The organism is Ruegeria sp. G7, from assembly GCF_056535465.1.
In genome coordinates this window covers 228,933-690,305 of the sequence record NZ_JBQFIL010000002.1, presented here as the reverse complement: position 1 = coordinate 690,305, position 461,373 = coordinate 228,933, and the positions used below count along the sequence as shown (strand labels likewise).

The window sequence follows — 461,373 nt, the reverse complement described above, 5'->3', positions numbered from 1 at the left end:
TGTTCCCGTGGCTGACCGCCAAAGAAAACGTCGCGATTGGCGTCGACAAGGTCTATCCCAAAGCCAGCATGGCCGAGCGGCAGGACGTGGTGGAGTACTATCTGGAACGCGTTGGTCTGGCTGACGCGATGGACAAATCCGCCTCCGATCTCTCGAACGGTATGAAGCAACGCGTCGGTATCGCCCGCGCCTTCGCACTGTCGCCCAAACTTCTGCTGCTGGACGAACCGTTCGGAATGCTCGACAGCCTGACCCGCTGGGAATTGCAGGAAGTGCTGATGGAGGTCTGGTCCCGCACCAAGGTGACCGCGATTTGCGTCACCCACGACGTGGACGAGGCAATCCTGCTGGCCGACCGTGTCGTGATGATGACCAACGGCCCACAGGCGACGATCGGCAAGATCACCAAGGTCGACCTGCCGCGCCCGCGCACCCGCAAGGCCCTGCTGGAACATCCGGATTACTACGCCTACCGGCAGGAGGTCCTCGATTTCCTCGAAGAATACGAACACGGCGCCAAGCCTAAAACACCCGCCCCAAAGGCGATTGCAGCGGAGTGAGATCATGAAGCAAAGACTTGTTGTCATTGGCGCAGGGATGGCCTCGGGCCGGGTGCTGGAACACCTGACCGACGCCACGCCGGATGCGTTCGACATCACCCTGTTCAATGCCGAACCGCGCGGGAACTACAACCGCATCATGCTCAGTCCGGTCCTGTCGGGCGAGAAGACCTATGATGAGATCGTCACCCATGACGACACCTGGTATGCCGCGCGTGGTATCTCCTGCCGCTTTGGCGAGAAGGTGGCCAAAATCGACCGAGAGATGAAAGTGGTCAAAGGGGCCAACGGACATGTGCCTTACGACAAGCTGATTGTTGCTACAGGGTCAAATCCGTTCATCATCCCTCTGCCCGGTCATGATCTGGACGGTGTGATCGCCTATCGCGATCTGGAAGACACCCAGCGGATGATGGGCATGGGTTCGGGCAACAAGGTTGTCGTCATCGGCGGCGGCTTGCTGGGGCTTGAGGCCGCTGCGGGTATGGCCGCGCATGGGGCCGAAGTGACCGTCGTGCACATCATGGGCCATCTGATGGAACGCCAGCTGGACGAAGCGGCAGGCTATCTACTGAAGAAGTCGTTGGAAGACAAAGGCATCAAGATTTGCCTGCAGGCGAACTCCAAGGAAATCCTCGGGGAAGATGGCAAAGTCCGCGCGCTGCTGCTGGACGACGGGACCGAACTGCCCTGTGATCTGCTGGTCATGGCTGTGGGTATCCGCCCCAATACGGCGCTGGCGCAAGAGGCCGGGCTGGCCACAGGGCGCGGTATCCATGTGGACGACCAGATGCTGACCTCGGACCCGGATATCTACGCCGTCGGTGAATGCATCGAACACGACGGGGCGGTCTTTGGCCTTGTCGCGCCGCTCTATGATCAGGCGAAAGTGGCAGCGCAGGCGCTGCTGGGCGAAGAGGCTGCGTTTGCTCAGAAAACCCTCTCAACCAAGCTGAAAGTCACCGGTTGCGATCTGTTCAGCGCGGGCGATTTTGCCGATGGTCCTGGGCGTGAGGATATTGTCTTCCGCGATCCGTCTCGCGGCGTCTACAAACGCCTTGTGATCGAAGAGGATCGTCTGATCGGTGCTGTCATGTATGGCGACACTGCTGACGGCAGCTGGTTCTTTGGCCTTATCAAAGACGGAACCAATATCGACGAGATGCGCGAGACGCTGATCTTTGGCCCGGCCTATCAGGGGGGCGACACTGCGGACCCTCTCTCAGCCGTTGCAGCGTTGCCGCCTGAGGCGGAGATTTGCGGCTGCAACGGCGTATGCAAAGGCGAGATTGTCCAGGCGATCAATGCAGGGGCGGGTGATCTGAGCGCGGTGCGCACGTCCACCAAGGCCAGCGCATCCTGCGGGACTTGCACCGGATTGGTTGAACAAGTGTTGCAGGTCACTCTGGGCGATGAGTTCCAGATGCCTGCTGCGCAGCCCGTATGCGGCTGCACCGATCTGACCCATGAGGATGTGCGGCGCCTGATCAAGGGGCAAGAGTTGAAAAGTCAGGCTGCTGTCTGGCAGGAACTGGGCTGGAATACACCCAATGGCTGCCATGTCTGCCGGCCTGCGATTAACTACTACCTGCTGGCCGATTGGCCGCTGGAGTATCAGGACGACCCGCAAAGCCGGTTCGTGAACGAACGAAAGCACGCAAACATCCAGAAAGATGGCACTTTCAGCGTCGTGCCCCGGATGTGGGGTGGGATTACAACACCCGACGAGTTGCGCGCTATTGCCGACGCGGCTGACAAGTATGACGTTCCGACAGTAAAAGTCACAGGTGGTCAGCGGATCGACCTGCTGGGTGTGAAAGGGGACGACCTGCCTGCCATTTGGTCGGATCTGAACAAGGCCGGTCTGGTCTCGGGGCATGCCTATTCCAAGGGGTTGCGTACAGTCAAAACCTGCGTCGGCACCGATCATTGCCGCTTTGGCACGCAAGACAGCACCGGCCTTGGCATCAAGCTTGAGAAAACCCTTTGGGGCTCGTGGACGCCCCATAAGCTGAAGCTCGCGGTGTCGGGCTGCCCCCGCAACTGCGCCGAGGCGACCTGCAAGGATATCGGTGTGGTCTGCGTGGACTCAGGGTACCAGATCAGCATCGGCGGGGCCGCCGGTATGGACGTCAAAGAGACTGAATTACTCTGTCAGGTCCCAACCGAAGACGAAGCGATTGAAGTCGTGATGGCTGTCACTCAGGCCTATCGCGAAGGCGGCAAGTATCTGGACCGTCTGTATAAATGGCTGGGTAAGGTCGGCATGGACTGGGTCAAGGCTCAGGTCGTGGAGGACCGGGAGAACCGTGCCGCTCTGGTCGAACGGTTCGAACTGTCCCAAAGCATCTACCGCAAGGACCCGTGGGCGGAACACGTCAAGGAAAAGGCGCAGACCTATGCGCCGATCGCAGATTTCACACTGGAGGCCGCGGAATGAGCTGGATCGACATCGGACATATCGAAGACATCCCACTGCGCGGCGCGCGTCTGGTGAAAACGCACGTCGGCTGTATCGCCGTCTTCCGCACAGCCGAGGCTGAGGTCTTTGCCGCCACCAACAGTTGCCCTCATAAAGGTGGCCCGTTGGCCGAGGGCATTGTACACGGACAATCCGTGACCTGCCCGCTCCACAATTGGGTTTTTGACCTGAACACAGGCGAAGCCCAAGGGGCGGATGACGGGCGGATTGCAACTTACGCGGTGCGCCTTGAAGGTGATCGCATCCTGCTGGATGACAGCACAATCACACGGCGGAGCGCAGCCTGATGGACGGGACCGGCCTGCCCGAGATCCGCTCGACCTGTGCCTATTGCGGGGTCGGGTGTGGCGTTCTGTTACGTCCTGACGGCGCGGGCGGATTGACGGTGCGTGGAGATCCCGACCATCCCGCAAATTTCGGGCGCCTCTGCTCGAAAGGGTTGGCTTTGGGCGAAACGGTCGGGCTTGATCACCGGTTGCTGGCTCCACGGTTGTTTGGCGAGGACGCGACATGGGACGACGCATTGCAGCGGGTTGCCGATCAGTTTTCTGCCACCATCAAGGCACATGGACCTGACAGCGTCGCATTCTACGTCTCCGGCCAACTGCTGACCGAGGACTACTATGTCGCCAACAAGCTGATGAAGGGTTTCATCGGCTCGGCCAATATCGACACGAACTCGCGTCTTTGCATGGCCTCGACTGTGGCTGGCCACAAACGCGCTTTTGGAACAGATACAGTCCCCGGTACGTATGAGGATCTGGACAAGGCCGATCTGGTCGTGCTTGTGGGCTCCAACCTCGCGTGGTGCCACCCGGTTCTGTATCAAAGGGTCATCTCGGCCCGCCAGGCGCGCGGGACAAAAATCATTGTCATTGACCCGCGCCGCACAGCAAGCTGCGACCAGGCTGACCTTCATCTTGCACTGCAGCCGGGCAGTGATGTCGCCCTTTTCAATCATCTTCTGGGCAAAATCCACGCATCGGGACAAACCGACCAAAACTATCTAAAGCACACCCGCGGCATGCACGATGCCCTGAAATTGGCAAAACAGGATAATCCGGCTGCCACGGGTCTCGACCCGGCCCAGCTTAAAACCTTCTGCGATTTATGGATCGGAACCGAGCGGGTCGTGACCGTGTTCAGTCAGGGCGTCAACCAATCCTCCAGCGGCACCGACAAGGTGAACGCGATCCTCAACTGCCATCTTGCCACCGGTCGCATCGGACGCGAAGGGATGGGGCCGTTTTCGGTCACCGGCCAGCCCAATGCAATGGGCGGGCGCGAGGTGGGCGGTCTGGCGAACATGCTGGCCTGCCATCTGGACATTGAGAATGAAGACCATCGCGCTGCCGTTCAGCAATTCTGGAACGCGCCGCGCATGCCGGAACAACAGGGACAAAAAGCCGTCGACCTGTTTCGCGCGGTGGAAGACGGAACGATAAAGGCGCTTTGGGTTATCCACACCAATCCCGCTGCAACCATGCCGGATGCTGACAGAGTGCGTCAGGCGATCGCCGATTGCCCGTTTACTGTTGTAAGCGATCTGACTGAATGCACCGACACGGCGCGCCTTGCGGATGTTGTGCTGCCAGCAACGGGTTGGGCCGAGAAAGATGGCACCGTCACAAATTCGGATCGCACCGTCAGTAGGCAGCGCGCGGCTCTCGCTCCGCCGGGGCAGGCTCGGGCGGATTGGGATATTCTGTCAGAGGTCGGACGGCGCATGGGGTGGCACACTGCATTCGACTATGACAACCCCGGCCAGATCTTTCGTGAATACGCTGCGCTGTCTTCTCTGGCCAAGACGTTTGGCAAGGACTTCGACATATCCGGGTTCTCGAAGCTCAGCGACGAGGACTATGAGGCGCTGCCTCCGACCAAATGGCCGGTTACATCGGATGCAACTGGCGGGCGGTTCTTTGGGAATGGAAGGTTTTTTCATCCCGACGGCAAAGCGCGTTTTGTTGCGGTTGGTCACAGGCCCCCTCGGGCTGAAACATCGGCGCAATATCCATTTCTTTTGAACACGGGACGGAACCGGGATCAGTGGCACACGATGACACGCTCGGGTTTGTCGCCCCGGTTATCCGCCCATCTTGCCGAACCTTTCCTTGAGCTGAACCCCGAGGATGCCAGCCGTTTGGATCTGCTTTCTGCTGATCTGGTAGAGATTGAAAGCCCGGTTGGCACGGGTATCCTTCGCCTGCGTATCACCGACGCCGTTGCGCCGGGGCAGGTCTTCGCGCCAATTCACTGGTCAGCAGAAAACGCGCCCAGTGGCCGAATAGACGCGCTTGTGCCCAGCGTAACGGACCCAATCTCGGGACAACCCGAGAGCAAGGCGGTGGCGGTCGCGGTCAGGCGCATGAACGCTGCATGGTACGGTTTTGCAGTGTCCCGCTTCGCCCCGACGCCTCAGTCCGATTATTGGGCGCTGTCCAAATCCGAAAACGGCTACAGAATGGAACTGGCTGGCTATGACGCCGTCGCCGATTGGAAGCGCACGGCGACCAAATGGTTCGGGTTGTCCGATGCGGCATCGACCTGGGTCGAAGATCCAATTCGCGGGTCGTTCAGAATTGCCTTCTACGAGGGTGATCACGTCTTGGCGGCCCTATATGTGTCACGCAAGCCGGTCACGCTTATGCGTGAGTATCTGGCATCTTTTCCGGATACCTCTTTGCAGCAGATGCTGTCGGGGTGCTCATCCGCCGACGCGGTTGATTGCGGACCTGTCGTGTGCTCGTGTTTCGGCGTCGGCATGAAAACGATTGTGGACGCCATTCAAGCGCGGAAGCCTGTTGATGTGGATGAGCTTGGCGCGGTCCTGCAGGCGGGAACAAATTGTGGTTCCTGTCGGCCAGAGCTTGCCGAGTTGATTGCCACGCAAACAGTGAGCCGTGACACGAAACCAGTTCCCCAACTTCAGGTCCCGTAAGCCCGGCACCCTGACTGCAAGAGCTTGCCGAACCCGCATGGGTAGATTTGGCTAGCGCCTGAGGACGACCCGTTCTGTGCATCCGATATGCTGCTGGTCATAAGCATCGGCAGCAAAACCTCCCCGAGATAGGAAACAGTCACTGCGATGGGTTTGTGAGTTTCTGCACGACCTCATCGATCAAGTCCGAGTTCTGTTCAACATACCGCTGCCCTGAAGCTCGGATTTTGTCTATGTTCTCTTGCTTTGGATCAAATCCACTAACGCCTGCAACAGTATCCGGGGACAAAAAGTAACTGTCTATTTGAATAGATGACTCAAAATCCGCATGCCGTTGCAACGCATGTGAACTGACGGTGGCTTCGCCGCTGAAGACCATGCGCATCATCGGGAAGAACCACTTGATAAGCCCGCCACCTTCCGCAGTTTCGGTTGATACAGGTTGCCGTTGCTTGCTGCCAAGCGAGACAACCACGAATTCCTGATGTTCGGGCAGGTTCGTTCGGGCATGTAAATAAGCGAGCTCGCCCGGCGCGTTCAGGATCATGGCAGCGTCTCCGAGAAATTCGCCTGAAGCGTGTTCCCCTGACAGTGTGACCGCAGGGAAATAAACCGGCGCGCTGGTCACCGCCGTCACCAATGAGCGAAGATAGATGTTGCCCTCGACATTGTCCCAATTGCGGAACACGCGCAGGCCATTCTCTTTCTGAGAGAAGGACGGAAACATCGCTGGCCGCAGCAGGTCGTTGAACGCCGCCTCGCCAAAAGTCTGTTCGAATACCCGAATGCGGCCTTCATTGGGTATCGCCGGACCAAACAGCCCATTGCCCGTCAGTATCCTGTGGTAGAAGGGTATGCCCAATATATCGCGTGCGAACTCCTGGTAGCCCTCAAGCGCCTGTTCCGCTGTCAACGGCTGGCCATCAGCCTCGGACGGGCTGAACAACAAGGCGGCTATGATAGCTCCGGTGGACGAGCCAGCAACAAAATCAAAAAGCTCATGTATGGGCTGGCCGGATTTCTCTTCGATCGCCTTCAAAACTTCAAGTTCCGCAAGGCCATACAAAGCACCACCGTCCATGGCCAATATGCGGACCCGTTGCGGGTCGTCGGTCTGCCATTCGACCGGATCGTCAAAATGCTGTGCCTCTGGCCAGCCGGGCAACTCAGACTGGCTTTTGTAAAAGTAGCGACCGTAAGCGTACACGCTTGCGGAATAAATCAGCACGAGGGGGACCAGACAAACCAGAAAGGTTCCGATCACGAGGATAAGGCGCTTCATGCAGTCTTTCTGTTCGCAGTTACACTGGCAGGTGCTCGGCACGCATCATTCTAACCATCGGGCCATAAACCGCAATTCGCAATCAAGTCAGCAGATTCACCCGACACAACGGTACAGGTTTTCTGCCGTCCAGTCCCATTCAGTGCCCATGTCCAAGCGTGCATGCACACGCCAAACGCCTTGCGTTCCAACCCTGTAGCAATTGACTGGGGGGCGAACCAATGCAACGCTTGCTACAGGTGCTCTCAGACACGGGTGGATATGTGTTGCTGCGAAATGCTCGGGTCGCTTTGGCGGCCGCTTTGTTTTCGGTATCAGCGTCGGTGGCGCATGCACAGACCGATACCACGCCTCCTACTGTGCTTGTCCAAAAAGCGCAAACCCAGAAACCGAGTTTGACCGATTCCTATGTGGGCCGCGTCGAAGCGGTGAGCACCATAGATATTACCGCCCGCGTTCAGGGCAGATTGGAGGCGCGTAAATTTGTCGAAGGCGGACTGGTCAAAGCGGGTGATGTGCTTTTCGAGATCGAGCGGGATTACTATCAGGCGCTTGTTGATCAGTCGGCAGCAACCCTCAGCGGTGCAGAATCCACCGCGCAGGGGGCTCAGGTAGAGTACGAGCGCCAGCTGGCCCTGCTCGAGCGCGACGATGTTCCGCAATCTACCGTCGACGCATCCGAGGCAACCTTGGGTGCTGATCAGGCGGCGGTCAAACAAGCGCAGGCAGAATTGGAGCAGGCAAGGATCAATCTGGGCTACACCACGATCACCAGCCCAATCAGAGGGCGCATTTCGAAATCAAACGTCGATGTGGGAAATCTGGTCAGCTCGAATTCCGGCGTGCTTGCGACCATCACCAGCGTCGACCCGATCTATGTCAGCCTTTATGTCAGCGAGCGGGACCTGATCCGCAAACGGCAAGAGGGGTTGGTCGGACAGAATTCATCCAAACTGAACGTGCGGTTGGGGCTGAGCACCGGCGCCGCCTATCCGCGGAATGGTGAGGTCTCCTATATCAGCAACGAGATTGACCCAACGACCGATACGATCGAGATACGCGCGACCTTTGACAATTCTGACGGGCTTCTAGTGCCCGGTCAGGTGGTGACGGTCACCTTCCAAGATCCGGACGCCAAGGAAGTGGTGGTGATCCCGCAGACCGCCATCCAACTGGATCAAAAGGGTCACTTCGTATTTGTGGTGGATGGCGACAATATCGCCAAACGACGGGATGTCGCGTTGGGTGCGCAAAGCGGCCTTGACTGGGTCGTCTCTTCGGGCCTGCAGGCGGGGGACACTGTCATCATTCAGGGCCTGCAAAGGGTCAGGGAGGGTGAAAAAGTCGCCCCAACCGAAAACCAATCCTAGCCCATAGTGCCGTATATGCTGCCCAAATTCTTCATTGATCGCCCGAACTTTGCCATCGTCCTGGCCGTGATCATGGTACTGGTGGGTGCGATCGCAACCCGGCTGGTCCCCATCGCCGAGTTTCCGTCAATCGCGCCGCCACAGATTCAGGTCACTGCAAGCTATCCAGGGGCAAATGCCGCTCTGATCCGGGACGCCGTTGCGACACCGATCGAAGAAAAGGTGAATGGGGTTGAGGGCATGATCTACATGTCTTCTTCGTCTTCGAGTGAGGGTACATATACCCTGACGGTCACCTTCGACATCAACACCGATCCGGATATCGCGGCTGTAGAAGTCCAAAACCGTGTTGCACTCGCTACGCCGCTCTTGCCTACTGCTGTGACGCAGCAGGGGATTTCCACCTCAAAACAGAACAGCAACATGCTACAGGTGATCAATCTGGTCTCACCCAAGAAGACCTACGATCAACTATACCTCAGCAACTATACGGCAGACGTCCTTCAAGATCCGCTCAGCCGCATCGACGGGGTGGGTGCGGCAACACAGTTTGGCCAGCTGAACTATTCCATGCGGGTGTGGTTGAATACGGATCAGATGGCTGCGCTGAACATCGATGCCGCGGACGTGCAATCCGCGATACAGGCGCAAAACATTGAAGCCGCCGCAGGACAGATCGGTGCGGCCCCTTTCGGAGATGAGACGACAGCGTTTCAGTTTACGCTGGACGCGCAGGGCCTGCTGGACGAACCCACGCAGTTCGAGAACATCATCATTCAGGCACAGAATGATGGCTCATTTGTGCGACTGAAGGATATTGCCCGCATTGAACTGGGCGCCGAGAACTACTCGGCCATCGCCTATTACAACGGTCAGCCGTCAGCGATCCTTGCGATTTTTCAGGAAAGCGGTGCAAACGCGATCGATGTATCGACCGCTGTCCAGGCCGAGATCGAAAAGCTGGCCCAGCAGTTCCCGGATGATATCGAATACATTCTGGCCTATGACGTGACCGACGCGGTGCGTCAGTCGATCCACGAGATCATCACGACTCTGGCGATAACAGCCGCAATCGTTGTGGCCGTGACTTTTATGTTTCTGCTCAGCATCCGCGCCACAATCATCCCTGCGGTTGCCATCCCCGTATCCCTGTTGGGAACCATAGCGCTGATCTATCTGATCGGATTCAGCGCGAACATGATCACCCTTTTTGCGATCGTTCTGGCCATTACCTTGGTAATCGACGATGCAATTATCATCATCGAAAACACCGAGCGGATCATGGAGGAAGACGGTCTCGACCCGCGCGAGGCCACGCTCAAAGCCATGTCGCAGGTCACCCGACCGATTATCGCAACGACCTTTGTTCTGGCCGCCGTGTTCATTCCGGTCTGCTTCTTTCCGGGCATTACGGGCCGCATCTACCTGCAATTCGCCTTGACGATCACCTTTGCCTTCACCCTTTCGGCGATCAATGCCCTTACACTGGGCCCCGTGCTGTGCGCCCAGTTCCTGAGTCGCAAAACCGGACATCCCAAAGGGATTGCCCGCATCATTCCCAATGCGATCAACCTCTGCCGGGATGGATATGTAGCGCTGGTCAGGCTGACGCTGCGATTCAAGGCCCTGTGTCTGATCCTGTACGCCGGCGTCGTGGCAGGGACCGTTTACCTGTTCCTGCACACACCCACCGGGTTTATCCCGCCCGAGGACAATGGCGTTCTTTTTGCCAGCGTCACGCTGCCCGATGGCGCTTCGTTGCAACGCACCGAAGAGGTGTTGCTGGATATCGGCGAACAGGTGCGACAACACCCGGGCATAGCGTCGGTGACATCAATCGCCGGGTTCAGCCTGATTGCCGGTGACAAATCCAATGTCGGAATGGTGGTCATGCTTCTCGATCCGTGGGACGAGCGGAAGACCAAAGACACCCAATGGTACAGCATCATGTTCGCGCTGAATGATGTTCTTGCAACCAAGCCCGAGGCAACCTCGTTCGTGTTCCCGTTGCCCGCGATTGCAGGTGTGGGCCAGTCTGGTGGGCTATCGGGTCAGTTGCTTGACCTACAATCCAGGGGCATTCAGGAATTTGATGCGGTCAAGAACGGCTTGCTTGCGGCCCTCATGAAAGAACCGCAAATCCAGCAAGCCTATAGTTCCATGTCCGCCAACGCACCCCAATACTTCCTGAACATCGACCGCGACCGGGCCGAGGCGCTGCAGGTGCATGTCGGGGATATATTCACCGCGTTGCAAGCCAGCTTCGGGTCGCTTTACGTCAACAACTTTGTGCGCGATGGCAGGGTGTATTGGGTGGTGATGTCAGCGGATGCAGAGCATAGGCAATCCGTGGACAAGATCGACGGCGTATACGTGAAAAATGCGTCCGGGACTGCCCTGCCTCTTCGAACATTCATAACGGTCAAGCCGCAATTGGGGGCAGAAATCCTTTACCGCTACAACCTGTTTAACTCTGCTTCGATCAGCACGCAGTTGCAAACGGGCGTCAGCTCGGGCGATGGCATTGCACTGGTTGAAGACGTCGCCGCCAGCACTTTGCCCGACGGTTACATTCTGGAATGGACGGACGTAACACTGCAAGAGGTCGAAGCCGGAGATCTGGTTCTCTTCATCATCGGCCTGGCTGTGATCTTTGCCTATCTCTTCATGGTCGCCCAGTATGAAAACTGGATATTGCCTCTTGCCATCATGGCCTCGACCGTTTTTGCGGTTCTCGGAGCGCTGATCCCGCTGCAATTCATTCCTTTGATCAACAACAACATCTATGCACAGATCGGGATTGTCTTGTTGATTGGCCTCGCCGCCAAGAAGGCCATCATGGTGGTAGAGTTCGCTCATAACATGCGCATCAAGGACGGCATGTCCATCGACGAAGCCGCGATCAAAGCCGCGCATATGCGTTTCCGTCCAGTGACAATGACGGGCTTGTGCTTCATCCTCGGGGTCTTGCCTTTGATGCTGGCCAGCGGCGCAGGCGCAGCAGGTCGGGTTTCTATCGGTTATCCGGTTTTTGCCGGAATGATTGTCGACAGCACCCTCGGTCTGTTGATGATCCCGGTTCTCTTCGCTGTATTCCAAAACCTCGCCGAGCGTCTGCGCGGCAACCCCAAAATCAAGACTTCAGGTAATTCATGAACAGCATGTTCCGGCGCATTCTCCCGGCGCAAGTTGAAGTGGATGAAACCGATCCACGCCAGATCAGTTGGGATGCGCGCCTGCTGTTTGAACGCGAGCATGCATTCATCGAGAACGCCATCGATAGCCGACGGCAGGAGTTTCTGGCCGGTCGGGTGATGGCAAGATCGGCAATGGCGCGATTGGGCTTGCCACGCATGGAAGTCCCGGCCGGGCCTGATCGGTCGCCCATCTGGCCAGAGGGCGTCACAGGCAGCATCAGTCATACGAAAGACTGGTGTGGCGCGGCTGTAGCGCGAAAATCTGACATCATCGGGTTAGGGATCGACGTTGAAGAGGCGACGCCGCTATCGCCTGAACTGATCCCTGTTGTCCTGACCGAGCCGGAAAAGCTCCAACTCGGAAATAGCGCGCTTTTGGCGCCGGGCGTGCTGGCGAAATTGATCTTTTGCGCGAAGGAAGCTGCATACAAAGCGCAATACGCAATCACAAAGACCTTCCTTGAATTCGAGGCGCTGAATGTCGTGATCAACGAAGATGGCCTGCATTGGCATGCAGAATTCAATCCGGGTTTCCGCCCGCCAAGCTTGCCAACAAACACCATCCCTGGACAATGGCACCTGAACGGCAATCTCATCGCAGCATCCGCCGTTCTCAGAAGCTGACGACCGTTGTGTTTGGCAATCAGTTGGCAGTGTCACGTGATGGACTGACGCGAAGGCTTGCCCAGCCTACGAGGCCCAACCGGTCTGGCAGGCTGGCGCTCTGATCTAGCATAATCGAGCGCCAGAACGACCGCGCTCCACAGCCGGAATATCACCGCCCCAAAACCGAGACCGGCTGAATATGGCCGACATCTTTTGCGTGAATCGGCTCAAAATGATACAATTGTTGTGCTGGTAGGATCGCCGATGGGTTTCTCCGGCCATCGCGTTTTGTCATTCGTATTTGCACAAAGTCATTTTGTAAGCTGTTCGGCCGGACCATCCGGGGCCCCTGGGCCAGCATTTCAGTATGCTATCGAACGGAGGCAATTATGCCGGAAACAGAATTTGAACGCGCATCAAACGGCGCAATCATCGGACTTCAGCATCAAAGTGACCCTCTGGCTGGGCGCGCACGAGGTGCCAGCGCGCTGGACGTGGCGCGGGCGTACGCGTCCGAGGTTTCGGGCCACTACCGCTTCTCGCCTGATCTGCTTGATCGGCTGGCTGAGGATGTGACAGGCAAATTCGACCGCCAGGAAGGTAGCAAACTGCGGCTGGAAGAGGCCAAAGCCGTACAGTCGTTTCTGATCTTCACCTTCCGTCAAACCTTTCACGGCATTCCCGTTTGGGAACGCGGCCTGACGCTGCGTATGGCGGGCCCCGACAATACTGTCACTGGGTCAAGCTCCAGTGTGGCCGCAGATATTGACCTCGGCAAGGTCCCCGCCCCGCCTACAGATCGCAATAAACAGGCGGGCGCGATCCTGCGCGAGGCCGCGAAGGGTGCAAAATTCACCCGGTTCAAAGTCAACGACACGCGCGACTTCGTCTATCGCTACGACGCCGAGCACCGGCTGCCGCATCTGGAACCGGGCGAGGCCAAGGACACCAAGCTGACGCCGCTGCCAGATATCGGCCGCGTGCCGAAGGACATCAAAGACGGCGACTGGCGTTTCGCAAGCCTTGTGCATTTCGGCTGCAAGCTGCCTGACTATGGTGAGCTGAACTGGCGCGCCCTCGTCGACTGGGAGACTGGCGCTGTACTTTACATCAGACCGCTTGTGGGCTGTGTCTCTGGCTACGTCTTTACCAACGATCCGATCTCGCTTTCGGGGGATTCTCAGCTTGACCCGACAGCGCCTGTCGCGCTGCTGGACGCCCAGCGCGAGTTGGTGACGCTGGAGCGTATGATCCTGCCCGGCGGCGGCGCACCCGTTGAGCTGAGCGGGGAACTGGTGGCGGTGCGCGACCTTGATCCGCCCAACATCGCACCCCCAACCGAAAACGGCGGTGCCGCATCGATCTTTGACTACGCCGCCGACAGTGACGATTTTGCGGCGGTCTGCGCGTATTACAATCACGATTTTCTGTATCGTTTCGTGCAATCGCTGGGCTTCGACTTGCCCAGTTACTTTGACGGGGTGGCCTTTCCGGTAGATGTCGATCACCGCTGGTTCAACCCCGCTGCGGGACCCGTGAACGCGCAAGCCCCCGGCAATGCCATGGGCAACGGGGTGTTGCGTTTTCGCTATGCGCTGGCCGCCAATGGGTCCACTGTCGGGATGGCGACAGACTCGCGGGTATCGGCGCATGAATTTGGACACGCGGTGCTGTGGGATCACCTCAATTCGCCCAATTTCGGCTTCTGCCACGGATTCGGAGATGCGCTTGCGGCGATCCTGTACGATCCGCAAGGGAACGCGCCGGATCGCTTTCGCACCTTCCCCTTCAGCAACCTGATCACCCGACGGTGGGACCGCTCGGTAGCTTCGGGCTGGGGCTGGGGCGGCACGATGGACGTGGGCGGGTATCTCTCAACCGAGATCAACGCCACCACTCTGGGCCGCATCTACCGGTCTCTGGGCGGTGACGCGCCGGATCTGGACGACAGGATCCATGCAAGCAGATACACCGTCTATCTGATCCTGCAAGCGGTGCCGCTTCTGGCGGGGATCGTGCCCAATACCGTGGTCGGATTTTCGAACGCTCTGCAGGAATCCGACCGAAACACCACCCTGTTCGACGGTGCCGCCGGGGGTTGGGCCCACAAGGTGGTGCGTTGGGGGTTTGAAAAACAGGCGCTCTACAACGGAGCACCGCCCGATGTGGACATCTTTGTTGATGATGGACGCCAGGGCGAATACCCGTGGCACGGACCGGGTGATGCCGCACCCGGCATCTGGAATCGGCACCGCCCCGACGGCGGCACCGAGCATGAAACGCCACGCCGCTGCGTTGAGAACTACCTGTATGTCCGGATCGGCAACCGTGGCTACAATAAGGCCGATGCGGTCACGCTTTCGCTGGCCCGCGCAACCGGCGGCAAGGGCGCCACATGGCCGGGCGACTGGGACCCGCTTGTAGTGGGTACACCGGTCGGTCAGCCAGTGCCAAGCGGAGGCGACGTGATCGTCGGGCCCATCCCCTGGTGCCCCGAAGACTTGTGCGAGGAACGCATTCTTGCCAGCGTCGACACGCCCGAAGACCGCAGCAACGTTGAGACAATTGCGGGCAGTCTGCCCGTCGCGCGGCTGGCGCTTGGTGACAACAACGTCGCCATCCGCCGGATGGAGGTTAACCGCGCCGAAGACGACACAGAGTGCTGTGACGAAGAAGAACAGGAGGTCACCTATCGTTACGCGGTCAAGTTCGTCTGCGGCTGCTCCAAAGGCCGCATCCTATCGTCCGGTCGATATCACACGGCGATCAACATAGGTAACGGTAGCGGGGAAGAAGTGCGCTTTAGCAAGCGGGTTTCCTCGGCGCTGCCAAACGAGAAGCCGGGCAACGTGTCTGCCGAAACGGAGAACGCACTCGGGCCCTGGGAATCGATGGAGATTGATTGCGAGGACGTGGCACGACACCTGCGGGTGGCCGAGTGCTGTTTCCTCAAAGGGTTCGTGTTCATCGATAGCGAAACACCGCTCGACGTGGTCGCTGTCTATACCGCGGCCCATGGCGAGGGCGACGTGCAATCGATTGATGTCGAACCGGTCGTACCTCAATTGGTCGAGTTGGCACCGCCACCTCCACCCCCTCCGCCGCCACCGCCTCCTCCGCCGCCGAAGAAACCGGACTTGATCCCGGTGCAGCCGTTCCCGCCCGGCCCGCCGCCTTTCCCGGCCTGGTACTGCTTGCGGCCACGCGAATTGCGGATCATCGTCCGTAACATCGGCGCGGGACCGGCCGGTCCTTCGACCACGCGCGTTGATTTCTTCCAAAGCGGCGTCGTGGTCGATCTTCCGACACCGGCACTGGGTCCGAACGGGGATGAAACCACCCTGTCACTCGCTTTCCCGGATGAGGTCAAGGGCGGCGAGCAGGTTCCCTTCAAGATTACCGTCAACGCCAATCCGGCCGACGGCGTGGTGGAAACTGACACCACCAACAACAGCGATGCCTCTTCCTGCGGCTTGGCCAGTTAGGACGCTTCGCGAACGGCCCGGGCTTTTAGAGGCCCGGGCGGCTTGATCACAAGACACGGCGGTTTTGCGATCAACACCTTCACAACCATAATTGAGGTTCGGTCAACTGAAGAGAAATCGAACGCCTCACCAGACAGATGTGTCCTAAGCCCGAAAGAGGTTCTGTTTGATAGCGCGGTTCAGCTCTTTGTCTTCTTCGATCAACGCGGCGATGGCCTCGCGGGCCAGTACGCGCTTGCGGTAAGCTTCGAGGTGAGGGAACGCTGCATGACTGACATCGGCGTAACCGGATAGGACGAAGAACCATCCCAGATAAGCGTCAGCGGCAGAAAACCTGTCCCCCAGAAGATAATCGCGATCTTTCAGATGAGTATCGAGTAGCTGGAAACGAGACGGCACCAATCCGCGCACCCGATCCTTAACCTCGTCCGTGGCCTCCTGATAGAACACAACGCGAAACAACCCCTTGTGTAGTTCGGTTGCGCAAAATGCCAGCCAGCGTAGCATCTGAAAATATGCGGCATCAGACGGATCGATCCGAAAAAGATCATCATTGGACTGTGATTGAATCCAGGCAATGACGGTTGAGGTTTCGGTCAGCTTTGTTCCATCACCCAAATCCAGAACCGCGACCTGACCCAGCGGGTTGATATCATAAAGCGATCCCCCGTCTTCCGTCTTTCGGGTCGCCAGGTTCACAAGCGTAACATCCATATCCACACGCGCCTCAGCCGCCGCAAACCGGGCAGCCAATGAGCATGTGAGCGGTGCGTGATACAAGGTCGCCATCTGAGGCTCCTTCTCATTGGCGGCGCGCCACAGCGCGGATTTCGTGCGGCAGCCCTCAGCCCGAGCGCAGACCAAGTTTGGACAACAGCCGGTCGCGTTTCATCAACCACCAGCCCGCCTCAACCGGCCAGCGTGCGTGCCCGGTGTCTCCCTCAAGCTGGGCGGCACTGTGCAGCGGCCAGTTGGGATCGTCCAGCAGCTCTCGGGCAAGGGCGATCATGTCGGCATCGCCCTGTTCAATCGCCGCGTTGCATATCTTTGGATCCCAAAGAAAGCCAACCGCCATGGTGGGGATTTCTGCCTGCGCCCTGACTTGCGCAGCAAACGGGACCTGAAAGCCCTGCGCGATGGTCATCCGCTGCGGTCTGTTCTTGCCCCCGATCCCGCCCGAGCTACAGTCGATCAGGTCGACGCCCGCTGACTTGAGTGCCCTTGCGGTCTCGACCGTGTCTTCGACGGTCAGACCAGCTTCGAGCCAATCCGTCGCAGACAGACGAAACGCCAGCGGCAGCTCATCGGGCCAATTCCGGCGAATGGCGCGCGCGACCTCGACCGCGAACCGCATCCGGTTCTCCGCGCTCCCACCCCACTTATCGCCTCTCAGGTTGGTGATAGGGGACAGAAACTGATGCACAAGAAAACCATGCGCGGCATAGACCTCGATCATTTTGAACCCAGCCAGCCTGGCCCGCTGAGCGGCAGCCCCGAAAGCCGCAATGACGGTTTCGATATCGTTTTCCGTCATCTCACGCGGAGTCGGCCAACCGTCTGCGTAAGGCAAGGCAGATGGTGCGATGGCTGGCCACGCGTCTTCCTTGCGCTCGGACGCGTCCACCTCGTCCAGCGGCGTCTCGCCATGCCAGGGCCGTCGCTCGGATGCTTTGCGGCCGGCATGGCTGAGCTGGATGCCCGGCACGGCCCCTTCGCGCGTGATGAAATCGCTGACACGTCGCAACGGGTCGATCTGACCGTCGTCCCACAGACCCAGATCCCCAGGTGTGCGGCGCCCATCGCGTGTCACCGCCGTGGCCTCAGCATAAACCAGTGCCGCGCCGCCGATGGCAAACCGTCCCAGATGCACGAGATGCCAGTCATTGGCCCGTCCTTCGTCGGCGCGATACTGGCTCATCGGGGAGACGGCGATGCGATTTTTGAAGGTCACGCCGCGAAGGCGAAAACTGCTGAAAAGTGCGGGCATCGTTGCCTCTCAAACCTTTTACGGCCCTGCGGGCCACCTAGTCCCCGGTCAGGCTATGGTTTTGCCCATAGGTCCTGTCCCGCAGCATTGCACTGGACACCGAAAGCAGATGCGATTGCATGACCTCTGCGGCTGCCTGACTGTCGCGCGATGCGATGCTGCTGAACAACTGCTCATGCTGTTCGCCCAGACGCACCAGCGTCGACGACGAATAATGCGTTTCCCGCTGGCGGGTCCATTCGGATTGCTTGCGCACAGCGCGGATTGAATCATACACGGTCAGAAACAGCGGATTATGGGCCAACTCGGCAATCTTGTAGTGAAAGACATCATCCGCGACCCCATAGGCCTGCGTATCTGCGGCATCCAGTGTGGCCCGTGTAAGTTGTTCCAGCGTTCGCAATTCCTTGGTCGTGGCCCGCTGCGCCGCCAAGGCTGCCAATGCGGGTTCAATCTCAAGCCGAACCTCCATGACGTCGCGGGGCATCACTTTGGCCGCAACCGCGCGGAACGGGCTTGCACCAACCGCAGGCGGAGGTGAGACAAAAGTCCCCTGCCCGTGCCTGCGAAACACCGTTCCATCTTCTTCCAGCTGATCCAGAATACGGCGCATCCGGGCGCGCGTTACGTCCAGTGCGTCGGCCAATGCGCGCTCAGGCAAGAGTTTTCCGTTCTTCACGAAATCCCCGTTCTCAATTCCGGAATGCAAGGCCGTGGTCAGCTCGGTATCAGTTGGACAATTCCCCAAAGTCAGAACGCTCCGATCAGATCGTAAAACATGCGCAACGACGTAAGCATCAGGAATGCGCCAAAAGCAAGACGCAAGGCGCGTTGCGAAATCGTGTGTGCGAGGCGGACGCCTATGTGCGCGCAGCTGGTCGTCAGAGGAATGATCAGCGCCGCTGCGATCAAGTTGACATAGCCGATGGAAAAGGGTGGCAATCCGGTTTGCCCCAACCCGGTCGCTGCATAGATCAGTGCCCCCGGCAGGCCGATCACGAACCCGATGGCCGCCGATGTGCCAACGGCGCGGCGAATGTCATAGCCCAGAAAATTCAGGACCGGCACGCAGACCGTTCCACCGCCGATCCCCATCATCGCCGAAATTGCCCCCGCAAACATCCCGGTCGCAGCCCAGACCTTTGGCGAGAAACTACGCGGTGGACCATTGTCAGAGGGTTTGCGAAAAATCATGTCCAGCGACACCAGTGCGGCAACGGTCGCAAACACGGCGACCAGAATGTAGCCGCTGACCAGCCCGCCCAGCAGCCCGCCGATGATGACGCCCACAAGGATCGCCGGAGCCCAGCGTTTCAGCAGTGCCATGTCCAACGCGCCACGCTTGTAGTGCCCCCAGCTGGACGACAACGCGGTGAACACGATCGTGGCCAGAGACGTCCCAACCGCAACCTGCATGGTCAGTGCCGGATCGCTGCCGGTCAGCGACAGGGCGAAATACAGCGCCGGTACGATGACAATCCCCCCACCGACCCCCAATAGGCCAGCCAGAATACCGCCAAACACGCCGGCGGCACCGGCGATGGCGATCAGCGCCGCAAGGGTCGAAAGGTCAATCCCGCCCATACATCACGCAGGGTCGCTGGCGAACGAGCGGCTCACCCGCCCCGCGGCCTGGCGTTTGGCATCCGCGCGCGCGATCGCATCTTCAAGCGCCGCCCGGTCGGGATTGCCCGAGAAGTTCTGCTCGCTCGGCATAGCTTCGGCGAAATGCAGGTAACGCTCGCTGGCCACGTCATAAAGCCGTCGCAGTTCGGACAGCGGGTCGGCGTGGTCGTCACTGCGCATGTCCAGCCAGGCATGAGACTGGCCACGGTGAATGACCATTCCGGCGGCCTGTTTGCCGCGCTTGTCGCCGCCTTCGCGCTCGCCCGCCTCCATCGCAGCCATAAGGCGTTCCGGGAATGGCAGCGCGGTTTCCGATGCATATGTCTCAAACGTTGCGTCGACAACGTCCGGCCCGGCCAGCATGTTACCCGCAACCGAATGCGCCGCACCGATCCGGTGTCCGGCCCAGTCGACGCAATCCGCCCCGGTATAGGCCGCGAAGTTGCCCTGCGCGTCGATCAGATGCGCCTGCCGCGCAGCGCGACCCGAGTCTCGCGCCACGAGATCATCCAGCACCGCCTGGGCGTGCTCTCCGGCTTCCAAGCGCCTGAGGCCTTCGGTCCCCCAGACCGGGTTCGAAAACGCCTGCGAAGCAATCGCGCTGCGTGCGCCGACGCATGGCACCCGGGCACCGCAGGCGAAGAAGCGGCTGGCCACGATCAGGCCGATGGCGCCAGTCTCGGGGTCTTTTGCGATCAGGGAATATGTCATGTCACCGTCCTACTGCATAAGCCTGCATCAATCGCGGCGTGGCCGCCGCGCGTAAGGTCCCGTCTTGTTCGCGAAGTGCGGCTGTGAGACGACCAACCGTCCACGGTTCAGCCACGGTAACCTTGTGGCCTCGCGCGCGCAGATCCTCGATCACAGGCGCGCCAAAGGTTTCCTCGATCATCATTTCACCCGGTTGCGCCGCCCGGGGATAGAACGAGCCCTGAAAATGCATCGAATGAAACAGCGGCGCGTCCATGCATTCCTGCAGCTCCAGCCCGAAATGCACGAAACGCAGGAACCAGATCAATTGCCACTGATCCTGCTGGTCGCCGCCGGGCGTGCCAAAGACCAGCCGCACACCGTCCTTCTCCGCAAGGCTGGGTGTCAACGTGGTCCGTGGCCTGCGTCCGGGTGCAAGCGAGGTCGGCAGGCCCGGTTCCAGCCAGAACATCTGCGCCCGGCTGTTGAGCGGAAAGCCCAACCCCGGAACAACCGGAGAGCTCTGCAGCCACCCGCCCGAGGGCGTCGCCGCAACCATGTTACCCCAGCGATCAATCACGTCGAGATGCACGGTATCGCCGCGTTTCTCTGTCAGGTGAGACATGGTTGGCTCACCCGCGCTGGCCCCGGTATTGGCCGCGAAATCCCGCGCGGCACGGGCGATATAGGCATCCGCCAGATGCTCAAACCCCGGCACCCGGCCCGGGCGCTGCTCGTGCGAGGCATCCGGGCTGATCATGGCGCGGCGCTCGGCAGCGTAAGCGTCGCTGAGCAGGTAATCCATCGGAATGTTGCTATGGTCGGGATCGCCGTAATAGGCCTCGCGGTCGGCATAGGCGAGCTTCATCGCTTCGATGACCGTATGCACAAACTCGGCCCCGTTCGGGTCCATCGACCCAAGGTCGATCCCTTTGAGAATGGCCAGTGTCTGCAGTAGCACCGGCCCCTGACTCCAGGCCTGTGTCTTATGAACAGTCCAGCCGTGATAGTCATAGGTCAGCGTGTCTTCATACGTGGCCTGCCAGTTCTCCATGTCCGCGCGCGCCATCACACCCGCATGGCGCTGTCCCGAGACGTCCATGACCTTGGCGTCGGCCAGATAGTCAAAGATGCGATCCGCCACAAAGCCTTGCCGCCACGCGCGGCGAGCAGCATCGATCTGCTCGGTTCGGTCGTCGTGCGCGGCCTCGGCATCCGCAACCAGACGTTCATAGGTCGCGGCCAGAGCGGGGTTGGCAAAATTGCTGTGCGGTTCGGGTGCCTGTCCGTTGGGCATCCAAGTTTCGGCCGAACTGGGCCATTCATCTTCGAAGAAGTCGGACAGGCCATCAATGGTGTGAGCCACACGCGGCAGCACAGGGTGGCCGTCACGCGCATAGTCGATGGCGGGCTGCATGACATCGCGCAGCGGCAGTTGTCCATGATCGCGCAGCATCAGCATCCAGCCGTCAAACGCGCCGGGCACCACTGTGGCCAGCAGGCCCGATCCGGGGATCAGGTTCAGACCCAGCCCGGTGTAATGCTCGATAGTGGCGGCGGCGGGGGCAGGGCCTTGGGCGCACAGCACCTGCGTTTTGCCGGTCTTGGCCGAGTGGAAAATGGCTGGCATGTCGCCTGCGGGGCCGTTCAGATGCGGCTCAACCACTTGCAGGGTCATCGCGGTGGCGACGGCTGCATCAAAGGCGTTGCCCCCCTTTTCCAGAATACCGAACCCCACGGCTGAGGCGATCCAGTGCGTCGAGGTCACGACGCCGAAAGTGCCTCGGATCTCGGGGCGGGTGGTGAAGTCTGACATGTTTTACGTCTCCGAAATCAATGTTCGCGCGGGTCCAGCGCATCGCGCAGCCCGTCGCCCAATAGGTTGAACCCCAGCACCACGAGGAAGATCGCGATGCCCGGCCACATGGCCATCCACGGGGCCTGGTTGAGGAAGTTTTTGGCGGTGTTCAGCATCGACCCCCAGCTTGGCGCGGGCGGTTGCTGACCAAGGCCGAGGAAGGACAGCGATGCCTCGGCTATGATGGCCGTTGCGATGGTCAGTGTTGCCTGCACCAGCACCGGCGGCAGCACGTTGGGAAACACATATCGCGTCAGAATTTTGGGGGTCGGCAGGCCAATGGCGCGGGCCGAGGTCACGTAGTCTTCGGCCTTGACCGACAGGACCTGACCGCGTGTCAGGCGGATGAAGATCGGTGTCGCCGACAGGCCGATGGCGATCATCGCATTGGTCAGCGACGGGCCCAGAAACGCAGCCAGCGCAATGGCAAGGATCAGGAACGGCGCGGCCAGCAACGCCTCGGTACAGCGCGAGATGATGGCATCTATCCAGCCGCCGAAATAGCCTGCGACGATGCCCAGCGGCACACCCAGCAACACGGCGATCCCGACCGAGACCACGCCCGCCAACAAAGACGCCTGCGCGCCCCAGATCATGCGCGACAGCACATCCCGTCCGATCTCATCGGTGCCAAACGGATGCGCAGCTGTGGGCGCTTTGCGCACTGCGCCCCAGTCGGTGGCCGCCGGATCGGGCACGGGCAGGATCGGGGCCAGAAGCGCGATCAGCACGAAGAACGTGACCAGCACGCCACCCAGCATGGCGCTTTTATGCGTGCGGAATTTCTTCCAGACCCGGTTTTCGGGACGGCGCGCGAGGATAGGATCGGCTAAGGCCATGTCAGGCGTTCCTCAGACGGGGGTTCAACAGCACATAGGCTACGTCAGCCAGAAGGTTCATGAATATGAAACCCACGGCAGTGACCAGCACGATGCCCTGCACCACGGCGTAATCGCGGTTGAACACGGCGTCGACGACCATCTTGCCGAAGCCGGGGATGGTGAAGATTTGCTCGGTTAAGACCGCGCCCGCGATCAGTTCACCGAACAGCAGGGCAGTCAGCGTGACAATCGGCGTCAGCGCATTACGGAAGGCGTGTTTCAGGACCACGCGGCGTTCATAAAGTCCTTTGGCGCGGGCCGTGCGCACATAGTCGGACTTGAGCACGCCCAGCATGGCCGACCGCGTATGCCGCATCAATGTCGCGGCCAGTGCGGTGCCCAGTACAAAGGCGGGCATCAGCATGGTGGTAATGGATTTCACCGGGTCCTCGGACAGGGGCACGTATCCCGAGGCGGGCAACAGGTCGAGTTTCACCGAGACCAGCAGGATCAGCATGATCCCCAGCCAGAAATTTGGAATCGACAGCCCGGACAGGGCCACGATGTTGGCCACATAATCCGTGACAGTCCCTTTCTTGACCGCCGACAAAATGCCAGCCGGTATCCCGATCACCAGCGCAAACAGGATCGCCATGATCGCAAGCTGGATTGTAACTGGCAGCTTTTCCGCAATCAGTTCCGTCACCGGCTGATTGGTCCGCAGCGAAATCCCCAGATCGCCCTGTAGCGCATTGCCGACCCATGTCAGATATTGCACGGGGATCGGATCGTTCAGGCGATATTTTTCGCGCAGGAATTCCAGCACTTCGGGGTCGCGCTCCTCACCTGCCATGGCAAGGACCGGATCGCCGGGCAGCAGCTTTTGCAGGCTGAACACGAAGATCGAGATCAGCAGGATCGTCGGGATCGCAATCAGAATGCGGCGCAGGATGAAAGACAGCATGGGATCAGGGCTTTCGGGTTAAGGAACCCGCCCGGCTGGAGGTCCGGGCGGGTCGTGAGTGGCTTATTTCTCCAGCGTCACGCCTTCCAGACGGATCATGCCGTCGGGGTAAGGTGTGAAACCTTTGAGGCCATCATCAAGTGCCCAGATCCATGTCTGGTGATAGAGGTACACGATGGGCATATCCTGCGCCAGAATGTCCCGCGCGCTGTCATATTCCGCCTTGCGGGCATCAAAATCGGTCGAGGCGCGGGCGTTGTTCAGCATCTCGTCCACTTTCGGATCCGAATAGTGGCTGTCATTGATGCCGCCGCCAGTGGTCATGAACTGGTGGATGTTGCCATCGGGGTCCACGCGGCCCGACCATCCGATTTGGCTGGCCTGATAGTCCCCGGCGCTTTGATCGGCCAGCAGGGTGGCGAATTCCTTGGACGTGATTTCGATATTGATCCCGGCCTCGGCCGCCATGGCCTGAACCACTTGCATCAGCTGCAGCGGAACGGTGGTGTTGGGTACCTGAACCTCAAGATCGATCCCGTCCGGGAAACCTGCCTCGGCCAGCAGAGCCTTGGCCTTTTCCACATCGCGCGCAGGCACCGGGTGATCGGTGTCATACCACGGAGAGGTCGGCGGGAAGGGCTGGTTACCGGGGGCGAAGGCGCCCTCAAAGACGACCTGGTTGATCGCATCACGGTCCAGCGCATAGCTCAGCGCCTGACGCAGGCGTTTGTCATTACCCCAGGGGTTGTCGCCCTTTTCGCCATTGTTCACGTTAATGGTAATGCCCTGATACCCCAGTGAAACAGCACTTTCGACATTGATGCCACTGTCATCGTTGGCCTGCCCCAGATCGGTCGCGGCCAGACGTTCCAGCATGTCGATGTCACCCGACTGCAGGTTCGCAAGACGCACGGTGGTATCGGGGATCGGCAGGAAGGTGACGCTGTCGAAGTGAATTTCGCCCGCATTCCAGTAGTCCGGGAACCGCTCAAGCGCGATCCGGTCCTGCGCCACACGTTCCTTGAACTTGAACGGGCCAGAGCAGACCGGGTTCAGACCGAAATCAGCTCCGGCTGCTTTGGCCGCGGTTGGCGAAACCATCATGCCCGACCGGTCGGCAAATTGCGCAAGCAGCGTCGCATCGGGTGCGGCCATGTTGAAGCGGACGGTGTAGTCATCCACCACATCAACACCGGTCACCGATTTCAACTCGGACTTGCGGCGGGATTCTTCAAGGTTCTGCGATCGGTCGATATTGTCTGCCACCGCCTGTGCGTTGAACGGTGTGCCGTCATGGAACACGACGCCTTCCCGCAGGGTCATGGTCAGGGACTTGCCGTCCTCGCTCCACTCCCAGCCGGTTGCCAACTGTGGGATCAGTTCCAGATCTGGGGTGATGTCGACCAGCTTGTCACACAGCGAAGCATAAACGATCCGCCCGACGAAAGTGCGTGACTGATCAGGGTCCAGCACATCGGCATCCGATTGCAGGGCGATGCGTAGGTCCGCCGCTTGGACGGACAGCGCGGTGGCGCTCAGAAGGCCGGCAAGAAGGCCGGTTTTGAAGGCATTCATGATGTTTCCTCTCTGTGGGTGGCAGAAGCCTGGGGAGTTTGGACAGCCGCGCGATACAGCGCGAACCGCTCTTCTGCTCCGGCGCTGCGGCGTCGGGGCGGGGCCGGTTTTCCGGCCTCTGGTATGGTTTTCCAATGGTGGCAGGCGACGTGATGGTCGGCATCTGCCGCGTCCAGAACCGGCGCAGTTGTCCGGCAATTGTCCTGTGCAAACGGGCAGCGGGTATGGAACCGGCACCCGGCGGGCGGAGATGACGGGCTGGGTGTTTCGCCGTTCAATACCATGTGCTCTCGCGCGCGTCCCGGCTCGGGTTCAGGGATCGCCGACAACAAAGCATGCGTATACGGATGGCGCGGCTGTTCAAAAACCTGATCAGCGGGGCCGGTTTCCACAACCTGACCCAGATACATGACGGCAATCCGATCGCTCATATGCCGGATAACGGCCAGATCATGCGCGATGATGACCAGCGTCAGGTCCAGATCCTGCTTCAGGTCGTTCAGCAGATTGACAACCTGCGCCTGCACCGACACATCCAGTGCCGATACCGGCTCATCCCCGATCAGCAAGCGCGGCCCCGAGGCCAGCGCGCGGGCGATGCCGATGCGCTGGCGCTGACCACCTGAAAACTCGTGCGGATAGCGATTGGCGTGATCCGGCAAAAGCCCAACCTGCGCCAACAGCGCCGCAACCTTTTGGCGGCGCGCGCCTTCGTCAAGTTCGGGCGCGTGTACTTCAAGCGGTTCGCCGACCAGCTTGCCCACTGTCATGCGCGGGTTCAGAGATGAGAACGGGTCCTGAAACACAAATTGCATCTGTTGGCGCAGCGGGGCCATATCCAGGCGAGGCAGGTCCTGCACCTCTTGCCCATCGAACAGAACCTGACCGGATGTCGGCCGGTCCAGCCGCATCAGCAGACGCGCAAGGGTCGACTTGCCGCAACCGGACTCTCCGACAATGGCAAAGGTTTCACCGGTGCGGATGGTTAAGGAAACGCCATCTACGGCGCGCACAACGCTTTTGCGCTCAAAAAGCCCAGTGCCCAGGGTGAAATGACGTGTGAGGTCCCGCGCCTCAAGGATTACATCGCGCATTTGACCCCCTTGAGCTGTTCCAGCGGGGCATAGTGGCAGGCGACGGCGTGCCCCTGCCCCATCTGGGACAAGATCGGACGTTCGGCGCAGTCCGGGGTGGCAAAGGGACAGCGCGTCCGAAACCGGCACCCTTTGGGCATATCAGCCAGCGACGGCACGGTTCCGGGCACAGTGATCAGCCGATCCCGAGATCCCGTCATCCGCGGTACCGAGCTCATGAGACCGATCGTATAAGGGTGCTGCGGATCATCGAACACGGCATCCACGGGGCCGCTTTCAACGATCTGCCCGCCATACATGACCGCCACGTTTGTCGCGATTTCCGCGACCACACCCAGATCATGGGTAATGAACAGCGCCCCCATCCCCGTCTCAGCCTGAAGTTGGCGGATCAGATCAAGGATTTGCGCCTGAATAGTCACGTCCAGCGCCGTCGTCGGCTCATCCGCTATCAGCAGCGACGGGTTGTTAATCAGCGCCATAGCAATCATCACGCGTTGTCGCATTCCGCCGGACAATTGGTGCGGATATTCGTTCAAACGCTGCTCGGGTGCCGGAATCCCGACCCGGCGCAGCATGGCCAAAGCACTTTCTGCGGCCTCGGATCGGCTGCTATTGCGGTGATGCAGAACAGCCTCGGTAATCTGATCGCCAATCCTGAACGCCGGGTTGAGCGAGGTCATCGGCTCTTGAAAGATCATCGCCATCCGGTCGCCCCGGGTTTCCGCGTCCAGCTGCTCGGTGCGCAGGTCATAGGTGCGGCCCTCAAACTCCAGCTGCCCCGAGGGGATGTCGATGATATCGCGCGGCAGCAACCCCATCAGCGCCATTGCCGTCACCGATTTCCCGCATCCGGATTCTCCCACGATGCAGAGGGTCTCACCCGCCGATACCGAAAGGTCCAGCGCGTCCACCGCAGGCGCGTGCTGGCCGCGAAACGACAGGCTAAAAGCCGATAGCTTCAGGATCGCGGCTTGAGCGCCATCCTCAGTGCCGGAGCTTTGCTTGAGCACGGATTACAACCTTTTCGGATAACCAATATGCAATTGGTTGCATTTTTAGAAATTGGTTGTCAACGCATTGCTTTTGTTTTTTTCGCGGAGCTCCAAATGCAACATGCGCGGGTTTGCGGCGAGCGGATATGTTAGCTAATCGCCGGAGCATTCAGGGTGTGATCGTGCCTGTTGACACAACGATTTCGTACTGATGGCAGGGTAAAAACAGAAAACACCGATCGCCTATCCTGTTGATTTACAGCGTGTTAACTGTGTCCTCGCTCTTTGGGTCGTACCAAATCACGGCTTATCTGCCCAGGGAGAGAAAATGGATTGGGCGTCAACCATCCAGATATCTTTTTGTTAAGCTGGGGCTAGAGGCGATCAGAAGTGCCTAAAAAATAGGCGCGAGCCGGCCATAGAATTACTCTGGCGCGTTCCAATCTTGCAAGAGTTCATCTAACGGCTCTGAAAAGAGTGTCAGAGGGGCCACCGCAAAACCCATATCTTTGCAAAGCTCTGAGGCCGATGTGGTGAAACAGATGATCGACCGAACTTAACCGCTGATTTGATCGAAATCGGCTTGGATTGCCAAGTGCTCTTACCCACCAATCCTTGACTCGTGACGAGCTTTGAAACGTATTCGATCCAAGGCGGCAGTTGTAACTAGATGCTTGCCGGTGCCGGTACCGCGCATCATACGGTAGATTTAAGGATTCCTAAGCTGTGGCTCCGTCCCGTCAGTCTTTAGGTGAAAACCGCCCAAGTGCCGCAGCCATTGTTTGTTGAAGAATTTTTAGCTTGCCAGAGAAACCCGCGATTTTGGTCGGGGTTTTACCGCTGCTGGGATAGCTGCGCGACACCGGCACTTCGGTGACTCGCAGACCCAGTTGGCCTGCGCGCACGCTAAGATAGAACAGAAGTTCGTAAGCTTTGAATACATCGCGAAAAGGTTGCACTGCAGGGTCCAACAGAAACCGCGCAGAATAGGCACGATAACCATTTGTGGTGTCTGTTAACTTTGTGCCCGAGGCCAAGCTCAGCATCGGGGCGTGGATCATCCGGTTTGCCACTGTACGTTCAAGGGGCGTGTTTTCATGAGCGCCATCCGAGTGATAACGCGATCCCTGCACATAGTCGTAGCCATCGCGCATTTTATGCAAAAATAGGGGGATTGCGTCCATCCCGTCCTTCCCGTTTCCGTCCACGGTGACAATACCTTGGTACCCCTGTTTTAGCGCCCAAGCATAAGCCATGCGAAGTTGCGCGCTTAGTTTTCCAGGCCCTGTTTTGGTCAGTCGCGCTCGAACACCCACCGCCCGCAGAAAATCCGGTTCCAGCGATCCGTCGGTCGAGCCCCCATCGGCAATAATGATATCAATCGGATGGTCCAGACCGCTCAAGGTGCGCAATTGTCCTTGAATTCGCTCCCCCTCGTTCAGGACCGGTATGACCAGGACGAATTCGTATCGTTTTGGGCCTAGTTCCAGAATATCGAATTCCGGGACCTGCCAGTTGGTGTCGGAACCAGCGCCTCGCGACGAAGCGTTGTCTTGAATTGCAGTGTCTGAACCAGGGTGCATTCAAACATTCTCCGGGTGTTGATTAAGGCTGTTCACTGAACTGAAAAACCCAATGTTTCGAAAGTAAAAAGTTGACGACGAACGATACGCCTACAGCCAGACAAAGAACGACCATGGGTGGCGTTTGTGCCGGCAATAAGGCGACCAGGCCCCATACCGCCGCGGCCCGGACAGCCATCGTAACAGCGAGAGCCCCCAGATAGCGCATTCGGCGCGCTCGGGCGCCCCTGGCTTTCTGACCTGCAAACGTCCAACGATCGAGAACGAAAAAGTTAAAAACGGCCCCTGACGCAACACCTATCACGGCGGATAGTTCAAGCGGCAAACCAAGCGCCAACGCGCTCCGCGCGGCGGCAAGATCGACGACAAGGCCCAGCCCCACCGTGGTAGCATATCGCAAGAGCTCACGCCGATTCCGAGACATATCCGGACCTTCCAGAAAGAACATACCTGAAATCTGCATTCTTTAAGGCGACATGCCGCGCCCGAAGATGGGAAAACAGATCGTAAATGTTGTCGATCTTGCCCCCCAACACGGATGTAACCCTGCCCCCGCGGGGTTCCTCGTGGACAAGAATTGGGCGCCCGTCGTCAACCTCATTCTTCACAAGCACGGTTTTGATTTCATAGATAGAGTCGCCGCTCGTAATGCTGCCAACACACGGCAAATAGCGCGCCGCATCCAGCACCATGTGTCGGAGGCGGCTTGCCGGTTCAAGCCGGGAAAATGCCTCATAGGGGGAAACCGATTTTCCCTGATCTGTCCAACTGACGTGAGGAGTATAGCGTACGTGAGTTAACGAGTATTTCCCCGCTGCCGGGTAGGGCATCAGGGAAAAGAATGGACCATCCATAACTGTAACTGCATAGTTTTGCATTTCGTCAGGCGGGTCAACAAGCGCAACTTCCGTCATCTCGTGTTTTAGCCGCGCCAGCGGCAGCCCGGACCGCCTAAGAACATGATTGATCTGGGCATAGGTTACATTGAAGACATGGTCGGCAAGAATTTGGCTGCCATCTGACATATGCACGATCGCTGCCTGGGCGTCCGGGCGATCTTCGATCGATAGAACCTCGGTTTCAAGTCTTAGATCGAGCCCCAACGCGTCCATCCGCACCGCAAGTTGATTGGCCAAAACCGAGTAGTCAAACGCGAACTCATCTGCGCGAAAAACTGCTTCGACCCGGTCGCCATCAAACATTGCCGTTTCATGACGCGATGCCAATGCGATTGGGGCCTTCATGTTTTCAAACATCTTGTGAAATCGATTGGCTGACACCTTGGACCTTTGACGGGCCACCGCATACAGCATCTGAAAGTCCGATACGATTGCATCAGGAAAATCGGTCGCAAATTGCTGGCAAAGCTTACGCGATTTTAAGGCGGTCAACATCGAGCGCGGGTAGTGAAATCCGGAATGTAAACGTGCCTGATTAACCCGCGAAGCCCGGCTCATAATCTCTGAGCCGGCCTCGACTAAAACCACGTCCCGCGTTGTTGAACGCAAGAACAAAGCCAGACAGCAGCCATAGAAACCGCCGCCGATCACAAGATACTTAACACGCCGCGAAGAAGTCACGACGCACCACCAGCAGATTGCTTTTGGCCTAATGGCGTTTGCCGGGCGACCTCTTGCCGCTCGTCTTGGCTTTCGGTTCCATCCGTATCGACATTCAATGCGTTCGACACGCTTTCAAAGAGATCGACCGAGCTCCGCTCAGCCACCAGGTAGTCGATAGTACGGCCGCGTATGATCTCCATCACTTTGCGCAGCGTGACACAGATGGCAAATAATGCAGCCCCCAAAAATGCGAGCATCCCCGAAATCGACAGTGACAACGTGGTCCAGCCCTCGGCAATATCAGCTTTGGTCAGATAGATGGTCACTACGTAAATCGCAAAAAGCACAGCACTGACAAAAATGAAAGCCGAGAACAAAGCTACAGCGCTAAGCAGCGACGGCCCAGCTTCGGTCACCATTCGGAGCAGCAGGTCGGATCTGCTGGTCATGCGCCCCTTCCAGCTGGACTCGAGCACTTTAGCTTCACCTGGGATATCGGGTCTGCGCCGTAGCACCGTCAGCGAGTTGTCTCGGGGCGGAAAGCGAAGGGCCAACACGGGGTTCGCATCTGTAAGCAGCCGGTTCAGAACAGTGCGCGGAACCGTGGTGGTTTGCATGTCGCTTGTACTGGCCTGAAACCCGCTTGCGCGACCCAGAACGGTAATGAAGGGTTCCGCCAAGAGTACCTTTTTACGCTGGCCAAGAATAACTGCGTTTCGGTCCTGCGCTTCGTCGATCATTGCGGGAATATTGAAGCTGCTTGCCTCATTTACTGAAGTTATGACAACAAAGTCACCGATCGCCTCCGAGGCGGCGATCACGCGGCGCTGACTGTTGTCCAGCCCGTGTACCACCGACAAATAGCGAACATTCGGAACGGCAACCAGCGCCTCTTCCAGTGCGGTATCGTATCCGGTTTCGTTGACGACAAGTATCTCCCAATAGCGGTAGTTTTTCGTCAGCAAATCCGCTGTTCTGGTGATCTGAGGGACCGCAGCATCAGGAGCGTGGGCGTCGGTAAAACACACAGACACAAGTATGTCGTCACGCAGCTTGGGAACGCTCATCGGGCATCTCCGGTCACACAGCGTGCCCTAGACAGATTTTCAAGCGATGCATCTAAACCGGCCAGACCCTCTTCGGGTTGGCGCATTTCGATTGAAACGGCGTGCTGGTACTTTAGCGAGCGCAGGATTTGCAATACACGTGCTGTATCTTGTGGCTTGGCAGGCGCAGGCATCAGAAACGGCTCGCTGATATGGACATGGTTCAATACCGGGCCCGCGGCAATCAGTTGATCTTGCACGTGATCAAATGTGCCGGTCAGCAGCGTCGCACCAACGTCAAAATTCAGCATGATTGCAGCATGATCAGCACGTTTTACGAAAGCAAGCGTTTCATCAGGTGTAGTCAGAAAATTCGTGCCGTATTCGATCGGGTTGCATTCCATCGCGATTTTGGTGCCTTCGACTTTGGCGGCATCCGCTAGTGGTGTCAGAAATTCGATGGCTTTGTCGATGGCTCCGTTCGGGCTCAAGGTCGCTGGTCGCTGACGTTGCTTTGGCGAACCCATCACAAGATTTGGGACTCCCAGTCGACCGGCCAGCGTGATCGCACGCCTCAATCCACGCTCAAAAGCGGCGCGACCGGCGTCGTCACCGAATAGTTCAGCCCCATCCACGCCAAACAGCAGAGATTGCATCGATACCAGTGACAGGCCGAACTCATTTAGTTCGCTCTGGACAGACGCGATCTGTGTATCGGTTGGTTCGAATGGATCATCGGCAGTCGCGAACAACAGGCCAGGCGCTATTTCAAGCCCAGTGATCCCGGCCGCTTGGAGCCTAGCGTATGCCTTTAGACGATCAGCAGCAGACCAGGCGATATTGGAAACAGCAAACTGCATGGCCTAACTCTCCCTCGAGGCGGTGAAGAAGGCGGTCAGTGCAGCCAGAACATCATCTGCACTGCGATTGTAGGGGCCTTTTTGCCCAAAAAGTGGTGCATAACGGGTGCGCATATCCTCTTTGTGAAGCTTCCCGTTGGTTTCGGGCATTTCACCCCCCAAGAGCGCGCGATAAATGTCAGATGTCATAAGTGGTTCCGGCGCGAGGTGCAAAACATCCAAGTCAGCATCCAAGGCGCGGTCGATATCTTGTTTCAGCCGAGCCATTTCATAAAACTGATATGTCGTTTCACGATTGTGAAACATGACCGCGTTGACTCCAATTCCATCGGCCTCTGCGGTCAGAGCAGCATGGTCTCGCAATCCCGCCAATGCTGCACGATCAATCACATACATCCCTATCGCGTCATTGAAGGAATAGATCATGTCCAAGGCCGGAGCCAACGATTTAGGAAGCTGGATTTCCAGCATCTCATAGGTGGCTGCGTTCAGCATGGTTGGCATCGGGTTCATCAAATCGAACAGGAAGTTCTTCGTCAAACCTGACCCAAAAAGCGCAGGGAGACGGACGATAAGGCACTGCGGGAAATGAGCCTGACAAGCTTGCTCCAGCCTTCGCCGGTTGCTTCCGTAAGCGACAGTTTCCTGAAAATTCGTATCCGTTTCAGTATACCCACCATCGAAGCAGTCGAGGACTGCGATGGACGAAACCAATACAAATCTATCGGCCTGCATCTGCGATAGAGATGAAATCAGCGTGTCGATGCGCTGAGCATCGCGATCCGCATACTTGTTGGCTTCGAACATCGATCCCGGTGCGGCGGCGCAATATAGCGTACCAAATCGGTGACCTTCGGCGTGTTTCACCGTGCGTGAGTTGAATCCGCGTGCATCAGGCAGATCCCGCGCAAGTGTGGACCCGACAAAGCCAGTATGTCCTAGAATCCCGATATCGGGTTGTCCCGCCATGGTCAAATACACTCCAATCGGCTTCTTACTCATTACCTTTACTGCGGGCGATCGCAGCTAAATACAACAACACCCAGTAATCTAGTGACAGCCTGTCGGCAGGTCTTTGGGTCCCGCTTCCGGTGGTTTTTTGAGATAATCTCGCACCGTAGTAACGGGAGTAAGCACCGACTACTCTGCTGTCAAAAAGAAAAGCCAAGTCGCAGCCCCAGTTGAAATGGATCAGACTCAGAATCGACAAAGTTGACCAAAAATTACTAAGTTCAGCAATTGTTTGCGCCAGAATGCAATTCGACTGGCGTGATATGCCAACATTCACAATCGCCGCTATTGGGCCCGATTGTTTCCATCTCGAACTGCGCGCACAAAAGAGTGCTTAGTTGTTTACACAGCATCTACCGCTTCAGGGGGCGTTTCCAGCTGCGCTCTCAATTTAGTGATTTTGGCTATAGGTCAGAGTAATTCATCAACACAGTGGTAATCACTACGCGACACCTTACACGAGCAATGCGATTTAAAACAAATGGTTGAACGACCACCTTTGCTCATTCTCGGCTTGTGCTATGCTGAGCGGAAAGGGAAATCTGGCACGCGAGCAAAGGATTCGGGTTCGCAACAAACGGTCCCATCGAGTCAGAGCGATGGTCCATATAAGCGCTGTACTCGATGCATTTTGAGTTGTGGCTTAAGTCACACGCGTTTACTACGAGATGCAGTATAAAGAGTACCAGTAATTCAGAGCGCAGCGCTAACATGCATCACGTCCCGTGCCATGATGGGAATACTCGAGAGTTCAGAGATGTCAGCGCACGCAGATGAGTATGAAAATTTGAATGTTCGGCCCACCCATACACCAAGCGGTCCTGAAAGTTCGCTTGATATTTACACCGCTCATTTCGGGTTGACTGAGCGACCGTTTTCGTTGCTGCCCGATCCGGATTTCATTTTCTGGTCGCAAGCGCATCTTCAGGCCTACACCATGCTCGAGTATGGGATCCTGACGCGCGCACCGATCACCTTAATTACCGGAGATGTGGGAACCGGCAAGACAACGCTGCTGCACCATCTTCTGAAAAGTGTAGGCGGGGACGTGAAGATTGGTCTGGTTTCAAATGCGCATGGTGATCGTGGTGAGTTGTTGCGTTGGGTGTTAATGGCGCTTGATCAACCCGCCCCTGCCCTTGCCACCTATGTTGATCTGTTTGCCACGTTCCAGGCGCACCTGATCGAACAATACGCCCAAGGGTATCGTGTGATCCTGATTTTCGATGAGGCCCAGAACCTAACGCCGGAATCACTGGAAGAGCTCCGAATGTTCACCAACATCAACTCGAACAAGGACGAGTTGTTGCAACTGGTCCTGGTTGGTCAACCCGAGTTGCAAGATATGATCCGACGTCCAGAGATGCGCCAGTTCGCGCAGCGTGTAGCTTCGAGTTTCCATCTGAGGGTGATGGATAAGAAAACGGTACGCAAATACGTGGCACACAGACTGGATGTTGCTGGGGCCGAACGTAACTTCTTCAGCCCAGCTGCAACAGATTTGATCTACGAGACGACAAAGGGTGTACCACGGCTGGTAAACCAGCTTTGCGACTTGTCGATGGTGTATGCATTTACACGCGGTCGGAAGCGCGTTGTGCGGCACACTGTCGAAATGGTTCTGAATGATGGTGCCTTTTTCGCAGCGAGTTCAACTTCAGATAGTGACGGCCTGGCATCATGATGAACGATATACAGTTCTACCTCTCGTTGGTTTGGCGCAGACTCTATTTCATTGTCCCGGTGATCGCTTTTTGCACACTTGGAGGGGTGTACGCCGCATTCACCTTGCCACCTGTTTTCAAGGCCCAGGCCACGCTGGTTGTGGAATCTGCGCAGATTCCGGGCGATCTTGCATCGACCACAGTACAGGCCAGCGCCGTCGAAATCCTACAGATCATCCAACAGCGGGTCATGGCACGGGCCAATTTGCTGGACCTATCGCGCCGTTTCGCGGTGCATGATGGCCAGTCTGAACTAACGGACGACGAAATCGTCTGGGATATGGAAGAGCGAATTGAGCTTGAGCTACCCTTCAATACCCTCAACCAGGCGGCGTTCGTTACAGTTTCCTTTGCCGCATCAGACGCCGAGGTCTCGGCCGAGGTCACCAATGAACTGGTAACGCAGATTCTGCAGGAAAATGTTGAAATGCGCACAGACGTCGCGGCGAAGACGCTGGATTTCTTTGTACAGGAAGTTGCGCGCTTGGATGGCGAGCTGGCGGAGCAAGGCCACAAGATTCTTGAGTTTAAAGAAGCCCATCAAGACGCATTGCCTGAGAGCCTGACATATAGCCGTGAAAGACAATCTTCGCTGCAGGAAAGGATGCTGCAGTTGGATCGCGAACTGTCAGGGCTGCGTGACCGCCGTGCGCGGCTTGTGGAAATCTACGAGCGGACCGGGCGCTCGGATCTGGCCGGAGAAAGTCTGACACCGGAACAGCGCCGACTAAGGCAGTTGCAGGACGAACGCGCCTCGGCTTTGGTCATCTATTCATCTGATCACCCACGCATTCGGTCCCTAGATGGTCAGATCGCGGCTTTGGAAGCCGCGAATATCCAGTTGGGCCTTGGGACCGAGACAGCACCAAACTTTACAGCCTTCGATCTGCAGGTCTCGGACATTGATGGTCAAATTGAGTTTATCGAGGCTCAAAGGGTCGACATAGAAGCCGAACTGCAGATGCTGGCACAATCCATCGAAGCCACACCAACAAATGCAATTGCTCTTGGGACGCTCGAGCGAGATTATGACAATCTGCGACTGCAATATACCCAAGCAACCGCCAGCCTTGCCGAAGCACGGACAGGCGATCAGATCGAGGCACAGTCTCGGGGTCAGCGCATCACAGTAACAGAGCCTGCGGTGGTACCGATATTCCCGGCGGAGCCAAGTCGCAAGAAAGTTGCTGCGATCGGCATGGCGGCCGGTATTGCAATTGCGGGTGGTTTATTTGTGTTGCTGGAGATACTCAACTCTACCGTACGCAGGCCAGCCGATATCTCTGCTCGTCTTGGTGTGCCTGTCTTTGGGACAGTGCCGTACATGTGGACACGGCGCGAGATCGCTCTTCGGCGTAGCATGATTTTTGCTGGTCTGTGCCTGCCCATCGTTGGGGTGGCTGCGGCTCTGTACTTTGTTCACATCTATTACTTGCCACTTGATCTTGTTATCGAAAAAGTTGCCGAAAAGTTTGGCGCGACAGAACTGCTTGAGCGGCTGAATCTGGGATAACGGGACACGAAGACAATGGAACGTATTCAAACTGCCATCCAGAAAGCCCGGGAAGCCCGCCGTGTATCTGACACTGGCGACAAGGCGCAGACGCCCGCCCCAACTCCAATAGAGTCGCATCAAGCCGAGGGTGCGACCGTTCAGCTCAGAGAGACGCCGTGGGCTGATCTGCCCAAGTATGACTTGAAACCGAAGCAGCTGAAGCGGGCGCGCGTATTCGGTCATGAGGCAAACACGGATTCTGCGCCCTTTGACGTTTTACGCACACGTATGATGCACCAGATGCAAAGCAATAACTGGCGTCGGGTTGCGATCACTTCACCTGGTTCTGCCTGCGGCAAGACAACTCTGTGTCTGAATTTGGCTTTCAGTTTCGCGCGACAGCGCAATGCGCGGTCAATGTTGATCGACCTCGATCTGCGCCATCCATCGGTTCACAAACTGCTGCAGATCGATGAATGCAACTTCGCCAGCGCCCTGGAAGGAGAAAGCCAGCCTGAAGATCACATTTTGTGTTACGAAGAAAAGCTTGCATTTGCGTTGAACAGCCATTCGGTCTCAGAGTCCGCCGAATTGCTTCAGGACAAAGACGCAGCCCTTGTCATTGATCGGATGGAAGAGCGGTATGATCCTGACATTATGCTGTTCGACACTGCCCCTATGTTGGCCTGCGACGACACGTTTGCATTTCTCGATCAGATTGATTGCGTTCTATTGGTGGCGGCCGCAGAAAGCACTTCGGCTGATGAACTTGAGAAGTGCAAGGACGAGATTTCGACGCGTTGCAATCTGCTGGGTGTGGTCCTTAACAAATGCCGCTATCTTGAAAAACTTGATAAGTACGGCTACTGAAGGCGGCTCTCGTATCGGAGCTCTTCTTCAATGACGAGGGGTGCGCAGATGCCCGTACTGAGCTATCCGTCGAAATTCTGTGGCTAAGGTAAGCGATGATTTGCTGTCCGCTGATCTCCGACAAAAAAGAGATCAGATATATCGAAACAGAAAACCACAGCGCCGATTTCAACACGGAAGTCACCCTCGAAGCGTTGAAAGACGATACGGCGCTGAATCTGATGGTCATATGCCAGAGCTATGATCAGTTCCTGGGAACCCCATCTTGGGCGTCCACCAAATGACCTGACTTTCAAGCAACGACGTCCACCTGGTCAATCGCACGCGGATCAGGCGGCTGATGCATTTGATGGGTCTGATGCCTACTAATCAAAAGCCCCACACCAGCAGGCCCACCAAACGACACAGGACTTAGCTTCATATGCGCAAAGGGCTGTGCGTAACGCAGCCCACTCAAGTTCGGGTATCGGGCATCACCTACATCCGCATGTTGAAGACTGTATCGAGATACCGAATGAGGCCATGGCGCATATGGCGCGCGCATGATCATAAACTCGGATCACAGTAGCCAGTACCCATCATTTGCTTGGAAACAACGGTTATGCCGAGCCCCTGCCCGCGCCATGGACGGTCAAGCGCGTTTGTTGGACAAAGCTCTTGGGACCGAGTTTGGCGATTTATGCAACATGAGTGCGTTTACCCGCGCGCTTCGGAAGCAGGATTGGATTTCCGCGCGGGAAACGCAATGAAGGTTGAGTTCTGCAATCTTTAACAACCGAGTGGCGATCACTACCGAAAACATCCGAGCGGGTTTCATGGGAGGGAGAAAGATGAAATGCAACCCGCTCTGCAAAGGCAGTCGGTAGCTCCATATATGCTCAAACCTATCGCAACCGAGGATGGGAACGCACAGTGGAGCTATTGGTCCTTAGGACATATCTTTCAACGCTATGGTTAACGGGTTAGGCGCGCATGCAATGCCTGCCAGAACAGATTGGGCATAATCACAAAACACCGCCCATATCGTGCAGCTAGTCGTCCCGGATTGCTGGCCATGCGCCAGAGCCATTCCAAAGCCAGTTTGCGAACCCAGAATGGCGCGCGGGCCTGGCTGCCCGCGATGAAATCGAGGCCTGCGCCAATTGAAACAAACCCACAGTCCTGTACAATTTGCGCACCTCTCACCGCCAGTATTTCCTGCTTGGGCGCCCCAAGCGCCAGAAAACAAAGGCGCGCTCGCGCTGCTTTGATTTCCTCAAAGTAGTTGGCAACCTCGGCCCCATTGGGATCAAGTCCGAAAGGCGGCGCGATCTTTGAAACCACACGCAGCCCTGGGTTATCTCTTTCCAGTTGATCCGCCGCCCGGTCCAGTGTGCTTTGTGTTGAACCCAATAGCGCAATGGGTACGTCATGCTGCGCCGCCAGCTTTGTCAAAGGCTGAATTAGGTCTGAGCCTGGCATTAGTTCAATCAGGCGCCCCGCGAGGCGCGATAGCCAGACAATCGGATTGCCGTCGGCAACGACGTGACTATGCGCAATATAGGCTGAATGGAATTCATCCATCTGACGCATCTTAACGATATGGTCCAGATTAAGTGTGGCCAGAGTGAAACCCTGCCCTTGGTTCCAGCAATTGGTTATGCTCTCAAAAAGCTCGGTCTTCGTAGATTGATTAACCAGCGATAAAAACTCGGGCATTCGTGCCGAATGATGCGTAGCGATATCAGTTTCGGAGTCCACAAAAACAAATCCACAAATGTTGAACAATGCAATTTGGTGGCTGAGCGACACCGCGTTGTCTATTGTTAGCTTCCAGTTATTATTTGCCCAATCACAAAAATCGTTCGTCGCGGTGTTTTGCATTTGATAGGACGCATCAGTCAGTTCCCGTTCTCAATGACTTGAGCAAAAACAGGTAGTAATTGACTATAGCGAACGATTTTCCCGCGTTTCGGGTGATTCAGTCCAGTCTGTACATGACGATTCTATGCAGAACTTAATGAAGTTTAGGGCAAAACGGGGCTCCAAATGGGCTGAAATGGCGGAAAAACCGGGACTTTAGATATAAATTCGGCGGAAAATTGGGCACGCTCGGCAAGGTCTCGCTTGCTGGAATGACATTCAGAATTTCTGGGTTGTGGGTAATTAGCCCCCTGAGTATCCCATTGTTCAGGGATGGTGAACTAGTGCTTCGTTGAGTTCAAACGACCATGATTCTCGGGACTTACGGGTCGCGAGGCCACAATAGGATGTTGTGTAAGAGATGGCTATCAGCAAGGCACCAACTGCCAAAACAATCAACGTGATATCGCGAACATTAGCCGTTCCTTATCAATTGCGCCCTCAGAATAGACACAATTCTGCCGCGGACATGGTCGCTTGCCAGACTCCCGCCGCACTTTCGCCTTGGTGCCTCCGTACCCCGTAAGTCACCACCACATCAATTGGAGCCAAATCCGGCTTTAGTTACCTGAACCAAGGATAACGTTATGAGCAGTATCGATATTCGCAATTTCGGGATCCCAAACCAGGGTTTGGGTTTCGTCGCAGAATATTACGTTTTGCCTCAGTGGGTTTCAAGCCTGAGTGAGATTGATTTCGACCTATCGCCCGATGCGGTCGAGATCGTCACGGAACTGAACGCAGAGAAGTCTTATGACGCTTTCTGGGAAGGGGGACCGACGGACTCCTTTGCTGCGCGTTACACAGGCAGCCTTAATGTGATTGAGGACGGTCTCTACACCATCCATCTGACGTCGGATGACGGTTCAGCGCTTTATATTGATGGCGAGTTGGTCATTAGCAATGACGGCAACCATTCCGATCGGCTGGTTCCCGTTACGCTAGATCTTCGCGCGGGCATGCATGACATCGAAATCCGCTACTTCGAAAGCGGCGGAGCGCAAACTCTTAAGCTGGAATGGTACGGGCCCGATACTGACAATACGTTGCAGTTGATCGACTCCAGTGTGGTAAACTATTCATTGCCCGCCGACTCTACTGTTACAGATGCAGAAACCGAAGTCTTATCGGTCAGCTCAGAAGCAGCGCCGGAGGCAAACCTGGGTCTTGAAGCAAAATTCTTCAAAATCGGGCGCGGTGATACGAGCCTAGACAAGATCGATTTTGACGCCGAACCGATCGCTGAACAAATCTTGACCGAGGTTGATTACAAGAAAGGCAAAAAGGCGTGGTGGGAAGATGGCCCGCGCAACCGTTTCGCCGCTGAGATCACAGGTCAGCTGAATGTCGAAACTGCAGGTGAGTATACGATTTATCTGAAATCGGATGATGGGTCGACTTTGTCTCTTGATGGCGAGCAGATCATCGACAATGACGGGCGACATGCAACCACCGAAATTCAGGAAACTCTTTTCCTGACTGCAGGCTCCCACGATCTTGAGCTTTTGTATTTCGAATACTCGGGTGCACAAACGCTAAGACTTCGCTGGAGCGGCCCGGACACGGATGGCGTTAAAGTAGCGATTAGCGGTGACAGCCTGAGCCATGGCATGCCGCCCAATGATTCTGGTGAAGGTCAGGACGACCCTGTCTCGACTGACGATACAGACCACGGCGGCCATGACGGCACAGATGACACCGATACTACGGACGACACAGACCACGGTGGACATGACGGTTCCGACACCACAGATGACACCGGTGCCACGGACGACACAGACCACGGTGGGCAGGACGGTTCCGAAACCACCGATGACACCGACACCACGGACGATACAGACCATGGTGGGCAGGACGGTTCCGAAACCACCGATGACACCGACACTACGGACGATACAGACCATGGTGGACATGACGGTTCCGAAACCACCGATGACACCGACACTACGGACGATACAGACCATGGTGGACATGACGGTTCCGAAACCACCGATGACACCGGCACCACGGACGACACAGACCACAGTGGGCAGGACAGTTCCGAAACCACCGATGGCACCGATACCACGGACGATACAGACCATGGTGGGCAGGACGGTTCCGAAACCACCGATGACACCGGCACCACGGACGACACAGACCATGGTGGGCAGGACGGTTCCGAAACCACCGATGGTCAACCGGCACAAAACCGCGGTCTTGCAGCGCAGTATTTTGTGTTGCCAACGGCAGCTTGGAGCCTGGCGGATATCGATTTCGACTCAGCACCTGACGCTACGGGCTCAGTTTCAGAACTGAATTTCCATAGCTCTAACGACCCTTTCTGGGAAAGCGGTGTACAGGATGAGTTCGCAGCCCGCTATTTTGGCACACTGAATGTAGCCACAGCTGGAACCTACACGATTTATCTGACTTCTGATGATGGCTCGGCACTGTACCTAAATGGCGAGCAGGTCATAGACAACGATGGCGCGCACGCGGGCGTAACCGTTCCGGTCACCCTTGATTTGGAAGCGGGTGAGCATGACATCGAAATCCGCTATTTCGAAATTTGGGGCGAGCAAGTCCTCAGATTGGAATGGAATGGTCCTGATACAAACGGGCTCACCGAGGTTATCTCGGGCGATAGTTTGGCGCATCCGGCGAGCGGCCAAGACGACACAGACCATGCTGGCCATGACGATACCGAGACCACCGATGGCGCAGATACCACGGATGGGACCGACCACGGCGGTCATGACGGCACCGACGACACCGATACCACGGACGACACAGACCACGGTGGACATGACGGGCCCGACACCACAGATGACACCGGCACCACGGACGACACAGACCACGGTGGACATGACGGTTCCGACACCACAGATGACACCGGCACCACGGACGACACAGACCACGGTGGGCATGACGGTTCCGACACCACAGATGACACCGGCACCACAGACGACACAGACCACGGTGGGCATGACGGTTCCGACACCACAGATGACACTGGCACCACGGACGATACAGACCACGGTGGGCATGACGGTTCCGACACCACAGATGACACCGATACTACGGATGGGACGGACCACAGTGATCACGGCAATCACGGCGATGGTGATCAAGTAGATCACGGCGGTGCAAACATGCCGGGAACGATCCCTGAACCGACCAGCCCTGAAGAATATGATGCCTTTGTCGCGGCCGTGATGGCGGAACCGAATGCGCATGCTCATGGCGGTGACGAAAGCATGGCCACTGAGCACGCGGAATTGCTGGATCTTGTTCCTCGCTCAGAAGCAACCCATGTCGCCGTGTCCGACGGCGACTGGTTTGACCCCAACACTTGGCATGAAGGTCGTATACCGGACGCGGGAGCCAATGTGCTGATCCCGAAGAACATCGCGGTACGCTATAATGGCGAAAGTGATGCCTCGCTGTTCACGGTTCGTGTTGATGGTGGGCTTTCATTCGCGCCCGATATTGACAGCCTTATGGTCGTCGACACGTTGGTTGTCGATACATCAGGCCGGCTTGAGATTGGCACTGCCGAGAACCCGATTGCTGCAGATGTGAACGTGGATATTGTCATTGCAAACAATGGCGATATTGACGTCAACTGGGACCCTTCCTTGCTGTCGCGCGGCGTAATTTCGCACGGCCAAGTCGAAATTCATGGCGCAGAGAAAGATGCCTTCCTGCGTGTCTCGGAAGCGCCGATGAGCGGGGACTCCTCCCTAAGCTTGTCCGAGGTGCCCGATGGTTGGCAAGTGGGCGACAAGCTGGTCATCACCGGCACACACAAGACCGGTCATACCGGCACCGCTGCTGGCCATATCGAAAGCCAGGACGAAGAGATAACGATCACCGCAATCAACGGCAACCAAATCACATTTGAGCCTCCACTCGAACATGATCACGATACGCCGCGTGAGGATCTTTTTGCCTACGTGTCTAACATGTCGCGCAACATTACCATCTCGAGCGAAGATGGCGACGCCACTCAGACGCATCATCGTGGGCACGTTATGTTTATGCATAACGATGATGTTGATGTGCGCTACGCAGCATTTGAGGATTTGGGGCGAACCGACAAATCAACGCCCGCCGCGCTCAGCACTGATGATCTGGCGGTCGTAGAACCGGACAGCAACATTCAGGGTCGTTATTCCGTTCACTTCCATAGAACTGGAACGGCAGACCAGGGTGACCCGGCGATGGCCGTCGGGAACGTTGTCGACGGATCTCCTGGCTGGGGTTTCGTGCATCACTCCAGTAACGCGCACTTCACTGACAACGTCGCCTTTGACATTTTCGGCGCAGCGTTTGTGGCAGAAGCCGGGGACGAAACCGGTGTCTGGCTCCGCAATATGGCAATCAATGTTGAAGGCACCAACTGGGGTGATTGGGAAGTAAAAGATGGGGCACGCGTTGTAGCGCAGGATACCGGCCATACCGGGGACGGTTTCTTCTTCGCTGGGCGTCTGGTGGAGGCTGCTGAAAACGTCGCAGCCAATACCAACAACGGCTTTGTCTGGATGCACCGCAACAGCAAAGAGAACCCGCTTGTTGATAACTTGGATCACCCTGAGATCGGATATGGCGGGTCAGACGAGATCCTGAACAACCATGCGCCAATTCAGGGTTTCCGTGACAATGAAGCTTTTGGGACAAATACGGGCATCATCGTTATCAAGGACACGCCGTCGCAGGAGACTCATGAGATCAGATCGGTATTTGACGGGTTTCTGAACTGGGAAACCGCCACAGGTGTGAACCTGAGCTATACCGCGCACTACACGTTGATAGACTTTGATCTTATCAACACGACTGATCGGATTGGCGATGTTAATCACTATGGGGTGATACTGGGCAACAACACCACTGACATGGTGTTCAATGGCCTGCGCACCGAAGGCTTTGACGTCGGCGTCGACATGGAATGGGATCCGCATTGGAATCTTCCGGACGAAGACATTGCGCATGTTCTGATCGATTATGAAGGCATAAACAATCAGATCGACCTTTTCGGCTTTAATCCCAACCAACACCAGTTGCTGACGTCGGCCGACCTTACACCGGGCCGGATGGAGTTCATCCATAATGGCGATACCAGCCTTGCCTTGGGTGAAAGCTTCAGTTTTGACGGGATCAAGACCGACTCGATCGGAACCCGAGACCGCGCCTTGTCACAGGACCCGCTGGAGCTTGATTTCTACGATCACATTATCCACATCATCTCGGAAGACGGGTATTATTCGACGTCGGATGGTAGAAACGTCATACTTATCGACGATTTCCTCGCCGATCGTGCCACTGGTGAACTGACTAGGATCACACATGTTGTAACGCTGGAAATGAGCCATGAAGAGCTGGCGAACAACTGGATGATCAATAACTATGCTAACGGTGCCAGATATAATGGTGTGATCGATCTGGGTGGATCAGCCCCGGTCGCTCGTGACGACAATTTCTCAACCAGCGTTGGTCAAGGAATCGTGGTAGATGTACTAGCGAATGACTCTGATGCAGAAGACGCTGTTCTGAATGTCAGCGGTTTCACCGACCCAGAGTATGGCGATGTCTACATGCAGGAAGATGGAAGTCTACTATACCAACCGAATCTCGGCTACGAGGGGGTGGACACCTTCGACTACTGGGTTGCGGATTCGTCCGGGCAACTGAATGAAGCAACGGTGACCGTTGAGGTCTTTGACCTTTGACACAGGCCTTTTGCCGCGAGCGTCATAAGACTAGTTGAGTAACCACATACCCCACCGCTTCTAAAGGCGTTGGGGTATTTTGTCCGTCGTCAGGGATTTTGGGACAGATCGTAGCGTGATCTAGGGTCAGGACCGATTGTTGTTTCATAGCCAGAATATGACAGTGCGGCGAGAACGATGGCGGAGAGGGGTACCTTAGGACACCTGTCATAGCGGGTTCCAGCACGCCGCCAATCCTTGAGTCTGCCGAACATAATCTCGATCCGATTGCGCCGTTTCTAGCGGCGTTTGTCCTATTTGACGGTAGCCTTGCGTTGCTTCCGACCAGGGATACATGCGCGTATCCCTTTGTCTTTCAGGGCTTCTCTGAACCAATCGGCGTCGTAGCCTCGATCTCGGAGCAGCCAGTCGACATTGGGCAGACTGCTCAAAAGAGCCTTTGCACCGACGTAATCACTGTAAGCGGTGCGCCGATCACACGTCAGCGGTGTAATTCCAGGGCATCAGGCTGCTGATTTTGGACTGTTTGTGCCCATTTACGATTGCGGTCAGGGTTTGGGTGAGCCAGGCGTGCGGATCGACATTGTTCAATTTGCAGGTCTCGATCATCGAGGCGAGGATTGCCCAGTTCTGAGCTCCGGCCTCATGCCCAGCGAAGAGGGCATTCTTGCGGCTCAACGCAATCGGGCGGATTGTGCGCTCGACGCTGTTGGAATCCAGTTCCACACGACCATCATCCAAAAATACGGTCAGGCCTACCCAGTGTTTGGTAATGTAGCTCAGGGCCTCACCGATAGGAGACTTGGCGGAGACGCGGGAGCGCGTTTCCCGGAGCCAGATTTCCATCTGATCGATGATTGGTTTTGAGCGTTCCTGCCGCGCTGCGTTCCGGGCGGCCGGGCTTTGGCCTCTGATTTCCTTTTCGATGCGGTAGAGGTCCCGGATCTGTGCGATGCCGTCATCGGCAATCGGGGTGGCTTTTCCAGCTTTTGCCACATCAAAGAGTTTACGGCGGGCATGCGCCCAGCAGTGGGCCAATTGGATCGCGCCTTCCTGCCGTTTGAGCAGGCGGTTGTATCCGGCGTAGCCATCGACCTGGAGTGTACCATTGAAGCCAACCAGGATTTGCTTTGCGTATTCTCCGGCGCGTCCCGGTGCGTAGGTGAAGGCCACGCCGGGCGGGTCTTCCCCGCCCCAGGGTCGGTCATCGCGGGCGAGCGCCCAGAAGTAGCCGGTTTTGGTCTTCTTGCGGCCGGGATCGAGGACCGGAGCCACCGTCTCGTCCATGAACAGCTTTGTCGAGCGTTTTAGATCGGCCATCAGCGCGTCATGAACAGGGCGCAGCTCAAACGCTGCCCGGCCAACCCAAGCGGCCAGGGTCGAGCGATCCAGATCGATCCCTTGCCGGGCGTAGATCTGAGCTTGGCGATACAAGGGAAGGTGATCGGCATATTTACTGACGATCACCTGCGCAATGGTGGCCTCGGTCGGCATCCCACCGGGGATCAGATGCGCCGGAGCGGGTGCTTGGACGATCCCCTCTTCGCAGGACCGGCAGGCATATTTGGGACGGCGGGTGACGATCACGCGGAACCGGGCCGGAACGATATCGAGCCGCTCGCTGACATCTTCGCCAATGACATGTCGTTCAGAACCACAACCGCAGACCGTGCTTTCCGGCTCGATCACCTCTTCAATGCGCGGCAAGTGCTTTGGTAACGAGCCCCGGTTGCTCTGGCGCGGCGCGGACGTCTGTGTTGGCGTGACAAGCGGATTGGCTTCACCCTCGGCTTCAACCTGTGCAATCCCGGTTTCGATATCTTCCAGAGCCAGTTCGAACTGATCTGGATCGACCTTCTCAGATTTACGGCCAAAGAGCGCTTTCCTCAGCGCTGCAACCAGCGTTTCCAGACGCGCATTCTGCTCACCCTGAGCCACGATCATGGCTTTGAGCGCATCAATGTCGTCGGGAAGATCAGCCGCCGCAATCATGGATATGATCTACCAAAACGGGCATCCGGCTGCCTGCCCAAACAGGCGCGCGAGTCACTCTGCCGCAGTTGGTGGACGTGCTGACAACGCCTTCACTTTCCGCCAGTCCAACCCGGCAAACAGCGCCTCGAACTGGGCATGATTGAGCGACATCAGCCCGTCCCGGATCGCAGGCCAGGTGAATGTTGTCTCTTCCAGCCGCTTATACGTCATCACCAGCCCGGTGCCATCCCAATAGAGCAGCTTCAACCGGTCGGCGCGCTTCGAGCGAAAGACAAACACGGTTCCGGTGAACGGCTCCTTGCGCAACTCGTTCTGCACCAGCGCCGCCAGTCCGTCATGACCCTTGCGGAAGTCTACTGGCCTCGTCGCCACCACGATCCGCACCCGGTTCGACGGAAAGATCATGAAGCCCCGTTCAGCGCGCGGGCAATACTGGCGATCCGCTCAGGCGATGTCCCAGCATCCAGCCGAACGGTAACATCCCCATGGGCAATCTCAATCCTGTCACCGGGTTCTGATGGTGCCGCCGGAGCCTCGGGCTCAATCACGACCGGCGCAAATTCCGCTCCAGCCAAATCCGGCACCACCAATTTACCTTCTCGGGCCAGGCGACGCCATTCAGACAAATGGTTTGGACGCATGCCAGCGCGTCGGGCGACCTCGTTTACGGTCACCCCTGGAACCAGCGTTTCCGCAACAAGCTGCCCCTTGAGCTCTTCCGGCCAGCGCCGCTTGCCATCTCGACCGATCAAAACCTCATGGCCCGCAACGGACTCCAATCGTAGCTCCCGATGGACTCCCATAAATACCTCCAGCCAAAATCTACACTCCGCAGCGGAATCGCAGATCAGGCAGACTTCAGGAAGGTGGGGGGAGGACACCGCTTACTAATCACTCACATGCCCAGCGGTAACAAAGAGGTTCAAAGGTCGCCCTTTGCTGTCACAGATGGCGTGCAACTTGGTATTCATACCGCCTTTGGTTCTGCCAATCAGGCGACCGCGTCCCACCTTTTGACGCCCAAACTGGGCGCTGTGCGGTGGGCTTTCAGATAGGTGGGCGTCGATCATGATCGTCTTCTCTTCGCCATGCTCAGCGGTCAGACCGACCATCATCTGGGCAAAGATGCCTTTGTCACTCTATCGTTTCCAACGGTTGTAAAGGATCTTGTGCGGCCCGTATTCCCTGGGCGCATCCCGCCACCGTAAACCATTGCGATTGATGAAGATAATCCCACTCAACACACGCCGGCCATCCACACGAGGCTTGCTGTGGGACTTGGGGAAATAGGGCTCCAGACGCACCATCTGTGCATCGCTCAGCCAGAAAAGGTCAGACATATCGTCACTCGTCTTTCGAACGGTGGATCATGCCGAAAAGCGGAAATCAATGGTTCCTGACCCTAAGGACGCGCTGCGCCTCCAATTGTAAATCAACAGATATTAAGGTTAACAAACCTCACCATCGCGCCATGCCTTAGCTGCCTTGGCAAAGTGTTTGGCACGACGCTCAAAAGTTAACTCGAAGCAATGCTCACGCGCGAAGTCGCGACCATGACGCGCGGATTCAACCAGCAATTCGCGATTACGATCAAGCTCTGCAATCTTATCCGCTAAACCTTCGGCATCGCCCAAAGGTCTGGCAAACCCACTTCTGGCGTGCGATGCGATGCCTCGAAAAGCTTCGTTGGCAAAGCCGACGATCGGCACGCCGCAAGAAAACACCTCTGAATAAGTGCTCGAAGGGTCACCTTGTGGGTGGCAACTGACGAATAGATCTGTCTCGGACTTTAGCATAGGCACCCAGCCCGAAACGAAGTCCAGGGGACGGTGGATGGTCACCCGGTCGTCGACACCGTTTCGTCGGATGGCGTCAATCAGACGGGCTTCTTCCGGCCCAGCACCATAGATTTTGAATTGAAAGTCGACACCACGATCGACCAGACCACGCGCAACACGCGGTAGATGCAGCACCCCTTTCATAGGCACAAAACGCCCGCCAAAAAGCAGGCGAATTGGTTTTCCCGCGCGCAGCGCCTCCGCCTTCTTTGCAAGCTCGTCATCACTTGCAACATCAGACTTTCGAACCCGATTATCAAAAAACAAAAACGCATCCTGCCGGATCGGTCGATAAGCATCGTAGATTGGTACACCGTTGCATTGTAGGCCTGCAACAAATCCGAGCAATTCCCTGCGCGTGCGTTCAGCGTTCCATATCCATAGTTTGCGACGCATCTTCCTGAAAAAGCTAGCACGCGTAGCGTCAATAATTTGAAACTCGGTTCTCAGTGTGTACTCACACACATGGATCACGGGAATCCCACTATCGAAACACTGGCGCGTAAGCTCTGCCTGACTCGGATCAAGAAAACCGACTACAGCGCCCGCACCTTTTATGCGCTGAATAAGATCAGCCAATGCCTGAGGACGCTCTTCAACCCTTGTATCAGCATTTTCATCGGGTTGGATTTCGACATGGTCCATGTCGGATGATGCCGTTGGAGACACTTCAATAAGAGTCGTCACTTGACCATCCCAGTGCTTGGCGTATTCAGCCGCGCCGTCAAGATACTTTTGGGTCAGCACCAGCCCGCCATTGGTGCCGCGATGGGCCTTCAAAACAGGCAACAAGATAAGTTCATTTGGATCGGCGCGGGAACTCAAGAAATCTATTCCTGTATCCTGTCGAAACAACAATGAGCGGCTGCTAGTCTCTTAGCAGCGAGGTGGTCTTCTAGAAACAAAAACAGTACTTTTTTGCACATGGGTTGCTTTATAGAGGGTCGCAGAGCCATAGCTCCTGGCTCGGTTATGCCTTCCACAGGCATGAGCATTGTTGGTGAGTTACGTTAGCATTCAGTAGCACCTCCTGCGATGTAGTCACATAAACCGGAAATCGCCGTTGCATCCAATAAGATGTTGCCAAGTTTTCATGGTCACTGATCATGGCTGTGTTTAAAATCTCGATGCTCCTCAAAGACACCTTCGGCAAAAAATGCCCCATATGTTCATGCGCACGTAATGACGGAACACTTTGAACCGGAACGGCACTGACAGAACGAAATCATGGCAAGGATCGAGGTTACAATGGTGCTTGGTATCATATTGGACCTCGTTATCTGTTTGAAAGTCGCTTCCCAGACCAAGATCAGAAAAATAGTTCCCAATGTCCTATACAAGTTCCAGGGCGTACTGATCTGATACCTCCTACACGACCTCCGTCAGATTTGATTTTGTCAGGACTATTTGGAGATCTTCATGGATTTGATCGTCGCTCACTTTTGCTACGTCCTTGTGGCAGGGTATGTTTAAGACACGGCTAAAAATGTTGATGGCATTGGGGCGCGGTGCGGCTGGTATGTAGTATTTTTGCAAAGTCAGATGACGGGCAAGCGCCAACCGCTCATAAGGGACCTCATCGGGCGCCAGAAAAGGGATGCTGGTCAGAGGGATATTCGTAGCCGGGATATGCAGCGGCTGAAGGCCCAAACCTGATGCAATCCCGATTATGCGATTGCGCTGTTCAATCGAAGGGGGTCCCCAGCTTCCGATGCTTTCGATACGGTCGATCAGAAAGGCGCAGGCGACGTCCGATGTTTTGCAATTGCCCACCCAATAGGCACTGTCGTCCAAATCCAAGCCATAGCTGATCAACTCGACCAAACGCGCTGCTTGATCCTTCGGGAGGATCGCCAATCCTCCCTCGCCGAAACCATACGGTTTGGTGTGATGAAGACTTATCGCCTGCCATGGTATGTTGGGCAGTTCGGTGTGAAACCCGGAAGCATTATCTAGCAGCAGCCGTTTGCATAAGCGATGCGCTAGCGCTGTATAAGCCGAAAAATCCTGATACAGACCAAAAGGATTTGTCACTATGATACCATCATAGCTAACCGGGTCTAACGCTTCTAGAGCATCGAGATCCAGAAGCCCTTTGTCATCGCAATCAAGAAACAGGACATCATTAAAACGCCCACGACCCAGGTTTTGGAATGTATATGCTGAAGCAACCCATTTCATGCGACGGCCCGCCCGAGCTGACTGGAGCGTTGCTAGTGCTTCCAGAGCCATACCGCCATTGGCCATTGGAACGACGTCCCAAGTTTCAGGCAGGCCGACATGATCTACACAAAGCTCGCGCAAGGCGTGATACAGCGGTCCCTGATTTGCCCATTGGCTTTGATTGGCGCATGCCTGAAGTAGTTCGGATATCCGGGCCATGTTCGGCTGTTTTTCTTCAACAAACAGTACTTCGCGACCACGCATCGAGTCATCCCACAATAGAAATGCTTGTGGATGCTACCTTGGCTACCGAGATATGCATAAGAAAATAATCGTGACTTTCTGCTAAAACCCCCACAATCGATATAATCCTTCGGCGCTCTGCATATTGCTCACGAAATAAGAACAGTTGGGCGTCTGCTGAACGTGAATTCATCCCAAAACAACTCTTACGGCGTGCGCGAACTGAAAAACAAAGCCTGAGACGGGCACTGGCGCAATATGATTGATTCCGACAAGGAGGCTGGAACTCAAAGCCAAAGCATAGGCTACGTTATGTACTTGTAGGTTTATCGCTTTGCGCCTTTCCGCAAGGATCAACACTAAAAAGACCGATACAAAGACCTGCATCGACAACCAGCGGCTCCAATCTGTAGCGATTGGGTAGAGCATGAAAGGGGTTCCGGCACTAATCAAGTAAAGCGACCACTCGAACCACCCGTATAGGACACGGGTTGCTATCCACAAACAGGGCAATAGCAGCAGTGCTATCATCAACGAAACGACAGCCAGGTTAACCCGATCCAGCACGATAACCTTCACTGCTGAGGTCGTGTCTCCAAACCCATCTTCCAACCACGGAAATATTCCTCCGCACAGACGGTCCGTGAGCCCTGATGCTAACAACCGGCTGCACATTGCGTCGGTATCCGGCACACTGACATACACCACAGAAAACACAGCTGCTGCCAGCGAGATCAGACATAAGATCGCAATCGGCGCAATCGACTTTTGTTTACCAAGACGTAAATAGAGCGCAGTGCTTAACCCAGGAAGCAAAACCAAGTTGGCTTCGTGAAAAAAGACTGAACTACCGTAGATGATCACAACAACCACTACGCCCAGTGGGCCGCTGCTTCGAGGAAACAGCAGCGGTAAGAAGGACGCTAGACCCAACAATTCTTTGCGGTAAGCGGCTGTGGTGTCGTTGAGCCAAAATAGCACCAAGGCCGGGCTCACAAACAGGATCACGACCAAGTCTGGCATCCTCAGAGACAGGCCTTTGGCAAAGAGCAGCGCTATTATCAGTACCGTCAACGCAGCCTGCACTGCACTGACCAACAATAGCGGGCTCACACCAGACAGTTCAGACAAAAACAGGAAGATTTCGCCTGACATACCTCGGCGAACAATCCCGCTGGAGTAGTTTATCAACCAGTCCGCATGTTGAAATTCGCCCCCACCCGCTTGGGACAAATAAACAAGTCGGCGCAACAGGAGCAGTGTCGATACAAGAAAAACAAATCCAACCACTATCGCATTAGTGCGCTTTATCTCCTTCAGCATTGGGCACTCGCATTTTAACTTTAATAATCACTATAATATTGACCAGTATATTTACGTATCTTGGACGCCAATGAACCCAAATGGTGTTCTGAAGCGAGTCTCGTTGCAAGAAATTTAAGGCTCGGCCTTTTGTTTTCCGCTGTCATGTGTTGCGCATCGCAGACATAATAAGTGGCTTTTATAGTAGATTGTTTCTAATAGAGAGACGGTCACACGTGAGCAGGATCATTCGAGCATTGTAGCTTCAATGTTGTCACAACATCGGCGATCTGGTGATTGACGACGTTTGTTCCTGGCACTGAACAGCGTCACTAAAAAGGCTGCAGGTATCCTGCAAGCTGGTTTGGCCTCGACCCCCACACACCTAGTCGGGTGCAACTAGTAAGACGACCACACAGCCATTATACAACCGCATAAGCCTGAGGACGGAGGGATACATGAACAGCGATGACATTCGCTGATGACCTTTATTGGCTTGAGTTGCTCCGATAGGAAGACCCACTATGGCTCGATCTGTTTTGGGCATATAATGAAAATCCGTACTGGGCGCCTACACCAGAACCAGGTTTGTCTGCCACACGCCGGTGAAAAATTGACCAAATGCGCGGATCGAAGCCGCAAAGGACGCGTGCTCTTTATGAGACCAGGGCCCACCTCAACATCGTCACTCCGCACCCCACACAGGATTTACTGCTTCTCTCGAAACCCAAATATCGCTTTGAATCTGGCCTTGCCTTTAACTCATTGACAAAAACTCAGAAGATACAAACAAAGGTTTAAGCCCATTTGAGCTATTATACGTCAGGCGTGAGATACGAAGTTTGAAAACATGCATATAGAACGTCTTGATATTCCCGAGATACAGCTAATCACTCCGCGACGTTTTGGCGATCACCGCGGTTTTTTTGAGGAAACGTACAATCGCGACAGCTTTGTCGACCGCGGCATCGAAACTGTTTTCGTTCAAGACAACCATTCTCTCTCCGGAACTGCAGGAACGGTGCGCGGCCTGCATTTTCAGGCGCCGCCCCGAGCGCAGACGAAGCTCGTAAGATGTGGGCGTGGTCGGCTCTTTGATGTTGTTGTGGACATCCGCACAGGGTCTACGACCTTCGGGAAATGGGTCGGCGCGGAACTCAGCTTTGAAAATGGGCAGATGCTGCTGGTGCCCTCGGGGTTCGCCCACGGATTCATGACCTTGGAGCCTGATACCGAGATTGTTTACAAGTGCTCAGACACCTACGCCCCGGAAACAGAAGGCGCTATACGGTGGGATGATCCCGATATTGGAATAAATTGGCCTCTCGACATAGCCGAACCCAAAATATCCGATAAAGATAAAGCGGCCCCATTTTTGCGAGACAGTGGTTCCCCGTTTACGATTGAGGATAGTTGATGAAGATTTTGGTCACAGGCGGCGCAGGCTTTATCGGCTCTGCTGTGATACGACGCGCGATTGCCGATGGGCATTCGGTGGTGAATGTGGACGCCCTTACTTACGCCGCTTGCCCAGAGAATGTCGCGACAGTATCGCATTCGCCCCAATACGCTTTCGAGCATGCAGATATCAGACACGCGGATGCGATGTCAGATATTTTTAGCAAGCATAGTCCAGACGCGGTTATGCACCTCGCTGCCGAGAGCCATGTTGACCGTTCGATTGATGGACCTGCAGCTTTTATCGACACCAACGTGACCGGAACATACGTGTTGCTCGAGGCAGCGCGCGCCTATTGGGTGAACGCAGGCCGTCCTAAAGGTTTCCGCTTTCATCATATCTCGACTGATGAGGTTTTCGGCTCTTTAGGTGAGACAGGTTTCTTCACCGAAGACAGCCCCTATCAGCCAAATTCTCCCTACTCGGCCTCGAAGGCAAGCTCCGATCATCTCGTCCGAGCTTGGCGCGAGACCTATGGGTTACCGGTGGTGTTAACCAATTGTTCGAACAATTATGGCCCCTACCAGTTTCCCGAGAAGCTGATCCCTGTCGTGATCCTGAATGCGCTGGCCGGTAAACCGATCCCAATCTACGGCTCCGGCGACAACATACGCGATTGGTTGCATGTCGAGGATCACGCTGAGGCGCTATTGATCGTTCTGGAAAAGGGTCAACTGGGACGCAGTTACAATATCGGCGGCGAGAATGAGATGACCAATCTTGATCTGGTCAAAATGCTCTGCGCGATACTGGACCGTTTGAAACCGGGGAAAATGCCTTACGCCAATCTGATCACATTTGTCACCGATCGCCCTGGCCATGATCGCCGTTATGCCATTGATCCGTCTCGCATTCGGGACGAGCTCGACTGGCGCCCATCCTACACTCCCGAAAAGGGTCTTGAACAAACCGTGCAGTGGTATCTGGACAATGACGCTTGGCTGGTCGCATTGCAGGCCAGAAACGGCGTAGGTGAAAGGCTTGGTATCGCACAATGAAAGTGCTTGTCTTTGGCCATGGCGGGCAAGTGGCAAGTGAACTGCGCAGATGTGCTCAGAAAAAAGGCATCATGTTGGAATCTCTGGATAGGTTTCGGGCCGATCTGTCGGACCCTGCAGCCTGTGCAGAACTCATACGCGACACAGACGCAAATATCGTCATAAACTCTGCCGCCTATACGTTGGTTGACAAGGCCGAAAGCGAGCCAGCGCTGGCCCAGTTGATCAACGGTGACGCACCGGGCGCGATGGCGCGCGCCTCGGCCGCGCGAGATCTGCCATTTTTGCACATCTCAACCGATTATGTTTTCGATGGGTCCGGTGAAGCGCCAAGGTCCATCGACGACACGACTGGTCCCTTAGGTGTGTATGGAGAAACCAAACTGGACGGAGAACGCCAAGTCGCAGAGGCCGGGGGGTGGTATACCATTTTGCGAACCAGTTGGGTGTTTTCCTCGCACGGTAAAAACTTTGTCAAAAGCATTCTGCAGCTGGCCGAAACCCGTGATAGCCTAACCATTGTTGCTGACCAGATCGGGGGACCAACCCCCGCTGCAGATATCGCCGAAGCTCTGCTTACGATCGCCACGAAAGCACCCAGCACCGAAGGCGGCCTATTTCATTACTCTGGCGCTCCGAACGTCAGCTGGGCTGGTTTTGCGCGCGAGATAGTATCGCAATCGGGATTGACGACGCGGATTGAGGAAATCCCGACAAAGGACTATCCAACCGCAGCCAAGAGACCATTGAACTCACGGCTCGATTGTTCTCTGATCAAAGACATTTACGGCATTCCTCAACCCGATTGGAAAACCAGCCTGACCCATGTCTTGGCCGAGCTGCAATCGACGGATGGATAGATTTGAAAGGACAAATTATGCAGCGCAAGGGCATTATTCTGGCTGGTGGATCTGGCACCCGTCTTTACCCAATCACAATGGCTGTCTCAAAGCAGTTACTGCCAATTTACGACAAGCCTATGATCTTTTATCCGCTCAGTGTCCTGATGCTGTCCAACATTCGAGAGATCGCAATCATTACAACGCCACAAGATCAGGAGCAGTTCCAACGCCTTCTTGGTGACGGCAGCCAATACGGTCTGTCCCTGACCTGGATCACCCAACCGTCGCCGGATGGTCTGGCGCAAGCCTATATCTTGGCCGAAGAGTTTCTGGCTGGTGCGCCATCGGCAATGATTTTGGGTGACAACATTTTCTTTGGTCATGGGTTGCCTGACCTGTTGAGGCTTGCCGATACACAAGAGCAAGGCGGCACCGTCTTCGCATATCGCGTTGCCGACCCCGAGCGCTATGGCGTCGTTGAATTCGACCCTAATCACAAAGCAATCGGCATCATTGAGAAACCCAAGGTACCGCCATCGCACTATGCGGTTACAGGTCTGTATTATCTGGATTCAGATGCGCCTGAGCGCGCCCGCCAGGTCCAGCCATCAGTTCGGGGGGAGCTTGAGATCACATCACTTCTCGAAACCTACCTGGCCGACGGAAGCCTGAATGTCCAAACCATGGGTCGCGGCTTTGCATGGCTGGATACTGGCACCCATGGATCACTATTGGATGCCAGTAATTTTGTGCGGACCTTGACCGAACGGCAAGGTATGCAAACTGGGAGCCTGGATGAAATCGCATGGGCGAATGGCTGGATCGATGATGCGGCGCTGGCCGAGCGAGCGACGCTGTTCGCAAAGTCCACCTACGGCACCTATCTTGACCTACTTCTAAAATAGGAAGCGATCCAACCCAAAGTCATCAAGCGGCGGTTTGGTGGCCGAATAGTAGCCGAGCTCCGATTTGAGCTGCGCTAGATCGGCGATATCGACATTATGTCAAATCTTAATCGTCCTATTGGAATGTTGTACCAGCTTTGAGCGTCACGAGTTTCCTCAGAACTCAACACTATTGGTTGGCGGCGTCAGGCCTTTTTTGGGAAAACTTGGCGAAATACTTTGTGGTTATTCGCTGGAAGCTCTTGTTACCTTGCTAGAGTAACATTTGGCAATGGCATCGGGTGTCGCCCGCTTGGGCTCAACGGTCCATTGCGGCGTATTCTCGCGATTGAAGCGCACCGCAATTGGGTTGGTTTTCTAACGGTTTGCGCGTTGACTGTTCGACCAACACTTTTGATGCGGTAGTCGACTTGCTGTCTGTCAATTTCGTGAGTTTCAGTGCCTGAACGGGCGCAGGTTCGATCGGAGTGCCGGCAATGTCACTTCGATCAGCGTCTAAGGTTATGGCCAGAGTCATCCGCGTAGCAGAGCGCCTAAGGCTTTGTAAGAAATACAACAATTGCCGGTCGCTTTTCAATCGCCTCGTCGATCCCAAACAATAAATTCTTGGTCTCGCGCGCGAAAACCTCAGCTGCTCCTCCATCCCCAATGGCGCTGCTGTTGATGGCTGGAACGGTTGGATTCGGTCTGAGGCGGCGCCGCCAGCATCAGCAAATCGCCCGGCTTGAACTTATCTCAGTTTTGCCGCAGAAAGTGCTGAATTGGCAAATTTGCGATTACGGGTACAAAGAGGTCGAATCGGACTGCGAAATGCAAACCAGCATAGCAAGCGTGCGTTCAAGAACTGACGATTGGCTACCTTCAGGCAGAGCTTAGAAATTCGGCACAACTAGAAATTGAGGGCCTTCTTCGTCTATGGACAATACCCATCAATCTGCACAATTGTGCTGCAAATGGGGCGAAAAAATGTCAGACAGAGCAAAATCACGATTTGAGATGTTGCTAAAAACTGTTTAAACTAGTTCACATACTGAGGGCACAGTTTCGTAGTATGTCGTGTCTGTAGCGGTCCGTGTGTTGGAGGACAATTTTGTCCTGGCGGGTTGCAGCGTAAAGGTGAAGCCAGATTTGGCTTAAGGTTAAAGGTTGATATGTCTATTCAAGATACGAACATTCGCGCCGATGCCGGTACTTGTACTCCTGTAATTCAAGCTGGTCGGGCATCTGGAACTACAGCACAGCTTTATCGCAATGTATTCAAGCGCCTGCTCGACTTGGCTGTTGTTTTGATCGCTCTGCCAATCATAGCACCCACGGTACTGGTTCTTGCGCTTATTGTTGCGCGTGATGGCTCTAATCCCTTTTATGCACAGTCCCGTGTTGGTCGCGGCGGTCGGATTTTCAAGATGTGGAAGCTGCGCTCGATGGTACCGAACGCGCAGTTCATGCTTGAAGATTACTTGGCATCGAATCCGGCAGCACGCCGAGAATGGGACGAAAATCAAAAGCTGAAAAACGACCCTCGTATTACGTCTTTCGGTCACGCCCTGCGCAAAACATCGTTGGATGAACTGCCGCAATTGTGGAACGTCCTGAAGGGTGAGATGAGCCTGGTTGGACCCCGCCCGATGCTGCCAGAGCAGCAAGAGCTTTATCCAGGCAGTGCCTATTTCGCACTGCGCCCTGGTATGACAGGATCGTGGCAAGTGTCAGAACGCAACTCCAGCTCTTTCGCAAGCCGCGCCGAGTTTGACAGCTCCTACGACAGAAACCTGAACCTGAAAACTGATCTAGGTATCATGTACTCGACAGTTGGCGTGGTCGTCAGAGCAACTGGCATCTAAACGGACAATCCTCCTGCCGAGATACAGTCGACTCGCGCCAGCTTCAGTCATCTGCAGGCTAGAGCAATGCGCTTCGAAAGCTCAGATTGTAGAACATTCGGAAACCATAGATCAGCCACATTTATACTATAATTCTATTAGCAAACGCCTCGAAAGCGACACTTTTCCACTGTTCAATTGCCTCTCTATTACAATGTGTGGAATCGGTTGCCGCGAAGACTCAGAAATCTGGGATGCACGCACCACTTTCATTTTGTAATCTCTATGGCGCGACTTAAGATCAAACCGGTTTATTAATGGATGGTTCTACAGTGAGTATTTCTGCCAGGGACGGCGACATCGCAATCGTTGGCATGGCCGCGCATTTGCCCGGGGCGGCTTCTGTTGACGAGTACTGGTCTAACCTTCGGGATGGCGTAGAGTCTATTAACCAGCTTTCCCGGGAACATCTGCTAGCCGCAGGCGAGACCCCACATCTGTTGGAACGGCCGGACTATGTACCTTATGCTGCGCCTCTGGATCGCTTCGAGGAATTTGATGCAGAATTCTTCGGTCTCTCCCCAAAAGAAGCCGCCATCATGGATCCGCAGCACCGCCAGTTTCTGGAGGTTGCCTGGGAAGCGCTGGAAAACGCCGGTCATCCGCCTGAGAACTTCCCCGGACCCATTGGGGTGTTCGCAGGCTGCGGCATGGGCAGCTATTTCTATTTCAATGTCTGCTCAAACCGGGATCTGGTCGACGATGTGGGCATGTTCCTGTTGCGCCACACCGGCAATGACAAGGATTTCCTGTCGACCCGGCTGAGCCATATCCTCGACCTCAAGGGGCCGAGTGTGAATGTGCAGACAGCATGCTCGACCTCGCTGGTCGCAACGCATTATGCAACCCAGGCTTTGTTGACCGGTGAGTGCGATATGGCGATTGCCGGAGGGGTTACGATCGAACTGCCCCATAACAGAGGTTATGTTTACAAAGAGGGTGAGGTTCTCTCACCCGACGGCCATTGCCACGCCTTCGATCACCGCGCGCAAGGTACTGTTTTTGGCTCGGGTGCTGGTGCTGTCATTTTGCGCCGTCTGTCTGATGCGATCGAGGATGGCGACCATATCTGGGGTGTGATCCGCGGTACGGCGATCAACAATGATGGCGCGGCCAAAGCCGGGTACTTGGCGCCATCTGTGGATGGTCAGGCCGCCGCGATTTCCGAGGCCCATGTGATGGCCGATGTTCAGGCCGACACGGTGGATTACATCGAATGCCACGGCACCGGCACCTATCTGGGTGATCCAATCGAAGTGGCCGCGCTGACACAGGCGTTTTCGGAGACCACGCAGGAAACGGGCTTCTGCCGGCTGGGCTCGGTCAAGACCAATATCGGCCATCTGGATACCGCCGCCGGGGTGGCCAGCTTGATCAAGACCTCGCTGGCGCTGCATCACAAACAGATCCCGCCTAGCTTGGGCTACGAAAAACCCAACCCTGCGATCGACTTCGAGAACAGCCCGTTCCGGGTCAATGATACTCTGACCGATTGGGTCTCGCACAAGGGTCCGCGCCGCGCCGGGGTGAATTCTCTGGGCGTTGGAGGCACGAATGCTCATGCTATTCTTGAGGAAGCGCCAGAGCGGGCCGCATCCGAGCCGTCAGATTGGCCGTTTCAGATCCTCACGGTCTCGGCGCGGGGCAAGAAAGCGCTGGATGCCAACAGCGCGGCACTGGCCGCGCATCTGCGCGCCAATCCCGATCAGGATTTGGCCGATATCGCCTGGACCCTGAAAAACGGACGGCGCGGGTTTGAAAAACGGCGCGTTATCGTCGCTGAAACCCATGAAGAAGCCGCCGCGATCCTTGAGGAAAACGATCCACGTCGGGTGTTCACCCATACGGTGATTTCGGACGCACCAGAGCATGTCTTCATGTTCCCCGGCGGAGGCGCTCAGTACGCCGGGATGGCGCGCGATCTCTATGAGACCGAGCCGGTCTTTGCCGATTGGATGGATCGGGGTTTGGATATCCTGCAGGCCAAGCTTGATTATGATATCCGCGCGATCTGGCTTCCTGAACCGGGCCAGGAAGAAGCTGCGGATGAGCGGTTGAAGACGCCCTCGGTGCAACTGCCGCTGATCATGATCACCGAATATGCGCTGGCGCAGCTGTGGATGGAATGGGGCGTTCAGCCCGCCGCTCTGGTCGGCCATTCGATGGGCGAAAACACCGCCGCATGCGTGGCCGGTGTAATGTCATTCGAAGATTGCATCGGTCTGGTGCATCTGCGCGGGCGACTGTTTGATACGGTGCCCGCTGGTGGCATGCTGAGCGTCCCCCTGCCCGCCGATGATCTGCGGCCACTTTTGGGCGATGACCTTGATCTGGGTGCCGTGAACGCCCCCAGCCTGAGCGTTGCAACCGGACCTCAGGCGGCGCTGGACGATCTGGAGGACCGCCTGCGCAATCAGGGTGTCGACTGTCAGCGCATCCCGATCGATATCGCCGCGCATTCGCGAATGCTGGAGCCCATTCTGCAGGAATTCGGTGACTATCTGCGCTCGATCGAGTTGAAGGCCCCGCAGATCCCGTTCCCCTCGAACCGCAGTGGCAACTGGATCTCCGAGGCCGAGGCCACGGACCCCGAATACTGGGTCGGCCATCTGCGCAACACCGTCCATTTCGCCGATTGCATCACTACGCTGTCCGAAAACCCCGAGCGTATCTTTATCGAGGTTGGCCCGGGCAAAGCGCTGGCTTCGCTGACCGGGCAGCATGACAAGGTGGATGCCAATCAGGTGATCGGCAGCCTGCGTCACCCGAATGATGACGTGGCTGACGATGCTTATTTCATGGCTATGCTGGGCCGGATCTGGGCCTTGGGCGGCGCGTTCGACTGGGAACAGATCTGGGGCGAGGCGAGGCGCAACCGGGTGCCTCTGCCCACCTATGCGTTCCAGCGCTCACCTTACTTCATCGAACCCGGCACGACACAGATCGAGACAGCCAGCCAATGGCTGATGCGCACCGAAGACCCCGCCGATTGGGGCTATCGCGTGGCCTGGACTCCGAAATACGCGGCCTGCGATGTGGATGTCACCGGCGATCTGTCGGAGGCGGCACAGGAAAGCTGGCTGATCTTTGCGGATGAGGCTGGGCTGTGTACCAACCTGACCGAGCGCCTGAAGCAAGCCGGTCACAAGGTGGTCACGGTCACGCCCGGCGATGCCTTTGCGCGCATCAGTGACGATCACTATCAGCTGGCCCCCGAACGCGGGCGCGAAAGTTATGACGCGTTGATCCGTGATCTCGTCGCGCAGGAACACATCCCAACCCGAATTGTGCATGGCTGGCTGCTGACACAGGCCGAGACCTTCCGCCCCGGCGGCAGCTTCTTCCACCGTAATCTGGAACAGGGCTTTTACAGCCTGTTCTTCCTGGCGCAGGCCATCGGGGACGAAGACCTGCCGATGCCTCTGCACCTCCATGTCCTCAGCTCAGGCGCGTTGCAGGTTCGGGATGAGGCCCTGCCCTATCCCGAGAAAGCCACGGTCACCGGCCCGACCCGCGTGATCCCGCGCGAATTCCCCGGCCTGACCTGTGCGCTGCTGGATATCGACCTGCCGCAAAGCGCGGGCAAACGCCGCGTGCCTGCCCTGCCCGAGGGGCTGACGGATCAGGTGATGGAAGACCTGCTGGCTCCGCCCGCCTCGTTCACGGCGGCGATCCGCGCGGACAAGCGGTTTGAACAGGGTTACCGCCCGCAGGCTCTGGCGGAGCCGTCTCTGGACGATCTGCCGTTGCGCGATGGTGGCACCTATCTGATCACCGGCGGTTTTGGCGGCATTGGCCTGACACTGGCCGAGGCGCTGATTGCCAAGGTGAATGCCAATATCGTCCTGCTCGCGCGTGGAGACCTACCGCCGCGGGATCAATGGGAAACCGTGCTGAACAACTCGGCCCCGCAGGACAAGACGGCCCGCCGTATCCGCGCCATCGAAAAGCTGGAAACGGCTGGGGGCAAAGTGCTGCCGATGTCTGTCGACGTCAGCAATGTTGAAGAGATGCGCCGTTGTGTCGAAAGCGCCACGCAGGAATTCGGCCGGATCAACGGCGTGATCCATGCGGCCGGCCTGATCGACGATGCGCCGATCATGACCAAGACCATGATGGAGATCGAGGATGTCTTTACGCCCAAGATCCACGGCACGCAGGTCATTGACCAGATCTTCCCGGACGGATCACTGGATTGGCTGGTTCTGTTCTCGTCCAGTTCGACCGCAACGGCACCTGTAGGTCAGGTCGACTATGTGGCCGCCAATGACTACCTAAACGCCTATGCTCGTGCGCGTTCGGGCGACAAAACGCAGGTTGTGTCGGTCAACTGGGGTATATGGGCCGATGTGGGTATGGCTGCGGATGCGATGGAGGCTCGGACAGGCACTGCCGAGCCCGCGCCGGTAACCCCGGCGGACGTTCCGATGCTGGATCAGGCAAGCTTTGATGACGCAGGTAACCGCCTGCTGAGTGCGACTTACAACGCCCATGACCGCTGGTTCCTGAACGATCACCGGACCAAGGCCGGTCATGCTCTGGTGCCCGGCACCGGTTATTTGGAGCTGGCCTCCGAGGCCCTGCGTGTGCAGGGGAAACCGGCCCGTTTGAAATTCGCGATCTGTATTTCCTGCGCCCTCTTGCGGTGTCCGACAGCGAAGACCAGCAGGTCCGCCTGCGCCTGCCGCGCAGCGATGTGGGCTACGACCTAACGGTCGAGAGCGGGTCGGGCGATGCATTTGAATTGAATGCACAAGCGAGCCTGTCTCTGTTGCCGCTGATCGCGCCTGCACCGCTGGATGTGGAGGCCATCGCTTCCCGTTGCGGCCCGGCCCATCAGGCCGAAGGTGCGGGACGGCTGCGATCCCCGCAGGAGGCGCATCTGAATTTCGGCCCACGCTGGCGAGTTCTGACCTCGACTGCGCTGGGGCAGGATGAAGGTCTGGCGCATTTGGCGCTGCCGGAAGCCCTGCAAACGGATATCGAGGCTGGCTACCACCTGCACCCGGCCCTGATGGATCTGGCCACGGGCTGGGCGATGGAGCTGATCGCAGGGTATCAGGCCTCGCACCTGTGGGTGCCGGTCTCGTATCGCTCAGTGCGTGTCTTTGCGCCCCTGCCCGCGCAGATCGTCAGTTGGGTTCGCAACGCGGGCGACAACCGCGCCGAAGGCGAGGCTGCCAGTTTCGATGTCACCATCGCCGCCCCCGACGGCACGATCTGCATCGAGGTCGAGGGTTTCTCGATCCGCCGGATGGAAGATGCTGTGGATTTTGCCTTCACCGAGAACGCTCCAGCAATCACCTCTGAGGTCGACGCCCCGGCTCCCCTGTCCCCGGCCGAGGAACGGCTGCGTCACAACCTGTCTCAGGGTATTCCGGCCGCAGAAGGGGCGGATCTGTTCTTCAAGGCATTGGCCAGCGGGCAATCGCAGATCATCCTGTCCTCGCTGGATCTGGATGGGCTGATCGCGCAGGCCGCCGATAGCGGCGCATCCAGCGAAAGCTCGGATCAGAAATTCCAACGTCCCGAGTTGGACTCGGATTACGTTGCCCCGGAAAATGACATCGAACGCCGCCTCGCCGGGTTCTGGCAGGAACTACTGGGCGTTGATGAGATCGGTGTCGAGGATAGTTTCTTCGATCTGGGTGGACATTCCCTGATCGCGGTGCGCTTGTTTGCGCAAATCCGCAAAGCCTATAATGTCGACTTCCCGATCTCGGTTCTGTTCGAGGCCCCGACCATCCGCAAATGCGCCGACCTGATCGCTGCCCGCGGCGTGCCGAAAGATGGCGGCGAGGGCGATGCGCCAGCAGCAGCCCCTGCGGCACCGGAACGCCGCTTTACCCATCTGGTGCCGATGCATTCCGGCGAAGGTGGGCCAAAGACTCCGTTCTTCCTGGTGGCGGGGATGTTCGGGAATGTGCTGAACCTGCGCCATCTGGCGCATTTGGTGGGCACCGATCGGCCCTTCTACGGCCTGCAGGCGCGCGGTCTGTATGGTGATGAGGAACCGCACCGCGATCTGCGCGAGGCCGCCAAGGACTACATCGCCGAGATGCGACAGGTACAGCCCTCAGGGCCGTACATGCTGGGCGGTTTCTCGGGTGGCGGTATCACGGCTTATGAGATCGCCCGTCAGTTGACTGAAGCCGGGGATGAGATCGCGGCGCTGGTCATGCTGGATACGCCCCTACCGGTACGGCACCCGCTCAGCAAAGCGGATCGTTTGAAGATTCAGTTGCAGGAGATTCGGAACAAAGGTGCGAGCTACCCCATTCAATGGGCCAAGAACCGGATCGCTTGGGAGATCCAAAAACGCCAATCGAAGGAAGAAACAGCCGAGACTGGCCAGCAATTCCACGACACCGAGATCGAGGCTGCGTTCCTGGAAAGTGTCAACAGCTATCCTCTGCATCCGTGGAATGGCCCCCTGACCCTGTTCCGCCCGCCTTTGGTTGGAAAATGGGAGCTGGGGCCCGGTAAACTGGTACATCATGAGCGTTATTATCTGACGCATGACAATGACTGGACGCCCTGGGCCCCCAATATCGAAGTGTTCGAGGTTCCAGGCGATCATGACTCGATGGTGCTGGAGCCCAATGTGCGCGTCCTGGCCGCCCAGATGAAAACCTGTCTGGAAAATGCCGAGCGTCAGATCCCGCGCCCAGCCCTTCGGCAAGCGGCGGAATGACCATGGCTGATCCCAAACTCCTGACGGTTATTCTGAACTACAAAACGCCGGACATGACTCTGCGATCCGTCGAGGCCGCGCAGCTGGCGATGGAGGGGATCACAGGCGAGATCATCGTGGTGGACAATGATTCACAGGATGGGTCGTTTGAAACCATCGCTGCCCATGTTCAGGATCAGGGTTGGGACAAGGATAATCGTGTTCGGGTCATCCAGTCCGGTCACAATGGCGGCTTTGGCGCAGGCAACAACGTGGGCATTCGGGCGGGTCTGTCCGATGGCACGCGGCCCGACTATGTCTACATCCTGAACTCTGACGCCTTCCCGGCCAAAAACGCCATAAGCTTGTTGCTGGAGCACCTGGAAACAACACCCGAGGCTGGCTTCGCGGGCAGCTATATCCACGGCGAGGAAGGAGACCCGCATCTGACCAGCTTCCGCTTTCCTTCGATCGCAAGCGAGTTCGAAAGCAGTATCAACTTTGGCCCAGTTACCCGGTTGTTAAGAGACCGGATTGTGCCAATCCCTGTCCCGTCCGAGACACGTGCGGTTGATTGGCTGGCCGGGGCTAGCCTGATGATGCGGCAAAGCGTTCTGGATGAGATCGGTCTCTTTGATGAGCATTTCTTCCTGTATTTCGAAGAAACTGACCTGTGTCGCCGCGCCGCGCTGGCAGGGCATCGCACTGACTACGTGCGCCCGAGCGAGGTCATGCATATCGGATCCGTCTCAACCGGCATGAAAAGCTGGAGACGGGTGCCAACTTATTGGTTCGACTCCCGCCTGCATTATTTCGTCAAGAACCACGGAGCATTTTATGCCGCCTGCGCCACCTGCGTACATTTGACCGGTGGCTTCCTGTACTGGTTGCGCTGCTTAATCACCCGCAAGCGCAGTGGCGTCCCGCCTTATTTTTTGCGTACCTTGGCCTGGCATGACGTGTCAGCTTTCTTTCGTGCGTCACCGCACAACAAAAAGCAGGACACCGTGCCCAAGCCTATAATTGGAGAGTAACGATGCCATTCAGCACATTTCTTATTGGCCATGAATCCCTTGTCATTCAATGCGGGGAAATGCTGTTGGAGGCGGGACATAGCATTCAGGGAGTGGCGACCCGCAACACGGATGTCGAGGCCTGGGCACAGTCGCATTCCCTGCCCCTGCACGCCCCTGGTCAGGATTTGGCAAACCGGATCGAGGGCGTGTCGTTCGACTGGCTGCTCAGCATCGCCAATCTCGATCTGTTGCCGCAGACGCTTTTGGACAAGGCCGGCAAGGGCGCGGTCAATTTCCATGACGGCCCGCTGCCGCGCTATGCCGGTCTGAACGCTCCGGTCTGGGCCATTCTGAACGGCGAGGCACAACACGGGATCACCTGGCACAAGATCTCGGGCGGTGTCGATGAAGGCGGGATTGTCGCTCAGAATCTGTTCGATATCAGCGACCGTGAGACCGCCCTGACCCTGAACGCCAAATGCTATGGCGCCGCCATTGAAAGCTTTGGCGATGTCATACGCGCGCTTGAGACGGATCAGCCGACGATCCCTCAAGATCTGTCGCAACGCAGCTATTTCGCCAAGAATGACCGCCCGGCGGCAGCAGCGCGGCTGGATTTCTCCAAGCCCGCAACCGAACTGGCCGCCCTCACCCGTGCGTTGGATCATGGGGAATACTGGAACCCGCTTTGCTGTCCGAAGATCGAGCGTGATGGTCAGATCTGGCTGGTCGGTTCGGTCGAGGTCAGCGATCAGCAAACCGACGCGACACCCGGCACTATTCTGGCAAGCACAGCCGACAGCCTGACCGTTGCAACAGGTGACGGAGTGGTTGAGATCAGCGGATTGCGCAATGGTCTGGGGGCTTCGGTCTCGACCGATGGGTTATTGAACGGCGGCAGCGCCCTGCCCGTGCCGACCCCAGATCAGATGACGCAGATCGACCGCGATGTTTCTGCTACTTTGTCCGCTGAACCCGAATGGCGCACCCGCCTTGAGGCGCTAAAGCAGGTCGAGATCCCCCTGATCAACACAGCGGCCCCGTCCGGTGCGCCTCGGTCGCAAGTGCTGCACCTTCCAACTGGCCTTGACGATATGGCCGCCAAAACGGCGCTAGCGGCCCTCATGGCACGGCTTGGCGATACCGTGGAGCTTGATCTGGCGTTGCAGCTTTCGGATGCGGCGTCACCCTATCTCAACAGCTGGGTTCCGGTCCGCTTCGCGGCGGATCAGACCTTTGACAACGCGCAGGAAGGGCTGAGTCAAACCATTGCGAACGCCAGCGAGATGGGTCCGTTTGCCTGCGATTTGCCGGCGCGCACGCCCGGTGCATCCCCGCTACAGACACCTGCGATCGGCTTGTCCGATGACGTCTCGGCCGGGCTGGTTCCGGGCACAAGCCTGACCCTTGCCGTATCCGGGGATCAGGCAATGCTGTTTGTGGACAGCGGGCATATCTCGGATGTCGCCCTGCATTTGTTTGCGGCACGGCTGGAGCATCTGCTGGTGACACTGACGGATTCGGCGCTCCGCAGTCAGGCGATTCAGGACCTTTCAATCCTGCCCGAGACCGAGCGTGCTCAGATCCTACAGGACTGGAACGATACCGACACCGCATACGATCAGACCTCCTGCGTGCATCAGCATTTCGAGGCGCAGGTCGCACGCACGCCAGATGCCCCGGCGCTGGTCTTCGAGAACCTCAGTTTCTCCTACGCCGAGTTGAACGCTCTGGCCAATCAGGTTGCGCATGTGTTGCGTGAGATGGGTGTAGGCCCCGATACGCTGGTGGGTTTGCATGTCAAACGATCCCCGCTGTTGCTGATCGGGGCGCTGGGGATCCTGAAGGCGGGCGGAGCTTATGTTCCGATGGACCCGGCCTATCCTGCGGACCGGACGGCGCTCTATCTTGAAGACAGTGGCGCGAAGGTGGTGCTGACGGAATCCGCTCTGGCCGCAAGCCTGCCCAACCACGGCGCGCAAGCCTTACTGCTGGACACGGACCCACGGCTGGGAACGGCAGCGACAGACAATGTCGACAGTGGCGTGCGTTCGGAGAACCTCGCCTACATGATCTACACCTCCGGCTCGACCGGACGCCCTAAGGGGGTCATGGTCGAACATCGCAACGTGTCGAACTTCTTCACCGGCATGGACGATCGCATCAGCCATGATCCGGCAGGGGTCTGGCTGGCAGTGACCAGCCTGTCCTTTGACATCTCCGTGCTAGAGCTGTTCTGGACGCTAGCGCGCGGCTTCAAGATCGTTCTCAGCGATGACGAAAACCGCGCGTTGGTCGCAGGTGATGCGACCGCCGGAAAATCCATCACCGGCAAGGGGATGGAGTTCAGCTTATTCTATTGGGGCAACGACGATGGTGTCGGGCGCGACAAATACAAGCTGCTGCTTGAGGGCGCAAAGTTCGGGGATCAGAACGGCTTCTGCGCCGTCTGGACACCCGAGCGTCATTTCCATGCCTTCGGTGGCCCCTACCCCAACCCGTCGGTCACCGGAGCCGCTGTGGCCGCCGTGACCGAGAATATCGGTGTCCGTGCGGGCAGCTGCGTCGCGCCACTGCACCATACCGCGCGCATTGCCGAAGAATGGGCGGTGATCGACAACTTGACCAACGGGCGCGCGGGGCTTGCCATCGCCTCTGGCTGGCAGCCTGATGATTTTGTCCTACGGCCCGAAAACACGCCGCCGGAAAACAAACCCGCGATGTTAGAGGCGATCAGCACTCTGCGTCAGCTCTGGGCTGGCGAGACAGTGGAATTCCCCACCAAGTCCGGGGATATGCATGGCGTGGTTACGCAGCCGCGCCCGGTATCGAAGAAACTGCCCGTCTGGGTGACCACTGCGGGCAATCCGGACACCTGGCGCGAAGCCGGGGCCATTGGTGCCAACGTGCTGACTCACCTTCTGGGCCAGAGCGTTGACGAAGTCGCCGACAAGATCGGTATCTACCACGCTGCGTTGCGCGAAGCGGGGTATGATCCCGATGATCACACAGTCACCCTGATGCTGCACACCTATGTCGGGCAGGACCGTGAAAAGGTACGCGAGGTCGCGCGCGAGCCGATGAAGGACTACCTGCGCTCGGCCGCCGGGCTGATCAAGCAATATGCCTGGGCCTTCCCGGCCTTCAAGAAACCCAAAGGGGTCTCGAACCCGTTCCAGCTGGATCTGGGCAGTCTGTCTGATGAGGAGCTCGAAGGCATCCTCGATTTCGCCTTCCTGCGCTATTTCGAGGATTCCGGCCTGTTCGGCACCGTCGAGGATTGCCTGAATCGGGTCGAAGAACTGAAACGCATCGGCGTTGATGAGATCGCCTGCCTCATAGACTATGGCATCTCAGTCGATCAGGTGATGGAGGGTCTGAAGCCTCTGGCCGAGGTGCTGCGCCTGTCCAATCAGGATACAGAGCTGGCGGAGGATGACTATTCCATCGCCGCCCAGATCATTCGCCACAACATCAGCCATCTGCAATGCACTCCTAGCATGGCACAGATGATCCTGATGAGCGACGAGGCGCGGTTCGCCCTGTCCAAGGTCAAACACATGATGATCGGCGGAGAGGCCCTGCCCGGGTCACTGGTCAAACAGATCAACAAGCTGTCGCCTGCGCATATCGAAAACATGTACGGGCCGACGGAAACAACGATCTGGTCAACGACCGAAACCGCCGTTTCTGCCGAAGGTGTGATCAATGTCGGCGCGCCCATCGCCAACACGCAGGTCTACGTGCTGGACGAACACAGACACCCCGTTCCCATCGGCGTGGCCGGAGAGCTGTATATCGGCGGCGCTGGCGTCACCCGCGGTTACTGGCAACGCGAGGACCTGACCGCCGAGCGGTTCGTGCCTGACCCGTTCTCAGATGTACCGGGCGCACGGCTCTATCGCACCGGAGATCTGGTGCGTTGGCAAACGGATGGCAAGCTCGATTTCCTGGGCCGGGCCGATCATCAGATCAAACTGCGCGGTTACCGGATCGAGCTGGGCGAGATCGAAAGCCTGATCGACGCGCAAGCCGGCGTGCGCCAATCCGTTGTCATCGCGCGCGAGGACACGCCGGGCCTGGTGCAATTGGCCGCCTATATGACGGTCGACCAGCCGGTGGATGATAAAGCACTGCGTCAGGCCCTGTCCGGACAACTGCCGGACTATATGGTGCCGACACATTTCGTGACGCTGGAGAGCTTCCCACTGACACCGAACCGCAAAGTCGACCGCAAGGCCCTGCCTGCCCCGTCAGTGCAGAAGCCCCGCGTTGCGCCTCCGGTATCCGAACCCGTCGCGGGCGGCTCGGTCCCGCAGAAGATCGCAGCGATCTGGTCTCAGATTTTGGGGGTCAACGATATCAGCGGACGAGACAATTTCTTCGATCTCGGCGGGCATTCCCTATTGGCCGTACAGGCACACCGGGAAATCCGCAAAGAGCTGAATGTCCCGGGCCTCAGTATCACGGATATCTTCCGCTTCCCGACATTGGCAGCCCTGGCCGAGACGGTTGAGAAGAAAACCGGTGCCAAACCGACTGAGGCCAATCCGTCGCAGTCGCCCACGGAAAAAGCGAGTAGCAGAAACGATGCAATGGCCCGCCGCCGCGAAATGCGTGCCCGCAGACGATCAGCGTGAACCGGTTTGCCACACCAAAAGCTGAACATGACAATGCCCCGCCCAGATATCCGCGTTGGTGTGACTGATCCTCAAGCCTTTGGCGTCACATAGCGACCACAGGAAAAGCATGCGACCTTCGAAGCGGAAATGCCCATTGTGCAGACCATTTCTTGTAGACAAATCAAGCTGGAATTTTGAGCTTCGCACCGAATTGATGATCAAAACACCATGTATTTCGCTGCGTTCGACAAGATGCCATCAACATCTATCAACCGCTTAGAGAGACTATCGTGATCAAGCGAAATCTTCCCGGTCGTGCTTTGGTAGCTATGGCGGCAATAGCCAGAGTCTTGCGCCTCGGCGGTACCAGGCCAGTCGATACCGGCACATTTGAAGCGCTATATGCCAAGCCCGGACCAGCACCCTCTTTTCCACAAAACGTTTTCCATCTTGGCCATAGCCTGGTCGGTCCGGACATCCCCGAAATGCTAAAGCAACTAGCGGGTGAAGGTCACGAATACAGCAGCCAATTGGGATGGGGTACCCCGCTAAGGGCCCATTGGGACCCCAAAGAAACCATCAATGGGTTCGAACTGCGGAATACAGCACCCGAGTATGAAGATGCAAAACAGGCCCTATTATCCGGCACCTATAATACTCTAATTCTGACTGAAATGGTCGAAATCAGGGCGGCGATCAAGTATTTCGAAAGCGCACAACATCTTCACAATTGGATTCAACTTGGGCGTCGTTCGCACCCCGACATGCGCATCTTTTTTTACGAAACCTGGCATCATTTAGATGACAAAGAAGGTTGGCTGCAGCGAATAGACAAAGACCTCGGGCGTTATTGGATAGATGGCATCTTGCGCGTTGCATTAGGCCATGAAGAGACACCCATGCCAGTCTATGTCATTCCCGCCGGGCAGGTCATGGCTCGATTTGTGCGTGAAGTAGAACATCGTGGGGGTGTCGGAGCAATAACCAACCGCTACGACCTATTTTCTGACACGATCCATCTGAGCGACTATGGCGCCTATCTGGTTGCGCTGGCCCACTATGCCGTTTTGTACCAGACATCACCGCTGGAGTTGCCGCATAAACTGTTCAAGGTCGATGGCACACCTTTTGAGGACCCCGGCCCTGAAGCAGCGCACCTGATGCAAGAAGTCGTGTGGGAGGTCGTGACAAACTACGCACCTACAGGGTTGGGTCGCGTTTGATCCAATCTGCATCGCTCTTTCAGCTTCTTCGACTGACAGCGGAACAGATACCATTCTTCTGGACTGAATGGCACGGGACAGAATCTAGGCCGACATGATACTTAAAACTCAACTCTGCTAACACCGCGACCCGACACATGCCCAATTCATTTGCTTATCTTATGCTGATCGTATGGCCGATCGTTATGGTCGTTCTGTTTAAAAAGCTACCGCCCCAGCGTGCACTTTTGATCTCTATACTCGGTGGCTATGTCGTCTTGCCTCCGAACACTCAGTTCGATTTGCCTTTGATTCCGACTCTGGACAAACGCACAATCCCGAGCTTGGCCGCATTCATAATCTGCCTGACAATGGTGGATCGTAAGATCAGGTTATTCCCTGAGTCACGCCTAGCCTCAGTCCTGATGGTCGGTTTCCTTGCAAGCCCGATTGTCAGCGCGTTAGGCAATCTTGAGCCCGTTTTCGCGGGGCCCGTCATGCTCCCGGGAATGACTGTCCGAGACGCGCTTTCCGAATTCCTAAAGCATGTGCTCTATCTTATGCCATTCATTTTGGGCTTCAATTTCCTCTCTACCCCCGAAAACAAGCGAGAGTTTTTGGCTCTCTATATGATCATCGGATTGATATACTCTTTTCCCATCCTGCTTGAAGTTCGACTAAGTCCACAATTAAACAATTGGGTTTATGGGTTTTTCCCCCAACTCTTTGCTCAACAAGTCCGCTTTGGCGGTTTTCGACCTACTGTCTTCCTAGGCCATGGGTTGGGGGTGGCGTTTTTCATCCTGATGTCTTTCCTTGCAACAGCAGCACTTCTGAGGGGCTCGCTCGGGCAAGACAAGGGGCACAAGTTTGGTATTCTAGTCTATCTATTTGCCATCCTGATACTGTGCAAAACGGTCGGGGCAGTTTTACTTGCGGTAGTGTTTGCACCAATCGTTCTGTTTGCGACCTCGCGAATACAACGCTGGGCCATGCTGGTGTGCGCGGTTATTTTATTGTCCTACCCAGTCCTACGCGCGGCGGATATGATCCCTGTTGATCGGCTTCTCGGCTATGCCGGAATGATCCAAGCTGAGCGGGCCCAGTCTTTGGGATTCCGTTTCGAGAACGAAAGCATGCTGCTTGAAAGGGCGGCAGAAAAACCCCTTACGGGCTGGGCATTTTGGAACCGTAATCGAAACATGGACCCGGAAACCGGCCGGGTGCTAACCGTACCAGATGGTTACTGGGTTATCGTAATCGGAGTGTTGGGCTGGTTCGGATATGTCTGTATCTTTGGGCTTCTCACTCTCCCACTTCTCAAACTATGGGCGAGACGCAAACTTAGTCGAGGGTCACCAGACGAGTATGTAACAAACGGCGCTGCGCTGATGTTGGGCGTAAACCTGGTGGATTTGATCCCAAACGCATCTGTAAATAACCTGACCTGGATGATGGCAGGAATGCTATTGGCCAATTCTATTGTGTCAGAGCAAAGCAAAACGGATGAAACATCCAAAGAGACGCTTCAGCCGCACCCGACGCGCATAAAACATGTTCGCAAACCGCGAGATAAAACACAGGCTGCTGCTGTCATTCCGTTAAAGGAGCCCGTTAAAAAACGACGCCCCAGATAAACCGACAACTAAAGGTCAAGCCTTTTCGCAGGTACGCCTGCGACCGTTGATCCGCTTTCGACATCACGGGTCACAACACTGTTGGCACCGACCGTTACATGATCGCCTATCTTTAGCGGTCCCATGATCTTTGCCCCAGCGCCAAGGTCAACATGCCCGCCTAATACCACGGTCGAAACCAGCGTAACCTGATGGAAAATCATGCAATTTGGCCCAATTCGCGCGCTGGGGTGGATTATGATACCCGTCGGGTGTGGCAAGCGTAACCCGCCCTCAATATGCGTATTCAGGTGAATCTCGGATTGTGTGATCACCGACCAGAACCGATGTATCAAAATCCAGTACTTACTGAACACCCAGCCGACAGCACCCCCGCGTGCCTTTGCCCGCTGATAGCGCCGGATCGACCGCAAAAGTTTGTAGCCTGGGTCCCAGAATTGCCGAACTTCCTCTCGGGACCAATCAGGAACCGTCGCAGAGATGACCTGCGGCGGTTCAAGCTCGGCGGATGGCGGGTCTTTTAAGTCGCCTTGCATTGGCTTGATCTCTCCAACCTTTTGAGCAGTCGAGCCATGAGTGTCCAGCACGATTGATCTTCGTCAGAAACCCAGCCGCGCAAGGCGAGGGTAGACCCTACGGTAGACAACAGGCGGCAACCAATTCTCGAGCACTTCCTGCCGGCGCGACTGACGATCAAACTGATCATCGGTTCCAGGGCGCGGCTTGAAGATCGTCGAATGGGCTTTACGGCTAGGATCCCAAGTCGCCGTGTAATAGTAAAGCGCAATCGACTGGCGTGGCTCACCATTGGGGTGGTTCACTTTTTCGGGGTTCCCGTGGAACGTATTCGACCCTGTAGAGAAGCAGCACATGCGGTTGAAAGTTGGAACAAAGCTCTTGATCTTGGTGCTCATGTCGTTGCTCCAGATTTCGAACGAGCCACCCCACTCTTCGCGCCAGTCGTCATTCAGATAGATCAGGACGTTTAGGCGGCGCTCAACAACCATCTGTTTGTGTAAATTGAAATCCGCGTGGATATCCAGGTGGCCACCGTTCTTTACCCGATGAATACCCGCGCCGATATAATAAGGATCAGGGATCAGCCCTTTGATACCCGTCATCTCCTCAAGAAACAGGATAAACGGGCGCGAATTGAAAGCGTGAAACAACTCGCGCGAGTAGATGGGCAACCGTTCGGGATTGTATTGCGTTTTCAGATTCTCTTGCGCCCGTTCGAACGTGTCGCTGTCCTCATTCTCTTCAAGCGTGGCGACGTCTTTCTGAACCTTGCGCAGAACCTCTTCGGGAAGAAAGTTATCGATGCAGATATGATTATAAGGTTCGCCGCTCTGATATTCCTCAGCAAAGGGGGCCGCCGCAGCGCGGGCGTTGTCTACACTTATACTCAGACGCTCGGGATCAATTTGATAGATCGCCATCTTCTTTTCCTATCTTAACAATAACACAATTCGAATAACCGGCTAGCATCTACAACAGCAGAGCAAGGTAGGGATCAAGATTTTCTAACAAAAAAATGGAGGTATTTCCCTCAAATCACAATGTGACATATCTAACCCGCACTGACAAACATAGGATCCGGATCAATCGCCACATATTGGCAAGACAGTCTCGCAATTTGCGACAATCAATCCTGACGGCCAGAGCAGGGAAAACTCTGAGTCTTTGCTTATGAACAACAAGATCAGGTCCAGGGGTTGCTTGAATTGCGTGAGCGCAACCAATTTACAGTAGCGCATCCGCAATTCTGCCCATATTAAATTGTTCGTTGTTTATGAGTGCCCATCCATTGAGTAAGAGTCATTTCTCTTTATGCCCAGATTGTTGATTATTGGTACTGGATATGTCGCGGATTTGTATCTGCGCTCTCTTAAGCTGTACCCCGACATAAAGATAGCCGGCTGCTTTGACCGCAACCCGGCCAGGCTTTCACAGTTCTGCACATATTGGTCTTTGCCATCTGTAGACAGCTTTGAGGCGTTACTTAAGACCGCAGAGGCAGGGGATATTCTGCTGAACCTTACCAACCCTTCCGAGCATTTCGACGTATCGCGTCAAGCTCTCGAGGCCGGGCTTCACGTCTATTCTGAAAAACCTTTGGCGATGCAGATGGATCAGGCGCATGCGTTGATCAATCTTGCAGCCGAGCGATGTTTGCGCATTGCCTCAGCGCCCTGCAGCTTTCTGGGTGAGGCACCGCAAACGATCTGGTCTGGATTGCGTGCTGGTGTGATCGGGGAAGTCCGCTTGGTCTATGCCGAGATGGATGACGATTTTATCTCGCAGGCCCCCTATCAAAAATGGCTATCTGAGAGCGGTGCGCCATGGCCGGCAAAAGACGAGTTCGAGGTGGGCTGCACACTTGAACATGCCGGTTATTATCTGGCCTGGCTATTGCCGATGTTTGGTCCGGTTCGCACAGTTGTAGCCGCCTCTGCGGTTCTGGCGGATGTGCAGGATGTGACGCCCGATCCGGCACCAGATTTTTCCGTTGGAACCCTGTTTTTCGAAAGCGGCATCGTCGCGCGTTTAACTTGTTCAATACTCGCCACCCACAACCATGAACTCAGGATCATCGGGGATACAGGAGTGATCGAAATGGACGAATGCTGGAATAACGCGGCCACTGTGCGTCTGCGTCGCCGATTTCCCCTACGCCGCAGATTGGTCAATGCTCCTCTGGCCCGGCGTCTCAAGCTCAAAGGACCGACCCACGAAAAGCTTGGGCGCAAGGGCGCCGCATCGATGAACTTTGCTCTCGGCGTAGTCGAGCTGCGGAATGCAATCCTCGAAGACCGACCATGCCGACTGTCGCCCGACCTGTCGCTGCACATGAACGAAGTCACGCTGGCCCTGCAAAATGCTAGGGAACATGCTGGCTCTGCCGCCATGCAAACCCGCTTCGAACCAGTTGCACCCATGCCGTGGGCAGAGAAGCTGGCCCGCTAATCCATGTACGACATCTCGGTCATCATACCTGCAAACAACGAGGAAGCGTATATTGGCCCTTGCCTTGAAGGCGTATTGTCGCAAGTCACCCCACGGCGCGCCCAGGTTATCGTATCGGCAAATGCCTGCACCGACGGCACCGCTGACATCGCGCGCAGCTATGCGCAGCGGTTCTCAGAGCGGGGCTGGTCTTTTGAGATTTTGGAATCGGATATCGCAGGCAAACCTGCGGCACTCAACCGCGCCGATGCCGTTGCAAGATGTGGGGCGCGAGCTTACTTGGACGCCGATGTTGTGATGTCCCCGCTATTGTTGGGCGAGCTGGTAGAGGTTCTTGATCGTGTGGAACCTGTCTATGCGAGCGGTGATCTGAAACTGCGCCCAGCGCAAAGCTGGGTCACACGGGCTTATGGCCGAATATGGACCCGGCTTCCTTTCATGACAGAAGGCGTTCCAGGTGCCGGTTTGTTTGCTGTCAACGCTGCCGGGCGCGGGCGATGGGACGAATTTCCGCAAATCATCTCCGACGACACTTTCGTACGGTTGCAATTTACTCCGGAAGAGCGCCGACCAGTTCCCGCCTCATATTCTTGGCCGCTGGTGGAAGGGTTGCGGGCCCTTGTACGGGTACGTCGCAGGCAGGACGCAGGTGTTGCCGAGCTTGCCAATCTGTATCCCGGTATTCTGGACCGGGAAGGCAAAACTCCACTGACCAAGGGGCATCTCATGAGGCTTGCTCTGACTGATCCGGTTGGCTTTGGGGTCTATGTGACAGTCAGCTTGCTGGTGCGTATGCGCAGCGACTCCACTTGGAGCAGAGGACGATGACGCGACGCGGAGGACAGATGATCGGTGGTCGTAAAATACGCGATACTGCACGACCCAGCTTAACCGCGGAAGGAGGCCTGGGGTGATATCTCCCAAAGAAGCTCAATCGCAGGCTTGGGACGTGATCGTCATTGGCGCCGGCATGGGGGGTGGCATCATCGGACGTCGCTTGACCGAGCACGGGCTATCGGTGCTCTTTCTTGAAAAAGGTATTGCAGGCCACCGGAGTGAGAGACAGGCTTACACACCCGATATAGGCGATCCCTTCGCACGCAAACTGCGGGGTTTTTGGCCCAAACCGGTCGAAGCGCGTGACAAGGGGACAACCTCGCGCTATTTCGCGCCCTTAGGCAGCGGCGTCGGAGGCTCTTCTGTTTTTTATGCTGCTGCACTTGAACGCCCCGAACCGCATGATCTGGACGACACGCCCGGCATCAAGCACCCCACAGGCGGCTGGCCCGTAAGTTTCGACGCCTTTCTACCCTATTTCGATCAAGCCGAGGATATTCTATACGTGCACGGCGGCGAAGATCCGCTGTCAGACTTTCCGTCAGTCAAACTCCGGCCACCGCCCAAATTCACCCCTGAAGAAGCTGCTATGGTAAGCGATTTCCGCGAACGGGGTCTGCATCCCTATTACTCACATATTGCTCGAAAAGGGCTTGACGGCTGCACAAATTGCCTCGGTGGAAAATGTCCACGTGCCTGTAAGATGGATGGCCGCTCGGCCGGTGTAGAGCCCGCGCTAGCCAGTGGACGCGCTGCACTTATCACCGAATGCGATGTTCAAGAATTGGTGGAAGATCAACCCGGCCAGATCACCGGCGTCCGCGTTTTGCATCAGGGCGATTCCTACATGCTGCATGCCTCAACTTATGTTCTGGCGGCCGGCTCATTTGGCTCTCCTACCTTATTGCTTCGATCTACTGATCAATCCGCAGCAGGTTGCGCCAACTCTAGCGATTGGGTTGGGCGCGGGTTGATGTTCCATATTGATAATTTCTTTGCTGTCTGGCCACGTCGCAACGCGAAACCCATTGGTAGCAGCCGGGCGGTGTCGACGCGTGATTTCTATGTCGTGAAAAATGAGCGCATGGGACTGACCCAATCCATGGGATATGAGGCGAATTACGGAACGATCCTGCGTTTCCTGCTCATGCAGTTCGACCGCTCGCGGTTTGCCAAGTATACAAAACTGCGTCGCCTGCTGAACATACCTGCCCTTTTGGCAGCCAAACTGTTCGGAAATGCAGATGTCTTCGTTGCCCAGATGGAGGATTTTCCAGTCCGTGAGAACCGAGTTCTGCTGAATCCAGAAGACCCCGAAGTCTTTACTTTCGAATACTCTGTCGCACGCGATGTGTTCACCCGCCAAATCGGGTTACGCCGGGCGATACGGCGTGCGATCGGTCGCTGGCGCATGATGTTTTTGTCGATCAAGCCAATCGTTAATGTAGGCCACCCGCTGGGTACATTGCGCTTTGGAACCGATCCCGGCACATCCGTGCTCGACCCCGACTGCAAGGCACATGATTTGCAAAACCTGTATGTCGCCGATGGCTCGTTTATGCCGACATCAATGGGGGTTAATCCAAGTCTGACCATCGCCGCCAATGCGCTTAGGGTCGGAGACATCATCGCCAAGCGCGCAAATAAGCCAACTCTGTTCACGGAGGCTCCATGACCGATATAAGTCAACGAATTCGAGAAGGTGTTGCCATTGTTACAGGAGCCAACGCCGGTTTGGGTCGTGAGCTGTGCCGCACTCTTGTTGCTGAGAATCTTCGTGTTGCAGGCGTCGGTCGCAACATGGGCGCATTGACCGAGCTTGCGGCGGACTTGGGCGATAGGTTTATGCCCGTTGAAGCAGATGTTTCAGATCCCGACGCGGTTGCCCGCGCATTTGAAGAGATCAATACCGCCGCAGGTATGCCTACGATCCTGATCAACAACGCAGCTGTCTATCCGCGTCGTGATATTCTGGACGAAACCCCCGAAAGCTTCATGCAATCCGTTAACATCAACTTGGGAGGCGTATTCTATTGCTGTCACGCAGTCCTTCCCGGCATGGTCGAGCGCGGCTATGGCCGGATCGTCAACCTCAGCACCTTCGCCCATATCGCCCCGGCACCGACTGCGGCGGCCTATTCGGTGACCAAGGGAGCCGCACGCATTTTGACCCAATCACTGGTGGCGGATCTTGGCGATCGTTTTCCGGATATCGTAATTAACGATTGGATCCCGGGCTCTTTGAAAACGCGCATGGGCCTACCCGACGGGATTGATCCTGCAGATGCCGCCAAATGGGGCGTACGACTGGCGTTATGGCATGATCCAATGCTCACGGGTCGCCTTTTTGATCAAGATAGCGAGTTTCTTGAGCCGATCTCTCTCAAACGGAAGCTGTTAAACAAGATTACCGGGAAAAAACGTATTCCGTTGAGCCTTTCCTGAGCGACTAGCGGCTGGCTCCAGCAGGATCTGTGCTGGGGCTTTCGACCTATTGCCGCACGATGTCCTCGGTGAGTTCCCCGTTGGTACTTGAACAACGTTCCCTCACCAAAAACCGGCGGCACCAATAGCGCCTGTCAAGCGCAGGACACTCACCTTGCACCTTGCGAGGCAAACGACTCTTCATCCCGCGCAGGATGTTGACTTCGTTCTCGTCGCAGATCTGACGGATAATGCCGCGCACCCGACCGGTCAGTACTTTGTGGCGAGGCTTCATCGACCGGTCGGTGTAATAGTTAAGATAGAAAACACTGTGCTTGACAGTACCATACTGCATGAAGTCGCCTTCCGGAAAACGGGGGGTTTTCTCCAATGCAAAGAAACCAAAATCGGTTTTCAACGCATCAACTAGCGTTTTGTACTTTGAAACGACGGATCGCCGCCTTGTACCCTTCAAGGGTTTTAGCCGCCACTGCTCTGGAGTTGTACAACTCGCTACAATCGATCCATGCTTGTCGTCCAAGTTGCTCGGCGAGTTTGGGATTATCGAGCAGTCTTTGACATGCTTCTGCTAGTGCATCAACGTCCTCACTTGGGATGATAAGGCCATTATGCTCATTCCTGATTACCTCAGGAGTCCCTCCAACTGCTGTGCCAATCAACGGACAACCTAGCGACATCGCTTCTAACAACATATATCCCATCGTGTCGTAACGAGCCGCTGTGATTGTCAAATAGTGATTTGTACGCAGCGCCATTAAATCTGCGTGGCTCATTTCCCCGCGGTAATCGACCCTTTCTCGCAGCTCAGATGGAAAATGTGCTTTAAAATAGTCTTCAAAGTAAAGAATGCCTTTCTCAGACCGAATACCTTGATCCGGCCCGACGAAAGTCAACGTCAAATCCGGGTTTAGCTCGGCAAGCTTCGCAAACGCCTGCAGAACCAAATCCCCGCCTTTTATGCTGTCAAATCGCCCGACAAAGAGCACTTTGTTTTTATCGCAGCCGTCAACGCTCCAGATCTCTTTCTCCGGTGCTGCCACGATTGGCGTCGGAATAATTGTACTGTTCTCAAGCTCAAGACCGTACTGCTTCCTGACCGCATCCAAAGTATAATTACAGATCGCCGAAATAAAATGAGCTGATTTGATTGCTTGTCCTTCGCGCTCGGAACGCCCGTCATTGATGGGCAATGCCGACAACGCGTCGTCGAAACCGCCGGTCAAAACAAACGGCCCATGAAGGCGTATCGAAACGGGGACGATATTCATCATCGCAACTTCGGCACCCATACCAAAGGATTCCTCGATCTCGAAGACTTCTATTCCCTTTTCATCTACCAGTTTACAAATAGCTGACGTGATCTTGGCAGAATGGCGCAAAGCATCATAAGGGCGGGATGTCAGTTTCGATTGAATCTTCTGCCAAATCCTGGATGAAAGCGGTACCTGTATTTGCTGTAGATCAATCGTGTAGGGGTCTGGCTCACCAGCGTCAGGGGTCAGAATATAGACTTCATGCCCAAAAGCTCGAAGAGAGGACACAAGCTGGGAAGTGTAGGTAACAATCCCAGACGCGACACGCCCGGGCGGCCATGATGAGACGTAAATTGCAATCTTCATCGACTGGTCTGTTTTTTCATTCATATCCAAAAAAACTGAGCAAATGGTTCTTTGCCCAACTCCTTCTTAGGGCTTAATCAACTTTATAAAAGGATGGAACAACCACCACTTCACTGCGGGTGTTGCGTACGTAACTGACTCGTATCAGGGAGTCTTGGTTCATGCTAGATTCTAGTTGCAGTTGCCGCGACCTGTGGCACAGTATCAACGCCAGATTCTGGCATTATTTGCAATAACATGCGGCAGTTTCCACAACTGGGGATCGGCCCTTGGAGCGGCGACAATCTAATGGGATGTTTATTATTGTTGCGTAAATTGATCAGGGAGACCGCAATGGAACAATCGCATGATCGGCCCCGTCATAATGGTGAAACATGACAAGGCATATTCTTCTCACTGGTGGCGCTGGATTTATCGGCTCGCACACTTATGCGGCACTGGTGGAAGCCGGTTACACCGTCACTATACTGGACAATTTCGAAAATGCCCGTCGCGACGTGCCTGAACGGCTAAATCAGATCACCGGCAAAACTGTCCCGGTAATCGAAGCGGATATTCGCGACCAGAACGCCATCAGGGCTGCCTTTAGCGCCAATGATTTTGACGCAGTGGTGCATTTCGCTGCACTTAAGTCTGTACCTGACAGTGAGGCTGATCCAATCGGGTATTACAATTCGAACTGTGCGGGCCTGATCAATATCGTCGACGCGATGCAAGCAAGCGCTGTCGAAAACATCGTCTTTTCGTCTTCGGCGGCGGTTTACGGAAGCGCCGCGGAAATGCCACTGACCGAGAAGCATATCTGTGCGCCGGATAGCTGCTATGGTGCAACCAAGCTTTTTGGCGAAGAACTGTTGGCCCGTGTCACAAAAGCACATCCTAACGTTAAGACCGGTATTTTGCGTTACTTCAATCCCGTTGGCGCCCATTCATCCGGGCTGATAGGTGAGGATCCTTCGCAGCCGCCCGGAAATCTCGTGCCCGTCATAGCTCGGGTTGCGCGTGGAGATATCGAAGCCCTATCGATCTTTGGCGGTGACTACGCAACACCAGACGGAACCTGCATCCGAGACTACATCCATGTTCTTGACCTGGCCCGTGGACACGTGCTGAGCCTTGACGCGCTGCTGGAACAAAAGGAAAGCCACCTCGTTAATCTCGGGACCGGGCAAGGGCATTCGGTACTGGAGGTTCTGAAAACATATTCTGATGTGATCGACAGGGAGATCCCAAGTCGAATAGAGGGTCGCCGCCCTGGAGACCCACCTGTATCCTACGCGGCAACCGACCGGGCGCGCGAAGTTCTTGGATTCGAGGCCAAGCACAGCCTATTGGACATGTGCGAAAGCAACTGGAAGTTTTCTGCGGATAGGTAGCCAGCCCACCACGGGCTGAAGCTTTTACTTCAGAACTTCGCTTGTAGCTATGGGATTGCCGCCCAAAGCTCAGCCATTCCCCAACCAACCGCTGCGCCGACAAGCACGAGCGGCATCAACCGGAATTCGTGCAGGAGCGAGACCCAGCCTTCACGGCGCCCCATGATCAAGAGCATCGTGACTTCGGGGATGCGATGCAAAGCGACAACGAACAACGCAAGCGTCGTTGAATTGAAACCCCAGATCGCGATGCACAATCCGATCCAGATCGTTGCTGCGCTCATCAGGCTGAGCACGGTCATCTCTCGGAAACGACGTTGTGCGCTATAGGCCTCGCGCAACAGGCGTGGCCCGATCAGGATCAGGCCAACAGCCAGTATTTGGATCATACCTGCAACATCCGCGTAACGATCATCATAAATGATACCGATAAGGGTCGGAGCGAACGTAAGCAGCGCCCCGGCCGCAAATGTCGCAAGACCGTCAAACAGGATGCGATATCGATAATAACGGCGGCGCAGAGAAGAACCTTCTTGGTCTTTGTGAAGTTCGGTAAAGACCTGCAGCCCCATCTGAGCATGAACGGTGTTTAGAAAAGTCTCGACAAGGTCCACGATCTGACGCGCGATATAGTAGAAACCAAACGAACTTGCAGACATTGCAAAACCCAAAACAAATCGATCCGCCATCACGGTAACCGCAGACAAGGCGGAATGACCGATGATCCACTTGCCACGTTCGATGATGATCCGAAAATCAGCAATGTTCCAAATCAAGCGCATCTTCGGGCCAGAGAACATCGCATAGCTCAGTGTGACCATGATCAACGCACCTGCGAGATTGCCCAGAACCAAAGCCCAGATATTGCGCAACCAATATGCGAGACCAATGGTGATAGCGGTGGTAAGCACCAACCTGATCAGCGTTTCTTTACTGACCTGCCGAAACTTCATCTCGCGCTCATAGACAAACTTAGCCGGTGACGCGAAGCCGCTGATGATGGAGAACCCGCCGATGGCAGCGACCGCAAAAGGCAGGCTGGGGTCGCCATAGCTTGACTCGATGTCGAACAGATCTGCCCCCTGCCCCCAATCAATGCCAAAGCCCAACAAGACACAAACAAACAGAATCAGCACACCGCGCAGGATCTGCGCCGTCCAACATGAACGCAAAAATCCGTCATCCAACTCGCCCTCGCGTGTCAGAATCAGCGACCGCACACCCAAATCCGAGAACATCTCGAGCACAAAAATGAAAGTCATAACGACGGCAAAAACACCAAAAATCTCAGGCGTCAGAATGCGGGTCAGAACGATCGTCGAGACGATCCGCGCAATGACCTGCATGACGAAGACCATTGTCGACAACGCGACGGATGCCATGATCTTGCGCCGCAAACTGTGGCGATCGGACATCAACGCGGATATGCTTTGTCCCAGTGACTTCATAGTGCCTCAGTCATGGCCAGACCCCGACGCATCCTTAGAATCCGAAAAGGTTGGCTTGGGTGATGCCCTTTCGGACGAAATCATCCCGATCCGCTACTGGTTTCCAGTCTAACACCTCTTTAGTCTTGGCATTGCTGAAGGGAGACAGATGACCCCGTGATTTCCAGTCACTATAAGATTGGTTTTTGAGGTCCCGCAGTCCCACGACATAGCGTTTGAGTAGATATTTGATGCTGCCAGACAGAAAAAAAGTCCAAAAAGCGCCAGTTTTGACCTCAATCCGCGCACCCAGAGCCTCGTGAATCGCATCAAAGTAATCCCGTGCGCTCATCATCGGCTCACCAATAAGATTAAATGACTGACCCAACGCCGCATCATTGTCTATCATCGCGATGAGGGCGTCTGCGATATCCTCAATCAGAACAAAGGGCAGGATGTTCTTCCCGTTGCCCCAAACTCGAACGGCCCCGGCCCCGTGCCAGCGTCCGATGCCCCAATGCTGCAACGGCCCGCCCTCGCCGATCACAATACCGGGGCGCGCAATTACCAGCGGCAATCCCTGTGTTCGATACATCTCTAACAGCCGCTTCTCACATTCCGCCTTGGAACGGGCGTAGAGGTTGCGGTCTCTCATGTCCTCGGCGAATCCAGTGTCCTCGGTAATCGTACGCGCAGGATCGGACATATCGTACGAAGCAATCGTACCGGTGTAGATCAACCGTTTGACGCCAGCCGCCTGCGCAGCCTCGGCCACGCGTACAGCCACTCCGACGTCGTTTTCCAGGCAACCTTCCCAAGTCCCGTCTAACGATTTGGCTAGATTATAGACAACCTCGATGCCTTCCATCGCGGCGGTCAGCGCCGCTTTGTCGCGCAATGAAACCGCGACGGTTTCGACGTGATCAGCAATATCGGCGAAAGGACCGTGACGCCCGCGGCTCAGCACCCGCACCTGACGCCCGCCTTTCACCAACATGCGGGTCAGATGGCGACCTATAAAACCCGTCCCGCCAATCACCATAATCGTGGGTTTCAATGGGGTCTTCGGCACAATCGGATCAGGTTTCGCGGTGAATTCATCCGGTATCAAATCGGCGGTTCGCTCGATGGCGCTTATGACAGCTTCTGCAGCAGCAGCTGAAAAACGGTCGTCCACCGGGCTATTGGTGCGGATAGCATCATAAAAAGCCTCAAATGCACCGAGAAAGCTCAGGGCATAAGGGGACCTGCGGTTTAAAGAGGCTAGTTGCGTGATACCATTGACCACACCTTCACGCAGATGCTGGCCGGCCAGTCCAATCTGTTGACGGAATGGATTGATCACGATGTCCGATGTGTTCTCACGGCGAACCATGAGCGTATCAGCTGCGTAGTCCAACCTTGCAGTCGCCGAAGAGCCATGTATCACGACTGACCTGTCATCCATGGTTTCGACCAGATCCAGATTGAACGTTAGATCAACATGCCCTGCCCGCGCTCGGATCTTCCAGCTTTGCGGACGGGACTGCCCCCTTGCAGTGTCACGGGTTTGCCTGTGTCCAACTTGAAATCATTAATCTCACCGAACAGATCGACGGCGAACGCGAAAAGATGCGGGCCAAGCTCAAAAAGCAGGTTCCGCGTGTCTTGCAACATCCACAGACCATAAGGTCCGGATCTCAGAGGCCCCAGAGGAAAACGCCAGTTGAACTCGGTGCTATTAACGCGTCCCAGCGCGCCTGATTTAAAGGCGTGCTTTAGTCGCCCATACGAGGGAACACCCAGGAAATTATGACACACTGCAACCTTTCGCGCTGCCTCTTCGGCCGCAGACGCAACGGACACGCAGTCATCCTGCGACAAAGCAAATGGTTTTTCCACCATCACATGGAAGCCGGCAAGCAAACAACGCTCCGCCAAATCAGCATGGATATGCGGAGGCGTTAGTATATGAACCGCATCGCAAACATTTGCCTCTGCCATGTCTTCGATCGATGTAAACGGCTGAATTCCATAAGTTCCTGCAAAATCCAACGCGGCATCAGAAGACACATCGCAGATTGCTGTTAACTCTACGCCTTTGCTAGCCCGCAGAGCGTTTGCGTGCCAGGTTGCAATGTATCCGGCTCCGATCAGGCCGACACGAATTGGATTCTGAGACATATTCTTTTCAACACAATTGATTATTTATACTCGATGATCTTCATTGGCGCCGCTCGTCTGCGACGCGATAGATAAGTCAACATACCGATGACGTTGGGAATCTTAGACAAGGTCAAAAACACAGCCTGTCGCATTGCCGATGAGCGAGGCAGCCCATCACTCACAAGCCCTTGTGTCGTCTTCAGGTAAGACAGGAGATAGACACACAATACCGCCAAAGTCAGCCAAAACGACACAAACAGTCCAAATACCGCGATAACCGGCAGCACAGAACCATAGAACCACACCCTTTTGCGTTCTCGTGTGAAATAGCCGGGATGCAGATCACCTACCTGCGCGAACCCATGCCCTGTGCGAACGGCTCGCTTCCACCATTGCGAGAAGCGCGTCATTGCCGCGTCGTGCCGCGTCATGCCCAAAGGCAGGCGCTCGATTTTCCATCCAGCATCGCGGATTCGCACGCAGAACTCATCATCCTCAGCGGCGATGACGTTGTTATCAAAACCACCAACCCCATCAAACGCTTCGACGCGCACCATCATGTCACCACCGCAGGTCAGGATCGGACCGGCCGGGCGGTGCCATTCAAATTCACAAAGCGCATTGTATATGCTCGCATCAGGATAGATCTCAGCCCTCCATCCCGTCACAATGCCAAGCTCGGGTACGCTACGCAGCGCGTCGGCGGCGGCAGGAATCCAACCATCAACAACAGCGCAATCGCCATCGATAAATTGGACAAAGTCCATTGGAGTATCCATCGCCTTTAGCGCAGCATATCCCGCATTACGTGCCCGTGCCGCGGTGAACGGGCGGGACAAGTCCAGTTCGACAACATGCGCACCGGCGTCGCGAGCCTTCTGCACGCTATCATCGGATGAATTCGAATCTACATAGACTACAGCGGATACTTCGGACGGAACCGAAGCAAGACAACGTACCAGACGCTCGCCTTCATTTCTGCCTATCAGGACCAGCCCGATTGCGGGCGTCGGGTTCTCATTCGGCATCCCGTGCCTCTTCCAGTTCGGAATGAATAAGTCGCGCCAGACGCGCGGCTTCGGTTTTGTGATTGAACTCTGTGGTCACCTTAGCCCGCCCAGCGCGCCCCATGCGCGTTCGCAATTCTGGATCACACAGCAAGTCGCCGAGACGCTGGGTCAACGCATCCACGTTACCCGGAGGCACCAAGTAACCGCTGACGCCATCCTCAACCAGCTCCGTGATGCCACCAACCCGGGTCGCCAGAACGGGCAAACCGCTTGCCATGGCCTCCATCAGCGTCACCGGCACACCTTCAGCAAAGCTGGGAAGCACCAAGGCGTCGGCGTCCGCCAAAACATCGGCCACCTCACTTTGGGATTTATAACCTGGAAACTGAACAACCGTATCTAGTTTCAGGTCACGCGCTTTGTCTTTGAGGTCAGATCGTTCTGGTCCGTCCCCGATCAATGTCACTCGCAGCCCCGGAACCCGCGGGACCAGACGCGCCACAGCTTCAAGTAGGATCGGAACCCCCTTTACTCCTGCCAACCGACCGACAAATACCAAGTGTGGCCGGTCAGGATCTGCGGCGCTGGTTGCCAGATACCGTTCAGGGTCAATTCCACAATGAACGATATTGAGCTTATGCCAGTGTCGAGTATCCGAGAAAATCATACACTGACTGCGGCAGAAATCGCTTATACAGGCCACAAATTTAGCTTCTGCAATCTTAGTATCGATACGCCAGTGTTTCGGTTCAAAAAAAATGTCTGGCCCATGGATTGTAAAGCTGAAGGGGATGCCACTAATCCGACTTGTCAACATCGCAACAGTGCAGGTTGCTGTAGCGATATGATTGTGCAGATGACGGACCTTACGTTCACGTAAATGTTCTGCCAACACCGCCGCCTCAGCAAAATAGAAGAGCTGATAAATCAGGCCTTTCAATCCGGCAGGACGCGTATTCAGCGCCAATCTTAAAGCCGAAAAATACCTGCCCGGTGCCTGCACAAGAGCCTTCATATGGCATTTGACAAGATGCAACGGGAATTTTGCGGCGGCGATGACGTAAAACGTGTTTCGAAATTCCTGCTGCTGTTCCGGGCCAACATGATGCTCGAAGCCGGTCTTGCGGATCGAGCAAGTTTCGACAGGGATACCCTGTTCACGCAGCGCAAAAATTTCTCGCTGAATGAATGTATCTGTCGCACGAGGGTATTCGCCCGTCAGATAGGCGATGGGTGCGAGACGACTCATTGTGTTTGACCTTCGATGTGTGACCGTCGCATGACCTCGGCGAAAGACTTTTGCGGCTGGATATCTAATCGCGCATGAAGCCGGGTCGTGTCATAACACAGTGGTTTCATCCGGGCGTGTAGCGTAGCGGGTCGCAATAGCCCGGGCAACTTAGTCCCAAGACCTGGTATCTTGGCAAGCATTCCCCCCACAAAGCCAAAAAGGCGCCAGCTGATAGGCAGAACAGCACGTGGCCAGCCGGTCTGGCGCAAGGCTGCGACATAGGTTGCGCGGTCCGGGCGATCATCATCAAACACATTTATCACATCAACCCCGTTGGCTGGTGTTTCTGCAGCCTTTACAAGTGCCTGCGCGGTGTGTGCGACTTGGCTGACAGGAACCTCTCCGGCGCTTTCCATCGCAATCAGTACGGGCCCGACCGGATGTCCCAAATGCCCATTCCACAATCGACCTGGACCGAACACTGCGCCGGGTCGCATGATCCAAAGATCGACACCGTGCGCTTCTGCAGCAGCTCTTGATTGCTGCTCTTGCATCAGTTTGGCCCGACAATAGGCATCCCGCTCGTGCGGGGCAGGTTCTAGCGGACACTCCTCAGTCAGCAATGAACCAGCTTGCAATGATCGACAATCGTAAACTGACAAGGAACTTACCAGGACCAATCGTGGTGTGGACGAACAGGTCTGAACAGAACTCAGGACGGTTTCAGTTGCCGCGAGAGTCTCTCGAAGCTGGCGATCTGGTGATCCCGTCATTATAGCGGCTGCGTGAATAATCACATCCACATTGGACAATCGTTTCGCTAGCTGATCTGCAGAAGCGGCCTTGGCCAAATCTAAGGCGAATACCTCTATACCTGAATCAGAGCTCCACGCAGCGGGCGCTGAGGCCTCAGAACGTACCAATGCCACCACTTTGTGGCCGACGGCGCGCGCCGCATCCACAGTATGGCGCCCGATGAATCCACTTGCGCCTGTAACCAGAATATTCAACCTAGCCATGATGTTATCACAATCCAGGTGCTTTGTGATGCTTTATACGCATACGAATTCTTGACCGCAAAACTCAAACAATCCTGACAATAAACAGACCAACTCAAACTCTTGCATAAACCGGGATTCCGTCATCTTCGATGGCGTTATATTGCAAGTGTGCACGAATACGAATGGTCGCGCTCGGAATTTTCCCCCGAGAGCGTTATTTCGACGCCATTGATTAAATCGAGCGCAGATTAGTTTTCTTTTTGAGGTGTCGTGAAATACAAAGCCGCAAATACGCGCAAAGTTGTTATCCGCCACGGTTTCGGTGACAGCGCATTTCACTAGACGGCAATGTGTAGTAGGAACTCACGAGTCGAAACACTGTGTTCCACTTTCTTCTTCCAATCATCGCAATATGCGCAGTCGTCGTGTCTGGGTGGTTTTGAAACCTCTGCAAAGCGGATCGAACGGCACGAACATCTAGTGTCAGGACTCGTTTGTTTGTCATAGCCAGAACATAGCGGTTGCGGCGAGGGCGATGGCTGACAGGAAGTCCATCGGGCAGCGGTCGTACCGGGTCGCCACGCGCCGCCAGTTCTTTAGCCTACCGAACATGATCTCGAACCGATTGCGGCGTTTGTAGCGGCGCTTGTCGTACTTCACAGGTGCCTTGCGTTGCTTGCGACCGGGGATGCAGGCACGTATCCCTCTTTCTTTCAACGCTTCTCTGAACCGATCAGCGTCATAGCCCCGGTCTCCAAGCAACCAATCGACATCGGGCAGGCTGCTCAGCAACGTCCGTGCGCCGATGCAGTCGCTGATTTGCCCTGCCGTTACGAACAGATGAAGGGACGGCCTTAGCTATCGCAAATGGCATGCAACTTGGTGTTCATGCCACCTTTCGTCCGACCAATCAGGTGCCCACGCCCCCCTTTTTCACGCCCATGCTGGTCGCTGTGCGGTGGGCCTTGAGATAAGTCGCGTCGATCACAACGGTCTTCTCTTCACTGTGCTCGGCAGCCAGACCCGTCATCATCCGGGCGAAGACGCCCTTGTCGCTCCACCTTTTCCAGCGATTGTAGAGCGTCTTGTGTGGGTCATAGGCGGCGGGGGCATCACGCTATCGTAAACCATTGCGATTGATAAAGATAATGCCACTCAAGACCCGCCGGTCATCCACCCGTGGCTTGCCATGGGACTTAGGGAAGAAAGGCTCCAGACGGGCCATCTGGGCGTCGCTCAACCAAGAAAGATCAGACGTGTTCACCGCTCGTTTTCCAAACCGTGAACCACGCCAATACCCGAAAATCAATGGGTCCTGACCCTAATTATTAGTTAGCCTGCTGGGCAGAAACGTGTTCGATGCGGTTTTCCTTGGCAAACAGAAAACGCCACATGAGCAGGGCACAAAGAACCAAGCAAACGAGACCGCCAGTCACAGCGTAGATTAAGATCGCAGTACCAAGTGACGAACCAGAAATCAGTGCGCCGACGCTGAGCACGCCACCGGCCACTATACTAAGCAAGATCAGTCCGACTATCATCTTACGCTTCTTCCCCGACTGCGCCTCGACCAATGCAGCCCTGACGCCATGTCAGAGAAGTATATAAATGTGTCACAATAATGTCCTGAACTGGCGCACGAAGACGGCAAGCATTTGCCGATCAGCTTAATAATGGTCGGTTAACAAAGGGTAACTTCGACACAGTTCAAAAGAAATCATGGAATATGACTTGAAAGCTGGGCAAGATATCGCCGAAACAAGATACTGGGCACCCCGACGTAGCGTCGGCCATTCTGCAATGAAGAGTTGAAAGAGCTTGAACATGAGATCGTTTTTCACATTTCTTTTTTTGGTATTGATCAGCGTTCCTGCGCTGCCGGCTCTGGCGCAAGGGTACAGACTTCAACCTGGCGATACCGTGCGAGTTGAAGTTTTGGAGGACGAAAGCCTTAACCGTGATATCCTTGTCGCGCCGGATGGTCGGATCAACGTGCCGCTAGCTGGCACGGTACGAGCGGGCGGTCGGACGGTCGAACAAGTGAGATCAGAGCTAACAGGTTTGCTTGCGCCCAATTTCGCTTCTGAACCCAATGTGTTTGTCTCACTGGGGGCATTGAATGTACCGATCCCACCGCTCCCGGATGAGACGATCAATGTCTATGTCATCGGCGAGGCGGGCTCTCCTGGGCGCCATGAACCGGTACGCGGCACGACACTTTTGCAGTTTTTTGGTGAAATGGGTGGTTTCTCACGATTTGCGGCGACCAAACGGGTTATGCTGCGTCGCACAGATAAATCGGGCAATGAAAACGTCTACCAGTTCAATTATGACGCTATGCTTGACGGAACGGGTACCGGTGGCAATACAAGGCTGATTGATGGCGACGTGATCGTGATCCCGCAGCGACGCCTGTTCGAATAATCGTGAAAGTGACCGGACCGTGAAACTCAACCCTGTCCGAATTGCGGCATTCACTGGTGCCGTCTTCTCGATCGCGAGCGCGAGTAATCGCGCAGAGGCTCAGACCTTGCCTGCCGACACATCCGGAACGATTTATACATTTGGAATAGCCCAAAGGATCGAGACCGGTCGCAACCTAAGTTTAGATGTCCCGGAAGAAGGCCATGGCACGATCATTTCGACCCCACTGTCTTTCGGCATATCAAGTATAACTCCAATCCAAAGTTTCAATCTCGACGCGGTGACGGCACTCCGCTGGTCCAACTTGCCAGATCGCTCGAGCGAGTTCGATTTTGGAGATTCGATTTTTGATCTCGACTACAGTCGCGAGAGCGCAAATGCCGGACTGGACCTCGGGGTTGATTTTCTCAGCTACGATATTGGCTTTCTCAGGTCTTTGCGAGATTTCGTCGACGAAGAAGGCGTGGTCGACCTGCCGCCTGATTTCGACGACCTGACCGGCGACGGTACGCGGCGCGAATATGGCCTATCTTTACAGATGGATTTCGGTCGCCAAGATCTGGTGAACTATTTCTTCCGGGTCGACACAGTTGACATTCGGTATATCGACCAGACCAATCCCGACCTTTTCGATGAAACAACTAGCAGCGCCACTGCGGGGGTCGGCTTCATACTGTCGCCGCGCACGACAGCGAGTATCGAAATCTTCGCGGAACAATTCGATGAGGATGATCCCGACCAAACAGACCGTCGCACCAAAGAGATTAATCTTGGTCTTACCCAAGAATTGTCCGCCGACGCTCGAGTTGCCTTGACCCTGGGCTACTCGGACATAGACGAACGGCGCGACATTATGGGGGATATCGAGACTACAGGCTTTATCGGCAGTATCGAGGTCGAGCGTGACCTGGCAGATGGTGGCGCATTCGTATTAGCTGAATCCGAACTTGACACCGCCGGGCGCCTCAACCGCCTACGCGTGGGCCGAGATCTTGCGATTGCGAATGGCGAGTTTTCTGCAAACCTTGGGTTTGCCAACACAAGCACCGATGCCATCGAACCAATTGGAACACTAACTTATTCTCAATTATTCGGCGAAAACGAACTGCAAATATTTTTTGATCGAAATACTATAGCCACCACGGACGACGTTTTCCAAACCGTGAATATTCTCGACGTTGGCTATATCTTTGGACTTGGCCCCTCCTCACGTCTGGGTTTTGGGGCGACGTACATCCTTACAGAAGCTACAACCGTCGACCCGCGCATCGAACGCACCGATTTGAACGCTGTGTATAGCTACGAGTTAGAGTCAGAATGGATCGTCAACGCGGGCCTGAATTACCGCGTGCGTGACGAAGAAGGACTGGGCCGCGCCGATAGCCCCCTTGCATTCTTTTCGATCGGGCGGGAATTCGCTTGGCGTCCTTAACCGGCCCTATGGCTCCGAGCTTAGTATCAGGCTCAAGGATTGCTGAATCTTGTTCTGATCGGTCGCCGCATAGGCCCGTCGCTGTTTGGTGCATGGGTAGGTCACTGTTCTGACACTTATTCGAGCGGGGACATAAACCTTGCAAAACTATCTATATTCCATTCCCAAAGTTCTCGTATGGGCACTTGCGCTCTACGTTGCGGCGCTGGCATATCAGGATTTTCTTTTGGGCGGTAACGCTTGGAAGCAAGGTGACTGGCTGATCAATAGTGTCGATGCGATAGTCCGCCGAGGGGTTATGGGATCGATCTTGTTGCGGGTTTCACGAGCCTTGTCTATCGACCTGATTCTATTGGTTGTGCTACTGCAAGGACTCCTACTGCTCACGACGGTGAGCCTGGTAGCGTTTTCTGTTAGAAAATCTGAAACACCTGCAACGCTTTGGCTTCTTCTTCTGTCGCCGGGATTCTTCATCAGTTTTTGGGCTCTCGATGATCAGGGAGGTTTACGCAAAGAACTCATCACATTTCTTGCGTTTGCGCTGTTGCTTTTTGCCGCTAGCCGCCAAACGAGCAGCAGGCTTTTTATATATGCGGCAGCCATCGTGTTTAGCTGTGCTGTTCTGAGCCACGAAGGAAATCTGTTTTTTGCTCCGTTTTTTGCGTTTTGCTATTATTTGATGTTTCTGAAATCCGATATTTCGCGCAGTGATCTCGTCGCCTTGGCACTCATCATTTCTGGCGCTTGCATAGCGGCGATTGTTATTGCGTTCAGCTTCGATACCGTGACGGATTTCATGACAGTATGCCGTCCGTTACTGGCCGCCGGCGCGGATATCGAGATTTGCTCGGGGGCAATCAAAGCTCTGGAGATACCGCTTGGAGACTATCTGACAGCAACGTTTTGGATGCTCTTTTCACCTTTGATACTGTCTTTTGCGCTTTTGTATGCAATCACGGCGGTTCCGATCATTCTGATAGGCAGGCACTTTGTGGATGGACGCCGCTTTTTGATCGCCTATCTGGTTTCTGGGTTGCTATTTCTGCCTCTTTACATCGTCGCCGTGGATTGGGGGCGTTGGGTCAGTTTCCATACAACCGCCGTCATCTTCTCTTTGTTGATCGCCCTAAGTCTGGGTTACGCAAAAACCGGATCGAACACCGAACTGCCTCCAAAACAGTTTAACAGTCTCCTGGTTTTCTTCTTGTGTGTCGGAGTTTCACATTTCGTTAACGTCATATGGGGGGGCATCGCTTGGAAAACACTAGATGGCATTCTTCACGCAATTGCAGCCTGACCTGCGCGAGAACACAAACTTATGCATCATCTGGAATATCAAACGGATCCCGCGTGCGAGATCGCATTGTTTGGAGATCATTAGGCTGAACTGAGAAATCAGGACGATATGTAAGGACGCACTGCATCGAATACATGCGCAGAGATCTCTTCGTAATTGTCCATGAAAACACTGTTGATATTTTTCCCGGAAACGTCCGGCCTTGGAGCCTCCTGCTCGAACATGGCTGAATAAACGATCATTGCCACCAACAGATGCAAAGTATCGTTTCCGTGCGGTGCATCATCCACAAACCAATCACCCGCCTTTAGCGCAGATGCAGGTGTTTCTTCCATGACTGATACCATTGTGCGAGCAACTGGGATCATTCTGATGCGCGATGCCACCTCAGGAAGAGTTTCCTGTGCGTGGTCCAACAAGTTGTCAAACCAACCTGTGTAATTCAGCAGCGTGGTTGTTCTTTCGCGCCAATCGGCAAAGTCACTATCCGATCCTGCGCCGGTGTCCTCATCCAGAATCCGACCCGCATCTGCCCAACCTTCATAGATCCAATAAATCGGCTCGTCGGTGACGTTTTCTTCATGAGCAGAGATAATGTCGGTGACTTCGTCACCCCAGGTAAGCGCCTTCCCTTCTTGCGCAGGCCTGGGGATCGGACCACCGACTACCGGATCCGGGTTGGCTCCTTGTGATTTATATACTGGCGGACCTGAGAAGTTATCCGTCACAATGATGACATCAGTGACATTCGCCGTTTCAAGCGATCGCCAGGTTTTGTCAACGCCTGAAGATGGCACGCCAAACCGAATCCAGTTTTCCTTCCAATTGGGCGAAGACAGCGGAGGCGTGATGTCATAGCTACCCTGCGCTGCAAAAAACTGTTCGCCATTTGCTTCGACCAGCAATTTCATCATGGGGGGAACTAGGTCGTATAGGCTGTTCATATACGCGCCTGTCGCCCGTCTCTGCAAAACTTCGGCATGGGCAATACTCGGCACCGACGAGGCGGTAACGATAGAAACAAGGGCGGCACACAAAAAACGCACTGCATAAACTCCCGATAGGTTTTCTCTTCGGTATAGGGTATCGCGCCCGTTTACGAAGTACATCTTACAAACCAGAATTTTTTGCACTCAGCTTCCATAGTGCTGCAAAATCGCTCATATTATATCGACCTGGGAAACAACGGTCATTCCATATTAGCTTTCTGGGCGAACCTTAGACATTCTGAAAAAAGATATTCGAGGCAGAATGGGTGCATGTGAGGGATTTAGCGCCTCGCCAGACACATATCCGCCGTATTATACCATTAAACAAACACTAAACATGCTAGCGTATCTAACTATTGATTTGAGGGGCTTCGGCCGTTTGTCTCTATGACGAGTGAAACACCTTTACCAGTTCTGGTCGTGGATCTGGACGGAACGCTTTTGCGCTCCGACATTTTGTTTGAAACATTTTGGAGCGCATTGGGCAAAGACTGGCGAACGCCCTTTCGGGCCGTCACTTCGTTGTTACAGAGCAAGGCAAAGCTAAAACATGACCTGGCAGAGTCCGGGCCGGTGGATGTCGCAACCTTGCCTTACGACTCCGAGGTGATTGATTATGTTCGAGCTTGGCGCAGCCGCGGAGGTCAAACAGCACTGGTAACCGCAAGCGACGAAAAAATTGCCAAGCGCATCTACGAACATTTAGATATTTTTGATGAAGTCTATGGCTCAGACGGACAGCGCAATCTAAAAGGCCCAGAGAAGGCTTCGTTTCTTAAGGACCACTATACCGGTGGATTTGCCTATATGGGCGATGCGCAGGCCGATGTACCGGTCTGGTCGCAAGCCAAGCAAGCCATTACAGTTAACGCCCCAGCCTCTTTGCGCCGCACTGTCGACGACCTGAACTCTCGGGTCGAACATCTTCAGACCAGATCTAGCGCGATAAAGCCTTATATAAAAGCAATTCGCCCGCATCAGTGGCTTAAGAATATACTTGTCTTTTTGCCCATGCTCGCAGCGCACCAATATGACCCGGTGACTTTCTTTTCAGCTCTGTTAGCTTTCCTTTCCTTTTCGATGGTTGCGTCCAGCGCGTATGTATCGAACGACCTTCTAGATCTTGAAGCTGATCGCGCCCATCCACGTAAACGCAACCGGCCTTTTGCTTCGGGTGCAATACCAATTGCACATGGTACCCAGATGGCATTTGGCTTGCTCGGCCTGGGCGTCGTGATCGCCGCCAGCGTCAATCTGGCTCTATTGGGCGTAATGCTGTTTTATTACGTGGCGACCACCGCTTACTCGCTGAACATCAAACGCCGGATTGTGGCCGACATAATGATGTTGGCCGGATTGTACACGACACGCATCATCGCTGGCGGCTACGCCACCGGCATACCTTTATCCGTCTGGTTGTTAGCTTTTTCTGTGTTTTTCTTTCTGTCACTGGCCTCGGTCAAACGCCAAGCAGAATTGATAGATACCGCCAAACGCGGTGCCATGGAAGCTACCGGTCGTGGATACCAAGTCGATGATCTGCCACTTATCAGTCAGGTGGCAATCTCGTCAGGTTATGTTTCTGTTTTGGTGATGGCGTTGTATATTAATTCCCCGACCGTGATGCAACTATACCGATCACCTACAGCGCTTTGGGTGGTGTGCCTTATCCTGCTATATTGGCTCACGCGTATCATCATGATAACCCATCGCGGCAACATGCATGACGACCCTGTGGTATTCGCTGCAAAGGACCGGACAAGCCTGCTGTGCTTTCTGGCCATTTTGTTTTGCGCCGTCTGGGGAGCATTGCTATGACACTCGGCGCATTGATCTTACGCTATGGAGCCTTCGCAATCATCGCAACAATAGCGAACCTAGCCACGCAGCGGTTGGTTTTGCAGTGGGGTGAGGGCCTGGGACTATTCGTCATCGCTCTCGCAGCAGGCACCCTAGTGGGGCTGATCATAAAATATCTGCTAGATAAACGCTGGATCTTTTTCGACGTATCTTCGGGCGCTGCAGCCCACGGCAAGAAGTTCACACTGTACACCATCATGGGGCTAGTCACGACCGCAATATTTTGGGGCACCGAAACCGCATTCTGGTTGATCTGGCAAACCGACCTGGCGCGTGAGACGGGCGCCGTGATCGGCCTGACCATAGGTTACGTCGTCAAATACAATCTGGATCGGCGCTATGTGTTCACGGACTCGATGCTGTCATTGGGGCGCGCCACATGATGCTCAGCGGTTGGGGCAGGTTTCCCGTCATTTATGCGCCATTGGTCAAAAGGCCGCGCTCCGAAGTCGAACTAGCTGCAGCTTTAGAACAAGGGGGTGTAATCGCCCGAGGAAACGGCCGCGCCTATGGTGACAGCGCAATCAGCCGCCGCGGCACCATCGATATGCGACACTTCAACCGCATGATTTCATTTGACCCAAAAAGCGGCGTTCTGGTGGCAGAGGCCGGGGTATTGCTGGCCGATGTAATTACATCTTTCCTGCCGCGTGGCTGGTTCCCTTTGGTGACGCCGGGAACCAAATACGTGACCTTAGGCGGCATGATTGCTGCGGATGTCCATGGTAAGAACCATCATCGCGAAGGCTCGATGTCAGCCGCCGTTGAATGGGTGGACGTGATGGACGGATCCGGTACGGTACGCCGGGCATCGCGTTCGGAAAACCCAGACCTGTTTGACTGGATACCCGGTAGCATGGGGCTAACTGGCGTAATCCTGCGGGCGGCCATTCGACTGCAACCGGTGGAATCTGGCTGGATTAAGCAAACGATGATCCCGGCCCAAAACCTTACCGAAGCTATGAATGCGTTAGAGACTGGTGATGCGTTCACATATTCAGTCGCATGGATAGATTGCCTCAAAGGTGGCGCAAACCGCGGTCGATCCCTAGTCATGTTGGGCGAACACGCGCCGCGCGACATACTTGGTACAAAAGAAAACAGTGATCGATTTGCGCTACGACAAAAACGTAAAAAGCGCGTCGGCTTCGATTTTCCCGCCTTCGCTATGTCCGGACCAGCAGTAAAAGCATTCAACGCACTATATTTCCGCGCCGGACGACGCAGTGCAGGCGAGCGTCTGGTCGACTGGGACAGCTATTTCTATCCATTGGATGCGATCCTCGACTGGAATCGGATGTACGGCCGCAGGGGTTTCGTTCAATTCCAGTGCGCGCTACCTATGGACGCATCAAAAGAAGGCCTCGATGCTCTGCTGGCGGCCATATCTGACGCTGCTTCAGGATCCTTCCTTGCAGTGTTGAAGAAGTTCGGCGATCAGCCCAGTAGATTTTCATTTCCGATGCTTGGATATACGCTGGCACTGGATTTTCCGGCGAGCCCAAAGAATTTCAAGCTGCTGGAGCGACTGGACCGTATTACCATCGACCACGGAGGCCGCTTCTATCTGGCCAAGGATGGCCGGATGACCGCGCAAACGCTGATCGAGAGTGATCCGCGCGTAGCAGCATTCGTAGCGCAGCGCCGCGACAACAGTGCCGTAGGTACATTTCAATCCTCCCAATCCGAAAGGCTCGCCTTATGAGCAAAACTCCCGTTCTCATCCTTGGCGCGCGTTCGGATATGGGCTTGGCGGTGGCGCAAAAATTCGCAAGCCTTGGCCATCCGATCCAACTTGCGGCGCGTAATGTGGAAAGCCTGAAACCCAACCGCGACGATGTGATGACCCGTCACAACGTCGAGGTTTCTCTACACGAGTTCGACGCCTTGGACCCAGAAAGCTTTGCAGCTTTCGTTGACAGTCTGCCTGAATTGCCCAGCGTTGCCATTTGTACGGTCGGATACATGGGCGAGCAATCTGAAAACGAACGAGATATCTTGGCCTCCAATCTGGTCATGCGCACGAATTTCGAAGGGCCGGCCGGAATTCTGGCGGAACTCGCCAATCGGTTCGAAGCCCGTGGCTCGGGCACTCTGGTCGGCGTTAGCTCGGTAGCAGGGCTGCGTGGGCGCGCGACGAACTATGTCTATGGCTCAGCAAAGGCAGGTTTTACCGCTTTTCTGTCCGGCCTGAGAAATCGGCTATCAAAAAAGGCGTGCATGTGGTGACGGTTTTGCCCGGATTTGTTGCGACGCAGATGACGGAAAACATGGACTTGCCGAAGAAATTGACGGCCCAACCTCAGGAAGTTGCCGAAAAAATCGCTACTGCGGTCGAGCGCGGAAAAAACGTGGTATTTGTCCGAGCGATTTGGTGGCTGATCATGGCGATCATCTGCAACATTCCCGAGAGTGTATTCAAGAAGCTAAAGATCTGAGATGCTTTGTACTACAAAGCTGAGCGTTCAGGATTAAGACAGGTTCGGGCAATTGACTTTAAGAACATAACCCGGACTGAGCAGTGTTTGAAAAACCCCTACCGGTTTGTATTCACAAAATCTTTCGTCAAGAACATCCCGCAAGCCATGTGTTGCCCGCCCCGGTTCTCCGGGCCAAGCGGCGTGGATTGAACTTATGTAAAATGTGCTTCCGTCTTCTGGTGCCGCATCCAGTACAAACCTGGCAAGAGGTCGAAAATCACCACGTAACCGCAGCATGATGTACATTTTTGACCATGCGTCAGGGTCATTGTGTAACATATCTTCAATTGCTTCAGAGAATCTGCCGGCGTCTAACTCATTCCACTCCGGGCCGAAATACGAAGGGTCAATCGCAACACTGCCAGTTGCGAGCGACGGTGCATAACTATGGTGATCAATTGGTGCGCCCCGTTCGATCATCAACGGGATCAGTCGAAACGTCCCGAAGTAGTGCAACACCTGTGACGGAGGAAGCTCCGATAAAGTCGCGACCAGCTGTTTGCTGGAACCTTCGACAAGTTGCGGGGGCCATTTCGTCATCACACGTAGTCCAGTCGCTGTAAGCAGGCCGCCCAGTATGACAAGACCCGCTATGGCAAATGGACGTCGAGAATCCATGCACCGTAGCAGACAATCAACCGTAGCCGCTGCCAACACTGGGAGTATTCCCAACATCCAAACGAGGTGTCGTGAGCTGACTGCCGGATATTTTCCTATTGCGGCAAGGCCCAAGAAGACGGTCACGATAGCGCCCACAAACAACATCAGCGCCGACAATCGCGAGCGCTCCGGCCTCTTTAGGAACACGAGCGCAACCAGGGCCAATAGGCAGATTACAAGCAATATGACGGCGCCCCGCGTCTGAAACAGAGCTATTGCGGCGTCACCGAATCTAGCCAGCGCCTCCATACCCAGACCGCCATAAGCATCGGGGAAAGCGGTGATCTGAATTCTCGTTGCATGGCCAATCTGCAGGTAATACGCGCATGCGATCACGAACAGTACTGCCGCAACCGCGCCCTCGCGTAACTCAAGCTTGTGGCCGACCAAACGCAGCATCAGAAAAACCCCCACCACGACACAAGCGCCAACAATTGTTGAGACGCCCAAAAAAAGCCCTGCTAGAAGAATGGTCAAATCACGCAAACTGAAGGCATCAGATCGATCCTTTGCGAAAATCCAGGCAGCGAATATAGCGAACCCTGCTGCATCGAAAGCATAGAATTTCAACATCGATCCGTTGACCAAAAAGGACGGGAGCGACAGCACCACAAACAGACCCGCGGCGATCGGCAATGCCTGCCTTCCAAATGCACCAATCAAGGCTGCAACGAATACGCCGAGCGTTAGCAGGATTATGATCAAGCGCATAGCACGGATCGTCAGATCTGAGATGCCATGCAACAGCAAATTGAAAATCGGTGGCCCAGCTTGTTGTGCCTCAGGCAACGGACCGAAGGCTTGTGTCAGATTATCTAGTGGGAAATTCAACAGCTGCGATACTTCGTCGATCCAGATGCTGCGGTCAGACCAGAAATAGAGTTGAACAGCGCCAAAAACCAAAACGATCGCAAGAATAAACAAACCAAAAGGGCCATTCTGGCCGCCTATGTACCTGTGCATGGCAATCTCTCTGAATTCGCCGACACAAGAAGAATTAAACGAAATCCTTCCTCGTGGGCAAGTTCAACACTGTGCTGCAAAACCCGAACTTCTGTCGCTAGAAAGTAGTTTATCTGGATTTCTCCACCTGGACCGGTTTGTAGCGTCATGCAAGTTTGCCAGGATTGCCATTGGGATGTTTCCAATGGGCTGTATGGTCTTCCTTCGTTGTGGTAATTACAACATAATTCCATCCTCGCGAAGGGATCTGCCAGAAAACGGAACCAATCTACCAACAAGCACCCGGCCCTGAGCTTTGTGTTCAGCACATCTGTGAAAGCGCCGTCGGCCGGCTTACAAGGTTGGGAGAAGTTCTGCGTGATACCATTGTCGTTGGCCACAGATTTTTAACCCTAGAGCTGAGCTCGCTGCGGGTGTTCGCCCGTTTCGTCGCCGGACATCCAATCTGTCAAAACACCTGTCCCGCGTAGCTTTCGAACTTCTGCGCCCGCAGCTCGAATAGCTGATCTAGGGTTCGCCTCTGCCAAACCTTCCCTTGGGCACTAAGCTGACCTGTTGCCGATCAAATTCCATTCGAAACTGCCTGACATCGTCCATCTGCTCATGCGACCAGAACACCAGCGGTTTAAGCACATTGAGAAGGCTGCGCCCTAAATCTGTCAGCTCGTAGGTTACAGCGACCGGAGGACCGGGCTCGACCGTTCGTGTCAGGTATCCATCTCGCTGTAAGCCACGCAGGTTTTCAGTAAGTACGCTTTGCGTAACGTCGCCAATGCACCGTTTGAGATCACCAAACCGTCTTGGTTGGTCTTCCAAGGCCAGAATGATGATCATCCTCCACTTGCCCGTCACGTTGGACAGCACGGAACGGATACAGCAGTTTGATGCCTCGGCTTTGTTGGCGACTCCAATCGGTAGCATATCAATTCCTAGTATGAATCACAGACTATTGATAATTTAGCTCACTCATTTGCATTCATCAATTCTCTTCTCCACTGAGCAGTATGGTTGGCGCTACCTAGTTTGGTAAAAGTACGTAATTGCTGTTTGGTATGATATTGCTACTACGTATTGGAAAGATACGAATCATAGGATCTCTCCATGTCTCCACAAGAACTTGTCGTCGCCCTGTTCACCGCAGCCTTTGTCGATCATGACCCCGAGGCGGCACGTGCGCTGATCACCCCGGACTATATCCAGCACAATCCGCAGATTGAGACCGGCGCTGAAGGATTGGTAAACCTGATACCGCTCATCGAGCAATCAGGAATGACTGTGGCCACCCACAGGGTCATCAGTGAAGGCGATATGGTTGTGCTGCACAGTACGTTCGACAACGCACAGGTGCTTGGCGCCGAAACTGTCGCAGCTTTCGATGTGTTTCGCGTCGAAAATGGCATGGTCGTCGAACACTGGGATAACCTGCAACCAGTTCCTGAAACGACGGTTTCGGGTCGAGGTATGACCGACGGCCCGACTGAGATCACCGATCTGGACAAGACAGAAGAAAACAAAGCTCTCGTGCTCGGATTTGTGCGTGACGTGCTCGGCGGCGAGGCGCCTGAAAATGCACCACAGTACTCGGAAGTCTATATGCAGCATAATCCCAACCTTGCCGATGGCATTGAAGGATTGTTTGAAGGAACCAAAACCTGGGCCGAACAAGGTTTCGTTATCACCAAATTCGAACCGCAAATTGTGGTCGCTGAGGGCAACTTTGTCTTCGTAGCTTCGGATGCCACCGTCAGCGGACAGCCTTGGGCCTTCTTCGATCTCTGGCGCGTGGAAGATGGCTTGATCGTCGAACACTGGGATGTCGTGTCACCCACCCCGGCAGAGATGTCACACAACAACGGCAAATTCTAAGGCTGAAGCATCAACAATCGACCGGCCCCAAGGATCGGTAAGGCGAGAGACAAATCCTTCGCGGTACAGGACCAAAAACAATGCATCACATACCCAGCCCGAAACCCCAAATCCCATTTGATCAGCTGAAGCAGGATCACTGGACAGTACAGGAAACCAAGAATGCGACCGTTGTAGTTGATTTCTTCCAACGGCTTATGAACGATCACGATTTTGAGTACGTGTCCCGCACCTATTCAGACGGACCTTACATCCAGCATAACAGGGCTATCCCGTCTGAGATGTCTGGCGTGATCGGGTACGTGAAGACCCTAACGAAGCGGTTTCCGGACTACAGCTACGACGTCAAACGCATCATCGCGAGCGGTAATTTGGTTGTGTTGCATAGCCATGTAACGCTTAAGGCGCAGCATCGCGGGAACGAAAGCAAAGGGTTCATCATCACCGATACCTTCCGCCTTGAAGACGGCAAACTGCGCGAGCATTGGGATGCTATGCAAGCCATCGATCTGTTCACCCGCTTCGTGATGCTTCTCACAGGCGGGAAAATCGCGAATGACAATGCAACGTTCTGATCTAAAGTGATTGCTTGGGTAGTCGTCAACGCTGGTGACGAAGTAACTCCTATAGGCGCTTCCGGGCTCAGATGCGCTGACCTGCCTTTCTGTATTTTCGTGATTTGATCCTCGTCATCCGAAACAGGCAGACAATGATCACCATTCAGAACACGAACATCTTCAAACCGCCTATTCAACAGCAAACGACGACGCGGTTCTGTCCGACGAAACAGAAGGTTACAGTCCCGGGGGACGCTCCTCACAATTCTGAGATGGCAACTCAACAGTGAAAATCATTTCGAGATCGCCTCCTTGACGGGCGCTTTTTCGGTCATAATGTTTAATTAATGGGCGTATTAAGAACGGGTTTCGTTGCACTGCACTTCATCATGGCCTCCACCGGGGTGCTTCATGCTGAAAACAGTATGGTAAAATCGTTTGCGAGCTGTGCAGGCCGTTTTTCAGCTGAAATGGAGCACGCTTGGCTTTTGAACGATGCAAATGCTCAGGACCACGAAGCGCGGCGCGGCGGTTTTGTATCTTTGCTGGAAGCGGCAGCGACAGCTGACAACGCCGAATTGATCCTGAACCATAGGGTAAATTCCAAACACGCGCATGCGCGCTTGCTGCAAACCGCGACCTTCAGTTCAGATGAAACCAAAGCAATCGCGGCCCGCAGGACGGCCAAGCGATATTTAGACCAGTGTAATCTGTTGATACTGGGAGGCGCCTAAAAGGCGCATCGCTGCAGTGCCGCATTCTTGAGCGGAACATGCTGTACCGCCGCATATTTAGGCAATGCCGTGAATCAATCCAAGAACTCGGGTCATGAGACTCTGATAGCTGGCAAGAACCGTCATAGCACTATGGCGTGCCGCAAGACGGCTTGGAAAATGTGCGAAGGTGTCCGGCCTAGGAACCTGAAAACACCCTCGCACACCGCAATTATGCGTGGGGGTTATATGGGACGTTTCGGCGGCCCGCACAACCTTGCTGCGCATCGCATAAAAGGAAATGTTGATGCACAACAAACTTCTCATCACAACCGCTGCAGCCCTGTTGGCCAGCTCTCTGCCTGCACTGGCCGATTGCCCGATCAAGGTCGGTGTATTGCATTCGCTGTCGGGCACGATGGCCATTTCGGAAACCACGCTGAAAGACACGATGGAAATGCTGGTCGAACAGCAAAACGAAGCAGGTGGTCTGCTGGGGTGCGAGCTTGAGGCGGTCGTCGTTGATCCGGCCTCTGACTGGCCGCTCTTTGCCGAAAAGGCGCGCGAGTTGCTGACGGTGCATGAGGTTGACGTGATCTTTGGCAACTGGACTTCGGTGTCTCGCAAATCTGTCCTGCCCGTGATCGAAGAACTCAATGGGCTGCTGTTCTACCCGGTCCAGTATGAGGGTGAAGAAAGCTCAAAGAACGTGTTCTACACGGGCGCAGCGCCGAACCAGCAGGCGATTCCGGCCACTGACTACTTCCTGGACGAGTTGGAAGTTGAGAAATTTGCGTTGCTGGGAACCGACTACGTCTACCCGCGGACCACAAACAATATCCTCGAAAGCTACTTGAAGCAGAAGGGTATCGCGGAAGAGGATATTTTCGTCAATTACACCCCCTTTGGTCATTCCGACTGGTCCAAGATCGTTGCCGACGTGGTTGCGCTTGGCGCGGACGGCAAGAAAGTCGGTGTGATTTCGACCATCAACGGCGACGCGAACGTGGGTTTCTATAAGGAACTTGCGGCCGCAGGCATCTCGGCTGACGATATTCCGGTTGTTGCTTTCTCGGTCGGTGAAGAGGAACTGGCTGGTCTCGATACCAGCAACCTCGTCGGTCATCTGGCGGCCTGGAACTACTTCCAATCAGCTGAAAGCGACGCCAACGCAGCTTGGGTCGAAGCGTGGAAGGCTCGTATGGGTGAGGACCGTGTGACCAACGACCCTATGGAAGCCCACTACATCGGCTTTAACATGTGGGTGAACGCAGCAACCGAGGCTGACACCACAGATGTCGACGCTGTGCGAACCGCCATGTATGGTCAGGAATTCCCGAACCTCACAGGCGGTACAGCCGTGATGCTGCCAAACCACCACCTGGCCAAGCCGGTGCTGATCGGTGAAATCCAGGAAGACGGCCAGTTCGATATCATCAGCCAGACCGAAGAAGTTCCGGGCGACGCCTGGACCGACTATCTGCCTGAATCTGCCGTTCTGGTGTCGGATTGGAAAGAGCTGGGTTGCGGTATGTACAACACCGAAACCGAGAGCTGTGTACAGATCAAGTCCAACTACTAAGCTCTTAACCTGAAGTCTTCGGGGCGCGTCTTGTGCCCCGAAGTTCAATACAAAGGTCTTCCTAAATGACGCTTCCGTTCAGGTGGGCAGTGATTGCCCTGCTGGTCCTTGCCGCCCCGACCCTTCTGCAAGCGCAATCCGCAGATGCCCCGGTGCAACAGGTTTTGCAGTCGCATGCGGAGGTGATCCAGAAATCCTCTCGTAAGACAATTGGTCCGGCGATTGAGGCGCTGGCACAAAGTGGATTGCCGGAAGCGCAGACCGTTCTGGAACGTTGGCAAGCCAAAGACATGTGGTTCAACAAAGAAACCGGCCTGTTTGTCTTTGCCGCAAAGGCTGACGGCGGGTTGCAGATTTTCGACGTATCGGACGGGACCGAGATCGGCGTAGTCGACAAAAAGGAATACAAGCAGCTCAAGCCTAATTCTGGCATTCGAGGGCTAATCGCGTCCGCCCTCGTGCAGTTTCAACTTAACGACGCCGATCCAGAAACCCGCGACGCCGCTTTGACCGCGATCGAGCGAGACGCAGAGGCGTCGCATCTGTCCGCATTGCGTGGTTCCATCGACGCGGAACAAGACGCCGATCTCAAGGCGCGCAAAGACCGGTTGGAGCGCCTGCTAACGATCCGTTTTGATGAGGACGAAACCGCCAGGCTGGCTGCCATCGAGAGCTTTGCCGGTGATCTGGGCGTTGATGTCCGGGCAACGCTCAATCCGTTGGTTTCATCCGAAATCAAAGTCGCAGATGAAGTTCCGGATGGCGCGGTTGGGATAAAGGTTGGGTCAGAGGACCTAACGCTGGACCAGGCCTATGGCCTGCTTGTCGCCAATGGGTTGGCGCAGGAACCGGTGGATGCCGAAGCCGTAAAGCAAACCCTGATCGCCAACATAAACGGCGATACCGTCGCGGGTGTGCAAGTGGCAAGCCTGGACGAGGACGCCGCACGAGAGGCCGCGTATCTGGTATTGGCCCAGCAAGGCCTTGCAGCACCGCTGGTGACGCAGGATGACATTGCTGAGGCTGTCGAAAAACATAAGTTTTTCAAGGTCTACGTCTCCGCCCCACTACCCGTTGCTCTTGCTGCGCAGGTCGCATTGGACAACATCGAAACACAAGTTGCGTTGAACCAGACTGCAGATCTGGTGTTGGACGCACTGTCTCTGGCCTCGATCTATTTCCTGGCTGCGATCGGCCTTGCCATCACTTTTGGGGTCATGGGCGTGATCAACATGGCCCATGGTGAGTTCATCATGATGGGCGCTTACACCGGCTATGTCGTGCAGTTGTTCATTCCTGACCTGACACTTTCCATCCTTGTTGCAATTCCTTGCGCGTTTCTGGTGACATTTGGGGCCGGTGTTCTGCTTGAGCGGTTGGTTATTCGGTGGCTCTATCACCGCCCGCTGGAGACGTTGCTGGCAACTTTCGGCGTTTCGATTGCTTTGCAGCAATTGGCCAAGAACATCTTTGGCACTCAGGCGCGTCCTCTGACCGCTCCGGCATGGTTGGACGGGTCGATGGTGCTGAACGACATCGTGTCCATCAGCTATATCCGTATTGCGATCTTTGTTCTGGCACTGCTGTTTTTGGCGCTGTTTCTGATCGTCATGAACCGAACCCGATTGGGGCTTGAGGTACGAGCTGTAACGCAGAATCCCCGCATGGCGTCCTCGATGGGCATCAACCCGGATCGGATCAACATGCTGACCTTCGGCCTAGGCTCTGGAATTGCGGGCATCGCTGGTGTGGCGATCGGGCTTTACGCAAAAGTCACGTCCGAGATGGGATCTGACTACATCGTGCAAAGCTTCATGACCGTGGTCGTTGGTGGCGTTGGCAACATCTGGGGCACGCTGTTGGGCGCGACGATGGTCGGAACGCTGCAAAAGGGGATTGAGTGGTTCAATCCGTCCAATACTCTGGCAGCGCAGACCTACATGATCCTGTTCATCATCCTGTTCATTCAATTCCGACCACGCGGCATCATCGCGCTCAAAGGTCGGGCGGCGGAAGCGTGATATGGTCGAAATGACATCCACAGCCGAGCCGATACGCAAGCCGCTGGCGCTGCGCTATCCCTCTGTCGTCATCTTTCTGATCGTCCTGACCCTGTTTACGGCGATCATCACCGTGCTGGGCGAAGGCTTTGGTATCGGGCTGATCTCTACCAGTTTTATCAAGACTTTGGGTAAGACGCTGTGCTTGTGTCTTGCCGCGCTGGCGATGGATTTGGTCTGGGGATACACCGGTATCCTGTCCCTGGGACACATGGCCTTCTTTGGCATTGGCGGGTATGCAATCGGCATGTGGCTCATGTACGCCCGTACCGAGATTATCGTGGTTGATAGCCTCGCGGCCTCTACCTTGCCACCAACCGCGCAAGAAATCTCGGATGGTATCGCCACTCAGATTTTCGGCGTTGTCGGTGCGTCCGAGTTCCCTCCGATCTGGGCCTTTGCGCATTCACTGCCGTTACAACTGGCTGCCGTCGTGTTGGTGCCGGGTCTGCTGGCTCTGGTCTTTGGCTGGCTGGCCTTCCGCAGCCGCGTAACCGGGGTCTATCTGTCCATCCTGACGCAAGCGATGACGCTCGCGCTATCCCTGTACCTGTTCCAAAATGACAGCGGATTGCGCGGGAATAACGGCTTGTCCGGGCTCCAAAACCTGCCGGGGCTTGATGCGGTGCCGCAGTCAACGATTTCGATCCTGTTCTTCTGGGCATCCGCTTTGGCGCTTGGGTTGGGCTATCTTGTTTGTGCATGGGTGGTGTCCGGCAAGTTCGGATCGGTCATTCGCGCCATCCGCGATGATGAGAGCCGGGTTCGGTTCCTTGGCTATTCGGTCGAGGCCTACAAACTTTTCATCTTCACCTTCACCGCCGTGATCTGCGGGATCGCGGGCGCGTTGTATTACCCGCAGGCAGGTATCATCAACCCGGCTGAGATCGCGCCCATCGCGTCAATCTATCTGGCCGTCTGGGTGGCGATCGGCGGACGTGGAAGACTCTACGGTGCCGTGATCGGTGCAGCTTTTGTCTCGCTGCTGTCGACTTGGTTCACGGGTGGGCAAGCCCCCGACATCTCACTTGGGTTCTATACGATCCAATGGGTCGACTGGTGGACCATTCTGCTGGGGCTCTCGTTTGTTGCAGTCACGCTGTTCGCGCCCCGCGGCATAGGAGGGCTGATCGACAAGCTCACAGAGCGCCGCGCGCCGGATCGACATGGTGCCGATCTGGGCCCCGACCTTGGGTCGCTGCGCGAAAAGGAGGCAAATGAATGAGCACGCTGCTCGAAGTCTCTGGGGTTTCCGTGTCCTTTGACGGTTTCAAGGCCATCAACAACCTGACATTCCAAATCGGCCCGGCCGAGATGCGGGCTGTCATCGGCCCGAACGGAGCAGGCAAGACGACCTTCATGGACATCATCACAGGCAAAACCAAGCCAGACGACGGTCATGTTCTATGGGGCGAAAAGTCGGTCTCGCTACTGTCGATGAGCGAAAGTCAGATCGCGCAGGCCGGCGTGGGGCGAAAATTCCAACGCCCAACCGTGTTCGAAGATCAAAGCGTGCGCGAAAACCTGATGCTTGCCCTGAAAAACAAGCGCGGACCGCTGGCCGTGCTCCGGTTCCGGGCGCGACAGGAAGATCACGCGAAAGTCGCCAGACTGGCTGAAGAAATTGGGTTGCAAAACGCTCTGGACCGCAAAGCAGGCGAACTCAGCCACGGTCAAAAACAATGGCTTGAAATCGGCATGCTGCTGGCGCAGGACCCGCAATTGCTGCTGGTGGATGAACCGGCGGCCGGAATGACTCCGGCAGAGCGTGAGCACACCACCGACATCCTCGTCGAGGCGGCCAAAACCCGGGCTGTCGTCGTTGTCGAGCACGATATGGAGTTCGTCCGCCGCCTCAACTGCAGAGTGACCGTGTTGCACGAAGGCTCGGTTCTTGCGGAAGGATCGTTGGACCATGTCACTCGGGACGAAAGAGTAATCGAGGTTTATCTTGGGCGCTAACCTTCTTGAAATCTCTGATCTGTCGCTGCACTACGGTGGCAGCCAGATTTTGAGCAATGTAAACATCACCGCGCGACAGGGTCATGTCACATGCGTGATGGGTACCAACGGCGTGGGAAAGACGAGCTTGTTGAAAGCCATATCCGGCACGCATCCCCGCAGCGGAGGTCAATACCTGCTCAACGGTGAAGAGATCGGCAGGGCCACGGCCTATGACCTCGCCAGAAAAGGTGTGGCCTACGTTCCGCAAGGTCGCGAGATTTTCCCGTTTTTGACCGTTCGCGAGAACCTCGAAACCGGCTTTGCCTGCCTGCCTCGCACCGATCACACGATCCCGGACTATATCTTTGAGCTTTTTCCAATCCTCAAAGAGTTTCTTGCGCGGCGCGGGGGCGACTTGTCTGGAGGTCAGCAACAACAACTTGCAATCGCGCGTGCGCTGATCACGAAACCAAAGCTGCTTCTGCTGGACGAGCCAACGGAGGGCATTCAACCCAATATTATCAAGCAAATAGGAGATGTCATTCGCCTGCTGCGCGACCAGGGTGAGATGGCGATAGTGCTCGTCGAACAGTATTTTGATTTTGCATACGCCCTGGGCGACAGTTTCCTGGTTTTAGAACGCGGAACGCCGTACCTGCATGGGGAGAAATCCCAGATCGAGAAGCATCAGCTCAGAACCGCAGTTTCGGTGTGAGACGGCAAAGCAACGCCAAGCCCCTCAGCTGAACTAACATCACTTGAAGATAACGAAACGTATCCACACTTTGCGGCGGCCTCTGTCTGATCGCGCAACAGTCAGACCGAGTACTCTTGCAGATCTTCCACAATGCCAAACGGGCCTTCAAACACTCCGCGAATGCTGTTCAAAGCGGTTTCGTGTGAGGATTCGCTATCCATATGAACACGAAAATGAGTCAGTAAGAGCTGTTTGACTCCAGCGTCTTTCGCGGCTGATGCAATTTCGCTTGGGGTCGGCGTCAAGGCAGCAATCGTGGGATTTGCGGGCTCACCGTCCAAACGATAGCACCAATGCAGCAGCAAGTCTGCGTCTTGACTAAGAGCGGACAGGTCATCGCACAGGCCCGCATCGCCGGAATAAACAAATTTCTTCTCATCGCTTTGCACCGAGAATGCAAGGCAGGACAAAAAGGGCTGCGCGTGCGGAACTTCGCAGGAATTCAGCGACCAGCCTTCGCCCTGATATGTAAATCCGGGTGCTATTTCTTTCACCTTTGGCGCAGGCCATGGACGCGGTAGGCTGCCTCCGCGCGCTTTCCAGACCTCTTGGCTTGGGGCAAACTGCGTGCGGGCACGAAGGTCGTGGGAAAGGACCCCATTCTGACCAAAGTAGCCGTTGGTGATCTGCGCGATTGGGGTCGGGCCGAACACTTTGAGCGGCGCACCGCCTTCGTCCCACGCTGCGTGTACAAGCCGCGCATAGTCCATCATGTGGTCGGTATGCAGATGCGTGAAAAACAGGTGCGTGACGTCCGAAGGTGACCGGCCAGAGCGCAGCAGATTGTCGAACACGCCGCCGCCGCAATCAAACAGGATCACATCTTTGCCGATTTCAAGAAGATAACCGCTTGAAGCGCGGCGGGCGTAAGCCTCGGGCGAGCCGGACCCAAGAATGGTGAGTTTCATCACGTGACCCCGGGTGGCGGAGTGGCGCCGGGAGCGCCGAGTTTGAGTGCGGCTTCACGACCGCCGTAATGCGCGATCAAAGCAGCCTGATCAGCGAAAGCTTGCGCGTCTACAGCTTCGATATTCAAGAGATTCGACATCGCGTTTTCCATGCGCTCAAGCGTTTTTTATGACCGGAATCCGAAGCGAGGTTGATCAATTCCTCCGGGTCTGCGACCAGGTCAAACAGTTCAGGCTCAAAACCGATATATTGGTTCAGTTTCCAACGACCCTGGCGCAGCATGAACGCACCGGACACTGCCCCGGCGGCGTGGTACTGGCTCAGGATCAAGCGATCCGGGTCAGATGGACCTGCGGCAATTTCATAAAGCGATCTCCCCTCCGAGCGGAAGTCCTGACCAAAATGCGCAGGGATGGTTGCGGCGAGGTCCAAAAGGCTGACCGGGGTCTCACAGGTACCGACAGGTACATCAGGACCAGCCATAATCATAGGTATCGCCACACTTTCCTCATACAGGTTGGACTTTCCCCACAGCCCGCGTGCACCGACGTTGTCACCGTGATCCGAGGTATAGACTATGACAGTGTCCTCAGCCATGCCGCTGGCTTGCAAAGCGTTCAGGATACGGCCCACGTTACTGTCGAGCCAACTTGTAAGCCCGAAATAAGCCGACATCGCCGTAAGACGTTCTTGTTGGCTGGAGAACCGGTTTTCGCTATCCATCATCGCGTTCTGTTTTTCTACCCACGGGTGGCGCAAGTGGCCCTCATCGGGGTGCAACTTGACCGGGGGCAGAATGTCGGTGGGATACAACTCAAAGAACTCTTTCGGGCAAACCAGCGGGAAGTGTGGAGCGACGAGACCAACGTACAGGCACCATGGTTGGGGCCCCCCTCGCGCTGCTCGGTCCATTAACCAGTCTTCGGCCCGCTTTGTGACGGCTGCATCGTATTCGGTGTATCGGCTGTGACCCGGTCCGATGTATTCCCCCAGCATTCTTGGACCTGCAGTGACGCGTTCATCCTCGCGCCGGATCGAAGCCCAAACCATGCCAACCCCGTCGGCTACCATCATCGGGAGGTGCTCGACGTCAAATCCGGCGGGGTCTTCGGGCGCGCGGTAATGCAGTTTGCCGATGCTTTCGACCGGTATCCCGCCTTGTTGCAGGGCGTGGCCCCAACCCTGCATCTGGCCGGAATAGGGCATGGCATTGTCCCAAAGGCGCGTGACGTGAACCGGCTGGCCTGTGGCGAAACACGCACGTGCGGGGACGCAGATCGGACTAGGAGTATATGCGTTTGTGAACCGGGTTCCACGAGCTGCCAACGCATCCAGATGCGGCGTCTGGACAAAGTCATGACCGGCGCAACCCATGGCGCGTGCCTGATGCTCATCCGACATGATCACCAAAAAGTTGGTCACGATGCCTCCATCTCAAAGTCCTGTACAACCGCCTCGATACGTCCGAGCGCTTCAATGAACTTGCGGCGCTCCTCGGTTGTGAACTTTGCGTTCAAAAATGATTGGCGTTCGCGCATTTGCGGCAGGGCACGTTCGTAAAGCTCACGTCCTTTGGCTGAGATTTCCAGAACCGAGGCCCTGCTGTCTGATTCGCTGCCGCGCACCGAAAGCAGCCCGTCTTTTTCCATTATCTTTATTGTGCGGCTGAGTTGGCCCTTGTCCATCAAAAGGCGGCGTACGATCTGATGCGCGGACAATGGGCCGAGACTGATCAGCATCACCAAAACCCGCCACTGAACCTGAGAGAGACCTGCGGATTCTTTAAGGATTTTGGCCGCTTGGGCATTAAGCCGAGCATATACGCGGGCCAGACGCAGGGTGATCATCTGCTCCAACGGCTCTTCGTAGGGCCCCAGATGGTGGTCGTTGTCCAGTGTCATAAATCACCCCTCATTTGCATGATCGTAGGGGCAGTTTGGTTGATGCGTCAACTGATATTAGTTGACAGGTCAACTTATTTCCGACGATGCTTGACCTGTTGCGTCAGGGAGGAAACGCTATGAATTTCGCATTCAAGACCATCGCGGCTATCGTTTTTGCTGCGGCGCTGGCGGTATCGGCGCAGGCCGAGGAGTGGGCGCCGCCGGGCCCCATCAAGCTCATGATTGCGTTTGCTGCAGGGGGTGGTGCCGATACGCAGGCCCGATTGATCGCGGAAGACCTCGAAGCGGCAACCGGCTGGGAGTTCATACCCGAGCAAGTGACAGGAAAGGGCGGGATGAACCTTGCCTTGGCCATCAAGGATATGCCGAATGACGGGTCCGTCATTGGAATGGTTGTGACAGAGACGCTGGGTTACAACATGAAAGCTGCTGATGCAGGCGTCAGCCCTGCGGACTTCACCGGCATTACCACGACAGCGGGTTTCCAGATGGGGGTCGTGTCACTGTCTTCCAAAGGCTGGAACAGCTTTGAAGATGTGGTTGCCGCTGCCAAGGCCGGCGAAGAGCTGCGGTTTGGCGTGATGAGCCCACGTCTTGCCGACCTCGCGTATCTGCTGGGCAAGGCGCAGGGCGTCGATTTTAACATTGTGTCGGTCAAAGGTGGCCGTGCAGTTATGAATGGCGTGAATGCGGGTGACATGGACCTTGGTTTCATGGCCGGCATCCAGGGCAAAGGTGTTGCCGCCGGGGATCTGGTCAATCTGGCCTCGGCGCTGTCCGAGCCCCTGAAACAGACGCCGGACGCACCGACATTTGCGGATCTGGGTGTCGAGTTCAACTCTGACGGTGCCTTTGTCTTTGTGGGCCCCGGCGGCATGGATCCGAAGGTACGGGACGCTTTGGCATCGGCCATCGGTACGGCTATCTCAACCGAAGGCACGAAGTCCAACGCGATGATCACCAAAGCCTTTGGCGGCCCGCTGATCCAGTCGGGCGACGCGTTGCAAGAACGTTTGCAGGCCGAGTATGTTGAGGCCGGCGCGTTGTTGGAGGCGGCGTCCGAATAACATGATTGCCCCGCCCTCTGGCGGGGCAACCACACTTCGCCACAGTCATTCTGGTTCAGCGAGACAGGCGTATGTCCCCGGAAAACCATACAAATCGCGTCGTCGCGCTTGTCGCCATCGTGGCGGCTTTGGTGATCGCTTTGGTCTGGGTTCCCTTGGATACCGGAACGGGTCTGATCGAAAAGGTGCGCCGTCAGGTGACGATCGGTGACGCACTTGCCCCCACACTCGCTGCAGGTTTCATAGGTGTTGGAGGATTTTTGCTGCTCTTACAGCGCGCAACGGCGATGGACGGGCGCATGCGTCTGACCAATCTGCGTTATCTGGCGATGCTACTTGGGCTGCTTTTGCTGACTTTCACAATCATGCGTTGGTCGGGACCAGCTGCGGTGGCCTTATTTGGCCCCGGGGAAAGCTATGCATCGCTGCGCACGACAGCACCCTGGAACATGGTCGGGTTCTTCCTTGGCGGCACAGTGATGATTGCCGCGCTGATCGCGCTGATCGAAGGACGTCCGTCTTACCGGGCAGTGGTGGTTGGCGTCATCGCAAGTGCGCTGTTGATCCTGCTGTATGATGTCCCGTTTGATGACCTGTTGCTGCCACCCAACGGCGACGTATGATGGAGGTCTGGACCTATATCCAACTCGGCGTCGGGGCCGTGTTTCAGGGCCCGGACCTGTTCGCGATTGCCGGCATTGGTGTTCCGGTGACACCGGTCATGGTTTTGTTCGGGTTCCTTCTGGGCATCGCTGTGGGGGCAACGCCGGGGTTGGCCGGTCCGATGGCGATGGCGATCTCGTTGCCAATCCTGATTTCAATCTTCGGATTCTCGCAAGACGCGCTTTTGCCCGTCATGGGCTTTCTGATCGGGATCATGAAAGGCGCCACAATCGGAGGAGCCGTTCCCGCGATCCTGTTCAACACGCCAGGCACACCGGACGCGTTTATGACCACACTGGACGGCTATCCGATGACGCAGGCAGGCAAGGCCCGCAAAGCACTAAAGGTCGCTCATGTAAGCTCGGCTTCAGGGGACACGTTCTCGGATATTGTTTTGGTCCTGTGTGCACCATTCTTGGCTGTACTGGTCGAAGCCTATCTGGACCTGCCAGAGAAAACAGCTCTGTTGATCCTGTCGCTTGCATTCATCGCCTCGGTCATCGGGGACTCAGTGGGTAAGGGGCTGATTTCCATGGGACTTGGCCTGCTGGCGGTGTACATCGGAACGGGCGAAGACTTCTATCCACGCCTGACAATGGGATCGCAAACTCTGGCGCAGGGATTTCCGATTGCAACGGCCATACTAGGCGTTTTGATCCTTGGCGAAGTGTTCAAATCCATCGAGGACCTGTGGCACGAACACCGCTTTACCAAAGCGCAGCCCCAATACACGGAAACCGGCGATCAACGTTTGCACCGTGCTGACCTGCTTCGTATTGCGCCTTACATTGCGCGCTCGGCCATGATCGGAACGGCGATTGGTGCTTTGCCGGGCGTCGGTAGCACGCTGGCCGCGACACTTGGGTTCACCACCGGAAGTCGACGTCACGCCAAGAAAACCCCAGATGCAACGCAGTTTGGCAATGGGGCGCCAGAAGGCATTGCATCCACCGAGGCCGCCAACAGTTCCGTCTCGGGCGCGAACCTTATCCCAGTTCTCAGTCTCGGCATTCCGGGAAATGCCGCTGCAGTGTTTCTTATCCTTGCCGCGGACAGTATCGGTGGATTCAATCCCGGGCCGTCGGTTTTCAAGTTCACAACAGGCAGCATCAATCCGGAATTGGTCATGGCCTTTGGCCTGTTTACGGTCATGATGCTTGCAAATCTACTCAACTGGACCATTGGTGGCGGGTTCATGCGGATTGTCGGTCACATGATCCATATCCCCAAACACATCCTGCTGCCCGTGGTTCTGTTGCTGACGTTCACCGCTATCTACGTGCAAGAGGCACGCATGTCCGCGATCTGGTTTGCAGTCGGGTTTGGAGTCCTTGGATATCTGATGCGGCGGTTGGGCATGTCGCCTCTGCCTTTTGTGATTGCGTTCATCCTCGGCGGCAATCTTGAAGAAACCGCGCGCCAGGCCTTTGCCGCAACCGGCGGCGACGCGTGGTTCCTGTTCACCAATCCCATCGCCGCCATTTTTATGGCTCTCGCCGTGACCGTCGTCTTCCTTTCCAATCGTTCTCGTACGGAGCCCCAAATATGAGCCGCCCGAACATCCTCTTGATTTCTGCCGACCAGCAACGTGCGGACTGCTTTGGATTCATGGGGCGTAACGTCAAGACACCGCATCTGGACCAGTTAGCCAACGACGGAACCTACTTTACGTCATGTATTACGCCGTCCGTGGTCTGTCAGCCAGCACGGGCGTCGATTCTGACGGGGCAGCTATGTCGCACGCACGGGGTTCATGACAACGGCATCGACCTTGATCCTAATGTCGGGGAAAAGGGCTGGGCCGGTGCAATGGCAGCGGCTGGATACCAGACCAGCTTTTTCGGAAAGGCGCATTTTTCAACCTATCACACCTACGAGCCAACCGGCACACCGGAATGCCTTCAATCCGGGGCTGACTATGATGAGCGGTGGAATGGGCCCTACATGGGTTTTCAGCACGTTGAGTTAATGCTGGTCGGGCATAATTGGTGGGCACCCGTAAAACCGCCGCTGGGACAGCATTATGAACGGTTCTATCACGCTGACGGACGTGGGGATGACCGCACCAAACTGATGTGGGACAATGCGGGTGACACAAGGGATGCGGCCCAGACCTGGCATTCGAAACTGCCGACAGCATTCCACAATACAAGCTGGACATCAGATCGGTTCATCGAGTGGCTTAATCACGGCCGGGACGCCCAAACGCCATTTTGCACCTGGGTCAGCTTTCCTGATCCGCATCACCCGTTTGATTGCCCCGAACCCTGGTCATGGCTGCACAAGCCTGAAGAGGTAGATCTGCCACCCAATCGAACACGAGACTTTGACGGCAAGCCGTGGTGGCATCTTGCGGCGATTGAGAACGAACCGGCGGATCCGAAGTTCGCTGATGTGCGCAAGGCATACAGCCGGATTGCCCCGCAAACAGATGAACAACTGCGCGAGATAATTGCCAATACCTATGGTCAAATTGCCTATATTGACCACGAGGTCGGTCGCATGCTGATTGCCCTGCAACAAGCCGGTCTGGATGAGAACACCATCGTTATCTACATCTCGGACCATGGCGACTGGCTGGGCGATCACGGGCTGATACTGAAAGGACCGATGCACTACGAGGGGCTGTTGCGGGTTCCCATGATTGTTCGAGGGCCCGGCATCCCAGCTGGACAGGCGGTGGACGAGCCGGTTTCAACCCTCGATCTGGGACCAACCTTCATGGACTACGGCAATGCTGCACCACTGCAGACACAGCACGGCACAAGCCTGCGCGATGTGCTAGAGAACAAAGGGCGTCGTGACTTTGCACTCAACGAATGGGGTCTGCTGCCGGGGCGCGTGGGTATGGCGCTGGAATTGCGTACTGTACGCACAAGAACACACAAGATGACGGTGGAACTGAACTCGGGTGCAGGTGAACTGTATGATCTGGTTTCAGATCCCTGTGAGCAGAACAATCTGTTTGACGATCCGGAGTTCGGGGGCATCAAGGCGAAGCTTGAACATTACATCGCGATGCGCCCCGATGACATGAGACCTGACAGGCAACCGGTTGGAACCGCCTGAATCCTCGGCCCGCTCGCGTCCACGGCGCAGGATAATCACTGGACATACAGAGCCCCTTCCCTAACCTTGCATCAATTTCGGAAAGGGGGCCGGCATGTTGACGAGAACCGCTTCACTCGTTTTTGGGGCGTGGGTTTGGCTGTGTTTTGCTGTTTTACCTTCCAAAGCCGACGTGCTGCATCATTGGGTCCAACTCGGACCCGATGACCAAATTATTGTAAGAGCAATCTCTGCCTCGCCTGACTGCCCCCTTTTGCAAATCGATGGGCAGGCTGTTGCGATGAAAAAGCGAGCGATGCCCGAGGACCAGTTCCCGCATCTGGTTTGCGAATACCACGCGTCAAAACTGGTTCGCGAGATACTGCTGGAAGGAACCCCGCTGCCCACGCTCAATCCAAGCTTGCAACGGATTGCCGTGATCGGGGATACCGGGTGCCGAATTCGCGGCGGCAGAGTACAGAACTGCAATGATCCAACCGCTTGGCCCTTGAGTTCCATTCTGGAGGAGATCACAGACCGATCTCCGGATCTGGTTATCCATGTTGGCGACTACCTGTATCGGGCATCGCAATGCCCAGACGCAGAAAAATGCGGCGGATCTCCTTTCGGTGACACCTTCGACTCCTGGGCTGCGGACTGGTTGGACCCGGCGGAAGGTCTGCTCAGGCGCGTCCCGTTCTTATTTCTTCGAGGCAATCACGAAAACTGCGGACGCGGCGATAAAGGGTGGTTCCGGTACTTCGAAGCCGGGGCTCGTCCCTTTAGTTGCCCCGTTGTAACCCTGCCGTGGGTCGTTTCTGTCGATGGTCTTAGTCTGATTGCGTTTGACTCGTCCGCTGGACCGGCCCCGCAAAGCAGCCCCGACCTGACAAATGTCTACCGGCGAATGGCCCAAGACCTGTTTGCAAGAACCAGCGGCGAAGCCTGGTTTCTCACGCACCGGCCACTTTGGGTGAACATGCATGCTTTCGGGGAATTGATTGATGGTGACGATACCCAGCGGGCAGCGTTCGGAGGACTTATTCCAGAAACAGTCAGCCTGGTTTTGTCAGGGCATATCCACGCTTTTCAGGCGATCGATATGCTGGACGGTCCGGTGCAAGGGATAAGTGGCAATGGAGGAACTCAACTGGATCCTATGCCCACGGATCATGCGACCAACGTCGAAGTGGCTGGCAGCCTGGCAAGCACCGTTGTGAGCAATAGCGATTTCGGCTTCTTGATGTTGAGCCTGAGAGCAGATGGCGGCTGGTCGATGGACGCAATCGATGCGGAAGGAAAAACCCGAAATCGATGTCGTCTTCTCGGGCGTACAATTTCTTGCGAATGACGCAAGGCTGATCATGGCTTAAGAGCTGCCGCCCTATTGTCGACCTGTAGCAAGTCGCCTGATATCAGGGCCGCAGCCGATTTGCTTGCCGTCGTTGCGTTACTTGGCGTTCGAAGTCTCAGACTCCACGTGTCAGTATCGACCCAAAACCATTGCCGGAGTTCACGCATCGGTTTGCGTAACTCCCATCCAAACCATCAAAAAGCACGCAGGTCGCAGAGCCTTCGTATTGCGCAAGCAACCTGCGCATTTGTGGCAGTGTCTGGTCACAGAGCATGACGGTCGCGGGACGCAATCATCTCAGCCAATTTCTGAGCGTTTACGCTCCGCCCACCATCATTAATTCGACCTAAGTGCAAACGCCCAGCCAGATACGTTACGCAAACCGGTCGGCGGCCTGTTTCAAGGCATTCTGCATATCGCCCCAGGCGGCCTCGTAGCCTTCTTTGACATCTTCCCAAGCCTCGTCGCTCGTCGATTTCAGATCCTTCAGCTGCGCTTCGGCATCGGACCTTACCTCGTAGAGTTGACTAAGTTGTTCTTCGAGTTCGATTTTGGCATCCGCTTCCGCCACTTTCAATTTAGCTTCGAGAACGTCAATTTGGGCATTCCAGCTATCCAGTTGCAGCTGCGCCTTTTTTTCGTACCCAACTCGTGTCATCATTTATCCTTTCTTCTCAAACACTGGTTCAATTCGGCGAAATCCGACTATCAGGCTGCAACAATCGCCTTCAGCATCCAGACTGCTTCCTCATGCTTCGACATTCTGGCGTTCATCAGATCTTCTGTAGCCCCATCGCCATAACGCGCCGCAGTCGCGGCGGTGTCACGCAGGTTTCGAACTATCGCTTCGTGGTCCGCGACCAATTGTTTGATCATGCCCTCTGCGTCTTTGACCGTTTCTTCTTCGGTCAGTTTGGCTTGGCTGATCATGTCCGTGAACGAAATCGGTGCCACCTGACCCAGCGCGCGCACACGTTCAGCCAGTTCGTCAGTGGCTTCGAACAGATCGCGATATTGACGTTCTGTCAGTTCATGGATCGGCAGAAACAGCGGACCCACTACGTTCCAGTGCGTGCCTTGCGTTTTCACCATGAGAACCATGGTATCGGCCAGAACTTCCGTCACTGCATTAGCGATCCATGCATCCTTATCGATGCCCGTATCATTCGTTTCTTCCTGAACTTCAGACTTCAATACTTGCTGTAGCATTTCCACTCCGTTGCGTTGTTTATAGAGGGGAACATAAGCAGTTTTTACTTTTTATCAAATAATTTCATATACTTACGATACGTATCAGGCGTATCATGGGGTATTTCATGATCCTGGGTATCCAGCTCAACATGCCAACATGGATGTAGACACGCAGGCGCATTGCTATACATGCATGGAGTAAGTGACGTAAGCGACTGAGGTCATATCATTGTCAGATCAAAATCGACCACCCAAGCGCACCGAAAAACTGCAACTGATGCTCGACTTAGAAGAGCTTAAGGCTATCGATGATTGGCGGTTTGAGAACAGATTGCCGTCCAGAGCGGCGGCCATCCGTGAGCTCATCCGTCGCGGTTTGATTTCAAATGAGTTCGAAGAGCCACCTACTGACGCACCTTCCGGTGAGTTTCGTGTTGTTGACGAGTGATAGGAAAATCCTCAAAGCGCTCCAATGACGCCGGGGGTGGCCCAACATCGCGCTGCTCATGCACTGAAAAAGATCACGACTGCCTGTCTTCAGAATTTGTTCTTGACCCCATCGGATCCGTCACATCCGATGGGGTGCCCAACTCGATCTCGGCTTCAGCAAGCGAAATTGCCTCATCTTCACCAGCAGCAAGTGCGGCAGTTTCAGGCGTAACCACCCTGGCAGGGGCGCTGACCCGGAATGCCGTCTTCTCGTCCTCGGGAACGGCCGACTTAGAGAGAATGCGCCAGATCGTGAACAGGATCATCAGACAATGCGCTACGACGGTTGTCAGAAACAAACCTTGCGGCCCGAGCCCGGCCATCGCCAAACCAGCGATCAACGGCCCGACGATCGAACCTAAGCCGAAAACCATCAAAAGCCCGCCTGAAACCTGGATCGACGTGCCTGGTGGCGCATGGTCATTCGCGTGCGCAACGATGACCGGATACATCGCAAAAATTGCAGCGCCGAATATCCCGACCAAAGCAAGGTTTATGACACGCGACTCTGGCGCAAGAAGGACGAAAGCCAGGTCAGAAGCGAGCGCCACGACCGCTGTAAACAGCAAGACTTTGCGGCGGTCCATTCGATCACTTGCAAATCCAATCGGGATTTGCGCAAAAGCTCCGGCCAAAACCGGAATACTTGCGAACAAGGCAATTGCAGTCAGTGATAACCCCACGCGATCAGCATACACCGCAGCAAGTGTCCCAAATGCTGCATTAGAAATGCCAACAAGAAAGACAGCTGCGACCGCAACGGGTGAGTTTCGCCACAACGCTGGTAGGTCGAGACGCACAGATGTCAGCGGAGCGGGCGATGCCGAAGTTGACAGAGCTGTTGGTATCAGCGCCAAGCAATACACCATCGCGCCAATGGCAAAAAAGATGAAACCCTTTGCATCTCCCAGTGAGATAGCCATCTGACCGGCTGTCACCGCACCCAGATTAACCATCGTGTAGATGCCAAAGACCGTACCACGCGTATTGGGTTCAACCTTGTCGTTGAGCCAAGACTCGACGATCATTGCAGCGCCCGCAAAACAAAAACCTGAAACTGCGCGCGATGGTATCCAGGCCCATGTTTCTACTACCACAGCTTGGAAAAGGATCGTTACGGCAGCGAGAGCGCACATGACGCCGAAGGTGCGAATATGTCCCACTGCTCCAACCAGCCTTGGTGCAACAAGGCATCCAGCTACATATCCGACTGCCCACCCCGTTCCCAAAAGACCCAGTGCACTGGCAGAAAACCCTTCGAAAGAGCCCCGAACCGGAAGTATCAGGCCATGGACCCCACCTGCGAACAGAAGAAGGCCTGATCCAAGAAGTAGTGCCGATATGGGTAGGAGCTGTCGGAACATCGGTTCCAGCCTAATGTCAAACTGGGAAATGAGAAGCTATTTTGATTGCGAACTCGTTTTCGCTTGGATGAACAAAGCTATATGTCCAGTAGGCTGATCGGGATGGAGCGTTATATCGCAACCGGCCTTGGTCAAGGCCAGCTCTGGCTCTTTGTTCAAAATCCTCCTTGGCACCAGATGACCGAAGCTTCGGATATCGATCAGACCAACCCCTGCGAATTCGTCCCTTGGCGCGACCATCTCGGAATGAGCGCAGAGTGACCGGTCGGGCCAAACCATGTATTGCGGGCGAAGACCCGTCGCCCGATTTTAGAACATCAGCTTGAGAGTATAGACACTTCTGTGGGGCCCGTAATCCTGGGCTCTCGAGGCTATGCTGTTCATCAGTGTGTGACGGGTGAAACCTGCTTTATGATACAATCAGAAATCCTTGGTGCTTTCCATAAGACCAAATCATTCGGAGCTTCGTTCTCTATGACCATTGCGACAGCTTTCTTGTCGATTTTGGTCGCAAGGATAATGGGTGTTTTGATCGACCTTCCGTTGTTTCCGATCGCATAGTCCGCAGCCGCATGAAAACTGGTGGTCCAAGACAATCCAACTTCCTTCTGCAAGCTTTGACCACGATACACCGTGATTTCCTTGGGAAGACGATGCCATCCGGTTGTCGGCATCCAACACGATTTCCGTTTTTCGACATCCATTGCATGAACAAACATGGTGTGGTCGATCTTTTGAAAACCACCCCAAAGCCCATGCAGCAATGGCCAAAAATCAGAACTGGAAATCGCGTTCTCCAAGAGCATCTCCACCATCCCATCGGCGCGTTGATCTGCTTCGTAGTGTCTGTTCAAATACATGCTGATGACTTCCACAGCACTTACTGCTTCGGGCCTCATGACCGCTCCTCCACCCTTGTGTCTGCAACTGGTTAGGCACCGCCAACGGTACTGACATCCAATATTGGGCTGAAAGGGTCCGAGCTCATTTGATTTCAAGCCAAATGCTTGCTTAATTTGGTCAAATTATGATGCAAGCTTTCATCTGAATCAGGGTTTGGTTTCGAGGAAAGTGGGCTTTTTAGCCGCGTGACCGATCCAAGCGCGGTGCGCACTGAAAATCAGAACTTCGCAGCAAATACCCCACCGCCACTTCGAACAACGCGCCTAATGGTCTACTACCTCATACAAGACACCCCCAGTCGCGCCCGACGGGGGACGGGTTCCGGCAATTTGTGACAATGTCAGCGCCACATCTATCGTGTGCACAGGCCGCGACACGGTCTCGGCACCTATGTTGAATCCGGCGAATATTATCGGAACATAGGTATCGTAACGCCACGGCGATCCATGGGTCACAGTTACAGAGAGCCCATCCATATCGTTTATGAACCACTCGGGTTGGAAAACGACGTGGATATCGCCAGAACGATCCGGGTTGTAGTTGTTCAGGATGGCTTGTGTCAGTGCATTCTGCGGCAGGGATGCATCGCGCAAGCGGGATGTCGGCACGGCGTAGGCGACCCCTTCAAATGCGACCAGTTCTCGCGAAATGGCTGTCTCCAGCTCGGACTGATCGATATCCGGATTGTTACGAACTGCCTCTGAGAGGGTCAGGTAGGGATGGTCATACCCTTCGAACAAATCACCAGTTATGCCAAAGCGATCCCGGATACGCGCCAGTGCTGGCGCAGCGTCCCATTCGTCAGGCGACACGTTGCCGCCGGGTATTCCAAGCGATGCAAGATAGCCGGGGGCCTCGGGTGCACCGTGATCGGATGACAGCACGATCAGTGTGTTTTCAAGCCCTACCTGATCGTCGACATAGGCAAAAAGGTTGGCCAGAGTGCGATCCAGATGCAGCAGGTTATCCTCGTATTCCAAGCTGGACGGCCCGAAGAAATGCCCGACATAGTCGGCCACGGAGAAGCTGACGCTGAGATAGTCGGTGACTGCATCATCCCCCAGATTTTCAGCGTCAATAAGCGTTTTGGCAAAGTCGGCTGTGATGTGATCCCCAAACGGGCTCAGCGTCAGAAGTGTCGTAAAAAACTTGTCATCCACGGTTCCCAGCGGGTGCGGAAATGTACGACCGAAATCAGCAAAATCCGGTTCCCATTCCTGATCATCCTTCGCTCCAAACAGGTAGGTTTCGATGGGCTGCAACAATTGCCAGGTCTGGCCGCTAAAGCTCTGCGGCAGTTGCTGTGCATTCCAATCCTCAACCCAACTTGGATAGGCGTCATAATAGTAGCTGCTGGTCACAAACTGGCCGACGGCCTTGGAAAACCAGAAGGCCTTCCCCCCGTGCCCTGCCATGGCAACAGCAGCCCGGTCTTTGATCGAGACGCCGAACACCTTGCTCTGCCCGGCCGTGCTGATGATCAATTCATCACCAAAGGTCGAGGTCAGGATCGCGCGTGGTGAGCGGCCATCGCTGTTTGCGGCGCGTTGTGTGGGGTCGATTTCGGTCGCGTCATCGACATCCGCTCCACTGGTCAAAATCGAATAGTCGGGGTCCTCAATGTTATAGACCGTGCGTCCGGCAGCACGATCATACCAGAGGTTGCCGACCATGCCATGCGCTGCCGGGTTTGCACCAGTTGCCAGAGTTGTGTGGCCTACAATGGTTTCCGTGTTCGCATGGGTATGATGTGCGTTTCGATAATATGTGCCTTGTTCCATCAGATAGCGAAAACCACCTTCACCGAACTGATCCTGATGGCGCAGGATCAAGTCTCCACGCAGCTGGTCAACGGTTATCTGCAGAATGAGCTTTGGCCTTTCTTCCGCCCCGGCCGAGAAGGGCGAGACAACAAGCGTTACGCAGGCCATAGCGATGGATAGGAGATTCTGTTTCATCGGGTTCCCTCTGCGTTTCATAATACGGCCCTCCGCCCGCTCCAGCTCTGGGAGCGGCCAGTCTAATGCGGTCCGGCTTCCGGGATAACACCGCATCCGGATAGACATGATCCCACTGTTCTCGGGATACATCCCAGACCACGCCGTAGGGCTCCGCTTCTTGTTCAGGCTGTTGTAGGACCATACCAGATGTCGCAAGACAAAGCCCGAAAGCCGTGGAAGCCAAGGTAAACGGATCATCAAATTCTCCTGCCGGAATAGCTTGCGGGATTGAGCGGTGGAAGTGCGTTCGGAGAACCTGCACAAGGTGCCTTGCGACGATATCGCCGGAGCGCGGCCTCCAACTCGGGCCAGGAGGCGGCGTTAGGGCCGACTTTTGACGGGCCGAACAGTTCCGCGCCGATGCGGTCTAGGGCGGCGCGGATCGCAGCATCTTGCAGCGGATCGTCATGGGACAACCGCTCACACCAAACGTCCATCGCTTTGATAACTGCATCATAATCCCGGCCACGTATGGCGTTGGACAATGCCGTTCTCGCATAGGCTTCAGAGGCCAAAATACGCGCATGGCGTTCGGCTCGGCTGCGCCTCCAGTATGACAAGAGCCGTTTCCGGACAATCAGGAGGGCGGAAAGAAGCGCCAAAAGCACCACGACAGCCAGAACTACCATTCGCAAGGCCCTCTCAGAGAGATCGCGTTTGACGGGCGCATCCACGACCAGCGAAATGGCGTCTAAGGTCGCGGTTTCTACTTCCCCGGTCTCCAGATTGAACCACTCCAAGGTAATGCTATCTGCTTGGTCGTTTCCACCGGTCTGCGCGAGATACGTGACCTGTTCAACGCGTGTTCCGCTTAAAGACCCGCGCGTTTCTGTTTCGGTCAGAACGGGCTCGGAAGGGTACGTGGCGATCCCTTCGATCGGTGGCGTAGGAATGAGTGACGGCAGGAACATGGGCGATGTCCCTTCGACCATAGCTGTAACAGTTCGCGTAACACTGTCGCCTGGTTCGAGCGGTTCCTGATCCCTCGAAACGTCTTGGGTCAGCGTCAAACTGGTGGCTCCGATAAAAGGGGACAGTCCTTCTGCACCTTCCGGCAGTACGCCTGTGATCATGACCGGATCGATGCCAATACGGTCTTCGCGTGGGGCGTTTGTTTCAGGATCGGCCCAAGTTACGACCAATTCCTGCGAAGGGACCTCAATGCGACCGGGCACCATCGGCATGATCCGATATCGGCGACTGACGCCGGACCATGTCTCGCCATCTACGGCTTGGCTAATGGGGTTGGTGGCCCGCTCGGGGAGCCGAACGTTTAGATTCGGGGCCTCAAAACTGGGAAACAAAACGGGCTTGGTCATCCATGTCGGAACCAGAACCGTGATACGCAGGTCTGCGGCCTGCCCTGGTATGACTTGTTCAGAGTCCAGCGCGACAGTCACCTGAGGTTCGAGGGCGTTCTGAGCCGCGGCATGCTGGTTCGCCGTCAGCGCGAGTAAGCATATGATCAGTGCACGTATCAATTGGTGTTCACCTCGAACTGGAACCGCAGGCGCAGGAAATCGCCGGTGCTTGTGTCGACGGTATTCATCCATTGCTCGGTGCTCAGGATTGCAGCTTCTCCTTTTGGTTGCGGGTCGGTTTGCGTGTCCGTTCCACGCGCGTCTTCGTTATCGAAAACAACATCATCCGCCCCTATTCCGGTGTCTTCACCCGTGTCTGATGCTTCTCTTGCGTCTTCTACATAGGCCACGATCTCTTTCGCGGTTTGCAGGTTCTGCGCAGCACCGGGAAAGTTCGGATCCCGCTCAAGCGTCGTCTCAAATGCGCGCACGCCGTCCCGGTATTGGCGGTTCTTGATATGGGCCAACCCTTGCGTGAAAGAGGCCTCGGGCGTGTCGAGCTGCTGCAAAGTATTGACGGCATCTTCATACCGGCCCGCACGATACTGTGCATGTCCTTTCCAAAGCGGGTCAGAAAACGCGTCCGCCGCCTTTGGAAACTGATTGTTCTGAAAGGCACGGTATCCTTGTTGATCGGGCGTCAGAAACCAATCCACCACACCATCCGCGTGCGCCTGCGCGGGCAGATGTACGGTGACCAGAAAGGCCAGTGCCCGCGCAGACCACCGCATCGTCCAACCCTTTCGGAACCAGATGAGCGCCAGAAAAACGGCAGGAAAAGCCAGCCACCAACCGCGATCTTCCCAAGGCTGCTCACTATTTTGCAATGTGGCCCGGCGGTAATCCGTGTTCAATATACGGTCCAAACGGGTGATATCCGATGCATCCGGTGTTGCCCGAACGACGGGTAGGCTCAGTGCATCCAGACCTCTGTCACCGATCGCGTCCGGTAACATTGCCAGCACAGCAACCGTAGCCCGCTCGGTGGTATTGAGCTGATCTGCCTCTGCCGGACTTACGCCATCAGTAACAAACAAGACGCCCCCCGATTGTTCCGAGGCCAGCAAATCAAGCGACAAATCCAATGCCTCTAGGATATCGGAGCCATCTTTCGGCATGACTTGCGGTGCCAACCCCTCGAGATAGGGCAACATGACTTGCGGGTCCTCGGTGAACGGCAAGACGCGGTGCGCCGTGCCCGAATACGCGACCAGCGCCGTCCGACCACCGGCTCGGAGGTCCAACAAGTCCCGGATTTTGAACTTCGCACGCTCCAGACGGTCGGGTGACAGGTCTGTTGTGGTCATCGATGGCGCGACTTCCAGCGCGATGACAAGCGGCACCGTTTGCGCCAGAAACGGATCCACCTGTCGCGTCCAGGTCGGGCCTGCCGCGCCCGTGATCATCAGCATCAGAAGCAGCGCGGTGTGATCAATCGGCAGGTGTTTTCTGCGCGCCGTCGCCCCCACCGTCAGCGCCTTTCGCAGGTGGGGTGCAATTTGGTCTGACACCGGATCCGTTCGCACAAAAGCACGACGATTCAGCCACCACATGATGGCCAATGGCAGGATTAATATCAGCCATAGCGGCCGAATAAAGTGAAACGCTTCGACAAAGAGGGTGAGTTCGGTCGCGATCTGCTCCATTACACCATGCTCCGCCTGCCGTGCCGGAGTGTCAGGTACGCCAGTGTGAGCACGCCCAACAAGGACGCCAATCCCAACACGTAGGACGCAAGTTGCGTGCGCGGGCGATACGAAATCTGTTCCACCAGCCGAGGGGCCAGTTCGTCGATGCGGTCGTAAACCGCCGTGAGCGCTTCGGTATCCGATGCAAAAAACGCGCTGCCCCCCGTTCGTGCAGCGATATCCGACAAAGCCTGCGCATCAACGCGGTTTTCGCCTGACGCGTTGGGGTCCCCCACGGCGATGGTATGGATCTCAACGCCCCGCTCGCGGGCAATTTCAGATGCGTTGAGCGGGCTCATACGACTGCCTGTGTCACTGCCGTCAGACAGCAGAATCATGAGGCGCTGTTCCACCTCGCTGATCTCGAAGGTTCTGATCCCCAGTCCGATTGCATCGCCGATGACGGTGTTCGGTCCGGCCATTCCAACTTCGGTCTGGCCGACCAGTTCGCTGATCGTCTCCAGATCTTCGGTCAGGGGCGCTTGAAGAAATGCGCGGGTTCCAAAAACGATCAGCGCAATCCTGTCGCCGTCGCGTTGGGCAACGAAATCCTGAACGACCTGTTTCACGGCTGCCAGTCTTTGCGCGCGGGTTCCATCCGGCATTTCGAAATCCACAGTGTCCATCGAACCCGAGATATCAAGAGCCAGAACAACATCCCTTGCAGAGCGGGTGATTTCGATCGGCGCACCCAGATGTTCGGGCCGCGCCAATGCCAGCACAAGGAGGATCCAGATGGCGATGGCCGAGGTCATCTGTAACCGGGTTCTACGCAATACCACGGCTCCGGCTGCGGGCGTGGTTTCCGCAGCTGCGACGATCATTCGAAAGAATGGAAACCGAAGCGCTGGCACCTTTTCCTTACGTGCTGGAAGGAACCGCCAGATGAACCACGGAAGGGGCAACATAAGCAAAGCATAGGGGAAACCCAACCCGATCACCTTAGTCCTCCCGCTTGTGGTTCCGAACCCAGTTTTTCGCAGCTTCCAGCAAACCGGCGTCTGTGGGCGGGGCGTTTGTATAGGGGGCGTGCGATATAGCCTTCCCGCCGCCTTCGGTGAAAACGGTTGTTCCTCCGGTACGGTCAAGAAACCCAAGCCAGTCCTGCCCGCTGATGCCAGCGACGCCTTTGCGCGGGAATGCCACCAAAGCGCACCGCCTGAGAATTTCGGCGATGGCCGCCGGGTCCGAACGGGCAGCATCAAGCGCAGCCAACGCGTCACGGCGGTAAGCGTTGGCCCGATAGTGCGCGCGCCACCGCTGGAAAAAATAGATCGCCAACCCCAAAACCATGACCATCAGAACGCCCCAACCCCAGGTCTGGGGCATCATTGACACAGCAGGTGGTTCTTGAGGCGGGACGAGTTGCTCGATCAAATCGAGCAGCGTTACAGGCGCGATATCAGCAGTTTCGTTCATCTTACCGGAATGCCCATCAATCGACGCATTTGTTGTAGGCTGTCTTGCGCGGACGACAGCGGTAGGACAGGCACGCCCAAGGTGCGGCTCCAATCCAGAACACCGGCAATTCTACCGCGCGCCATCTCGGCAAGATTGCGATGCACAGTCTTTTCACCCGTATCGATTTCGGCCTGCAGCTCTCCGTTTGAAATGGTCAACTTCAAGCCCCGGGGAAGTTCGTCGGCAATCGGATCCGTTACCAGTCCCAGAACAAGATCATTGTGGCGTGCCAGCCCCCGGACCAGTTTACGGGTCGTGTCATCGACAATATCGAAGTCCGACAAAACGATGATCAGGTGGTCACGCGAGGCGATCCGATTGACCGAAGCGAGTACGCGATTCAAGCCAACAGGCGTGACATCCGGGGCATACGCGCGCAGCAAGGCGTTTGCCGATGCTATGGCCTGCAGGAACCGGTTCAGGGCAGACTGGCTACGCTGAGGCCGGATTTCCGCAATGATCTCATCTCCGAATACGATCCCGCCGACCCGATCCCCTTGGTCGAGTATGCGAAACGCCGCCAATGCCGCACATTCGGCGGCCGTGACGGATTTCATGTTCAGGGAGGAGCCGAAGAACATCGACATCCGCTGATCAACCACGATCAAGGCCGGGCGATCCCTTTCTTCGGTAAACACACGCACATAAGGTTTCCCCATGCGCGCCGTCACCTTCCAGTCGATCGAGCGAACGTCATCCGCCGGCAGGTATCCACGCAGCTCTTCAAACGCGAGCCCGCGGCCCCGCATGAGAGAGGCATGGCGACCATTCAGCACACTGTTCGACGGCTGGCGCGGCAAAAAGTTGAGGGACCGTGCCTGCCCCTGAAGCCCGCGCAGATGCGCCAGATCGACCGACACCCGCGTGTCCTTTTCCGTGGGCGCCGCGTGTTTGGGAGCGAGTCCAGCCCTGATGCGTGCTGCCCTGTCAAACATCACGTGCCATCATGTCAGAGCAACCTGCGCCAGCAGTTCCTCAACAACTTGATCTGGCGTTACCCCCTCCCCCTGTGCTTCATAGCTCAGACCCAGTCGGTGGCGAAAGACATTGGCCGCCACAGCGCGTACATCCTGAGGATCCACATAATCGCGACCTTTCAGCCAGGCATGGGTACGTCCACATTTGTCGAGCGCCAGAGAGGCGCGCGGGCTTGCCCCCAGTTCGATCCAGCGCGATAGACTGTCCCCATAGTCGGTCGGTGTGCGGGTCGCTGCAACCAGATCGACCATGTACCGTTCCATCGCGTCTGAAACGTGGATATCGGATATCTCGCTGCGTGCGGCAAAAACCAAATCCTGCGTCATCGTGGGTTTGGCCGCCTTTGCCGCGGGCTTGGAGTTAGTCACCTCGGCCTCTTCGTTGCGCACAAGGCGGATCACCTGAACTTCGTCTTCCGGCGGCGGATAATCCACCAGAACATGCATCAAAAATCGGTCCATCTGCGCCTCGGGCAGAGGGTATGTTCCTTCTTGCTCGACCGGGTTCTGGGTTGCCATCACCATAAATAACGGGGGCATCTTGTGGGTTGTACCAGCAACGGTCACCTGCCGTTCTTCCATTGCTTCCAGCAATGCGGCCTGCACCTTGGCCGGTGCGCGGTTTATCTCATCAGCCAAAACAATATTGGCAAAAATCGGCCCGGGCTCAAACCTGAATTCAGATCCTTCGCTGGTCTGATAGTAAACCTCGGTGCCGGTGACGTCGGATGGCAACAGGTCAGGGGTGAACTGAATACGGCTGAAATCACTTTCCAGATTCTTGGCCAAGGACTTGACCGCGCGCGTCTTTGCCAGTCCCGGCATACCTTCGATCAACAGATTGCCGTTCGCCAGCAGACCAATCACCAGTCTTTCGATCACATCCCTTTGCCCGATGATCGAGTCGCCCATGAGGGACATCAGATTTTCTACAGCTGTTCGCGCATCCGTCACCGCAATATTCCAAATCAAGCTACAACTCCGTTCACCGACACCCGAAGGTGCCGGTGAAGTGTTTTGTCAAAGACTGCTTCCGCCTTCATAGTCATCCCGACGCCGCTTCAGTTCGCGCTTGCGGTTTCGCGTAGCATCCGCAGCGCTTGTCCTACGGCGTGCCGGGGACCTCGGTCAGGGTTTGCATGACCTGATCCAGACTGAAGCTCGCCGCTTTCTGACGCGGGGGATATTCCTGGAAAGTCTCAAGGAACTGCGCCACATAGGCTTGCGCAGGCACCAGCAGATAGGCCCGGTCGATCAGCCAGTCGTAGTAGGTGTTCGACGTGCGATAGCTGCGCTCATAGGGATCGCGCCGCAGGTTGAAGATAAGTGGCACACGCAGCTCGGTCCACGGCTCGGCCCATGCGCGGAAGGTCGAGTAAGCTTCCTGCTCCAGAAAAATCAGTTTCCAGTCTTCGTAGCGCAGCGCTGTCAGGTCGCCATCGTCCGAGAAATAGAAAATCTCTTTCCGGGGACCCTCTTCCTCTTCTCCCAACAGGTGCGGAAGGAAGTTATAGCCGTCCAGATGCACGCGATAATCGCGCCCACCGCCAACCTCGGCGACTGTTACACCTTCCAGCAATTGCTCTTTGATGTCGGGGTTCCCGGCAGCGGCCAGATAGGTCGGCAACCAATCCATATGGTGCATGATCTCGTTCGAGACGGACCCTTCCGAAATCTTGCCCGGCCAGCGCACCATCGACGGCACGCGCCAGCCACCTTCCCAATTCGTGTTCTTCTCACCAAAGAAAGGCGTCATCGCGGCGTCTGGCCACGTATTCATATGCGGGCCATTGTCCGTGGAATAATGTACGATGGTATTGTCGGCGATGCCAAGTTCGTCCAGCAGTTCAAGAAACTGCCCGATATGCAGATCGTGTTCGATCATGCCAGCAGTGTATTCATCCACATTCTTGCCCGCGATCGAATTCGCGCGCTGCCATTTTTCATCCGCAACATGGGTGCGGAAGTGCATCCGGGTGCCGGACCACCAGACAAACCACGGAACGCCTTCCGCTTCTTTGCGTTTGATGAAGTCGATGGCGGCCGCGACGGTTTCATCGTCCACCGTTTCCATACGCTTTTTGGTCAGCGGGCCAGTATCTTCGATCGGGCCATCGACGGACGACTTGATCACACCACGCGGCCCAAAGGCTTCACGGAAGGTTCGCCCGTCTGCCAGCACGGCATCGCCCGGATAGTCGATGTTCTCGGGCTCTTCCTCGGCGTTGAGGTGGTAGAGATTGCCGAAGAACTCGTCAAAGCCGTGGTTTGTCGGCAGATGCTCGTCTCGGTCGCCCAGGTGGTTCTTGCCGAACTGACCCGTGGCATAGCCCTGCGCCTTCAGCAGACCCGCAATCGTCGGGTCTTCTTCCCGCATTCCCAACTCTGCACCCGGAAGACCAACCTTGGACAGGCCGGTGCGGAAGACCGACTGACCCATGATGTAAGAGGACCGGCCCGCAGTACAGGATTGCTCGCCATAATAGTCAGTGAAGATCATCCCTTCGTCGGCGATCCGATCAATATTGGGTGTTTGATACCCCATCAGCCCCATCGTGTAGGCACTGATATTCGACTGACCAACATCATCGCCCCAAATGACCAGAATATTGGGCTTATCGTCCTGGGCCGAGGCAGCGGCGGACAGCGCCAAAAGCGCCGTCGCGGCCATCGCCTTCAGCCGTAATATCTTACGATGTAGCAATTTCTTCACTCCCTTGTTTGTTGTTATTGAAAACAGACGTTCCTGCGCGCGCTTCTTAGTCACCATTGTTCCCTATGAATTCTAACGCAAGCCTTGACTGGCGATTTAGCCAAATTCACTAACATTACGGCAGGCGTTAGGGAAATTTACTCTAGGAATTGCAGACATTTAGACCACCGCAGGACCTGATCAGCCCCTCTTTCTATTGAGTCGGGAATCGTCCGCCGAACTATGATGCCCCAAGCCGGTTTGATGGGTGAACCGCAGCCGCGCCTATCCCGCACTGGGAACACGCGACCTTTGCGCATGCCAGGGTTCCCGAGCGGGAATTCATGGCGTGATCGCCCACCATTTGACATTACAATTACACACTATTTCCCCCCTTTCTTGCCAACTGGCGTCCAAGTCCCAATTCGCCGTCAGAGCTTGGATTCTTTGTTCCCATTTGTGTTTCAAACGCCAGCAGGCACCCCATCAGCCAAACAGTGTGGCGCATCATTGAGCACCAACAAGCCTATCGATTTCCTGATCGCGGGCATAGGAGCTGAGGATCAGCCATTGGTCGATCGTTTTGGCCAGCGCTGTTTCACCAATTAGGGTTATGCGTTCGGCCGAAATCTCATGCGCCAGCCTCGAATATCCGAAATACGCTGAAACCAGTGCATCGAACTCAGCGGTGATGAACAAATCCACGTCAAAGCCGGGATCAAGGAAACACACATCGACATCAAATCCAGGACGGCACATGATCCAGAAGTCGCGCTGATCCGCAGCCTGTTCCGGGAATGTCAGTTTCATCACCACACGCCGGTTCGGCAACGCCGTGCAGTCAATACTCAGGCGCAGGTTCCACACAAAAGCCGACGGTTGCGTCTTGCAGCTATGATCCTGAACCGAGGTATTGCGATAGGCCCATTTACCCAAGTCTGTTATGATGGGGTCAAGCTCGATCGCCGCATTGGTACGGATATAATCGATGGTGCCATTGGCAGGGTTTTCGACCCTTCGAACCAGACCCTGCGATTGAAGGGTTTTCAACCTTTTTGCCAGCAGCGTCGGAGAAATCCCGGGAATTCCGCGGCGGATATCGTTGAACCGTGTCGAGCCCCAGCGCAATTCTGTCAGGATGTGGATCGTCCATCGCGGCTGCAGAACCTCGCAGGCCATGTTGATCGGACAGAAAAGCATGTTGTTTTGCTTCGGCATGGCACGCCTCCTCGCGTGCTAAGTCTATTCAGGCTTACCCTTTCGATCCAGTCCATTTTCTGTACCGGGTTCGATCCTTTTTGTACTCTGGCCAGCGTTTCAAGGGCACCTGAAGATGAGAAGCAATCAACGGGGGACTTGAAATGGCAATTGCATCCGACATCGCAAACGCGCTGGAACGCAACCGGCGCGCTTTTGTCCACAAACCGATTGCCGCGCGGCAAAGCACACATACACGCGCGACCTCGGAAATCGGCTTTCTGACAACCTGCCGTGAAGACGGTTCAGTACTGACATGCGATATGCCGGCCATAATGGGTGGAACGGGTCAGGCGCCTACGCCGGGCGTGTTTGGACGCGCCTGTCTCAGCGCATGCATCGTCATGGGCCTGCGCATCGCGGCAGAGCGGAACGGTGTCCCAGTGTCCGAGATAGCTGTGGATCTGACCATGGATTGGGACAATCGCGGAATGTTTGGAATGGACGGCGTTACGGCTGGCCCCGAAAACATCCAGCTCAAGATCACGCTGACCAGCACCGCGACCAAAGCAGAGCTTGGCGAAGTTGTTGCCGAAGGGCTTCGGAATGACCCGTGGCTGATCGCATTGCAGGATCCGCATTCTGTTCAGGTTGATTTGCAGATCGCGCAGGAGGGCTAAGGGATGGATGCCAAACTACAGCTTAGGATTCAGCGCTATGGCTGGGACGCGGCAGCACCCTACTATCACGCTGACTGGTCGGATCCGTTGCGACCTGCGCAGGATACGCTGCTTAAGATGGCCAATCTGCAATCCGGTCAGGCCGTTCTGGAAACAGCATGTGGGACCGGAATGGTAACGCTGCGCGCTGCACGCGCAGTTGGTCCGACGGGTCGGGTTTTTGCGACGGACCTGTCCGAAGAAATGACACGCCAGGTCATACAGCATTGCGATGCACAGAATATCGCGAATGTCTCGGTCGCCAGAATGGGTACGGAAGACCTGCATGTCGAAGACGACAGCTTTGATGCAGCCATTTGCGCGCTGGGGCTGATGTATGTGCCTGACCCCCGAAAAGCCCTCACCGAAATGGCGCGGACCGTTCGCCCCGGTGGCAAAGTGACCGCGACCATCTGGGGAGAACGCAAGAATTGCCGCTGGGCCGAGATTTTCCCGATTGTAGACGCGCGGGTTGCCTCGGAAGTGTGTCCCATGTTCTTCGCTTCAGGGGCTCCGGGGGCACTGTGGAAAGATTTCGAAGCAGCAGGTCTGACGGATATCCGCGAAACGCGCCAGAACGAAACACTGAACTTCATCAACGCCGCCGACCTGAGCCGCGCCATGATGTTGGGTGGCCCTGTGGCAATGGCCGTCAAACGCTTTGACGACGTTACAATGGCTGATGTCAGGCGCGAATTTCTGAACTCGGTCGCGTTTTTCCGGACCACTGCAGGTGGCTATGCCATTCCGGGAGAGTTTGTCACGGTCTGCGCAACTGTCCCTGATTAGTCCGCGACCCTCAATCAGATGGGATTGCTTTTAAGTGTCTCGTAACATTTATCATCTTGCGCCAGATGCAGACCTTATGTGAAAATTTGGTTTTACATCCAGCCGATTTCTCAGCAGCATGTGAAACACACAAGAAACAACGCGGTCCAAAAGACACAGCGGCCACGCGTGAGTTATTCGCGACTTTGGCCCAACAAAACTATGAGAGGGGCACCATGGATTTCAAGTGGGCAATCAAAACACTGTGCCTGAGTTGCACCGCAATTTCGGCGACATCCACTGCAGCACAAGCTGACGACTGGACCGCCGAGGCTACGATCTATCTGTTCACTCCGGATACAGAAATCTCTCTGCAAACACCTCAGGGAACGTTGGAAGGTAGTCTGAGCTTCTCAGATGCCCTGAGCAACCTCGATTTGGCTTTTTTTGGCGCGTTTTCCGTATCCAATGGCCGGTGGAGCATTCTCGGAGACTATAACTTTACGGACCTCTCTTTCAGCAACAGCACACCCGGGCCCGCTTTTTCAGATCTTGAGACTTCGGACAGAACACAATTCTTCAGCGGCTATCTCGCATATCAGGTATATGAGAGCGATAAGGTCAAAATTGACGCGGCCGGTGGCTTCAGATGGTTCCGGACAGAGACAGAACTGACCCTGACCGCAGGTGCAGCGCCTAGTGTCTCATTCAGCGCCAATGACAACTGGATTGATCCCCTCGTCGCGGCGCGCCTGCGTTACACGTTCTCGGACAAATGGGCCGCGACAGGATTTGTGGATTACGGCGGGTTCAGAAGCGGAAGCGAAACATGGCAGATATTGGCAACAGCCGACTATGCCATCAACGAAAAATGGCTGCTCCGAGGTGGGTTTCGCTATATCGCATTCGAGCACGAGATCAACGGGAACGACTTTGAGTTCGACCAGTCAGGACCTGTCTTTGGAGCAACATACAGGTTTTGATCTAAGCCCTGCCCCGGGCTAAATTGCCAGGGCTTCAAGAGGTGAAACAGGTCCTGTGCCGTAGTATGGGTTTCGGCGGATCAATCAAGACACTTGGCTTCGGAGATTTGGAGTTATGTGAGCGCGTGAAAGACGTTCCATACTCTCTGCCGACCAGACTTGTTTGAGATCGTAGAAGGCTCCGAAAGACGGCACTCCTGTTTTTAGAATCGCGTGGGGCTGTTTGTTGTCGGTATGAATATAGACATCGGGCGGAAGGTGGTGCGGCTGGTCCAAAGTGCCCGCGCGGATGAACAGAATGGGGGCCGGCACGCGTTTGGCGAACCGCAGGTATTCGCTCCAGACCGCGACGTGGCAGTTTGCACAGCGAGATATCCTCTGCCCGCTGCCGGATGGGGTTTCGGCGATATCCTCGATGATATTGCCGGACAACAGCCGGACATAGCCGTCTTCGATCAACGCATTGACGGCATGTGTGCTGCCGGTTTGTCGCTGGCACCTCCGACAATGGCACCCATGCACGATCAAGGGTGAGGCCAACAGCCGATACCGAACCTCACCGCAATCGCAGCCGCCTTCCAGCTTTTCGTTGAGCATGGTCAATCCTCCTGCATTCGGGTTTAAGATGCCGAGCGGTTTCGACTATGCTGCCAAAACGCGCCACTGTTTGCCGCTGCTGGCCGACCCGTGAAGGGCCAGAATGACGTGAAGATCCCGTTTCATCGCTCAAACTCCACGCGTTCAGGTCGCCGGGGATTGCAGCGCATTGCGGGCAATCGGGACCAAGCGAGGGATCAGCATCGGCACCATTTTCTGATAGGCGCGATAGGTGTCGCCGAATTCACGCACCAGAGACCGTTCCTCGAACCACAAGCCGATCAGAACATAGGTGGTCATCGCTCCGGCAAAGATCAGATGGCCAACCGTCATATGCGGCGTGCCGAAGAACACCAGAATGACGCCCAACTGCATCGGGTGGCGCACAAATCGGTACAGCATCGGCGTGCGAAACTGCGGTGCGGGCATGGGTTTTTCGGTATTTGCCGACCAGATCTGGCGCAGACCGAACAGTTCGAAATGATCGATCAGGAAAGTCGAAAGCAGAACCAGCCCGACACCCGTGGCGCAAACCGCATAAGCCAGCCATGCGTAAACGCCCTCGACCTGCCAGATCGTTGCCGGGATCGGTTGCCACTGCCACAGGGCGAGGCCCAGAAACAGCGCCGATTGTAGAACAAAACTGCTGCGTTCGGCCTCGGCCGGGACGATCGTGGTCCACCAGCGTTTGAACTGGTCCCGCGCCATCAGGCTGTGGAAAAAGCCAAACAGAAAGATCAAGCCCAGATTGACCATAACGGCCAAGCCAACCGGGCCGGGTGTGCCGCTGTTGATGGTTTTGGGCACCGGAAGATCCAGTAGAAACGCGATCATGTAAAGGAAAACAACGTTGAAAAGGAGGTAGGCGGCAATGCCATAAAGGATCAGGCCGGGGCGTTTCATTTCGGGCTCCTGTGACGAAGTAAGCTACACACGACCCGCAAAACCAAAGGCGGGTCAGTGAAGGCTTACTTCGGTGTCAGCCGTGTCGCTTGAAGGTTGCCTGAGGGTTTCCTGAAGATTGCCGGGATAATCGCGAACCACAGGTTTGTGTTGGCCGCAAAGATCAGGCTAATAAAGACGCAATGGTTTATGAGTTTGACGCGTACCGGCTGAATACCGCGCTTTTGGAGCTGTCCGGCCCAGACGGCCCAATCGCTTTGGAGCCGAAATGCCTTGCCCTTTTGCAATTCCTGATCCGCAACCGGGACCGCGCCGTGTCCAAAGACCAGATCTTTGAGGCCATCTGGCCCGACCTGATCGTAACCGAGGCCTCGCTTTCAACCGCCATCCGCCAAATCCGGCGGGTCATCGGTGATGACGGAAAGCGTCAGGCGATCATTCGCACCGTCCGGGGCCACGGCTTTCGGTTTGTGGCCGACGTGACCGAGGCCAATACCACGTCCAGAGATATTTCGCAGCCCGACACAAACAGCATCACCGGTCCTGCGCAAAAGCCGACGCTGGCGATACGTCCCTTCCAGCTGATCGGCGGAGATGCCGCTCAGATCGCAATTGCCGAAGCCATCCCGGCCGAGCTGATCGCGACCCTGTCCCGGCTGCGCTGGATCAACGTGATCGCGCGTGGCTCCAGCTTTCGGTTCGCGGGACCCGAAACCGATCTGACCGACATGGGGTCGCAACTGGCCGCGCAGTTCGTTGCCTCGGGCCTTGTGGAGGTGCAGGGCACCCGGCTTGCCATCTATACCGAACTGTCGGATGCACGCTCTGGCCAAGTGATCTGGAGCGACCGCGTGACTGGAGCCATTGCGGATGTGTACGACATGCGCGCCCGTATCGCGCGTGACCTTGCCATGGCACTGGAACTGCGCCTGCCGGTGCACGAGGCTGACCGTCTGACGCACATTCCTTCGGAAAACCTTGATGCCTGGGGGCATTACCACCTCGGGATACGGCATATGTACCGGTATAACCGCACTGATAACGAGATTGCGGCTAGTCACTTTCGCACTGCCATTGCACAGGATCCAGGCTTTGCCCGCGCCCATTGCGGGCTGTCCTATACCGAGTTCCAGAACGCATTTCAGCATTTCGCGACAGATACAGGCCTGCACGCCAGATTGGCGTTGGGACATGCCGAAGATGCCCTGCAACTGGACCCGTTGGACCCGTTCTGCAACCTGATCTACGGGCGCGCAAAATGGTTGCTGGGAGACGCCGAGCAAGGGTTGGTCTGGGTGGACCGCTCCCTTGATCTGAACCCCAACTATGCATTCGGCTACTACAACAACGCCACGCTGAACACCGTGCTATGCAACGGTCAAACTGCGGATCAAAACGTGGAGACGGCGCTAAGGCTCAGCCCCTTGGACCCGCATCTTCAATCCATGTACGGCACGCGCGCATTGGCGGCATTTGTCTCGGGCGATCTGACCGCGGCCAGCGCCTATGCCGAGCACGCCCTGAGCGCACCCAACCCGCATCTCTATGTCTTCATGATCGGCGCGGTCGTGCACGCAGAAGCCGGGAATGCGGATAAGGCCCAAAACTGCGTCGAGGCCATCCGCGCCAGGAACGTCCCCTTTGGCAAGCGCGAGTTCCTGACCCATTTCAACCTGCGTCAGGCAGATCGGCTGCAGGCGCTTACATCGTCGCTCAATAAGTTGTCGTTATAAACGTGATCCTGCCGAAAGGACTTCGGAAAGTCTGCCAGAACAAATGGCATGGTGGTCGAGATAGACTTAATCCGCTACATCTGCTCAATAGCTGACAGTTTGGGTTGAGGACGAAATATATGCTTGATGGCGCGTTGAGTATCGAAGCTCTTCGGCTTGGGGTGCTCATCTCGGCCGCTTTGATTTGGTTGCTCGCGCGCAACCGGAATTTCTTTCTGCGAAGACTGTCCAACTATCCGATACTCAGCGGAATTTGTGACGCGCTCATCGTGGTTTTGATTGGCTATTCGCTGCAAGGCCTACTTTTTCTTTTAGGCGCGCTACCCCGCATGTCCAATTGGGCTTCCACGACAGAAATCGCCGGTCGATTGGCGGTTCATTTAGGATATGCCTGGGGCGTGGCGCGCCTGGTTGAATCATTGATCCGAAAGCGTCGGAGCCATTCCGAGGAATGGCGTCTACCGGGGTTGGCTTGGATCGGCCTCTACACCTTGTTTGCTCTGTTGGGCATCCTCAGCTTTCTTGTTGCGGAAGGTAATGCGCTTACCGAATTGTTCGTATGGACAGGGGCAACGGCCGCCGTTCTTGCATTTGTGATGCAACAAACACTTGGGGATCTGTTTTCCGGTTTTGCGCTGACAATCGAACGCCCCTTTGACATTGGTGATTGGCTTCGGCTTGAAGATGGCACGGAAGGACAAGTGCAGGATATCAACTGGCGCGCGACGCATCTGCGAAAATGGGACAAAACCGAATTCGTGATCCCGAATGGACAGCTTGCCAATCAGAGCTTTACCAACCTGAGGGGAAACAGACACCCTTTTGCGCCCTGGTACACCGTGAAGGTTGCAGGCGATCACGCGCCGGAAGATGTTATCGCGCTCATTCGAAAAGCAGTTTACCGATGCAACATACCACTTCCTTCGCCAGAACCAGTTGTCCGGTTGATGTCGGCGGACAGCACGCCCTACACATATATGATCTGGGTACATTTTGCCGACTACCCAACAATGTTTGCAGGCCGAGACGAACTTTATCGCGAGGTCGACTCCCAACTTCGCAATGCAGGCATAACGATCTCAGCTCAAATCCATGACCTACGGCATAGCAACTCCAAAGGTGCTATATCCAGATTTGTCGACGAAACTGACCGTTGAGCGGCTCTCGGCCCGCTCTTACCCTCTGGATACGATTGTTAGGACATGACAAGTCGCCGATGTATCGGAACGGCAATTTTTTCCGCGGGCAGAGATGTGTCGCAAACTTTAGGGTCGAATTGGCGTCTATTTGGGATCTGGCATTTGCTCGCTCCGATTGGTATTTCAATATGCGCCAGCATGGTGTCTTTGAAAGGCGCTCATGCCCAAAGGGAGCGTTTTGTACGCTATTTGCTTCTATCACCGATCCACGGTGTCCTATCGTGATCAAGAAGAGATCGTGGCAGAGCACGAGGTACGATTTAACCAAGCGACATTGAATAGGCGGACAGTCAATTGATCGCCGATCTTTGCTGCACGTGCACAGTCGAAAAAGGGTAAAACACCAAAATCATGGCGCATGGACAAAACTTAACAGCCTAAGGGCGACAAGCGAATAAGTCGTTATCGACCAACCGACAAAACCGGGAAACACCCTTGATTTCATGCTGTTCGCGCAACTCACTTGGCTCGGGCCCTGATAAACAGTCTGTCTGCATTCCTCCAGAACTCCGGTAAAAATCGAAAAGTCCAATTATCCACTAAATATTAGAAATAGGGCGTCAATCGAGCCCCCCGCTCGGCATCAGAGGTCTTTCTTGTCAACTTCCGAAATAATGGGGGGATTGCCACGAACAAGCAATTTTTCGGATTCCTCACTAGCCATTTGGTAAACGCAGGCGATAGTAGAAGACGTTGGAGATCGTCATGTTGCTTTTTAGACTTTGCCTTTTTCTTGTTTTTTTATCGGTACTACTGGACTACGCCGTCAACCTGATCGACACACGGTGGAGTTGGGATATCGACCACATGATGTATTTCGGCCAGCGATTGCTTGAAGGCGAACTGCACTGGACAGCCGAATTCGACGATAAGCTACCAATCAATCAGTTTCTCTTCGCAATTCCCGCTGCATTCGACAGTGTGCTTGCTTGGCAAATCCTTTCGATAACCGCAATGTTCGGCGGCGCGGTTGCAGTTGCGTATGTCACACGTCAAGTTCTGGTGTTTGAGTCAGATCTGCCTGAACGGATTGTGACGATGAGTGCTCAGATCAGCGCTATTGCCAGTCTGGCGGGGTTCGCTTTTTTGCCTGGAGGGATTTACCATATTAACCCCTTGGCTGGCTCGGCGGCGATTGGCGCAATTGCCCTACTGATGGCTTCGGTCCAACCCATGGCAGCCGGCAAAAGCCCGGTGATTTGGCTATTTTTGCTCTCAGCAATTCTTGCAAGCCTCGCGATCGGGATACGTCCATACTATTTGTTGTGTCTTTGTATGGCCGCGGTCTGGGCTGCACTTCGCCTTCGGCCCAAGGGCGCTACTCTACTAAGTGGCGCGGGTACTGCGGCGGCTTGGATCGTTGCCGTTGGCCTCGCCGGATTACTGACCAATGTGCTACCTTACATCATTACGGGAAATATGCAGGCCTTCCAGAACGGTATGCACCTATTGCGACAAGACCTTATCTTACAGTCCCCCTTAAGCAACCTGAAGGAACAGCACAGTTGGTTCACTGATCGGGTCTTGCCGGTCTTCCCGATGCTGGTACTTGCATCTTCATCCGTTGCAATTGCCGGACTGCTTCAACTGATCCGACATCGCGCAGCTGGGCCTAAAGGCAATTCAATCGCCATTTTTACCGATATTGTATCGCTGACAATTGTAATGCCTTTCTTGATTGAAATAATGATACTGTCCAAACATTTTTGGTCACATTACTTGCAATTGTTCGTTCCGTTTGTTGCCGTCGGTACCGGTCTATTTTCCGCACTTCTTTGGCGCGGCCCTATGCAGGCACCCAAGGGGGCTGAGATGCTGAAAATTGCCATCGTGCTTTTGATCCTTGCTCCGATATGGCGAATTTCGTTGGAGCATACCCGATGGCTTGCCTCTCTAAACAGATCCACCATCGAAGAAATTGACCACCTTTCCAATCAGATCGCACAAGTTTTGGCCTCTCAACCAGCGAACTCACAAGATTTTCTAGCTCCGAACCTGATGTACGAACACTGGCGGCTGCGCCAACCGCGTCATGGGTTTCCGCATGCGGCTAATACCGATTTCATCATTGGAAAAAACTGGTGGAGCAACCTGGACGTCCCCCCAGAGTATATTATTCCGGTAAACTATAATGAATACTGCGAGCAGATTGACGCCAGTGGTCCTAGCATCGTGGTTCTAACAACAGAAGACAAGCTTGCTGAATGCCTTGGTGAAAGCGCGGTCTACAGGGTTCTTGAAACCGACGTCGTTTCGGTTGGAAACACACTATTCTTCCTGAGAGTTACACAATAATAGCACATCTTAGATATGCCAAATTTGGTGCCGCATCGTATCAAATGCGACACGGCAAGGCCGACCAAGACGACCTCCTACCATTCCCCAAAAGAACTGTGATCCATGGTTCTAGCGCAAAACCAGACTGCATTGACTACTGCGCACATAGGTCCAACGATCTTGCAAATCGATTTATACTCTGTTTCCAAGTTTCTGATCTGGAGCTTCACGTCCAAGGCCAGGCCTTAAAGCCATAAACAAATTGCTGAGAGGCTTTGGTTGCCCAATATCGATTGAGATGGTTCAGCGGAAGCACCTCAATAATTTCATTGCACAATGCGATCGACTCATCAAACGGCGGATCAGAGCCCTTTTAGATTTCGAGTCTTTCTCATCAGCTGCATTCGCCCCAGCCGATATCAAACTGGTCAACATGATCCGCAAAGATAAATCACGCCTGGGCCCCGCCCATTTCAGCAGCGCACCCAACTCGCAGGCTGAACTGCACAGCTGCTCCGCCGCTGCTTCCCCATCAAAAGCTTTCAATAGAACCGCCATGGACATGGCCGAGAGACGGTTCGCCCCGCTAAAGGATAGTGCAAGCTGATCGAGAGAGAGTGGTTGGACATGAAATAGTGCCAAGTCTGGCACCCTTTCTCATTCGGGCACGCCCGCCTTTTGTAAGCTTGCCAGCCAGATCCGTCGGTTTTCGGGGTGGTTTTTTGATCCAGCGAATTGCCTGCGCATCGCTGAGATTGACAGTTTGGGGTTAATCTCAAGCGCATCGTTAACAGCCTCTTGGGCATCGTCTTGCCTGCCCATCTCGGCAAGAGTGGCCGCGCTCAACAGGTGATGAAACAGCCGCCAAGTATTGCTTGTTGCCACCGCGCCCAACTGCCGGGCTGCGTCCAGCGCTTCTTCGTAGCGTTCCAGGTGAAACAGGATGTGACCCTGGTAGAAATACATGTTTTGCAACATCGGATCGCGTGGGCTCAACCGGATTGCCATCTCTATCTCGGGCAAGGCGCGGTCCTGCATGCGGAACCAATCATAAGTATGCGCCAATTCCAGCCGGATACGCGCGTCATTGGGGTTGAGCGCGACAGCGCGTTCGAGATTTGCGATGGCTGGATCAGCCTCTCCTGTAAAGCGGTAGATATAGCCAAGAGCCGCATGTGCCTGCGCGTCCTGATCGTCCAGTTCAATTGCCCGTTTGGCCGCCTCGGTAGCAGCAATCAACGTGTCCTGAGGAGTATCTGACCACTGAAAGAAGAATATCGTTCCCAGCGCGCGGGCCAACAGGCTGTGTGCTGCCGCGAATTCCGGATCCGCTGAGATGGCGGACTGTGCAAACGTCACCGCGTCCTGCTGGGCCTCTTGCGAAAACACAGCCTGCCGCGCACGACCGCGCAAATACAGATCCCATGCCCCCATGTCCTCGGTCGGTTTTTCCTGCGATCGCGCTTCGCCGGACTGATAAATCTCAGGCAATAACTGGCCCGCGATGGCTCGGCTGATCTCGTCCTGAACGTCAAAGACATCCGTTACCTGACGATCAAAAACCTCGGCCCAGATGGTTTCGGCGCTGTCGACATCAATAAGCTCTCCGCTGATGCGCATCTGACCATCAGCCCGGCGGACGCTGCCGCGGACGACATAGCCAACCCCAAGGTCGCGTGCGATTTCAATCGGGGTAGCCTGATCCTTCGCGTAAGAGAACATTGTTGCGCTGGACACAACGAACAGTTCCCGGTTGCGCGACAGATGTGCGATCAGGTCGTCGGTGAGACCATCGACGAAATACTGACCCGTACTTTCGTCCCCGATATTGTCAAACTGCACAACAGCCAAAGACGGTTTTCCGGTGTCCGGCAAACGCTGCCGATCAGCAAAGATTGAAATCGACAACATGGCAATCGCCAGACCCAGTAGAACGCCCGCAACAAGAACACCTCGTTTCGGGGTTTTGGCAATGCGCTCGGGCGGCCCGTCATCCGAAACCACCGGGGCAACAAACTGGAACCCGCGCTTGGGAAAGGTCTTGATGTAGTCCGCGCTTGCCGCTGTGTCGCCCAAAGCCTTGCGCACGGACCGAATGCGCGTGTTCAGCGCCGCGTCCGTGATCGCGGCCCCATCCCAAATCTCATCGATAATCTCTTGTTTGCTGACAATTCTGTCTCGGTTCCTGACAAGAAACTCGAGCAGCAGCAGCGCCTGTGGTTCCAAAGCAACCGGTTCGCCAAGGCGGTTTAATCCCTGTGTCGGATCAAGTTGGAACTCCAAGAAACGGTACATACTGAAACCTACACCCCACAATATACCCGGCTCAACGAAGTTTGGGGATTGTCAGATGAATGTCAGAAAAAATCAGCTTCCGATCAAGCGCGATGAGCTTGCCCTGCTTAGCGTTCTCTGGGGCTAACACCCCATTGCATCGCCCAAAGCATTAAGGAGACAGGATATGGCACACTTTAAAACACTTTGCGTGGCAACCGCCGTGGCAGTGGCGGGAAGCGCTGCATTCGCTCAAACAGAACTGGAGGCCGCATTGGATAATGGGGCCGAGCGCCTCAATGCCGACCAGATCGCAGAACTTCTGATCGGGAACACCGTCACGGCCACATCGGGGGATAAGACATTTCGTTTTTTCTACGATCCAAGCAATGTCGTGAGCGGCGAACTTACGAACGGCGGTTGGAGTGGCGCAGGTGCATTTGCCATTACCGATACAGATAAGGTTTGCGTTTCCATGGCCGCCGACAAGGGGCGCTATCGCTGTATGACAGTGCTGCGTGTCGGGGACTCAATCCAGAAATTCAGCGCCGAGGGTAAGAAAACCTTCGAACTCCACAGCTTTGAACCGTCTACCGGCCTTTGAGTTTCGGTTTCAAACGAGTTCTGCCGCTGGACTTGCCATTTTTCCGATTGAGGCAAAATGGCAAGTAAAATTTAAGCGGTCCTGTTCTGCCTGCGCGGTGAATTTCCGCGTCGCATGGAAGCAATTGCTCATAGTTCATAAGTTACTGGTGTCTGTCTTGGTTAAGCTGCGTTCTTAACGTCGGGTTTGAGCTGGGCGTCAATCACGCACAAGGTGGCCTCCGTCCACATCCAAAACAGAGCCGTTCAAAAACCCGTTAGTCATCGCCATGATCACAGCTTGCGCGATCTCCTCGGCCTCACCAATCCGCCCTACAGGTAGTCTGCCAGCAACCTGCGCATACATGCCTTCACGCGCCTCTTCCGACATGGCTGAATAGGCTTCGGTCGCGACCATTCCGGGGCTGATGCAATTCACCCGCACCCGTCCGGACAGCTCCAGCGCTAGCCCTTTCGTCAGTGCCTCAACCGCAGCGTTTACTGCGCCGAGGCCCGTGGCCCCGGCAGACGGGCGACGGCTAAGCACGCCGGAAAAGAACGTGATCGACCCTCCACCGTTCAGGACAGGCAGGATTTCTCGCGCGACAACATAGGGGCCGATAAATTTGGCCTCGAACATGGTGCGCAGATCGTCCGTGGGCAGGTCTGCGAACGCCCCATGCGCGGCACTTGAGGCTGAGATTACCAGGTGATCGACCGGATCCAGAGCCTTGACCCATGATTTCACACCGGCCTCATCGGTTGTATCTACTGGCGCGATCTGCACCCAATCGCCGATTTCGTCTGCCGCCGCATGCAACTTGGCTGAACTACGGCTGGCGATTGTGATCTTTGCACCGAGGGCAGCGGCCATCTTTGCCGTTGCTTTCCCGATACCACTGCTGCCGCCGACGATGACAATGTGTTTGCCTTTCAGGGCGGTTTCGAAAACCGTGTTCATTGCTGTGACTCCTCTTTTTGCTGGATGGGTCAGTCGATGCTCAGCACCAGCTTGCCGGTGGTTTCACCGGCTTCCAGACGGCGGTGTGCCTCAACGGCTTCGGCAATAGGCAGAGTGGTGACCTGCGGGCGCAGAACGCCTGTCTCAAGCAGGTTAAACACTTCGGCCATATCCGCGCTGAACTGATCGGGTCGATTGACGAAATAGGTGTATATGTCGCTGACACGGACCGAGACGGACTTTTGGAAGTGCTTCGCCAAGTCCTCGGCAAAGCTGCCTGCGGGCGGACCGGCAAGGAACCCGAAGAGAACTGCAATGCCCAAAGGCGCCAGAATGTCGAGATCTGACTTCAGGGACTCGCCCGAGATTGGGTTCAGCGTCAGGTCCACGCCGCGCCCGTCGGTGAGGTCTATCACCCGCGCGGTTACATCCTCGGTGCGATAGTCGATGACGTGAGCGGCACCTTGGTCCTTTGCATACCCAACCTTGTCGGTGCTGGTCGAGGCGATCACCATCATGCCTAGGTTTTTTGCGATGTGCAGCGCCATGGTTCCGACACCCCCGGCCGCGGCGTGAACCAGCACAGATTTGCCCGCAGCCGCGCCGCCCAGATTGATCAGCATGTGATAGGCAGTCATCCCGTTGACGGGGATTGCTGCGGCGTTTTCGAAGTCTACGGTGTCGGCCAACCGGGCGACATAAGGCGCTGCGATCACCGAATACGTGCCGTATCCACCGGCTCTGATCGGTCCCATCCACGCCACGCGATCCCCGACAGAGAAGCCTTGAAGCCCCGTACCCAGCGCCTCGACCACTCCGGCCCCTTCAACTCCGGGAATATGAGGCAGATCAGGCATCATCCCTTCGGGCATTTCGCCGCTACGGATGATCGTGTCGATAAAGTTGACTGCCCCGGCTTTGTTGCGGATCAGGATTTCCCCGGCATTGGGGGTCGAGATTGCTTTGTCAGTTTTGCGCAGAACGTCCGGCTTGCCGGTCTGGGTGATTTCAATCGCGAAAGGCACGAGTTGTCTCCTTCTGTTACGCAGAAGGTAGAGGCCGCATCATCGAATGATAATGGTTGATATCGGAAGATATAATCCCAAAAATAGGATAATGATCTACAACGACCTTGCCCTGTTTATTGTCGTCGCCGACCACCTCAGCTTTTCCAAAGCTGCGGACCGACTGGGCATACCGCTCAGCCGGGTCAGTCGAAGGATTGCAGAGTTGGAAGACCATCTGGGGATCAAACTGTTCGAACGTACAACCCGCCAGGTTCGCCTGACGGAAGAGGGCCGCCGCCTTCTGGATCGATGTCAGGACCCGATTGAGGCGCTGCAAGGTGTTGCGGGATTTACCGACGATGCCAGACGCCAGAGCATCCGAATTACGGCTCCTCCGTTGGCTGCTCGCACGACCATTGGCCCTCGGCTGTTGGATTTTGCGGAACAAAACCCGGATGTGGCGCTTGAGATGACAACGACCAACATCATGCTGGATTTCTTTCGCGACAATATTGATCTGGCCTTTCGGGTGGGCCCGCTGACAGATTCCAGCCTTATCGCGAAACGGCTTTGGTCGGTCCCCTATTGCTTTTGCGCGGGACGGGGCTTCATTCGGGAGCGCGCGTTGGACAGGCCGATATCCAAACCGGACTTTCTTGCTTTACCCGCCCTGACATCTGGTCAGCCCTGGGTGCTTGAGAGCGGGGAAACTTTGCACCCGAAACACACAGCGCACAGTTTAACCGACCTTGATGTCATTGCGCAGGCCGCCCGTCGCAACATGGGTGTCGCGATGTTGCCATTGGATATGGTAGACGGTGACTTGCAGCGGCTGCAGGTCACGGACACCGCACCTTTGACGCGGGACATGTTCGTTGTCTATCCCAGCCGCCGCCTGTTGCCAGCACGGGTCAGGAAGCTGATTGATTTCATGACACCCGGCTAAACTTACCAGTCGATTGCGACGCCATCGCGAAAGAACCCTCCGGTCGGACCGCTTTGAGGCAAGGTCGCTGCCCAGACAACACCTTTTGCGCCCTCGGAAACCGGACGCCCCCCACCGCCCATATCCGTGGCGACCCAGCCAGGGCAAACGGCGTTGACAAGAATGCTGTCAGGTTTCAACGCGATAGAAGTTTTGATGGTCAACGCGTTCAAAGCTGCTTTGGAAACGCCATAGCCCGGCGTACCGGCGGACATGCCGGTCAGCGACCCTGCACCGGACGACACGTTGACGATCCGGGCATCCGAGCCGCGTTGCAGCGGCGGCACCGCCGCGATTGTAGTCTCCCAAGGACCAAAAAGGTTCGTATCAAACGCCCGGCGCACCCGGTCTAAATCGGCAAGGTGGACCTGTTGGTCGGTGTCGTAGTCCACGCCCGCATTGTTCACCAGAACATCAAGGCGACCGAAGGCTAATTCAATCTGCCCGAACGCCGTAGCGACTGAGATGGGATCGGAAACATCCAAACGCACGGCTTGTGCTCCATTGCGGATCTCATCCGCAGCAGCCTGCCCTTTTGCCAGATCGCGCGCACCCATCAGAACTTTCATCCCGTGGTCCTGAGCCAATTGGCGGGAAACTTCTTTGCCGATGCCGCGATTAGCGCCGGTCACAAGTGCGATGCGCTGACTGGTCATGGATCTTCCCTCAATTCGCCTCGGCAGCGCGTTGCCCAGCCAAAGCCACAAGCCCACGGTCACCGGTTTCCCAGAGTGCCGTCATGGTCATCGACGTGACAACCCAGCGCTCGTCCGATTTCTCGAGCTCATAGTCATAGCGACCACCGAGAACCCACAAGCCATCATCAAGACGATGGGTTGCCGTGAAGTCGGCCTGTGCCGTGGCGGATGTATCGGACAACGAGGTGATCGTGTGATTGGTCACCATATGGTGCGTCGCGTCGAACCCGGGCAGGAAGACGGACCATCCCGCCACAAGCTCATCGGCAGGTTGCGTGACCGGGCCTCCGCCCCAGAGGCTGGTGTAATCCGTCGTGACAGTATCAGCGAACGCGTGGCGCACGCGGGTCCAGTCGTGGCGGTCAGCGCCCGCCGCGATATCGGTGATCGTCGTCGAGATATCGGCCTGTTGTTCAGCAAAAGCAGCAGTTCCGATCATGGAGACAGCCGCAAGGGTTGATGTGAGTTTTCTATGCATGAGGATGCTCCTGATAGATGAGAGTGGACGCCGAACAGTTACTCGGCGTCCAGAAAAGGCTTAGTTGATGGAACCGGCGCGGAAGTGGTCAGCTACGGTATCTGCCGCGCGGGTGACATCCTCGGGGTTGTCGTAGAAGTCGAACTGCGTGACATCCTCCAGCCATTGTGCTGTCGCCTCTCCTGCGAAACCGGCAAGGAAGGTTTGAACACCCTGAGGAATTGCCGCGCTTTCCGAGTGCACAATGGCCAGCGGCTTATCCAAACGCTGCGGATTGTCGGCAGGATGATATGTCAGCCAGCCTTCCCAGCCCGCGTTGTTCCACTTGTCGTCATATTCCGGGATCCCGCCACGGTCGGCCTCATAATAGTAGCCGCCGATTGGCATCAGAACGCCCTCGGCACCCTCAGGGCCCGCGGCCGGAATGATCTGACCACCAGCGGCCTCGGCAGCGTGAGACACCTCGATCAGCCCGGCGACACCTTCTGCGCCGCCATAGACCGCTTCGACGATCTCTTCATTCTGCAACCATGGAGCGACCAGACCGAGCCGCTGAACCAGCGGATTGCCGGAGACCGCGTCGACCATGTACCCGGCCGAGGCGCAGATCCCCAGACCGTTGATGTGATCTGCGTCCACCTCGGGCAGGGTCGCGATGAATGCGATGGCCGCTTTGATGTCCGATGTCTTGGCTTCGGGACTTTCGACAAAGCGCACGTTGTTCGGCAGATCACCCGATTTGCCCCAACCGCGAAAATCAAAGGTGAAGGCGGCAAAGCCGCGCTCGGCCATTTCTCGGGCATAATTCGCAGGCATCTGTTCCTGAACCGAGGTCCAGGCCCCGGTCACGACGACGGTGGGCAGCGGTTCAGATCCGCGCTCTTCCGGCAGGTACAGCGTGCCGGACAGGGTGGCGCCTTCGTTCTCGAAGGTAACGGTACGGGTTTCAACCTGCGCAACAGCGGCTGTCGAAGCCATCAGCGCGGCGGCGGTGGTCAGAGCGAGGGTGTTCATGACGGTATCTCCCAAAATTTGTCTGGATGGGCACAAGCCCGATGACACCTGAGATACGTTGTCGTCAGCAGGGATACTTGCACCGGACTGCCGCGTTTTTGAAAGATTCTGCTTCAGACAGCATTCGCCGCCCGAAACGCGCGCGGGGTCTGACCCACCACCTGTTTGAAACTGCGTGTGAAATGCGCCTGATCCGAAAATCCACAGGCCAAAGCGATATCGCCCAGAGGGCGCGCGGGATCTTCGATCATCTTCATCGCCTGCTCGACCCGGTAGGCCATGACATATTGCATAGGGGTCGAGCCCAGCGTTTCCTTGAAAACCCGCGCGAAATGCGAAGGGCTCATACCCGCCTCGGACGCCAATTGATCGACGGTGATTGTCTGATCCAAACGGTCCTGCACATAGGCCAGCACCCGTTGATAGTGCTGAGACGTAAAACGCGCGGACAGTTCAACTTCTTCAGCGCGGCGTTTGCCGTATTTCTGTAGCAGTTTGACCAGAAACACCCTGCTCATGGCCTCAAACATCACGGCTGAGGACATGTCATCCGTTGCCAGCGCATCGCGCAAAATGACACCTGCAGCACAAAGGTCAGGATCGGAAAACTGCGGCTGGTCGTGAAACTGCTCCGGTGCCAACAGCATCCCAAGTTCAGACTGTGCAAAGCGCTTAACCTTGTCCGGATGCAAGGTGATCACGATCACGTCGGACTGCCCGTACCATCGCCAGCCCGACCGCATTCCTGCCGGTGTCACGATGACTTCATCTTTGCAAAAGGTGAAATCACGCAGCTTGCCGTCCCGCCAGTTTTGCACGCGATGCCCCTGCTCCTGTAGATTCAGAAGGACGTGGTGCTCCGAAAACACCTCTTCCGGCATCCGATCAGGTTCGGCCCGAAAGTACCGCACTGACATCAACCCCGCCGCCGAAGGACGCTGCATCGCATCGCTGTTCAGCAGTGGTTCTGAAGGGTAGATATCAGCGTATCTTAGGGGCAAGGACGGCTCCGGCTTGCAATGCTCGATATGTGGGGTCTGCGCGCGCAGGGTCAAACGCTTTGCTGACGCTTTATGTGGTCGATGAACAGCCTCAGGGGCATCATGGATTTATACTCGCGCGGGAAATACATGAAAATACCGGGGGTGAGGCCCAAGTGATCCTCAAGAACGGGTGTCAAAACTCCGGTATCAATCAGTGGGGCGACATAAGCTCTGAAGGTATAGGCTAACCCCAAGCCTCTTTTCGCCAGATCGACGGTAGCAGGAAGGGCATTCGCAATCAGATTACCTTGCACATCGACTGCATATTCCTCCTCACCCGATTGAAAACTCCACGGGGCAATCTGGCCCGAGGATTGGAACCTGTAGCGGATACAGGTGTGCCCAAGCAGGTCTCGCGGCGTTTCCGGGATGCCCCGTTCCGACAGATAATCCGGGCTGGCGACAACGGTTACCCGAAGCGGCGGCGTCAACCGCACTGCCACCATATCCTGCGCCACACGATCCCCCAGACGGAATCCCGCATGCAACTCCTCGCCGAGTATGTCTGACAGGGCATCCGTCAAAGACAATTCCAGTTCGATTTCTGGATACGCGGCGCAAAAACTCTTGAGGATCGGACCAACATAGAGGTGGTAGGCAAACTCCGGCATCGCCAGTTTTAAAGTTCCCCGCGCGGCGTGACCGGTGCTGCGCGCGCTTTCCACGGCCTCGGAGAGTTGATCAAAGGCAGGCCCCGCGCCGCGGATCAGGGCGCGCCCGGCCTCGGTTAGGCTGATGGAACGCGTTGTCCGAATGAAGACCACAGCGCCCGGCTAGTCTTCCAACGCTCTCAATTGATGGCTAACGGTTGACGGCTTGATGCCCAGCGCTTCGGCCGCTGCACGTAGCGATCCGTGGCGTGTGATGGCGGTAAAGATTTCAAGCGTGGCGAGTGGCAGTCGCATCGTGTCCCCAAACAACCTCATTATTCGATTTCATACATGAAGATAATGCCAACAGGGTGAATTATCACGTCTCAACGGAAGTTTTATCTTCGTGTCATCGCAGCCCAAAGCGCTGTCACCACGTATTCAGGAGGACACAAGATGAACACTTTGACCAAAGTTGCTGCCCTCACCGCTGCTCTGATCGCAGGAGAGACCGCCATGGCCCCATCCCCCGAAGACAATATCAAAGTTGTACAGGGCTTTTTTGCCGCCTATGGCGCCAGTGATCTGGACGGCATCGCAGCCGTGATGGACGAGGACGTCAAATGGCACATCCCGGGCCGCCATCCCTTGTCTGGAACCAAGACTGGCCGGGACGAAGTACTGGCCTTTTTCGAACAACTTGGCACCGCCGGATTTCAGGCGGAACCCACCTATTTCGGTGCCGACGAGACCCATGTGGTTGATATCCACCGCGGCTGGTCGAACGCCGACGGCAAACCGAATGTCGATACGACTTGGGCCCTCGTCTATCGGATCGAGAATGGCAGGATCGTCGAGGCAACCAACCTGTCCGCCGATCAGGATGCGGCAAACACGTTTTTCTGGTCCCAATACTCGCTGGCTCCGGTCCCTCAGCGGCTGGCCAAGTAAACCATCGACAGGTATTTAAGTGACCGATTACCCCGCAACCAGCAGTTTCATCGCCGACTGGTTTGCCCGGTTCGACAGGCTGGATCCGATCGGCGCGTCCCTGCCTGACCTCCACCCAGATGTAGACTGGGACATGCCTGACGTCGATACCACTCTCAACAGGCATGATCGTGCGCGCGCTTGGTATCGTGACGTGCTTGAAACCTTGCAAAGCCCAACTGAACATCACGTCAGCAAGATCGCAATCAAGCCCGGCGCTGCACATTTCGAAGTTCTGTTTCGCGCCACGACCATTGCGGGGGACCACATGGAAGCCCGCGTTCAGGAAGACTGGCGCTTTGAAATCGGACCCGGTGGCCACGCGCTGATCACCCATTATTCCGCAACACTCCAGCAAGAGGAAGATATATGAAAACCCTCGTCCTCACCGCTCACCCGGACCTGAGCAAATCGCGCATTAACCGCGCCTGGTTTGACGCACTTTCGGAAGCCGCCAACGTGACAACGCGCGATCTGACCGCCATTGGCGGCAGTGAGATGCGTTTTGACATCGAAGCCGAACAGGCCTTCTTGCTGGCCCATGATCGGATCGTGGTCCAGTTTCCATTCTACTGGTATTCCGCACCTCCGGTTATGAAAGCCTGAATGGATCAGGTGCTGAACTATGGCTTCTCTTATGGGCCGGGCGGTGACCAGCTGAAAGGGCGTGAGTTCCTCATCCTTGTTTCGACCGAAGGTCCCGAGCACAGCTATCACGCAGGCGGATACAACAGCTTTATGATGGCCGAATTTCTGAAACCGTTCCAACAAACGGCGAACTTGGCCGGTATGACGCATCTAAGGCCTTTCGTGGCCCATGGCATGGCGGTGGCTCCAATCACCGGTTTTCCTTGTCGGACGCGATCCTGATCAAGGATAACCACATCGCGGCGGCAGACGGCGTGCGCGCGGTACTCGAGGCAACGCGGGCCCACGCTTCGCACATGATGAAGGTCGAGATCGAAGTCGATACACTGGATCAACTAGCCGAAGTACTGGACGTGGGCGGCGTCGATGTCGTGCTGCTGGATAACATGACACCAGAGATTCTGAAACGTGCGGTGGTTCTGGTCGATGGTGGGCTGGTTACCGAAGGCTCGGGCAACGTCACGCAGGAAACTGTGGCTGACATCGCGGCTACCGGTGTGGATTTCATTTCATCCGGTGCCCTTACCCATTCCTATCGCACGGTCGATCTAGGTTTGGATTTCTGACGTCCCGAGGGTTAAACTCTGTTGTAGAGCAAGGTGCTTGCTCAACTTTCACTGCGCCCTCAATCACCGGGCGCAGATAGGTTACGGTACGTTTGCCCTGATCTTGGCCCCTTTGTATTCAGATATCCACAGGCTAGCGGCAGTTTTTTTAGAAGATGCGATCCGGATATCAGAGCAACTCCGCACGGCCCAAATTCACACCGAGTTACTCAATTTGCTTTCTTCGCCACCGCCAGAAAATCAAGTTTCGTTGTGTTGTCAGATTTTCGTGCTGGGAACCAAGCCTTGTGAATTCTGCAATCATCTTTCGCCAGTGTTGGCGAACTACATGAAAGGTGAACCGGTCAATCCAATAACTTGCGTTGACCAGGGAGTGCCATGCGCAATCTTTCTTCTGCAGTAGGATCAATAGGCTCAGGGGTCATAGCCAATAGATAACCAGAGCGGCGAGAGCGACTGTTGGGAGGAAGGCTCTGGGGCACCTTTCGCACCTCGTCGCCAAACGGCGCTAGTTCTTTGACCTGAGAATCATAATCTCAATACGAATGCATCCTTTGCAACGGAGCATGTCGTATCGGACAATTGGCCTGCGCTGTTTGCCGCTTACAGTGCACGCGCGTATCCTTTGGCCTTTCAAAGCCCCTTTGAACCAATCAGCATCATCGCGGCAGTCACCTAGCGACCATTGGGCATTTTTGACAGACTGCTGACCAAAACCTCGCACCAATGTAATCGCGGACCTAGCGTGCGGTGACAAATAGCTTCAAAGGGTCAACCTGACTGTCACAAACCACATGCAATTTCGTGTTCATGCCGTCTTGGTGCGACTGATCAGAAGTTCACGTCCGCCTTTTTCACCGCTGGTTTTGAACGCGATGAACAGGCAGCTAAACGCAGTTAAATAGGTCCTGGACCCAGAAACGACTATCGATCAGCGCTTTCATAAAGCCTTGCTCCTCGGTTGATAGAAACACGACAGAAGGTCTTCCGGCGACTACCCTAGCGATGAAGCCCCTTATCAGATATTTGGCCCCGGTGATCAGGTCGAATTCGAGTTCAAAACTCGGACCTTGCGGTAGCGGAGTGTAGCGTTTGCGTTAACCCTGCCTCTGCCGCCAGAACCGCTCCGCCCTGAGAGCGCAGGCTGAACCAAGCGTCGTATTGCGACAGGAACACTTGACCATTCAGGTGCTCCGGGAAATGCGCGCGGTTCAGACGGTCCATCACCGGGCCTTTGACCTCGGAAAGGTGAAGACCGACACCCATATCGGATAGACGACGATTGATCGCCTCAAGGCTTTCCAGCGCGGAATAATCCACCTCGTTCACCGCCGAAAACATCAGGATCACATGATCCACCTTACAGCCTTCGGTTACTCGGCGCTGGATAAGGTCTTCCAAGAAGCGAGCGTTCACGAAATACAGACTCTCATCCACGCGTAGCGTCACCACGGACGGGTCGGTTTCAACCGCATGACGCCGGATGTTGCGGAAATGCTGCGTGCCGGGGACAAGTCCCACCTCAGCTACATGCGGGCGCGATGTTTTATAGAGGTGCAATAGCACCGAAATCGCCACGCCAGAGGCCACCCCGACCTCGACCCCCAGAGCCAGCGTCAGCACAATGGTGGCGGCGACGGCGGTGAAATCCGCGCGCGAATAACCCCATGTTTTTCGCAGGATCGACAGGTCCACGAGGCTGAGCACGGCGACGATGATCGTCGCGGCCAGTGTGGCCTTAGGCAGGTAGTAGACCAGCGGGGTCAGCGCGACTGCGGCAATGGCCAGACCGATGGCGGTAAAAGCCCCGGCAGCCGGGGTTTCGGCCCCGGCATCAAAATTGACGACAGAACGCGCAAACCCACCTGTCACGGGGTATCCCCCCGTGAACGCGGCCCCAATATTGGCGGCCCCCAGCCCGATCAACTCTTGATCCGGGTCGATCCGTTGGCGTTTCTTCGCGGCCAGCGTCTGCGCGACCGAGACACTTTCGACAAAGCCGATAATCGAGATCAGGATCGCCGGAACCAGCAACGCTCCGAACAGATCCATAGAAAACACGGGCAAAGTCATGGGTGGCAGGCCCTGCGGCACCGCGCCCACGATCTGTACGCCCTGTGCGTTCAGATCGAACCTCCAAACGGCAAGTGTGGTTGCGACCACGGCAAACACGGGACCGGCTTTGGTCAGGATATCGGCCAGCACCGGTGTAACCCCCAACCGCCCAAGGAACGGTTTGAAGTTCTTGCGGACCCAGAACAGAAACCCGGTTGCCAGAATACCGATCACCAGTGTGATCCAGTTGATCTGGGGCAGATGCATCAGTATCGATCCGACCATTTCCGGCAGCGTATGCCCATGCGCGTTGATGCCCAGAATGTGCTTCACCTGGCTGGTCGCGATCAAAACGCCTGAGGCCGTGATGAACCCGGCAATCACGGGATGACTGAGGAAATTGGCCAGAAATCCCAGCCTCAATACGCCCATCAGCACCAGAAACGACCCGGAAAGAAAAGCCAGAGCCAAGGCTGCGACGGCATAACCCGCTGTCCCCTGCTCGGCCACCTGGCCGATGGCGGTGGCGGTCAACAGGGACACCACCGCCACGGGCCCAACAGCCAGCGCCCGACTGGTTCCGAAGATCGCGTACAAAACAATGGGCGCGATTGAGGCATAGATGCCAGCCTCGGGCGGCAGCCCCGCGAGCAGAGCATAGGCCAGCGATTGCGGGATCAGCATGATCGTCACGATCAACGCCGCAATCAGGTCGTTGGACAGCGCGCCGCGCGTATAGCTGCGCCCCCAGTCCAGAACGGGGACATAGCGGCGGAGGTGGTCGATCATTCGTGCCTTCCGTTGCGCGGGCCTATTCGGGGGCCACATTCAGTTTTTCGGGGCGGGCCATCCATTCTTTGCCGCGCAACATGGCCTTCCAGTAGATCGGCGGCAGCAGGCTTTCCTTCAGGAACCAGGCCATGCGGCTGGGTTTGGTACCATCGATCAGAAACCTAGGAAAGCTGGGTTTGAGCGCACCGCCATAGCCGAACTCGGCTAGGACGATCTTGCCGCGCTCCACTGTCAAAGGGCACGAGCCATAGCCGTCATATTGCGCCACTGCCGACCGCCCCGCGATATCGGCGACGATGTTGTCGGCCACGGTTGGGGCCTGCTTGCGGGCCGCCGCCGCCGTCTTGGCGTTCGGAGCGTTCATCACATCGCCCAGTGACCAGATATTGTCGTAACTCGTGTGGCGCAGCGTTGACTGATCAACGTCAACCCAACCCGCAGCATCCGCCAACGGTGAAACGCGCACGAAATCGGGCGCGGTCTGGGGCGGGCAGACATGGATCATGTCAAAATCTACCTCGACCGTGCTTGGGTCGCTGTCCGGTTTGGCCACTTCGAACACTGCCTTTTTAGCAGGTCCGTCGATTGCAATCAGATTGTGGAAGAAGTTGAGAGAGGCATCGTATTTCTCGACGTACCGCTCCAACGCCGGGACATAATCCTTGACCCCAAACAGCACCCCGCCCGCGTTCATGAACTGGATATCGATATCCCCAAGCACGCCCCGGCGGAACCAGGCGTCACCAGACAGATACATCGCCTTTTGCGGCGCGCCCGCGCATTTGATTGGCATCGGTGGCTGGGTAAAAATCGCCCGGCCTTTTTGCATCTGCTGCACCAACTGCCACGTGTAAGGCGCAAGGTCATAGCGGTAGTTCGAGGTCACGCCGTTGCGGCCCAGCGTCTCTTCCAGACCTTCGACCTTACCCCAATCCAGCTTCAGTCCGGGGCACACCACAAGCCGGTCGTACTTCACCACCCGGCACCCATCTAACACAATGGCATTGTTGTGCGGTTCAAAGGCAGCAACAGCAGCCTTGATCCAGTGAACCCCTTTGGGGATCAGGCTGCCCATGGTCTTGGCCGTGGTCTGCGCATCGAAGATGCCACCACCTACCATGGTCCAGCCGGGCTGATAGTAGTGGATATCCGCCGGATCGATAACCGCGATATCCAGATCGGGTTGCCGCGCTTTCAGGCTGGCCGCGACCGAGATACCGCCCGCCCCTGCGCCAACGATCACAACCTGGAAATGTGCGTCCCCTGAGTCCGTCGGTGTCTTACCCCCGTTTGCAATCCGACGTGCGACACCGTTCATGTCATACCCCGCTGCCTTGGTGGCCATGAGGATCTCGGAAATCGGGCGTTTCTTAGCCTCGTGAAACGACCATAGCGTGGCCGAGCGCGTCCCGGTTCGGCAATAGGCAAAGACCGGACGTTGCGCGTCTTCCAACGCCGCGCCAAAGGCCTCGACGTCCTGATCCTTCACCATCCCCGACTGTACCGGAACATAGTGGGCTTCAATGCCCACAGCCTCGGCCGCGGTCGCGATCTCTTTGAACGAGGGCTGATCCGCGCCCTCACCATCAGGTCGGTTGCAGATTATCGAGCGAAAACCCTGCGCCGCAATAGCTGCCACATCCTCAGTCGAGATCTGAGGGCTGACGGTAAACTTGGGTGATATGGTGCGAAACTCCATCGTTTCTCCTCCCTTTCCCGCTTACAGCGTATTGACCGGAACCTTGAGCATCGGGTTGCCGTCCGGATCGGTTGGGACCTCTCCGGCCCGCATGTTGACCTGCAGGGACGGGATGATCAGGTTCGGCATGGCCAGCGTCGCGTCGCGTTCGGTGCGGAAGCGGACGAACTCTTCTTTGGTCTTGCCGCCGCCTACATGGATGTTGTGGGCCTTTTCCTCGGCCACGCTGGTTTCCCACGCGATGTCACGTCCGTTCGGGCCATAGTCGTGGCACATGAACAGGCGCGTCTCATCCGGCAGAGCCAGCACTTTCTGGATCGAGTCGTACAGAACCCCGGCATCACCCCCCGGAAAATCAGCCCGCGCCGAGCCTCCATCGGGCATGAACAGCGTATCGCCGACAAAGGCCGCGTCGCCCATCACATGCACCATACAGGCCGGTGTATGACCGGGCGTATACATGGCAAAGGCCTGCATTGTCCCGATCATGTAAGTATCGCCATCCTCAAACAGCGCATCGAATTGCGAGCCGTCGCGCTGAAACGCGGTGCCCTCGTTAAAAACCTTGCCGAACGTATCCTGCACAACCGTGATCTTGGACCCGACGCCAATCTTGCCACCCAGCTTGTCTTGAATATAGGGCGCAGCCGACAGGTGATCGGCATGGACATGGGTCTCGATGATCCATTCCAACTGCAGGCCCTTTTCGGTGACCACACGGATCAGTTCGTCCGCATGGTCAAAGGTGATGCGCCCGGCGGCGTAGTCGATATCCATAACACTGTCGACAATGGCGCAAGCGTTGGAGTTCGGGTCTTTCACGATATAGCTGATCGTGTTGGTCGCGTCGTCAAAGAACGCAAAAACCTCAGGCTTTAAAGCCATGTTCACAGGGTAGTTGGTCATATCTTATCTCCTCCGAAGGGTCGTCAGGTGTTGGTCTGCAAATCGGGTGACAGCGCGGATTGCAGGAGTTTGGCAAAGGCGATGCCCGCGATGAGGGCTCCGACGAAAGCGAAGACTTCCCACCGGCCGGTCCCAAGCGCCGGTAGCGCGCCGCCTGGACAAAACCCGGCGATACCCCAACCGATGCCGAAAAGGGCTGAGCCGCCGATGAGTTTCGAGTCGATCTTGGTGGCAGACGGCAAGTGGAACACCGGATCAAACACCGGTGCGGCGCGGCCAAAGACCAGCTTATAGCCGATGAATGTGGTCACCAATGCACCCCCCATGACAAAGATCAGAGAGGGGTCCCAAATGCCGAAAACGTCAAAGAAATTAAGAACCTTGGCCGGGTTCGCCATCCCCGAAAGCGCTATGCCGACACCAAAGATCAGACCTGCCAGATAGGTTGCGATCAGCTTCATACCCTACCCCCCGATCACATGGCGAATGAGGAACACCGTGACGAAAGTGAACAGCATGAACGTCGCCGTTGCCGCGATCGAGCGGACGCTCAGCCGTGCCATGCCGCACACACCGTGCCCCGATGTACAGCCCGCCCCAAAGGTTACGCCCATGCCAACGATGAACCCGCCCAGAACCAGGGCAGCGGTGGGTTCGGGCACCTGCACCGCAGGCATCCGCCCCGTGGTCAGCCAAACCGCCAGCGGCCCGGTTGTCATCCCCGCGAGCAGCGACGCGCGCCACGCAAAGTCATCGCCCGAAGCAGGCTGCAGTAGCCCGGCCAGAATGCCCGTCGCGCCCATCACGCGCCCCATCAGCAGCATCAGTAGAACCGATGCCACACCAATCAGAATGCCGCCGGTTAGCGACGCCCACGGAGTAAAAGCCGTTTCGATCATCAGCAATTCCGACAGGTTTTTAGGCCGATAATGCTGTAGATCGGGCAGTTGCCCACAAAGGCCGTCAGGGCAAAAACGCCAGCGACGATGAGCCCCAGCCAGAACAGACCCCCGGTCCCCAGCAGCCCGGCGCCCAAAGCCGCATAGACAAGCGCGGCAGCAATCAGAATGCGCGCCGCGCGGTCGAATTTTCCCATATTGGTGGTCATGTCACACTCCATCCAGAATCGATGGAGCGACTTTTGCATACCCCTCGCTACAGCTTTGGTGACATGGTCACCAAAGTGCTTGCAGCGACGGCTAAAGCTCGGCCCCGGCTGATTTCACCATCCGCTGCAAGCCGTCGCGGCCGGTCAGACGTACCTCGCCACGCGCCTGTTCCACCCAGCCCCGCCGCTGAAATTCCGACAGAATGCGTGAGATCACCTCGCGCGCAGTTCCCAGTTCCGTGCCCAGAACCGCATGTGTAGCACGGACCACATGGTCCGGCCCGGCCAACTCCAGCAAACGCGAAGCGAGCCGGACATCCATACGCTGAAAAACGATATCATCGATCAGCGTGAACAGATCAGTGATGCGACGGGAATAGGCCGTAAACACGAACTCGCGAAACACCGAAGACTTCGCGACAAGATCGTCAAAGGTCTTGCGTGGGATCGCCACGGCAGTCACATCGGTTTCAGCGACACCGTCCGCAGAGTAATCCTCAAACGCCAGCATGCAGGCGGTGGTCAGCACACAGCTTTCACCGGCATTAACACGGTAGAGAAACACCTCGCGCCCGGTTTCAGATTTCTGCTGTACGCGGACGGTGCCGTTCAGAAGGAGCAACAGATTGTCCGCGGTCTGGCCCGGCGCAAAGACCTGCGTCCCGGCGGGCACGGATACGATCTGGCTGCCCGCGATCAGATCAGTGCGGACAGAATCCGGCAACTGTTTGAGGCCTTTGAACTTTTCGATCCAAGAGTGTTCCATTGGCGATGTTATTTTGTTGTTGTCGGAGGGTCAGATGCACAATCGATAGTGGCATAAGACAAATATTATTCAATGCAGAAATTGGAATGTTTTGACCTAGACACGCTTCAACAGTTCGACGCGGTTCTGTGGCAAGCATTTTGACGGGAGCAACAGTGAAACTGGTGCGCAGCTTTACCTGCCAGTTTGGCGAACTGCTGAACCGTCAGGGGTCCGGGCGTGAATTGACGTTTGCGGATCTTGTTGACCAATTCTAAGCCTGCCTGAACAACGGCGGCCGGAGCAAAAAACATGATGCCGAGCATGGGCTTGATCCGTCGTTTGATGAATCGATGGTCTTGTTCGTTGATATTGTTGAGTTAATTCCGCCTAACCATCTTAGTCGGTCTTGAACAACCAAAGCTTCGCTAAATCGCTTTTCTATTGCTAGAATCAATTCGTTTTGACCTAAATTACAGAGTTTTCGGTTGGTAAGGGATTATACTAGTGAAATATAAGATATTGATCTTGGGAGCTTCGTACGGATCACTTCTTTCTACCAAACTATTGATGGCTAATCAGGATGTGACGCTTGTTTGTCGCCAAGAAACTGCCGAGTTAATAAACCGAGAGGGGACACGCGTTCGCATAAAACTACGCGGTGAAGAAAAGCATAGGTCGTTCAGTTCGAATGACCTTCTCGGAGAGCTGAACGCAATGCCTCCTGAGAAGGTCGACCCAAATGAATACGATCTGATTGCCCTTGCAATGTCAGAGCCGCAGTACTGTCATGAAGCCATTGCAAACTTGCTTCAGCGGATCGCAAATGCTGGCAAACCCTGCTTGTCTATAATGAATATGCCGCCACCGCCTTATTTGCAGCGCATAGAGGGGCTGGATGTCGGAGGGCTAAAGTCGTGTTTCACGTGCCCCGAGTGCTGGAGCGCCTTCAAGCCGGGGAATGTAACTTTATGTAGCCCCGACCCTCAGGCATATCGGGTCGTGGAAGAGGGTGCAAATGTCTTGCACGTGGGTCTACCAACCAATTTCAAAGCCGCACCTTTCGAGAGCGACGAGCACAATGAAATACTTCGAAATCTGGAAACAGCGATTGATGCAGTTCGCGTTGAAGGAAACGACGTACCTGTCAAGCTAAGGGTTTTCGACTCCTTGTTCGTGCCATTCGCGAAATGGAGTATGCTTTTTGCAGGAAACTATAGGTGTGTTCTTCCCGAAGGCGCTCGTGCCATTAAGGATGCCGTTCACGGCGACGTCGCACTGTCCGAGAGTATATACGAAACAGTAAGCGGTATTGTCAGTCATTTGGGAGCGGATTCAGGAGACAAAGTGCCGTTCGAGAAGTATGCGAATGCGGCAAAAAGTCTATTGAAGCCCTCTTCTGCAGCGCGCGCAATTGAGGCAGGCGCAGGGCAAGTTGAACGCGTGGACTTGCTCGTAAACCTGATTGCAGATCAAATTGGAATGGCGACCCCCGAGCTTAAAAATGTGGCTGAAACTGTCAGCGCGCGTTTGGCGGCGAACCGCGAAACAGGGCGCTGAGTAGGCAAACCGTTCATGCTAACTTTCCAGCCGGGAAAAGACTGTGGTGAACCCTTAAACATACCTTGTTCTGAGGGCCTATTCCGTTTGAGTTAAATGCCGCTTCTACTCACCCAGCTACTACATCCACCTAGCAAGGGATCTTTGTGCCTGTGACCAAAATTTTGGCTTTCAACCGCCCGACATACGAAGCAGCGAGAGTGCCTACGCAAGCTAATGTTGACGAACTACGAATTTGGATGTTCGTTGGTCTAGTTTAAGGCGTTATCGGGAGAATTTTCTTGAAAAGAATACTATTTGGGGCTCGTAGCCCTCTGGTCGTTGACTATGAAGAGACGCTTCGGCGATTGAATACGCCGGCCGATATGTGTGTGTCACTAGGGGATCCTGTTCGCGTGCTTTCGCGTAGGTCGGTGGTTCATCTCGACGATCTAGGGGATACTGATGGAGTTTTCTGGCCATGTGCGTTTCATCCAAGACGCCGTAAAAAACTGGCGGAAATTGCAATAGAACATGGCCTCAGACCCGCTGATGCCATGATTGATCCTACAGCGGTACTTGCACGGTCGACCCGGGTGGGAGCAATGAGTTTCATAAATGCAGGAGCTGTAATCGGTGGCGCAACCATTGTGGGCGAACGGGTGCTTGTGAACAGAACAGCAAGCGTTGGACATCACTGCGTTCTGAATGACGGTGTGAGTCTCGCGCCCGGCGTCACGCTTGCTGGCAACATTAAGATTGGATCCGACAGTATTGTTGGCGTCGGAGCGATAATCTACCCAGATGTCGAAATTGGTTCTGGATGTATCATTTCAGGCGGATCCGTTGTCCGCAAAGACGTGCCGGACGGGGCATTTGTTGCTGGAAACCCTGCGACCGTTAAGGAGTTGGATCTTGCGCGCAGCACACTGGGGTCCGACGATCAGGAGTAGTTGTTTTGCACTCTGAATTTGCACACCATTTGTGGCAACAAATTAAGGCAGACCCGAAAAAGATATTTTGGCAAGGTCCGGATTACGCACACAGTTATGACGAGCTTGCGTGTGCAATTTGCGAGCATTGTGGAAGATTCGACAGCGTAGGACTGGAGAGGGGTCAACCTTTGGTCATCGTCTCCAACGACGATTGGGTCGCGTCCACGTTGTGGATCGCGGCGGTACTTGACGGAAAGGTCCCCTCGATCATTGCCCCGGACTCCAGCGAGGACAGGCTTGTCGGAATCGCTGAATTAATCAAACCGAGTCTGATTGTTGCAGATATTGAGCGCCGCAATCAGCCTTGGGCCAAATCCGACTCGTGGGTTTCCTTTTTTACCAACAACCTTCCCAACGCCGAAAAACGAGAGCCGTCTTTAAGGCAACCCGAAAGCGGTTTGGCTTACCTATTGTTCACTTCGGGCACAACATCGCAACCCAAAGGCGTGATGCTGACGCATACGAACCTGCAAACTCAGTTGGCCGCAATCTCGCGCGTCTGGGAATTGGAACACCGATCAAAAATCTTTAATGGTCTTGTAACCTATCATACCGATGGATTGGTCCAGGGGCCTGTATTGACGGCCTTCAATGGAGCGACACTGCTTCGGCCCGGCGCATTTTCATTAAACCGGTTAGAACAGGATTTGTGTTGGTTAAGTGATAGTCGTGCCACGCATATGATTAGTGCCCCAACGGTGTATGCCTTGATCGACCGACACGCGGCCCGATCAGACTATTTTGATCGTAGCGAATTTAAAACGATCCTGACGACCTCCGCGCCAATGGCCCCAGATCTTTGGGACAGACTCGAGGAGCGCTTCAAAAAACCGATCGTCAATGAATACGGTATGACCGAGACAGTCGCCGCCAGTCACTTTGCTGGACCTCACGCGGAAATGGGTGAGCGATATACGATCGGCAAACCGATCGATTGCGAAGCAATAATAGTCGATCCGTCTACTGGAAAAGAACAGCCGCAAGGTGAAGTTGGGGAGCTATGTTTGCGCGGGCCTTACATCTTTGCCGGATACTTTGGCCGACCAGAAGAAACGGAAAAGGCATTCCGTGGCGACTGGTTCCGTACGGGAGACCTTGCAACCGTAACGCCGCAAGGGAACTTCAGTATTGTCGGACGAATGAGCACAGCGATCAATAGCGGCGGATTTTTGATACGCCCTGAAGAGATTGATGAGGTGCTCTTAAAACACCCGGATGTGCTTGAGGCGCAGTCCGTAGGTGTTTCGGACGATGACTTTGGGGCCGTACCGGTTTCTGCAATTGTCCCTCAGAAGCCTCTGGAACAGTCTGATATTTTGGAGTTCTGCCGGACGAAATTGGAACGCCAGAAGGTACCCAAGAAAGTTGTTTTTTTGAAAGAGCTTCCGCGTCGAGGATCAGGAAAAGTTGATCTGCCTGCACTGAAAGAAATTTTGCAGAACCAATCGACCATCACCCGTGATATCAATAGCGAGCACGATGCAGTCATCCTGGATATTGCCGCCGAAGTGTTTGGCACGAAAAAAGGCTCTTTGAACATTGCGTTCGGTCCAGACCAAATTGCGGGGTGGGACAGCTATTCTCACACAGTATTGGTCATGGAAGTTGAAGCCCATTTTGACATTCAGATATCGATGTCTGAAATCAACAGTATTGAAACGCTTCAAGATCTTTCCAATACTGTTGCGAGGCAAGTCAAAGCGCCTGATACAAGTGAGCCCGAGGAACCTCAGGATGGGCCGCTTGAGGTGCTGCGTGGCGGAACCGGTGGTGTCACTGTGATAGCGATGCCAGATCTTTTCGGGGTTCCGCTTTGGATCAACAAAATCCTCCCCTTTATTGACGATCGTTGCGAAGTTTTGGGCCTTCGACCCACTACGGAAATGTTAAGAGAGCGCGACAACCAATCAATTGCTGAATACGCGCAGGAATGCGCAAAGGTCATTCTCGGACATGGAATTTCTCAACCTACTTTGATCGTCGGATACTCATTTGGGGGTTTTTGTCATACGAAACCGCTAACATTCTAAAGGATGAGTCCCAGAATACCGTCGTGCCTGTGCTGTTAGACTCCGCAGTTCCATCCAGGCTGCGTCGAAAACGCTTTTCAGATAAAATTGAATGGCACGCACGGATTATGGCGTGGCGATTTAGGTCCTTCCGTCGCGTATTTGCGAGCGTTGCTTCAACAAAGGGAGAAACGTTGGATGAGCCCGGCTTATTCCCGGTTGCGCTATCAAGCCATCCGGCGTCAATACGGGCCACAATACGCCAGTTTTACAGTGCGCTTTCTAGATACGAGCCCAGCTATTACACAGGAACAATTTGTCTTCTGCGCGCTACAAAACGACGTTCAATTCTTGGGCCTTCGCCTAATTTGTCTTGGGATGTTTTTGCAAGCGAAGTTGATCAATACGACATCAACGCAGATCATCGTACTATCCTTTTTGACGATACTTCTTGCCAACGCACTGCAAGCGAAATCAACAACATAGTTGTTAAACTTGCTGAAAGATAAAAGGCTTTTGTCTTTGGCTCAGGATGCATTGATCTTAAGAGCGCGGCATGATTCACGGCTCGAGAAAACGGAGTGGTCATATGAGCGACCTATTTCGGCTGACTGACGAGCAGATGGCCAAACATTCCTCTGTCTTTCTGCGGTCGCACTCGCGCCAACCGTCATCTATTGGTTATGAAACCTAATCCTGGTGAAGCCAAAATCGGCTTTCAATCTACAGCTTTCGGCAGAAGTCAAAGCAGCCACCATGTGCTGTTGGCATTGAATCATTCGATAGATGACATAACATACATTTTGATAATGAACCGAAGCGGAAGCTCAGGGTAGTAGTTGAAGTAGTTTGTGGAGAAAAAATGTATCGTAGAAGTTTTCTAGCCGCACTTGGCATTACGCCGCTTGCCACTCTGGGTATCGCAGCACCCTTGTCTGGTGTAGAGCAGAACAGGGTAGTTGGCACCTATGGCCATAGTCTTTGGTATCACAATCAAAAATACGGTAGTGTCGGTCGTTGGGTGACCCTTATGGTCGCACAGGATCGTGGCAAATCATTCAAGAATGCATTTACATTTAATACTATTCCGGGCGCCACTCCGCCAAATTTCGATCAGAAAATGCCAGGAGTGACGTCGCCACGTGCCAATTTCAAAACTTGGGCTGGCACAAACGCAGCGGGCTTCACCGATGTTGTTATGTTTATTGACAACTTTAACCCAACGCCCATCCGACATGGCATGGATCGTGATCCTGCTATTGGCGGTATACCAGCGGGCAGTCCCGTTCTGGCCCCAGAACATTTTGGAAGTCTGATTAGTCGTTGGGAGGCTAATTCGGCAACTCCACAGAATTTTTGGATCTACGAATGTTGGGGCGCTGCCAATAGCATGGCAGGTCGGCCAATCAACAAAGATGGAACATCGACCGCAGAAGGCTTTGCGACTTATCGTGCCTACACGACAGACGAGTTTGGGTACAACGCATGGTACGACAAGTTATTGGATTATGTGAAAGCCGACTATCCAGCCATAGCCGAGAGAATCAGATTAATGCCAGCTTGTCGCGTTCTAATTGGCGTGATGGAAAACACCGCAGCATCCACCCTGGTTTCTTCGGACTGGTTTGAAGACTGGGCTCCGCATGGCACATCTACATGCTATTGCGTGGTCGGCGCCATTGTCTACTCTTGCCTGTATGGAGAAGCAGCTCCAAAGCCTGAGTTCTCTAGAACCGGCGTGCATGAAACGGTCCAGAGCAATTGGTCAGAAATCGCTGCTTACATTAACTCACAAGTGAACACCTAGATACAGTCCTAATCGAGGGACTTGTTGCGAGGTTTCTGACCGAACGAAGAGATCACACTGAACCTGCGGCCTATGCCGTCAGTTCTGCAAGTTGATGAAACGTAAGCATTCCGGGCTTGGGTTGGCCTTCGCGGATCATTTGCGTCAGTTCAAATCCGTCCGCTGTAGCGGCCGCTGAAGCAAAAGCCTTGAACCCTAGCGGTGGTCGCGTGTTTCCACCGATGGAGAGATGGTCCATTCTCCAAGGACCATCGTAGGTTTTTTTGCGGCGACGCGCGGCCTCAGCCATCGCGCAAGAGTATCTTTTCATCCAGCGGTTCAGTGCAGTGTGGTCTACCGAAACACCGCACTGACCCATGATTTCCTCTGGGTCACGGTATGAAACACCAAATCGAACGCAGAAGAAGACCGCGAACGGGATCACATCCTTCGGAAGTTGCGTACCCTTTGAAAGAAATCTGAACTGACTTTCGGCTGAACTACACCGGCACCCATTCACCTCTGCGTTCTTGAGCGTCAATTGCAAAAGGTTTGCAACAGCTCTGTCAGAGGTGAAGTTTGCGACAGAACCTATGTTAAATTAAGATGCAAACGGGGTTCTCGGAACTTCAGACAAATACGATTTCTAGAGCCTGTAGTTATTCAACCGCTCGGTTCTCTTCAAAACGTCAAGGCCCTGCATGTTCAGGTAGTGTAATAGGTCGATGAAAATCCAGTTCTCGACGAGTTTGCCGTTCTCGGCACGGTACATATCGACAACGCGCATGTCCGCTGGGGCTGGACCGGCAGTCATACCTAGATATCCGCCCATATTCTGCAGCGTCAGATTGGCCCATCCGAAAAAGCCACCGTAGTTGCCCTCTGCCAAGCGACAAAGGTGACCATTGAACTTTCGCGTGCTGCTGAACGCTTCGGTAAAGGGGTCGCCGTGTTGCTGGATATACCTGCGGCTCGTATAGGTTGCTCCAATTCCGGTCGGTCCCCACCAAACCATATCCTCACTCCAGTTCCTGCTGAGTTCTTCTACTTCTTCTTCAAAGCTGGTGCCTTCCGGGCGCGAGTTTATTTCTCCTAGCATAGAGTTAATACGCGCAAGGGTTTGTTGCCCCAGTTCCTTTGGTTGCACGCCATACAGCAACCCATCCTGAGTTGCCGGGCCCGGATTTACCAGATGCGCCCCTGTCGCTGGAGGGAGCGGGTACTGACCGGCCTGATTCTTGACTGAGAGGATATCGATAAACATCGCAGTTTCCGTGATCTTGCCGTTTTCCACTTTGTTGAATTCGGCATATGGCAACATAACGATGCGTTGGTTCGGGCGAATGCCAAGCCACGGCTGGTCAAAAAGCCCCATGAAATGACCCATTGAGATCACCCAAACCGATTGAAAACCGTCGATCTCGTTCAAACCGGCGATAAAGATTCCCGGGCGTCGTTCTAACCTGGAAAGCGATGTTTTTAGAGGTCCCCAAAAACTTCGGCTACTACTTTAGGTCCTGATAGTTCATTGAAAGGATGCATGCCCCGCCAGATCACTTCGGGAGACATGAACTGACTTAGTACCTCCTGGGTCTCGTTTGCGCCTGCTTTCGAGAGCGCTCGGTGGAACGCCCGCACATGGGTCTTCTCGGCCTGAAAATCCAAAGTCTTTTCTCCTAAAGAAAAACCGCGGTTTGTTCATCCGCATAATGCCATCAGTCGACAAAACCACAGATCAGCGATGTTCTGTAGCTGCATCTTGTTCGCGACACTTCGTTCGGTTCTAGTTGAAATCAATCGCCCTCGGTCTGCATAAGTATCTGTTTCCAAACGGCGACTTCGTCATAAAGCGCATACTCACGTCGAATACCGCGCGGGCCAAATTCGACGTGCGAAACACCAAGCACATAGACATCAGCGCCCGTTGGTTCGCCGAAGGCTCCCCAACCTTCATGCTTTCCTTCGATAGACCAGCGAATGGCGGCGCGGGGGCTTAGAAGATCGTCGTGGCGTCCGATTGTGTGATGGATCTTGAATTCGCCGTTGGGAAAGGACGACCGCAGCCGCGCCCAAAACGAGTTGGCATCGCAGGGCCCGTGCCCCTGCACACCGCCGGCGTATGCCGAGTGGCACTGCTCATCGTATTCTTCCAAAACAACACTCAGATCACCGTCCATGATCCGGTTCAGGATGCGTGCGTATTTCGCTCCCCACTCGTTGTCGTTACCGGTTCCCATATAGGGTCCGGGTTGGTCAATCGCAGGGGTGAAAGGTTTTACACATTTTTCTGGCCCGCCCTCTGCTTTGATCTCTTTGCGGGCGTAGTCCTTTGGATCCCATCCCATCTGTCGAACGACACCGCCCGTATCCCGAAACAACCACTCGTCATCTATCACGTCATCACGTGCGGCACAGTCAGCGACAATCCAATACCAGATCTTCTTACCGGTCGCTTTTCCAAAAATGTCATCTTCAGTGTGATGCATGACATCGCACACACGGTGAGAGGAATAGTAGTGACCGTCGTCGCTGCACGACCAGATCACATCTTCGGCTCCCGCTGTTCTATCGGGCGCGCGTCCGATCATCTCGTAGGTTGCCTGAATCACCGGTTCGACCCCAACGGTTATCCCGCCTGGCGCGCGAACCACGATGTCTTTTGCATAATAGTCGTGCAGAGCAAGCACCTTGCGATCGTCCCAGATTATCCTTGTAATATCAATGATATAATCAGTGAAGTCCGGCCATCTTTCGCTGAAATTCGTCATCCAAGTCTCCTCAAACATCAACGCGATCGCCCCGCAATTAGCGGGCTACGTCAGTCCATGAAACCTTATGCTGCAAAATGTGCATGCACAATATGTAATAATAATTTGGTGATTTTGCACAGTGATGCTACGGTTCTGACGAATCGTTGCAGGGTGGAGCCTTACTGCACATGGCAAACGAAGAAATTCTCACCGCTGATGGCGTCGAAAAATCATTCGGCGCTCTTCATGTTCTTAAAGGCGTGAGTCTTCATGCCAGAACAGGCGATGTGGTCTCGATCCTCGGATCATCTGGATCGGGCAAAAGCACGTTGCTGCGCTGCCTGAACCTTTTGGAAACGCCGGACGCGGGACGCATCAAAGTTGACGGAACCGAGATTGATGCAGCGAAGTTCAACGCAAAAAGCGGCAAGACCATAGACCAGAAGCAACTGACTGCACTTCGGTCACGTCTGGCAATGGTGTTTCAGCAATTCAACCTGTGGTCCCATTTAACGGTCCGCGAAAACGTCATGCTGGCCCCCATGAAGGTATTGGGTTTGTCGACTGCAGAAGCCGGTGAGATTGCGGATCAGTTTCTGAACCGTGTTGGCGTCTACGAGCGCAAGGACATGTACCCAATCCATATTTCGGGGGGCCAGCAGCAACGTGCAGCGATAGCGCGCGCTTTGGCGATGCAGCCGAAAGTGATGCTGTTCGATGAACCCACCTCGGCGCTTGATCCAGAGCTTGTCGGCGAGGTGCTTAAGGTCATGCGTGAACTGGCAGATGAAGGGCGCACAATGATCGTTGTGACGCACGAAATGTCGTTTGCACGCGATGTCAGCGACAACGTTGTCTTCATGTCAGACGGGGTGGTTTCAAAATCGGGCCCGCCGTCAGAAATGTTCAAAGGCGACCACTCCGGCGAGCCTTGGGGAGCCTTTCTCAAACACGCACGCGGACAGATTGACTGAACTATCTAGCCATTCAGCAAGGAGGAATATCATGAAGAAACTACTAACCGGCCTGATGGTCGTCGGCGCCATTGCAGTCGGCTCTGCGGCAAGCGCCGAAGGCACTCTGAGGTTTGGCGTCGATCCAACGTTTGCGCCGATGGAATTCAAAAACGCAGACGGCACGTTGACGGGTTTCAACGTTGAAATAGGCGAAGCGATCTGCGCGGAACTGCAGAAAGAATGCGTGTGGGTCGAATCCGACTGGGACGGCATCATCCCGGGTTTGCTTTCGGGCAATTTCGACGCGATCCTCAGCTCTATGTCGATCACGCCGAAGCGGCAGGAAGTTCTGGACTTCACCATGCCATTCCAACGTGGTGGTTCGCGTTTTGTCGTCGCTGAGGGGACCGAGCTTGACGACACCTACGGCGCGTTGGGTGACGTGAAAATCGGAGTGCAGCGCGGTACGGTTGATCACGACTACGTAAAGAAATTCTACCCGGAATCCGACATTCGCCCCTACCCCGGCCAGGACGAAATCTGGCTTGATCTAACTGCTGGCCGTCTTGATGCTGCATTCGTCGGCAATCTTCCAGCGCAGAACTTCTTTGGCACCGAGGGCGGCAAAGGCTTCACACAGGTTGGGAGCGTGCATAACGACCCGGAAATCTTCGGTGTCGGTGCTGGTATTGCAGTTCCGAAGGGGTCGTCCGAGTTGCAAGCCGAGCTGAACGGCGCACTTGAGGCGATCCTCGCTAACGGTGAGTTCCGCCGCATCAACTACAGCTATTTCGACTATGATGCCAGCGGCGGCCTGCTGGAATAAGACCAAGACAACCTCCCTGACTGGCGGCTGCGAAAGCAGCCGCCGTTTTTCACCTAATCAGGAACAAGCCTGTGAACCCTGAAGTCCTCTCATTCCTGCCGCTCGTCCTAAAAGGCACTTACATCACGGTGGTTCTGAGCCTAGTTTCAACACTGCTTGCTGTCTTGTTCGGCGTCCTTGGCGCAAGTGCCAAGCTGAGCAACAGAACCTCGCTTCGCGTGCTCGGCACAGCCTACACGGGCGTTGTCCGCGCGGTTCCCGACCTTGTTCTGATGCTCCTGATTTTCTTTGGTGGCCAGTTGCTGATCAACAACTTTGTCAATGCAACCGGTTTGATCGAACGATTCCAGATACCGAAGTTTGCGGCAGGGGCCTTCACGATTGGCCTGATTTTCGGTTCGTACATGACCGAAACATTCCGATCAGCCTACCTGTCGATCCCAAGAGGTCAGATCGAGGCCGCCAAAGCGTGTGGCATGCGGCCCAGCCAGTGGTTGCGCTTCATCGTTTGGCCTCAAATTGTTCCTTTGGCTCTGCCAAGCTTCACAAACAATTACCTTGTATTGATGAAAACGACCGCACTTGTGTCGATCATCGGGTTACAGGACGTCACATATATTGCACTTCAGGCAGGGCGCACCACGCGCGAGCCGTTTGCATTCCTGATTGTTGCGATGCTGGTCTACCTTACGTTCACGATCATCTCTGATCTCGGCCTTCGCTATATGGAACGCCGTTATCGCACGGAGGCCGTGTGATGAACTTTTCCCTGATCGTCGAGTTCCTGCCCAAGTTCGTCGAGGGCGTTCAAACCACACTCTGGCTGGTCGCACTGTCTTTGGTCATCGGGTTTATCATCTCGATCCCGCTGTGCCTTGTGCGGGTCTATCGCGTGCCGTTCGTTTCTCAATTCTCGCATGGTTACTCTTACGTAATGCGGGGCACCCCGCTTCTGGTGCAGGTCTATCTGCTTTACTTTGGGCTGGCCCAGTTCGAGGCCGTGCGTGAATCGATTGCCTGGCTGGTACTGGAGAACCCTGAGACATGCCTAATCCTGGGCTTCGCACTGAACACTGCGGCTTACATGAGCGAAATTCTTCTTGGTGCAATCCGCGCCGTGCCTAAGGGAGAGATTGAAGCTGCGCGCGCCTACCGCATGTCAGAGGCCAAAGTGGTGCGCTACATCACGCTCCCTAACGCGCTCCGGCGCTCGATACCGCCCATGTCCAACGAAGTTATCTTCTTGACCCACGCCAGCGTCATTGCCAGCGTTCTTTCCGTAGCGGACATTCTGGGCGTTGGCCGTGAATTGAACGCTTCGTATTACGTTGTGCTCGAAGGGTTCCTGACGGCCGGGGCGCTCTATGCCGCGATCGTCGGAGTTCTTACGATTATTTCTGGATCACTTGAGAAGAAATATGCAATGTTCCTGCGCTAAGAAACTGGCACCGGTAGTGAGATGAGCAAAGTAACGGCATCAGATGTAGCGCATTTGGCCGGAGTAAGCCGATCGGCCGTGAGCCGGGTGTTTACTCCCGGTGCCTCCGCAAGTCGCGATACAGTGGCGCGGGTGCGAAAAGCTGCGATGGAACTGGGCTATCATCACCTTGGCGCGAAGAAACGGAACTCGGAAGGGGGGCGCATCGGCTTGGTAATCAGCAATGTTGAGAATCCGTTCTACGCTCAAGCCACCAAGGTCCTCTCGATGGCGCTCCAGGCGAAAGGTTACGATACACTTCTTTTGGTCGAAATGCCGACCGTGGGCACAGCGGACGCAATTATCGCACGCTGTCTTGATCAGGGCGTAGACGGTCTGTTGGTATCTAGCGCCGCCACGGTTTCCGAGCTTGCCAATCAATGCGAAAAGGTTGGCATTCCTTCAGTGTTCTTCAACAGATTGCCAAATGATGAGCTTTCGAACTGCGTAACGTCAGACAACTATTCGGGCGGTCGTAAAATTGGGAACCACCTGATCGAGACCGGGCACAAGAAGATTGCGCACCTCGCGGGTTGGGAGTTCGCCTCGACGCAGCGAGATAGGGAAGCAGGTTTTTTGGCATCGCTGCATCGAGCGGGTATGTCGTTGCATTCCAAAGCTGTCGGCAACTTCGACTACCATGAGGCGCAGGAAGCAACCAGGCAGCTGTTTGCGGGTTCTGATAAACCTGATGCAGTGTTCGCAGCTAACGACCATATGGCGTTTGCCTGTATGGACGTGCTGCGGTTCGAGCTCGGCCTGTCGATACCTGACGACGTTTCCATCGTGGGTTTTGACGACGTGCCTCTGGCGTCGTGGCCCTCATATAATTTGACGACGGTCAGTCAACCTATTGACCAAATGGCTGTCAAAGCCATCGAATTGCTGGTCGGACAAATCGAAGTGAAACACACCAAACGAGAACGTATCGCACTGGATGGAACTCTCATCGTCAGAGGTTCATCCCTGAGACCAATGTAAGCGGACGCTTCGTTCTGCTCATTGTGTTTTTAACTGCACGCCGCTTGTGCGGTTCCAATTCCATGTGTGCCAGTTTCCGATCACCGATCGTTTCAGCAAAGTAAGGGATTTCTCGTAACCCGGTTTACACAACAGCCTTTGTTCCCTATCCAGGCTTCCGGGGGGTGCAACGGGCAGCCGAGCTTTCGAACATAGCGACGGCAAACCGTGAGAACGAATGCGTCTTCAGCGTGCGCCATGATCTCGTTGATGCATGAGCATTTCATGCGGGCACTTTTTGAACCTTTAGGATTTCGATTACCATTGCAGCCGTCCAGGTAAAGTCTCCGCCACCACATGGTTCCCCGCTGACTGGGTCATAGTATTCCGCAAAGCCGCTTTTCTCGATGAGGCGCAAACTGTCAGCCAGGATGCGCTGCGCCAAAGCGTTCTGCCCCGACCGGGCCAGACCCTCCGCGATCATATAGTTCACAACCAACCATGTTGGCCCACGCCAATAGCGTTTGCTGTCAAAGGCGTCATCCGCCGGATCGTGACTGGGCACCAGATAACCGCATCGCTCGGCCAACAATTCGATCCTTTGAGCCAGCGTTTCAGCGCGTCTGTGGGGCACGTCCGCAATTGCCGCAAGTAAGCCGCCGACCGTTGGCGTGTCCTGCAATCTACTCGCGGATCGGTTGTAACACGAGTATTGTCCAAGCGTTGGATTCCATAAGTTTTCCAACGCTGCACGGCCCTTGACGGCCATATTTCGGGCTTCGGAGGTCATCGACGGAAGGCCCAGGATTTCGGCCAATTCAGCGACGTCGTCGCAGGATCTTATCAGGATGGCGTTAAAGCCCGGGTCAACCAGTCGAAATGGTGAGGCGTCATGCAGTTTCGCGTTGTCCCAACCCAATTCGCGGAAGTGCTCAACCAACCAGATATACCTCTGATACTGATCATCAGTCGGGCGGTGATCGGGATTGGTGTGTGCCGTATCGCGCCGTGTAAACGGGGTTACGCCTTCAGTCGGCACAGCCTTCAATCCCTCGTCCCAGTCTACAGAATTGTCCCGACCAGATTCCCATGGGTGCAGGATCGCCACCAGCCCAGTGCCTTCAGGATCACGATTGCGATAAAACCACTGATGCCACGCATGGACTTTGGGTAAGAGCCTGCCCAGACGTGCGTGCGCGACAGCTTTGTCATCAGAGCGGTCGTAAAGCTTGCGTAAGGCCAAGCCAGCGACCGCTGGCTGGGTGATCCCGGTCGTGGGCACGGCTTGGCCGGTTTGCCAGACATCAGGACCGGGGAAATACCCGTCATCAGGTTCGTGAAAAACGATATGGGGAACCATACCGTCATCCCACTGATGCGCCAAGAGAGTCTCAACTTCGATCCAGGCCCGGTCCATGTCGAAATGCGAAAAGCCAAGCGCCGACAAGGCGCTGTCCCAGTTCCATTGGAAAGGATAGAGACCGTGGGTCGGGACTGTGTAGCTGCCCCGGTCGTTTCGTTCCATGACACCGCGGGCCTGATCAATTTGCGCTTGGCTCATCCTGTTTCTCCTTTAGGCGACGGCCAAAGTGGTTTCCGGGTCAAACCAGCGTCCCCTACCTTCTTGGGGTGCCAGTGTAAGTACGTCGCCTGGTTTCACGTTGAGTTCACTGTCCAAGACAGCGCGAAACTGGTGTCCATCGACATCACAAGTCACAAGCAGATGTGCGCCCAACGGCTCAACGACCTTTGCGCGTGCTGCAAAACCTGTATCTGTAACGCGCAAATCTTCCGGGCGAATGGCCCACTTCAGGTCTCTACCGCTAGCCGGTCCGTCCAAGATCTGTCCTGCTACTGTCCAGCGGCCAGAGCCCGCAGCTTCAGCGGGGAGGAAATTCATCGGCGGGTTGCCGATGAAACTGGCCACAAACTCGGCCGCTGGATCCCTATACACCTCGATGGGTGAGGCAGCTTGAACAATTTTGCCCTGATACATGACGCTGATCCGGTCGGCCATGGACATGGCTTCGACCTGGTCGTGGGTCACATAGATGGCGGTGGTTTTGCTTTCGGCCAAAACGCCCTTAAGCTCAGCCCGCATCTCCATCCGCAACAGTGCGTCAAGGTTAGACAGCGGCTCGTCCATCAGGATCACATCCGGCTCCATTGCCAATGCACGAGCAACTGCGACCCGCTGGCGTTGACCACCGGACAATTCTCCTGAATATCGCTTGAGCAATTGCTCGATATGCATCAACCCCGCGGTTCGTTCGACGCGGCGCTTGACCTCGTCATCCGGCAGTTTCTGCATCCGCAATCCAAAACCAATGTTCTCGAACACCGTCAGGTGTGGGAATACCGCGTAGTTCTGGAACACCATCGAAATGCCGCGATCCTTGGGCGATAGGTGATCCACACGACGCCCTCCGATCCAGACTTCACCGGTCGTAGCCGTCTCAAGTCCAGCGATGATACGCAGGAGTGTGGACTTACCGCAGCCCGAGGCTCCAAGAAGGACCATAAATTCCTGGTCTGCAATGGTCAGGTTGATGTCGTGAAGAGCTTGGTACGATCCAAAGTTCTTCGCGACGTTCTTGATCTGTATTTCAGCCATAACAGTTTCCTTTCAGCCACCGCTCAGCGGTTGGCGATGCCCCACATGGCAAAGAGATATTTGCGTACAGCAAAGATGAAGATCAGCGCAGGCACCACGAGGATGAAGCCGCCTGCGAATTTCAGGTGCAACGGAGCTTCGCCCAATGTCTGCAATAGGAACGCGGGAAGCGTCCGGTTTTCGATGGTCAGCACGGCCGCCGCGAATACTTCGTTCCACGAAATCACGAAGGCGAAGATCGCCGAAGCCGTAATACCTGGAAGCACCAAAGGCAGGATCACTTTGGTAAATGCGGTCAGACGCGTGCAGCCTAACGTCCAGGCAGCTTCCTCCAGCTCCAACGGAATGCCCGAGAAGAGCGAGAAGGTGATCAGCACCGCGAACGGAATCGCCAGGGTCGTGTGCACAAGAGACAAGCCAAAGGCCGTATCATCCAGCCCGGTGCGGATAAAGAGAACCGCAAGAGGAAGCGCCAAAAGCGGAAGCGGGAAAGCCCGCGTCAGCAAGATCAGCAGCCGGAACAGCTCTTTCCCACGGAATTCAAACCGAGAGAGAGCGTAACCTGCCGGCGCTCCGATGGTGATTGACATCACCATCGTCAGTACAGCAACCACCACCGAGTTCCACAAGGCCATCAGCATCCCTTCGAACCCCATGAAGAAGTTCACGGATCCCATATTGAACTCCGGAATGAAGCTCTTCGGGAAGCTGTTCACCGTTTCCGGCGAAGACATTGTGTTCACGAACAACAGGTAGAGCGGTACGATCACCCAGGCGCACAGCAGGATCACTCCGGCCCGGTAGATCCCCCTGCCCGCTTTGCGGGCATCAGGGGCTACAACATCAGCTACAGCGCTCATATCGTTGCTCCTTTCGGGACACGTAGTGCGCGCATGATGAGCAGCGTAAAGACGATCGAGATAATCAGAACGATGATCGCCAATGCAGCTGCTCCGCCGCCATTTTGCAGGTCAAATTGGTACGCGTAGATTTCGCCCATGAGCACCGGGAAGAGCGTTCCACCGAGCGCGGCGACCACAGCAAAGACTTCAAAAGCCAGAATGACGCGCAGGATCAATGCTGTTTGCAGCGATGGACGCAGCATTGGCAGGGTGATCCGGGTGAATTGCTTCCACCGGGAGGCTCCGAACACATCGGCAGCCTCATAATATTCTTTGGGGATCAAACCGATGCCCGCCACTAGGATTACAAGCATAATCGCGGTCGCACGCCAAATCTCAGCCAACATAATTGCCAGGAAGACGATCCACGGGGATTGATAGCTAAGCAAGCTGACAGGTTGGTCTGTGACACCAAGCCCGACCATCATCGAGTTCAGGAAACCCGATTGCTCAAAGATCGCCAACCAGATGATACCGGCAGCAAGGTCAGAGATGCCAAGCGGAATAGTCCAAATATACAGAACCAGATCGCGGCCCTTTTGCATCTTTGTGACCATTGTGGCCATCAAAAGAGAAAGTGCCAGCTGGATCGGCACCACAGCAGCAGCCAGGAGAAATGTATTCTTCATTGAGATCGGGAATTTCCAGTAACTCACAACCTCTCGAAAGTTATCCAGTGAGAAACCGTTCTCAGTTCCAAACGCCTCCTGCGCGACCAGCACAAACGGGTAGAGGAAAAACAGACAGAGAAACAGGGTCACCGGGAGGATCAGAAAGTATGGCAATAGCCGCGCTTCCATCGGACCGCTCCTTTGAATTGGGAAATGCTGAGAAAAGGGCCGCCGCCAAAGCGGCCCACCTATTTGTTTGGACTTATTCGACGGGACATGGGCCGTCTGAAGGCGCATCAGGAGCCCAGCAGGGAGCGCCAGTTTCGTTCATGATCTTTTCGAGCTGTTTCTTTTGATCTTCCAGAACCTGCTCGATGGGCTGCCCCGCCAAAACAATGCGCTCGAAAGTGTCCACGTAGACACGGTTGAAATCACCACCCATGCTGCCCAAACCTGCAGGCAACAGTCCAGGATTGGCGTCTGCAGAACCGCTCATCGTGGCAACCGCTTCGCCTGCGGCCTTGACCGAAGGCGGCAGATCGTCTGGCAATTCAACTTCAACCACGGGGAAGAAGTTTGTTGCCTTTAGTGTCGCAATTTGCGTTTCAGGCTGCATTAGATAAGTCACCAGAGCTTTCGCGCTTTCGACGTCCGGTGCGGTACGTGGGATGGCAACACCTGCCAGAACAGGCATGAAACCGCGGCCAGTCGGACCAGCGGGTGCCGGGAAGGCAACAAAGTCGTCAGGGCGTTCGTTGAATGCCTGCGCCAGACGCGAGGTGTGATCAAAAACGATCCAAGCATCGCCATTCAACAGCTGTTCCTGCATGAAAGAGAAGTTGGTCGATGCAGGGTTTGTGTGGCTCCACAGCTCTTTGAATTTCTCCCATGCCGTCACGGCCTCTGGCGACGCAAAAGTACGTACAACACCATCTGTGTAGGATGGATATAGGTAGCCCTGGAAGAACCGGTGCTTCAGCCCCTTGGGCCCTGCAGGAAAGCCGAATTTCTTCTGGCCGGTCGCTTCCTCGACATTGGCCGCCCAGGCAATCAACTGGTCATAGGTCAACGCATTGATATCTGTACCTTCAGGCAGGTACTGCAGCGCTTCAGTGTTTGCAGCCATGATGTAGCTAGCTTGCATCCAAGGCATATATTGAAGGCTGTCAGTACCAAGCTTGGCCAGATCGTTAAAAGTGTCTGACGCCGATGTGACGCCCAGTTCGCCGAGATCTATCAGGTCTTCGGGGTTCATCGCTGAGAAGTTGCCATGCAATGAACCCAGCAAATCAATGCTGCCCGAACCAGCTTGCAGTTCTGCTTGCAGACGTGTCAGCCAAGGTCCATCTTCGTTCGGCTGGTAATCAACTTCGCCTTTAAAGCCGCCGAGGACCTCGGTTCGCATCGCCTGCGCTTCTTCAGCAGGTCGCGCCTGCGTAGACCAGAACAGAGTTTCCGCTTGTACGGCAGCGGCGCCAAAAAGCATCGCAACACCGGATACGGCCCCCGCCAGTTTCGAATGAATAGACATGTTCTCCTCCGTTTTGCCTGAGGTTGTCCGAAAACTGGCAACCTCCCTCCCTCGCCGACGAACTTGGATTAACCTATGGCGAATGGGAGCACTATGATACAACGTTATATCATGTGTCAAGTTAGAGGCCGGGCCGTGTTACTCACAATTGACTTGATATTTTTTAAGCTCCCTGCAAATTATGAGAACGTTATACCTAAAAACCGCCACCATGATGAAAAAACCCACCCTATCCAGCGTTGCCAAAGAAGCGGGTGTATCGGTCCCCACCGTCAGTCAGGTCATGCGCGACACTGGTCGAATTTCGGAACAGACGCGTCAGAAAGTCCTGAACGCAGCAAAGCGACTGCGCTACGTCCCAAATCACGCGGCGGCTACAATGCGATCTGGTGATAATCGCGAAGTCGGCTTTATGCTTAACAAGCTGGCAAACCCATTTAACTCGGAAGTTGTCAGCAGCGCCGTGGACCTTCTTGAGTCCGAAGGGTTCATGGTCTCTATCCTCGATGCGCGAGGTGATCTTCAGCGCCAAGACCGTCTTATGGAAGCATGTATTCGATTTGGTCGCGGCGGGTTGATCTGGGTTCCGGCACTCGACACAAAAGAAGACTCGTTGGAACTCATAAATACTCATAACATACCGACAGTCACCTTTATGCGGAAGGTGTCGGAGTCTCTTGACTACGTCGGCGTTTTGAATACCGAAGCTCTGACTCATGCCACGCAGCATTTGATCGATTTGGGACATAAGCACATCGCCTATTTTGGCGGCACCAAGCAAACATCCGTGCGCGAAGAGCGTATCGCAGGATACTTGGACGCTCTTAAGCAGTTAGAGGGCGTTCATCCGATTGTTTGGCCCTGTGACGACAACAAACGTGCGGGCTTTGACGCGATAACAGCGCTCCGCAAGCAACATCCTGAGGTGACGAGCATCGTATGCAATGGCGATGTTGTCGCGCTTGGAGCCTGCCTTGGCCTGATCCGGTCCGGGCTAGTGCCGGGACAGGATTTTTCCGTCGTGGGTTTCGATGACATTGAGGATGCCGGTATCGCAACCCCTGGCCTCACCACGATGGCGATCAATCCCAAAATGCTGGGCACTCGATTGGCCGAGGTCTTGTTGGATCGACTAAGAGCACCAAACCTCCCTGTTCGGCATCTCGAATACTCTGCAACGTTGAAAGTGCGAGAAACTTCGGGAGTCGTGCCCAACCGTTAAAGATGTTTCAGCTCAGATTGTTACGACGGCAGGTCATATTCGTCTAGCGCGTGGATCGGCTAAGCTGGCTTCCAGAGCTACGAATAATACCAATGACAGCCAGCTAAACAAATGCGCGGGCAGCTCTTCCTGAAATCTATACTGCGCAGAGCGCACTAGGCGTTCCAGGACCTTCCTAGATGGAATGAACACAGATTGGCCCAGGACTCATTGAGAGCCGAATTGAATCAGATCTTCTACGGGAAGGGCCCGAAGCACCAAAAGTGCGCCTATAGCCCATTTCAGCAGTTCGCTGAGCTCGCCACCTGACTCACAAGCGGTTGCTTATAAAACTCAACGGGTTCAAATCTGTGCAACAAAACCCCGCGCGACAAAAGCGGCGCTAAAACGGCAGGCATCAAAGCCATGAACAAGATGCTTGAAGGCTTTGGCTACCCGATCCCAATCGAGATGATCAGACGGAAGTATCTGAATAACATCGTGGAACAGGACCAACGCATCATCAAGAGACGTCCTTGGCCGATGTTAGATTTCAAAGCCTCCGCTTCAGCGGCGGTTACACTGGACCGGATCAAAGTATCGCACATGAATCGCGAAGGTCGGCCCACGCCCGGAATCTGTCCATTTCGTCAATCCGCAGAACTTGCAGCATGAGCTGCGAGTTCGGTGAAAACTCTTCGGTCAGCAAGAAACCCTGCAACAGAACCTCGTACATTGCGGCACATACCTATCTACAACCACCCTGCAGACGCCTATTTACTTTAATACACATAATTACATCTAAATGCACACTACCAACAAAGCTCAGTTTCCCACTATTTCCTTTGGTCCGGTCGTCGGAACCATAACAAACGGACGGTCTCGGTGATTTTCACGACACGCAAAGCATAATGAACGCCCCATACGCCAAGGACCTGCTGCATCGATAGTTCTGAGCGACGCATCAGGTTGCGCAGGGTTTTGAAGGACGGCACCAGTTTATGGATCGGCGGAATGTAGTTCACGAAGCCGCGTTTGGAGTTGCGGCGCAGCCGGGCGCCTTCTATGCGGCGGGCCTTGGTGATGTGTTCCCGCAGACTTGCCCGGGCGGGATGACGGACGATAGCGTCTTCTGCGAATAAGATGGGTATGCCAGCCGCCTTGGCCCGTTCGCTCCATTCCATATCGCCACCCGACAACACCGTGTCGTTAAACGGACCGACCTTATCCATGACCGAACGACGCACGATCAGATTGGCAGTGACGGCCCTACCTTGCGCAACCCATTTTTGCTGTTCAAGACCAAGATATGCGTCATAAAGCTCGGTCGTGGTCCAATCCTCACCGTTCGGGATCAGAACCACGTTGCCGCCAAACCGCCCAATCTCGGGATGTTCCGAAGCCACGCTGCATCCGGCCTTAAGATAACTTGGATCAGGCCGACAATCAGAATCGGTAAAGAAAAACAGCTCTGCCGCTGCTTCTGAAATGCCGCGGTTCCGTGCCGCATAGGATCCGGGTTTCGCCTCGATCAGGACCCGCGCATTGGACGGCAGGCGGAAGTCTTGTGGTACGGGGTCGCTGGGGTCGTTGTTTACGACCAGAATCTCGTATCGTTCAGGTCCTAGTGTTTGCGCGGCCAGCCCATCAAGGCAGAGCTGCAACTGATCCCAGCTTTGATAGGTCGGTATTATGACAGAAGCGTCCAAAGGCCGGGTGCTGGGCGTGGCGGTCATTCCGCTTTGACCACATTCGAATACTGGTGATCATAGAGGGTCTTGAACGGCCCCTCGTGCTTAAGAAGCTGCGATGCATTGCCCTCTTCCATGACCTCGCCGCTCTCGATTACCACAATCTTGTCGGCGTGCATGATGGTCGAAAGACGATGTGCAACGATGATCGTAGTGCGCCCTTCGGTCAGGCGATGCAAGGCTTCCTGCACAAGATGCTCTGACCTAGAATCCAGAGCGCTTGTGGGTTCATCCAAAAGCAGGATCGGACTGTCACGTAGCAAGGCGCGCGCGATGGCAAGGCGCTGTTTCTGCCCGCCGGATAAGAAGGAGCCATTTTCGCCCACCAGGGTATCAAAGCCGTTTTCGAGGCCCATGATGAAGTCATAAGCATTGGCGGCCTTGGCGGCCTCGATCACCTCTTCCTGCGAAGCCCCTTCCCGGCCGAATCGGATATTTTCGGCAACAGAAGCGGAGAACAGGAAGGTCTCTTGCCCGACGAAGGACATATTCTTCCGGAGCGTTTCGAACGAAGCGTATCTGATGTCCTGACCATCGATCGAAACCGAGCCGCTCGTTGGGTCGTACAGGCGCAGAGCGAGGTTCAGGATCGTCGATTTACCGCCACCCGAGAGACCCACAAGAGCCGTTGTTTGCCCGGCCTCAAACGTGAGCGAGAGATCTTTCAGAATCGGATCATTGTCGCGATACCCAAACGTCACGTGGTCGAACACGACCTGACGCGGCCCATCCGGTAGCGCCTTGGCATCTGCGTCCTCTGGAAGAGTTTCGGGCTGATCAAGAAGATTGAAGAGCATTTTGACCCTGCGCAGGCCAACTTCCATCTTGACCCGCACTTTGGACAAACGTTTGGCTGGTTCATAGGCCATCATCAGCGCGGTAACAAACGACATTAGCTCGCCCGGTGTGGAACGGGCCGAGCCGAACAGATTCGCTGCACTTAATCCAATGACAGATGCGATGGCAAACCCGGCCAGAATATCCATCAACGGGCTGGTTGCCGCTTGCAAACGCGCAAGTTTGTTGCTGCGTTTCTCGACGCTTTTGACCGCTGAATACATCTGGCCGGCCATACGCTCTTCTAGCCCAAATGACTTCACCACGCGAATCCCTGCTGATGTCTCCTGGATTACCTTCATGATCGCGGCCATTGATTGCAGTTCCATATCGGCAATCGCGCGCACCTTACGCAAAAGCGTCCGCACACCCCAGATCGCTAGCGGACCGATAATCAGAGTGAACAAAGATAAAATGGGCTGCTGGTAGAACATCACAAACAGCAACCCGACCAAGGTCAGAGCATCCCGAACCGCGGTGGTTACCATGATTTCAATAACCATACGCGCGGCCTGTGCGGATTGGGTAACCCTCATCAGAAGGTCAGAACTTTCGGTAAGGTTGAAGAACGAGACCCCTTGCCGCAACAGCTTGTCATAGAGCCTGATCTGTTGCTGAGCAATAATGCGGTTCCCTGCCCGGGTCAGAGCGACAACCTGCACATAGGTTGCCACACCTTTGACCAGAAAGATCACAAACACCGTTATGGATACAGCCAGAATCTTGCTCGAGTTTCCGCTATCGAACAGCGAATCCACGACGTCACGCATGATAAAGGCAACCGCTGCCGTGGTGGCCGCTACGAAAACCATCGCGATGATGGCGATGGTATATGGCACCATCTGCGCCCTCAGGTTTTCACCCAACAGCCTCCACAGGATCGAATCTCTGGTGAGATCGGCAAATTTCGATTTGATCTTTAGCAATTCGAGCGTCCACAGTGATCAAAGGAGAGAAGGGCGAGAGTCGGTCTCTCAGTAAACCATTGTCGCTAGATAGTCTGCTCGCCGCTTCTGAGCAAGCCCGCGCGCCTGTGCTTTATCCTGCAACGTCGATTCTCAACCGACGGACAGATGGATCAATCCGACCATATGCGGCCAAAAGACGGGCCGTCCAATTCTGCGCAATGTAGTCTGCCATAAATCGTGACGGGGCAATCAGCGTTACCTGACCCCCTGCCCGTTCCGATTCCAAAAGATGCCTGAACCAACTTGCCCACAATTCAGGATCACGGTCGTGCAGTATGGTCTGGACCTCCCCCCAGACACCATCCGTTTGCTCTGGGCGCGCGGCGGGTCTGATCTGAAATGGCACCACGTTCGCACTTGGCTCGGGCTCCTGTTGCATGCGATCTTGGAAATCGGGACCGATCACCGGCCAAACTTCGACGGTGTCCAACATGATCTGCTTCAAATCGAGCTCGTAAACAGTCACACGTCCTCGCGCTGCCGGACGCTTTACCGTAATCCATCCCGCCGTCCGCAACTTAGCCATTTCACGTTTGACCGTTCGCTCGTTAACAGACCAAAGACGCGCAATTTCCTCTCGCCCAATCGACAGCTCATTGGCGCGCCAATTGTACCTGGTGGTGATCAAGGTCATAATGCGCAAAATACTTCGATTACGATACTTATCCCCCGCAAGAGCAAAGACAGCAAGGGCGGACAGAATGTCGTATTTTATAGCAGGCGCATTACGCCCGACCGGTTTTGCAACCTGCATCGCTATTCTCACCGCTTCACTGACCTCAGATACAGTTACCCATATCTTATGCGCCGTTACCCAACGCTATTCAAGATTATTCACCAATTAGCGTCCAGACCTTCGATTCTGTCAAGGCCTAGTTCGCTTTTGTCCAAAACGGGTTCCGATTTCGAGTTCAAAAATTGAATGAAAGTGGTGAATTATAGGTGATGGGGGACATTCTGTGTGTCCCCCTTAATGGGTATTGTGTCCCCCAAATGACGTAGTATCGGATCTAGTGTCCCCCTATATATCGCCGCAAAGGGTGATTGAGTCCTCAGCACGGCCGACGGCCAAAGCGAATCATGTTCGCACCTGTTTGCACTATGTTTTCTTACCCACGGGTAAGTCCGCAATGTGAGAATAATTTCTTTTGCTAAATATGCAAATACAGCGTAAATGAAGGAAAGTAAGAAATTAGCGTCCAGAAGAGAAGAATTGAGGCATGTACACACACGAAGACCTAAACGCCCTGCGAACACGATCGCTCAAGTTGCAGGGTTGGATTCGCCAGCAGACGTTCAGCCCTGAAATGGAGAAAACCCTGCGCCGGTTCTCAAGCTGGGAGGTATCGGAGCTGATCTTTAAGGTGAATCAGTCCACCTTTCGCGGCAAGCTTGCCTCTGATCCGTCCCTACCCGGTGGAGAAGTAGAGCCCGATGGCCGACAGCGTTGGTTCAGCTTGGAAGAAGTCAACGAGCTGCGCCGCAGGCTGAAAGTCAATCGTAAGCCGCTTACACCGCCGCGCCCGGCGGGAAAGCGCGCGATCCGCGCAGCGGTCGCGAACTTCAAAGGTGGTGCCGGAAAGTCGACGGTCGCGTTACACCTTGCGCATGCGGCGGCGCTCGACGGCTATCGGGTGCTGGTCGTCGATTTCGACCCGCAGGCGACCCTGAGCCATTCCATGGGTCTGACTGATGTCGCCGAAGACTACACGGTCTGGGGTATCATGGCGCGGGACCTGATTCGAGAGACCGAGCGCATGAACAATCGGCCCGCGGCAGCTGAGTCTGGAACTGCCCTGCCCCGCCGCGAGCTGCCTCCGTCGATTACCGACATGGGGCTTGGCGATCTGCGCATCTCAGACTTCATAAAGCAAACCTCATGGTCCACGATCGACGCCATACCGTCCTGTGCCAACGCGGCGTTCGTTGAATTTGCATCTGCCCAGTATCGGCACTTGAATCCAGAGTGGTCCTTTTTCGCCGCCGTATCTCGGTACCTGGACCAGATTCCCGATGATGCCTATGACTTGATTTTGTTCGATTGCCCACCCGCCATCGGCTACCAATCGATGAACGCGGTCTTTGCAGCCGACATGCTGTATATTCCATCCGGTCCTGGCTATTGGGAATACGACTCAACCACGTCTTTCATTGGCCAGCTTGCTGAGGCGCTGGAAGACCTGGCATACGGTTTCGACAAGACCTTACCCACGGGTAAGATCGGTTTGCCCAAGACATTCTGTGAGGTGCGTTTCCTTCTTACGCGCTACGAGCCGGGCAATGCGCTGCATACCGCGATGTACGACGCATTCCAGAAGGTTTTTGGAAACCATCTTGCCGAGCATCCGGTCGAAATGACCCGAGCGGTCGAGCAGTCGGGCCGCTTCCTGAGTTCGGTCTATGAAATGGACTACCGAGAGATGACCCGCGAAACATGGCGTCGGGCGCGGTCGACTTTCGATAGTGCCTATGAGGAATTCCGTGGCGTGATGCTCTCGGCATGGGACAAGCTGGAGGATGAGGTATGAGCCGCAAGCGCAGAATGTTCGATATCGATCTGCCTTCGATGGAGGGTGGTCCTGCAGAGAAACCAGCCGAGAAGCCGCAGGAGAAGCGTCGTGGTCCGATGGCCACGGCCATTTCCGAGAATGCGGATGCGTTGAGAGGTCAGCAATCAACCGAGGACGCCATTCGTGCCGAGAATGATCGATTGGCGCATGAATTGGTCCGGCTTCGGGCCGAGGGTCTGGTTGCACAAGAGATTGACCCGGCTGACGTGTTGACTGAACGCCTGACGCGGGATCGCAAGCCCGGCGTAGATTCGGATCTGGACGAGTTGAAGGCATCCATCCGTGACATTGGTTTGTCAAACCCGATCCGTGTCGAGCGTCGATCCGATGGGCGCTTTGATCTTGTTCAGGGTATGCGCCGGTTATCGGCCTATCGTGCATTGTATGATGAAACGGGTGATGACAAGTATCGCCGAATCCCGGCGGGGATATCTGAGCCGGCGCAGCTGGACGAAAGCTATCGTCGCATGGTGGATGAGAATCTTATCCGCAAGGACATTTCGTTTGCCGAGATGGGGGCGCTGGCGCGCGCCTATGCCGAAGATCCCGCGAATGACTGCTCGGATGTTGACAAGGCTGTCTCGACGCTTTTCAAGTCGGCGAGCTATACTAAGCGCAGCTACATACGGGCCTTTGCCAGCTTGCTTTCGATGCTGGGCGATGCCTTGATTCACCCAGAAGGGATTCCACGTAACGTTGGTGTCGAGTTGAAGCGGAAGCTAGACGCCGATCAGTCGTTGGTGCGTCAGGTAAGCGTCGCCTTGCTCAGCGAGCCCGGGCGAGACCGCGGGCGCGAAGTCGAAATCCTGCGTGGATTTTTGGGCGAGGAGAATGGGACCAAGCAGAAACCCGCATCGAAACCAGTTGGAAAACCGCGCCGTGCAAAGACGACGTTTCAGGTGACGGGTAGGGCAGGGATCGCAAAATGCTCGGCATCTAATGGACGCCTTGAATTGCGGTATGATCTGGATTTCACGGATGTCGACCGCGCCAAGTTGGAGGCGGCAGTGGCGGCGTTGATCGATAGCTTGCGGGAATGAGAGTATCTTACCCGTGGGTAAGAAATCGGAAGCAGCTTGTTTTGCGCAGGATGCCGGGTTGATCAACGCCTCGGCGCTGTAGAGCTCTTTCCACAAAGTCTGGACATCAAGCGTTCGACATCGTCCGCTGATGTCCGTGCATAGACAACCCCGCTTGGTTTGAGAGGGCAGGGCGCTTGGCAGGCTGAGGCCCTGAAGTATTACCGAACCCGGTGACTGGCTGAGATCGCGTTCACTGCGTGAGGTTGTGTGGTTGAAGTAATCGGATGGGTCAATGACCCGTTGCAATGGGGAAGTCTGGAGGCAAAGGCGTATCAACGTTCCCGAATTCTGTGTCGCGGTTCTAGTGCGCATAATAATAATATTATGATCATAAAGACTGACTTTGTCTTCATTCATTAGATTGACGGTCGAACGGTCCTGTTCCAAGCTTTTGGCCCACGACCTTCGTGGAGCGTGGATAGTTTGACACGACCTCGAACAGGGGGCCTTGTTTCAAAATGCGAACGGTAGGGGCATTCGGTTTCGTACTAGCTAATGGCAAGCCAAGTTTATCGAGCGGATGTGCCGGGAAGGGACCAGCGGATTCAAAGGTGGTTTGAGCACGGAAAACCAATTGTCATCACCCGAATGTAAAGAGCCATCGCGACCCGGGATTTAGAGAATCTGGTGGAGATCGGAGCCATGTCCCGAACCGGAGAGCGCCGCTCCACACGACATTGGTCAGAGCTGGAACAGTCGTCAGACGTTTGACCATAGCAGGATGGGTGGAGAAGCTGACGCAAAACGCCGCTGTTGTGGAGTAACCAAACTTGGCGTGGGCTAAAGGACAGCGTCATTTGTCTGCTAGAGATGTGTTCGTCCGACAGCGCTTTTGTTACCTGGAAACTGTTCCACTCTGAACCCACGCATCAAACTGTGCCAAAACCGCGTCACTAAAGGCTTGGTCGTTGATGTGCGCATCCAATTCGGTTGTTGGCACGCGGTCTGCGATTACTTTTCGGATTTCGTCTACCATATCGGCGAGTGCTTCCGGGTCGTGGGCCTCTTCCCCCTCTTTGTCCCAGGCTTCGATACCTTGTGCTGGCAAGAAAAAGTGAACGGGACCTGTCGCAGCCTCCAGGCGAATAGCGAGCTCTCGAACCCAGGCGCGGCGTTCTTCGCCGGTAAAGACCGAGCTTTTGATCAAGCGGTTATGCTCGTGAAATGGGCGATCGGCATATTGATCTGGGATGTCCTGCCAACCTGCAAAATCCAGCAGATCCAGCGCACCCGGAGCGATCATTTGCGGTGTCCCGACGCGCCCCGCGTTCGTCACGCGATCTTCACCACTGGAAACCACCGAGCCGGCCATCAGGTTCGCGAACTCCTGCATGCAAAAATCCATGACGCAGACAAAAGCGCCTTCACCGGCCAGTTTCTCAAAAGCCATGCCGCCCATTCCTGTCGAATGGAACACGGCAACTTCAAACCCACGCTCTTCCAGGGCCGGCTTCAGGGTTTTCATGTAGCGCAGACAGGATGAGCCCAGGCTGGTCATCCCGATCAGGGGCTTGCTGCGATCCAGCTCGACAGCGGCTTTGGTCGCCCCTACAACCGCTCCGGCCGCTTGGCTCAGCGAGGACTGACAGATTGAGTTCATGCCGTAAAGACCACCGGCCCAGAGGATCATCTGAATGTCGGGTGCCAAGCGATGCGGCGGGATAAGGGGCGAGAAGCTGACGGTCGAAACGATGTATTTCGGAACGCCCATCGGCAACGCTTGAGCACAGTCCAACGCGAGATCGGTCCCCATCGTACCACCGATTGCCAGCATCCCAAGAAAACGTCCTTCGGCATATGCCTTCGCCACGACGTTGGCGGCACCTGCGGACATTACGCGAAAGGCTTTGTTCTCGTCCCCTTGCGCGATGACCTCGTCAATTGTCATGCCGCCGGCTGCCGCGACGTCGTGTTTGCTGATGTCGGTCGCGCTTTCAGGATCACCCAGAACCGAAACGTCCATGGTCAGCACATGGGCACCTTGTGCTTTGACTACTTCTTCGATGAAGCGCATCTCGGCTTCTTTTGTGTCGTATGTGCCGATCAGCAGAACTGTTTTTTGGGCCATCTCTTCCTCTCATGTACGCGCTTCATTCAAGATAGTGGGTCAGAAGTTCCCGGGCGGTTTGTAGAAACCGGGCGTTACGCTCTGATGCGCCGTCCTCGTCCAGCCGCGACGCGATCCATCCAACATAAGAGGTCGCGCGCAAGGCCATGAACAGGTCGAGCTGTTCGGTCTCGATGGGTCGTACAGAACGATACCCATCGAGCAGGGCGTGTTTTAAGTGTTTGAAATCCGGCTCATTTCGGTTTTTGTTAAGCGTTGTCGCCAGGTCAAACAGGCGAAAGCCATAACCGGAATCGTCGAAATCGATCAGCTGTACTCTTTCACCGTCCAACAGTACGTTTTCGCGCACAAGGTCGGCGTGGATCAAGCCATAATCCAGGCTGCCACGAAGCCGCCGCAACTCTTGCTGGGCTTGTTCACGAAACCGCATCAGAAGCGCGCGGTCTTCCGTGCTGATCGTAGGATTTTCCCAAAAGCGACCCCAAAGTGGAGCGTTCCCCAGCAACCCGGCACGATCCCAGGACCAGCGCGTAAACGTTGCTGGCGGTGTCCAGGCATCGCTGATTTTGTGCAGCCGGGCCATCTCCCTGCCAATCGCCCTGAATGTTGCGGCGCGGTTGCATTGTGCCAGTGGCGTGCCTGTCGCGCCCAGCGGTTGACCCGGCAACCAATGCAACAGGTCAACGTGTGTCCCATCGACCTCAACCAGAAACTGGCCCGACTTGGCCGCGACAGGAGAGGGCACCCTGACACCGCCAGCCGCGACTGCGGACATCCATTGGAGTTCCGAGCAAAGCTCAGCCGCTGAGTGAAGACCCCTGCGGTGTAGGCGCAACGCGTAGGTCCCTTTTTCCGACCGCACGCGAAAGACGTGGTTTTCCCGAGCAGCGAACAGTGACCACTCGGCCTCTTCCAGTCCCCATTGGGCCAACGCCTGCTTCACGATCGTCTTCATTGTATCAGCGGCGTTTCAGCCAGAACATCGTCCAGCGTATCAAAAAGAAGGTCTGCATTTTCGATTGAAAACGGCATGGGTGGCCGGATTTTCAGCGTGTTCTTATGTCTGCCCAGCTTGGAAAGGATAATGCCGCGATGGCGCATGGCATTGATCACGCGGTCCGTGAACGCACTGGCCGGAGCTTTGCTGTCACGGTCCAGGACCATTTCGGCACCAAAAATAAGGCCGGACCCTCTGACATCGCCGATGAAATCGTATTTCTGCTGCAGAAGAATCAGCCGGGACCTCGCGTGGTCCCCGACGGTTTTGGCATGGGCAATCAGGTCGCGTTCCTCGATTTCCTGAAGGACTGCCATTGCGGCGGCACATGATACCGGGTTGCCGCCGAACGTGTTGAAATACCGATAGCCTTTGCGAAACGTGGCAAGAATTTCACTACGGGTAACCACCCCGCCCACCGGATGGCCATTGGCCATGGGCTTCCCCATGGTGACAACATCCGGGACCACACCCATTTTCTGATGTGCCCACATATGAGTGCCGGTGCGCCCAAAGCCCGACTGAACCTCGTCGCAGATCAAAAGCCCGCCGGCCCTTCGAACAACCTCGGCAGCGGGCTTCAACCACCCGTCGGGATGATCCGGAAAGCCCTCGTTCAGGAAATAGGGACAAATGACAAGGGCAGCAAAGCCCACGCCGGTTCTTTCATGCTCGGCTATCTGTTCGGCCACGGCGTCTGCGAAAATCGCACCGTAAGGATCAGGGGTTCGATAGCTGTCCGGTGCATCAACGAACCTGAAATATTGATCCATCCCGAACCCGACCGTTGGCAGATTGGAATTGCCAAGCTGGCTGACCAGCGCGGTATTGCCATGATATGTGGCATCGGTGGCAATGATGCCGCGTTTGCCGGTCATGCCTTCGGCCATGCGCAGGGCGATGTCATTCGCCTCGGACCCGGTGCAGGTCAGGATTGCCGAGTCAAGCGGCGCATCCATAGTGCCAGTCAGTTTTTCGAGGTAATCAAGAATGCCTTCATGCAGATACCGCGTGTGGGTGTTCAGGGTCGATGCCTGACGACAGATCGCATCGACCACGCGGGGATTGCAGTGACCGACATGCGGCACGTTGTTGTAGCAATCCAGATATTTGCGGCCATCCGCATCCCACAGCCAAACACCTTCGCCTTTTACGAAATGGACAGGTTCATCGTAAAAGGTTGAAACGTTCGGACCCAGCAATCTGGCCCGGCGCTCCATAAGTTCTGCTGACTTTGTGGGACGTGTCACTCAGGTGTCCTTGGCTCAGAGTTTTATCCAGGCGGTTTTCAGGTCCAGATATTTGTCAAACGCGTGCAGCGACTTGTCGTGCCCGTTTCCGGATTGTTTTACCCCGCCCAACGGTACCGTGATGTCCGCGCCTCCATAAGTGTTTACATGCACCACGCCGGCCTGAATTTTTGCGATCATTCGATGTGCCCGCGATAGATCAGCGGTCCAAAGGCCTGCCGCCAGACCGAACTGTGTTGCATTGGCGAGGGCGATGGCTTCTTCCTCGGTCTCAAAGGATTGCACGGTCAGAACCGGGCCAAATACCTCTTCGCAGACGACGCGATCATGGGGCTGCACGCCGGTGATGATCGTTGGCGCCATATAGGTGCCGCCTGTTTCCTGCAGTATGCGCGTCCCGCCCGTGGCGATGGTGCGACCGGCAGAACGGGCCTCTTCAACAAACGCCAGGTTTTGCGCCAGTTGCGTTTCCGAGTTCACGGCACCGGCTTGTGTGTTCGGGTCCAAAGGGTCGCCGACCCGCATGGCCTCGGCTTTTCCGACCAGCATCTCGACGAACGTGTCGTGAATGTCGCGCTGTACCAGCAGCCGCGATCCGGCAACGCAAACCTGCCCGGAATTGCGGAATATCCCGGCGGCCGAAACTCTTGCGGCTTCGGCCAGATCAGGTGCGTCCGCAAAGACGATGTTTGGCGATTTGCCTCCAAGCTCCAGATAAACGCGTTTGAGGTTCGACCGCGCCGAGGCCTCCATCAGCCGCCGTCCCGTCGCGCCCGATCCGGTGAACACCAGAACGTCAACCTCATGAGATTCTGCGATTTCCGCGCCGACAACTGCGCCTTCGCCTGTCACGACATTGAAAACACCGGGGGGCAGCCCTGCCTCGACGGCAAGTTCGGCAAGGCGGATCAGTGTTAATGAGGCCGTTTCTGCAGGCTTCAAAACCACCGTGCAGCCAGCCGCGAGCGCTGGTCCCAGTTTCCAGCTGCCGATCATCAAGGGAAAGTTCCACGGCACGATTGCGCCGACAACACCGACCGGCTGTTTATGAACCAGTCCCAGAGCATCCGGGGCAGTGGGGGCAATCTCACCATAAATCTTGTCGATCGCTTCGGCAAAATAGCGGATCGTTCCAGCGGCGCTGAGCGGTTCAGCCTTCAAGGCCATTCCGATCTCAGTGCCATTGTCCCTTACACCCAGAACCGCCAGTTCTTCAGCGTTTTCCTCGATGAGGTCCACCCATTTCAGCAGTATTTTCTTGCGGGAAGAAGGCGCCAGCCCAGACCAACGCCCATCATCAAAAGCGCGTCGCGCGGAACGGATAGCCCGCCGCGCGTCGTCTTGTGTGCCTTTGGGTATTGTTGTCAGGGTCGATCCGTCAATCGGCGAGATCACATCCAACGTTCCGCCGTCGGATGCCTGATAAGAGCTGCCTTCGATCAGATGGCTTGCGGGGGGGATGGCGCGGGATCGAAGGTGGCTAATTCTCGCAATATCCAAGTCAGGCCTCACAGGTTTATATAATGAACCAAAAGTGTCAAAAAAATTGTCAGGCTTTAAAGCTGCATTTGTCAATAATGATTTTTTTGTTGACAGGTGAAGAATCTAATTCAGAATAATTGCTACTAAAGGTTCAAATAATAAACCAATTTAGCGACGCGTCGCAGGGAGATGATATGTCCAACACAGCCAAGGCCGCATTGGCCGCACTTGCTATTGGTCTGGCCGGTTCGGCCCTGGCCGAGTACCCCGAAAAACCTGTCAGCTTTATCGTTCCTTGGCCTCCGGGCGATTTGGAGGACGTGCTGACGCGGATGATTGCCGAAGACTTTCAGGCAGAGTACGGCGTGCCAGCGGCTGTGGTGAACAAGCCCGGTGGCGGCGGTGGCCCATTTCCCGGCGCGGTCGAAGTGGCAACAGCCCCGGCGGACGGTTACACCATCGGATCTTTTGTTCCGGCAGTGTCCCTGATCGGACATGAGATCGACATCCCCGAACTGACGCCCGAAAAATTCGACCCTGTCGGCATCTTTCTGACCTATCCGTTTGTGATCGCGACCTCGGGCAATGCGCCCTATTCCTCGATGCAGGAACTGGCCGACCACGCCAAGGAAAACGAGGTTTTCCTCGGGCATTTCGGCGATGTTCTGACACCTACGCAGGTTACCAAAGCCCTATCTTCGACCATGGGTTTCGAATGGGGTGGGGACGCCGCGTTTGACGCACTGGATTGCAACACGCTGGCCTCTGGCGATGCGGATGTGATCAACACCACGCTGCAACTTATCCTGCCCTGTCTCGACGACGTTAAGGTTCTGGTCTCGATCACGGGCGAACGGATCAGTAAGGTTCCGGACACGCCCGCCATTGGCGAAGTTGAGCCGAGCCTTGATATATCGCTGTGGAACGGTCTGTTCGTAACCAAGGACACTCCGGCTGACGTGCGCGAAAAGATCGCCGCCGTTGCCGAGAAGACGGTCAACAGTGAGCGCGCGCAGCAACTGGCTGAAGAAACGGGTGCGTTGGTCTATTGGCTGAATGCCGATGAAAGCGCGGCCGTGATCGCCGAAGACAAGGCAACGCTGGGCACCATCTCAGACGCATTGGGCCAATAAGAGCGATCTTGTGAGGGGGCGGAAATGCGTCCCCTCAACTCTGCCAGGGACCGGGTCGAATGGACAATTCCGAGCTTTTACAAATCAAGACAAAGACCTCTGGCCAGGTTGTGTTTGTCATTGCGGGTCTGGTTGTGACGTTGGTTCTGTTGTCGCAGTTGGGCAACCAGACGGAATGGACTGAAAAGGCGCGTAACATAGGCAGCCAACCGCGTTTGTGGCCGGCGATTGCCCTCATCACGATGCTGTCGGGATTTGCGGTGCATTTTCGGTTGATGCGCCGCAGAAAACCCAACGCGCTGGATTGGGTCGAAGCGCGCCGTTGGGCAGAGCCTTTGGAGTATCTCGTTTGGTTTCTGGTCTATGTCGCTGCAGTTCCGCGCCTTGGTTTCATGCCCATGAGCATCGTTTTTGCCTGCGCTCTGACCTATCGCCTCGGCTATAGATCACGTTTGGCAATCGCAATCGCTGCTGTGTTCGCGATTGCGATGGTCGCGCTGTTCAAGGGATTTCTGGGTGTGAGCATTCCGGGCGCGCAAATCTATGAATTCCTGCCCGAGTCGATCCGAACATTCTTTTTGGTGTACCTCTGATGGATCTGATCTTCTCGGCGATTGACGTTCTGGCGCGCTGGGACGTGATGCTGGCCCTGCTGGTCGGCGCTGTCGGCGGCGTGGCCATCGGTGCCATTCCCGGGGTTGGACCAGCGGTTGCGATTGCCATCCTGCTGCCTGCGACATTCTCGATGGACCCGATTGTTGGGCTGACGCTGTTGTTGGGTATTTACGGATCGTCCATGTATGGCGGGTCCATTCCCGCGATCCTGATCAACACGCCTGGCACAGCTGTGAATGCGCTGACCACCTATGACGGTTTTCCGATGACCCTGCGGGGCGAGGGCCGCCGGGCACTGTCACTGGCCTATTCGGCCAGCTTTCTGGGCGGGTTGTTCTCGGTCATATGCCTGATCTTCCTGTCCCCAGTGCTGGCCAAAATCGCGCCCATGTTCGGCTCGCGAGAGATCTTTCTGGCCGCCCTGTTGGGTCTTATTCTGGTCGTTGTCGCCCACAAGGGTCAGATGGCGATAGCGGCGGCGCTTGCGGGGTTCGGTATTCTGATCGGCACAATTGGTCTGGAACCCGCCGCCTATACCCGTCGCTTCACCTTCGGCCAAAGCTGGTTGGCGGGCGGTCTTGACCTGATCGTCGTGGTTCTTGGCCTGTTCGCGCTGTCGCAGGCGTTTTGCTGCTGACGATGGATGATGAGAAGATCCGGCTGCCCCGGTCACGCGGTTCGCTGTTTCAGGGCTTCCGCGAACTGGCCCGCCACCCGCGTGTGGCGGCCATCTCGGCCAGTTTCGGGGTGGTCATGGGCATGATCCCGGGTGTCGGAGAGTTCACGGCCCAGTTCATGTCTTACACTTCGGCCCGTAAATTGTCGAAGAACCCCAAAGCGTTCGGCCATGGCTCGTCCGAGGGGCTGATCGCGTCCGAGACCGCCAACAACGCAGTTCCCGCAGCGGCGATGATCCCCTTGCTTGCGCTCGGTATACCGGGTGAGGCGCTGACGGCGATGATGCTGTCGGTGTTCTATGTCCATAACGTCGTGCCGGGGCCGGGACTGTTCCAGAACGACATGGATTTCGTTGTCGCGCTTTACATTGCGCTGCTAGTCCTGAACGTGATCGTGGTCGGCTTCCTGCTGGTTTCAACCGGCTGGCTGGTGCATCTGACGCGCATTCCAAACCGCTTTCTGGGCATGTGCATCCTGTTGCTCAGCTTTGTTGGGGTCTATTCGATCCGCAACTCGACCATGGACTGCATCATCGCAGCGGTCTTCGGGCTGCTGGGGTTTGTCCTGAAACGCCTGAACATGCCCATTGTACCGATCATTCTTGGCATGGTTCTGGGCGGCATCATGGAGGTCAAATTGCGTGCCTCCCTCGCGCGGGTCAAAACGCCGTTGGACTTTATCGACCGCCCCATCGCCTTTCTGCTGTTCTGCGTCATCGTGATCATCCTTTTTTCGACGATTTGGCGCGTCTGGCGGGAATGGCGACCGGTGGATCGCCGGTCAATGCAGAAGAAGGCATCCAACACATTTGCAAAACGGATTTCAGATCGCTCGCACCGGCATTTCGAAAACCGCAAGAAACAACAAAGACGGAGGCGCTTTTATGACCATGTGGGTTCCTGAAGACGACGGGTTTGCCGACCTCGGCTCGCATGACAGCTTTGCCAACGGCGCGCCGTACAACACCTTTGCGCGGCTGCGGCGCGAGAATCCGTGCCACTGGTCCGAGTTCGAAGGCGGCAAGGGGTATTGGTCGATCACGCGCCACGCGGATATCGACAAGATGGTGCGCGATACCGAAACGTTTTCCTCCGCGCGCGGTATCCGGATGGAGGATCAAACCTACGAAGAATACATGGCCCGCCGCACCTTTCAGGAAACGGATGGGGCCGAGCATCGCAAGGTGCGGATGAAGGTGGCCAAGGCGTTCTCACCCAAGGTGGTCGCTGGGTTCGAGGATCAGATTCGCGACCTGTGCGGCCCCATTCTGGATCGCGCTTTGGAAAAGGGCACATTCGACACCACACGCGATATTGCGCGGGAATTGCCGATGCGGATGCTGGGCCAAATTCTGGGCGTTCCCGATGAAGACCTGCCCTGGCTGGTCGACAAAGGGGATGCGCTGATGGCGAATTCGGACCCCGATTTCACCGACCACGTCGTCGACAAGATGCAGACGGATGAATTCCGCCTGATGCCGTTCAACTCACCCGCCGGGGCCGAGTTGTACGAGTATTCCCGCACGCTGATGGACAAGAAGAACGCCAGCGGAGACACCAGCGGCATTCTGCATCTGATCCTGCAGCCTGATGAAAATGGCGAGACGATATCGGAGACCGAATTTCGCAATTTCTTTTGCCTGCTGGTGGCGGCGGGCAACGATACGACGCGCTATTCCATCGCTGCAGGCATTCAGGCCATCGCGCGGCAGGGCGGCCTGCTGGAAGAGATGCAATCGGGCGAGGTCTGGGGCACCGCCGCAGATGAGATTGTCCGCTGGGCTTCACCCGCGACCTATTTCCGCCGGACCGCGATGAAAGATGTCGAAGTTCATGGTCAGCAGATCAAGGAAGGCGACAAGGTGCTGTATTGGTTCATTTCGGCCAACCGGGATGAGGATATGTTTGACGACCCGTATCGCCTGGACCTGTCGCGCAAGCCCAATCGTCAGCTGGGATGGGGGCAAGGCGGGCCGCATGTCTGCCTGGGCATGCATCTGGCCCGGCTCGAGGTGCGGGTGCTGTTTCAGGAACTGGTCAAACGGATCAAATCCATCGAACCCGACGGCCCCGAGGCGTTTGTTCGGTCCAACTTTGTAAACGGCATCAAACGGATGCCTGTTCGCGTCACTCTGCAATAGGTTCTCAATGTCCAACCGTTTACGCGCCCTGTTCATCGACCACCTCTCGATCCCGCGCGGCAAATACATGCCTGCCAGCAAGATCGCCGACGCCTCGACCCGGTTTGCGCGCGCGACCTTCGGGGTACACTACGACCGCGATCTTCTGCTGGACGCGCCGCACGCCAAAGTGCGCGAGGGCGCGCCGGACATGGAGCTGCGCTGGCGGGGCGATGATGTCCGCAAAGGGTGGGAACCCAACACCTCGGTCGTGCTGGGCGATCTGTTTGACGCCGACGGCGCGCCGTTGTCCTTGTGCCCACGCGGGGCATTGAAACGGGCGGTGGCCGATTGGGAAAAGCACGGGCTGAAACCAATGCTGGGGATCGAGCTTGAGGCCTATGCCCTGCAAGGGGGCGAGGATGGCCGTTTACGCCCCTATGATGCGCCGGGCGGAGGCGTCTATGGCACTGGCCCCTTCGCCGATCCGATGCGGATCAATGATGTGATCTGGAACAAGGCGCTGGAAATGGGCTTTCGGCTGGATCTGATTACCGCCGAATATGACAGCCCCCAGTTCGAATACACGCTGACCTTCGATGACGCGCTGACAGCCGTCGATGATATCGTGCTGTTCCGCCTCATGGCGCGTGAGATTGCGCTGGATCACGGGATCGTTCTGACCTTCCTGCCCAAACCTCTGTCCGAATTGGGCGGATCGGGTATGCATATCAACTTTTCCTTTCAAGATGCCGAGGGCAGGAACGCGCTAGCCACAGGTGAGGTCGGCGGCCCCGATCATCTGAACGACCTGTCGCGCGGCTGCCTTGCCGGTCTGGTGCATCACCACGAAGGGCTGGCCGGTCTGATCGCGCCAACGGCGGGGTCCTATCGCCGCCTGCAACCGGCGTCCCTGTCGGGCTATTGGAAGAACTGGGGCGGGGATCATCGCGGCGTGACCACTCGCGTCTCGGGCGAAGGCGGCGCGAAGGCCCGTCTGGAACATCGTATGGCGGACGCCAGCGCCAACCCCTACACCGCCTGCGCTGCGGTTCTGCAGGCCGCGCGGTTGGGGTACGAGGCCCAGATGACCCTACTACCGATCGAAACCGGCGACGGATTTGACAAAGTAGATGCCCGCACCGGCACCGCAGCCAATCTGCGCAAGGCCATTCAGGACCTGCAGGCAGATACGGCGCTGGTGGATGCGGTCGGGCGCGAACTGGTCGAAAATCACGCCTTCATGAAAGAGCGCGAATTCCGTAAGACCCGCGAATTGGAGCCTGATGCTCTGCTCGATTTCTATGTGTGGTTTGTCTGATATGCGACTTGCGACCCTTGTCACCAACACCGATGACAGCACCTTTGCCAAAGCGCGCCCGCTAGATGACGAAAAATTCGCCACTCTGATTGCGGAAGTCCGCCCAGATTGGGAGGTTGAGGCGTTTTGGGTCTGCAAGGGAGAATTCCCCGATGATCTTTCGGGATTTGACGGGGTTATGATCACAGGAAGCCCGGCCTCGGTCACCGAGAATGCGCCGTGGATGCAGCAGCTTGAGGTGCTTGTCAAAGACCTGATCAACCGAAAGATACAAATCTTTGGCGCCTGTTTCGGCCATCAGATCATCGCAAAATCCCTGGGCGCTCCGATTATCCGAAATCCGCAAGGCTGGGCGCATGGGCGGATCGAAACCAAACGCGTGGCCTCTGCTCCTTGGTCGGGATGCGGGAATGGATGGCACCTATACGGATCGCATATCGAGCAAGTGGGGGCTTTGCCCGAGGGCGCGCAGCGGCTGTTCGAAAGCCCGGGCTGCCCCATCGCCGGCTATACCATTGGCAATGACGTATTCACCGTTCAGCACCACCCGGAAATGACTCAAGGGTTTATCACTGATCTTGTCGACGAATATGCCGATTACGTCGGTGAAGAGGTCACCCGCATGGCGCGTTTGTCACTAGAGGCAGGTCCGGCGGATCGTGCTGCGTTTGCCAATGAAATCGCTGCCTTCTTCGAGCATGGAGGCCGCTAGATGGGAACGATTACAAAAGCCTTGGATCTGCTCTCGCTTTTCGCCCGTGACCGGTCAGAAATCGGGTTGGGAGAGTTTGTTCGCCTCACGGGCCGGGACAAGGCCACTGTGCATCGCCACCTGACCGAGCTTGCCGAAAACGGGTTTCTTGAACAACACCCGGAAACGCGCGCGTATCGGCTTGGGCCGGCGCTGCTCAGGCTGTCTGCCCTGCGCGAAACGCTGTTTCCGGTGCGCAGGCTCTTGCAGCCGATCGTGTTGGAACTGTCCGAAGCCGTAGGTGAATTGGCCCATGCCAGTCTGTTGCAGGGCGATGCAATGTCTCCGGTGGTCCACGCCGACCCAAGTCTTCACGGCATTCAGGTGAATTTTGACATCGCCGAGATGCTGCCCTTGCACGCCACGTCATCCGGCATCGCGGCCTTGGCCTTCTGCCCTGAGGATTGGCAAACGCGGATCATGAGCAGACCGCTGTCAAAATACACCGATCAGACAATTTCGGATCCGGCGGCTTTGAAGCAAAAACTCGACGCTGTCCGCCGGCTTGGGGTGGCCACCGTGTCGGGTGGCTTTGACGAGGGCGTAACCTCGGTTGGTGTGCCTGTGTTCGGAGAGGGGGGGCGTGTTCTGGGCTCATTGGCCGTTGCCGTTCCAAGCGTGCGCGCCAAGCCGGAAAAACTGCGCGACATAGCCCTGATGCTTTTGAAAGAAGCAAAGCGTGCCTCGACGGCCCTGGGTGGCACGTTCCCCCGCGACTTCGACGACTTGCCGCTGCAATGGGGCGATGAAACCACGACTCAACAGGTGATCTCATGAAGGACAGCAATTTCCTTAAAGAAAACAATGCACGCCACCTGTGGCATCCGATGACTCATCCTGCCGACAGCCTTGCGAACCCGCCCGAGATCATTGTCGGCGGCGAAGGTGTTTGTATCACCGATGTGGATGGTCGAACCGTTGTGGACGGGGTAGGCGGCCTTTGGAACGTAAATCTGGGCTACTCGTGCCAGCCAGTGAAAGACGCGATTTCGCAACAGCTGGACCGGTTGCCATACTACTCAATTTTCCGCGGAACGACCAATGATCTGGTGATCGAGCTTAGCTGGATGCTGCGTGAGTTCTTTGAACCCGACGGGCTGTCGCGCGCGTTTTTTACATCCGGTGGCTCGGACGGTGTTGAAATCGCTCTGCGGCTCGCGCGGCAATACCATAAAGTACGCGGCGAAGCTGGTCGGGTGAAATTCCTGAGCCTCAAGAAAGGTTACCATGGAACGCATACTCTGGGTGCATCGGTAAACGGAAACCCAAATTTCCGGACGCAATACGAACCGCTGATGCCCGGCTGCCATCACATACCTTCGCCATACACCTATCGGAATCCGTTTGGGGAAACCGATCCAGAGAAGCTGGCGCAGTTGTGCCTTGCGACGCTGGAGGACGAGATAAAGTTCCAGGACCCCTCGACCATTGCAGCAATGATAATGGAACCGGTTCTTGGGGCAGGTGGTGTGATCCCCCCGCACGAAAGCTTCATGCCGGGAGTTCGTGAGATTTGTTCAAAACACGGAATTCTGCTGATCGCTGATGAAGTCATTACAGCCTATGGCCGGACAGGCGCGTGGAGCGGTTCGCGCCGTTTTGGGGTAAAGCCTGATATGGCCGTGACGGCCAAGGCCATCACAAACGGGTACTTCCCGTTCGGCGCGGTGATGATCAGTGATGCCGTCTCGGACGTGTTCGAAAATGACACCTCGGGCAAGGCCGCAATCGGGTCGGGTTATACCTATTCCGGGCATCCGGTTGGCGCGGCTGCCGCAATTGCGTGTTTGAAGGAAACGGAACGCCTGAACGTCAAGGACAACGCCGCAGCGCGGGGTGAGCAACTGTATTCTGGCCTTAAGAAGTTGGGCGAGAAATACGATGTGGTTGGCGATGTGCGCGGCGGATATGGTCTGATGTGCGCGTTAGAGCTGGTATCTGACCGTGATACCAAGGCGCCGATCGACAAAGCGACAATCGGCAAGGTGCAGAAAACGGCTTATGATGCCGGTGCCATGGTGCGCGTGTCGGGAAATAACATCATACTCTCTCCGCCGCTGGTGTTGAGCGAAGAGGATGTGAACACGCTTCTCATGTCATTGGACAAAGGCTTGGAAACGGCGTGAACCGCTAAGTGCCCTGATTTGGATCATCGAGACCCAAGGCAAGTTTTTGCAGCAAGGCGACGAGGGTGTCGTGGTCTTCGTCGCCCAGGATATTGCGGTAATACGCTGCGATTTCTGATGCCTCATCCAAATGGTCATCGATGATTGCCTGACCCGCGGCCGTTATTGCGATATGCTGACGGCGACGGTCATTTGGGTCGACCTCGCGGGAAACAAGGCCAGAATTTTCCATGGATTGAATGATCCGACTCAGGCTGGGCGACATAAGTGCTGCGCGCGTTGCCAGCATGCCCGTGTCTGTCTTCCCATTCTCACTTAGGACACGCAAAACACGCCACTGCTGTTCCGTAATTCCGGCTTTCTGCAGCATTTTGCGGATTGGTGCCATTACGGCTTCGCGCGCACGGATAAGAGACACCGGAAGCGATTGCGCCGTTGTGGGCAGCGTGGCGGCTTTTCGGGTATTCGGCGCGTCTGGCAATAATCCAACCTCAATATAGATCACATGTTAAATAAATTGATTGACTCGATGCCGCAACATCAGATAGCAACAATATTAATTAACATGACAAATAATGTGAGTTGAGTAATGCCGCACATCCACATCGAATACTCGGGTAACCTTGAGCAAGTGTTGGATATGGCCGAGCTGTGCAATGTGCTACGGCAATCTGCGGCTGGGTTGGATGCATTGCCCATGCCCGGGGTACGCGTGCGGGCAACACGGGTTGATCACTATTCGATCGCTGATGGCGACGCCAAACACGGGTTTGTGGATTTTTCAGTGCGCCTGCGCGAGGGCAGGACTGACGAGATCAAGCAGGAAATCATCGAGCGATTGTTTGAAACTGCACGGACCTTTCTTGAACCGGCAATGAAAACGCATTCGATCGCATTGTCGTCCGAATTGCGCGAGATTGATGCGAAGTTTTCCCCAAAATGCGGCACAATCCGCGACCATCTGGAGGAACCGAAATGAGCACTTTGGAGAAGAACATTGAAACGCTGCATGGGTTGCTGGCGCGGTTTCAGGAAGATGGAATAAAGAACCGTATTGCGGGTGAAGATCGGGAAGGATCCGCTGGCCAGTTTCAGAACATGTCGCCTGTCGATAAAAGCGTGATTTGCGAGGTTGCCCAAGGAAACGCCGATGATATCGACGCCGCAGCCAATGCTGCAGCCGATGCCTTTTCTGACTGGCGCGACATGCCGGCAACCGAACGGCGCAAAATCCTGATCCGTGTGGCTGAGGCTATTGAAGCTCGGGCCGAAGAAATCGCCCTGTGCGAGTGTTGGGATACCGGCCAGGCGTTGAAATTCATGTCCAAGGCGGCGCTGCGCGGGGCCGAGAACTTTCGGTATTTTGCCGATCAGGTCGTGCAGGCGCGGGATGGCCAGCATTTGAAATCTCCGACGCTGATGAACATTACGACACGTGTCCCTATTGGGCCCGTTGGTGTGATTACGCCTTGGAATACTCCGTTTATGTTGACCACGTGGAAAATCGCGCCCGCGTTGGCGGCTGGGTGCACGGTTGTTCACAAACCAGCCGAAGCCAGTCCACTGACAGCCCGGTTGCTGGTGGAAATCGCCGAAGAGGCAGGTCTGCCTAAAGGTGTTTTGAACACGGTTAACGGTTTCGGTGAAGAAGCTGGAAAGGCGCTGTGCGAGCACCCGAAAATCCGCGCCATCGCCTTTGTCGGCGAAAGCCGTACCGGCAGTCTGATCACCAAGCAGGGGGCAGATACGCTCAAGCGCAACCATCTTGAGTTGGGTGGCAAGAACCCCGTTATTGTGTTCGATGATGCAGATTTAGACCGTGCCCTGGATGCCGTGATTTTCATGATCTATTCGATCAACGGCGAACGCTGTACCTCCTCTTCGCGCTTGCTGATACAGGATACGATCAAGGAAGCGTTCGAGGCCAAGCTGGTCGAGCGGGTGAACAAGATCAAGGTTGGCCACCCTTTGGACCCCGCCACCGAGATCGGTCCCTTGGTGACCGAGGAGCACTTTAACAAGGTCACCAGCTATTTCGACATCGCGAAAGAAGATGGTGCAACCATAGCCGCAGGTGGAACGAAGGTTGAAGGTGAGGGGTATTTCGTGCGCCCAACGCTGTTTACCAATGCGAACAACCAGATGCGCATTGCGCGCGAAGAGATTTTTGGCCCGGTTCTGACTGCAATTCCGTTCTCGACAGAAGAGGAAGCGCTGCAAATAGCCAACGACACCCCTTACGGTCTGACCGGCTATGTCTGGACGAATGACCTGACACGCGCCCTGCGCTTTACGGATCGGCTGGAGGCGGGGATGATCTGGGTAAATTCGGAAAATGTCCGTCACCTGCCAACACCATTCGGTGGCGTCAAATCGTCAGGTATCGGGCGGGACGGCGGGGACTGGTCGTTCGAGTTCTATATGGAGCAAAAGCACATCGGTTTTGCCACTGGTCAGCACAAGATCACTCAGTTGGGTAAATGATTTGGGGGTACCAGTGCCGCAATCGGGCCGGGTATTCTATACTCAGCCCGTGAAATACGGGCCATCCCCATCGCAATAAGGAGGAACTGTCATGGGAAAGATCGTACAGGCTGCGAAAATTACGCATGTGCCTAGCATCTGGATGTCCCATACGATGCCAAAGTACAAAGGCATCCGGCAACCTGCCATCGATGGGTATGCGCGCCTGCGTCAGGATGCGATTGATCGCAAGGTTGATACCTTTGTCATCTTCGACACCCATTGGATCACCAATCAGGGGTTCCATTTAAACACCAAAGACCACCACAAGGGGCGTTTCATCAGCCATGAACTGCCGCACATGTTGGCGGATATGGAATTCGACTACCGAGGTGATCACGAACTGGGGGAAACCATTCTCGACGTGCTGCGCGAGCGAGGGGAACGGGCCTTGGGCCATTCGCATCCCGATATGGGGATGGAATATGGCACGCTGCTGCCGATGCATTTCATAAATGACGGGGTCAACGCGCGGGTGCTGCCTGTTGCGGTCAATCAGTTCTCATCAATTCAGGAGAACCGTGTTTGGGGCGAGGCAATTGCCGAGGGCATCCGGCGCTCGGATCGAAATGTCTCGATCCTGGCATCTGGTTCGCTCAGCCATGATTTCACGCCAAACGAACGCTCGGTCGACGGCCTGAACGCCGTCAATGGTGAGTTCAATCGCCAGATGGACCTGCGAGTTATCGAGCTTTGGGAACAGGGACGGTTTGAGGAATTCCTCGAGCTTCTTCCTGACTACGCCAAGAAATGCACAGGCGAGTGCGCGATGAACGACACGGCGCTTTTGTTCGGTGCACTTGGCTGGGGCAGCTACAAGGGCGAGATTGATATCTACACCCCCTATTTTGGCAGCTCAGGAACGGGTCAGACAAATATCAGCTTTTCGGTCTGAAGCCTGCGCAACTCAAGACAAGAACAATCGACACAGTCCGCGATGGTCAATCTTGAACGACGATTGCGGTATAGGAAAGCGAGCGAATGGACTGGGACGAATTTGCACAGTGGGGGCAGCAGATAGCCAGATGGGCCGCCGATTATCATCAAACGCTGTCAGAACGCCCGGTTCGGGCGCAAACTTCGCCGGGCGACATTTCCAGTCAGCTTGAACCGACGCCGCCAGAATCCGGGCAGCCGATGGACGCGATAATGGCTGATTTCGAAAGGATCGTCATGCCGGGGATGACTCATTGGCAGCATCCCCGCTTCTTTGCGTACTTTCCTGCCAACGCCGCGCCGCCGTCAATGTTGGCGGAAATGCTGGTCACCACAATCGCTGCGCAATGTATGCTGTGGCAGACCTCACCCGCCGCAACTGAGGTTGAAGGCGTGATGGTCGACTGGCTCCGACAGGCGCTTGGTCTGCCGGACGGAATGACCGGGGTCATTCAGGACAGCGCGTCGTCGGCCACGTTGTCGGCTGTCTTGACCATGCGCGAACGCGCCACGGGCTTTACGGGCAACCGGCAAGGGTTGAATGCCAAGGGTGCTCTGCGGATTTATTGCTCGGATCAGGTTCATTCGTCGATTGACCGTGCTTGCTGGGTTGCGGGTATCGGACAGGACAATCTGGTAAAGTTGCCCACGCAAGGGCCGACATTCGCCGTTGACCCCGACATGCTGGAGGCCGCGATCCAACGCGATATAGCAGAGGGGCACGCCCCAGCTGGGATCATCGCAATCACCGGTGGCACAGGTGTTGGCGCCTGTGATGATTTGCAGGCCGTCGCCGATATCGCTGCGAAGTATGACCTCTACACCCATCTGGACGCCGCCTGGGCGGGGTCGGCCATGATTTGCCCCGAATTCCGCGACGCTTTGTGGGTTGGGGCCGAGCGCTATGACAGCATCGTGTTCAACCCGCATAAATGGCTGGGGGCGCAGTTTGACTGCGCGATCCAGTTTCTGAAGGACGCGACACGGCAGCTCAACACGCTGAAAATCGAGCCCGAATACCTGAAGACCACAGGCGCAGACGTCACAAACTATTCAGAGTGGACGATCCCGCTGGGCCGCCGCTTTCGCGCGTTGAAAATCTGGTTTTTGTTGCGGTCCTACGGGCTGGACGGACTGCGCGCGCGTATCCGTAACCACGTGGCTTGGGCGAATGAAGTTGCTGAGAGAATAGGGGCTATCGAGGGCTTCGAGATCACGACCGCCCCAATCCTCAGCCTGTTTTCCTTCCGCTGTCCCGGCGACAATGAAATGCAACAGCGGTTGGTGGATGCGCTGAACGACGATGGCAGGATCTACCTGACGCAGGGCAAGTTCGATGGTCGCAAAATCATCCGCTTTCAGGTCGGACAATTTGATACGACGCGGGATGACGTGCTGATGGCCGCGGATGTCATTCAAGAGGTTTGGGAGACACTTGCATGAGATTTGCAACCTTTTCCGCTAATGGAGACACTTATTTCGGGGCAATCACCGATGGCGGTGCAATTGCGCTGAATGAGGCCTTACCCGAATACGCTAGCCTCTATGAGGTGATCGCCGGCGGAGCCTTCGACCAGCTAGTTAGCGCAGCACAAGGAAAGACCGTCACGCATTCGGATTTCAACTACGAAATGGTGATGCCGGATGCGCGTCGTATCATTTGTGTTGGCGTGAACTTCCCGGATCGGAATGCCGAATACAAAGATGGCAGCGCGCAACCGAATTATATGTCGCTATTCCCGCGCTTTGCCAGTGGCTTCACAGGTCATGACCGCCCGTTGATCCGCCCTCCAGAAAACCACACGCTGGATTATGAAGGTGAAGTGGCCATCGTGATCGGCAAGTCCGGTCGCAGGATTTCGCAGCATGATGCTTATGACCACATCGCTGCGCTGACGCTGTGCAATGAAGGTACAATTCGCGACTGGGTGCGGCATGCCAAGTTCAACGTAACCCAGGGTAAGAACTGGGATAATTCGGGGGCAATCGGTCCTTGGCTGGTGCCGTTTACCGACGCATCGCAATTGGATGACGCGCGCATTCAGACCCGCGTGAATGGTGAGCTGCGGCAGGACGATACCCTGAACCGAATGATGTTCCCGATCCGGCGTGAGATCGAATACATCTCGACCTTCATGACGTTGCAGCCGGGGGACATCATCGTCACCGGCACACCCACCGGGGCAGGCGCGCGGTTTGATCCGCCGAAATACCTTGCCCCCGGAGACGTTGTTGAGGTGTCGGTCGACGGCATTGGGACGCTGCGAAACACGGTCGAGGATGAGCAGCCATGACACCCGAAGATCACGCCCGCGCCGCGGCCGATCTGTTGCAGGCTGAACGCACGGGAAAGCAGATCGGTTTGCTGAGCCTACGCCACCCCGAGATGGGTATGGATGATGCCTACGCGGTGCAAAATGCGATCTATCGGCAAAAACTGGCGGAAGGGCGCAAGGTCATAGGCTGGAAAATCGGCCTGACCTCGAAGGCAATGCAATATGCGCTCAACATCGACATTCCTGATAGTGGCATTCTGTTTGATGACATGGTCTTTGCGAATGGCGGCACGATCCCTGCCGGTCGCTTCATTCAGCCCCGGATCGAGGCCGAGATTGCCTTTGTCATGAAGTCCTCTGTCGGGGGGAAGGACGTCACGCGTGATGATGTTGTCGCCGCAACCGACTACGTCGCGCCGTCCATCGAAATCCTGGATACCCGTATTCAACGTACAGACCCGGAAAGCGGTAGGGCGCGTAACGTCTACGATACAATCAGCGACAATGCCGCTAATGCGGGCCTCGTGTTGGGCACAGAGCGCCACGCGATCGACGTATTCGACCTGCGTTGGGTCGGCGCGCTGACCTTCCGCAACGGCGAGATCGAAGAAACCGGTTTGGGCGCAGGTGTGCTAAACGACCCGATCGAAAGCGTGGTCTGGCTGGCGCGCCGGATGGCGCAATATGGTCAGAGCATCGAACCGGGGCAGATCATCCTGTCCGGCAGTTTTATCCGCCCCGTCGAATGCCCGTCGGGAACAAAGATCCACGCAGATTTTGGACCTTTCGGTTCGGTCGAAATCGACTTTGCCTGAAAAGACCGCTGAATGTACTAACGCCAAAGAACGCGTTTGAGGCAGTGCTCAAGGCCTGAGCCAACTCAACCGAGCTAGTCCACCGTTATGTTTCAGAAACGGAGGGCACGATAGTGTTGAAGGAGAGATACCACCCGGAAGAAGTACTTCAGAAGCTGCGGCGGCTGCCGTGCCTGCATCAACCGGATCACAAGCGAGATGAAGGTCTCAGAACGCCTGATCTGCCGGGTGCCGGGGCAGCACCGCTTGACACAAAAGTCTGGATCAACCGGCTGGGAACAGGAAGATCATTTCGTTGTACCCCGAAAGAGGGCATTGCCATGATGTTCCTCCATTTCTGAGCGACGAAGCAACAGCGCGGTCAGTGCCAGTAACCTTGGAACCACGAGGGGAGTGAAATCGGTTGTCTTCCTGCCTGTCGTGCCCAAAACTCTATAAGCTGTCAGTGGCACGACTGAGTAATCCTGTCAGCAAATCTGACAATAGATTGAAATTTCCACCACTCATTCGTACTGCAGAAAAGAATACGACAGAGCCCGATTCAAAGTACGGATTGGTACTTACCCCGGAAGTTTTCGAAAATCCCGATCGTTCGGCGTGCAATACCTGTCCAGCCAAATGTTCGGCGGGCGAATCTTGCGCCTTCTACCATGAGTTTCTCTCGCAACCACGGGTGCTGCATCGGCATACTTACCATTGCAGCAAACTCCTGCGGGCGCGTTGGGTCAGCTATCAGCGCGTGTCGACCAAACTCGACTTGTTCGAAAAGACCACCGCGCGTGGTCAGGACCGTTGGGGTGCCGCTCGACATAGCCTCGACGGCGGTCATACCGAAAGGCTCATATCGTGACGGGAGCGCGAAAACTCCTGGCGCACGGTAATAGTTAGCAAGATCGTCATCCGCCACGTACCCGCGCCAATCGACAAAATCCGCGACCCCCAAATCCGCCGCCTGTTTCTTCCAGCTATCGATCAACTTTTTATCGTCGCTTGAATTTGCCCCAGCCGCAAGAACCAGACGGGCGTTCGGCTGCAAGGCCCGCAGATGCGGCAGAGCCTGTATGATCAGGTCGTACCCCTTGTTCGTTGCAGCACGACCGACGACATAGACGTCATTGTGGGACATATTCAGCCTTTGGCGAATTTCGGCAACCTGCGTTGGCGTCACCGCAGTAAACCGCTGTTCATCAATGCCCGGAGGAATCATGGATATGTGTTCGCTTGGAAGGTCGTAGTGGTCTTCGATCAACTGAACCTGCTGCTCGCTTGTTGCAATAACGTGATCGCAGCTACGATAGAGTACGAATTCCTTTTGAATGCGTTCCTCAAAACGGTAGTTCGCTGCTTTGCCTTCTCCGAGGCTTTTCATATCCTTGGCTTTCCACCAGCCAAGAGAATGCGGCGTGTGAATATGGGGTATCTGCAGTTCTTCGGCGATTTTTTGGCCCGAAACTCCTGCGTCCCAATAGTGACTGTTCACCACATCGTAGGACAGACCGTGTTTTCGAATTGCAGCCAACAGGTTCGAAACAAAATCGCCGTACCAGTCGTGCATATCCTCCTTGCGAATGAAATCGATCCCGCCAAACGGGATGCGCCATACTCGCAGGTTTTCGTTTATCCGGTCTTCTGCGGCCTGATCTTCAAACCGCCGCGTCACGACATCCACCGTGTAGCCAAGGCGCGCAAACCGTTTGGCAAGCTCCATCACAAAGACGACCTGTCCACCAGTGTCCGGTTTTCCAAGTTCGGGTGATCCCGCCACATAGCCGTGCAGCGAAATCATCAATAGCGAACCTGAATTGCCGTTGCTCATGTCAGCCACATCCCTTTTGCACGTTGTGCTGTAGTTTATAACACGCCAAAATGCCGAAGTCCTTCGTGCACACCCGCTGCATGCTGCCTCGTTGCGTGATAAAATGATGCAGGCCCCAACGCATCGATCAATTCTCGCCGAGCGTTTCCGACGACAATGCGGGCGGGCGCCGCAAGAAGCATATCCAAATCATTACCACTGTCTCCGGCAACCACCATATTATCGAGTTGAAGCCCGAAATGGCTTGCAACGAACAGGCTTGCAGCCGCCTTGCCAGCGCCCTTGGGCAAAACGTCAAAGTCATCACGACCAGACACGATAATTTCGCAATCGATCCCCGCGTCGGACAAAGCCCTGCGCGCCTCAGCTTGTGCCTGTTCAGGGACGGCAAAGCTGACCTTGCGCTCAGTTTGAAAAATTCGGTCGTGGGGATGATGGCCGAGTTCCGTGAGTATTGAGAAAACAGTGTTATGTGGCCAACCGGAAAACCGGGCCTGCCACGCTGACATTTCGGTCCCTTCAACCGAAATTTCCGTTCCCAGCGCCGTAATGACCGCATTGGGGCGCAGCGTTTCAGGAAAGTCTCTCGCCAGAGTGGTCGCGACACTAGCCGCAGGCCGACTTGAATTGACGGCAAACGTCACGCGTTTTCCGACATCTTCCAGCGCCAAGGCAAGCTCCGCCAGTGCGTCCGCATCCCCGGTCAAGGTATCATCGATATCACTCACCAGCAGCCATCGATGAGGCCTTTGGTTCGGCACATCATTCATGAGGCTGCAGGCGCGTCGGCTGCCGGCATTCTCAATTCCGAATGGCGGGTCGAGGTATAAACCGTCTCCTCTTCACTGACCGATCTCAACAGCCGTTCCATCTTGATCCCGTCGAGCTTGAGTTGCGCAGATTCCGAATAAAACCCGACACGCCCCGTCAGGAACGCGTCATCGACGACGCACAACGTAACCTGGCCCCCAATCGAGAATTCGATATACGTACCATGCGAGACCACTTCGATCTCCCACTCTTGCTTTGCATTGTCGGTGACAAAATTACCGCTTTGCAGCGTTTCATAGTCGAAGGCGTTCTCGAACTCGGGACGCGGGTTGGCCCCCCAACGCCTGATCTGGGCGTACCCTTTCACCAGATCAAGCGACAGATAGTACCCATCTCCTTCCTCAGAACAGCGCAGAACCAGCCCGCACTTGCCGAGACCTTCAAGCTGAATACGTGCGCGTAATCGAAAATCTTCGTGCTCACCTGGCAATAGGAAAGCCTCGAACCCGCTTGGACAAGACACGTGAACGCTTCCATTGTCGCCGTGGATCGATGCATACGGATTACCGAACATCGCTTCGAATTCTGCGGGGTGAGTAACCTCAAACGGACTGTGTGCATTCGCGTTGAACCCACGAAACGAGCGCAATATCAAACGCCCTGCGTCATCCGTGGTCAATTCCTTGGGGGGCGGTAGAAGGCGCGTAGTGACTTCTTTGCCGTAGGAAATCACTCGTCGCTGGAAAAAGTTGAATAGCAAGAGCCGGTCATCCACACGACAAATCCGCGCCGCATAATTTCCCTCAGGCAATAGGACATTGTCGGCGAAATTCTTGTAGGGCCCCTCAATATCGTCTGCGTACCAGTACCTGATTTTCGTATCCTCTCGGATCGATCCGATCAGGTAATAGCGCCCCTCAATCTGAACGAGATTGGGAACCTCAACATCATCATACAGCCTTGGATAGCACAGTGGCGGACCAAATTCGAAAATGTCTGGTGCAGTTTCACGGGCGACGCCAACACAGCCACGGCGGACAATCGGGCCTTCTTTGACCCGTGCGGAAGACAAGAGTAAACGCTCGCCCGTCGCCGGATCGCAAAAAAAGAATGGATCCCGAAAGCTGACCCAGTTCCGGCCCTCATCGACACTCGATTCATACCACTTCCCAGAAATCTCGAGTGGATATGAGCCCGTGTCGCATCTCTCCCATGTATACAGATCATCCGATCTGGCACATCCCACGCGCTGAACCCGACCATATTCACTGCGTGTCAGTCCGGTGTAGAACATCCGCCAAGACCCGTCGCGTTCGGGATCCGGAGTAACATGCATGGTCCATAGCATGTCGTCATCCCAAGCGCCCGGATCTCCGACGAACAGTGCGTTTCGAACACGACGCCATGTCATGCCATCCTTACTGACGGCATGAGCAATGAAATCGTGGTTCGGTAGGACTAAGTGGAAAAGATGGTAAAGCCCGTCGTGATGGACAACGTCGACATCGCCGATATCGGACTGCAGAAAACCATGTGAAGCGTACATTGCTTCAGAATGTCGTAGGTATAGTCACTATGCAATATGCCAGAAACGAAAGCGCTTTGTGATGCTGTTCGCGCAATGTGACCTGCACAGTATGTACGCGAACCTAAGAATGAGACAATCAGGCATACGAAGCCCGATGCTTGTCCTCAGCGCGAAGTTTTCTTCTGATTTGCGGCATAATCTCGCGAAAGCACTACCATATCTCCCAAGAAAAAGGGGGATGCTGAATTCCGCTTTTCTGATTGGGCGGCGGCTGGGAGCCTATGATCATCGCACAAATGCACGGAACTGCCGTTTGCCCAACACCGAATTTCGCGCTTGCAGCCAAGATCGGGACGGCGCGGTAAGACGACAGCATCGGGGTGCAGTGCGTAACGTCGGTTCTGTACCACTCTTCGTTTGATCCCTCTGTTTGTTTTCTCGAACTGATTGTCCAGACCCGCGATAATTGGGGCATTTGGAAATATCTGAAGTTATGAATTTGGTTTGCACCGTGTTTCTGACGGCAGTTCACCAAAAAACAACCTGTAGTCCCGTGCGAACTGCCCCATGTGCCAAAATCCGTGCAGGTTGGCGGTGTCGGTTATTGTGCCATTGAAAGATGCTGCAAGAAGGTCCTCTCGAACGCGGTTCAGTCGAAGCCGCACATAGTACAACTTGGGCCCTTGTCCGAACTGCTCGTTGAAAGCGCGATCCAACGTTCGCCAAGACGCCCCGCATTCCTTACAAATCTCTTCCACTGAAACTGGATCTTCAAGGTTGGCGAGCATAAACTCGATCGCGCGTCCAAGGGATCGCCGTCGAGTGTCCGCCTGACTCTTGTCAAAATGTAATTCGTTGTCGGTTAGGATGTTCAGGGCTTCCAGCATCAGAGTTTCTTCTGTCTCTTGAGACCATTGTGCATCAGAACTTGTAAGCAATTTGGACACGTGACGCTCCAATCGCGCCATGCTTGCCAACCCTGTTTTTGAGCCCAATCTACGGGCGGCCGGTTTGTTGTCATCTAATTGAAACCCACAGGTCTCGGCCAACCTCTCCAGTCGTTTGGTTTCAAATGATACAACATTGCCCGTAAATCCCGCTGTCGAAATACCATCAAACCCGTTGCTGTCCCCAAAAGACAGGAATGCGCCATCGGTAACATCGTTTGCTTGCCATTTGTCGACAGCACCCTTTGTTGGAATACCAAAGCTCATCCAGCCCTTTGGCGAAACACCTCGCTGGTGAACGCGTTGGTTCATAGCGATGTTCAGGGTGGATACCGAATTCCCGGAGCGTACTGTAATCGCCGTAGACAATCGTCCTGGGTCAAGCTGTCGAAAGTCGATTTCCCAGGGTGTGACCTCCCCAATCATGTTGGGGTGATCAAAATTCAGCGCGATTGCCGGTGTCGCCTCGACCAATTTGGGATGGGCGGCGTTCTGCAATTTTGGCGAATTTTTGATGTGGTCCATTTCAATTGCCTGACACTTTACCGGCAATGTAGCGATTTTGAACCGTCGGGAGTCAAGTGTCAGCCGAGCCTACAAACCTTACAGCCGTGGGTCTTCCGCGGCTTCGCGAAGCCGATGCCCGATCTGAGTGGGTGGTGACATTTCTCACGCCCCCGGAGCATCGGAGGCTCTCTGAACTGGCACAACACGCAAATCAGTCGTGTTCAGAAAGATGCCACGAACTGATTGCTCAGGCCATGGAATTTACGAGTATTCGAGGGGGATCCGAGAGTGACCAAACCTTTAAGAACCGGTTTCGCAGCCAGTGTGCTTGCAATGCTGAGCGCTTTGCCGACGATCGCGCAGCAAGATGCAATTGTGCATGACGGAGAGTTTGAGTTTTTGCGCGCCCAGTTTGGTGAGCAATGGGATGCGCAGGATGTCGAGATCGAAGCCAGATTGGCAGATATCCGCGAAGCCAACGGTGGTAAACCCCCGAATTTTCTTTACATTCTCATAGATGACATCAGCTTCGGCCAGATGGGCGAGCGCAAGATGAACTATGTGATGGGGATCGAAACGCCCAACATCAACGGGTTCGCCCGAGAAGGCATGTCGCTAATGCGCATGTATACCGAACCGTCTTGCACGCCGACCCGAACTGCAATGCTGACCGGTCGCCATCCGATCCGGGCAGGCGTCGAAGAGGTCAAGGTGGCTTTGGTCGGTGAAGGACTGCCCGCTAGCGAGGTCACCCTGCCCGAGATTTTGAAACAGGCAGGATACAACACATCTCATGTCGGCAAGTGGCATCAGGGCGATATCGAAGAGGCGTACCCGCACAATCAAGGCTTCGACTGGGCCGCGTTCCCTTTGCATCAGCAAGTCCAGCTGAGCCTGATGACCCGCGAGGCTATGCAGGCAAACAACATGCTGGGCTTCCATCCTTCAGGCCAAAACAACCAGTTCCTGATGGACGAACGCTTTAAACCTTACGGGCTGGTGACCGGCGTCGAAGGCGTGGCAGGCGGACCCGCGCGCGAGGTTGATATGGCTGCGGGCGAAGAGTGGACGCAAGCCAAATACGAGGAAATGAACGAACGCTATCAGGCACAGGCACTGGACCAACTTGAACAGGTGGCGGCACTGGATGAGCCGTTCTTTCTACAATACTGGCCGCTCTACCCGTTGAATTTCGTCTACCCGGATCAGGCTCTCTCCAGAAACGGTGGGTTTCATGCCGATAAACTGCAGCTTTTAGATGGCTGGATCGGAGAGGTTCTGGCCAAACTGGACGAAACCGGCGAAGCAGACAATACCATCGTCATGATCATGGCCGACAACGGTTTGATGTACCAATATGAAGGGACATCCGGCCTGAACCAGTTGATCTATCGCGGCGGCAAGACCCAGCATCTGGAAGGCGGCGTGCGTACCGACGCGTTCATCCGCTGGCCCGGCGTGATTCAGGCCGACAGCGCGGCGGGCGATATCTTTCATGTCTCGGATATCTACACAACGATGGCCCGCATCGCCGGAGCAACGGATTTCATCCCCCGTGACCGGGTGATCGACGGGATCGATCAGACAGCTTTGTTGCTTGAGGGTGAGGGGAACGGGCGTCGCGATTATGTCTATGTCTACGAAGGCCCGGTTCTTCGGTCGGTCGTCAAGCAGGAGTTCAAAATGCACCTGCCTGCGCCCGGTCAGCCCGGGGCTGCGGCACCCGTCTTTAACGTCTATCGCGATCCCCGGGAAGAGAATGCTCTGATCGGTAATGCGCTTTGGTCCGGGGCTTCTTTTCAGGACATGGTCAAACGTCATCAGAAAACGATTGCAAAGTACCCGAACTCTGAGATCGGCAAGGACATACCCTACGGCGGCATAGAAAACCTTCGACCTGAAAGCGAAGAGGCGCGGCAGGTCTTTATGAGCTGGCAAGAATGAAAACCAGCGGGCGCGCTGAGCCTGTTCGCGCATGCGCCTCGAAGACGAAGAAATGGCGTCGCACAGAATAGCCGGTACAACAGCAGGTCAATGTCATGTCTGAGAGAACCATGTCAGCCCAAAGGCAACTCCTGGCCACCATAAGCGTTGCCTTGTCTTTGGGCTGGGCAGCGAATGGGAATGCACAAGACGCGAACTGGGATTTCACTGGCTACCTGTATCTCTGGGGCCCTGCACTGAACGGAGATACAACAGCCGGCGGCAGCATTGATATCAGCTTCAGTGACATTCTCGACAATCTCGATTTTGCCTTGATGGGAGCGCTCGAAGCGCGGCGCGGCAGATATTCGATTTTTGTGGACGCGTTGTACCTGGATCTGAGTGATGACCAGAACACTGTCGTGGGTCCAGGCCTTGCAGCCAATGCAGAAGCCGACGTGCGCGGGACGGTTTTTTCCGGTTCTGCCGGCTATGATCTGGCAGATAGCACCAACACGCGGGTCTCTGTTCTTGGCGGGTTTCGGGGCATGGATCTCGACGCCAGTGCAAATCTTTCTATCGCCTCTGGATCAAAGCGCATCTCGGATGGGATCAATAACTGGGACGCCATCGTTGGCATCCGTGGGACCACCCAGATCGTCGATCGTTTGGGCGTTTCCTACTATGCAGATATCGGGGCAGGTGAAAGCGATTTGACCGCACAATTAAGTGCTGCGCTCAGTTACCAGATCAACAATTGGGGCCTTGTATTCGGCTACCGGTATTTGACGTGGGACCTCGGCAATTCCCAGGTTCTATCCGATCTAACCTTTCAAGGGCCGTTCATTGGTGCAAGGTTCGGGTTCTGAGTTGAAAGATGTTAGCAAGATTAGCCGGCTCGGAGCAAAACAGCGTCGAAGACCCTAGTCCTACCAGGCAATGGAGACAGACATGAAATCACTCAGTTCAATTGGTGCCGCTCTTCTTCTGATGACGGTTGGCGTGCTTCCTCCCGTCATCGCTGCTGAGGAGCGTGCTGTGTCGCTGGAAGGTGTCCTCAACACCAGAGACCTCGGTGGTTTGCGAACGGAGGACGGCCGCTCGGTGCGTGCGGGGCAACTTATCAGATCCGGAGAGATAGATGAGATCAGTGAGGACAGCATGCGGACGCTGGACGACATGGGCGTCAGTGTGATTGTCGATCTCAGAACCACATCCGAGGCGACAGCCCATCCCGCGCAATGGCCAGAAGGAGAGGGGCCGATGCGTCATAATTTCCCGGTGATGGAAAATGAAAGTAGGATGATTGAAGACATGCGCTCCAGCATCAAGTCAGGGAAGGCCAAGGCGGCAGAAACTGATGCCTTGTTTGCCCGAGCCTTCGGTTACATCGCAACGGACTATAAAGACGAGTATCGCGATCTGTTCGACGTCTTGCTTGCACAGCCGGAAGGTGAGGCGGTTCTCTACCATTGCTCTGGCGGGAAGGACCGCACCGGCGTCGCTACCGCGTTGGTGCTGACCGCGCTTGGTGTCACGAAAGAAGACATTCAAGCCGATTTCATGATGAGCAACGTGCTTAAAGATGCAGATAAAAAGGCCGAGCAAATCGCATCTGAAGTCAATGCTGCTCAGGGGACAAACATGACATCGGAAGCTGTTTGGCCTTCGCTTGGGGTCCGGAAGGCTTATCTCGAAGAGTTCTACAATAGCGTTGAAAAGAGCTATGGTTCGGTCGATGGCTACCTTCGTGAAGGTCTTGGTCTTACGGATGAAGACTTGGTTATTCTACGAAACAGATATTTGAACTGAGGCGAACTCAGGGTGTCAAAGTAGAAAGGGTCTGTGACTTGAGCAACCTTTCGGTAGTGGTCAGTCGCAACCTTGCTCCAGCGAAAATGGCAATAGGAGGAAACATGATACGTCCCAAACTTTTGCTCGGACTTGTGGTTGCAGGCCTCGTGCATCTTGCTCAGGCTCCATCGGCGAGTTCCCAAGGCTTGCTCGATAAAGTCACAGAAGGTGTCTCTGGTGCGGTCGATAAGGTAGGGAACGCAGCTGAATCAGCTGGCGAAACTGTATTTGATGTGACTAACGGTGCGACCGTATCTGAGATCGACGCAGGTGTCGATGCCGTACTTGCTCAGCTTCACGCAAGTTCTCCTGAAACCATAGAGTTGTCCAATCAAGCAGTTGCGATCCTGGTCTTTCCCAAGATCACTAAAGGTGGCCTGATGGTAGGCGGTCAATTTGGAGAGGGAGCAATGCGCGAAGACGGGAACACCACTGGATACTACAGTATTGCCGGCGCGTCTTATGGGTTTCAGGCAGGTGTTCAGCAGTTTTCATATGTCATGTTCTTCCTCAATCCTCACGCTCTCGGATACTTTCGTAACAATAATGGTTGGGAGGCTGGAAGCGGTCCAACACTCGTAGGTGGGGATCAGGGTTGGTCCGCGTCTATGGGAACAAACGATCTACAAGGGGATATAGTTCCAATAGTCTTCGGGCAAGAAGGTCTAATGGCAGGGACAAGTCTTCAGGGCACTAAGATCAGCAGAATCGAAAAGTAAATTGGACGGGTTTTCGTTAAAAGTAACCCCGTCGGGTGGACCGCTTGAGATTATGAACAACACACCTGACTAGGGCAACCATTCTGCCTGTGGCATTGGGTTAATCTGCATCTCCGTATGTTGCGAGTTTTGAATGGAGTAGAGTATGAAATATTTATCTTTACGGCCAAGCTTCGCAATACTCCTGAGCCGGTATTCAGGCCGATCGGTTCGAAAAGACCCTGATTTGCACGTGCAGCAAACGTCTGGAGACCGGGTTTCGAACGCAGAAATCGTGCTTCGTACTCAAGGCCGATATTGGGTCGCGTTCGAGGACGGCCATGCGGGGGAACAGGCATGAAATCAAACCCCGAATAGCCTATCCAGATCGGGGGAGCTTATTAGCCCGACAAAGTATCTGCAGCCAGAACCGCTCGATCCGTTTTCGCTGGCGACTTCTGTTTGTTCAGCACTTCTCGCAGGCCCACTACCCCTACTGTGTGGAAGATCGTCGTCGCCGCCACTTCCACTGGATCGTAGGACCCTCCTTTCCTCGGCCTCCGCTTACTTGGGTTACAATAAGTCGCGTCATCTGGCCAACGCTTTCAGCCTCGGTGAGGCGTCGAAAGAACAAAGCATCTGCGCCTGCATCCGTGACCAGCAACAGAGGATGGAAGCATTGAAATACCACAAACGTCGTAACAAACACCCCACTACCGGACCCAGATCATGACGGATCAATAAAATAGATGCCCGAAGGCTTTCCTGCCAGTCATCGAACTTGTCGCAATGGTCATTTGTTGGCTTTGGGCCCGAATCCCATAAGCTTTCAACAGATCTCTGACCGGCTAGGCCTGGAGCCCATGTTTCTTGATTTTGTTGTAAAGCGTGCGCGTGGTCATGCCCAATTCCTCGGCGGTTTGCGCGCGGCGAAAGCCATTTCGCGCCAGCGCCTCGGCAATCCAGTCGCGCTCGGATACGGCGACTCGTGCAGGCGTTTCATCCATCTGCGCCTTCGGAACGCCTGCTGGTTTTCGGCGCAGAAAGTCGATCGCCTTGAGGTCAATCGTCGCTCCGCCCGACCTGCGCACCGCGCGTTGGACGGCGTGGTGCAACTCTCGCACATTTCCGGGCCAGTCGTGTTCCAGCATCAGCCGCAACGCAGCGTTCGAGAACTTCGGGGGCTCGCCACTGACCTGTTGGCCAAGGTACATGGCAAGTTCTGGGATATCGTCAACGCGGTCGCGCAACGGGGGCAGCGTGATTTCATGGCCGGAAATCCGGTAATACAAATCCTGTCGAAACGTTTCCCTCTCGATCTGGCCAATCGGATCCTGCGTTGTGGTCGATATGATCCGGGCATCCGCGCGCCGGAGCGTATGATCTCCGATACGCTGCACGGTTTTTTCATCGGTGAATTTCAGAATCTTGCCCTGATGCTCGGGCTGCAATGCGGTGATTTCGTCAAAGATGATGGTGCTGCCCGACGCCTGTTCCAACGCGCCGCGCTGCGTGCCCGTGCCGCCGAGCGCGCCGGGCGCTTTGCCCAACAGATGCACGCCGCCTTCCTCACCACCCAAGGCCGGGCAATCCACGACCACGGGTTGCCGCCGGGCATTGGGCCCCGCCTCGTGCAGCCTGAGGGCCGCGCGGCTTTTGCCTGTCCCGGTCTCGCCGATCAGCAGAACGGGAATGTCCTCATAGGCTAGGTCATCCAGTTCCTCGCGGATCATCTGCATGGCATAAGACGAGCCCACCAGATCATTTTCGGTGTTCGAAGGGGCCTGTTTGATGCGCGACAGGCTGGGAATCGCGGTAAAGCCCTTGGTGACTTCGCTAAGGGTTTGTTCAACCGGCAGCCGGTCAAGTGTTGAGCCTGCAACAAATCCCTGCACACCGCAGATGCGGGTGATGGCCAGCGCCTCTTCGGGCGAGGTGATGGGGCCACCGTGGCACAGTTTGTCGACCGAGGCTGGTACGCCGTCGAGAACCCGCTCGATCTGCGCCGCTGCGGTTTCCAGTGTCAGGTGTGTGCTCACGCCCGTCGCGCCGCTGGTAAAGCCCACGTTTACACAGATGGCCGTCGCACCTGCATCGACCATCCTGCGGGCCTGCGCGTTGGTGTGGACATAGACGAAGGTGCCCAGGCCCGCCGCCGCCGCCTCTTGCACCAGCGCGATTTCGCGGTCGAACCCCAACCCCTCGCGCTCCATCAGTGCGCCCAGCCGTCCGTCGATCAGCGTGGTTGACGGGAAATTGCAGACGCCTGAGAAGCCAAGCCTTTTGGTTCTTTGCACCAGATCGCCGATGTCCAGATCGGGATCACTAACCGAGAACCCCGCGTAGATCGGCGCAGAACAACGGCCCAGCATCTCACGTTCGGCAAATTCGATGACCCAGTCATTGGCGGCCCGGACCGGCAGAAAGCTGGTCAGGGACGAGGCCCCCTGCACCCGGAAACGCCCTGCGTTCAACGCCAGCAAATAATCGGCCCCGGCCTTGTCTGCCGCTTTTGCCGTCAGGCCCGACCCGACAACCGCAGCAAACAGAAAGTTCCTGTCGCGATTTGTCATGCCGTGCCCTCGCACCAAATCAGACCATCCACATCAAGGGTGCTGAGTGGAACCATGCGTTCGTGCCATGCCGAGGTATAGGCAAACACACTGACCTGCTCTGCCTCGTCCCGGATCGTTTCAATCACCCTTTGCAATGAGCCCGATACAAGCGCGCTGCTGTCAGGGCTGTCCACATCCAGCAGGCCGGGATGCAGCGCAAGCTGGTCAAGCCCGGCCTTTACTGCGGCGCGGGCCTGCGCGAGCGAGATGAAGAAAGCCAGCGTCTGAAACCCGGCGGCTTTGGCGCGGGCTAGAAACGCGTATTCGTACTCAGGCGAGGCCGGGATCGTCGACATCGACTGGCGCAAACTGCCATCCAGCAGAATCGAGGAGGGCCAGTTCACCACACCGCGATACCCTTTCTCATAGAGTTGCGAGAGCATGGTCGCCTCGGATCCGAACGGATCGCTGGCCAATATGGCCGCCCATTCGCCCTGTTTCGGCGTTTCACGCAGCACGCGGTTGTGGTCAAGCCGGGGCATCACGAAGGCCAGATCCGCCTGAGAAACACTCAGACCACCCAAAGCAGGGCAGTAGATGCGGTCGATCTGGTCCGGGTCGGCAGAAGGCGTGCCAGTCAGTGTTAGGTTCTGCATGACCCTGTATAGGAAGAGATTTCCGTATTTGAGAAGCTAATTCTCGTTTTTTCTTACTATCTTAAACGCCGATGAGCATCAGAAGGCGTTAAGTATTTGTAAAATAGCGATATTATTCTCCACCAGAAGTAGGCCCAACGCTGTGCCGATTTCTGAAATTCGGACATGGTCGTCTCAACGGGAGGAATCATGACCTTATTTCTGATCGTCACCCTGAACGGGCTGACGCTTGCAGCACTCTACTTTTTGGCCGCCAGCGGCTTCAGCCTGATCTTCGGGCTGATGCGCACGGTGAACATGGCTCATGGGGCGCTGCTGCTGCTGGGCGGCTATGTTGGATACAGCATTGTTGATGTCACTGGCTCATGGGGTCTGGGCGTCCTCGGCGGAGGTTTGGCGGCGGCCTTGGCTGGTGCCATCGTGCAGGCCGGCATTCTGGGCTGGATGCAGGGGGATGAGTTGCGCCAGACGCTTGCCTCGATTGCGATCTCGATCATCATGGCCGATCTGATGCTTTGGTACTGGGGCGGGCTGACCTATCAGGTCGAGCTGCCTGATGCTTTGGCCGGGGGGCAGCGTCTGCCGGTTCTGGGCGTGGGGTACGCGAATATCCGTCTGGCGCTGATGGGCTTTGCGCTGGTGGTCGGGATTGGCCTGTGGTTCCTCATCCAGCGGACACGCTTTGGTGCGGTGATCCGTGCGGGCGTGGACGATCAGGACATGCTGCGGGCGCTTGGCTATCCGATCAACCGCATCTTTGTCCTTGTTTTTGCCTTGGGCGGCATGCTGGCCGGAATGGCCGGAGTCGTCGCCGCCAGCGCGCTGTCGATTGCGCCGGGAACGGACCTGCAATTCCTGCTGTCGTCGCTGGTGGTGGTGATCGTCGGTGGCATGGGCTCGATCGGAGGGGCCGCCTTGGGCGCGTTGCTTGTCGGTCTGGCTGAACAATACGGTCTGGCCTATGCACCCACCTACGGCGTGGTGTTCAACTTTGCGATCATGGTTCTAGTGCTGGCGGTGCGGCCGCAAGGCCTTCTGGGAAAGGCCGAGCTATGAAGCAGGCGCTGATCTTTATCCCGCTGCTGATCCTGCCCTTGGTGCTGAACGATTTCTGGCTGACGCAGGTGGCCACACGGTCGCTGATCCTAGGCATCATGGCGCTGAGCCTCAGCTTCCTGGCCACTTATCTGGGCGTTGTCTCGTTCGCGCAGGCGACCATGGCCGGGATCGCGGGCTATACCATCGCGTTTTTTGGTCCCAATACGGTAGGGATCGGAGTTCCGCTGCCGTTCTGGGTTTCTATCCCGTTGGCGCTGATCCTTGCGACCATTTCGGGCGCGTTGGTCGGCCTGATCGCGCGCCGGTCGCGCGGGATTTACGCCATCATGATCACGCTGGCGATTGGGGTAGCGTTTTTCTACTTCACCCGCCAGAACTACACCTTCTTCAACGGCTGGACCGGCTTTTCCGGCGTCCGCGCGCCTGAAATTGCAGGCCTCAGCCTGCGTGATCCGCTGCCCTTGTACCTGTTGTCTCTGGGCGTGGCCGCATTGGCGCTGGCGCTGGTCAGTGGCTTTGTCCGCTCACCGCTGGGCCTGACCATTCAGGCCGTCCGAGATGCGCCGGGGCGTGTGCTCGCGCTGGGGATTTCCGTCACTACGCCTATCGTTGCCGCCTTTGCCTTTTCAGGCCTGCTGGCTGGGGCCGGCGGCATCCTGAACGTCTGGTATCAGGAACGTATCTCATCCTTCTCGGTCGGGCTTGGGCCGATCATCGACATCCTCATCATCTCGGTCATCGGCGGGTTGCGCCATCCCGGCGGAGCGTTCGTTGGCGCTGTCGTCTTCGTCCTGCTGGACACCTTCGCCGTCGACCTGATCGACCGTGAGCGGTTCAACACGCTGATCGGGGTTGTGCTGCTGCTGATTGTGATCGTGGCCCCGGGCGGGCTGCAACAGATGGCAAGCGACTGGATGGCGCGGCTGCGCCGTCCTGAAATCAAAGAAAAATCAACTGTCTGAGCAAACTCATAGGGAGGAACCTTAAAAATGAATAAGCTCAAAATGGCTGCATCCGCACTGGCGCTTAGCGTAATGGCGGTGCCTGCATCTGCCGAAGACGTCAAGATCGGCGTGATCTCGATCCTCGAAGGCGCTTTTGCCGCGTTGGGTCAAGACGGAATTCGCGGCGCTGAACTGGCGGTTCTGGAAACCGGTGGCGAGGTTGATGGCAACAAGATCGAAGTCATCACCATATCCTCGGACGCCAGCCCGGACAGCGCGGTTAATGCAGCCCGCAAGCTGATCGAACAGGACGGTGTGGACATGATCGTCGGCCCGCTGTCGGGTTCCGAAGGTCTGGCGCTGCGCGATTTGTCGAAATCCTATCCGGCTGTGACCTTCCTGAACGGATCAAGCGCGGCACAGGATACAACGCTGCGCGACAGCTCTGACAATTTCTACCGCTTTGGTGGCGACGGCGCGCAGTGGATGGTCGGCGTGGGCGATTATGCCTTCAACGACATGGGTTACAAATCGGTGGCCGTGATCGCCGAAGACTATTCTTTCCCCTACACGCAGGTTCTGGGCTTCATGACCGAGTTCTGCGAGGCAGGCGGCAAAGTGCCCGAGAAGTTCTGGACGCCCATCGGCAACAAGGACTACTCCTCGGTCGTCTATTCGATCCCCGACGATGTCGACGCGCTGTTTGTGGCGCTGGGTGGCGCGGATGCGGTCAACTTCCTGACCCAGTACAGCCAGGCGGGTGGCGACAAGCCGATCATCGGCGGCTCGATCACCATCGACCAGTCCATTCTGGACAGCAAAGGCCCGTTCAAGAAACTGCTGGTGGGCGCGCCCGCGGGTACGCCAACCGTCGGAGACTATGACGGGGACGAATGGAAAGCCTTCACCGCCAGCTATACCGAAGCCTTCCCCGACGGTTTCTCGGCCCCCTCGATCTTTGCGCATCACTACTACATGAGCGCCAAGGCCGCGATGCTGGCGCTGGATGAGGTCGATGGCGATTTGTCCAACGATCAGGCCGCCTTCCGCGCGGCGCTGAACGACCTGACCTTCACCACGCCCACCGGCGGCACCATGCGTCTGGACAAGAACCGCAACGGTGTGATCGACAACTTTGTCACCGAGGTTTACGAGCGCGAAGACGGCACGCTGGGCAACCGCGTGGTCAAGGTTGTGCGCGACGTAGATCAGCTGCTGGGACAGGATGAAGAGGCATTTCTGGCCTCGGGTCCGGTCAGCCGGGACAACCCTTCGTGCCCGTAAGCCACTCACATAACACCGCCAATGCCCTGGAGGTCCGGGGCATTGGCAAACGCTTCGGCGGGTTCTGGGCGGTTCAGGATATCGACCTGACCGTCCGCCCCGGCGAGCGGCGCGCAATCCTTGGGCCGAACGGGGCGGGCAAGACCAGCCTGTTCAACGTGTTGACCGGGGATACCAGCGCCACGACCGGCCAGATCACCCTGTTTGGCGACAGCGTGACGCGCGAGCCGATCAACAAGAGAATTCAACGCGGACTGCGCCGGACCTATCAGCACGCCCACCTTTTTAACGGTTTGACCGTGCGCGATACGCTGTTTCTGGCCGTGGCCGGGGTCCGCGGCGGCTGGCGGCAGGTGCTGCCCTTGCGGACCGGCGATGACCGGCTGGCCGAGGCCGAGCGTCTGGCCGAAGTGGCTGGCGTGACCGATGTGCTGGACCGCGAAACCTCGGAACTCAGCCACGGGCAACGGCGGCAGTTGGAGATCGGGATCGCGCTGGCCGAGGATCCGAAGATTTTACTGCTGGACGAACCGGCGGCGGGTCTGTCGCCTGCCGAACGCCCGAAACTCAGCGCCTTGCTGATGTCTTTGCCCAAGGATGTGACTGTCGTCCTGATCGAGCACGATATGGATATCGCCCTGCAGACCTCAGAGAGCGTTTCGGTCCTCTATAACGGGCGGATGCTGGCCGAGGGCTCACCCGACGACATCATGCGCAACGAAGACGTGCATCGCGTCTATATCGGAGGTGCGCATGGCCACTGACCTGTTGGATATTCGCGGGCTGGACCTGCGTTATGGTTCAAGCCACGTGCTGCATGAGGTCGACCTGATGGTTGGCAGTCGTCCGCTGGGCATTCTGGGTCGCAACGGCATGGGCAAGACCAGCCTGTGCAACGCCATCATGGGCTTGCATCCGCATTCGGCGGGGGAAATCCGGTTCGATGGCGTGGATATGACCGGCCTGCCGCCCGAAAAGCGCGCGCAGATGGGGATCGGCTATGTGCCGCAGGGGCGGCGGGTGTTTCGGTCTCTGACCGTCGAAGAGCACCTGAAGATCGTCGAACGCAAGGGCGGCGCATGGTCGGTTGACCGTGTCTATGAAACCTTTCCACGCCTCAAGGAACGTCGCCGCAATCTGGGCAACCGCCTGTCGGGCGGCGAACAACAGATGCTGGCGATTGGCCGCGCGCTGCTGCTGAACCCGCGCCTGATGGTATTGGACGAACCGACTGAGGGGCTGGCTCCGGCGATTGTCTCGGACGTGATCGATTTGATCGAACTGATCGCAAGCGAGGGCATCGCGGTGCTGCTGGTCGAACAGAACATGCATGCTGCGCTGGCCGCAGTGCAAGATGTGGCCATCATGGTCGGTGGAGAAGTTGTCGAGCGGATGACGGCAGAGGCCCTTGAAAACGATACGGCGATGCAAAAGCTCCATCTGGGGCTGGAACCCGGGCAGTCGCGCTAACGGGAGGGAGAGAGGATGACAAAAAGAGCTTACGTGATCGGCACCGCCGACACCAAAGGGCCGGAACTGCGCTATGTGCGCGATCTGATCGATGCGGCAGGGATGGAAACCGTGTTGGTCAATGTCGGCACCAAAGGCGGCGAGGCTGGCGTGGACGTAACAGCCGCCAGCGTCGCCGCCTGCCACCCCGAAGGCCCGGCCTCGGTGTTCGTGAACGACCGGGGGCAGGCCGTAACCGAGATGTCGCGTGCTTTGTCAGCGTTCGTATTGGGCCGCGACGATCTGGGTGGCATCATCGGGCTGGGCGGCTCGGGCGGGTCCGGGATCATCGCACCCGCGATGCAAGCCTTGCCGATCGGGGTGCCCAAGGTGCTGGTCTCGACCTTGGCCTCGGGCGATGTCTCGGCCTATGTCGGCGCGTCGGATGTGAATATGTTCCACCCGGTGACGGATGTATCCGGCCTGAACCGCGTGTCGCGCAAATTGCTTGGCAACGCCGCCCATGCGCTGGCGGGCATGATGGCCAATGCGGTGCCCGAGGCCACCGATGACCGCCCCGCGCTGGTTCTGTCGATGTTCGGTGTCACTACCCCTGCTGTTCAAGCCATCACCGAAGGGCTGTCCGGCGATTACGATTGCCTCGTCTTCCACGCCACCGGCAGCGGTGGCCGGTCGATGGAGCAACTGGTCGATCAGAGCGACGTGGCCGGGGTGCTCGATATTACTACGACCGAAATCTGCGACCTGATCGTGGGCGGGATGCTGAGTGCGGGCGAAGAACGGCTCGACAGTATTGCGCGCAGCAAGCTGCCTTATGTGGGCTCGTGCGGTGCACTGGACATGGCGAATTTCTGGGCACCTGAGTCGGTGCCCGCGCAGTTCAAAGACCGCAATTTCTATCACCACAACGCGCAGGTCACGCTGATGCGCTCGACGCCCGAGGAATGCGCCCAGATCGGCACGTGGATCGGCAACAAGCTGAACGCCTGCGAAGGGCCGGTGCGCTTCCTGCTGCCCCTGCGCGGGGTCTCTGCGTTGGATATCGAGGGCGGGGCTTTCCACGACCCGGCAGCCAACGAGGCCCTCTTCCAGGCGCTGCGCGACACGGTGGTCCAGACCCCCGACCGGCAACTGGTCGAGCTGGACCTGCATATCAATGATCCCGCCTTTGCGGAGGCCGCGATCAGCAATTTCAACGAAATCTATACAAAGAAGGATACCTGAGATGGCAGTCACGGGACGTGCAGAAATCCTTGGCCGCCTGCGGGCCAAAATCGCAGCAGACAAGGTGATCGTCGGCGGCGGAGCAGGCACCGGCTTGTCCGCCAAATGCGAAGAGGCCGGCGGCATCGACCTGATCGTCATTTACAATTCAGGCCGCTATCGCATGGCCGGCCGTGGGTCGCTGGCAGGCTATATGTCTTATGGCAACGCCAACGAGATCGTCGTCGATATGGGGCGCGAAGTGCTGCCCGTTGTCAAAAATGTGCCGGTTCTGGCCGGGGTGAACGCCACCGACCCGTTCTGTATCATGGACAAGTTTCTGGACGATCTGGCCGCCATGGGTTTTGCCGGTGTTCAGAACTTTCCCACCGTGGGCATCATCGATGGGCGCTTCCGGCGCGAGCTTGAGGCAACCGGCATGTCCTATGACATGGAGGTCGAGATGATCGCCAAGGCCCGTGAACGCGACCTGCTGGCCACGCCCTACGTGTTCAGCGCCGACAATGCCGCGGAAATGGCCAAGGCAGGTGCGGATGTCATCGTGGCGCATTTCGGACTGACCACTGGCGGTTCAATCGGGGCCGGGGACAGCGCGCCCGATATCGCAGAATGCGCGCGGCTCTATGATGAATGGGCCGCAGCGGCACGGGCCTATCGTGATGACCTGATCTTTATCTGCCATGGAGGCCCGCTCGCGGAACCTGAGGATGCACAGAAATTCCTTGACCTCTGCCCCGATTGCCATGGCTTCTATGGTGCATCATCCATGGAGCGACTGCCCACCGAACGGGCCATCACAGCCCAGACCGCCGAATTCGGAAAACTGCGGCGGAGTGCTGAACCCTCCAAAGGGGTCGCTTGATCACAAAGCGGCAACGTCCAGAACTATCGCGTGACCAAAACAATACCGGAGAATTGGGATGATCGGAAAATTCATGCTGTCGGCGGAAACTCCGCAGGAAACGCTCGAATGGGGTAAGTTAAAGTGGATGAGCAATCCGCCCGCGACTGGTGCTGGGCAACTCACTGTAATTGAGGTTAGCCTTGCGCCCGGACATGGCCACAATTTTCACAAACATCCCACTCAGGAAGAGGTTATCTACTGTGTCGCGGGTGAGGTCGAACAGTGGCTAGGCGAGGAAATGCGGGTGATGGGACAGGGGGATTCGGTTTTTGTTGGTGCCGATATGGTCCACGCCACGTTTAATGTTGGTGATCACGATGCAACGCTTCTGGCCATCTTGGGTCCATGCGTCGGCGAAATCGGGTACGAGATTGAAGACGTCGCGGATAAGGCACCTTGGAACGGCCTGCGGTAAATCACTACCAGATGGCGGGGCCCAAGTAACAACCAGTTGCGCTGTTTTGCTACCTGAAAGGGTTTATCCGATGTTTGTCGAGCAACTCAATGACTAGTGGCTTCGATCGCAGTGTTTCCGCTCTCATAGCGTTTTGGTTATGGCGATCTCGTGATGTGGTATTTCCAATGTGGCGCTGTCCACTCAAACGAATTGATCACACTCTCAAATTCTGAATCGAGATATTTAATCATCTCCATTTCAGAACGAATTCATAGAGTGGTATCGACTAGGCTGTCTCGTTGAAACAGGCCGCTGCCGAAGAAAACGAACAGAGCGCCATTGAGCCTGCTCCAGTGTCGGGCGCGGGTTTGAGTGTTAGTGCATGATCGGACTTGGGTTTGTGGGGACGACGGTTTCCGAACCCGGCGGGCAGTGGCTCAATGTGTTGTGCGGTCGTATCGAGTTGTGGTGTTTCATCGCTTCCTTCCGCTATTTCCAGCCATGGATGCAGGCGCGTGACTAGGGGAAGAAAGGTTCAAGGCGTGCTTCTGCGCATCTGTTAACCTGAGCAGACACAACAAGTGTTCAGTCTTCGAACCATGGACCTCGTCGATAGACGAAGCTCAATGGGTCCTGAGCCTAGGCTATCATGGGAAAGCTTTCTTACGCGCGACACAATACTCGCCTGAACAACCTGTTACCCGGGTTCCACGATAACGCGGATCTGTTTGAATAAGCTCGCCGGGAAATCCTTGCTCAGCACTCCGCAACGTTCCGGGATATTGGACAGACTTGCGTGTTCCCTGCCAACGCAGGAGCCCGTTATGTTGATTGCCAGAGCATACCGTCAGATGACGGAATGAACCGAGCGGTAAGGTAGAGAAAGATGGTGAGGAATGATTGTTAGATCACTCAAGGAAGTTCTTGGAACTGAACGTGACGTTTCCGGCCCGGGTTGGAACAGCAGACGGCTTTTGGTGGCGTCTGACGGCATGGGATTTTCACTGACCGATACGCTCATCGAAATGGGCGCAGAGCTTGAGCTTGAATACACGCATCATCTTGAGGCCTGTTATTGCATCGAGGGCAAGGGTCAGATCAAAGCGGTGGGCGATGAACCCTGGTACCCGCTTGAGCCATTCACACTCTATGCACTCGACCAGCATGACCGGCACCGGGTCCGTGCCACAGATACGGACCTGCGACTGGTCTGCGTCTTCAATCCACCGCTCAGCGGGGGTGAAGTGCACCGCGAAGACGGAAGCTATGCCCCAACGGCATCCTGACGAGCGCGGTAACGATTTCCGCCAATCGATCCTTGGGCCACAGGGCGCCGCCCAGAAAAATGGGCTCTTTCCGGAAGTTGGATAGACCGCGGCACCTATTCCCAAGGATCATCAGGATCGCCTTCACGCGCGGCTCATAGCATACCGATAGGAGGGTATACTGCGACAGCCGCTCGGGGTTACCACGCTCCTGCATCTGCGCGATCCTTCTGGCGATAGATGTCGGGATCGTGGACACCGCAAGGTTGTAAAGTGTCTGTGTCCAAATAGACTGGGCGGCGACTGGATATGTAGTATCGTCTGGGTTGAGATGGACCAGAACGCAGTTGGATAAGGTGCTTACGATGACCTCGAAAGAAACGTCTGTAAACGTTCATTACAAAGTCGGCAAATGGTTGCCTTCGGATCAGGAAGTGTTGGACGCCTGGTCTGCCAAAATCGCCGACAAGGCCGAGCAGGACACCAGCCCGCTGTTGCCATCTGTACGAAGGCTGAAAACCCTGATCGAGACCGATGCGAAGGCATATATGTTCTTTTCGCAGATGTTTCAGGAGGTCCCCGAGAGCAAGAAAACCTCGCCTTCGGGCAAGCCGCAGGTGCGCGACTATGAACATATGCTGCGGCTGTTCAATACGATCATGACGCACGCGCCCGAATTCAATGAAAGCGGATTGGTGGGATTTCCGTTTAATGCGATCCTCGACTGGTCGATGGCGAATGTCGGTGGCTGGGCCGGATTTTTGGATGACAAGATCGATGCCTGTCTGCGCGATATGCTGAATGAATGGGCCATTTTCCTGCAATCACCGGAAAGCAGATCGGTTTTGACTGATGACCCGAAAACAGGGTGGTTCGGCGCAAATGCGCAAAAAGCGATGCCCACCTTCAAAGAAGACTTCATCTGCGACCCGTCACTGCCTCACTTCGGGTTCAAATCCTGGGACGATTTCTTTACGCGCCGGTTTCGCGAAGGGGTCCGACCGATTGCTGCGCCGGGCGATGATTCGGTTGTCGTCAACGCCTGCGAATCCGCACCCTATCGCGTCGCCCGAGATGTAAAGCTGCGTGATCAGTTCTGGATCAAAGCCCAACCTTACGCGCTGCAATTCATGCTGGATAACGATCCGCTGGTTCATCACTTTGACTCGGCCACTGTTTACCAGGCGTTCCTGAGCGCACTCAGCTATCATCGCTGGCATGCACCGGTATCGGGTCGGGTTGTCAAAACCCGTCGGATCGAAGGAACCTATTACTCGGAAATCATGCCGGAAGGTCTGGACCCTGCCGGTCCGAATGCCTCGCAGGGTTACATCGCCGAGGTGGCCACGCGCGCGTTGATATTCATCGAAGCGGACAATCCGGATATTGGCCTTATGTGTTTCGTCGGCATCGGCATGGCCGAAGTTTCAACCTGTGACATAACCGTCTACGAAGGCCAGCATGTCACCAAAGGTGACGAGATTGGTATGTTCCATTTTGGTGGTTCAACACATTGCCTGGTCTTTCAGTCGGACGTTGATATCGACTTTGACCTGCATGGGCAGGAACCGGGGCTGGACAGCACAAACATCCTGGTCAACCAGCGGATCGCAACGGTTGGACCGCGCAGGAAGGTTTAATACATCAAACCGAAAATACCTGTGGCAGCCGCCCATCGATCAACATCCACAGGGCGAGTCCTGCCAACAACACCAGAGCCACGGCAACCAATACCTCGGCCCGGTCAAATGCGGCGGACGAATCTGCAGCAGTCCGCCGCGCCCAATAGAATATCGGCAATCCGGCCGCATAGATAATCGCGCCCGCCAGCATGAACTGAATGCCCGCCGCGTAGACCAGCCACAGCCCGAAACCCGTCGCAAGCAGGCTGCTGATCAGGGCCGTATTCCTGCCGTATTCAGCGGTGCGCGGGTAATCGCCCGACCAGATCACCTTCCACAGAAAAATCGCAGATCCGATATACGCTGGTAGGATCACCACCCCCGTGATCGACAACATCAGGTTCCATGCATTGTCGGCAAAATAGACAACGATAACGGCGGCTTGCATAATAGCGGTTGAAATGATCAGAGAGTTCGACGCAATACCGGCCTGATTGGTCTTGGCGAAGAACTTTGGAAAGGTTCCGTCCTTTGCGCAGACCCACGGCAGTTGAGCCACCAACAGCGTCCAAACCAGCCAAGAGCTGAGCAGGGCAATGATGACGCCGAAATTGATAAACACCTCGCCCCAATAGCCCACAAGCGACATCACAATGCCCGCAGTAGATGGCGGGGCCAGTGCAGCAAGCTCACTTTGGGACATCACCCCGAATGGCACGACCGAGATGAGAACAAAGATGACCGTGACGATGAAGTAGCCCAGGATGGTTGCCCGGCTGACGGTTTTGGCATCAGACTGATCGGACATCACCACGGCACATTCGATGCCGATATACATCCAGAGCGTCACCAGCATCGTGCTTTTGATCTGGTCCAGAAGACTGCCCAAGGGTTTGCCAGCATGCTGAGGATCAGGGGCATTGCCCCAGAAGTCCGCGGTGATCAGACCTTTTCCAAACGAGAAGAAAACCACCACCGCCAAGAAAACAACAACCGGCAAGAACTTGGCCACGGTTCCGATACTGTTCAGAAGCGACGCCCCTTTCACGCCACGCATGACGAGAAAACACAGACCCCAGATGATCAGAGACGAACCCAGCGTGGCCTGCCACGTATTCCCGTCCTGAAAGTATGGCGGGAAAAAGTAATTCAGGGCGTCCATCAGAAGAACGGCATAGCTGACATTTCCGAATGCGACGGATAGCCAATATCCCCACGCGATCAGGAACCCGGCAAGCCTGCCGAACCCTGCGCGGGCGTACATGTAAATGCCTGAGGTCATCTCGGGGTGGATATCGGCCAGAACCTGAAAGCTTCGCGCGACAAAGAAAATACCCAGTCCGCTGATCAACCATGCGATGAGAATCGCTCCCAGCGCAGCCTGCTCGGCCATGCTTTGCGGAATATTGAACACTCCGCCGCCAAACATCGCACTCACAACCAGTAGGGTCATGGCAAACAGACCAAGTTTCTTGGGAGCAGATTTCCGTTGAGCCTCTCCGTCCGATGCGTCCGAACCTGGGTTAGATTGCGCTGCCATAAGTTCGATTTTCCGACTGCTCTTGAAACGATGCTTGCTTGCTCAGGTTACATAATCGTCGAAGTTTTTGCTGCATCTTTTGCATTTACCGATTGGTTGCTCGTTGATTTTGCAACGCAAGAACCAAAAGACCCTGTCTATGATGTCCCCAAGATGTGCCTCGTAGCGCCCAGGTTCGAAAAATGGACGAACGGAAATTTGCTGCATAGCGCATTGAGAACGACAAACGGCCTATAAGACGCAACATTGATGCCGTCTGCAGTGCGCATTGCCGACCTTCGCCTTAGCGCAAAATCGATGCATGGCGAGCAGCCGATAACGTTGAGCACATCTAATGATAGCTAAAGGCTTGATTAAAGGACCGGAACCGGTCCAGCTTAGCGGTATTCGCCTCAATAGATCCATTTGATCCGTAAGGAGCATCCCATGATCGCTTTGCTTTTTGCACTTTTTGCAAGCGCGATGGCGTTTGCCTATCTCAACTTCGTAAAAGTCTCATACGCCATCTTCGTCCTCGCCGTTTTGATGAGCACATATTGGCTTAAATTCCACGCTACGACCCCACTTTCCATCCAGCTTTGAGGTCGATCGATGTCACCTGAATTCGCTCGAAACATGAACGCGCTGGGCGCCCTTGCGGTCTGTCTTGTATTGGCACTTGCCTTTTATTTTCAGCTCGTTTTGTACGAATTGCCTTGCCCATTGTGTCTGTTACAGCGCGTCGGGTTTGTCGCTGTTGGGTTTGGTTTGGGGCTGAACCTGTTGTGGGGGACGCGCGCAAGGAACTATGGAATAGTTCTGGTTGCGGCGATCTTCGGCATAAGTGTTTCGATCCGGCAGATCCTTTTGCACATCGTTCCGGGAACAGGGCACTACGGCTCACCTGTGCTGGGCCTGCATTTTTATACTTGGGCGGGAATAGCCTTTGGCTTGGTCATCCTTGGAACCGCGATCATGCTTGTCTTTGAAAAACAATACGATCTGGCGTCGGACGTCCGGGCAACCGAAAGGTTCGGCGGCAGCCCGCTGGCCAAAACGGCGTTTTTTCTGATCCTGCTCTTGGCGGTACTCAACGCCGGCTCAGCTCTGTTAGAGTGTGGTCCAGGAATTTGTGACGATCCGCCAACCGACTACAAGCTGCTGGATGAGCTGGGAGTCTCAGCCGATTGATAAGCGACTGGATGGTCATGAGACCAAATAGCGATTTGATTTGTGGTTGAATTGAGAACCAACGGGGAGCTCAGGAGAACCTATGTCCACTACCACCGACAGCCCGCTCTCAGATGCTCTGGATGCTTTGGCTCGCACAGAAGAGAAAGTGCACGCGTACAAGCATCTGTTGATTACCAAAGCTCAGACCGATGCGGCTGACGCCCGTGTCGATCCTCAATCGCCCCATATCGAGGGCTGGCCATTTGCGGTCAAAGAGGTTTTCGACGTAGCAGGCGTGGTGACGTCAGGGGGATCAAAGGCCTATGAAAGCCGTATACCCCCAAAGGACGCCGCAGTTGTTGAGCGGCTGCGCGCCGCAGGAGGTGTATTGGTCGGAACGCAAGTCGCGCATGAATTAACCTGCGGACTGGACCGACCACCGACACGCAACCCATGGGACTTAGCCTGCTACCCTGGAGGCTCAAGCGCGGGCGCAGGCGTCTCGGTTGCGGTTGGGTCTGCCCGCTTTGCACTGGGGACTGATGCGGCAGGATCTGTTCGTATACCAGCGGCAATGACGGGAACCACCGGTCTGAAGCCGACCTGGGGCCTGATCAGTTCGTATGGTGTTATGCGGCAGGCGTCAGCGCCGTCGATAGATCATGTTGGAATCATCGCCAGATCCGCCGCTGAGATCGCTCGGATTCTGCCCATCCTCGCAGGGCCCGATCCGCAGGACAAAGCAACATTGAGAAGCCGACCGGTCAATGGCGAAAGACGGCGTCCCGCCGAGAAACTCGCAGTTCTCGGAGCAGCAACTCTTGAGGCCGTGACGCAAAGATACGGCCTTGACCCGGAAATCATCGCCGCATTTTCACAAGCGCTCTCTGTTTTCCAACAAAACGGCTCTGAGGTTGTTGAAGTTGAGCTTCCAACGCTGCCATTGGCTGTGGATGCAATCGTCACATTCTTTGCGGCAGAGCTGGCATGTGCCAATCGGGAGACCCTGAAAGATCGGCGCGAGGACTTCGCGCCCGCGGTTGCTGAAATGATCAGTTCTGGTCTGGATATTCCCGAGGATCAGCTGCTGAACGCGATAAACGTCCGGTCGCAATTGCGGCATGAGCTCACTCAGGCACTCCAGGAAGCGGACGCGCAGGTCTTGCTGACACCAACAACACCACGCACTGCGATGCCTCTGGCGGAGTTTGATCCAACACAGGAGCTGGCAAGCCTCGTGCCGTTTACATGTGGGTTTAATCTTACAGGCAACCCGGCAATGAGCCTGCCCTGTGGGCAGACGAAAACGGGTCTACCGATTGGTCTGCAGATTGTAGGCCATCAATATCAGGAGACCTCGCTGCTAGAACTTGCAGAAGAGTTTCAAAAGCTGACCCGTTGGCACGAGTTGCGCCCGCCTGTCTGACGTTTGGGGTTTTGGATCGCGACTGATCACCACAACCGCCGCATCGGTTGCGATCTCACGTTCAGCTCCGCTAACGGTTTCTCGTCAACTGCAGTCGCGAAACAGACCCCGCACCGAGGAAATCAATGACTTCCCGGTTCCAAAGGACGGCGACGTTGCTTTCATTGATGAGTTTCTCAATCCTTTGTTTCAGGACCTGATCAGCCTTGAACCAGTCACGCGGATGCATGATCGTCACGTGCGATACGATGTTCGAGAGATACATCGCTCCATTTAGAGCGGGGTTCCAACCACCCAAGACAACGTCCCCCTACCATTAGAGAAGAAGCGTCACAGGTGGCAAAGGTGGAAACGTTGCCCTGTTTGAACGGCGACCCCCATTGCTATCGGCAGAGCTTTCGCCCGGTCAAAGAAAGGCCAAGCATCTTTAGTTTAGGTGATGATTTTGGTCTTTTCGCACCCCTTTCTAGTGGTTATCCTAGCCGATCCGCTCACTCATATCTTTGCGAAACAACAGGCTGTCGCCCGCTTGGATGCCCTGACGGTACAGCATCGTCCCCAGCATCATCTGGCCCGGCTCCCAGAGGTGTAGCGCTGTATCGACGTCGTCGGGGTGGCGGGTCAGCGCGTCATACAGCGCAAGGGCGTTCGCCGCTGCTTTGGACGTGCTTGCTGCGGTATGCGGCCGGGGGACGAAAGCTGCATCACCAATCAGGATGGCGCGTCCCTGCACCATGTTCGGCACGGTTAGGTCGCGGATCGCCTGCGCGAAGGGTTCCTGTGTCGAAAGAACCGCCTCGTGGAATGGCTTTGGCAAGAACGCTTCAGCCTCTTGATAGACATGCGCCTTCCAGGTGTCGGACAGCTTTCCCTCGGGCATCGAGTATCCACGCTGTTTGCCATTCTTGTCGATCATGATCTTCCTGAGAGTGTCTTGGTCCGCGACACGGTACCAAACCCAGTTGTAAAACCGCTTGCCAGGCTCTGTCGCGTTTCCCTCCCCGGGAACAAGATAGCCCAGAATGTGCGACCCTTTGGTATTCGCGAAACCAAAATCGCCGGCCAAACCATCTCGGGCGGCGGGGGTCAGTTCTTGCTCGGGGATCAAACCGCGCCAGGCAAGATAGCCAGCGTAAGTCGGTTGCGCGTCCGGCCAGATCAGTTGGCGCACGGTCGAGCCATTTCCATCGGCCCCCACAAGAAGGTCTGCGGTCTCGCGCGAGCCATCTTCGAAGATCGCGGTCACGGTTTTGGCGTCTTCGTTCTGCTCGATGGATGTCAGAACCCGACCCCGGTGATAATGCGCATCGCCGAACGCCTCTTTCATCGTGGTGTAGATCAAAGACCAGGACGTCTGCATTTGCTGCGCGGGGCGTTTGTCCTGTATGCTGCCATCTTTGCGGTAGACGATCCGGTTTTTGGACGGAACGCCAAGGCGCATGGTGCTGATATCGACGCCCGCTTCTCGGAACACCTCAACAACGTCCGGTTGCAGCACGACTCCGCCACCCCGACTGTCGAGATCATGCGCCGAGCGCTCGTAGATATCGACCTCCCATCCGGCTTTCTTGAGCATGTTGCCCGCAAAGAGCCCACCCAGAGAGCCGCCGATGACAATGGCCCTGTTTTTGTGATTGGACATAACACTCATCCTTTTTCCGCTGTCTCAGTGGTTCGAATTCAAGCTATTGCTTGTTGGATGCCGTAATAATCATGCAGTTTCCGTCAACTTCTTTGCATTTTGCGCAACGCTTCCAAGGGTTGGAAAATACGGCAGAATCTCCGCACCCAATTCTTCGATCACCTCAGATGCCGGTCGTGTGCTGTGCCGCAAATTGATCATCACATGATGGACGCCAAGGGTTTTTAAGCTCTCCAGATGTTCAATCAACCGGTTCCGCCCAAAGCGGAAGCCCAGGAAAATAGGGCTTGCAGGCGCGTCGGGATCATCGGTCAGATCGACGAAGAGGGATTGCGCGAAAGGTTTGAAGGTGCCCTGCGCGCGTTGGTCCAAGGCGGTGTGCCACAGCCCGATGCGACGTCGCTGATCTTCGATGTCACGGGGGTAGGAAATCCATCCATCCATATTCTCAGCAATCCATTGCACGCTTTGCTGCCCGCTGCCGATTGCAAAGATCGGAAGGCGCGGCGCGGTCGGCTTGGGAAGCAGATCAAGACCGCCATCAAAGGACGTGCGCCCAGACGTGAACCGAGGGAAATCATGCTCGGTCAGGTGACGGATCGTGTTGATGCCGTCCCTATATGCTGCGCCGCGGCCGGCATGGTCATAGCCGAAAGCGGGATACTCCGTTGCACGTTCGCCCGAAGCCGCACCCAGCATGAAGCGGCCACCCGATAGCACATCCAATGATGCCGAGGCCTTTGCGACGTGAATGGGATGGCGCAAAGGCAGAACGATGCCTGCTGTCGACAAGGCGATGCTTTTTGTCCGCGCCGCCAATTGAGACAGCCATACCCACGTGTCATAAATCTGACCGGCATCACCGAAGTCAGGATCAAACAATGGGACATCGCGAGACCAGAGCGCGGCGAAGCCAAGCTCATCGATCCGCGCCGCCTGGTCCAGCTGTCCAATCATGTTCGGAATGCCGTGCACAAGCGGCGCGGTTGGCATCATCAGGCCGAGCGACAGGTGTCCCGGTGCGAAGGTTTGGGAAAACCCCCGGTGCGAGGCATTTGGGTTGGCTAGTGTCATTGGTAAACCTCCTGTTTGTGCAGTGCAACAGGTTCGCCTATTGAACCCAATGGGGACCACGCGATCATCGCGGCTGCGGACAGGTCAAATGCGGATCCATCGGATGCAAAACTGTCGGTGAATTTTGGGTGCTGTGACATGCCCGATGTTGTGCGTTGTGTTTTGGGGCCTTGAGATATCATTGGTTCTCTTCCTTTTTGTCAGGCCACAGCGATGAAGTTCGTTGGGTCGACACCCACATTTGGCAGGGTCATCAAAGCCTTGGCTTCGAGTGTTTCAGAGATTGGAGTTTGAAATTCATCAAAGGGGATTGGGCCGTCTTGCCCAACCCAAGTTGCTCATCAAAGGCCTTGCCACTAACCCGCAGCGCACTGGCCTGCTGACTTCTGGTGTGCCGCCGACCGAATTAACTGCGCCAGTACATCCGTAGGCTTTGCACCGCTTACAATTGTACCTTCGATATCGAATTGTGGAACGCCCCGCACGCCCGAGCGCGCTGTCGCCTTCAGCAAGTCTCGCGTTTCGGCATTGGTCGTTTCGTCAATCAAATAGGCCAGGGCTTCGTCGCCGCTCAAACCCGCCTCTGCGGCAATTGTCGCAAGAACCTTAGGATCGCCGATATCCCGCCCTTCGGCAAAATACGCGCTCAGGATGCGGTGTGCGACGTCTGACTGTTTACCTTGGGTGTCTGCCCAATGCGTCAGTTTATGCGCGGCAAAGGTGTTGGGCGTCCGCTCAATGATGTCGTAGTTGAACGCCACCCCATCGGGCTGGCCCGCCTTGACGGTTCCAGCATCCAGCGACTGGCTCCGCTCCCACGAACCGAACTTCATCGACCGGTAGACTTTGCGGTCCATCCCCTCTTTCTGCATGTGGGGATTGAGCTCGAAAGGTTGCCAACGAAGATTTACCTTGATGCCGTCCGACAGCATCGCCAGCGTATTCTCAAGCCGTTTTTCACCAATGCGGCACCACGGACAGATGAAATCCGAGGTCATGGTTATGTCTATGACAGTCATATCCTTGGCCATGGTCGTACTCCTAATGTTGGGTTTGAGAGGAATATGATCCAGCAGCGCCACGTTGATAATCTCCCAAGTATCGACAATAGTATTGCGCAATACGCAACGATGGCTTGGAGTAAAGATGGACTACTTTGCCGCCCTTCGCGCGTTTCGCGCCGTAGTCGAGGAAGACGGCTTCGCGCCCGCCGCGCGTCGTATGGGGATGGCTACGTCATCTCTCACACGGCAAGTAAATTCACTTGAGGCAAGCCTCGGCACGCAACTTTTGAACCGGTCGACCCGAAGCGTAACGCTGACCGATACGGGCGCGCGTTATCTGGATCAGACCATTCTGGTGCTCGACGCCCTTGATGATGCAAACCGTAGCGTCAGTGAAGCGGGCGGCGCGCCTCGTGGGTTGCTCAGAATCTCGATGCCGGTTGTCCTCGGCTCGATGCACGTGGCCCCTGCGATGGGTTCGTTTATGCGGCGTTGCCCCGAGATTGAACTGGATTTCCAGCTGAGCGACGGTTTCGTCAACCTGGTCGAGGATCGGATCGATATCGCCATCCGCATTGGCAGGCTCGACAGCAGCAGCCTGATCGCGCGCAAACTCGCGCCACACAGGCGGCTGATGTGCGCTAGCCCGGACTATCTGGGTGAACACGGTATCCCGCAGCACCCTGACGAGCTGAAAGACCACAACTGTCTCTGCTTTGCATTCACAGACGGAGATCGCACGTGGCGCATGGAAAAAGACGGGAATAGTCTAAACCTGAAGGTCAAAGGAAGCATGGTCGCCAACAACTCCGAGATGCTGCGTCAAACCGCGATCAACGGAGGCGGTCTTTTGATGGTGCCGAGTTGGCTGGTGGGCGAGGATCTCAAGGCGGGGCGTTTGACCCAGGTTTTGCCGGATTGGACTGCCGGACATGGCGAAACGGATACGGCGATCCATGCAGTCTATTTGCCAAACAGGCGGGGATCGAAAAAGGTCACGGCGTTTGTCGACCACCTGCGTTCCCATTTCGGCTCGCCGCCCTACTGGGAAGCCTGAATTGGATAATGTGTCTCGGAAGCCGAACTCCCGGACGAATACGAACCAAGCGACAGTGCCATCATGCGATGACCAAAGTAACGGCTGCTTAGCCCACAAACCCTAGTCGCCTTGTGGCTTCCTTAGGTGCGTTGGCCCAGCTCAACTGAATGGAAGAGTGGTCAGCTCAGCATTCTTTCAGAAACATCCTCAAGAAGATCGTGCAATTCGAATTCCGAACCTTTTTCGGCAAGTCCTTTTTCATGCAGAATGAACGAAAGGCCATGCACGAAACTCCACAGCAGGAAACCACGGCGACGGACCTCTTCTGTGATCGTCGGCTCGCCCAGGCATTTTGCGACCTCGGTCAAAAGAATTCCAAAACTTTGCTGTCCACCTTCTTCCAGACGCGGATCTGCGATGCGATCTGTGAACCCGCCAAACTTTAGCCGGAAAATTCCCGGTTCATTTAAAGCAAAGGCGATATATTCCATGCCAATCGCCGTGATGCGCTCTGGTGATCCTTCCGGAATACCGTCAAGCGCGGCAAGCATTCTGGTCCGGTGTCGGTCCATCCCCTCAAGAACGGCTGCGACAAGCATTTCTGTCTTGTCTTTGAAGTGTTTGTACGGGGCTGCTGTCGACACGCCGGCCAATCTGCAGGCTTCTGACACCGAAAAGCTGTCGGGGCCCTTTTCTTCAACCAACTTTCGGGTTGCCTCGGTCAGAGCAGAACGAAGATCACCGTGGTGATACGCTTTCTTTCCTGCAGGTCGCCCTTCTGACGAGTGAATTTTTTCTGTACTTGTCATGATCCAAGATGTGACAGATCGCGTATCCCTTGTCAAAGTGAGAACTTCTAACATATGTTAGAGATACTAACTTGATGAGGTCCCCGAATGCCGAATCCTGCAACACATCGATCTGAGACACCGGAACCTGGCCGGTCTTCGCGCGTCCTGCGCGGGACCTTTCGACTGGGTTTGACCCTTGGGATTATCGCCGTCGCTGTGGGGGCTGTTTTTGTCGGAACTTCTGAACTGACGCGTCGGGCTGACGCCGTTCCAGCGCCTGATGCCGCTGCTGTGACTCCGGTGTCCGTAACACCAATAAAGTCCGAAAGCACTTATAGCGTTGATCGCGTTTTTATCGGTCAGGTCGAACCGCAACGCGCGGCAGATATATCGTTCGAACTTAATGGTACGCTGGATCAAATCCTTGCCGATGAAGGTGACGACGTTGCCAAGGGGCAGCTTCTTGCGACGTTGGATATCGCTCTGTTGGAAGTAGAACGCGACCGCCTGGCGGCCTCTCGTGCCGCAATCGCCGCGCAGTTGACGTTTGCGCAGAAGACGGTTGAACGAAACGCCAAGCTTATCGAACAAGGCTATACCAGTCAGGCACGCCTGGATGAGGCTGTGGCCCAACAAGATGAGCTGCTGTCCAGAATTGGCGAAATCGATGCTGGATTGCGCGATGTGACCGTAAGGATTGAGAAATCCAGCATAGAAGCCCCGTTTGCGGGCCAAATCACTTCCAGGCATGTGGACGGCGGGGAAACATTGCGCTCGGGTGAGCTGGTCTTGGGCATGGTCGAGGTTGTCTCGCCACAGGTTCGGATCGGGATTCCGTTGGACGTTGACCCCTCGCTGTTTTCGGATGTTGAAATAGAAATCGCTGGCGAAAGCTATCGCGCAAAGCTGGCAACGCTGCGCCCCGATGTTGACCCGGTCACCCGAACCCGAACAGCGCTGTTTGATCTGATCGACGGAATGGATGTTGCGTTCGGGCAAACCGCGCGTGTTCATGTTCTTGATCAGGTGCAAAGTACCGGGACCTGGGTGCCGACGACGTCTCTCAAAGAAGGGGCGCGCGGCCAGTGGACTTTGCTGGTTGCCGACGCGCAGAAGACAGTGCGCTTGGCAACGGTCGAAGTGCTGCATGCCGAAGACAATCGTGTCTTCGTGCGCGGCACGTTTCCGGATGGCGCCGTCCTCATCGATCAGGGGCCACAGCGCGTTACCGTTGGTCAGCGCGTTTCCTTCAACACTGGTGAGTAACGGAGGAACCCAATGGAAACCCTGACCTATCGTCATCCCCGGCTTGTCGCACTGATCGTTCTGGTTCTTGTGTCTGCGGGGATGTCTTCGTTCTTGTCGCTGGGTCGGCAGGAAGACCCAACAATCACCAATCTTTTTGCGACCGTCACAACCCAATTCCCGGGTGCAGACCCGGAACGGGTCGAAGCGTTGGTCACGGCTGAGATCGAGGAAGAACTTCGGAAAATCGCCGAGGTGGACGAGATCAGCTCCGTGTCGCGTTCAGGCGTTTCCGTTGTTTCGGTTGAGTTGATTGAAACGCTGGACGAAGCAACCATCGAACAAGTCTGGGCCGAGGCGCGGGATGCCGTCGATGATGCGAGCCAGACATTTCCTGCAGGTGTTTTGCCGCCGGAGTTTGATGCAGAAGGTATTTCGGCCTACTCCGCCGTTATCGCGGTCAGCGCAGATAACCCGGATGTCCCGACCACTCTGCTGTCGCGTCATGCCGAAGCTTTGGGGGACCGGCTGCGCGCAATACCGGCGACGCGTGCCGTGGATTACTTCGGGCAACCGGACGAAGAGGTCCTTGTCAGCGTCGATATGGACAAGGCAGCCGCCCTGGGTCTGAGCGCCGTAGAGATTTCTCAGCGGATTGCAGAGGCCGATGGCAAGGTACAGTCCGGTCGTCTGCAATCCGGCGTAGACCTTACCATCAACATCAGCGGTGAAATCGAAACCCTTGATCGCATCCGGAACATCGTTCTGCGCGAAAGCGCCGAAGGTGCGGTGGTGCAACTTGGCGATATCGCCAAGGTTGATAGGGGCGCGCGCGACCCGCAGTCTTCGATTGCTTTCGCCGATGGCAAGCCAGCCGTTCTGGTCGGAGTCCTCGCGCAGGAAGGCGTGCAAATCGATCGCTGGACCGGTTTCCTGAAGGATGAGCTGCAGGCCGGTGCTGCATCGGTCCCTTTGGGCATTCAAGAAGTTCTGCTGTTCGATCAAAGCCAATACACAACAGACCGTCTGACCGATGTTGGTATCAACATGGCCATCGGCGTGGCACTGGTTATTGCGGTACTGTTGGTAACACTGGGTGTCCGCGCAGCGGCGATTGTGGCGCTGGTTCTGCCCGTTGTTTCCTTGGCGACGCTTGCGACAATGAACATGATCGGGTTGCCCATTCACCAGATGTCGGTGACGGGCTTGATCGTGGCATTGGGCCTGCTGGTCGACGCGGCAATTGTGATGACCGACGAGATCCGTCGTCGCCTGCAGGCAGGTATGGACCGTCTTGCTGCGGTTCGGGACTCCGTTCGCCGGTTGGCTGCGCCGCTATTGGCTTCGACTGTCACAACCGCGCTTGCGTTCACACCGATGATCCTGCTGCCCGGACCGGCAGGGGATTTCGTTGGCTCCATCGCCATCGCAGTGGTGCTGATGCTGGTTTGGTCACTTGTGATTGCGCTGACTGTGACCCCGGCGATTGCGGGTTGGGTTCTGTCTGACCGCACGGACGCAGGCATGCTGAGCCGGGGCATTAGAATACCACCCCTGGCCCGCCTTTTTGAGGCTTCGATCCGTTTGTCCGTTGCCAACCCGATACGGTCCATCGCGCTGGCCTTGGTTTTGCCTGTGCTGGGCTTTGCCGCATTTCCAACTCTGACAGCGCAGTTCTTTCCCGGCGTTGACCGCAACCAGTTCTACATCGAAGTCGATATGCCGGGCGGTACGTCCATTGCCACGACAGAAGCAACCGCGCGGCAGATCGACGATATGCTGTTGGCTGATGAGGGCGTTGAGAGTGTCTATTGGACAGTGGGCGAGTCGGGCCCGGCCTTCTACTACAACATAGTCGGCAACCGCTCGCGCGAGCCGGGCTTTGCGCAGGCCATGATAACAACCGAAACCCCGGACGACGCTGCCCGACTTGTTGGTGCCCTGCAGCGCCAGCTGGACATTGATTTCCCTGACGCCCAGATCATCGTCCGCGATCTGGTGCAGGGCCCGCCAGTTGCCGCCCCGGTCGAGGTTAAAATCCAGGGACAGGACATAACGGTTCTGCGCAATCTCGGGGATGAGGTCCGCTCGATCATGGCCAACCTTGATCTGGTCACTCAAGCCCGGGCCAGCGTCAATGGCGGCAACCCACAGATCCGGTTTGAAATCGATGAGATAAAAGCCCGACTTCTCGGACTGGACGTCGCGGATATAGCAGGTCAGCTTGATACCGCACTGGTGGGCATTACCGGCGGATCACTGATTGAAGGCACAGAACAATTGCCCGTTCGTGTCCGATTGGGTGACGACATCCGCTCGGACCTCAGCCAGATCGTGAGTATGCCAATCCTGCTGCCGAACGCAGCCGAGGTGTCCGCGACCGGTGTATTTCCTGCCGTGCCATTGTCCGAACTGGCCCGACCCGTGATCGAACCCGCCGAAAGCGTTATCACCCGGACAGACGGCGTGCGCGAAAACACCATTCAGGCCTTTATCGTACCGGGTGTTTTGCCCGAAGAGGCGTTGCAGGACGTATTGGAGGCGCTTGATGCGTCCGGCTTTGTCCTGCCGCAAGGTTACACAGTGTCATTGGGTGGGGACAGCGACGCGCGCTCCAACACAGTCGGCAACCTGCTGGCGTCGGTCGGGTTGATCGTCACTTTGTCGATTGCGACCATTGTGCTGACCTTCAACTCGTTCCGGCTGACACTTGTGACGCTTGTGGTGTGCGTTTTGTCCGCTGGTCTGTCGATGCTATCGCTGGCGATCATGCAATTTCCGTTCGGCATTACAGCAATTATTGGGGTCATTGGTTCAATAGGTGTTTCCGTCAACGCCGCCATCATCATTTTGACCGGATTACAAAAGGACCCAGAAGCAAGTCACGGCGACTACAGCGCAATGGCGCGGGTCGTGTCCGGCTCAAGCCGCCACATCATCTCGACAACGGTTACGACCTTTGGCGGCTTTCTGCCTCTGATCCTGGGCGGAGGCGCGTTCTGGCCACCTTTCGCCGTCGCTATCGCCGGAGGCGTTTTACTATCAACCGTCGTGTCCTTCTACTTCACACCGCCTTTGTTTACCTTGGTCTATCGCGGGCAATTTGCAAGGCGTCATTTGTCCACGCTCCAACGTCCCAAGGCCGGCATCGCCGTTCATAGACTCGCCGCAGAATGAAACTTGCGATCAATTCTTCCGTGGTTTCTCTTCGCACGAAGTTCTCGTTGACCCTTGGACATTCTCCGCACCTTCACCGCAGCTGCTTGATCCTGTTCTTACTGGAACGTAACGCCTACGTTTGCAGCGCCACGGTTGGCTCGTTCGACAAAAGCGGATGAAGCGGCATGTAAGAAGGGATTGTGACGGGTAGTGCCTCACGCAATCTGATATCCAAGATCTCAAACGCATCCCCTCATGAGTTCAATAGTGCCGATCAACGGCCTCGATTCGAAAGAACGGACAGTGGTAACGAACGGATTGCCGATTGCCTTTGTGAAGAACAGCAAATCAGGTAGAGTGCTTTTCCAAGGACGTTTGCCGCCTTTTGCTGGTCTCGCTGCGGGCTCTTCGTGGTGGTCCGAGCCAGCGCAGCATCCTGCCGGTCCGGCTTCAGATTGCCAGGACAGACTTCACATTCCTTTCATGCACCTGCTCATAAGGTTCGAAATATGTCAGCGTCCCGCGCTCGATGTCACGAGCGATGAAATCTGACAACCGGAGTGCCCTCAGATTCGGTTCATTTTGGCAGCGCAGTAATTTCTCAATATAGTCTCGGGTCGCGTTTACGAAAGACGGTTTGTAACCACCACTAACTATCCGGTCGGGCGAACCATGATTGGGGAGAATAGTCTGGATGTCCCATGTCGTCAGGCGTTCAAGTTCTGCACAATGTACTTCAAGGCGATCCGGTTCGGCCACGTAAGTGACAGTGTCTTCCAATGTATCGCCAGCGAACAATAATCGCGTTTTGGGAAGGTACATGGTGAGACCATCAAAGCTATGCACGTCCAACGGCCGCAGCTCAACGCCGATGTTACCGACCGATAACTCCATTTCGCCGTCAAAAACCGAGGTGGGCATAACCGGCTTATCAATCGGTGGCGAAGACTTTGCATAGGCTTCTTGGTTTTCGAAAAGTGCGCGTGCGCATTTCTTGCTAGCGATAATTTCGCAATCCCGAAAGACTTCGGTCCCGGCAACGTGGTCCTTGTGGTGGTGGCTAAGTACGACGCGAATAGAGGTGGCACCTCTGCGTTCTAGTTCGTCTCTGATTGCCCGCGCGTGCTCGACAGAAATACTCGTATCGTAAACCAAAGCTTCGTCCTGATCGAGAATAGCGTAACTTGCAAATCCAAGCGAAAAGGCACCGTCATCTAACCAGTTAGGTTCATTGGAATGCAAGCGGACGCCGGCGACCCGCCCATCGTAAAATGCCAGCACGTTGGGTGTGACTTCTAATACTCGCAGGCTTGAAGTCGGCACAGACATCTCATTTCCTAGTTAGTTGGATCGGTTTTGTGTCGTCGGGGATCAACAAAACCGAGAATGTACTTCTCAGCTACCCGCTTCAAGCAAATCCCGGCAAACTGGGATGGCTATGATGTTGGTCAAATTTTGACTCGATACGGGCTCTGGCTCAGGCTCTGAGTTCAACCTATGGCGCTTGTGGCTTGAGCGAGGATGGTCCAAAGCCAACCTTCACTGACCGGTAAAAATATGGTGCCCGCAGCCTGCAATGCCAGCGTTCGCTGAGGTACAGCATTGCTTGTAGACTGACATCACAACATTCGGCAATGCAGTATCATCGCCTAACTGCCATGTATTAAAACTCTTGCCCATATTGGCATTAAAATCTGCGCTTCGGGTCATCAGGCTTGTTCGTCCAAGTCATGACCTGCTGTGACGCCGCTGATCAGCTGATAGGACAACAAATCGGCGATTAGGCCAGGATCGCGAACCAATGGTGTCAGCTGTGTCCGCAGGGCTTCTTCATCCGTCCTGGCGCGCCGTTGGATGGCGACGGCCTCTTCCAGGGACACAAAGGAGAACTGCAGGCTTTCGCCCGGGCGCGCTTGCGCCACGCGTGGCAGGTCGGCGGGAAGGACCGATCCGATCCGAGGATATCCGCCTGTCGTCTGGCATTCGCTGAGTAGCACAAAAGGCGTGCCGTCGCCGGTGATCTGTATGTCGCCCGGTACGATCACCTCGGACAAGACACTCAGGCCTGCCTCGCTTTGGAAACCCGCACCATCCGGGATCAGGCGCACGCCCATCCGGTTGCCGCGCGCATCGCGTTCAAAGCGTGTTGCGGCGAAACGGGCCAGCTCGTCAGACGGAAACAGCTCTGTTTGAAGGCTGGCGACAATCCGGATGGCCCCGCCGCCAAACCGGTCTTCGAGTGGCAGTTTCAGACCTGTCTCCGTTTTCTTGTCCAAACCAACTGCAAGCTGAGCGCCCGCTTCCACATGGCCCCCGAGGCCGCCTGCAAGATGAGCACTGCAGGACCCCAACTGCCGAAGCTCCGAAATCCCTCCGCCCAGATGCAAATACCCGTATGTTCCGGTTTGCGCCGAAGCGATCTGCAACCGTGCACCCTTGGGCAACAGATGACTTGCATTCCAGGCGATGCGCGCGCCTTCTATATTAGCCGCCATCGGGGCGCCGGTCAGCGCAATGCGCACGTCTTCGCTTGCCTCGAACTCCCCGCCCATTCCGACCATTTCCAGTGCGGCTTGATCCGGCGTCTGCCCAAGCAGTGCGGCGCCTTCCGCCAAGGCCAACCGGTCCGCAGCACCGCCACGCGACAAACCAAAGGCCAGATACCCGGGTCTGCCAAGATCCTGAACGGTTGCACCGGGGCCGATGCGATGGACGGTCAGCGTGCGCGTCATCGGATGACCTCAAAGACTGCGCCACCATTCTCGTCATGTCTCAAGCTCTCCAAAGTCTCAGGGCTTGTCGGTTCGAACAGCACTTCGTCTCCGGGCCGAAACAGGAATGGCTCATTTGCGTCCGGTCGAAACAGGCGCAGCGCGGTTTGGCCGATATGACGCCACCCGGTGGGGGTGGCCACCGGGAACAAGACCAGTTGACGGATTGCCACGCACAGCCCCCCGGCGGGAACTTGTGCGGTCAGCTCGGTTTGTCGTGGGATGTTCCATTCGGGGGCCAATTCACCCAGATACGGCATGCCCGGAGCGAAACCGATGGTCTGCGCCCGGACGCGGGTTGTTGAAATCGACGCAATCGCCTCTACCTCGCTGAGGCCTGCCGCTTGGGCGGCTTCAGCCAGTTGTGGTGCCAGATCGCCACCATAGGCTGTCGGTACGCGCCACAACCTGCGCCCCGTCGGCAGCGCCGCGGCATACCAGTCTTGTTCGGCCAGCAACCTGTCCAACGCCGCGCGCATCGCGCTGTGGTCGCATTCCAGCGGGTCGAACCTGAGATAGGCGGACACCAGCGAGGTCGAGCTTTCTTCGACGCCCGTCCAACTGGCCTTTTCGATGGCAAACCGAAACGCAAGCGCTGCCCGGTTCGCCGGTTCGCTCAGACTGTCGGCAAAGCTGACGACGAACCCGTCATACCCCGCGGTCCGAATCCGGGGCCACTTCGAAGACACATCTCCGGGCATTCCATTCACTTCCTCAGGCAATGACGGGTAGGGATCGGACGCGGTACTCGAATTCCAGCGCGCGCGCCTTGACCGGGTCGGTAAGGCTCATGCGATAGGAGGTGGCGGGGCGCACACCACCGATCGCCCCGAGTGTGCCGCAAAACATCGCCTGACCATCGGACAGCCCAGCCCCTTCTATCAGGTCCCGCAAGGGTCGGATGGCGGCCAGTGGACCATCCTGATACAGCACCCATTTACCGCCTTCCTCGACCTCGCATTGCAAGATCAACTGGTCGAGATGGGGTTCCACTTCGTCAAACCGCCACAGGTCCCGGCAGACCGGCTTCGCGCAGGCCTGTTTGGACGCGGCGACAGATACGGCCTCAAGCTCTCGGTCCGTATGATCCGAGCCGAGCCCCAGATATAGCGTGCCGTCCTGCCGGATGAGCAAAGGCTCGACCTCTCCCGACGTGGCGGTTCCAAGAACGTCGATTTCAGGAGATTGAGTCAGCAGCGCAGTTGAGACCCGATAGAACAGGGGCACCTGACTTGGCGGGGCAACACCGATGGCCGCCAGTTCATCAATGTGATGCTGAACCGCAGCGGCGTCCCGCCCGGTCCAACCGGCAATAATCAGATGATCGATCCGGCCCGGGATCGCTGTCTTACCTACCAAAAACTGCATGATGTCTCACCCACCCAGAACCGACGGAAGATAAAGTGCGATGCTTGGAAAGGCGATCAATAGACCCGCCATAATCAGCATCGCGACCACATAGGGGATACTGCCCAGCATCACCTCGCTCATTTTGCCCGACTTGCGCGCACCCTGAACGACATAGAGGTTGAGGCCCACAGGCGGCGTGATCAGGGCCATTTCAATCAGGACGATCATCAGGATACCAAACCAGATCGGATCAAAGCCCTGTGCCACCACCAGCGGCACGATGATGGGGATAGTGACCACCATCAGCGACAATGTCTCGATAAAGAACCCCAGCACGATATAGATCAGCACCACAACAAGAATCGTGCCCAGAGGCGACAGGCCCAAACCGTCAAGGAAGGCTTCCAGCTCACGCCCCAATCCTGCGGAGGCCAGCGTGAAATTTAGGAAAGAAGCCGCGATCACGACCAGCATGATCATCGAGGTGATCTTGACCGTACCCAAAATACTCTCGGTGAACATTTTCAGGCTGATCCCGCCGAAAAACCCCGCAATCACCACCGCCCCGGCGACGCCGACAGCAGCGGCTTCGGTCGGGGTGGCCCAGCCCTTGTAGATCGTTCCGATGATGATCGTGAACAGCAGGACGATGGGGATCAGCTGCAGCAGCGCGCGCAGCATTTCGGCAAAGGGAAACACGCGCCGGGTACCGCCCAAGCCGGGGCGGATCATGCAAATCAGCATTGTGATGGCCATAAAGCCCAAAGCCAGCGCCAGGCCGGGCACGAGACCCGCCAGAAACAGGCGCGGAATAGAGGTCTGCGTCAGAAAACCATAGACGATCAAATTGATCGAAGGCGGGATCATGATGCCCAATGTGCCACCCGCCGCGATAGCGCCCGAGAACAGCTTGGGATCATAGCCCAGTTTTTCGGCCTGCGGCATTGCCACGGTCGCGACCGTGGCGGCAGTTGCCACCGACGACCCCGATGTGGCCGAAAACATCGTGGCCGTGGCGACATTGGCATGGACCAGACCACCCGGCAGCCAGCTGACCCACCGATCAAGCGCAGCATAGGTCCGCATGGCGATGCCGGAACGCACGAGTATCTCGCCCAGAAGGACAAAGAAAGGAATGGCAATCAGGGTTGCGTTGTTCGATGTCGACCAGACCTGATTTCCCAATCCCCGGATCAGCGGAAACGGGCTGAAAAAGGCATCGACGCCGAAACCAAGCAGGAAGAGGACTATGCCGACCGGAATCGACAGCGACAACAGCCCCAGAAGCCCGATCGAGATATAGGTGATCACTTCACGGCCTCCTCTTCACCAAAGCAGCCGATTGCGGCCTCGGACTGCTCAAAGCGGCCTTTCGCAACCATGATCAAAGCGACCAACAATGTCAGCCACGACATGATCGCGAACCAAACCCAACCGGCGAACCAAGGGGCCTGCACCAAGGCCAGCGGTGTTTCCAGCGGCGTGTTTGCCCGCGAGGAATTCGCCAGTGAACGGGCAAGAACCGGCCAGCATTTGACAGCGATCAGAGTGACCGTTCCTGCCATCACCGTCATCGCAAAAAGGTCGAACAGAGCCCGGGTCCGCGGCCCGGTGCGAGCGCGCAGAAAATCGATCCGCACATGCCCCAGCTCTAACAGCGTGAATGCCATGCCCCACGAAGTGGCGATGGCCATGACATAGCCGGATATTTCATCTGTGCCGCCAAAAGAGGATCCGATCTGACGCAGCACGATATCCATCAAAACGGTACACGCGCATCCCAGCAGAACGATCCCTGTCAGAATGGCAACCCACCTGTTCACGCGACGCAGATTATTAAGAACCGTATGCTCCATGCGGGACCTCTGACCTGTCTGTTGGCTCACAAATAACGGGCTGGATCACCGATGTTCAGATCCAGACGTTGAAAACCCAAGGGCTGGATGGGCGCATGCGCACCCACCCAATACACTTAGTTCGCGATGGTCACACCAACGGTGGAACCGACACTGGCGTTCCAGCGATCTGCCCAGTCGCCACCCGCGCGTTCAGCCCAGTCAGGCAGAACCTCGCCCACCAGTACCTCACGCGCCTTGGAAAAATCGGCATCCGAAACATCGACGAGCGTCATGCCGCGCGCCTCGCCCGCAGGGCAATCGCCATTGCCGGTGAGACATGCGATATCGTTCACCAGCGCGTCCTGCGCACTAGCCCATGCCGGGTCTTCGAATTCAGCCACGACCTGTTCAGTGATCAACGCCTGAGTGTCGGCATCAAGGCTGTTCCATTTGTCCAGGTTCATGGCGGTCACCACACTGTCCCAACCTCCCAGAGGAATCGGCATCAGGTGCGTGGACACTTCCCACCAACCTGCGGAATAGCCGGAGCCCGCACCAGTCACCGCACAATCCACAACACCTTTCTGCAGCGCACCGGGCACTTCGGAGAAGCTGACATTCACACCTTCAGCGCCCAAGGCTTCAAGAAACTTGGCTGTCATTCGGCCCGAGGCGCGCACCTTGAGGCCCTGCAGATCATCCAGCCCCGAGACCTTGGCATTGCAGAAAACCACCTGCGGTGGATAGGGCGCGATGGCCAGAACATGGCTGTTGAAGCGATCCTGATAGATGTCCGCCACCATCGGGCGTGCGGCATCGACCATGGCGCGCGCATCGTCTGCGTTCAGGGCAAGAAGCGGCACATCCAGCCCCTCAAGCTCTGGCGCGTCGGCAACGGCATAGTCTGCGACGGTCATCGCCACGTCATAGACACCATCACCCAACAGGCGGAATACATCGCCCACCCCAAGGTTCATCTGGTTATGCGTGGTCAGGTTGACGGTAATGTTGCCGCCGGAAGCTGCTGGCAGCGTCTCGCTCCAGAACGGCGCCTCATATTCCTTGTGCAGCGGCAGGCCGGACCAGCTGCCGACCACCGAAAGGTCTTCGGCCAGTGCCGGCGCAGCCAGCGCTGTGGTGACGGCAAGGAATGCTGAAATTCGTTTCATCTGAGTCTCCTTGTTGAACTTTTTGGTTGTGTCAGTCGAAAGTCAGAACCGGGTTTTCCGCGTCCTCGGCTACATCCGAGATCAGCATGTGCCCGGGTTTGTGCGTGATACAAAGCGGCAGGCGCGCCGCTTCGACCGCGACCTGCGGGGTCACGCCGCAGGCCCAGAACATCGGAATCTGGCCGGGTGCGACCGGGGCCGGGTCACCCCATTCGGGTTTTGAGACGTCTTCGATGCCGATACCGGCCGGATCGCCCCAATGGATCGGGGCTCCATGAGCCAGCGGGAAGCGCCGGGAAATCCTGACGACCTCATCGATCCGGTCTTCCGGAATTGCCCGCATCGACACCACCATCTTGCCGGAAAACGGTCCTGCGGGCACGGTGTCGATATCGGACCGAAACATGGGCACAGTGGTGTTGTTTGCGATATGCCAGACCGAAATCCCGACCCGTATCAACGCATGTTCGAAGGTGAAGGAACAGCCAAGCGCAAAGGCCACAAGATCGTCGCGCCATATGTCCCGGATATCATGGGCCGAGTCCGCCAGCTTACCATCACGATAGATATTGTAGGCCGGAACATCCGTGCGGATGTCGATATCCCGGCCCATCGTGAACATCATCGGGTTACCTGTATCGGACACTCCGGTCAAAGGACACGGTTTGGGGTTGCGCTGACAATAACGCATGAAATCCAGCGCATAGGCTTCGGGCATGATGGCGAGGTTCGCTTGCAGATAGCCCTGCCCAAGCCCGGCAGTATGCGCGCGGTAATCCCCGGCCCGTATCGCTGTACGTTGATCGATCAGCGGGCGCGATTTGAGCAATTCGTAAGACCCGGTCACAGGTACCTCCTCGACTACCCGGAGGGTCACAATTCGAGACTATAAAATCAAATTGATATTTTTTGTCACATTTGATCAATAATTTTTATCTCCGTGATATCTGTTCGCCACCTCCAGCGCCATCTTCGCTGCAGTGTCTATCATGTGGCTTTTGGGCTCTCCCAGGTACGAGGCTGTAAATTGCAGCGGCGATGGCACCCATCCCGGATCGAATTCGACAATCCGTCCGGCTGCCACGTGCTCTGCACCTAGGGCCCGCGGCAATACGGCCACGCCCAAATCGGCTTCGACCAGCCGAAAACAAGCCGACAACGAGGTGGACGGGAACAGCGAGACATCCGGCCCGACACGCTCGAACAGCATCTCTTTCAACTCACGATATGGTCGGGTGTTGCGGGCGTAAGTCAATACCGGTTGCTTTAAATCGCTAGCTTCTACCAGATCACCTCGCGACCCCGACGCGTACCAGGCCAGATCAAAACCCGGCAGTTCGATGTTGTTGACCTTGTGTTCAGAAATGGGGCCCAAAAGGATCGCAAGATCGATGTCCCGGCTCATCAGGCCTTCACGCAGATGTGCCGAGATATCGACATTAAACTCGATCTCCAACCTAGGGTAACAGTTGTGCAGTCGTGACACCAAGTCCGGCAACCAGCATTGAGCAATGGTCTCGGAGACGCCAAGCCGCAACCTACCCTCGACGCCGGCAGGATCGATCACGTCCCTTTCAACCAGATCGGTCAGATGCTCAAACTTCTCTGCGTGCACCAAAAGAAGCTCGCCGCGCTTGGTCAATCGCATGCCCCCCGCTTCGCGCTCAAAAAGCTCGCATCCAAGCGTGTCTTCCAGATTCTTGATCCGAGTTGTCGCGGCTGGTTGGGTCAGGCTGAGCGCAGTCGCCGCCCTGCGAACACCGCCATGCCGCACGACGGCTAGGAAGGTCCGCAATTGCTCCAGGTTAATCCGTGTCATTGTCGATATCTCGCTCGACTATCCCAGATTGGATAGTGCAACTGAAACTCCTCGCTCGCAAGAAGCTGGGGCATCGCCGGTCGGCCATTAACTTCAGCTGCGATCCATCCCCTGCGTGACCCGGCGAACAATGAACACTGACGCTATGCAATGAATATGCCAGTCTGGTTTGAAAGCGTATTCTTGATTAGTTACGCGTATCTCCGCATGATCCAAAGATGTCGGTTGAAATAGATAAGTGGTTAAACGATCTCGACCTGAGTCAGTACGCAGATGTTTTTGCGGAAAACGATATTGATACACGTGTTTTGCCACTATTGTCTGGAGAAGACCTACGAGAGCTGGGGGTAAGTCTTGGTCACCGCAAAATCATCCTCGCTGCGATACAAGAGATAGTCGATCAACGGCACGCAACTGCATCGTCACAATTAGCTCAGGAAAAAGCGCTCGAAAGCGTTCAAGCGCCCACTTCAGGCAATGCGCAAAGTGATGATCCGCCTAAACGGAAGCATAGTGAACCGGCTACCGCAGAGAGGCGTCACGTAACCGTTTTGTTTGCCGATCTTGTCGGCTCAACCGAACTTACCAATCGCTTTGATCCCGAAGACATGCGGGAATTGTTACAAAACTACCAAGATGCCGTTGCCGGAGCCGTAAGCCGCTATGGTGGCTACGTCGCAAAGTACTTGGGCGATGGTCTTCTTGTGTTTTTCGGTTGGCCGCGGGCGTACGAAGATCACGCGATCCGGGCGATCAAAGCCGGTCTTGAGGCCGTTGGTCGCGTCAGGGAGCTCAAAACGCCTGATGGAGAGCGATTGTCGGTCAGACTGGGCGTCGCGAGCGGTGATGTAGTGGTCGGCGATACCATTGGCGAAAACACGTATGAGGAAGGGGCCATGACTGGTCCGGTCGTCAATCTTGCGGCACGGATCCAAGAACATGCAGAGCCAAACTCAGTCGTTTTGACGGTTGAGGAAACCGAGACCGCTTTACATCGGATATTCGAGTTTAAATCCCTTGGAAAAACAGAGCTAAAGGGGTTTGCTGAACCACGTGTTCTGCAGAAAGTGGTGTCGGAACGCAGTGCAGAAAGCCGGTTTCGCGCCTCATATCGAGACGACGTCGACAGCGTCATGATTGGCCGCGATTACGAAAAGGGTATCCTGCTGCAATCATGGCAACGTGCTAAGAATGGTCACGGAGAGGTTGTACTGCTATCCGGTGAAGCCGGAATCGGAAAATCGCGACTTACTGAGGAATTCCTCGCAGAGATCGCCGAAAATGACCAAGCCGATGTCATAAGACTGAACTGCTCTCCCTATCTCAGCAGCAGCCCATTTCATCCGGTCGCCCAACGAATATCCCAAGATGCGGGGGTTGAGCCGGACTTTGACGACAATCTGATCCTTGAGCACGTCAGAAAGATGCTTGAAGGGCGTCCGGGGTTGGATTGGGAACAGGTTCTGCCTGTATTTGCAGCCTTGGTCGCGCCTCGTAGTGCGCTGGCCCAGAAGGTGCTTGAGATGTCACCGCAGGAGCAGCGCGATACAACAATCCAAACACTGATCCACACAGTGCAGGTGCGATCAGGTGTGCGCCCGGTTGTTTTGTGCGCAGAAGATGCTCATTGGATCGATCCTTCCACCCAAGCCTTGTTGGAGCGGTTTAAGTCGATATGCACCGATCTTCCTCTGATGATCTTGATAACCCACAGGCCCGGGTGGGAAATGGCCCGTGATGATGGGGACACACACGTACAGTCTCTGGTTTTGCGCCGATTTGATTCCGCGCATGTCTCAAACCTTGTCGAAAACATTACGGGCAAGAAACCTGACGAAGCTCTGATCTCTAGAATAATTGAAAAAACCGATGGCGTTCCACTGTTCGTGGAAGAAGTGACCCGAGCCATTGTCGAATCCGGCGAGCAGGGGCACGGCCATATACCTTCGTCATTGAAAGGCGCGTTGATGGCGCGGCTGGACGCAGTTTCGCCAGAGGCAAAACAGGTCGCTCTTACAGGATCGGTAATTGGCCGGGAGTTTGAGCCTAACATATTATCTGCCGCGAAGGGCCTTGAAGAGTCTGATGTCGACAAATGCCTCGAAGAGCTTTCTCGAACAGGGTTGATTTTTGAAAGCGGACACAATCGCGGGCATTTCGTTTTCCGCCATGCTCTTATTCGCGATACCGCCTATCAATCCATGCTGAGTTCGACCCGAAGACGACAACACGCAGACGTGGCGCGTGCTTTGATGCGGATAAGGTCATCTGAGATCGAGCGTCGCCCTGAACTCGTCGCGCGCCATCTATCCGAGGCAGAGGATTGGAGGGCTGCGTTTGAAAAATGGCAAATTGCGACAGAAATGGCGTTGGCGCGATCTGCAAGCCAAGAAGCTATGACGAACGCCCAAGAGACTTTACGCGCTGCCGAAAATCTCGGTTCAGACTCCAATTCAGAGCTGATCAAAGGTAAGATTTTGGTAGGCCGCAGCCATGACAGCCTCGGCCAATTGCCCGAGGGCATCGCAGTTCTGAAAGAGGCTTCCGACGCGGCCCGGGCGATGCACAACATCGAGCTGGCCGCTGACGCCGCCAACCACTTTGCTGACTCATGTATGATGTCCAGCGAAAGGCACAGTGAGGCAATCGAACTATGCGGTACTGCGCTGAAAGATTTGCCCGATGATGATGAGGTCCGTCGGTGCAGATTGATGAGCCAACTTGCGCGCGCGCATATGTTTGTCGGCCAGTTGTCTGAAGGTGCGCGTTTCGGCCAGCAATCCATGGAACTGGCTGCAAAACTGGGCGACTATAAATCACAGTTCTCAGTCATGATGATGCATTTTGGAGCCCCATTCGTTGCGCGAAAGGGCAGAGAGGCCCACCATTGGCGTGAGAACCTGGAGGCGATGCATGCTGTGGCCGAGAATCTTGGCAGTATCGATCAAGGACGAGACCGTACTCTGAGCTTGTTCGTGGGTGCCGAGATGGCTGACCGCGAGTTGATGGACCATTCTCTGGGTTTGCTCACTGAGATTTCGGAAAAGGACAATCATCTGCAACTCTATTGGGTTCAGAAACACGCACGCGCCATGGTTGCAATTATGGACGGCGATTTTGTGCAAGCAGAAAAACACGCCACCGAGGCGGTGAAGATCGGTCGAAAGACCCATGGGGAGCATGTTGAGGGCGTCTTCGGGGTTCAGATGTTCACAATCCGCCGCGAGCAAAACCGGCTACACGAGGTCGCACCTGTGATCAAGAAGCTGATGACAGACAGCCCTGAAGACATTTCGTGGAAGCCTGGTTTTGGTGTCATCGCTGCCGAACTGGGATATAAGGAACCTGCCGAACGTATCCTGAATGAAATGGCTGACAATGGCTTCGATCTTCCACCCGACGCCATGTATTCAACGACATTATCCTATTTGGCCGACATATGCGTGGCCATTGAACATCGAGAACATGCCAAGACGCTCTATGAATTGTTGGCCCCGTACGACGAGCTGACGATTACCGCCGGGGCAACCACCGTATGCACTGGCGCAGCGGCGCGACGCCTCGGCAGTTTGGGCTCGGTTTTGAAAGACTGGGATGCCGCTGAGGTGATGTTCCAGAAGGCCATTGAAATTGACACCCGCATGAAATGCCCACCCTGGATTGCGCATAGCAAGGCTGCATATGCAACTGCATTGCGGCGAAGGGGGCGCCCGATGGACGTAGAACAGGCCTTTCAACTGGAAGGGGAAGCGTTGGCAATTTCGCAGAAATTAGGTATGGTTTCCCTAAGGTCAAGGCTCGAAGGAGTAGCGAGCTGAGGCAATAAAACTGTTTCTGGGGGACTTTATGCCAAGGTACATAATTGAAAGAAATTTTGCTGAGCAGCTGAACGTCAGCGACGAAGACAAAATTCACATCAAAGAGATCAATGACGAAGTCGGCGTCGAGTGGATTTTTTCATTCCTCAGCGCGGACAAGCGAAAAACATACTGCCTGTACGAAGCCCCCGATGAGGAAAGCCTCAGAAAGGCGGCAGAACGCCTGAATATTCCTGCCGATGTCATAACGCCGGTGGATCGGATAGATCCGGCAGTCTTCGCCTGAGCATCAGGCTTAATATACCAGATCAATGGAAGACCTTTGCGGCGCAACGTGAAGGAAACAACACTACCCGAGGCAGCCCTGCAAGAAGCCTAACCTGACAATAGGGAGGCTTATGCATGTTTGACCTGAAAACACTCGACGGCAATACGGCAACTGTGGATCAAGACGCGTTAGACGCTCTTGATGTATCGATGCGCGGCGGGGTCTACCAGAAGGGCACCCCGGAATACGAAGATGCAAGAACAACTTGGAATAGTATGTTCGAACGGTACCCAGGTTTCGTGATCCGCGCACTCGGGGCGAGCGATGTTCAGAAGGCTGTGAACTTCGTACGAGACACCGGTCTCGTAATGTCAGTTCGGTCAGGTGGGCATCAGATTGCAGGGCACGCGGTGGCGGACGAAACGGTGATGCTCGATCTTTCCCAGATGCGGTCGGTTCACGTCGACCCTGTCAACAAGACGGCTCGGGTTGCGCCGGGGGCACTGCTTGGAGATGTGGATCGCGAGACACAGGCACATGCGCTTGCCGTTCCCGTTGGCATCAATTCGACCACGGGCATCGCAGGCCTCACGATTGGCGGTGGCTTCGGATGGACCACTCGGAAATTTGGCATGACGATCGACAATTTGCTCTCGGCGGAGGTCGTGACCGCAGACGGTGCCATTGTAACTGCCTCTCCCACAAGCCACCCGGAGCTTTTCTGGGCCATCCGAGGAGGGGGTGGAAACTTTGGTGTGGTGACTTCATTCGAGTTTCAACTGCATGAGCTGGGACCCGACGTCCTGTCTGGCCTCATCGTTCATCCGATAGAAAATGCGCCAACGCTCCTCGCTGAATTTGCCGCCATTGCCGACAACTCTCCGGATGAACTGACCGTTTGGAGCGTGATGCGCAAAGCGCCTCCTCTTCCGTTCCTGCCATCTGAGTGGCACGGACGAGAGGTGCTGATCTTTGCAGCTTGCTATAGCGGCCCGATGGCGGAAGGTGAAAAAGCCATGGCGGTATTGCGCGCGCTAGGTGAACCAATCGCCGATGTAATATCACCCCATAAGTTTGTAGACTGGCAGGCTGCTTTTGACCCGCTTTTGACACCAGGGGCCAGGAATTATTGGAAAAGCCATGACTTCGAGACGCTTTCTCCGGGCGCAATCTCTGGTCTGCTGGAAGCCATATCCAGCCTGCCCGACCCTGCGTGTGAAGTCTTTATTGCCCATGTGGGCGGCGCAATGGCACGCGTTGAGGCGGGTTCGACCGCCTATCCCCAAAGATCTGCTCACTTCATCATGAATGTTCACACGCGTTGGGAGGACCCCAGCAAGGATGCCGAGTGTATTGATTGGGCGCGCAAGCTTTACGACCAGATGCAGCCGCACGCGAGCGGAAGCGCGTATGTGAACTTTATGCCCGAAGACGAAACGGACCACATGGCCGGAGCATATGGCGAAAACGGTGAGAAGCTTTCAAGGATCAAGGGCACCTATGATCCCTCCAATTTGTTCAGGGTGAACCACAATATACTGCCTGCGTGAGGGACTGCAGATACCGATCGAGAGTGATGTCTTGAGTTTCGCCTTAGGGTCAGGACGCCTAGCCCATAGACGCCGGTTGCCGCGAAAGCGATGACAGAAAGGAAGACCTTCCGGCAGCGGTCTTATCTCGTTGCCAAGCGCCGCCGGTTCTCGAGCCACCCAAACATGATCTTGATCTGGCTGCGGCGTTTGTATCTGCGTTTGTCGTATTGAACCGTAGTCTTGTGTTGCTTGCGTAGGAGAATGCAAACGCGTATCCCTCTGCCTAACAACGCTTTTCTGAACCAGTCGGCACCGTCCGTTTACCCAGAAGCCGCTGCCACCGGCGCAGCGGGCTGCACGAGGATCACAACTGTCAGCTTCATGAGCCTGCGCGGCATTCCACTGTAGCTATGTCTCAGATGTTTAGTCTGGATCATTCTTGCATGGCGGAAGCGTCGAGTTTTAGATCAAAGCTGGGCACGGAGCTCTCGGTGTGCGGCCAACGTCGCTATACCAATCCTCGGTCGGTTCGACGTGAGACAACAGCCGTAGCTTCTATTTCAACCAGAGCTTCATCTTCGATCAATCCCGCGACGACAACCATGGTCATCGCCGGGAAATGCCGTCCCAGAACCCGGCGATAGGCCTGACCGACCTCGCGCTGACGGGCCAGATATTCACGCTTGTCGGTGACGTACCATGTCAGCCGCGTGATATCTTCGATCTGGCCACCGGCCTTTTCGACCACGGCCACGATATTGCGCAGGGCCTGTTCCATCTGGCCGATGAAGTCATGGGTTTCGAACACCTGCTGCGCGTTCCAGCCGATTTGGCCACCGATGAACAACTGCCCGTCGCGGGCCAGAACGCCATTGGCATAGCCTTTGGCCGGAGCCCAGCCGTCGGGGAAAATCTCAGTATGGGCCATTTAGTCCTCGTCTTTCAGATAGGGGGTCAGGGCGCTGCGCATCGCGGCGGGCCAAGGGGCAGGTTTGCCCTGATCGTCGATGTGAACCAGCGTGGCGACAAAGCTCATGCGGGGCTCGTCCGCGCAGCGGGCGTCGATGGTCAGTTTCAGGCTCGAAGTCCCGATCCGCAGCACCTGCAGGTTCAGGGTCAGGTGATCGCCGTGTCTGCTGGGCCGGGAAAGCGCGCCTCGATATTCACGGTGGGAACCGCGCCGGAACCGTGGATTTGTTCGAACGGGTGGCCGATATGGGTAAAGAACGCCTCGACACAATCGTTCATCATCTCGAAATAGCGCGGGTAAAAGACGATCCCGGCGGGGTCGCAATGCTTGAACAAGACTTTCTGGGGGCAGGTGAACATGCGCTCGCCTCAACCCGCCGGGCGCAGGCGAAAGCGCTGAATCTTGCCCGTTGCGGTTTTGGGCAATTGGTCGATGAACACGATCGAGCGCGGGTATTTGTAGGGCGCAATCACTGCCTTGACGTGATCCTGAAGCTGTTGGGCCAGTGCATCGCAGGCCTGATGACCCGGCGACAGGACCACATGCGCCTCGACAATCGAGCCGCGCATGTCATCGGGCGCGCCGATCACGCCGCATTCGGCAACGGCCGGGTGGGATAGTAGCGCCGCTTCGACCTCGGGTCCGGCGATGTTGTAGCCGGACGAGACGATCATATTGTCATTGCGGGCGGCGAAATGCAGGTACCCTTCGTCATCGCGCACAAAGGTATCGCCGGTGATGTTCCAACCATTTTGCACATAGCCCGCCTGCCGGTCATCGTTCAGATACCGGCACCCGGTCGGGCCGCGCACGGCCATGCGCCCGGGCTGTCCCGGCGGGCATTCGGTGCCTGTTTCGTCCAGAATGCGCACCTGGTACCCGGTAACGGGCTTGCCGGTGCAGGCCGGTTTGTGGTCGTCGAACCGGTTCGACACGAAGATATGCAACATCTCGGTCGCACCGATCCCATCGAGCATCGGTTTCCCGGTCTTTTCGATCCATTCCTCGTAAACTGGCGCGGGCAGAGTCTCACCCGCCGAGACGGCGGCGCGCAGGCTGGACAGGTCGGCCCCGTCCTCCATCGCGCGCATCATCACGCGATAGGCGGTGGGGGCGGTGAAGCAGACGGTGGCTTTGTATTTCTCGATGATGTCGATCATGTTGGGCGGCGTGGCGGTTTCCAGCAAGGTCGCCGCCGCGCCGAAGCGCAGCGGAAAAATCGCCAGCCCGCCCAGCCCAAAAGTAAAGGCCAGCGGCGGAGAGCCCACGAACACATCCTCGGGCGTGACCCCCAGCACCTCTTTGGCATAGCCATCCGCGATAATCAGCAGGTCACGGTGATAGTGCATGGTGGCCTTGGGATTGCCTGTCGTGCCCGAGGTGAAGCCCAGCAAGGCCACATCGTCCTGCGCCGTTTCAACCGCGTCGAAGCGCACCGGTTTTTCCAGCGCCAGACGATCCAGTTCGGCGTCGTGGTTCGAGGTGCCGTCAAAGCCCACGACCGATTTCAGGTGTTTCGAGGACTTGGCGCATTTCGTCAGCTCATCCATCAGCCGGGTGTCGCACAGCGCATGGGTGATCTGGGCCTTGTCGACGATCTGCGTCAACTCCCCGGCGCGCAGCATAGGCATGGTGTTGACCACCACCGCGCCCGCCTTGGTCGCCGCCAGCCAGCAGGCGACCATGGCCGGGTTGTTGGCCGACCGGATCAACACCCGGTTGCCGGGTTTCACGCCCAGATCCTCGACCAGTACATGGGACAGCCGGTTGGTCCAGTCGCTGAGCTCTTTATAGGTGCGCTGCCGCCCGTTGCCGATCAGCGCGGTGTGATCGCCAAAACCGCGTTCGACCATCCGATCCGTCAGCTCGACTGCGGCGTTCAGCTTGGCGGGATAGTCGAACCTGTCCAGCAGGAAATCAGGCTGCGCCTCAGGGGCTGGCAGGTTATCCCGCGCGAACGTGTCGATATGTCCGGTATACTGCGCCATCAGTCTCCTCCCTGATATTGCCCAAGCGTCTGCCGCGCGATCACCACCCGTTGCACGTCCGAGGCCCCTTCGTAGATGCGCAAGGCCCTGATATCGCGGTACAGTTCCTCAACCTTACTACCGGTCCGGACACCGTCGCCGCCATGCAGTTGCACCGCCCGGTCGATCACCTTCTGTGCTTGATCGGTTGAAAACAGCTTGGCCATCGCCGCCTCGCGCGTCACACGCGGTGCGCCGCTGTCCTTGGTCCATGCGGCGCGATAAATCAGCAGGGCGCTGGCGTCGATATCCAGCGCCATGTCGGCCACATGGCCTTGCACCATCTGCAGATCGAACAGTGGCGCGTTCTGTATGTGCCGCGTGGTCACGCGCGCGAGCGCCTCGTCCAGCGCGCGGCGGGCAAAGCCAAGCGCCGCCGCCGCGACGGTTGAGCGGAACACGTCCAGCACCGACATGGCGATGCGAAACCCCTGGCCGGGCGCGCCGATCATCGCCGATTTCGGCACGCGCATATCAGTAAAGCGCAGAGTTGCCAGCGGGTGCGGGGCGATGGTGTGCAGCCGTTCAACCACCTCGAACCCCGGCATTTCAGGCGTGACCACAAAGGCGCTGAGCCCGCGCGCACCGGGAGCCTCTCCGGTACGGGCAAAGAGGGTGTAGACATCCGCAATGCCGCCATTCGAAATCCACGTCTTCTCGCCATTCAGCACGTAGGCGTCGCCATCCTCGGTGGCGGTCATGGTCGAGTTGGCGACATCTGAACCCGATTGCGGCTCGGTCAGGGCAAAGGCCGAGATCGCCTGACCGCTGCGCGTCAGCGGCAGCCATTCCTGTTGCTGCCGGGCCGAGCCAAACAGCGAGATCGCACCGGTCCCCAGCCCCTGCATCGCAAAGGCGAAATCGGCCAGCCCGTCATGACGCGCCAATATCTCGCGGCTGAGGCACAGGGTCCGTACATCCAGCCCCTCGTCTCCCATGGCGGCAGTGGGCTGCAACCAGCCATCCTGCCCCAGCGCCCTGACCAGTGTGCGGCAGGTGGCATCCGTGTCGCTATGGTCGATCTGCGCCAGCGCATCGTCGGCCCAGCGGTCCAGTGCTGCGGCGTGCGCGCGGTGGTGATCGTCGAAGAACGGCCAGCTGAGGAAGCTCTGATCTGACATCAATCGCCCTCGAACACCGGTTTTCCCTTGGCGACGAACGCGTCATAGGCGCGTTTGAAATCGCCGGTCTGCATACAGATCGCCTGGGCCTGCGCCTCGGCCTCGATGGCCTGTTCGATGGACATGGACCATTCCTGCGCCAGCATGGTCTTGGTCATCATATGGGCGAAATTCGGCCCTGCGGCGATGCGCGCGGCCATCTCTTGCGCGGCATCGGCCAGATCGGATGCTGGCACGACGCGGTTGAAGAACCCCCAGGCCGCCCCTTCCTCGGCCGACATGGATCGCCCGGTATAAAGCAGTTCCGCCGCGCGGCCCTGTCCGATGATCCGGGGCAGGATCGCGCAGGCCCCCATGTCGCAGCCCGCCAGCCCGACGCGGGTGAACAGGAATGCGGTCTTGGCCTCGGGCGTGGCGATGCGCAGATCGGAACACATGGCGATGATCGCACCTGCGCCGACGCAGACGCCGTCAATGGCGGCAATCACCGGCTTGCCGCAATTCACGATGGCCTTGACCAGATCGCCGGTCATGCGGGTAAAGGCCAGCAATTCCTTCATGCTCATCCGGGTCAGCGGGCCGATGATGTCATGCACGTCGCCGCCCGAGCAGAAATTACCACCGTTCGAGCCAAAGACCACCACATCCACATCGTCGCGATAGGGCAGGGAGCGGAACCAGTCGCGCAGCTCGGCATAGCTGTCGAAAGTCAGCGGGTTCTTGCGGTCGGGGCGGTCCAGGCAGATCGTGGCGATCCGGTTCTCGCAATTCAGCAGAAAGTGCTTTGGTGTTTCAGTCATCTTGTGCCCCTTCCCCGGCATCAGGCAGCGCGCCGTTCAGCAGCAGCCCGATCTGGGCGCTGGTCTGCGCATCCAGGCCACCCAGCAGCTCACTGACCCAGCTTTCATGCGCCGCCGCCTGTTTCAGAAACTCATCCACCCCCGCCGTGGTCAGGCGCACCCGGTTGGCGCGCCGGTCGCCCGGTACCGTTTCGCGCTGCATCAGCCCGTCATCGCACAGCCGGTCGACGATCCCGGTGACATTGCCGTTCGACACCATCAGCATCCGCGACAGTTCCGACATCTTCAGCCCGTCCTGATTGCGATACAGCGCGGACATCACGTCAAACCGGGGCAGGGTGGTGTTGAAGCTGGTGCGCAGGCGCTCGCGCAGCTCGGCCTCGATCCGGCGCTGGGTCTTGATCAGGCGCAGCCATAGCCGCAGGCGTTCTTTTGAGGCGGGCGTGTTGGTCAAATCTCACCTCCCGATAGGGCCATGGCATGCCCGTTCACGGATGCGGCCGCGTCCGAGCAGAGCCAGAGCGTCGCGCCTGCGACCTCTTGCGTGGAGACAAAGCGACCTTGCGGGTTGCCGGCCAGAATGGTTTTGGCCGCTTGGTTGTTGGACATGCCGGTTTTCTCGGTAATCGCGTCCAGTGAGCGCTGCAGTAGCGGCGTGTCGATAAATCCGGGGCAGATCGCATTGGCCGTGACGCCCGAGCGACCAAGTTCATGCGCCAAGGCTCGCGTCAGGCCCACGACCCCATGCTTTGCCGCGCAGTAATGGCTGACATAGCCATAGCCTTTGAGGCCCGCGGTCGAAGCCACCGCAATCAACCGCCCCCAACCTGCCGCTTTCATGTCCGCCAGACAGGCCTGCCACAGATGGAACACCCCGCCCAGATTGACCGCCAGCGTCGCGTCGAACTCCTGCGCCGAAATCTTGTGGAACGGGGCCGAGGGCGCGGCCCCCGCATTGGCGATGGCCACTGAAACGGGGCCGTGAATGGCGCGGGCCTTGTCGATGGCGGCGCGGACCGCCTCGCCGTCGGTCACATCGCAGCGCAAGGGCAGGGCACCGGTTGCATCCGTAACCTCTTGCAATGCGCTCAGCCTGCGGCCCAGTATGGTGACCTTGCCGCCTGCATCCGCGAAGGCCTGCGCCAGTTCGGCCCCGACCCCGCTGCCGCCGCCGCTGATCACGATATGTTTGGCTTGCAGGGTCATGCGCGAATGGCCTCCGCCTCGCGGTCGGCATTGCGCCACAATTGATCGCGGCCTGCCTCATAGGGCAGGGGCCAGTCTGCGTGGCGGTCCCCGATCTGCGTTCCGGCGTGCAGCGTCCAATAGGGATCGGCCAGATGCGGACGGGCAAGGCAGACCAGATCGGCGCGCCCGGCCATCAGGATCGAATTCACATGATCTGGCTCATAGATGTTGCCAACCGCCATGGTGGCAAGACTGGCCTCGTTGCGGATACGGTCCGAGAACGGCGTCTGGAACATGCGGCCATAGACCGGTTTGGCCCGGGTCGAGGTCTGACCTGCGGACACGTCGATGATATCCACCCCGGCCTCGGAAAATGCCTGCGCGATCAGAACCGCCTCTTCGGGTGTCACGCCATCATCGCCAGTCCAGTCATTGGCCGAGATACGCACCGACATAGGTTTGTCGTTGGGCCAGACGGCCCGCATGGCGCGGAACACCTCAAGCGGATAGCGCAGGCGGTTTTCGAGGCTTCCGCCATATTCATCACTGCGGATATTCGACAGCGGAGAGATAAAGGACGAGATCAGATACCCGTGTGCCGCGTGCAGTTCGATCATGTCGAACCCGGCGCGGTCGGCCATCCGCGCGGCCTGCGTGAACTGGTCGCGGATCGCATCCATCTCGGCCCGCGTGATCTCGCGCGGGGTGGCGTTGCGGTCCGACCATGGGATCGCCGAGGCCGAGACCAGATCCCAGTTGTCATGCGGCAGGGGCGCGTCCATCTCCTCCCACCCCAGCTGGGTCGAGCCCTTGCGCCCGGAATGGCCGATCTGGCAGCAAATCTTGGCCTGCGTCTCGGTATGGACGAAATCGCTCAGCCGGGCCCAGGCGGCTTCATGCTCGGGCGCGTAGAGGCCGGGGCAACCCGGCGTGATACGGCCTTCGGGCGAGACGCAGGTCATCTCGGTGTAGACCAGCCCGGCCCCGCCCTTGGCGCGCTCGGCATAGTGGACGAAATGCCAGTCGGTGGGACAGCCGTGGACAGCCTTGTATTGGGCCATGGGTGAGACGACGACACGGTTGGTCAGATCCATCCCCCGCAGCCGGTAGGGCGCGAACATGGGCGCGCGTACCGGTGTCTCGGGCCCACCTGCGCGCGTCTGAAACCAGCGTTCGGCCCCTTCCAACCATTCGGGATCACGCAGGCGTAGGTTTTCGTGGCTGATCCGCTGCGAGCGTGTCAGCAGCGAATAGTTGAACTGCACCGGATCAAGATTCAAATACCGCCCCACATCCTCGAACCATTCCAGAGAGTTACGGGCCGCCGACTGCAGGCGCAGCACTTCCAGCCGCCGATCCTCCTGATAGCGCGTCAGCGCGTCGGGCAGGGGCATGGTGTCAACATATTCCGCCAGCGCGATCGCGCTCTCCAGCGCCAGTTTGCTGCCCGAACCGATTGAGAAATGTGCCGAGGCCGAGGCGTCGCCCATCAGCACGATGTTCTCGTGACTCCAGTTCTCGCACAGCACGCGGGGGAAACTCAGCCAGGCCGAGCCTCGGATATGGTTGGCATTGGTCATCAGGCTGTGACCATCCAGATATTCGGCAAAAATCTCTTCGCAGACGGCGATGCTTTCCTGCTGGCTCATGTCGCCGAAGCCGTAGGCGTCCCATGTGGCCTGATCGGTCTCGACGATGAAGGTCGCGGTGTCATCGTCGAACTGATAGGCGTGTACCCACAGCCAGCCCTTGTCGGTTTCCTTGAAGATAAAGGTAAAGGCGTCGTCGAATTTCTGATGCGTGCCGAGCCAGACGAATTTGCAGGCGCGCATGTCGATATCGGGTTTGAAATGCGCCGCCAGTTCCGTGCGGGTTTTTGAATTCAGCCCGTCCGAGGCAACGACGATGTCGTATTCCTTGGCATAGTCCGTGGCGCTGGCGGCTTCGGTTTCGAACTGCAGATCAACGCCCAACTCGCGCGCGCGGGCCTGCAACAGCAGCAGCAGTTGTTTGCGCCCGATGCCGCAAAAACCATGCCCGGTCGAGACGATCTTTTCGCCCCTGTAATGCACCGCGATATCGTCCCAATAGGCAAAGTGATCGCGGATGGCGGCGGCGCTGACGGGATCGTTTGCGGCCAGATTGTCCAGCGTTTCGTCAGACAGAACCACGCCCCAGCCGAATGTGTCGTCGGGCTTGTTGCGCTCGATCACCACCACCTCGGCATCGGGCTGGCGCAGCTTCAGCGATATGGCAAAGTAAAGCCCTGCGGGGCCCCCTCCCAGACAAGCGACGCGCATTGTGCCCTCCTGATCAGAATAGCGTTTGATTGAAAGCCTAGGTCGGACCTGCATTTACTTCAAGTCTAAAATTTTAAGCTTGAAGTAAATGTGAGCCTTGGAAAGTCCCGGCGGCAGGGACGCCGCCGGATACCGGTCTTATTCGTTTGCTTCGGGCGGCAGAAAGTCGACCTCGTGCTCGGCCGAGATTTTCACCACCTGCTCGACATCAGTCAGTTCGTGCAATTCCTCGAACAGGTCCTTCAGCTTGCCCATGGGCGAGACCCAGAACAGCGCACGCGCCGGTTTGTCGGATTTGTTGAAATAGCCATGCGGGATGCCGCGCGGCATCCGCACCAGATCACCGGCATAGGCCTTGGTCCAGACGCCATCCAGTTTCAGGTCCAGCTCGCCCTCTTGCACAAGGATGAACTCGTCCTGCGTTGGGTGGATGTGGACGGGCACAAAATCGCCGGGGTTCGAGTTGGTCTCGAACGCAAATGTGGTCTCGCAGACTGCCTTGGGGTAATAGACCTGCCCCAGAATGTTCCACGTCGTTTCCTTGTAGCCGACACCGTTTTTGGTGATGCCTTTTTCCAGATCTTTCATCGGGTCCTCCTTGGGTTATGCCGTCAGGTTGCTGTGTATTGCGGGGCCGAGGCAAGGAATTCACCATAAGCCGCCGCATCCGGGTACCGAAACTGTTCGGCCAGCGGGTTGCTGCGTTTGGTCTTCGCAGCCCCGATATCGGCCAGCAATTCGTCGAAATGCTTGAAATGGAATGGCGCCGAGCACAGCCCGCCATAGATCTGCGCCGCCGGGCGCTCGTTCCGCCGCCAATTCAGCATCATCTCGATGTTCTCGGTCATCTCCGCCTCCGAAGGCTGATTGGCCAACTGCCCATCAGCATAGCGCACCAGCCAGTTGGCGATCATTTCAGCCGACAGGATGGTGCAGAAGCTGGAGTTGAAGCCGACAAATCCCATATCCGGCAGATCTGGATTCACCGACAGGCGATAGACGCGGTACTGGCCGTCGGCCTCGATCAGCTTGTCCTGATAGGTCTGCGGCAGATAGGGCACGCCCAGTTTCCACCCCACGGCCAGAACGGCGACGTCGCAGGGCACGACCTCGCCCGTGGTCAGCTTCAGCCCGTCCTCGGTATAGCTGTCGAACGATCCGATGGTGGTCTGCAACTGACCCGCATTCAGCGCCTCGAAGAAACCGGGCGTGACGATGGGAACGGAACACGAGACATCCTTTTCGATCGGAATATCAGGCACCATATTGTGCTTTTTCAGACCCAGCTGCAGTTTCAGCATGGTTTCAAGCCCGCGGAAATTTGCCCAGACCAGCGGTTTGAGCAGCGCAGCAATCGCGCGCTGCGCCGGGGATTTTCCCCATTGGTTGAACTGCTGTTCCTGCGCGCGCATGTAAAGCAGGTGCTTGAAGTTGATCCCGCCCACGAAATACGGGATGCGCCAGACGTTCTCGCGATAGACCAGCCGCACGGATTTCGCGCCGTTCTTTGTGGCGTTCACTGCAATATCCGTCGCTGATTTCGAGCCCCCCAGAACGACGACATCCTTGCCCTGCACAATGCTGGGATCGGTATATTCCGACGAATGCATCACCTGCCCGCCGCGTTCTTGGAAAGCCTCCTGACCGGGATGAGAGATGATGTTCTTTTCCGAAAACTGACCGGTACAGACCGCGACAAAGTCAAAATCCTCGCTCTGTTCCGCGCCGTCGGCCTCAACCGTCAGCGTCCAGCCGGGTTGCCCGTCGCTGCGCCGCTCCATCGCCTTGATGTTGGTGTTCAGGCGAAACAACCGCGCCAGATCGTGCTTTTGCGCGTAGGACAGCAGGTAGTCATGCACTTGCGGGCCCTTGGGCCATTCGGGATAGTCCTGCGGCATCGGGTGGTCGGTATAGCAATACAGATCCTTGGGCGATTGCGTCTGCACATCCGGGTAAGAGCGCGACAATTCCCATACGCCGCCAAAGTCATGGCTGCGTTCAAATCCGGTGACGTCATGGCCCCGTTCAGCAAAGGCCTTGGCCGCGGCCAAACCGCTGACACCGCCTCCGATCACCGCAACCGATTTGCGTTTTGCTGTGCCCGCCGACATTCACATCCTCCCTGCATGTGCTGCGTTTGGACGAGTGTGCACAAGGTTCGTGTATTCGTTTGTCCAAAAAACGAACCATTCTGCGCCTAAAAGCTTTAGGCTTGAAATAAATCGGTCGCCTGCTAGCGTGACGGCAGGAGACTTCACTGTGACGCCTAGACCTCATCCCTGCACCTCAGTCTTTCTGAACCGATTTCCGCTGCTTCAAACCGGTGATCTGGACGAGGCACGCAGCTGTGTGGCGCAGAAATTCTGCGATCATCGGCTGGAACAGATGGGCCGCCACGCGGGGCTTGCGGTGACACATAACCATGTGGCCGGACGGGATGTATCGCTGAACTATCTGCATTATGGTGCCGATGTCAGTATCGACCCGGGTCAGTTGCGATCCTTCTACCTGTTGCAGATCCCGCTGTCGGGCCAGTCCTGTGTGACCCATCGGGGCGAGGAGGTTCTCGCAGACTCATCGATGGCAACACTACTGAACCCCGACCGTGCGACGCAGATGATGTGGACGGGTGACTGCCGCAAGCTGATCCTTCAGATCAGCAAGATGCATCTGCATGCCATCGCCGAAAGCCTGAGCGGCGCGCCCTTGCCCGGGCCGGTGCGCTTCGACACGCGGGTCGACCTGACATCGCGCAATGGTGCGCGTCTAAAGCAGATGGTTCTAGCCTGTGCCAATGCGACAGATCAGGGATCGCTCCGATTTGGTGAAAGGCAAAGCAGTGATCTTAAGGTCGAGATGGACTTGGCCCATGCTTTACTGACGCTGCAACGTAGCAATGTCTCGCACATTCTGGAGAATGCAGATACCGGGGCGACACCGCATGCTTTGCGACTTGCCGTCGAGTACATTCACGCCAATCTAGGCGAGCCAATTACTCTGGCAGATATCGCAGCGCAGGCTGGCGTGAATATCAGGACGCTGCAAAAGGGCTTTCGCCGCCGCTACAAGGTGACTCCGATGCGATATCTCAGGAACGCACGTCTGGACGCGGCATATTATCAGTTGGCTGTCCGGCGGGATGGGCCAAGTATCACTCAGGTCGCATTCGGCAGCGGCTTTTCTCATCTGGGGCGTTTTTCCCGAGACTACAAAGAGCGCTTTGGCGTCCTACCCAGCCAGACTGTCCAGTAGCTCTCTGGCACGCGCAGGGCATCATTCTATGCGATGGGGTGTGGTCATCAATGCCATGGTGTCGTTGAACAGCGTCCGGTCGCGATCTGCGAGGTCGACGATAACGTCAAAATGGTTGCGGTCAGCTATCTCGGTTGCCGAGACGGCTAAGCCCTGCCTGCGCAACGCCCGCGCGAAGGCGAGGCTCTGACGTTTGAACTCATCGGTTTCGTATTCGCCCCAATAGATGGAAACCGGTGGCGTTGGCGGTAGTGTTTGGTGGATGGGACTGTTACGTACCGCATCTGCGGGGCTCAGGTTCAGCCACTCGTTGGGACGACACAGACGCACCGGTTCGAGATCGAACAGGCCGCTGACCAGAATGGCACCTTTGACAAGATCTGCGGGCAGTCCGAACTGATCCGTCCAGTCTGTCGCGAGCGTCATAGCGGCCAGATGCGCGCCGGCTGAGGATCCGCAAACATAAAGCTGATCGTGGTCAACCCCATGCGCCCCGGCTTGGCGGTAGATTGCGGCGACAGCCCGGCGGACCTGATCGACGATCAGGTCCAGTGTCGCGGCAGGAGCCAAAGTGTATTCCACCACTGCTACTGCAATGTTGTTCTCCACCATGGCTCGTGCCATGAAGGCGCTGTCTCGTCGGCCCAGAAACCGCCAGTATCCGCCATGGATAAAGACAAGTACCGGCGCGCCTTTTTCTGCCGGAAACAGGTCAAAGCGCTCGTCCGGATGGGGACCGTAGACGAGATCGCGGACCACTTTGCATTGGGCATAGCTCTGATCACTCAGGGTCTGGTAATTGCGCATCTCGGCCTCGAAGTCATCGACCGTTGCGCGCGCATTATATTCCCGCTCCAGCGTGTCGTGATCCATGCCGCGATAGACCTGCATCCGGCTCAGACTCCCAGATAGGTTTCTGCAAAATCCGGCGTGGCGCGCATGGCTGCAATATCGCCATGCCATGCGATCTGCCCCTTCAGCACAACATAGGCGTAATCTGCAACCGGGGCCATTTCATCAAGGTTCTTGTCGATCACCAGGGTGGTCTGACCTTCGGCTTTCAACTCAGCCAGAATTTCCCAGATTTCATGGCGGATCAGCGGCGCGAGGCCCTCGGTCGCCTCATCCAGGATCAGAAGGCGCGGATTGGTCATCAATGCGCGCCCGATGGCCAGCATCTGCTGCTCACCACCCGACAGGGAATCTCCCATCTGCCCGGCCCGTTCGCGCAGGCGGGGAAACAGGTCGAAAACCCGCTCCAGCGTCCAGGGCTGCGTTGCATCGCGGCGGGTGCGGGCGGTGGCGATCAGGTTCTCGCGCACGGTCAGGGTTGGAAAGATCTGGCGACCCTCGGGCACCAGCGCAACACCGGCCTGACCGATCTGGTGCGGCTTCAGCCGCGTAATGTCCTGACCGTCCAACCGGACCGCGCCCGACATGGCCGGGGTCAGCCCGGTGATCGCCCGCACGGTCGTCGTCTTGCCCATCCCGTTGCGGCCCATCATCGCGACCAACTGCCCTTGGCGCAGTTCCAGATCAATACCGAACAGCACTTTGGACGAGCCGTAAGCGGCATGGAGATTCTCAGCCTGCAACATCACACAGCCCCATCGTGAAACTCATGCCCGCCCAGATAGGCCTGCTGCACGTCAGGGTCCTGCCGGATCGCCTGAGGTGTGTCGCTGGCGATCACCTTGCCATAGACCAGAACCGAGACCTTGTCGGCCAGACCGAACACCACATCCATGTCATGTTCGACCAGAAGCATGGTGATATCGCCCCGCAACCCGTCCAGCAGGGCGGTGATCTGGCGGCTTTCTTCCGCCCCCATGCCTGCCATCGGCTCATCCAGAAGCAACAGCTTGGGGCGGGCGGCCAGAGCCATTGCGATCTCGACCTGCCGTTTCTGTCCGTGGGCCAGATTGCGGGTGACGGTTTCGGCCTCGGCGCCAAGGGACACGCGTTCAAGGATGCCCATCGCCTCGGCGCGTTCCGCCTTGTCGGCGGCGGCGGGGCGGAACAGGCGGAACACCTGATGGTTCATGGATTGCAGCACAAGGCAGACATTTTCGATCACCGTGAGGTCGGGGAACACCGACGTCACCTGAAAGCTGCGCACCAGCCCCGCATGGGGACGCAGATGCGCAGGCATGGCCAGCAGGTCCTGCCCGTCGAAGTGGATCGAACCCGAAGTCGGCGTCAAATAGCCCGAAATCTGAGCGATCAACGTCGTCTTGCCCGCCCCGTTGGGGCCGATCAGCGCGTGGATCGTGCCCTTTTCGACATCCAATGACACGTTGTTGGTCGCGGTCAGCGCTCCGAAATTCTTGCACAGGTTGCGGATCCGCAGCATTGCCTACTCCTTCGCCCGGAACAGCAGGCCGTAGATGCCGGATTTGGCAAACAGCACGATCAGGATCAGGATCGGCCCCAGCACAAACCGCCAGTGTTCGCTGAGCGGGTCCAGCCCGATGGAATGCAGGATCAGGGGCAGGAACTCTTCCAACAGCAGAAAGACGATGGTGCCCAGCACCGGGCCCAGCAGGGTGCCGATGCCGCCCAGAATGACCACGATCATCAGATCGCCCGACCGGGTCCAATGGGTGAGGGCGGGGCTGACGAACTCGGTGTGGTTGGCCGAAAGCGCCCCGGCCAGCCCGGCCCCGGCCCCGGCGATGACAAAGATCAGCAGCTTGGCGGTGTAGGGCTGGATTCCGATCGAGGACAAGCGCGCCTCATTCTGGCGGATCGCTTGCAGGGTGCGGCCGAATTTCGACGCCACCAGCCTACGGCAGAACCAGAAGAAAGCGATCAGGCAGGCCAGACAGAAATAGTAGAAGGATATGCGATCATTCAGGTCCAGCCCCGGCAGGGTATTCCGCCCGTCAAACATCATCATACCGTCATCGCCGCCATATTTCTCAAGCGACACGAACAGAAAGAACAGCATCTGCCCGAAGCTGAGCGTGATCATGATGAAATAGACGCCCTTGGTCCGTAAGGACAACGCACCGATGGCCAAAGCCACAAGGGCGGACAAACCCACCGCCAGCGGCAGAACGATCAGACCGGACAGTGTGCCCGGCAGGCCAAAGAACGTGTCGCCCTCGTACGCGTGGAAGGACAGGATGCCGACCGTATAGGCTCCGACCCCCAGAAACGCCGCGTGGCCAAAGGATACCAGCCCGGTATAGCCGATCAGCAGGTCAAGGCTGATGGCGGCGATGGCAAAGATCACAAGACGGGTGGCGGTCGAGATCAGGTAGGACGATCCCGCCGCCTGCAGCAAAAATGGCAGCACCAGCAGGGCCAGTACGCCAAGGGCGAAGACTTTGGGCAGGTGACGTTCGCTGATCATGAGGCCCGTCCGGCAACCGGGAACAGCCCCGTAGGTTTCAGTACAAGCACGATCACCATCAGCAGGTAGATCGACATCGAAGACAGCCCCGCCGCAATCCCGCTGGCAGAGGCTGGGTCCAGAAACGCGCCGAGGATTGAGGGCAGAAATGACCGCCCCATCGTATCCACGATGCCCACGGTCAACGCCCCGAACAGCGCGCCGCGGATCGATCCGATGCCGCCGATCACGATACAGACAAAGCACAGGATCAGCAGGTTCTCACCCATACCCACCTCGACCGAGGTCAACGGACCCGCCATCGCTCCGGCCAGACCGGCGAACATGGCGCCCACGACAAAGATCGCAGTGTTCAGCCCGTCGATATTGACACCCAGTTGCTGCACGATCTCGCGGTTGGTGGTGCCCGCCCGGATCTGCATCCCGACCCGCGTTCGGGTGATGATGAACCACAGGATGGCCGCGACGATCAGGCCGGAAGCAATGATGGCCAGCCGGTAAAGCGGGTACGAGAACACGCCGAACAGCTCGACACTGCCGGACAGTGCGGCAGGCACGTCGACAAATTGCGGCGTCCGGCCCATCAGCATTGTGGTGCCTTCGTTGATGAACAGGATCAGCCCAAAGGTCGCCAGCACCTGATCCAGATGATCGCGGGTGTAGAGGGGTCGGATGATCAGGACTTCTATGAGAAACGCGGCGAGCGCGGTGATCGGCAGGCACAGGATCAGCCCGATCCAGAACGACCCCGTCGCACCCGAGATTAACGCAACCGAATAGGCTCCGATCATGAAAAGTGAGCCATGGGCCAAATTGATGATGTTCATGAAGCCAAACACCAGCGTCAAACCGGCTGAGACCAGAAACAGGAACATGCCCAGCTGGATGCCGTTCAGGAGCTGCTCGAAAACAAGCTGAGACACGTCTTGGGGTACCTGCTGGGATAGGGTGTGGTCAGGGCCGGCGTATCGCGGACAGGCCGGCCCCTGTTTTCAGGCTGCGATCACAGCTTGCAATCACCGACATAGGCGTCTGCATGATCCTCGGCGATGATGCCGGTGGTCTTGTTGCGGAACTGGCCGTCTTCCTCGACCACTACACGGCTATACCAGTTCTGAACCGGGTGGTTGTTCGAGTTGAAGCGGAACGGGCCGCGCACCGAGTCGAAATCGGCCGCACGCAGGGCCTCGCGGAAGCCATCCATATCTTCGGTCACCTTGCCGCCCGTTGCCTTCAGCGCGCTAGCGATCAGACGCGCGGTGTCATAGCCTTGGCTGGCATAGACGGTGGGCAGGCGGTCATATTTCTCTGTAAACCCGGCGACAAATGCTTTGTTTGCCTCGTTGTCCAGGTCATGATTCCAGTGCGACGAGTTGGCGACGCCCACCATCGCTTCGCCCACTGCACGCAGAATATTGATGTCTGACGAGGGTGCAGCCAATACCAGCGGAATTTCATCCCGCAGACCCGCCTGATCATATTGCTTCATAAAGTTGATGCCCATGCCCCCCGGCAGGAACTGGAATACCATTTCGGGGTCTGCGGCCCGAATCTTGGCGATTTCGGCGGCATAATCCGTTTGACCCAGCTGGGTATAGGTTTCGCCTATGATCTCGCCATCGAAATAGCGCTTGAACCCGGCCAGTGCGTCCTTGCCTGCCTGATAGTTGGGCGCAAGGATGTAGGCGTTCTTGTAGCCCTGATTGTTGGCGTTGATTCCGGCGCTTTCGTGCAGCGAGTCATTCTGCCAGGAGGCCACGAAATAGTTCTCGTGACACTTGCTGCCCGCAAATTGCGAGGGGCCGGAGTTTGGCGAGATGTAAAAGCGGTCTGCCCGCAGGGTCAGCGGCGCGACAACCGGTGCGATGTTGGAGAAGATGATGCCGGTCATGATCTCAACCTCATCACGCTCCAGAAAGCGCTCGGCGATGGCGCGGCCGTTCTCGGGTTTCAGCCCGTCATCTTCGACCAGAACCTCAACCGGGACGCCGCCCAGGGTGCCGCCTTCTTCGTCAATCGCCAGCATGAAGCCGTCGCGCACATCCGCGCCCAAATAGCCCGCCGGACCGGACAGGGTGGTGATCATGCCGATCTTGAGGTCCTCGGCGACCGCCGCGGTCGCAGACAGCATCAAACCGGCCAATAGCCCAAGTTTTGTGGTCCTCATTTCAGTCTCCCTATTGTTGTGTGCTGCGGTTTGGCGCTTTTTTGTATGAACTTTATGCGCTCTGTGATTTATTTCAAGTCTAAACTTTCAAGCTTAAAGCTTTACCCAGCCTTCGGGCGGTTTGCCTTTGCCGGGGTGCATAGTGCCGCACTTGGGGCAGGTGCGTGCCTCGGGGCTGTTGTGGAACGCGTCATAGATCTTGGGCAGGGCGGTGACGATCCCCTCGGGGCCATCAAGCGCCACCTCTTCACGGTGAACCAGAGCTTCGCAGTTGAAACAGAACCATTCGAAGCCCTCTTTCATGCCGGGCTGGCGCGGGGCTTCGACGACGATGCCGACCGATCCCTCCTGAGGGCGCTGAGGAGCATGGCGGACATGCGGGGGCAGCATGAAAACCTCGCCCTCGCGCACGGGGACGTCATAGATTTTTCCCCCGTCGGCAATTTTCAGCATCATGTCGCCCTTTTGCTGAAAGAACCATTCCTCGACCGGATCATCATGGAAATCGACGCGCGTATTTGGACCGCCCACGACCATGACGATCATGTCGCCTTCTTTGTGCAGCAGCTGGTTCCCCACCGGCGGGCGCAGTTTATCGGCATTGTCTTCGACCCATTTTCTGAAATTGAAGGGTTTCAGCGTCGGATGCAGTGCCATGGTCTCCTCCGGTTGGGTTCGTGTCGCAACGGGACCTTCAGTCCTGATATGAAAGCCTAGAGGAGGGGCGCGCAAGGAAACATTTGTTTCAGGGAAACTGGATATCACCTTTCCTGATAGCTGATACTGGACGGTCCACAGATCAAAGTTGCAGTCCACAAGCTTCAAATGCCGTTGATACCGACGCTTTCTCGGCCTCTGTCAACTCCAACATGGGGTGCCGTACCCGGCCACCAACCTGACCCAAAAGCTCTTGCCAATACTTGCCATGCGCCGTTGGTTTCCCTCCGGGCTTGGTGGTTCGGATCGCATTGCGGACCGGTTCCAGACTGTCGCGCACCCGCCGGGCGGCTTCAAACTGACCGGCAAAGGCCAGCTCTGTGTATTCGTGCATGCGCCGATCGTTCTTTGTCTGCAGCTGATACGGCGGCGACGAGCACAGATAAAGCTGCCAACCCAAGGTCTCGATGTTGTCCAGCCAGTCGTCCTCGGCAGAGGTCGATACCAGTATTCTGTCTCCGGCAATCTGTGTCAGCCGCGTATACATCTCACGCGGCACAGAATACTTGATCGCCATGATATTGGGCAGCTCAGCGATCCGGGCGCAGGTTTCGGGCTCCATCAGGTAGCCGCTGTCGGGGTGGCTCCACATGGCGATACCGATGTCCAGCCTGTCACATAGGTATTTATAGTACTGATACAGAACCTCATCCCGATCGTGGCAAAAGCTCAGCATCGGCGCGTGCACCACTACGTAATCCGCACCGCAGTCCTGAGCGTGACGGCCCAGTTCCAGCACCGTTTCGACCGACTGATCCGAAATGGACATAATCGTCCCGGCCTTGCCTGCGCATTCCTCTACCGCGACGGTCATGTTGCGTTTGCGTTCTTCCAGGGACATCGACCAGAACTCGCCCTGTTTGCCCGCAATGAACAGCCCCTGAATGCCCAGATCGTCAATCCAATGGCGGATGTTACGACGCATGCCAATTTCGTCGAAAGCCAGGTTTTCATCGAACGGGTTGAGGGCAGCAGCCCAGATACCGCGCATGGTCTCGCGCGCGTAAGCTTTGGCTTCGTATTTGGCGTATTGCATCGCGCGGGTTCCCCTGTCTTCGCTTTGGCATAAAGGCGCAGCGTCGCGGTGGATTGCCAATCCATATCTCCAATATAGCTATCCGATTTTTTTATATCCAAACGCTTTGGATTTCAGATATCTGGTTTTCAAACGGGAGGGGCCATGAAGATCGGAGTTATTGGAGAAGGCGCGATAGGACGTTATGTCGGCGCGCAATTGGGTTGTCCGCATGTCCTGCTTGTCCGCGCTGGCAAACAGAGCGCGGGTGGTGACGATGGCGTGCAACGGGTGTCCAGTGTAGCGGCGTTACCGAGCGATACGGAACTGATGGTGGAATGCGCCGGGCATTCGGCACTGATCGAACATGGTCCGGCGATACTCGAACGCGGTATTGATCTGATTACAGTTTCGCTGGGGGCACTGGCCGATGCAGGCAGTCATGAAATGCTGCTGCAGGCCGCGCAGAAGGGTAGTGCGCGCCTCTTACTGGCCAGTGGCGCCATCGGAGCACTGGACTGTCTGGCAGCGGCGCGAGTGGGCGGGCTGAGCGAGGTGATCTATACAGCCAGAAAACCCCCCGCCGGGTGGAAAGGGTCGATTGCCGAAGAGCGGATTGATCTCGACGCTCTGTCCGTGCCTGCAACGCATTTTGAAGGGGATGCCCGGCAGGCGGCGCTCAGCTACCCCAAGAATGCCAATGTCGCGGCGGCAGTGGCACTGGCCGGAGCGGGGTTCGAGGCGACGCGCGTGCGGCTGGTGGCTGATCCGTCGATCACCGCCAATATTCATGAAATCCATGCCAGCGGCGCGTTCGGATCGTTTTCCTTCCGGATTGAAGGTCGCGCCCTGCCGGATAATCCGCGCAGCTCTGCGCTGGCCGCGATGAGCGTCGTGGCAGCGATTGCACGCGAAAAGTCCGACATCGTCATCTGAGGTCAAGCCATGGTCACCCGACACAACCGCATTGTCGATCGCGCCCTGACCCGCCTGAAACTGCGGCAGCTTCGCCTGCTTGTTGCGGTGGGCCAACGCGGCAGCATTCAGAACGCGGCGCGCGATCTGGGCATATCCCAACCTGCCGCGACCAAGATGATTCAGGATCTGGAGCTTGATTTCGAGGTCAAGCTATTCGAACGCACCAATCGCGGTGTCGTGCCCACCGTCTTTGGGGAAACCTTGATACGGCACGGCAAACTGATCTTCGCCCAGGTTTCGAATGCCGCACAGGAGCTGGATGATCTGAATGAAGGCAACAGTGGACGCGTGGTGGTTGGCACCCTGCTTGCCGCATCGCCCGCCTTGATTCCGCTTGCGGTCGAACAAATCCTTCGCGATCGCCCAAAGGTCGCGATCAAAATCTCTGAAGGAACAAACGAGGTGCTGATGCCCGGTCTCTTGACCGGTGAGATCGACATTGTGGTAGGACGGCTGCCCCGCCGCCGCCATCGCGTCAAGATCGTGCAGGAGAAGTTCTTTGACGAACGGGTCATCGCGGTCGTCGGACCCACGCACCCGCTCGCTGCTGCGCAGGCCGTATCCTTCGATCAGCTACAGCCCTTTAGCTGGATACTGCCCCCGGCTGAGACCACGTTGCGGCGGCAGACTGACCAGTACTTCATGAAGCAAAGTCAGTTCACACCCGAAGTTGCCATCGAGTCGGTGTCTTATCTGGCCAACCGGTCCCTGCTGCGCCGCCACGCGTTCATCGGTTTGATGCCCGCGCATGTTGCGGCCCCGGACATCGAGCGCGGCGTGCTAAGCCAGGTCGATTGGGAGGTGCCATTCGGCGCTGGGCCGGTCGGCGCCTCGCATCGGGGAGAGCGATCATTGTCGCCAGCGGGCGCGGCCTTTCTGCACGCCCTGCGCAGCGCAGCGCTCAGGCTAAAGGGAATGCAGGGATTGGGCTGATATCAGTCAAACGGATATCAGTATTTGCTCAATTCAATTGATGCAGGGTGCGCAGGCATGGGATTTTGCCACAACAGGCGAAAACGAGGGCCAAATGAGCATCTATCCGGACCTGCATCTCTATATTGGCGGAGCATGGCGAAAAACGCCGGATTCGCTGCCGGTCCTCAACCCGGCCACCGAAGAGGAAATCGGCCGTCTGCCTCATGCACGGCAAAACGATCTCGACGATGCTCTGGAAGCTGCGGAAGCGGGATTTCGGGTCTGGCGCAATACCGCTCCGCGGGACCGCGCCGATGTTCTGTTGAAAGCAGCCGCTCTGATGCGCGAAAGACAGGAAGAGATCGCACAATCGATCACAGCCGAGCATGGTAAACCCCTGACACAGGCCCGGCTCGAGGTTATTCGCGGCTGTGAGTTCTTCGAATGGGATGCCGGTGAGGCGGTGCGTACATATGGTCGGGTGATCCCATCGGCGCCGGGAGTGCGCTATGTTGTGCATCACCAGCCCATCGGCGTGACGCTGGGTCTGTCCCCCTGGAACTTCCCCATGAGCCAGCCCGCCCGCAAGATTGCCGGGGCCCTGGCGTCCGGGTGTTCCATCATTCTGAAAGCAGCCGAGGAAACCCCCGCAGGGGCGCAGCATATCGTACGCGCGTTTCACGACGCGGGTTTGCCCAGCGGGGTTCTGAACCTTGTTTTTGGCACGCCAGCCGACATCTCGGCCCACCTGATCAGCCAGCCGTCGGTGCGTCTTGTTGCCTTTACCGGTTCAACAGTTGTCGGTCGCCATCTGTCGGGTTTGGCGGCACAGCATGACACACGCGTTCTGATGGAACTGGGCGGGCATGCCCCGGTCATTGTTTGCGAAGATACCGATGTCGAACAGGCCGCACTCAGCGGTGCGGTGCGTAAATATCGCAATGCCGGGCAGGTCTGCACGTCGCCAACCCGCTTTTTCGTACACGAGAGCATATTCGACAGGTTCTTGACCACCTTTGTAGAACGCGCGGCGGCGACGGTCGTGGGCAATGGCATCGAACCCGGCGTGGAAATGGGGCCTCTGGCCAACGAACGCCGTGTGCCCGCCCTGCTTGAACTGATCGAGGATGCGCAGGCACAGGGTGCCCAATTGTGCACAGGAGGAAGCGCTGTCGGCGACCGGGGATACTTCTTGCAGCCGACCGTTCTGGCCAATGTCCCGGACAGCGCCCGCGTGATGCAGGAAGAACCTTTTGGTCCGCTGGCTGTGATCAACCCCGTCGCGTCCCTGGACGAGGCGATCCGAGAGGCAAATGCGGTTCCTTACGGTCTGGCGGCCTATGGTTTCACCAACCGCGCCGATTACATTGATCAAATGACAGAAGAGATCGAGGCCGGGAACATCTCTTTCAACACGCTGGAGGCATCGCTGCCAGAGACACCGTTCGGTGGGGTCAAATCCAGCGGCTCGGGGCGCGAAGGCGGCACCGAAGGGCTGGCGAACTATCAGATTGTCAAGAACATCTCGCACAGCATGAAGATTGTGTAGTACCCGCCTAACTGGGCTCTTGGTTGCAACTGCTCTGCACCGATTACGCGGGAAAACTCAAAAACGGCGATACCACCCAGGCATTCCGGGAACAGACAGAAAACTCTATGCATTGGGTGCTGACGGTTGGACCGGAAGGCAAGAAACTCTCCGAATCTGCAGGAAACCTGAAACTCATTCAGAAAGAGAAAGAACAGATAAGAAAGGCCGTGTCGGATCTGACTTTGGGCAAGCTAATTCTCGCTGTGGCAGCGAAGGCAAACTTTTAAGCTCTGCTCGCTGCCGCGCCTGCTTTGATCGTGTTCGTACTGAGCTGCCTGTCTCGGAACGCCGCCCACGCAGTGTAGGGTGGCATGTGAACGACAAAAGGGCCGAAAGGCTGTTTCGACGAAAAGGGCTGAGAGTGTCACCGAATCAACCAAAGAAAGGGCGGCTCCGGCTCAATGCCGGATCGCGCGTTCGGTTGTGGCATGAACGCCTTGATCCTGTTTTGGTCTTAGGACTTCGTACATTGCCGGGCTGACGGCGGAAAGGCGCTGCGGACGCTAAACATCATTGATCAACACGGCCAAGAACGTCTGGCTGTCCGCGTAGATCGTAATCTGAACTCGGGCAATGGCATCAATGCGCTGGACGACCGGTTTACATTGCGCGGTGTGCCTGCGTTCATTCGGTCTGACGATGGCTGGGTGTTGGATGCTTAAGCTTTACAGGACTGAATTAAAGCCGTCGTCGAAAAGATGGCTTACATCGAAACAGGGTCTCCTTAGGAAAAAGGGTTCTGCGAAAGCTACTATGCCCGATTTGGGGGTGAGTTCTTGAATGGTGAAGTCTTCTAGAGCCTGCGCGAGGCGCGAATCTTCATCGAAAAATTGAGGAAACACTGCGACACGAAACAAACGCACAGCGCATTTGGCTAACGTCCATCAGCCCCTGAAACCATCGTCCCGATGGACCAAAGGCCGTATAGTCAAATTGGACCAATCAGGTGCGGTTGATCAAGGACACATTTCAGAAATCTGCCACCCGTTTCAAAACAAAAATCTTCCGGTTCGTCCACAAATCTGGCTGCTTTCATCGCATCCGCTCCTTTCCTGGCTCGGGATTCATGGCGAAAAATCTAACCGCAAATGACTCGGAGATGGGATTTCAGAGCATTTTCACCTCATAGCGCTGTCGGCGCGCCTTTGGATTTATACTGGATGGTGTATCTCCAGCGTTTCGTCATTTTTGTCTCCCTTCAGAAACTCTGGATATACCGTGGGCAACTGTCCAGTTTTCTGAGATCACTTCTGTTCAACGACAAAACAGCCAAAACAAACGGTAAATATCGCACTCTATCTAACGCAAATCAGCGAATTCGCGCAGCACCCGACCTGAATTGTTGGAAGTGCGCCGGCCGTCCTTCATTGCAAACTGTCCGTTGACCAAAACATGACTGATGCCCGAGGCGTATCGACGAGGGTACTTGGTCGAGACATTACTGGAAATACTGGTCGGGTCGAAAACACAGATATCCGCATGGTGTCCCGCTTTAAGTCGTCCCCGTGCATTCAGCCCAAGACGATCCGCTGGGATCGAGGTGAGTTTGGCGATACCTTGCTCCAGCGTCAGTACTGCCTTGTCGCGCACATAATACTGAAGGAACCGCGCCGCCCAACCATAGCCCGATAGCGAGCCGATATGGTCTTTCAGAATGCCCTCGTTGGCGATAGCCACAGTGTCCGAGATCACCGCGCATTCCGGTTGATCCAAACATAGTTCCACATCCGAGTTGCGGAAGGATTTGGAGGACCACATACAGGCCATCAGGTTCTCTCCTTCCTCCAGCAGGATATCCAGCACCGCGTCATAGGGATGGCAATTGCGCATCCGCCCGATCTCGGCAAAGTCGGCTCCGACGATGTCCTTGTTGACGGTGGCGTTCAGCAGGATGATGTCTGACCATTTCTCGGCCTTGACGATCAGCCACATGGGCTGCGGGTTGGCCTTGATCTTATCGCGGCATTCAGGATCGGCCAGCCGTTTCAGCACATCATCGACTGACCCGGCCTGCGCCCATTTCGGCAGGATCGCGGCCATAAGAGTATGGTTCCAATCATGCGGGATGACGTCAAAGGCGATGTCCACGTCGTGACGGCGGGCCAGGTCGATCATCTCAAGCGTATGATCCATCGCATAATCCGGCGCGCCGAATTTGGGCTGGATATGACTGATCTGCAGCTTTGCGCCCGATTGCCGTGCGGTGGCTATGGCCTCAGCAAAACCCAGATCATAATGCGTGTCGCGGTTGCGCACATGGGTGGCGTAGAGGCGTTTGTACTTGGCCGCAACCTCGCACATCGGCACCAGATGTTCGGGCGCCGCGAGGCTGCCGGGGAAGTATTCCAGACCCGAGGAAAAACCGCCTGCGCCTTCGTCCATGCACTGATCGACCAACCGGGCCATTTCGGCAACCTCCTCGGCCTCACCCGGATGCAGCTGGTCGCCCAGCACTGCGCGATGCACCGTGCCGTGGCCGACAAAGGCCATCACGTTCACGCCCAGATCCGTGGCGTCCAATACGTCCAGATAGTCGCCGAAGCCCAGCCATGTGTCATGCTTGGCCTGATCGGTGTACCAAGGCGCGACGCGGCTGATGTCACCGGGCGTGTTCACGGGCGCGCAGCTGATGCCGCATTGGCCGATCACCTCGGTCGTGACGCCCTGATGCACCTGACTTTCCGCGCGCCCATCGGCGATTAGCGTGAAATCGGAATGGGTGTGCATGTCGATGAAACCCGGTGCGACCACCAGACCTGAGACGTCGATCTCTTGCGCGGCCTTCTGCGCGGCCAACTCACCGGCGGGCAGGACGGCGCTGATGGTCTCGCCTGTGATCGCTACGTCGCCCACATAGCCGTCCTGTCCCGTGCCATCGACGATGGTGCCGCCTTTCAGAACAAGATCGAACATGGGCGCCTCCTATTTCGCTTCTCCGTACAGCCAGTCGGGCAGGAAGGTGGTGAGGTCGGGGAAGAATATCAGGATCACCATGCCGATGATATAGGCGAGGATGAAGGGCAGGACAGCGACGGATATGCGTTCGATGGATATCCCGGATATCCGCGCAGCAACCGTCAGGTTCGCGCCAAGGGGCGGCGTCAGGAACCCGATCTCGCAGGTGATGACGGTGAAGATGCCGAACATCACCGGATCAACACCTAGAGAGCTGACCAGCGGCAGGAACACAGCGGTGAAGAGGACGATCTGGGCCAGTGACTCCATGAACGTGCCGATGAAGATGTAAAATACGCCGATCAGCAGCAGAACGAGGAATTTGTTCTCGGTGATCGAGGTGATGCCGTCCTGCACCGCCGTGGGCACGTCATAGAACGCAGTTAGTTGTCCGAAGGCCAATGTGGGCGTCAGCAGGATCAGGATGCCGGTCAGCAGCGATGTAAAGCGCAGCGCCTCGATCAGCTTTTTGATCGTCAGTTCGCGGTAGATGAAGAAGCCGACAAACAGCGAATAGAACACGGCAACGCCTGCGGCCTCGGTCGGGGTGAAGGCCCCGCCATAGATGCCGCCAAGGATCAGAACCGGCGCGCCGATGGACCATTTGCCATCCCACGCCGCGCGCAGGAAAGGACCCCATGAGAACCGCTCGCCGTCGCCTCCGTACCCGCGTCGGCGAGCGACGATATAGGTAGTGATCATCAGCAGGATCGTGACCATCAGCCCCGGAATCAGCCCCGCCAGAAACAGGCGCGGGATCGAGGTTTCCGAGACCAGCCCGTAAATGATCAGCAGGTTCGAGGGCGGGATCAAGCTGCCCAATGCGCCCGCGCTAGCAGTAATGGCGGCAGCAAAGGGCACGTCGTACCCCTCGCGTTTCATGGCCGGAACCGTGACCGAGCCAATCGCCGCCGTGGTGGCGGGACCCGAGCCTGAGAGCGCGGCAAACAACATGCAGGCAAAGACCGTCACCAACCCCATTGACCCGCGATAGGCCCCCACAAGGTTGGTCGCGATTGAGATCATCCGGGTCGCCATTCCGCCCACTTCCATCAGCCGTCCGGCCAACACGAACAGCGGAATGGTCAGCAAGGGAAAGGGTGTCAGGCTTCCATAGCCGGTCTGCGCCATCAGCGTATAGGGGATATCGATCAGATACAGCGCCAGCGCTGTGGTCAGGCCGACCGAGACAAACAGCGGCACGCCAATGACCGTCAGCAGGACAAAGGCGATGGCCAGGACCATCAGAGCACTCATATCTGATGCTCCTGGTCCTTGGTGGTCGCTTCCCACTCCTCGGCCAGCATACCCGGCAGGCCGTTTCGCCCGTCACGCCACCAGTTGACATAGGTTTGTGCCAGACGGATCAGCATCAGCGCGTAGCCGATCACCAGAATGGTTTGCGGGTAGAACTGATTGATGCCAAGGCTGGGGCTGGTTTCGGGGAACCGCCAGAAGACGGCCAGATAATCCCAACTGATCCGCAGCATGAACAGGCAGAAGAAGGCCCAGCAGATATCGGCGATGAAAATGACGATCTTGCCAAAGCCGGTGGGCAAAGCCTGCACCGCAACCATGATGCGGATGTGGAACCGCTCGCGCACACAGAGCGACGCGCCCATATAGACAGCCCAGACCATGCACATGGCCGCAGTTTCTTCAGTCCAGTGCAGGGCGACCTGAAACACATAGCGCGCCACCACCTGCGCAAAGACCGCCACGGCGATCACCGCCAGACAGGTGCAGCAGATCAGCTCCTCGAAATGCCGTTCGAGCCACTTGAGTGCAGCCATTTTGTCCCTCGTCCGTTTACCGGGCCGAAAAAGGGCGCCTTGTGGCGCCCGGTTTGTTTATTGGGCGGCCGCCTGAATGGCGTTCACCAAGGCAATGAAGTCCTCGCCCCGTTTTTCCGCAAACTCCTGCTGCACGCCCTTCGCGGCTGCGATGAAGTCAGTGCGATCCGGATCGGTGCGGGCCATACCGCCCTCATCAACCAGCCATTGGCGGACTTCTTCCGTTTCGGTGGCGACCTGCGCTGCGAACTCGGCTCCGGCCTCTTCGGCGGCGGCAAGGATTTGGGCGCGCTGCTCATCGTTCAGCTTGTTCATGAAATTGTCGGACGCGAACAGAGGCGCGAAGGCCACGAAATGTTCGAGGATGACCAGATGTGGTTCAAACTCAAAGAACTTCATGTCGCGGATGAAGGAGGTGCCATTGTCACCGCCATCCACCGTACCGGTTTGCAGCGCGGTGGGGGTCTCGGACCACGCCAGCGGCACTGGGTTTGCGCCAAAGGCTTCAAACGTGGCGATCATCACCTCATTCTTGGGCACGCGGATTTTCAGCCCTTCCATATCGGCCATCGTGTTCACCGGACGCACCGAGTTATAGAAGTCACGATACAGCGCCGGACCAAAGGCCAACAGGTGTACACTGGTATCGGCCTGCAGCTGGTCTTTCATCTGTTGACCGACTTCCCCATTCAGCACGCGGTCCAGATGATCTGAGTTCTGGAAGATGTAAGGCAGCACGGTAACGTCCATCAGCGGCCAGTGGGGCGAGACATTGTTGGCCGTGATGAAAAAGCCGTCCACAGTGCCAAGCTGCATCGCCTTGAACGCCTCATCCTCGCTGGAAATCTGGTTACAGCAACGCAATTTGACTTCGATCGAACCGTCTGTGTGTTCGGCTACTTTCTCTTGGAAGATCTTACCAAATCGGCCGTACAGGGACTCTTCAGGCGCACCAAAGCCGACGTTCATCGTTATATCTGCGGCCAAAGCGGATGTGGCGGATAGCGCAAACGCCAGAACCGGCAGCGTTACGTTTCTAAATTTGCTCAGTTTCATAAAGTCCTCCTGGTTGGTCGCGCGTGTTGTCTTGCTGTTTGTTGCCTCGTTCCTTCTTTTGTCTTCACGCAAGGCTAATCCGAGACCGTTGGATTCTGCAAATTCGGATCTGCGATGGCCCTGCCCAGACAGAGCTTGGCAAACCTTCCGCCGGGGTGAGTGTTATGGGAAACGCTACTCAATCCCTATTCACGCAGAAAACACCTGTTTTGTCAGGGTATTCCTACATTTTTTGGTGCAATCAGGTGTCGCTCGCGGCACCGACCGACAAAAGATGGTCAAACCCACCCTGGTCCGCGATCGCGCCGCAGGTTTCCAATACCGCCCGAACCAGCGCTGACCGTTTGCCAGCCCCGGTATAGGCCACTCCGTAAAAGGGCGCGTCCTGAGGCCCCGAGATCGGGCGCGCCACGTATCCGTTTTGACCCATTCGATCCAGGGGTCCGCAGATGTTCAAGATTGCGTAACCCAGATCGGCCCCGACCATGCCACGCAGGACAGATGAACTTTTGGTGGTATGCGCAACGCGCGATCTCAGCCCTTCGGCGATAAAAAGGGCCTCGAAATAATCGGGCGCACCGGGCAGATCCAACAAGATCATCGGCAGATCCGCCAAATCGGACAAGGCGACCTGTGCCTTTTGCGCAAGGGGCGACACATCGGGTATCAATGCAATTGGTGCGGCCCTGAACATCGGCAGAAAAGGTTGTGCCTTGGGTGCGGCGCGACGGTAGGTCAATGCCAGATCAACCACACCGCTGTTGAGCATCTCAGCAATGCTGAGCATATCGCCTTCTTTGATCTCGACCCGGATTTTTGGAAAGTCTTGCGAGATACGTTTGAGGATCGGTGGCAGTACATAAGGCGCCGTCGGGGCATAGCATCCCAGTCGCAGAGTTCCTGCAGGATCACCAGTCAGCGTCAGCACGTCAGATTCGAAGATGCGCGCTTGTTCCAGAAACACCCGGATACGCGCACCGATCTCCAGGCCTTTGTCGGTTGGTACGATGCCCTTGGCGGGCATACGTCGCAGCAATTCTGCCTGGGTGGTACTTTCGATTATATCGATGGCCGCGGTGATCGACGACTGGGAGATGTTCATCTCGACCGATGCACGGGCGATCGACCCGGTGCGCAGGGCCGCCTCATAGTATTGAAGTTGCTTGAGAGTGAAGCGCACAAGTAAACCTGTATTTTTTGTATGATACACTGATACTAATTCTATTTTTCCAAGCGACCAAGCTTGGATAGCTGTTTGGAAACGGCAGGAGAGGGATATGGGCCAAACGTTTCTTTTCCATGCAAAAGCGGTCGTGACGATGGACCGGAACCTTCCATACGCAGACTATGTCGCGGTTCGGGACGAGCGCGTTCTGGCCGTTGGTGGGGCAGATTGCGCTGATCCTTGGGGCGGCGCGGACAGTTACATTGATCTTTCTGATAGCGTGTTGATGCCCGGATTTGTTGAAGGCCACGCGCATATGATGGCAGGTGCCATGTGGGACTATGTTTATTGCGGTTACCACGACAGGATTGACCCACAGGGGCAACTGCACACGGGCATGACCGACATTGAGCAGGTGATCGAGCGCCTGAGGGCATTTGAAGCAACTCTTGCACCAGATCAGCCCTTGGTGGGGTGGGGCTTTGATCCGATCTTTCTGACGACCGAACGCCTGGGTCGCCATCATCTGGATCAGGTCAGCACAGACCGGCCCATCGCGATCCTTTTCTCGAATTTTCATCTGCTCTGTGCCAATAGTGCGGCTTTGGCGTTGGCCGGGTACGACGCGGATACAAACGTTGAGGGCGTGATCAAGGGGGGCAATGGTCAGCCAACGGGCGAGCTGCAGGAGATGGCCGCCATGTTTCCGATCATGCGGCGCACAGGCATCGATTTCCGCGCGCTGACGCAAACGGAAGCTGCCATTCGATCCTATGGAGAGGTCTGCAATCGCGCGGGTGTAACCACCGTTACCGATCTCTTTGCCACACTCACCGAAGATGACATCGACCGCCTGATTGCGGCGACCAATAGTGAAAAATTTCCTGCGCGTCTTGTCCCTGCGCTGGGCGCAATGGGGGGCACCGCAGCCGAGATCGCGGATCAGGCGACGGCGATGCGCAAACGCTCGACAGACAAGTTGCGGCTGGGTGCGGTCAAGCTGATGACCGATGGTTCGATACAGGGCTGGACAGCGCGCGTGCGTGCGCCCGGCTACATCGGCGGTCAGCCAAACGGATTGTGGAACACCGCTCCTGAACAGATATTCCAGCTCTGTGAAGAGATGCAAAAGCGTGGCCTGCAAATGCATATCCATGTGAACGGGGATGAGGCCGCAGAGGTGACGCTTGACGCCTTGGAAGCCGCTGCGCGCAAGCACCCATGGCCCGGTGCGCGCCATGTGCTGCAACACTGTCAGATGATGGATGCAGCATTGTTCCACCGCGCTGCCGAACTGGGTGTCGCGTGCAATATCTTCGCCAACCACATCTGGTATTTCGGCGATCAGCATGCCGCTTTGACCATTGGTCCGGATCGGGCCCGCGCGATGGATGCCGTACGGGATTGTCTGGACGCAGGTGTAGTCACCGCAATTCATTCCGACGCGCCGGTCACGCCGATGGGCCCTCTGTTCACGGCATGGTGCGCCGTCAACCGTCAGACCATGAGCGGACAAACACTCGGCTATGCGCAATGCATCACCGTCGAAGAGGCACTTTACGCGATTACTCTTGGCGCGGCTCAGACGTTAAAAATGGATGGCGAAATCGGTTCGATCCAACCGGGCAAGCGCGCGGATTTTGTCATGCTGGGGGATGACCCTCTGGCCGCTGACCCGCGCGGGCTGAAAGACATACCGGTTCTGGGTACCGTGCTGGATGGCAAGGTCTATCGTCTATGAACCGTTTGCCTCTGACAGTGATCGGCGGATATCTCGGCGCGGGCAAAACGACCCTGATCAATCGCATACTGGGATCGGATCACGGGCTAAGGCTTTTCGTGCTGGTGAATGATTTCGGCGCAATCAACATCGATGCCAGTTTGCTGATTTCCGCCAGAGAGGACACGCTGGAACTGTCCAACGGCTGTGTGTGCTGCACAATGGGTGCAGACCTGTTCCTTGCTATCGGCGACGCTTTGGATCGTTGCCCGCGACCTGATCACATCATCGTCGAGGCAAGCGGTATCGCCGATCCGGCGCGTATCGCAAACGTTGCCCATGCCGAGCCGGACCTGCAGTATTCAGGAATTGTGACGGTTGTGGATGGCCTCCAGTTTGACACGTTGGCGCGCGATCCACTGATTACCGCGCAATTCAAACACCAGATCGCCTGCGCCCAGGTGCTTGCCATCAGCAAATCAGATCCAGGTGAGAGCTTGCTTGGCGATCTGTCAGCACTGAACCCCGGCGCAATCACGATGGCAAGCGATCAACTCGGGATCGAGCAGCTTCTGATGACGGGGCAAGACACTTCGTATCTAACGCAGACTGCGCATCCAGCCTATCAAAAATGGTCATATGCCGGACCACTGTGCTTTGATCAGGCAGAGTTATCCGGGGTGATGAGAAAGCGGCCCGAAGCGCTGTATCGTCTGAAGGGCCATGTGCGCGGAAGAGATGGTGTCGGGTTCCTGGTCCAGGTTGTCGGCCCCTCACTCGAAGTTTGTGAAGTTGCTCAGCCTGCGCAAACTGAGCTCATCGGGATCGGCCTGAGTGCCCGTTTGACCCCTGAGAGCTGCGACGCATGGTGGGCTGATGTCTGCGAGCGGGTGGCATAGACAACCGCCGAGTATGTGCAAAGGTGTCTTGAAAGGCACTTGGTGTGGAGCTGAGGTTTGATCAATCGGCGGTCCCGCTATGGCATTTTGCCAACCTGAAATCGGGCGCTGACACCACTTAGTCCGCTGCTTCGCGATCAATACTGCTGCGAGCCCGATCGCGGCAGTAAGTTTGGCGTCTTTAACACCCCTAATCGAATCAACGCGTTCGCCTTAGTACAGTTCTTGAAAAAAGGCGTGATAGCGATTGGTTCGCCTACGCCAAGTTGCACCTGCAGACTTTATTAAATAAACAGCGGCATACTGACTCCTGTCGCGTTTGATGCCGATAAGCTCAACTTAAAAGGGCGATTGGCCGGGACACGAATGGCCCCTGAAGCAGAGTAACGAAATGGCTTTCATCTCCGAGATTCACTACAGGACCGCGGACGTAGATGTCGCTGACAGCACGACCCATGAGTTCGTGGAAATCACTCTGGGGCCAGACGATGATCCCGCCGATTTCGTTGTTTCTTTTTATGGCAATGACGGCGCCCTTATGGATGACGGCGGCGACAACATCGAGGCGACGGGGGTGGTCAATGCCGAAGTCAGATTAAGCGACCTCGTTGGCGTCCCGGATCCGGATAATCCTAACTTCACGATCTATACGATTACGTCCACAAGCGCTGACCGGGAGTTAATCAACGCCACACCTAGCCAAGTGTCCGATGAGGCCAACTATGTTGCACTGACCAACACCTCAACGGGCGAGGTTGACGATGCGATCGGCATCGGAAGCAACGGCCCGATCACACTGACGGGCGGGGCCGCCGACGGTGCAACGACAACCAATGCACCAACGGTCGGGCCCGGTGAGTCGGTTCAATTCGACGAAGACGGCAATAACGTTTCGGGGCCGCGCACGCCGGACAACTCGGAAGTGCCGTGCTTCACCGCCGGCACGCTCATCGCGGTTCCCGGAGGTGTGCGATTGGTGGAAGACCTCGCAATAGGTGATGAGGTTGTCACGCTGAACAATGGCCCGCAGCCCATCCGTTGGGTGGGTCGCCGCTATCTTTCCGCCGCGCAACTCGATGCGAACCCCAAACTCAAGCCGATCAGGATTTGTCATCATAGCCTGGGTAATGGTTTGCCAAACCGTGACCTGTTGGTGTCCCGGCAGCATCGCATGCTTGCGTCGTCGCGCATATCCAAGCGCATGTTTGGCGATGCGCATTCACTGGTCGCAGCAATCAATCTGACCGAGATGTCGGGGGTTTCTGTTGTGGATGAGCCAGGTGACATCACCTATTTTCATCTGATGTTCGATCAGCATGAGATCATCTTTGCCGAAGGCGCACCGACAGAAAGCCTGTTTCTTGGCAAACAGGCGCTTGACGCTTTGAGTTCGCAAAGCAGGGAAGAGATATTAGCGATGTTCCCTGAGGTGGCGCGTGAGGGTTTTGCGCCAAATCCTGCAGCCCACCTGCCGATCCAGAAAAGGCAGAAGAATTTAGCCGCGCGACATATCAAGAACAGTGTCCCGCTATTGGATTCAGGTTGGCAATCGCCGCATGCGTCCAATCGCTGACCAAATCCAGATGCCCGTCGCACTCTAGCGTTGCGCGGTCCATCTGAAACATCAGTCGGATGTTTCGCGCCCCGTCGCCTTGCTGGGGCTTATTCGTCTGAAGCGACGCTCAGCCCGAGCAAAAGCGCGTGGATATAGTCGTTGGTCATTTCTTGGCCAATAGATGTGGCGTACCCCTGTATCTCGGCCCCATGAAACACGCCCGGATATGTTTTGATCTGGCAGGTCACACCAGCATCCGTCAGCCGAGACGCGTATGTGCATATATCGTCAAGAAACAAATCGGCCTCGCCGACGGCCAGAAAGGCGGGCGGTAATCCTGACAGGGTCTTTGCAACCGCAGGAACCGACGAAGCCTGCGGTGGCTTACCAGCAAGATACATATCCCAGGCGGCCAAGGATGTCGCGCGCGGCCAGCGCGGGACGTTCATCTTTCCTGACGCTGTATCGTGGCGTTGGTCGAGCATGGGGTAAAGGAGCAGTTGAAACGCAACCTCAGGCCCGCCCAGATCACGATTATGCAGCGCAAGGCCTGCTGCCAGCCCGCCACCGGCGCTTGCACCGCCGATTGCGATGCGCGACTGTGAGATCCCGAGTGCTTGGGCCTCATCTGCCATCCAGTTCAAGACCGCCCATGCATCATCCAGGGCAGCGGGGTAGGGGTGTTCCGGTGCCAGCCGGTAGTCCACTGAGAAGACGCGTACGCCTGCGGATTCGGCAAACAAGGTTCCAAACCAAGCGTCATTGCCATGGCCCAGCACATAGCCGCCGCCGTGCAGCCAGAGTAGCGCGCCTGTGTCATCGTTCGGCTCGGAGGGTTTGAACTCGTAAACGTCGATCCTACCATGTTCGGCATCGACCCTGTGGCGTGTTGGTTGTTTTGCGTTGGGAAAAAACGGGGTTGGATCGGCCTCAATTCTGGTTGTGCGATAGTATTCAACAGTCGCCGGCGTAAGCGGTGGTCGATTTGGAGTAGTCTCGAGCAAATACTGAAGTTCGGGGTCGATCCATGGGGTTTTCATTCGTCTGACGTCCCCGCTTCGAGGCCCGCCCAGAAGTCCTGAGGGATTTCGGTTTCGAACCAATCGAGAATTTGATGCAGTTCTGAGGGTGACTTTGGCCCGGGTACCACCGATTTGACGATGGAATGACGCAGGGGGAATTGCAGGGCTGCCGCTCCCAGCTCCACATCCCATGCTTGGCAATAGGCCAGAAGGTTTTGATGCCGCAGCGCCACATCTTCTGGAATTTCGCCGTAGTTGTAGGTGGTTCCGCCCACAAGCATGCCAGAGTTGAAGGGTCCGCCAATCACGATGTCGGTCCCTGTGGCGCTACATGCTTTGAACAGGGCTAACGCATTGGTCCGTTCCAACAATGTATGCCGACCAGCCAGTAGAATGAGATCAAAATCTCCATGCTGTAAAGCATCCTGACAGACCTGAGTTTCGTTCACGCCCAATCCGATCGCACGTACGTCTTTCGAGGTGCGAAGCTCTTCCATGGCGCGATATCCGCCTTTGTCGAAGAAAGCGGCAAACTGCGCGGGGGCGGCGTCGCGATGGGTTTGCTGGCCTAGGTCGTGGCAGAGAAGGATGTCGATCTTGGATAGTCCAAGCCGTTGAATACTGTGTTCAAAACTGCGCATGATGCCATCGTAGGTATAGTCAAATTCCACACGAAAGGGCATATGCGTCGGTGCTTGGATTTCCGGCTTCAGAAGGCGTCCAACCTTGGTCGAAAGCAAAACACCATCCTGTTCGCGCAGCGCGTCCCCCACCAAACGTTCAGACAGTCCGCGCCCATAAAAAGGGGCGGTGTCGTAATATCCGATACCGGCTTTGACGGCTTGACCCAGCATTTGGCGCGCGCCGGAAAGAGCGTCTGGGGACGCATCAAAGGCCAGTGTCGCGCAGCCCAAACCCAACTCGGACAATTCAAGCCCGGATCGGGTCAGCCTGCGGGTTGGGATCATCCCTTTTCGGCCCCGGCATTCAGGCCCGAGCGCACGTATTTCTGCGACACGAGGAAGACCAGAATGATGGGCAGGACGACCAGAATTGCGGCCTGAATTGCTTCGGGCTGACCGATGGGAAGGTTGTTTGCCGCCGCTTGCGGGTTCAGGGCCCCGGAAGAGTTGATCAGCGTGGTCAGACCCACCGGCAGGTTTTGCTTGCTGTCATCCGAGATCAGCACGAAGGCGAGGAAGTAGTTGTTCCAGTTGTTGACGAAGCTGAAGAACGCAACCAGCGCCAGCAGCGGTTTCGCCAGAGGCAGCGCCATGTGAATGAAGCACTGCAAGTGCCCGCAGCCGTCAATCCGGGCGCTTTCCACCACGCTTTTGGGCAGCGATGTGGTGTAGTAGATATAAGACAGATAAACGCCAAACGGAAAGAAGGACGAGGCGAGGATCAGCCCCAGATAGGTGTTGGTCAGACCCAGCAGCGTCATCTCAAGAAAGATCGGCAGGATTATCGCCTGCGACGGGGTGATCATAGCCACAAGCGTCATGATCAGGATCAGTTTCCGGCCCCGAAACTCTGACATTGCCAGCGCGTATCCGGCGGGAATACATGAGACCAGTGTCAGCGTCACGCTGCCTACCGTGTAGATGACCGAGTTCAGGGCCCAGGTCAGAATCTGGAAATTGTTGTAGCCTGCGAGGTTCAGAAAGGTTTCTTTCATTGTGGCAAAGCTGCCGAAGGCCAGCGGCGGATCGGAGATCAGCGAGCTTTCGCTGCGCGTGCCCGCAATGAACAGCCACAGCAGGGGCAGACCATAGACCACGACGAAGAAGGCAAGGATCGACCAGATCACAAAGGAGCTGATGCGCAGTTTGTTCTTGGGAAGAAGCGTATCCATGACGGGCCTAGTCGATTTTGTAGAAGCGGGTGGCGAAGATCAGCGTGAAGGCGATGATCAGGGGCAGGATCAGAGACAGCGTGCTGATCGCGGCGGCGACGCCGAAATCCCCAAAGCGGAAGGCGTAAAAGTAAGCCAGCTGCGTGACCGACCAGTCGGGTTTGTCGAACTGACCGCCAGCAAGAGACATCAGCTGAGGCTCGACAAAGATTTGCATCCCGACCGCCAGCGTCATGATCGCCATCAGCGTGATGGTCTTCGAAATCATCGGTATTTTGATCCGAACCGCCATTTGCCACGGATTTGCACCATCAATCCGCGCGGCTTCGAGAATATCGCGGGACAGGCCGGACAACGCGCCGCCTAGAACCACGATCCAGCCGCCCGAATTGCCCAGAAAACCCATCAGCGCAAAGATCCAGACCTCTCCCAACCCGCTGATGGTGCTTTGCCGGTTGTCCCAGCCTACGGCCTCAAAAACAAAGCTGAACGGCGACACCAAGGGGTCCAGCAGGAAAAGCCACAGTACGACAACGGCGGATGAGGCAATCGCGCCGGGCATGAAATAGACGGAGCGCACAATTGCGGCGGGACGCTCGGACAAAGTGTCCAGCAGCAGCGCAAGCAACGTCACGCCGATCACCATCATTGAAACCCAGACCACCACATATTGCAGCACATTCCAGATTGCCGGCACCAGACGATAATCGTTGAGGGCTTCGCGATAATTGGTCAGACCCCAAAATACGTTCTCAAAAGTGTCAAAGAAGCTGAGCCCGAACGCGTAGAGAACGGGGAAGACCGCGAACATGACCATCAGCGCCAGATAAGGCAGCAGCAGCGCATAGGACACCCATGTCTGTCTGCGTGCCGCGCGGCGCTTGCGGGTCTCTCGTTCGGTTTCCGTGAGTGATGGCATGGTCTCTCAGCCCTTTGGACCGGGCGCGCCGCATGTGGGTCGCGGCGCACCCGTTAACGGTTTCAGTCTGTCACGACCTTGTAACCGGCCAGTTGCGCGGCATTTGCAAACTCTTCCTGCAGCTGCGGCAGCAGAGATTCAAAGCTTGCGCCGCTGGCCAGATCGTTCACGACCGCCTTGGTAAAGCTGGCGCGTGTGTCCAGCCGCAGGGAAGCGTAGCCCGGATGACCGAACGCGGCCGCATCGACCATGGTTCCGAAGGACCCGTCGGTGCCGTAATAGCCGGACCCGTCAAATGCTTCACCCCATTCGACTGAAGCGGGCTGATAAGCGGGCATGGTCACAGCGGTGCGGTTCACGTCTGCATCGGTGGTCACGAACTTGAGCAGGTCGACAACTGCCTCGGGGTGCTCGGTGTCTTTCCAGCCACCCCAGACGCCGCCGCCCCAGCTCCAGATCAGGGGCTCATCCTGTGCCGCCCATTTCGGGGTCATGGCAACGCCGGTCACGCCATCGGCAAATTCATAGCGGCGCTTGATGATGAACTCTCCAAACCATGTAGGGCCGGGGATCATCAGCAGCTTATTGGCCTTCGCCAGTTCCAGAAACTCGGGATCGAAGGGCGCGACGCGGGCTAGCGCGCCGGAGTCCAGCATCCGGTCCACAAGTTGCGCAGCCTCGACACACTGAGGTGCGGTCGCATTGATCTTCAGGGTCTCCGGATCATCCGGCAGCGGCACTGCCAGTTCGCACCCGTTTGAGTAGAGGAAATTCATCAGCGGGATATGCATCGCCACCGCACCGGACACGATGCCCGAGTCATTGGCCGCCGCTGCTGCGCCCACGGCCTCATATTCCTCCCACGTGGTGGGAACGCTGAGGCCCAGTTCGTCCATCAGGGGCTTGTTGTACCACAGCATGAAATGCGCCACGTCGTTGCGCAGACAGATCAGCGATCCGTTGGCCTTTTCGCAGGGGGCCAGTGAGGTGGGGTAAAACCCGTCCACCGTTTCCTGATCCACCTTGTCCGAAAGCTCCATCAGGTAGTTCGCGCGCCGGGTCGAAAGCTGGGCGGCGAAGTTGACATCCTGCATGAAGATCGCGTCGGGAACGCCTTCGCCCGAGCGTAGGGCCAGTTGCAGCTTGGCGACCATTTCGTTGCGGGCAACCGACACGAACTCGACGTCGATGTCGTCGCGGGCTTCGTCGAATGCCTGATAGAAGGGCTCGCGGACCGGGTCGCCCCAGACCAACAGCTTAACCTTGTCTTGCGCGAAAGCACCCGTGGCGCAGATCGCGGCGGCGCATCCGAACGCCAGTGTTTTCAATGTCTTATTCATCCCAATTCCTCCCTCTTGGGCGCGTCAGTTATGGCTTGGTCGGTGAACAACGGTTTCCCTGCGGATTGAAGACATCGATCCGGTCAGCGGAAACCGTCAGAGTGACGGTCGTGTCGGTCTGGATTTTACGTTTCTGAAATGTCTGAACCGTCAGATTCTGGCCCAGACCCGCATTGACATAGGCATAGGTGATATTGCCCAGCCGGTCGGCAATCTCGACGGTTCCCTGAAGGCTGAGCACATTGTCCTGCTGGGTATCGGCCTCGGTGATGTGAAATTCTTCGGGGCGAATACCAAGGTCTATCTGATCGCCTTCATTTAGACCGGATGCGGCCAGGGTAATCTGAGTGTCGGGATGTCCCTCGATCCGGGCAACAACAGCGTCGCCTTCGACGGACAGAACCGTTGCCGCAAGGAAGTTGATCTTGGGCGAGCCGATGAACCCGGCCACGAACTTGTTTGTCGGCGCATTATACAGATCGTCGGGCGAGCCGACCTGTTGAACCTGCCCGTAATCCAGCGCGACGATGCGGTCGGCCAGCGTCATCGCTTCGGTCTGGTCATGGGTCACGTAGATCATTGTGGCCCCGATTTCGCGGTGCAGGGTCTCGATCTCAAGCCGCATCTGAGTGCGAAGGGCCGCGTCAAGGTTCGACAATGGCTCATCAAACAGGAACACTTTGGGCTTGCGCACAATGGCGCGGCCAATGGCAACACGCTGGCGCTGTCCGCCAGAAAGTTGCGCCGGCGAACGGTCGAGCAGCTCATCCAAATGCAGGATGCGCGCTGCCTCCATCACACGTTCATGCACTTCCGACTTGGGCATCTTGGCGAGGCGCAGGTTGAAGGCGATGTTGCCGTAGACGTCCATGTGCGGGTAAAGGGCATAGTTCTGAAACACCATGGCGATGCCGCGATCAGACGGCTCGTCATAGGTGACGTCATTCCCCTCGATCTCGATGACGCCATCTGTCACCGATTCCAGCCCCGCGATCATGCGCAGCAGCGTGGATTTTCCGCTGCCGGACGGGCCGACAAACACGACAAACTCACCTGCGTCGATGTCAAGGTCGACACCATCGAACAACTCGACGCTGCCGTAGGATTTCTTGATGTTCGACAACGAAACCTGAGCCATGTTTCAGGTCGCCTCCCGGTCTTGATACTGATCCACCCGGCCCGCCATTGCGGTGGGGCGGCTTGACAGGAGCCTAGACGGGAAAATTCTTTACGGCAAGTTTAAATATATTTAAAATGGCAATTGCGAGATTGACGAAGCCTTTTAAGTCGGCAATCATTAGTCAATTCTGATGCCAGATCAGCCAGGAGCTCTGCGGGGCAATGAAGATAACGCATAAATCCCAGGACCTGGAAAAGTTCGTTCAGGCTATCCTATCCGGGAAAATCAAGGTTGGCGAAGTCGTGCGCCAGGCTGAACTGTGCGAGATTCTTGGAACGTCAATGTCCCCGCTGCGCGAACTTCTGGTGCTGTTGGAAGAACTGGATCTGGTTGAGGTCAAGCCGCGCGCCGGTTTCAAGATCATCTATCCAGATCTCGATTTCATGCGCGAAAACATGCAGTTCCGCGTGATGATCGAAAATCACGCGCTGACCTTCTTCATCGATATCGTCACGGATGACTGGATCGAGGATCAGATCACGCGCCACCACGCGGCCCTCCAAGGTCTGGAAACCGCCGAGGACCTGACGGCCCACAACGCGTTCATTCTGGATTTCGACCGCGACTTTCACCGCACCATCGTGGCGTCGATGGAGAACAAGGCGATCACCAAGGCGCATGAATATACGCAGACCAAACTGCGTATCGCCCGGCAGGTCCACCGCCGGGTGCCGCCGCGCAAGATAAATATCACCGCGATGCAGGATCATCTGACAATCCTTGACGCGTTGAAAACGCGTGATCTGGCGCGCGTGCAAAAGGCGCTGGATGCGCATTTCACAACTTCGGCCCGCAACACTCTGGTCGGTTACTAGGACAGCGACATGACCCCCTCTGATCCGGACCCCATCAAGATCGACCGCGTGCAGGCCTTCGCGGTGTCGGCCCGTCCCCCGGTCGGCCCTGAATCCTCACTTGGCGCCATGCCGGTTCGCAACGGGCTGTTGATCGCGCTGACCTCAACCGATGGCGTTGTCGGCTGGGGTGAAATCTGGTGCAATTTCCCGCCCAGGGGAAATCTGGCGCGGCAAAACCTGATGCAGGATGTGATCGCGCCGCTTTTGATCGGAGCGCAGTTCGATCATTACTCGGACTGTCGCGCAACTCTGGAACAAAGCCTTGCGCGGATGATCATTCACACCGGCGAATACGGGCCGTTTGCCCATTGCCTGTCGGGGATCGACACCGCAATGGCCGATATCGCGGCGCGGCGGCGCGGTGTACCCTTGTCCGCGTTTTTGTCGGCGACCCCACCCGCATCCGTGCCTGTCTATGCCAGCACGCCGAACCTGTCGGATATGAACCGCTCGCTGGAACAGATCATCAGCGACGGGCACCGGGGCGTGAAGCTCAAGATCGGCCACGGGCTGGCCAGGGATCGCGAAATCCTGCGCGATGTCCGCGCGGTTGTCGGGGATCGGCTCGCCATCATGGTCGATGCCAACCAGAACTGGTCAGTGTCCGACGCGATCGAAACCGTGACGGCCCTGTCTGATGCAGGGCTGGGTTTTGTCGAAGAACCCCTGCGAGCTGATGCGCCGCTCAGCGATTGGGCCGAACTGGCGCGGGCGGTGGACGTGCCCATTGCAGGTGGAGAGAACATCACGTCCCTGACGCAGTTTCAGGATTTCATGGATGTGGGAAGGCTGGGTGTCGCCCAGCCGGATGTGGCCAAATGGGGAGGCGTCAGCGGCAGTTTCGCGGTCGGTCAGCACGCGGCAAAAGCGGCGGCCACCTGCACGATGCACTACATGGGCACCGGGCTTGGGCTTGCCGCCTCGCTTCACGTTCTCGCCGCAGTCGGCGGCGAGGGATTGGTGGAGCTGGACGCAAACCCCAATCCGCTGAGAACCGAGTTGGGAGAGATCGACCTAACTGTTTCAGAGGGTCGGCTCGCCGTCCCGCAGGGCCCCGGCATCGGGTTTGTGCCGGACTCTGGCGCAATAAAGGCCATGTCCGTCGGCAGCTTTGATCTGTCGCTTTGATTGGCGGCCCTTCGTGATCGATACGCATGTACACTTCTGGCGTCTGGCGCGAGGCGACTATTTCTGGCTGACTGACGCGCGTCCAAAGCTGTTTCGCGACTTTCTTCCGACCGATTTTGCGGATGTCATGGCCAAGGCAGGCGTGTCGGGATGCATTGCGGTGCAGGCGGCCCCAACCGAGGATGAAACACGTTATCTTCTTCACCTTGCCGAGCAGTATCCTTGGATCATCGGCGTCACAGGCTGGACCGATCTGACGTCCGCCGAGATCGACCGGGCGCTTGAGCGTCTTCGGCGGTTCCCCAAGCTGCGGGCGATCCGACCTATGGCGGGTGCCGCGCGCGGGGTCGAGTGGCTTGCGACCCCTGAATATACCGCTGGATTTGCGGCGCTGGCAAAGTCAGGGCTTGCTCTGGAAGCGCTGGCCTTACCGCATCATCTCGATTCAGTCGCGGCCGTCGCTCGCGCGCATCCCCATTTGCGCATCGTCATCAACCATGCCGCAAAACCTGCACTACAGGACTTGCCTGGCTGGTCAATAGCCATCCAACAGTTTGCCGATCTTCGTAATGTATTTTGCAAGGTTTCGGGTTTCACGCAGCAAAGCGTGGAGCCCGATCATCACCGTAAGGTTTTCGAGCACCTGATAAGGGTTTTTGAACCCGCGCGGCTGATGTGGGGCAGCGATTACCCCGTTCTGCTGGAGACCTCTGACTACGGTGAATGGCGGCAGATAACGCGCGACCTTCTCGCCGACCTCACGGCGGCTGAGAGGGAGCAAATTCTGCATCGAACAGCACTTGGTTTCTATCGCCGCGCGTCAGACGACAGCTAATCCCGCAGCAGGTAATTCTGATCTTCTTGCAGGTCCCAGCGGCAAGGATCGGCCGGGTTGGTGTTTTCAGCCCATGCCTTGAGCAGCAATTTGTCTGCCTTACGGCGTTCAATCAGATCGCCAATCTCTTGGGGGTCCCAATCCCGCAGGACCAGATTTCTGAGCCTTTCCGCGATCTCGGCATACTCTGGGGCCTGGCTAAGATCGCGCAGTTCCAAAGGGTCGGTTTCCAGATCAAAAAGCTGCGCCGGATAGGTATGGTAGTAGATGAACTTGTATCGACCCTCGATGACGGCACGTTGTTGCACGGCCTGTCCTTCCGCCCAGGCGGGCATGTCATCGGTGCAATACTCAATGAATATGGGTCGCGTTGCTGCGGCATCCGGGTCTGTGATCAGGTCGGCAAAGCTGGTCATGGTTGCGTTCGGCAGCGTCGGAGCATTGACCAGAGACAGAATCGTGTTGCCCAACCCGCCCGTCTCGACGGGTTCACGGATTTCGAGACCGGGCGCGATGTGACCGGGCCAGCGCATGATCAGAGGCACGCGGATCGCGTCGTCATAGAATGTGTGTTTCCAGAACAGACCACGCTCACCAATATGATCCCCGTGGTCCGAGACATAGACGACCAAAGTATTGTCTGCACACCCGATTTGATCCAGCGTCGCCAACAAGTCCCCGATGTGACGGTCGAGTTGACGAACCAGTGCATAGTAGCTTTGGCGCGCACGCTGAACCTCTTCAGGTGAAACGTCGCCGACCTGTTTCAGCTCGCGCCAGCTGCGGATCCAGGGATGTTCATCATTCGGGGGATGGGCAACGTGCGGGGTCGGAACACGCGCAGCGACGGCGTTGAAATCCCGTTCGCTGGCCACATAAGGCGGATGCGGCAGCATGAAGCTTGCTGTTAAGCAAAAGGGCTCGTCCCCTTTTCGCTTCGCATGGTCTTGGAGAAACGCGATACTGGCGGCCAAGACATCTTCGTCCATGAGTTGATAAGAGCTTTGGCCGGGTCCCGATTTCTCGATGCTGTCCTTGAAAGGGCCGCTGGTTTTGCTCAGCTTTCCCAGACTGCGCCGCGCTACGCCGGGCCAGCTGGGGCTGTGATCTCCGATTGGGCGCGAGACGTAGCCACGCAGTTGGTCGGGACCAAGTGAGTGCATACGTCCGATCAGAACCGGTTTGTATCCCACAGCGCCAAGACCGTGCAGCCATGTCGGGTGCGCGCTGTCGAGGATATCGTCATTGGTCCAGCAGGTTTGTTCATGTGGTCGCAGACCTGTCAGCATGGACATCCGGGCCGGCAGGCAGACAGGCGACGGGCAATAGGCGCGATCAAAGCGCACCCCGCTCTGGGCAAGCCTGTCGAGGTTCGGAGTATCCGCGCCGATGTCGCCCGCACAGCCCATGATACGGGCAGCATGTTGGTCGCTGAAAATGTACAAGATGTTGGGGCGGTCAGATGATCCGGTTGTCATGATTTTCACCATGCCATGCGCGGAATGGGTTGCCTAGCCAAGACTGCCCGCCAACACTTGCTTGGAAAACACCAGGGTTGAGGTGCGGCGGCGTTCAGTCGCGGCAGGCACAGGTATCTTGATAGTTCCCTCTCGTGTCGGAGGGTCTGCTGCCTATACATCCAACATCCTCCGGATCGATACCGGCCAACGCGCTTTCGGTTCCATTCTCTTGGGTGTCTTGCGAGGTCCTCTTGTCAGAACAAGATATCCGGTAGAAACAGGGCCAGCGCCGGGAACAGCGTCAGGATTAGGATAGTGAACAGGTGAATAAGCCAATACGGCACGGTTGCGACCGCAACGCGGCCAAGGCTGACCTCGTTGTTGGTGAGGGCGCTCAGCACCGACAGGTTCAGCCCAACCGGTGGCGTGACCTGACCGATCTCGATGACGATGGTGATGATGACCCCGATCCAGATCGGATCAAAACCCAGCCCGGTCAACAAGGGAAACACGACCGGCAAGGTCATGATCATCAGGGAAAGGCCGTCGAAAAAGCAGCCCAGTACCAGATAGATCAGCACTACGATCAGCAGCACGCTATAAGTGCCCATCCCGCTTTCCGCCACCACCTCAAGGATCTGTTGCGGCACGCCCAGAATGCTGGTCGATTTCGCCAATATGGTCGCGCCCAGCACCAAAAACCCGACCGAGGCGAACAAGAGAACGGACTGATAGACCGCCTCGACAAGCTTCTTCCAGGTGAGATCACCCCAAATGGACGAGATGATGACGGCCAGCACCACGCCTACTCCGGCTGCTTCGGTGGGTGTGGCCAGCCCGCCCACAATGCTGCCGATGACTGCAATGATCAGCGCCAGCAACGGCCAGATCTGTTTGAAGCCCGCCAGTGTTTCGCGCAGAGGTAACGGGGTCTCATCGCGGGGGGCGATGGCCGGGTTTCTGGCGCTTTTCACGAACAGGTAGGCCATGAACATCAGCCCAACCAGAAAACCCGGGATGATACCGGCAGCGAACAGGCGCCCGATCGAGGTTTCGGTCAGCGCGCCATAGATCAGGAACGACAGGCTGGGCGGGATCAACAGGCCAAGCGTACCGCCACCGGCCAGACTGCCCACAATCGTATCCTTGTCATAGCCGCGTTTGGACATCTCAGGATAAGCGACCGAGCCCACTGCCGCCGCTGTTGACAGGCTGGAACCGCTGACCGCTCCAAACAGCGTGCAAACCGCGATATTGGTGTGCAGCAACCCGCCCGGGATGCGGCGAAACAGCGGGGAGAATGCAGAATACGCCCGCTCGCTGATGCCGCTGCGCAAAAGCACTTCGCCCAGCAGGATGAACATCGGAACCGCGCTGAGGGTGAACGAGTTAAAGACGCTCCAGATTGCGTCTACGGCGAGCGATGTGGCCCCGTTCGAGAAGAAATGCAGGATCAGAAGCCCGGTCAGGCCAAGGGCCGCCCCAAGCGCCACGCCCGTACCGGCGGTGGCAACCAGCGCACCTGTCAACGTAAGCCAGAATGACATGTAGAGGCCTCTTTTGCCGGGGATTATTCGATGTCAGCGTCGGTGTCGGGCACCCGGTCCAGCACGCCGACCAGCCGCGCCACCAAGATGGACATGGTCAGCGCAAGCGACAGCGGCATCAGCGCCATCCATGGCCAAAGCAGTATCCGAGTGGTTTCGGTTTTGAGGCTGCGCTTGAACGCGAACTCAAACCAGGGGATTGTCTCGACGATCAGCCAGAGGAAAAATGCGATACCGACCAGAAGGGCTGCGATCTGCATCGCGTCATGCAGTCTGCCTTTCAGCATGTCGGCCAGCAGCGACACGCGAACATGCTTGGCGCGCAGCGTTACCATCGGAAGGCCCAGAAACAGCGAAACACTCAGCAACAGGCCAACGACTTCTTCGGTAATATGCAGCGGCGTGTTGGCAAATTTACGCATCAAAACGCTGGTCACGATAAGGCCAACGATCGCGATCATCCCCAAAGCCGCCGCCGCAGCGCAGGCAAGGGCCAGACGATCCAGCCCCTGCGCAATGATGTGTTTCAAACCTCGGCCCATCTGAGGGTCAGCGGCCCAACGCTGTCAGGACACGCTCACGATAGGCAGGCGCGTTGCCACCAGCCTCTTCTGCAAGCTCGGCCCAGATTTCGGTGACATTCGACACAAACAGGTCACGGTCTTCCTGCGAGAAATCTTCACCCCAGGTCACGCCTTCCTCGCTCAGCTTGTCGCGCGCGGCCAGTTCGCGTTCGAAGTCGTCTTCATATTGATTTGTGCGCTCCCACAAAGCGTCTGCCGCCGTTGCAATCGCCGCTTTGGTGGCGTCATCTGTGGCTTCCCACTTATCGGTGGCCACGCCGATCACGTAAGGACCGGACGCCATCGGATACAGGTAGGACGCATATTTGGCGACCTCCTGCAAAGAGACCGTGTGTGCGTAAAGTGCCGGATAGAGCGCACAGTCGACCACGCCGGTTTTCAGCGCCACATACATCTCTTCCTGCGGAATGATCTGCGCGGCCACACCGAGGCGTGTGAAGGTTTCGACCTGATCCCGCGCCCAGACGCGCAGCTTCTTCGACTTCAGGGCGTCGATAGTGCGCACAGGCTCATCCCGGCAGAAGACCGAGACCGAAAGCATCGGGATCGGAACATAGCCTACCGAGGTCACGCCCCAATCGGTAAACTCCTCTTCGTAGATTTCGCGCACAGTCGGGATTGCTTTCTCGAACTCTTCAATCGAACCGATGGTGCCCTGAACCACAACCGAGCTGAGCGCAGGTGCGTCGCGCCCCAGATAGTTCGCCCAGATCAGGCTCATCTCAACCGCGCCTTTGGGCAGGAACCGGAGGGTATCGGTATTGGGCAGGCCCAGCGAACCTCCGCTATAGAGCTTCAGTTCGTTCTCACCCTCAAGGGCGGCGTTTACCTCTTCGACAAAGCGTTCCAATTCCGCGGTTTCGGGACGGGTCTCGGGCAGGAAATTGTTGAATCGCCACTCTTCGGCAGTGGCGACGGCGGCGACCCACAGGAAGGCTACCGCGCTGGCGGTTGCGGTTTTGAAAACTCTCTTCATGCTTTTCTCCCTAATTGAAAACTCTGTGGTTCATCTGTCTTCATGCTTTTTGACTTATCTGCCTTCAACGGGCGAATTTGATCTCTGGTTTGAGGTAGATAAGCGTTATCACGAACTGCCGGTTGCAAGCATAGAAAGAGACACGCTTCTTGCAAGGCCCAGCTGTGCTCCCATACCAGCGCGGTATCAGATGAGACATCGTTCGAAAGCTGCTCTCTTCTGGATGAGCGTTCAAAGACTACTCACCTGGGATAGATGGTCGGCTTGTATTGAATGGATGATCGTTCGCAATTGACCCAGGCTAATTGGTCAAGGAATGCTTGCGGAAGTTGGGGGACAGCTAGCGCTACTTACCCCTGTCCAACCCATTCATCTGCGCGATAAAATCCGCCAGCATCGGGAGGTAGCGCTCTCCTTGCCCGGCTGCCTCCATTGCTGCAAATGCGTTCCGCACATCTGCTTGCACCGGGTTCAGCGCGCCCACGCTGTTGGCCAGATTGGTCAGGTACCGCATATCCTTGTGGGCATTCGTGATGCTGAACTTGTGGGCGTTCTCATCCCGCTCCAGTGTCCATTTCATGAAAGTCTCATAGAACCCGTTCGACAAACGGCCGGGGCGGATGATGGAATCCACTTGCTCGACGGTCAGGCCTGATTTCTCGGCGATCGCCAGCGCTTCGGAATAGAGCGCTGCGTAGCCCAGTGAGATGAAGTTGTTGATCAGCTTCATCTTGTGCCCCAGACCAACCTCGCCCAGATGCACGGCCAACCCCGACCAGCATTCCAGAACCGGCCTTATCTTTTCGAATGTTTCCGGCGTTGCGCCGACCATTGCGTCCAGCGTGCCCGCTTCGGCCTCTACCGGAGTTTTCGCCAGAGGGGCATCGGCCAAATCCATTCCTGCCGCGCGCAGTTCAGCGGCCAGTTGCAGGGTTGAGACCGGATCAGAGGTCGAGCAATCGATAACGATCAGACCCTCTTTGCCAGACGCCAAAATCCCTTCGGGGCCGCGCACGATTTGTTCCACTTGCGGGCTGCCGGACACGCATAGGTGGATGATATCGCACTGGTCGGCCATGTCCCTGGCCGATTTGACCTCGGTCGCACCGCGCTGCAGCAGATCATCGACGGGTACACGGTTGCGGTGCCCCATCACAACCAGCGGATAGCCTTTCTGAACGATGTTCTTGGCCATGCCGTGCCCCATCAGGCCGACACCAATGAAACCTATGATAGGCTTGTTCATGTTCGTTTCCTTATTCAAATCGGATTATGCGTTCGAGGATTGCGACCACAGATTGACGTCGCCATTGGCAGAATAGAGGTCAATTTCGGCCAGCTCATCGGGTGTAAATTCGATGTTCTTCAGGGCCCCCACGCAATCAATGATCTGGTCTGATCTTGAGGCCCCGATCAGCGCCGTTGTAATTCCACCGTCGCGCAAAACCCATGCCAGTGCCATCTGGGCCAACGTTTGCCCCCGACGTTGGGCAATGGCATCCAGGCTGCGCAGGTTTTCGATGGTTTTGTCGGTCAGCAAGTCCGGATTCAGCGATTTATCATCTGCGGCCCGACTGTCCTGAGGGACGCCATTCAGGTACTTTCCGGTCAGCATTCCTTGCGCCAGCGGGGTGAAGGCGATGGAGCCGATGCCGAGCTCTTTCAGAGTATCTTTCAGCCCGTCCGTCTCGACCCATCGGTTGATCATGTTGTAGCTGGGCTGATGAATGACGCAGGGTGTGCCCAGATCCCTCAGGATCGCAGCCGCCTCGCGCGTGCGCTGCGAGTTGTAGGACGATATCCCGACATAAAGCGCCTTTCCGGACCGCACGATCTGATCCAGCGCGCCCATCGTCTCTTCCAGCGGGGTATTGGGATCGAACCGGTGCGAATAGAAGATATCGACATAGTCCAACCCCATACGCTTGAGGCTTTGATCGCAAGACGCGATCAGGTATTTGCGGCTGCCCCATTCGCCGTAAGGCCCGGGCCACATATCGTAACCGGCCTTGGATGAGATAATCAGCTCATCCCGGTATCCGGCAAAATCCGTTGCCAGGATTTGCCCAAAGGCCTCTTCGGCGCTGCCCGGAGGGGGGCCATAATTGTTGGCCAGATCAAAATGCGTGATACCCAGATCAAAAGCTGTCCGACATAGCTCTTGCTTAAGGCCATGTGGCTTGTCCGATCCGAAGTTATGCCATAGCCCCAGCGAGATCGCAGGCAACTTCAGCCCGCTGTTGCCGCAGTGGTTATAGATCATGTCGTCGTATCGGCCCGCGCGGGGCACGTAGGAACTTCTAGCCATAACAAGCAGTCCTTTAAGATGAGCTGGCGAGGTCTTCACGACCCTGTGTGGTGGTGCATGTCCCGCATTGCCCGGAACCTACACTGTATGGGGGCGTCACATAAACAACTTTCACCCGCCTAATAACAATGTCTTGAACACAGACTTACAAGCGAATGCCGCGTTCGACCCATTGGCAGGGCTGTTGTTTTGGCGGCTATGGCGCTATCACAGACGCGAAGTTGTTTTGCGGGCTGCGTGTGGACGGACTTGCAGATTGCCGTTCAGTCCGCATGACAACGAAGAACCTGGAACAAGTCGGGAAATTCGGAATGGGTGCGATCAATGGCGGCGATCTGATCCGTCTCCAAGAGGCTGATAACATCGTCATCGCGGCCCGTACACTGGATGCCGGGGTGGAATTGGCCGGGATCACACTGACCAATCCGGTGCCGTCAGGACACAAGATCGCAACACAGGATATTGCGCAGGGCGATGCCGTTCGCAAATACGGGCAAGTGATCGGGTTTGCATCCGCGAACATCCAGGCCGGAGAGCATGTGCACTCTCACAATCTGCAATTCGAGCCGCTCGAACTTGATATGCGTGTGGGGCAAGATCTCAAAGATGTTGACTTCGTGCCCGAGCCAGACCGTGCCCAGTTCATGGGGTATCATCGTCCCAACGGCCAGGTGGGCACGCGCAATTTCATCGCCGTGCTGACATCGGTGAACTGTTCGGCCACCGCAGCACATATGATCGCTGCCGAAATCACGGATGACGAACTGTCCGAGTACGAAAATGTCGATGGGGTCGCCGCGTTTTCGCACGGAACTGGCTGCGGGATGGCGATGAACAGCGATGGGTTCGCCAACCTGCAACGGGTGCTTTGGGGCTATGCGCGAAATCCCAATGTCGGCGGTGTTCTGTTCGTCGGCTTGGGGTGTGAAGTCAACCAGATCGATTTTCTACTTGAAGCTTATGGCTTGTCGCAGGGGCCGCGGGTCCGGACCATGAATATTCAGAACATGGGCGGGCTGCGCCAGACGGTCGAGGCGGGTCTGCGCGAAGTGCGTGAGATGTTGCCGATCGTCAACGCGGATCGGCGCGCTTTGGCCCCCGTGTCAGAAATCACGTTGGCGCTGCAATGTGGCGGTTCGGACGGCTGGTCAGGTGTGACGGCAAACCCGGCGCTTGGATATGCGGCGGATTTGCTCGTGCGTAACGGCGGCACGGCTGCTTTGGCCGAGACGCCAGAGATTTATGGCGCGCAGCATCTGTTGACCTGCCGCGCCCGGGACGAAACCACCGCCGCCAAGCTGATTGAACGCATTGAATGGTGGGAACGGTATACGGACATCAATGGCGGGTCGATGGACAACAATCCGTCGCCGGGCAACAAGCGAGGTGGTCTGACAACCATTCTCGAGAAATCTCTGGGCGCGGTGGCCAAAGGTGGGACCACACCGCTGAACGGAGTTTACCGCTATGGAGAGCCGATCGATACGAAAGGATTCGTTTTCATGGACAGCCCCGGCTATGATCCGGTCTCGATTACGGGTCAAATTGCCTCGGGCTGCAATATGGTAGTCTTTACGACGGGGCGCGGCTCTGCCTTCGGCTCCAAGCCCGCGCCGACGATCAAGGTGGGGTCGAACTCGGCGCTATGGGGCCGGATGCCGGAGGATATCGACCTGGACGCAGGTGTCATTGTCTCGGAAGGGCAGGGCGTCGAGGCGGTTGGCGAAGCACTGTTCCAACGTATCATCGAGGTCGCCTCAGGTCAGCCCAGCAAATCCGAGGCGCAGGGTTTGGGTGATCATGAATTCGTTCCCTGGCAGATTGGCGCGGTCATGTAACGACTGCAACCCGCCGTCACGATCCTTGGGGCCGAGAAGCTATATCTCTTCGCTGGGCGGGCTGCTGGACGTTACTGAACATGACTTCCGAGCGGCAATTCGATTTGCCCCAGTTCAGGCTGGAACAATGACGTCCGTTTCAGAGTCGGCACTTTGGCATCTGAGCAAACTTCTTAAGGTCGGGACCCATTGATCTCCGAGGAGCATCGTGGCCAGTCTGAAAGACTGGCGGCGTGTCGCCGCAAGCTACGAAAGACCCCTGAAAGTCTTCCCAGCAGCCGCGCACACGCCGCACTCGTCATTTATGGGCTATAAGCTCTGAGCTTAAGGTCTGGCTTGCGTTCCTTTGATGCGGATAGCGCTGCCTAAGCTGCCCGCACACACTCCAACCAGTATTGCGATCACGAGCTCAAGCGCTTCGATGTGAGCGAATTGGAAACCGGCAAAGACCAGTGTTTCCAACACCCCGACAAGTCCACCCAACGCAGCGCCTAGCCACACTTGTCTGGTCATCATTCCCAGCGCCAGCCCGAGTATACCGGGCAGGCTGAGGATGTTGCCACCGATGGTTCCGAGTATCTCTAACATCTCTGCGCTCTCCTTAGTCCGAGCTGTTGTTCAGGAACGTGCGGATATCGTCACCGTCCGCGGCTGCATGTTCCTGCAGAACCTCACCGTCTACCGCGTCTGCAATTTTCTGGTAGGTTTCCAGATAATTGGGCGGGAGGCTGTGGGCGATACCCTGGTGGCAGTCGATACAGGTCATGCCGGTATCAATCGCGCGATGGTGTTCTGAGGCGGCGCGGTTTTCCTGCAGTGTGAAGTCCATATAGTCGAAGTTGTGACAGTTGCGGCACTCGCGGCTATCGGATTCCTTCATCTTCTTCCACACAGCCGACGCCATGGTCAGGCGGTGGTCTTCGTATTTCTCGGGCGTGCTGATGGTGCCTGCCAACTCGTGGTACACGTCCTTGACCGCCATGATCTTCGCTTTGATCTTGTGGTTCCATTCATCCGGCACATGGCAGTCCGAGCAGATTGCGCGCACGCCCGAATGGTTGTTGTAGTGGATCGTCTCGCGGTATTCGCCCAGATTGGTTTCCATCGTGTGGCAGGACACACAGAATTCTTCAGTATTGGTCAGTTCCAGCGTCCAGTGAAAGCCACCCCAGAATAGGATGCCCGCCAGAAATCCGGCCAATATCAGGAACCCGGAACTGAACAGGACCGCCGGGGTCCAGAAGGCGTTCCAGATGCGACCAATCCAGCCGCGTTTTTCAGGGGAGTCGGCCATTTTGGTGCTCCTTTCAGACTTGCGATGGATTAGTTGCCAGAGGATTCAAAGACGTTCTCGATCAATGCCGGGGCATCGGCCTGAGGAACGTGGCACTGATTGCAGAAGTACCGGGTCCCTGCGATCTGATCCAATTCGCGACCTTCGCGGTCCAGATAGTGGGTCATCGACAGGGTCGGTGCATTGCGCTCGCCCGCCTTGGTCCAGTCATGGCAGGACAGGCATTGATTGGTGCGCAGATCAATCTGGTATTGCTCGACCGAGTGGGGGATCAGCGGCGGCTGTTGACGGTAGTTGCGCACCATGCGGCCTTCGACTGTTTTGTGGACGTCGTCCAATGGGATGAGTTCATCAACGTCAGCCCCGCGCAGGGTCTCCACCTGGGCAGATTGGGCAAGGGCGAACCCGCTCAAGAGTATGACGGGGATCAGGGCGGCGACGCCTGTAAGGATTGGCTTGTTCATCTGGGCACTCCCTTAAATAGGTCTGGCTGCGCGCGGCTGTGGCGCGGGATCGGGATCGGAAGGTGCGGCGACCTGGTCGTCGAACCGGTGAGTGAAAGTGAAAACGTCAACGGCGCATACATCGATGCAGCGTCCGCAATTTGTACAATCGGGTGACAGGATCAGAGGGGTGCTGTCCCCTTTACCCCTGAGCGCGGGTGATATGACGTGGTTTTCCGGGCAAACGGCAAAGCAATCCATGCAATCGTCACATGCGGCGCGGTTGGGGGCGCTTACGCGCAACAGGGCTTTGGTTCCGACCAGCCCGTAGAAGGCCCCGACCGGGCAGACATGGCCGCACCAGCCATGGCGCGAAACAAAAAGGTCGAACAGAAAGATCGCAATGACCATGGTCCAGACGAAACCCATGCCAAAAATCAGGCCGCGATGCAGCATGGTAATCGGATTGACCATTTCCCACGCGATCGCGCCGCTAAGGCCGGAAACGATCAGGACCGTCGCCATGATCCAAAGGCGTGTACCGCGTTTGGGCTGCCAACCTTTCTGCAGGCCCAGCTTGCGGTGCAACCAATGCGCGCCGTCCGTCACCGGGTTGATCGGGCACACCCACGAGCAATAGACGCGGCCCCCAATCAGGGCGTAAGTGACCAGAACGATTGCAGCGCCGATGGCCGCAGTCAGTTCTGGCCAGTGCCCGGCCACAAGGCTCTGCAGGAATACAAACGGGTCGGTCAGTGGTAGCACGCCAAGGGTCAGCGACCCCGCCAGAGTGCCCTGCACAACCCAGATGCCAAACCACGGGCCCAACAGAAACAACAGCAGAAAGAACAGCTGGCTGGTTCTGCGCAGCAGCAGGTACTTGTGGGCACCCAGCCAGCCCTTGGCCTCGAGGGCTTCCCGTCCCACTGGAAGATGTGTGCGGGCGGTCATTGCTTCACCCCCGGCAGCTTGAAAACAGGCTCGAACCCACCCGGTGCGACAAGGTTGTCGGTGCCCGGCCCCGGTAAACGATCCGGCAGGTCTATGATGCCCTCGACGATCGGCGCGCCTTTGGCCTCTTTCTCTTCCCAGCCGCGACGGTAGTGCTCTGCGCTGCTGCCGCGCGCAAGCCGCGCGGGCAGAACCTTGATTGCGGCCTCGGGCAGGACGCAGCTTTTCTCGCACATGCCGCAGCCGGTGCAGCGGTCGGCATGGACCGTCGGGATGAACACCGCATGGTGGCCCGAGCGCGCATTATGTTCGGTTTCCAGCGTGATCGCCTCGTCGATGACGGGGCAGACGCGGTAACAGACGTCGCAGCGCAGGCCGAGGAAGTTCAGGCAGTTCTCCTGATCGACCAGCACGGGGTCCAGCGCCCCGGTTGGGCAGGCGGCGACGCAGGGGATGTCGTCGCACATCTCGCAGGGCACGTCGCGCGCTGTGAAATAGGGCGTGCCGGTGGCGACGGCATCGACACCCAACTCGGCCAGTTTCAGCGTGTCATAAGGGCACTCTCGCACGCACAGACCACAGCGAATACAGGCGGACAGGAAGTCTTGTTCAGGCAGGGCACCGGGCGGCCGCAATGCTTCGGCAGGCAAGGCCCGTGCATCGCGGGCCAGATAGGCCAGCAATGATCCGGCGGCCACACAACCGCCTGCCGCCCGCGCCGCATCCTGTAGGAAGCGACGCCGGTTTGGCGCAAGGGGTTTGCCTGCAGAAGACATGGGAACAACCTTTGCCTTACTTGCCTGTTACGCGCGCTCGACCTTGCAGGCGCATTTTTTGAAGTCGGTCTCTTTTGACAGCGGGCAGGTCGCGTCCAGCGTCAGCTTGTTGGTCAGCTGGCCTTCGTCGAACCATGGCATGAAGACCAGACCGCGCGGCACCTTGTTGCGGCCCCGGGTCTCGACCCGGCTGTTGACCTCGCCCCGACGGGTGGACAAGACGATCTCTTGACCGCGGCGCAGGCCACGTTCCTTGGCGTCTTCGGGATGCATGTAGACCACGGCGGCCGGATAGGCGCGGTGCAGTTCAGGCACACGGCGGGTCATCGATCCCGAGTGCCAGTGTTCCAGCACACGACCGGTGCAGAGCCACAGATTGAATTCGTCATCCGGTTCCTCGGCCGCCGGTTCATAAGGCGCAAAGATGATGTTCGCCTTGCCATCCGGCTTGCCATAGAACTGCACGCCCGCCCCGGCCTCGACATAGGGGTCATATCCTTCGCGGAAGCGATAGAGCGTTTCCTTGCCGTCCACGACCGGCCAGCGCAGGCCGCGGGCCTGATGGTACACGTCGAACGGAGCCAGATCGTGCGCATGGCCGCGCCCGAATTCGGCATATTCCTCGAACAGGCCTTTCTGCACGTAATAGCCAAAGTGTTCGGATTCGTCGTTGTCGAACCCTTCGGCGGTTTCCGACAGCGGGTATTTGTCGATCGTGCCGTTGGCGAAGATCACGTCATACATGGTCTTGCCGCGATGCTCGGGCATAGTGGCCAGCAATTCCTCGCCCCAGACTTCCTCGACGGTGAAGCGTTTTGAGAACTCCATGACCTGCCAGACATCCGACTTGGCCTCGCCCGGGGCCTTGACCTGCTGACGCCAGAACTGTGTGCGGCGTTCCGCGTTGCCATAGGCGCCTTCTTTTTCAACCCACATGGCGGTGGGCAGGATCAGGTCAGCCGACAGCGCGGTGACGGTCGGATAGGGGTCCGAAACGGTGATGAAGTTTTCCGGGTTGCGGTAGCCGGGATAGCCTTCTTCGTTGATGTTGGGCGCGGCCTGCATGTTGTTGGTGCATTGCACCCAATAGGCGTTCAGGTCGCCGTCTTTCAGTTTGCGGTGCTGCAGCACGGCGTGGAAGCCGGGCTTGGCCGGGATGGTGCCGGCGGGCACGTTCCAGGCTTTTTCGCAAATCTCGCGGTGCTTGTCGTTCATCACCACCATGTCGGCGGGCAGACGGTGGGCAAAGGTGCCGACCTCACGCGCCGTCCCGCAGGCCGAGGGCTGACCAGTCAGCGAGAAGGGTGAGTTTCCGGGCTCCGAGATCTTACCGACCAGCAGGTGCACGTTATACATCAGCGAGTTCACCCACGATCCGCGGGTGTGCTGGTTGAAGCCCATGGTCCACAGGCTCATGACCTTGCGGTTCGGATCGGCGTATTGCTGGGCCAGACGTTCCAGCGAAGCGGCGGGGACGCCGGATAGCTCGGACGTATATTCCAGAGTGTATTTGGAAACCGCTTCGGCATATTCCTCGAAGCTGATCGGTTCCATCTTGCCGACATTGGGGTTCTCGGCGGCCTCTTGCAGCGGGTGATTGTCGCGGAGGCCATAGCCGATATCTGTGGCGGTCTTGGTGATGTTGACGTGGTTCTTGACGAATTCCTCGTTCACCGCGCCGTTCTGGATGATGTAGTTGGCGATATAGTTCAGGATCGCCAGATCGGTCTGCGGTGCAAAGATCATGCCATTATCGGCCAGCTCGAACGAGCGGTGCTCATAGGTTGACAGCACATGCACCTCGCAGCCCGGCTTGGTCAGGCGCGTGTCGGTCAGGCGCGACCACAGGATCGGGTGCATCTCGGCCATGTTCGAACCCCAGAGCACGAAGGTATCCGCGTGCTCAAGGTCGTCATAGCAGCCCATCGGCTCGTCGATGCCGAAGGTGCGGATAAAGCCCACCACGGCAGACGCCATGCAGTGCCGCGCGTTGGGGTCGATATTGTTCGAGCGGAAGCCCGCCTTCATCATCTTGGCGGCGGCATAGCCTTCCCAGACGGTCCACTGGCCCGAGCCGAACATGCCGACACTGGTCGGGCCTTTCTTGGCCAGCGCTTCTTTCCATTTGGCGGCCATGACGTCAAAGGCTTCGTCCCACGAAACGGGCTCGAATTCGCCGTTCTTGTCGTACTGGCCGTTGGATTTGCGCAGCATCGGTGTGGTCAGGCGGTCCTTGCCGTACATGATCTTGGACAGGAAATAGCCCTTGATACAGTTCAGACCCCGGTTCACCGGCGCGTCCGGGTCGCCCTGGGTGGCGACGACGCGCCCGTCCTTGGTGCCGATCAGGACCGAGCAGCCGGTGCCGCAGAACCGGCACGCGGCCTTGTCCCAGCGGATGTCGGGGTTGCCGACTTGCGCGCTGGCCTGCCCGGTCGCAAGCGGCAGGCCGGCGGCCGAGGCCGTCGCGGCGGCCGCGGTTGATTTCAGGAATGTCCGGCGGGATTCAGAGATGGTCATGACATGGGTCTCCGGCTTTATATCTGGCGAGAAGCGTTGAGGTGCGGACGGGTCTCCGCGAGGTCTTCGAAATGGTGATAGGTCAGGGACAGAGAGATCACGCCCGGGATCTGATGCAGATCCATGATCGTCTCGGACGCCAGTTTCTCGGGCGTGTCCTCGACTACAACAACGATGCGGCCATCCTCGGCCGCCGCATGAATTTCAACGCCATCGACACGCCCCATGGCCTTCTGGGCCTCTTGGGTGGTGTCGGGCGTCACGTGAACGAGGCATCCACAGATATTCATTGCAGGCTCTCCGAGGGCTGAGGTTCGATACGTACGAAGCTGACGGCGCCTGCTGGGCAAGCGCTGGCACAGGCGCCGCAACCGCTGCAGTTCGTCTGATCAAGAACGGGTTCTGATCGACCACCAAGTTGGGGTTTGAAACGGAGAGCGTTGTTATCGCAGACGTCCTGGCATACGCGGCAGCTTACGCCGTTCAGGGACAGACAGCTTGCTGATACACTGGCGCGCCAGGGCCATTCGGTCACCAATTCAGGGAGCAGCGCCCCGGTCGGACAGACCTCGGCGCATTTGGCGCAGAAGGTGCAGGGTGACGCAGCAAGGTTTACAACCGGCCACCCCTGTGCGTCGATTGAGATGATTTCTTCGGGGCAGGCGGCGCCGCAATCGTCGCATTGGGTGCATAGTTCGTGGAAATCGGCCAATACGGCGCCAGGTGGTCTTATTGCATCCGCGCGCTTGCGCAGGGATCTCCCACGCAGAAAAGCGCGACGGCTGGCTAGCTTGTTCATTGGCTTGCGGTCCACTGTTGATCTTGAGTCGTGTTTTGCCAAGCACTGTACCGAACAATCGATGGTCAAAAATTGACCTAAGTCATGTGCTGAGTGCTTAAGTTTCGGTCGCTTTGAAAACTCTGAGGATTGTTCAGGCCGGAAGGCGGATGATTTCGGTTCCTGCCCGTGCTTCACATAAGCATCTCAATCCGGGCACCCGGGAAACGGGACAGAACCCCGGTGAATCCGTCGTGGGGGACAGCGCATAAAGCCGTCGACAGCCCATCCGCTACAGCGGCACTGGGGGCGGAGACGGACACAGTGCTATGAAACACGCGCTCACGGATTGGGTTCAGAATATGCCCCTTCCCACCTGGCAGGGTCATGGCCGCAGGAGATGAGGTCGCCACTGCCCGATTGCTGAGGCTGATATGATTTTCTAATGCTCCATTCGCGGAGGCCAGCCCAACCTGCCAGGCGCGCCCATCGCCGCGCCGTCCTTCGGCCCGGATTTCTCCCATATTTACCAACACATTTCGCAGGCCAAACGACTTGAGAAGCCTGGAAATTCGATCCGTCACCTCGCCCTGTGCCACGCCGTTCAACGTCAGGGCAGACACGCCCGGAACTGGCAAACGAATTTCATCCATACCCACCACGACGTTCTTCCATCCGATGATACCCGACGCCTTGTCTCGTTCGGACGCGGCAGCTTCGTTGGCCAAAGCCATCCAAAGCGGTTGAATGGTCGGGTCGAAGACGCCCCCCGACGCTGCATGCAGGGCGCTGCACAGGCTCAGGATTTGCAAAAGCTCGGCTGAGGGGGCCGACAAGTGGCCCGTTCGGTTCAAACGGCACAGCTCTGAGTCGGGGCGGTACAGGCTGAATATGTTCTCCAGTCGGGAAACTTCGGAGGCAACCGCGTCAAAAACGGGGGCGGCTTCCGCGTCGCTCAGCCCATTCAAGTGCATACTGGCGGGCGCGCCCAATGCGATCCCTGTCCACCGGGCAGATGGCCCGGCTGCGGATGCCGCCGCCGGAAAGGACATGCAAGCGGCCGAAATGCTCAGGAAACGGCGGCGAGAGTAGCGGCTCATGCGGGTGTCTCCAGCTGCAGGTCCAGATCGACGGGGCCGAGGACCTCGGTGTCGGGAATGTCAGACAGGGGCAGCGCCGTGCCGCCATAGTCGGTGATGAACGCTTCGGCGGCGACGGGGTCTGCAAAGGGCACCACTTCGCGCGCACCCATGCCACCCTTTACGTTGGCTCCGACCACGAAGGTCGCGCCATCAGCGGGAATCCAGTTCGAGATACCCGGCTGCCGCCAGCTGGGGGCGACGCTCATGTCGCTGACATAAACGGCGGTGATCTTGGCGTCGCGCTCGGGGCTTTTGAGATAGGCCACCATGTCGCGCACCTGTGCGAAAAACAGCGGCGCGGGGTAGCCCTCCAGATGGATCTGCCCCTTGGGCCCGCCATGTTCGGCGATGTTCATCTGGCAGAAGAAACTCAGCGCATCTGGGGTCAGGTCCACCGGGTCTGGGGCCTCGGCCACCTCTTCCTTGCAGGCAGCCAGCGCGATCAGGGCAATCAGGCACAGGCGCTTCATGGCTCAACCCTCCTAAACGCGGCCCGTGCAAGGGCAAAGCCGATCACCGGCCAGATCAGCAGCGACACGGGCGCGGCCCAGACCGGCAGGGCCTGCGCGGCCCCGGTCATGCCCGAGGCCATTGCGACGCCTTCGGTTGCGGCGATGTTCCACAGACGGAATGCGTCGGCCGGGTTGGCCACCATCACCCACGGAAAGACGGATTGGGTGAAGGTGCCGCCCTTGTCCATGACGACGGCCCCCAACAGGCCCAGATCATAGAGGACGACAAAAACCAGCCAGAGCCCGGCCGACAGACCCGCCGCCGCCGTGGCCCCTTTTGCCAAGGCGGACAGCAGGTATCCCAGCGCCAGAAAGACAGCGCCCAGCAGGATCGAGGTGAGGATAAGGCGCACCAGAGCCATCAGGCTTTCAGGCCCCGCGCCCCCGAAGAAGGCCGCCACAGCGCCTGCGGTGCCGAAACCGACGGTCATGGCAAAGGCCAGTGCAGCCAGATGGGCGGTGAACTTGCCCAACAGGATTTCTCCGCGCCCCGCAGGGTAGGACAACAATAGGGAAAGACTGCCCCGGTCCACGTCGCCTGCGATGGCATCGAAAGAAATCATCAGCGCCAGCAAGGGCGCAAGGTAGACCGACAGCGTGGTCATCGACGCGACCGAGACGGTCAGCATATCGACCCCCAGCGTGCCGGTCGGGGCGCTACCCGCAAAGGTCAGCGCCAGCGCGAACAGCACCATGATCAGTGTGGCGACCAGCAGCCAGCGGTTGCGGCGCAGGATCAGCATTTCGGTGCGGGTGATGGCGAGGAAGCGGGTCATAGCCTCTCCTCCTGTGCGTAGTGACGATAAAGGTCTTCCAGCTTGGGCGGGGTCATTTCGACATCCGCCACCGCGTCGCCCAATCCGGCGATGCGGCGCAGGGCCTCCATCTTGTCTTCAGGGGTGCAGAGCAGTTCCACAGACGCCCCGTTGATCCGATTGCCGCCCAGTTCGGCGGCCAAGGCGTCAGGGTTGGCACTGGCGCGCACCTTCAGGCGGATCGGCAGACCGGCCAGCGCAGACAGGTTGGTCAGCGTATCATCAGCCACCATCCGACCCTTGCGCATGATGGCGATGCGGTCGGTGCGGGCCTCAACCTCGGTCAGGGCGTGAGACGCAATCAATACGGCGGTGCCTTGTGCAGCCAGCTCATCAATGATGGCATACAAATCCTGCCGCGAGATCGGGTCCAGCCCGCTCGTTGGCTCATCCAGCAATGCGACTTTCGGCTGACCCAGCAGCACCTGTGCCAGACCCAGACGTTGCCGCATCCCTTTGGAATAGGCCCCAATCCGGCGGTCCAGCGCATCGCTCAGGCCAACCCGCTCCAACAGGCCGGGTACATCCGCCTTCGCGCCTGAAAGCTGCGCGAACAGTGTCAGTTCCTCGCGTCCCGTCAGCGCCGGGTGGAAGGATACCGCCTCGGGCAGATAGGCTGTCTCGCGCCGCGCCTGCGCGCTGCCGGGGGTGGCGTCTCCGATGCGAATGGTGCCGCCATGGATCGGCGTCAGGCCGAGGATGGATTTGATCAGCGTCGACTTGCCCGCGCCGTTATGGCCCAGCAGCGCCACGCGCTGACCGGGGGCAAGGGACAGAGTGATATCGTCAAGAACGCGGGTCTTGCCACGGTCCTTGCAGACTTGGTCAATCGTCAGGGCCTTATCCGTCATGAGGCACCTTTTTCATAGCTGGGGGTTCAGGGGCTTGCATCAAGGGGTTGCTGTCCATCACACCCCCCGGCAGCAGAGCCGGGAAGGCCGATTGCGACCAGCGCACCAGCTGCACGGCAGGCGAGCCGAGCAGCAATTTGGCTGCGGGTTGGGTCCACAGCACATGGTCCATTGAATCGTTGGGGCGATACGGGGCATCGGCCACGCCGTTGCCATCCACATCATAGGCGGCGAAATCGGACCAATAGTTTCCGCGCCCGTCTTCTGACCACTCGACCCATTTGGTCGAGACATATTTCACCTGCGTCCGGTTGCCGACAAAGGCATTGCCGACGATCCGGTTGCGTTCACTGCCGGCGGTAAAGTGGATGCCGATGCCGCAACCCTGGAACCAGTTGTCAGTGAATTCGTTCTTGTTCGAATTATACAGGAAGGTGCACTTCTCTTTCGCACCTTTGACCACATTGCCGGTGATGACGCTCTTGTTGGCATAGTTCAGCATCACGCCATGCTCGCGGTCGTCAATCGACACATTGTCGGTGACTTTGACATTCGAGGTGAACATCACCGCATATCCCAGATCGTTGCCGATCGAGACGTTGTTGCTGACCTCGGAATTGTCGGCATACATATAATGCACGGCAAAGCGCAGATCGCGGAACAGATTGCCGGTGAACAAGTTCTTCTTCGAAGAATTCACGAAAATCCCGTCGCGGCCAAACTGAATGTCATTGTCGGCGACAACGGCCCCCGGTGCGTTCCAGACATAGACCCCGTTGCCGCGCGCGTTCATGTGGCGGTCCTGCCGCCCCTCGATCCGGTTGCGGCGCACGATGCTGTCCTTGGCCCCATGGATGTCGATGCCATAGAGATTGCCCAGCAGCACATTGTCCTCGACCACCGGCGCGTGGGCCGTTTTGGTCAGCTGGATGCCGCTGTCGATCCCGTCATGGTCCGAGCCTGAGCCAATCACCGTCAGCCCGCGCAGGGTCACGCCGGGCCCGGTTACGGTGATGACGCTGCCTTCGCCTTGTCCGTCAATGGTGGCCAAGCCCTGCCCGTCAATGGTGACGGGCCGGTCCAGAACCAATTGTTCGGTATAAACACCGGGGCTCAGGCGGAGGGTGTCTCCATCCGCCGCCTGCGCCAGTATCTCGTTGATGGCCCCCGCCCGGTTGGGCACATCCCAGTCCGCCGCCCAAAGGGGCGAGCCGAGCAGGAGCGGTATGAGCAGGGACCAACGCATCGTTACGCGCTCCGCGGCTCAACGAACATCCGGCCGCGCATTTCCATGTGCAGCGCGTGGCAGAACCACTGGCAATAGAACCAGTGCACGCCCGGACGGTCGGCAATGAACGTGACCGAGGCGGTGGCCTGCGGTGCAACCTCCATCGCGATGCCGAAGTTCGACAGGCAGAAGCCGTGGGTCACATCGTCCACATCATCCAGGTTGGTGACATAGACAGTCACTTCATCGCCCTGCTTGACGGTGAACTTCTCAAGGCTGAACACAGGCGCGGTTGAGGTCATGTAGACCCGCACCTTGTTGCCATCCCGGATCGGCTCCTCGGCACCTTCATCCAGATCGACACCATCGGCCGCGGCCTGCTGGCGTGCCTCTTCCCACATCGGGTCGTTGCGATCCCAGACATTGACCGGGTTCACCTTGGACCTGTGCACAAGGATCGAATCGTGCGGCTCGGCAAAGGTCGGGCCGTCATGAACCACCTTCATCTTGTCGCCCGAGATGTCGATCAACTGCTCATTCTCAGGCTTCAGCGGCCCAACGTTCAGGAAGCGGTCTTTCGAGAACTTGTTCATCGAAATCAGCCACTTGCCATCCGCTTCGGCGGTTTCACCCATCGAGGTCGAGTTGTGGCCCGGCTGATACTGCACGTCCACCTTGTCAAGGATCGGATCAACGTCGGCACCGCCAAAGGCTTCGATCGCTTTGGCGATGTCCCATTTCACCACCTGGCTGTCCAGGAACAGGGTGGTGTAGGCGTTGCCCTTGCCGTCGAATGCGGTGTGAAGCGGACCAAGACCCAGCTGTGGTTCTGCCACGATAGCCGAACGCGGGTCAGCGTTGTCGGCAAACAGCGCGTCGACTTTTTCCACATCGATCACGGACACGGTCGGCGACAGCTTGCCGTTGATCATGATGTGTTTCTTGTCGGGTGCTGCGTTCACACCGTGCGGCGAGTTCGGGATCGGGATGTAACGGGTCAGGTTGCCACCTGCCTCTTTGCGCCCGTCCACGACCTTGACGCCGTTCAGTTCCTGATAGTTCCCGGAAGCAATCGCGTCCTCGATGCCTTTGAGGTTGAACACGACCACATGGTCCAGCTCATTCTCGGTCATCTCGGCCAGGTTCATACCCATTTCCGAGTTGTACGAGGTCGAGAACGCATACTTGCCCTGATAGTCGCAATCGGTGTTATCGAGGTTGCCCGAGACCATCACCTGCCACGCGATCTCCATCGTGTCGCCGTCGATGGCGGTGAAGATGTTCACGTATTTGGACGGATCGTCGAGGATCTGGCCATCGTTGACCAGCGGGGCCTCATGCTCACCATTGGCAAAGACATAGCCGGTGCGCGGGTATTTCTGCGGACGCAGACCGTGGATGTCATGCGCGTTCGGAATTTCGATGATCTTGTCGCATTTCATCACGTCGCAGCGCACACGGGCCACGCGGGTGTTGGCCTTGTCGTTCATGAACAGATAGCGGCCGTCATAGGTGCCATCGGTGAACGACATATGCGGGTGGTGCAGGTCGCCATTGTCATAGGTGACCTTGCCGTTTGCGGCCAGAAACTCCTTGGTTTCGGGCAGCAGGCCTTCGGTCAGAACCTTCAGCGATTCATTGGTCTGACCCCAACCCGTGGCCGAGCAGCGGTTGAACACCGGCACCCGCATCAGCTCACGCATCGAGGGCACGCCCAGAATGCGCAGCTCGCCAGTCTGGCCCGAGGACCAGAAGCCGTAATATTCGTCCAGCTCACCCGGCTCAAGATGCGCATTCGCGGCAGCACTCGCCTCGCGCGCGGTCATCAGGGTCGAGCCCAGCCCGGTCCCGGCAATCACCGCACCGGTTGCGGTTGCGCCCAGCATCCCGCGGCGTGTGATGTTCAGTTTCTTGTCATGTTCCGACATGATCGTCCCTCCTTTTAGGAAACGGTTTGCGGTTTGGCGTTCGGATGGTTCGCCGGTGGTTGTCCGAGCGGGGTTTTCATCTGGACCGACCCTGTCTTGGCCCGCCGTTTCAGCTGGCGGATAACGACGGGACATTTGTCCTCGGACTGATAAAGCACCTGACAATGCAGGCAGGTGACGCACTCGTTCGGATTGATCTCACCCGTGGGGTGGATCGCCTGAACGGGGCATTCATTGGCGCAGGTCTGACAGGGGGTGCCGCAATCCTTGTAGCGGCGCAGCCAGTCGAACATGCGAATACGGGCCGGGATCGCCAGCGCTCCGCCCAACGGGCAGAGATAGCGGCAATAGAACCGTTCCACGAACAGCCCGATCCCCAGCAGGGCCAGCGCAAAGACGACAAACGGCCAGTCGCGCATGAATTTCAGGATGATCGCAGTCTTGAACGGCTCGACCTCGGCATAGGTTTCGGCCAGCGGGATCGAGACAAAGCTGATCCCGAACAGCACCAGAAAGATCATGTATTTCGCAGGCCAGAGGCGTTCATTCAGACCCCAAGGCAAGGTCCATTGCGGCACCTTGAAGGCCCGCGCGATCTTGTTGGTCAGTTCCTGCAACGCGCCGAACGGGCACAGCCAGCCACAATAGGCCCCACGCCCCCAGAACAGCAGCGCGGCGGCGACGGCGAACCACTGGATAAAGACCAGCGGGTCCAGCAGGAAAGCATCCCAAGAGAAGCCCGTGCGCAGGCTGCCCGCCAGCGCCATCAGGTTCACCACGCTCAGCTGTGCATTGGCGTACCAGCCGATGAAGAACAGCGTCATGGTCAGATATCCGATGCGGAACCAATAAAAGACCCGCGCATTCATGGTGGCGTGGAACTGGAAGAAGAAGGTCGCCGTCAGCACCAGCAGCATCGCGCCCAGCACCCCGATCTCGACCGTGCGGTCCTTCCAGATGCGTTTCCAAAGCGCGGCCTTGGCCGCCGCTTCGCCGGTGGCGTCATCGACAACCACAGGGGCCGCGACGGGCAGCAGGTAGTGTTCCGGCAGTTTGTAGCCCAGATCGAAGGTCAGGAATGTTTTCTCAACCGCGCCTACGGCCCGCTGGGCGAGTAGTTGCAGGCGGAAGGGCTCTGCGGGGTCGAACTCGGCCTCGGCGGGGATTTTGAAGATGTCCAGTTCCGTAAAGCTTGGGGCATCGGGGGCTGCAACCTCGCCCAGACGACGCTGTTGCTTGTCAAAGAACCGCACCGAATTGTCGCCCTGGATCAGCTGAATCCGGTCGAAAATCCCGCCCCGGACATAGCCTGAGCCCTTGAAGCTATAGGCCCCGCGACCCAGCACCAGAATGGCTTGCTCGCCTTCGTCCAGCCAATTGACCATGTTCTGATATTCGGCCTCGCCCAGCAGCGACTTGCCGATCGACGGCACCGAGACCAGCGCCATATGCATATCGATATAGGTGTCATCGGGTTCGCCCGGTTCAGGGCGCTTGATCGCGCGCTGATCGCCCTTCGCCTCAAACGCCGCGTTGACCTGCCCGATATCCAGCGTCAGCCGCCGGACCGAGCCGTCGCCCGACAGCGTCGTCCAGTCATAGATGGCGTCCTGCGCCATATCGACCTCGCGCTTGGGCCCATCGGCCTGCGCCGGTGCCAAGCCGCCCAACCCCAGCGCGCGCCACCTTGATGCCGCCCCGCACAAGACTGTCATCGATCACCATGATCGTGACGGTTGCACCCGAGATGATATCAAGGTCGTGCCCTTCACCGCCAGTCTCGGCCTCAATCTTCAGATCAAGCCCGGCATAACCTTCGGTCAGTTCCACCATGCGGGAATTGGGGATGCCGATCAGCACGATGGGTTCCGAGTGCTTGACCAGCTGCACCCCGGTCAGCACCGCCTCATCATCGATGGCGGCGACCACATGAATGGGCTTGCCGGAATAGCCGGTGGTGCCGACCAGATCAGAGGTTAAGAAAGCCCAGGCGATGCGGTCGCCGTCTTTAAGAACGGGGGCCACCTGCACATCGTCGCGGACGGGACCAAAGGCATCGGCACCGGGGGCCAGATCGGCGGGCTCAATCTCGGGTAGGAAGCTGGCAAGGCTGTCGGCATGGGCGCTGATCGCCATAAGGCACGACAGGGCAAGGGCCAGCAGGAAATGGATTGCGCGACTTACGACCACGGCGCACCTCCGGGAATTTGGGTGAATGCCATGGACGCGCGCAGGGCGCGTTCGGTTGTGATTTCGGGCGCGCACGGGGGCCCTCGGGTCTCGGGCCACAGCCGATGAGTTTGGTACAAAACGGAAGATGTGCCGATTTTCCCATGTACAAAACGGAAGATTCCGGCATGCGTCACCTGTGCTAACTCGGGCATCGGCGCGGCGCTGGTGACGGCACACAGCGCGCAATCGGCGCATTTGGGGCAATACGCGGTCGGGTCTTCGGCACCCTCCTCAAGGTCAACCTCGACCCAGACCGCGCCGCCTTCCGAGCAGATCTCCACCCAGACACTTTCACCGGGACTCGCCAGCGCCGGTGCAAAAGTCTGGAACAAAAGAAGGAGTATGCCCGCCAACCCGGCTGCCGCGCGAACCGCGCGGTCAGGGAGATTGTGCAGAGGGGTCATGGCAGGCATGGAGTCTCCGACTCGGGAAGCTATGCCTTGGTGGTAGAGGATTTGAACGAGTCGCTACTTGACTTAGGTCATTTGTTTTTGAACCGTCCAAAAATTAATCAAATTCGAAAATTTGCATTTATAATCAACCGTCTGCTTCATCCATCAACCCGCGCACCCAACGCCCTGCCAACCAGGCCGCAGGGGCACCTGATGGGATGGACCACAGGATCGCAGAGACCGGGCTGATGGCACCAAAACCCGCACTATGCAGGATTAACCCGGCTAGAAACAGGTTGATGGCCACGGTCAAAGCCGTGGCCGGATAGAGCAGGATAGCCAGTTTCCAGACCGGCCATTTGCCCTCAGTGGCTGGTGCCTTCCGAGAAGGTGATTTTGTTCCAGACATTATACTTCCCAGAGGGTTTGCGCATCGGCAGGCGGCGCACTTCTTCCAGCGTCTGCGCGTCATAAACAATCACCGCGCCGTCATCCTCCCAGATGGAAACCAGCGCGTGGCTGCCATCCTTCGTGAACTCCACATGCGCCACGGTTTTGCCGGGCGCAGGGCGCAAGGTCTTCACGATCTCAAGGCTCTGCTTGTCAATCACATGCATGGCGTCTTTGTTGGGGCCAAAGAACACATCGGCCCAGACATACGGCGAATTCTCATGGCTGCGCATGAAGAAACCCGGCCCTTCGGTCTTGATCCGCTTGACCGTTTCCCAGGTTTCCATGTCGATCACCGACACGGTGCCATCAGTCAGGTGCGGCGTGGCCATTACGGTTGTATCACCGCGCTGCCACGTGATGCCCGAACCCAGATGCGGCATGCCCGGCAGGTCCAGATCAGCAACTTTGTGGCCGATGACCAAATCGATCACCTGACCGCCCTTGCCATCGCGCGAGGCGCCCATGACGTATTCATAGCTTTGGTCGAAGAAGAAATCGTCCAGATAGTCGGGCGTCGTGATCTTGCGCAACGGGAAGGGATCGGGGTTCTTGAACTGGCCTTCGATACGGAAATCATGCCCCAACCCGAATTGCGGCGGATTGGCCCCGTAGAAAACTTCCCAAATTTCGGGCACATCCTTCAGCGCCAGCACAAAGCTTTCACGCGGAGGGGCTTGATAGACGGCCGAGACACGGCTGGGAACGCCCTTTTTGCTTTTGACCTCGACAACCTTTGCGACCGACAGATCGTCAGTCGACAGTAAGGTCAGCGAGTTCGGCAGATAATTCGCCACAGCCACCCATTTGCCATCACCCGACATGGCAATATTTCGACTGTTGAGGCCTGCGCGCACGCGACCCACCTGCTGTAAAGCCCAGATATCATATTTCTGCACCCAGCCATCGCGCGACATGATGAAGACATACCGCCCATCGGGGCTGAACTTCGGCCCGCCATGCACGGCAAAAGGTGTCTCGAACCTGTCCAGAACCTCGAACGTATCCCCGTCCAGCACGCTGACATGGTGGTCACCGGTTTCAACCGCCAGAGTGATGTTCATCGGGTCGCTGTTCCAAACGGGCGCGTCCACCGCTGCATAGTCTTCGTCCAGAATACGGCTGGCCATGATATCGGCTTCACCCCATTCTGGATCAGTCTCCAGCGGAGATTTTAGCCAGCCCGCTAGCTCTTCGATCCGAAGCGCATCAAGCTCATGCGAGAACGCTGGCATCTGAGTCGCGGTCCGACCTTCGGCGATGACCGCCGCCACACGCGGCCCCCGCATCCGTTTCAGTGTCTCAGGGATCAACGCAGGACCAACCCCGCCCAGACGGTTCTCGCCATGACAGGACGCACAGAATTCAGCATAGTCCGAAGGCGCATCCGCCCAGGCTGCGCCCACACTCAGGACCGAACACAGGGCCCCGATCTTCATCTTTTTAAAAATACTCCCGCCGGAGGCTCCTGCCCTCGCCACACGCGTAACGGCCGGGCCGGCAGGACCAAGGATTTCAAAAGAACTGATGCGCCGGATCATGGTTTTTCCCCCGGAACGGCGTGACCTGCAGGCGCTCGCCTGCATCTTCAACACCGATCTCTTGATTTGACAGATAGCAGGCCGGATCCTCGGCCCACGGATCGCCAGTCAGTTGCAGCGCCCGGATACGGGTGTTGCCGCCGCAGACGTCCTTGAGCTGACAGGCCCCGCAGCGCCCCTTCAGCGGGCGCGGACGGGTGCGCAGCATCGCCAGCATCGGGTCATCGCTGGTCCACAGCTCGGAGAACGGTTTGGTCTTCACATTGCCAACCGTGTAATCCGACCAATAGGTGTCGGGATGCACGCGGCCCAGATTGTCGATATTGGCCACGCCCAGCCCGCTGGAGTTTCCACCCCACGCTGCCAGATGCTCTCGCACATGTGCCGCTTTGTCGGCGTCGAAATGCGCCCGGACCCAGTTCAGGAAATACCCGGCATCGGCATCATTGTTGCCGGTCACGATGTCCAGCGGGCGGCCCCCGGATGCGGCCTCCCACGCGCGTTCCAGCAGCAGGTCCAGACCGGTGCGGGTGCGCAGATGTTCGGCATCCTCGCCCCGGTTTTTGTCGCCGCGCCCGGCATAGACAAGGTGGGACAGATAGAACTTGTCGACACCCTCATCATCGCACAGCTTCAACAGGTCAGGCAGATGATGCTGGGTGCCTTCGGTCAGGCAGAACCGCAGGCCCACTTTGATACCGCGTTTCTTGCATTCGCGCACGCCGCGCAGGGCGTCGGCAAAGGCGCCTTCAACGCCGCGGAACCAGTCATTCGTGGCGCCGATCCCGTCCAGCGAGATGCCCACATAGTTGAACCCCACATCGGCGATCATGTCTGCGGTTTCGTCGTAGATCCGGGTGCCGTTCGTGGACAGCGCCAGCATCGGCACCAGGTCACGCGCACGTTTGGCAATGTCGAAGAAATCGAACCGATCTAATGGTTCCCCACCCGAGAGGATCAGGGCCGGGACGCGAAATTGGCCCAGATCCTCAAGGGTTACCATGGCTTGCTCGTGGCTGAGCTCGCCGGGGAAGGCCACATCCGCCGAGACGGTGTAGCAATGGCGGCATTTCAGATTGCAGCGCCGGGTCAGGTTCCAGATCACCACTGGCTTCACGGGACCGGGGCGGCGTTTGCGCACCGGGGTCGGTTTGACCAGTTGGTGCATGTATTCGGTCAGGCGGAACATATCTCAGCCTTTCGTTTTCAGGCGCAGCCCGGTCTTTTTCAGGATGCGCGTGGAATAGAGGATGTCTTTGGCCCGGCAGGCATCGCCCAGAATGGCGGCGATCTCGGCGCGCTTCTCTTCAACTTCGGCCCGGTCGGTACCATGGACCATGGCGAACAGATTATAGGGCCAGTCGGGCAGCGCGCGGGGGCGTTCATAGCAATGGGTGACAAAGGGCAGAAGGCCGATCTGGGCGCCCATCTCGGCCACCTGATCATCCGCCACATCCCATACGGTCATGCCGTTCGACGTCATGCCCAGCTTATAATGATTGGGGGCCGCCGCGATGCGCCGGATCACGCCGCGCGATTTCATGTCGGCGAGGCGGAACATCAGGGTGTCTTCATCCAGACCCAACCCCTCGGCCACCTGCGCGTAGGGCGCAGGCACCAGCGGCAGGCCGCCTTGCAGCGCCTCGATGATCTCTCTGTCTTTTGCGTCGATCATGCTGCCACCCGGAAGCCGATGAAAAATTCCTGAAGTTTGGGAAATTGCAGGACTGCGATCCCGGTTTCCCGTTCGATGGCCTCGGCTGCGGTTGCGATCCCTTCGGGTGTTTCGGTCGCCAGAACGAACCACATATTCAGCCGGTGCGTACGCTCATAATTATGCGCGACCTCCGGATGCGCATTGACTTTGGTCAGGACGGTTTCGAAATCTTGCGGAGGGACGGCCATCGCGCACAGGCAAAAGGCCCCGCCCATCGCGGCGGCGTCGAAGAAGGGGCCGAAACGGGTGATGACGCGGTCTTCTTTCATGCGGGTCAGACGGCCCAGAAGGTCGGACTCCGTAATCCCCAACTCCTTGGCAATCGCGGCGTAGGGGTGCGCCGTCAGCGGCAGGTCATCCTGCATCCGATTCAGGATCGCGCGGTCGGTGTCGTCCAGTTTCATGCCGCCACCTCTTTCGCCTGAATCAGCGCGCCGGTCTGTTTGAAGCAACGGGTCGAGAACAGAACCTTGTGCCGTGCGCCCGCCAACTCGGGGAGGGCGGCGGCCCCGGCCAGAACCTCCATCGCCTCGGGGCGCGAGCGGGCGTGGATCATGGAATAAAGGCGATAGGGCCAGACGCCTTCGACCGGGTTGCGCTCATAACAGAGCGTCACGCCTGGATGAGCGGCCAGCGCCGAACCTGCGGCGCCAACCTGATCGGCCGGCATATCCCAGACTACCATCGCATTGGCGGACCAACCCAAAGCGCGGTGGCGCACAATGACGCCGAGGCGCGAGATAATCCCGGCCGCGTGCAGGGCCTCGATCCGTCCCATCACATCGACTGTGCTGCGGCTCAAGGACCGGGCCAGTGCTGCATAGGGTTCTGCGACCAGCGATAGCCCGGAGCTGAGCGCCTGCAGCAGCGGCCGGTCGCCGTCCTTCATGGCTGAACAATCCACTTTGCGGGGGCCGGGAACATTGCGGGTCTCGCCCGACATCCGGAACCCCAGATCGACGTTGAACGGGCGTACCAGCCGCAGGTCCAGCACGCGCAATCCGGTGCGGCGGCTGATCCGTGCAAGTGTTTCGTTCACATGCGCGCGGTCCGGGCCGGTGGCCACGAACCACAGGTTCCAGTCATCCTCGCGCTGGTAATTGTGGTTCACGCCGGGTTCCGCGTCGATCAGGGCAGCAACCTCTTCCAGACGCGCGTCAGGGGCGGCGACAGCGGCAAGGGTGCTGGCGGATACCGCGCCGGGCGCGATGGTCGCGCCTACCCGGGTGATGCGCCCGGTCTTGCGCATCCGCGCCAGCCGGTCGAGCACTTCGGCCTCGTCCAGACCAAGCGCGTCGGCCAAAACCTGAAACGGACGCGTGGTTATGGGGAAATCGCGCTGGAACTCGTCCAGCAGACGGCAATCGATGGGGTCAGTGATATGTTGCATCGGTTACAGCCCCGTTCTGTGCGCGCGGGCGGTGAAGAAAATGCCGGATGGGCTGTCAGCCTCAATCTCGCGCAGTTTCTCGAAGCTCTGCGTGTCGTAGACCATGACCTTGTTGGCATCGCGCACGCTGATCCAGACCTCGTGCCCGCGTGGAGTAAACTCCATATGCAGCACGGCGGGCCCCGGTTTGAATTCGTGGATGATTTCTTTGGTCACTGAATCAATGACCTGGATCGTATCGTTCAGCGGGTGGGCGAAATTCACCCAGACCTGCCGCCCGTCAGGCCGCGCCATTGCAAAGACCGGCTGGCCATGAGTCTGCGTGCGCCCGGTTTCGGTCAGGGTGTCCGCATCGATCCAAAGAACCTCGTGATGGCCGACGGCCGGCAGAACGAACTCGCGCCCGGTCAGCGCCCAGCCTTCTAGATGGGGCATCTTGTAGACCGGCATCTCTTCCTGCCCGCGCCCATAGTTTGGCAGCACGCGGATCGGTTCGGGCGTCTCAGACCACAAGTCCAGCGCGGTCAGACCGTCCTCGCCAAAGAGGCCGGTGATATAGGTCCGGCCATTGGCGGTGATCAGCGCGTCATAGGGATTCTTGCCCATATCGGGGATCTTGGTGATCGCCGGGTCGCCCTTGGCGAAATCGGCAATCCAGGTCTCGCCTGTGTCCCACATGGTGAACACGAACCGGCGACCGGGCGCATCGACCAGCCCGATGGTTTTGCTGTCGGTGGGAATGTCGGCGACCATTTCCAGCGTGTCCGCATCAAAGACGCGCACGCCGCCGGGTTCATAATTCGACACGGCGACCAGTTTACCGTCATCCGAAATCGCACCGCCGATGGCATTGCCCGCCTGCACCACACGGTTCACGATCTGGCGGGTGACGATATCGACCTTGGTCAGCCCGCCGTCGCGGCCGAACACATAGGCGAAACGCTGGTCGGGCGAATATACCAGCGAGGCATGGGACAGGTCGCCCAGCCCTTCGATCCGGGCCAGCGCGGCGCGGTCGGATTGATCGACCAGAAGGACCGAGCCCTTGGCGCGTTCGATCACAAGGCCCAGGTCTCCGGTCGCTGTCGGTTCGGCTTGCGCCGTGGTCATCAGCAGCGTCGCGGCGAGGGTGAGGATGAGCTGTTTCATTGGGCCTCCTGTGCCAGCAGGTAACGGGCGATCCATTCGGCCTCTTCTTCGCTGATCAGGGGCCGCCAGGGGGCATCGCGGTGTCGGGGATGCCGTCGAGGATCACGCCGGTCAGAACCTCGGCGTCATAGTGTTCAAGGGTTTGGGACCGCAGATCAGGGCCAAGGCCGCCCTTCAGCGACAGCCCATGGCACGAGCCGCAATCCTGATGCACAAGGCGTTTCAGGGCGTTAGGGTCGAGTGTGTCGGCGGCAAAGGCTGTTGTGGCCAAAAGCACAGCCGTCGAGAGGGTGGCACGCGCGGTCCAACCCTTGCGTCCCGCCGATGGTCGCTGTGCCGGTTTTCTACGGCCAAGCTTAGCCATGAGCCTGCTCCAATAGCTCAGCCACAGGCTGTTCTGCGTATAGCGAAACCACCTTGCCGATGATGAACAGTGTCGGCGCTTTCAGGTCAGCCGCACGCACATCCGCAGCCAGCCGGTCCAGTCGGGACACCATGCGGCGCTCGTCCGGGGTGGTAGCCTTTCCGACGGCCAGAACCGGGGTCGAGCCAGGCAGGTTCTCGGTCATCAGCCCCATCGCGATCTGGCCGATATTGGCGACGCCCATATAGACGACCAGCGTCGAGTCGGGATCGGCCAGGCGTTTCCAGTCCAGATCCAGCACCTTGTCGGCCTGCCGATGCCCGGTGACATATTGCACCGAGGTCGCCAGCCCGCGATGGGTCAGCGGCACGCCGGTGGAACTGGACGCGCCCTGCGCCGCCGTAATCCCCGGCGCGTATTCGACCGGGATGCCGTTGGCCATCAGATACGCGGCCTCTTCCGAGCCGCGGCCAAAGATCATCGGATCGCCGCCTTTCAGCCGCGCAACCGTATGGCCTGCGCGGGCTTCTTCGACGAGGATGTCATTGATGCGATCCTGCGGCACCGTATGGCATTTGGGCGCCTTGCCCACCGGGATCAGCCGCGCGCCATCGGCGTGCAGGTTCAGGATATCGGCCGAGACCAGACGGTCATAAACCACCACATCCGCCTCTTGCAGCATCCGCAGGGCGCGCAGGGTCATCAGTTCGGGGTCGCCGGGGCCTGCGCCAATCAGAAAAACCTTACCGCTCATGTGTGAACTCGCTTGGTCTGAATGTTCCTTGAGCCCGGAGGTCCTGCGCGATCCGGTGACGTTGCTGGGTGAGCCGGGCGTGTCATGGGGTCAGACTGGCGCAATCGAAAGCAAACCTCCTTGACTAAAGTTAAGGAGCGCGGGTTTTGCGCCCGCGCTCCTCTTTCGTGCCTGTATGGTTGCCTCGGCTCAGGGTTCGACGGTGATCATTCCGATCATGTTCTGTGTTTCCCAATGCGGCCCGCACAGGTATTCCTGCGGACCGGGGGTAAGAAAGGTCAGATCCACCGATTCCTCGGGAAACAACCGGTCGCTTTCGGGTTCGCTGCCATCCTTCAGCAGGACCGAATGGCTGGTGCGTTTGTCGACATTCACCCAGCGTACCGTGGTGCCTGCCTTGACCGTCAGTTCGACCGGGCAGAACAGGTACTTGTACATCAGCACCACCTCGGCATCCTCGACAGCAGATGAGGGCTGGCCGAACAGTTCGACATAGCGTTCTTCGGCCTCGGCGCAGGTGGCGGCGATGTCGTCATCCGCTGCCAGCGCGGGTGAGGCCAGAAGCAGCAGGGCAGGAAGAAGGTTTTGGGGTTTCATCGACCTCTCCTTAGGGTTGGGAAAGGGCCGGGCTATCCGGCCCCGATCTGTTACTGTTTGACCACGTTGATAAAGGCGCTGTCATCATCCAGCGCCAGGCTGGTATCCAACGTCACGTGGTGGAACCGTGCGGCGGCAAAGTCATCGTGGATGGCAAAGCCAACCGTATAGGTCTGACCGGATTCCAGCGGCACGTCACCGGCCGCGCCAGAGTTCAGCGGGCGGGTGAATACGACCGTCCAGAGGCCGCCGTCCAGGCTGGCGGAGGCGGCGATCTCGCCGTCATTGACCACGCGCTGTTCCAGTAGGTAGCCATTGGTGGCGCTGCCGTCCGCATAGACGCGCATCAGGTCCAGATAGGTGCCATCGGCCAGATACTGTTCGATCTGCTCGGCGGCCTGCAGCTTGTCCCAGCCACCCAGCGCCTTGCCGCGACGGCCTTTGATCTCGACCTCGGTTCGGCTTTCGCTGATGTATTTGGTCACCGTGTCCTGAGCGCTCAGACGGCCTGAGATATCTCCGTTGGCGGCAATCGCATCCGCGCCCGGATCAAAGGGCATATAGGTGTTGTCGGCATGGCACGAGGCCCAGCAACCCACCTGATCGCCCATCTCGATGCCAGTGCCGGTGATCATCATCGCCACTTTGATCTGGTTGTCGGGGTCCATTTTGCCGCCATCGACGAAGGGGGCAGGGTTGTGGCCCGCATCCGGCCATTGCAGGCGGATATACAGGGTCTCGTCATCATGGGCCGCCTGTACGGTTGCATCGATGACGCCACGCTTACCGGGGATCGGCGTTGGTTCCAGATCGCCACCGGCCACGATCTTGTTACCGATCGCGTCCAGTTCTGCGGCGTGACAGGTGGTGCATTTGTCGCCGCCTTTGGTCAAAGGACGTGCGCCGCCATGCGATCTACCGTTCTGGACCCATTCGAACGAAGCCTGACCCGGATAGAACAGCTTCATATCCGCACTTGGAACAGCGGCCCAATCGATATTGATGCCGACATCGCTGCCGTCACCCGCTGGCGCTGCGGCTTCTTCGCCTGCAGCCTTGGCGCGTTCTTCGGCCACAGCGGCATCCACGGCGGCTGCGATCTGCGCCTGTACCGCCTCTTGCTGCGCTGCGCGGGCGACTTTTTCAGCCTCGGCGTCGGCGGCTTCCTTGGCTTCGATGCGTTCCAGGCTGGCCAGATATTCAGCCGGGATCTCGCGAATGAACGCTGGGTTTGGGGCTTCGAGTTCTTCCAGGTAATCCTCATCCGCCCGTTCACGGGCATCCGAGTGTGCAATCCCCTTGTGGCAGTCGATACAGGTCTGACCAACGGTCATCGCGTTCAGGTGTTGCTGCCGCGCGCGGGGTTTTTGGAATTCGGGCATCATCGATTCGAAATCGTGACAGTTGCGGCATTCACGCGAGTCGGTGGCTTTCATCCGCTCCCATTCGTTCATCGCCAGATGCACGCGCTTGGCTTCGAATTTCTCGCGCGTGTTGATGGTGCCGACCATCTTGCCATACAGCTCTTTGGACGCTTTGATCTTGCGGATCATCTTATGCGTCCAGTCCTTGGGCACGTGACAGTCGGAACAGACCGCGCCCACGCCGGACCGGTTCACGTCGTGGATCGTGCCGGTATATTCCTCATAGACGAAATCGCGCATCTCGTGGCACGAGACGCAGAATTCCTTGGTGTTGGTCGCTTCCATGGCGGTGTTGAACCCGCCCCAGAAGATGATGCCGGCGGCAAAGGCCGCAGCGATGCCGGCCACGGGCATTCCCCACAGGAAATACCGGCGCCAGATCGGTTTTTTCTTTTCCGGTTCCGAGGTCATATCCGGGCTCCGTTTTGGCTTTCTTCTCTGGCCTTCGGTGTCAGGCCTGTGGATTTGGCTGATGTGTCAAACGTGGAAAGGGCGGGCGAGGGGCCCGCCCTTTCCGGTGTCAGGTGCTGAACCCGTCAGGTGACGTGGTTCGAACGGTTGTAGACGTTGAACTTACCGGTCGGAGCAAACAGCCCCTTCACGCGACCGATCTCTTCCAGCGTTTTGGCGTCGAAGATCACGATCTCACCGTTAGGTTCTTTCGAGGTTGAGCGGTTCCACTTGGAAACCCAAACCTCGGTGCCGTCCTGGTTGAACTCGAAGTGGACGGCGACGTTGCCTTCCTCTTCGGTGATCTGGATCGTTTTTGCGATCTCACCGGTTGCCTTGTCGATCACCTGCACCGATTGCTGAATTTCAGGCTCAGGGTGCTTGGTCTGGTCGGCCCAGATGTAATCCGAGTTCGGGTGTGTCCGAATGAACAGACCGGGTCCGTCAGTTTCCACCTCATAGCAAGTCTGCCATGCCTGATCCGGGTGACCTTCGGGGTCGTTGCCCCAAACGGTGACTGTGCCTTCGCCCAGGTGGGTTGTACCGGCAACGGGACCGCAATTCGGGTCATCCCAGTTGGCACCGGGGCCGGGGTGCGGCAACGGTGCTGTATCGATCAGGGCCTCCAGCTTGTGAGTCTGGGTGTCCACGACAACCATCTTGTTCGACGCGTTTGCGGCGATCTGGAAGTAACGACCGGTTGGGTCGAAGAAACCGTCATGCAGGAACTTGGCGCTGTCGATCTTGTCGATACGCAGATTGTCCAGGTCGGTGTAATCCACTTGCCAGAGCTGGCCGAGTTCCTTGACTGCGACGATCCAAGTGGGCTCGTTCGGGGTGGTGTAGATGGCGGCCACACGGCTTTCTTCCACATAGTCCCCGTCCACGTTCACACCGCGGGTCGAGACGACCTTTTTCGGCTCCATGGTTTCGGCATCGACGATCGCGAAATGCGGAGGCCAATAGGCACCACCGATGACATATTTGCCATCACCGGATACGGCCACGTCACGGGCGTCATACCCGATGGTAACCTCGGCCACGAGCATATTCTCGGGCTGTTGCCACAGGTCGATTTTAGTCATCTTGCCGTCGCGGCCCATGGTGTACCAGAAGCGCCCCGGATTTTCCGGTTCTTCCAGCTTGTGATGCTCGGAGGCTTTCAGAACGTGCACCGCGTAGCCTGTCGGGATATGGGCCAACACTTCTTTGGTGTCGCCGTCGATCACGGCTACTTTGCCTACGTCACGTTCGATGACCACGAAGAAGTTTTCCCAGTTGCGGCCGTGCAGCGGCTCGGACGGATAGTCTTCGGGTTCGACATAGACCTTGCGGGTCGCCATCATCTGTTCAAGCGACATCTCGGGCGGCTTGGGCGGCTCCATCTGAATATAGGTCGCCATGTCGCGGATCTCGTCCTCGGTCATAACGTCCGAGAAGTTGTTCATCCCGCCTTCGGTACCCCAAGCGATGATCCGTTCGAGTCGTTCCTGACCCAGCTTGAGGGTCCCGGACTCGGTGACAGTTCCATCGGCATTTTTCGTTTCTACCAATGGCTCAAGGCTTTTACCTGTCGCACCTTTGCGCAACACGCCGTGGCAGCCCGCGCACCGCTCAAAGTAAAGCTGTTTCGATGATTCAAAGGCTTCCTTGCTTAGGGTTGGTTCGTCGGCGAAGGTTGGCGCAGCGACGCTGCCCAGCAGCATCGCCAAACCGACCCCAAAGGCGCGGCCAGTTCTGTTGTAGCTGATTCCAAGTGACATGATCACTCTCCATTTGCTGGTGAGGCAGGCTCAAGAGTGGGACATCACGCGGATGTCATCCTTGACGAAAGTCAACGGAAGGGACGCAAAACGTGCCGCCGGGTAAAAAATGCGTCCAATAAAATAAGCGTTTTTGGCGTATGTTTTCTGCGTCTTGACCTTGGTTAAGTCCGCGCAGACCGATCCCCGCTAGGCTGCACGCCAAAGCCATCAAGGCCGAGGAGAGCGGGCATGTCGGCAATCATCGTACGGGTATTTGGCGAAGGGTTTCGGGTGTTTTTCCTGTCTGCTGGGCTATACGGCCTGTTCGTGGGCGGGGTCTGGGGCGTCTGGCTGATGATGCAGACCGGCGCGGTGCCTTACAGCGATCCGTCCTACGCCATGACCCCGCCGATGTGGCACGCGCACGAGATGATCTTTGGCTATGCCACCGCCGCGCTGGGCGGGTTTTTCCTGACTGCCGTGCCAAACTGGACCGGAGCGAAAGAGGCGCAGGCGCGGTTCATCACGCTGGCCGCGGGCTTGTGGCTGCTGGGCCGTCTGGCGATGTGGTTCTCGGGCGTGGTGCCCCCGGTTCTGGTGGCGTTGCTTGATCTGGCCTTCGTGCCGATTCTTGCGGCGAAGATCGCGACTCAGCTGATCCGGCGGCCCAAACCGCAGAACATGGTGTTCCTGCTGCTGCTCAGTCTGATCTGGGTTGCCAATCTTCTGATCCATCTGGAATGGATTGGGGTCACCGGTGATACTTTGAATCTCGGCCTGCGCGCAGGGTTGCTGACCTTATGTTCAATGATCGCGATTCTGGGCGGGCGGATCACCCCCGCCTTCACCCGCAACGCAATGAAACGCGACGGCGCGCCCGAGGCGGCATGGCCCGTCTCGGTGGCAGCGTTGGACAAGGCCGGAATGATCATCGCCCTGCTGCTGCCGCTGAGCGCATTGCTGCTGGGCCTCAGCCCGCTGACCGGAGCGGTCGCGCTGTTGCTTGGCCTCGTGCAGATCCTGCGCATGGTGCGCTGGCGGTCGGCCTGGGCGCTGCGGCAGCCGATCCTGATCGCGCTGCATGTCGGGCTGGGGATGCTGGCGCTGGGCCTGATCCTGTGGGGCATGTCCCTGCTGGGTATCGGTAATGAAATCGCGGCGCTGCATGTACTGGGCATCGGCTGCGTTGGCGGCATGACCCTGGCGGTCATGAGCCGCGCCGCGCTAGGTCATAGTGGGCGGGCACTGATCGCGCCGCCACCGATGGCGGTGGCCTATGGGCTGATGGCACTGGCGGCGATTCTCAGATGGGTGGGGTCGGATCTGACCACTGGCTATCTGACCGTGATGCTGGTGGTGGATGGGCTGTGGATCGGGGCCTTCACGCTTTATCTGATCGCCATGTGGTCGGCCCTGACCGGTCCACGCACAGCCTGAATATTCATATATTCCGTGGTCTTAACCATTCCCTCACGCAGTCTTGACTTTCGTTAAGGAAGCCCCGCGGCCCAACCGCCATTGTCACCATACGAACTAATCTGCGCAAAGGAGAGCGCAATGCGAGAAGTCATGACAAAGAGCATGGCTCGCAACATATTCTATGGCGGGTCCCTGTTCTTCATCCTCATCTTTCTGGCCCTGTCGGCCCATTCGCACTTGTACATCGTGAATTCCGAGAACTCGGCAAAGCTCGATGAAAGTGTGGTTCGGGGCAAGCATGTCTGGGAAAAACACGCCTGCATCAACTGTCACTCTATCCTCGGCGAAGGGGCTTACTTTGCCCCCGAGGTCGGCAACGTGATGACCCGCTGGGGTGTCCTGGACGACCCGGAATCGGCCTTTGAATCCCTCAAGGGCTGGATGGAAGCACAACCGACCGGCATTCCCGGTCGCCGGCAGATGCCCAATTTCAACCTCAGCGACGAAGAGCTGCGCGATCTGACCAACTTCCTGATCTGGACGGACAATATCGACGCGCAGGGCTGGCCGCCCAACGAGGCGGGCTGAGAAAGGGACAAGGACAATGAAATACGAATCCCAAAAAATCGCCTACGCCTACTTTGCCGTAGCCATGGGCCTGTTCGCGATACAGGTGATCGGCGGCCTGCTGGCCGGTCTGATCTATGTATCCCCCAATTTCCTGAGCGAGCTTCTGCCGTTCAACATCGTGCGGATGCTGCACACCAACTCTCTGATCGTCTGGCTGATCCTTGGGTTCTTCGGGGCCGCCTATTTCCTGATCCCGGAAGAGGCCGAGCGTGAGATCCATTCGCCCAAGCTGGCCTATCTACAGCTTATCATCCTTGTGGTTGGCACGCTGGGCGTGGTTGTGACTTACGTCTTCAACCTGTTCGAAGGCAACTGGCTGCTGGGCAAAGAGGGGCGCGAGTTCCTTGAACAACCCAAATGGGTCAAGGCCGGCATCGTCGTGGCCGCGCTGATCTTCCTTTACAACGTGTCGATGACCGTTCTGAAGGGCAAGAAGACCGCCATCACCAACATCCTGTTGTTGGGTCTTTGGGGGTTGGCGCTGCTGTTCCTGTTTGCCTTCTACAACCCGGGCAACCTGTCGCTGGACAAGCAATACTGGTGGTACGTTGTCCACCTGTGGGTTGAAGGTGTGTGGGAGCTGATCATGGCCTCGATCCTCGCCTACCTGATGCTCAAGCTGACCGGTGTGGACCGTGAGATCGTCGAGAAATGGCTGTATGTCATCGTCGCCGCCGCGCTGTTCTCGGGCATCCTTGGCACTGGCCACCACTATTACTGGATCGGTACGCCGGGCTATTGGCAGTGGATCGGGTCGATCTTCTCGAGCCTCGAAGTGATCCCGTTCTTCGCGATGATGGCCTTTGCCTTCGTCATGGTCTGGAAGGGCCGCCGGGACCATCCCAACAAGGCCGCTCTGCTGTGGTCGCTGGGTTGTGCCACATTGGCCTTCTTCGGAGCCGGTGTCTGGGGCTTCCTGCACACGCTGCACGGGGTGAACTACTATACCCACGGTACACAGATCACTGCAGCCCACGGTCACCTGGCCTTCTATGGTGCCTATGTCTGCCTCAACCTGGCGATCTTCAGCTATGCGATGCCGATCCTCAAGAACCGCGATCCCTATAATCAGGTTCTGAACATGGGTTCGTTCTGGCTGATGACCAGCGGCATGGTCTTCATGACCTTCGTGCTGACCTTCGCCGGAACCGTGCAGACGCACATGCAGCGGGTGGTCGGTGACTACTTCATGGATGTGCAGGATCAGGTCGCCATCTTCTACTGGATGCGCCTTGGCTCTGGCATCGTTGTGGTCCTTGGTGCGCTGCTGTTCATCTACTCGATCTGGGTTCCCCGGAAAGAGATCATTGAACCCGGCGCAGCTGAAACCCCTGCGGAGTGATGGATATGGACGGCTCCATGAAACTGAACGAGGGGGCGGCTGACGCCCCCTTCTACCTGCCCCAAGGCGATGAATGCGACGTCTTCTGCGCCGCTTACACCAACGACCTGCCGGTTCTGCTGAAAGGCCCGACAGGCTGCGGCAAAACCCGTTTCGTGGCCCACATGGCCGCCAAGCTTGGCCGCCCGCTTTACACCGTGGCCTGCCACGATGACCTTGCCGCCGCCGACCTGATCGGGCGATATCTGCTGAAAGGCGGCGAAACTGTCTGGGTCGATGGCCCCCTGACCCGCGCGGTGCGCGAAGGCGCGATCTGCTACCTTGATGAGGTGGTCGAGGCCCGCAAGGACGTGACTGTCGTGCTGCACCCGCTGACCGACGACCGGCGCATCCTTCCGATCGATCGCACTGGCGAGGAACTTGAGGCCGCGCCCGGCTTCATGCTGGTGGCATCCTACAACCCCGGATACCAGAATATCCTGAAAACCCTGAAACCTTCGACCCGTCAGCGGTTTATCTCGCTGGAGTTCGACTTCCCCTCGCCTGAGATGGAGGCCGAAGTCGTTGCCCAGGAAAGCGGGCTGGCGCTGGAACGCTGCAAGCCGCTGATCCGGCTGGCGAACAAGCTGCGCGGGCTCAAGGGTCAGGACCTTGAGGAAGGCGTCTCCACCCGTCTGGTTGTCTATGCCGCGACGCTGATCGCGCAAGGCATGTCCACCGACCGCGCCATCCTTGCCGCTATGGTTGAACCTCTGACTGATGATGAGGACATCAAACGCGGGCTCCTCGATCTTGTCACGGCTGTCTTTGGGTGAGGCCGGCCGATGGTCAGGATCGATTTTGAGCCATGGGAACCCGAAGAAACGATCGGGAAACTGTGGCACACCCTTGCCAGCCGCCTCGATGCACCTGAGGTGCATGTTGGAGCCGCGGTCGACCTTTCTGAGGTCGCGGGGCGGCTGGCCGTCCTCTTCCGAGGACTTGGGGGTAGCCCGGGCGTTGAATTGCGCCCGGTCTCACCCGAGATTTCACGCCACCGCCTGAGCTGGCGCCGCAAGCTGGCGACCGAGGCAGAGTTGATGCCGCGCGCGTCCTTCGATGGTGAAGTTCTTCGCCTGCCCGACCGGTTGGCGGTATTCCCCGCGCGCGAAGCAAACGGTGCGCTTTATGTCTGGCTGGCCGCTGCTGCCGCCCATGCCGGAACACGAATTGACGAAGATGATCCGCTGCGCGCCGATCTGCGCGCGTTGATTGCAGCGCAGGACATGGTTGTGGCGACGCTCGACGACGCCCCCGGCCTGCGCCCGCTTTATACCGAGCTTTGCAAGGGCGTCCTGCACCACCGTGACATTCCCGGCCTGCCGCCGGTTGAGGCTGCGGTTGAGGAACTGATCCGGCACAAGCTGGGCGACCTGGCACCCCTGTCGCCAAAGGCCGAGCAGCTTCTGACGCTGGACGACGACCTGACCGCCCCGCGCGGCTACCAACCGATGCGCCCGGTGCCCTTGTGGCCCGAGCTGCGCGCCGTTGGCTTTTCCGAACATAACGAGGTCGAAAATCCCGACACCGAAGGTGAACCCGAAGAATCGGGCGAAAAAACCCACCGCGCCCGCCGCCGCAAATCGGATCAGGCGAACCGCAGCGACAGTTTCATCCTGCACAAGTTCGAAGCGATCCTCAGCTGGGCCGAGTTCCTGAATATCAACCGGCGCATCGACGACGACGACCCCGACAACGCCAAGAAAGCCGCCGACGATCAGGAAGAGATCGGGCTGGGCCAGATCTCCAAGGCCCCGCCGACCAAGCTGAAACTGCATCTCGACCTCGCACCCGAGGACGTGAATCGCGAGCGTCTGTCTGGCCGCATTCTCTATCCCGAATGGGATGTGCGCACAGGGCAATACCTGCCGGACCATGTGAACGTATTGCTGTCCGATGCCGACATCCGCGAGGATGCCGCCGAATTCGGCAAAGACCCCGCCACCGCCCGCCGCATCCGCGCCGTCAAACGCCAGTTCGAGGCGCTGCGCCCCGGTCGCGTGATGACACGAGGCCATCTGGACGGTGATCAGCTGGATATTGAAGCCGCCGTGCGCGCCGAAATCGACCGCCATGCCAGCGGCGAAGGCAATGAACGCATCTGGATGCAGTCCCGTCCCGAGGCGCGCGATCTGGCGGTCTCGATCCTGCTGGACGTCAGCCGGTCGACCGAAAGCGCGGTGACGGGCCGCGCCGTGATCGACATCGAACGCGAGGCACTGGCCGCTTTGGCGTGGGGCCTGAATGCCTGCGGCGACGATTTCGCCATCCACGCCTTCAGCTCGCTGAAACGCCAGCGCGTCTATGTGCAGCGCTGCAAGCAGTTTGATGAGCCGATGGGCGGCACAGTAGAACAACGCATCGCTTCGCTGCGCCCCGGCCACTATACACGCCTTGGCGCTGCGATCCGCCATTGTTCTGCCGATCTGGCAGAACAGTCCCGCAAGCGTCGGCTGTTACTGGTCATCACTGATGGCAAGCCAAACGATCTGGACCATTACGAAGGCCGCCACGGTATCGAAGACACCTGCATGGCAGTCCGCGAGGCCCGCCGCGCCGGGCAATCTGTCTTTGGCGTCACCATCGACAAAACCGGCAAAAGCTGGTTTCCACGCATGTTCGGTCAAGGCGGGTTCGCCGTCATCCCTGACCCGCACCGCCTGACCATGGCGCTGCCGCAGGTCTACCGCCAGCTGGTCGGCGCATGAGCGACACTTCCCTGATCGACGAGCTTCCGGGCGAGTTGCTGATGTGGGTGCTGATCATCTCGGAACTGCTGGTCTTTGGCGCCGGGCTGATCGCCTTCATGGGCGTGCGCCTGACCGACCCCGCAGGCTTTGTCGAAGCACAATCGCATCTCTACCGCACCGGCGCGGCGCTCAATACTGCCGTCCTGATCACATCCGGCTACCTCGCCGCACAGGCCCTGCACTGGCGACAAGCCGCGCGCCGCACTGCCGCCCGTCTGGCGCTGATCGCGGCAGCTGGGCTGGGCGTTGTATTCCTGATTATCAAAGGCGCGGAATATGCAGGCAAAGCCGCGCAAGGCATCACCTACGAGACCCACCCGTTTTTCCTGTTCTATTACCTGCTCACCGGCTTTCACGCCGCCCATGTGCTGGCCGGCGTCGCCATCCTGCTGCTGATCGCGTGGCGCGACGATCCACGAAACATCGAGGCGGGCGCACAGTTCTGGCACATGGTCGATCTGGTCTGGATCATGCTCTTTCCCGTAATCTACCTGCTGGGATAAACGCAATGCCCACACCTTCATCTTTTCAAAAATACTCCCGCCGGAGGCTCCCGAGTTCGCTCACACGCGCATGGCTCGTCCTTCTGGCTCTCAGCATTGCATCTGCGATTCTGACACTTTTGCCGATAGCCCCCAAAGCCCTCGGCGCTTGCATCCTGATCCTGGCACTCACCAAATCCCGCATCATCCTTGCGCGCTATCTCGAGCTTGCCACGAGCCCCGCCTGGCTGCGCGGCTTCATGATGGTGCTGATCAGCTTTGCCGTTGTCATCTTCTCCCTCTACCTGATCTGAAAAAACGCCGCCTCAGATGAGACGGCGCAGTCTTTAGCAAAAGGAGGCGTATTGATTATTGGGCGGCCATCGGCATCCGAGCGATCTGGCAGCGGTGCCATAGCTCTGAGAGAGCACCTATCAGATGGTCGATATCCTTGTCTGTATGAACCGGGGACGGTGTGATCCGCAGCCGCTCGGTCCCTTTCGGCACGGTGGGGTAATTGATCGGCTGAATGTAAATCGCGAACTCTTCCAGCAGTGTGTCCGAGATGAATTTGCATTTAACCGGATCGCCCACCATCACCGGGATGATGTGGCTGGGGTTGGGCAGATGCGGGATACCTTCCGCATCCAACCGCGCGCGCACGTGCGCCACGCGGGCCTTTTGCAGGTCGCGCTCGACATTCGATTGCTTCAGATGGCGGATCGACGCAGCGGCCCCTGCGGCAATCGACGGCGGCAGAGCGGTGGTAAAGATGAATCCGCTAGCAAAGCTGCGCACAAAATCACACAACGCCGCAGAGGCCGCGATATAGCCGCCAACCACACCAAAGGCCTTACCCAGAGTGCCCTCAATCACGGTCAGACGGTCCATCAGACCTTCGCGCTCGGCAATACCGCCACCACGCGGGCCGTAAAGGCCAACGGCGTGCACCTCGTCGAGGTAAGTCATCGCGCCGTATTTGTCGGCCAGATCGCAGATCTCTTTGATCGGGGCGATGTCGCCATCCATTGAGTAAACGGACTCGAACGCGACCATCTTCGGTGCGTCCGGATCGGCGGCGGCCAGTTTCGCCTCAAGATCTTCCAGATCATTGTGCTTCCAGATCACCTTCTGCGCGCGCGAATGGCGGATACCTTCGATCATCGAGGCATGATTCAACGCGTCCGAAAACACGATCAAACCGGGGATTTTCGCGGCCAGGGTACCGAGGGCGGCCCAATTCGAAACATATCCGGAAGTAAATAGAAGCGCGGCTTCTTTTGCGTGCAGCTCGGCCAGCTCGGCCTCTAGCAGCACGTGGTCGTGAGTGGTGCCTGATATGTTTCGCGTGCCCCCGGCCCCTGCGCCGCAGCGGTCCAATGCGTCATGCATTGCCTCGATCACAGATGGGTGTTGACCCATGCCAAGGTAGTCGTTGGAACACCAGATGCGCACGTCCCGCTGGACTGAACCATCGGTCTGGCGGGCGTTCGGGAACGATCCGCAGTGGCGTTGCAAGTCAATGAAAACGCGGTAATTTCCCTCGTCCCGCAGGTCGTCCAGACTCTGGGTGAAAAATCGCTCGTAGTTCATCTTGATTGCTCCCCGGATTACTGGCTTTGATCCAAGGGTATGCGTCCGGCGACCCTCGCAACATGACAATAGTCAAGTTGATGCGGGAAAAGACTGGTGCGTTGTTCCCAGCTTTGGCATAGCCTGATCCAGAGGATCGTACTGTTCAGACAATCGATCAGGGAAGCAGGGGAACTTTCTTGGCACATGAAACACAAAAGGCAATCGCGCGGCAGTCGCTATTGCTCAAGAGCTTGCCGGATCAACATGTCGATACGCTGTTGAGTCACGCTATTTGGCGCAGCTACGACCGCGGCGAGACGATTTTCCTGCAGGAAGAAGAGGCCAAGGCCGTTCACGTGGTTCTGGCAGGCTGGGTCAAGCTGTTTCGCATGTCTCCGACCGGGGCAGAGGCGGTGGTGAGCGTCTTTACCCGTGGCGAAAGCTTTGGCGAAGCGGTTGCGCTGCGGAATGTCCCTTATCCTGTGTCTGCCGAGGCGGTCTCGGCCTGCGATATCATGCATATTCCCAGCCCGCTCTTGTTGTCGCTGATGAAGGAAGACCCGGAAATCGGAGTGTCGATTCTGGCTTCGACCTTTACCCATCTTCACGCGCTGGTGGCGCAGCTGGAACAGCTCAAGGCGCAGACCGGCGCGCAGCGGGTCGCGGAGTTTTTGCTGGGCCTTTGCGACGACGAAACCAGCGGCTGCGATGTCGAACTGCCCTATGACAAGATGCTGATTGCAGGCCGTCTTGGGATGAAGCCGGAAAGCCTGAGCCGCGCGTTTTCGCGCCTCAAGGCGGTTGGCGTTAAGATCAACCGCAATCATGCCGAGATCGCCGACATCGAACGCCTGAGGGACTATGCCGAGGCTGATCCATCTGAAAAATGAGCGCCGATTGGTCCCGCAAGCCCGTGCCTCGCTTGCGCAGTGAGTAGCGGGGTAGCTTAAGCTGCGCTGTGGCACGGTCGTGCGTCTCTAAGATCAGCCTCGGCAAAGCGTGGATCGTCATGATCTTTCGATCTATGGTTCTGAGAGCATTTTCGGGGTGATCCGAGGCTATCGGGGTGTAACAAACGGGGTGTTATGACTGGTCTTCCAAGCACGATGAAAGCAGCGGTCAGTACGGGGCCGGGTGCCCCTTTGGTGGTGACCGAGATACCCTTGCCGAAGGTCGCCCAAGGTCAGGTTTTGGTGAAACTGGAAAGCTGCGGTATTTGCCATAGCGATCTTCATCTGCGGGACGAGCCGCTACCTGAAAGTGCGTATCCCAGAGTGTTCGGTCATGAAGGCATAGGCCGGGTTGTGGCCGTCGGTGCGGGCACCCGGAATGCACCATCCATCGGCGCACGTGTCGGGTTGCCATGGCTGTATGACACCTGCCTTGACTGCAAGCCTTGCAGATCCGGGCTAGAGAATTACTGTCCCGCGCAACGGGCCCGTGGGGTCGAGCAAGACGGGGCCTTTGCCGAATATGCCGTGCTTGAGGCCTGCTTTGCCCTTGAAATCCCGGATCAGATCGATCCGATCACAGGGGCGCCACTGTTATGCGCTGGGTTGACTGCGTGGAGCGCACTCAAACGGTCCAAGCTGGAGGCAGGGCAGAACGCTCTGATCATCGGTGCCGGTGGCTTGGGACAATACGCGGTTCTGATCGCCAAAGCCCTTGGGGCCCGAGTGATCGTCGTGGACCAGGACCCGGCCAAACTGCGGACTGCGCAAAGGCTTGGGGCGGATCTGGGCATCCTTGCGGGCCCGGATGCCGGGGCGGCCGTGCGTCAGGCCGGGGGCGCCGATGTGACGCTGAACTTCGCGCCCACAGCCAGGGTCTGGGATACGATCAGGGATGCGGTGAACCCGCTGAGCGATATTGTAGCTGTGGCGTTGGTGGACGACCCCGTGGACCTGTCGATGCTGTGGCTGATCGACGGTGGGCATAGGGTGTTCGGCTCGTCCGTTGGAACACGGCAGGACCTGTTGGATTTTCTGGATTTTGCGGCGCAGCGCCCACTCGGGGTGGATGTGGAAACTGTAGCGTTGGATCAGGTCAACTCTGCACTGGATCGGTTGCAGGCCGGGGATGTGACAGGCCGATTGTGCATCGACTTCAGCCTTTAGCGGCGTAGCTGACGACTCCGTTGCAGATCGTCGCTGCCACGTCGGCTTGGCCTGCGTTGCGCTCTGTCAGTTCACGGTCCAGCACAACGATATCGGCCAGCAATCCGGGCGCCAGACGCCCAAACTGTTCGTCGCGGCGGCAGGCATAAGCCCCTTCGCTGGTATAGGCTGCAAGGGTGTCATCAAAACTCAGCCGTTCGTCTTTCTGATCGGGGGCCCAAACCCGTCGGCTAATGGCGATGTCGATACCTGTCAGGGGTGGGAGGGCGGCAATAGGCCAATCGCTTGAAAAGCAAACCCGAGCACCCGCCTCTTTCAGTGTCCGCCATGCATAGGCGTCGGGCCATTGGTCCTGACCGATGATCGAGGTCAAAGGTTCCAACGGGAAATCCCCGCAGCCCGGCGGGTGCGGCGGCATGAATGAGGCGATCACACCCAATTCCGAGAACCGTGGACGATCGGCGGGGTCAAGCAACTCAATATGTTCGACGCGGTGGCGGTTTCCCATCGCGCCGTTTGCCTCAAGTGCGGCCTGATAACCGTCCAGAACAACTTTCACGGATGCATCCCCAATGGCGTGCACCGCAATCTGAAAGCCGCGCCGGTCCAGTTCCGTCGCCAGCTCGGCAAAGCGTGCTGGGTCATGAAGGGGCGCGCTTTTGTGGCCGGGCGTGCCGGGATAGTCCTGTATTCGATAGGCCGTTTGCACATCCAAAGTGCCGTCCATGAAGAATTTGACGCGGTTGCACCACAACATCTCGCTGTTCAAATCGCGGCGCATTCTTTCAGCGATCTCAATGTTCTCGGCTGGCGCACCGGGAGTGAAGTGAAAGGGCAATTCCAGCCGACAGTACAAATCGCCTTCGGCCTCGATCTCTTTTAGCAACCCGGCCTGGTAGAGATTGCCGTCCATGTTGATGATCGTGGTGATCCCGTGGCGTGCGCAATAGCGCAGCCCTGCGCGCAAAAGCGCCTTGTCCGCCTCACGCTGGTCGCGCGTCACATGCCCGGCGGGCTCGACGCCCTCCAGCCCCAGAACCTCGCGCCCGCCATGGCGGCCAAGCGCCTGAATCGTGCTGACGGCGGGGGGTTCGATCAACGTGCCCGTGGCGACCCCATCCTCGTCCAGTTCTATGTGAGATGCAGGGCCCAGATCCCGCCCCTGCATAACACCTGCGGCCTTCAAAGCGGCAGTATTCGCCCAACCGTTGTGGAAATCGGCGCTTTGCAGCAACAGCGGCTGATCCGGGCAAATCGCATCCAACATATGCCGATCCGCGTTGCATCCGCCGTCAAACGCGTCATAGGCCAAGCCCTGCGCCACCAGCAGGGTTTCATCGGGGTTCTTAGCGGCAAATTCCTGTATCGCGCGGGTTAAGGCCGCGGTGCCTGTAACGTTTTCCAACCGCAGCACGCTGAGCGCATAAGCCCCGAAGAAAATGTGCATGTGACTTTCGACAAACCCGGGCAGCACTGTTGCGCCGCCGGCGTCCAAAACTTGGGTCGTCTCATCACACAAGGCGCGGATTTCATCATCAGACCCCAACGCTTCGATGCGATTACCCCGAACGAAAAGCGCCTGAAATCTGCTGGCCGCGGCGTCCATCGTTTGGATTGAGCCGTTCAGGATCGAGAGGGATGAGGTCAATACAGAAGTCCCCGACCAGTCACGGGCGTGCCAGCTCAAGCGTCAGCGTATCGGACAGGTACGGATTGTCCGCGCGCGATTGCGCATACTCTCCGGGATCGATCCGGGCTGAGATCATTGCAGGTGCGTCTTGCGGTGCAAATGCCAGACTCTGTCCGTCCGGGGCCACGATCGAGGACATGCCCTGATAGCTATAGCTTTCATCCGTGCCTGCGTGATTGGCATAGACAATGAAAACCTGGTTCTCGAACGCGCGCACCGGAACCACATGTTGCGTAATGAACGCGCCTGCGGGTCCTTCGGCCATGGCGGTCGGAACGATAATCACCTGCGCGCCAGCCTGTGCCAGTCTGCGGGCGTTTTCCGGAAACTCCACGTCATAGCAGATCAGAAAGCCCAGTTTCAGGCCGTGCATTTCTGTTAAAACTGTTGACCGTTCGGGCGTGTGAAAAATCCCTTTTTCATACTCGCCATAGAGGCAATTCTTTCGATAGATAAGCGGTGTATCGGGATCGGCGCTGTTGATGATGACAGCGCTGATGTAACGCTGGTCGCCGTCAGCTTCGGGAAAGCCGGTGACAAGGCTGATGCCAAGATCGCGCACCAATTGCTGCAGTTTTTGCACCCATGGACCGTCTTTTGGCTGCGCCAACGCCCGCAGCGCAGCCCCACGCCCATATCCCGAAATCGCCAGCTCGGGCGCGACCAGCAGATCGGTGCCCTCTGCTTTGGCATCGCGCATGGCCTGTTCCAACTGATCAAACCGGTCTTCGGGGGTGCCGCCCGCCTGCATCTGGAATGCGGTGATTTTCATGTCGGGCCCCTTGTTGTGCTGCAGCGGGATCAAATTTTAAGCGTTTCCCGGCGCGACCGTATTCAGAAAGCCGGTTTTTACAAATAGCGCGTTGCAAACGGATACATTTCTCTGGCTCAATGCAACGATGAAAATCACCGGCTCAGACATCCATCTTTTGACCGTGTTCGACAGTGTTGTGCGCAATCGCGGCTTTTCGGCTGCGCAGGTCGAGCTTGGTCTTAGCCAGCCCACGATCTCGAACCACATTACCGCGTTAGAGGAGCGTCTGGGCGTGCGCTTATGTCAACGGGGACGGCGTGGGTTTCTGCTGACCGAGAAAGGGCAGATGGTGCATCAGATCGGCATGGCGCTGCTTGGGACGCTGGACGAACACTCGACCCATCTGGCCGAGTTAAAGGGCAACCTTGTGGGCCGTTTGAAACTGGCCGTGGTCGATGCCACCACGAGCGATAAGAATTTCAAACTGCCACAAGCGATCAAACGCTTCACCGAGGCCGCACCAGCCGTTCGAATCGATCTGGCGATTTCAGAACCACAAGAGATTTTGCAGGGTATTCTGGACGGTAGCTATCATATCGGGTTCGGAAGTTTTGATAATGTTAGCAATGGTTTGAAACTGACCGATCTATATGAGGAAAACCACGCGCTCTATTGCGCGGATGCGCATCCGCTGTTCGATGTCTCGGAAGAGATGATCACAGAAGATGTAATTGCGCGTCAGGCCTGGGTGCATCGCGGATACTGGAACCAACAACGGCGGAAGACTCTGAACCCGTCCGAGCGGGACCTGTTCGTGCAAGAGATTGAGGCGCAGCTGATCCTTGTGCTCAGCGGGGCCTATATCGGTCTCTTGCCCCTGCATCTGGCGATCCCGTTGGAACAGCAGGGCCGCCTTCGGCGCCTACCCAACAGCGACGAGGATTACACCTGCATCATGCAGATCGTCACCCGATCCGGGGGCCTGCCCAAAGTCAACGAGCTGTTCATTTCGATCCTCGAAGAGATTTACGAGGGGGATTACATTGCCAAATGACAATGTAAGAGTTTGCGTAACGGTATTTTTAGCCCGATTAGCTCTGGCTAGGGTGCGGCGATAATCCAATGATAAGTGCAACGGGAACCAAAATGCCAGACACCGCAGGGCCGCAGTTCAATCAACCTTTGGGCGGGAACGAGATGCCGCGGTTCGGGGGTGGAACCACGATGATGCGGCTACCCGCCCAAGACAGCGCGCAGGGGCTGGATGCGTGTTTTGTGGGGATACCGATGGATATCGGCACCTCGAACCGGACCGGAACGCGGCATGGCCCGCGCGCGATCCGTGCCGAAAGCTGTATGCTGCGGCCGTTCAACATGGCAACGGGGGCCGCGCCCTTTGCCAACATGCAGGTGGCCGATATTGGCGACGTGGCGATCAACACGTTTGATCTGAAGAAAAGCATGGACATCATCACCGATGCCTATGATGAGATCTTGCGCCACGATGTCGTGCCGATCACGCTGGGCGGGGATCACACGCTGACTTATCCAGTCTTGCGGTCCATTGCGCGCAAGCACGGGCCGGTCGCGTTGATCCATGTGGATGCCCATGCCGACACGAATGACGAGATGTTCGGCGAAAAGATCGCCCACGGCACCCCGTTCCGCCGCGCGGTCGAAGATGGCCTGCTGCAAATCGACAAGGTTTTTCAGATCGGGTTGCGCGGCACGGGCTATGCGCCTGACGATTTCGACTGGGGCCGCAAACAGGGCTTTACCGTCATTCAGGCCGAGGAATGCTGGCACAAATCCCTGACCCCTCTGATGCAGGATATCCGGGCCAAGATCGGCGACACGCCAACCTATCTGACCTTTGACATAGACAGTCTGGACCCGGCCTATGCGCCTGGAACCGGGACAGTCGAAATGGGCGGGCTGACCAATATTCAGGCGCTTGAGATCGTGCGCGGCTGCGCGGGGCTGAACCTTGTCGGAACCGATCTGGTCGAGGTCTCGCCGCAATATGATGTCAGCGGTTGCACCGCGCTGATCGGGGCGAACCTGGCGTATGAAATGCTTTGCGTCCTGCCCAAAAACCGGGCCAACTGAACAAAACCAACAGGAGATCACAATGCCAACAAATTTTTCACGTCGCCGGTTCTTAGGCACCGCTGCAGCAACCGGGGCCGCCGCACTCGCCGCACCCGCCATCGTGCAAGCCGCCCAATCGCTGAAGGTCGGGACCTATGGCGGGTTCTTTGAAGACAGCTTCAAAGAGTTCATCTTTCCCGAGTTCACCAAAGCTACAGGGATCGAGGTGAACTCGGTCGCCGTGCCCACCGGCGAAACATGGTTGGTGCAGATCAAGAACGCCGCCCGCGCCAAGACGGCCCCTGCGGATGTATCGCTGATGGCAGGCATCCCGCGCAGCCACGGCGCAGATCAGAAAGTGTTCAAGGCGCTGGACGATTCCAAGATTCCGAACCTGGCGAACATGCCTGATCGGTTCAAGGATCGCTATGAAGACGGCACCCTTTACGGCGTCGGCGCGGTGTCGTGGTACATCACGCTGTGCACCAATTCGGACGAAATCCCCGAGGCACCGGACAGCTGGGCCGCGCTGTGGGATGAGACCTACAAGGACCAGATCGGTCTGCTGGGGCTGGCGTCGAACTCACATATGCTCGAGGTGACGGCGGCCACTTTCTTTGGTGGCACGGATATTTTGGACACCAAGGAAGGTATCCAACAGGTATTCGACAAGCTGTCCGAACTCGTCCCTAATGTACGGCTTTGGTACAAGGACGAAGGCGCGTTCCAGCAGGCGCTGCAGGATGGCGAGATTCCGATGGGGCAATACTACCACGACGTGGCCGGTCTGGCTGCAGCCGAGGGGTTCCCGGTTGTCTCCACTTTCCCGAAAGAAGGTGCGATCGTCGACTCGGGCTATTGGATCGTGCCCGAACACGCCAAACCGGTGGACGAGATTCATGAGTTCATCAACTTTATCTCGGCGGCTGAAACGCAGGCCCTTTTGTCGCGCAATGTGGGCACCGCGCCCGTGATTGATCCCGCGCTGACAGACCTGACGGCCGAAGAACTGGCCGCAGTCAGCAGTCCCAAGGCCCCGATCATTCCGCGTTATGACATCTATAAGGATCATGCGGACTGGATTTCCGACACCTGGAACCAGATGATCGCGGGTTAACACCACTCACGACACAGGCCCGTCCCGCGCAGGTGGGGCGGGCCGTTTCCCTTGTTGAAAGAAAAGACCCACATGCCAGGTTTAAGCATCGAAAACGTCACCAAAAAGTTTGGCACCGTGACGGCCGTCAAAGATGTGAACCTTCAGTTTAATGCCGGCGAGATGATCTGTTTTCTGGGGCCGTCTGGCTGTGGCAAGACCACTCTGCTGCGGATGATCGCTGGGTTGGATGAGCCCACGCAAGGCGCGATCCGGTTCGAGGATCAGGACCTGACCGGCGTGCCCGTGCATCAGCGCAATATCGGCATGGTGTTTCAGTCCTTTGCGCTGTTTCCGCATCTGAATGTGGGCGAAAACATCAGTTACGCGATGCGCATTCGGGGCCATTCCCGGTCGGAATGCGAAGACCGCGCGCGGCAGTTGCTGGATATGGTCCACCTGCCGGGGCTTGAGGATCGCAAGATCTCGCAATTGTCGGGGGGTCAGCGTCAGCGCGTGGCCATCGCGCGGGCCTTGGCGCTGAACCCGCAAGTGTTTCTGCTGGATGAGCCGATGTCAGCGCTGGATGCCAATTTGCGCGAGGTCATGCAGATCGAGCTGCGCAAGCTGCAGCAAGAGCTTGGGATCACAACCGTCGTCGTCACCCATGATCAGACCGAAGCGATGACGATGGCTGATCAGATCGTGGTCATGGGCAAGGCGCAGGTGCTGCAGACCGGCAGTCCGATGGAGATCTACAAGACCCCGGTCGACAAATTCGTGGCCGGGTTCATCGGCACCAGCAACCTGCTGCCCGCCAAAATGTCGGGGCCTGACAGCGTGCATGTGAACGGGGCCGATCTGATGGTGGGCGGCAACACAGGCCACTTTGCCCAAGGTGATGACGTTCTGCTGATGACCCGACCCGAAGAGGTGTTCGTGCATCACCCATCAGACGTGGATGTGGCCAATTCGGTCACCGGCACAGTGACATTTGTGCGCGATATCGGGGCCACGATCGAGATTTTGGTGGATTGTGCGGGGCACGAAGTGATCTCGGTCCTGACGCCAAAGGACTGGCCCAATGTGAAAGTTGGCGATCAGGTCCATGTTGAAATGCCCGCTGCGGCCTGCAGCGTGCTGGCGGTGTAGGGAGGAAGGGATGCAGACAAGCGCGCTTTCCCGCTATATCGGGCTGATCCCGTCCTCGGTGATGATCGGGGCGTTTTTTGTGATCCCCTTTGTCCTGATCCTGTTGACCAGTGTGTCCACGCCTACCGATGACGGAGGTTATGCCACCAGCTTTGACCTGCAGCATTTTGAACGGTTCCTGACGTGGTTCTACATCGAACGGGCGCTGTTCTCGGCGGGTCTGTGCGCGCTTATCGCGGTGCTGAGCCTGTTGATCGCGTATCCCTTCACCTATTTCCTGACCACGTTCCCGCCGCGCTCGCAGACCTTTTGGCTGATCTACATTCTGGCGCAGCTGTCACTGTCCGAGGTGCTGATCGCGTTCAGCTGGCAAATCCTGCTATCCCGCACCGCTGGCGTGGCCAATATCCTTGTCTGGATCGGCGTGATCGAGAAAAGCTTTGCCATGACCCCTTCGGCAGGGGCTGTGGTGGCCGCGTTGGTCTATCTGACCGTTCCGTTTTCGGTTCTGCTGCTGTTTCCCGCCCTCAGCCGGTTGGACAAAAGCCTGATCGAGGCTTCGCGCACGCTGGGGGCCTCGCCCTTGCGGACGTTTTTCACCGTGATCATTCCGGTTACGCGGCCCGCGATCATCTCGGGCGGGGTGACGGTTTTCGTGCTGACGCTGGGGGCCATCATTGTGCCGCAGGTTCTGGGTAAACCCGAACATTGGACGCTGTCAGTGCTGATCACGGATCAGGCGATTTTCAACTTCAACATGCCGTTTGCTTCGGCATTGGCTGTGGTGTTGTTGGTCCTCAGCGCGACTGTGATCTGGCTGGTCACAAAATTCTCGGGGAAAAAGGCATGAGGGCACTGCGCAGCATCTATCTGGCGCTGTTTGCGCTGTATCTGATCGGACCGATCCTTGTGATCGCGGCCGTGTCGTTCAATGCTAAAAAGTTCATGGCCTTCCCGCCGCGCGGCTTTTCTTTCCGTTGGTATGCCGAGGTTTTTGTTGCAAATGATTGGTTCACGGCGCTGAAAAACTCGTTGTTCATCGCCTTTGCATCGGCCACCCTGTCGGTGCTGATCGCGATGCCGGTGGCCTATTTCGCGTGGCGCTATGGGCTGCGCTATGCCAAGGCGCTGCTGGCGCTTGGGGTCGCCCCGTTTATCCTGCCGCCGGTGATCATGGCGCTGGCCTTCCTGTTGTTCTTCACCGGGATCGGCCTGAACGGGTTGATGATCAATGTCATCATTGCCCACGCGGTGTTTCTGCTGGCGCTGCCGCTTGTGACGATCTCGCTGGGGCTGGAAAGCGTCGATCGTGCACTGATCGAGGCTAGCCAGACCATGGGCGCCTCGAACACCGTAGTCTTCCGCACGGTGATCCTGCCGATTGCCGCCCCCTTTGCCTTTGCGGGGTTTGCGTTCTGCTTTGTCCTCAGCCTGAATGAATACATCATCGCTTTGATGACTGTGGGCTTCTCGGTCGAGACCTTGCCGATCAAGATCTTTAACGCGCTGCGCTACGGCTACACGCCGGTCATTGCGTCGATTGCGGTGATCTTCATGGTGATCAATATCGTGATTTTTGCCCTGATCGCGCGGTTTTCGAACTTAGCACGTATTCTGGGCGCGATGGAGTAACCCACCCATGCCGCATGATCACGATCCCCTGGAAGAAGGCCCTGCGTTGCGCGTGCGCGCGCTCGAAGAGCTGATGGTGGCCAAAGGTCTGGTCAAACCCGAAACGCTGGACAGTATCGTCGAATACTACGAGCGCGAAACCGGCCCCCGCAATGGCGCGGCGGTGGTGGCGCGTGCGTGGACGGACCGAGAGTACAAAGACTGGCTGCTGCGCGACGGGTCTGCGGCGATCAACGCAATGGGGTTCAGCGGGTTTCAGGGCGAACATATCCGCGTGGTCGAGAACACAGAAGCGGTGCATAACGTTATCGTTTGCACCTTGTGTTCCTGCTATCCGTGGCCGGTGCTGGGCCTGCCGCCCACATGGTACAAAAGTCCGGCATACCGGTCCCGCGTGGTGCGTGAACCTCGCGCGGTTCTGGCCGAATTTGGTGTCAGCCTGCCCGATGAGGTGCAGATCAAGGTTTGGGACAGCACGGCCGAGATCCGCTATCTGGTTCTGCCACGCCGCCCCGCCGGGACCGAGGGGCTTTCCACTGCAGAACTGGCTGATCTTGTCACCCGCAACGGCATGGTCGGCACGGCTTTGATCTAGGGGAAGGGGATGGATGGCATTCATGATATGGGCGGGATGCACGGGTTTGGCCCGGTTCCCTGCGATCAGGACCGTGCCTTTGATCACGACTGGCAAAAGCGCGCCTTCGCCCTGACCGAAGCGCTTGCCTGGTCGGTACCTTTCTGCGCCGATGAACATCGCGCCGCGATCGAGCGTATCGCGCCAGAGGATTACCTGCGACTGGATTACTTTGAAAAATGGACCGTGGCCGCCACCGCGCTCGCGCAGGCAGCGGGGTTGGTTGAACCGCAGGAAGTGGCCTCGGGTCGCAAAAGTTTCGATATCTCGCAGGCCGATCACCCGGCCGTTGGCCCGGCTGACATTTTGACGGCCACCAAAGCGGGGGCCGAGATGACGTTTCCCCCAAACACCGCCGTGCCGCGCTTTGCCGTTGGTCGGTCGGTGCGCGTTCTGACCAACAGTCCAGCCGGTCACACGCGGGTGCCGCGCTATGTGCGCAACCACGTGGGGCAGGTCGTCGCTGATACCGGGGTATTCCAGTTCGCCGATGCTATGGCCACGGGGCAGGGGCCCAGCCCGCAGCATTGCTATACGGTCGAGTTCAAGGCCTCGGACCTGTGGGGAGACGCCGCCGACCCAAATGGGCGCGTCTGTCTGGACCTGTGGGAGGACTATCTTGAACCCGCCTGACCACCACCGCGCCGCGATTGCGCGGGTTTCGGCCTCGATCCCGGTGATGCAAGGCGACGGGCCGCTGTTTCAAGCCCCGTGGCAGACCCGGATTTTCGGCCTGATCGTTGCCATGGTGCAGAACGGGACGTTCCCTTGGATCGCTTTTCAGTCGCGGTTGGCAGAGTTGATCAGGGCGATGGAGCAGAGAGAATTCGCTCAGAGTGCCCATAATGTGGAAAGCCGTTACTTCGTCTGTTGGCTAAAAGCCGCAGAAGATACGCTGATCGATGCAGGCTTGCTGACGCCGCGGGACGTTGATGACAAGATCGAGGCTCTGGGTCGATTGATCGCGCAAACACGTCAGGAACAGACCGCGGGGCACGGAAGCCCTTCCACCGACGAGTGAACCTGTCGGCGTCTTCGGTCGGCTCCCAGTGCCCGTCCTGCGACCTTCCGTTCGATCACAACAGGGATTTGCAGCCCGATGCCGGATGCTGTCTTGGCTGGTCGCAGGCACCGTAGATGTGTTCGAAGATTGCCAGTTTCAATGCCCGCAATGATGACCGCGACCTGCGCCAGATCAGCTCTGTCTCAAGTGTCTGTAAAGACGCTGAGACGGCGGAGCGCTCAAGGCATTTCGCCTTGGGCGTAATCGTTCTGCACCGCCATGCCTGTCTGACGCTGTTACCGGTTTCGTAGTCTTGGGTAAGCGCGACAGGGGGTTTCGGACAACATCGTACCCCAGTCCAGCTCATCTGAGGCATCCGCGTACTGGCGCATCATCGCGATCCAGCGATCGTAGTCTGAAACCAGATTGAGAACCGGCCAGTCGCTGCCAAACAACACGCGATCCGGCCCGAAAGCACCTAACACATGGTCGAGATAGGGTTTGATCTCCTCTAAGCCTGCGCCCTCAGGTGCTTCGGTCAAAAGGCCGGAGAGTTTGCAGAAGGTATTGGAGTGCGCAGCGATGGCTGTCATGTTCTGCGCCCAGTCTTCAAAACGGTCCTGAGCGAACTCAGGTTTCGCACAATGATCGACCACGACCCGAAGATCGGGATAGCGGCCCAGAAACGTGTCGAGCACGGGCAGGTGCTTTTGCAGAACCAGCGCATCAAAGGTCAGGTTGTTCTCAGCCACCGCGGCTAACCCGTCTTCGAGTTTTGGATCTAGCATCCAGTGATCGTCCGCAATGTCCTGAATCATCGGCCGAAGGCCCAGAAATTTCGGCGATGCGGCCAGCCTCTGCACCACTTCCGCCGCGTCCGCAGCTTCGAGGTCCACCCACCCGACCACGCCGACAATCCAATGATGGTTTTGCGCCAACTCCAGCAGAAACTCGGTCTCGGCGACATTGTCATCTGCCTGAACGACAATTGTGCCGGTGATCCCGTTGTCTTGCAAAAGCGGTTGCAAATGCTCGGGCTCGTAGTCGCGATAGAGCACGGGCAGGTCTTCGGGCATCCAAGCATAGCCGCCACGCGACAGGCGCCAGAAATGCTGATGGGTGTCAATCATCGGTTTTGCGTTCTGATCCATGATGTATCCCCTTTAGTCTAAGCAGCTGCTCCGCGCGCCATCAGGTCTGCGACCTGCCCGTGTAGAAATCGGTCAACTCATCGGCCAGCGATTTGTAGAGCAGATGCACTTCTTCCAATCCGGGAACGTCCAGTTGATCGATCCTTTCCAGGAACGGGCAGTTCACGACGCTGACGGCTTGCCCCTCGTGGTCGAGCACCGGATAGGCGAGGTTTGTTACCCCAACTGCGGTGGCCGATGGCATCCGTTCATAACCCCATTCGCGGATGCGGGCCACATGCTCTCTGAATTCGACCGGGTCCAGTTCTGGCTCGCCCTGTGCGAGCCGGTGCTTGTCCAGCAGCTCGTCAAGTGCTGCGTCACTACGGAATGCCGCCAGTACGCGCCCTGTGCCGGTATTTCCAAGGCCGATCACGGTCCCGACGCGCAACGCCAGACCCCAGTTCCCGGGCGAGGCGATCGAGGCGACAACAACAATGTCTCCGTTGCTTTCCATGCCCATATGGCAGGACTGCCAGGCTTTGCGCGTAACGGCCCGCATTTTGGGCGGCGCCATTTCAAGCAATCGTTCGACCGGCGGGTACCGTTGCGAGATCGCAAACATTTTCAGACTGAGCGAGTAAAGATCGTCATCCGACGACCGGATGACGTATCCGCGTCGCACCAATGTGGACAGCATCCGGTAAATCTCGCTTTGGGAACGATCGAGCGCGCGGGCAATGTCACCCTGGGCCAGCCCGTCTGCGTGCTGAGAAAGCAGTTCTATAATGTCCAATCCCTTCTCAAGGGCAGGGGCGCGATATTTCTCAGAAGCTGCCGACACGTATTCCTCCCACGTCGCGTTTTAGGACGACTGCCTGCGAAGGTGACTTGAATATAAGGCAAATGTCAATGTTGATTTATTTGTGAATAAATGTTTTAAATACGAATACAGGCGATGCAGGAGAGTCGCCAAAAGCTAAATCTAGGGAGAAGCACGTGATGAAATCGTCCAGAACAATCAGCGGGTTGCTTGCCAGCTGCGCCGTCATGGCCGCAGGCGCAGCATACGCCGAATCAGACTGGGGATCGTTCCCCGGTGCTGTTGTCGAAGCCAAGCTGATCGGTGGTCAGCAGTACGAGGGCCTGTATGGCCGCATCGCTGAGTGGGAAGAAGCCACTGGCGCCAAGGTCGATATCATCTCGAAGAAAAGCCACTTTGAGATCGACAAAGAGATCAAGTCGGACATGGCTGCGGGCACGACGTCCTGGTGTGTGGGATCGAACCACTCGTCCTTTGCGCCGCAGTACGAAGGTCTCTATGTCGACCTGAACGGATTGGTCCCGGCAGAAACGGTTGCTGAATTCGTGCCGGGCAACATTGGCGCGTCGACCGTGAATGGCGAGCTTCTGATGCTGCCGCGCGCGCAATTTGACGTCTCGGTTCTGTACTATCTCAAGTCGAACTATGAAGATGCCGAAAAGGCGGCAGCTTTCAAAGCGGAATACGGTTATGATCTGGCCGTTCCCGAAACATGGGAGCAGGTGAAGGATCAGGCGATCTTCTTCGCAGACCCGCCGAACTTCTATGGCACACAATATGCGGGCAAGGACGAGGCCATCGTTGGCCGGTTCTACGAAATGGTTGTGGCCGAAGGTGGCAACTATCTGGACGAAAACAAGAAACCCATCTTCAACTCGGACGCGGGTCAGCGCGCATTGCAGTGGTTCGTTGACCTCTACGAGGCGCAAGCGGTTCCTGCAGGGACCACGTCGTATGTATGGGACGACCTGGGTCAGGGCTTTGCCAGTGGTACGGTTGCTCTGAACCTGGATTGGCCGGGCTGGGCCGGGTTCTTCAACGATCCTGAATCCTCCAAGGCTGCGGGCAATGTTGGTGTTGCGATCCAGCCGATGGGGTCGGTCACACGCACTGGCTGGTCGGGCCATCACGGTTTCTCGGTCACAAATGACTGCGAAAACAAAGAGGCCGCCGTCTCGCTCGTAAAATTCCTGACCAGCGAAGACAGCCAGCTGGCTGAATCCGCCGGTGGTTCGCTGCCGACCCGCAGCGCCGTCTGGGAAGCCAACGTGGCCGCAGCGCAAGCCGGTGACGATCCGTTCCGCGCCGAAGCTCTGGCTGCCTTTGCCGCCGGTGCCGAATACGCGTTCGCGGTTCCGCCGATCCCGGAATGGGGTGAGACCACCAATATCGTCTTCCCCGAACTGCAAGCCGCCATCGTCGGTGACAAATCCGTCGAGGATGCGCTGAACGATGCCGCTGAGGCGGTGGACGAGCTGATGCGCGAATCCGGTTACTACTAAGGGCTCCTCCTGCCCAAGCGGGGGTGGCTGACACCCCCGCACCCTTCACTCAATCCAAGGAAAGTCGTTATGCGCCGCCGCTTGCCGGAGTGGTTTGTCCTTCTGTTGCCTGCTTTCATCATCATGGCAGCCGTTGTTCTGATCCCGCTCCTCTTCTCGCTGTATTCCAGCTTTACCCCGTACAAGCTAACGCGCCCGTCGTCTCTGTGGCGCTGGATTGGCACGGCGAACTACGAGAAAATCCTTGGAGATTGGAAATTCTGGTCCGCGTTCGGCCGTACCGTTCTGTTCCTGACCATCGCGCTGAACGTGGAATTGCTGCTGGGGCTGGGCATCGCGTTGATGATGAACAAGGTGACATGGGGACAGCGCACATTGCGCACGATCCTGATGTTCCCGATGATGTTCTCGCCCATTCTGGTGGGCTTTCAGTTCAAGTTCATCTTCAACGACAATATCGGTCTGGTGAACAACGTGCTGCAATCGCTGGGCTTCACCGACGCGGCGCTGCCATGGCTGGTGGATGGCAAGCTGGCGATGTTCTCGATCATCTTCGCCGAGGTCTGGATGAGCACATCCGTCTTCGCGATCCTGATCCTTGCCGGTCTGTTCGCCATGCCGCGCGACCCGCTTGAGGCCGCCAAGGTCGATGGCTGCACCGCATGGCAAACCTTCCGCCACATCACGCTGCCTTTCCTGATGCCCTTCATTTACATCGCGATGACTATCCGCTCGCTGGATGTGGCACGGGCCTATGACATCGTGCAGATCATGACCGGTGGCGGCCCCGCCCGCCGGACCGAGCTGCTGTGGACGCTGATGAGCCGCACTGGCTATGTCGACGCCCGCATGGGGTTGGCCAATGCGATGGGTTATGTCTCGATCCTGCTGTCGATTGCCTTCACCATCTATTTCTTCCGCAAACTCAGCGCCGCACGCGCCGAGCTGGGCATGGGGGGCTAAGCGCATGGACCGCAATCAATCCTACCGCAACCAGCGCCGCCTGATGAAAGCACTGCATCTCACCGGCCTGTTTCTGGTGATGTCGGTGATCTGCATTCCCGGCCTGTGGATCGTGCTGAACTCGTTCCGCCCGACGGTCGAGATCATGGCAAAACCGCCGGTCTGGACGCCCACCTTCACGCTGGACCACTACCGCGCCATGTTTGGTGGCGCGGGCGAGGGTGGCGTGCCGGTGTTCCAATACTTCCGCAACTCGCTGATCGTCTCGGTCACCTCGACCGCGATTGCCATCCTGATCGGGATGGGCGGCGGTTACGCCTTTGCGCGCTATCGATTCAAATTCAAGAACGGCTATTTCGTCGGCCTGATGCTGTTCCGCGCCGTGCCCGGTGTGGCCCTGTCGCTGCCGCTGTTCATCGTCTTTGCCAAGGCGGGGCTGATCGACACGCATTTCGGCCTGATCCTTGTCTATGTGGCGATGAACGTGCCCTTCACCATTTGGCTGACCGATGGTTTCTTCCGTCAGATCCCCAAGGAGCTGCACGAAGCCGCTGAAATTGACGGCTGCACCCGCTGGCAAGCCTTCTGGCGTGTCGAGTTTCCGGTGGCACGCTCGGGCGTGGCCTCAGCCGCGATCTTCGCCTTCCTGACGTCGTGGAACGAATTCGCGCTGGCCTCGCAGCTGACCCGCTCGGTGGGGTCCAAGACGATGCCTGTAGGTCTGCTGGATTTCACCGCTGAATTCACCATCAACTGGGGCGGTATGTGCGCATTGGCCGTGCTGATGATCCTGCCCGCCCTGATCCTGACCTTTATCGTGCAGAAGCACCTGATCGCCGGCCTGACCTTTGGCGGCGTGAAAGGATAATGAAATGACCGAAGTGACACTCAACAACGTCGTCAAACGCTATGGCAAGCAACAAGCTGTGCATGGCATCAATCTAGACATCCATGACGGAGAATTCCTGGTGCTGGTCGGCCCTTCGGGTTGCGGCAAATCCACCACGCTGCGCATGATCGCGGGGCTTGAGGACATTTCCGACGGAGAGATCTCCATCGGCAACCGGGTGGTCAATGACCTACCCCCGCGCGAGCGCAACATCTCGATGGTGTTCCAGAACTACGCGCTGTATCCGCACATGACGGTGCGCGAAAATCTGGGCTTCACGCTGCAGATCGCCAAACGCCCCGAGGCCGAGATCACCAAAGCCGTGACGGAGGCTGCAGCAATCCTGGGGCTCGATGAGCTGATGGACCGCAAACCGGCGGAACTATCCGGTGGTCAGCGCCAGCGCGTCGCCATGGGCCGCGCCATCGTGCGCCACCCGGATGTGTTCCTGTTTGACGAGCCGCTTTCGAACCTCGACGCCAAGCTGCGCACGCAGATGCGGGTCGAGATCAAGAAGCTGCACCAGCGCGTCGGCAATACCATCGTCTACGTGACTCACGATCAGGTCGAGGCGATGACGCTGGCGGACCGTATCGTGCTGATGCGCGATGGCCATATCGTTCAGGTCGGTACTCCGTTGGAGCTGTTCAACACGCCGGTCAATACCTTTGCCGCGACCTTTATCGGCTCGCCCCCGATGAACCTTGTCGATGGGGTTGTCACCGATGCAGGGACCATCGTTCTGAAGGATGCGGTCACGGTGCCCGTGCCGGCCTCGGCACGTGATCACGTTCGGGCCGGACAGGCGGTACAGTTCGGCTTCCGCGCCGACAATCTGATGCCGGTCGGCCATGCGGTCGAGGAAAAAGGCGATTTGGTCGATCTGGAACTGCCGGTTGCATTGGAAGAACCCTTGGGCACCGAGACCCTGCTGTTTGCCGATCTGGCGGGGGTCGAGGTTCAGGCCAAGATGTTCAACCCGCGCCCGGTGCATCCGGGTGAAACGCTGCCGTTCCACCTTGTTCTCGACAAGTGCCACGTCTTCGACGCGGGCACCGGCGAGGCTCTGAGGGGGTAAACTGCCGTGGCCACGATCACTCATATCGAACTGCGCATGATCGACCTGATCCCCAAGGTCAAACGCGTCGATGCGATCCAGTCCTTTGTCAGTCAGGAAACGCCCATCGTGACCGTGACCGACAGCGACGGAGCGCAGGGTGTAGGCTATTGCTATACCATCGGCACGGGTGGGCCGTCGGTGATGGCGCTGCTTGAAAAGACGCTGGCACCCGCGCTGATCGGGCGCGATGCGGACCGGATTGAAGGCATCTGGCGCGATCTGCTGTTTCTGACTCATGCAACCGCGGTCGGAGCAATCACTTCGCTTGCTTTAGCCGCGATCGATACCGCCCTGTGGGATTTGCGCTGCCGCAAACAAGGGCTGCCCCTGTGGAAAGCTGCGGGCGGCACGCGGGATCGCATACCGCTTTATTCGACTGAGGGTGGCTGGCTGCATCTTGAGACACAGGCCTTGGTCGACGACGCGCTGGCGATGCAGGCGCAGGGGTTCCGTGGCTCGAAGATCAAGATCGGGCGCGACCATCTGAGCGAAGATGCCGCCCGTCTGGCCGCTGTGCGTGAAGCGGTCGGCCCGGGTTATGAAATCCTGACCGATGGCAATCAGGGCTTTACCCTGTCCGAGGCGATCCGCCGGGCGCAGGTCTTGGAAGACTATAATATCGGCTGGTTCGAGGAGCCTCTGCCCGCCGACGACGTCGCGGGTCATGCCGAGCTGTCGCGTCGGACCTCGGTCCCTATTGCTGTCGGCGAAAGCATGTATTCGCTGAGCCAGTTCAAGGACTATCTGCAAGCGGGCGCGGCCAGCATCGTGCAGGTCGACGTCGCGCGGATCGGGGGGATCACCCCGTGGCTGAAGGTGGCGCATTTGGCCGAGGCGTATAACGTCATGGTCTGTCCGCACTTCCTGATGGAACTGCACCTGCCGCTGGTCTGTGCCGTACCGAACGCGAAATGGCTGGAATACATCCCGCAGCTTGACAGCGTGACCACGGAAGCGATGCGCATCGAGGATGGCTTTGCCATTCCGTCAGATGTGCCCGGGCTTGGCATCGCATGGGACTGGCAGGCGATCGCGGCCCAGTCCACGCCAATAGAGATCAGGAAGGGCGCATGATGAAACGTATGGGCATGGTGATCGGGGTGAAGCCCGAAAAACTGGATGAATACAAGCGTCTGCACGCTGCTGTCTGGCCGGACGTTCTGGCTCAGATCGCCCAAAGCAATATCCGTAATTACACGATTTTCCTACGTGAGCCCGAGAACCTGTTGTTCGGCTATTGGGAATATCACGGCACCGATTTCGAAGGGGACATGGCCCGCATGGCACAAGACCCCCGAACGCAGGAATGGTGGAGTTTCACCGATCCTTGCCAAAACCCGCTGCCCAGCCGCGCCGAAGGCGAGAAATGGGCCCCCATGATTGAAGTATTCCACACGGATTGAGGACGACATGACCAAAGCACAGGGCCGTCTGGCCGGAAAGAAAGCGCTGATTACTGCCGCAGGGCAGGGCATTGGCCGCGCCAGCGTCGAGAAATACGTGGCCGAAGGCGCGCAGGTGATTGCCTGCGATATCAACGATGCAACACTTGCGGAACTGGCTGCAATCGAGGGCGTGACGGCTCTGAAGCTGGACGTCACCAATGCAGACGCCGTGGCCGAGGTCGTCGCGACCGCCGGAGCGCTGGACGTGCTGTTCAACTGCGCAGGGTTCGTTGGGGCCGGGTCCATTCTGGAATGCGACGATGACCAGTGGGATTTCAGCTTTGATCTGAACGTCAAGGCGATGTACCGGCTGGCCAAGCTGGTTCTGCCGGGCATGTTGGAAAATGGCGGCGGCTCGATCATCAATATGTCTTCGGTCGCTTCGTCGATGAAAGGCGTGCCGAACCGCTTCTCGTATTGTGCATCCAAAGCGGCCGTGATCGGCCTGACTAAATCCATCGCTGCTGACTTCATCACGCAGGGCATCCGCTGCAACGCAATCTGCCCCGGTACCGTCGACAGCCCCAGCCTGCATGACCGCCTGCGCGCCACCGGCGACTATGAACAGGCAATGAAAGACTTCATCGCGCGCCAGCCCATGGGTCGCATCGGCCACGCGGATGAGATTGCCGCCTTGGCCGTCTATCTGGCCAGCGATGAGACCGCATTCACCACCGGACAGACTTTCGCCATCGATGGCGGCTGGACCGTTTGATCAGGGAGATTTGAGATGAAACTGCTGCGTTACGGTCCGGTTGGACAAGAAAAACCCGGCCTGATGGATGAAAACGGCGCGATCCGCGATCTGTCTGGCAAAGTCAGCGACATCGCGGGCGACGCGTTGTCGGATGCCGGGCTTGATGCCCTGCGCGCTTTGGATGTGAATGCGCTGCCGGTGGTCGAAGGTGCGCCGCGTATCGGCGCATGCGTCGGGCAAGTGGGCAAGTTCATTTGCATCGGCCTGAACTATGCCGACCACGCCGCTGAATCCGGCATGGCGCTGCCCGAAGAACCTGTGATCTTCTTCAAGGCGACCTCGGCGATCATCGGCCCCGATGACACCGTGGAAATCCCCCGCAACTCGGTCAAGACCGACTGGGAGGTCGAGCTGGGCGTGGTGATCGGCAAGCACACCAAATACGTCTCAGTCGAGGACGCGCTGGACCATGTGGCGGGTTATTGCGTGGTCAATGACCTGTCCGAACGGGACTTTCAGCTGCATCGCTCGGGCCAGTGGGTCAAGGGCAAGTCTGCCGACACGTTCGGCCCAATCGGCCCCTGGCTGGTGACGCGGGATGAGGTGCCGGACCCGCAGAACCTGCCGATGTATCTTGAGGTGAACGGGCATCGCTATCAGGACGGCTCGACCAAGACGATGCATTTTGATGTGGCGACTGTGATCTCGCACCTGTCGCAATTCATGTCGCTGCAGCCCGGCGATGTGATCTCGACCGGGACGCCTCCGGGTGTGGGTATGGGGCAAAATCCGCAAACCTATCTGAAGCCCGGCGACACCATGGAGCTGGGGATCGAAGGGCTGGGCGTCCAGCGTCAAACCGTGGAGGCAAGCAAATGACCCGTATCACAGGCATTCGCACCGAAGACCTGCGTTTCCCGACCTCTGACAGTCTGGACGGGTCGGATGCGATGAACCCCGATCCCGATTACTCGGCGGCCTATGTGGTTCTTGAGACCGATGGCGCGCATGAGGGCCATGGCCTGACCTTCACCATCGGGCGCGGCAATGAGATCTGCGTGGCCGCGATCGAGGCGCTTGGCGCGCTGGTCACTGGATTGGAACTGAACTGGATCACCGAAGATATGGGCCGGTTCTGGCGTCATATCACCGGCGACAGCCAGCTGCGCTGGATTGGCCCCGACAAGGGCGCGATCCATCTGGCCACCGGCGCGGTCGTGAACGCCGCGTGGGATCTGTGGGCCAAAGAGGCGGGCAAGCCCGTCTGGCAACTGGTTGGCGAGATGAGCCCCGAAGAGATCGTGCGCTTGATCGACTTCCGCTATCTGACCGATGCGATCACGCCGGACGAGGCGCTGGCGCTGCTGCGCGCGGCCGAGCCCGGCAAACAGGACCGTGTCGCAAAGCTGAAGGCCGAGGGCTATCCCTGCTACACTACCTCGGCGGGCTGGCTGGGCTATTCCGACGACAAGCTGCGTCGCCTGTGCCGCGAGGCCAAGGACGCAGGCTTTACCCACACCAAGTTCAAAGTGGGCCGCGATCTGGATGATGACATCCGCCGCCTGACCATCGCGCGCGAAGTGCTGGGCGAAGACATGAACATCATGATCGACGCCAATCAGGTGTGGGAAGTGGATCAGGCCGTCGACTGGGTCAAGGCCCTGTCCTTTGCGCAGCCCTTCTTCATCGAAGAACCCACCAGCCCCGACGATGTGTTCGGCCACAAGGCGATCCGCGAAGGGGTGGCTCCGGTCAAGGTAGCCACTGGCGAGATGTGCCAGAACCGGATCATCTTCAAGCAGTTCATCAAGGAAGGTGCGATCGACATCGTTCAGATCGACAGCTGCCGGATGGGCGGATTGAATGAGGTGCTGGCGGTCATGTTGATGGCGGCGAAATACAACCTGCCGGTCTGGCCCCATGCCGGGGGCGTGGGCCTGTGCGAATACGTTCAGCATATGTCGATGATCGACTACGTCGCGATCTCGGGCGAGAAGGACAGCAAACGGATCGAGTTCGTGGACCATCTGCACGAGCACTTCATCGACCCCTGCGTCGTCAAGAACGGAGCCTACATGGCGCCCACGCAACCTGGGTTCTCGATCGAGATGAAACCCGAAAGCATCAGAGATTTCCGGTTCCTGCCTCAACTGGCAGCGGAATAACCCCCCGCCGTCTGACCCTAAAAGCAACAACAGTCGGGCGGCTTATCACCCAACCTGGAGGAAAGACAAAATGTTGAACTTTGGTAAAACGGCCTTTGGGGCCGCCTGTATTGTTGCGCTTGGCGCAACGGCTGGTCTGGCACAGGAGACGCTGCGTTTTGGCCATGTGTATGAGGCCTCGACGCCTTATCACGCCGCCGCTGTGAAGGCCGCCGAGCTGCTCGAGGAAAAGACCGACGGTCGCTACAAGATGGAAGTGTTCCCGGCCTCGCAGCTGGGCAAAGAGGCTGCGCTGAACGAGGCGCTGTCGTTGGGCACGGTCGACGCAATCTATACTGGCGTTGCGTTCCTCGGTCAGTCCTATGGCCCGATCAGCATCTCGGATTATCCGTTCACCATGCGGTCGTATGACCACTGGAAAGCCTATGTGAACTCGGACCTGTTCGATGAGATGGCCGGTGAATACAAGAACATCTCGGGCAACACGATTGCGACCATGACCTATTATGGCGCGCGTCATGTCACCTCGAACAAGCCGATCCTTGCGCCCGGTGACATGGAGGGTCTGAAGATCCGCACGCCGAACGCGCCTGCCTATCAGATGTTCCCCGAAGCAACGGGCGCGAACCCGACGCCCATGGCCTTTGCCGAAGTGTATCTGGCCCTGCAGCAAGGTGTTGTGGACGCTCAGGAAAACCCGCTGCCGACCATCCAGTTCAAGAAATTCTATGAGGTGCAGTCGAACATCAACCTGACCGGTCACATCACCAACTCGCTGGCCGTCGTGGTCTCGCCCGTAACGCTGGCCAAGATGGGTGACGATGGACAGGCTCTGATTGACGCGCTGGCCGAAGCCGCCTCGGCTACGTCGGACGAAATCGTGCAGTCCGAGGCCGAACTGGCCGATTGGTTCCGCGCGCAGGGCGTGAACGTGAACGAAGTGGATCGTGCGCCCTTCATGGCAGCGGTTGCACCTTTGCTGAGCGGTGACACCGTTCCGTGGGATGCTGAGACCTTCGAACGTCTGCAAGCGATCCAGGAATAAGACGCCCTGCCGGACCCGGCGTCGTTCCGGGTCCGGCCTTTATGCACGAGGTATGTCCCGATGTCCGACGCCCCGCCCGAAATAGACTTTGACGCCCTAGCCGCCGAAGATGACGCGCATTTTCGGAACTATCGCATCACCGTGGCCGATTATGGCCTGCTGGCGCTGTTCGGTTTGCTGTTCGGCGTGGTCTTCTTGCAGTTCTTCACCCGCTATGTGCTGAACGATTCCATCGCCTGGACCGAAGAAGCGGCGCGGTATCTGCTGATCCTTATGGGTTTTGCCGGTGCGATCCGGTGTCAGGCTGTCGGCAGCCATATCGTGTTGGAATTCGTCGATAAATACTATGGCCGCCTGCTCAGCTGGGTGCATGTCTTTGCACTGATTGCGACCTTCGTTCTGTTCGCCGTCATCATCTGGTCGGCGTGGGAGCTGATCCAGCGCACCTCGTTCCAGCAAATGGTCTCGTTGCCATTCCCGAAATACTACCTGCACACCGCGGTCATGATACTGGCGGTCGGGAATCTGGGGGTTGTCACCTATCAGATCGTCGCGCGGGTGAAGCAGCTGAAGGAAGGCGTCGACAAATGGGCCTGATTATCCTTTTCGTATCCCTGTTCGGCCTGATGCTGATGCGCGTGCCGATCGCCTTTTCGCTGGCGCTGTCGTCCTTTGCGTACATCCTCTATTCCGGTCTACCGCCGGTGTTGTTGATGCACAACATGGTCAACGGGATGGACAGCTTCCCGCTGCTGGCCATCCCGTTCTTCATTCTGGCCGGAGCGCTGATGAATTCCGCCGGGATCACCGCGCGCATCTTCGGCTTTGCCCGCGCCATCGTCGGATGGATGCATGGCGGTCTGGGCCATGTGAATGTGGGCGCTAGCATCATCTTTGCCGGCATGTCGGGAGCTGCGGTTGCTGATGCCGGGGGCCTTGGTGCGATTGAAATCAAGGCCATGCGCGAAGCCGGCTATGACGACGACTTCAGCGTTGGAGTCACCGCAGCCTCGTCGACCATCGGGCCCATCATCCCGCCCTCGCTGCCTTTGGTGATCTTCGGGGTGATGGCCTCGGTTTCGATCGGCAAGCTTTTTGTCGCCGGGATTGTGCCGGGTCTTCTGATGGCACTGTCGCTGTCGGTCATGATCTGGTGGATGTCGCGCACGCGGAACTATCCGCGCGACGTGAACTTCAGCCCTTCGGTCATCGCCACGCGGTTCAAAGCCGCATTCCTGCCGCTGATGACCCCGGTCATCATCGTGGGCGGCATCGTCTCGGGGGCCTTCACCCCGACCGAAGCCGCCATCGGGGCCGCCGCCTATGCGCTGATCCTCGGCACTTTGGTCTATCGAACGCTGACGGTTCGGAAACTGGCCGTGATCTCACTGGAGACCATCGAGACAACAGCAGCGATCATGATGATCGTGGGCGCGGCCTCGGTCTTTGCCTGGATCCTGACCGCCAATCAGGTCGCTGCACATTTCGCTGAATTCGTGCTGTCCTTCACCGACAGCAAGGCCGTTGTGCTATTGCTGATCATGGCCGTGGTGCTGATCGTTGGCCTGTTCATGGAGACCATCGCCGCGATCTCGATCCTTGTGCCTGTACTGATGCCGGTGGCTGCGCAGTTTGGCATCGATCCGGTGCATCTGGGGATCATCGTCATTCTCAATCTCATGCTGGGGTTGCTGACCCCGCCGGTCGGCATGGTGCTGTTTGTTCTGTCGCGCGTGTCAAAAGTTCCGTTCGAGCAATGTGTCCGCGCGACTCTGCCGTTTCTGGTGCCTTTGCTGGGTGTGCTGCTTATGCTGACCTTCGTACCGTCGCTGGTGCTGTGGCTGCCGAATCTGCTTTATGGATCGTAAGATCTGGTCAGTTTCTTGGAGACAAAGATGAAAACCAACCAAATCGGTAACACCGACCTGAAAGTGACCGAACTGTCCTTTGGTTGCGCCAGCATTGGCAACCTCTACCGTGAAGCCTCGGACGCGGATGTAAGGGATGTCCTGAACACCGCGTGGGAGGCTGGAATTCGGTATTTTGACACGGCCCCGCATTATGGGCGCGGCCTGTCGGAACAGCGTTTGGGTCAGTTTTTGTCGGGCAAGCCCCGGTCGGACTATGTGATTTCGACCAAGGTTGGCCGGGTGCTGTCACCGGGTCAAGCGATGGCCGAGGCGGACGGGTTCGTAAACCCGCTGCCCAATGACGTGCGTTATGACTATTCGGGCGACGGGATCGAGGCTTCGCTGGAAAGCAGTCTGGAGCGACTGCAGACCACCATGGCGGACATCGTATTTGTGCATGACATCGGTACCTACACCCATGGTGCCGACAACGCGGCCCAGATGGAGGCGTTTCTGGGCAGCGGGTACGACCGGTTGGTGAAGCTGAAGGAACAGGGCCGCATCCGTGCGTTTGGTCTGGGGGTGAACGAAAACGAGATCTGCCTTGATGTCATGAACCATGGCCCGATTGACGTCATCCTGCTTGCAGGCCGCCTGACGTTGCTGGATCGTTCAGCCGAAGAGGCCCTGACCGCGCAATGCCATGCGCAAGGTACCAGCCTGGTCCTCGGAGGCGTGCTGAACTCGGGCATCCTTGCCACCGGCCCGGTGGAAGGCGCGACTTATGATTATCAGCCAGCCTCGCCTGAAATTCTGGACCGTGTCCGGGTGCTGCAGGACAAGGCCGAAGGGCTTGGCCTGCCATTGGCGACGGCCGCATTGCACTTTGCCAAGTCGCATGAACTGACGTCGTCGGTTCTGATTGGCACGTCCAAAGCCAAAAGCCTTACGAGAAACATCGAGGCACTGGCGCAAACAACACCTGATGAGTTCCACACGGTTTTCCGATAAGGGCCGTCACGGGCATTGAAATTCGGCGCTTGCTTCAGCTAACGATACCTATATCCGTTATCGAGCCATACGGCCCCGGTCGAAAAACACAGTGCCTATGGAGGGCCCCAAGATGCTGAAACATGCCCTTCTGTTGTCTGCGCTGAATCTCGCTGCGGCCTGCGTGGACGACAGGGATCAGGCTGCGACAACCGTTTCTTGGGAGCAGGCCGTCGAATTGATCAGCGGAGGTGAAGTTGTTTCGGCGGTTCAGGCGCATAGTCGGTTGGTGACGCTGACCCTGCGTGATGGCTCGGTCGAAACAACGATAGAACCCGAGCTGGACGATCTGTTCGATGTGGTCCGCGATTGCGGCAGCCCATGTGGCACTATCGCGTTGGCCTCGGAGTGACCAAATTAGCATCTGAAGCGTTTTGACTGGCATCAGCACCAACGGGACAGTTTGGGGGCCAGAGGATATCTGTCTGTCGGAGCCGAATATCGTCGGCCACGATTCCCTTGGACCGACTTCGGTATTTCCATCCGATGGTCAGCCTTAAGATTGCACGTTTGTTTCGTCCGCCGTTTGGATCGCGTCAGCAGCGGTACCTAGGTCGGTGCTTTGACGCCTGCCTCCTCAGCCGGAAAGGGCGTAGCGATGGAGCAGATGAAAGCGCCCATCTTCGGCCTCACCCATCAACGCCAAATCGGCGATTGAAAACTGTGTAGGTAGCAGCGGTGCCAGCCGCATGTCCAGAACATCTTGCACGCGGGCCAACTCGGCCTTGGCCAGTCGACCGGTGAGCGTGATGTGAAATCGGAACGAGTCCATGACAAACGGATAGCCCCATTTCGTCAGGTTAACCTGTTGCGTAGGCGTCAGTGTCGCTTTGCGTCGCCTTGCCAGTTCGGCCTCGGTTGATGGAGCGCGGAAGCGATCCAAATCTTGCACACAGGTTGCTGCCAGTGCGTCCAAAGCAGGAGTGTGTGCCGCAGGTTGCAGGGCCAGAAAGCGTCCCAACCGCGCAATCTCGAACCCGTCCAGCGCGACCGGCGACAGGCCAAATGCCATCTTGCTGCAGGCGTTGCGCAAGTCGTCAAAGCGGTACTGTGGATGCAGTCTGAAAGGAGGTTTCATCGTCGCGTGCAAACCGTATTTACGCGGCGTTTCCGTGATGGCGGCACAATCTATCCCGCCCAGCTCGACCGGATCCGGATGCGGAACCACTTGGCTGGTTTCGGCATTCCACCCTAGCCATCTGGTTGCGAATTCCGCCCAGGCGGTCCCGGCAGGCGGGACGAAATAGATCGCGTGTCGGGTGAATGCCACTCCGGTCTCCTGTACTATCGATGCTCTTTTTCGAGCCTGAGGTTAGCGTAAATCCTACCACTAAGGACAATTTGGTCTGTATCGTCCGACGTACTGTCCGAACTAGCACACAAGCAGGGCCCGTACGACTGTTCTCCGAAGCCAAAATGGGCCCGCAGCAGAGAGGGTGCTTGAATGACCGTCAACAGACGTTGCATGCACCACTAAAGAGGAAGGGCGATTGCTTGAAAGCCAGCGGTTCGTTGCGCTTTGCGCTGGGTGAGTGTGATATCGCTAAATAATTAGCGAAAGGGGCAAGGTAAAAGCGGCGCTTACGATCAGAAACCCGGTGGCATTAGATCAGGCTATTGAGGTGTTAGTGATCCGGATAAGCAAAGAATGGAATATGGAACGGCGGTTCAGGTGCGAGAGGGCCCTCGGACTGATGCAATGGTTAGAAAAGACCGCGAGGAGTAGTTCAGTAAAACGCGAATCCACGCAATTCACCTTACAGGCTTCATAAGCAAACTGAATGAACAGGGGCAGGCTAATAAGGTATTTCGCGCCCGATGCTCAAGATACGACGGCCCCGGGGTTTTGCTGGTCGGCAGGGTTTGATCATCCGATCCTGCAAAGCACGGACGTCATGGTCCGGTTAGGACGTGGTTACTGTTTTTGGACCTGGGGTGCTGTTTCCCGGATCGTTCTACCCGGACTGTGGGCGTAGACACCAACCATCGCAACGACGACAAACTTCGTTGTCCCAGACAGAAAAAGCTGCAACTTGAGGAACATAAGTCGCGAGAATTCCAAACAAGCGACTGACCGCCGCCCAGGGCTCAAAGTGCGTCCCGTACTCTTGCCTGATACAATTGTTCAGAGATGCAAGGTTACTCTTGTCTGATGCAGCCGTTTTTCTTCTGAGTATTACCATTCAAAGCTTCATATGCTCGGCCTGATAGCGGGGTGACAATTCTGTCGAGACCGTCGCTTTACAGTCGTCTGCCGGTTGCATCGTCGAACAAATGCACATGCGCTGGGGAGACAGAGAACTGCATCTTCTGATGGTGACCCTCGATGGGGTGGACGCCGGGCAGGCTGACGGTGATTGCCATTCCAGAATCTGCCAGATGGCCATGTAACAACGTGTTGGCCCCCAATGGTTCCGCCATCTGGACGGTGGCCTCCAGTGGGCCGTTGTCATCCATGGCCAGATGCTCTGGTCTCACACCAAGTTTGAGCGCGGTATCCTCACCTTCAGACAGGGCGATTTCGGTATCTTTGATCTTGATCACCCCGTTTTCACGGCGAGCCTCGAAGATATTCATCGCCGGGCTGCCGATGAACTGCGCGGCAAAAAGCGATTTCGGTGTCTCATAGACCTCCAGTGGTGTTCCGATCTGTTCGGCCACACCCGCGTTCATTACAATCATCCTGTCCGCCATGGTCATCGCTTCGACCTGATCATGCGTGACATAAAGAGATGTAATGCCCAGTTTTTCCTGAAGCTCTCGGATCTCAAGGCGCATCTGAACGCGCAGCTTGGCGTCCAGGTTCGAAAGTGGTTCATCAAACAGAAAAACGGCCGGTTCACGGACAATGGCCCGCCCCATGGCAACCCGCTGACGCTGACCACCGGACAACTGGCGCGGCTTGCGATCCAGCAAGGGTTCCAGCTGCAGAAGCTTCGCCGCCTCAGTCACTTTCTGATCGATCTGGTTTTTGGGCAAACCCGCGATCTTGAGGCCATATCCCATGTTCTGTCGCACCGACATATGGGGGTAGAGCGCATAGTTCTGAAACACCATCGCGATGTCACGGTCCATCGGTTCTTTATCATTGGCGCGGTCCCCGCCGATGCGAATTTCGCCCGAGGTCACGGTTTCCAACCCCGCCACCATCCGTAGTAGAGTGGATTTTCCGCAGCCAGATGGTCCAACAATGACGATGAATTCTCCGTCGGCGATGTCGATGTCGATGCCGTGGATCACATCTGTCGGACCGAAGCTTTTCTTGACGTCTTGCAGGGTAACAGGTGCCATTGCTTATTTCTCGCTATCGACAAGGCCGCGCACAAACAGCTTTTGCATGGATACGACGACGATAACCGGCGGGATCATCGCCAGGATCGAGGTGGCCATGATTGTCGGCCAGTGCGCAAAATCATCGCCAGAGGGGAACATCTGTTTGATGCCCATCACGATGGTGTTCATCTCGGGATCTGTGGTGATCAGCAGCGGCCACAGATATTGGTTCCAGCCATAGATGAACAGGATCACGAACAGCGCAGCGATATTGGTGCGGCTCATGGGCACGACGATATCGACAAAAAACCGCATTGGGCGGGCTCCGTCCACGCGCGCCGCCTCGGCCAGCTCGTCGGGTATAGTCAGAAAGAACTGCCGGAATAAGAAGGTAGCCGTAGCCGAAGCGATCAGCGGGAAGATCAGCCCCGAATAGCTGTTGAGCATTCCGAAACCGGCCACGACCTCGAAGGTCGGGACGATCCGCACTTCGACCGGTAGCATGAGGGTGATAAAGATCATCCAGAAAAAGGTCTGACGACCGGGAAAGCGGAAATAGACAATCGCAAAGGCCGATAGCAGCGAGATGATGATTTTGCCCACGGCGATGCCGATGGCCATCACCAGGCTGTTGAACAGCATCGTGGCCACGGGCACGTTGACGCCGGAAAACAACGCGGCCTTGTAGTTCACCCAGAACTGGTCCCCCGGCATCACCGGCATGGGCGGTGACACGATATCGGCCTGCGTCACGGTCGAGGCCACAAAGGCCAGCCAGATCGGGAAGAAGATGACCAGAACGCCGAGGATCATGAACGCATGAGTCAGCCAGATCCCCGCGCCGCGTTTCTCGACCATTCCGTGCTGTTGGGCGGCCATCAGTAATGCACCCTCTTCTCCACGTACTTGAACTGGATGACGGTCAGCAGACCAACCACGACCAGCAAGATCACCGATTGGGCCGAGGACGACCCCAGATCCTGCCCCACGAACCCATCGGAGAATACCTTGTACACCAGAATGGTCGTAGCCTGCTGTGGTCCGCCCGCGGTGATCGTGTGGATGACCCCGAAGGTTTCAAAAAACGCATAGACGACATTCACAACCAGTAGGAAGAAAGCGGTTGGTGACAAGAGCGGCAATACGATGGTGAAGAACCTGCGCCAGAAGCGGGCACCGTCGATTGCCGCAGCCTCGATCACCGATCTGGGGACCGATTGCAGTGCGGCGAAGAAGAACAGGAAGTTGTAGCTGATGCGCCCCCAGGCCGAGGCGACAACGACCAGACCCATCGCCTCGGTTCCGTTCAGGACGTGGTTCCAGTCATAGCCAAGCTGACCCAGATACCACGAGATCACCCCGACACGGGTATTGAACATGAACAGCCATAGAACTCCGGCCACTGCGGGGGCGACGGCATAGGGCCAGATCAGCAGTGTCCGGTAGACGCCCGAGCCTTTGATCAGCCGGTCGGCCAATACCGCCAGAAATAGCGCCGGGATCATCGAGCAAAGTGTGACAAGGGTTGAAAACACAGCCGTCGTTACGAAAGAGGCGCGATAGAACTTGTCGCTGAGTAGGAATTCAAAATTGCCCAGACCTACGAACTGAGACGATAGCCCGAATGGATCGGGGATGAACAAAGACTGCCAGATAGCCTGACCGGCCGGGTAAAAGAAGAAAACCGCCGAGATGATGACCTGCGGCGCGATCAGAGCGATTGGCAAAAGCCAGCCGCGAAAGGTGACGCGTTTTTCCATCTTATTCGCCCATCAGCAGCTAGATATGTGGGCCCTAGAGGGGCCCACATATGCCCAGAGTTCAGCGATTTGCGGATTCAAACCGGCGCAACAACGCGTCACCGCGTTCTTTTGCGCTGTCCATTGCCTCTTGCGCGGTTTTTTCACCGGACCAGATCGCCTCAAGCTCCTCATCAATGATGCCGCGGATCTGATCGAAAGACCCAAGACGCAGGCCCTTGGAATTGGCGGTCGGCTCTTTCGCGGTCATCTGGATCACGGCAATGTCGGTGCCCGGGTTTTCCTCGTAGAACCCGGCATTGCGTGTCTCGACACCCGCTTCGGCGGTAATCGGCAGATAGCCGGTGTTCTGGTGCCAGTCGGCCTGAACTCCCGAGGTCGACAGGAAGCTGAGGAACTCGCCCACGCCCTTATATGCGTCGGCATCATGGCCTTCCATCACCCAAAGCGAGGCACCGCCGATGATCGTATTCTGCGGCTCACTGATCACGCCAGACCAATAGGGCAGTGGACGCACGTCGAAGTCGAACTGGGCCTCGGCCTTGATGCCCGCATAGCCCGCCGAGCTTTCGGTAAACAGTGCGCATTCACCGGACCGGAAGTTTGCGCCCCCTTCATTGCGGCGACCGGTATAGATGAATTTGCCATCCTTGGCCCAATCGCCCATCGCGCTCAGATGCGCGACCTGGGTGGGTCCGTTCAGCATCAACTCGGTATCCAATCCGGCAAAGCCGTTGTCCTTTGAGGCGAACGGTACGTCGTGATAGGCGGACAGGTTCTCGAGGTGAATCCAGCTTTGCCACGCGGTGACCAGCGGGCAGTCTTCGCCCCCGGCCTTCAATTGATCCAGAACTGCGTCGACATTTTCCCATGTGGACAGGTCCGTGTCGGGATCAACGCCCGCCGCTTCGAAAGCGTCGCGGTTGACCCACAATACCGGCGTGGACGAGTTGAAAGGCAAGGACAGCATGTCGCCGTCTGTCGTTGTATAGTAGCCTTTGACGGCACCGATATAGGCGTCGGGATCAAAGGATGCACCGCTTTCGGCCATGACCTCAAAAACCGGTTTGATAGCACCTTCGGCGGACATCATCGTAGCGGTACCGACCTCGAACACCATCAGGATATGCGGCTGCTCACCGGCGCGAAACGCCGCAATCCCCGCGTTCAGAGTTTCCGAGTAGTTGCCCTTGTGGCTTTCCACCACGACGAATTCATCCTGACTGGCGTTGAATTCCTCGACCTGGGCTTTGACCAACTCACCCAACCGGCCCGTAAAGGCGTGCCAGAACTGAACTTCGGTCTGTGCCATTGCCGCCACCGGAGACAAAGCAGTTGTTACGGCAAGAGCGCCGAGAAAATTCTTTTTCATGATTCCTCCCATGCATCTGACGTGATGCTTCGTTGAATACCGCGCGCAAGGCGTAGACGGCACACATGACAATTTCACGACGTTAACGGCACAAGATTATAATTCAAGTCTGATCTGTTGGATAAAAAATAACATAATGTTATGAAATGCTGTAAATGACAGGAAACGTCAATGAACCAAACACTTCGGATCCGGCAACTGGAGGCTTTGATGGCCGTGGCCACCAATGGTTCTGTTACTGCGGCTGCTGTTGATCTGGGCGTCAGTCAACCGGCTGTCAGCAGGCTGCTGTCTGATCTCGAAAAGGGGCTTGGCTTTCAACTTTTCGATCGGCGTGAAGGTCGGTTGGTGCCAACACAAGAGGTTCGCTATCTCTTGCCCAGCGTCGAGCGGGTTCTTGAGTTGATGAAGCAGATTTCCGATGTCAGTCAGGATATTACGCAGCGCAAAGCGGGGCATATCCGTGTAGCCTGCCTTCCCGGTTTTGCCACCAGCCACTTGCCGGACGTCATCGCCTCGTTTCTGAAAGATCGACCCGGCGTAACGTTGACGATTGAACCGGACAGACCCGAGCGCATTCTCGAGTGGATGATCGGCGAACAGTATGATTTTGGGATCACAGACAGTTTCAACGGTCATCCAGCGGTTGAAAGCAACAATATCGATGTCCGAACAGTCTGCGTTTTTCCGGCTGGCCACGATCTACAATTCCTGCCCGAAGTGACACCGGCCGACTTGGCTGACAGCAAGATAATTCACACACGGCGTGACAGCGATTTTTTCGGGCGACTTTTCAGGGCCTTTCAGAATGCCAATGTAGAGCTGAACTCGCATATCGAAGTCAGGCAGTTTACGGCGGCTTGCGAACTGGCCGTAAAAGGCGCGGGGGTATCTGTCGTAAGCGAGCTGGACGCTGTGCAATACACCTCGCGCGGTTTGGATTTTCGGCCCTTCCGGCCGGCATTACCACATACGCTTTCGCTGGTTCGCCCGGTTTTGAAGCAACCGTCTCTGGTTACGTTGGAGTTCATAGAGCAGTTCAAAGATAGCCTGGTCCCGTTCGCAGCTCAGCCGGTCGGGCGGTCATCAGTATGAAAATCATCCCGCCGCCCGAGCCGATGCTGCTTAGCGCGCGCTTTTGTATGAGCACAGTGGATGGTCAATCTCTGGCGACGGGGTTCGGCGTTGCAGGCAGGCAGATATTCACGAAGAAATCATCCCATCGCTGGGTGAAATCGTTGCATTATGGCGCTGGCCAGAGGGGCTGGTGGTGCAGGGTTTAGGCCGCGTGAAAGTGCACGAATGTCGCGCAGTCCACGGGGCCGTTCTCTGGACCATCTGCAGCCGCGCGGTTTGTCACAGGTCATCGAGTTTTCTGCGACATAGGGCATATATTGGCAGGTGAACAAAAAAGACCAAACGGAGAAGCGGCGGTGACCTTGCAAAACTGGACCGAAGCCGTACTGAAGCGCCTCGAAGCCGAGGGAACGCGATTGGATGTCCCGGACGGTGCTGAGCTTTTCGCACCCGGAGCCTACGGCGAGGTTTTTCTGATCGTGCGCGCCGGGGTCGTCCGCGTCGAGCAAACCAGCCAATCAGGGCGAACGGTGGTTCTGTACCGTGTCGGGCCGAACGACAGCTGTGTGATGACCACCTCCTGCATGTTGTCGGATACGCCTTATTCGGGGTTTGGATATGCCGAGGGCGCAGTGAGCGCACTTGCCATTGGTAAAGAACGTTTTAGCGCTCTGCTTGCCTCGGACGCCGAGTTTAGGTCTGCGGTGTTTCTTGCATTTTCACAGCGAATTGTAGAGCTGTCCGAGGTGATCGATGATTTGCTGCTGAACCGTATGGACCAAAAGCTGGCGCAATGGCTTGTCGAGCAAGGCAGCCAGCGCGCGGATATTCGGACCACCCATCAGCGCATCGCGGCGGAATTGGGCAGTGCGCGCGAGGTGATGTCCAGAATTCTCAAGGATTTTGAGCGCCGGGGCTGGTTGCGGTTGGAGCGAGGCGCCATTCATGTGCTTGCGCTTGAGCCGCTGAGACGCCTGGCCCGGTCCGATACTGTGTGATCCTGTCACATAACCAGACATCAAGAGCTGCGAGTCTCTGTCCTGCATAACAAGGAGATTCGATCATGCAATTCACCTCTAACGTCGGTTCGGCTGACCGCTTGCTACGCCTGGTTTTGGGAGGCGCTTTGATGCTGCTGGCTTTGACCGGATTTATCGGTCCTTGGGGATGGCTGGGCGCAGTCTTTGTTGTGACGGCGTTCCTGAAGTTCTGCCCAATCTATGCGATGCTGGGGCTATGCACTGACAAGAATGTAAGCCAATGAGTGGGCGAAATGCTGCGACCCGTCGCAGGGTCCTGAAATTGGGGGCGGCCAGCGTGCTGGCTGGCCCGGTTTCGGTAGCCTCGGCCGCGGGTCAGATTGAAACGGCGGTCAACCCAAAGAAACTCAGCGATCGCCAGCGTACGCCTCAGGGCCTGTATTTGCGCCCGATCGAAGCCCACGAGGCCCTCCAGCGCGATCCCTCGATCCTGTTTGTGGATGTCCGCGACCCGATCGAGATTTCGTTTGTTGGACACCCTCATGGCTTGGACAAGATCATTCCGCTGGGTGTTGTGACGCATCAGGTGGATCCAAACAGTGCTCAGTACCGGATGGCCAACAATCCGAACGTTGTGGCCGAGTTCAATGCGTTGCTCGCGGAGAAGGGTAAAACCCGAGACGCCACAGTTTTTGTCACGTGCCGTTCCGGGGCGCGGTCGGCTGTGGCGGCGCGGATGCTGTTTGAGGCGGGCTACACTCAGGTCTGGAACCTGATCGAAGGGTTCGAGGGTGACAGGAATTCAAGCGGGGTGCGGGCCGTGAATGGCTGGCGTAACGCTGGCCTGCCTTGGGGGTACCGGCTTGCACCCGGAGTCGCGTGGACACCGTCGGGGTGAGGGCGGTGGCGGTCGAAACCGCTTTAGGCCAGCCCTCGATGCCTGCTGCTTAGCAAGTTCCTCCGGATCTAGGTGCCACATCATGATCAATCATGTGGCACCTGGTCTTTCGATGGCAGGCGGCGGTCCAGTTTGGGAGGGACATCGGACATCCGTCCCCTAAGTGGCGCGTGGTCCGTGGCGTATCAGCCAGCTTTCTGAGACACCGATAACGACCAGCGGTCCTGTGGTTTTTGGTTCGTCACGAATTGACCGTGAACTCACCGGGTAAGTTCTGGTAGCAAACCGGTCTCAGGAAACGCCGGATCGACAATGTGCCCACGCTGGTGGCCCCAAAGTTCGTTGATGCAGGATAAGGGCCGCCATGCACCATGCTGTCGGCGACTTCAACACCTGTGGGAAATCCGTTGAACAAAACGCGCCCGGCTTTGCGCTCCAGCACCGGCAGCAGAGTTTTCACATGGGCACTGTCGTCCTGGTTCATATGTACGGTAACGGTCAACTGTCCATCCAAGCTGCGCGCGATGCGGGCGAAATCGGCCACATCTTTGGTGACAACCACAATGCCCAAGGGGCCAAAGACTTCGTGTGACAAAATCGGATTTGCTTCGAAAGTGTCCGAGGAAACCCGGTAGAGAAAGGCGCCCACGTCACGGGTCCCGGCTGCTCCGGTGACCAAGGTTGTTACCCCGGGAACAGAACCGATATGGTCATGACCTTCGCGGAATGCCCGGGCAATTCCATCTGTCAGCATGGTTTGCGGGGATGTTTTTGCAATGCCTCAGAAGCTTCGGCGATAAATGCATCGGCATCAGGCCCTTCGGTAACCAATACGATCCCCGGATTGGTGCAGAACTGGCCCGCCCCCATGGTCAAGGACCCGGCCCAGCCGCGCGCAATTTCGGTGCCGCGTGTCTTGAGGGCTTCGGGCATCAGGAACATCGGGTTGACCGAGCCCAGCTCGCCGAAAAACGGGATCGGCTCATCGCGGGCCGCACAAAGGTCGAACAAGGCGCGCCCGCCCCGCAGGGACCCGGTAAAGCCAACCGCTTTGATGAATGGGTTTTGGACCAGCGCGCCACCGACTTCGACGCCGCCATCGTGCACAAAGCTGAAGACTCCGGGGTGCAGGTCAAGCGCTTGTCGGGCGGCATCGATCGCCTCGGCCACGATCTCGCCTGTGCCCGGATGCGCGGGGTGGCCTTTGACCACCACCGGACAGCCCGCCGCCAAGGCAGCAGCTGTATCGCCGCCGGCGGTCGAAAAGGCCAAAGGGAAGTTCGATGCGCCGAAGACCGCCACCGGGCCGATCGGGCGCTGTACCATCTTCAAGTCCGGACGTGGCAGAGGCTGACGATCTGGCAGGGCCGTGTCGTGGCGATAGTCGAGGTAAGCGCCATCGCGGATATGGGCGGCGAACAGGCGCAATTGCCCCGTGGTCCGCCCACGCTCACCCTCAAGCCGTGCCGCAGGCAACCCGGTCTCTGCACAACCAATTTCCGTAATCTCCGCGCCGCGCTTTTCGATCTCGTCTGCGATACGCTCCAGAAAGGCCGCCCGGTCTTTGCGCGTTGAATAGCCGTAGGACCAAAAAGCGTCTTCGGCCGCTGTGCAGGCTTTTTCGACCAGTGCCGGTGTGCCCGCCGAATAGGTTCTGGCCGCGCCGCTTACCGGGCTGGATCGAAACTCGCCCTCACCTGCGGTCCATGTTCCGGCAATCAGGCTGTGTCCGTTCATCTCGTCTTCCTCAGATCAATTTGCTTGCAGCAAGGTTTGCCATCAATGCGTTGGTTCCGAAAGACCATGGTGCGCATTCGGTTGAGAAGATCTAAGGACCGGAAGGGCCGGGTTCGATGTATCCTATCTTTTGGGTGGTGCCAGGGCGCGTCCGACGGCCCGTCCTAATTCCAAACGCTTGTTGCAGACCAAGATCGGATTGTTTCAGCTTCTCAACTTCCCTCGACGTGATTTGAATTGGCAGCGACGCAGTAGTCTGCGCAGCATCTTCATACGTTAGATTGAGATAGGAAATTCACCATGACACTCAAACGGCGCCAATTCGTGAAGCTTGGCCTTGCTTCCACGGCTCTGCTCTCGCTTGGAACACCTTCTGCATTCGCCGGAGACAAAGCCCGCACCGGCAGTCTGTCCGGTCGCCGCGGCTACAATGTGAAGGGGACGGTGTCGGTCACCGGCGATACCGTCACACTCAAGAGCGATTATGTCTTTGATCCCGGAAAGAACCCACCTGACATCAAGATCGGTTTCGGCAACGGAGAAACCTATGCCAAGGGGTCTAAGATCCACGACAAACTGACCGTCAAAAAGGGTGAAGCGTCCTTTAAGATCCCGGCAGGGATCGACACTTCCAAATATGACGAACTTTACATCTACTGTGAAAAGTTCACTGTCATTCTGGCAGTAGCGCCGCTTAGCTAAGGCTCAGCCCGGACGCTTTTGAAAGGCCGCCTGGTGATGTGGGCGGCTTTTCTTTGGCACAGGCATCTCGGAGGGCAGGTGTGTATCGGAACGACTCCTTTTTCGACCTGTCACTTTTGGGACAGCTTGGACTGGCTTTTCTGAGTTTCGTCCTGTTCGTGCTGATGGTGCTATTGGCACGACGACTTTCGTCTTGTCATCGGATTTGGATCCGGGTTGCCGGGGCGCTAGGGCTTTTCGGTTTGTTTGTGTGGCTGTCCCCACAAATCTATTACATGTACTATCGTCTGATTATTCCCGATCTGCCGTTGCAATGGGTTATTTGGCCTATCCGCGATCCGCTTAGGCCTCTGATGATGCTGGCGTTCTCCTATGAGCACAACCTCAGCGCCCATGGGCAGGGAGTACTGGGATGGGCGATCCTACTGGCAGCGATCCTGCCGCAACGGCAAGCCAGTTGATCCTACCTGTGCGACGGCCGCGCGATGCGGCCAGCTTGCGTCTTGTTATTGCGCAGCGCAGGTTGGGCCGTGTCGAAAACAAGCTAGCTTTGTTCCTTTGTCGGCTCGATCTGGTCGAAAATAGCTGAACATATCTGGTCCATTTCAAGGGCAAAGAAGTTTTTGGCAGCCGCTTGGTTTGGATGATAGGGGTCTTTGACCATGCCGTTCTTGTTCAGACGAAAATAGTGTTTGTTGCCTTGGTTGGCCGCAACGGTTTCAGGGGTCGCACCGGGCACGAATGAGCACCGCAATCCGGTGGCTTTGAACGCATCCATCAGGTTCATTTGTGCCCGCAGACGCAGATCGACGATCTTTTTCTTATATGCCGGGGCGGTGGTCATAAAAATACATGGCAGGTCGGGTGGCAGCTGTGCTTGCAGGCGCTCAACATCCCTGACGGCGGCCTCTGGGCTATTCGCCCACCGCTTGGCCGAGTTGCCCAGAAATGACATCAGGATCAGTTTGGGATCATAGTACCCATCGCGCAGCATCTCTTCGAGAGGCGAGGTTTTGGCCGCGCAAAACTGATATTCCTTCCCCTGACCGATTTGCACGTATTTGTTCCCGGTCCTGTTCACGAACCCATACGCGCCCGCGTTTACATTCCATTTGGGGTCAACTTCGCAAATGGTGTCCTTGGCCGAGCCTGAGCGCGCTGTCCACGAGTCGATCGAACTGGACCGGACGCCAATCACCCCGACGCGCATTTCCCCCAGGCGTTTAAGGTTCTTTTTCTGCTCGTCGTCGGGGTGGCAGTGGTTCTTGATGTCACTGAAAAACTCAAGAAACGCGGGCCCCGAGCCGAACGATATCTGGCTATCGCCGATGATCAGAATCTCGGGCGAGGTGAACTCTTCAGCGCTTAAACCGGGCGTGGCAATGGCCATGGCACATGCGACCGCAAACATCTTTCCAAGCACCTGAATATCCCCCTTCAGTAGTTGATGCCTTTACTTCAAGACCGAAAACAGTGCCTTGCAGATCTCGTCTGTATTTATGTCAAGAAACTTCCGGACCGCAGCCGGGCTTGGGTGATGCGGGTCCTTGACGCGCCCGGCTTCGTTGCGGCGAAAGTAGATGGGTTTCCCTTCGATCGCGTTACGCGTCTTCAGGTTGAACCCCTCGACAACGGCGCATTGCTTACCCGCTTGTCGAAAGGCACGCGCAATTTCGCTTTGTGCTTTCGTGCGCTTGTCGTTTGTCTCTTTCAGATAGACAGGGACGCTTGAGATAAACACGCAAGGGATATCATCCGGGATCTGTTCAAGCGTGCGGCGGGCATCCTCTTGCGCAAGCTTTGGTGTGTTCGCCCAGCGATCCGCTGAATTACCCAGAAATGTCAGCACCAACAAACCGGGCCTATAATAGCCGTCGTCGAACATCGCTTGGAACGGCGTCCTTTTTGATTTGCAGAACTGGTAGGATTTGCCCTTGCCGATTTGGATGAAGACCCGGTCCGGGTTGCCGTCAATGCCATAGGCGCCGGCATTAACACCATATTTCTTGTCGACATCACAGATTGCACCTTTCGAAGTGCCACCAGTGACCGTCCATGATTGCAGCGAGGTTGATCTGACGCCGATTGCGGCTGTTTCCCGTTTCCCAAGCGCGGCCAACGCCTTTTCGCTTCCGGGGGTCATCTTGCACCGAGCTTCCAGTTGGTCGAAAAACCGCAGGTATTCCTTACCTGCGCCGAATGAGATCTGGCTGTCACCAAGGATCAGAACGTCCGGCTGGGCGGAGGCAGGTTGCATGAACAGTGCAATCGCGGTGGCCAACCAGACCCCGAAAACAGATGCTCGGAGGGATGTCACGCGCTTACCTCCATTTGCCGTGTCGTAACCTTTCCGAGTCTCGTTGATCGCACCATTCTGGGTGCTTTGCCGCTGTAACACCAATCAACACCTGGTTATGCGGGCGCGATGTCTGGGTTGGTCAATCGGGTTTCGGTGATGACGTTTACATCCCGAAGGTTCAGGAATTGCCTAGACAAGAGGTGGACAGAGCGATCTCCCGACCTGTATCTGCGCGGTTGGCGCGCGGCGTCTTTGCGCTAGGTAATGCCGTGATGGTCAAGGAACAGACACGCAATGCTGGAAGAAAAGCGCAAAGATCTGAAGTCCGAAAGGCAAAGACGCTTGCTGGGAAGGCTTGTTGAGGAGTTGAGCCAGACGGAGAGGGACCTGTACTATCGCCCGACCAGCGAAATCGCCTCTTTCATCAAGAAGTACATCGACAGCGGCGGCACTCTTCTGGAAGAGGATAAATTACTGCTCAGGCCATTGAGCCGCAGAGATATCGAGGTGCTTTTGAGCCTGCATTGACGGGAGGGTGCTGCGCCGACGGCGGGGTATGGTTAACCAGACGCCGACACCCCGCTGCAATAATCTGCGACAGCAGATCGACTTCCGTGCGCCCAGATTGTGTTCAGCCAAAAACAGAATGACCGGGAAAAATGGCTGTTGCGACCAAGATCACCGTAGTACGCGCTTTGGTCGATCCAGAGTTCTGGGTTGGTTTTGGCTGCCAATGCTGTTTTCTTCAGGTCATGCCAGTGGGGATCGTTCGGCTCGATCTGTGAAAGGTCTTCGCGCGTACCAGCGCACATCCGGCACCAGAGGGCTTCGGCAAGTGCAAGTCCGCTTGCTGAATGCCCACACCGAAGCGCATCGCGCAGGGACGGCAACAGGAACCCCGGATGGCGAGCCGAACCCTCGAACGCGACTCTGCGGGTCGTGTCTTGAATGGCGACGTTTGCAAATCGCCGCTCGACCAACTGAAGGTAGTCCCGTGGCGTGGTCCCGGGGACGGCTTCCACATGGGGCAGGATTTCGTCTTTCTGAACTTTCCTGAAGAATGCCGCGATATCGGGGTCTTGCATACAGTCGGATATGGTCGGGACATTCAAGATCTCCCCAATATTTGCGAGCAGTTGGTGACCGCCGTTCAGGATGCGCAGTTTCATGATCTCATAGCTGTGTACGTCATTGGTCAGCGTAACCCCAACCTGTTCCAAAGGTGGCCGACCGGCGCAAAAGTCATCCTCGATAACCCATTGGCGAAAGTTTTCGTGCGACACGGGCGCGTTGTCATCGACGCCAAGCCTATGGCATTGCGCTATGACCTGCTCGGTCGTGGCGGGCACGATGCAATCCACCATCGAGTTCGGGAACGCCCCGTTCCTGTCAATCCAGTCCGCCAGACCGGGATCGGATTGGCGCGCCAGACCAACGATACAATTGCGCAAGATCGTTCCGTTGCCCTGCAGGTTGTCGCAACTGAGCGCGGTGAAAGGCTTTACCCCTTGCTCTCGGCGCTGCCGCAACGCTGCTACGATGGCTCCGAAGGCGGTGCGCGGTTGATCAGCGGTCATTGAATCATGCCGAATATCTTCATGATCCACGTTAAAAACACCGGTGTTAGCATCCAGATAGTACCCGCCCTCGGTCACCGTCAGCGAAACAACCCGGATAGAGGGATCGGCCATTTTACGAACCAAAGTGGCGTTGTCTGCTTCGATCGGTAAGTAGTCGATCATTGGGCCGATCACCTCGGCTGATATCCCTTTCGGATCCAGCTCGATCAGCGTCGTCAGGCAGTCTTGTGCAAGCAGCCGCGCGCGCATCGTGGCGTCGTATTCTCGTACGCCGGCCCCGATGATCGCCCAGTCGCGGGCCTGACCATTTTGCATCAATCGGTGCATGAACCAGGCTTGATGGGCGCGATGAAAATTGCCCACGCCGATATGGATGATGCCCGGCGTCAGGTCCGAGGGCGCATATGCAGGCAGCCTGACCTGCACCGGCAAGGCGTCAAGGCTGTCGCGCCGCAGACGCACGGGGGGTTTTGCGTTCGCCACAGGGTCCATCAGCTCATCCAGTTTCCACCGTCGACGTTGTAGGTTTGTGCGACCACATACTTTGCCTCGTCCGAGGCCAGAAACACTGCCATCCCGGTCAAATCTTCCGCCCGTCCCATCCGGCCATATGGAACAGCAGCAGCCACCTCGCGCTTTTTTTGGCCCGGGGCTTTGCCCTCGTGTTTTGCGAAAAATGCGTCCACACCGTCCCAGTGTTCGCCATCCACCACGCCGGGTGCGATGGCGTTAACGTTGATCCCATGATTGATCAGGTTCAGGCCCGCCGATTGGGTCAGCGATATGATTGCTGCCTTGCTGGCGCAATACACAGCGACCAAAGGTTCGCCCCGTCGTCCGGCTTGGGACGCCATGTTGATGATCCGCCCTCTGGTTCCGTGGGCAATCATGTGGCGCGCGACAGCCTGCATTGTGAACAATGCGCCGGCGACGTTGATGTCGAACACACGGTTGTAGTCGGCGCGCTCGATCTCGACGATGGGTGCGGCGGTGAAAATGGCTGCGTTGTTGATCAGAATGTCTATTGGGCCGAACCGGGATGCGGTTTTGTCGATTGCGTCGTCAATACTCTGTTGGTTCGTCACATCCATCTCGATGGCAAGTGCGGCTTCACCGATTTGAGCGGCGGCTTCACAGGCGCGTGGGAAGTCGATATCGGCAATGGCAACGCGCGCGCCCTCTGCGACATAGGCTTTGGCAAAAGCCAGCCCGATACCGCGCGCGGCACCGGTGATCAAAGCGGTTTTGCCTGTCAGTCTTGTCATTCGATGCGCAAGCCTTTTGCGTCAAAGCGGTGGATTACATCAGCCCGGGGTGTAAGATGCACGCGGTCGCCGTGCCGAAACCCGACCTCCCCATCTGCGCGAACGGTAATTGTCTCGGCCAGACCTGTTTCGTGAACGTGAAAGAAAGTGTCCGAACCGAGGTGCTCGGAGACGCTGACAACACCAGACCAGTCGCCTTCTGTTGCCGAAACCGTAATGTGTTCCGGACGGATCCCGATGGTCTGAGCGCCATGTTTTGCGGCCTCTTCGCCCTCGATGAAGTTCATCTTGGGTGAGCCGATGAAGCCTGCGACAAACAGGTTTCGCGGCGTCCTGTATAGCTCGAGGGGGCTTCCGACCTGTTCGATCACGCCCGCCTGAAGCACAACGATCTTATCGGCCATGGTCATGGCTTCGACCTGATCGTGGGTCACGTAGATCATGGTTGTTGCAAGACGCTCGTGCAGTTCGCTGATCTCCAGCCTCATGCCAACGCGCAACGCCGCGTCGAGGTTCGAGAGCGGTTCATCAAAAAGGAATGCCGCAGGCTCGCGGACAATCGCGCGCCCGATGGCGACCCGTTGGCGTTGCCCACCCGAGAGTTGGCCGGGACGGCGATCCAGGTAGTCAGTCAGGTTCAGGACACTGGCCGCGCCTTCGACGCGCTTGTCGATCTCGGCCTGGTCCAGCTTGGCCATGCGCAGCGGAAAGGCAATGTTCTTGCGCACGGACATATGCGGATAGAGCGCATAGGATTGGAAAACCATCGCCAGTCCGCGTTTGGCGGGCGGTACATCGGTGGCGTCCGACCCGTCGATCTCGATATGGCCACTGGTGATGTCCTCCAATCCCGCGATCAGGCGCAGCAGGGTGGATTTACCGCAACCCGAGGGGCCGACAAAGACGGTGAACTCGCCATCTTCGATGGTCAGGTCCAGCGGTGGAATGACCTGCACGTCGCCGAAGCTTTTGGTCACGGACTTGAGTTGAATGCGTCCCATGTGTCGTGTTCCTTATTTCACAGCGCCGAAGGTCAGGCCGCGGACAAGTTGTTTCTGGCTGAACCAGCCAAGGATCAGGATTGGTGCAATCGCCATGGTCGAGGCCGCGCTGAGCTTGGCAAAGAACAGGCCCTCGGGGCTTGAATAGCTGGCGATGAAGGCCGTTAGTGGGGCGGCATCGACGGCGGTCAGGTTGAGGGTCCAGAATGCCTCGTTCCAAGCCAGGATGAAGTTCAGCAGAACGGTCGATGCGATGCCGGGGATGGCCATGGGCGTGAGGACGTAGAGGATTTCTTCTTTCAACGTCGCTCCGTCCATCCGCGCGGCTTCCAGAATTTCACCCGGGATCTCGCGGAAATAGGTGTAGAGCATCCAGACGATGATCGGCAGGTTGATCAGCATCAGGACGACGACCAGTCCTCCGCGCGTATCCAGCAGGCCCAACTGAATGAACAGCAGGTAGATCGGGTACAGCACGCCAACCGCAGGCAACATCTTGGTGGACAGCATCCACAACAGGATGTCCTTGGTCCGCTTGGATGGGACAAAGGCCATGGCCCAAGCTGCAGGGACTGCGATGATCACGCCCAAAAGGGTGGAACCGCCTGCTATGATGACCGAATTCCAAAGAAAGCGCATGTAATCCGAGCGTTCCTGCACGATGGCATAGTTTTCCAGCGTCCAGTCGAAGTTCAGAAAAATCGGTGGGCTGGCGATCGCCTGTGCCTCGGTCTTGAAGCTGGTCAGGATGGTCCAGAGGATCGGGAAAAAGATCAGTAATCCTACAGCCCAGGCGAGGGCGGTGTTCAGCGATTTGCGGCGGGTTGTGACAGCGCGGGCCATGGTCTTACCTCCTCACGCGTCCAAGTTCTTGCCGACGATGCGCATCAGGAAGATCGCAACGATATTGGCTAAGATGATTGCGTAGACACCTCCGGCTGATCCAAGGCCGACATTCTGGCTCTCCAGCACGCGCTGGAAGATCAGGTAGGTGAGTGTACGGGTGCCGAATGCGCCGCCGGTGGTCACGAAAATCTCGGCGAAGATCGACAAAAGGAAGATCGTCTGGATCAGGATCACGATGGTAATCGCGCGGCTCAGATGCGGCAGGACGATGTGGTAGAACCGTTTTAGTACGGGCGCGCCATCCATTTCGGCGGCTTCCAGCTGTTCGCTGTCCAGCGACTGGATCGCCGTCAGCAGGATCAGTGTCGCAAAGGGCAGCCACTGCCATGAGACGATCATGATGATCGAGGTCATCGACGCTTCGGACAGCCATGAGATCGGCTCGGCCCCGAAAAAGCGCCACAGATGGGCCAGCAGTCCGTTCACCGGATCCATGAACATGTTCTTCCAGACCAGCGCGGACACGGTGGGCATGACAAAGAAGGGCGCGATCACAAGGATACGGACGACGCCTTGCCCCCACATCGGCTGGTCCAGCAGCATGGCCAGTAGGATGCCAAGAACCACCGTAATGACCAGCACGCCGCCGACGATCAGCAGGGTGGCCTGTACTGCGGGCCAGAAGGTGCTGGAAGATACGAACCGGACGTAGTTCTCAAAGCCAACCCATCCCAGATCACCACCGCGCAGGGGCAGATATTTCTTGAAGGAAAAATACAGCGTCATCGTCAGCGGCACCAGCATCCAGCCAAGCAGCAGGACCACTGCAGGTGCCATCATCAGGCGCGCAACGGATCGGGAGTGTTGAGTTGCCATGACGCAAACCCTCTCTGTTCAGGCGTAATGCTAGCCTGCGAGAAAAACATGAGTTGTCAAAGTAAGATGCGGGGGACAGATCTCCTGTCCCCCACTAGGGAGGATGCCTTAGTACCCTGCGGCTTCCATCTCTTCGGCGGTAAAGGCCTGTGCTTTGGCAAGGGCTTCATCAACCGATTGCTGTCCGGCGTAAACCGCCGAGAACTCTTGGCTGACCTGTGTTGCGATGCCTGCAAACTCGGGGATCGCAACGAACTGGATGCCGGTATAGGGCGTCGGCTGCGCACAGCAGTTCTGTGGATCAGCCGCAAGTATCGATTCCAGCGTCATCGCTGCAAAGGGGACCTCTTGATAGTTTGGGTTCTCATACAATGAGGTCCGCGCGCCCGGAGGTACGTTTGCCCAACCCTCGTTTTCAGCAACCAGCTCGATGTATTCCTTCGAGGTCGCCCATTCGATGAACTGCTTGGCGGCATCCTCTTGCTGCGTGCCCGCCGGAATGGCCAAAGCCCACGCCCAAAGCCAGTTTGCGCGTTTGTCCACGCCTTCCGAGTTTGGGGCCAGGGCAAAGCCGACCTTATCCGCCACCGTCGAGTCATCAGGGTTCGTCACGAAGGATGCCGCAACCGTGGCGTCGATCCACATGCCGCACTTGCCCTGCTGGAACAGCGACAGGTTTTCGTTGAACCCATTGGTGGCGTAGCCGGCCGGGCCGGATTCATTCATCATGTCGACGAAGAAGGTCAGTGCCTCTTTCCATTCCGGCTGATCGAACTGGGGCTTCCAATCCTCATCGAACCAGCGCGCGCCGAAGGAGTTTGCAGTCACGGTGATAAAGGCACCGCCCTCACCCCAACCGGCCTTGCCGCGCAGGCAGATGCCGTTGATGTCGTTGTCACGGTCTGTCATTGCAGCGGCCGCCTCGCGGATGAACTGCCATGTCGGTGCCTTTGGCATCTCCATTCCGGCCTGTTCCATCAGGTCGGTGCGATACATGATCATCGAGCTTTCGCCGTAGAACGGCGCGGCATACAGCGTGCCGTCGTTGCTCAGACCGCCCGCCATGGCAGGCAGAAGATCACCTACGTCGTAGCCTTCGGACAGGCCGTCCAGCGGCACCAGCCAGCCATTGGCCCCCCAGATCGGGGTTTCGTACATGCCGATGGTCATGATGTCGAACTGACCGCCTTTGGTGGTGATGTCTGTGGTCACGCGCTGACGCAGCACGTTTTCCTCCAGTGTGACCCATTCGACGTCAATGCCAGTCGCCTCGGTGAATTTGTCGGTATAGCCCTGCATCCGGATCATGTCGCCGTTGTTCACCGTGGCGATCGTTATGGATTGCGCGTGGGCCGCCGCCGTCGCGACGAAAGTCAAAGCAGTCGCCGCACGAAGTGCGTGTTTCAGATACATCCCTGTCCTCCCTGAGCTTGGATGTCGTACAGGAAAGGTAGAGTGTAAGTTGTCGCGCAGTCAATAAAAACTTTACGCGCGTTAAAAAAATGAAGCTAAGCAGAGTCCCGCAAAACCAGCCGCGCCGGAAAAAGCGTCTCGTTTCGATCCTCGAATTTCCCACCATTTTCAATGAGTTCAAACAGCGTTTCGACACTGCGTCCGGCGACGTTGTCATAGTCATGCGCCGCTGTGGTAAGAGATGGGCAGGTGAATTTCGCAAAAGGATGATCGTCGTTTGAGGCGACCCGCAGCGTGCAATCATCTTTCCGACCGACCCGAATCCCCCTTTCGAAACAGGCGGCCAGAAAGCCGATGGCAAGCCGGTCGTTGCTGCATAGAACGGAATCTGTCTTTAGCCCGTCTTCTTCCAGTATTTTCAGGGCTCCACGGTGCCCGATTTCCTCAAAGGCCCAGCCTTTGCCGTCAACCCTGATAATATGTGGCTCAAACCCGAGGCGTTCCATCACCTCTATATAAGCCTTCCTGCGTTTATTGGCGTTCGGGTTTGCGGGAGTCCTCATCTCAAAGAACGAGGGGGGCTCGCCGGTCCGGGTCATGTATTCCACAGTCTGAGATACAAAGCTGAAATTGTCCGAGCCTATGAAGGCGGCTCCCAAACCCTCAAGGTTGCTGTCGAACAGGACGGTCGGCACATTGGCGCAGAACTTTTCGATCGCGGATCGGTCAGAGATGCGCCCCAATGGTGCCAGTAAAACACCTGCGGGCTTCATGGATTGCAGCCCGTCCAGAATGTCGTTCTCCAGTTTTTGTTCCCCATGAGAGCTGAACAATGAAGGGCGATAGCCCGCAGCGATACAGCTTTGTTCCAGATAGCGCGCGATTTCGGCAAAGAAGGGATCGGACAGATAAGGTAGGACAATACCGATATTCTTGGTCAGCTTCCGGTTCTGGTTCACGGCATAGATGTTTGGGCGGTAGTCAAACTGTGCCAACGCCTCTTCTATGCGCGCCCGTGTCGTTGGGCGAACGCTGTCAGGATCATGGAAATACTTCGATACCGTGGGTCGCGAGATGCCGCTGAGGGCGGCGAATTCTTCCATGTTCTTAATTTTGGTCATGCCAGTCTGCCTGCCGGATCGGTCCGCCTTGATCTTATCATAGCTTTACATATTCTTTCCGCGCGATAAAAAATTCAATAGCCCGATAAGTACCGGGTTTCTGCATCGGACAAGAGGTTTGAATGTATCTGGGCATCGATATCGGCACGTCTGCGGTCAAGGTTGTCTGCGCAGATACGGACCGAATTCTGGCAACCGCCTCGGTCGGGATAGAGACCTCCTCGCCACAACCGGGTTGGTCCGAACAACACCCGGACCTTTGGTGGCGAGCGACTTGCGATGCGTTAAGCCTGCTTGCCGGACAAATCACGCTGTCGGATGTCAAAGCCGTCGGATTGTCTGGTCAGATGCACGGGGCCGTTCTGCTCGATTGCGATCTGCGCCCGATCCGGGCGGCGATCCTGTGGAATGATAGCCGAGCGACACAAGAGTGCGATGAGCTGCGCGTGGCCGAACCTCGGATCGGCCAGATCGCGGGTGTTCTGCCTTTGCCAGGGTTCACTGCGCCCAAGGTCGCGTGGGTGAAGAAGCATGAACCGGCCAACTATGCGCGGCTTGCAAAGATCCTGCTGCCCAAGGACTACATCGGTTTGCGGCTGCATGGCGAACTGGCCACCGACACTTCGGACGCTGCGGGAACACTGTGGTTCGATCAGGCGGCGCGCGGCTGGCACGCCGGCATCGCCCGGGCCACGGATGTTGCGCCTGATTGGCTGCCCGAGGTTTTCGACGGTCACGAGGTTGTTGGGGCCGTGACCGCGCAGGCCGCGGTTGATACCGGCTTGAAGCAAGGCATTCCGGTTGTCGCCGGAGGCGGAGATGCAGCAACAGGAGCGGTATCTCTGGGGGCCACCGAACCGGGGCGCGGGTTTATCTCTTTAGGGACATCCGGCCAGTTGTTTGTGGCAGATCACAGCTTCAAACCCAATCCGGAACGCTACGTGCATGCGTTTGCGCACACTTTGCCTGATCGCTGGTACCAGATGGCGGCGATGCTGAACGGCGCACGGCCAATTGCCTGGATCGGCAATCAATTGGGACTATCGGCTGCCGAGGTTGTGGCCCTGGCAGAAACAGCCAGTGGCGATCGGGTGCCGGTATTTCTGCCATATCTGACGGGCGAGCGTAGCCCGCTTGGCGACCCGCATATCCGTGCGTGTTTCTTTGGACTGGAGGATGCGACAACGCGCGCAGATATCTGCCGTTCTGTGGTTGAGGCGATTGCATTTTGTTTTGCCGATGCTGCGCAAAGCTTTGGTGGCACCATCGACAATCTAACCGAGCTTGCCGCGATCGGAGGCGGTAGCCGGTCAGATTTTCTGCTGGGACTGATCGCAACCGTCACGGGAAAACCGATCTTGCGCTCTGATGGGGCGGATGCTGGTCCGGCCTATGGCGCAGCGCGGCTGGCAGCGTTTGGAGATGGTGCATTGAATCGGGAAGATCTGGGGGTCCAGCCGCCAACATCGGATCGGTTCGATCCGGCCGATATGAACAAGCTGTCGGAGCGCCTTGAGCAATTCCATGATCTTTATGCTGCCTTACGCACAGTCGGTCGAACCCGGCAGCGCGAGGATGAAGCCCGGTCCACTTAAGCCCTTCGCAAACCGCCCCTGGACCGCATCGACCATGAAGCCATCCGTTTATTGTACGTGCGCCGATGGCTCAGGGTGGGAAATCGGCGGCGATGACACGGACAGAAGACGCCGAAGAACGGTCTTTTGACCGGCTCCTTATTCAGTTGGCTGGGACTCAATGTCGTCCAGCGCGCTCAAGATCTCTTCGGCATGATCCCGATTGGCAAACAAAGTTCGAAACAGAGCAGCCAGAGGGTATCCCGGCCACGCCTCGTCCAACAGCAATGCGGTGGCACTTGCCTGCTCGGTTTCGCCGAGTTGTTGATAGCTGGCGGCAAGGTAGCCGATCGAGATGGCGCTTACCGGGTCTCCTAGCCGTATCGCTTCGTTGAACTGGTCGATGGACCCCTGAAAGTCCCCAAGATGATAACTGGCTGAGGCCAAAACGCTTCTGTAGGGAAAGCGCAGGTTCGAAGTGTCGTTCTGCTCTGCACGTCTGGCGGATGCGATCGCGCGGTCGAAGGCCCCACCAAACAACGCAAACAATGCGTCGAAATTGGTCACATGGATATCGTCGGGGGAAAGGTTGATGGCGCGTGAGGATTGAGCAAGCGCCGCGTCAAAGTCACGTTTGGCAAAGGACACCAATGCAAGCGCCGAGTGGCTCCACCCTTGATCGGGGGCCAGCTCTACCGCCTCTTCGGCGCGCTGTTCTGCCAGGTCCAGAAGCGCGCGTTTTTCGTCGCCGGGCGGTGTAGTGATCGCCAGAATGCTTGTTGCTTGCGCGGACCCTGCGTAGCCACCGAAATAGGTCTCGTCCAGCGCGATGGCGCGTTCGAACATCTCGCGCACCGCTTTTATGCGTTCTCGGTCCAACACCGGAAACATCAGTGGCCGCGCTTCTTCGGCCAAGTTCAGTGCTTGCAGTTTTGTTGGGTTCGTCGAAAACAGCGCCTCACGGACCGCTTGTTGTTGGTTGGTTACAGGCGACGCGGCCTTTTCTTCAGATGTTCTGGACATCCCGAAATGATAAAGGGCGCCCGCGCCGACCATCAGCACTGCCAGGATAGCCATGACCAACAGCCAGCTTCCTCGTGCCGGCGGCACCGGTTCTTTCTGCGGATGCGGTTTCAGCATCTCAAAGCGGGGCACGTATCCACCGGGATCGACATGGATGCGCAGACACTCGTCTTTACCTGAGTTCGAGTAATAGCTGGCCAGACGCCGCCGCATACGACCTGCGTCGACACGTACGACGGCCATTGGGTCACCGCTTGCGTCTAGCGAGATCCGGTAGACGTCTTCGGCGATTGATTTGGCTCGTATGTCGTCGGATTGCCCGGCCAGCAGTTTCTCGACGACATAGCGCAGAAATGACTGTAACCGCTCGGCGCCGTCGAATTCAGGACTGTCCAATATCGCGTCCAAAGCCTGCCGAATCTCAGCATCCGAGGGGGTATCGGAGCGCCTGTCAAATCCTGGTTCAGAGTGCTCTGGCGTCAATTGCATGGCTTTATCGCTGTGTAAGCCTCTGGAAAATAACGTGTTACGTCGTAACATACGTTAAGATACCTGAATATGTAAGTGAATTTCGACGACAGTAGTGGGAAAGGGGGAAAGGATACATCTCATCGTAGGGCACAACCGGGATCAAGAGATTGAGGAGCGTAATGGAGGCACTTTCGATGTTGTTTGCAGAGCAGGCAAATGAGATCGGACGCCTGCGCAGTTCGGACACCGTGTTTGCCCAAATCTGTACGGACTACGAAAGTTTGGCTGCTCTGTTGCCATGCGATGCGGATGATCCTGCTTACCCTGATTTGATCGATAGCCTTCGGGGGCTTGAGGGCGAAATCCGACATTACCTGGCTTCGGTGTCGGGCCCCCCGCAAGGCTGAACATGACGGAAAGGTGGTCCAGATGCTTGCGAGTATTCTGTTTTACGTTGGGCTCATCGTGTCTTTGACCATTGGTTCCATGTATTTTCGCGACCTCGGTGACGTCAGTCAGATGGTGCTTAAGGTAAAGCGGAACAACATGATCCGCTTTATCCGCAATGAAAACCGCTATCTCGCTATCGGCATCGCCGGTCTGGTCCTGATGCTGACCGGACATCTGATGGGCGGGGGGCCACGATGGCTGTTCTTTCTGGGCGCGCCCGCTATCACCTTCGTGATCATATTCCTCTTCGTGTTCCCCTGGGTCTGGGTGCATGTGGGTCTGCGCAATCAGCAGAACAGTGCACGTTACTATCCCATTTCCGAAGCCCGGCAGTTCATCAACCCATCGGCAAGTGTTCTGGTGATCGAAAACAACGGTCATGCGCGGGCGCATGCGGACGCTCAGTTGATGCGACCACATCTGGCCGGGGATGCTGATGGGCTCGGCGGCGATGACATCGTGATGACCTATTGCGCCATGGCCAATCTGGGTCTGGCGTACAAGCCGGTCATTGATGGCAAGCGACTGGATCTCGAAGTGATGGCCCAGCATGGGAACAATCTGATCCTGCGCGATAATGTCAGCGGTGAACCGATACAGCAGATTTATGGCCATTTCGACAGCGATGCGTCCAAGCAATCTGCGATGACGCCCTGGCCGACCTATCGGATGAGCTTTCGCGGGTTTCAGAAGGCTTTCCCGGATGGCGAAGTGTTTCTGAACAAACCGTCGTCGAACCCACTTCTCAGATTGTTCGACACGTTTACCGAGACGGTGTTCTCGTCGGGTATCGCCAAGCAGCATCAAGAATCCGCACCGGTCATGGACAACATGAGCCACAGCGATGATCGCCTTCCGAACAAGACCTATGTCTGGGGCATAACGGTTGGCGAAGATGCGGTCTGTTGGACCGATGATTTCATCGCCGCGCATCAGGGGTTGATCAATGCAAGGGTGGGCGGGCGAGATGTCGTTGTGTCGTACGATCCCGCCTATGAGAGCGTCGGCGCATGGTACAATGACAGTGGAGCCCCGATCACCAGCATTGACTTTTTCGGGCAAGCAAATTGCGGCAGGCTGAGCCGCGTTGAAACTCTGCGATCAGGCATGTTCTGGCATGTCTGGGTCGAGTTCTTTCCCAATACAGACATCAATCGCGTTGGCGCGCTGCAGGACAACGCAGGCGATTCAGTGATTTCCCCCAAACCCGTAACCGGCCAAGCACCGGATCAGAGTGAGTGAGATTGATATGAAAAAACTGTCTGGCTTCTTAGCGCCCCTTTGTCTTGTGGCAAGCACCGCAGTTGCGCAAAACGCACCCATCATCCACGATGCCGAATACTACATCCTCGAAGCTCAGAACGCTGAGCAATGGGCCGAAGACAATGCTGAGGTCGATCAGTTGCTTGAGGCGTTTCGACGCTCGAATGAGGGCAGGCCTCCGAATATCCTCAATATTCTGATCGACGATATCGGGTTTGGCGATCTTGGTATTCCCGAGCTGAACGCCGTGCGCGGCTATTCAACTCCTCATATCAACGCCTTTTCTGATGAAGCGATGCGCATGGTTCGCATGTATACCGAACCTTCATGCACGCCGACACGGGTTGCAATGATGACCGGGCGATTGCCGGTTCGGATGGGAATGGGTGATACAACCGTCGATATCGCCGGGTTTGGACTGCCAGCCGATGAGGTAACGCTGGCCGAGGTGCTATCTGACGCGGGTTATGCGACGGTCCATGTCGGAAAGTGGCACATGGGAGATATCCCCGAGGCCTGGCCGCACAATCAGGGGTTCGACTGGGCGGGCTTTCCAGTCCATCAGCAGGGACAGCTGACGATTTACAATGATGACGCGATCAAGGAACAGGTCTCGGTCGGTATCGCGGATTTTGATGATCGTTTCATTCTGGACGATTTCTTTCGCCCCGATCCGGCCGCCATGGTCACCGGGCTTGAGGCCGAGCGGGGCGGTGCCGCGCGCGAAGTCGAAATGGCCGCGGGTGAACGCTGGACAGCCGAAAAGTATGACGACATGAACAAGCGTTATCAGGATCAGACGCTTGAAAAGCTGCGTGAACTTGCAGGCGGCGACAAGCCCTTTTTCTTGCAATACTGGCCTTTGATCCCGCTGGACAACACGCGCGCGGGCCGTGGTGGGCCACAATCACCAAATGGCGGGCTTTATGTCGACAAAATGCAGCAGCTCGACAGTTGGCTGGGTGATATCTTCAACGAAATGGACGCGCTTGGCCTGACGGAAAACACCATCGTGGTCGTCATGGGCGACAATGGGCACTTCACCAAATACTCACCGCAATCCGGTTTTACACCGATGGTGTTTGCAGGCGGAAAGGGTGATGTATCAGAAGGCGGCATCCGGGTCGACAGTTTCATCCGCTGGCCGGGAATGATCGAGGCTGATGGGATTGTCGGTGACATTGTCCATGTCTCGGACCTTTACACGACACTTGCACGATTTGCCGGCGCAGAGGCCGGTATCCCCAGGGATCGGCTGGTAGACGGTGTGGACCAGTCGGCGCTGTTGTTGTTGGGCGAGACAAAGGGCAGACGGGATCACTTGATTGTCTATTCCGTCCACACGCCTCGGGCGATCATCAAAGATCAGCTCAAGCTGCGCATTCCGGGGTCCGGTGAAAGCGCTATCCTTGCAGATTTCTTTGACGTCTACCGCGACACGCACGAGAAATACCCTGTCTCGACCGAGGTCGGCGCGTGGGGTGGTCAAGAATTCGTGCGCATTCTGAGACGCCACCTGCAACGCAAGGAGAAGTATCCCGATACCGAACCCGCGCGCGGGGTGCCTTACGAGGGCATCGAAAACCTGCGTCCGGAAACGCAGGCTGCAGTTGAGGCTTTCCTTCTCAAACAATCCTCGGTCAGCAAGTGAGCGAATGGTGGTAAGGCACCGCGCTGCGGCTCGTGTGCATTTTGTTCTAAGGAGATTGAACGATGGCAATCAGATCAGCTGTCTGGACGATAACTCTCGCGGCGTGTTCCTGTTCGCTCGTCGGCTGGGCAAATGCGCAGTCGTTGCCGGCACCGGGACAGGACGAAGAAGGCTGGCGTCACGCGCTTGGCTTTTACCTGTTCACACCGCTTAGGACCACGGGAACCTCTACGGTAGCAGGGGTTTCCGCCGATCTTGATCTGGATCTCGGCGATGTACTGGACGTTCTCGATTTCACCGCCGCCGGTCGCTATGAAGGGTGGAATGGTGATTGGGGGATCATTGTCGACGCCAATTATGTGGGTATCGGCGAAGATGTGACATTGCCGGGTCCACGCAGCACCGAAGTTGACATAGATGTGCGCCAGAAATGGTTCGCCATCATGGGTGCCTATCGTGTCGCGGACGGTGTATACGGTGCGGGCAACCAGCGCTATACCGTCGATCTGCAAGGCGGTGCTCGGTATAACTCGATCCGGCAAGAAATTAAGTTCGAAACGCCCGGCCCGACAAATCCACCCACTCTGGGCGGCGACGAAAGCTGGGTCGAGCCGGTTATCGGTGTCCGTGGGATGTGGCGGGTCAACGAACGATGGACAACCATCGCCTCGTTGGACTTGGGCGGTTTTGGGGCCGGGGGGAACGACCTGCAAGTTGGCGCGAATATCGGTTTTGACTATCAGCCCTGGGACAGAACGGCGATTACGTTCGGCTATCGTTTCTTCAGTGTCGACTACAGCGACACACTCGACTCGGGTGAGTTTGCCTATGATGTCACTCAGCATGGGCCATATTTCGGGCTAAAAGTGTTCTTCGACTAAGCATACACACATGCGCAGCCCCCTGCACCCGCACCTGCCTGAGGTGCTTGCACCTCGCGGGGCTCTGCGCTCAACGCCGAAATATCAGGCACCCTCACCGCTCGTTTTACAAGCGGTGATGGACGCCCAAAGCCAATTTATCCTGCCTCTAATCGTTTGGCTCAGCAGGTGGCGGTAACAGGTCCAGCTGGCTACCGGTCAACTGGGAAATGATGCTTTGCAATGCAAAATCTTCGGGATTGGCGCGCGTGGCATCCGCGATGAGCGATTGCATCTTTGTATTCTGGCCAGACACGGCCGCGATGCGAATCCGCATGATCCATGCATCGACCAGCTTGGGGTCCAGTTCAACTGCGCGGGCAAAAGCGCGATCTGCTGCAGTCAAATTGCGGGTCGTCAATGCGAAGCCGCCAAGTTGCAGATGCGTTTCCGGAAAGTCCAGTCGGGCCGCCATTGCGCCCTGCCACTCATCCATGGCGCCCCGGAAGGCCGCTGCGGCTGTCTCAGGCAGCTGCGCGATCGGTGCATTGAACAGAACCCGTGCGACGGCGATCCGGACATTGCGCTTTGGGTCATCCAGCATCGGCAGCAATTTTTGCACGCGCTCTGGCCCCGGCAGGCCACGCAGGGCTTCGACCGTTGCGGACCGGATGCTGGGGTCGGCTGCGCCAACAAGATCGGCGATCCGGTTGATCTGGGCCGGATCATCCGTCTGGCCAATCAGCCAGATGGCTGTCGCCCGGATCAAGGCGGGGCTGGTCGGGCTGCGTGCCAGCGCCACCAGATCGTCCGAGGCCAGAGCGGTGTTGATCTGTGCCCGCGCCAGAACCTGCCCGAAATGCGGTCCGCGATTGGCGCTGTCGGGAAACCAGCCGCGCAGTTGAGCCGCCGCCCAATCCGGCGTTTGATCGGTGTGGCAACTTGTGCAGGCATCTGGGGCACCGGTCTCAAGGTTCAAATCAGGGCGAGGGATGCGAAAGGCATGGTCTGCGCGCCAGTCGTTGCCCATATAGACCTGCTCGGTCATATGGCAGGATTTGCACTGGGCCCCGGCGCTGCCATCGGGGTGATGATGATGGGCCGGGCTGTCAAACTCGGCCAATGGCAGGCTGGGAAAGCGTGGGTTGCCTGCGGGATTGTGGCATTGGGTACAGACCGCGTTGCCTTCGGCAATCACCTGCGCAGTATGCGCATCATGGCAGTCGGAACAGGTGACGCCTTTGTTATACATTTTCGACTGCAGGAAAGAGCCGTAGACATAGACCTCATCCCTGATCTGGCCGTCAGGATGATATAGGCCGGGACGCAGCAGCGACAGGTTGTAGGCGTCATGGTATGAGGCGCCCGGCATCGGGCTGCCGTCAAAGAAGGCTTCGCGCCTGGAATGGCAACCTGCACACTGCTGGATCAATCCTTCGCGTTGGGACAGATCGGCCAAAAACCCATAGTTGGACGGTGGCTGCTTGTCGCTCGCCGCCCAATCAAGGTGGGCGCTGCCCGGGCCGTGGCAGGCCTCACAACCGACTCCGATTTCGGACTGGGTTGTCTGGTAAGTCTCTGAGACTGGATCATACCCCGCATCATATCCGGTTGCGTGGCACACTCCGCAGCGTGCGTTCCAGTTTTTATACGGTCCCGTCCAATGCAGCCCGTCCTCGGGGGGGACGTTCTGGCTGGGGTAAAGATGAAACCACTCTGCTTTCTCGGTGTCCCAGACGACGTCGAAACTCTGCAACCGGCCCGGCTCGGTTTCGAGCAGATATTGTTGCAAGGGTTCGATGCCGACAACCGAATGTACCGGGTAATCCGTCGTTTCGCCGTTTCTTTCGGTGACGGTGACATGATGGCGCCCGTCATCCTCGATGCGAAAGCGCGCGGTCATGTCGTCCAGCGTGAATGAGGTGCCATTGAAATCAGCGCGGATGTTGTCAGGAGTGGCCTCGGTCCAGGCCTTCGCGTGGTGCGATCCCTCCCACGCTTCTGCCTCGGCGCGGTGACAATCGGTGCAGGTATCCGATCCAACGTAAGCCGCGTTCTGAGCCGATACGTGGCTTGCGATACTCAGAAGCGCAAACAGGGTTGGGGCGAGCAGTTGCATCGGTATCCTTTTAACGGTTCAGGCAGAGCTGACAGGATTCGGCGCAAATAAGTGAGACGCCTTCATGCGCAGGGTGCCTCTGCGGCGAACGCCGCGCAAGGCCTTGTTGTGTGGTTCTGTCCCTATCGTAAGAACTGTTGAGTTTTTGCTGATTGCAGGGGCGGTACATACCGGGTGGCGCAGACGGCGATCCGCATCAGGAAAACAAATCAAACATGCGCCCGCCCGACTGGATAGAGGTGCGCATGGGTCTAGCTTGCATTCAGGTAAGTACGTCGCCACCCGGGTTAAGAAATGCAAGTCGTCTGGTTCAAGCGGGATCTCAGAGTTCATGACAACGCAGCACTCGCGCGGGCTGCTGAACGCGGAGATGTGTTGCCACTCTATGTGGTTGAGCCTGAGCTTTGGCAGCAACCCGATATGTCCGCAAGGCACTGGGAATTCGTTTCTGAAACACTGGCCGAGTTGCAAGGCGATTTGGCCGCGCGGGGGCAACCTTTGGTGATCCGGATGGGTTCGGTTGTCGAGATACTGACAGAATTGCGCCAGCAGCGGCGGCTATCAGCACTTTGGTCGCACGAAGAAACCGGAAACGGCTGGACCTACCAGCGTGATCTTGTGGTGGCGGCATGGTGCAAAGCAAACGGAGTATTCTGGCATGAGGTGCAGAACCATGGGGTGTTGCGGCGTATGCCATCTCGCGATGGTTGGGCCAGACGCTGGGATAGGTTCATGGATCAAGCGCAATCTTTGCCACCTGTTCTGAATGCAACCGACATTGGCTTGGGTCGCCTGCCCGCAGCCGCAGATCTTGATCTGAAACCGGATTCTTGTCCCGCGCGACAAACCGGGGGCCGCCGGGCCGGTCTTCGAATTCTGGATAGTTTTCTGCACACGCGCGGAGAAAACTATCAGCGTGCAATGTCGTCGCCGAGCGAAGGCGCGCATGCGTGTTCGCGCCTCTCTCCTTATCTGGCGTGGGGGGCGCTGTCGGTGCGCGAGGTGGCGCAAGCCACCCAGCAGCGCAGACAGGGGTTGGGGCCACAGGCGAAGACATGGCGCAAATCGTTGCGCGCGTTTTCAGGTCGGTTGCATTGGCACTGCCACTTTATTCAGAAGCTGGAAGATGGTCCCCGGATTGAGTTCGAAAACCTGCATCACATGTACGATGAACTTCGCCCGGCTTTGCCCGACGCAAGCCTGTTGGCCGCGTGGGCCAGCGGCCAAACAGGGTACCCGTTTGTGGATGCGTGCATGCGGTCTTTACGCGCCACGGGCTGGTTGAATTTTCGGATGCGGGCGATGCTGATGGCAACAGCCAGTTATCATCTGTGGCTGCATTGGCGCGCGCCCGGGTTAGAGCTGGCCCGATTATTCACAGATTATGAGCCGGGAATTCACTGGAATCAGGTCCAGATGCAATCGGGCACAACCGGGATCAATGCGGTGCGGATTTATAACCCGGTAAAGCAGGGCTGGGATCAGGACCCGACGGGCGTGTTTACGCGCCAATGGGTGCCAGAATTAGCGGAGATACCCGATATTTATCTACACGAGCCATGGTCGGCCCCGGACGCCGCGGCGATTGTCGGCAAAAGGTATCCAGAGCGTGTCTTTGATCATCTTGCTGCTGCAAGTCTGGCGCGCGATCGCATCTGGGCCGTCAGACGCAGCCCTGCGTTCCAGGCAGAGGCCGCTGCAATCCAAACCAAACACGGCAGCCGCAAGCGAAGCACTCCGAGGCGACGCCGTTCAACGGAAACGACCCAACTCAACCTGCCGTTGGGGGATTGATGTATGAGAATGCGAAAGAAATCCGATTTGCCCCATAAAACCTGCGCAAGCTGCGGGCGCCCTTTCGTCTGGCGTCGGAAATGGGCCAGAACCTGGGATCAGGTAAGATATTGCTCTGTCAGATGCAGGCGCAACAGATGACCCGTCTGGATCAGGCTGAAATGAGCCAGAAGCCAGATCAATTCCGGTGGCATCCAACACGGCGTGCAGGGTTGGCGCGTCTGCAGGCTTTCTTGCCGCATGCCGGGGACGAATACGCAGCGCAGCGAAACTATGATTTTGGTCCGGACAACCGAAGCAATGTTTCTGGATTGTCACCTTGGCTTCGATGCCGACTTCTGAGCGAGCTTGAGGTTCTGGGGGCGGTTTTATCACGTCACGGATATGCCCAAGCCCAGAAATTTCTTCATGAGGTCTTCTGGCGCTCGTATTTCAAAGGTTGGTTGGAGCAACGGCCCAGCGTCTGGTGGTCTTACCAACGAGATCTGGAACGCGCGTCACGGTCGCCGGGTGCGGATTACCAGGCTGCCGTTGAGGGGCGTACGGGTATCGATTGCTTCGATTTCTGGGTGCGAGAGCTGCAGCAAACCGGATATCTGCACAACCATGCCCGCATGTGGTTTGCATCGATCTGGATATTCACTTTGCGCCTGCCTTGGCAGCTTGGGGCCGATCTTTTCCTACGCCACCTTCTGGATGGTGATCCGGCATCCAACACGCTGAGTTGGCGGTGGGTGGCGGGGTTGCATACCAAAGGTAAGGTCTATCTTGCGCAACCTGACAATATCGCCAGATACACCGAGGGCAGGTTCGCGCCTCGTGGTCTTGCATCTGCTGCAGAGGCGCTGAGAGAAGACGAAGATCACCCACTTCGCGCTCTTCCAGCTGCCTCTGCCCCCGAAAAGGGCCCTCATCTGCTGGTTCTGACCAGCGAAGACCTCGGCAGCGGGCAATTGATGCCAGAGGATGCTGATGGCGTTTTGGGGCTTGTCACGCCGGAAAACCCGACCAACGGCAGCGGTATGGCGCTACAATTCAGAAGAGACGCAGTGTCCAGCGCGCTGGCGCCGCTCGGCTTGTCCGCTGTGGTTGCAGACGACTGGGTGCCGCCTTTGCTTGATGCCGCGAAACGTTTGGGTGTTCGACGCATTGTGACCGCTTACGCCCCGATTGGGGTGGTTCGTATGCGGCTGGACCGTGCCGCGCCTGCTCTTGCAGGGCAGGGGATCGAGTTGGTTCGTATGCGGGACGCCTACGATGATCGCGTTTGGCCACACGCGACTGCAGGGTACTTCCGATTGAAAAAGCAGATTCCGCAGATATTGAACGATCTGGGCTTCCAACTCTAGAGATCATCCAAAATCTGCTTTGCGGTTTCCAGATAGCTCTGCTGTTTGTCGGCGCTCATGCGGTCCCAGGTTCTGTAAACGTGACCCAGCCTTGGGTTGCCGCGCAGCTTCTTCTCGTTGCGCACCAGAAAATCCCAATACAGCGGGTTAAACGGACAAGCCCTTTGGCCTGATTTCTGTTTCACGTCGTATGCGCAAGATGCGCAATGATCTGACATCTTGTTGATATAGTTCCCGCTAGCCGCATAAGGTTTTGACCCCAAAAGCCCGCCATCGGCGAATTGGCTCATCCCGATTACGTTCGGTGCCTCAACCCATTCATATACATCGGCGTAGACAGCGAGGTACCATTCGTGCACCTCCGCAGGGTCAACCCCTGCGAGCAGGGCGAAATTGCCGGTGACCATCAATCGTTGAATATGATGGGCATAAGCCTCATCACGCGTCTGGCTGATGGCTGACTTCATGCACGCCATGTCGGTTTCTGCCGTCCAGTAGAAGTGGGGCAGCCCGCGGGAGGCGTCGAGATAGTTTTCCTTGGTGTAGGAAGGCATGCGCAGCCAATAGATACCGCGCACAAACTCGCGCCAGCCGATGATTTGACGGATATAGCCCTCTGCTGCGTTCAGAGGGGCGTGCCCGTCGTAATACGCCCTCTCGACGCGACGACAGATTTCAAGCGGCGAGAGCAGTCCGGCGTTCAGGTATTGTGCAAGGACCGAATGATACAAGAAGGGCTCGTCGGTCAGCATTGCATCCTGATAGTCGCCAAAACGAGGTAACGCAGTGTCTATGAACTGTTCCAATGCCGCGAGGGCACCGCTTCGGGTCACCGCAAACCAAAACGGGCGAAGCACGCCAAAATGATCGTCGAACTCGCGTTCGACAAGGTCAAGGACCTCGCTTGTGATCTCGTCAGGCTTGGTCTGCAAAGGCTGTGGCATGAACAACGTGCGTTTGGCTGGTTTGCGGTTTTCGGTGTCATAGTTCCAGCGGCCACCTTCCGGTTCACCATCCGACATCAACAAACCTGTTTTGCGGCGCATCTCGCGATAGAAATATTCCATACGCAGTTGCTTGCGACCGTCGGCCCAGTCCCGAAATTCAGCATGCGTCGCGACGAACCTGTCGTCGGGCAAAGTCTCGATCCGGGGGGATTTGGCAAAGGCGCTGGCAAGCCGGTGCTCACCCGGCTCCGTCACGATGGCCGTTTGAAGCCCCAATTCGTCCAAAGCGCGCTCAATTTCGCCGGTTAGGCTTCCGGTGTTTTGCGCATCATCCAGCCTTACATACCTGACCGACCAGCCCAATTCGCTAAGCTCCTGCGCGAAATGACGCATCGCAGACAGGACAAAGGCAATCTTCTTCTTATGGTGCTTCACATATCGCGTTTCGCTTTGGACTTCGGCCAGCAACACGACATCGCGCCCGGCGATGCCTTGCCGCAACGCGTTGATATCGGGCGAAAGTTGGTCGCCCAGCACAACAAGTAATTTGGGATCGGTCGAGCTCATGAGGTGCGATCTAGGATGCGAACTGCGCAGGGCCAGACTTTTTGTTGAAAAATATGGAACGTTCCAATAATACTGATTCTGGAAGGTTCCAAGTTTCGGGGGAGGGAATCCATGGATTGGATTTTCGTTGGTGCAAGCACCATCGCGGCTGAACATATGCTGGGTGCGGTACGAAAGCAGGACGGGCATGACGTCGCTTGGATTGTCAGCAACTCAGAAGACCGTGTGAAAAACTGGGCGAAACAACATGACATCGCCAACGCCACCACGGATCTGGGTGCGGCGCTGGCGGACCCCAGCGCAAAGGCGGTATATATTTCTTCGACCAATGAAAAGCACCATGCGCAGGCAATGGCGGCGATCACTGCGGGCAAACACGTGCTGTGTGAAAAACCCCTTGGGATGACGCAGCAGGAGGCCGTTGAAATGGTGCGCGCGGCCGAGGCCGCCGGGCTGACTTTCGGCACGAACCACCACTTGCGGTGCTCTGGCAGCCATCGCGCGATCCGTGATCTGATCGACGCCGGGCGCATCGGAGATGTATTGTCCCTGCGCATTCATCACGCAGTGCATTTGCCGGGGCATTTGCAGGGTTGGCGGATCAATTCGGCCGCTGCAGGCGGCGGAGTCATACCGGACATCGTTGTTCATGATGCCGATGTCACCCGGTTTCTGCTGCGCGAGGACCCGCTCTCGGTCGTGGCGCAGATGACGAGCTCTGGGATGGGGCAGGGGGTCGAGGATTCCTGCATGTCGGTCTGGACGATGCCAAGCGGCGCGATGGTCATGACCCATGAAAGCTTCACGCATCCATTTGCCGGGTCTGGCCTTGAAGTACATGGAACGAAAGGGTCGATCTTGGCCCGCGGCGTGATGACCCAAAGGCCCGTTGGCCACATTGAACTGGTCACCGAAAACGGGCGCGAGGATATCTCGTTCTCGGATCATTCCCTTTACGTGCAGGGTGTTTCCGAGTTCGTCGCGGCGACACAAGGAAAAGGCCCTCCGGCCGCCGATGGTGCAGATGGGGTGAAATCTCTTTCGGTGGCCCTCAGCGTGCGCGAGGCTGCGGCCTCGGGTCGGCGCATTGACGTAGAATACGGTGGGTTCTGATGACTAAACTTGTTTCCGCTGCCGAGGCCGTGTCGCGCATCCCGGATGCGGCGGTCATCACAGTCTCGTCCTCGTCGGCGCTGGGGTGCCCTGACCGGGTGTTGAAGGCGCTTGGCGCGCGTTTCAAATCCGAAGGGCATCCGCGCGGGATAACTACGCTACACCCGATTGCCGCCGGGGATATGTATGGTGTGAAGGGTATGGAATATCTCGCGCAGGACGGCCTGTTGGCACGGGTTTTGGCCGGTTCTTACCCGTCGGGGCCGTCCAGTCTTGAAATGCCGGATATCTGGAAAATGATCGTCGAAGACCGGGTTGCGGCCTATAATGTGCCCTCGGGCATCCTGTTCGACATGCATCGCGAGGCAGCGGCGCATCGGCCCGGAGTGCTGACGCAAGTCGGTCTGGAAACCTTCGTCGATCCGGTGCGCGAAGGGTGTGCGATGAATGCAAAAGGAGCCGCCGCACCGATCGTGTCCCGAACGGAGTTTGCCGGGCAGACATGGCTGCATTTTCCGAACATCAACCCCAATGTTTGCATTCTGCGGGCAACCACTGCCGACGAGTACGGCAATCTGACTTATGAACATGAGGGGGCCTATCTGGGCGGCCTCGAACAGGCGATTTGCGTGCGCAATCATGGTGGGTTGGTGATCGCGCAGGTTCAGCGCGTAACCGCTGCCGGCAGTCTGCGCCCACATGACGTGCGTGTGCCCGGCCATCTGGTCGACCTGATTGTGGAGGACCCGGAACAGAAGCAAACCACTGAGACGCTCTATGATCCGGCGATTTCGGGTCAGATCATGCGGCCCTGGGACAGCTTCTCTCTGGCGGAACACGGCGTTGAGAAGATTATCGCCCGCCGGGCCGCACAGGAATTGCGCGCAGGGATGAGCGCCAACCTCGGCTTCGGGATCAGCGCGATGGTGCCACGTATCCTTCTGGAAGAGGGGCACCCGCAAGCTGTTACATGGGCGATCGAGCAAGGTGCAGTGGGTGGTGTGCCGTTGACCGGTTTCGCATTTGGCTGCGCCTCGAATGCGCATGCATATGTCCCATCTCCCCAGCAGTTCATCTATTTCCAGGGGGGTGGCTTCGATATGTCCTTCCTGTCCTTCCTTGAGGTGGATGTCGAGGGCAATGTGAATGTCTCGAAACTGGGCAAGAAACCTTATTTGACCGCGGGTTGCGGCGGTTTTGTCGATATTACGGCGCGCGCTAAGAAGATTGTCTTTTCGGGTTGGTTCGAGGCGGGTGCGGGCATCGAACTGACGGAAGACGGCATCGCTGTCGCTGCGCCCGGTAAGTTCACCAAGATGGTGGATCAGGTCGAACATGTCACGTTCTCGGGCCGCCGCGCGCGCGAAACTGGGCAAGACGTCCTGTACGTGACCGAGCGTTGTGTGATCCGCCTGACCGATGCTGGTCTGGTCGCGACCGAGATCATGCCGGGCATAAATGCAGAGCGCGATATCATAGCTGCCTCAGACGGGCGTGTTAGGGTCGCCGAAAACGCGGTGCAAATGCCAAAATCACTGTTTGCGCCCGGCCCGATGGGGCTGACGTTGTGAGCGGGATCAGTTTTCAGATTGAAGGCGCAACGGCGGTTGTGACGCTCGATAATGCGTCGAAACTCAACGCGTTAACGGTCGAGATGCTGGAGAAACTTGATACCCGTTTGCGCGAGGTGGCCCTCGATAACGCTGTGCGCGCCATTGTGTTGACGGGAGCGGGTGAGAAAGCGTTTTGTTGCGGCGCAGACATAGGCGCTTGGGGCGGTATGAGCCCGGCCGATTTCGCGCGCCACTGGGTCCGGGATGGGCACCGGGTTTTCGACCGATTGGCCCGCATCGGAAAACCAACCATCGCAGCGATAAACGGACATGCCTTTGGAGGCGGTCTGGAGCTGGCCAGTTGTTGTGATCTACGCCTGATCGCACCCCGTGCAACGCTCGCATTACCTGAAGCAAGGGTGGGGATCGTGCCCGGCTGGTCGGGCACCCAGCGATTGACCCGGCTGATCTCGGAAGGTGCGGTGAAAGAGATGGCGCTGTTCGGTCGCCGTATCAGCGCGGACCGAGCGGTTGCGCTGGGGTATGCGGTCGAAGCGACGGAGGAACCTTTGACGCGCGCGCTGGAAATCGCCGCGGAACTGGCGGAATTGTCGCCCCGCGCCACAGAAATTTCAAAGAACATGATCCACGCCGCCGTGGGTGAAGACCGCGATGCGGTGGTCGAAGCCCTGGGCAGCGCCGCCATCGCCGCATCGGCGGACCGCGAAGAAGGCGTGACGGCCTTCATGGAAAAACGTAACCCTCAGTTTTCGGGCCTGTGACGGATGAAAGACCTGACAATCAATCCTGCTATTCCCTTTGATATGCCTCCGGTTTTCGAAGGGCGCCATCTGATTAACGGTAAATGGGTTCAAAGCGGCACGGGCGAGACGTTCGAGCGCAAATCGCCATCGCATGGCCATGTGGTGAGCCGCTCGGCGCTGGGGGACGAAGCGGACGCAAAGGCAGCGATCTCTGCAGCCCGCCAGGCTTTCGACAGCGGCGTCTGGAGCCGCGCTTCGGGCAAAGAGCGGGCCGCAGTACTGCTGAGGGTTGCTGATCTTATCGAACAGAACGTTGATCGCATAGCGGTTATCGAAACACTGGAAAGCGGCAAACCGATCAGCCAATCCAAAGCCGAAGTTGGCGGATCCGCCGATCTGTGGCGCTATGCGGCGTCCCTTGCGCGCAGCACGCATGGTGATAGTCACAATACACTGGGCGCGGACATGATGGGTGTCGTGCTGAAAGAGCCCATCGGCGTGGTCTCGATCATCACGCCCTGGAACTTTCCGTTCTGGATTCTCGGCCAGAAATTACCTTTCGCGCTGGCTGCGGGCTGTACCGTGGTTGTGAAGCCTTCGGAAATGACGCCGTCCACGACTTTGATGCTGGGCGAATTGCTGATCGAAGCCGGATTGCCCGCCGGCGTCTGTAACATCGTTTTGGGATATGGCGTTCCGGTTGGCAGTACGATGTCCAGCCACCCCAGCGTCGATATGGTCAGCTTTACCGGCTCGACCGCCGTTGGCAAAACGATCAGTGCGGTTGCGTCCGAGACTTTGAAGAAAGTCGCGCTGGAGCTTGGGGGAAAGAACCCGCAGGTCATTTTTCCCGATGCCAATCTGGAAGCGGCGGCAGATGCGGTTGTATTCGGTGTTTATTTCAATGTTGGCCAGTGCTGCAATTCAAGCAGCCGCATCATTGTGCATGAGGATATTGCCGAAGCCTTCCGTGCGCGCGTGGTTGATCTATCGCGCAAGGTAAAATTCGGCGATCCGCTGGACCCGACGACGCAGGTGGGGGCAATTGTAACGCCCGAGCATAACGCAAAAATAGACGCCTATGTCCAAGAGGCTGCCGCAGCCGGGGCCACCATCGATCTGGGCGGAGGTCTGCTGCAGGTCGAAGGTTTGGGCGATCAGTTCTATCAGCCCACGATCATCTCGAACGTCTCTTCGGACATGCCGATCGCTCGGGATGAGGTATTTGGGCCGGTTCTTTCAGTTCTGACCTTCAAAACACTGGACGAGGCGGTTTCTATCGCCAATGATAGCGCTCACGGTCTTTCGGCTGGTGTGTGGAGCGAAAGCGTCCATACCTGCCTTGACTTCGCCCGCCGCGCAGAAGCGGGAACGGTTTGGACCAACACCTGGATGGATGGATTCCCCGAAGTGGCCTTCGGCGGGTTCAAGCAATCCGGGCAGGGACGAGAGATCGGACGATACGGGTTCGAGGAGTTCTTTGAAATAAAATCGGTGGTTATGCGTATTGGCGACAGTCGCGTACCATGGGTTTCACAAGACTAAATCAGGGCGCAACAAAGCGCCCGAAAAAAGATCGCATCTAGGGAGGAAACAAGAATGCGTAAATTGCTGAAAACCAAATCTCTGATCGTGGCCGGTCTGTTGTGCACGACCAGTCTGGCACATGCGGAAGAGGTTGAGGTTCTACACTGGTGGACATCTGGCGGCGAAGCTGCGGCGCTGAATGTTCTGAAAGATGACCTGTCCGGTCAGGGTATCGGCTGGACCGATATGCCTGTTGCTGGCGGTGGTGGTGAGCAGGCGATGACTGTTCTGCGTGCGCGTGTGACGGCCGGCAACGCACCAACAGCCGTTCAGGCACTGGGTTTTGACATTCTTGACTGGGCGGATCAGGGCGCGTTGGCCGATCTGAACGAGGTCGCAGCGCAAGAAGGATGGGACGAAGTTGTCCCGGATGCGCTGAAAGCCTTTGCCAAGAGCGATGGTAAATGGGTTGCTGCGCCGGTGAATGTGCATTCGACCAACTGGGTCTGGGCCAACAAGGCCGTTCTGGACGCGAATGGTATCGCGCAGCCGACCAACTGGGACGAATTCGTTGCTGCGGTCGAAACGCTGAAAGCCGCAGGTGTCACTCCGATTGCTCATGGCGGGCAGGCGTGGCAGGACGCCACGATTTTTGACGCCGTTGCGATGTCTACCCTTGGGCCGGATGGATATAAGGCCGCGTTCATCGATCTGGACGAAGAAACCCTGGGCGGTGACGCAATGAAAGAGGCGTTCGACCGCATGGCATTCATCCGCGAGAATGTCGATGAGAACTTCTCGGGCCGCGACTGGAACCTTGCAACCGCGATGGTGATCAATGGCGAGGCTGGTTTCCAGATGATGGGTGACTGGGCCAAAGGTGAATTCCTTGGGGCCGGCAAAGTACCGGGCGAGGATTTCCTGTGCTTCCGCTTCCCGGGCACGCAGGATCAGGTCACTTTCAATGCGGACCAGTTCATGATGTTCGATCAGGGCGGTTCGGTTTCGGCTGAACAGGCTGCGCTGGCCAGCGCGATCCTGTCGCCGTCGTTCCAGATTGCCTTCAACAAGGTGAAGGGCTCGGTGCCTGCGCGTACCGATGTTGATGGTAGCGATCTGGATGCATGCGGTCAGCAGGGCATGAAAGATCTGGCAGCGGCGGCATCGTCGGGCAACCTGTTCGGTTCCATGGCCCATGGCCACGCGGCACCGGCCTCGGTCAAGAATGCCGTCTATGACGTTGTCACGGCGCATTTTAATGGCGAGTACGACAGCGAGACTGCGGTGACCGAACTGGTTGACGCTGTATCGATCGCCAAGTGATCCGACCATGATCCTCCCGATGGGGCGGCGTTCGTGCCGCCCTGTCACCTCAGGGTCGCCCTATTCCATCACCATCCGAACAAGGAGGGCGCGCCATGGCTGCTTCGGCCGACGCGGATTTCAAGACACGCCTTCAGAACTGGATTCCTAAACTGGTCCTGTCACCATCGCTGGCGATGATGCTGGTCTTTGTCTACGGCTTCATTCTGTTTTCGGTCTACCTGTCCTTCACCGACAGCCGTATCCTGCCGTCCTTCGGCTGGGTCGGTTGGGAGAACTACGACAAGCTGTGGCGTCTGAGCCATTGGGAAACCTCGCTGATCAATATGGGGATCTTTGCGGGTCTTTATATCGTGATCTGTACCGGCATCGGCCTGGGGCTGGCGATTTTCCTGGATCAGAAGATACGAGGCGAAGGGCTGCTGCGCCCGATTTACCTGTACCCCATGGCGCTCAGTTTCATCGTAACCGGTACCGCCTGGAAGTGGTTTCTTGATCCCGGCATCGGGTTGGAAAACGTGATGCATACCTGGGGCTGGACCAGCTTTGAATTTGATTGGATCAAGAACCGCGATTACGCCATATACACGGTCGTTATGGCGGCAGTCTGGCAGACCAGCGGATTCGTCATGGCCATGTTCTTGGCGGGACTGCGTGGCATCGACAATGAAATCCTGCGCGCAGCACAGATGGACGGGGCCTCGAACTGGAACCTCTATCGCCGGATTATCATTCCGCAGCTACGACCGGCATTCCTGTCGGCCTTCGTGATCCTAAGTCACCTCGCGATCAAGACTTTTGACCTTGTGATCGCGCTGACGGGGGGCGGTCCGGGGCGCGCCACGGAATTGCCCGCGACCTTCATGTACTCGTACACATTTACGCGGAATCAGATGGGGATCGGCGCGGCCTCGGCCACGATCATGCTGATGACCATCGCCGCAATCATGATCCCATATCTCTACGCCGAATTGCGGGAGAAACGCTGATGTCACAAGCTTCTCAGGATACTGCAATCCGCACCGGCCGTGTCACCCGCACGCTGATCTATCTAGTGCTTTTGCTGTTCGCTCTGTTCTACCTGCTGCCGCTCTACGTGATGCTGGTGAACTCGGTCAAACCGCTGGAAGAGATCACTGGCGGCGGCATGATGAACTTGCCGCAGGTGTTCACGCTCGAGCCATGGCTCAAAGCATGGTCCTCGGCCCAGATTGGCGTCGATCCAACCGGGTTGAAGCCCTACTTCTGGAACTCGATCAAGATGGTGGTCCCGGCGGTGATTGTCTCGACCATCCTTGGGGCGCTGAATGGTTACGTGCTGACCAAGTGGCGGTTCAAGTATGACACCATCCTGTTCGGACTGATGCTATTTGCCTGCTTCATCCCGTTCCAGATCGTCCTGATCCCGATGGCGCGGATGCTGGGCATTATCGGACTGGCGGGTTCGACATGGGGTCTGGCGCTGGTCCATGTGGTCTACGGGATCGGCTTCACCACGCTCTACTTCCGCAACTACTATGCCGTGTTCCCGACCGAGTTGATCCGGGCCGCACAGATTGATGGCGCCGGGTTCTTCCAGATCTTCTGGCGCATCCTTCTGCCCAGTTCCGGGCCGATCGCCGTGGTTTCGATCATCTGGCAGTTCACCAACATCTGGAATGACTTCCTGTTCGGCGCGTCCTTTGCTGATGCCAACAGCCAACCGATGACGGTGGCACTGAACAATCTGGTGCAGTCGTCAACCGGTGTGAAGGAATACAACGTTCATTTCGCAGGCGCCATTCTGGCCGCCATGCCAACTCTGCTCGTCTACATCGTGGCCGGTCGATACTTCGTCCGTGGCCTGATGGCGGGTTCGGTGAAAGGATAAGACCTCATGGGTTTTCTAGACATAGACAACGCGACCAAATCCTACGGGGCGGTCGAGGTTCTGCACAAAGTCGATATTTCGGTGCAGGAAGGAGAGTTCCTGGTGCTTGTCGGTCCATCGGGCTGCGGTAAGTCGACCCTGCTGAACATGATTGCGGGGCTTGAAGAGATCACCAGCGGCGAAATCCGCATCAAGGATCAGGTGATGAACGGGGTGCACCCGTCGAACCGCAACATCGCCATGGTGTTCCAAAGCTACGCGCTCTACCCGAATATGACGGTCGGTCAAAACATCACATTTGGGCTTGAGATGCACGGGGTGCCCAAACCTGAACGCGACAAAGCGATGCAAGAGGTCGCAAAGCTTTTGCAGATCGAACAGCTGTTGGATCGCAAGCCCGGTCAGCTCTCGGGGGTCAGCGGCAGCGCGTGGCGATGGGGCGGGCCTTGGTACGTAATCCCGATGTGTTCCTGTTTGACGAACCGCTTTCCAATCTCGATGCCAAGCTGCGTGTCGACATGCGGACCGAGATCAAGAAGCTGCATCAGAACCTGGGCACAACCATCGTCTACGTGACCCATGACCAGATTGAGGCGATGACCCTATCAAGCCGGATCGCTGTGATGAACGGCGGCTATGTCCAGCAGCTGGGTACGCCGCAGGAAATCTATGATACCCCGGCCAATATCTTCGTTGCCACTTTCATGGGGTCGCCCGCAATGAACGTCGTGCCCGCGAAGGTTGCGGTATTGAACGGTCGCCCTCATGCCGAGGTCGCTCTGCATGATGGATCAATGGCGCATTTGCCGTTCAGCCAGGATAACCTGAGCGCTTGGGATGGCCGAGAGATCTTGCTTGGCATTCGCCCCGAGACCATCACTGACATGGATGGCGCGGACCGGAAGTCTTCGAACATCGCGCCGATGAAAAACCGCATCGTTGTGACCGAACCCGCGGGTTCGGATACATTCGTGTCGATGACACTTGGTGGTAAGGACGTGATCGCCCGGATGCGATCAGATGCCGAGGTCGCGCCGGGTCAGGATTTCGACTTTGCCGTGAACATGGAAAAGGCCGTTGCCTTTGATCCTGAAAGCGAGATGCGGATCATTCCGTGAAACAAGCCGATGTCATAATCATCGGATCCGGGATCGGAGGGGCAACGCTGGCCGCAGCGCTGGCCCCGTCAGGTCGCCGCATCCTGATCCTTGAGCGCGGAGAGTACCTGCGCCCCTCGGCGCAGGATCGCGACCCGCAGGCGATCTTCGGCGATGGTCACTTTCGTCCGGATGAGACATGGCTGGACGGGGACGGGCAGCGTTTCAATCCCGGAAATTACTATTGCGTGGGCGGAAATTCCAAATTCTACGGCGCCGCCCTAATACGCTACCGGCAAGACGATTTTCAACGCCGCCAGCATATGGGCGGTGAGGCGCCCGGCTGGCCGATAACCTATGATGAGTTGGAGGCGGACTACACAGCGGCCGAACAGCTTTACGATGTGCGCGGAACGGTAGGAGAAGACCCATCCGAACCGCCGCATAGCGCGGACTATCCGCACCCGCCGGTTTCTGATGAGGCAGATATCGCCGATCTCAGGGATCGTCTGAGTCGCAGCGGTCTGACGCCGTCATCGGTCCCATTGGGAGTGGATATCGACACATGGCTGGCGGCTGGCCGGACCACCTGGGATGCTTTTCCAAACACCTGCGGCGGGAAGATGGACGCGGAAACACGAGCGCTTGCAAAGGCCTTGGCTTGCGACAACGTCGATCTGTTGACCCGCGCACCCGTGCAAAAGCTGAACAGTCAGGCAGACGGCCGGATCACGGGTGTCGATGTAGACGGGCACGGCACGTTCACGGCCCCATTGGTCGTTCTGTCAGCAGGCGCTGTTCAATCTGCGGCGCTGTTGTTGCGCTCGGCCAACGACAATTGTCCAGCGGGTCTTGCAAACCGCTCGGATCAGGTTGGGCGGAACTTCATGAACCACAATTGTTCAGCGGTCCTTGCCCTGCATCCGTTTCGTAAAAACCGGTCGGTGTATCAGAAAACTCTGATGTTCAATGACTACTACAACGATGATGGCGAAGGTGGTTTCCCGCTTGGGAACATCCAGATGCTGGGTAAGATTACCGGGCCGATACTGGCAACACAGAGCCGATTACCGACATTGCTTGCCAACCTGATCGCGAACAGAAGCTTTGACTTCTATGCGATGTCCGAAGACCTGCCAAATCCCGAGAGCCGCGTGAGCCTCAATCAGGGTCAAATCTGTCTCGACTGGAAGCGGTCGAACTGGGCCGCACACGAGGCGCTGGTAACGCGATTGAAATCCCATTTGCGGAGGGCGGGTTTCCCGATCGTCCTGTCAAGACCTTTTGATCGCCGAACGCCGTCGCATCAGTGTGGGACGGCCCGCATGGGCGTTAACCCTCTGGACAGCGTTGTGGACACCTATTGCCGGAGCCACGACCACAGTAATCTGTTCGTGGTCGATGCCTCGGTGCTGCCGACGTCCGCTGCTGTCAACCCGGCATTGACCATTGCCGCGCTGGCACTTCGCGCGGGCCGGCACATCGCCGAGACGGAGTTCGCAGCATGAGCCGGGTTGCCCTGGTCACGGGAGGGCAGCAGGGCATCGGCCTTGGCATCTCGCACGGGTTGATCGCGGCGGGATACAAAGTTGTAGTGGCCTCGCAGTTCGAGTCAAATACGCCGGTGGTGCAGGAGGCTTTGACGCAGCTTGGCTCAGGCGCTTCTTACATCCGGCACGACGTGGCTGATATATCGCACGTTCCGGCACTGCTGGATCAGGTCGAGGCCGAATGTGGCCCTGTCACCTCGCTCATCAATAATGCTGGCGTTGGGGCCCCTGTGCGTGGCGATATGCTGGACCTACAGCCCCAAAACTGGGATTTCGTCCAGAATATCAATACGCGCGGCGCATTTTTCCTGGCGCAGCAGGTGGCCCGGCGGATGTTGAAATTGCCGCAAGATACCTACCGGTCCATAATATTTGTAACCTCCGTCAGTGCCACGATGGCGTCGGTCGAGCGCGCCGAATACTGTGTCTCGAAAGCTGCCGCGTCGATGATGGCGCAACTGTTCTCAGTGCGTCTTGCGCCGCACGGGATCGGCGTTTTCGAGTTGCGTCCCGGCATAATAGCAACCGGCATGACGGCGGGCGTGCGCGAAACATACACGGACCGGATCGAAAACGGACTGGTCCCCGCAGCGCGTTGGGGCGAGCCCCAAGATATCGCGTCTGTTGTCCTGCCGCTTGTTGAAGGGCAGATGCATTTTTCCACCGGAGCCGCCATTCCCGTAGATGGCGGTCTGTCAATTCCACGTCTTTAGATCAGGGCATAGACGAATGTCTGAAGGGTTTGATTTCATCGTGATCGGAGGCGGTTCTGCCGGTTCGGTCATTGCTGCGCGGCTGTCCGAGGAACCTTCGGCAAAGGTATTGCTGCTCGAGGCCGGATCGACGGATCGGCATCCATTCTTTCACTTACCTGCAGGCTTTGCCAAGATGACGAAGGGCATCGGCAGCTGGGGCTGGTCAACCGTTCCGCAAAAACACATGCAGAACAAGGTGTTCAACTATACACAAGCCAAGGTCATCGGCGGAGGATCTGCGATTAACGCGCAGATTTATACCCGAGGAGCGGCGCAGGATTACGACGACTGGCGGCAAATGGGTTGCGACGGGTGGAGCTATGCTGACGTCCTGCCTTATTTCAAAAAGTCTGAGGACAACGACACCTACGACAATGAATACCACGGCAAAGGTGGACCGATGGGCGTGTCGCAGCCCGCAGCCCCTTTGCCGATTTGCGATGCCTACATCAAGGCCGCAGGGCAGCTGGGTATTCCCGAAACACGGGACGTGAACGGCCCCAAACAGGATGGCGCCGGGTATTACCAGTTGACTCAGCGCAAGGCGCGCCGCTCGTCCGCCGCGATGGCTTTTGTCACTCCGAACCGCGGTCGTGCCAACCTGAGCGTCCGGACCGGGGCGCAGGTCAGGCGCATCATGGTGGACAAGGGTCGTGCAATCGGTGTCGAAATGGTCGGGGGTGAGAAAATCACTGCTGCGAAAGAAGTCATTCTGTCGTCTGGCGCCATCGGATCGCCCCGCTTGTTGCAGCTTTCGGGCATCGGCCCTGCTGATCATTTGAACGGCCTTGGGATAGACGCGGTCTATGATCAGCCTCAGGTGGGTGAGAACCTGCAGGATCATCTGGACCTTTATTCGATATGCGAGGTCACCGGACCGCACACTTATGACCGCTTTGCGAAGTTACACCTGTCGGCTTTGGCAGGGTTGCAATACATCTTCACACGTAAGGGCCCGGTCGCCTCAAGTCTCTTTGAGACCGGTGGTTTCTGGTATGCCGACCCTGATGCCCGGTCCCCGGATATCCAGATGCACCTGGGTCTTGGGACCGGGATCGAAGCAGGCGTCGAAGCCATGCCCAATGGTGGCGTTACGCTAAATGCCTGCTTCCTGCGACCACGCTCGCGCGGGACGGTGCGGCTGCAAAGTGCCGATCCCGCAGCTATGCCTTTGATCGATCCCAACTATCTGGCTGATCCTTATGACCGAGAGATGTCGATCCGTGGCCTGAAGTTGGTACAGAACATCCTCGCGCAGGATGCGCTCAAGCCATATATCCTGGCCGAGCGTCTGCCAGGGCCGAATGTGCAGAGCGAAGCGGAGTATTTTGACTTCATCTGCGTGCATTCGAAAACCTCGCATCACTGCGCGGGCACATGCCGCATGGGCAGTGACGCCGAGGCCGTTTTGGACCCGCGTTTGCGGTTTAACGGGATCGAAGGCCTGCGTGTCGCGGATGCTTCGATCATGCCGACGGTCAATTCTTCGAATACAAACGCCCCGACGATCATGATTGGCGAGAAAGCTGCCGACATGATCAAACAAGATCAAGGTTTCTGAACATGATCCGCCATATCGTATTGACGAAATTTCGCCCGGACGTTGCTGAAGCGACCATTGCGACCATCTACAAAGGCCTCGCGGATGTGGCCGATATACTGCCCGGCGCCGGCGGGTTTGCTGGTGGTCGCAGCCAAAGCCCCGAACAGATTGAGCGCGGTTATATGCATGGTTTCACAATCGATTTTGAGGATTGGGCCGCGCTGCAGACCTATCAGGATCACGAGGCGCACAAGGCTCTGGGTGCGCAGCTGGTCGAAAATGCCGTAGGTGGGATCGAGGGTATTTTGGTACTGGATCTGGAGGTATAGCGCGATGAGTTTGATACTGCCCAATCCTGACGGTCAGCTGGAGACTTACACGCTGGTTGGGACCCCGTTGGTGCCACGTGCGCCCAAAGTTGCGTTGACGCGTACGGCCTTTGCTGCCGCGCACGTGGTTTCCGATCCGTTGGCCGAGCGCAACCCATGGGAAGGACGGCCTGCGGTGGATTGGGAGGCCACGTTGCAGTTCCGGCAAGAATTATGGGATCAGGGCCTTGGGCTGGCCGAAGCGATGGACACGGCACAGCGCGGCATGGGCGTCGACTGGGCGACCGCACTGGAATTGATCCAGCGTACGATGCAGGCGGCGCGTGCGCACCCTTTATCGCCGCGCGTTGCATGCGGCGCGGGGACAGACCATCTTCCGCTGAGTGCGCTAAACACGGCCGGAGAGATTCTGTCGGCCTATGAACATCAAGCCGAAGCGATCGAGGCCGCGGGCGGTCAGCTGATCCTGATGGCGTCGCGCGCATTTCCGGCGATTGGGGCTGGGCCCGACGTTTATCACGACGTTTATCGGGCGTTGATTGACGGTGCTGTCGAGCCCGTCATTCTGCACTGGCTGGGTGATATGTTTGATCCCGCGCTGACCGGCTATTGGGGCCACACGGATGTCGCGGTGGCCAGCGACTTTGTTCTGAACCTGATCAACGAGAATCCCGCGAAAGTGGATGGGATAAAGATTTCCCTCTTGGATCAGTCTCATGAAGAGGCCTTCCGCACCCGCCTTCCGGATGGGGTTCGTCTGTATACGGGCGACGATTTCAACTATGCCGACCTGATCGCAGGCGATGGCGAACATTTCTCACATGCGTTGCTTGGAATTTTTGCAGCAATCGCTCCGGCGGCGAGTCAGGCGCTTGAGGCACTCGCGATGGGCGACATGGATCGTTATCAGTCGCTTTTTGCTCCGACCGTCCCCCTCAGCCGCGAGATATTCCGCGCACCGACGCGGTTCTACAAAGCGGGGATCACCTATCTGGCATGGCTGAATGGGGCGCAGTCTCATTTCATCATGCCGGGTGGATTTCAGTCCAGCCGTGACATTTGTCACTATGCACAGGTCTTTCGCCTGGCGGATCAGGCTGGCCTGCTTCGGGACCCGGAATTGGCGCGGACGCGTATGGCCACATTGCTGACCCTGCACGGAGTAGAACAGTAATCCGAATGCGCCGACCGACGATCATAGATGTGGCCCGCAAGGCAGGCGTTTCGAAGTCAACGGTCAGTCTGGTTTTACAGGGCAGCCCGCATGTGAAACCCAAAACCCGGACGCTTGTTCATGCGGCAATGAAAGAGATCGGTTACGTGTACAACCGGTCGGCGGCCAACCTGCGGTCCTCGGGCACAGCGCTGGTTGGGCTTGTGATCAACGATCTGACCAATCCGTTTTTCACCGAATTCGCCACATCGCTGCAGATGACGCTTGGCGCGCGTGGGTATGCAGTTGTCGTCGCGAACACCAACGAAGACCCAGAGCTGCAGGATCAGGTTGTCAGGGCCATGCTGGAACATGGGGTTTCTGCACTGATCATCTCGCCAGCTTATGGGGATGTGTCCCAAACCTTTGCCGCGGTTGAGCGTGCGGGTATTCCGATGATGCAGGTCCTGCGGCAGGTCGACGACAATACGGAAGCATTTCCTTTCATTGCGCCTGATTACGCGGAAGGGGGTCGTATCGCGACGCGCCATCTGATCGAGACCGGTGCCAAAAAGATTGCGTTTGTCGGGGGGCTTGAGGGGCGGAAGGTGACGCAGGAACGATATGCCGGTTATCTCGAGGTCATGTCCACTCAGGCGCAGCCCCCATTGGTTCTGACGGGTCGCAGCAATCGTGCTTTTGGGCAGACGGTTGCGGTGCAATTATTCGAAGAGCATCCCGATTGTGATGCGGCGGTATGTTTCAATGACCTCGTGGCTTTTGGGATGATCAATGCCTGCCATGAAGGGCGCCGCAGTATTGGCGGGGATTTCCAGCTCATAGGCTTTGACGATATTGCAGAAGCGGCAGAGTATTGGCCGCCCCTCTCGACCGTGCATTGCGGCGTTCAGGCGTTTGGAAAAACGGTGGCTGACATGATCGTCGGATGGCTTCAGGAAACGTCAAGGCCCAACGACTGCACGCGCACCGCCGTCCAGCTTATCAGGCGACAAACTACACGATCGCGTGCCGCCGAGCGTTCGGCGATTTAGCGCCTTGGTTGCACTAGCGTCGCAAATACCCGGCCCAGTGCGAAATGTCGCTCGCGACCAGATGCTTGCAGAGATGCTCTTTGCCATAACGTGTTGCGAATGCGACTGCAAAAAAACGACGCCATGTCGTTTTTGGTCCAACAAGAGCCTCTTCTGCCCGACCGGGTCGGCCCCGATTGCGGATCATCCGCCCGGTAACCATCAGGAGAGATCTAATGTCGGAAACAACCGACCCAATTATTCCCGAAAGTACGGATACAGACTATGAGGTTGGACAGGATAACGTCCAGATCATGGGTCTGGACATCCACAATCCCGTCTTTGCGATTTCGGGTCTGACCGTTGTCGCATTCGTCTTCTTCTCGCTTGTGTTTCAGGACCAGGCCGGAGAGTTCTTTGGGTGGCTCAGGCCCGCGCTGACCAGCAACTTTGACTGGGTGTTCATGATCGCATGTAACCTCTTTGTGCTGTTCTGTCTGTTCCTGATCGTCACTCCGCTGGGTTCGATCCGTTTGGGTGGTGTCGATGCCCGTCCAGACTACAGCTATATGGGCTGGTTCTCGATGCTGTTCGCAGCGGGCATGGGCATCGGTCTTGTGTTCTGGGGGGTGGCAGAACCCATCTCGCACTATGGATCGTCCATTGGCGGCATCGCCAGCGAGGGCGGTGTGCGCACAGACTGGGCACCGTTGGCCGGTGCTGAAGGCAACCCGGAACAAGCACGTGATCTGGCAATGGCCGCGACCATCTTCCATTGGGGTCTGCACCCTTGGGCGATTTACGCGGTTGTTGCGTTGGCGCTGGCCTTCTTCAGCTTCAACCGGGGTCTGCCGCTGACCATGCGTTCGGTCTTTTACCCGATCTTTGGTGAGGCAACCTGGGGTCCACTTGGACACATCATCGATGTGCTGGCCGTGTTTGCGACCATCTTCGGTCTGGCAACCTCGCTGGGTCTGGGTGCGACACAGGCGCTGGCCGGTCTGAACTATCTGTTTGGTGTGCCGGTCACCGATGGCATGAAAGTGTTGCTGATCGTGCTGATCACGATTTTCGCGCTGGTATCGGTTGTTGCGGGCCTGGATAAAGGGGTTAAGCGCCTGTCCGAGGCCAACATGATCCTGGCGGCACTGCTGTTGCTGCTGGTTCTGCTTGTCGGCCCGACACTGCTGATCCTCAGCGGCTTCTTCAACAGCCTGATCGACTATGTCGAGCAGTTGCCGTCGCTGTCCAACTGGATGGGTCGTGAAGACACCAACTTCATGCAGGGCTGGACAACCTTCTACTGGGCCTGGTGGATTTCCTGGTCGCCGTTTGTGGGCATGTTCATCGCGCGGATCTCGCGTGGCCGTACGGTACGTGAATTCGTGGTCTGCGTTCTGCTGATCCCGACCGTGGTCGGCACCCTGTGGATGAGCGTGTTTGGCGGCGCGGCATTGGATCAGGTCATGAGCGGTACGGGTCAGGCCCTGTCCGACGCAGCGCTTGAGCTGAAAATGTTCACCATGTTCGAAGCCTTCCCGATGACCGGTCTGCTGTCCTTTGTTGGCATCGTGCTGGTGGTGGTGTTCTTCGTGACTTCGTCGGACTCGGGTTCGCTGGTGATCGACACGATCACCGCTGGCGGCAAGACCAATGCACCAACGCCGCAGCGTGTGTTCTGGTGTATTCTTGAAGGCGCGATTGCGATCGTGCTGCTGCTGGGCGGTGGGCTTGGCGCACTTCAGGCAGCAGCGATCGCGACGGGCTTCCCCTTCGCCATCGTTCTGATGCTGATGTGTGTTTCGGTCTTCATTGGCCTCACACGCGAAAAGCGCGGCAAGTAACCCCGCTTTGAGAAAGAAAAAGGCGGCCTCGGGGAAACCTGAGGCCGCTTTTGTCATGAAGATCGATAACGAACGTATCGCTGGTTCAGGTGCGCGCTTTTTCGAACGCAGCCCATGCGGCTTCGAACGCGTTAAAATCAAAGCCTTCTGAGCGGGCCGGTTCCAACACCAGCTTCTCTGTATCGAGCAATTTGTGGATCGCGTCGGCCAGCTGGGGAACATCCTCGGCCGGGATCACGAGCGCCCCGTGGCGGTCAGCGTGGATCAGATCGCCATCCGCGACCGTCATGCCAAAAACGGTGACAGGGGTGCCAATTTCGCGCACATGAACGAAGGCGTGGCTCGGGCCGACAGAGCCCGCGATGACAGGGAAACCCTTGGGCAGATCCCCAAGATCGCGCATAACGCCGTTTGTAAGCGCGCCTGACAGTCCAAAGCCTTTGTGAACGGTCGTATTGATCTCGCCCCAGAAGGCGCCGACGGCGTTCTCGCCATCCAGATCCTCTACGACTGCAATGCCGGGGCGGGGGCCTTCGGCCATGTGGCGGTAGTAGTCCATGCGCCGGGCTTTGATGACACCCGCCGGTTCAGAGGGTGGTTCGGCTGCTGCGATCTTGGCCGTGCGTGCATAGCCTAAGATGGCACCCTCGTCGGGGGCACTGCACAACACCGTGCCACGTGTGTATCTGTCAAAACCGCGCCCGCCTTGGGCGACCTCGATCGCGTTGCAGACGGTAGGCGTATCGACTGATTTCAACAGGGCGAGCAAGTCGTCATTCATGGTCCACATCCTTCAGCCAGAGGCGCAGAGCCTGCGTGGTTTCTGCTGGTTTTTCGAGTGTTGGAAGATGCCCGGCACCCTCGACAACCACCAGCGTCGAGCGGGGTAGGAGTTCGTGCATCAGCTCATGGCGCGCGATCGGGCAAAGCTTGTCTTCCTGACCGCACAGCACCAGCGCTGGTTTCTCGAAGCTGCGCAGCGTGTTCGTCTGATCCGGCCGGTCGCGCAGTGCGATTGATTGCTCGCAGAATACCTGAGGCCCGAGACCCAGCGCCATATCCATGCATAGGTCTAGAATCTCGGCTCTGTTTTCTCCGTCGCTAAGATAGTTGGGCTTCATCTCGTCGCGCATCACGCTGTCCAGCCGACCCGCGCGCGCTGTCCATCTGGGGGCCACGGCGGGCTTGCACTTCGGGCAGTTCTGCCAGCGGATTTGTGTCCATCAACGCCAGGCCAAGCACACGCTCGGGGGCTTGCCGAATGACCTCCATCGCAATGATGCCGCCCATCGAAAGACCACCAAGAGCAAACCGTTCGGGCGCTGCCGCAAGGACTTGCTCTGCCAATCCGGCCATTGTGTCGCTGCCGGACAATTCCGGCACAGACACTGCGCGTTCGTTTGAGAGCGCTTCGATCTGGGGTGTAAACAACCGGCTGTCGCACATCATGCCTGGTAGCAGTACAAGCGGGGTCATCTAGCCCTCCGAAACTGCGGCGGCACCCTCGGACAAGGCCGCGAGTTTGGCGTAGGCGATCGATGGGTCGACCGCTCCGAATCCAGCAAAGGTGCCAAAGCCGCAGTCGCTGCCTGCGATGACACGCTCGGTGCCGACAATTTCAGTAAAGCGGGTGATGCGTTGGGCCACCAGTTCGGGATGCTCGACAAAGTTTGTCGTTGTGTCGACGACGCCGGGCACCAGCACCTTGTCATCCGGGATGTCCGTCTTGCGGTCACGAAACACGGTCCATTCATGACCATGGCGCGGGTTCGAGGTTTCGAACAGGACATAGCGCGATTTGGTCGCCATCAGGGTGTCGAACATCTTGGACATGGGGATATCGCACAAATGCGGACCCTCGTAATTGCCCCAGCATATATGGACGCGTACCTTTTCTGCGGGCACATCGGAAAGCGCGTGGTTCAGGGCCTCGACATGCATTTGTGCCACTTTGATGAATTCGTCATCGGACATGTCAGTGAACAGCATGTGGCGCGACAACGCCAGGTCGGGGCAATCCAATTGCAGGTCGAGCCCCGAGGCGACGATGGTTTCGTACTCTTCCTTCATCGCATCGGCCAACGCGGCCAGATAAGCCTCACGCGATTTGTAGTGATCGTTCTGCAGGAAAAGCGAGATTACGCCGGGGCTGGCTGCGTTCATGAAGCCGCGCGTGATCCCGTGTTCCGCCATCGCGTCTTTGAGGTTGGCAATGTCCTTCTGTAGATCATCCTGACCTTTCGACCGAACTTCACCTGTGCACATGGGGCGCGCATATTGCGGCGTTCCACCCGCATCCGCCAGCCGCTGCAGGAAGCTGGGGAACATTTTCAGATCGGCGGGGGCGTTGCGGGGGCTATCGCCTGAAAAGCCGGTGTAGCGATCCTTTACATAGGTGGCATAGCTGATCTTGGACGTCTCGCCATCCGAGACGATATCGATCCCGGCGTCTTTCTGCTGCTTGACTGTTTCGGCGACCGCAGCCGTCATGCACGCATCAAAGGCGGCGCCATCATAGGGTTGCGCACGCTCGCGCGCAAAGATGAAGTCCACCACCTCTTGAGCGCGTGGAAGCGAACCGACATGAGTTGTTTTTACCGGCATGGGCGTCTCCTTAAATCTTGCGCGCCATCAACACGCTATGGCGTTCGGTTTCAGGATCTTTGGCCAGAAACCCGGTCATGCGCATCCCGTTTTCTTCCAGGCAGCTTGCGTAGCCGGCTGGCGACAGCGAGGCGTGATAAACACGCTCGGTGCCCACTGTCCCTTCTGCCTCGCCCTCGCCGGGTCCGACGGTCAGCATCAACATTCCGCCTGTTCTCAGGTGGCGCGACATCCGTGCGATGCAATCCTTCTGCTCACCCGCTGTCAGGTGGAAGAAGCTGTTCCAAGCGATGATGCCGCCAAACTGCTGGTCCAGCTCGAAACTGCGCATATCTGCGTGACGCCAATCGCACTCGGGCCAGCGGCTTCGCGCGATATCAAGCATGGCGGTCGAGAAATCGATGCCCGTTACGGCAAAGCCTTCCGCCATGAACCAGCGCGCGATGGGCTCGCCTGTGCCGCAGCCCAAATCCAGAACACTGTCGCCGGGGGTTAGACTGGCGGTGAAACGCGCCAGCCAGCGCGCCTCGAATAGCGCACGGGACCGTTGAGCGTCATAGGCCTTGGCCTGCCGTTCGTAAACGGCGTGCGTATCTTTTGGATCAACGCTCATCCTGTCCAGGTCGCGCCAGCAGGGTCGTCGGTGGCGGTGATGCGATAAAGACCGGCCAGACCGGTCATGGAAGATGCGACGCTATAGTGTTCCCCGGGCAGCACCAGCGCGGTGTCGCCGCTGGACAAGGTTGTGACCACGTCGTCGATCGCAACGCGCCAATGGCCGCTTGCAGGCATCAGGACCACGGGTTTTGCGGCCTCGACCGGATCTTCGATGCCAGAGCCATGGGTCAGGAAGTCAACCTCGAAACCCGGCTTGTCCTTGATGATGCCGTTTTTGCCGATCACCACAGCCGGTTTTCGGGCGGCAAGCGCCATCAGATCCCAGTAGCGGGCGACGTATTTTCCAATAACATCCTCGACCGGTACCTCGGGATAGTCTTTGAGCTGTTCTTCGGTCAGCAGGGGCATCGGGTGGACATTATGCGGCAGTTCCTGCCCTTTCTTCGAGTCGTAGAGCACGCCATTGTCGCCCAGCATCAAACCATGGGCCTGCGCGTCCTCGATGACTTGCGGGGCCCAGGTGACACCACCGCCTGCGTCGTCGCCGCCGAGTATCGACATGATCATGCCGTAGTCCTGGCCGACATTCTCGAAACCGCGGAAGATACCTGTCGGGATATTGAAAATATCACCTTCTTCGGCAATGAACTCGCCCGCCGTGCCATGCCGACCCCAGAAAAAGCGCCAGCGGCCTTTGGCAACAAAGAAAACCTCAGCCGTGGTATGGCTATGCAACGAGTTGCGGCATTTCGGTGGCTGACCGGCAGCGCCGATGTTGAACCCGATCTTGTCGGTGATATGGACGTGTTGATCAGGGCTTTCCGATACGCCGCCGCCAACAATAGTAAAGTTCTCTTTCTGATCTGAACCGGGCGTGTGCGCGTCGATAAAGGCGGTTTTGCAAGGCTGAAGCTCGCCGTAGCGAACGATGCGGCTCTGGATGGTGCTCATGATGGTGTCTCCTTGGGTTTCAGGGGGTTGTGAGTTCAAACCCCATGGCCCGGAGGCCGGTTGTTCAGCCGTCGCGCCCTCAGGCTGGCGCGGTGCGCATGAAACCGTCGCGCCGCTTGACTGGCATCGAGATGCAGAACCCCTAGCAGCATTCAGACATCTCCTGTGTGCAGCAAGATCTGCTTCCAGATTGCAACCTCATCATACAGGCTGAATTCCCGTCGCAGTCCCCACGGTCCGAACTCGGCGTGCGACATGCCCATGACATGGACCTTGGCCCCGGTCGGACGTCCGAATGCCCCCCAACCATCATGGGTCCCATCGAGTGACCAGCGAACAGACGCCCGGGGTGACATCATTTCAGCGTCCATCCCGATCTGATGGTGGATCTTGAACGTGGCGTTCGGGAATGATGATCGCAGGCCGACCCAGAACTGTGTCACGGCCTCGCGTCCGATCGCCTGTTTCGAACCGGCATACTCACCGATCACGGCGCGGTCGTAATCTGCAAGGATATGGTTGAAATCCTTGTCCATGATACGCGTCAGCGTTTGGGCATAGCGCGCGCCCCACGCGTTATCGTTGCCTCTGCCATGATAGCCTCCGTCCACATCAATTTCTGGCGTGAAGGGGCGCGTGGCCTTCTCTGGCCCGCCTTCGGCAGCGATCAGGTCGCGGGTGTACTCCTGGGGGTCGTGCCCAAGTTGGCGCACCAGCCCACCATAGTCGCGTACCAGCCATTCGTCATAGATCGTCTCGCCCTTGGCCGCGCAATCGGCGATCACTCGCACCACCCATGGCTTGCCGCTGGCTTTGCCGAACTGGCCGTCCTGCAAATGGGTCGCGGTCGTCAATAAACGGTGCGAAGACAGATGGCCATGCTCATCCGAATAGGACCAAATGACATCCTCTCCATAAAGCTGACGATCGGGGAACTCATGGCAGGTCGCCATTGTCGCGGCGATCACGCCTTGGTTGCCATGGCTGATACCCATCGGTGTGCGCACGGGAATGTCGGGTGCGTAATAGCGGTTCAGTGTTTCAGTCCCGCGATCCTCCCAGATCTCTTTGGTGATCCCCAGGATATAGTCGGGGAAATCCGTCCATTTTTCGGCGTAGGTCATTTTGAGAAACCTCTTGGTCGTCTGGCTGATCCGCGGATTTTGAGCGGGCCGGCAATCTGAATACGTTCCGAGGCCGCACCGCTTTCGATTCTGGCCAACAAGATATCGACCGTTGCATTGACCATGCGATTGATCGGTTGTCGTATGGTGGTCAGGTCGTATGCGGGCCACGCGGCGATGGGTACATCATCATAGCCTATTACGCTCACGTCATTGGGCACAGACAGGCCGAGTTCAAAGCGCAGCGTGTCCATGACTGCAAAAGCCATGTGGTCGTTGCCGACGAAGATCGCATCGGGCCGGTCGGTCGAACTGCACATGGAGCGCGTAAGATCGGCGGCAGTGTCCTGGCTATAGCGGCCGTCTTCGATGGCAAACGGCTCCATCCCGTGTTCCTTGAGCCCCTCGATCAGCCCGCGCATACGATCAACGCCCGTCGACGATTCCTGCCACCCCGAAATATGCGCAATCCGGCTGTGCCCTCCGGCAACTAAAAAATTGGCCACGGTCCGACCGCCTTGGATATTGTCGGACGTCACCTGAGCCAGATTGCCGGTCTCTTGCCCCCGATTGAACATCACGACCGGGATACCGGCATCGTCGCAGCGCGCGGCGATGTCGTTGGACATTGCGACCGAAGCGGTAATGATCCCTTCGACCTGATAGGACATCAGCTCTTCCACGATGCGCCCGACGCTGTCATCGTTGCGGGCCATGAACAGCATAATGTGATAGCCGCGAGCTTTCAGCGCGTGGTCGAGATACTCCAGCGCCATTGGATAAAACTGGTTCTCAAGGTATGCAACGACCACGCCGATCACCCGGCTTTTTCCTGTGATCATGGCGCGGGCGAGGGTGTTCGGGCGATAGCCAAGGTCAGTGGCTGCTTTCATGACTTTGTCACGCGTTGCCGCTGAGGCAGAGCCGCCCGGCGTGAACACACGGCTGACGGCGGACTGGCTTACACCAGCGCGTCGGGCGACATCGAATGAAGTTACCTTGTCTGTCATCAGTCCGCTGTCCAGCCTCCGTCCACCAGCAATGCAGTGCCGGTTACAAGGCTTGCCGCGTCTGAGGCAAGATATACCGCAGCCCCGGTGATATCGCTCAACTCGCCGACGCGACCCAATTTGATCTTGTCTTCTATCCAGGCACGACGTTCAGGGATCGCAAGCGTTTGCTCACCCAGTGGTGTACGGATGAAGGTGGGCGCGATGGTATTGACGCGGATGCCAAGCGGCCCCCACTCGATGGCCATCGATTTGGTGAAGCCCTCGACCGCATGTTTGGTGCCGCAATACACAGCGCGATCAATACCCCCCACCTGTCCCATCTGACTGGTGATGTTGATCAGGCTTCCGGGTTTGCCTGCGGCGATCAACCCGCGCGCCACGGCACGGGTCAGGAAATAGGCCCCTTTGAAATTCAGGTCATTGGCTGCATCGAAGTCGGCTTCGGATGTCTCAAGCGCCGGGCTATGGCGGGCCAGCCCTGCCGAGTTGATCAGAATGTCGTAGGGCCCATTGGCGTCGACTGCCGCCTCGGTCGCGGCGATACTTGCGACGTCCAGCGCAAGGGTCTTTGCGCTCCAGCCTTTGTCGGCGAAGGCCGCGGCCAAATCGCTTAGTTTATCGATGCTGCGTGCCGCCAGAGTGACTTCGGCGCCATGGCTGGCAAGGGCGGTCGCGCAGGCCAGACCGATCCCAGAGGATGCGCCCGCAACGAGCGCGCGCTTGCCATCTAGGCGGAACGAGGGGGCAGGGGGCAGCGTCATCAGGGGTCTCCAACCGGGAAAGGCACGCGGCCCGGCACGCGGGCTTTGTTGAACTCGCGTAAACGCCGGAAAACGTCCACCCCCAATTGCCGATAGGCGTCCAATATGTCGACCATGACCCAGTTCTCGCGGATGCGCCCATCGTTCACACGCCAGAAGTCCAGGCTGCGCATGGTGATCTTCGTGCCTGATGGCGCAATCCCCAGCCAGCCATCATGGGTAACGGTTTGAACCATATCCGGCCAGCCGGTGACGGCGACATAGGGACCATCGCCAAAGAAGTGATAAGTGATCTCGTCAAGATACTGTCCGCGATCCGGCATGCCGGACAAAAAGGGAATCTGATGCCAGTTGCGAAACCCGCGAATACCCCGGCAGGTGCCAATCCCTGCCGGACCGTACCAGTTCATGTTCTCGTGCCAGAACCGCGACATCTCCATCACCTCCGGTCCGCCTTGTGATGGATGCCGTTTCATGTGGTCCAGCATATCAACGATCAGATCACGGCTGGCTTTGCCCACCGCCGCGTCATGAGGTCCGTGCGAAAGGCCGTCACCCGTTGCGGGGCCGGGTATCAGAACCTCGGCCCCGAGTGACGGGGCCATGGGCCATGCGCCGACCTGCATCATCACTTCGGGCAGATCCCAAATCATCTGCATCTCGACAATCTGGCCTTCGACGATCCGATAGTACTCGTGAAACCGCATATGGGCCAAATGACCCGTGGGCGGGATGTCCAGCAAAGGACCGGCAAAGGTTCCCAGATAGTGTCCCCCACAGCCAACCCAGTCTTTGCCGTGCTCGTCCTCACCCGCCATGATCAGCCAATCGCGTCTCTCCAAGTCCGGCCATGCCTCGCGCAGCGGGCTCAGAACATTTTCGAAGAACGCTTGTGGTCCGATCTGATCGCCGAACGGATGACAGCACCGAAACAGAGCATCCGGCGCGCACAACTTTTCCAGTGTGCGTCGCACGGCTGCTTCGTCCCAATCGTACAAAGCGGTACGCAGCGGGGTCAGCAGCTGTCGGTTTGCGGCGTGGTCGGGCATCGCTTACTCGGCCGCTTCAACAGGGACCACAGGCGCACCATAGGGCACATTGCGACCACCATAGCGGCGCACCCGAAGGTTGCACTGTTCGGCATGCCCCACAAAGCCTTCCAGCATGCATAGCCGAGAGCCATACTCGCCAATCATCGCCGCCGCTTCGTCGGTTGTCACTTTTTGGTAGCTGTGCGTTTTCAGGAATTTGCCAACCCAAAGGCCGCCCGTATAGCGCCCCGCCTTTTTCGTCGGCAGGGTGTGGTTGGTGCCGATCACCTTGTCGCCGTTGGCCACGTTTGTGCGCGGCCCGAGGAACAGCGCGCCGTAGGAATGCATGTTGTCCAGATACCAGTCATCGCGATCCGTCATGATCTGCACGTGTTCATAGGCCATGTCGTTGGCAACCTGCAGCATCTCCTCATGCGTGTCGCAAAGGATCACATCGCCATAGTCCTCCCACGAGGTCGAGGCGGTTTCCCGGGTCGGCAGGATTTTGAGCAGCCGCTCGATCTCGGACAGGGTATCCTCAGCCAGGCCGCGGGAATTGGTGATCAGGCAAGCGGGCGAGTTATAGCCGTGCTCGGCCTGACCCAGCAGGTCAGTCGCGCACATCTCGGCGTCGACCGTTTCATCGGCGATAACCATGGTTTCCGTCGGGCCTGCAAACAGGTCGATGCCAACGCGCCCAAACAGCTGCCGCTTGGCTTCGGCGACAAAGGCGTTACCGGGGCCAACGATCATGTGAACCGGGTCGATGGTCTCGGTTCCGATAGCCATGGCGCCGACGGCCTGGATGCCGCCCAGAGCGTAGATTTCATGCGCACCGCCCAGATGCATCGCCGCCACAATTGCCGGATGCGGAGCCCCGTCAACAGGTGGGGCCGAGGCAATAATGCGCGGCACCCCCGCAACCTGCGCAGTCAGCACGGACATATGCGCAGATGCCACCATCGGAAATTTACCGCCCGGGACATAGCAGCCAACCGATTGTACAGGGATGTTGCGATGGCCCAGGATAACGCCGGGCAGGGTTTCGACCTCAACATCGGTCATTGACGCTCGCTGCGCCTCCGCAAAGCGGCGGATCTGTGTCTGGGCGAAACGGATATCCTCCATGTCGCGGGTCGACACTTTCTGCATCGCGGCCTCAATCTCGGACGGGCTCAGGCGGAACGAAGCCGGGCTGTAGCCATCGAACTTTTCGCTCAGTTCGCGCACAGCCGCGTCGCCGCGGTTTTCGATGTCGGACAACGTGCCTTCGACAACTTTCCGAACTTTGGCGTCATCTTCGGCGCGCGCTTCGGCGGGTTTGCTGGTTTTTAGATATTGGATTGTCATATCAGCCTCCTAAGCCGCAGTGTCTACGCAAAAATCATAAGGTTGTTCCGGGCCCCAGCCTTTGCCAAGGAACACATCGCCCCCCAACTGTTCGACGATGCTGGCAAAATCGACCCGCACGATGTTTTCGGCGATTTTGGTACCTTCGATGCGCCAAAAGTCGATGTAAGGGATACGGATTTTCTGCCCTTCGGCCTTGATGCCCATAAAGTCCCGCTCAAGCGTCGCATGGCAGGCCCCGAAGCATGCAGCCCAGTCGCCGTCCTGCATGAAATGGGGGGTGACGAAATCCCTGTTTCCGAAAAACTCTCGGAACGGCAGGTACCAACCGGTCTCAAATTCGCCGAGACCGTGCTTCAGGCCGCACCCATAGTTGGCGTCCCAAACAAAGTCTTCATGGAAAAATTCTGAGACATCCACATCCGATCGCTGCAGGGCTGCTTCCATCGCCTGAACAATATCCAGAGGCCGGGCAGCTGCACCCTGGCCCTGTTGGCCGCGCCACAGTCGTGTAACCGGTACGTCCAGACGATCCCAGCCGCAGCCTTCGAACACATCCCAACCTAACTGAGCGGCAACGCCAGCCAGATCGACATGCACTTTGTTATAGGCAATGCGCCCGTTTCGCACCTGCCAGAAGTCGACATATGATATGTGCAGCGGGCGGCCGGTTGCCGGGATGCCCATAAAATCGCCGGAATGGATGGCATGACAGGTTCCAACGCATGCGACCCAATCGCCATCTTCAAGCCACAGCGCCGTGTCAAAGCGCCGATCCGCGAACGCAGCACGGAACGGGGTTTGCCAATGGCTCCTGAACTCTGCCAAGCCGGCCTTGCGACCGCAGCCCGCGTTGCCGTCCCAGACGAAATCCTCGTGAAACCAGTGTGATAAGTCAGTTTCGGCGCGCCCAAGTGCGCGTTCCATATCCTGAACCAGATCAAGCGCAGCGCCCATTACGCCTGCCTTTCCGGACTGGGTGGCACGGCTTCCCCGCGATCATACGTTTCCCATCCCTTGCCGCCAAAGACATCGTGCCCCAATTGCGAAAGCACATGCGGAAAATCGACCATCACCCAGTTGTCGACGATCTTGCCATCCACGACTTTCCAGAAATCCATATAACGTATTTCCACGCGTTTACCTGTTGCCGGAAGTCCCATGAATTCGCCGGAATGTACCGCCTCTTGACGGCCAAACGCGGCGGCCCACTCACCCATGTAGAGGCGGGCCTCATCAATGCAGGTTTTGTCAGAGAACGCCGCCTGAAACGGGCGCTGCCAGTTGTCCTGAAACTCTCGCAGGCCGTTCTTGGTGCCGCAGCCACAGTTTCCAAGCCAACGGAAGCTTTCGGCGAAAAACTCGCCGATGTCGCCGATCCGGTGGTCGTTGAGGCCATCCACCATCCCCTCGATCACAGCGCGGGTTTCGGCGGTTTTGCTCATGTCTGTATCGCGGCTGAGTACCGCTTGTTCGGGTCGGGAACCCTTCATGCTTAATCCCTTTCAAATGCGCAGAAGCAAGCTGGCCTGGTTGGCAAAGCTCGAATGCGCAGTTTCCTGATATTTCAGTCCAAACGTTCGCCTGTTTCGGCATCGAACAGGTGACAGATCTCTGCGGGTATGCTGACCGAGGTCTGGCTGCCGATCTCGGCGCGATAGTCCTTGCCGGCGCGCACAGAGGCGATGGTGCCGCCAAGGCGCAGCGTCACGATGGTCGCATCACCCAGCAATTCGAGTGAATAGAGAGGTGCCGATGAAGTGGCGTTGGGATCTATCTGTGCGTCCTCTGCACGGAAACCCAATGTGATTTTCCCACTTGGCCCGCTGGGCAGACCCTCGATGCGAACATTCTCGCCCACAAAGACACCATCCGAGATTTCGCCGTCCAGCAGGTTCATCGCGGGGCTGCCGATGAAGCTGGCAACGAATGTATTAGCGGGCGCATCGTAGATGTCTGTCGGGGTACCAACCTGCTGCACGATGCCCTTGTTCATGACGACAACCCGATCCGCCAGCGTCATTGCCTCGATCTGGTCGTGTGTCACATAAATTGTAGTGACCTGAAGTTCGTGGCTCAGGTTCTTGATCTGATGACGGGTCGACACCCGAAGCTTGGCATCAAGGTTCGAAAGCGGCTCGTCCATCAGGAAAACGTTCGGCTCACGCACGATCGCGCGGGCCAAGGCGACACGCTGCCGTTGCCCGCCGGAAAGTTCCGCAGGACGTCGGTGCATGAAATCCGTCAGTTCAACCATTTCAGCCGCGCGCCTGACGCGCGCATCATGAGTCGAAGGATCGGTTTTCCGCACTTTCAGCGGGAAGCGAATATTCTCGTAAACGTCGAGGTTGGGGTAAAGCGCGTAGCTTTGGAAAACCATGGCCACATCGCGGTCCTTGGGGTCCAGATCGTTGACGACCCGACCGTCAATAGTGATTTCCCCCTCAGAGATATCCTCGAGCCCTGCAATCATCCGCATCGTTGTTGTCTTGCCGCAGCCAGACGGGCCAAGCAGGACCAGAAATTCTTTGTCTGCGATCGTAAGGTCGAAATTATGGACCCCGATAAATGATCCCCAACGCTTGGAGATGTTCTTTAGCTGAATCTCGGCCATGACCGCTCCACGTAGTTTGCATTCGTGCCCAAAAAACTGCCAGCGAATCTAAAGTTATGCAAGCAGAACTTCTGCAAGGGATCGTTTGATGGGCATATTTAGGCGCTTACAGGTCGTTATATAATCATAAAATTGAGTGAATTGCGAGATGTGAAGGAAATTCTTGTCACATTGAAAATTGTGGGCATAATGATGCATGCGAATGCACAAACTTGACTAGAGTTAGGTCAAGGTAGGGAAAAACGGGCGTCCGCCCGGATAACAGGGTCCAACCGGAGGAAATGAGTTATGTCTCTTATCAAGAGTTTTGCAGTCGGCGCTGTCGCTGCGATGATGGCGACGGCAGCTTACGCCGAATGCGAGATCAGCAGCGGCAACGTTAATGTGTTGGCCAACGACTTCCCGGCGCTGCGTGCGGTGACATCGACCGCAGCCGAATGCGCAACCGGCGATGCCACTGTTGCGGCTAACCACAACAAGGACTTCAGAAACTTTCAGGTCCAGGCTTTGACCGCGAACCCGGCCGAGTATACGTCGGTGATCGTTGCGAACTCTTCCATCGTTCCGCTGCTGAATGAGGGACTGGTGCGGCCGCTGGATGACCTGGTTGCCAAGCATGGTCAGAGCCTCAGCAAGAACCAGTTGATTACAATTGACGGACAGATCATGGCGATTGCCTTCATGGCAAATGCGCAGCACCTGTTCCTGCGTCAGGATATTCTCGATCAGGTGGGCAAGCCCGTTCCGACCACATGGGAGGAAGTGGTGGAAACCGGCAAAGCGATTCGCGACGCTGGCATCATGGAGCACCCCTTTGCGATCCTGAGCATGTCCGACTGGAACCTGGGTGAAGAGTTCGTGAACATGTATCTCGGCCACGGGGGCGAGTTCTTCAAGCCGGGCACGGCTGAACCTGCGGTGAATAATGAAACCGGTGTGGCCACTCTGAACATGCTCAAAGAACTGGTGTCGCTGTCGAACCCTGATTTCCTGACCTACAATACTGCGACGGTGGTTCCGATCTGGAAGTCGGGTGATCTGGCGATGGCTCAGCTTTGGGGCTCCAGCGGGGGTGAAATCCTCAGCGGTGACGGGGCCGAGCCGGGTGTGGCAGAAAACACCGTTCTGGTGAGCGCGCCCAGCGTTGCTGGCGGGTCGGTGCCAGCGTCGACCCTGTGGTGGGACGGTTTCACAATCGCGAAAAATATCTCGGATGAAGATGCCGAGGCGACCTTCATTGCCATGGTCCACGGCATCTCGGAAAAGATGGTCGAAGCCAATAATGACGCCGCGGTATGGCTGATGGATTCCTACAAGCCGGGCCCGGCCGCTGCCGGTGTTGCGGCGACGGCGTCTGCCGGGGCCAAGCCATATCCGATGCTGCCCTATATGGGGCTTCTGCATCAGGCCTTCTACGAAGAACTGCCCGATTTCCTGCAAGGCAACGAGAGTGCCGAGCAGACCCTTGCTGATATCGAGGCGGCCTATATCGCAGCGGCAAAAGAAGCCGGATACCTCTGACGCATCTGTCCGGGGCTGCTGATGCGGCCCCGGTCATCCTGTCCTGCATTTCCAGCTGACACTATGGGTATGGTCTTATGAAACACCGCGCCTTCTTCTGGTTCATTCTGCCATCTCTGGCTGCGATGCTGCTGTTCATTGCGTTGCCGATTGTCTCGGTTACCGTTCAATCGCTCTTTGTCGAACATGAACAGGTTATGGTCGAGGTTGAAAACTGCGGTCCCTTCAACTGCGATACAGTCCTGCAAGTCGATCAGGAGGCGACGAATGCCCTGCGGGAAGAGGCACCGTTGGGGCGTTTCAACGGCCTGGGCACCTATACCAATCGCAAGCATCTGGCGTTTGAAGAGGTTGGGGTGGCGTGGAACACCACCGAGACATTCGGTGATTTTGTTGGCGAGTTGATGAACCTGCCCTTCTATAAGGCGCTATTCTTTACGCTGACCTATACTGCGGTTGTGACACCGTTTGTGATTTTCCTGGGTCTGGGTGTTGCATTGGCCGTGAATACGCTGCCTCGGATGCTCAAAGGCCCGACAATCTTCGTCTCATTGCTGCCGATGATTGTTACTCCGCTGATCGGCGCATTGATCTTGTTCTGGATGGTTGATGCGGATGGCATCATAGGTGCCACCCTTCAGCGGATATTTGACGATCCGAACCTGTCGCTGAAGGCATCTACCCCGCTGACCTGGATGATGCTGATCGTCTATGGAATCTGGAGTTCGACTCCTTTCAGCTTCATTGTTTTCTATGCAGGGCTTCAAACTGTTCCCAGTGAAACGCTGGAGGCCGCCAAGATTGACGGAGCCTCGCGCTGGCAGGCGATCCGATATGTGGTTGTGCCCTACATGATGCCGTTGGTTGTGTTCATCACGCTGATGCAGCTGATGGACAACTTTCGGGTGTTTGAACCAATCGTCGCCTTCTCGGCTTCGGCCAAAGCGACATCGCTATCCTGGATTATCTACAACGACTTGCGTGGTGGCGATGTACAACTGTTCGGTTCGGCCGGGGCGACTTCGATCCTGACAATCATCGGGGTGTCGATCCTGCTGACCCCTGTGCTTATCCGCACCTGGCGCGACTTTAACCGGAAGAGGACCTGACCATGGCATCATCTGTTGCAAACAGACGCTCGAGCGGGCTGATCTGGTTTACCACCAGTTTCGTTGTCCTGTGGATCTTAATCGCCGCCGGTCCGTTTCTCTGGACGGTTTGGGGGTCGTTCAAAGTTCAGGCTGATTTCTTCTCGAAAACAGACTGGCGCAACGCGATTTATGGCGTCATGACCACAGCTGAGACCGGCAGTGCGTTCACGGGTGCGGGCTACTACGGAGCCTGGGTTGAACAGGAGTTCTGGCGGAACACGATCAACACCGCGATTGTGGTCTTTTTTACGGTCATAATCTCGCTCACCTTCGGCACGCTCGGGGGATACGCGCTGGCGCGCTCTGGGTTCCGCTACGCGTTCTGGCTGCTTATGATCGCACTCGTCTTTCGCGCGATGCCACACATAACGCTGGTGTCGGGTTATCTGTTGCCGTTCTTCGAATGGAACCTTTGGGGTAAGCTGGGGACGACCATTGTGGTTCTGGTCGCGATTAACCAGCCGTTTACGCTTTGGATGCTGCATTCGTTCTTTCTGAACATACCCAAGGACATGGATGAAAGTGCCATGGTAGACGGCTGCACCCGCTTTCAGGCTTTCCGGTATGTGATCATTCCTGTGATGTGGCCTGGCGTGATTACCACTGGGCTATTCAGCTTTCTGCTGGCCTATAACGACTTTGCAATTGGTGCGGTGCTGCTGAGTTCCGAAAATCAGACTATGGTTCCAAAAATCAACAGCTTCCTCGGAACTGTGCGTGAAACGGGCGACGTCATGTTCGCTGTCGCCGCCGCCGTTAGTGCATTGGTTCCTCTGTTTTTCCTCATTCTCTTCTTCCAGAGGCAGATCGTAAGCGGCCTGACGGCAGGCGCCGTGAAAGGCTAACATCCGACACCCCGGCCCGGTCGCAGAGATCGGGCCGGGGGTCAGCCGAAGAAATGTCTTTACTTTGTTGGGACCACTCTGAATGACCGACCTCCAGAGCGCAAAATCACTGGTGCGCGATTACTACGCCGCGATTGAAGCGGACCCCGCCAAGGCACTTGAAGCCTACTGCGCTCCCGGGGCCATCTGGCGAGGGTATCATCCGTTCAACGAAATCCACGATCCCGCTGAGGTGGCGGAGCAGTTCTGGATTCCGCTGCAGCGCTCTCTGACTCGAATGCAGCGCAGGCTGGACTTGTTCATGGCGGGCGAAAATCATCTGAAGGATGGGGGCATCTGGGTCGCGTCCATGGGACACCTGATGGGCCTGTTCGATGCGCCCTGGCTTTGCATTCCGCCGACGAACAAAATTGCAATGTTGCGCTACGCCGAGTTCATGCGGATCGAAGGGGATCGCATCACCGATACCGCGATGTTCTTTGATATTCCGCATTTGATGGTACAGGCGGGACTACAGCCGTTTCCGCCGCAGACCGGCGCGCAGCTGGTTCAGCCGGGCCCGATGACCCATGATGGGGTCATGTTCGACCCGCAGGATCCGGACGAAGGCCGCAAGACGCTGGCTGCTATCGAATTTATGATCAACGATATTCGCGACTGGAAGGGCAGGGAAGAACAGGGCCTGCTGACGGAACTGCCGCGCAGCTGGAACGACGATATGATCTGGTGGGGTCCTACGGGGATCGGCGCAACCTACACCATCGAACGCTATGCGCAGCAGCATGCGGGGCCGTTTCGTGATGGTTTTGCGGATCGCATCTTTAACGGGCATGTTGCCCGGATCGCCGAGGGCAGCTTTGGCGGTTTCTTTGGGTGGCCAAACCTGACGCTGACCCCGACCGGAGGGTTTATGGGCATGCCTGCGACCGGCAAACCGGCCGATATGCGGGTTATCGATATGTATCGCAGGTCGGGCGATAAGCTGACCGAAAACTGGATATTCATAGACCTGCTGCATTTCTGGAAGCAGCAGGGGCTGGATGTGTTGGCGCGTATTCCGCACATGCGCGGCTGCTAAAATTTGATGAAACCAGAAAGCCCCCTCCCGGGGGTCTTTTGTGTGCTTTGGCAGGACTCCGGGGCGCTAAGCGCTCAGAATTTGCATCAAGATGCCGAACTCATTGAATACGGTCCATTCTTTGACGACTTTGTTGTCTTTGATCTGCCACTGGGTAATGCCCCAGATATGTGCCTCTTTTCCGGTTGGTGCGCCATAGGCGCCGTTTCCGCGATGCGCACCCACACCGCCCCAGCGTACGGCAACCAAATAGCCGTCTTTGGCGTTGCCCATCCAATAGATATCGTCAACCGATATCCGGATGTTCGGGAACATTGCGATCATCGACATGATGTGCGACCGGAGTTGACCAACGCCACGATAAACACGGCTGGTTGAGCCTTCGAAGACAACGTCCGGTGCATAAACGCGGTCCATTGCGCTGAAGTTGCGCCGGTTCCAGATGCTTTCGAACGCAGCATCTACGAACTCGCGCACATTGCCATCTACAACATCAGGAATAGTCGGGCGTTTGGGAAAAGCTTGCCCGGCCAGACGGTTGGTGTCGCTGGCCGCATAATTGGGTGCAAACGGGCCTTGCGTGCGCTCAGAGGCTATGCGACGGGCGGTTTCGGCCACATCGTACCCCATTTGCTGAACAAGCGCCGCGGTGTCATAGGCCACGTGCTCGTCATAGATTTCGTTTTCGCGGGCGACGCAGTTGGCAATACACAGCAGTCGCAACGGCCTGTTCGTGGGAGGACCAAATCGAGAGTAGCCGGTGTTCGTGCCCAGTATCATCGTGCGATGCGAGGTGTGAAAGCTGACATCGTCGTTGCCCGCCCAGATTACCTCATCCGCCACAAGGCGGACATCGGGGATTGCATTATTGGTGTGAACCGTGTCGGCGACGATCTGATCGCGCCCGTATTGAAGGCCGATATCGTCCCAGACGCGGCAATCGTGGCTGTAGGTATCGTAGATATAGCCGATGTCCTTTTCCTCCCAGATCTGGTGGGTGATGCGGACGATATAGTCTACGATGTTCTTGAACCGGGGTTCAAAGCCGCGCATCGGCTGGCTGGCAATGTGTTCAGGTTCTTTGTCAAGAAACTCCCGCGTGCCGCCCCGCCGATAATCCTCGAGCGAAATCGAAAAATCTTGCGGCATATGCTCGTCACCCAATGGGCGAAAGCGAATGTGGGTGGCGCTGCTGGACGATTGTGCCGCGATGGTCTTGGCTGCTGGGGATGCATCTTTCGTCATGAGAACCTCGAATCAATTGATCGCATACGTATGCTGGTTATTTTTTATGATGAACGTCAATTCTCTTGGTTGATTGAGCGTTTCGATCAAAAGCTGAACTTGAACAGCGCCAAATAAGGCTAACTGGGCCCATCCGGCGCTGCCTTTTAAAATCGCATACGAATGCAAATCGTTCAAGGCCAGTGCAGCTGCCCGTTTTGCGCGACCCAACCGTTTTGCGCCCGACAGATACTATCTGTCGCTTGAAGCGACCGATTGGACGAACGCGATCCTGGGTCGCGGTCCGGTCTGCGTCGCCCAACAGCTAGAGGGTAGGCCCAAACGGCCTCCGCGGTGGAGGAGGCCGACGCGTCATGCCCCACTCCAAACTATCGGCCTCTGACGCTCGGGGTGATCGGCCTCGGACAGCCAGTCAAACAGCACGCGCGCGCGATCCGAGGCCTGGTTGTGCAGAATAACATAGAAATCCAGCGGCGAGGAAACGGTTTCGGGTATCAGCTTTACCAGCTTGCCCGCTGTGACCAATTCAGCCGTTAACCCTTCCCATCCCAGCACTGCCCCCATGTCGTCCTGCGCCGCCTGCAACGCGATGACATAATTGTTGACTCGATGTGCGGCGTTCAACTGTGCTGTGTGACCGAGTGCGCGCAGCCATTCCTGCCAGTCGGTCCAGCCGCTGTCCGTCGCTTCCAGATAGATCAGGGGGATGTGCGCAATATCTGCGGCGGTCTTGATCTGGTGCTGTTCGGCAAAACGTGGACTGCCAAGAGCCATGATCTGGTCGTGAAACAAGGCACGACAGAGGCCGACATCCTGATCCATGTGCCCGTAATGGATACTCAGGTCGCAATCCGTTGGGCTGATATCCTGATCACTGACAATTTGCGCCACTGAGATATGGGGATGGCGTTTCCAGAACTGCGCCAGCCGCGGGGTTAGCCAAAGCGAACTGACCGCCGTCGTCGATCGGATTGTGACGGACGAGCGGCCGTGATGCGCTCGCAATTGGCCTATCGCCTCATTGATCCCTTCAAAGCCGCGCTGTAGCGCAACCAGCAGATAAGCGCCGCTCTCAGAAAGTTCGACCCCGCGATGAAATCGGTGGAACAGGTCGCACTGCAGCTCCTGCTCAAGACCTTTGACCTGATGGCTGACCGCTGCAGGGGTGACGTTCAACTCTTTTGCTGCTGCTTTAAAGCTGACATGACGTGCGGCGGCCTCAAAGCTGACCAGTGAGGTCATGGGGGGCATGTTGTAAGGCCGTTTGGGCAATTTCACCTCGCATGGCAAGCATCACAGCATCTTGATTTTCAATTGCGGTGCGGCGTTCAGCATTACTTGAGTTAATGCAAGATGAGATTTTTGCAATTGCGTAAAGTGCCGTATCACTCAGAATAATCCGCATTCACAAACGGCGTTGTGATAAGGTGCCGGTCGACCTCCGTGCAAATATGAAACCAGTGGTGACGTGGGTGTTGCCAATGAGCTTTTGAAGGAAAACAAGATGAAGTCGCATGCGAAAGTTGTGGTTGTCGGCGGCGGGTGCGTCGGGGCCTCGATCTTGTATGGGTTGACCGAGCATGGATGTTCGGACGCAGTGATGCTTGAGCGCACGACCCTGACATCGGGCTCGACCTGGCATGCGGCGGGGTTGTTGGTGACGTTTGTACGCTCGCACAACGTGTCGAAGATGACGATGGAAACCATCCGCATCTATACCGAGGTCGAAGAGAAGATGGGCAGTTCGGTCGGGCTGCGAAAGGTGGGCCAGCTGCGGGTCGCCAATACGCAGAAACGCTGGGATGAGTTCCAGTCTTATATCTCGATCGCCGAAGCCGCAGGTGTGCCCTGCAAACTGCTGACGCCCGAGGAAATCGCTGAGGTTCACCCTCTGCTGAACCAGAGCCCCGATATTCGCGGTGGCATCCTGCACACCGAAGACGGCTATGTGAACCCGGCCGATATCACCATGGCGCTCGCCAAGCTGGCCCGCGATGCAGGCGCCAAGGTTTATCAGAACACTGAGGCGCAGGCCTATGAGAAGCTGGACAATGGTCATTGGAAAGTCACCACCAATCAGGGCGATATCACTTGTGAACACCTGATCTTTGCCACCGGGAACTATGCCCGTGAAAACGCGCGCAGGGTGGGGCTGGACCTACCTTGTATCCCGATCGTGCACCAATACTGGACCACCGAGACGGTGCCGCTGCTGAAAGAGCGCAAGGCGCAGGGACTGCCCGAATTTCCGATCTTGCGGGATGAGGATTACGGCGCCTATCTGCGCGAGGACGTGGGCGGCATCCAATTCGGGCCTTATGAGTTTACCAAAGACCTCAAACTGTTTGCCGAAGATCGCGTGCCGCCCGATTTCGGGGCGGATCTGCTGCCCGAGGATTTCGACGCGGTGGAAACCCAGTGGGAGCGCGCCATCGAACGGGTGCCGACCCTGGGCGAGGTTGGCATCAAGGCCAACACCCGCGGCCCATTCCAGATGACCCCGGATGAACTGCCTCTGGCCGGCCCCGCGCCGGGGCACGAGAACCTTTGGCTGGCCGAAGGCATGCCCGGAGGCATCCTCTGGGGCGGCACCGTGGGCAACCGTCTGGCCAAATGGATCGTGGATGGCGATCCGGGTATGGACATGTCCGAGCTCGACCCGCGCCGGTTCTCGGACTATGCCTCCAAGCGCTGGACCATGGACAAGGTGCGCGAGACATGGGGCACCCATATGGATGCGCATGTCCCGGGCGAGGACTTTCCTGATGCGCGCCCCATGAAGACTGTAGGCTCATACGATCTGCTGACCGCCCATGGTGCGGTCTGGACCAGCTTTAACGGCTATGAATTCCCGCGCTGGTTCGCTGAAACGCCGGAACAAGCTATCCCGGAACACAGCTTCCGCCGCACCAACCACATGGAACGGGTGCAGGAAGAGGTGCGCCGCACACGGGAAGAGGCCGGGTTCATCGAAATGTCCCCGATGACCAAATTCACCGTCCGCGGGCCGGGGGCGGCCAAGTGGCTGGATGGTCTAATGGCCAACAAGCTGCCAAAGGTGGGGCGGATGACCCTGTCGCTCATGCTGAACGACAAGGGCGGAATGGATGCGGAATACACCATCGTGCGCTACGCCGAGGATGATTTCTATCTCATCTCCACCCCGAACTGGCGCGCCTACAACTGGGATCAGCTGCAGCGCGTGCTGCCGCGCGATGGCTCGGTCGTGGTCGAGGATGTTTCGGAACAGCTGGGCGTGATCGCTCTGGCCGGACCCAAGGCGCGGGATATTCTGCAGCCGCTGACCGATAATGACCTGTCGAACGAGGCCTTTCCGTGGCTCTCGGCGCAAATGGGCGAGGTGGGCTATGCCAAGGGCGTACACCTGCTGCGCGTGTCCTACACTGGTGAGCTGGGCTGGGAGCTGCACCATCCGGTCGGCTATAACCGTCACCTTGTCGATTTGCTGTTGAAGGCGGGTGTGAAACCCTTCGGCCTAGAAGCGCTTGACTCCATGCGGCTCGAGAAATCCTACCGTGCCATCAATCGCGAGATCTGCAAGGACCTGACCCCGTATGAAGCCGATCTGGGCCGGTTCGTGGCTATGACCGAGAAGATCGGCGGGCAGGTGGTCGAGCGGGACTTCATCGGTAAAGCCGCGCTGCTAAAGCAGCAGGAGCAGGGCGGATACAACACACTGGTCACGCTGAAACTGCCGTTTTGCGATACCTCGGTGATGTTTGACGAAGGCGTTTATGCCGATGGCAACCTGATCGGGCGCGTCACCTCGGGGGGGTTCTCGTATTACTGCAACCACGACATCGCGATGGCGCTGGTGCCGCAGGGCATGACAGCGCCGGGCACCAGAATGCAGGTGCTGGTTCACAATGAAATGCGCGACGCCGAGGTGATCGACACCTGTGCCGTCGACCCAACCAGCGCCCGTGCGCGCGCCTGATCCGGAGGATTTGATATGGCAGAAGTCAGAGCTCGCTCGGGCCGCGGTGGTGGACGTGCGGCGCGGGTTCAGGCCCGTACCAACCCGCCCCCGGTTTATCTGTCGACGCTGAACCGGAAGGTCGGTCCGATCGATCTGCTTGGCCCGGAAGGGGTCGAGAAAATCCACAATGCCGCGATGACCATTCTTGAAACCACGGGCATTGAATTTCGTGATCCCGTCGCTCTCGCTGACTGGAAGAAATACGGTGCAGATGTCGAGGGCGAACGGGTCCGTATCGGGCGCGAGATGCTGATGGACCTGATCTCGGCGGTTCCGTCCGAATGGGGCTATGCGGCGCGCAATTCCAAACGCTCGTTGCGGGTAGGGAACCAGTATTCAGTGTTCGCCAATGCTTATGGTGCGCCGTTTGTCTACGGTCTCGACGGGGTGCGACGGCCCTCTGTGCTGGAGGATGCGCATAACTTCTTCAAGCTCAGCCAGATGAGTCAGTCGATGATGGTGCCCGGTATTCTGCCGGTCGAGCCACAGGACGTCCCGGTTCCGCAGCGTCATCTGGCACTGGTTCACGCCGCACTGACGCTGACCGACAAACCAATCATGGGCTCGGTCCTGTCAGAACAGGCCGCGCGGGATTCGGTTGAGATGACGCGCATCGTGTTTGGTGAGGAGTTTGTCGACGACAATGTCGTGATGGCCGCGCTGCTGAACTGCAACACGCCATTGGTCTGGGATGAGACCATGTTGCAAAGCTTGCGGGTCTACGCGGCTGCCAATCAGCCTTGTCTGCTATCCCCGTTCGTTTTGGCCGGGGCCAGCACTCCGGCCAGCCCTCAGGGCGGTGTGGCGCTTCTGATCGCAGAGTCGTTGGCGGGGATGGCTTATAGCCAGATCATCCGACGCGGAGCACCGATGGTACTGGGCGTGGCGATCATGGGTGTGTCGATGAAAACCGGCGCGCCGATGATGGGTTCACCCGAACCGGGTCTGATGAACCTGCTGGTGGGTCAGATGGCACGCTTCTACGGCGTGCCATGGCGAACCTGCACCATGTGGACGGGATCGAAATCCCCGGATATGCAGGCCGCGTTTGACACAGCCAACACCATGTGGCCAGTGTTGTTGGGGGGTGCGAACTATATCGTGCATTCGGCTGGTTTTCTTGAGGGTGCATTGGGCGTCAGCTATTCGAAATGGGTACAGGATGCGCTGCAGCTGGAGAACTTCCACCGCTTCTTTAGCGGGTTGCAGGATGAAAATCTGGACGCGCTGCTGGGCGACATCGATCAGATCGGCCCCGGCGGGCACTTCCTGGGCACAGATCATACACGCGAAAATCCGATGCACATGAACCACTTGCAAAACAACGACAGTTTTGAACAGTGGGAGGCTGAGGGCTCAAAAACCGCGGAAACCGTGGGCACGCAAGAGGCCGAGCGGATGCTGCGAACCTATGTTCAGCCGCCGATGCCCGACGATCAGCGCGGCGCGCTGGACGCGTTCGTCGCGAAAAAACGCGCGGAATACAGCGCCTGACACGATAGAAGGGGCATCTAGGTGCCCCTTTTGACCACGCAAGGACAGGATAACAAGATGACCGAAGGCTCGACGAAAACGCTCTCACTCGAAGAGGTCAAGGAACTGGCCAAATCTGTGCTTTTGAAGGCGGGTCTGGATGCGCATAGCGCGGAGGTTATTGCAGAGCTTGTACAGATGTCTGAACGCGATGGCCCACGCAGTCACGGGCTGCGGTTGTTGCCGGTCTATGTGCAATACCTATCATCGGGCTATGCCAACCCGGCGGCCGCGCCGACGATCAGCCGCATTGCGCCTGGCGTGCTGCGCGGCGATGGCGATAACGGGTTCTATCAGGTTGCTGCATTGGCGGCGCAAAACGAGCTGATCGCACTGGCGCGCGAAAATGGGATCGCGGCCTTTACCTGCGCCAATTGCCACCATCTGGGCGCGCTGCGCTTTGATACTGGTCCACTGGCCGAGGCGGGTCTGGTCGCTTTGGGCGTCGTTAACTCGCTGTCCATGGTCGTGCCGCAGGGCGGCGTGCGTCCCGTCTTCGGGACCAACCCGATGTCCTTCGCCTGTCCGCGCGAGGGCGCTGAACCGGTGGTTTGGGATCAAGCCTCATCAATGGTGGCGCTGATGGATATCAAACTGGCTGCTGCCGAAGGGCATGACCTTCCGCGTGCTGCCGGTCTTGATGCCGAGGGTCAACCCAGCACCGACCCAGACGCCATTCTTGAGACCCGCAGCCTATTACCGTTTGGCGAGCATAAGGGGGCGGCGATCGCTTTCCTGATCGAGGTCCTCGGCGCGGCGCTGGCTGGTGGTACCCTTTCGGTGGACAACGCGGATCGCGAAGCACATGGCGCGCTGAACATCAAAGGCGGCGCAACTCTGATCGCGATTGATCCCAAGCGCTTCGGCAATGCGGCGTTCGATGACTATGTCAGGCGCATCTGCGCCGAGATTGACGGTAACGGAGCCGCCCGTGTGCCCGGCGACGGTCGATTGAAAAACCGTGCGCATTCAACCGCGCAGGGTGTTGGCGTCAGCTCTGAATTGTTGATGCAGTTAGAGGCGCTTCGGTAATCATCCATGAACCCCACGTCGAGCGGCCACTTCACGCGGCAGGCACCGGTGTGCATTTTCTGGCTGATTGATTCAGAGACGCGAAGATCTGGGCAAGCTCAACTGGGCCATCCGCCCCCCGTCGATCGTGTAGATCTGCCCAGTGATAAAGCCGCTTTCCTCGGCGGCCAGAAACGCCGCCAATGCGGCCACTTCTTCGGGCCTACCGGTGCGCGCGACCGGGTGAATCTGACCTATATCCCGGCGAAACGCATCCGGGTCTGGCATTGAGTCGACAAAGTCGAGGTTCAACTCGGTGTCGATCCAGCCCGGAGCAATCGCGTTACAGCGGATACCTTCGGCCCCGTGATCCACCGCCACGGCGCGGGTCAGCCCGTGCAGCCCGGCTTTGGAAGCGCAATAGGCCGCGTGGCCGGGATTGCTGCCCAGCCCCTCGATCGAGCCGGTATTGACGATACTGCCCTTTGTCTTGCGCAGATGGGGCAAAGCGGCCTGGATCATCAGGAAGGGCGCAGTCAGGTTGACGGTCAGGTTTTTCTGCCAGTCATCCAACGTCATCTCTTCGACGCGGGCCTCCTGCATCATCCCGGCATTGTTGACCAGAACGTCCAACTGCCCGGCGCGGGCGATGACCTCGGCCACCACCTGTGCCGGCGCGTTTGGGTCGGTGAAATCCGCTGCGATCCCTTCGAAGTGATCATCGCCACCACGCTGGGCGGTAAAGACGCGCGCGCCCTCCTCCGTCAGCCGTGCCGCGATGGCCTGCCCGATCCCGGAGCGCCCGCCTGTAACCAGCGCAACCTTGCCCTTAAACCGCCTCATGCGACCGGCTTCCCGCCATTGACCTCAACCAGCGTGCCGCACATATAGCGCGCCGCATCCGAGGCGAGGAACAGGACTACATCGGCAATATCCTCAGGCTCGGCGATCCGCCCAAGAGGCACGGTCTTACCCAGTTCAGTCACGGCCTCGTCTGGATCAAACCCGCGCTTGGCAAAGCCCGAGCGCAGCATCGGCGTGTCGACCTCATTCGGGCAGACAGCGTTGATGCGGATGCCCTGATGCGCGTGATCCATCCCCATGCATTCGGTCAGCGAGGCAATCGCCGCCTTGGTCATGCAATAAAGCGCATGGTTCGGCCCCGGCGCCTTGCCGCCCCAACACGAAGCGGTGTTGACGATGGCTCCACCGCCCGCCTCGGCCATCAGTGGAATGGCAGCGCGGCAAATCCGAAACGGAGCCTCGACATTTACTCCTAAGGACAGGGTCCAGTCGGCGTCCGAGGTCTCGGTCACCGGGCCGCGCGTGATGACGCCGGCATTGTTGATGACGATATCGAGGCCGCCCAAAGCCTGCTGCGCACTGGCAGCCAGTTGGTCGCAATAGGCCGGGTCCAGTAGATCGCCGGGCAGATGCGCCTCGGCCGCGATGCCGTCGGTCGAGCGATCCGCAACCGCGACCCGAGCGCCCTGCGCGCGTAGCTGTTTGACGATGGCCTGCCCGATCCCTCCGGCCGCACCAGTGACGAGGGCGTTTTTGTCCTGAAACATGCCTTAGTCTTCCCAGATTGCGACGGCCTGCCCCAGCAGGTCCCTGTTCATTGTCACGCCAAGGCCCGGCGCATCGGGCGGCAGAACGCCACCGTTTTCGATTGGGGCGTCAAACGCCCCGGTCTGGATCGTCACCATGTCGCGCGGGTCCAGAACGCAGCGCAGCAGCCGTTCGGGCACAGTCGCACCCATATGGAAGATCGACGCGGCAGACAGGGTCGACCCCACCGTGTCCTGCACACTGATCGTCAGCCCCGCAGCGCGGCAGATATCGCGGTGACGGCGGGCATGGGTCAGCCCCCCGGCTTTCGAGATTTTCAGCCCGATGCCATCGGCCACGTCCAGCGCCACCAGCTTGGCGATATCGCCATCCTCTTGCGCCAACTCGTCCAGAATGATCGGCACGTCGCAACGCTGGCGCAGGGAAAGCGTCTCACGCCATGTGGCACAGGGGGCCTCCAGCACGAAATCCAGCCCGTTCGGCAGGGCGCGGAGCATACGCAGCGCGGTTTCCGGGATCAGGCCGCCATTGGCGTCAACGATGAAGTACTCACCCGGTTGCCGATCCGCCAATGAGGCCGCGATGCGTTCGGCGTCCAGCGCCGGGCCGCCTTCGGAATCCAGCGCGCCGACCTTGATCGAATGACCCATATACCCCATCGCGCGGTGGTGCGCGACGCGGGCGCGCATGTCCTCGGGCGTGCCCGCGTAGATCGAGCTGATCGCGGGCAGGCGATTGCCCGTCGCGCCGCCCAGCAGTTTATAGACCGGCAGGTCAACCGATTTGCCGAACAGGTCCCAACAGGCCAGATCAAGGGCCGATTTCGCGTGGTTATGGCCCAGCAGCGCCTCATCCATGGCATCATTGATCCGGTCCGCATCGCGCGGGTCACGACCGATCAGATAGGGCGCGATTTCCTCGACCCCGGCACGGGCACCCCGCGCATGGGCGGCGATGTAGTTCGGGCCGAAGGGCGTGGATTCACCCCACCCCTCGGTCCCGTCATCGGCAGTGATACAGACGATGACGCTGTCAAACCCGGTGTAAATGCGCCCGCCGGACAGCTCGTAAGAGCCGCCCGCATAGGGCAGATGCAGTTCAAAAAGCTCGATCTTACGGATTTTCATGAGGCCACCTGCGGCGGGATCAGCACCAGCTGCCCGGTATGTGTTTTGGTCAGAAACTCTTCCTGCGCTGTCGCGATCTCGCTGAGCGGGTAAGTCTTGGCGACGACGGGGCGGATTTCCCCTGCCTCGATGTATTTCACGAGGTTTTCGAACACGATGTCCTCCTGAAAGGTACAGCCAAACAAGGTGAGGTCTTTGAGGTAGAGCGTCCGCACGTCGATTTCACAGATCGGCCCGGCAATGGCCCCGGCGGTCGCATACCGCCCGCCCCGGCGCAGCACGTCCAGCAGGCTGGGCCATTGCGGACCGGCCACCAGATCGACCACCACGTCGATCGAGCCCTCACCCAGTTCAGCCACCAGATCGGCGTTGCGGTCCAGCGCGCGATCGGCGCCCAAAGCCCGAACGGCCTCGGCCTTTGCGGGTGAGCACAGCGCGATCACATGCGCGCCGCGCCGTTTCGCCAGTTGTACCGCAGCCGAACCAACACCGCCCGAGGCACCGGTGACCAGCACGGTCTCGGCCCCGACGCTGGCGCGGTGCAGCATGCCTTCGGCTGTTGAATAGGCGCAGGGGATGGCGGCCAGTTCTACATCCTCCCAGTCGCAATTCACCGCGTGGGTTTCCTGCGAAGGTGCGACGCAGAATTGCGCAAAACCCCCGTCGCATTCACTGCCGATGGTCCAGCATTCATAGGGGCGGTAGTCGACGTAAGTCCGCAGCATGTTGCGCACGATCACACGCTCACCAATGCGTGCCGGGTCGACCCCATCACCTATGGCGGTAACATAGCCACAGACATCGGCGCCCTGAATGCGAGGGAAGGTCAAGGGCGTACCCGACCAGCTGGCATCGTCATCGTCCACCGTCTCAAAACCCGAGGCACCGCCGGTATTGGTGTCTTCGGTGACAGCCTTAGAGTACCAGCCGATCCGCGTGTTGATGTCGGTGTTGTTCACTCCCGCGGCAGCGACCCGGATCAGAACTTCTCCGCGCCCCGGCTTCGGGACCGGGACGTCCGAGCGGTAGTCCAGCATCTCGATACCGCCATGGCCGGTCAGTTGGACCGCGTGCATGGTTTCGGGGATCATGGGGGCTTTCCTTAGAAAGAGGCGACGGGCGCGCCGAATAAGCTCTCATCCGGGGCGATACCTAAGCCTGGACCGGTTGGGCGCCGAATGTGGCCGCCCTCGATCCTGATGCCGTTTTCGGGGTCATAGTTGCCCTCGATGTACGGAGCAGCAAGCCATGCGCCCTCCATCAGCGTCGGACGTACGGTGGATGCGATCTGCGTGCAGGCGGCGGCGATGATGTCCCCGCCCCAGCTGTCATCGCAGGTATGCGGTAGATTACGCGCCTCGCAGATGTCGCGGAAGGTGCGCATGTTCTGAAGGCCGCCGATCCGGGTGATTTTCATGCCAAACCCATCCACCAGCCCGGTCCCGGCGGCCGAGATCACGGTGTTCAGGTCGACGCTGTTTTCGTCCATGTAGATGCCATGCGTCACCTGGGGGCGGATCTTTTGCAGGTCCTGATATGTGTTGCAGGGCTGCTCCATGATGAACGGCACATCCGGGCATTCGCGGCTGACGCGCAGCGCATCGCGCGTGGTCCACCCTCGATTGCCATCGACCGCGAGGCGCGTGCCAGTTCCGCCGATGACGTCCCAAACCTTGCGGATGGTCTCGATATCGATTTCGACAGGGCGTCCGCCAACCTTGATCTGCAGGCGTGGATAGCCCTCGGTTAGCTTTTCCCGCGCAA

The 461,373-nt window shown here is 57.2% G+C and carries 408 protein-coding genes and 13 pseudogenes (2 of these 421 running past the window's edge); 197 read left to right on the top strand and 224 right to left on the bottom strand.

What is annotated here, in order from left to right; all coding sequences use genetic code 11:
• The 4 genes in view from ACR3EN_RS19920 to ACR3EN_RS19905 are tightly spaced (at most 4 nt apart) and all read left to right on the top strand, a layout consistent with a single transcriptional unit that may run on beyond the window.
• A protein-coding gene (locus tag ACR3EN_RS19920; RefSeq protein ID WP_480821107.1) for an ABC transporter ATP-binding protein crosses the window boundary here: on the top strand, positions 1-560 show its end. The gene continues 1,120 nt to the left of window position 1, outside the view; only the last 560 of its 1,680 coding nucleotides appear in the window; the start codon falls outside the window, past its left edge; the stop codon is at positions 558-560.
• Positions 561-564: 4 nt separating this feature from the next.
• Positions 565-3,000 carry a nitrite reductase large subunit NirB gene (gene nirB / locus ACR3EN_RS19915; protein WP_480821109.1) on the top strand — a complete coding sequence of 812 codons (2,436 nt, stop codon included), beginning with the start codon at positions 565-567 and terminating at the stop codon, positions 2,998-3,000.
• Positions 2,997-3,329: a nitrite reductase small subunit NirD gene (gene nirD / locus ACR3EN_RS19910; RefSeq protein ID WP_480821111.1), complete on the top strand. Its 333-nt coding sequence runs from the start codon at positions 2,997-2,999 to the stop codon at positions 3,327-3,329. The genes nirB and nirD overlap by 4 nt, the downstream gene beginning before the upstream one ends.
• Complete coding sequence (locus tag ACR3EN_RS19905; protein WP_480821113.1) at positions 3,329-5,983, top strand: molybdopterin-dependent oxidoreductase; 2,655 nt, start codon at positions 3,329-3,331, stop codon at positions 5,981-5,983. The genes nirD and ACR3EN_RS19905 overlap by 1 nt, the downstream gene beginning before the upstream one ends.
• Positions 5,984-6,122: 139 nt before the next feature.
• Here the strand turns inward: ACR3EN_RS19905 and ACR3EN_RS19900 are convergent, their stop codons facing one another.
• The gene (locus tag ACR3EN_RS19900; RefSeq protein WP_480821115.1) at positions 6,123-7,265 is read right to left on the bottom strand and encodes a patatin-like phospholipase family protein; all 1,143 of its coding nucleotides are present in this window, start codon (positions 7,263-7,265) and stop codon (positions 6,123-6,125) included.
• A gap of 221 nt (positions 7,266-7,486) precedes the next feature.
• On the opposite strand from ACR3EN_RS19900, the gene ACR3EN_RS19895 reads away from it, so the two are divergent.
• The 4 genes from ACR3EN_RS19895 to ACR3EN_RS19880 all read left to right on the top strand — a co-directional run bounded on the left by ACR3EN_RS19895 (position 7,487) and on the right by ACR3EN_RS19880 (position 15,923).
• Complete coding sequence (locus tag ACR3EN_RS19895) at positions 7,487-8,635, top strand: efflux RND transporter periplasmic adaptor subunit (protein ID WP_480821117.1); 1,149 nt, start codon at positions 7,487-7,489, stop codon at positions 8,633-8,635.
• 15 nt (positions 8,636-8,650) lie between these two features.
• On the top strand, positions 8,651-11,791 hold the full coding sequence (locus tag ACR3EN_RS19890) for an efflux RND transporter permease subunit (protein ID WP_480870354.1): 3,141 nt from the start codon (positions 8,651-8,653) through the stop codon (positions 11,789-11,791).
• Positions 11,788-12,456, top strand: coding sequence for a 4'-phosphopantetheinyl transferase family protein (locus tag ACR3EN_RS19885; protein WP_480870351.1), 669 nt, complete (start codon positions 11,788-11,790; stop codon positions 12,454-12,456). Before ACR3EN_RS19890 ends, ACR3EN_RS19885 begins: the two co-directional genes overlap by 4 nt.
• 371 nt (positions 12,457-12,827) lie before the next feature.
• The gene (locus ACR3EN_RS19880; RefSeq protein WP_480821123.1) at positions 12,828-15,923 is read left to right on the top strand and encodes a hypothetical protein; all 3,096 of its coding nucleotides are present in this window, start codon (positions 12,828-12,830) and stop codon (positions 15,921-15,923) included.
• 144 nt (positions 15,924-16,067) lie between these two features.
• Here the strand turns inward: ACR3EN_RS19880 and ACR3EN_RS19875 are convergent, their stop codons facing one another.
• From ACR3EN_RS19875 to ACR3EN_RS19795, 17 genes are all read right to left on the bottom strand, one after another.
• A complete protein-coding gene (locus tag ACR3EN_RS19875; protein ID WP_480821125.1) occupies positions 16,068-16,712 on the bottom strand; it encodes a glutathione binding-like protein in 645 nt (214 codons plus the stop codon).
• Positions 16,713-16,767: 55 nt separating this feature from the next.
• Positions 16,768-17,910, bottom strand: a complete 1,143-nt coding sequence (locus ACR3EN_RS19870; RefSeq protein ID WP_480821127.1) for an NADH:flavin oxidoreductase/NADH oxidase — start codon at positions 17,908-17,910, stop codon at positions 16,768-16,770.
• 37 nt (positions 17,911-17,947) lie between these two features.
• Positions 17,948-18,619 carry a FadR/GntR family transcriptional regulator gene (locus ACR3EN_RS19865; RefSeq protein ID WP_480858424.1) on the bottom strand — a complete coding sequence of 224 codons (672 nt, stop codon included), beginning with the start codon at positions 18,617-18,619 and terminating at the stop codon, positions 17,948-17,950.
• 41 nt (positions 18,620-18,660) lie between these two features.
• Positions 18,661-19,494 carry a sulfite exporter TauE/SafE family protein gene (locus ACR3EN_RS19860; protein ID WP_480821131.1) on the bottom strand — a complete coding sequence of 278 codons (834 nt, stop codon included), beginning with the start codon at positions 19,492-19,494 and terminating at the stop codon, positions 18,661-18,663.
• A 3-nt stretch (positions 19,495-19,497) separates the two neighbouring features.
• Complete coding sequence (locus tag ACR3EN_RS19855; protein ID WP_480821133.1) at positions 19,498-20,247, bottom strand: DUF1028 domain-containing protein; 750 nt, start codon at positions 20,245-20,247, stop codon at positions 19,498-19,500.
• A gap of 1 nt (position 20,248) precedes the next feature.
• The gene (locus tag ACR3EN_RS19850) at positions 20,249-22,042 is read right to left on the bottom strand and encodes a gamma-glutamyltransferase family protein (RefSeq protein ID WP_480821135.1); all 1,794 of its coding nucleotides are present in this window, start codon (positions 22,040-22,042) and stop codon (positions 20,249-20,251) included.
• Positions 22,043-22,059: 17 nt separating this feature from the next.
• Positions 22,060-22,923 carry an ABC transporter permease gene (locus ACR3EN_RS19845; protein WP_480821137.1) on the bottom strand — a complete coding sequence of 288 codons (864 nt, stop codon included), beginning with the start codon at positions 22,921-22,923 and terminating at the stop codon, positions 22,060-22,062.
• Between the two features lies 1 nt (position 22,924).
• A complete protein-coding gene (locus ACR3EN_RS19840; protein WP_480821139.1) occupies positions 22,925-23,869 on the bottom strand; it encodes an ABC transporter permease in 945 nt (314 codons plus the stop codon).
• A 63-nt stretch (positions 23,870-23,932) separates the two neighbouring features.
• Entirely contained in the window at positions 23,933-25,444 is a 1,512-nt protein-coding gene (locus ACR3EN_RS19835; protein ID WP_480821141.1) for an ABC transporter substrate-binding protein, read from the bottom strand.
• A complete protein-coding gene (locus tag ACR3EN_RS19830) occupies positions 25,441-26,538 on the bottom strand; it encodes an ABC transporter ATP-binding protein (RefSeq protein ID WP_480870347.1) in 1,098 nt (365 codons plus the stop codon). Before ACR3EN_RS19830 ends, ACR3EN_RS19835 begins: the two co-directional genes overlap by 4 nt.
• Positions 26,526-27,551, bottom strand: coding sequence for an ABC transporter ATP-binding protein (locus tag ACR3EN_RS19825; RefSeq protein ID WP_480821145.1), 1,026 nt, complete (start codon positions 27,549-27,551; stop codon positions 26,526-26,528). Before ACR3EN_RS19825 ends, ACR3EN_RS19830 begins: the two co-directional genes overlap by 13 nt.
• Before the next feature lie 722 nt (positions 27,552-28,273).
• The gene (locus tag ACR3EN_RS19820; protein WP_480821147.1) at positions 28,274-29,116 is read right to left on the bottom strand and encodes a glycosyltransferase family 2 protein; all 843 of its coding nucleotides are present in this window, start codon (positions 29,114-29,116) and stop codon (positions 28,274-28,276) included.
• A gap of 22 nt (positions 29,117-29,138) precedes the next feature.
• Positions 29,139-29,540 carry a GtrA family protein gene (locus tag ACR3EN_RS19815; protein WP_480858412.1) on the bottom strand — a complete coding sequence of 134 codons (402 nt, stop codon included), beginning with the start codon at positions 29,538-29,540 and terminating at the stop codon, positions 29,139-29,141.
• Positions 29,521-30,696 (bottom strand): FAD-dependent oxidoreductase, encoded by a 1,176-nt coding sequence (locus ACR3EN_RS19810; RefSeq protein ID WP_480821151.1) that lies wholly within the window; start codon positions 30,694-30,696, stop codon positions 29,521-29,523. The genes ACR3EN_RS19815 and ACR3EN_RS19810 overlap by 20 nt, the downstream gene beginning before the upstream one ends.
• On the bottom strand, positions 30,693-31,745 hold the full coding sequence (locus ACR3EN_RS19805; RefSeq protein ID WP_480843219.1) for a hypothetical protein: 1,053 nt from the start codon (positions 31,743-31,745) through the stop codon (positions 30,693-30,695). Before ACR3EN_RS19805 ends, ACR3EN_RS19810 begins: the two co-directional genes overlap by 4 nt.
• On the bottom strand, positions 31,742-32,584 hold the full coding sequence (locus tag ACR3EN_RS19800) for a sugar phosphate isomerase/epimerase family protein (protein WP_480821155.1): 843 nt from the start codon (positions 32,582-32,584) through the stop codon (positions 31,742-31,744). Before ACR3EN_RS19800 ends, ACR3EN_RS19805 begins: the two co-directional genes overlap by 4 nt.
• 3 nt (positions 32,585-32,587) lie before the next feature.
• Entirely contained in the window at positions 32,588-33,586 is a 999-nt protein-coding gene (locus ACR3EN_RS19795) for a hypothetical protein (RefSeq protein ID WP_480821157.1), read from the bottom strand.
• Positions 33,587-34,352: 766 nt separating this feature from the next.
• On the opposite strand from ACR3EN_RS19795, the gene ACR3EN_RS19790 reads away from it, so the two are divergent.
• Genes ACR3EN_RS19790 through ACR3EN_RS19780 form a run of 3 tightly spaced genes read left to right on the top strand, consistent with a single transcriptional unit; the run spans position 34,353 to position 37,684 of the window.
• Positions 34,353-35,279, top strand: a complete 927-nt coding sequence (locus ACR3EN_RS19790; protein ID WP_480821159.1) for an ExeA family protein — start codon at positions 34,353-34,355, stop codon at positions 35,277-35,279.
• Entirely contained in the window at positions 35,279-36,832 is a 1,554-nt protein-coding gene (locus ACR3EN_RS19785) for a GumC family protein (RefSeq protein ID WP_480843223.1), read from the top strand. The genes ACR3EN_RS19790 and ACR3EN_RS19785 overlap by 1 nt, the downstream gene beginning before the upstream one ends.
• A gap of 15 nt (positions 36,833-36,847) precedes the next feature.
• Positions 36,848-37,684, top strand: a complete 837-nt coding sequence (locus tag ACR3EN_RS19780; protein ID WP_480821163.1) for a CpsD/CapB family tyrosine-protein kinase — start codon at positions 36,848-36,850, stop codon at positions 37,682-37,684.
• 954 nt (positions 37,685-38,638) lie between these two features.
• Here ACR3EN_RS19780 and ACR3EN_RS19775 read toward each other — a convergent pair.
• On the bottom strand, positions 38,639-39,547 hold the full coding sequence (locus ACR3EN_RS19775; protein ID WP_480821165.1) for a WecB/TagA/CpsF family glycosyltransferase: 909 nt from the start codon (positions 39,545-39,547) through the stop codon (positions 38,639-38,641).
• Between the two features lie 626 nt (positions 39,548-40,173).
• Between ACR3EN_RS19775 and ACR3EN_RS19770 the strand changes: the two genes are divergently transcribed.
• The gene (locus tag ACR3EN_RS19770; RefSeq protein ID WP_480870344.1) at positions 40,174-45,297 is read left to right on the top strand and encodes a PA14 domain-containing protein; all 5,124 of its coding nucleotides are present in this window, start codon (positions 40,174-40,176) and stop codon (positions 45,295-45,297) included.
• Positions 45,298-45,441: 144 nt separating this feature from the next.
• On the opposite strand, the pseudogene ACR3EN_RS19765 reads toward ACR3EN_RS19770, so the two are convergent.
• From ACR3EN_RS19765 to ACR3EN_RS19730, 8 genes and pseudogenes are all read right to left on the bottom strand, one after another.
• Positions 45,442-45,755 (bottom strand): annotated as a pseudogene (locus tag ACR3EN_RS19765) (transposase); the annotation flags it as partial.
• Positions 45,756-45,771: 16 nt separating this feature from the next.
• Positions 45,772-47,289 (bottom strand): IS66 family transposase, encoded by a 1,518-nt coding sequence (tnpC, locus tag ACR3EN_RS19760; protein WP_480826038.1) that lies wholly within the window; start codon positions 47,287-47,289, stop codon positions 45,772-45,774.
• 54 nt (positions 47,290-47,343) lie between these two features.
• Positions 47,344-47,697, bottom strand: coding sequence for an IS66 family insertion sequence element accessory protein TnpB (gene tnpB, locus ACR3EN_RS19755; protein WP_480826040.1), 354 nt, complete (start codon positions 47,695-47,697; stop codon positions 47,344-47,346).
• On the bottom strand, positions 47,694-48,095 hold the full coding sequence (tnpA, locus tag ACR3EN_RS19750) for an IS66-like element accessory protein TnpA (protein ID WP_480826042.1): 402 nt from the start codon (positions 48,093-48,095) through the stop codon (positions 47,694-47,696). The genes tnpB and tnpA overlap by 4 nt, the downstream gene beginning before the upstream one ends.
• 87 nt (positions 48,096-48,182) lie before the next feature.
• A pseudogene (locus ACR3EN_RS19745) lies at positions 48,183-48,632 on the bottom strand (IS5 family transposase); the annotation flags it as partial.
• Between the two features lie 108 nt (positions 48,633-48,740).
• Positions 48,741-49,955 carry a glycosyltransferase gene (locus ACR3EN_RS19740; protein ID WP_480821174.1) on the bottom strand — a complete coding sequence of 405 codons (1,215 nt, stop codon included), beginning with the start codon at positions 49,953-49,955 and terminating at the stop codon, positions 48,741-48,743.
• Positions 49,956-50,498: 543 nt separating this feature from the next.
• On the bottom strand, positions 50,499-51,557 hold the full coding sequence (locus tag ACR3EN_RS19735; protein ID WP_480821176.1) for a DegT/DnrJ/EryC1/StrS family aminotransferase: 1,059 nt from the start codon (positions 51,555-51,557) through the stop codon (positions 50,499-50,501).
• Between the two features lie 168 nt (positions 51,558-51,725).
• Positions 51,726-52,859: a hypothetical protein gene (locus ACR3EN_RS19730; protein ID WP_480821178.1), complete on the bottom strand. Its 1,134-nt coding sequence runs from the start codon at positions 52,857-52,859 to the stop codon at positions 51,726-51,728.
• An 829-nt stretch (positions 52,860-53,688) separates the two neighbouring features.
• On the opposite strand from ACR3EN_RS19730, the gene rfbC reads away from it, so the two are divergent.
• The 11 genes and pseudogenes from rfbC to ACR3EN_RS19675 all read left to right on the top strand — a co-directional run bounded on the left by rfbC (position 53,689) and on the right by ACR3EN_RS19675 (position 74,075).
• Entirely contained in the window at positions 53,689-54,255 is a 567-nt protein-coding gene (gene rfbC / locus ACR3EN_RS19725; RefSeq protein WP_480821180.1) for a dTDP-4-dehydrorhamnose 3,5-epimerase, read from the top strand.
• Complete coding sequence (rfbB, locus tag ACR3EN_RS19720; RefSeq protein WP_480821182.1) at positions 54,255-55,295, top strand: dTDP-glucose 4,6-dehydratase; 1,041 nt, start codon at positions 54,255-54,257, stop codon at positions 55,293-55,295. The genes rfbC and rfbB overlap by 1 nt, the downstream gene beginning before the upstream one ends.
• On the top strand, positions 55,292-56,155 hold the full coding sequence (gene rfbD / locus ACR3EN_RS19715) for a dTDP-4-dehydrorhamnose reductase (protein WP_480821184.1): 864 nt from the start codon (positions 55,292-55,294) through the stop codon (positions 56,153-56,155). The genes rfbB and rfbD overlap by 4 nt, the downstream gene beginning before the upstream one ends.
• A gap of 17 nt (positions 56,156-56,172) precedes the next feature.
• Entirely contained in the window at positions 56,173-57,042 is an 870-nt protein-coding gene (gene rfbA / locus ACR3EN_RS19710; protein WP_480821186.1) for a glucose-1-phosphate thymidylyltransferase RfbA, read from the top strand.
• A gap of 648 nt (positions 57,043-57,690) precedes the next feature.
• Positions 57,691-57,918, top strand: a complete 228-nt coding sequence (locus ACR3EN_RS19705; protein ID WP_480821188.1) for a hypothetical protein — start codon at positions 57,691-57,693, stop codon at positions 57,916-57,918.
• 275 nt (positions 57,919-58,193) lie between these two features.
• On the top strand, positions 58,194-58,886 hold the full coding sequence (locus tag ACR3EN_RS19700) for a sugar transferase (protein ID WP_480821190.1): 693 nt from the start codon (positions 58,194-58,196) through the stop codon (positions 58,884-58,886).
• A gap of 296 nt (positions 58,887-59,182) precedes the next feature.
• Positions 59,183-65,619, top strand: a pseudogene (locus ACR3EN_RS19695) (type I polyketide synthase).
• Between the two features lie 2 nt (positions 65,620-65,621).
• The gene (locus ACR3EN_RS19690) at positions 65,622-66,632 is read left to right on the top strand and encodes a glycosyltransferase family 2 protein (RefSeq protein ID WP_480821194.1); all 1,011 of its coding nucleotides are present in this window, start codon (positions 65,622-65,624) and stop codon (positions 66,630-66,632) included.
• A 2-nt stretch (positions 66,633-66,634) separates the two neighbouring features.
• Positions 66,635-71,254: a MupA/Atu3671 family FMN-dependent luciferase-like monooxygenase gene (locus ACR3EN_RS19685; RefSeq protein ID WP_480821196.1), complete on the top strand. Its 4,620-nt coding sequence runs from the start codon at positions 66,635-66,637 to the stop codon at positions 71,252-71,254.
• A 272-nt stretch (positions 71,255-71,526) separates the two neighbouring features.
• Complete coding sequence (locus ACR3EN_RS19680) at positions 71,527-72,459, top strand: hypothetical protein (RefSeq protein ID WP_480821198.1); 933 nt, start codon at positions 71,527-71,529, stop codon at positions 72,457-72,459.
• A gap of 137 nt (positions 72,460-72,596) precedes the next feature.
• Complete coding sequence (locus tag ACR3EN_RS19675; protein ID WP_480821200.1) at positions 72,597-74,075, top strand: hypothetical protein; 1,479 nt, start codon at positions 72,597-72,599, stop codon at positions 74,073-74,075.
• Between the two features lie 8 nt (positions 74,076-74,083).
• Here ACR3EN_RS19675 and ACR3EN_RS19670 read toward each other — a convergent pair whose 3' ends face one another.
• The gene (locus tag ACR3EN_RS19670) at positions 74,084-74,662 is read right to left on the bottom strand and encodes a serine acetyltransferase (protein WP_480821202.1); all 579 of its coding nucleotides are present in this window, start codon (positions 74,660-74,662) and stop codon (positions 74,084-74,086) included.
• A gap of 12 nt (positions 74,663-74,674) precedes the next feature.
• Entirely contained in the window at positions 74,675-75,514 is an 840-nt protein-coding gene (locus ACR3EN_RS19665) for a 2OG-Fe(II) oxygenase (RefSeq protein ID WP_480821204.1), read from the bottom strand.
• A gap of 391 nt (positions 75,515-75,905) precedes the next feature.
• Here ACR3EN_RS19665 and ACR3EN_RS19660 point away from each other — a divergent pair, with 391 nt between their 5' ends.
• The 4 genes from ACR3EN_RS19660 to ACR3EN_RS19645 all read left to right on the top strand — a co-directional run bounded on the left by ACR3EN_RS19660 (position 75,906) and on the right by ACR3EN_RS19645 (position 80,324).
• Positions 75,906-77,042 carry a Gfo/Idh/MocA family protein gene (locus ACR3EN_RS19660; RefSeq protein ID WP_480821206.1) on the top strand — a complete coding sequence of 379 codons (1,137 nt, stop codon included), beginning with the start codon at positions 75,906-75,908 and terminating at the stop codon, positions 77,040-77,042.
• A 3-nt stretch (positions 77,043-77,045) separates the two neighbouring features.
• Positions 77,046-77,870 (top strand): glycosyltransferase family 2 protein, encoded by an 825-nt coding sequence (locus ACR3EN_RS19655; protein WP_480821208.1) that lies wholly within the window; start codon positions 77,046-77,048, stop codon positions 77,868-77,870.
• Between the two features lie 82 nt (positions 77,871-77,952).
• The gene (locus ACR3EN_RS19650; RefSeq protein ID WP_480870509.1) at positions 77,953-79,554 is read left to right on the top strand and encodes a GMC oxidoreductase; all 1,602 of its coding nucleotides are present in this window, start codon (positions 77,953-77,955) and stop codon (positions 79,552-79,554) included.
• Complete coding sequence (locus ACR3EN_RS19645) at positions 79,551-80,324, top strand: SDR family oxidoreductase (RefSeq protein ID WP_480821212.1); 774 nt, start codon at positions 79,551-79,553, stop codon at positions 80,322-80,324. Before ACR3EN_RS19650 ends, ACR3EN_RS19645 begins: the two co-directional genes overlap by 4 nt.
• Before the next feature lie 46 nt (positions 80,325-80,370).
• On the opposite strand, the gene ACR3EN_RS19640 is transcribed toward ACR3EN_RS19645, so the two are convergent.
• Together ACR3EN_RS19640 and ACR3EN_RS19635 are read right to left on the bottom strand one after the other, a co-directional pair.
• Positions 80,371-80,721, bottom strand: a complete 351-nt coding sequence (locus tag ACR3EN_RS19640) for a transposase (protein WP_480821214.1) — start codon at positions 80,719-80,721, stop codon at positions 80,371-80,373.
• Between the two features lie 4 nt (positions 80,722-80,725).
• Positions 80,726-81,967 (bottom strand): glycosyltransferase family 4 protein, encoded by a 1,242-nt coding sequence (locus tag ACR3EN_RS19635; protein WP_480843231.1) that lies wholly within the window; start codon positions 81,965-81,967, stop codon positions 80,726-80,728.
• A 350-nt stretch (positions 81,968-82,317) separates the two neighbouring features.
• On the opposite strand from ACR3EN_RS19635, the gene galE reads away from it, so the two are divergent.
• Positions 82,318-83,319, top strand: coding sequence for a UDP-glucose 4-epimerase GalE (gene galE / locus ACR3EN_RS19630; RefSeq protein ID WP_480821218.1), 1,002 nt, complete (start codon positions 82,318-82,320; stop codon positions 83,317-83,319).
• A 47-nt stretch (positions 83,320-83,366) separates the two neighbouring features.
• Here galE and ACR3EN_RS19625 read toward each other — a convergent pair whose 3' ends face one another.
• The 8 genes and pseudogenes from ACR3EN_RS19625 to ACR3EN_RS19590 form a co-directional block, all read right to left on the bottom strand.
• Positions 83,367-84,767: an oligosaccharide flippase family protein gene (locus tag ACR3EN_RS19625; protein WP_480821220.1), complete on the bottom strand. Its 1,401-nt coding sequence runs from the start codon at positions 84,765-84,767 to the stop codon at positions 83,367-83,369.
• Positions 84,768-84,801: 34 nt separating this feature from the next.
• Complete coding sequence (locus ACR3EN_RS19620) at positions 84,802-86,145, bottom strand: NAD-dependent epimerase/dehydratase family protein (protein ID WP_480918483.1); 1,344 nt, start codon at positions 86,143-86,145, stop codon at positions 84,802-84,804.
• Positions 86,146-86,219: 74 nt separating this feature from the next.
• Positions 86,220-86,909 (bottom strand): Gfo/Idh/MocA family protein, encoded by a 690-nt coding sequence (locus ACR3EN_RS19615; protein ID WP_480918482.1) that lies wholly within the window; start codon positions 86,907-86,909, stop codon positions 86,220-86,222.
• A gap of 20 nt (positions 86,910-86,929) precedes the next feature.
• Entirely contained in the window at positions 86,930-87,919 is a 990-nt protein-coding gene (locus ACR3EN_RS19610; protein ID WP_480821224.1) for a glycosyltransferase family 2 protein, read from the bottom strand.
• The gene (locus tag ACR3EN_RS19605) at positions 87,909-89,150 is read right to left on the bottom strand and encodes a glycosyltransferase family 4 protein (RefSeq protein ID WP_480870503.1); all 1,242 of its coding nucleotides are present in this window, start codon (positions 89,148-89,150) and stop codon (positions 87,909-87,911) included. Before ACR3EN_RS19605 ends, ACR3EN_RS19610 begins: the two co-directional genes overlap by 11 nt.
• Positions 89,147-90,151, bottom strand: coding sequence for an NAD-dependent epimerase/dehydratase family protein (locus ACR3EN_RS19600; protein WP_480821228.1), 1,005 nt, complete (start codon positions 90,149-90,151; stop codon positions 89,147-89,149). Before ACR3EN_RS19600 ends, ACR3EN_RS19605 begins: the two co-directional genes overlap by 4 nt.
• Before the next feature lie 483 nt (positions 90,152-90,634).
• Positions 90,635-91,358, bottom strand: a pseudogene (locus tag ACR3EN_RS19595) (IS5 family transposase).
• A gap of 103 nt (positions 91,359-91,461) precedes the next feature.
• Positions 91,462-91,674 carry a hypothetical protein gene (locus ACR3EN_RS19590; protein ID WP_480821230.1) on the bottom strand — a complete coding sequence of 71 codons (213 nt, stop codon included), beginning with the start codon at positions 91,672-91,674 and terminating at the stop codon, positions 91,462-91,464.
• Positions 91,675-91,957: 283 nt separating this feature from the next.
• Between ACR3EN_RS19590 and ACR3EN_RS19585 the strand changes: the two genes are divergently transcribed.
• From ACR3EN_RS19585 to ACR3EN_RS19575, 3 genes are all read left to right on the top strand, one after another.
• A complete protein-coding gene (locus ACR3EN_RS19585; protein ID WP_480821232.1) occupies positions 91,958-92,557 on the top strand; it encodes a polysaccharide biosynthesis/export family protein in 600 nt (199 codons plus the stop codon).
• A 19-nt stretch (positions 92,558-92,576) separates the two neighbouring features.
• Positions 92,577-93,989 (top strand): hypothetical protein, encoded by a 1,413-nt coding sequence (locus ACR3EN_RS19580; protein WP_480821234.1) that lies wholly within the window; start codon positions 92,577-92,579, stop codon positions 93,987-93,989.
• Positions 93,990-94,128: 139 nt separating this feature from the next.
• On the top strand, positions 94,129-95,286 hold the full coding sequence (locus ACR3EN_RS19575; RefSeq protein ID WP_480870500.1) for a hypothetical protein: 1,158 nt from the start codon (positions 94,129-94,131) through the stop codon (positions 95,284-95,286).
• Between the two features lie 98 nt (positions 95,287-95,384).
• Here the strand turns inward: ACR3EN_RS19575 and ACR3EN_RS19570 are convergent, their stop codons facing one another.
• Complete coding sequence (locus ACR3EN_RS19570; RefSeq protein WP_480821238.1) at positions 95,385-96,419, bottom strand: hypothetical protein; 1,035 nt, start codon at positions 96,417-96,419, stop codon at positions 95,385-95,387.
• 243 nt (positions 96,420-96,662) lie between these two features.
• Between ACR3EN_RS19570 and ACR3EN_RS19565 the strand changes: the two genes are divergently transcribed.
• The 5 genes from ACR3EN_RS19565 to ACR3EN_RS19545 are packed head-to-tail and all read left to right on the top strand — an operon-like array spanning position 96,663 to position 100,573.
• Positions 96,663-98,093, top strand: coding sequence for a UbiA family prenyltransferase (locus ACR3EN_RS19565; protein WP_480821240.1), 1,431 nt, complete (start codon positions 96,663-96,665; stop codon positions 98,091-98,093).
• Positions 98,090-98,518 (top strand): GtrA family protein, encoded by a 429-nt coding sequence (locus ACR3EN_RS19560; protein WP_480821242.1) that lies wholly within the window; start codon positions 98,090-98,092, stop codon positions 98,516-98,518. Before ACR3EN_RS19565 ends, ACR3EN_RS19560 begins: the two co-directional genes overlap by 4 nt.
• Positions 98,515-99,840, top strand: a complete 1,326-nt coding sequence (locus tag ACR3EN_RS19555; protein ID WP_480821244.1) for an FAD-binding oxidoreductase — start codon at positions 98,515-98,517, stop codon at positions 99,838-99,840. Before ACR3EN_RS19560 ends, ACR3EN_RS19555 begins: the two co-directional genes overlap by 4 nt.
• Complete coding sequence (locus ACR3EN_RS19550; RefSeq protein ID WP_480918481.1) at positions 99,837-100,364, top strand: SDR family NAD(P)-dependent oxidoreductase; 528 nt, start codon at positions 99,837-99,839, stop codon at positions 100,362-100,364. Before ACR3EN_RS19555 ends, ACR3EN_RS19550 begins: the two co-directional genes overlap by 4 nt.
• Positions 100,352-100,573: a hypothetical protein gene (locus tag ACR3EN_RS19545; protein WP_480918494.1), complete on the top strand. Its 222-nt coding sequence runs from the start codon at positions 100,352-100,354 to the stop codon at positions 100,571-100,573. Before ACR3EN_RS19550 ends, ACR3EN_RS19545 begins: the two co-directional genes overlap by 13 nt.
• Before the next feature lie 33 nt (positions 100,574-100,606).
• Here the strand turns inward: ACR3EN_RS19545 and ACR3EN_RS19540 are convergent, their stop codons facing one another.
• Both ACR3EN_RS19540 and ACR3EN_RS19535 read right to left on the bottom strand, forming a co-directional pair.
• Complete coding sequence (locus ACR3EN_RS19540; RefSeq protein ID WP_480821248.1) at positions 100,607-102,238, bottom strand: hypothetical protein; 1,632 nt, start codon at positions 102,236-102,238, stop codon at positions 100,607-100,609.
• A 507-nt stretch (positions 102,239-102,745) separates the two neighbouring features.
• Positions 102,746-103,159 carry a winged helix-turn-helix transcriptional regulator gene (locus ACR3EN_RS19535; RefSeq protein WP_480821250.1) on the bottom strand — a complete coding sequence of 138 codons (414 nt, stop codon included), beginning with the start codon at positions 103,157-103,159 and terminating at the stop codon, positions 102,746-102,748.
• Between the two features lie 180 nt (positions 103,160-103,339).
• On the opposite strand from ACR3EN_RS19535, the gene ACR3EN_RS19530 reads away from it, so the two are divergent.
• The 8 genes from ACR3EN_RS19530 to urtE all read left to right on the top strand — a co-directional run bounded on the left by ACR3EN_RS19530 (position 103,340) and on the right by urtE (position 111,675).
• Entirely contained in the window at positions 103,340-104,104 is a 765-nt protein-coding gene (locus tag ACR3EN_RS19530; RefSeq protein ID WP_480821252.1) for a nuclear transport factor 2 family protein, read from the top strand.
• 80 nt (positions 104,105-104,184) lie between these two features.
• Complete coding sequence (locus tag ACR3EN_RS19525) at positions 104,185-104,679, top strand: nuclear transport factor 2 family protein (protein WP_480821254.1); 495 nt, start codon at positions 104,185-104,187, stop codon at positions 104,677-104,679.
• 329 nt (positions 104,680-105,008) lie between these two features.
• Positions 105,009-105,395: a hypothetical protein gene (locus ACR3EN_RS19520; RefSeq protein WP_480821256.1), complete on the top strand. Its 387-nt coding sequence runs from the start codon at positions 105,009-105,011 to the stop codon at positions 105,393-105,395.
• A 286-nt stretch (positions 105,396-105,681) separates the two neighbouring features.
• Positions 105,682-106,956 carry an urea ABC transporter substrate-binding protein gene (urtA, locus tag ACR3EN_RS19515; protein ID WP_480821258.1) on the top strand — a complete coding sequence of 425 codons (1,275 nt, stop codon included), beginning with the start codon at positions 105,682-105,684 and terminating at the stop codon, positions 106,954-106,956.
• 65 nt (positions 106,957-107,021) lie between these two features.
• Positions 107,022-108,977: an urea ABC transporter permease subunit UrtB gene (gene urtB / locus ACR3EN_RS19510; RefSeq protein ID WP_480870496.1), complete on the top strand. Its 1,956-nt coding sequence runs from the start codon at positions 107,022-107,024 to the stop codon at positions 108,975-108,977.
• A gap of 10 nt (positions 108,978-108,987) precedes the next feature.
• A complete protein-coding gene (gene urtC, locus ACR3EN_RS19505) occupies positions 108,988-110,241 on the top strand; it encodes an urea ABC transporter permease subunit UrtC (RefSeq protein ID WP_480821342.1) in 1,254 nt (417 codons plus the stop codon).
• The gene (urtD, locus tag ACR3EN_RS19500; protein ID WP_480821262.1) at positions 110,238-110,978 is read left to right on the top strand and encodes an urea ABC transporter ATP-binding protein UrtD; all 741 of its coding nucleotides are present in this window, start codon (positions 110,238-110,240) and stop codon (positions 110,976-110,978) included. The genes urtC and urtD overlap by 4 nt, the downstream gene beginning before the upstream one ends.
• Positions 110,968-111,675 (top strand): urea ABC transporter ATP-binding subunit UrtE, encoded by a 708-nt coding sequence (urtE, locus tag ACR3EN_RS19495; RefSeq protein WP_480821264.1) that lies wholly within the window; start codon positions 110,968-110,970, stop codon positions 111,673-111,675. Before urtD ends, urtE begins: the two co-directional genes overlap by 11 nt.
• A gap of 101 nt (positions 111,676-111,776) precedes the next feature.
• Here the strand turns inward: urtE and ACR3EN_RS19490 are convergent, their stop codons facing one another.
• The 3 genes from ACR3EN_RS19490 to ACR3EN_RS19480 form a co-directional block, all read right to left on the bottom strand.
• Positions 111,777-112,625: an MBL fold metallo-hydrolase gene (locus tag ACR3EN_RS19490; protein WP_480821266.1), complete on the bottom strand. Its 849-nt coding sequence runs from the start codon at positions 112,623-112,625 to the stop codon at positions 111,777-111,779.
• A gap of 124 nt (positions 112,626-112,749) precedes the next feature.
• Positions 112,750-114,048 (bottom strand): sulfatase family protein, encoded by a 1,299-nt coding sequence (locus tag ACR3EN_RS19485; RefSeq protein ID WP_480918480.1) that lies wholly within the window; start codon positions 114,046-114,048, stop codon positions 112,750-112,752.
• Positions 114,045-114,527, bottom strand: coding sequence for a MarR family winged helix-turn-helix transcriptional regulator (locus ACR3EN_RS19480; protein WP_480821270.1), 483 nt, complete (start codon positions 114,525-114,527; stop codon positions 114,045-114,047). Before ACR3EN_RS19480 ends, ACR3EN_RS19485 begins: the two co-directional genes overlap by 4 nt.
• A 119-nt stretch (positions 114,528-114,646) precedes the next feature.
• Between ACR3EN_RS19480 and ACR3EN_RS19475 the strand changes: the two genes are divergently transcribed.
• The 5 genes from ACR3EN_RS19475 to ACR3EN_RS19455 all read left to right on the top strand — a co-directional run bounded on the left by ACR3EN_RS19475 (position 114,647) and on the right by ACR3EN_RS19455 (position 120,659).
• Positions 114,647-115,597 (top strand): tripartite tricarboxylate transporter substrate-binding protein, encoded by a 951-nt coding sequence (locus tag ACR3EN_RS19475; RefSeq protein ID WP_480821272.1) that lies wholly within the window; start codon positions 114,647-114,649, stop codon positions 115,595-115,597.
• 71 nt (positions 115,598-115,668) lie between these two features.
• Positions 115,669-116,220 (top strand): hypothetical protein, encoded by a 552-nt coding sequence (locus ACR3EN_RS19470; RefSeq protein ID WP_480821273.1) that lies wholly within the window; start codon positions 115,669-115,671, stop codon positions 116,218-116,220.
• Entirely contained in the window at positions 116,217-117,809 is a 1,593-nt protein-coding gene (locus ACR3EN_RS19465; protein ID WP_480918479.1) for a tripartite tricarboxylate transporter permease, read from the top strand. Before ACR3EN_RS19470 ends, ACR3EN_RS19465 begins: the two co-directional genes overlap by 4 nt.
• A complete protein-coding gene (locus ACR3EN_RS19460) occupies positions 117,806-119,329 on the top strand; it encodes a sulfatase-like hydrolase/transferase (RefSeq protein WP_480821277.1) in 1,524 nt (507 codons plus the stop codon). Before ACR3EN_RS19465 ends, ACR3EN_RS19460 begins: the two co-directional genes overlap by 4 nt.
• A gap of 94 nt (positions 119,330-119,423) precedes the next feature.
• The gene (locus ACR3EN_RS19455) at positions 119,424-120,659 is read left to right on the top strand and encodes a metallophosphoesterase (protein ID WP_480821279.1); all 1,236 of its coding nucleotides are present in this window, start codon (positions 119,424-119,426) and stop codon (positions 120,657-120,659) included.
• A gap of 376 nt (positions 120,660-121,035) precedes the next feature.
• Here ACR3EN_RS19455 and ACR3EN_RS19450 read toward each other — a convergent pair whose 3' ends face one another.
• Both ACR3EN_RS19450 and ACR3EN_RS19445 read right to left on the bottom strand, forming a co-directional pair.
• Positions 121,036-121,323 (bottom strand): sll1863 family stress response protein, encoded by a 288-nt coding sequence (locus ACR3EN_RS19450; RefSeq protein ID WP_480821281.1) that lies wholly within the window; start codon positions 121,321-121,323, stop codon positions 121,036-121,038.
• Between the two features lie 47 nt (positions 121,324-121,370).
• Positions 121,371-121,871, bottom strand: coding sequence for a Dps family protein (locus tag ACR3EN_RS19445; protein ID WP_480821283.1), 501 nt, complete (start codon positions 121,869-121,871; stop codon positions 121,371-121,373).
• A 211-nt stretch (positions 121,872-122,082) separates the two neighbouring features.
• Between ACR3EN_RS19445 and ACR3EN_RS19440 the strand changes: the two genes are divergently transcribed.
• Positions 122,083-122,301 (top strand): hypothetical protein, encoded by a 219-nt coding sequence (locus ACR3EN_RS19440; RefSeq protein WP_152456637.1) that lies wholly within the window; start codon positions 122,083-122,085, stop codon positions 122,299-122,301.
• A 73-nt stretch (positions 122,302-122,374) separates the two neighbouring features.
• On the opposite strand, the gene ACR3EN_RS19435 is transcribed toward ACR3EN_RS19440, so the two are convergent.
• The gene (locus tag ACR3EN_RS19435; RefSeq protein WP_480821285.1) at positions 122,375-123,706 is read right to left on the bottom strand and encodes an MFS transporter; all 1,332 of its coding nucleotides are present in this window, start codon (positions 123,704-123,706) and stop codon (positions 122,375-122,377) included.
• 102 nt (positions 123,707-123,808) lie between these two features.
• Here ACR3EN_RS19435 and ACR3EN_RS19430 point away from each other — a divergent pair, with 102 nt between their 5' ends.
• Positions 123,809-123,967 carry a hypothetical protein gene (locus tag ACR3EN_RS19430; protein ID WP_480821287.1) on the top strand — a complete coding sequence of 53 codons (159 nt, stop codon included), beginning with the start codon at positions 123,809-123,811 and terminating at the stop codon, positions 123,965-123,967.
• A gap of 122 nt (positions 123,968-124,089) precedes the next feature.
• Here the strand turns inward: ACR3EN_RS19430 and ACR3EN_RS19425 are convergent, their stop codons facing one another.
• The 10 genes from ACR3EN_RS19425 to ACR3EN_RS19380 form a co-directional block, all read right to left on the bottom strand.
• Entirely contained in the window at positions 124,090-124,605 is a 516-nt protein-coding gene (locus tag ACR3EN_RS19425; protein WP_480821289.1) for a hypothetical protein, read from the bottom strand.
• A gap of 267 nt (positions 124,606-124,872) precedes the next feature.
• Positions 124,873-126,567: an alkaline phosphatase family protein gene (locus tag ACR3EN_RS19420; protein WP_480821291.1), complete on the bottom strand. Its 1,695-nt coding sequence runs from the start codon at positions 126,565-126,567 to the stop codon at positions 124,873-124,875.
• Positions 126,568-126,806: 239 nt separating this feature from the next.
• Positions 126,807-128,090 (bottom strand): hypothetical protein, encoded by a 1,284-nt coding sequence (locus ACR3EN_RS19415; RefSeq protein WP_480821293.1) that lies wholly within the window; start codon positions 128,088-128,090, stop codon positions 126,807-126,809.
• Positions 128,087-129,616, bottom strand: a complete 1,530-nt coding sequence (locus ACR3EN_RS19410) for a VWA domain-containing protein (protein WP_480821295.1) — start codon at positions 129,614-129,616, stop codon at positions 128,087-128,089. The genes ACR3EN_RS19415 and ACR3EN_RS19410 overlap by 4 nt, the downstream gene beginning before the upstream one ends.
• Entirely contained in the window at positions 129,616-130,599 is a 984-nt protein-coding gene (locus tag ACR3EN_RS19405; RefSeq protein WP_480821297.1) for a vWA domain-containing protein, read from the bottom strand. The genes ACR3EN_RS19410 and ACR3EN_RS19405 overlap by 1 nt, the downstream gene beginning before the upstream one ends.
• Before the next feature lies 1 nt (position 130,600).
• On the bottom strand, positions 130,601-131,077 hold the full coding sequence (locus ACR3EN_RS19400; RefSeq protein ID WP_480821299.1) for a DUF4381 domain-containing protein: 477 nt from the start codon (positions 131,075-131,077) through the stop codon (positions 130,601-130,603).
• The gene (locus ACR3EN_RS19395) at positions 131,074-132,054 is read right to left on the bottom strand and encodes a DUF58 domain-containing protein (RefSeq protein ID WP_480843565.1); all 981 of its coding nucleotides are present in this window, start codon (positions 132,052-132,054) and stop codon (positions 131,074-131,076) included. Before ACR3EN_RS19395 ends, ACR3EN_RS19400 begins: the two co-directional genes overlap by 4 nt.
• Positions 132,055-132,063: 9 nt before the next feature.
• On the bottom strand, positions 132,064-133,017 hold the full coding sequence (locus ACR3EN_RS19390) for an AAA family ATPase (RefSeq protein ID WP_480821303.1): 954 nt from the start codon (positions 133,015-133,017) through the stop codon (positions 132,064-132,066).
• Between the two features lie 184 nt (positions 133,018-133,201).
• Positions 133,202-134,767 (bottom strand): arylsulfatase, encoded by a 1,566-nt coding sequence (locus tag ACR3EN_RS19385; RefSeq protein WP_480821344.1) that lies wholly within the window; start codon positions 134,765-134,767, stop codon positions 133,202-133,204.
• Positions 134,768-135,295: 528 nt separating this feature from the next.
• A complete protein-coding gene (locus tag ACR3EN_RS19380; RefSeq protein ID WP_480821305.1) occupies positions 135,296-136,006 on the bottom strand; it encodes a winged helix-turn-helix transcriptional regulator in 711 nt (236 codons plus the stop codon).
• 143 nt (positions 136,007-136,149) lie between these two features.
• Between ACR3EN_RS19380 and ACR3EN_RS19375 the strand changes: the two genes are divergently transcribed.
• The 3 genes from ACR3EN_RS19375 (at position 136,150) to ACR3EN_RS19365 (ending at position 138,455) form a co-directional block, all read left to right on the top strand.
• Complete coding sequence (locus tag ACR3EN_RS19375; RefSeq protein ID WP_480821308.1) at positions 136,150-136,665, top strand: OsmC family protein; 516 nt, start codon at positions 136,150-136,152, stop codon at positions 136,663-136,665.
• A gap of 3 nt (positions 136,666-136,668) precedes the next feature.
• A complete protein-coding gene (locus ACR3EN_RS19370) occupies positions 136,669-137,493 on the top strand; it encodes a class I SAM-dependent methyltransferase (protein ID WP_480821310.1) in 825 nt (274 codons plus the stop codon).
• A gap of 215 nt (positions 137,494-137,708) precedes the next feature.
• The gene (locus ACR3EN_RS19365; protein WP_480821312.1) at positions 137,709-138,455 is read left to right on the top strand and encodes an outer membrane protein; all 747 of its coding nucleotides are present in this window, start codon (positions 137,709-137,711) and stop codon (positions 138,453-138,455) included.
• An 84-nt stretch (positions 138,456-138,539) separates the two neighbouring features.
• Here ACR3EN_RS19365 and ACR3EN_RS19360 read toward each other — a convergent pair whose 3' ends face one another.
• Entirely contained in the window at positions 138,540-139,052 is a 513-nt protein-coding gene (locus ACR3EN_RS19360; protein WP_480870489.1) for a GFA family protein, read from the bottom strand.
• 144 nt (positions 139,053-139,196) lie between these two features.
• Positions 139,197-139,955 (bottom strand): methanethiol S-methyltransferase, encoded by a 759-nt coding sequence (gene mddA / locus ACR3EN_RS19355; protein WP_480821316.1) that lies wholly within the window; start codon positions 139,953-139,955, stop codon positions 139,197-139,199.
• A gap of 182 nt (positions 139,956-140,137) precedes the next feature.
• Here mddA and ACR3EN_RS19350 point away from each other — a divergent pair, with 182 nt between their 5' ends.
• From ACR3EN_RS19350 to ACR3EN_RS19335, 4 genes are all read left to right on the top strand, one after another.
• Positions 140,138-141,688, top strand: a complete 1,551-nt coding sequence (locus tag ACR3EN_RS19350; protein WP_480821318.1) for a winged helix-turn-helix domain-containing tetratricopeptide repeat protein — start codon at positions 140,138-140,140, stop codon at positions 141,686-141,688.
• Between the two features lie 119 nt (positions 141,689-141,807).
• Complete coding sequence (locus ACR3EN_RS19345) at positions 141,808-142,845, top strand: mechanosensitive ion channel family protein (protein ID WP_480821320.1); 1,038 nt, start codon at positions 141,808-141,810, stop codon at positions 142,843-142,845.
• A gap of 747 nt (positions 142,846-143,592) precedes the next feature.
• Positions 143,593-145,182: a hypothetical protein gene (locus tag ACR3EN_RS19340; protein WP_480821322.1), complete on the top strand. Its 1,590-nt coding sequence runs from the start codon at positions 143,593-143,595 to the stop codon at positions 145,180-145,182.
• 280 nt (positions 145,183-145,462) lie between these two features.
• A complete protein-coding gene (locus ACR3EN_RS19335) occupies positions 145,463-145,771 on the top strand; it encodes a hypothetical protein (protein ID WP_480843562.1) in 309 nt (102 codons plus the stop codon).
• Between the two features lie 50 nt (positions 145,772-145,821).
• Here ACR3EN_RS19335 and ACR3EN_RS19330 read toward each other — a convergent pair whose 3' ends face one another.
• The gene (locus tag ACR3EN_RS19330; RefSeq protein ID WP_480869437.1) at positions 145,822-147,459 is read right to left on the bottom strand and encodes a winged helix-turn-helix domain-containing tetratricopeptide repeat protein; all 1,638 of its coding nucleotides are present in this window, start codon (positions 147,457-147,459) and stop codon (positions 145,822-145,824) included.
• A gap of 166 nt (positions 147,460-147,625) precedes the next feature.
• On the opposite strand from ACR3EN_RS19330, the gene ACR3EN_RS19325 reads away from it, so the two are divergent.
• Entirely contained in the window at positions 147,626-148,042 is a 417-nt protein-coding gene (locus tag ACR3EN_RS19325) for a hypothetical protein (protein WP_480820100.1), read from the top strand.
• A 198-nt stretch (positions 148,043-148,240) separates the two neighbouring features.
• Here ACR3EN_RS19325 and ACR3EN_RS19320 read toward each other — a convergent pair whose 3' ends face one another.
• Both ACR3EN_RS19320 and ACR3EN_RS19315 read right to left on the bottom strand, forming a co-directional pair.
• Positions 148,241-148,981 (bottom strand): SDR family oxidoreductase, encoded by a 741-nt coding sequence (locus ACR3EN_RS19320; RefSeq protein ID WP_480820102.1) that lies wholly within the window; start codon positions 148,979-148,981, stop codon positions 148,241-148,243.
• 29 nt (positions 148,982-149,010) lie between these two features.
• Positions 149,011-150,006, bottom strand: a complete 996-nt coding sequence (locus tag ACR3EN_RS19315) for a quinone oxidoreductase family protein (protein ID WP_480820104.1) — start codon at positions 150,004-150,006, stop codon at positions 149,011-149,013.
• Positions 150,007-150,097: 91 nt separating this feature from the next.
• Between ACR3EN_RS19315 and ACR3EN_RS19310 the strand changes: the two genes are divergently transcribed.
• Positions 150,098-150,934 carry a LysR family transcriptional regulator gene (locus ACR3EN_RS19310; RefSeq protein ID WP_480820106.1) on the top strand — a complete coding sequence of 279 codons (837 nt, stop codon included), beginning with the start codon at positions 150,098-150,100 and terminating at the stop codon, positions 150,932-150,934.
• A 2-nt stretch (positions 150,935-150,936) separates the two neighbouring features.
• Here ACR3EN_RS19310 and ACR3EN_RS19305 read toward each other — a convergent pair whose 3' ends face one another.
• The 6 genes from ACR3EN_RS19305 to ACR3EN_RS19280 form a co-directional block, all read right to left on the bottom strand.
• On the bottom strand, positions 150,937-151,629 hold the full coding sequence (locus ACR3EN_RS19305; RefSeq protein ID WP_480820108.1) for an SDR family oxidoreductase: 693 nt from the start codon (positions 151,627-151,629) through the stop codon (positions 150,937-150,939).
• 10 nt (positions 151,630-151,639) lie between these two features.
• Positions 151,640-152,149: a nuclear transport factor 2 family protein gene (locus ACR3EN_RS19300; protein WP_480820110.1), complete on the bottom strand. Its 510-nt coding sequence runs from the start codon at positions 152,147-152,149 to the stop codon at positions 151,640-151,642.
• A gap of 60 nt (positions 152,150-152,209) precedes the next feature.
• Positions 152,210-153,163, bottom strand: coding sequence for an alpha/beta hydrolase (locus tag ACR3EN_RS19295; protein ID WP_480820112.1), 954 nt, complete (start codon positions 153,161-153,163; stop codon positions 152,210-152,212).
• A gap of 113 nt (positions 153,164-153,276) precedes the next feature.
• On the bottom strand, positions 153,277-154,164 hold the full coding sequence (locus tag ACR3EN_RS19290) for a helix-turn-helix domain-containing protein (protein WP_480820114.1): 888 nt from the start codon (positions 154,162-154,164) through the stop codon (positions 153,277-153,279).
• A 50-nt stretch (positions 154,165-154,214) separates the two neighbouring features.
• Positions 154,215-154,970 carry a LysR substrate-binding domain-containing protein gene (locus ACR3EN_RS19285; RefSeq protein ID WP_480820116.1) on the bottom strand — a complete coding sequence of 252 codons (756 nt, stop codon included), beginning with the start codon at positions 154,968-154,970 and terminating at the stop codon, positions 154,215-154,217.
• 9 nt (positions 154,971-154,979) lie between these two features.
• On the bottom strand, positions 154,980-155,111 hold the full coding sequence (locus ACR3EN_RS19280; protein WP_480820118.1) for a helix-turn-helix domain-containing protein: 132 nt from the start codon (positions 155,109-155,111) through the stop codon (positions 154,980-154,982).
• 141 nt (positions 155,112-155,252) lie between these two features.
• Here ACR3EN_RS19280 and ACR3EN_RS19275 point away from each other — a divergent pair, with 141 nt between their 5' ends.
• The 4 genes and pseudogenes from ACR3EN_RS19275 to ACR3EN_RS19260 form a co-directional block, all read left to right on the top strand.
• A complete protein-coding gene (locus ACR3EN_RS19275) occupies positions 155,253-155,747 on the top strand; it encodes a nuclear transport factor 2 family protein (protein ID WP_480820120.1) in 495 nt (164 codons plus the stop codon).
• A gap of 19 nt (positions 155,748-155,766) precedes the next feature.
• Positions 155,767-156,159 (top strand): hypothetical protein, encoded by a 393-nt coding sequence (locus tag ACR3EN_RS19270; RefSeq protein WP_480820122.1) that lies wholly within the window; start codon positions 155,767-155,769, stop codon positions 156,157-156,159.
• Positions 156,156-156,656: pseudogene (locus ACR3EN_RS19265) on the top strand (NAD(P)H-dependent oxidoreductase). The gene ACR3EN_RS19270 and the pseudogene ACR3EN_RS19265 overlap by 4 nt, the downstream one beginning before the upstream one ends.
• Positions 156,608-157,000, top strand: a pseudogene (locus tag ACR3EN_RS19260) (nicotinate-nucleotide diphosphorylase); the annotation flags it as partial. The pseudogenes ACR3EN_RS19265 and ACR3EN_RS19260, both read left to right, overlap by 49 nt.
• A 1,056-nt stretch (positions 157,001-158,056) precedes the next feature.
• Here the strand turns inward: ACR3EN_RS19260 and ACR3EN_RS19255 are convergent.
• From ACR3EN_RS19255 to ACR3EN_RS19220, 8 genes are all read right to left on the bottom strand, one after another.
• Positions 158,057-159,844 (bottom strand): SulP family inorganic anion transporter, encoded by a 1,788-nt coding sequence (locus ACR3EN_RS19255; protein WP_480820124.1) that lies wholly within the window; start codon positions 159,842-159,844, stop codon positions 158,057-158,059.
• 22 nt (positions 159,845-159,866) lie between these two features.
• On the bottom strand, positions 159,867-161,546 hold the full coding sequence (locus ACR3EN_RS19250) for a bifunctional protein tyrosine phosphatase family protein/NAD(P)/FAD-dependent oxidoreductase (protein ID WP_480820126.1): 1,680 nt from the start codon (positions 161,544-161,546) through the stop codon (positions 159,867-159,869).
• Positions 161,547-161,567: 21 nt separating this feature from the next.
• On the bottom strand, positions 161,568-162,452 hold the full coding sequence (locus tag ACR3EN_RS19245; protein ID WP_480858286.1) for an MBL fold metallo-hydrolase: 885 nt from the start codon (positions 162,450-162,452) through the stop codon (positions 161,568-161,570).
• Positions 162,453-162,475: 23 nt separating this feature from the next.
• The gene (locus tag ACR3EN_RS19240; protein WP_480820130.1) at positions 162,476-162,913 is read right to left on the bottom strand and encodes a DUF6691 family protein; all 438 of its coding nucleotides are present in this window, start codon (positions 162,911-162,913) and stop codon (positions 162,476-162,478) included.
• 3 nt (positions 162,914-162,916) lie between these two features.
• Positions 162,917-163,351: a YeeE/YedE family protein gene (locus tag ACR3EN_RS19235; protein WP_480820132.1), complete on the bottom strand. Its 435-nt coding sequence runs from the start codon at positions 163,349-163,351 to the stop codon at positions 162,917-162,919.
• Entirely contained in the window at positions 163,351-163,560 is a 210-nt protein-coding gene (locus tag ACR3EN_RS19230; RefSeq protein ID WP_480534505.1) for a YgaP family membrane protein, read from the bottom strand. The genes ACR3EN_RS19235 and ACR3EN_RS19230 overlap by 1 nt, the downstream gene beginning before the upstream one ends.
• Before the next feature lie 91 nt (positions 163,561-163,651).
• A complete protein-coding gene (locus ACR3EN_RS19225; RefSeq protein WP_480820135.1) occupies positions 163,652-164,326 on the bottom strand; it encodes a Crp/Fnr family transcriptional regulator in 675 nt (224 codons plus the stop codon).
• Between the two features lie 107 nt (positions 164,327-164,433).
• Positions 164,434-164,631, bottom strand: a complete 198-nt coding sequence (locus tag ACR3EN_RS19220) for a hypothetical protein (protein ID WP_480820137.1) — start codon at positions 164,629-164,631, stop codon at positions 164,434-164,436.
• Between the two features lie 244 nt (positions 164,632-164,875).
• Between ACR3EN_RS19220 and ACR3EN_RS19215 the strand changes: the two genes are divergently transcribed.
• The 5 genes from ACR3EN_RS19215 to ACR3EN_RS19195 all read left to right on the top strand — a co-directional run bounded on the left by ACR3EN_RS19215 (position 164,876) and on the right by ACR3EN_RS19195 (position 170,655).
• Positions 164,876-165,865: a hypothetical protein gene (locus ACR3EN_RS19215; protein WP_480843370.1), complete on the top strand. Its 990-nt coding sequence runs from the start codon at positions 164,876-164,878 to the stop codon at positions 165,863-165,865.
• A 536-nt stretch (positions 165,866-166,401) separates the two neighbouring features.
• Positions 166,402-166,797 (top strand): LbetaH domain-containing protein, encoded by a 396-nt coding sequence (locus tag ACR3EN_RS19210; RefSeq protein ID WP_480843372.1) that lies wholly within the window; start codon positions 166,402-166,404, stop codon positions 166,795-166,797.
• A 5-nt stretch (positions 166,798-166,802) separates the two neighbouring features.
• Entirely contained in the window at positions 166,803-168,869 is a 2,067-nt protein-coding gene (locus ACR3EN_RS19205) for an AMP-binding protein (protein ID WP_480918478.1), read from the top strand.
• Between the two features lie 177 nt (positions 168,870-169,046).
• Entirely contained in the window at positions 169,047-169,334 is a 288-nt protein-coding gene (locus ACR3EN_RS19200; protein ID WP_480918477.1) for a hypothetical protein, read from the top strand.
• A gap of 376 nt (positions 169,335-169,710) precedes the next feature.
• Complete coding sequence (locus tag ACR3EN_RS19195; protein WP_480820143.1) at positions 169,711-170,655, top strand: hypothetical protein; 945 nt, start codon at positions 169,711-169,713, stop codon at positions 170,653-170,655.
• A 70-nt stretch (positions 170,656-170,725) separates the two neighbouring features.
• Here the strand turns inward: ACR3EN_RS19195 and ACR3EN_RS19190 are convergent, their stop codons facing one another.
• The 3 genes from ACR3EN_RS19190 to ACR3EN_RS19180 form a co-directional block, all read right to left on the bottom strand.
• Positions 170,726-171,154 (bottom strand): hypothetical protein, encoded by a 429-nt coding sequence (locus ACR3EN_RS19190; protein ID WP_480821328.1) that lies wholly within the window; start codon positions 171,152-171,154, stop codon positions 170,726-170,728.
• 126 nt (positions 171,155-171,280) lie between these two features.
• A complete protein-coding gene (locus ACR3EN_RS19185) occupies positions 171,281-172,063 on the bottom strand; it encodes a nuclear transport factor 2 family protein (protein ID WP_480918476.1) in 783 nt (260 codons plus the stop codon).
• A 364-nt stretch (positions 172,064-172,427) separates the two neighbouring features.
• The gene (locus ACR3EN_RS19180) at positions 172,428-173,402 is read right to left on the bottom strand and encodes an ester cyclase (RefSeq protein WP_480870483.1); all 975 of its coding nucleotides are present in this window, start codon (positions 173,400-173,402) and stop codon (positions 172,428-172,430) included.
• Positions 173,403-173,572: 170 nt separating this feature from the next.
• Here ACR3EN_RS19180 and ACR3EN_RS19175 point away from each other — a divergent pair, with 170 nt between their 5' ends.
• The 5 genes from ACR3EN_RS19175 to ACR3EN_RS19155 all read left to right on the top strand — a co-directional run bounded on the left by ACR3EN_RS19175 (position 173,573) and on the right by ACR3EN_RS19155 (position 177,624).
• Complete coding sequence (locus ACR3EN_RS19175) at positions 173,573-174,358, top strand: ATP-binding cassette domain-containing protein (RefSeq protein WP_480820149.1); 786 nt, start codon at positions 173,573-173,575, stop codon at positions 174,356-174,358.
• 31 nt (positions 174,359-174,389) lie between these two features.
• Complete coding sequence (locus ACR3EN_RS19170; protein WP_480820151.1) at positions 174,390-175,166, top strand: transporter substrate-binding domain-containing protein; 777 nt, start codon at positions 174,390-174,392, stop codon at positions 175,164-175,166.
• 71 nt (positions 175,167-175,237) lie between these two features.
• Positions 175,238-175,924 (top strand): ABC transporter permease subunit, encoded by a 687-nt coding sequence (locus ACR3EN_RS19165; RefSeq protein WP_480820153.1) that lies wholly within the window; start codon positions 175,238-175,240, stop codon positions 175,922-175,924.
• On the top strand, positions 175,924-176,604 hold the full coding sequence (locus ACR3EN_RS19160) for an ABC transporter permease (RefSeq protein ID WP_480870480.1): 681 nt from the start codon (positions 175,924-175,926) through the stop codon (positions 176,602-176,604). The genes ACR3EN_RS19165 and ACR3EN_RS19160 overlap by 1 nt, the downstream gene beginning before the upstream one ends.
• A gap of 21 nt (positions 176,605-176,625) precedes the next feature.
• The gene (locus tag ACR3EN_RS19155; RefSeq protein ID WP_480820157.1) at positions 176,626-177,624 is read left to right on the top strand and encodes a LacI family DNA-binding transcriptional regulator; all 999 of its coding nucleotides are present in this window, start codon (positions 176,626-176,628) and stop codon (positions 177,622-177,624) included.
• 262 nt (positions 177,625-177,886) lie between these two features.
• Here the strand turns inward: ACR3EN_RS19155 and ACR3EN_RS19150 are convergent, their stop codons facing one another.
• From ACR3EN_RS19150 to ACR3EN_RS19130, 5 genes are all read right to left on the bottom strand, one after another.
• Positions 177,887-179,164 (bottom strand): amylo-alpha-1,6-glucosidase, encoded by a 1,278-nt coding sequence (locus ACR3EN_RS19150; protein WP_480820159.1) that lies wholly within the window; start codon positions 179,162-179,164, stop codon positions 177,887-177,889.
• Between the two features lie 12 nt (positions 179,165-179,176).
• Positions 179,177-180,217, bottom strand: a complete 1,041-nt coding sequence (locus tag ACR3EN_RS19145) for an ABC transporter ATP-binding protein (RefSeq protein WP_480820161.1) — start codon at positions 180,215-180,217, stop codon at positions 179,177-179,179.
• 23 nt (positions 180,218-180,240) lie between these two features.
• Entirely contained in the window at positions 180,241-181,077 is an 837-nt protein-coding gene (locus ACR3EN_RS19140) for a carbohydrate ABC transporter permease (protein ID WP_480820163.1), read from the bottom strand.
• Positions 181,074-181,919, bottom strand: a complete 846-nt coding sequence (locus tag ACR3EN_RS19135; RefSeq protein ID WP_170556212.1) for a carbohydrate ABC transporter permease — start codon at positions 181,917-181,919, stop codon at positions 181,074-181,076. The genes ACR3EN_RS19140 and ACR3EN_RS19135 overlap by 4 nt, the downstream gene beginning before the upstream one ends.
• A 73-nt stretch (positions 181,920-181,992) precedes the next feature.
• On the bottom strand, positions 181,993-183,216 hold the full coding sequence (locus ACR3EN_RS19130) for an ABC transporter substrate-binding protein (RefSeq protein WP_480820165.1): 1,224 nt from the start codon (positions 183,214-183,216) through the stop codon (positions 181,993-181,995).
• Positions 183,217-183,475: 259 nt separating this feature from the next.
• Here ACR3EN_RS19130 and ACR3EN_RS19125 point away from each other — a divergent pair, with 259 nt between their 5' ends.
• Both ACR3EN_RS19125 and ACR3EN_RS19120 read left to right on the top strand, forming a co-directional pair.
• Positions 183,476-184,483, top strand: coding sequence for a LacI family DNA-binding transcriptional regulator (locus ACR3EN_RS19125; protein WP_480843374.1), 1,008 nt, complete (start codon positions 183,476-183,478; stop codon positions 184,481-184,483).
• A gap of 363 nt (positions 184,484-184,846) precedes the next feature.
• Positions 184,847-185,137, top strand: a pseudogene (locus ACR3EN_RS19120) (IS6 family transposase); the annotation flags it as partial.
• A gap of 161 nt (positions 185,138-185,298) precedes the next feature.
• Here the strand turns inward: ACR3EN_RS19120 and ACR3EN_RS19115 are convergent.
• The 3 genes from ACR3EN_RS19115 to ACR3EN_RS19105 all read right to left on the bottom strand — a co-directional run bounded on the left by ACR3EN_RS19115 (position 185,299) and on the right by ACR3EN_RS19105 (position 188,772).
• Positions 185,299-186,198, bottom strand: coding sequence for a glycosyltransferase family 2 protein (locus ACR3EN_RS19115; RefSeq protein WP_480820169.1), 900 nt, complete (start codon positions 186,196-186,198; stop codon positions 185,299-185,301).
• Positions 186,195-187,976 (bottom strand): ABC transporter ATP-binding protein, encoded by a 1,782-nt coding sequence (locus ACR3EN_RS19110; protein ID WP_480820171.1) that lies wholly within the window; start codon positions 187,974-187,976, stop codon positions 186,195-186,197. The genes ACR3EN_RS19115 and ACR3EN_RS19110 overlap by 4 nt, the downstream gene beginning before the upstream one ends.
• Before the next feature lie 112 nt (positions 187,977-188,088).
• Positions 188,089-188,772, bottom strand: a complete 684-nt coding sequence (locus ACR3EN_RS19105; protein ID WP_480820173.1) for a DnaA N-terminal domain-containing protein — start codon at positions 188,770-188,772, stop codon at positions 188,089-188,091.
• A 466-nt stretch (positions 188,773-189,238) separates the two neighbouring features.
• On the opposite strand from ACR3EN_RS19105, the gene ACR3EN_RS19100 reads away from it, so the two are divergent.
• Together ACR3EN_RS19100 and ACR3EN_RS19095 are read left to right on the top strand one after the other, a co-directional pair.
• On the top strand, positions 189,239-190,546 hold the full coding sequence (locus tag ACR3EN_RS19100) for an AAA family ATPase (RefSeq protein ID WP_480820175.1): 1,308 nt from the start codon (positions 189,239-189,241) through the stop codon (positions 190,544-190,546).
• The gene (locus ACR3EN_RS19095) at positions 190,543-191,628 is read left to right on the top strand and encodes a ParB/RepB/Spo0J family partition protein (RefSeq protein WP_480820177.1); all 1,086 of its coding nucleotides are present in this window, start codon (positions 190,543-190,545) and stop codon (positions 191,626-191,628) included. Before ACR3EN_RS19100 ends, ACR3EN_RS19095 begins: the two co-directional genes overlap by 4 nt.
• A gap of 877 nt (positions 191,629-192,505) precedes the next feature.
• Here ACR3EN_RS19095 and ACR3EN_RS19090 read toward each other — a convergent pair.
• From ACR3EN_RS19090 to ACR3EN_RS19075, 4 genes are read right to left on the bottom strand one after another with little or no spacing between them, the layout of a single operon-like run.
• Positions 192,506-193,738: a Tm-1-like ATP-binding domain-containing protein gene (locus ACR3EN_RS19090; RefSeq protein WP_480820179.1), complete on the bottom strand. Its 1,233-nt coding sequence runs from the start codon at positions 193,736-193,738 to the stop codon at positions 192,506-192,508.
• A gap of 22 nt (positions 193,739-193,760) precedes the next feature.
• A complete protein-coding gene (locus tag ACR3EN_RS19085; protein ID WP_480820181.1) occupies positions 193,761-194,693 on the bottom strand; it encodes a phosphotransferase enzyme family protein in 933 nt (310 codons plus the stop codon).
• Complete coding sequence (locus tag ACR3EN_RS19080) at positions 194,690-195,955, bottom strand: aspartate aminotransferase family protein (RefSeq protein ID WP_480821330.1); 1,266 nt, start codon at positions 195,953-195,955, stop codon at positions 194,690-194,692. Before ACR3EN_RS19080 ends, ACR3EN_RS19085 begins: the two co-directional genes overlap by 4 nt.
• 45 nt (positions 195,956-196,000) lie before the next feature.
• Positions 196,001-197,485, bottom strand: a complete 1,485-nt coding sequence (locus ACR3EN_RS19075) for an aldehyde dehydrogenase (protein WP_480820183.1) — start codon at positions 197,483-197,485, stop codon at positions 196,001-196,003.
• A 176-nt stretch (positions 197,486-197,661) separates the two neighbouring features.
• On the opposite strand from ACR3EN_RS19075, the gene ACR3EN_RS19070 reads away from it, so the two are divergent.
• From ACR3EN_RS19070 to ACR3EN_RS19035, 8 genes and pseudogenes are all read left to right on the top strand, one after another.
• Positions 197,662-198,600 (top strand): tripartite tricarboxylate transporter substrate-binding protein, encoded by a 939-nt coding sequence (locus tag ACR3EN_RS19070; RefSeq protein ID WP_480820185.1) that lies wholly within the window; start codon positions 197,662-197,664, stop codon positions 198,598-198,600.
• A gap of 59 nt (positions 198,601-198,659) precedes the next feature.
• Positions 198,660-199,193 (top strand): tripartite tricarboxylate transporter TctB family protein, encoded by a 534-nt coding sequence (locus tag ACR3EN_RS19065; protein ID WP_480820187.1) that lies wholly within the window; start codon positions 198,660-198,662, stop codon positions 199,191-199,193.
• Positions 199,193-200,796: pseudogene (locus ACR3EN_RS19060) on the top strand (tripartite tricarboxylate transporter permease). Before ACR3EN_RS19065 ends, ACR3EN_RS19060 begins: the two are co-directional and overlap by 1 nt.
• Positions 200,777-202,033 (top strand): cytochrome P450, encoded by a 1,257-nt coding sequence (locus ACR3EN_RS19055; protein ID WP_480820191.1) that lies wholly within the window; start codon positions 200,777-200,779, stop codon positions 202,031-202,033. The pseudogene ACR3EN_RS19060 and the gene ACR3EN_RS19055 overlap by 20 nt, the downstream one beginning before the upstream one ends.
• Positions 202,034-202,040: 7 nt before the next feature.
• Positions 202,041-203,333, top strand: coding sequence for a type I glutamate--ammonia ligase (locus tag ACR3EN_RS19050; protein WP_480870477.1), 1,293 nt, complete (start codon positions 202,041-202,043; stop codon positions 203,331-203,333).
• Between the two features lies 1 nt (position 203,334).
• The gene (locus ACR3EN_RS19045) at positions 203,335-204,045 is read left to right on the top strand and encodes a type 1 glutamine amidotransferase (RefSeq protein WP_480820195.1); all 711 of its coding nucleotides are present in this window, start codon (positions 203,335-203,337) and stop codon (positions 204,043-204,045) included.
• Positions 204,046-204,861 (top strand): IclR family transcriptional regulator, encoded by an 816-nt coding sequence (locus ACR3EN_RS19040; RefSeq protein WP_480820197.1) that lies wholly within the window; start codon positions 204,046-204,048, stop codon positions 204,859-204,861. It abuts the gene before it with no gap.
• Complete coding sequence (locus ACR3EN_RS19035) at positions 204,858-206,210, top strand: aminotransferase class III-fold pyridoxal phosphate-dependent enzyme (RefSeq protein WP_480820199.1); 1,353 nt, start codon at positions 204,858-204,860, stop codon at positions 206,208-206,210. Before ACR3EN_RS19040 ends, ACR3EN_RS19035 begins: the two co-directional genes overlap by 4 nt.
• A 4-nt stretch (positions 206,211-206,214) precedes the next feature.
• On the opposite strand, the gene ACR3EN_RS19030 is transcribed toward ACR3EN_RS19035, so the two are convergent.
• Complete coding sequence (locus ACR3EN_RS19030; protein WP_480858557.1) at positions 206,215-206,628, bottom strand: MarR family transcriptional regulator; 414 nt, start codon at positions 206,626-206,628, stop codon at positions 206,215-206,217.
• A 171-nt stretch (positions 206,629-206,799) separates the two neighbouring features.
• Between ACR3EN_RS19030 and ACR3EN_RS19025 the strand changes: the two genes are divergently transcribed.
• The 6 genes from ACR3EN_RS19025 (at position 206,800) to hpaH (ending at position 212,760) form a co-directional block, all read left to right on the top strand.
• Positions 206,800-207,189 carry a 5-carboxymethyl-2-hydroxymuconate Delta-isomerase gene (locus tag ACR3EN_RS19025; RefSeq protein ID WP_480820203.1) on the top strand — a complete coding sequence of 130 codons (390 nt, stop codon included), beginning with the start codon at positions 206,800-206,802 and terminating at the stop codon, positions 207,187-207,189.
• Positions 207,186-208,694 carry a 5-carboxymethyl-2-hydroxymuconate semialdehyde dehydrogenase gene (hpaE, locus tag ACR3EN_RS19020; RefSeq protein ID WP_480820205.1) on the top strand — a complete coding sequence of 503 codons (1,509 nt, stop codon included), beginning with the start codon at positions 207,186-207,188 and terminating at the stop codon, positions 208,692-208,694. The genes ACR3EN_RS19025 and hpaE overlap by 4 nt, the downstream gene beginning before the upstream one ends.
• Before the next feature lie 91 nt (positions 208,695-208,785).
• Positions 208,786-209,628 (top strand): 3,4-dihydroxyphenylacetate 2,3-dioxygenase, encoded by an 843-nt coding sequence (hpaD, locus tag ACR3EN_RS19015; RefSeq protein WP_480820207.1) that lies wholly within the window; start codon positions 208,786-208,788, stop codon positions 209,626-209,628.
• Positions 209,629-209,714: 86 nt separating this feature from the next.
• Positions 209,715-211,112: a pyridoxal phosphate-dependent decarboxylase family protein gene (locus tag ACR3EN_RS19010; RefSeq protein ID WP_480820209.1), complete on the top strand. Its 1,398-nt coding sequence runs from the start codon at positions 209,715-209,717 to the stop codon at positions 211,110-211,112.
• Positions 211,109-211,963, top strand: a complete 855-nt coding sequence (locus ACR3EN_RS19005) for a fumarylacetoacetate hydrolase family protein (RefSeq protein WP_480820211.1) — start codon at positions 211,109-211,111, stop codon at positions 211,961-211,963. Before ACR3EN_RS19010 ends, ACR3EN_RS19005 begins: the two co-directional genes overlap by 4 nt.
• The gene (gene hpaH, locus ACR3EN_RS19000; RefSeq protein ID WP_480820213.1) at positions 211,960-212,760 is read left to right on the top strand and encodes a 2-oxo-hept-4-ene-1,7-dioate hydratase; all 801 of its coding nucleotides are present in this window, start codon (positions 211,960-211,962) and stop codon (positions 212,758-212,760) included. Before ACR3EN_RS19005 ends, hpaH begins: the two co-directional genes overlap by 4 nt.
• A gap of 541 nt (positions 212,761-213,301) precedes the next feature.
• On the opposite strand, the gene ACR3EN_RS18995 is transcribed toward hpaH, so the two are convergent.
• The 4 genes from ACR3EN_RS18995 to ACR3EN_RS18980 form a co-directional block, all read right to left on the bottom strand.
• Entirely contained in the window at positions 213,302-214,576 is a 1,275-nt protein-coding gene (locus ACR3EN_RS18995; protein ID WP_480820215.1) for a glycosyltransferase, read from the bottom strand.
• A 35-nt stretch (positions 214,577-214,611) separates the two neighbouring features.
• The gene (locus tag ACR3EN_RS18990) at positions 214,612-215,346 is read right to left on the bottom strand and encodes an HAD-IIB family hydrolase (protein ID WP_480843376.1); all 735 of its coding nucleotides are present in this window, start codon (positions 215,344-215,346) and stop codon (positions 214,612-214,614) included.
• Positions 215,343-216,893, bottom strand: coding sequence for a hypothetical protein (locus ACR3EN_RS18985; RefSeq protein ID WP_480820219.1), 1,551 nt, complete (start codon positions 216,891-216,893; stop codon positions 215,343-215,345). The genes ACR3EN_RS18990 and ACR3EN_RS18985 overlap by 4 nt, the downstream gene beginning before the upstream one ends.
• Before the next feature lie 473 nt (positions 216,894-217,366).
• The gene (locus ACR3EN_RS18980) at positions 217,367-218,347 is read right to left on the bottom strand and encodes a helix-turn-helix domain-containing protein (RefSeq protein WP_480820221.1); all 981 of its coding nucleotides are present in this window, start codon (positions 218,345-218,347) and stop codon (positions 217,367-217,369) included.
• 270 nt (positions 218,348-218,617) lie between these two features.
• On the opposite strand from ACR3EN_RS18980, the gene ACR3EN_RS18975 reads away from it, so the two are divergent.
• The 4 genes from ACR3EN_RS18975 to ACR3EN_RS18960 all read left to right on the top strand — a co-directional run bounded on the left by ACR3EN_RS18975 (position 218,618) and on the right by ACR3EN_RS18960 (position 222,825).
• Positions 218,618-220,273, top strand: coding sequence for a sulfatase-like hydrolase/transferase (locus ACR3EN_RS18975; protein ID WP_480820223.1), 1,656 nt, complete (start codon positions 218,618-218,620; stop codon positions 220,271-220,273).
• 95 nt (positions 220,274-220,368) lie between these two features.
• A complete protein-coding gene (locus ACR3EN_RS18970) occupies positions 220,369-221,121 on the top strand; it encodes a porin family protein (RefSeq protein WP_480820225.1) in 753 nt (250 codons plus the stop codon).
• 82 nt (positions 221,122-221,203) lie between these two features.
• Positions 221,204-222,064 carry a tyrosine-protein phosphatase gene (locus ACR3EN_RS18965; protein WP_480820227.1) on the top strand — a complete coding sequence of 287 codons (861 nt, stop codon included), beginning with the start codon at positions 221,204-221,206 and terminating at the stop codon, positions 222,062-222,064.
• A 104-nt stretch (positions 222,065-222,168) separates the two neighbouring features.
• Entirely contained in the window at positions 222,169-222,825 is a 657-nt protein-coding gene (locus tag ACR3EN_RS18960; protein ID WP_480820229.1) for a lipid-binding SYLF domain-containing protein, read from the top strand.
• Positions 222,826-223,652: 827 nt separating this feature from the next.
• Here ACR3EN_RS18960 and ACR3EN_RS18955 read toward each other — a convergent pair.
• On the bottom strand, positions 223,653-225,377 hold the full coding sequence (locus tag ACR3EN_RS18955) for a phosphoenolpyruvate hydrolase family protein (protein WP_480870474.1): 1,725 nt from the start codon (positions 225,375-225,377) through the stop codon (positions 223,653-223,655).
• The gene (locus ACR3EN_RS18950; protein WP_480870471.1) at positions 225,374-226,015 is read right to left on the bottom strand and encodes a phosphoenolpyruvate hydrolase family protein; all 642 of its coding nucleotides are present in this window, start codon (positions 226,013-226,015) and stop codon (positions 225,374-225,376) included. The genes ACR3EN_RS18955 and ACR3EN_RS18950 overlap by 4 nt, the downstream gene beginning before the upstream one ends.
• Before the next feature lie 189 nt (positions 226,016-226,204).
• On the opposite strand from ACR3EN_RS18950, the gene ACR3EN_RS18945 reads away from it, so the two are divergent.
• From ACR3EN_RS18945 to ACR3EN_RS18900, 10 genes are all read left to right on the top strand, one after another.
• Positions 226,205-227,071: a branched-chain amino acid ABC transporter permease gene (locus ACR3EN_RS18945; RefSeq protein ID WP_480870468.1), complete on the top strand. Its 867-nt coding sequence runs from the start codon at positions 226,205-226,207 to the stop codon at positions 227,069-227,071.
• Positions 227,068-228,036 (top strand): branched-chain amino acid ABC transporter permease, encoded by a 969-nt coding sequence (locus tag ACR3EN_RS18940; RefSeq protein WP_480820235.1) that lies wholly within the window; start codon positions 227,068-227,070, stop codon positions 228,034-228,036. The genes ACR3EN_RS18945 and ACR3EN_RS18940 overlap by 4 nt, the downstream gene beginning before the upstream one ends.
• Positions 228,037-228,063: 27 nt before the next feature.
• Positions 228,064-229,302, top strand: coding sequence for an ABC transporter substrate-binding protein (locus ACR3EN_RS18935; protein WP_480820237.1), 1,239 nt, complete (start codon positions 228,064-228,066; stop codon positions 229,300-229,302).
• A complete protein-coding gene (locus tag ACR3EN_RS18930; RefSeq protein ID WP_480820239.1) occupies positions 229,293-230,066 on the top strand; it encodes an ABC transporter ATP-binding protein in 774 nt (257 codons plus the stop codon). Before ACR3EN_RS18935 ends, ACR3EN_RS18930 begins: the two co-directional genes overlap by 10 nt.
• Positions 230,056-230,772, top strand: coding sequence for an ABC transporter ATP-binding protein (locus tag ACR3EN_RS18925; RefSeq protein WP_480820241.1), 717 nt, complete (start codon positions 230,056-230,058; stop codon positions 230,770-230,772). The genes ACR3EN_RS18930 and ACR3EN_RS18925 overlap by 11 nt, the downstream gene beginning before the upstream one ends.
• 15 nt (positions 230,773-230,787) lie before the next feature.
• Positions 230,788-231,996 (top strand): Tm-1-like ATP-binding domain-containing protein, encoded by a 1,209-nt coding sequence (locus ACR3EN_RS18920; RefSeq protein ID WP_480820243.1) that lies wholly within the window; start codon positions 230,788-230,790, stop codon positions 231,994-231,996.
• A 1-nt stretch (position 231,997) separates the two neighbouring features.
• Positions 231,998-232,858 (top strand): phosphoenolpyruvate hydrolase family protein, encoded by an 861-nt coding sequence (locus ACR3EN_RS18915; protein ID WP_480820245.1) that lies wholly within the window; start codon positions 231,998-232,000, stop codon positions 232,856-232,858.
• A gap of 58 nt (positions 232,859-232,916) precedes the next feature.
• Positions 232,917-233,315 carry a cupin domain-containing protein gene (locus ACR3EN_RS18910; RefSeq protein WP_480820247.1) on the top strand — a complete coding sequence of 133 codons (399 nt, stop codon included), beginning with the start codon at positions 232,917-232,919 and terminating at the stop codon, positions 233,313-233,315.
• 878 nt (positions 233,316-234,193) lie between these two features.
• Positions 234,194-234,583, top strand: a complete 390-nt coding sequence (locus ACR3EN_RS18905) for an ectoine synthase (RefSeq protein ID WP_480820249.1) — start codon at positions 234,194-234,196, stop codon at positions 234,581-234,583.
• A gap of 344 nt (positions 234,584-234,927) precedes the next feature.
• Complete coding sequence (locus tag ACR3EN_RS18900) at positions 234,928-236,202, top strand: phophatidylserine decarboxylase associated domain-containing protein (protein ID WP_480820251.1); 1,275 nt, start codon at positions 234,928-234,930, stop codon at positions 236,200-236,202.
• Between the two features lie 4 nt (positions 236,203-236,206).
• On the opposite strand, the gene ACR3EN_RS18895 is transcribed toward ACR3EN_RS18900, so the two are convergent.
• Positions 236,207-237,724 (bottom strand): basic amino acid/polyamine antiporter, encoded by a 1,518-nt coding sequence (locus tag ACR3EN_RS18895; protein ID WP_480820253.1) that lies wholly within the window; start codon positions 237,722-237,724, stop codon positions 236,207-236,209.
• Between the two features lie 426 nt (positions 237,725-238,150).
• On the opposite strand from ACR3EN_RS18895, the gene ACR3EN_RS18890 reads away from it, so the two are divergent.
• From ACR3EN_RS18890 to ACR3EN_RS18880, 3 genes are all read left to right on the top strand, one after another.
• Positions 238,151-238,306 carry a DUF5993 family protein gene (locus ACR3EN_RS18890; protein ID WP_480820255.1) on the top strand — a complete coding sequence of 52 codons (156 nt, stop codon included), beginning with the start codon at positions 238,151-238,153 and terminating at the stop codon, positions 238,304-238,306.
• Between the two features lie 33 nt (positions 238,307-238,339).
• A complete protein-coding gene (locus tag ACR3EN_RS18885; protein ID WP_480858203.1) occupies positions 238,340-238,894 on the top strand; it encodes a disulfide bond formation protein B in 555 nt (184 codons plus the stop codon).
• Between the two features lie 82 nt (positions 238,895-238,976).
• The gene (locus ACR3EN_RS18880; protein ID WP_480820259.1) at positions 238,977-240,302 is read left to right on the top strand and encodes an amidase; all 1,326 of its coding nucleotides are present in this window, start codon (positions 238,977-238,979) and stop codon (positions 240,300-240,302) included.
• A 70-nt stretch (positions 240,303-240,372) separates the two neighbouring features.
• On the opposite strand, the gene ACR3EN_RS18875 is transcribed toward ACR3EN_RS18880, so the two are convergent.
• The 4 genes from ACR3EN_RS18875 to ACR3EN_RS18860 all read right to left on the bottom strand — a co-directional run bounded on the left by ACR3EN_RS18875 (position 240,373) and on the right by ACR3EN_RS18860 (position 244,100).
• Positions 240,373-240,600, bottom strand: a complete 228-nt coding sequence (locus ACR3EN_RS18875; protein WP_480820261.1) for an NAD-binding protein — start codon at positions 240,598-240,600, stop codon at positions 240,373-240,375.
• Between the two features lie 180 nt (positions 240,601-240,780).
• Complete coding sequence (locus tag ACR3EN_RS18870) at positions 240,781-241,944, bottom strand: FAD binding domain-containing protein (RefSeq protein ID WP_480820263.1); 1,164 nt, start codon at positions 241,942-241,944, stop codon at positions 240,781-240,783.
• Between the two features lie 69 nt (positions 241,945-242,013).
• Entirely contained in the window at positions 242,014-243,018 is a 1,005-nt protein-coding gene (locus ACR3EN_RS18865; RefSeq protein ID WP_480820265.1) for an LLM class oxidoreductase, read from the bottom strand.
• Positions 243,019-243,374: 356 nt separating this feature from the next.
• Positions 243,375-244,100, bottom strand: a complete 726-nt coding sequence (locus ACR3EN_RS18860) for a DsbA family oxidoreductase (RefSeq protein WP_480820267.1) — start codon at positions 244,098-244,100, stop codon at positions 243,375-243,377.
• Between the two features lie 64 nt (positions 244,101-244,164).
• Here ACR3EN_RS18860 and ACR3EN_RS18855 point away from each other — a divergent pair, with 64 nt between their 5' ends.
• On the top strand, positions 244,165-245,079 hold the full coding sequence (locus tag ACR3EN_RS18855) for a LysR family transcriptional regulator (RefSeq protein ID WP_480820269.1): 915 nt from the start codon (positions 244,165-244,167) through the stop codon (positions 245,077-245,079).
• 161 nt (positions 245,080-245,240) lie between these two features.
• Here ACR3EN_RS18855 and ACR3EN_RS18850 read toward each other — a convergent pair whose 3' ends face one another.
• Positions 245,241-245,870 (bottom strand): TetR/AcrR family transcriptional regulator, encoded by a 630-nt coding sequence (locus ACR3EN_RS18850; RefSeq protein ID WP_480820271.1) that lies wholly within the window; start codon positions 245,868-245,870, stop codon positions 245,241-245,243.
• A gap of 87 nt (positions 245,871-245,957) precedes the next feature.
• Here ACR3EN_RS18850 and ACR3EN_RS18845 point away from each other — a divergent pair, with 87 nt between their 5' ends.
• Positions 245,958-247,118 carry an efflux RND transporter periplasmic adaptor subunit gene (locus ACR3EN_RS18845; protein ID WP_480820273.1) on the top strand — a complete coding sequence of 387 codons (1,161 nt, stop codon included), beginning with the start codon at positions 245,958-245,960 and terminating at the stop codon, positions 247,116-247,118.
• 12 nt (positions 247,119-247,130) lie between these two features.
• Complete coding sequence (locus tag ACR3EN_RS18840; protein ID WP_480820275.1) at positions 247,131-250,274, top strand: efflux RND transporter permease subunit; 3,144 nt, start codon at positions 247,131-247,133, stop codon at positions 250,272-250,274.
• A 432-nt stretch (positions 250,275-250,706) separates the two neighbouring features.
• Here the strand turns inward: ACR3EN_RS18840 and ACR3EN_RS18835 are convergent, their stop codons facing one another.
• From ACR3EN_RS18835 to ACR3EN_RS18790, 10 genes are all read right to left on the bottom strand, one after another.
• Positions 250,707-251,585, bottom strand: coding sequence for an MBL fold metallo-hydrolase (locus ACR3EN_RS18835; RefSeq protein ID WP_480820277.1), 879 nt, complete (start codon positions 251,583-251,585; stop codon positions 250,707-250,709).
• Positions 251,586-251,795: 210 nt separating this feature from the next.
• On the bottom strand, positions 251,796-251,966 hold the full coding sequence (locus ACR3EN_RS18830) for a hypothetical protein (protein ID WP_480843378.1): 171 nt from the start codon (positions 251,964-251,966) through the stop codon (positions 251,796-251,798).
• Entirely contained in the window at positions 251,966-252,988 is a 1,023-nt protein-coding gene (locus ACR3EN_RS18825; RefSeq protein WP_480820279.1) for a 5-oxoprolinase subunit C family protein, read from the bottom strand. Before ACR3EN_RS18825 ends, ACR3EN_RS18830 begins: the two co-directional genes overlap by 1 nt.
• The gene (locus ACR3EN_RS18820) at positions 252,985-253,728 is read right to left on the bottom strand and encodes a 5-oxoprolinase subunit B family protein (RefSeq protein ID WP_480820281.1); all 744 of its coding nucleotides are present in this window, start codon (positions 253,726-253,728) and stop codon (positions 252,985-252,987) included. Before ACR3EN_RS18820 ends, ACR3EN_RS18825 begins: the two co-directional genes overlap by 4 nt.
• A gap of 13 nt (positions 253,729-253,741) precedes the next feature.
• Complete coding sequence (locus ACR3EN_RS18815; protein WP_480820283.1) at positions 253,742-254,395, bottom strand: DUF2848 domain-containing protein; 654 nt, start codon at positions 254,393-254,395, stop codon at positions 253,742-253,744.
• Positions 254,396-254,401: 6 nt separating this feature from the next.
• On the bottom strand, positions 254,402-255,688 hold the full coding sequence (locus tag ACR3EN_RS18810; RefSeq protein ID WP_480820285.1) for a TRAP transporter large permease: 1,287 nt from the start codon (positions 255,686-255,688) through the stop codon (positions 254,402-254,404).
• Positions 255,685-256,233 (bottom strand): TRAP transporter small permease subunit, encoded by a 549-nt coding sequence (locus ACR3EN_RS18805; RefSeq protein ID WP_480820287.1) that lies wholly within the window; start codon positions 256,231-256,233, stop codon positions 255,685-255,687. Before ACR3EN_RS18805 ends, ACR3EN_RS18810 begins: the two co-directional genes overlap by 4 nt.
• 116 nt (positions 256,234-256,349) lie before the next feature.
• Complete coding sequence (locus tag ACR3EN_RS18800; protein ID WP_480820289.1) at positions 256,350-257,384, bottom strand: TRAP transporter substrate-binding protein; 1,035 nt, start codon at positions 257,382-257,384, stop codon at positions 256,350-256,352.
• Positions 257,385-257,415: 31 nt separating this feature from the next.
• Complete coding sequence (locus ACR3EN_RS18795; RefSeq protein ID WP_480820291.1) at positions 257,416-258,231, bottom strand: putative hydro-lyase; 816 nt, start codon at positions 258,229-258,231, stop codon at positions 257,416-257,418.
• Positions 258,232-258,306: 75 nt separating this feature from the next.
• Complete coding sequence (locus tag ACR3EN_RS18790; protein WP_480820293.1) at positions 258,307-259,203, bottom strand: LysR family transcriptional regulator; 897 nt, start codon at positions 259,201-259,203, stop codon at positions 258,307-258,309.
• A 218-nt stretch (positions 259,204-259,421) separates the two neighbouring features.
• Here ACR3EN_RS18790 and ACR3EN_RS18785 point away from each other — a divergent pair, with 218 nt between their 5' ends.
• The 4 genes from ACR3EN_RS18785 (at position 259,422) to ACR3EN_RS18770 (ending at position 265,229) form a co-directional block, all read left to right on the top strand.
• A complete protein-coding gene (locus ACR3EN_RS18785; protein ID WP_480820295.1) occupies positions 259,422-263,021 on the top strand; it encodes an adenylate/guanylate cyclase domain-containing protein in 3,600 nt (1,199 codons plus the stop codon).
• 28 nt (positions 263,022-263,049) lie between these two features.
• Positions 263,050-263,307, top strand: a complete 258-nt coding sequence (locus ACR3EN_RS18780) for a DUF4242 domain-containing protein (RefSeq protein WP_480820297.1) — start codon at positions 263,050-263,052, stop codon at positions 263,305-263,307.
• 116 nt (positions 263,308-263,423) lie between these two features.
• The gene (locus ACR3EN_RS18775) at positions 263,424-264,839 is read left to right on the top strand and encodes an FAD-binding oxidoreductase (RefSeq protein ID WP_480870465.1); all 1,416 of its coding nucleotides are present in this window, start codon (positions 263,424-263,426) and stop codon (positions 264,837-264,839) included.
• 243 nt (positions 264,840-265,082) lie between these two features.
• Positions 265,083-265,229 carry a hypothetical protein gene (locus ACR3EN_RS18770; RefSeq protein ID WP_480843382.1) on the top strand — a complete coding sequence of 49 codons (147 nt, stop codon included), beginning with the start codon at positions 265,083-265,085 and terminating at the stop codon, positions 265,227-265,229.
• Between the two features lie 100 nt (positions 265,230-265,329).
• On the opposite strand, the gene ACR3EN_RS18765 is transcribed toward ACR3EN_RS18770, so the two are convergent.
• The 11 genes from ACR3EN_RS18765 to ACR3EN_RS18715 all read right to left on the bottom strand — a co-directional run bounded on the left by ACR3EN_RS18765 (position 265,330) and on the right by ACR3EN_RS18715 (position 275,338).
• The gene (locus tag ACR3EN_RS18765) at positions 265,330-265,749 is read right to left on the bottom strand and encodes a RidA family protein (RefSeq protein WP_480820301.1); all 420 of its coding nucleotides are present in this window, start codon (positions 265,747-265,749) and stop codon (positions 265,330-265,332) included.
• The gene (locus ACR3EN_RS18760) at positions 265,750-265,923 is read right to left on the bottom strand and encodes an acyl-CoA thioesterase family protein (RefSeq protein ID WP_480918475.1); all 174 of its coding nucleotides are present in this window, start codon (positions 265,921-265,923) and stop codon (positions 265,750-265,752) included.
• Between the two features lie 14 nt (positions 265,924-265,937).
• Positions 265,938-266,150 carry an acyl-CoA thioesterase gene (locus tag ACR3EN_RS18755; protein ID WP_480918474.1) on the bottom strand — a complete coding sequence of 71 codons (213 nt, stop codon included), beginning with the start codon at positions 266,148-266,150 and terminating at the stop codon, positions 265,938-265,940.
• A gap of 9 nt (positions 266,151-266,159) precedes the next feature.
• A complete protein-coding gene (locus ACR3EN_RS18750; protein ID WP_480820305.1) occupies positions 266,160-267,779 on the bottom strand; it encodes an AMP-binding protein in 1,620 nt (539 codons plus the stop codon).
• Positions 267,779-268,939, bottom strand: coding sequence for an acyl-CoA dehydrogenase family protein (locus tag ACR3EN_RS18745; RefSeq protein ID WP_480820307.1), 1,161 nt, complete (start codon positions 268,937-268,939; stop codon positions 267,779-267,781). Before ACR3EN_RS18745 ends, ACR3EN_RS18750 begins: the two co-directional genes overlap by 1 nt.
• A complete protein-coding gene (locus ACR3EN_RS18740) occupies positions 268,939-269,739 on the bottom strand; it encodes an enoyl-CoA hydratase family protein (protein WP_480820309.1) in 801 nt (266 codons plus the stop codon). Before ACR3EN_RS18740 ends, ACR3EN_RS18745 begins: the two co-directional genes overlap by 1 nt.
• A complete protein-coding gene (locus ACR3EN_RS18735) occupies positions 269,732-270,193 on the bottom strand; it encodes a MarR family winged helix-turn-helix transcriptional regulator (protein ID WP_480532179.1) in 462 nt (153 codons plus the stop codon). The genes ACR3EN_RS18740 and ACR3EN_RS18735 overlap by 8 nt, the downstream gene beginning before the upstream one ends.
• Positions 270,190-270,945, bottom strand: coding sequence for an SDR family NAD(P)-dependent oxidoreductase (locus ACR3EN_RS18730; RefSeq protein WP_480820311.1), 756 nt, complete (start codon positions 270,943-270,945; stop codon positions 270,190-270,192). The genes ACR3EN_RS18735 and ACR3EN_RS18730 overlap by 4 nt, the downstream gene beginning before the upstream one ends.
• Positions 270,942-273,227 (bottom strand): bifunctional salicylyl-CoA 5-hydroxylase/oxidoreductase, encoded by a 2,286-nt coding sequence (locus tag ACR3EN_RS18725; RefSeq protein WP_480820313.1) that lies wholly within the window; start codon positions 273,225-273,227, stop codon positions 270,942-270,944. The genes ACR3EN_RS18730 and ACR3EN_RS18725 overlap by 4 nt, the downstream gene beginning before the upstream one ends.
• 138 nt (positions 273,228-273,365) lie before the next feature.
• Positions 273,366-273,815, bottom strand: a complete 450-nt coding sequence (locus ACR3EN_RS18720; RefSeq protein WP_170715180.1) for a cupin domain-containing protein — start codon at positions 273,813-273,815, stop codon at positions 273,366-273,368.
• 23 nt (positions 273,816-273,838) lie between these two features.
• Positions 273,839-275,338, bottom strand: coding sequence for a flavin-containing monooxygenase (locus ACR3EN_RS18715; protein WP_480820316.1), 1,500 nt, complete (start codon positions 275,336-275,338; stop codon positions 273,839-273,841).
• Between the two features lie 148 nt (positions 275,339-275,486).
• On the opposite strand from ACR3EN_RS18715, the gene ACR3EN_RS18710 reads away from it, so the two are divergent.
• Positions 275,487-276,479 carry an AraC family transcriptional regulator gene (locus ACR3EN_RS18710; protein ID WP_480820318.1) on the top strand — a complete coding sequence of 331 codons (993 nt, stop codon included), beginning with the start codon at positions 275,487-275,489 and terminating at the stop codon, positions 276,477-276,479.
• A gap of 21 nt (positions 276,480-276,500) precedes the next feature.
• On the opposite strand, the gene ACR3EN_RS18705 is transcribed toward ACR3EN_RS18710, so the two are convergent.
• From ACR3EN_RS18705 to ACR3EN_RS18670, 8 genes are all read right to left on the bottom strand, one after another.
• Entirely contained in the window at positions 276,501-277,370 is an 870-nt protein-coding gene (locus ACR3EN_RS18705; RefSeq protein WP_480820320.1) for an alpha/beta hydrolase, read from the bottom strand.
• 5 nt (positions 277,371-277,375) lie between these two features.
• Entirely contained in the window at positions 277,376-278,077 is a 702-nt protein-coding gene (locus ACR3EN_RS18700; RefSeq protein ID WP_480820322.1) for an ABC transporter ATP-binding protein, read from the bottom strand.
• Positions 278,077-278,832, bottom strand: a complete 756-nt coding sequence (locus ACR3EN_RS18695; protein ID WP_480820324.1) for an ABC transporter ATP-binding protein — start codon at positions 278,830-278,832, stop codon at positions 278,077-278,079. Before ACR3EN_RS18695 ends, ACR3EN_RS18700 begins: the two co-directional genes overlap by 1 nt.
• Positions 278,833-278,835: 3 nt before the next feature.
• Positions 278,836-279,837 (bottom strand): branched-chain amino acid ABC transporter permease, encoded by a 1,002-nt coding sequence (locus ACR3EN_RS18690; RefSeq protein ID WP_480820326.1) that lies wholly within the window; start codon positions 279,835-279,837, stop codon positions 278,836-278,838.
• Complete coding sequence (locus tag ACR3EN_RS18685) at positions 279,834-280,760, bottom strand: branched-chain amino acid ABC transporter permease (RefSeq protein ID WP_480820328.1); 927 nt, start codon at positions 280,758-280,760, stop codon at positions 279,834-279,836. Before ACR3EN_RS18685 ends, ACR3EN_RS18690 begins: the two co-directional genes overlap by 4 nt.
• 80 nt (positions 280,761-280,840) lie before the next feature.
• Positions 280,841-282,004, bottom strand: a complete 1,164-nt coding sequence (locus ACR3EN_RS18680) for an ABC transporter substrate-binding protein (protein WP_480820330.1) — start codon at positions 282,002-282,004, stop codon at positions 280,841-280,843.
• A 93-nt stretch (positions 282,005-282,097) separates the two neighbouring features.
• Positions 282,098-282,661 carry a 3-hydroxyanthranilate 3,4-dioxygenase gene (locus ACR3EN_RS18675; protein ID WP_480820332.1) on the bottom strand — a complete coding sequence of 188 codons (564 nt, stop codon included), beginning with the start codon at positions 282,659-282,661 and terminating at the stop codon, positions 282,098-282,100.
• A 142-nt stretch (positions 282,662-282,803) separates the two neighbouring features.
• Complete coding sequence (locus tag ACR3EN_RS18670; protein WP_480820334.1) at positions 282,804-283,757, bottom strand: dihydrodipicolinate synthase family protein; 954 nt, start codon at positions 283,755-283,757, stop codon at positions 282,804-282,806.
• A gap of 144 nt (positions 283,758-283,901) precedes the next feature.
• On the opposite strand from ACR3EN_RS18670, the gene ACR3EN_RS18665 reads away from it, so the two are divergent.
• The 4 genes and pseudogenes from ACR3EN_RS18665 to ACR3EN_RS18650 all read left to right on the top strand — a co-directional run.
• Positions 283,902-284,672 carry an aspartate dehydrogenase gene (locus tag ACR3EN_RS18665; protein ID WP_480820336.1) on the top strand — a complete coding sequence of 257 codons (771 nt, stop codon included), beginning with the start codon at positions 283,902-283,904 and terminating at the stop codon, positions 284,670-284,672.
• 9 nt (positions 284,673-284,681) lie between these two features.
• Complete coding sequence (locus ACR3EN_RS18660; protein WP_480820338.1) at positions 284,682-285,647, top strand: LysR substrate-binding domain-containing protein; 966 nt, start codon at positions 284,682-284,684, stop codon at positions 285,645-285,647.
• 94 nt (positions 285,648-285,741) lie between these two features.
• Positions 285,742-287,178, top strand: a complete 1,437-nt coding sequence (locus ACR3EN_RS18655; RefSeq protein WP_480820340.1) for an NAD-dependent succinate-semialdehyde dehydrogenase — start codon at positions 285,742-285,744, stop codon at positions 287,176-287,178.
• Between the two features lie 167 nt (positions 287,179-287,345).
• Positions 287,346-288,098: pseudogene (locus ACR3EN_RS18650) on the top strand (integrase core domain-containing protein); the annotation flags it as partial.
• Between the two features lie 421 nt (positions 288,099-288,519).
• On the opposite strand, the gene ACR3EN_RS18645 reads toward ACR3EN_RS18650, so the two are convergent.
• The 5 genes from ACR3EN_RS18645 to ACR3EN_RS18625 all read right to left on the bottom strand — a co-directional run bounded on the left by ACR3EN_RS18645 (position 288,520) and on the right by ACR3EN_RS18625 (position 294,204).
• The gene (locus ACR3EN_RS18645; RefSeq protein WP_480820342.1) at positions 288,520-290,133 is read right to left on the bottom strand and encodes an N-acyl-D-amino-acid deacylase family protein; all 1,614 of its coding nucleotides are present in this window, start codon (positions 290,131-290,133) and stop codon (positions 288,520-288,522) included.
• A gap of 9 nt (positions 290,134-290,142) precedes the next feature.
• On the bottom strand, positions 290,143-291,432 hold the full coding sequence (locus ACR3EN_RS18640; protein ID WP_480820344.1) for a TRAP transporter large permease: 1,290 nt from the start codon (positions 291,430-291,432) through the stop codon (positions 290,143-290,145).
• Positions 291,429-291,968: a TRAP transporter small permease gene (locus ACR3EN_RS18635; RefSeq protein ID WP_480820346.1), complete on the bottom strand. Its 540-nt coding sequence runs from the start codon at positions 291,966-291,968 to the stop codon at positions 291,429-291,431. The genes ACR3EN_RS18640 and ACR3EN_RS18635 overlap by 4 nt, the downstream gene beginning before the upstream one ends.
• A 57-nt stretch (positions 291,969-292,025) precedes the next feature.
• Positions 292,026-293,024: a TRAP transporter substrate-binding protein gene (locus ACR3EN_RS18630; RefSeq protein ID WP_480820348.1), complete on the bottom strand. Its 999-nt coding sequence runs from the start codon at positions 293,022-293,024 to the stop codon at positions 292,026-292,028.
• A gap of 241 nt (positions 293,025-293,265) precedes the next feature.
• Positions 293,266-294,204, bottom strand: a complete 939-nt coding sequence (locus tag ACR3EN_RS18625; RefSeq protein WP_480820350.1) for a LysR substrate-binding domain-containing protein — start codon at positions 294,202-294,204, stop codon at positions 293,266-293,268.
• A gap of 97 nt (positions 294,205-294,301) precedes the next feature.
• Between ACR3EN_RS18625 and ACR3EN_RS18620 the strand changes: the two genes are divergently transcribed.
• From ACR3EN_RS18620 to ACR3EN_RS18610, 3 genes are all read left to right on the top strand, one after another.
• On the top strand, positions 294,302-295,930 hold the full coding sequence (locus tag ACR3EN_RS18620) for an amidohydrolase (RefSeq protein ID WP_480820352.1): 1,629 nt from the start codon (positions 294,302-294,304) through the stop codon (positions 295,928-295,930).
• Positions 295,927-296,808, top strand: a complete 882-nt coding sequence (locus tag ACR3EN_RS18615) for a CobW family GTP-binding protein (RefSeq protein WP_480820354.1) — start codon at positions 295,927-295,929, stop codon at positions 296,806-296,808. Before ACR3EN_RS18620 ends, ACR3EN_RS18615 begins: the two co-directional genes overlap by 4 nt.
• Before the next feature lie 391 nt (positions 296,809-297,199).
• Positions 297,200-298,381 carry a Hint domain-containing protein gene (locus ACR3EN_RS18610; protein WP_480820356.1) on the top strand — a complete coding sequence of 394 codons (1,182 nt, stop codon included), beginning with the start codon at positions 297,200-297,202 and terminating at the stop codon, positions 298,379-298,381.
• Between the two features lie 89 nt (positions 298,382-298,470).
• On the opposite strand, the gene ACR3EN_RS18605 is transcribed toward ACR3EN_RS18610, so the two are convergent.
• The 6 genes from ACR3EN_RS18605 to ACR3EN_RS18580 form a co-directional block, all read right to left on the bottom strand.
• Positions 298,471-299,403 carry an alpha/beta hydrolase gene (locus tag ACR3EN_RS18605; protein WP_480820358.1) on the bottom strand — a complete coding sequence of 311 codons (933 nt, stop codon included), beginning with the start codon at positions 299,401-299,403 and terminating at the stop codon, positions 298,471-298,473.
• Entirely contained in the window at positions 299,400-300,353 is a 954-nt protein-coding gene (locus ACR3EN_RS18600) for an aldo/keto reductase (RefSeq protein ID WP_480820360.1), read from the bottom strand. Before ACR3EN_RS18600 ends, ACR3EN_RS18605 begins: the two co-directional genes overlap by 4 nt.
• Positions 300,350-301,240 carry a carbohydrate ABC transporter permease gene (locus ACR3EN_RS18595; protein WP_480820363.1) on the bottom strand — a complete coding sequence of 297 codons (891 nt, stop codon included), beginning with the start codon at positions 301,238-301,240 and terminating at the stop codon, positions 300,350-300,352. The genes ACR3EN_RS18600 and ACR3EN_RS18595 overlap by 4 nt, the downstream gene beginning before the upstream one ends.
• Positions 301,241-301,247: 7 nt before the next feature.
• Positions 301,248-302,159 (bottom strand): carbohydrate ABC transporter permease, encoded by a 912-nt coding sequence (locus ACR3EN_RS18590; protein ID WP_480820365.1) that lies wholly within the window; start codon positions 302,157-302,159, stop codon positions 301,248-301,250.
• Positions 302,160-302,221: 62 nt separating this feature from the next.
• Positions 302,222-303,499: an ABC transporter substrate-binding protein gene (locus tag ACR3EN_RS18585; RefSeq protein ID WP_480820367.1), complete on the bottom strand. Its 1,278-nt coding sequence runs from the start codon at positions 303,497-303,499 to the stop codon at positions 302,222-302,224.
• 28 nt (positions 303,500-303,527) lie between these two features.
• Positions 303,528-304,637 (bottom strand): ABC transporter ATP-binding protein, encoded by a 1,110-nt coding sequence (locus ACR3EN_RS18580; RefSeq protein ID WP_480820369.1) that lies wholly within the window; start codon positions 304,635-304,637, stop codon positions 303,528-303,530.
• A 203-nt stretch (positions 304,638-304,840) separates the two neighbouring features.
• On the opposite strand from ACR3EN_RS18580, the gene ACR3EN_RS18575 reads away from it, so the two are divergent.
• The 3 genes from ACR3EN_RS18575 to ACR3EN_RS18565 are packed head-to-tail and all read left to right on the top strand — an operon-like array spanning position 304,841 to position 307,499.
• Complete coding sequence (locus ACR3EN_RS18575) at positions 304,841-305,494, top strand: GntR family transcriptional regulator (RefSeq protein ID WP_480820371.1); 654 nt, start codon at positions 304,841-304,843, stop codon at positions 305,492-305,494.
• Between the two features lie 9 nt (positions 305,495-305,503).
• Positions 305,504-306,664 (top strand): mandelate racemase/muconate lactonizing enzyme family protein, encoded by a 1,161-nt coding sequence (locus tag ACR3EN_RS18570; protein WP_480820373.1) that lies wholly within the window; start codon positions 305,504-305,506, stop codon positions 306,662-306,664.
• A gap of 13 nt (positions 306,665-306,677) precedes the next feature.
• Positions 306,678-307,499, top strand: coding sequence for an amidohydrolase family protein (locus ACR3EN_RS18565; protein WP_480820375.1), 822 nt, complete (start codon positions 306,678-306,680; stop codon positions 307,497-307,499).
• Here the strand turns inward: ACR3EN_RS18565 and ACR3EN_RS18560 are convergent.
• The 6 genes from ACR3EN_RS18560 to mgrA all read right to left on the bottom strand — a co-directional run bounded on the left by ACR3EN_RS18560 (position 307,496) and on the right by mgrA (position 314,374).
• Positions 307,496-308,977, bottom strand: a complete 1,482-nt coding sequence (locus ACR3EN_RS18560; protein ID WP_480820377.1) for a sulfatase-like hydrolase/transferase — start codon at positions 308,975-308,977, stop codon at positions 307,496-307,498. The two genes, ACR3EN_RS18565 and ACR3EN_RS18560, sit on opposite strands and share 4 nt — an antisense overlap.
• A 236-nt stretch (positions 308,978-309,213) precedes the next feature.
• A complete protein-coding gene (locus ACR3EN_RS18555) occupies positions 309,214-310,506 on the bottom strand; it encodes a TRAP transporter large permease (protein WP_480820379.1) in 1,293 nt (430 codons plus the stop codon).
• Positions 310,507-310,529: 23 nt separating this feature from the next.
• Positions 310,530-311,036 carry a TRAP transporter small permease gene (locus ACR3EN_RS18550; protein WP_480820381.1) on the bottom strand — a complete coding sequence of 169 codons (507 nt, stop codon included), beginning with the start codon at positions 311,034-311,036 and terminating at the stop codon, positions 310,530-310,532.
• 19 nt (positions 311,037-311,055) lie between these two features.
• Positions 311,056-312,066 (bottom strand): TRAP transporter substrate-binding protein DctP, encoded by a 1,011-nt coding sequence (gene dctP, locus ACR3EN_RS18545; RefSeq protein WP_480820383.1) that lies wholly within the window; start codon positions 312,064-312,066, stop codon positions 311,056-311,058.
• Between the two features lie 346 nt (positions 312,067-312,412).
• Positions 312,413-313,312: an NAD(P)-dependent oxidoreductase gene (locus tag ACR3EN_RS18540; RefSeq protein WP_480820385.1), complete on the bottom strand. Its 900-nt coding sequence runs from the start codon at positions 313,310-313,312 to the stop codon at positions 312,413-312,415.
• A gap of 24 nt (positions 313,313-313,336) precedes the next feature.
• Positions 313,337-314,374, bottom strand: coding sequence for an L-glyceraldehyde 3-phosphate reductase (gene mgrA / locus ACR3EN_RS18535; RefSeq protein ID WP_480820387.1), 1,038 nt, complete (start codon positions 314,372-314,374; stop codon positions 313,337-313,339).
• Between the two features lie 272 nt (positions 314,375-314,646).
• Here mgrA and ACR3EN_RS18530 point away from each other — a divergent pair, with 272 nt between their 5' ends.
• Entirely contained in the window at positions 314,647-316,212 is a 1,566-nt protein-coding gene (locus ACR3EN_RS18530; protein ID WP_480820389.1) for a UxaA family hydrolase, read from the top strand.
• Positions 316,213-316,536: 324 nt separating this feature from the next.
• On the opposite strand, the gene ACR3EN_RS18525 is transcribed toward ACR3EN_RS18530, so the two are convergent.
• The 28 genes and pseudogenes from ACR3EN_RS18525 to ACR3EN_RS18390 form a co-directional block, all read right to left on the bottom strand.
• Positions 316,537-316,800 carry a hypothetical protein gene (locus ACR3EN_RS18525; protein WP_480820391.1) on the bottom strand — a complete coding sequence of 88 codons (264 nt, stop codon included), beginning with the start codon at positions 316,798-316,800 and terminating at the stop codon, positions 316,537-316,539.
• A gap of 13 nt (positions 316,801-316,813) precedes the next feature.
• On the bottom strand, positions 316,814-317,506 hold the full coding sequence (locus ACR3EN_RS18520) for a NapC/NirT family cytochrome c (RefSeq protein ID WP_480870461.1): 693 nt from the start codon (positions 317,504-317,506) through the stop codon (positions 316,814-316,816).
• Positions 317,507-317,535: 29 nt separating this feature from the next.
• Entirely contained in the window at positions 317,536-317,970 is a 435-nt protein-coding gene (locus ACR3EN_RS18515; RefSeq protein WP_480820395.1) for a nitrate reductase cytochrome c-type subunit, read from the bottom strand.
• Between the two features lie 12 nt (positions 317,971-317,982).
• Complete coding sequence (napH, locus tag ACR3EN_RS18510) at positions 317,983-318,900, bottom strand: quinol dehydrogenase ferredoxin subunit NapH (protein ID WP_480870458.1); 918 nt, start codon at positions 318,898-318,900, stop codon at positions 317,983-317,985.
• Complete coding sequence (gene napG, locus ACR3EN_RS18505) at positions 318,897-319,676, bottom strand: ferredoxin-type protein NapG (RefSeq protein ID WP_480870455.1); 780 nt, start codon at positions 319,674-319,676, stop codon at positions 318,897-318,899. Before napG ends, napH begins: the two co-directional genes overlap by 4 nt.
• 27 nt (positions 319,677-319,703) lie before the next feature.
• Positions 319,704-322,196 (bottom strand): nitrate reductase catalytic subunit NapA, encoded by a 2,493-nt coding sequence (gene napA / locus ACR3EN_RS18500; protein WP_480820401.1) that lies wholly within the window; start codon positions 322,194-322,196, stop codon positions 319,704-319,706.
• Between the two features lie 17 nt (positions 322,197-322,213).
• Positions 322,214-322,486, bottom strand: a complete 273-nt coding sequence (locus tag ACR3EN_RS18495; RefSeq protein ID WP_480820403.1) for a chaperone NapD — start codon at positions 322,484-322,486, stop codon at positions 322,214-322,216.
• On the bottom strand, positions 322,483-322,995 hold the full coding sequence (gene napF / locus ACR3EN_RS18490) for a ferredoxin-type protein NapF (RefSeq protein WP_480858553.1): 513 nt from the start codon (positions 322,993-322,995) through the stop codon (positions 322,483-322,485). The genes ACR3EN_RS18495 and napF overlap by 4 nt, the downstream gene beginning before the upstream one ends.
• Positions 322,996-323,168: 173 nt before the next feature.
• A complete protein-coding gene (locus tag ACR3EN_RS18485) occupies positions 323,169-324,074 on the bottom strand; it encodes an FAD:protein FMN transferase (RefSeq protein ID WP_480820407.1) in 906 nt (301 codons plus the stop codon).
• Complete coding sequence (locus tag ACR3EN_RS18480; RefSeq protein WP_480820409.1) at positions 324,071-324,586, bottom strand: nitrous oxide reductase accessory protein NosL; 516 nt, start codon at positions 324,584-324,586, stop codon at positions 324,071-324,073. Before ACR3EN_RS18480 ends, ACR3EN_RS18485 begins: the two co-directional genes overlap by 4 nt.
• Complete coding sequence (locus ACR3EN_RS18475; RefSeq protein ID WP_480820411.1) at positions 324,583-325,404, bottom strand: ABC transporter permease; 822 nt, start codon at positions 325,402-325,404, stop codon at positions 324,583-324,585. The genes ACR3EN_RS18480 and ACR3EN_RS18475 overlap by 4 nt, the downstream gene beginning before the upstream one ends.
• On the bottom strand, positions 325,401-326,294 hold the full coding sequence (locus ACR3EN_RS18470) for an ABC transporter ATP-binding protein (RefSeq protein ID WP_480820413.1): 894 nt from the start codon (positions 326,292-326,294) through the stop codon (positions 325,401-325,403). The genes ACR3EN_RS18475 and ACR3EN_RS18470 overlap by 4 nt, the downstream gene beginning before the upstream one ends.
• Positions 326,284-327,540 (bottom strand): nitrous oxide reductase family maturation protein NosD, encoded by a 1,257-nt coding sequence (locus tag ACR3EN_RS18465; RefSeq protein ID WP_480820415.1) that lies wholly within the window; start codon positions 327,538-327,540, stop codon positions 326,284-326,286. Before ACR3EN_RS18465 ends, ACR3EN_RS18470 begins: the two co-directional genes overlap by 11 nt.
• 2 nt (positions 327,541-327,542) lie before the next feature.
• On the bottom strand, positions 327,543-329,450 hold the full coding sequence (gene nosZ / locus ACR3EN_RS18460) for a TAT-dependent nitrous-oxide reductase (protein WP_480820417.1): 1,908 nt from the start codon (positions 329,448-329,450) through the stop codon (positions 327,543-327,545).
• A gap of 14 nt (positions 329,451-329,464) precedes the next feature.
• Positions 329,465-331,586 (bottom strand): annotated as a pseudogene (locus ACR3EN_RS18455) (4Fe-4S binding protein).
• Positions 331,587-331,630: 44 nt separating this feature from the next.
• Positions 331,631-332,095: a DUF2946 family protein gene (locus ACR3EN_RS18450; RefSeq protein WP_480820419.1), complete on the bottom strand. Its 465-nt coding sequence runs from the start codon at positions 332,093-332,095 to the stop codon at positions 331,631-331,633.
• Positions 332,096-332,219: 124 nt separating this feature from the next.
• Complete coding sequence (locus tag ACR3EN_RS18445; protein WP_480820421.1) at positions 332,220-332,483, bottom strand: hypothetical protein; 264 nt, start codon at positions 332,481-332,483, stop codon at positions 332,220-332,222.
• On the bottom strand, positions 332,440-333,963 hold the full coding sequence (locus ACR3EN_RS18440; protein WP_480820423.1) for a cytochrome D1 domain-containing protein: 1,524 nt from the start codon (positions 333,961-333,963) through the stop codon (positions 332,440-332,442). Before ACR3EN_RS18440 ends, ACR3EN_RS18445 begins: the two co-directional genes overlap by 44 nt.
• Before the next feature lie 76 nt (positions 333,964-334,039).
• Positions 334,040-335,254: a heme d1 biosynthesis radical SAM protein NirJ gene (nirJ, locus tag ACR3EN_RS18435; RefSeq protein WP_480820425.1), complete on the bottom strand. Its 1,215-nt coding sequence runs from the start codon at positions 335,252-335,254 to the stop codon at positions 334,040-334,042.
• Positions 335,255-335,257: 3 nt separating this feature from the next.
• Entirely contained in the window at positions 335,258-335,740 is a 483-nt protein-coding gene (gene ahbB, locus ACR3EN_RS18430; protein ID WP_480820427.1) for a siroheme decarboxylase subunit beta, read from the bottom strand.
• Complete coding sequence (locus tag ACR3EN_RS18425) at positions 335,737-336,186, bottom strand: Lrp/AsnC family transcriptional regulator (RefSeq protein WP_480820429.1); 450 nt, start codon at positions 336,184-336,186, stop codon at positions 335,737-335,739. The genes ahbB (ACR3EN_RS18430) and ACR3EN_RS18425 overlap by 4 nt, the downstream gene beginning before the upstream one ends.
• Positions 336,183-337,172, bottom strand: coding sequence for a siroheme decarboxylase subunit beta (gene ahbB, locus ACR3EN_RS18420; RefSeq protein ID WP_480820431.1), 990 nt, complete (start codon positions 337,170-337,172; stop codon positions 336,183-336,185). Before ahbB (ACR3EN_RS18420) ends, ACR3EN_RS18425 begins: the two co-directional genes overlap by 4 nt.
• A gap of 3 nt (positions 337,173-337,175) precedes the next feature.
• Positions 337,176-338,321 carry a cytochrome D1 domain-containing protein gene (locus tag ACR3EN_RS18415; RefSeq protein ID WP_480820433.1) on the bottom strand — a complete coding sequence of 382 codons (1,146 nt, stop codon included), beginning with the start codon at positions 338,319-338,321 and terminating at the stop codon, positions 337,176-337,178.
• Between the two features lie 55 nt (positions 338,322-338,376).
• Positions 338,377-338,685, bottom strand: a complete 309-nt coding sequence (locus tag ACR3EN_RS18410; RefSeq protein WP_480918473.1) for a c-type cytochrome — start codon at positions 338,683-338,685, stop codon at positions 338,377-338,379.
• Positions 338,678-339,439, bottom strand: coding sequence for a uroporphyrinogen-III C-methyltransferase (gene cobA, locus ACR3EN_RS18405; protein WP_480820437.1), 762 nt, complete (start codon positions 339,437-339,439; stop codon positions 338,678-338,680). Before cobA ends, ACR3EN_RS18410 begins: the two co-directional genes overlap by 8 nt.
• Before the next feature lie 189 nt (positions 339,440-339,628).
• Positions 339,629-340,036, bottom strand: coding sequence for a cupredoxin domain-containing protein (locus tag ACR3EN_RS18400; RefSeq protein WP_480820439.1), 408 nt, complete (start codon positions 340,034-340,036; stop codon positions 339,629-339,631).
• Between the two features lie 50 nt (positions 340,037-340,086).
• Entirely contained in the window at positions 340,087-341,871 is a 1,785-nt protein-coding gene (locus ACR3EN_RS18395; protein ID WP_480820441.1) for a NapC/NirT family cytochrome c, read from the bottom strand.
• A gap of 125 nt (positions 341,872-341,996) precedes the next feature.
• On the bottom strand, positions 341,997-343,673 hold the full coding sequence (locus ACR3EN_RS18390; RefSeq protein ID WP_480820443.1) for a cytochrome D1 domain-containing protein: 1,677 nt from the start codon (positions 343,671-343,673) through the stop codon (positions 341,997-341,999).
• Between the two features lie 231 nt (positions 343,674-343,904).
• Between ACR3EN_RS18390 and ACR3EN_RS18385 the strand changes: the two genes are divergently transcribed.
• The 7 genes from ACR3EN_RS18385 (at position 343,905) to ACR3EN_RS18355 (ending at position 350,631) form a co-directional block, all read left to right on the top strand.
• Complete coding sequence (locus ACR3EN_RS18385) at positions 343,905-345,092, top strand: NnrS family protein (protein WP_480820445.1); 1,188 nt, start codon at positions 343,905-343,907, stop codon at positions 345,090-345,092.
• A gap of 120 nt (positions 345,093-345,212) precedes the next feature.
• Positions 345,213-345,662 carry a c-type cytochrome gene (locus ACR3EN_RS18380; RefSeq protein WP_480820447.1) on the top strand — a complete coding sequence of 150 codons (450 nt, stop codon included), beginning with the start codon at positions 345,213-345,215 and terminating at the stop codon, positions 345,660-345,662.
• A 16-nt stretch (positions 345,663-345,678) separates the two neighbouring features.
• Complete coding sequence (locus tag ACR3EN_RS18375) at positions 345,679-347,046, top strand: cbb3-type cytochrome c oxidase subunit I (protein ID WP_480519990.1); 1,368 nt, start codon at positions 345,679-345,681, stop codon at positions 347,044-347,046.
• A gap of 5 nt (positions 347,047-347,051) precedes the next feature.
• Positions 347,052-347,861, top strand: coding sequence for an AAA family ATPase (locus ACR3EN_RS18370; protein ID WP_480600717.1), 810 nt, complete (start codon positions 347,052-347,054; stop codon positions 347,859-347,861).
• A gap of 9 nt (positions 347,862-347,870) precedes the next feature.
• Complete coding sequence (locus ACR3EN_RS18365) at positions 347,871-349,793, top strand: nitric oxide reductase activation protein NorD (RefSeq protein WP_480820450.1); 1,923 nt, start codon at positions 347,871-347,873, stop codon at positions 349,791-349,793.
• Positions 349,790-350,338, top strand: coding sequence for a cytochrome c oxidase subunit 3 (locus ACR3EN_RS18360; RefSeq protein WP_480820452.1), 549 nt, complete (start codon positions 349,790-349,792; stop codon positions 350,336-350,338). The genes ACR3EN_RS18365 and ACR3EN_RS18360 overlap by 4 nt, the downstream gene beginning before the upstream one ends.
• 5 nt (positions 350,339-350,343) lie before the next feature.
• Complete coding sequence (locus ACR3EN_RS18355) at positions 350,344-350,631, top strand: cytochrome C oxidase subunit IV family protein (protein WP_480820454.1); 288 nt, start codon at positions 350,344-350,346, stop codon at positions 350,629-350,631.
• 55 nt (positions 350,632-350,686) lie between these two features.
• On the opposite strand, the gene hemA is transcribed toward ACR3EN_RS18355, so the two are convergent.
• A complete protein-coding gene (hemA, locus tag ACR3EN_RS18350; protein ID WP_480820456.1) occupies positions 350,687-351,910 on the bottom strand; it encodes a 5-aminolevulinate synthase in 1,224 nt (407 codons plus the stop codon).
• 179 nt (positions 351,911-352,089) lie between these two features.
• Here hemA and ACR3EN_RS18345 point away from each other — a divergent pair, with 179 nt between their 5' ends.
• Together ACR3EN_RS18345 and ACR3EN_RS18340 are read left to right on the top strand one after the other, a co-directional pair.
• The gene (locus ACR3EN_RS18345) at positions 352,090-352,782 is read left to right on the top strand and encodes a Crp/Fnr family transcriptional regulator (protein WP_480820458.1); all 693 of its coding nucleotides are present in this window, start codon (positions 352,090-352,092) and stop codon (positions 352,780-352,782) included.
• Positions 352,783-352,977: 195 nt separating this feature from the next.
• A complete protein-coding gene (locus tag ACR3EN_RS18340) occupies positions 352,978-354,009 on the top strand; it encodes an alcohol dehydrogenase catalytic domain-containing protein (RefSeq protein ID WP_480870452.1) in 1,032 nt (343 codons plus the stop codon).
• On the opposite strand, the gene ACR3EN_RS18335 is transcribed toward ACR3EN_RS18340, so the two are convergent.
• Positions 353,999-355,657, bottom strand: coding sequence for an amidohydrolase (locus tag ACR3EN_RS18335; protein ID WP_480820462.1), 1,659 nt, complete (start codon positions 355,655-355,657; stop codon positions 353,999-354,001). The genes ACR3EN_RS18340 and ACR3EN_RS18335 overlap by 11 nt on opposite strands.
• Positions 355,658-355,676: 19 nt before the next feature.
• A complete protein-coding gene (locus ACR3EN_RS18330) occupies positions 355,677-356,471 on the bottom strand; it encodes a carbon-nitrogen hydrolase family protein (RefSeq protein ID WP_480820464.1) in 795 nt (264 codons plus the stop codon).
• Between the two features lie 127 nt (positions 356,472-356,598).
• Between ACR3EN_RS18330 and ACR3EN_RS18325 the strand changes: the two genes are divergently transcribed.
• The 9 genes from ACR3EN_RS18325 (at position 356,599) to ACR3EN_RS18285 (ending at position 364,079) form a co-directional block, all read left to right on the top strand.
• Complete coding sequence (locus tag ACR3EN_RS18325; protein ID WP_480820466.1) at positions 356,599-357,507, top strand: LysR family transcriptional regulator; 909 nt, start codon at positions 356,599-356,601, stop codon at positions 357,505-357,507.
• Positions 357,508-357,599: 92 nt separating this feature from the next.
• On the top strand, positions 357,600-358,562 hold the full coding sequence (gene speB / locus ACR3EN_RS18320) for an agmatinase (RefSeq protein ID WP_480820468.1): 963 nt from the start codon (positions 357,600-357,602) through the stop codon (positions 358,560-358,562).
• Between the two features lie 22 nt (positions 358,563-358,584).
• Complete coding sequence (locus tag ACR3EN_RS18315) at positions 358,585-359,661, top strand: ABC transporter substrate-binding protein (RefSeq protein WP_480820470.1); 1,077 nt, start codon at positions 358,585-358,587, stop codon at positions 359,659-359,661.
• Between the two features lie 72 nt (positions 359,662-359,733).
• Complete coding sequence (locus ACR3EN_RS18310) at positions 359,734-360,792, top strand: ABC transporter ATP-binding protein (protein WP_480820472.1); 1,059 nt, start codon at positions 359,734-359,736, stop codon at positions 360,790-360,792.
• Between the two features lie 10 nt (positions 360,793-360,802).
• Complete coding sequence (locus tag ACR3EN_RS18305) at positions 360,803-361,642, top strand: ABC transporter permease (RefSeq protein WP_480649951.1); 840 nt, start codon at positions 360,803-360,805, stop codon at positions 361,640-361,642.
• Complete coding sequence (locus ACR3EN_RS18300) at positions 361,639-362,424, top strand: ABC transporter permease (protein WP_480820474.1); 786 nt, start codon at positions 361,639-361,641, stop codon at positions 362,422-362,424. Before ACR3EN_RS18305 ends, ACR3EN_RS18300 begins: the two co-directional genes overlap by 4 nt.
• Before the next feature lie 7 nt (positions 362,425-362,431).
• Positions 362,432-363,019 (top strand): nitrile hydratase subunit alpha, encoded by a 588-nt coding sequence (gene nthA / locus ACR3EN_RS18295; RefSeq protein WP_480820476.1) that lies wholly within the window; start codon positions 362,432-362,434, stop codon positions 363,017-363,019.
• 9 nt (positions 363,020-363,028) lie between these two features.
• Complete coding sequence (gene nthB, locus ACR3EN_RS18290) at positions 363,029-363,691, top strand: nitrile hydratase subunit beta (protein ID WP_480820478.1); 663 nt, start codon at positions 363,029-363,031, stop codon at positions 363,689-363,691.
• Positions 363,678-364,079, top strand: a complete 402-nt coding sequence (locus tag ACR3EN_RS18285) for a nitrile hydratase accessory protein (protein WP_480820480.1) — start codon at positions 363,678-363,680, stop codon at positions 364,077-364,079. The genes nthB and ACR3EN_RS18285 overlap by 14 nt, the downstream gene beginning before the upstream one ends.
• Before the next feature lie 278 nt (positions 364,080-364,357).
• Here ACR3EN_RS18285 and ACR3EN_RS18280 read toward each other — a convergent pair whose 3' ends face one another.
• Complete coding sequence (locus ACR3EN_RS18280) at positions 364,358-365,212, bottom strand: amidohydrolase family protein (protein ID WP_480820482.1); 855 nt, start codon at positions 365,210-365,212, stop codon at positions 364,358-364,360.
• A 40-nt stretch (positions 365,213-365,252) separates the two neighbouring features.
• Positions 365,253-366,035, bottom strand: coding sequence for an IclR family transcriptional regulator (locus ACR3EN_RS18275; protein ID WP_480820484.1), 783 nt, complete (start codon positions 366,033-366,035; stop codon positions 365,253-365,255).
• Between the two features lie 158 nt (positions 366,036-366,193).
• On the opposite strand from ACR3EN_RS18275, the gene ACR3EN_RS18270 reads away from it, so the two are divergent.
• From ACR3EN_RS18270 to ACR3EN_RS18205, 14 genes are all read left to right on the top strand, one after another.
• The gene (locus tag ACR3EN_RS18270) at positions 366,194-367,516 is read left to right on the top strand and encodes an extracellular solute-binding protein (protein ID WP_480534369.1); all 1,323 of its coding nucleotides are present in this window, start codon (positions 366,194-366,196) and stop codon (positions 367,514-367,516) included.
• 69 nt (positions 367,517-367,585) lie between these two features.
• Positions 367,586-368,479: a carbohydrate ABC transporter permease gene (locus ACR3EN_RS18265; RefSeq protein WP_480820486.1), complete on the top strand. Its 894-nt coding sequence runs from the start codon at positions 367,586-367,588 to the stop codon at positions 368,477-368,479.
• Between the two features lie 4 nt (positions 368,480-368,483).
• Positions 368,484-369,347 (top strand): carbohydrate ABC transporter permease, encoded by an 864-nt coding sequence (locus ACR3EN_RS18260; protein ID WP_480820488.1) that lies wholly within the window; start codon positions 368,484-368,486, stop codon positions 369,345-369,347.
• Positions 369,348-369,351: 4 nt separating this feature from the next.
• Entirely contained in the window at positions 369,352-370,446 is a 1,095-nt protein-coding gene (locus tag ACR3EN_RS18255; RefSeq protein ID WP_480820490.1) for an ABC transporter ATP-binding protein, read from the top strand.
• Between the two features lie 6 nt (positions 370,447-370,452).
• The gene (locus tag ACR3EN_RS18250) at positions 370,453-371,562 is read left to right on the top strand and encodes a mandelate racemase/muconate lactonizing enzyme family protein (RefSeq protein ID WP_480820492.1); all 1,110 of its coding nucleotides are present in this window, start codon (positions 370,453-370,455) and stop codon (positions 371,560-371,562) included.
• Positions 371,559-371,891, top strand: a complete 333-nt coding sequence (locus ACR3EN_RS18245) for an L-rhamnose mutarotase (RefSeq protein ID WP_480820495.1) — start codon at positions 371,559-371,561, stop codon at positions 371,889-371,891. Before ACR3EN_RS18250 ends, ACR3EN_RS18245 begins: the two co-directional genes overlap by 4 nt.
• Positions 371,892-371,898: 7 nt before the next feature.
• Positions 371,899-372,648, top strand: a complete 750-nt coding sequence (locus tag ACR3EN_RS18240) for an SDR family oxidoreductase (protein WP_480820497.1) — start codon at positions 371,899-371,901, stop codon at positions 372,646-372,648.
• A 15-nt stretch (positions 372,649-372,663) separates the two neighbouring features.
• A complete protein-coding gene (locus ACR3EN_RS18235) occupies positions 372,664-373,509 on the top strand; it encodes a fumarylacetoacetate hydrolase family protein (RefSeq protein ID WP_480820499.1) in 846 nt (281 codons plus the stop codon).
• The gene (locus tag ACR3EN_RS18230) at positions 373,506-374,795 is read left to right on the top strand and encodes an L-fuconate dehydratase (protein ID WP_480820501.1); all 1,290 of its coding nucleotides are present in this window, start codon (positions 373,506-373,508) and stop codon (positions 374,793-374,795) included. The genes ACR3EN_RS18235 and ACR3EN_RS18230 overlap by 4 nt, the downstream gene beginning before the upstream one ends.
• Before the next feature lie 70 nt (positions 374,796-374,865).
• Positions 374,866-375,840 carry a sialic acid TRAP transporter substrate-binding protein SiaP gene (locus tag ACR3EN_RS18225; RefSeq protein WP_480820502.1) on the top strand — a complete coding sequence of 325 codons (975 nt, stop codon included), beginning with the start codon at positions 374,866-374,868 and terminating at the stop codon, positions 375,838-375,840.
• 60 nt (positions 375,841-375,900) lie between these two features.
• Positions 375,901-376,437, top strand: coding sequence for a TRAP transporter small permease (locus ACR3EN_RS18220; protein ID WP_480820504.1), 537 nt, complete (start codon positions 375,901-375,903; stop codon positions 376,435-376,437).
• Positions 376,428-377,708, top strand: a complete 1,281-nt coding sequence (locus tag ACR3EN_RS18215) for a TRAP transporter large permease (protein ID WP_480820506.1) — start codon at positions 376,428-376,430, stop codon at positions 377,706-377,708. Before ACR3EN_RS18220 ends, ACR3EN_RS18215 begins: the two co-directional genes overlap by 10 nt.
• Positions 377,709-377,735: 27 nt before the next feature.
• The gene (locus ACR3EN_RS18210; protein WP_480870449.1) at positions 377,736-378,701 is read left to right on the top strand and encodes an aldo/keto reductase; all 966 of its coding nucleotides are present in this window, start codon (positions 377,736-377,738) and stop codon (positions 378,699-378,701) included.
• Between the two features lie 112 nt (positions 378,702-378,813).
• The gene (locus tag ACR3EN_RS18205; protein ID WP_480820510.1) at positions 378,814-379,092 is read left to right on the top strand and encodes a hypothetical protein; all 279 of its coding nucleotides are present in this window, start codon (positions 378,814-378,816) and stop codon (positions 379,090-379,092) included.
• A gap of 225 nt (positions 379,093-379,317) precedes the next feature.
• Here the strand turns inward: ACR3EN_RS18205 and ACR3EN_RS18200 are convergent, their stop codons facing one another.
• From ACR3EN_RS18200 to ugpB, 5 genes are all read right to left on the bottom strand, one after another.
• Positions 379,318-380,010 carry a DUF1045 domain-containing protein gene (locus tag ACR3EN_RS18200; RefSeq protein WP_480820512.1) on the bottom strand — a complete coding sequence of 231 codons (693 nt, stop codon included), beginning with the start codon at positions 380,008-380,010 and terminating at the stop codon, positions 379,318-379,320.
• 971 nt (positions 380,011-380,981) lie between these two features.
• Positions 380,982-382,031: a sn-glycerol-3-phosphate ABC transporter ATP-binding protein UgpC gene (gene ugpC, locus ACR3EN_RS18195; RefSeq protein WP_480820514.1), complete on the bottom strand. Its 1,050-nt coding sequence runs from the start codon at positions 382,029-382,031 to the stop codon at positions 380,982-380,984.
• 3 nt (positions 382,032-382,034) lie between these two features.
• Entirely contained in the window at positions 382,035-382,871 is an 837-nt protein-coding gene (ugpE, locus tag ACR3EN_RS18190) for a sn-glycerol-3-phosphate ABC transporter permease UgpE (protein ID WP_480821334.1), read from the bottom strand.
• A 20-nt stretch (positions 382,872-382,891) separates the two neighbouring features.
• Entirely contained in the window at positions 382,892-383,773 is an 882-nt protein-coding gene (ugpA, locus tag ACR3EN_RS18185) for a sn-glycerol-3-phosphate ABC transporter permease UgpA (protein ID WP_480820516.1), read from the bottom strand.
• A 61-nt stretch (positions 383,774-383,834) separates the two neighbouring features.
• Positions 383,835-385,145, bottom strand: coding sequence for a sn-glycerol-3-phosphate ABC transporter substrate-binding protein UgpB (gene ugpB, locus ACR3EN_RS18180; protein ID WP_480857993.1), 1,311 nt, complete (start codon positions 385,143-385,145; stop codon positions 383,835-383,837).
• 171 nt (positions 385,146-385,316) lie between these two features.
• On the opposite strand from ugpB, the gene ACR3EN_RS18175 reads away from it, so the two are divergent.
• The 4 genes from ACR3EN_RS18175 to ACR3EN_RS18160 all read left to right on the top strand — a co-directional run bounded on the left by ACR3EN_RS18175 (position 385,317) and on the right by ACR3EN_RS18160 (position 388,100).
• Complete coding sequence (locus tag ACR3EN_RS18175) at positions 385,317-386,240, top strand: LysR substrate-binding domain-containing protein (RefSeq protein WP_480820520.1); 924 nt, start codon at positions 385,317-385,319, stop codon at positions 386,238-386,240.
• A gap of 338 nt (positions 386,241-386,578) precedes the next feature.
• Complete coding sequence (locus ACR3EN_RS18170; RefSeq protein ID WP_480820522.1) at positions 386,579-387,220, top strand: Crp/Fnr family transcriptional regulator; 642 nt, start codon at positions 386,579-386,581, stop codon at positions 387,218-387,220.
• Positions 387,221-387,285: 65 nt separating this feature from the next.
• A complete protein-coding gene (locus ACR3EN_RS18165) occupies positions 387,286-387,486 on the top strand; it encodes a YgaP family membrane protein (protein ID WP_480820524.1) in 201 nt (66 codons plus the stop codon).
• Entirely contained in the window at positions 387,483-388,100 is a 618-nt protein-coding gene (locus ACR3EN_RS18160) for a rhodanese-like domain-containing protein (protein WP_480820526.1), read from the top strand. The genes ACR3EN_RS18165 and ACR3EN_RS18160 overlap by 4 nt, the downstream gene beginning before the upstream one ends.
• A 241-nt stretch (positions 388,101-388,341) precedes the next feature.
• On the opposite strand, the pseudogene ACR3EN_RS18155 reads toward ACR3EN_RS18160, so the two are convergent.
• Positions 388,342-389,837: pseudogene (locus tag ACR3EN_RS18155) on the bottom strand (aldehyde dehydrogenase (NADP(+))).
• Between the two features lie 300 nt (positions 389,838-390,137).
• On the opposite strand from ACR3EN_RS18155, the gene ACR3EN_RS18150 reads away from it, so the two are divergent.
• Positions 390,138-390,539, top strand: a complete 402-nt coding sequence (locus ACR3EN_RS18150) for a DM13 domain-containing protein (RefSeq protein ID WP_480820530.1) — start codon at positions 390,138-390,140, stop codon at positions 390,537-390,539.
• 38 nt (positions 390,540-390,577) lie between these two features.
• Positions 390,578-391,000, top strand: a complete 423-nt coding sequence (locus ACR3EN_RS18145) for a hypothetical protein (protein ID WP_480918472.1) — start codon at positions 390,578-390,580, stop codon at positions 390,998-391,000.
• Between the two features lie 83 nt (positions 391,001-391,083).
• Here the strand turns inward: ACR3EN_RS18145 and ACR3EN_RS18140 are convergent, their stop codons facing one another.
• Both ACR3EN_RS18140 and ACR3EN_RS18135 read right to left on the bottom strand, forming a co-directional pair.
• A complete protein-coding gene (locus tag ACR3EN_RS18140) occupies positions 391,084-391,950 on the bottom strand; it encodes an SGNH/GDSL hydrolase family protein (protein WP_480820534.1) in 867 nt (288 codons plus the stop codon).
• Between the two features lie 42 nt (positions 391,951-391,992).
• The gene (locus tag ACR3EN_RS18135) at positions 391,993-392,856 is read right to left on the bottom strand and encodes an SGNH/GDSL hydrolase family protein (RefSeq protein ID WP_480820536.1); all 864 of its coding nucleotides are present in this window, start codon (positions 392,854-392,856) and stop codon (positions 391,993-391,995) included.
• 276 nt (positions 392,857-393,132) lie between these two features.
• Here ACR3EN_RS18135 and ACR3EN_RS18130 point away from each other — a divergent pair, with 276 nt between their 5' ends.
• Positions 393,133-393,366: a hypothetical protein gene (locus tag ACR3EN_RS18130; protein WP_480820538.1), complete on the top strand. Its 234-nt coding sequence runs from the start codon at positions 393,133-393,135 to the stop codon at positions 393,364-393,366.
• Between the two features lie 32 nt (positions 393,367-393,398).
• On the opposite strand, the gene ACR3EN_RS18125 is transcribed toward ACR3EN_RS18130, so the two are convergent.
• The 7 genes from ACR3EN_RS18125 to ACR3EN_RS18095 all read right to left on the bottom strand — a co-directional run bounded on the left by ACR3EN_RS18125 (position 393,399) and on the right by ACR3EN_RS18095 (position 400,940).
• Positions 393,399-394,910, bottom strand: a complete 1,512-nt coding sequence (locus ACR3EN_RS18125) for a mannitol dehydrogenase family protein (protein ID WP_480870446.1) — start codon at positions 394,908-394,910, stop codon at positions 393,399-393,401.
• Complete coding sequence (locus tag ACR3EN_RS18120) at positions 394,910-395,683, bottom strand: L-iditol 2-dehydrogenase (RefSeq protein WP_480820542.1); 774 nt, start codon at positions 395,681-395,683, stop codon at positions 394,910-394,912. The genes ACR3EN_RS18125 and ACR3EN_RS18120 overlap by 1 nt, the downstream gene beginning before the upstream one ends.
• Positions 395,680-396,684, bottom strand: coding sequence for an ABC transporter ATP-binding protein (locus tag ACR3EN_RS18115; RefSeq protein WP_480820544.1), 1,005 nt, complete (start codon positions 396,682-396,684; stop codon positions 395,680-395,682). Before ACR3EN_RS18115 ends, ACR3EN_RS18120 begins: the two co-directional genes overlap by 4 nt.
• 12 nt (positions 396,685-396,696) lie before the next feature.
• On the bottom strand, positions 396,697-397,527 hold the full coding sequence (locus ACR3EN_RS18110; protein ID WP_480528231.1) for a carbohydrate ABC transporter permease: 831 nt from the start codon (positions 397,525-397,527) through the stop codon (positions 396,697-396,699).
• A 12-nt stretch (positions 397,528-397,539) separates the two neighbouring features.
• Positions 397,540-398,406, bottom strand: a complete 867-nt coding sequence (locus tag ACR3EN_RS18105; RefSeq protein WP_480820546.1) for a carbohydrate ABC transporter permease — start codon at positions 398,404-398,406, stop codon at positions 397,540-397,542.
• Between the two features lie 108 nt (positions 398,407-398,514).
• Positions 398,515-399,819, bottom strand: coding sequence for an ABC transporter substrate-binding protein (locus tag ACR3EN_RS18100; RefSeq protein ID WP_480820548.1), 1,305 nt, complete (start codon positions 399,817-399,819; stop codon positions 398,515-398,517).
• 95 nt (positions 399,820-399,914) lie between these two features.
• Complete coding sequence (locus ACR3EN_RS18095) at positions 399,915-400,940, bottom strand: LacI family DNA-binding transcriptional regulator (protein WP_480820550.1); 1,026 nt, start codon at positions 400,938-400,940, stop codon at positions 399,915-399,917.
• Positions 400,941-401,062: 122 nt separating this feature from the next.
• Here ACR3EN_RS18095 and xylB point away from each other — a divergent pair, with 122 nt between their 5' ends.
• A complete protein-coding gene (gene xylB, locus ACR3EN_RS18090) occupies positions 401,063-402,535 on the top strand; it encodes a xylulokinase (RefSeq protein WP_480870443.1) in 1,473 nt (490 codons plus the stop codon).
• A gap of 138 nt (positions 402,536-402,673) precedes the next feature.
• Here the strand turns inward: xylB and ACR3EN_RS18085 are convergent, their stop codons facing one another.
• Entirely contained in the window at positions 402,674-403,933 is a 1,260-nt protein-coding gene (locus tag ACR3EN_RS18085) for a tetratricopeptide repeat protein (protein ID WP_480820554.1), read from the bottom strand.
• 254 nt (positions 403,934-404,187) lie between these two features.
• Between ACR3EN_RS18085 and ACR3EN_RS18080 the strand changes: the two genes are divergently transcribed.
• The 4 genes from ACR3EN_RS18080 to ACR3EN_RS18065 all read left to right on the top strand — a co-directional run bounded on the left by ACR3EN_RS18080 (position 404,188) and on the right by ACR3EN_RS18065 (position 408,253).
• The gene (locus ACR3EN_RS18080; RefSeq protein ID WP_480820556.1) at positions 404,188-404,415 is read left to right on the top strand and encodes a hypothetical protein; all 228 of its coding nucleotides are present in this window, start codon (positions 404,188-404,190) and stop codon (positions 404,413-404,415) included.
• A gap of 22 nt (positions 404,416-404,437) precedes the next feature.
• Complete coding sequence (locus ACR3EN_RS18075) at positions 404,438-405,700, top strand: DUF3179 domain-containing (seleno)protein (protein WP_480820558.1); 1,263 nt, start codon at positions 404,438-404,440, stop codon at positions 405,698-405,700.
• Positions 405,701-405,746: 46 nt separating this feature from the next.
• Complete coding sequence (locus ACR3EN_RS18070) at positions 405,747-407,372, top strand: sulfatase-like hydrolase/transferase (RefSeq protein WP_480918471.1); 1,626 nt, start codon at positions 405,747-405,749, stop codon at positions 407,370-407,372.
• 62 nt (positions 407,373-407,434) lie between these two features.
• Positions 407,435-408,253 carry a hypothetical protein gene (locus ACR3EN_RS18065; protein WP_480870440.1) on the top strand — a complete coding sequence of 273 codons (819 nt, stop codon included), beginning with the start codon at positions 407,435-407,437 and terminating at the stop codon, positions 408,251-408,253.
• A 148-nt stretch (positions 408,254-408,401) separates the two neighbouring features.
• Here the strand turns inward: ACR3EN_RS18065 and ACR3EN_RS18060 are convergent, their stop codons facing one another.
• Positions 408,402-410,351 (bottom strand): multiheme c-type cytochrome, encoded by a 1,950-nt coding sequence (locus tag ACR3EN_RS18060; protein ID WP_480820564.1) that lies wholly within the window; start codon positions 410,349-410,351, stop codon positions 408,402-408,404.
• A gap of 294 nt (positions 410,352-410,645) precedes the next feature.
• Between ACR3EN_RS18060 and ACR3EN_RS18055 the strand changes: the two genes are divergently transcribed.
• From ACR3EN_RS18055 to ACR3EN_RS18045, 3 genes are read left to right on the top strand one after another with little or no spacing between them, the layout of a single operon-like run.
• Positions 410,646-412,145, top strand: coding sequence for an FAD-binding domain-containing protein (locus ACR3EN_RS18055; RefSeq protein ID WP_480870437.1), 1,500 nt, complete (start codon positions 410,646-410,648; stop codon positions 412,143-412,145).
• Positions 412,146-412,148: 3 nt separating this feature from the next.
• On the top strand, positions 412,149-412,286 hold the full coding sequence (locus ACR3EN_RS18050; protein ID WP_480857958.1) for a DUF2256 domain-containing protein: 138 nt from the start codon (positions 412,149-412,151) through the stop codon (positions 412,284-412,286).
• Positions 412,226-413,494 carry an FAD-binding domain-containing protein gene (locus ACR3EN_RS18045; RefSeq protein ID WP_480820568.1) on the top strand — a complete coding sequence of 423 codons (1,269 nt, stop codon included), beginning with the start codon at positions 412,226-412,228 and terminating at the stop codon, positions 413,492-413,494. The genes ACR3EN_RS18050 and ACR3EN_RS18045 overlap by 61 nt, the downstream gene beginning before the upstream one ends.
• On the opposite strand, the gene ACR3EN_RS18040 is transcribed toward ACR3EN_RS18045, so the two are convergent.
• Positions 413,491-415,008: a cryptochrome/photolyase family protein gene (locus tag ACR3EN_RS18040; RefSeq protein WP_480870434.1), complete on the bottom strand. Its 1,518-nt coding sequence runs from the start codon at positions 415,006-415,008 to the stop codon at positions 413,491-413,493. The genes ACR3EN_RS18045 and ACR3EN_RS18040 overlap by 4 nt on opposite strands.
• 111 nt (positions 415,009-415,119) lie before the next feature.
• On the opposite strand from ACR3EN_RS18040, the gene ACR3EN_RS18035 reads away from it, so the two are divergent.
• From ACR3EN_RS18035 to ACR3EN_RS17965, 15 genes and pseudogenes are all read left to right on the top strand, one after another.
• On the top strand, positions 415,120-416,121 hold the full coding sequence (locus ACR3EN_RS18035) for a Gfo/Idh/MocA family protein (RefSeq protein ID WP_480870431.1): 1,002 nt from the start codon (positions 415,120-415,122) through the stop codon (positions 416,119-416,121).
• Positions 416,121-417,692, top strand: a complete 1,572-nt coding sequence (locus tag ACR3EN_RS18030) for an acyl CoA:acetate/3-ketoacid CoA transferase (protein ID WP_480820574.1) — start codon at positions 416,121-416,123, stop codon at positions 417,690-417,692. Before ACR3EN_RS18035 ends, ACR3EN_RS18030 begins: the two co-directional genes overlap by 1 nt.
• Positions 417,689-418,456: an enoyl-CoA hydratase/isomerase family protein gene (locus tag ACR3EN_RS18025; RefSeq protein ID WP_480820576.1), complete on the top strand. Its 768-nt coding sequence runs from the start codon at positions 417,689-417,691 to the stop codon at positions 418,454-418,456. The genes ACR3EN_RS18030 and ACR3EN_RS18025 overlap by 4 nt, the downstream gene beginning before the upstream one ends.
• 3 nt (positions 418,457-418,459) lie before the next feature.
• Positions 418,460-419,983: an aldehyde dehydrogenase family protein gene (locus ACR3EN_RS18020; RefSeq protein ID WP_480820578.1), complete on the top strand. Its 1,524-nt coding sequence runs from the start codon at positions 418,460-418,462 to the stop codon at positions 419,981-419,983.
• 54 nt (positions 419,984-420,037) lie between these two features.
• Positions 420,038-421,288: an ABC transporter substrate-binding protein gene (locus ACR3EN_RS18015; RefSeq protein ID WP_480820580.1), complete on the top strand. Its 1,251-nt coding sequence runs from the start codon at positions 420,038-420,040 to the stop codon at positions 421,286-421,288.
• 95 nt (positions 421,289-421,383) lie between these two features.
• On the top strand, positions 421,384-422,277 hold the full coding sequence (locus ACR3EN_RS18010) for a carbohydrate ABC transporter permease (RefSeq protein WP_480820582.1): 894 nt from the start codon (positions 421,384-421,386) through the stop codon (positions 422,275-422,277).
• Positions 422,277-423,158 (top strand): carbohydrate ABC transporter permease, encoded by an 882-nt coding sequence (locus ACR3EN_RS18005; protein ID WP_480820584.1) that lies wholly within the window; start codon positions 422,277-422,279, stop codon positions 423,156-423,158. Before ACR3EN_RS18010 ends, ACR3EN_RS18005 begins: the two co-directional genes overlap by 1 nt.
• Before the next feature lie 6 nt (positions 423,159-423,164).
• Positions 423,165-424,276, top strand: a pseudogene (locus tag ACR3EN_RS18000) (ABC transporter ATP-binding protein).
• Complete coding sequence (locus tag ACR3EN_RS17995) at positions 424,273-425,763, top strand: GMC oxidoreductase (RefSeq protein ID WP_480870428.1); 1,491 nt, start codon at positions 424,273-424,275, stop codon at positions 425,761-425,763. The pseudogene ACR3EN_RS18000 and the gene ACR3EN_RS17995 overlap by 4 nt, the downstream one beginning before the upstream one ends.
• Positions 425,760-426,518 (top strand): 3-ketoacyl-ACP reductase, encoded by a 759-nt coding sequence (locus ACR3EN_RS17990; RefSeq protein WP_480820590.1) that lies wholly within the window; start codon positions 425,760-425,762, stop codon positions 426,516-426,518. The genes ACR3EN_RS17995 and ACR3EN_RS17990 overlap by 4 nt, the downstream gene beginning before the upstream one ends.
• Before the next feature lie 16 nt (positions 426,519-426,534).
• Positions 426,535-428,121, top strand: coding sequence for a GMC family oxidoreductase (locus ACR3EN_RS17985; RefSeq protein ID WP_480820592.1), 1,587 nt, complete (start codon positions 426,535-426,537; stop codon positions 428,119-428,121).
• 2 nt (positions 428,122-428,123) lie between these two features.
• On the top strand, positions 428,124-428,432 hold the full coding sequence (locus tag ACR3EN_RS17980) for a Dabb family protein (RefSeq protein ID WP_480820594.1): 309 nt from the start codon (positions 428,124-428,126) through the stop codon (positions 428,430-428,432).
• Between the two features lie 4 nt (positions 428,433-428,436).
• Positions 428,437-429,606: a dihydrodipicolinate synthase family protein gene (locus ACR3EN_RS17975; RefSeq protein ID WP_480820596.1), complete on the top strand. Its 1,170-nt coding sequence runs from the start codon at positions 428,437-428,439 to the stop codon at positions 429,604-429,606.
• A 5-nt stretch (positions 429,607-429,611) separates the two neighbouring features.
• Positions 429,612-430,637 (top strand): LacI family DNA-binding transcriptional regulator, encoded by a 1,026-nt coding sequence (locus ACR3EN_RS17970; protein WP_480820598.1) that lies wholly within the window; start codon positions 429,612-429,614, stop codon positions 430,635-430,637.
• 215 nt (positions 430,638-430,852) lie between these two features.
• Positions 430,853-432,460: a BCCT family transporter gene (locus ACR3EN_RS17965; protein ID WP_480820600.1), complete on the top strand. Its 1,608-nt coding sequence runs from the start codon at positions 430,853-430,855 to the stop codon at positions 432,458-432,460.
• 85 nt (positions 432,461-432,545) lie between these two features.
• Here ACR3EN_RS17965 and ACR3EN_RS17960 read toward each other — a convergent pair whose 3' ends face one another.
• The 13 genes and pseudogenes from ACR3EN_RS17960 to ACR3EN_RS17900 all read right to left on the bottom strand — a co-directional run bounded on the left by ACR3EN_RS17960 (position 432,546) and on the right by ACR3EN_RS17900 (position 444,526).
• Positions 432,546-433,241: an RraA family protein gene (locus ACR3EN_RS17960; RefSeq protein WP_480820602.1), complete on the bottom strand. Its 696-nt coding sequence runs from the start codon at positions 433,239-433,241 to the stop codon at positions 432,546-432,548.
• Positions 433,234-433,936 (bottom strand): annotated as a pseudogene (locus tag ACR3EN_RS17955) (alpha/beta fold hydrolase). The gene ACR3EN_RS17960 and the pseudogene ACR3EN_RS17955 overlap by 8 nt, the downstream one beginning before the upstream one ends.
• The gene (locus ACR3EN_RS17950; protein ID WP_480820606.1) at positions 433,937-435,064 is read right to left on the bottom strand and encodes a cobalamin-independent methionine synthase II family protein; all 1,128 of its coding nucleotides are present in this window, start codon (positions 435,062-435,064) and stop codon (positions 433,937-433,939) included. It abuts the pseudogene before it with no gap.
• A 10-nt stretch (positions 435,065-435,074) separates the two neighbouring features.
• Positions 435,075-435,677 carry a class I SAM-dependent DNA methyltransferase gene (locus ACR3EN_RS17945; protein WP_480820608.1) on the bottom strand — a complete coding sequence of 201 codons (603 nt, stop codon included), beginning with the start codon at positions 435,675-435,677 and terminating at the stop codon, positions 435,075-435,077.
• Positions 435,674-436,633 (bottom strand): cupin domain-containing protein, encoded by a 960-nt coding sequence (locus tag ACR3EN_RS17940; protein ID WP_480820610.1) that lies wholly within the window; start codon positions 436,631-436,633, stop codon positions 435,674-435,676. The genes ACR3EN_RS17945 and ACR3EN_RS17940 overlap by 4 nt, the downstream gene beginning before the upstream one ends.
• Before the next feature lie 152 nt (positions 436,634-436,785).
• Positions 436,786-437,757 carry an ester cyclase gene (locus ACR3EN_RS17935; RefSeq protein WP_480820612.1) on the bottom strand — a complete coding sequence of 324 codons (972 nt, stop codon included), beginning with the start codon at positions 437,755-437,757 and terminating at the stop codon, positions 436,786-436,788.
• Entirely contained in the window at positions 437,754-438,770 is a 1,017-nt protein-coding gene (locus ACR3EN_RS17930; RefSeq protein ID WP_480821338.1) for a LacI family DNA-binding transcriptional regulator, read from the bottom strand. Before ACR3EN_RS17930 ends, ACR3EN_RS17935 begins: the two co-directional genes overlap by 4 nt.
• On the bottom strand, positions 438,767-439,531 hold the full coding sequence (locus ACR3EN_RS17925) for an SDR family NAD(P)-dependent oxidoreductase (protein WP_480820614.1): 765 nt from the start codon (positions 439,529-439,531) through the stop codon (positions 438,767-438,769). The genes ACR3EN_RS17930 and ACR3EN_RS17925 overlap by 4 nt, the downstream gene beginning before the upstream one ends.
• Positions 439,531-440,580, bottom strand: coding sequence for an ester cyclase (locus ACR3EN_RS17920; RefSeq protein ID WP_480820616.1), 1,050 nt, complete (start codon positions 440,578-440,580; stop codon positions 439,531-439,533). The genes ACR3EN_RS17925 and ACR3EN_RS17920 overlap by 1 nt, the downstream gene beginning before the upstream one ends.
• Positions 440,581-440,583: 3 nt before the next feature.
• Complete coding sequence (gene hisD / locus ACR3EN_RS17915) at positions 440,584-441,912, bottom strand: histidinol dehydrogenase (protein ID WP_480820618.1); 1,329 nt, start codon at positions 441,910-441,912, stop codon at positions 440,584-440,586.
• 9 nt (positions 441,913-441,921) lie between these two features.
• Entirely contained in the window at positions 441,922-442,869 is a 948-nt protein-coding gene (locus tag ACR3EN_RS17910) for an ester cyclase (RefSeq protein ID WP_480820620.1), read from the bottom strand.
• Entirely contained in the window at positions 442,869-443,405 is a 537-nt protein-coding gene (locus tag ACR3EN_RS17905; RefSeq protein WP_480820622.1) for an ester cyclase, read from the bottom strand. Before ACR3EN_RS17905 ends, ACR3EN_RS17910 begins: the two co-directional genes overlap by 1 nt.
• Before the next feature lie 74 nt (positions 443,406-443,479).
• Complete coding sequence (locus ACR3EN_RS17900; RefSeq protein ID WP_480820624.1) at positions 443,480-444,526, bottom strand: ABC transporter ATP-binding protein; 1,047 nt, start codon at positions 444,524-444,526, stop codon at positions 443,480-443,482.
• Between the two features lie 288 nt (positions 444,527-444,814).
• Here ACR3EN_RS17900 and ACR3EN_RS17895 point away from each other — a divergent pair, with 288 nt between their 5' ends.
• The 4 genes from ACR3EN_RS17895 to ACR3EN_RS17880 all read left to right on the top strand — a co-directional run bounded on the left by ACR3EN_RS17895 (position 444,815) and on the right by ACR3EN_RS17880 (position 449,121).
• Positions 444,815-446,047, top strand: coding sequence for an ABC transporter substrate-binding protein (locus tag ACR3EN_RS17895; RefSeq protein ID WP_480820626.1), 1,233 nt, complete (start codon positions 444,815-444,817; stop codon positions 446,045-446,047).
• A 77-nt stretch (positions 446,048-446,124) separates the two neighbouring features.
• Positions 446,125-447,156 carry a carbohydrate ABC transporter permease gene (locus tag ACR3EN_RS17890; RefSeq protein WP_480820628.1) on the top strand — a complete coding sequence of 344 codons (1,032 nt, stop codon included), beginning with the start codon at positions 446,125-446,127 and terminating at the stop codon, positions 447,154-447,156.
• A 2-nt stretch (positions 447,157-447,158) separates the two neighbouring features.
• Complete coding sequence (locus ACR3EN_RS17885; RefSeq protein WP_480820630.1) at positions 447,159-448,043, top strand: carbohydrate ABC transporter permease; 885 nt, start codon at positions 447,159-447,161, stop codon at positions 448,041-448,043.
• 82 nt (positions 448,044-448,125) lie between these two features.
• A complete protein-coding gene (locus tag ACR3EN_RS17880) occupies positions 448,126-449,121 on the top strand; it encodes an ester cyclase (RefSeq protein ID WP_480870426.1) in 996 nt (331 codons plus the stop codon).
• A gap of 66 nt (positions 449,122-449,187) precedes the next feature.
• Here ACR3EN_RS17880 and ACR3EN_RS17875 read toward each other — a convergent pair whose 3' ends face one another.
• From ACR3EN_RS17875 to ACR3EN_RS17860, 4 genes are all read right to left on the bottom strand, one after another.
• Positions 449,188-450,366 carry a nuclear transport factor 2 family protein gene (locus ACR3EN_RS17875; protein WP_480820634.1) on the bottom strand — a complete coding sequence of 393 codons (1,179 nt, stop codon included), beginning with the start codon at positions 450,364-450,366 and terminating at the stop codon, positions 449,188-449,190.
• A 12-nt stretch (positions 450,367-450,378) separates the two neighbouring features.
• Entirely contained in the window at positions 450,379-450,576 is a 198-nt protein-coding gene (locus ACR3EN_RS17870) for a hypothetical protein (RefSeq protein ID WP_480843187.1), read from the bottom strand.
• Positions 450,577-450,717: 141 nt separating this feature from the next.
• A complete protein-coding gene (locus ACR3EN_RS17865) occupies positions 450,718-451,608 on the bottom strand; it encodes a LysR substrate-binding domain-containing protein (RefSeq protein WP_480820635.1) in 891 nt (296 codons plus the stop codon).
• Entirely contained in the window at positions 451,586-451,771 is a 186-nt protein-coding gene (locus ACR3EN_RS17860) for a hypothetical protein (protein ID WP_480918470.1), read from the bottom strand. Before ACR3EN_RS17860 ends, ACR3EN_RS17865 begins: the two co-directional genes overlap by 23 nt.
• Positions 451,772-451,870: 99 nt before the next feature.
• Here ACR3EN_RS17860 and ACR3EN_RS17855 point away from each other — a divergent pair, with 99 nt between their 5' ends.
• Genes ACR3EN_RS17855 through ACR3EN_RS17845 form a run of 3 tightly spaced genes read left to right on the top strand, consistent with a single transcriptional unit; the run spans position 451,871 to position 456,931 of the window.
• Complete coding sequence (locus ACR3EN_RS17855; RefSeq protein WP_480820636.1) at positions 451,871-454,324, top strand: GcvT family protein; 2,454 nt, start codon at positions 451,871-451,873, stop codon at positions 454,322-454,324.
• Positions 454,325-454,339: 15 nt separating this feature from the next.
• A complete protein-coding gene (locus ACR3EN_RS17850; protein ID WP_480820637.1) occupies positions 454,340-455,860 on the top strand; it encodes a trimethylamine methyltransferase family protein in 1,521 nt (506 codons plus the stop codon).
• A gap of 21 nt (positions 455,861-455,881) precedes the next feature.
• A complete protein-coding gene (locus ACR3EN_RS17845) occupies positions 455,882-456,931 on the top strand; it encodes an Ldh family oxidoreductase (RefSeq protein ID WP_480843189.1) in 1,050 nt (349 codons plus the stop codon).
• A 72-nt stretch (positions 456,932-457,003) separates the two neighbouring features.
• On the opposite strand, the gene ACR3EN_RS17840 is transcribed toward ACR3EN_RS17845, so the two are convergent.
• The 5 genes in view from ACR3EN_RS17840 to ACR3EN_RS17820 are tightly spaced (at most 11 nt apart) and all read right to left on the bottom strand, a layout consistent with a single transcriptional unit that may run on beyond the window.
• The gene (locus tag ACR3EN_RS17840) at positions 457,004-457,753 is read right to left on the bottom strand and encodes an SDR family NAD(P)-dependent oxidoreductase (RefSeq protein ID WP_480820641.1); all 750 of its coding nucleotides are present in this window, start codon (positions 457,751-457,753) and stop codon (positions 457,004-457,006) included.
• Positions 457,750-458,481, bottom strand: coding sequence for an SDR family NAD(P)-dependent oxidoreductase (locus ACR3EN_RS17835; RefSeq protein ID WP_480820643.1), 732 nt, complete (start codon positions 458,479-458,481; stop codon positions 457,750-457,752). Before ACR3EN_RS17835 ends, ACR3EN_RS17840 begins: the two co-directional genes overlap by 4 nt.
• A 3-nt stretch (positions 458,482-458,484) precedes the next feature.
• Positions 458,485-459,609 (bottom strand): mandelate racemase/muconate lactonizing enzyme family protein, encoded by a 1,125-nt coding sequence (locus ACR3EN_RS17830; RefSeq protein WP_480820645.1) that lies wholly within the window; start codon positions 459,607-459,609, stop codon positions 458,485-458,487.
• Positions 459,606-460,700, bottom strand: a complete 1,095-nt coding sequence (locus ACR3EN_RS17825; protein ID WP_480820647.1) for an alcohol dehydrogenase family protein — start codon at positions 460,698-460,700, stop codon at positions 459,606-459,608. The genes ACR3EN_RS17830 and ACR3EN_RS17825 overlap by 4 nt, the downstream gene beginning before the upstream one ends.
• Positions 460,701-460,711: 11 nt before the next feature.
• A protein-coding gene (locus ACR3EN_RS17820; RefSeq protein ID WP_480820649.1) for a mandelate racemase/muconate lactonizing enzyme family protein crosses the window boundary here: on the bottom strand, positions 460,712-461,373 show its 3' portion. The gene runs 442 nt beyond the window's last position; the window shows 662 of its 1,104 coding nt (coding positions 443-1,104); the start codon falls outside the window, past its right edge — the gene reads right to left on this strand; its stop codon occupies positions 460,712-460,714.

Excerpts from the sequence above, each read along its gene's own strand:
- nirB (WP_480821109.1), top strand. The coding sequence starts at position 565 with ATGAAGCAAAGACTTGTTGTCATTGGCGCAGGGATGGCCTCGGGCCGG.
- nirD (WP_480821111.1), top strand. The coding sequence starts at position 2,997 with ATGAGCTGGATCGACATCGGACATATCGAAGACATCCCACTGCGCGGC.
- ACR3EN_RS19905 (WP_480821113.1), top strand. The coding sequence starts at position 3,329 with ATGGACGGGACCGGCCTGCCCGAGATCCGCTCGACCTGTGCCTATTGC.
- ACR3EN_RS19900 (WP_480821115.1), bottom strand. The coding sequence starts at position 7,265 with ATGAAGCGCCTTATCCTCGTGATCGGAACCTTTCTGGTTTGTCTGGTC.
- ACR3EN_RS19895 (WP_480821117.1), top strand. The coding sequence starts at position 7,487 with ATGCAACGCTTGCTACAGGTGCTCTCAGACACGGGTGGATATGTGTTG.
- ACR3EN_RS19890 (WP_480870354.1), top strand. The coding sequence starts at position 8,651 with ATGCTGCCCAAATTCTTCATTGATCGCCCGAACTTTGCCATCGTCCTG.
- ACR3EN_RS19885 (WP_480870351.1), top strand. The coding sequence starts at position 11,788 with ATGAACAGCATGTTCCGGCGCATTCTCCCGGCGCAAGTTGAAGTGGAT.
- ACR3EN_RS19880 (WP_480821123.1), top strand. The coding sequence starts at position 12,828 with ATGCCGGAAACAGAATTTGAACGCGCATCAAACGGCGCAATCATCGGA.
- ACR3EN_RS19875 (WP_480821125.1), bottom strand. The coding sequence starts at position 16,712 with ATGGCGACCTTGTATCACGCACCGCTCACATGCTCATTGGCTGCCCGG.
- ACR3EN_RS19870 (WP_480821127.1), bottom strand. The coding sequence starts at position 17,910 with ATGCCCGCACTTTTCAGCAGTTTTCGCCTTCGCGGCGTGACCTTCAAA.
- ACR3EN_RS19860 (WP_480821131.1), bottom strand. The coding sequence starts at position 19,494 with ATGGGCGGGATTGACCTTTCGACCCTTGCGGCGCTGATCGCCATCGCC.
- ACR3EN_RS19855 (WP_480821133.1), bottom strand. The coding sequence starts at position 20,247 with ATGACATATTCCCTGATCGCAAAAGACCCCGAGACTGGCGCCATCGGC.
- ACR3EN_RS19850 (WP_480821135.1), bottom strand. The coding sequence starts at position 22,042 with ATGTCAGACTTCACCACCCGCCCCGAGATCCGAGGCACTTTCGGCGTC.
- ACR3EN_RS19845 (WP_480821137.1), bottom strand. The coding sequence starts at position 22,923 with ATGGCCTTAGCCGATCCTATCCTCGCGCGCCGTCCCGAAAACCGGGTC.
- ACR3EN_RS19840 (WP_480821139.1), bottom strand. The coding sequence starts at position 23,869 with ATGCTGTCTTTCATCCTGCGCCGCATTCTGATTGCGATCCCGACGATC.
- ACR3EN_RS19835 (WP_480821141.1), bottom strand. The coding sequence starts at position 25,444 with ATGAATGCCTTCAAAACCGGCCTTCTTGCCGGCCTTCTGAGCGCCACC.
- ACR3EN_RS19830 (WP_480870347.1), bottom strand. The coding sequence starts at position 26,538 with ATGCGCGATGTAATCCTTGAGGCGCGGGACCTCACACGTCATTTCACC.
- ACR3EN_RS19820 (WP_480821147.1), bottom strand. The coding sequence starts at position 29,116 with ATGCACCCTGGTTCAGACACTGCAATTCAAGACAACGCTTCGTCGCGA.
- ACR3EN_RS19815 (WP_480858412.1), bottom strand. The coding sequence starts at position 29,540 with ATGTCTCGGAATCGGCGTGAGCTCTTGCGATATGCTACCACGGTGGGG.
- ACR3EN_RS19805 (WP_480843219.1), bottom strand. The coding sequence starts at position 31,745 with ATGAGCGTTCCCAAGCTGCGTGACGACATACTTGTGTCTGTGTGTTTT.
- ACR3EN_RS19800 (WP_480821155.1), bottom strand. The coding sequence starts at position 32,584 with ATGCAGTTTGCTGTTTCCAATATCGCCTGGTCTGCTGCTGATCGTCTA.
- ACR3EN_RS19795 (WP_480821157.1), bottom strand. The coding sequence starts at position 33,586 with ATGAGTAAGAAGCCGATTGGAGTGTATTTGACCATGGCGGGACAACCC.
- ACR3EN_RS19790 (WP_480821159.1), top strand. The coding sequence starts at position 34,353 with ATGTCAGCGCACGCAGATGAGTATGAAAATTTGAATGTTCGGCCCACC.
- ACR3EN_RS19785 (WP_480843223.1), top strand. The coding sequence starts at position 35,279 with ATGAACGATATACAGTTCTACCTCTCGTTGGTTTGGCGCAGACTCTAT.
- ACR3EN_RS19780 (WP_480821163.1), top strand. The coding sequence starts at position 36,848 with ATGGAACGTATTCAAACTGCCATCCAGAAAGCCCGGGAAGCCCGCCGT.
- ACR3EN_RS19775 (WP_480821165.1), bottom strand. The coding sequence starts at position 39,547 with ATGCAAAACACCGCGACGAACGATTTTTGTGATTGGGCAAATAATAAC.
- ACR3EN_RS19770 (WP_480870344.1), top strand. The coding sequence starts at position 40,174 with ATGAGCAGTATCGATATTCGCAATTTCGGGATCCCAAACCAGGGTTTG.
- tnpC (WP_480826038.1), bottom strand. The coding sequence starts at position 47,289 with ATGATTGCGGCGGCTGATCTTCCCGACGACATTGATGCGCTCAAAGCC.
- tnpB (WP_480826040.1), bottom strand. The coding sequence starts at position 47,697 with ATGATCTTTCCGTCGAACCGGGTGCGGATCGTGGTGGCGACGAGGCCA.
- tnpA (WP_480826042.1), bottom strand. The coding sequence starts at position 48,095 with ATGGGAGTCCATCGGGAGCTACGATTGGAGTCCGTTGCGGGCCATGAG.
- ACR3EN_RS19735 (WP_480821176.1), bottom strand. The coding sequence starts at position 51,557 with ATGCGTGGTCGCGAAGTACTGTTTGTTGAAGAAAAACAGCCGAACATG.
- ACR3EN_RS19730 (WP_480821178.1), bottom strand. The coding sequence starts at position 52,859 with ATGCTGAAGGAGATAAAGCGCACTAATGCGATAGTGGTTGGATTTGTT.
- rfbC (WP_480821180.1), top strand. The coding sequence starts at position 53,689 with ATGCATATAGAACGTCTTGATATTCCCGAGATACAGCTAATCACTCCG.
- rfbB (WP_480821182.1), top strand. The coding sequence starts at position 54,255 with ATGAAGATTTTGGTCACAGGCGGCGCAGGCTTTATCGGCTCTGCTGTG.
- rfbD (WP_480821184.1), top strand. The coding sequence starts at position 55,292 with ATGAAAGTGCTTGTCTTTGGCCATGGCGGGCAAGTGGCAAGTGAACTG.
- rfbA (WP_480821186.1), top strand. The coding sequence starts at position 56,173 with ATGCAGCGCAAGGGCATTATTCTGGCTGGTGGATCTGGCACCCGTCTT.
- ACR3EN_RS19705 (WP_480821188.1), top strand. The coding sequence starts at position 57,691 with ATGGCGCTGCTGTTGATGGCTGGAACGGTTGGATTCGGTCTGAGGCGG.
- ACR3EN_RS19700 (WP_480821190.1), top strand. The coding sequence starts at position 58,194 with ATGTCTATTCAAGATACGAACATTCGCGCCGATGCCGGTACTTGTACT.
- ACR3EN_RS19690 (WP_480821194.1), top strand. The coding sequence starts at position 65,622 with ATGGCTGATCCCAAACTCCTGACGGTTATTCTGAACTACAAAACGCCG.
- ACR3EN_RS19685 (WP_480821196.1), top strand. The coding sequence starts at position 66,635 with ATGCCATTCAGCACATTTCTTATTGGCCATGAATCCCTTGTCATTCAA.
- ACR3EN_RS19675 (WP_480821200.1), top strand. The coding sequence starts at position 72,597 with ATGCCCAATTCATTTGCTTATCTTATGCTGATCGTATGGCCGATCGTT.
- ACR3EN_RS19665 (WP_480821204.1), bottom strand. The coding sequence starts at position 75,514 with ATGGCGATCTATCAAATTGATCCCGAGCGTCTGAGTATAAGTGTAGAC.
- ACR3EN_RS19660 (WP_480821206.1), top strand. The coding sequence starts at position 75,906 with ATGCCCAGATTGTTGATTATTGGTACTGGATATGTCGCGGATTTGTAT.
- ACR3EN_RS19655 (WP_480821208.1), top strand. The coding sequence starts at position 77,046 with ATGTACGACATCTCGGTCATCATACCTGCAAACAACGAGGAAGCGTAT.
- ACR3EN_RS19645 (WP_480821212.1), top strand. The coding sequence starts at position 79,551 with ATGACCGATATAAGTCAACGAATTCGAGAAGGTGTTGCCATTGTTACA.
- ACR3EN_RS19635 (WP_480843231.1), bottom strand. The coding sequence starts at position 81,967 with ATGAATGAAAAAACAGACCAGTCGATGAAGATTGCAATTTACGTCTCA.
- galE (WP_480821218.1), top strand. The coding sequence starts at position 82,318 with ATGACAAGGCATATTCTTCTCACTGGTGGCGCTGGATTTATCGGCTCG.
- ACR3EN_RS19625 (WP_480821220.1), bottom strand. The coding sequence starts at position 84,767 with ATGAAGTCACTGGGACAAAGCATATCCGCGTTGATGTCCGATCGCCAC.
- ACR3EN_RS19615 (WP_480918482.1), bottom strand. The coding sequence starts at position 86,909 with ATGTCTCAGAATCCAATTCGTGTCGGCCTGATCGGAGCCGGATACATT.
- ACR3EN_RS19610 (WP_480821224.1), bottom strand. The coding sequence starts at position 87,919 with ATGCCGAATGAGAACCCGACGCCCGCAATCGGGCTGGTCCTGATAGGC.
- ACR3EN_RS19605 (WP_480870503.1), bottom strand. The coding sequence starts at position 89,150 with ATGAGTCGTCTCGCACCCATCGCCTATCTGACGGGCGAATACCCTCGT.
- ACR3EN_RS19600 (WP_480821228.1), bottom strand. The coding sequence starts at position 90,151 with ATGGCTAGGTTGAATATTCTGGTTACAGGCGCAAGTGGATTCATCGGG.
- ACR3EN_RS19590 (WP_480821230.1), bottom strand. The coding sequence starts at position 91,674 with ATGATAGTCGGACTGATCTTGCTTAGTATAGTGGCCGGTGGCGTGCTC.
- ACR3EN_RS19585 (WP_480821232.1), top strand. The coding sequence starts at position 91,958 with ATGAGATCGTTTTTCACATTTCTTTTTTTGGTATTGATCAGCGTTCCT.
- ACR3EN_RS19565 (WP_480821240.1), top strand. The coding sequence starts at position 96,663 with ATGACGAGTGAAACACCTTTACCAGTTCTGGTCGTGGATCTGGACGGA.
- ACR3EN_RS19560 (WP_480821242.1), top strand. The coding sequence starts at position 98,090 with ATGACACTCGGCGCATTGATCTTACGCTATGGAGCCTTCGCAATCATC.
- ACR3EN_RS19555 (WP_480821244.1), top strand. The coding sequence starts at position 98,515 with ATGATGCTCAGCGGTTGGGGCAGGTTTCCCGTCATTTATGCGCCATTG.
- ACR3EN_RS19550 (WP_480918481.1), top strand. The coding sequence starts at position 99,837 with ATGAGCAAAACTCCCGTTCTCATCCTTGGCGCGCGTTCGGATATGGGC.
- ACR3EN_RS19540 (WP_480821248.1), bottom strand. The coding sequence starts at position 102,238 with ATGCACAGGTACATAGGCGGCCAGAATGGCCCTTTTGGTTTGTTTATT.
- ACR3EN_RS19535 (WP_480821250.1), bottom strand. The coding sequence starts at position 103,159 with ATGCTACCGATTGGAGTCGCCAACAAAGCCGAGGCATCAAACTGCTGT.
- ACR3EN_RS19530 (WP_480821252.1), top strand. The coding sequence starts at position 103,340 with ATGTCTCCACAAGAACTTGTCGTCGCCCTGTTCACCGCAGCCTTTGTC.
- ACR3EN_RS19525 (WP_480821254.1), top strand. The coding sequence starts at position 104,185 with ATGCATCACATACCCAGCCCGAAACCCCAAATCCCATTTGATCAGCTG.
- ACR3EN_RS19520 (WP_480821256.1), top strand. The coding sequence starts at position 105,009 with ATGGGCGTATTAAGAACGGGTTTCGTTGCACTGCACTTCATCATGGCC.
- urtA (WP_480821258.1), top strand. The coding sequence starts at position 105,682 with ATGCACAACAAACTTCTCATCACAACCGCTGCAGCCCTGTTGGCCAGC.
- urtB (WP_480870496.1), top strand. The coding sequence starts at position 107,022 with ATGACGCTTCCGTTCAGGTGGGCAGTGATTGCCCTGCTGGTCCTTGCC.
- urtC (WP_480821342.1), top strand. The coding sequence starts at position 108,988 with ATGACATCCACAGCCGAGCCGATACGCAAGCCGCTGGCGCTGCGCTAT.
- urtD (WP_480821262.1), top strand. The coding sequence starts at position 110,238 with ATGAGCACGCTGCTCGAAGTCTCTGGGGTTTCCGTGTCCTTTGACGGT.
- ACR3EN_RS19490 (WP_480821266.1), bottom strand. The coding sequence starts at position 112,625 with ATGAAACTCACCATTCTTGGGTCCGGCTCGCCCGAGGCTTACGCCCGC.
- ACR3EN_RS19480 (WP_480821270.1), bottom strand. The coding sequence starts at position 114,527 with ATGACACTGGACAACGACCACCATCTGGGGCCCTACGAAGAGCCGTTG.
- ACR3EN_RS19475 (WP_480821272.1), top strand. The coding sequence starts at position 114,647 with ATGAATTTCGCATTCAAGACCATCGCGGCTATCGTTTTTGCTGCGGCG.
- ACR3EN_RS19470 (WP_480821273.1), top strand. The coding sequence starts at position 115,669 with ATGTCCCCGGAAAACCATACAAATCGCGTCGTCGCGCTTGTCGCCATC.
- ACR3EN_RS19465 (WP_480918479.1), top strand. The coding sequence starts at position 116,217 with ATGATGGAGGTCTGGACCTATATCCAACTCGGCGTCGGGGCCGTGTTT.
- ACR3EN_RS19460 (WP_480821277.1), top strand. The coding sequence starts at position 117,806 with ATGAGCCGCCCGAACATCCTCTTGATTTCTGCCGACCAGCAACGTGCG.
- ACR3EN_RS19455 (WP_480821279.1), top strand. The coding sequence starts at position 119,424 with ATGTTGACGAGAACCGCTTCACTCGTTTTTGGGGCGTGGGTTTGGCTG.
- ACR3EN_RS19450 (WP_480821281.1), bottom strand. The coding sequence starts at position 121,323 with ATGATGACACGAGTTGGGTACGAAAAAAAGGCGCAGCTGCAACTGGAT.
- ACR3EN_RS19445 (WP_480821283.1), bottom strand. The coding sequence starts at position 121,871 with ATGCTACAGCAAGTATTGAAGTCTGAAGTTCAGGAAGAAACGAATGAT.
- ACR3EN_RS19435 (WP_480821285.1), bottom strand. The coding sequence starts at position 123,706 with ATGTTCCGACAGCTCCTACCCATATCGGCACTACTTCTTGGATCAGGC.
- ACR3EN_RS19430 (WP_480821287.1), top strand. The coding sequence starts at position 123,809 with ATGGAGCGTTATATCGCAACCGGCCTTGGTCAAGGCCAGCTCTGGCTC.
- ACR3EN_RS19425 (WP_480821289.1), bottom strand. The coding sequence starts at position 124,605 with ATGAGGCCCGAAGCAGTAAGTGCTGTGGAAGTCATCAGCATGTATTTG.
- ACR3EN_RS19420 (WP_480821291.1), bottom strand. The coding sequence starts at position 126,567 with ATGAAACAGAATCTCCTATCCATCGCTATGGCCTGCGTAACGCTTGTT.
- ACR3EN_RS19410 (WP_480821295.1), bottom strand. The coding sequence starts at position 129,616 with ATGGAGCAGATCGCGACCGAACTCACCCTCTTTGTCGAAGCGTTTCAC.
- ACR3EN_RS19400 (WP_480821299.1), bottom strand. The coding sequence starts at position 131,077 with ATGAACGAAACTGCTGATATCGCGCCTGTAACGCTGCTCGATTTGATC.
- ACR3EN_RS19395 (WP_480843565.1), bottom strand. The coding sequence starts at position 132,054 with ATGTTTGACAGGGCAGCACGCATCAGGGCTGGACTCGCTCCCAAACAC.
- ACR3EN_RS19390 (WP_480821303.1), bottom strand. The coding sequence starts at position 133,017 with ATGTCCCTCATGGGCGACTCGATCATCGGGCAAAGGGATGTGATCGAA.
- ACR3EN_RS19385 (WP_480821344.1), bottom strand. The coding sequence starts at position 134,767 with ATGGCCGCGACGGCGCTTTTGGCGCTGTCCGCCGCTGCCTCGGCCCAG.
- ACR3EN_RS19380 (WP_480821305.1), bottom strand. The coding sequence starts at position 136,006 with ATGCCGAAGCAAAACAACATGCTTTTCTGTCCGATCAACATGGCCTGC.
- ACR3EN_RS19375 (WP_480821308.1), top strand. The coding sequence starts at position 136,150 with ATGGCAATTGCATCCGACATCGCAAACGCGCTGGAACGCAACCGGCGC.
- ACR3EN_RS19370 (WP_480821310.1), top strand. The coding sequence starts at position 136,669 with ATGGATGCCAAACTACAGCTTAGGATTCAGCGCTATGGCTGGGACGCG.
- ACR3EN_RS19365 (WP_480821312.1), top strand. The coding sequence starts at position 137,709 with ATGGATTTCAAGTGGGCAATCAAAACACTGTGCCTGAGTTGCACCGCA.
- ACR3EN_RS19360 (WP_480870489.1), bottom strand. The coding sequence starts at position 139,052 with ATGCTCAACGAAAAGCTGGAAGGCGGCTGCGATTGCGGTGAGGTTCGG.
- mddA (WP_480821316.1), bottom strand. The coding sequence starts at position 139,955 with ATGAAACGCCCCGGCCTGATCCTTTATGGCATTGCCGCCTACCTCCTT.
- ACR3EN_RS19350 (WP_480821318.1), top strand. The coding sequence starts at position 140,138 with ATGGTTTATGAGTTTGACGCGTACCGGCTGAATACCGCGCTTTTGGAG.
- ACR3EN_RS19345 (WP_480821320.1), top strand. The coding sequence starts at position 141,808 with ATGCTTGATGGCGCGTTGAGTATCGAAGCTCTTCGGCTTGGGGTGCTC.
- ACR3EN_RS19340 (WP_480821322.1), top strand. The coding sequence starts at position 143,593 with ATGTTGCTTTTTAGACTTTGCCTTTTTCTTGTTTTTTTATCGGTACTA.
- ACR3EN_RS19335 (WP_480843562.1), top strand. The coding sequence starts at position 145,463 with ATGGTTCAGCGGAAGCACCTCAATAATTTCATTGCACAATGCGATCGA.
- ACR3EN_RS19330 (WP_480869437.1), bottom strand. The coding sequence starts at position 147,459 with ATGTACCGTTTCTTGGAGTTCCAACTTGATCCGACACAGGGATTAAAC.
- ACR3EN_RS19325 (WP_480820100.1), top strand. The coding sequence starts at position 147,626 with ATGGCACACTTTAAAACACTTTGCGTGGCAACCGCCGTGGCAGTGGCG.
- ACR3EN_RS19320 (WP_480820102.1), bottom strand. The coding sequence starts at position 148,981 with ATGAACACGGTTTTCGAAACCGCCCTGAAAGGCAAACACATTGTCATC.
- ACR3EN_RS19310 (WP_480820106.1), top strand. The coding sequence starts at position 150,098 with ATGATCTACAACGACCTTGCCCTGTTTATTGTCGTCGCCGACCACCTC.
- ACR3EN_RS19305 (WP_480820108.1), bottom strand. The coding sequence starts at position 151,629 with ATGACCAGTCAGCGCATCGCACTTGTGACCGGCGCTAATCGCGGCATC.
- ACR3EN_RS19300 (WP_480820110.1), bottom strand. The coding sequence starts at position 152,149 with ATGCATAGAAAACTCACATCAACCCTTGCGGCTGTCTCCATGATCGGA.
- ACR3EN_RS19295 (WP_480820112.1), bottom strand. The coding sequence starts at position 153,163 with ATGAACACCCTCGCTCTGACCACCGCCGCCGCGCTGATGGCTTCGACA.
- ACR3EN_RS19280 (WP_480820118.1), bottom strand. The coding sequence starts at position 155,111 with ATGCGACTGCCACTCGCCACGCTTGAAATCTTTACCGCCATCACACGC.
- ACR3EN_RS19275 (WP_480820120.1), top strand. The coding sequence starts at position 155,253 with ATGAACACTTTGACCAAAGTTGCTGCCCTCACCGCTGCTCTGATCGCA.
- ACR3EN_RS19255 (WP_480820124.1), bottom strand. The coding sequence starts at position 159,844 with ATGATCGACCACCTCCGCCGCTATGTCCCCGTTCTGGACTGGGGGCGC.
- ACR3EN_RS19250 (WP_480820126.1), bottom strand. The coding sequence starts at position 161,546 with ATGGAGTTTCGCACCATATCACCCAAGTTTACCGTCAGCCCTCAGATC.
- ACR3EN_RS19245 (WP_480858286.1), bottom strand. The coding sequence starts at position 162,452 with ATGACCAACTACCCTGTGAACATGGCTTTAAAGCCTGAGGTTTTTGCG.
- ACR3EN_RS19240 (WP_480820130.1), bottom strand. The coding sequence starts at position 162,913 with ATGAAGCTGATCGCAACCTATCTGGCAGGTCTGATCTTTGGTGTCGGC.
- ACR3EN_RS19235 (WP_480820132.1), bottom strand. The coding sequence starts at position 163,351 with ATGATCGAAACGGCTTTTACTCCGTGGGCGTCGCTAACCGGCGGCATT.
- ACR3EN_RS19230 (WP_480534505.1), bottom strand. The coding sequence starts at position 163,560 with ATGACCACCAATATGGGAAAATTCGACCGCGCGGCGCGCATTCTGATT.
- ACR3EN_RS19225 (WP_480820135.1), bottom strand. The coding sequence starts at position 164,326 with ATGGAACACTCTTGGATCGAAAAGTTCAAAGGCCTCAAACAGTTGCCG.
- ACR3EN_RS19220 (WP_480820137.1), bottom strand. The coding sequence starts at position 164,631 with ATGCTCGGCATCATGTTTTTTGCTCCGGCCGCCGTTGTTCAGGCAGGC.
- ACR3EN_RS19215 (WP_480843370.1), top strand. The coding sequence starts at position 164,876 with ATGGCTAATCAGGATGTGACGCTTGTTTGTCGCCAAGAAACTGCCGAG.
- ACR3EN_RS19210 (WP_480843372.1), top strand. The coding sequence starts at position 166,402 with ATGATTGATCCTACAGCGGTACTTGCACGGTCGACCCGGGTGGGAGCA.
- ACR3EN_RS19200 (WP_480918477.1), top strand. The coding sequence starts at position 169,047 with ATGAGCCCGGCTTATTCCCGGTTGCGCTATCAAGCCATCCGGCGTCAA.
- ACR3EN_RS19195 (WP_480820143.1), top strand. The coding sequence starts at position 169,711 with ATGTATCGTAGAAGTTTTCTAGCCGCACTTGGCATTACGCCGCTTGCC.
- ACR3EN_RS19180 (WP_480870483.1), bottom strand. The coding sequence starts at position 173,402 with ATGACGAATTTCAGCGAAAGATGGCCGGACTTCACTGATTATATCATT.
- ACR3EN_RS19175 (WP_480820149.1), top strand. The coding sequence starts at position 173,573 with ATGGCAAACGAAGAAATTCTCACCGCTGATGGCGTCGAAAAATCATTC.
- ACR3EN_RS19170 (WP_480820151.1), top strand. The coding sequence starts at position 174,390 with ATGAAGAAACTACTAACCGGCCTGATGGTCGTCGGCGCCATTGCAGTC.
- ACR3EN_RS19160 (WP_480870480.1), top strand. The coding sequence starts at position 175,924 with ATGAACTTTTCCCTGATCGTCGAGTTCCTGCCCAAGTTCGTCGAGGGC.
- ACR3EN_RS19155 (WP_480820157.1), top strand. The coding sequence starts at position 176,626 with ATGAGCAAAGTAACGGCATCAGATGTAGCGCATTTGGCCGGAGTAAGC.
- ACR3EN_RS19150 (WP_480820159.1), bottom strand. The coding sequence starts at position 179,164 with ATGAGCCAAGCGCAAATTGATCAGGCCCGCGGTGTCATGGAACGAAAC.
- ACR3EN_RS19145 (WP_480820161.1), bottom strand. The coding sequence starts at position 180,217 with ATGGCTGAAATACAGATCAAGAACGTCGCGAAGAACTTTGGATCGTAC.
- ACR3EN_RS19140 (WP_480820163.1), bottom strand. The coding sequence starts at position 181,077 with ATGAGCGCTGTAGCTGATGTTGTAGCCCCTGATGCCCGCAAAGCGGGC.
- ACR3EN_RS19135 (WP_170556212.1), bottom strand. The coding sequence starts at position 181,919 with ATGGAAGCGCGGCTATTGCCATACTTTCTGATCCTCCCGGTGACCCTG.
- ACR3EN_RS19130 (WP_480820165.1), bottom strand. The coding sequence starts at position 183,216 with ATGCTTTTTGGCGCCGCTGCCGTACAAGCGGAAACTCTGTTCTGGTCT.
- ACR3EN_RS19125 (WP_480843374.1), top strand. The coding sequence starts at position 183,476 with ATGAAAAAACCCACCCTATCCAGCGTTGCCAAAGAAGCGGGTGTATCG.
- ACR3EN_RS19115 (WP_480820169.1), bottom strand. The coding sequence starts at position 186,198 with ATGACCGCCACGCCCAGCACCCGGCCTTTGGACGCTTCTGTCATAATA.
- ACR3EN_RS19105 (WP_480820173.1), bottom strand. The coding sequence starts at position 188,772 with ATGCAGGTTGCAAAACCGGTCGGGCGTAATGCGCCTGCTATAAAATAC.
- ACR3EN_RS19100 (WP_480820175.1), top strand. The coding sequence starts at position 189,239 with ATGTACACACACGAAGACCTAAACGCCCTGCGAACACGATCGCTCAAG.
- ACR3EN_RS19095 (WP_480820177.1), top strand. The coding sequence starts at position 190,543 with ATGAGCCGCAAGCGCAGAATGTTCGATATCGATCTGCCTTCGATGGAG.
- ACR3EN_RS19090 (WP_480820179.1), bottom strand. The coding sequence starts at position 193,738 with ATGGCCCAAAAAACAGTTCTGCTGATCGGCACATACGACACAAAAGAA.
- ACR3EN_RS19085 (WP_480820181.1), bottom strand. The coding sequence starts at position 194,693 with ATGAAGACGATCGTGAAGCAGGCGTTGGCCCAATGGGGACTGGAAGAG.
- ACR3EN_RS19080 (WP_480821330.1), bottom strand. The coding sequence starts at position 195,955 with ATGGAGCGCCGGGCCAGATTGCTGGGTCCGAACGTTTCAACCTTTTAC.
- ACR3EN_RS19070 (WP_480820185.1), top strand. The coding sequence starts at position 197,662 with ATGTCCAACACAGCCAAGGCCGCATTGGCCGCACTTGCTATTGGTCTG.
- ACR3EN_RS19065 (WP_480820187.1), top strand. The coding sequence starts at position 198,660 with ATGGACAATTCCGAGCTTTTACAAATCAAGACAAAGACCTCTGGCCAG.
- ACR3EN_RS19055 (WP_480820191.1), top strand. The coding sequence starts at position 200,777 with ATGACCATGTGGGTTCCTGAAGACGACGGGTTTGCCGACCTCGGCTCG.
- ACR3EN_RS19050 (WP_480870477.1), top strand. The coding sequence starts at position 202,041 with ATGTCCAACCGTTTACGCGCCCTGTTCATCGACCACCTCTCGATCCCG.
- ACR3EN_RS19045 (WP_480820195.1), top strand. The coding sequence starts at position 203,335 with ATGCGACTTGCGACCCTTGTCACCAACACCGATGACAGCACCTTTGCC.
- ACR3EN_RS19040 (WP_480820197.1), top strand. The coding sequence starts at position 204,046 with ATGGGAACGATTACAAAAGCCTTGGATCTGCTCTCGCTTTTCGCCCGT.
- ACR3EN_RS19035 (WP_480820199.1), top strand. The coding sequence starts at position 204,858 with ATGAAGGACAGCAATTTCCTTAAAGAAAACAATGCACGCCACCTGTGG.
- ACR3EN_RS19025 (WP_480820203.1), top strand. The coding sequence starts at position 206,800 with ATGCCGCACATCCACATCGAATACTCGGGTAACCTTGAGCAAGTGTTG.
- hpaE (WP_480820205.1), top strand. The coding sequence starts at position 207,186 with ATGAGCACTTTGGAGAAGAACATTGAAACGCTGCATGGGTTGCTGGCG.
- hpaD (WP_480820207.1), top strand. The coding sequence starts at position 208,786 with ATGGGAAAGATCGTACAGGCTGCGAAAATTACGCATGTGCCTAGCATC.
- ACR3EN_RS19010 (WP_480820209.1), top strand. The coding sequence starts at position 209,715 with ATGGACTGGGACGAATTTGCACAGTGGGGGCAGCAGATAGCCAGATGG.
- ACR3EN_RS19005 (WP_480820211.1), top strand. The coding sequence starts at position 211,109 with ATGAGATTTGCAACCTTTTCCGCTAATGGAGACACTTATTTCGGGGCA.
- hpaH (WP_480820213.1), top strand. The coding sequence starts at position 211,960 with ATGACACCCGAAGATCACGCCCGCGCCGCGGCCGATCTGTTGCAGGCT.
- ACR3EN_RS18995 (WP_480820215.1), bottom strand. The coding sequence starts at position 214,576 with ATGAGCAACGGCAATTCAGGTTCGCTATTGATGATTTCGCTGCACGGC.
- ACR3EN_RS18990 (WP_480843376.1), bottom strand. The coding sequence starts at position 215,346 with ATGAATGATGTGCCGAACCAAAGGCCTCATCGATGGCTGCTGGTGAGT.
- ACR3EN_RS18985 (WP_480820219.1), bottom strand. The coding sequence starts at position 216,893 with ATGTACGCTTCACATGGTTTTCTGCAGTCCGATATCGGCGATGTCGAC.
- ACR3EN_RS18980 (WP_480820221.1), bottom strand. The coding sequence starts at position 218,347 with ATGGACCACATCAAAAATTCGCCAAAATTGCAGAACGCCGCCCATCCC.
- ACR3EN_RS18970 (WP_480820225.1), top strand. The coding sequence starts at position 220,369 with ATGTCTGAGAGAACCATGTCAGCCCAAAGGCAACTCCTGGCCACCATA.
- ACR3EN_RS18965 (WP_480820227.1), top strand. The coding sequence starts at position 221,204 with ATGAAATCACTCAGTTCAATTGGTGCCGCTCTTCTTCTGATGACGGTT.
- ACR3EN_RS18960 (WP_480820229.1), top strand. The coding sequence starts at position 222,169 with ATGATACGTCCCAAACTTTTGCTCGGACTTGTGGTTGCAGGCCTCGTG.
- ACR3EN_RS18955 (WP_480870474.1), bottom strand. The coding sequence starts at position 225,377 with ATGACAAATCGCGACAGGAACTTTCTGTTTGCTGCGGTTGTCGGGTCG.
- ACR3EN_RS18950 (WP_480870471.1), bottom strand. The coding sequence starts at position 226,015 with ATGCAGAACCTAACACTGACTGGCACGCCTTCTGCCGACCCGGACCAG.
- ACR3EN_RS18945 (WP_480870468.1), top strand. The coding sequence starts at position 226,205 with ATGACCTTATTTCTGATCGTCACCCTGAACGGGCTGACGCTTGCAGCA.
- ACR3EN_RS18940 (WP_480820235.1), top strand. The coding sequence starts at position 227,068 with ATGAAGCAGGCGCTGATCTTTATCCCGCTGCTGATCCTGCCCTTGGTG.
- ACR3EN_RS18935 (WP_480820237.1), top strand. The coding sequence starts at position 228,064 with ATGAATAAGCTCAAAATGGCTGCATCCGCACTGGCGCTTAGCGTAATG.
- ACR3EN_RS18925 (WP_480820241.1), top strand. The coding sequence starts at position 230,056 with ATGGCCACTGACCTGTTGGATATTCGCGGGCTGGACCTGCGTTATGGT.
- ACR3EN_RS18920 (WP_480820243.1), top strand. The coding sequence starts at position 230,788 with ATGACAAAAAGAGCTTACGTGATCGGCACCGCCGACACCAAAGGGCCG.
- ACR3EN_RS18915 (WP_480820245.1), top strand. The coding sequence starts at position 231,998 with ATGGCAGTCACGGGACGTGCAGAAATCCTTGGCCGCCTGCGGGCCAAA.
- ACR3EN_RS18910 (WP_480820247.1), top strand. The coding sequence starts at position 232,917 with ATGATCGGAAAATTCATGCTGTCGGCGGAAACTCCGCAGGAAACGCTC.
- ACR3EN_RS18905 (WP_480820249.1), top strand. The coding sequence starts at position 234,194 with ATGATTGTTAGATCACTCAAGGAAGTTCTTGGAACTGAACGTGACGTT.
- ACR3EN_RS18900 (WP_480820251.1), top strand. The coding sequence starts at position 234,928 with ATGACCTCGAAAGAAACGTCTGTAAACGTTCATTACAAAGTCGGCAAA.
- ACR3EN_RS18895 (WP_480820253.1), bottom strand. The coding sequence starts at position 237,724 with ATGGCAGCGCAATCTAACCCAGGTTCGGACGCATCGGACGGAGAGGCT.
- ACR3EN_RS18890 (WP_480820255.1), top strand. The coding sequence starts at position 238,151 with ATGATCGCTTTGCTTTTTGCACTTTTTGCAAGCGCGATGGCGTTTGCC.
- ACR3EN_RS18885 (WP_480858203.1), top strand. The coding sequence starts at position 238,340 with ATGAACGCGCTGGGCGCCCTTGCGGTCTGTCTTGTATTGGCACTTGCC.
- ACR3EN_RS18880 (WP_480820259.1), top strand. The coding sequence starts at position 238,977 with ATGTCCACTACCACCGACAGCCCGCTCTCAGATGCTCTGGATGCTTTG.
- ACR3EN_RS18870 (WP_480820263.1), bottom strand. The coding sequence starts at position 241,944 with ATGTCCAATCACAAAAACAGGGCCATTGTCATCGGCGGCTCTCTGGGT.
- ACR3EN_RS18865 (WP_480820265.1), bottom strand. The coding sequence starts at position 243,018 with ATGACACTAGCCAACCCAAATGCCTCGCACCGGGGGTTTTCCCAAACC.
- ACR3EN_RS18855 (WP_480820269.1), top strand. The coding sequence starts at position 244,165 with ATGGACTACTTTGCCGCCCTTCGCGCGTTTCGCGCCGTAGTCGAGGAA.
- ACR3EN_RS18850 (WP_480820271.1), bottom strand. The coding sequence starts at position 245,870 with ATGACAAGTACAGAAAAAATTCACTCGTCAGAAGGGCGACCTGCAGGA.
- ACR3EN_RS18845 (WP_480820273.1), top strand. The coding sequence starts at position 245,958 with ATGCCGAATCCTGCAACACATCGATCTGAGACACCGGAACCTGGCCGG.
- ACR3EN_RS18840 (WP_480820275.1), top strand. The coding sequence starts at position 247,131 with ATGGAAACCCTGACCTATCGTCATCCCCGGCTTGTCGCACTGATCGTT.
- ACR3EN_RS18835 (WP_480820277.1), bottom strand. The coding sequence starts at position 251,585 with ATGTCTGTGCCGACTTCAAGCCTGCGAGTATTAGAAGTCACACCCAAC.
- ACR3EN_RS18830 (WP_480843378.1), bottom strand. The coding sequence starts at position 251,966 with ATGACCCGAAGCGCAGATTTTAATGCCAATATGGGCAAGAGTTTTAAT.
- ACR3EN_RS18825 (WP_480820279.1), bottom strand. The coding sequence starts at position 252,988 with ATGACGCGCACGCTGACCGTCCATCGCATCGGCCCCGGTGCAACCGTT.
- ACR3EN_RS18820 (WP_480820281.1), bottom strand. The coding sequence starts at position 253,728 with ATGCCCGGAGATGTGTCTTCGAAGTGGCCCCGGATTCGGACCGCGGGG.
- ACR3EN_RS18815 (WP_480820283.1), bottom strand. The coding sequence starts at position 254,395 with ATGCAGTTTTTGGTAGGTAAGACAGCGATCCCGGGCCGGATCGATCAT.
- ACR3EN_RS18805 (WP_480820287.1), bottom strand. The coding sequence starts at position 256,233 with ATGGAGCATACGGTTCTTAATAATCTGCGTCGCGTGAACAGGTGGGTT.
- ACR3EN_RS18800 (WP_480820289.1), bottom strand. The coding sequence starts at position 257,384 with ATGAAACGAATTTCAGCATTCCTTGCCGTCACCACAGCGCTGGCTGCG.
- ACR3EN_RS18790 (WP_480820293.1), bottom strand. The coding sequence starts at position 259,203 with ATGACACGGATTAACCTGGAGCAATTGCGGACCTTCCTAGCCGTCGTG.
- ACR3EN_RS18785 (WP_480820295.1), top strand. The coding sequence starts at position 259,422 with ATGTCGGTTGAAATAGATAAGTGGTTAAACGATCTCGACCTGAGTCAG.
- ACR3EN_RS18780 (WP_480820297.1), top strand. The coding sequence starts at position 263,050 with ATGCCAAGGTACATAATTGAAAGAAATTTTGCTGAGCAGCTGAACGTC.
- ACR3EN_RS18775 (WP_480870465.1), top strand. The coding sequence starts at position 263,424 with ATGTTTGACCTGAAAACACTCGACGGCAATACGGCAACTGTGGATCAA.
- ACR3EN_RS18770 (WP_480843382.1), top strand. The coding sequence starts at position 265,083 with ATGCAAACGCGTATCCCTCTGCCTAACAACGCTTTTCTGAACCAGTCG.
- ACR3EN_RS18765 (WP_480820301.1), bottom strand. The coding sequence starts at position 265,749 with ATGGCCCATACTGAGATTTTCCCCGACGGCTGGGCTCCGGCCAAAGGC.
- ACR3EN_RS18755 (WP_480918474.1), bottom strand. The coding sequence starts at position 266,150 with ATGTTCACCTGCCCCCAGAAAGTCTTGTTCAAGCATTGCGACCCCGCC.
- ACR3EN_RS18750 (WP_480820305.1), bottom strand. The coding sequence starts at position 267,779 with ATGGCGCAGTATACCGGACATATCGACACGTTCGCGCGGGATAACCTG.
- ACR3EN_RS18745 (WP_480820307.1), bottom strand. The coding sequence starts at position 268,939 with ATGTCAGATCAGAGCTTCCTCAGCTGGCCGTTCTTCGACGATCACCAC.
- ACR3EN_RS18740 (WP_480820309.1), bottom strand. The coding sequence starts at position 269,739 with ATGACTGAAACACCAAAGCACTTTCTGCTGAATTGCGAGAACCGGATC.
- ACR3EN_RS18730 (WP_480820311.1), bottom strand. The coding sequence starts at position 270,945 with ATGACCCTGCAAGCCAAACATATCGTGATCAGCGGCGGCGGCAGCGGG.
- ACR3EN_RS18725 (WP_480820313.1), bottom strand. The coding sequence starts at position 273,227 with ATGCGCGTCGCTTGTCTGGGAGGGGGCCCCGCAGGGCTTTACTTTGCC.
- ACR3EN_RS18720 (WP_170715180.1), bottom strand. The coding sequence starts at position 273,815 with ATGAAAGATCTGGAAAAAGGCATCACCAAAAACGGTGTCGGCTACAAG.
- ACR3EN_RS18715 (WP_480820316.1), bottom strand. The coding sequence starts at position 275,338 with ATGTCGGCGGGCACAGCAAAACGCAAATCGGTTGCGGTGATCGGAGGC.
- ACR3EN_RS18705 (WP_480820320.1), bottom strand. The coding sequence starts at position 277,370 with ATGCAGGTCTATCGCGGCATGGATCACGACACGCTGGAGCGGGAATAT.
- ACR3EN_RS18700 (WP_480820322.1), bottom strand. The coding sequence starts at position 278,077 with ATGTTGCAGGCTGAGAATCTCCATGCCGCTTACGGCTCGTCCAAAGTG.
- ACR3EN_RS18695 (WP_480820324.1), bottom strand. The coding sequence starts at position 278,832 with ATGCTGCGGATCCGCAACCTGTGCAAGAATTTCGGAGCGCTGACCGCG.
- ACR3EN_RS18690 (WP_480820326.1), bottom strand. The coding sequence starts at position 279,837 with ATGATCAGCGAACGTCACCTGCCCAAAGTCTTCGCCCTTGGCGTACTG.
- ACR3EN_RS18680 (WP_480820330.1), bottom strand. The coding sequence starts at position 282,004 with ATGAGGACCACAAAACTTGGGCTATTGGCCGGTTTGATGCTGTCTGCG.
- ACR3EN_RS18675 (WP_480820332.1), bottom strand. The coding sequence starts at position 282,661 with ATGGCACTGCATCCGACGCTGAAACCCTTCAATTTCAGAAAATGGGTC.
- ACR3EN_RS18670 (WP_480820334.1), bottom strand. The coding sequence starts at position 283,757 with ATGCAATACGCCAAATACGAAGCCAAAGCTTACGCGCGCGAGACCATG.
- ACR3EN_RS18665 (WP_480820336.1), top strand. The coding sequence starts at position 283,902 with ATGAAGATCGGAGTTATTGGAGAAGGCGCGATAGGACGTTATGTCGGC.
- ACR3EN_RS18660 (WP_480820338.1), top strand. The coding sequence starts at position 284,682 with ATGGTCACCCGACACAACCGCATTGTCGATCGCGCCCTGACCCGCCTG.
- ACR3EN_RS18655 (WP_480820340.1), top strand. The coding sequence starts at position 285,742 with ATGAGCATCTATCCGGACCTGCATCTCTATATTGGCGGAGCATGGCGA.
- ACR3EN_RS18645 (WP_480820342.1), bottom strand. The coding sequence starts at position 290,133 with ATGTTCGATCTTGTTCTGAAAGGCGGCACCATCGTCGATGGCACGGGA.
- ACR3EN_RS18640 (WP_480820344.1), bottom strand. The coding sequence starts at position 291,432 with ATGAGTGCTCTGATGGTCCTGGCCATCGCCTTTGTCCTGCTGACGGTC.
- ACR3EN_RS18635 (WP_480820346.1), bottom strand. The coding sequence starts at position 291,968 with ATGGCTGCACTCAAGTGGCTCGAACGGCATTTCGAGGAGCTGATCTGC.
- ACR3EN_RS18630 (WP_480820348.1), bottom strand. The coding sequence starts at position 293,024 with ATGAAACTGAGCAAATTTAGAAACGTAACGCTGCCGGTTCTGGCGTTT.
- ACR3EN_RS18620 (WP_480820352.1), top strand. The coding sequence starts at position 294,302 with ATGGGCCAAACGTTTCTTTTCCATGCAAAAGCGGTCGTGACGATGGAC.
- ACR3EN_RS18615 (WP_480820354.1), top strand. The coding sequence starts at position 295,927 with ATGAACCGTTTGCCTCTGACAGTGATCGGCGGATATCTCGGCGCGGGC.
- ACR3EN_RS18610 (WP_480820356.1), top strand. The coding sequence starts at position 297,200 with ATGGCTTTCATCTCCGAGATTCACTACAGGACCGCGGACGTAGATGTC.
- ACR3EN_RS18605 (WP_480820358.1), bottom strand. The coding sequence starts at position 299,403 with ATGAAAACCCCATGGATCGACCCCGAACTTCAGTATTTGCTCGAGACT.
- ACR3EN_RS18600 (WP_480820360.1), bottom strand. The coding sequence starts at position 300,353 with ATGATCCCAACCCGCAGGCTGACCCGATCCGGGCTTGAATTGTCCGAG.
- ACR3EN_RS18595 (WP_480820363.1), bottom strand. The coding sequence starts at position 301,240 with ATGGATACGCTTCTTCCCAAGAACAAACTGCGCATCAGCTCCTTTGTG.
- ACR3EN_RS18590 (WP_480820365.1), bottom strand. The coding sequence starts at position 302,159 with ATGCCATCACTCACGGAAACCGAACGAGAGACCCGCAAGCGCCGCGCG.
- ACR3EN_RS18585 (WP_480820367.1), bottom strand. The coding sequence starts at position 303,499 with ATGAATAAGACATTGAAAACACTGGCGTTCGGATGCGCCGCCGCGATC.
- ACR3EN_RS18580 (WP_480820369.1), bottom strand. The coding sequence starts at position 304,637 with ATGGCTCAGGTTTCGTTGTCGAACATCAAGAAATCCTACGGCAGCGTC.
- ACR3EN_RS18575 (WP_480820371.1), top strand. The coding sequence starts at position 304,841 with ATGAAGATAACGCATAAATCCCAGGACCTGGAAAAGTTCGTTCAGGCT.
- ACR3EN_RS18570 (WP_480820373.1), top strand. The coding sequence starts at position 305,504 with ATGACCCCCTCTGATCCGGACCCCATCAAGATCGACCGCGTGCAGGCC.
- ACR3EN_RS18560 (WP_480820377.1), bottom strand. The coding sequence starts at position 308,977 with ATGACAACCGGATCATCTGACCGCCCCAACATCTTGTACATTTTCAGC.
- ACR3EN_RS18555 (WP_480820379.1), bottom strand. The coding sequence starts at position 310,506 with ATGTCATTCTGGCTTACGTTGACAGGTGCGCTGGTTGCCACCGCCGGT.
- dctP (WP_480820383.1), bottom strand. The coding sequence starts at position 312,066 with ATGAAGAGAGTTTTCAAAACCGCAACCGCCAGCGCGGTAGCCTTCCTG.
- ACR3EN_RS18540 (WP_480820385.1), bottom strand. The coding sequence starts at position 313,312 with ATGAACAAGCCTATCATAGGTTTCATTGGTGTCGGCCTGATGGGGCAC.
- mgrA (WP_480820387.1), bottom strand. The coding sequence starts at position 314,374 with ATGGCTAGAAGTTCCTACGTGCCCCGCGCGGGCCGATACGACGACATG.
- ACR3EN_RS18530 (WP_480820389.1), top strand. The coding sequence starts at position 314,647 with ATGACAACGAAGAACCTGGAACAAGTCGGGAAATTCGGAATGGGTGCG.
- ACR3EN_RS18525 (WP_480820391.1), bottom strand. The coding sequence starts at position 316,800 with ATGTTAGAGATACTCGGAACCATCGGTGGCAACATCCTCAGCCTGCCC.
- ACR3EN_RS18520 (WP_480870461.1), bottom strand. The coding sequence starts at position 317,506 with ATGGCCGACTCCCCTGAAAAACGCGGCTGGATTGGTCGCATCTGGAAC.
- ACR3EN_RS18515 (WP_480820395.1), bottom strand. The coding sequence starts at position 317,970 with ATGAACAAGCCAATCCTTACAGGCGTCGCCGCCCTGATCCCCGTCATA.
- napH (WP_480870458.1), bottom strand. The coding sequence starts at position 318,900 with ATGACCGCCCGCACACATCTTCCAGTGGGACGGGAAGCCCTCGAGGCC.
- napG (WP_480870455.1), bottom strand. The coding sequence starts at position 319,676 with ATGTCTTCTGCAGGCAAACCCCTTGCGCCAAACCGGCGTCGCTTCCTA.
- napA (WP_480820401.1), bottom strand. The coding sequence starts at position 322,196 with ATGACCATCTCTGAATCCCGCCGGACATTCCTGAAATCAACCGCGGCC.
- ACR3EN_RS18495 (WP_480820403.1), bottom strand. The coding sequence starts at position 322,486 with ATGAATATCTGTGGATGCCTCGTTCACGTGACGCCCGACACCACCCAA.
- napF (WP_480858553.1), bottom strand. The coding sequence starts at position 322,995 with ATGAACAAGCTAGCCAGCCGTCGCGCTTTTCTGCGTGGGAGATCCCTG.
- ACR3EN_RS18485 (WP_480820407.1), bottom strand. The coding sequence starts at position 324,074 with ATGAGCCGCTACTCTCGCCGCCGTTTCCTGAGCATTTCGGCCGCTTGC.
- ACR3EN_RS18480 (WP_480820409.1), bottom strand. The coding sequence starts at position 324,586 with ATGAAGCGCCTGTGCCTGATTGCCCTGATCGCGCTGGCTGCCTGCAAG.
- ACR3EN_RS18475 (WP_480820411.1), bottom strand. The coding sequence starts at position 325,404 with ATGACCCGCTTCCTCGCCATCACCCGCACCGAAATGCTGATCCTGCGC.
- ACR3EN_RS18470 (WP_480820413.1), bottom strand. The coding sequence starts at position 326,294 with ATGACGGATAAGGCCCTGACGATTGACCAAGTCTGCAAGGACCGTGGC.
- ACR3EN_RS18465 (WP_480820415.1), bottom strand. The coding sequence starts at position 327,540 with ATGCGTTGGTCCCTGCTCATACCGCTCCTGCTCGGCTCGCCCCTTTGG.
- nosZ (WP_480820417.1), bottom strand. The coding sequence starts at position 329,450 with ATGTCGGAACATGACAAGAAACTGAACATCACACGCCGCGGGATGCTG.
- ACR3EN_RS18450 (WP_480820419.1), bottom strand. The coding sequence starts at position 332,095 with ATGCCTGCCATGACCCCTCTGCACAATCTCCCTGACCGCGCGGTTCGC.
- ACR3EN_RS18445 (WP_480820421.1), bottom strand. The coding sequence starts at position 332,483 with ATGTCTGGAACAAAATCACCTTCTCGGAAGGCACCAGCCACTGAGGGC.
- ACR3EN_RS18440 (WP_480820423.1), bottom strand. The coding sequence starts at position 333,963 with ATGAAGATCGGGGCCCTGTGTTCGGTCCTGAGTGTGGGCGCAGCCTGG.
- nirJ (WP_480820425.1), bottom strand. The coding sequence starts at position 335,254 with ATGTTCCGCCTGACCGAATACATGCACCAACTGGTCAAACCGACCCCG.
- ahbB (WP_480820427.1), bottom strand. The coding sequence starts at position 335,740 with ATGATCGACGCAAAAGACAGAGAGATCATCGAGGCGCTGCAAGGCGGC.
- ACR3EN_RS18425 (WP_480820429.1), bottom strand. The coding sequence starts at position 336,186 with ATGAAACTGGACGACACCGACCGCGCGATCCTGAATCGGATGCAGGAT.
- ahbB (WP_480820431.1), bottom strand. The coding sequence starts at position 337,172 with ATGCAACATATCACTGACCCCATCGATTGCCGTCTGCTGGACGAGTTC.
- ACR3EN_RS18415 (WP_480820433.1), bottom strand. The coding sequence starts at position 338,321 with ATGAAACAGCTCATCCTCACCCTCGCCGCGACGCTGCTGATGACCACG.
- ACR3EN_RS18410 (WP_480918473.1), bottom strand. The coding sequence starts at position 338,685 with ATGGCTAAGCTTGGCCGTAGAAAACCGGCACAGCGACCATCGGCGGGA.
- cobA (WP_480820437.1), bottom strand. The coding sequence starts at position 339,439 with ATGAGCGGTAAGGTTTTTCTGATTGGCGCAGGCCCCGGCGACCCCGAA.
- ACR3EN_RS18400 (WP_480820439.1), bottom strand. The coding sequence starts at position 340,036 with ATGAAACCCCAAAACCTTCTTCCTGCCCTGCTGCTTCTGGCCTCACCC.
- ACR3EN_RS18395 (WP_480820441.1), bottom strand. The coding sequence starts at position 341,871 with ATGACCTCGGAACCGGAAAAGAAAAAACCGATCTGGCGCCGGTATTTC.
- ACR3EN_RS18390 (WP_480820443.1), bottom strand. The coding sequence starts at position 343,673 with ATGTCACTTGGAATCAGCTACAACAGAACTGGCCGCGCCTTTGGGGTC.
- ACR3EN_RS18385 (WP_480820445.1), top strand. The coding sequence starts at position 343,905 with ATGTCGGCAATCATCGTACGGGTATTTGGCGAAGGGTTTCGGGTGTTT.
- ACR3EN_RS18380 (WP_480820447.1), top strand. The coding sequence starts at position 345,213 with ATGCGAGAAGTCATGACAAAGAGCATGGCTCGCAACATATTCTATGGC.
- ACR3EN_RS18375 (WP_480519990.1), top strand. The coding sequence starts at position 345,679 with ATGAAATACGAATCCCAAAAAATCGCCTACGCCTACTTTGCCGTAGCC.
- ACR3EN_RS18370 (WP_480600717.1), top strand. The coding sequence starts at position 347,052 with ATGGACGGCTCCATGAAACTGAACGAGGGGGCGGCTGACGCCCCCTTC.
- ACR3EN_RS18365 (WP_480820450.1), top strand. The coding sequence starts at position 347,871 with ATGGTCAGGATCGATTTTGAGCCATGGGAACCCGAAGAAACGATCGGG.
- ACR3EN_RS18360 (WP_480820452.1), top strand. The coding sequence starts at position 349,790 with ATGAGCGACACTTCCCTGATCGACGAGCTTCCGGGCGAGTTGCTGATG.
- ACR3EN_RS18355 (WP_480820454.1), top strand. The coding sequence starts at position 350,344 with ATGCCCACACCTTCATCTTTTCAAAAATACTCCCGCCGGAGGCTCCCG.
- hemA (WP_480820456.1), bottom strand. The coding sequence starts at position 351,910 with ATGAACTACGAGCGATTTTTCACCCAGAGTCTGGACGACCTGCGGGAC.
- ACR3EN_RS18340 (WP_480870452.1), top strand. The coding sequence starts at position 352,978 with ATGACTGGTCTTCCAAGCACGATGAAAGCAGCGGTCAGTACGGGGCCG.
- ACR3EN_RS18330 (WP_480820464.1), bottom strand. The coding sequence starts at position 356,471 with ATGAAAATCACCGCATTCCAGATGCAGGCGGGCGGCACCCCCGAAGAC.
- ACR3EN_RS18325 (WP_480820466.1), top strand. The coding sequence starts at position 356,599 with ATGAAAATCACCGGCTCAGACATCCATCTTTTGACCGTGTTCGACAGT.
- speB (WP_480820468.1), top strand. The coding sequence starts at position 357,600 with ATGCCAGACACCGCAGGGCCGCAGTTCAATCAACCTTTGGGCGGGAAC.
- ACR3EN_RS18315 (WP_480820470.1), top strand. The coding sequence starts at position 358,585 with ATGCCAACAAATTTTTCACGTCGCCGGTTCTTAGGCACCGCTGCAGCA.
- ACR3EN_RS18310 (WP_480820472.1), top strand. The coding sequence starts at position 359,734 with ATGCCAGGTTTAAGCATCGAAAACGTCACCAAAAAGTTTGGCACCGTG.
- ACR3EN_RS18305 (WP_480649951.1), top strand. The coding sequence starts at position 360,803 with ATGCAGACAAGCGCGCTTTCCCGCTATATCGGGCTGATCCCGTCCTCG.
- ACR3EN_RS18300 (WP_480820474.1), top strand. The coding sequence starts at position 361,639 with ATGAGGGCACTGCGCAGCATCTATCTGGCGCTGTTTGCGCTGTATCTG.
- nthA (WP_480820476.1), top strand. The coding sequence starts at position 362,432 with ATGCCGCATGATCACGATCCCCTGGAAGAAGGCCCTGCGTTGCGCGTG.
- nthB (WP_480820478.1), top strand. The coding sequence starts at position 363,029 with ATGGATGGCATTCATGATATGGGCGGGATGCACGGGTTTGGCCCGGTT.
- ACR3EN_RS18280 (WP_480820482.1), bottom strand. The coding sequence starts at position 365,212 with ATGGATCAGAACGCAAAACCGATGATTGACACCCATCAGCATTTCTGG.
- ACR3EN_RS18270 (WP_480534369.1), top strand. The coding sequence starts at position 366,194 with ATGAAATCGTCCAGAACAATCAGCGGGTTGCTTGCCAGCTGCGCCGTC.
- ACR3EN_RS18265 (WP_480820486.1), top strand. The coding sequence starts at position 367,586 with ATGCGCCGCCGCTTGCCGGAGTGGTTTGTCCTTCTGTTGCCTGCTTTC.
- ACR3EN_RS18260 (WP_480820488.1), top strand. The coding sequence starts at position 368,484 with ATGGACCGCAATCAATCCTACCGCAACCAGCGCCGCCTGATGAAAGCA.
- ACR3EN_RS18255 (WP_480820490.1), top strand. The coding sequence starts at position 369,352 with ATGACCGAAGTGACACTCAACAACGTCGTCAAACGCTATGGCAAGCAA.
- ACR3EN_RS18245 (WP_480820495.1), top strand. The coding sequence starts at position 371,559 with ATGATGAAACGTATGGGCATGGTGATCGGGGTGAAGCCCGAAAAACTG.
- ACR3EN_RS18240 (WP_480820497.1), top strand. The coding sequence starts at position 371,899 with ATGACCAAAGCACAGGGCCGTCTGGCCGGAAAGAAAGCGCTGATTACT.
- ACR3EN_RS18235 (WP_480820499.1), top strand. The coding sequence starts at position 372,664 with ATGAAACTGCTGCGTTACGGTCCGGTTGGACAAGAAAAACCCGGCCTG.
- ACR3EN_RS18230 (WP_480820501.1), top strand. The coding sequence starts at position 373,506 with ATGACCCGTATCACAGGCATTCGCACCGAAGACCTGCGTTTCCCGACC.
- ACR3EN_RS18225 (WP_480820502.1), top strand. The coding sequence starts at position 374,866 with ATGTTGAACTTTGGTAAAACGGCCTTTGGGGCCGCCTGTATTGTTGCG.
- ACR3EN_RS18220 (WP_480820504.1), top strand. The coding sequence starts at position 375,901 with ATGTCCGACGCCCCGCCCGAAATAGACTTTGACGCCCTAGCCGCCGAA.
- ACR3EN_RS18215 (WP_480820506.1), top strand. The coding sequence starts at position 376,428 with ATGGGCCTGATTATCCTTTTCGTATCCCTGTTCGGCCTGATGCTGATG.
- ACR3EN_RS18210 (WP_480870449.1), top strand. The coding sequence starts at position 377,736 with ATGAAAACCAACCAAATCGGTAACACCGACCTGAAAGTGACCGAACTG.
- ACR3EN_RS18205 (WP_480820510.1), top strand. The coding sequence starts at position 378,814 with ATGCTGAAACATGCCCTTCTGTTGTCTGCGCTGAATCTCGCTGCGGCC.
- ugpC (WP_480820514.1), bottom strand. The coding sequence starts at position 382,031 with ATGGCACCTGTTACCCTGCAAGACGTCAAGAAAAGCTTCGGTCCGACA.
- ugpE (WP_480821334.1), bottom strand. The coding sequence starts at position 382,871 with ATGGTCGAGAAACGCGGCGCGGGGATCTGGCTGACTCATGCGTTCATG.
- ugpA (WP_480820516.1), bottom strand. The coding sequence starts at position 383,773 with ATGGAAAAACGCGTCACCTTTCGCGGCTGGCTTTTGCCAATCGCTCTG.
- ugpB (WP_480857993.1), bottom strand. The coding sequence starts at position 385,145 with ATGAAAAAGAATTTTCTCGGCGCTCTTGCCGTAACAACTGCTTTGTCT.
- ACR3EN_RS18175 (WP_480820520.1), top strand. The coding sequence starts at position 385,317 with ATGAACCAAACACTTCGGATCCGGCAACTGGAGGCTTTGATGGCCGTG.
- ACR3EN_RS18165 (WP_480820524.1), top strand. The coding sequence starts at position 387,286 with ATGCAATTCACCTCTAACGTCGGTTCGGCTGACCGCTTGCTACGCCTG.
- ACR3EN_RS18160 (WP_480820526.1), top strand. The coding sequence starts at position 387,483 with ATGAGTGGGCGAAATGCTGCGACCCGTCGCAGGGTCCTGAAATTGGGG.
- ACR3EN_RS18150 (WP_480820530.1), top strand. The coding sequence starts at position 390,138 with ATGACACTCAAACGGCGCCAATTCGTGAAGCTTGGCCTTGCTTCCACG.
- ACR3EN_RS18140 (WP_480820534.1), bottom strand. The coding sequence starts at position 391,950 with ATGTTTGCGGTCGCATGTGCCATGGCCATTGCCACGCCCGGTTTAAGC.
- ACR3EN_RS18130 (WP_480820538.1), top strand. The coding sequence starts at position 393,133 with ATGCTGGAAGAAAAGCGCAAAGATCTGAAGTCCGAAAGGCAAAGACGC.
- ACR3EN_RS18125 (WP_480870446.1), bottom strand. The coding sequence starts at position 394,910 with ATGGACCCTGTGGCGAACGCAAAACCCCCCGTGCGTCTGCGGCGCGAC.
- ACR3EN_RS18120 (WP_480820542.1), bottom strand. The coding sequence starts at position 395,683 with ATGACAAGACTGACAGGCAAAACCGCTTTGATCACCGGTGCCGCGCGC.
- ACR3EN_RS18115 (WP_480820544.1), bottom strand. The coding sequence starts at position 396,684 with ATGGGACGCATTCAACTCAAGTCCGTGACCAAAAGCTTCGGCGACGTG.
- ACR3EN_RS18110 (WP_480528231.1), bottom strand. The coding sequence starts at position 397,527 with ATGGCCCGCGCTGTCACAACCCGCCGCAAATCGCTGAACACCGCCCTC.
- ACR3EN_RS18105 (WP_480820546.1), bottom strand. The coding sequence starts at position 398,406 with ATGGCAACTCAACACTCCCGATCCGTTGCGCGCCTGATGATGGCACCT.
- ACR3EN_RS18100 (WP_480820548.1), bottom strand. The coding sequence starts at position 399,819 with ATGTATCTGAAACACGCACTTCGTGCGGCGACTGCTTTGACTTTCGTC.
- ACR3EN_RS18095 (WP_480820550.1), bottom strand. The coding sequence starts at position 400,940 with ATGACCAAAATTAAGAACATGGAAGAATTCGCCGCCCTCAGCGGCATC.
- xylB (WP_480870443.1), top strand. The coding sequence starts at position 401,063 with ATGTATCTGGGCATCGATATCGGCACGTCTGCGGTCAAGGTTGTCTGC.
- ACR3EN_RS18080 (WP_480820556.1), top strand. The coding sequence starts at position 404,188 with ATGGAGGCACTTTCGATGTTGTTTGCAGAGCAGGCAAATGAGATCGGA.
- ACR3EN_RS18075 (WP_480820558.1), top strand. The coding sequence starts at position 404,438 with ATGCTTGCGAGTATTCTGTTTTACGTTGGGCTCATCGTGTCTTTGACC.
- ACR3EN_RS18065 (WP_480870440.1), top strand. The coding sequence starts at position 407,435 with ATGGCAATCAGATCAGCTGTCTGGACGATAACTCTCGCGGCGTGTTCC.
- ACR3EN_RS18060 (WP_480820564.1), bottom strand. The coding sequence starts at position 410,351 with ATGCAACTGCTCGCCCCAACCCTGTTTGCGCTTCTGAGTATCGCAAGC.
- ACR3EN_RS18055 (WP_480870437.1), top strand. The coding sequence starts at position 410,646 with ATGCAAGTCGTCTGGTTCAAGCGGGATCTCAGAGTTCATGACAACGCA.
- ACR3EN_RS18050 (WP_480857958.1), top strand. The coding sequence starts at position 412,149 with ATGAGAATGCGAAAGAAATCCGATTTGCCCCATAAAACCTGCGCAAGC.
- ACR3EN_RS18045 (WP_480820568.1), top strand. The coding sequence starts at position 412,226 with ATGGGCCAGAACCTGGGATCAGGTAAGATATTGCTCTGTCAGATGCAG.
- ACR3EN_RS18040 (WP_480870434.1), bottom strand. The coding sequence starts at position 415,008 with ATGAGCTCGACCGATCCCAAATTACTTGTTGTGCTGGGCGACCAACTT.
- ACR3EN_RS18035 (WP_480870431.1), top strand. The coding sequence starts at position 415,120 with ATGGATTGGATTTTCGTTGGTGCAAGCACCATCGCGGCTGAACATATG.
- ACR3EN_RS18030 (WP_480820574.1), top strand. The coding sequence starts at position 416,121 with ATGACTAAACTTGTTTCCGCTGCCGAGGCCGTGTCGCGCATCCCGGAT.
- ACR3EN_RS18020 (WP_480820578.1), top strand. The coding sequence starts at position 418,460 with ATGAAAGACCTGACAATCAATCCTGCTATTCCCTTTGATATGCCTCCG.
- ACR3EN_RS18015 (WP_480820580.1), top strand. The coding sequence starts at position 420,038 with ATGCGTAAATTGCTGAAAACCAAATCTCTGATCGTGGCCGGTCTGTTG.
- ACR3EN_RS18010 (WP_480820582.1), top strand. The coding sequence starts at position 421,384 with ATGGCTGCTTCGGCCGACGCGGATTTCAAGACACGCCTTCAGAACTGG.
- ACR3EN_RS18005 (WP_480820584.1), top strand. The coding sequence starts at position 422,277 with ATGTCACAAGCTTCTCAGGATACTGCAATCCGCACCGGCCGTGTCACC.
- ACR3EN_RS17990 (WP_480820590.1), top strand. The coding sequence starts at position 425,760 with ATGAGCCGGGTTGCCCTGGTCACGGGAGGGCAGCAGGGCATCGGCCTT.
- ACR3EN_RS17985 (WP_480820592.1), top strand. The coding sequence starts at position 426,535 with ATGTCTGAAGGGTTTGATTTCATCGTGATCGGAGGCGGTTCTGCCGGT.
- ACR3EN_RS17980 (WP_480820594.1), top strand. The coding sequence starts at position 428,124 with ATGATCCGCCATATCGTATTGACGAAATTTCGCCCGGACGTTGCTGAA.
- ACR3EN_RS17975 (WP_480820596.1), top strand. The coding sequence starts at position 428,437 with ATGAGTTTGATACTGCCCAATCCTGACGGTCAGCTGGAGACTTACACG.
- ACR3EN_RS17970 (WP_480820598.1), top strand. The coding sequence starts at position 429,612 with ATGCGCCGACCGACGATCATAGATGTGGCCCGCAAGGCAGGCGTTTCG.
- ACR3EN_RS17965 (WP_480820600.1), top strand. The coding sequence starts at position 430,853 with ATGTCGGAAACAACCGACCCAATTATTCCCGAAAGTACGGATACAGAC.
- ACR3EN_RS17960 (WP_480820602.1), bottom strand. The coding sequence starts at position 433,241 with ATGAATGACGACTTGCTCGCCCTGTTGAAATCAGTCGATACGCCTACC.
- ACR3EN_RS17950 (WP_480820606.1), bottom strand. The coding sequence starts at position 435,064 with ATGCCGGTAAAAACAACTCATGTCGGTTCGCTTCCACGCGCTCAAGAG.
- ACR3EN_RS17945 (WP_480820608.1), bottom strand. The coding sequence starts at position 435,677 with ATGAGCGTTGATCCAAAAGATACGCACGCCGTTTACGAACGGCAGGCC.
- ACR3EN_RS17940 (WP_480820610.1), bottom strand. The coding sequence starts at position 436,633 with ATGAGCACCATCCAGAGCCGCATCGTTCGCTACGGCGAGCTTCAGCCT.
- ACR3EN_RS17935 (WP_480820612.1), bottom strand. The coding sequence starts at position 437,757 with ATGACCTACGCCGAAAAATGGACGGATTTCCCCGACTATATCCTGGGG.
- ACR3EN_RS17925 (WP_480820614.1), bottom strand. The coding sequence starts at position 439,531 with ATGACGCTGCCCCCTGCCCCCTCGTTCCGCCTAGATGGCAAGCGCGCG.
- ACR3EN_RS17920 (WP_480820616.1), bottom strand. The coding sequence starts at position 440,580 with ATGCCCGACCACGCCGCAAACCGACAGCTGCTGACCCCGCTGCGTACC.
- hisD (WP_480820618.1), bottom strand. The coding sequence starts at position 441,912 with ATGACAATCCAATATCTAAAAACCAGCAAACCCGCCGAAGCGCGCGCC.
- ACR3EN_RS17910 (WP_480820620.1), bottom strand. The coding sequence starts at position 442,869 with ATGGGCGCTGCGCTTGATCTGGTTCAGGATATGGAACGCGCACTTGGG.
- ACR3EN_RS17905 (WP_480820622.1), bottom strand. The coding sequence starts at position 443,405 with ATGAAGGGTTCCCGACCCGAACAAGCGGTACTCAGCCGCGATACAGAC.
- ACR3EN_RS17900 (WP_480820624.1), bottom strand. The coding sequence starts at position 444,526 with ATGGCCGAGATTCAGCTAAAGAACATCTCCAAGCGTTGGGGATCATTT.
- ACR3EN_RS17895 (WP_480820626.1), top strand. The coding sequence starts at position 444,815 with ATGTCTCTTATCAAGAGTTTTGCAGTCGGCGCTGTCGCTGCGATGATG.
- ACR3EN_RS17890 (WP_480820628.1), top strand. The coding sequence starts at position 446,125 with ATGAAACACCGCGCCTTCTTCTGGTTCATTCTGCCATCTCTGGCTGCG.
- ACR3EN_RS17885 (WP_480820630.1), top strand. The coding sequence starts at position 447,159 with ATGGCATCATCTGTTGCAAACAGACGCTCGAGCGGGCTGATCTGGTTT.
- ACR3EN_RS17880 (WP_480870426.1), top strand. The coding sequence starts at position 448,126 with ATGACCGACCTCCAGAGCGCAAAATCACTGGTGCGCGATTACTACGCC.
- ACR3EN_RS17875 (WP_480820634.1), bottom strand. The coding sequence starts at position 450,366 with ATGACGAAAGATGCATCCCCAGCAGCCAAGACCATCGCGGCACAATCG.
- ACR3EN_RS17865 (WP_480820635.1), bottom strand. The coding sequence starts at position 451,608 with ATGACCTCACTGGTCAGCTTTGAGGCCGCCGCACGTCATGTCAGCTTT.
- ACR3EN_RS17860 (WP_480918470.1), bottom strand. The coding sequence starts at position 451,771 with ATGCGGATTATTCTGAGTGATACGGCACTTTACGCAATTGCAAAAATC.
- ACR3EN_RS17855 (WP_480820636.1), top strand. The coding sequence starts at position 451,871 with ATGAAGTCGCATGCGAAAGTTGTGGTTGTCGGCGGCGGGTGCGTCGGG.
- ACR3EN_RS17850 (WP_480820637.1), top strand. The coding sequence starts at position 454,340 with ATGGCAGAAGTCAGAGCTCGCTCGGGCCGCGGTGGTGGACGTGCGGCG.
- ACR3EN_RS17840 (WP_480820641.1), bottom strand. The coding sequence starts at position 457,753 with ATGAGGCGGTTTAAGGGCAAGGTTGCGCTGGTTACAGGCGGGCGCTCC.
- ACR3EN_RS17835 (WP_480820643.1), bottom strand. The coding sequence starts at position 458,481 with ATGTTTCAGGACAAAAACGCCCTCGTCACTGGTGCGGCCGGAGGGATC.
- ACR3EN_RS17830 (WP_480820645.1), bottom strand. The coding sequence starts at position 459,609 with ATGAAAATCCGTAAGATCGAGCTTTTTGAACTGCATCTGCCCTATGCG.
- ACR3EN_RS17825 (WP_480820647.1), bottom strand. The coding sequence starts at position 460,700 with ATGATCCCCGAAACCATGCACGCGGTCCAACTGACCGGCCATGGCGGT.